Origin of the sequence: Nonomuraea recticatena, from assembly GCF_039533245.1 — a bacterium.
GTDB classification, from domain to species: domain Bacteria; phylum Actinomycetota; class Actinomycetes; order Streptosporangiales; family Streptosporangiaceae; genus Nonomuraea; species Nonomuraea roseola.
Window position 1 is genome coordinate 222,288 of record NZ_BAAATE010000002.1, and the last position, 422,089, is coordinate 644,376.

A 422,089-nucleotide genomic window follows, 5' to 3' on the forward strand; every position below is an offset into this window, starting at 1 on the left:
CCGGCCGCGTTCCTGGCGACGACGACCACGCGGCTGGCCATCAACGCCGCCCAGTCCGCCCGTGTCCGGCGCGAGACCTATCTCGGCCCGTGGCTGCCCGAACCGGTCGACACCGGCGCGGACCCCTACCTCGGCGCCGAGCGAGGCGAGGCCCTGGAGTTCGCGGTGCTGCTGCTCCTGGAGCGGCTCTCGCCCACCGAACGAGCGGCGTACGTGCTGCGGGAGGCGTTCGACTACCCCTACCGGCAGATCGCCGACATCGTCCAGCTCAACGAGGCGGCGGTCCGCCAGGCCGTCAGCAGGGCCCGCAGGCGCGTTCTCGTCGAGCGCCGCACACCCGTGACAGGAGCCGAACAACGCAGGCTGCTGACCGCTTTCGTCACCGCGGCCCGCTCCGGCGACCTGACCGCGCTGGAGGAGCTCTTCGCCGCGGACGTGACCAGCTACTCCGACGGTGGCGGCGCCGTGCGCGCCTCTCGTTTCCCCGTGGCGGGCGCGTCGCGGGTCGCCAAGTACGTCAAGGCGTTCGCGGGCCACTTCTGGTCCGGAGTCGACGTGGGCTGGGCGAGCACGAACGGCCAGACCTCCGCCCTGCTCAGCCGCGACGGACAGGCGTTCGCCGTCCTCACGGTCAACGCCTCGGAGCAGGGCATCGACCAGGTGCTGTGGATGATGAACCCGGCCAAGCTCACCGCGGTGTCCATCTCACCTGACGCGCCGCGACCCGCGCAGGGCTCATGATCCGCGCCGCCCGCGCACTCCGCCGGGGCCCGGCGGCAGCACTCCCACCTGTGGCAGGCGCCGCCGAGACCGGCTTGGTCCCGCTCAACCGAGAGAGCGAGCCAGGCGGCGGCGCAGGCGTGCGAGGGCGCCGGCGTCCCCGGCCGCCCGCCCGCCCGGTGCCAGGCCGAGCGCGCCCAGGCGCTGCCTCTTGAAGTAGCGCTCCGTGCCGTGCTCGGACAGGTAGGCCTCGGCGACGGGGCGCAGCTCCGGATAGGCCTCGCTCTGCATGCAGTAGCCCACCGCGCCCGCCAGCTTGGAGATCTCCACAGCGGGCGGCGTCTCCAGCTCGCCCGTCTGCGACAGCCTGGGCAGCAGCGCGTCGATGATCGTGGCGGGGATCCTGTTGCTGTTCTCGTACGGCGTGAGCCGCTCCAGCACCAGCGGCGTGCCGTACGAGGCGACCCGCAGCCCGAAGTAGCGCGAGGCGGTGACCAGCCCCGTCGAGAAGCACCCCACGACCAGCTCGGGACGCAGCGCCGAGAAGACCACCTCGGCGGGCACGCTCTCGCCCGCGACGACCAGCCGCACACCCAGCTCCTGCGCGCTGGCCCGCAGCAGCCGCGTGTGACGGCTGCCTGCCGCCGGGTGCGGCTTGAACACCACGCTCCTGTGTCCCCTCGCGACCAGGGCGCGCAGCATCGCCTCGTGCAGCTCGTGCTCCTGCTCGGGCGTGACGATGTCGAGCGACGACAGGTACTGCCCGAGGATGACCGCCTCGCCCGCCAGCATGTCGGGCGCGGTCACCGCCACCTGGTCGACCACCTCGAGGAAGGCGTCGGAGTCGATGAGCTCGGGCCGCACGCCGTGCTCGGACAGCAGCAGGGGTGTCAGCCCCGGCACCAGGTCGAGGTGGAGCAGGCGGGTGACGCGGCGGAAGATCTCGGCGGGCAGCGGGTCGCGGGTGGGCCCGTAGCTCATCAGCCCGTCGGAGTAAACGGTGATCGGGCAGTCGCGCACCAGCCCCGCGATGGTCCGCGCGGGCGGCACCGCGATGGACTCGACGACCAGCTCCTCGACCCGGTCCAGGCCCAGCGCCTCGGAGACCAGCCTGCTGATCATCGGCACCTCGATGACGCGCGCCTTCCAGTCCGAGGGATGCAGCGGCGCGATCAGCTCGTTCCACGAGCGCACCTCGTCGAAGCGGGAGCGCAGCGCGGCGAAGCCGGGCGTCTGGTCCAGCGGCGTGGACACCTCGGGGACCGAGGTATTGGTGGAGACGACCAGCACCCTGCGCCCGCCCTCGCCGAAGCGCCCCGCGTCGATCGCCGCCGCAAGGGACATCGCCCCGAAGAGCGTCGAGGCGTAGAAGACCCGCGTCACGCTTCCTCCCTCCGCACCCGCGCGCCGGCGGGGATCTCAGGGAGCAGGGCACGCAGCGCCTGCTCGCGCTCGACCGACATGCGCGGCACGGCCGCGGCGACCAGGTCGGCGGGCAGCGCCCGCACCATCGCCGCGCCCCGTGCCTCGAACCGCCGCCGCAGTTCGGGGGTGAACCGCTCGGCGAGCTCCAGATGGTGGGCCAACAGCGCGCAGAAGTTGCGCACCGCCTTGGGCATGAACTCCGGCTCCAGATCCTCGAAGACGAGGTCGAAGGCGTCGAAGAAGTGCAGCTGCCGTTCGTCGCCGATCTGTGTCAGCGACCCCTGCACGCCCCGCCGGTAGAACAGGCCGGCCATCGACACCACCGCGAAGGAGGCGGCCTTCCTGTGCAGCCGCCAGATCCACGGCCTGTCCTCGGCCGTGTGCAGCGAGCCGGGGAAGCGCAGCAGGTCACCCAGCGTGCGGCGGTAGATCCCCGCCCACGCGTAGGGGTAGTCGACCATCGTCCTGACATCGGCGGGCAGGATCGTCTCCCGCGGGTTGAGCACCAGGCCCCTGCGCGCCTCAGGGGCCCGGTGCACCACCCGCTTACGTCCCTCGACCTGCACGTGGTCGGTACGGACGAAGTCGCAGCCGAGCCCGTCGATCGCGGCGACGAGCCCGGACAGGTAGCCGGGGGCGAGCCAGTCGTCCCCGTCCATGAACGTGACATAGGTGCCGGAGGCCAGCTTCAGCCCGGTGTTGCGCGCGTCGGCCAGGCCCACGGGCGTGGGATTGCGCGCCAGCGAGAGCCCGGGCACCTCCGACTCGGCGACGATCGCGGCGGTGTCGTCCACCGAGCCGTCGTCCACCACGATGAACTCGAAGTCGCGCCTGGCGTTGCGGGCCAGCGAGGCGAGCGCGTCGGAGATGAAGCGCTCGCCGTCGCGGACGGGGACGACGACCGAGAGTGTGATCACACCGTGACCCTGCGGAGCCTGGCCTTCGGCGCCTCCTCACCGGGGAAGACACGCTTGACGCCGTCGCCCATGGCCTGCTCGATGATCCTGATGTCGCGCACCAGGTGCTCCAGACCTGCGGGCTCCAGGGAGGCGGCGTGGTCGGAGCCCCACATCGTGCGGTCGAGCGTGATGTGCCGCTCGACGGTGACCGCGCCGAGCGTGACGGCGGCCAGCGAGATCTGCAGCCCGCGCTCGTGGCCCGAGTAGCCGACCGGCACGCCGTACCGCTCCTTGAGGGTGGTGATGGCGCGCAGGTTGGCCTCCTCCGGCGGCAGCGGGTAGGTGGAGGTGGCGTGCATCATGATCAGCTTGTCGGTGCCGAGGATCTCGACGGCCTGGTCGATCTCGCTCAGCGTGGACATGCCGGTCGACAGGATGAGCGGCTTGCCGGTCGAGGCCAGGGCGCGCAGCAGCTCGTGGTCGGCGACGCTGGCCGAGGCGATCTTGTGGACGAGGACGTCCATCTCCTCGAGGAACTCCACCGACGGCACGTCCCACGGCGAGGCGAACCAGTGCAGGCCCCGCTCGTCGCAGTACTTGGCGATCTGGGTGTACTCGTCGAGGCCGAACTCGGTGCGCTCCTTGTACTCCAGGTAGGTCATCTCGCCCCACGGCGTCTGCCTGATCTGCGAGCGCTGCTCGAGAGGCACGCAGATCTCCGGCGTGCGCTTCTGGAACTTCACCGCCTGGCATCCGGCGTCGGCCGCCACGTCGATGAGCCTGCGAGCCAGGTCCAGGTCGCCGTTGTGGTTGATGCCGATCTCGCCGATCACGTAGACGGGCTGGCCGTCGCCGACCAGCACGTCGCCGATCGCGACGGGCTTGGGGACGCCGAGCCTGAGCGCGGCCTTGGGGGCGGTGGGCTCGGGGAGCTCCGGCCTGGCCGCCAGCACCCTCTCGCACAGCTCCCTGACGGCGCCGTCGCCGCCCTGCCTGGTGAGCACGACCCGCGCCGCCGCCCGCACGCGGGGGTGCGCGTCGGGCACCGCGATCGGCCAGCCGACCAGCGACATCGGGCCCAGGTCGTTGACGTCGTTGCCCACGTACGCCACGCGGGCGGGGTCGAGCCCCTCGATGGTCAGCCAGTCGCGCAGCACGGTCCGCTTCTCGGCGAGGCCCTGCAGCACGGGAACGCCCAGCTTGCGGGCGCGGGCGGCCACGACGGGGTTGTGCTCGGTGGACATCACCAGCAGCTTCACCCCCGAGCGGCGAAGCAGCGAGACGCCCATGCCGTCGGAGCGGCTGACCAGCACCATCTCGCGGCCGTCCGAGTCGACGTAGGCGCGGTCGTCGGTGTGCACGCCGTCGAAGTCGGTGATGACCGCGTCGACGTCGATCGGCTCGGGCAGGTCGACCAGCGGCGCGAGCGCTCTCACGATCTCCAGGTCCTCGGGGTCGTCGATCTCGATCGCGTGACGCGCGGGCACCTGCTGGACGGTGACGTCGCCGAAGAAGCGGTGACCGTGCTCGCGCAGGCCCCGCGTCCTCATGACGTAGAAGGCGCCCGTCTCGCGGAACTCGGGCGCGCGGTCCTGCCGCATCTGCCGGCTGGAGCGGTCGTGGTTGACCCCCTCGCCCTCGGGCGTCCAGAGGAAGGCGTGGTTGGACACGCCGGACAGCACCGCGTCGGCCTCGCCCTCGAGCACCTTGCGCACCGCCTCCGACAGGTCGGCGGGGTCGATGAAGGCGCTGGTGCACTGCACGAGCACGACGACCTCGGGCTCGACCACGAGGGCGTCGAGGGCGTGCAGCAGCGCGCTCTCGCTGGAGGCGGAGGCGCCCGACAGCTCGACCGGCCGCTCGACGACCGTGGCGCCCGCCTCGCGGGCGGCCTGCGCGATCCCCATGTGGTCGGTGCTGACCACGACCTGGTCGATCAGCTCGGCGCGCTGGGCCGCCTTCACGGCGCGCGCGACCAGCGGAACGCCGCCCACCTGGGCGAGGTTCTTCAGGGGAATGCCCGCCGAACCTCCGCGGGCGGGAATGACGGCGAGGACTCGCAACGTGGCTCCTTGAATTGCTTGAGGTGCCATGGAAGCTAGTCACACCATCCGACCGGGCCGGGGATCGGAGCTGAACTCCCTGTTAACGTTGCGTGCGGATCCGGTAGAGCAGCTCGGGACGGCCCACGCCGCCGTACTGCGGCACCCGGTCCGCGCTTCCCATGTCCACCAGGTGCTCCAGGTAGCGGCGCGCGGTCACCCGCGACACCCCGATCGCCGCGCCCACGGCCTGCGCGCTCATCGGAGATCTGCGCAGCTCGGCGCAGACCGCGTCGAGGGTGTCCTGCGTCATCCCCTTCGGCAGCGAGGAGTGACCCCGGAGCGTGGCCAGCGCCCTGTCGACGTCGCCCTGCCCCGTCACCTCGCCCTCGCTGGCCCTGAAGTCCGCATAGCGGTTCAGCTTCTCCTTCAGCGTCGCGAACGTGAACGGCTTGAGCAGGTACTGCGCCACGCCCAGCGACACCGCGTTGCGCACCACGGCCAGATCGCGGGCCGAGGTCACCACGATCACGTCGCAGGCCAGCCCAGCCGCCCTGACGGCCCTGCACACCTCGAGCCCGTGCATGTCGGGCAGGTAGAGGTCGAGCAGGATCAGGTCGACCTCGTTCCTGCGGAGGAAGCGCAGCGCCTCCCCGCCCGACCTGGCCACGCCCGCCACCGTGAAGCCCTCCACCCGCTCCACGAACAGGCGGTTGGCCTCGGCGGTGACCTCCTCGTCCTCGACGACCAGCACCCTGATCACAGCGGGAGCCTCACCGTGAAGGCCGAGCCCGCCACCTCGATCGTGCCGCCGAGCTGGCGCACCGCCTGGCCGACCAGGGCCAGGCCGAGCCCTCTGCCGTCGCCCTTGGAGGTCCAGCCCTTGCCGAAGGCCGCGGGGTCGGACAGGCCGGGCCCGTCGTCGGACACCCTGATCACGAAGGTGTCCGCGTCGGCCCTCAGGTGCACCTCCACCCTGCTCGCCGCCTCGATCGCATTGTCGATGAGGTTGCCCACGATCGTCACCACCCTTCGGGAGTCGAGGTTCAGATCGTCGAGCTCGCTGTCAGGGGCGATGACCAGCTCGGTGCCGCGCTCGGCGGCCTCGGCCGACTTGCCGAGCAGCAGGGCGGCCAGGACGGGCTCGCGCACCGCTCCCATCACCCTGTCGGTCAGCTCCTGGGCGGCCCTGAGCTCGGCCGTTCCGAAGGCGACGGCCTGCTCGGTCCTGCCGAGCTCGACCAGGGTGATCACGGTGTGCAGCCGGTTGGCCGCCTCGTGCGCGGCCGCCCTGAGGGAGTCGGCGAACCCGCGCTCGGCGTCGAGCTGGCCGGTGAGGGCCTGCAGCTCGGTGCGGTCGCGCAGGGTGACGACGGAGCCGAGGCGGCTGGGCGCGACGTCGACGACCAGGACGCGCTCGCCGACGAGGTGGACCCGCTCCCGCACGGACGTGGGCTCGCCTTCCCCGCCTGGCGCGACCGGCGACGACGGTGCGGTTTCCCCGGATGGGGCGGGTGGAGACGACGGCTCGGGGGTCTCGAGGGGGAGGGGCAGGACCAGGTCGGCGATGCCCAGGTCGCGCACGTCGCGGCCCTCGGCGTCGGACGGCAGGCCGAGCAGGGTGCGCGCGCCGTCGTTGCACAGCGTCAGCGTGCCGTCCCTGGCGACCAGGAGCAGCCCCTCCCTGACCGCGTGCAGGATGGCGTCGTGGTGCTCGTGGATGCGTCCCAGCTCCACCGGGCCGAGGCCGTGCGTCTGGCGGCGCAGCCTGGCCCCCACCAGCCACGTGCCGCCCGCACCCACCCCGAGGCCCACGCCTCCGACCAGGGCCGCCCACGCGATCTGCTCGCGCAGCCTCGCGTCGATCCTGTCGACCGTGATGCCCGCGCTGACCAGGGCGCGGACGCCCCCGCCAGGGTCCTTCACGGGGACCACGGCGCGGGTGGAGGGGCCGAGCGTGCCGGTGTAGGTCTCGGTGAACGTCTCGCCGAGCAGCGCGCGGTCGATGTGGCCGAGGAACAGGCCGCCGATCTGCGACGGGTTGGGGTGGGTGTAGCGCCGTCCCGCGGTGTCCATGATGGTGACGAAGTCGACGCCCGTGCCGGCGCGGACCCGCTCGGCGTACGGCTGGAGCCGTGCCGAGGGGTTGGGGCCCGCCAGCGCGGACAGCACGTCCGGTGCGGCCGCCACGCTCTGCGCGACGGCCAGCGCCCTGCCCTCGGCCTCCTCGACGAGCAGGTCGCGCGTCTGCACCAGCGTGAGCGTGACCGCCCCCGCCAGCGTCACCACCACGACGGCCAGTTGGAGGACCAGCATCTGTTTGGCCAGGCTCCAGTCACGCACAGACGCCTCCCCTCTCCTGTGAACGAAACTTACGCAATGGTGACCTGGGTCACTCACAGACGCATAGTCGCACGACAAGTGACTCAATCTGCGAGGAGCCCCTATGCGTGACCGCACCCGGTACCTGTACCTGGCGGTGATCCTGGCTGTCGTGGCCGGAGTCGCCGTCGGCTTCGCCGCTCCCGAGCTCGGCAAGGAGCTGAAACCGCTCGGCACCGCCTTCGTCGCGCTGATCAAGATGATGATCAGCCCGATCATCTTCTGCACCATCGTGCTGGGCGTCGGCTCGGTCACCAAGGCGGCCAAGGTCGGCAGGGTGGGCGGGCTGGCGCTCGGCTACTTCCTGGTCATGTCGACGGTCGCGCTGGCCATCGGCCTGGTCGTCGGCAACCTGCTCGACCCGGGTGCGGGTCTGCAGCTGACCGACGCGGCCAAGCAGGCGGCGGAGGCCGAGGCCGCCAAGGGCGGGGAGTCCTCCACCGTCGACTTCCTGCTCGGCATCATCCCCACCACGCTGGTGTCGGCCTTCACCGAGGGCCAGGTGCTGCAGACGCTGCTCGTCGCGCTCCTGGCCGGCTTCGCGCTGCAGGCGATGGGAAGCAGGGGCGCGCCGATCCTGAGGGGTGTCGAGCACATCCAGCGGCTGGTCTTCCGCATCCTCGCCATGATCATGTGGGCGGCGCCCGTCGGCGCGTTCGGGGCCATCGCCGCGGTCGTGGGGTCGACGGGCATCAAGGCGCTGGAGTCGCTGGCGGTCATCATGGTCGGCTTCTACGCCACCTGCGCGCTCTTCGTCGGCCTGGTGCTCGGCCCGCTGCTGTGGCTGGTGGCCAGGGTCGGGCTCTGGTCGCTGCTGCGCTACCTCGGCAGGGAGTTCCTGCTGATCCTGTCCACGTCCTCGTCGGAGTCCGCGCTGCCCAGGCTCATCGCCAAGATGGAGCACCTCGGCGTCTCCAAGCCGGTGGTGGGCATCACGGTGCCGACCGGATACTCCTTCAACCTCGACGGCACCGCGATCTACCTGACCATGGCCACGCTCTTCGTCGCCTCGGCCACGGGGGCGCCGCTGGCGGTCGGCGAGCAGGTCTCGCTGCTGCTCTTCATGATCATCGCGTCGAAGGGCGCGGCGGGCGTGACGGGGGCGGGCCTCGCCACGCTCGCGGGCGGCCTGCAGTCGCACAGGCCCGACCTGGTGGACGGCGTCGGCCTCATCGTCGGCATCGACAGGTTCATGTCCGAGGCCCGCGCGCTGACCAACTTCGCGGGCAACGCGGTGGCCACCGTGCTGGTGGGCACCTGGACGGGCGAGTTCGACAGGGCGCGGGCCGGCGAGGTGCTGGCGGGCAGGCTGCCCTTCGACGAGGCCACGCTCCTCGACGAGGAACAGCAGCCGCCCGTCAAGGACGTCGAGATGTCGGGCGTCTGAGCGCTCAGGCAAGCGGCAGTCGCATCACGAAGCGCGCGCCGCGGGGGCTGTCCGCCACGCAGACGGCCCCTCGGTGCGCGACCGCCACCTCTTTGGCGATCGCCAGGCCGAGCCCCGTGCCCCCGGCGTCCCTGCTGCGGGCGGCGTCGAGCCTGGTGAAGCGCTCGAAGACCCGGTCCCTGTCCTGGGGGGCGATGCCCGTCCCGTCGTCCTGCACGGTGAGCACGGCCCAGCCGTCCTCGGTGCGGAGCGACACCGTGACCGAGCCGTCGGCGTGCCGCTGGGCGTTGTCGAGCAGGTTGTCGATCACCCGCCGCAACTGCACGACGACGCCCTCGACGAAGGCGCCCTCGGCCAGGTCGCACCGTACGGGGATCCTGTCCTGGCGGCCGGAAAGACCTTCACGCACCAGCTGCGCCAGATCCACCCGCTCCTTGACCACGTCCACCCGCGAGCCGATCCGCGCGAGCAGCAGCAGGTCGCTGACGATGGCCTCCAGCCTGTCGGTGTCGTTCAGCGCGCCGTCCAGCAGCTTCTCGAGGTCGGTGTCCTCCGGATAGAGCTGTGCGCTCTCCAGCTGCGCCCTGAGTCCCGCGATCGGGGTGCGCAGCTCGTGGGAGGCGTCGGAGGCGAACTGCCGCTGCTGCTCGGCCGAGCGCTCCAGCCGGGCGAGGGTGCCGTTGACCGACCTGGCCAGCTGCGCCACCTCGTCCTCGCCCTTGGGCACGGTCACCCGCCTGCTCAGGTCGGTGGCGTTGACCGCGTCGAGCTCGCTGCGCATCTCGGCCACCGGGCTGAGCGTGCGGCCCGTGACCAGCCAGGTCACCCAGGCCACCAGGGCGAGCACCAGCGCCACCTGGGCGGCGATGGCGATCTCCAGGACGCGGGTGGCGAGCACGCCCGGCGTCGGCCTGGCCGCGTAGACGACGGGCGAGTCCGCCGCCCTGGACACCCTGATCGCGGTGAGGTGGACGCAGTCACCCTTGTCACAGCTGATGGTGCTGACGGCCCGGTCGTCGGGCGTGGGCCAGATGTCGGTGAGCGGCGGTTGCAGCGCGGCGGCGCTGCTGGAGGCGATCACCCTGCGGTCGGGGCTGACGACCTGGATGAGATCCACCTCGTCGACGGTCACCGGGATCCTGCCCGACACGAAACGGCCTTCGCGCAGATCGGGGGTGACCGCGGCGGCGGCGTCCCTGGTGTCCTTCCACACGCTGGCGGTCACCACGGTCCTGGTGACCGCCGCGCCGCCGATCCCTGTGGGGATCAGCACGACGGCCGCGACGGCAGTCGCGATGAGCGTCACCCGTCCGCGGAGGGATCTCGCCCATATCCGTGACACGCCCCGAGATTACTCACCACCCCCCTCGCGAAAGCTCGCGATCAGGGAAAAATTAGGTCATCCTTCCCCAGCGCTCGCCCAGACCGCGGTGTCGGGAGGAACCGAGCCGTCGGCCGCGAGCGGGCCGCTGGCCAGCAGCACCTCGCCGGGGCCGGCGACGGGGGTCTCGCCGAAGTTGACCAGCACGACCAGGCCGGGCTCGCGCCTGAAGGCCAGCACGTCCTTGGGCGAGTCGAGCCAGGTCAGCTCGCCGCCGCCGAGCGCCGGATGCTCCTTGCGCAGCTTCAGCGCGGCCCGGTAGAAGGCCAGGGTGGAGCCGGGGTCGCCCTCCTGCGCCTCCCTGCTCAGCGGGCCCCACGTGGAGGGGATCGGCAGCCAGGGGGAGCGCCAGCCGAAGCCGTCCGAGGAGGTCCAGGGCAGCGGCACCCTGCAGCCGTCGCGGCTCTCGCCCGAACGCAGGAACGCGGGGTCCTGCCTCAGCTCGTCGGGCAGGTCGAGCACCTCGGGCAGGCCGAGCTCCTCGCCGTTGTAGAGGTAGGCCGAGCCGGGCAGCGACAGCATGAGCTGGGTGGCCGCGCGGGCGCGGGCCAGCCCGCCGTGGCGGGTGACGTGGCGCGGCTTGTCGTGGTTGGACAGCACCCACGTCGTCGGCGCGCCGACCAGCTCGGCCTCGGCCAGGGACTTGTCGATGACGTCGCGGAAGGACTTGGCGCCGTAGGCGGCCATCATGAACTCGAAGTTGAAGGCCTGGTGCAGTTCGTCGGGGCCGACGTAGCGGGCCAGGCGGGCGGGGGAGGAGACCCACGCCTCGGCCACCGCCATGCGGCCGTCCTGGTAGGAGTCGAGGATGGGCCGCCACTCGCGGTAGATCTCGTGCACGCCGTCCTGGTCGAAGTACGGCACGCTGTCGTGGCCGAGCATCTCCACGTGCAGGTCGTCGCCGACGTCGGGCAGGCCCTCCGCCTTGACCATGCCGTGCGCCACGTCGATCCTGAACCCGTCGACGCCCCTGTCGAGCCAGAAGCGCAGGATGTCGCGGAACTCCTCGCGGACCGCGGGGTGGTCCCAGTTGAGGTCGGGCTGGGTGGGGTCGAACAGGTGCAGGTACCACTGGCCGTCCTCGACCTGTGTCCAGGCCGGCCCTCCGAAGATCGACTCCCAGTCGTTCGGCTGGTCGCGGAAGATGTAGCGGTCGCGCAGGCCCTCCTTGAACCAGGGGTGCTCGGAGGAGGTGTGGTTGGGCACGATGTCCACGATCACCCTGATGCCGCGCGCGTGCGCGTCGGCGATCATCGCGTCGAAGTCGGCCAGGGTGCCGAAGCGCGGGTCGACGTCGCGGTAGTCGGCCACGTCGTAGCCGCCGTCGTTGAGCGGAGAGGTGTAGAAGGGGCTCAGCCAGATGGCGTCGACGCCCAGCTGGGACAGGTAGCCCAGGCGCTCGCGAACCCCGATGAGATCGCCGGTTCCGTCGCCGTTGCCGTCGGCGAAGCTCCGGGGGTACACCTGGTACACGACGGCGTCGCGCCACCAGTCGTCGTTGCCGCGCATTGGTCAGTCCTTCCCCGATGTCCACGATGTCCACGGAGAGGATCCCGCGCGAAGATGTTCAAGCGCAAGTTACGGAAACTTGCAAGAGGGTCAAGGGCCCTCCACGCCCCCTCCATGCGGTCCCATGCCAGGTAGCGGTGAGGTAACTCTCTTACGCAAGTTCTTCCAATTCTTGCAAAGAGTCGCTAACGTCCCCGAAACATAAGCCGCAAAGGCGGCTATTTCTGGATCTTTCAGTGGCGCGCCGCACTCGCGCTGCTTGACCTCAGGAGGGTCCCATGCGCATCCGAGCACTGGGCGTGGCCGCAGCGGCCACCGTGGCGTTCGGCGCCACCGCTTGCGGTGGTTCTGCGCCGACGTCGTCGGCCGCGCCGAGCAGCTCCGCGCCCTCGGCCGGCGCCTCGGCCACCGCCGACAAGGGCAGCGGCAAGCTCGTGATCTGGGCCGACCCCAACCGCACGAAGGCCCTCAAGCCCTTCGCCGAGCAGTTCGGCACCGAGAACGGTGTCACGGTGGAGGTGAAGGAGATCAGCAAGGACAACCAGCAGACCTTCCTCACCGCCTCCCAGCAGGGCAGCGGCCCCGACATCACGGTCGGTGCCCACGACTGGATCGGCAACCTGGTGCAGAACGGCGCCATCGACCCGGTCAACCTGACCGAGGAGCAGAAGGCCGCCTTCTCCCCGATCGCGCTCAAGGCCGTCACCTTCAACGGCCAGGTGTACGGCGCGCCGTACGCGATGGAGAACGTCGCGCTGATCCGCAACACCAAGCTCGCCCCCGACGCCCCCGCCACCTTCGACGACGTGATCGCCAAGGGCAAGGAGCTGAAGAAGGCCGGCAAGGTCAAGGAGGTGCTCTGCCTCCCCGTCACCGCCAAGGGCGACGCCTACCACGTTTACCCGCTCTTCTCCTCCGCGGGCGGCGCCATCTTCGGCACCACCTCCGCCGGCGACCCCGACCCCAAGCAGGTGCTGGTCGGCTCCAAGGAGTCGCAGGCCGCCTTCGAGAAGCTCGCCGAGCTCGGCGAGAAGGGCGACGCGGCCCTGAAGACCTCGCTCACCAACGAGAACAGCATCCCCACCTTCGCCGGCGGCAAGTGCGCCTTCCTGGTCTCCGGCCCGTGGGCGATGGCCGACGTCAAGAAGAGCGGTGTCGCCTACGACGTCACCGCCGTGCCCGCCTTCAAGGACGGCAAGCCCGCCACGCCGTTCGTGGGGGTCCAGGCCTTCTTCGTCGCCTCCAAGGGCGCCAGCAAGACTCTCGCCCAGGAGTTCGTCACCAACTACGTGACCAACCCCGACGTCGCCAAGGCCCTCTACGACGCCGACCCGCGTCCTCCGGCCCTGACCGCCGCGCTCGACGCCGTCAAGGCGGCCGACCCCGACGCCGGCAAGTTCATCGAGGCGGGAGCGGGCGGCATCCCGATGCCGGCCATCCCCCAGATGTCGGCCATCTGGGAGCCGTTCGGCATCGCCGAGGCCGCCGTCGTCAAGGGCAGCGACCCGGTCAAGGCCGCCGAGTCGGCGCAGAAGACCATCGACGGCTCGCTGAAGAACTAGCCCATGTCCCTGGACGTGCGTGAGGCCGCGGAGGTCACGACCCCTCCGCGGCCCCGTCGCGAGCTGACCACCGCCTTCGTGGTGAGCAGGATCGCCGTGCTGGCCGTGGCCGCCGCCATCCTGCTCTACGCCGTGCCGCCGCTGGTCGCGGCCGAGTCGTGGCTCTCGCTGATCCTGCTCCTGCTGGCCGGCGCGGGCATCGGCTACCTCTACCTGACCCGCCGCTTCGTGCCCGCCAAGTACCTCGTGCCCGGCACGGTCTTCCTGCTCGCCTTCCAGGTCTTCCCCGTGATCTACACGGTGAGCACCGCCTTCACCAACTTCGGCGACGGCCACAGGGGCGACAAGGCGGCCGCGATCTCGGCGATCGAGACGGGGTCGGTACGGCAGGCCCCCGGCTCGCCCGAGTACGGCCTGAGCGCCGCGCTCAAGGGCGACATCCTGGTCTTCCTGCTGGTCGACCCGAAGACCAAGCAGGTGCAGGAGGGCTCGCCCGACGGGCTGACAGCCGTCCAGGGAGCCAGGCTGGGCGTGACGGGCAAGGTGCTGGAGGCGCCCGGCTACACGGTGCTCAAGGCACCGCAGGCCGCGGCCCGCGCCGATCAGATCGCCGAGCTGGCCGTCCCGACCCGGGGCGGCCTGATCAAGGCCAACGGCCTGAGCAGGGCGGTCGAGGGCAGGGCGGCGCTGACCTACGACGTGGGCTGCGACTGCGTCAAGGGCGACGGCGACAGCTGGCAGGCCGACGAGTCGCAGGGTTACTTCGTCAACGCCAAGGGCGAGCACCTGGCGCAGGGCTGGCAGGTCAACGTCGGCTTCGCCAACTTCGTCCGCGTGCTGACCGACCCGACGCTCTCGGCCCACTTCCTCGGCATGTTCACCTGGAACATGACCTTCGCGGTGCTGTCGGTGCTGACCACCTTCGCCCTCGGCATGGGCGTGGCGCTGGCGCTGCACCACCCGAAGATGCGCGGCACGAAGTTCTACAGGATCGCGCTGATCCTGCCGTACGCGATGCCGGCCTTCGCGATGCTGCTGGTCTGGCGCGACATGTTCAACCGTGACTTCGGCCTGATCAACCAGCTGTTCGGGCTCGACGTCGACTGGATGGGCGGGATGCTGTCGGCCAAGTTCGCCGTCATCCTCGTCAACACCTGGCTGGGCTTCCCCTACATGTTCCTCGTCACCACCGGCGCGCTGCAGGCGATCCCGCGCGAGCTGACCGAGGCGGCCTCCATCGACGGGGCGCCGCCGTGGTACGCCTTCCGCAAGGTGACGCTGCCGCTGCTGCTGGTGGCGCTCACCCCGCTGCTGATCTCCTCCTTCGCCTTCAACTTCAACAACTACAACGCGATCGCGCTGACCACCGACGGAGGGCCCTTCCCCGCGGAGAGCCCGACCGTGGGCGGCACCGACCTGCTGATCAGCTACACCGTCAGGCTGGCGTTCGGCACGGGCTCGGCGCAGTTCGGGCTGGCCGCGACGATGTCGGTATTCATCTTCGCGATCGTCGCGACGATCTCGGCGATCACCTTCAGGCGCACCCGCAAGCAGGAGGACGTGTACGCATGAAGCTGGCTCTCAGGCACGCCTTCGTGTTGCTGGTGTGCGCCTTCGCGCTGTTCCCCATCCTGTTCGTGGTCTCGGCGGCCATCAACCCGCTCGGCACGCTCGCCTCCTCCGACCTGGTGCCCAACGGGGCGAGCTTCGACAACTTCGCGAAGCTGTTCTCCTCCGACACCTATCCCTTCGGCCGCTGGGTGTTCAACTCGGTGTTCATCGCGCTGGCCTCCTCCTCGGCGAGCCTGCTGCTGTCGATGTTCGCCGCCTACGCCTTCAGCCGCATGCGCTTCGCGGGCCGCCGCGTCGGCCTGCTCGCGCTGCTGCTGATCCAGATGTTCCCGCAGTTCCTGGCCATCGTGACGATCTTCATGATCTTCACCAGGGTCAGCGAGCTGTACCCCGCGTTCGGCTTCAACACCACCTGGGGCATCCTGCTGCTCTACCTGGGCGGCGCGCTCGGGGTGAACACCTGGCTGATGAAGGGCTTCCTCGACACCATCCCCAAGGAGCTCGACGAGTCGGCCACGGTCGACGGAGCCACCCACGCGCAGGTCTTCTGGAAGATCATCATGCCGCTGGTCACGCCCATCCTGGCGGTCACCGCGCTGCTGGCCTTCATCGGCACGATGAGCGAGTTCCTGATGGCCAACATCTTCCTGCGCGACACCGAGAGCAAGACGCTCGCGGTCGGCATGTACGGCATGATCGCCGGCGACGGACGCAACGCCAACTTCGGCATGTTCGCCGCGGCCACGCTCATTACCGCGATCCCGACAGTGAGTGTGTTCCTCTGGTTGCAGAAGTTCATCGTTTCCGGTCTGACCGCGGGCGCGGTCAAGGGGTAAGGACCTTTCTTGCACTACCTCGACCAGCCGCATCACGACGGCTCGTCCCTGTACGTCTCCACGCTCGCCCCCTGCCTCGGCGAGGAGGTGAGCGTGTGGCTGCGCGTGCCGCAGGGTCTGGCCATGGACGCGGTGCACGTGCGCACCGTCTACGACGGCGAGCCGCGCTACACGGCGGCCGCCCCCGACCCCTCGAGGAAGGGGCTCGGCGGGTACGGCGAGGGCGACACCTGGTGGAAGGCGACGATCACGGCGGTCAACCCCGTCGTGCCGTACCGCTTCCTGCTGATCTCCGGCCAGGGCCAGCGGTGGCTGAACGCCTCGGGCCTCACCGGTCACGACGTGACCGACTCCACCGATTTCAGGCTGGTTTCCCATGAGGCGCCGCCGGAGTGGATGGCCGACGCGATCGTCTACCAGATCTTCCCCGACAGGTTCGCCAGCGCCCGTCCCCGCAAGGACCTTCCCTCGTGGGCGCTGCCCGCCTCGTGGGACGGCGACCCCGTCATCGGGGAGGGCCCCGGCACGCCCGAGCAGCTCTACGGCGGCGACCTCGACGGCATCACCGAGCGGCTCGACCACATCCAGGCGCTCGGCGCCGACACCGTCTACCTCACGCCCTTCTTCCCCTCGCGCTCCAACCACCGCTACGACGCGGCGAGCTTCGACCACGTCGACCCGCTGCTCGGCGGCGACGAGGCGCTCATCCGGCTGTCCGACGCGCTGCACGCGCGCGGCATGAGGCTGCTCGGCGACATCACGACCAACCACACAGGCGACTCGCACGAGTGGTTCACCGCGGCCATCTCCGACGTCAACGCCCCCGAGCGCGAGATGTTCTACTTCGACCCCGACACCGGCGACTACGAGTCCTGGTGGGGCGTCAAGACGCTGCCCAAGCTCAACTGGGCCAGCGAGCTGGTCCGCACGCGCATGCCCGCCGTCCTGCGCAGATGGCTCGGCGTGCTCGACGGCTGGCGCGTCGACGTGGCCAACATGACGGGCAGGCTCGGCGCCGACGACCGCAACCACGAGGTGGCCGCCATGCTGCGCCCCGAGGGCGCGGCCTTCATCGCCGAGCACAACCACGACGCCTCCGCCGACCTCGACAGGAACGGCTGGCACGGCACCATGAACTACGGCGGCTTCACCCGCCCCGTCTGGACGTGGCTGCGCGGCGACGACCTGGAGCTGACGCACTTCCTCGGCGTGCCGGGCGGGGTGCCGCGCCGCGACGGCGAGGCGGCCGTGGCGACCTTCAGGGAGTTCGCCGCGCACATGTCGTGGCGCTCGCTGGTCCACTCCTGGCAGCTGCTCGACTCCCACGACTCGCCCCGCATCCGCACCGTCACGGGCTCGCGCGAGCTGCACGAGGTGGCGGTCGGCCTGCAGGCCACGCTGCCGGGGACACCGATGGTGTTCGCGGGCAGTGAGTTCGGTCTGACCGGCGCCAACGGTGAGTACTCACGCACTCCCATGCCGTGGAACAGGCCGCAGGACCGCGACGAGCCGACCCACGCCGCCTACCGGGCGCTGCTCGGCCTGCGCAGGGCCGAGCCCGCGCTGCGCAGGGGCGGTCTTCGCTGGCTGCACGCCTCCGCCGACTGCCTGGTGTTCCTTCGGGAGACGGCCGAGGAGTCGCTGCTGGTGTGCGCCCGCAGGGCGCCGGGCGAGCCGCTCGAGCTGCCGCTGGCGGGCGCCGCTCGGGGCGTCTACAACGCGGGAGACCTCTCGCCGCTCGTGCTGCCGGGTGAAGGTCCCTCTCTGCGCATCTGGCGTCTGTCGGTGGAGGCGTGATCACGCTACGGTATTGCCCCTGACGATTCGCCTTTCAACTAGATGAGTGGTGCCCCGATGAAGTCGCTGGCCGTGGCCCTTCTGCTGTTTCCCGCACTTCCCCTGGCGGAGGGAGCGGCAGGCACGACGTACTACGTCGACTCCAAGGCGGGTGACGACTCGGCCGCGGGCACCAGCGCGGCGACAGCGTGGAAGAGCCTTTCCACGCTGAACGCCACGACGCTCGAGCCGGGCGACACCGTCAACCTCAAGAGGGGCAGCAGCTGGAACGGTCCGCTGGAGCTGTCCGCCAAGGGCACCGCCGCCCGGCCGATCGTGGTCCAGCCGTACGGCAAGGGCGCAGCCCCGAAGCTCAGCGGCCAGGACGCCCACTGCGTGGTGATCAGCGGCAACTACTGGCGCGTGTCGGGGCTGCGGGCCAGCAACTGCCAGTGGGCGGGGTTCGAGATCTCGGGCGACGGCAACGAGCTCGTCGGGGTGGCGGCCGACCGCAACATCGCGGGCGTCCACATCACCCCCGAGGGAGCCCGCAACACCGTCAGGAACAGCTGGCTGACCGGCAACAACAGGATGAGCGTCAACGACGAGGGCGGCGACAACGACTCGGGCGCCTTCGGCGTGCTGGTCAACGGCGACGACAACCTGATCACCGGCAACTCCATCACCGGCAGCACCGCCGCTAGCAAGGACTACGGCCTGGACGGCGCCGCGGTCGAGATCTTCAGCGGCGACCGCAACAGGGTCACGCACAACCTCTCCCGCGACAACCACACGTTCACCGAACTCGGCGCGAAGAAGGGCACGACGGCGACGGGCAACGTGTTCGCCTTCAACGTGGTGACCTCCGCGCGCAAGCTCGGCTCCTTCCTGGTGACACGCGGCTCGCGGCACATCGTCGGACCCGTCAAGGGCACGGTCGCGGTGCACAACTCCGTCTACCTGCCGGGCTCGAGGACCATCGGCTGGTCCTGCCACGACGGGTGCTCCCCCGACATCCTCAAGCTGCGCAACAACGTGATCGTGGTCGGCGGGGAGATGGGCTGGGAGGACGGCAAGGGCGCCGACGAGGGCGGAAGCGTCTACAAGGGACGATCCAAGCGCTTCAAGGCGGGCCCCAGGACGGTGATCGCCGACCCGCGCTTCGTCTCCCGCACCGACCTGCGCCTGAGCCCCGGCTCACCGGCTCTCGACAGGGGCCTGCCCCTCGGCCCCGCCTGGTACGGCGGCGCCGCGCTGGGCAAGGACTTCACCGGCAAGGCCCTCGGCGCCGCTCCCGACGCCGGCGCCTACCAGCAGTGACACCCACGCCGCCACTCAGGCGGGCGTGCCCGCCGTCAGCGACCACGCCGCGGCCTCAGCGGCGGCGTACGTGGCGACCTGGGGGAAGGCGATGAGCGACAGCACCGAGGATCCTCATCGGAGGGACTCCAGGACGGTGGCGTTGGCCAGGCCGCCCGCCTCGCACATCGTCTGCAGCGCGTAACGGGCGCCGCGCTGACGCATGGCGTGGACCAGCGTGGTCATGATGCGCGCGCCGCTGGCCCCGAGCGGGTGGCCGAGCGCGATCGCGCCGCCGTTCACGTTGACCTTGGCAGGGTCGGCGCCCGTCTCCTGCAGCCAGGCCAGCACCACGCTCGCGAACGCCTCGTTGACCTCGAACAGGTCGATGTCGGACAGCGCCAGTCCCGCGCGCCTGAGGACCTTCTCGGTGGCGGGGATGACCCCTGTCAGCATGAGCAGCGGGTCGGAGCCCGTGACGGCGAAGGAGTGCAGCCTGGCCATCGGGCGCAGGCCGAGCCTGGCCGCGTTCTCGCTGGTGGTGATCAGCACGGCCGCGGCGCCGTCGTTGGTGGGGCTGGCGTTGCCCGCCGTGACCGACCAGTTGATCTGCGGGAAGCGCTCGGCGTATCCAGGGTCGGTGAAGGCGGGCCTGAGCCCGGCCAGGACCTCCATCGTGGTGCCCGGCCGCACCGACTCGTCCCTGTCGACGCCGTCGATCGGCGCGATCTCCTCGGAGAGGTCGGCGGCGGCCGCCTTGACGTGCGAGCCCATCGAGAAGGCGTCCATGGCCTCCCGCGACAGGCCCCACTTGGCGGCGATCAGCTCCGCGCTGATGCCCTGCGGCACCAGCCCCTCGGGGAAGCGGGCCGCGACGCCGGGCCCGAAGGGGTCGGCGCCCTGCGGCACGTTCGACCACATCGGCACCCTGCTCATCGAGTCCACGCCGCAGGCGACGACCAGGTCGTAGGCGCCCGAGATGACGCCCTGAGCGGCGAAGTGGACGGCCTGCTGCGAGGAGCCGCACTGCCTGTCCACCGTCACCGCGGGGACCTCGTCGGGGAAGCCCGCGGACAGCCAGGCGTAGCGGGTGGTGTTCATCGCCTGCTCGCCCACCTGGTCGACGCAGCCGCCGATCACGTCGTCGACGAGCGCGGGGTCGATCCCGCTGCGGGCGACCAGTTCGCGCAGCGTGTGGGCGAGGAGCTCGACAGGGTGGACATGGGCGAGGGCGCCCCGCGGCTTGCCCTTGCCGATGGGAGTTCGTACGGCCTGCACGATCACGGCGTCACGCATCGCATCCCCGTCCCGTTGTGAGTTGGAAAACTGGATGCACACTATCCCTAGTGAGTCCGGTTTTCCAACCCTTTGGTGTCCAGTGTCGACAAAACGGGTAAATGGGCAGCATGCTGGACATAGCCCAGAAACGCCCTGGAAATCTCGCTGCGGCACTGTGTGAGCCCTGAAAGGGGGAGATGCGATGTTGCTGCGACTGAGGGTGTCCCTGCCGGACCGCCCTGGAGGACTCGGCCAGGTGGCGCGCGTGCTAGGCGCGCTCGGCGCCGACATCCTGCAGGTCACCGTGCTCGAACGGGAGGCAGGGAGGGCTGTGGACGACTTCACGGTCTCGTGGCCGGGCACGACCACTCCGGCTGCGGTCCACGAGCGTCTGTCGTCCGTGCCGGGCGTCAAGGTCGAGGGGGTCTGGCCGACCAAGGAGGTGCCGGGCTCGGCGCTCGACTACGACCTGCTGATGCACGTGGCGGGCGATCCCGCGCGGGGCTTCGCCACGCTGGTGGACGCGCTGCCCGGGCTGTGCGGGGGAGAGTGGGCGCTCGCGCTGGCCGACGGTGTCGTACGGCACGCGAGCCTGGCCGCGCCGTCCCTCTTCGAGCTGGCCGCGCCGCCGCCGCTCCGCCCGGCCGTCCACGTGACAGGCGAACGCCGCCTGATGGTGCTGCCCGTGAAGGGGACGGCCATGAACCTCGTCGTGGCCCGCTCCGAGGGCCCGCCGTTCCACCGCGCCGAACTCGACCGCGCGGCCCGCATCGTGGAGGTGGTCTCCCGCATGGCCGCCCGCTTCGAGCCTGTCAACGACTGAGGGGACGCGGGGGACTCCGCGGACCCTGGCGGAGGCCGTGGCGGAGGCCGTGGCGGAGGCCGTGGTGGAGGTCGAGGCGGAGGCCGAGACGGAGACGGGGGTCAGCGGCGGGGCGGGTCGATGCGGCTGCCGTCGAGCCTGAAGAGCATGAGGCGCGTGACGTCCACGCCGATCTTCGCCGCGTCGCCCGTGCGCCACGCGGGCCGTACACCGAGCCTGACGATCAGGTCGGCCCTGCGGTGGTGGCCGTCGCGCAGGTTGTGGCCGACCTGCTCCTGCTGGGCGTGCTCGTCGGGCTCGGAGCCGAACATCCTGCGTACCATCGCGCGTAGGCCGCCGCCTCCGCCCTCGTTGCCGTGGGCGTTCTGGCGGGGGTCGGGCGGTTCGGGCACGGCCACCGCCGGCACGCCGCACTCCACGTAGGCCAGCCACTCGTGCCCGTGGTACTCCAGCGCCCTGACCCTGCCGTAGAAGCTCGGCCCCTCGTAGGACTCCTGGACGGGGGCGAGGCCGTCGGGCCTGATGCCGACGATGATCTGGCCGCCGGTGTGCTGCGAGATCGCGTAGGCCCTGGGATCGCTCCACGGGATCACCAGCTGGTGGGGGCCGAAGTCGAGCAGCACGTACTGGTTCTGCGGAGTGCGCACGGTGGCGGCCAGCAGGTTGAGCTGCTGGGAGCTGAGGAAGGCGGCGACGAAGGCGGTCGCGGGGTCGTTGTAGATCTGCCCTGGTGTGCCGACGTCCTGGAGCACGCCGCGGTTCATGATGGCGATGCGGTCGGCCAGGGTGAGCGCCTCGACCTGGTCGTGGGTGACGTAGATGGTGGTGACGCCGAGCGAGCGGACCAGGGAGGAGATCTCCATGCGCAGCTCGGTGCGCATGCCCGCGTCGAGGTTGGACAGCGGCTCGTCCATGAGGAAGATCTTCGGCTGACGGACGATCGCGCGGCCCATCGCCACACGCTGCCGCTGGCCGCCCGACAGGGTGCCGGGCCTGCGGTCGAGGGTCTCGTCGATGTGCAGGGCCTTCGACAGCTCCGTCACGCGCTCCTTCACCAGCGCGGGATCGGCCTTGGCGATCTCCAGCGGGAAGGCCATGTTGCCGCGCACCGTGCGGTGCGGATATAACGCGCCGTTCTGGAACACCATCGCGACGTCGCGGTCGCGGGGCGCGAGGTGGTTGGCGAGCTCGCCGTCGAGCCACAGGTCGCCGTCGGTGACCTCCTCCAGGCCCGCGATCATGCGCAGCAGTGTCGACTTGCCGCAGCCGGAGGGCCCGAGCAGCACGAGGAACTCCCCGTCTTCGGCGCGCAGACTCAACCTGTCGACCGCCAGGTATCCCCCGGGGTAGACCTTGGTGACCTTGTCCAGGACGACGGTGCTCATGGGTCCGCTCCACCCTTGTAGATCCGCATCAGACTCCCGCGTTAGGGGGAGTCACCGCTGCTTGGCGGGCGTGAGACGTCACCTGTGACGGGGCTGATTGATGAGGTAGTACATCGCGTGTTCCCCCGTGTGTCCAGACTTGACATGAAAATTCAGTAACCGTCGTGTTTCGGTTTCAAGGTCAACGTCTCGGGCCCCGCGCGGTGCGCGTCCCCAGAGCCCCTGCTGAGCAAGGTTTTGGTGTGGCCGTAAGCCCCTTCGCCACGCCTTATTGCGAAAAATCCCACTTTGGAAAGGCTTGCGTAAACTTACGGCAAGCTCTTTCATATGAGGTGGTTCCGTCACAAGGAGGGACCTGTATCTCGGGGGACACGTTTTCCATGATCCATACTTCGGCAGCCACCCGCTGGTGGCGTGACGCCGTGATCTACCAGGTGTACGTGCGCAGCTTCGCCGACGGCAACGGCGACGGCGTCGGCGACCTGATCGGCGCCCGCGACCGGCTGGGCTACCTGGCCGACCTCGGCGTCGACGCGATCTGGCTCACGCCCTTCTACACCTCGCCGATGGCCGACTTCGGCTACGACGTGGCCGACTACCGCGACGTCGACCCGCTGTTCGGCACGCTCGGCGACGCCAAGGCGCTCATCGACGAGGCGCACGGCCTGGGCATCAGGGTGATCGTGGACATCGTGCCCAACCACACCTCCTCGGCCCACCCTTGGTTCCAGGAGGCGCTGCGCGGCGTCAACCGCGACCGCTACATCTTCCGCGACCAGCCGAACGACTGGGAGTCGATCTTCGGAGGGTCGGCCTGGACGCAGGTCGAGGACGGCCAGTGGTACCTGCACCTGTTCGACTCGAGCCAGCCCGACCTCAACTGGGACCACCCCGAGGTGCGCGCCGAGTTCGAGTCGGTCCTGCGCTTCTGGCTCGACCTGGGCGTCGACGGCTTCCGCGTCGACGTCGCGCACGGCATGGTCAAGCCCGAGGGGCTGCCCGACATCGGCCACGCCGACCAGGTCCGCATGATCGGCAGCGACGTCGTGCCGTACTTCGACAACGACGCCGTCCACGAGATCCACCGCTCCTGGCGCAAGATCCTCGACTCCTACCCCGGCGAGCGCATCGGCGTGGCGGAGGCGTGGGCGCCGACGCCTGAGCGGCTCGCCCGCTACGTGCGCCCCGACGAGCTCCACCAGGCCTTCAACTTCCACTACCTGGGCACGCGGTGGGAGGCGGGCCCTCTGCGCCACGTGATCACCGAGTCGCTGGAGACCGCCGCCTCCGTCGGCGCCCCCTCCACGTGGGTGCTGTCGAACCACGACGTCAAGCGGCACGTCACCCGCTTCGGCAGCGTCGAGAGGGCCCGCGCGGCCGCCCTGCTCATGCTCGCGCTGCCCGGCTCGGCCTACGTCTACAACGGCGAGGAGCTCGGCCTGCCCGAGGTGCTCGACCTGCCGGAGGAGTTCTGCCTCGACCCTCAGCGGCTGCGCGACCCCGACAGCGGCCGCGACGGCTGCAGGGTGCCGATGCCCTGGACCTCGGCCGAGGGGTACGGCTGGAGCAGCCCGTGGCTGCCCATGCCGGCCGGATGGGGCCCGCTGAGCGTCGAGGCGCAGAGCGGCGAGGCCGGCTCGATGCTCTCCCTCTACCGTGAGGCGCTGCGGCTGCGCCGTACCGTGTCGGGCGAGCTGCGCTGGTCCGACTCACCGGAAGGCACGCTGGTCTTCAGCCGCGACGACGGCTTCGTCTGCACGGTCAACCTCACCGGCTCGGAGATCGCCTTCCCCGCTCCCGGCGAGCCCGTCCTGTCGAGCGGGCCGGTCGAGCCCGGCACGCTCGCTCCCGACTCCGCCACGTGGTGGAGAGCCAAGGTTGCGTAAAGTGTCCATCATGAACGGTCACGCCCGACTCTCCGACATCGCCGCCCACGCAGGGGTGAGCGAGGCCACGGTCAGCCGGGTGCTCAACGGCAAGCCGGGAGTCTCCTCGGCCACCAGGCAGGCCGTGATGACCGCGCTCGACCTCATGGGCTACGAACGGCCGCAGCGGCTGCGCCAGCGCAGCAACGGGCTGATCGGGCTGGTGACACCCGAGCTGGACAATCCGATCTTCCCCGCCTTCGCGCAGGCCATCGAGAAGGCGCTGACCCACAACGGCTACACGCCGGTCCTGTGCACGCAGATGCCGGGGGGCGCGCCCGAGGACGAGTTCACCGAGCTGCTGGTCGACAGGGGCGTCAGCGGCATCGTCTTCGTCTCGGGCCTGCACGCCGACACCACCGCGCGGATGGACCGCTACACCAGGCTGATCGACCGCGGCCTGCCGATCGTGCTGGTCGACGGTTACAACGACGACATCGACGCGCCCTTCATCTCGCCCGACGACAGGCTGGCCTCGCGCCTGGCCGTCCAGCACCTGGTCGACCTCGGGCACGAGCGCATCGGGCTGGCCACGGGCCCCCGCAGGTTCGTGCCGGTGATCAGGAAGATCGAGGGCTACCAGCAGGCGATGACGCAACTGCTGGGGGCAGGCGATACCGGCGACCTGGTCGCGCACTCCCTCTTCTCCGTCGAGGGCGGCCAGGCGGCCGCGGCGCAGCTGCTGGCCAAGGGGTGCACCGGCATCGTCTGCGCCAGCGACCTGATGGCGCTCGGCGCCATCAGGGCGTGCAGGGAGCGCGGGCTGGCCGTGCCAGGCGACGTGTCGGTGGTCGGCTTCGACGACTCGCCGCTGATCGCCTTCACCGACCCGCCGCTGACCACGGTCCGCAAGCCGATCGGCGCCATGGCCTCGGCGGCCGTCGCCACGCTGCTCGAGGAGGTCAACGGGGCGCAGGCGCGGCGCGTCGAGCTCATCTTCCAGCCCGAGCTCGTGGTGCGCGGCTCCACCGGCTCCGGGCCCCTCGTCAACCGCTGACCGCACCTCCAGGAGACGACGAATGTACGACGTGCTGGTCATCGGCGGCGCGGGGGTCGACAGCACCGTCTACGTGCCCGAGCTGCCCCTGCCCTACGCCGACACCTACGCCGTCCCCCCTGTCGTCGACCGCATCGGCAACACGGGCGCGGGCGTGGCGCTGGGCTGCACCGCGCTCGGCCTGCGGACCCGCTTCGCCGACCTCATCGGCGACGACCCGCAGGGCAGGCTGATCAGGGAGCACCTGGCCGCCAAGGGCGTCGACTTCGTGTGGGCCCCTTCGGCCGCGGGCACCCGCCGCAGCGTCCTGCTGGTGGGCCCCGACGGCCGCAGGACCTCCCTGTTCGACCCCAGGGGCGTGCCGGGCGAGGTGCTGCCCCGCGAGCTGTACCTGCGGCCCGCCCGCCACGTGCACGTCTCGATCACCGACTTCTCCCGGCACGTCTACGCCGACCTGCCCGACGACGTGCCGACCTCCACCGACCTGCACGACTGGGACGGCTCCTCCGACTACCACAAGGACTTCGCCTACCGCTCCGGCCTGGTCTTCCTGTCGGCCACGGCGCTGGCCGACCCCGCCGCGACGATGCGGCACATCCTGGCGAACGGGCGCGCCCACACCGTGGTGTGCACCGACGGGCCGCGCGGCTGCCTGGTGCTCACCCGCGACGCGGACGTGCGCGCCTTCCCCGCCGCGCCGCTGCCGGGGCCGGTCGTCGACTCCAACGGCGCGGGCGACGCCTTCGTCTCCGGCTTCCTGTACGGCCTGCTGCGCGGCGAGCCCGTGCAGGAGTGCGTCCGCCTCGGCTCGATCGCGGGGGCCCACGCCTGCGTCTCCGAAGGCACCCACGAGAACCCCATCACCGAGCCGGTCCTGAGGGCCCGCGCCGCCTCGAGCTGAGGCCCTACTGGCTGGTGCAGCGCAGGGGGCGCATCACCAGCGTCACGCGCCGCTCGGCGTCGCCCACGGGCGCCTCGTACTCCAGCCCGTACCGCCTGGCCAGGACGTCGAAGAAGTCGCCCCCGGGGTCGGGCTCGACGCGTTCGACCACGCCGCGCACCTCCAGGTACCGGTAGGGGGCCTCGGGGTCGTTGATCGACAGCGAGATCGAGGGCCGCTCGGCGGCGTTCCTGCCCTTCTGCCGGTCCGTGGTCGTGGTGAAGCGGAGGAACTCGCCGTCCCAGATCGTCCAGACGGGCGTCACCTGCGGCGTGCCGTCGGGCATCAGCGTCGCCAGGTGGGCGAACAGCGGGCGGGTCAGCAGATCGACATGGCTGTCGGGAATCACGCTCATGGCCGAGGACACTATCAAAGCTTTGATGGTTGTCAGCACCTGTATGGTTCTGGCATGGGAATGCCTGCCGAGGAGCGACTCGGGCTCGACGTGAAGCGCGCCGAACAGCTGCTCATGGCCGCCAAGCACGCGGCCGTGAAGCGGGCGGGCCTCACCGTGCCGCAGTACGCGGCGCTGCTCGTCCTGGCGGGCAACCCTGGCATCTCCAACGCCGCCCTCGCCAGGCAGTGCCTGGTCACGCCGCAGGCCTCGAACGTCGTGCTGAAGAACCTGCTCGAGCGCGGCCTGATCGAGCGCCGCCCGCACGCCTGGCACCGCCAGATGCTCGAGACGCACCTCACCGAGCAGGGCAGGCAGGCGCTGGAGGTCGCCGACGCGGCCGCCGTGGAGATCGAGCGCAGGATCGAGAAGGCCTTCACGCCGCCCGAACGCGACCAGCTGCGCGAGCTGCTGGCCCGCTTCGGCCGCGCGGTGTCGGGCTGAGCCGGCCGGCCCGGCCCCTCAGCCGAGAACGACCTTGATGCCCCTGCTCAGGCCCGAGTCGTGCAGCTCCACCCCTGCGGGGTCGGCCTCCTTGGGCAGCTCGAAGACCAGCCCGCCGGTGAACGACTCGCCCGGCCCGATCCTGATCGGCTGGATCTCCTTGCCCGCCCTGTCGAGCAGCTTGGCGGCGCTGTGCCTCATGTCGTCGTCGTCGAGCAGCTTCTGCTGGCCAGGGTAGAGCACCCGGCCCTCCTGGCCGATGTTGCTGACCTTCAGCGACACCCTGCACGTGCGCACCTTGGCGGCCTGCGCCGCCTTCGCGCACTTGTGCCCCGTGACGGTGAAGCGGAGCTTGCCGTCCTGCACGGGACCCTCGGCCCCGATGGCGGGCGGCTTGAAGATCCACGCGACCGCGGCGATCAGCAGCAGCACCAGGACCACCACGACGGCGGCGGCGACCAGGCATCCGCTCAGCACCCCGCCCCTGCGCGCGGGCCCGGGCGGCAGCGGCCCCTGCCCGGTCATCTGGTACGGCGGGCGCTGCGGCAGCGGGCCCTGACCGGTGGCGTGATAGGGCATCGGCCCGCCCCCGGTCGTCTCGGCCGGGTTCGCGCCGTGCGGCACAGGGCCCCGCCTGGTGGCCGTCGGCGGGATCGTCATCTCGGCGGGCGGCACGAACGGGCCTGGCCTCGGCGGGACGGTGGTCTCGGCGGGCGGCACGAACGGCCCCTGCCTGGGCGGGATCGTCGTCTCGGCGGGCGGAGGGGGAGGAGCCTGCCTCGAGGGGGGCGGGGGAGCGGCCTGCCGCGAGGGCGGCCGTTGCCTGCCGGGCGGAGGCGACCAGCCCTGCCCCGGCGGCGGCTGCCGTACACCGAGGTCGGCGGGGTTCCACGAGTCGGTGAGGTGACGGGTGGCGGCCAGCTGGGCCCCCGCCACGTCGGGCGCGCCCACCAGCTCCAGCAGCAGCTCGCGCGCCTGGGGACGCCGTGAGGGGTCGGGGTGGATGGCGGCCGCGACCAGCCGGTCCAGCGGTGCGGGCAGCCCGCGCAGGTCGGGAGGGGCGGTCCGGGCGCGCGCCGCCATCACGTAGGCGTCACCCGAGCCGAAGGGATGGCCGCCGAGCCCCGCGTAGGCGATCAGCGAGCCCCAGGCGAACACGTCGGCGGCGGGGCTGGTGCGCCCCTCGAAGACCTGCTCGGGCGCGATCCACCCGGGAGTGCCCATCACCAGGCCCACGTTGGTGTGCCGCGAGCCCACCTGCGTGGAACGCGCCAGGCCGAAGTCGATCACCCTGGGCCCTGCGAGCGTGAGCATCACGTTGGCCGGCTTGAGGTCGCGGTGGACCAGGCCGGCGGCGTGGATCGCGGTGAGCGCCGCGGCCACGCCCACGGCGGCCGAGTGCAGCACCGAGGGCTGCAGCGCGCCGTGCTCGATGAGGTGGTCCTCGAGCGAGACGCCGTCGATGTACTCGGTGACCAGGTAGAGCATGCCGCCGTCGTCGCCGTGGTCGAGCACGCGGGCGGTGCAGAAGGAGGCCACCCGCCTGGCGTTGGACACCTCTTCGTGAAAGCGCGCCCGGTAGACGGGGTCGGCGGCGAAGTCGCGCCTGATCGCCTTCACCGCGACCTTGGCCCCGTCGGGGGCCGTCGCGAGGTAGACCGTGCCCATGCCGCCCGAGCCCAGGCGGCTCTCGAGCCGATAGGGCCCGATCGCGGCGGGGTCGTCAGAGGTCAGCGGCGATCCCACCGTCGCTGCCCCCTCGCCTTCGTGATCCCGCCGTCCCAACCGACCGTCCTCCGCCCGGATGACCGTATTCACCCGGAACTCTAACCGAGGAACGGCCCGCGGGTGGCCCGTCTCCCGCGCGGGACGGGAGACGGGCTGAACGGTCAGCGGTCCGCCTTCCGCGTGGGCGGGAGGAGCGGTGAGTAACGCCGCGACACGGAGGAAGGCGGCCATGGCTCGTTTCACGGGGCCTCCTGGCGGTGTGAGGGTGTCTCAGGCCTCTCGGACGACCGCGACCGCCCCTGCGGGCACGGTGCAGGAGCCGTCGTGGACGCCGCCGTCGAGCAGGTTCACCCCGCTCACGCCCGGAACGGTGACGGGGGTGTCGCCGTGGTTGATGAGGAAGACGTGGCAGCCTCGCCGTACCAGCTCGAGCTCGTCGGGCAGGTCACGGGGACGGGTGACGCCGGCGTGGTCGAGGACCTCGGCCAGCAGTCCGCGCAGGCCGGTGACCGGCGCGGTGGCCAGGTACCAGGCGCTGCCCGCGCCGAGGTCGTGGCGGGTGAAGGCGGGGTGGCCCGCGTCGGGGCCTTCGGCGAAGGAGCGAAGAGCCCGCGCGCCCGCCGGCCTGACCCGCTCCGACCAGATCCTGCCGGACAGGCCGCCCGACAGGCCCACGCGCTCGTCCTCGCGCAGCGGGTGGAACTCCTCCACCGACAGGCCGAGGACCTCGCGCAGCGCGCCGGGGAAGGCGCCGGGGTGGATGGTGTCGTGGGCGTCCACGATGCCGGAGAAGAACGAGGTCAGCAGGTGGCCGCCCGACTCGACGTAGCGGTGCAGGTTCTTGGCCGACGCCTCGGTCACCAGGTAGGAGCTCGGCGCCACCACGAGCCTGTAGGCCGACAGGTCGGCGGAGGGATGGACGAAGTCCACGGTGACGTGCTCGCGCCACAGCGCCTCGTAGAAGGCGTCGACCCGCTCGCGGAAGGCCACGTCGACAGAGGGCCGCCAGTCGAGCTCGAGCGCCCACCACGACTCCCAGTCCCACACGACGGCCACCTCGGCGGCGACCGTACTGCCGGCGACCTCGGCGAGCGCCTCGACCTCGGCGCCCAGGGCGACCACGTCGCGCCACTGGCGGGAGTCGGTGCCCGCGTGCGGGATCAGCCCCGAGTGGAACTTCTCCGCGCCGAACCGCGAGGCCCTGATCTGGAAGAACATCACGCTGTCCGAGCCGCGGGCCACGTGCGCGAGGCTGTTGCGCCGCATCTCGCCTGGGCGCTTGGCGATGTTGCGCGGCTGCCAGTTGACCGCCGCGGTGGAGTGCTCCATCAGCAGCCACGGCCTGCCGCCGGCCACCGACCTCGCCAGGTCGGCCGACATGGCCAGCTCGATGTGGTTGTCGGGCTTCTCCGCCGACAGGTAGTGGTCGTTGGCGACGACGTCGACCTCGCGCGCCCACTGCCACAGGTCGGTGGACTTGCAGTTGACGGTGCCGGCGAAGTTCGTCGTCACCGGCAGGTCCGACACCTGCCGGATGAGGTCGCGCTGCAGCGCGTAGTGCGCGCGGTGCTGCTGGTCGCTGAAACGCGCGTAGTCGAGGCGCTGGGCGGGGTTGACCGCGGTGTGGTTGGCCCTGGGAGCGTCGATCTCCTCCCAGTCGCTGTACCGCTGACCCCAGAACGTCGAGCCCCAGGCGTCGTTCAAAGCCGACAAATCCTGATATGTACGGCGAAGCCACTCGCGCCAGGCCCGCACGCTGTGATCGCAGTAGCACTCGCCCAGCGGCGCGCCGTACTCGTTGTGCACGTGCCACATCACCACCGCGGGATGGTCCTTGTAGTGGCCCGCGAGCGCGGTGACCAGCCTGGAGGTGGCGGCCAGGAAGTCGGGGGAGCTGGAGCACGCGCTCTGCCGCCCGCCGAACCCTATGCGCCTGCCCTCACGGTTCACCGGCAACGCGTCCGGATGCTTCCTGACGAACCACGCCGGAGGGACCGCCGTCGGCGTCGCCAGGTTCACCGCGATCCCCGCGGCGTGCAGCCGGTCGACGATCTCGTCCAGCCAGCCGAACTCGAAGCGGCCCTCGGCCGGCTCCATCAGCACCCAGGAGAACATGCCGAGGCTGACCAGGTTCACCCCCGCCTCGCGCATGAGGACGATGTCCTCCTCCTGCACCTCCCGCGGCCACTGCTCCGGGTTGTAGTCGCCCCCGAACGCGATCCCGTCACGCATCAACATCCCCAATCGTTCTGTGAACGTGCACAGTAGCGGCACATTCGCCGTGCAGGGAACCCACCTGGACCTTAACGAGAACGTAACGGGCACTTGACGGGTCATCTCTGCGGCAATCAGTCTGTGCACGTTCACAGAGTCTGCGGCACGCTGCCGACAGCTTAGAGTTCTCATCTCGGTGCTCGGAGGACAAATGCGTACAAAACTCCTGGGCGTGGTCGCTCTCGTGGTCACGCTGGCGGCGGCGGGCTGCGCGTCGGAGGGAGCCGCCCCGGCCCCTGAGGCGACCCAGGCGGCTCCCCAGGGTCCGGTGAAGCTCACCTACTGGACCTGGGCTCCCAACATGGACAAGATCGTCGCGGTCTGGAACCAGGAACACCCGGACATCCAGGTCACCGTCAGCAAGCAGGCGGGCGGCGACGACGCGGCGGCCAAGTTCCTCACCGCGGCCAAGGCGGGCAACTCGCCGGACCTCGTGCAGGCCGAGTACCAGCACCTGCCCTCGTTCATCGCCGCCGACGCGGTCGCCGATCTCACGGCCGCCGCGGCCCCGGTCAAGGCCGAGTTCTCCGAGGGCGTGTGGGGTCAGGTCACGCTCGGCACCGACACCGTCTACGCCATCCCGCAGGACAGCGGCCCGATGATGCTCTTCTACCGCAAGGACCTGTTCGACAAGTACGGCATCGCCGTGCCGAAGACCTGGCAGGAGTACGCCGAGGCCGCGCGCAAGGTGCACGAGCAGGACTCGAAGGTCTTCCTCGGCACCTTCTCCAGCAAGGACCCCGGCGCCTTCACCGGCCTGGCCCAGCAGGCGGGCGCCCAGTGGTGGGCCATCGACGGCGAGTCGTGGAAGGTGAACGTCGCCGACGAGCCCACCACCAGGGTCGCCGACTTCTGGGGCGGCCTGGTCAAGGAGGGCGTCATCGACGGCATGCCGTACTTCACCCCCGAATGGAACAAGGCGCTCAACGACGGCAGGCTGCTCACCTGGCCTTCGGCGATCTGGGCGCCCGGCGTGCTGTCGAGCAACGCCCCCAAGGGCAAGGGCAAGTGGGCCGCCGCGCCGCTGCCGCAGTGGAAGGCGGGGGAGAACTTCAGCGGCTTCTGGGGCGGCTCGTCGGTCGCCGTCGCGGCCAAGTCGAAGCACCAGGCCGCCGCCGCGAAGTTCGCCACCTGGCTCAACACCGACGCCAAGGCCGTCGACCTGCTGGTCAAGGAGGCGGCGATCTACCCCGCCGCCACCAAGGGACAGAGCGCGCTGACCGAGGCGCCCGACTACTTCTCCACCCAGCCGGACTTCTGGCAGCAGGCCGCCGGGGTCGCCGCCGGCGCCAGGGGCTTCACCTTCGGCCCGAACGTCGGCGTCACCTACAACGCCTTCAAGGACTCCTTCGACAAGGCCGTGCAGGCCAAGTCGTCCTTCTCCGACGCCGTGCGCGCCATGCAGGAGGCGACCGTCGCCGACATGCGCAAGTCCGGTTTCCAGATCGCGCCATGAACCGACGCGTCAAGGCCGCGCCGTACCTCTTCCTGACCCCCGCGATCGTCCTGTTCACGCTCTTCCTCGCGCTGCCCGTCTGCTACACCTTCTACCTGTCCATGCGCAGGGTGAAGGTCTCGGGGCTCGGGCTGGGCAAGGGCTCGCGCCAGGAGATCTTCGTGGGCCTGGACAACCTGGCCGCCGCCGCCACCGACGGCGAGCTGTGGGCAGGATGGCTGCGCGTGCTGGGGTACGGCGCGCTCGTGCTGGTCGTGATGCTCGGCCTGGCCCTGCTGTTCGCGCTCCTGCTCGACTCCGCCCACGTACGGCTGGCCAGGTTCTCGCGCATCGCGATCTTCCTGCCCTACGCGGTTCCCGGAGTGGCGGCCACCCTGCTCTGGGGCTTCCTCTACCTGCCCTCGCTCAGCCCCCTGCGCGCCCTGCTCGACGTGGACTTCCTCGGCGCGACCACGATCACCTACTCCATGGCGAACGTGGCGGTGTGGGGCGGCGTCGGCTTCAACATGCTCGTGCTCTACACCAACCTGCGGGCCATCCCCCGCGAGCTGTACGAGGCCGCCAGGATCGACGGAGCCACCGAGACGCAGATCGCGCTCAGGGTCAAGATTCCGATCCTGGTGCCCGCGATCATCCTGACCACGGTCTTCTCGGTCATCGCGACCATCCAGGTCTTCACCGAGCCGACCACGCTGCGGCCGCTCACCAACACGATCAGCTCGACCTGGAGCCCGCTCATGAAGGTCTACCGCGACGCGTTCGTCACCGGCGACCTCTACTCGGCCGCCGCCACCTCGATCGTCATCGCGGCCGTCTCGCTCGTGCTGTCGTTCGGCTTCCTGCGCGTGGTGCGCGGGCGCGCCTTCGGGGAGGAGTCATGACCAGGCGCCTGGCGCCGACGGGGCTGCTGCTCCTGGGCGCGATCTACTGCCTGTTCCCGGTGAGCTGGGTCCTGGTGGCGGCCACCAAGTCGCCCGCGGAGCTGTTCACCACCTCCACCCTGATGCCGGGCACCGGGCTGCTGTCCAACATCGAGGAGCTCTTCGCCTACCGCGACGGGGTGTTCTGGCTGTGGCTGGCCAACACCCTGCTCTACGCGGGCGGCGGCGCGCTGCTGTCGACCGCGGTCAGCGCGGTCTCCGGCTTCGCCCTGGCCAAGTACCGCTTCCCCGGCCGCGACGCGATCTTCAACCTGCTCATCGGCGGCATCCTGGTCCCCGCCGTCGTGCTGGCGATCCCGCAGTACCTGCTCTTCTCCCAGATCGGCATGGCCGACACCTACTGGGCGGTGCTGCTGCCCCAGATCCTGCACCCCTACAGCATCTACCTGGCGCGCATCTACGCGACCGCGGCCATCCCCGACTCGCTGCTGGAGGCCGGCAGACTCGACGGAGCGGGGGAGTGGCGGCTGATGACCAGGGTGGCCATCCCGCTGATGGTGCCCGGCATGGTGACGATCTTCCTGTTCCAGTTCGTGGCGATCTGGAACAACTTCCTGCTGCCGTTCATCATGCTCGGCGACGACGGCAAGTTCCCGCTCACCGTCGGGCTCTACACCATGCTCGCCGCAGGCGCCAACCAGCCCACCCTCTACAACCTGATCCTGACCGGCGCGCTGCTGTCGATCATCCCCTTGATCGCGCTGTTCCTGACGATGCAGCGATACTGGAGGACCGACCTGTCCTCCGGAGCCGTCAAGTGAAACGTCCCACCATCCACGACGTCGCCGCCGCCGCGGGTGTCTCCCGCGGCACGGTGTCACGCGTGCTGAACGGCGACAAGTACGTCAGCGCGGCGGCCCGCGCGGCCACCGAGAGGGCGATCGCCGAGACCGGCTACGTCGTCAACCGCGCCGCGCGCAGCCTGGTCACACAGAAGACGGGCTCGGTGGTCATGGTGCTGTCCGACCCGCACGAGAAGCTGTTCGAGGACCCCAACTACAGCGTCCTCATCAGTACGGCGGTGCGCCGCCTGGCCGAACGCGACGTCTCGCTCGTCATGATGATGGCGGGCGACGACGGCGACAGGCAGCGGGTCATCCGCTACATCAGGGGCGGCCACGCCGACGGCGTGTTCCTCGTCTCGACCCACGCCGGCGACCCCCTTGCCGACGCCCTCGGCTCCGACGTTCCCGTCGTGGCGCAGGGCGCGGTCATCGGCAAGGAGAACGTCATCCCCTACGCCGCCGCCGACGAGCGCCTCGGCGCCCGCCAGATGACCTCCTACCTCGTCGAGCAGGGCCGCAGGCGCATCGCCATGATCACCGGCCCCATGGACACGCCGGGCGGCACGCAGCGCCTCGAGGGCTTCGCCGACGTGCTCGGCCGCAAGGCCTCCAAGAAGCTCATCGCCCACGGCGACTGGTCGCGCGCCAGCGGCGAGCGGGCGATGACCGAGTTGCTGGAACGCTCTCCCGATCTCGACGCCGTCTTCGTCGCCTCCGACCTGATGGCGGCCGGAGCCCTTGCGGCCCTGCGGGCGGCGGGGCGGCGCGTCCCCGACGACGTCGCTGTCGGCGGTTTCGACGACTCCTCCGTCGCCGTCTCCACCCACCCGCCCCTCACCACCATCCGCCAGCCGCTGGCCAGGGTGGCCGAGGAGACGGTCAGCCTGCTGCTGGCGCTGATCGACGGCGCGGCGGGCGTCGAGCCGGTGATACTGCCGACGGAACTGGTGATCAGAGAGTCCGCGTGAGCGCCGCCGGGCACTGCCTCGGCGGCCTGCGCGACCATGTCGTCACCCTCGCCGGCCATCCCCTCGGCCTGCCCGCCGCCCACGCTGAGGGCGCCGACCTGCCGCCCGGTGAGGTCGGTGGCGAAGACCTCGCGATGAGGCTCTCAGCCCTTGGCCATCAGCTCGAAGGCGCCCTTGGCCAGCGCGAGCGCCTCGGTGGCCACGTTGCCCTCGTCCAGCCGCGCCTTGGTGTCGGAGGCCATCGTGGTGACGAAGAAGGTGCGTCCGTCCTTCGTCGTGGCCGAGTGGCCGAGTGCCAGCACGCCCGCCTCGGAGCCGCCCTTGAACCAGGCCGGACGCCACTTCTTCGCGTCGAGGCCGAGCCCCGCGTCGCTCTGGGACATGACCTCGCCCACGCGCCTGTCGCCGAGCACGCGCAGCCTGGCGTGCGCCGCGCACACCTCGCCGGGGGTGCCGAACCACTCGATGGTGTCCAGCTCCCGGGGTGAGACCCACGGCTTGATCTCGCTGAGCGGGATCTTGGCGACCACCCTGTCCAGGTAGGCCCTCCGCTGCTTCTCACCGAGCGACAGGTAACGCTTGGCGTGCTCGGGATAGGCCGCCCCCTTGAGCGCGAACAGCTCCCGCGTGGTGAGGAGAGGAGCGTTGCGCGACTGGTAGGCCTCGACCGTCTTCCTGCCCACCTTGTGCATCAGCAGGTCGGTGGCGGTGTTGTCGCTGATGCCGATCATCAGCTTGGCCGCCTCCCGCACCGACACCTTGCTGTTGTCGGGCCTGTCCTGCAGCTCGCCGCTCGGCAGGCTCTTGAGCGAAGGCTTGATCGTCAGCTTGGTGTCCCAGTTGGGGATCTTCTTGGCGACCGCCGCGAGGACGTAGAGCTTGAACATCGAGCCGAGCGGCCTGGGAGTGCGGGGGGCGAGCGAGCGCACGGGCACGCAGCGCCCGTCACGGGTGATCTCGGCGGCCAGGAAGCCCACTCTCGGCGCCGCCTTGCGGATCCGCTCGTCGATCTCCTTCCAGGTCGTGGGGGTGGGCTTGGGCGTGACGGGAGGCGTCATCCGCAGCCCGGAGATCTTCCCCTCCGCGTCGACCGTCAGCTCCATCCAGAGCGTCCTGCCGCCCGTCGTCACCTCGGCGGTGATCGCGGTGTCCACCGCGTAGAGGATCTTGATCAGGCGCAGGTCCTTGGTGCCGACCAGGACCGCGTTGAGCTCGGCAGGCGGCACGGCGGAGAGCATGAGCGCGGAGAAGTGCTCGGTGAGCTGCTGCTCGGGGATCGGCGCGTCAGGAACGGCGGACATCAGCCAGCTCAGCTGCCTGCCTGCCGGGGTGTCGGGGATGGGGACGCCGCGCGCCACGGCGGATGCCGAGACGGGCGCGGTGGACGGCGTCGCGGAGGCCAGGGCCGAGGGCGCGGCGGCGCACGCCGTCAGCAGCAGCGAGGAGGCGGTCACGGTGATGGCGACGGATCTCATGGCTTCCATGCAAGCGAACGGGGCCGCGCGCGCCCACCATGCCAGCCGCATCGTCAAGTGTGCGGTTAACCTCATAGACGCCGCCCGGCTTTCACACGACGATGGGTGCCCATGGGTTCGAGGTTGACGGCCGGGCTCCTCGTGGCGCTGGCCGCCGTGAGCCTGACCACCGGCGCGCTGCTGGAGTCGGGGCTGCCCCCGCCTCCCTCTCAGCTCGCCTTCATCCTGCTCGGCCTCGTCACCCCCGCACTCGGCTGGTTGCTGGCCGTCAGGCGGCCCTTCAGCCCCTACGGCTGGCTGCTGCTGGCCACCGCGGTGTTTCTGGGCCTCGGCTCACTCGGGGCCGGCATCGCGCTCGCGGCCGGCACACCCGCGGGCGTGCCAGGCTGGCTCACGGGGCTGTTCGCCGTGTACTTCGGGCTGAACTCGATCTTCGTGCCGCTGCTGTTCCCCGAGGGCCGGCTGCCCTCCAGAAGGTGGCGGCCCGTCGCGTGGATCTCGGCGGGCACGATCGGCGCCCACGCGCTCGGTGTCGCGGCGGCGTGGCCCGTCTCGGGACCGCAGACCCCGCCGGTGTCCATGACGGCGGCCGCCGTGGGCGCGCTCGGGCAGGCCCTGTCGTGGGTCATGGCCGTCATCGTGCTGGTGGGACTGGTCGTACGCTGGCGGCGCAGCGCGGTCACCGAGCGCGGGCAGTACGCGTGGATGGTCGCGGGCGCGACCGCCAACATCCTGTCCTTCGTCGCGCTCATCGTCTTCCTCATGGGCGGCGATGCCGGATGGGGACTGGTCGGGGTGACCGGCACGCTCGGATCGCTGCCCGCCGCGGTCGGCGTGGCGATCGTCAGGCACCGGCTGCTCGACATCAGGATCGGGATCCGCGGCTCCAGGCTGCTGTTCGTCTTCGACGTGCGGCCCTCCGTGGGTGACGTGCTCTCCAGCCTGGGTTCGGCCATGGAGGAGCGCCCCGAGCCCGCGGCGCTGATCGGCAGGCTGGCGGCGAGCGTGCGCTCGGCGCTGGAGACCACCTGGGCGGCCGTACGGCTGGCCGACGGCACCCGTGTCGTGGCCGGGGTCGAGGTGGGCCCCCCTGCGCTCGTCGTGCCGGTCAGGGGCGGGCTCGGCCAGCTGGAGTGCGGCCCGAGGCAGCACGGCAGGCTGACCGCCGACGACCGCCGCTTCCTGGAGGCGCTGGCCGTACCCGCGGGGCTGGCCATCCAGAGCGAAGGGCTGGCCGTACGGCTGGTCAACGCGCAGGAGGCCGAGCGGCGGCGCATCGAGCGCAACATCCACGACGGCGTGCAGCAGCAGCTCGTCGCCCTGATCGCGGGGCTAGAGCTGGCCAGGGCCACGGGTGGCGGCGCCGACCTGCTCGCCGAGCTGCGCGAGCAGGCCCGCCAGACCCTGACGGACCTGCGCGAGCTCGCCGCCGGCATCCACCCCTCCGCGCTCGGGCAGGGCGGCCTGGTCGAGGCGGTCGAGGAGCGCTGCGCGAGGCTGCCGGTGCCCACCAAGGTGCGCGCGGGCGAGGGCCTGCGCGCCACCCGCTTCTCCGACGAGGTGGAGGGCGCGATGTACTTCACCGTGAGCGAGGCCGTCGCCAACGCGCTCAAGCACGCAGCGGCGACGAGGATAGAGGTGCGGCTCGACCGCGAGGACGGCCGCCTGCGCGCCCGCGTCGTCGACGACGGCAGGGGGTTCGACCCCGCCACGACCGAAAGACGCGGCCTGGCCACGCTCGCCGACCGCCTCGACGCCCTCGGCGGAGGGCTGGAGATGCGAGCCGCCTCGGGGAAGGGAACACAGATGACGGCCTGGGTGCCTGTCGATGGGTGAGCGGCTGCGCACGGTGGTGGCCGACGACCACTACCTGGTGCGGGAGGGGACACGGCGGCTGCTCGAGCTGTCGGGCGAGGTCAGCGTCGTGGGCGCGGTCGGCGACGCCGACGAACTGCTCGACGCGGTGCGCAGGCTCGCGCCCGACGTCGTCGTCACCGACATCAGGATGCCGGGAGGCGCGTGGAGGGCGGGCTTCGAGGGCATCGACGCCGCCCACCGCGTGCACGCCGAGCATCCGGGGATCGGCGTGGTGGTGCTCTCGCAGTACTCCGACGCGCTGTTCGCCTTCGAGCTGTTCAAGCACGGCACCGAGGGCTTCGCCTACCTGCTCAAGGACAGAGTGGGCGACCTGGAGGAGCTGCTCGGCGCGATCAGGGCGGTCGCCTCGGGCGGCTCGGTGATCGACCCCAAGGTGGTGGAGGGGCTGCTGGCCAGGCGGGCGGTGCGGGCCGAGCAGGAGGAGCTGACGCCGCGCGAGCGCGACGTGCTGCGCGAGATGGCCAGAGGAAGGTCGAACGGCGGGATCGCGCGGGCGCTGCACCTGTCGGTGTCGTCGGTGGAGAAGAACGTCAACGCCATCTTCACCAAACTCGGCCTGGAGAACAGCGGCGACGTCCATCGCCGCGTCGCCGCCGTTCTGGCCTATCTGGGTCCTTGACCCGCGCTCACTTCTTCAGACCCGGCTGATCGAAGGTCGAGGGGATGTCGAGGGAGGTCCAGCGCGAGACCGGCCACATGATCACGAAGGCCCTGCCGAGCACGTTGTCGACCGCGATCGTGCCGCCGCCAGGGTCGCCCGTGTGGCCGCGGGAGTCGTAGGAGACCGAGCGGTGGTCGCCCATGACCCACAGCCTTCCCGCGGGCACCTTCACCTCGAAGGGCCGGTCGGAGGGCTCGTCGCCGGGGAAGAGGTAACTCGTCTCGTCCAGCGGCACGCCGTTGACCGTGACCCTGCCCTTGGAGTCGCAGCACTTGACGGTGTCGCCCGGCACGCCGATGACCCGCTTGATGTAGTCCTTCTCGCCCGGCACGAGCCCGAACAGCTCGCCCACCCAGCGCAGCGCCCCTGTGACCGGGTTGGTCGGCTCCTCGGTGACGACCTCGGGATCCCACGAGTCTTCACCGTTGAAGACGATGACGTCGCCGCGCTCGATGTCACGCGTGTGGTAGACGAGCTTGTTCACCAGCACCCTGTCGTTGATGAGCAGGGTGTTCTCCATCGACTCCGACGGGATGTAGAACGGCTGAACGATGAACGTCTTGATCAGCAGGGCGAGGCCGAGAGCCACGACGATGAGGATCGGCAGCTCCTTCCACGAGGAGCCCTTCTTCTTGTCGCTCTTGCCGTCCTCGGCGCGTTGCTGCGCGTCTTCACCGATCACGTCCACCTCGTCCCCCCGGAAGGCGCTTCGTCGCCATGGTTGATGCTTCCATCATCGCTGATGGGGCAGCTCAGCTTCCTGATCTCATGCCCAACAGTCAATTCGAATCCTCTCGTGCTCCGCGTCAAGTCGGCGTATGGCGCCTTCGCCCGGGGCGGCACGCCGCCGGAGAGGGGTGGCGCAGCCGTGGCCAGGCACGGCGGGGGAGCCCGTGAAGGGGTGGGAGAGCGCGTGGGGAAGGCTCGCGTGGAAGCGGCCGAGGCGGATGGCAAAGATCACTTCCCTCGGTGCGCCCATCCCGCGATGATACCGCCGCGAGCTGCGTCCCAGCGGTCCCAGCCGCTGCGCGAGGACAGCGGAAAGGCCCGGGGCGCGGGGTGCGCGCCACGGGCCTGCTCCACGAGCGCCGCGCCGGGTCACGGCGCGCTCATGGCCGGCGGCGGGCGAGGGAGGTCGTCCCGCCGACGAGTCTCATCCGGGTCGCTCTCGGTCCGGCGCCGTCCCAGGCCGGGCGTCGTTCTCTGCCTGGCGTCGTTCTCTGCCCGGCACTGTTCTCTGCCCGGCACTGTTCTCTGCCCGGCACCGTTCTCGGCTCGGGTGGTCGTTCTCGGCCTGGCGCCGTTCTCAGCGGAGCGCGGCCGCCTCCGCGGCGAGCTTTCTCACGCGCTCCCAGTCACCGGTCGCCAGCGCGTCGGCGGGGGTGAGCCAGGTGCCGCCCACGCAGCCGACGTTCGGCAGAGCGAGGTAGTCACGCGCGGTCTCGAGCCTGATGCCGCCCGTCGGGCAGAACCTGACGTCCGGCAGCGGCCCCGCCAGCGACTTGAGGTACGGCAGGCCGCCCGCGGCCTCGGCGGGGAAGAACTTCAGCTCGCCGATGCCCCGTTCGGCCAGGGCCATGACCTCCGACGCGGTCGCGGCGCCGGGCAGGAAGGGCACCCCGCTTGCCAGCAGGGCGTCCACCAGCGACGGCGTCGTCCCGGGGGAGACCAGGAACTTCGCCCCAGCCTCCACAGATGCCGAAATATCGGCGGAAGTCCGGATCGTGCCTGCACCGATCACCGCGTCGGGCACCTCGGCGGCGATGCGGGAGATCGCCTCCAGCGCGCCGGCCGTGCGCAACGTGACCTCGATGACCGGCAGGCCACCTTCCACCAGCGCGCGCGCCATCGGCACGGCGGTCTCCACGTCGTCGACGACGACGACGGGCACCACGGGGGCGAGGTCGAGCAGACTCATGGGACGAGCTCCTTCAACGATTGCTGCGCCAGCCACGCGGCCGCTCCGGTGAGCGCCGGCTGGGGCGCGACGATCAGGGTGGTCGCGATGGCCGACAGGTAGTCGACCAGGTGGGGCGTGGCCTCGAACCGGCGGCGGAAGTCGCTGGCGCGGACCCGGTCCACGATACGGGGCAGCACGCCGCCGCCGAGGTAGACCCCGCCTCTGGCGCCGAGGGTCAGCGCCACGTTGCCGGCGAAGCTGCCGAGCATCCCGCAGAACACCTCGACCGTCTGCGCGCACAGCGAGTCGTCGAGCCTGGCGACGATGTCGGAGGCCGTCAGCCTGGGCGCGGAGACGCCGTTCACCACCGCGAGGGCGCCGTGCAGGCGCGTCAGCCCTGGCCCGGAGAGCAGGTCCTCGGCCACCACGTGCGCCATGCCGCCCGCCCGCAGGACGCGGACCACCTCCAGCTCCCTGTCGTCGAGGACGGGCACGGTGACGTGGCCCCCCTCGCCGGGAACGGGGACCCAGCCGCGCTCGGAGGGCACCAGCGCCCCCACCCCGAGCCCCGTGCCGGGGCCGAGGACGGCCTTGACCCCCCGCGCGGGCGGTGGGCCGCCCAGCGCGATCAGGTCGTCGCCGTCCAGGTGGGGCAGCGACAGCGCCAGCGCCTCGAAGTCGTTCAGCAGCGTCGCGTAGGGGATGCCGAGGTCGCGCACCGACCCCGTCCACGGCAGGTTGGTCAGCCGGTAGACGTCGCCGTCGATCGGCCCTGCGACCGCCAGGCACGCCGCTCCCGGCCGCACTCCGCCCGCATGGTCTGCGAGATAGGCGGCTACGGCGTCGGGAAGCGTGGCATGGTCGGCTCCGGCAAGCACGGCCACCTCGGTGGGCGGCCCGCCCGGCTCGCGGACGAGCCCGAACCTGGCGTTGGTGCCCCCGATGTCGGCCACCAGCCAGGGCAGGTCGAACGCGCTCACCCGGCGACCTCGGAGTGCGCGAAGCCCGCGGGGGCGGCGAAGCCGAGGCCGGGGCCGTGGGTGGGCGACTCCGCGCCGTTGACGCCGAAGACGCTCGCCCCGTGCTCGGCGTGCCCCGCCATCCTGCGGAAGGCAGAGAACAGCTCGCGGCCCGTGCCGACCCACTCCGCGTCGCTCAGCGCGCGGCCCTCGGGGACCCGCTCCGACAGGTCGGCCAGCACGTCCAGCCTGCCCGCCGCCGAGTCGAGCCTGATGAGGTCGCCCTCGCGCACCAGCGCGATGGGGCCGCCGTCGGCCGCCTCGGGCGACAGGTGGATGGCCGCGGGCACCTTGCCGGACGCGCCCGACATCCTGCCGTCGGTCACGATCGCCACCCGCTGGCCGCGGTCGAGCAGCACCGCCAGCGGAGGGGTGAGCTTGTGCAGCTCGGGCATGCCGTTGGCGGAGGGGCCCTGGTAGCGGATGACCGCGACGAAGTCCTGGCCGTCCAGCTCTCCCGCCTCGAAGGCGCGAAGCAGCTGAAGCTGGTCGTCGAAGACCTTGGCGGGCGCCTCGATCACCAGGTGCTCGGGCTTGACGGCCGAGACCTTGCTGACCGCGCAGCCCAGGTTGCCCTCCAGCATGTGGATGCCGCCGTCGGCGGAGAACGGCTCGGCGACGGGACGCAGCACGTCGAGGTCGGAGCTGCCGGAGGTGACCTCCTCCCACACCAGCGACCCCTCCTTCAGCGAAGGGGCCGAGCGGTAGTGGTCGAGGCCGCGGCCCGCGATCGTCAGCACGTCGCCGTGCAGCAGGCCGTTGTCGAGCAGGTCGCCGATCAGCACCTGCATGCCGCCCGCGTCGCGGAAGTGGTTCACGTCCGCCTGGCCGTTGGGGTACATCTTCGTCAGCGACGGCACGACCTTCGACAGCTCGGCCAGGTCGTCCCACGTCAGCACGATGCCCGCGGCGGCCGCGATGGCGACCAGGTGCAGGGTGTGGTTGGTGGAGCCGCCGGTGGCCAGCAGCGCGACGCAGGCGTTGACGATCGACTTCTCGTCCACGACCTCGCCGACGGGAGCGTACTCCTCGCCGTGCGCGGTGATCTGCACCGCGCGGGCCCCGGCCGCCTCCGTCAGCGCGTGACGCAGCTCGGTGTGCGGGTTGACGAAGGTCGAGCCCGGCAGGTGCAGGCCCATGACCTCGATCATCACCTGGTTGGAGTTGGCGGTGCCGTAGAAGGTGCAGGTGCCGGGGGAGTGGTAGGACTGCGACTCGGCGTCGAGCAGCTCCTCCCTGCCGACCTTGCCCTCGGCGAACAGCTGCCTGGTGCGGGCCTTGACCTTGTTGGGCAGCCCCGAGGTCATCGGCCCCGCAGGGACGAAGACGGCGGGAAGGTGGCCGAAGTGCAGCGCGCCGACCAGCAGGCCGGGCACGATCTTGTCGCAGACGCCGAGCATCAGCGTGGCGTCGAACATGTCGTGCGACAGCGCGATCGCGGTCGACATGGCGATGACGTCACGGCTGTAGAGCGAGAGCTCCATGCCGGCGCGGCCCTGCGTGATGCCGTCGCACATGGCGGGCACGCCGCCGGCGACCTGCGCCACGCCGCCGGCCCTGCGCACGGCGGTCTTGAGCTCACCCGGGTAGGTCTCGTACGGCTGGTGCGCGCTCAGCATGTCGTTGTAGCTGGTCACGATGGCCACGCCGGGCTTGGCCGTCCCGCGCAGCAGGGGCTTGTCCTCGGCGGAGGCGGCGGCGAAGCCGTGCGCCAGGTTCGCGCACCCGAGGTGCGCGCGGGCGGGGCCGCGCTCGCGGGCGAGCGCGCCCTCGCGCCTGATCCGCTCCAGGTAAACGGTACGGCTGGCACGGGAGCGCTCGGCCACCCGCTCGGTCACCTGCTGGATGATCGGGTTCGTCGGGCTCACTGTCTTACGCCTCCTCTTCGTGCCAGGCCCGGCCGCTGCGGCCGAGCAGTTCGTGCGCGCCCGCGGGACCGGTCGTCCCTGCGGGGTAGGGCTCGGGAAGTTCGGCCGACGACTCCCACGCGGCCAGGATCGGGTCGATCCACCGCCACGCGGCCTCGACCTCGTCGCGCCGCATGAACAGGGTCGGGTTGCCCGCCAGCACGTCGGTCAGCAGGCGCTCGTAGGCCTCGGGGACGCGCGCGGTGAACGTCTTGCCGAACGACAGCGACAGGGGCACCGGCTTGAGCATGGTCTCGCCCGCTCCCGGCTCCTTGGCCATGATGTGCAGCTCGATGCCCTCCTCGGGCTGCAGCCGCAGCACCAGGCGGTTGGGGGTGCCGCCGGGGAAGATGGAGTGCGGGACGTCCTTGAACTGGATCACGATCTCCGAGCGCCGGTACGGCATGCGCTTGCCGGTGCGCAGGTAGAACGGCACGCCCGCCCAGCGCCAGTTCTTGACCTCGGCGCGGATCGCGGTGAACGTCTCGACCCTGCGCGAGGCCTCGGTGGTCGGCGTGGAGGCGGGCTCGTCCAGGTAGGAGGGCATGTCGCCCTGGCCGGTGTACTGCCCGCGCACGGTGAAGCGGTCCACCTCGCCGCCGACGATGGGCCGCAGCGACTGCAGCACCTTCACCTTCTCGTCGCGGATCGACTCGCGGTCGTTGCGCGCGGGCGGCTCCATCGCGACCAGGGTGAGCAGCTGCAGCAGGTGGTTCTGCACCATGTCGCGCAGCGCGCCCGCGTGGTCGTAGTAGCCGCGGCGGCCGGGGGTGCCGACGGTCTCGGCGGCGGTGATCTGCACGTGGTCGATCCAGAGGGAGTTCCAGATCGGCTCGAGGAAGGCGTTGGCGAAGCGCAGGACCAGCAGGTTCTGCACCGTCTCCTTGCCGAGGTAGTGGTCGATGCGGAAGATCTGCCGCTCGTCGAAGATCTCGCCGACCTCGTCGTTGATGCGCTGGGCGCTGACCAGGTCGCGGCCGAGCGGCTTCTCCAGCACCACCCGCGAGCGCGGGGTCACCAGACCGGCCTCCTGCAGCTCCCTGCAGAAGGGGCCGAACGTCATGGGCGGGCTGGCCAGGTAGAACACCCTGTCCCTGTCCTCGTGGCCCGCCAGCATCCGCACCACGGTGGACCAGCCGCTCTTGTCCTCGCCGCCCACGTCGACCGACACGTGGTGCAGGCGGCCGAGAAAGCGCTGCCAGGCCACCGCGTCGTCGGGTACGGCCGCACGCACCTCGGCGTCCACCTTGCCGCGGAAGTCGGCGTCGGTGAGGCCGCCGCGCGACATCGCGACGATCCGCGTCTCGGGGGCGAGGCGGCCCTCGAGGTCGGAGTGGAAGAGGGCGGGCAGCAGCTTGCGCATGGACAGGTCGCCGGTGCCGCCGAAAACGACCAGATCGGCGGTGTGAGAGGTGGGGGAGGACACGCCAAGGCTCCGATGGTCTACCAAGGAAGGACAGAACGGACACTAGCCAGAGTTTCGGCTCTACACAACCAGGCTTTTGCTATTTGAGATGAGAAAGTCGTGACTTTTCATTACCTAACCGTCTGTGATTCACTTGGCCGATGCCCAGACGTACCGCAGCCACGCTCGCCACCAGCGGGGAGGTTCTCGACCTCATCCGCACAGGTGAGGCAGTCACGCGCGCGGACCTCGGCAGGGTGACGGGCCTGTCCCGTCCCGCCGTCTCGCTGCGCGTCGGCGAGCTGCTCGAACGCGGTCTCGTCGTCGAGCGGACCGACGCTCCCTCCACCGGGGGGCGGCCTCCCGTGCGCCTGGAGTTCAACGCCGCGGGCGGGGTCGTGCTCGTCGCGGCGCTGGGCGCGAGCCGTACCAGGGTGGCGGTGTGCGACCTGGCGGGTGTGGAGCTCGAGGGGCGCGAGTTCGTGATCGACGTCGAGCAGGGCCCCGACGTGGTGCTGCCGTTGCTCATGGACACCTGGGACGAGCTGATGCAGGGCCGCCCCGGCGTGCCCGTCAAGGGCGTCGGCATGGGCGTGCCCGCGACCGTCGAGTTCGCCGCGGGCCGCACCGAGTCGGCCAGGGTGATGGCCAGCTGGACGGGTGTGGTGATCCCCCCGCTGATCCGCGAGCGCTTCCCCGTGCCGGTCTTCGTCGACAACGACGTGAACGTCCTGGCGATCGGCGAGCACCGCGGCGTCTACGCCGAGGAGACCGGCGACCTGATGTTCGTGAAAGTCTCCACCAGGATCGGCGCGGGCGTCATCGCGGGCGGCGAGATCCTGCGCGGCGCGCTCGGCGCGGCGGGCGAGATCGGGCACATCCCCGTCCGCGACGGCGGCGGCGTGCTGTGCAGGTGCGGCAACGTCGACTGCGTCGACTCGGTGGCGAGCGGCACCGCCCTGCTGCGCGATCTGCGGGCGGCCGGGCGCGACGTCAAGACAATCCCGGACGTCACCGCCCTGGTCCGCGCCGGCGACGCCGAGACGATGGCGATGGTGCGCGAGGCGGGCCGCAGGATCGGCGAGGTCCTCGCGGGAGCGGTCAACATCCTCAACCCCGCGGTGGTCGTGCTCGGCGGCGACGTGGCCGAGGCGTTCGGCCCGCTGGTGTCGAGCATCCGCGAGGTCGTCTACCGGCGCTCGACCGCGCTGGCCACGCGCAGGCTGCGGATCGAGACCAGCCGGCTGGGCGCGGCCGCGGGCATCAGCGGCTGCGCCGTCATGGTGCTGGACCACGTGCTGTCACCGGACGCCGTGGACGAGACCCTCACCAATCGGTCGACACGTCAGTAACCACCTGTGGCAGGATCTGGCGAATGTGGTCAAGATTCGTGACTTTCGCCGCCTTTGTGATCCTGGTGGCCGGATGTAGCCCCACGTCCTTCCTGCCTGTGGCGCAACAGTCCCAGGCGCCCCCTCCCTCCGCGCCTTCGTCCGTGACGCCCTCGTCCGCGGCCCCTTCCTCCTCGTCGCCCTCGCCCGGCTCCTCGGCGGGCGGCGACGACAGGCCCGCGCTGGCCGCCGCGGTCCACGGCGTGGACAAGACGCGGCTCAAGGTGGAGCCCGTCGCGGTCAACAGGGTCGCCGGCAAGCACCTGGTCGTGCAGCTGCGGCTGTCCAACGCCGGCACCGAGGAGGACATCTCCTGGACGGGCCCGATGGGCGACAGCACCAGGCCGCTCGGGCAGATCAGGTGGGCCTCGGGCATCGGCGTGCTCGACGGCGCCGCGCACCGGCTGCTGCTGCCGTACAAGCCGGCGGACGGGGTGTGCCTGTGCTCCGACCAGGACCGCGACGACCTGCCCTACTCCCTCGAGCCCGGGGAGTCGATCACCGTCTACGGCGTGCTGCCCGCTCCCTCGGGCGAGCCCGAGACGGTCACCATCGTCACCCCCGAGACCGCGCCCATGTTCGACGTGCCGGTCAGCGACGAGCCGCCGGTGCCGGCTCCCGGCATGGCGCTGCCCGACCCCGAGGCCCAGCAGGTGAGCACGCTCAGCCACCCCGTCCAGGTGCCCTCCGAATCGCTCGACAAGAGCGAGGAGACCGCCGACGACGGCAAGGACCTGCGCGTCAGCCTCTCCTCCGACGTGCTGTTCGCGGTGAACAAGGCGACGCTGACGCCGAAGGCCAGGAGCGTGCTGGCCCGTACGGCCAAGCTCGTCGACGCCTCGACAGGGCCCGCCGTCACGGTGGAGGGTCACGCCGACTCCTCCGGCACCGACGCGATCAACGACCCGCTGTCGCGGCGCCGCGCCCAGGCCGTCCAGCGGGCTCTGTCGTCACTGGTCACCCGTGACGGCATCGCCTTCGAGGCCAGGGGGTACGGCTCGCGCAGGCCGCTCTACGACAACGCGAGCGACGAGGGCCGCCGCCGCAACCGCAGGGTCACCGTGACCTTCCTCAAGCCCGAGCCCGCCGCCCCCTCGCCCACGACCACCTCCACCGCGGCTCCCGGCGCCGAGGGATCGAAGGCCACCTCGCGCGCCGAGGGCCAGCCGTTCGGGCTGGAGGTGACGGGGCTGCGCTCGCTGCCCGGCCAGCTGGCCGTGCTCACCTACCGCGTCACCAACAACGGTGACCAGGAGGCCCACTACAACGAGCTGAGCCGGTCCTCGGAGTGGATGTCGTACAAGTACCGCAGCGCCAGCAACGTCCGGCTGACCGACGTGGCCGCCCGCCGCGAGTACCTGCCCGGCCGGATCATGGTGACGACCGACGACGGTACCGACGCCTACTGCGCCTGCAGCGAGACCGCGGGCGTGCGGCTGAGCGCCGAGACTTTCGGCCCCGGCCAGACGAGGGAGTACTGGACGCTGTTCGCCCTGCCCTCAGGGGCCGCCTCGCTCAAGCTGAGGGTCGGTGACTTCCCTGAGCTTCGAGTCGCGGTGGACTAGCCTCTTCGGCCGCTTGGGCTTCTTGGTCCGCGTGGGCCTGGGAGCCTGCGGCGTGGCCTCCACCAGGCTCGGAAGGGGCGAGGGGGCGGCGGCGGAGACTTCGGGCGTCGCCGTGCCCGGCTCCGCCGCGGAAGGGGTGGGCCGCGGGCTGCGCTCGGCCCTGAGCTTGGTCGGCCGCGAAGGCCTGCTCCTGTCGGGTTCGGGCGTCACCGGCTGGGCGACAGGCCGCTCGGGCGCCCGCGGGGTGCGCGTCGCAGCCCCGACGCCCTGGACGGACTGGTGGGCGGGTGAGGGCGGCTCCGCCTCGTCCTGAGCGCCCCACGGCCCCGACGACGGCAGCGAGCCGCCGATGAGGATCGCCGAGAAGGCCAGCATCAACGTGCCGGCGAGGGCCGCGACGGTCATCAGGGCGCGTTCGCGCCGGCCGGGTCTGCTCACGACATGCATGGTAGGCGAGCCGGGCCGCGAATGGATCAAGGCTTGCCTTTTCGGACGCCCTCAGGGCCTCAGCAGGTGCACAGGATCGCGCGCAGCGACTCCTCCAGGCCCACGACGGTGCCGGCGGGCTCGGGCCAGGGGAAGCGCACCAGGGCGGGGTCGTCCTCGCCGATCCTGACGGTCGCGCCGTAGCGGTCGAGCTCCCACAGCCACACGGGTTCGGCGGGCAGGCCGAGCAGCCGTCCCACCCCCGAGGCGAGCTGAGCCCTGTGGGCGCCGTTGACGTGGGCGAGCACCCGCTCGGCCACCTCGGCGAGCGGGTCGGGCGAGGCGTCCATGTACTCGTCGGCGTCCAGGACGCCGGAGTCCTCACCCGTCAGGTAGACCACCTGCCCGACGTCGAGGTGCAGCAGCCTCGGGGCGTCCGGCGAGCCGTATCCCTCGATGGCCTCGAAGAGCGCCTCGTCCGCGACGTGCTCGGCGATGGCGACCGCGGCGGCCCTCACCTCGTCCTCGGGGACGGCCTCGGCCCAGCCCTGCACCTCGACGATGCCCCTCGGGTGCTCGACCCCGCCGAGCACCCGCATGGAGGTCAGGCTCACCGACACCACCGCGTCGCCGCGCAGCGGGTGCAGCGGCTCGCCGGGCCTGACGAGGAGGACGGGTCGGCCCGCGCCGTCGACGGCGCCGGTCACGGGGCAGCGGACGCCGTCGACGACCAGCTGGCCGGCGCGGGAGGTCGCGGCGAGGGTGCGGATCCGCTCCGGGAGCGGCGGGGCGGCCAGCGGCATGGCGTCTCCTTGAGATCGGCGTCAAATGTAGGTTAGGCTTTCCTTAGTAAGGATTACCTAACCACATTGAGGTGAACGTGCGCTACACCGGCCCGAAGGTGCGACTGTCCCGACGCGCGGGCGTCCCGCTGACCAGGAAAGCCGTCCGCTACTTCGAGCAGCGCCCCTATCCGCCGGGCGAGCACGGCCGCAAGACCAACCGCCGCACCACCGGCGACTACGGGCTGCGGCTGATGGAGAAGCAGAAGCTGCGCTGGTTCTACGACGTGTCCGAACGGCAGCTGCGCCGCTACTGGGACCTCGCCGTCCGCAAGTCGGGCGCCTCGGGCGCCGAGCTGGTCGTGCTGCTGGAGAGCCGCCTGGCCTCCCTCGTGCTGCGCTCGGGCCTGGCCCCTTCGATCTACGCGGCCAGGCAGTACGTCACGCACGGCCACATCAGCGTCGACGGTCGCAAGGTCGACATCCCCAGCTATCTCGTCAAGCCGGGCCAGGTCGTCACGGTCCGCGAGCGCTCGCGGACGATGCAGCCCTTCGTCGCGGCGGCCGAGGGGATCTACGCCGACGAGCGGATCGCTCCCTACCTGAGCGTGGACCACGCCAACCTGACCTTCACGCTGGCCGCCAGGCCCGAGCGCGAGCAGATCGCCGTACCGGTCGACGAGCAGCTCGTGGTGGAGTTCTACTCCCGCTAGGCCTCCTCGGCCGTGGCGCGGGTGAGCCTGAAGACGCGCAGCTCGCGGCCCGACTTCGCCGTGTAACGGTCGTAGACGGGCCACTGCGCGATGAGCCCGGGCCAGGCCCGCTCGCGCTCCTCGCCCTCCAGGAGCCTGGCGAGCACGGGGAAGCGCTCGCCCCTGAAGCTCACGGCCGCGCGCGGCGTCTTCAGCAGATTGCCGCTCCACGCCGGGTGCCTGTCCCTGCCGAAGTTGCTGCCCACGACCAGCAGCGTGCCCTCCGGCTCGGGCAGGCAGGCCAGCGGGGTCTCGCGCGGCTGCCCGCTCCTGGACCCCGTCGTGAACAGCACCAGCGTGGGGATCATCCGGTCACTGATGGGACGGCCTCGGGTGAGCCTGTGCGCGAGACGGTCCATCGCGGGAACGATCTTCGGGCCCGCCTTCATGAACGCGTCGGTGCCCGCGAGCCACTGGAAGAACGGCCGCAGCCGTTCGATGAGCGTCACACTCGCACACAGTAGCCCGAGATGCCCTTCTCCAGAAGGTCGAAGGCCTGCTCCGCCTGGCTTCTGAGGAGCGGGACGATCTCGGCCCAGCTCTCGCCCGCCAACGTGCGCGCCGTGGCGTGCCGTGAGAGCAGCCTGGTGGTCTCCAGGATCTGCGCGGCCACCAGGGACGGGGTCAGGTCGTCGGGGTCCGCGCCCGACTCCTCGGCCAGTGTCCTGGCCAGCCGCTGCGTCTGGGCGTGCTCCAGCTCCCTGAAGCGCGCCAGCAGCGAGGGGCTGTCGCCCACCAGGCGCCCGAACACGTCGGCGCCCTCGTTGAGGCCGTAGCGCCAGTCGCGCTCCTCGATCGCCTCCATGAAGTCGCGGCGGAAGGCCGCCACGACGCTCTCGCCCTTGCCGCGCTCACGCACCACCCTGCTCTGCAGGTCCTCGACCTCCTCCTGCTGGTCGAGGAAGAGGTCCTCCTTGGTGCCGAAGTAGTTGAAGACGGTGTTGACCGACACGTCGGCGGCCCGTGCCACCTCGGCCACCGTGACCTGGTCGAACCCGCGCGCCATGAACAGCCCCATCGCCATGTCGGCGATGCGCCGCCTGGTCTGCCGCTTCTTGCGCTCGCGCAGCCCCTCGTCCATGGGGCACATGCTACAAGCTTGCAGTCACACCAAAATTGGAGCTACTCTAAAAATGTGATCGATGTATCCGGTCTGACCAAGACCTTCAGAAACGGCGTCGAGGCCGTTCGCGGCGTGGACCTCACCGTCGCCCCCGGCGAGATCGTCGGCTTCCTCGGCCCCAACGGCGCGGGCAAGACCACGACCATGCGCATGCTGACCACCCTGCTGCGGCCCAGCTCGGGCTCGGCCACCATCGCGGGTCACGACCTGCGCTCCGACCCCCGAGGCGTACGGCGCAGCATCGGCTACGTCTCCCAGAGCGGAGGTGTGAACCCGGTCAACCCCCTCGGCGACGAACTCGAACTCCAGGCCATGCTGTACGGCATGAGCCGCGCCGAGGCCCGCTCCCGCATCGCCGACGTCCTGGCCACGCTGGAGCTCACCGGACTGGAGGGCATGCCGGGCGGCGCCCTGTCCGGCGGCCAGCGACGCCGCTTCGACATCGCCTTCGGCCTCCTGCACCGCCCCTCGGTGCTCTTCCTCGACGAGCCGACCACCGGCCTCGACCCGCAGAGCAGGGCCGCGCTCTGGGAGCACATCCGCTCCCTCGGCCTGACGGTCCTGCTGTCGACGCACTACCTGGAGGAGGCCGAGGCGCTCTGCGACCGGCTTCTCGTCATCGACGGCGGCAGGATCGCCGCCGAGGGCACCCCCGACCAGCTCAAGGGCGAGCGCACGCTGAACGAGGCGTTCCTGGAGATCGCGGGGGGGCCGGCATGAGGGACACCTGGCTGATCTTCCGCCACAACACGCGCATCACGCTGCGCAACAAGTTCGCCATCCTGATCACCGCCGCGCAGCCATTGTTCTTCCTGGTGCTGTTCGGCCCGATCTTCGCCACCTTCGGCACCTGGGAGACGCTGGTCCCCGGACTGATCATCCAGCTCGGCCTGCTGAGTGCGGGCATGGCCGGGTTCGGCGTGGTCTTCGACTGGCGCTCCGGCGTGCTGGAGCGGCTGCGCGTCACCCCTGCGGGCCGGCTGCCGCTGCTGCTCGGCAGGGTGCTCAACAACACCTTCACGCTGGTGGTGCAGACCGTCCTGCTGGTGGCCGTCGCCTACCTCATCGGCCTGCGCGCCCCGCTGCTCGGCGTGCTGGGCGCCATGGCGCTGGTGGTGGTGCTCGGCGTCAGCCTGGCGGCGCTGTCGCATGCGGCGGCGATGCGGCTGAACGAGCACCTGTTCGCGCCCGTCATGATGACGGCGGTCTGGCCGCTGATGCTGCTGTCGGGCACGTTCCTGCCGATGTCGATGGCGCCGCAGTGGCTGGGCACGCTGTCGTACGTCAGCCCGTTCCGGTACGTGCTCGAGGCCATGCGCGAGCTGTTCGCGGGGACCTACGCCAGCGGGGTGGTCGCGGTGGGCGTCCTGGTGGTGGCGCTCTTCGCGGCGATCAGCCTGACGGTGGGAACGAGAGTCTTCAGCAGGGACAACGCCTGACCACAGCCGGGGCGTCGGAGTGGTGCGATCCGGGGCCGGGCGGTTGACTGGAGGGGTGAGGATCGACGTTCTGGGAGCGGGGTTCAACTCCGCGGGGGTGCGGACCGGGGTGGCCCGCGGGCCGCACGCGTTGCGCCGAGCGGGTCTGGTCGCGCGGGCGGGGCGCTCTCACGAGGTGAGGGACGTCGGCGACGTCGCGTTCAGCGAGCCGGTGCCACGGCGCGGCGAGGCGTCGCGGCTCCTGGCGGAGCAGGCGCTGACGTCCATGCTCGCCGAGGTCAGGCGGAAGGTTGAGGCGATCATGGCGGGAGGCGCCTTCCCGCTGCTGGTCGGCGGGGACTGCGCGGTGCTGCCGGGGGCGCTGGCCGCCTGCCGCTCGGTCCACGGCTCGGTCGGCCTGCTGTTCGTGGACGGTCACGAGGACGCATGGCCGCCCGCCGACTCCACCACGGGAGAGGCCGCGGACTGCGAACTCGGCCTCGCTCTCGGCGTCACCTCCGCCGACGTCGGGCCGGAGCCGGCGCCCGTGCTGCGCCCCGAGGCCACCGCGCTGCTGGGCCCGCGCGACAGCGAGGAACTGCGGGAGCACGGAGTCGCCTCGTTGCGCGGCTCGCTGTGGTTCGCCAACGACAGGGAGCTCAGCGGACGCGTCGCGGCCGCGGCGGACGACGCCATCGCCACCATCGAGAGGTCGGCGTCGCGGTGGTGGCTGCACGTCGACCTCGACGTCCTGGCCACCGACCAGCTGGCCGCCGTCGACTACCCCCAGCCGGGGGGACTGCGCTGGGAGGAGCTGACCGAGCTCACCGCCGTCGCGCTGCGGCGGCCGGGCTGTGCGGGATGGTCGCTCACCATCTACAACCCGGATCTCGACGCGGACGGACACGAGGCCGAGCGCATCGTCGGCTACGTCGAGCAGGCGCTGGCGCTCGTCTAGCGCGGTTCGGGGCCGAAGGGCTCGATCCTCGGGTCGGAGAAGGGCGGGCCGGTGCGGTGGCCCGCCTCCTCTGTCACGCGCAAGCCGTACAGCCGCTGGTCAGGGTCGATGAGCACCAGGCCGTAGCCGGTGTCCACCTCCTCCTCCGCCAGCCCGAGCCGCTCCATCGCGTCGGCGAGCGTCGCGCCGGGCGGCAGCCGTACGGTGACCAGGACCATACGGTCAGGCTACGCGCTTGGCCCTTCGGCGCAGGGCGGCGAGCACCCCCGCGGGGTCCACGACCCCGTAGCCGTAGTCGAAGTCGTAGCCGACGTCGCTGCGGTCGTCGGCGGTGCGCCGCAGCAGCGAGCGCAGCTGGCCGGGCGACAGGCGCGCGGCGGGCCACTGGGTGCGGATCGCCGCGACCAGGCCCGCGGCCACCGGGCAGGCGGCGGAGGTGCCGGAGTCCGGCTCGCCGTCGCCGAACGCCTTCGAGCCGGAGAAGTGCGTGTAGGCGCACAGGTCGGGCTTGCGCGCGGCCAGTCTGCCAGGCCCCTGCGAGGAGTACCCGACGCGCTCGCCCTCGGTGTCGACGCCGCCGATCGACAGCACCCTGGGGTGGGAGTTGGCGCCTCCGATCGGCCGGTCGGGATAGGCGCACCTGCCGTCCTTGCACTCGCGCCCGCAGTTCCCCGCCGCGAACAGCACGTCGGCGCCCGCGCTGTCGAGGGAGGCCACGACGAGGTTGAAGGGGTGGGCGGCGTTGTCGGAGTAGTTGCCCGGGTGGCCGGGAGGGAAGTCCCATCGGGGGGAGAAGGAGCCCCACGAGTTGCTGATGACCAGCGACCTCGACTCGGCGGGCTGGGCCTCGAGCAGGGTCCGCAGGTGCGCGAAGGCGGCCACCGCGTCCGAGAGCAGGCCGTCGAGGGCCGAGCCGCCCATCCGGCTCGACAGCAGCACCGGGATGTCGATCAGCGACGCCTGCGGCGCGGCGATCAGGGTGTCGAAGGCGCACATCGTGCCGTGGTCGACCTCGAACTCGCCTGGACGGCCCTGCACACCCGAGGGGTTCCAGCTGCGCTCGGCGTCGAGGTTGACGCCCCTGCCCAGGTGCCTGGCCACGTGGGCGGCGTTGATGCCGGTGTCGAGCACGGCCAGCGCCACCCCCGAGCCGTCGAGGCCCTCGGCGTGCAGGGCCGAGGTGCCCAGCAGCCGCTCGACGTCGCGCCAGTCGCCGACGGGCGCGTCGCCGCCGCAGGTGAGGTTCGGCTCGATGACGGGGTCGGCGAAGACCCCGACGACGTCGGGGCGCAGCGTGGGCAGCAGCGCCAGCCTCGTGGTCAGCTCGTCGTCGGAGATCTCGCCCCGCACCAGCACCGAGGCCTCCTCGGCGGCCATGGAGAAGTCGAGCGGCTGGTTGAGCGAGAGCGGGTCGCCGCCCGCGGGGGGAACGGGCCTGGGGACGGCCACGGGGGTGAAGGACGGGTCGAGCATCACCCCTGGCAGACCATCGGCCACGTCGGCGGTCGTGGCGCTCCTGCCGGGGTCGGTGACCGCCGCGACCAGGTCTGGGGACGGGCGTAGCTGGATGAGCACTCGCATGGGGGATCACCGAATTCTGATGGAGGGATCGAACCTCCCCACATTCCTTCAACATCACCTCCCGCGTCCAGCGACTCTCGAGGGTTGTGACCTGGGAAAACACGGCATTTCACGCTTATCGGGGCGCCGCGTGGCGGCTTCCCTGACGACGGCCGATTGACTAGCGTGTGGCGGCATGACCACACAGGTGCAGGCTGCCGCCTCCTCCGACTCCACTCGTGATCACTGGATGGCCGTGAGGCCGCGGTTGATCCTGGCCAGCGCTTTCATGCTCTTCCTCGAGCTGGCGCTGATCCGGTGGACGGGCTCCAACATCGTGCACCTGAGCTACTTCACCAACTTCGTGCTGCTCGGCTCCTTCCTCGGCATCGGCCTCGGCTTCCTGCGCGTCGGGCGGTCCAGGCGGCAGCCGTACTACTCGCCGGTCGTGCTGGCGGTGCTGGTGCTGGTCGTGCTGATGTTCCCCGTGACGGTGAACAGGGAGACCGAGGGCGTCCTGTACTGGACCAGCCTGGCCACCACGGGACCGCCCGCGTGGGTGATCCTGCCGGTGATCTTCGCCGCCGCCGCGCTGGTGCTCATGGGCCCCGCCGAGCTGGTCGGGCGGTGCTTTCCCGAGCTGCCTCGCCTGGAGGCCTACCGCTACGACCTCATCGGCTCGCTCAGCGGCATCGCGCTGTTCACCGCGCTGTCGTTCCTGAGCGCGCCGCCCGTGGTGTGGGGCGTCCTGGCGGCCGTCGCCTACGGCCTGCTGCTCGTGCCCAGGCCGCGCGTGCCGTATGTGCTGCTGGTGGTGGTGCCCTCGCTGCTGGTCGTCGGGCTGCTGCTGGTCGAGACGCTCACCGCGGGCGCGCTGTGGTCGCCCTACTACAAGGTGACCTACAACGAGCTCGACCGGGTCGGCGTGAAGGTCATGAACATCCAGGTGAACGGCATCCCGCACCAGGAGGCCGTGCCCGCGGCGGCCAGGCTGCAGTGGGAGGCGCAGTACGGCCTGCCGTACGAGAGGGCCGCCGCGCCGCCCAAGGACGTGCTGATCGTCGGCGCGGGCAGCGGCACCGACGTGGCGATCGCGCTGTCCAAGGGCGCGCAGCGGGTGGACGCCGTCGAGATCGACCCCAAGCTGCGCGAGCTGGGCGGCACCTACCACCCCGACCACCCCTACAGCGACCCGCGCGTGACCACCTCCATCACCGACGGCCGCGCCTACCTGGAGCAGACCGACAGGAAGTACGACCTCATCCTCTTCGCCCTTCCCGACTCGCTCACACTGGTGTCGGGGGCCAGCTCGCTGCGGCTGGAGAGCTACCTGTTCACCGAGGAGGCGATGCGGGCCGCCCGCGAGCACCTCAAGCCCGGCGGGGCGTTCTCGATGTACAACTACTACCGCGAGAGCTGGCTGGTCGACAGGCTCGCCTCCACCATGCAGAACGCCTTCGGGCACAAGCCGTGCGTCGACGTCGTCAGCCAGGCGGGGCAGCAGGCCGTCATCACCGCGGGCCTCACCCCCGACGCCCAGCGCTGCGGCCCAGAGTGGGCGGGCGCGGCGGCGGGCACACCCGCCGCGACCGGCGACGACAGGCCGTTCCTGTACCTGAAGGACTCGACGATCCCCTCGCTGTACATCATCACGCTCGGCCTCATCCTGATCGTCTCGCTCCTCGCGGTGCGCGTGGTCGCGGGGCCGTTCGCCAGGATGCGGCCCTACGCCGACCTCTTCCTGCTCGGCGTGGGCTTCCTGCTGCTGGAGACCAAGAGCGTCACCGGGTTCGCGCTGCTGTTCGGCACCACGTGGGTGGTCAACGCCATCGTCTTCGCCGGGGTGCTGGTGGCCGTGCTCGCGGCCGTCGAGGTGACCCGCCGCTTCCGCACGCCACCCCTGCCGGTGATGTACGGCGTGCTGTTCGCGGGACTGGTGCTGGCGTGGCTGGTGCCCAACACGTGGCTGCTCGGGCTCCCCGTGCCGGTGCGCGTCGTGGCGGCCGTGACAGTGGCCTTCCTGCCGATCTTCGCGGCCAACGTGGTCTTCGCCAAGCGCTTCTCCGAGTCCGCCGACGCGACGACCTCCTTCGGCGCCAACCTGCTCGGCGCGATGGTGGGCGGCTGCCTCGAATACCTCGCCCTGGTGGTCGGCTACAAGGGCCTGCTGATCGTGGCGGCGGTGCTCTACCTGGGCGCCTTCGCGCTGCTCCCGCGCAGGGCGGTGGCCTGACCGGCGGTGGAACCCCGGCGGTGAGTCGCGGGGGCCGATGTGGTTGGCTGCCTTCCCGTGAACGACAACCGCCTGCTCGAGTGCCTGGCCGCCGACTACTCCCTGCTGAGGAAGGCGGCGGCCGCCGGTGACCCCGCCGCCCCCGTGCCGTCCTGCCCCGGATGGAGCGCCGCCGACCTGCTCACCCACATCACCGCCGTCTACATGCACAAGACGGTCACCATGCGCACGGGCTCCTACCCCGACCCGTGGGATCCGGACCTGTCGGGCGAGCCCCTGGCCGTCCTCGACGCGGCGTACGGCGCGCTGACCGCCGAGTTCGCCACCAGACCGGCCGACTCGCCCGCGCTGACCTGGTTCGAACCCGACCAGAGCGTCGGCTTCTGGATCAGGAGAATGGCCCACGAGAGCGTCATCCACCGCGTCGACGCCGAGCTGGCGGCGGGCCTGCCGGTGACGCCGATCCCCGCCGACCTGGCCGCCGACGGCGTGGACGAGGTGCTGACCGCCTTCCTGGCCTACGAGGCGGCGCAGTCGCCCGAGGAGTTCGCGGCGATGGAGGGCGGCCACCTGGCAGGGCCCGAAGGCCAGGAGGCGATCGTCGTGCGGGCGGGGGAGCGCGAGTGGACGGTCCGTCCCGCGCCCACGTCGGTGCGGATCTCCGAAGGCGGCGTCGAGGCCCCCCGCGCGCTCGTCGCGGGTGAGGCCGCCGAGGTGCTGCTGTGGATGTGGGGCAGGGGCGGCGGCGTCGAGGCCGCAGGCGACCCCGCCTGGGCCGCCTACCTGCGCCGCATGCTCGTGCTCGTCACCCAGTAGCCGACCGGGGTCAGAAGCCGCACAGCTCCGCCAGGCTCTTGGCCGAGGCGTTGTTGGCGGCCGACTGCCCGTTGCGCGTCGGGGTCTGCGACGGCTTCACCGGACGGCTGGCCGACGGCGTCGCCGTGGGCGAGGACGTGGGGGAGGACGTCGTCCCCGGCGAGGCGGTGACCCCGGCCGCCAGCGCCCGCTTGGCCGGCTTGAGCGAGTCGTTGATCGCCTTGACCGTCGCCCTGCGGATCTTGGGCCAGTCAGGGGAGCCGGTGTAGAACTGCGGGGGCACGAACTGCAGGCTGGTGATGCGCGCGTCCTTCACCTCGAGCGCCAGGTTGGCCAGCGGCTCCAGCAACTCCTGCGGGATGTTCGTCTGGGCCATCCGCTTGGCCGTCCTGGCGATCTCGCCGAAGTTGGTGAGGATCTTGTCGGGCGTCGCCTGCTGGGCGAAGGCGCCGATGACGCAGCGCTGGCGGCCCATCCGGCCGAAGTCGTCGTCGACGACGCGGGAGCGCCCGTACCACAGCGCCTCCTCGCCGGACAGTTGCCGGAAGCCCGCCTTGATGGTGCCCGCGGTGCCGTAGTGGCCGCCCCACGGGATGTCCTTCTCCACCCGCAGCCTGATGCCGCCGATCGCGTCCACCAGGTCGACGAAGCCGTACATGTTGATCAGCGCGTAGTAGTCGATGCGCAGACCGAGCGTGTGGCTGATGGCGTCCATCAGCGCCTTGGGGCCCTTGTTCTTGCCCCCCATGATCTGCGGGTTGTCGTTGGCGAACTGCCAGACCTCGTTCAGCAGCCCGCCGTTGGGCAGTTCGGCCATGAATCCGTTGGGGAAGTGCTTGGCCAGCGGCGAGGAGGGGGGAAAGCGCACGTGCTGCAGGTTGCGGGGCAGGCTGAACAGCACCGTGTTGCCGGTCTTGATGTCGACGCTCGCCACGTTCATGCTGTCGGTCCGCATGCCGGTGCGGTTGCCCGCCGCGTCACCGCCGATGAGCAGGAAGTTGACCCGCTTCTTGCCGTTCCACGGATCGGCCTGCTTGATGGGCTGGACCTCCGGGTCGGACGTCGAGGGGAAGATCGCCTTGACCGTGTCGCGGAAGGTCAGCACGGTGTTGGCGGTCAGCGCGAAGGGCGCCATGACCGACACGCACAGCAGGCCGACCGCGATCCCGGAAATGATCTGGCCCCGGCCGTTGAGACGGTCGGGGCCGAGAGCGATGTAGGAGGTCAGCACGAGCGCGAACCAGCACAGCGCGCCTATCACGGCGGCCGCCGAGACGGTGATCATCGTGCTGTCGCGCGCCGCCGCGCCGTAGTTACCCACGAAGGACAGGCCGTAGATCAGCCCCACGAGCAGCAGCAGGCCGAAGAGCCCCAGCAGGATGAGGCCGGTACGGCGGCGCCCCGCCCGCAGGTGGGCGGCGCCGGGCACGATGACCGACAGGGCCGTCCAGCCGATGATCGAGCCCGTGGTCATCTTCCTGGCGAACCGGGGGCCGCCGGAGGCCTGCAGCCTGGCAAGGAACTTCGGGGTACGGGGCGCGCGAGGAGGCTTGGGGGCGCGGTTGCTCGGCTGTGTCTCGCGGTCTCTGGTGGGAGTGTCAGAGGCGGGGGCGCGCCGAGGAGCCCGCCGTTTCCTGCCGCGCTCGGCGGCGTCTCCCCCAGGGCGCTTCGACACACCGGCTCCTTCATACGTCGCACCAGGCCAAACCCTGGGGTTTGCCCCCCGTTGGTCACGAGATTGCCAGGATTCTAGCCCCCATATCGGGACATCAATGACAGATGACCAATGTGGGATGAACGCCCCATGAAGCTAGGAGGTCGAGGACGAGGAGGCCAGCCACGTATTGCACTGGTAGGTCATGTTCCTCTCCCACCCCTGGCGGAACCACCGGTTGTTGTTGGCGAGACTGCCGTGGTCGCGGGGGTAGCCAGGGTGGTCGCCCACGCGCGAGTAGAACCAGAACAGGGTGTCGCGACGGCTGGAGTTGATGGGATAGCTGTCGGCGACGGCCCTCATGAACATACCGCCGAAACAGGTTGCCTGGAGCTCCAGTTTTCTGCTCAGTGCCAGCCGCCCGCTCTCGCTGGAGGAGTCGAGGTGCTTGCGCCAGTGCGAGCCGAGGATGCCGGTGATCTGCTGGACGTGGTGACCGTACTCGTGGGCCATCATGCTGATCGTCGCGCCGTGCCAGGCGACGATCTGGCCGTACCCGATGGAGTTGCCGTTGCCCCGCGCGAGCGCGGAGGTGGAGGCGTAGATGGTGTTGTTGCGCGGGCAGTAGTACGGCACCATGCTGCCGGGCGAGGGGTAGTCGCCGCACGCGCCCCTGCCGCGCTTGGCGGCGATCGCGTAGTTGGGCGGGCTCCAGTCGATGCCCTGCTTGCGCAGGATCGGCGCCCATGCCGCGTCCATGCATCGGCCGGTCTTCAGGATGAGCGCCTTCAGCTGGCTGTGGCTGAACAGGCTCGCGTTGCCCGCCCTGCACGTCGTACGCGGCAGCCTGCCGGCACGGTAGAGGGTGTTGGCCTGCAGGCTGGTGTTCAGCGTGACCCTGGCGGGCGGCTTGAGCGTCTGCTGCTGCGAGGGGCGGGTGGACGGCTCCCGCGTCGGCCGCTGCGAGGGCTGCCCTGTCGGCCTGTCCGTCGGCTCGATCGGCCCTTCGCTGCGGTCGGGCTCGGGCTCGAAGGTCGGCGGGGTGAACGTGGGGATCGCCACGGGCGAGGTGGTGTCGGTGTGCGAGGCGCTCTTGAAGAGCGCCGCGCCGATCACGAGCAGCACGAAGATCGCCGCGACCGAGCCGAACACCGCCCCGATGATCGCGCCCGCGTTGGACTTGCCGCGCTGGGGCGGCCGCTGCCATGGCCCGCGCGGGCCCTGGGGCGCTCCCCAGCCGGGCCGCGGACCCCCGCCCTGCGGGTGCGGCGGGTAGGGGCCGCCCTGACCATGGGGAGGCCCCTGCGGGGGCTGCCCGTACGGCACGCCGTACGGCTGCCCCTGGTGCGGGCCCTGGTACGGCGGGCCCTGAGGTGGACCCTGGGGCACCGGGCTCTGGTGCGGCGCGTTGGGAGGCCTGCCGTACGGCGGGGCGGGCGGCTGCGGCGGGTAGGGAGCCTGCGGCGGATAGGGGGCCTGCGGGCCCGCCTGTGGCGGCCCGCCGTACGGCGGGCCCTGCGGGGCGGGCGGCTGCGCGGTGGGCTGCGCCGGCGGCTGAGGGGCCGGCGGCCGGTACTGCCGGGTGGCCGGTTCCTGATACTGCTGCCCGCCCTGCTGGGGAGGCCACGGGGGAAAAGGCGGCTGCTGGGGTGGGCCTGAACCGGGCTGCCCCTGGTGTCCCGGAGGCGGGGGTGGATACTGCCCGTTGCCTGTCACGCTGTCTCCCCTTGACACGGTTGTCCGAAATGGGAACCGCAGTCCAGACCTTTGCCAAATTTGGGGCAGAAGCATACTGATTTCTCACCCGTCACGGATGTAGCGGTACTCGGTTACAGTCCGAAATCATTCGAGGTGATCTCCGCTATGTCGCCGTCCGAGGAGCGGCCGTTGTCCTAGCTTCAATGTCATGAATCTGCAGCAGCTCCGCTACGTGGTCGCGACTGCGGAGCACCGCACCATGACCGACGCGGCCAGGTCGCTCTACATCGCGCAGCCTGCGCTTTCGCGCGCGATCCGAGACCTGGAGCGCGAGTTGGGCATGACGCTGTTCGCCCGCTCGGGGCGCGGGGTGGTCGTCACCGCGCAGGGCCGCAGGGTCGTCAAACTGGCCAGAGAGGCGCTCGACGCGGTCGGCGAGATCGAGGCCCTGTCGACCCACGGCGGCGCCTCGGAGGCCGAGCTTCGCATCGCCTCCACCGCCAACCTCGAACCAGGCCTGGCAGGCCGGTTGCTCCCCGCCTACGCGGCCGAGCATCCGGGTGTCAGGGTGCACATCATCCGCTGCGACGGCCGCGACGCGGTCGTGAACGCGGTCAGGGACCAGCGGGCCGATCTCGGCCTCACCGACCTGCCGGTGCCCACCGACCTGATCACCCATCCCCTCGAACGCCAGGAGATCGTGCTCATCTCCCCTCCGGGGCTCGATCTGCCCGATCCCGTCCCGATGCGCAGGCTCGACGGGCTGCGGCTGGCCCTGCCCGCCAGAGGCAGCGTCCGCAGGCGGGAGCTGGACGCGATGTTCGGAAAGTACGCGGTCAACCCGATCGTCGTGCTGGAGACCGACGAGCGCAACGGCTGGCTCAACGCGGTGCGGGCGGGGCAGGCCTCGCTGCTGTGGTACCGCGGCATGGCCGAGCAGGCGGCCAGGGCGGGGCTCGTGGTGCGCTCGCTCGATCCGGCCGTGCGCCGGGTGATCGCCGTCGTCCACGCCCGCCGCAGGCTTCCCCTGATCGCCCAGGACTTCCTGGCGACGGCGGAGAAGGGCTCCACGGCCGCATGACCCGCGCCCAGGGGCGAGAGCCACTCTCGTCCCTAGGGCTGGTCGCGGTGATGGGGCCGACCGGCCGTACGGCTCTGTAGGCTCCGAGGTGATGAGCATCTTGCGCCTGCACGGCAGGGAGTTCGGCCCGGGGGAGTACGCGGTCATGGCCGTGGTGAACCGTACTCCCGACTCCTTCTTCGACCGGGGAAGGACCTACGGCTTCGGGGCCGCGCTCGAGGCGGTCGCCCAGGCCGTCGAGGGCGGCGCCGACATCGTCGACATCGGCGGCGTCAAGGCGGGCCCCGGCGAGACGGTCGACGCCCACGAGGAGATCAGGCGGGTGGCCGACCTCGTCTCCGCCGTCCGCGAGCGCCACCCCGAGCTGATCATCAGTGTCGACACCTGGCGGGCCGAGGTGGGCGACGTGGTGGCCAAGGCGGGCGCCGACCTGCTCAACGACACGTGGGGCGGCGTCGACCCCGGCCTGGCCGAGGTGGCGGCCAGGCACGGGGTGGGGCTCGTGTGCGCGCACGCGGGCAGGGTGGAGCCGCGCACCAGGCCGCACCGCATCGCCTACGCCGACGTGGTCGCCGACGTCGTCTCCTACACCGTGGAGCTGGCCGGGCGGGCGGTCGCGGCCGGGGTGGCGAGGGAGTCGATCCTCATCGACCCGGCGCACGACTTCGGCAAGAACACCTTCCACTCGCTGGAGGTCAGCCGCCGCCTGGACGAGATGACGGCCACCGGCTGGCCGGTGCTGGTGGCCGTGTCGAACAAGGACTTCGTGGGCGAGGCGCTGGGCGGGCTGCCCGTGGAGGAACGGCACGCCGGCACGATCGCCACGCTGGCCGTCTCGGCTTTGCAGGGGGCGCGGGTCTTCCGGGTCCACGACGCCGCCTCGGCCAGGACGGCGCTGGCCGAGGTCGCCCGCCTCACGCGACCCGGCGCCTGAGGCCCTCCACCGGCACCCTGCGCCCGAGGATCGGCGGCGCGGGGTGCTTCGGCGGTCGTCTCGTCAGCCGACGAACGTGGCGCCGACCTCCCTCATCCGCTCGACCGCGTAGGCGGGGTCGAGCAAGGCCTCGGGGGTGTGGATGCCCGGCGCCACGGCATCGCCGCGCAGCCCGAGCAGTCGTTCGACCCCGAGGGCGACGCCGAGGGCGGTCAGGGGCCGCTGCCCCTCGGGGTGGACGAGGTGTCGGCTCGTGCTGAGCGGCGCGCCCGTGGACCCTGCTCCTTCGAGGTCGATCCTGACCTCCATGGAAGCGGGTCCGCCGCGACGCCTGCTCGGGGACTGCCCGACCGCCAAGTCGAAGCGGACGTTCGGTGCGCCCGTGGCGAGGGCGAGGCTCGGCACGTCGAGGATGGGGATGCTCTGGCCGGGCAGGACGGTGCCGTCGACACCGATCACGTCCGCCTGCGCGTCACGGCTCTCGAGCCAGGTGAAGACGCCGTCACGGCGCACCAGCCCCGCCGAGGTGACGGCCGACCAGCGCTCCAGATCCGCTATCCCCGCGGGCCCGCCGATGTCTGTTTCGTCGAGTATGGCGCCGATCCTGATGGTGTCGATCCGGTCGAACTCCCGGGCCGAGTCCAGCGCCGCGAGGACGACGAGACCGGCGAGATAGTGGCTGGCCACCAGGATCGGTGCCCCGCCCGCCCGCTGGGCGCCCGCGACGACCTCCGGTGCGATGTCCATCAGACCGCTGGAGATGCTGAGGTAGGGCAGCCCGCGGCGCTGCGCGTAGCGCAGCCCGTGCAGGCGGGCGTCCCACACGGCCGCGACCACCGCTGAGTGGACCTGGCCCGCCGGCAGGCCGAGATCGCTCCGCTCCAGGTCGATGGTCACGGCCGTCGCGGTACCGAGCTCGTCGGCGACCCGCTGCGCGCGAGCGAGATCGCGACCCGCGATCGTCAGCGGCAGTGTCGGATGCCATTGGCGCAGGAGGGCGGCGGCTCCCGCGCCCGCCTGACCCGAACCGCCCATGACCAGGACGGATGTCGAATGCTCCACTGAGGTTCCTCTCGTGTCCAGCCAAGCTACATTTTGTAACTTACACTTTGTAGCTAAACTGGGGCGACAGCGCAAGGGAGGACGATGACCACATCACCGAGTCGCCTGTCCAAGCAGGCCAGGCGGGAGCAGCTGCTCGACACCGCCATGACGATGGTGCGCGACCAGGGCGCAGACGGTCTGACGCTGGCGACCCTCGCCGAGGCCGCGGGGGTGAGCAGGCCGATCGTGTACGACCATTTCGGCACCCGGCCAGGCCTGCTGCTCGCGCTCTACCGGCGACTGGACGAACGACACAGGGACGCGTCGGCGCGGGCGTTGCGGGAGGCCGCGCCCGCCGTCGAGGAGATCGCCCGTGCCATGAGCGCCGCGTACTTCGCCTGTGCCACCGACATGCCGGAGTTCAACGCCGTGTCCGCCGCGCTGAAGGGGAATCCGGAGATGGAGGAGATCCAGCACCAGATGCTCGACAGCTTCAGGGACTGGCTGGCCGCCGCACTGCTGCCCCACTCGAGCCTGACCTCCGAGGCGCTTCGGCTGCGCTGCGTCGGCGTGCTGGGCGCGGCCGAGACGATCGCGGCGGAGCTGAACAGGGGGCAGACGACCGCGGCGGAGGCGGTCACGGCGCTGTCCGACCTGATCGTCGGAAGCGTCGGCGCCAGGACCGATCGCTGATACCGCGACGGCGCCGGCCTCGACGGTTCGGAGAAGGCGACGCAGGCCTCAGGCGGCGGGTGGGAGCCTGACCACCGCGCGCAGGCCGGGAGCGGCGTCCTCCAGGTGGACGGTGCCGCCGTGCGCCCTGACCGTCTCGCGCACGATCGCCAGGCCCAGCCCCGCGCCGCCCTCGTCCCTGCCGCGGCCGTCGTCGAGCCTGGTGAAGCGGTTGAAGACGCGCTCCCTGTCCTGCTCGGGGATGCCGGGCCCGTCGTCGGACACGGTGAGCTCGCCGTCGGCCCTCAGCGCCACCTCCACCTTGCCGGTGGCGTGCCGTACGGCGTTGTCCATGAGGTTGGTCAGGACCCTGCTCAGGTCCAGCGCGTCGCCGCGCACCACGACGGGCTCGCAGGCGGTCAGGCGGGCCTCGCCGTACCTCTCGACCACCTGCCTGACCACCTCCTCCAGGTTGACGGGCTCGTTCCTGGCCAGCCTGCCGCCGCGCTCGTCCAGCCTGGCCAGCGCCAGCAGGTCCTCGGCCAGGCGCGACAGCCGCAGGGTGTCCTCGAGCACACCCTCGGCCGTCTCGCGCCAGTCCTGGCCCTCCGGATGGCCGAGCGCCACCTCGAGCTGCAGCCTGATGCTGGCCAGCGGGCTGCGCAGCTCGTGTGCGGCGTCGGAGACGAGCGCCCGCTGGCGCGACTCGGCTCCCTCCAGCCGGGCCAGCATGTCGTTGAGCGTGACCGCCAGCGAGTGCACCTCGTCGCGCGCCTCCGGCACGGGCAGCCGCCTGGACCTGGCCGTGTGGGTGATCTCGGCGGCCCCCTTGCGCAGCGCGGCGATCGGACGCAGCGTCCTGCCGATGATCAGCCAGCTCGCCCCCGCCAGGAAGGCCACCAGCAGCGGCGTGCCCACGAACAGCACCCTGCCGGCGACGATGAGGCTCTTCTCGATCTCGGCCACAGGGCGCGCCGCCAGCACGGTGATCCCGTCGTCCCCGCTGACCACCACGACGCGCAGCGGCCCCGGGATGCCATAGGGCTCGCCGTCGCGGAACCGGGCGTTCTCGTGGCTCTGCGCCCGCCTCCTGTCGTGGGCGGGCAGCAGCGGCACCAGCCGGTCGGCGCCGTACGTGCCGTGGGTGATCCTGCCGTTGGCCGCGATGACCTGCACGATCGTGCCGTCCTGCGTGGTGATCGGGTCGGTCAGCGTGCCGCTGTCGGCCTGGGCCCTGACGGCCTGCGCGTGCTGCCTGGTGGTCTCGTCGACGGTGTCCATCAGCGACCTGCCCAGCACCATCATCAGCGTCGAGGCCGAGACCCCGAACGCCAGCACCAGCGCGACGGCCGCCAGGGCGGTCAGCCTGAAGCGCAGGCTCCTGCGCCTCCATCTGGCGAGAGGGGAGTCAGCCACCGTCGCCGGCCAGCCGGTACCCGGCGCCGCGCACGGTCTGCAGCGCGTTCCTGCCGAACGGGGCGTCGATCTTGCGGCGCAGGTAGCCGACGTAGACCTCGACCACGTTCGGGTCGGTGTCGAAGGTGTCCCAGACGTGCTCCAGGATCTCCGTCTTCGACACCACCTCGTCGTGGCGGCGCATCAGGTACTCCAGCAGCGCGAACTCCCGCGGCGTCAGCTCCACCGACTCCTCGGCGCGCTGCACCTTGCGCCTGGCCGGGTCCAGCGACAGGTCGCCCGCCGTCAGCACGGCTGGACGGCGGCCCGCGTCACGCCGCAGCAGCGCCCGCAGCCTGGCCACCAGCACGACGTAGGAGAACGGCTTGGTGAGGTAGTCGTCGGCGCCGAGGTCGAGACCGTCGGCCATGTCGTACTCGCCGTCCTTGGCCGACAGCATCAGGATCGGCACCCAGTTCTCCTCCGCGCGCAGCCGCTTGCACACGTTGTAGCCCGACAGCCTGGGCAGCATGATGTCCAGGACGACCACGTCGTAGTCGCCCTGCCTGGCCAGGTGCAGGCCCTCCTCGCCGTCGTGGGCCAGGTCCACGGCGAACCCCTCGGCCTGCAGCCCCCGCTGGAGGGCCGCCGCCATCCGCCTCTCGTCCTCGACGACCAGAACTCTCATAGGCGACATAGTGCACCATCAGCGCTGAGAGCCCTCTCAGCTCGTCTCAGGGTCGCCACAGGACACTTCACGCACTGTTGAGAGGTAAGCAATACCGTGAAGGAGTGAGATGTCCAGAGGCAAGCTCGTGAGGTGGGGAGTCCCGATGGCGGCCGTGGCCGTCATCGGCGCCGCGATAGGCGCGGGGCCGGTGATCGCCGCGGTCAGCGGAGACCCGGTCCTGCCGGAGCGCTCGGCCCAGCAGCTGCTGGCGGAGGCGGCGGCCGCGGTGCAGAAGGACGGACTGCCCCCGATGTCGGGGACCGTCCTGGAGACCGCCTCCCTCGGCCTTCCCGCCCTCCCGCAGACCGCGTCGGCAGGATCCCCGATCGCCCTGCTGTCCGGATCCCATGAGGCCAAGGTCTGGTACGGCTCGCGCGACCAGTTCAGGCTGGCCGTCCCCGGGCCCATGAACGAGACCAACGTCATCGTGAACGGCGACCAGACCTGGGTGTGGGACAGCCAGTCCAACACCGCCACCCGGGTCAAGATCGCGCCCGGCGCCGAGAAGACGCACACCGCGGCCCCGACCGGGCCCTCGATGACCCCGCAGCAGGCCGCCGAGCAGCTGCTGTCCAAGGTCGGCGAGCACAGCGTGGTCAGCGTCACCAGCAACACCCAGGTCGCCGGCCGCCCGGCCTACGAGCTGGTGCTGGCGCCCAAGGAGGCGGGCTCGCTGGTGCAGGACGTACGGCTGGCGCTCGACGGCGAGACCTACGTCCCACTGAGGGTCCAGGTGTACGCCAAGGGCTCGGCCGAGCCCGCCTTCGAGGTCGGCTTCACCCAGGTCACCTTCTCGGCTCCGGCGCCGGAAAACTTCGCCTTCACCCCGCCCGCGGGGGCCAAGGTCGAGGAGAAGACGCTCGGCTTCTCGAAGGACGAGGAGAAGCACGACTTCGCCGAGGGCGAGGTCAAGACCGTCGGCGCCGGCTGGACCACGGTCGCGGTCCTGCCCACGCCGAAGACCCCCGCGGCTCCCTCCCAGGGGCGGAGCGAGGGGCAGGGGCAGGCCCAGGAAGCCGCCGCCGCGCTCGACACCGTCCTGCGCTCGGCCACCCCGGTGAGCGGCGCGTGGGGCAGCGGCAAGCTGATCAAGACCAAGCTGGTCAGCGCCCTGTTCACCGACGACGGCCGCCTCCTGGTCGGCGCGGTCACCCCCGAGGAGCTCACGAAGGCGGCAGGCGCCAAGTGAGTGTGACGCTGGAAGCAGGGGCGCCCTCAGGGGCGTCCCCGCCCGCGGGGGACGACGCGATCGTCACCGAGGGGCTCACCAAACGCTTCAAGGGGGGTCAGGTCGCCGTCGACGCCCTCGACCTGGCCGTGCCGCGAGGCTCGGTCTACGGCTTCCTCGGCCCCAACGGGTCGGGCAAGACCACCACCATCCGCATGCTGCTCGGCCTGGTCACGCCAACCTCGGGCAGCTACTCGGTGGTGCCGCTGCCCAGGGTCGGAGCGCTGGTCGAGGGGCCCGCCTTCTACCCCTACCTGTCGGGTGAGGCCAACCTGATGCGCTACGACGCGGCCGATCCCACCGCGCCGCGCCGAACGGCCAGGACAAGGGTCGCGGCGGCGCTCGACAGGGTCGGGCTGTCGGCCGCCGCGGCCAAGCGCTACCGGCACTACTCGCTCGGCATGCGCCAGCGCCTGGCCATCGCCGCCGCCCTGCTCGGCCCGCGCGAGCTGCTCATCCTCGACGAGCCGACCAACGGGCTCGACCCGCAGGGCACCAGGGAGGTGCGCTCGCTGGTGAAGGAGATCGCCGCCGACGGCACCACCGTGTTCGTCTCCTCGCACCTGCTGGGCGAGGTCGAGCACATGTGCACGCACGCGGCCATCATGCGAGCCGGCAGGCTGGTCGCGCAGGGGACCATCGCCTCGCTGAACGGCGGTCGCGCCCCGCGCGTCAGGGTCGAGACGCCCGACGGGGCCGACGCGGCCAGGGTCCTGCGCGGGCTCGGCCTGTCGGACGTCGCGCACGACGGCCATGAGGTGAGCGCCGACCTCGGCGGGCACGCCACCGAACGGCTCAACGCCTCGCTGGTCGAGGCGGGCGTGGCGGTCAGAGGTCTGTCGGTCGTACGGCCGAGCCTGGAAGAGGTGTTCGTCGGGCTGACCGGGGAGGGTTTCGATGTCGAAGGTTGAGCCTGAGGTTCGCGACGTGGAGGCCGGTGAGCCGCCGCGCGGAGGCGGGGCGCGGCGGATTCCGGGGCTGGTGCCGGTGGCCGAGTCAAGGCTCACCGCCGAGGTCGGGCCGCGCGCCGACCTGCCGGGCCGGATCGCCCCGCAGGGACCGCCGGCCCTGCCGGTCCCTCCGCAGGACGGCGGGACGGGACCGGTCAGCGCCTTCCTGCGCATGCTCGGCTCGGAGCTGAGCCTGACCTTCCGCAGGCCGCGCAACCTGGCCATGCTCGCCGTCCTCGCGGTCGTTCCCGTCATTCTCGGCGTGGTGCTGCGCCTCGTGGGCGACGACCTGGCCGACGGACCCGGCGGCCTGATCCAGCAGGTGACGGGCAACGGCTTCTTCCTGAGTTTCATCTCGCTGTCGGCGCTGGTACCGCTGCTCATGCCGGTCGCCGTCGCCGTCGTGGCCGCCGACTCGGTGGCGGGTGAGGCGAGCGCGGGCACGCTGCGCTACCTGCTGGCCGCTCCGGCCGGCCGGACGAGGCTGCTGGCGGTGAAGTACGTCAACGCCGTGCTGTTCTGCCTGGCCGTCGCCTCGGCCGTGTCGCTGGCCGCGCTGGTCACCGGCCTGATCCTGTTCCCCGCAGGGCCTGTGACGCTGCTGTCGGGCGTGGCGATCCCGCTCGGCGACGCCCTGCTGCGGATGCTGATCGTCATCGGCTACGTGACGGCGGGCATGGCCGCGCTGGCCGCCGTCGCGCTGGCGCTGTCGACGCTGACCGAGGCGCCGATCGGCGCGATCGCCGCCACCGTGGTGCTGGTCATCTCCACCCAGGTGCTCAGGGTGATCCCCCAGCTCGACGTGCTGCAGCCGTATCTGCTGCCCAACTGGTGGGGCGACTTCGACGCCGTGCTGCGCGACCCCATCGCCTTCGACGACCTGAGCTCGGGACTGCTGGCCTTCGGCGCCTACATCCTGCTGTTCGGCTCCCTCGCCTGGGCCCGCTTCACCAGCAAGGACATCACCTCCTGAGGCCGGCCGCCGCGCCGCGACCGCCCACGGGGATCCCCGGCTTCACGGCCTCACGCGGCCGTGGGCCGGGGTTTCCTGGTTGATGAGCCGTCTTCGTGAGCCGTCTTCGCGCGCCTCGGGGGCCCATGCGTTCACGGGCCCCCGCAGGACGTCAGGCCGAGCGGCGGCGCAGGCCCATGAAGCCGATCACCACGCCGATGACGCCGACGACCAGCCCGGCCCCGCCCAGCAGCCTGGCGGTGCCGTCGGAGGACGAGCCCGATGCCGCCACCGGCGCCACCGAGGGAACGCCTCCCGTGCCGGCCGAGGTGGCCTCGCCACTCGCGGCGGACGGCGACGCGGAGGCCGAGCCGTGCTCACCGTCGCCCGAGGCGGGGGTGAGCTTGAGCAGCGGAGCGGGCTTCTCCGCCTCGCTGCCGTCGGCCTCGGGCTCGTCGGCCCACCGCACGACCTCGCCGCCCGAGTAGGTCTGGGTGGTGGGGAAGAGCAGCTGCGTGGTGTCGGTCGGCAGCTGGCCCATCGACACCTCGAACTCCTGGAACTGGCCCGGCTTGATCTCCCCGCCCGACCAGACGACCTTGGTGACCGCCTCGGTCAGGTCGCCGTACTCGGTCTTCACCGGCTTGGGCAGCTTGCCCTCGGTGACCTTGACCTCCCAGCCCGGCACCGGCTTCACCGAGACGAAGGCCAGCGGATGGTCGACGGGGAAGGAGACCTCGATCTTGGTGGTCGAGGCGTTGTCGCGCTCGTTCGGCACGCGGAAGGCGACCTTGGTGAATCCGCCCTGCTCGGCGCTGCCCGGGTTGATGGTGACGTGGGCGAGGGCGGGGACCGCCAGGCCGAGGGAGAGGGCGGTGGCGGCGGCGAGCACGCCGGCCGTACGACGGAAGGTGGACATGCGGAAACTCCACTTGAAGGACGAAGGAAGGGAAGAGGCGTCAGACAGCGGGAAGTGGAGGACCGCGTCTGCTGACGATGTGGCGCAGGACGGCGCGGCGGCCTGCGACGCGCGGGATCGCGCGGACCGGCGCCCGCCGGATCGAGATCGTGGCGGGCGCGGGTAGCAGGCCGACCAGCCGGTGGCCGAGGCGGCGCAGCAGCGACCAGAGCGCGGCCTCGCCGCGCGCCAGCCACCAGCCGGTGATCAGCGTCGCCGTCAGGTGGGCGAGCAGCATGCCCAGGTCTTCACCGAGCCTCGGGCCGAGGCCGGCGCCGAGCGCCGAGTCCAGGCCGGGGCCGTGCCCGTGGGCGAGGGTGAGGACCGCGCCGCCGCCTTCGGGGGCGAACAGCTCGTGCAGCCCCGCCTGCAGCCCCAGGAGCGTGAGGTTGATCGTCGAGGTCGAGCGCTCCTTGCCCGACAGCGCCAGCGCGAGCGCCATGACCGTGCCGCCGCCCAGCGCGAGCGCCCACAGCGGGGGCCCGTCACCGCCGGCCACCACGTGACCGAGCGCTGCCAGCAGCACGCAGACGGCCGAGAAGGCGGCCGCTCGCGTGAGCCGGAGTGGAAGGTTGGCGCGCATGGGTGCCCGTATGTTCTCACGGGGCCCATACGGCTGTGTTCAATGCCTGGAAGAAGTGTCTGCTTTGTGGCTAGGGTCAGGGCTGAGGTGAGGAATTTGCGGCATTTCGCTGGATTGCTTCTCGGCGTGATCGTGACCGGCGCCCTGCTGGTCGGGGGCGGCTGGGCAGCCCAGCAGGCGCTGACGGTCGCGCCGGGGACGGCCGTGCCCGTCACGGGCACGCGCCTGTGGATCGCCCTCGCCGCCATGGCGGTGATCGGCCTGGTGCTCGGGCTGGTGGTGGTGGGCAGGGTCTCGCCGCTGGCCACGTTCGTGCCGTCGATGGTCCTGCTGGCCTGGACGGTCGTCTACGCGCTCGACGTGAACAGGGCGCTGTCGTTCATCCCCGACGAGGCCTCGATGCACCAGGTGGTGCTGGATGCGGGCGCGGGCAACGTGACGCTGCTGACCACCGGCGTCTACGCCCTGCTCGGCGTGCTGATGTTCCTGCCCGTCCTGATGCCTTCCCGCTGGTCGCGCAGGCACGACGACCTGGACGACGACTACGAGGAGGCCCAGGAGGGCAGTTACTACTGACCCGTGCGGGTGTAGAGCCTGGTCACCACCTCCTCGATCGTCTCCTCGGGCGAGGTGGCCATCAGCTGCTCGAGCGAGCCGTCGAAGGCCAGCCGCCCGTGGTCGATGACCATCACCCGCCTGCACAGCCGTTCGATGTCACCCAGGTCGTGCGTCGTGAGCAGGACGGTGGTGCCGCGCTCGGCGTTCACTCGCAGGAGGAACGCGCGGATGCTGTTCTTGCTGATCACGTCGAGCCCGATCGTCGGCTCGTCGAGCACCAGCACGTCGGGCGCGTGCAGCAGCGCGGCCGTCAGATCGCCGCGCATGCGCTGGCCCAGGCTGAGCTGGCGCACCGGCGTGCGCAGGAACTCCGCCAGGTCGAGGGTCTCCACCAGCTCGTCGAGCCGTTCGCGGAACACCTTGCGATCTACTTTGTAAAGGAGCCGGATCAGTTCGAAGCTGTCCTTGAGCGGCAGATCCCACCACAGCGTCGTGCGCTGCCCGAACACCACGCCGATCCTCCTGGCCAGCGTCGTGCGCCTCCTCGAGGGGTCGAGCCCCGCCACGCGCACCCGCCCCGAGGTGGGGGTGAGGATGCCGCAGAGCATCTTGATCGTGGTCGACTTGCCCGCGCCGTTGGGGCCGAGGTAGCCGACGAACTCTCCAGGCTCGACCCGGAACGACAGATCCCGTACGGCGTGCACGAGCGCGCGCTTGACCTTGAACGAGCGTCCAGCCCGGTCCAGCTCGATCATTGCTAACTCCCCGTCGATCGGTAGCGGCGAACGCCCTGGCGCCAGGCGAGGGCGGCCAGCAGCGCGAGAAGGAGGGCGGCGAGAGGCCCGGCGAAGCGCAGGAACCCGGGCGTGCCGAACGGGTCGTCCCTGCCCAGGACGTACAGGCCAGGCTGCCAGTTGATGAAGGCGAGCGGCAGCACGTAGGTGACCCCTCGCACCAGGTCGCGGCCGTAGACGCTGAACGGGTACTGGCTGAGCTGGCCGCCGCCGTAGGTGAAGGCGTTGCACACCTCGGGCGCGTCGGTGACCACGAACTGCAGCGCCCCCGCCAGGGTCCAGAGCGAGGCGAAGATGACCATGGCGGTGGCGATCATGACGGGGACCATCCAGACGCGCTGCCACGGCACGTCGAGTTCGGCCATCGCCACGCCCAGCACGATCACGGCCTGGAGCACCCGTCCGATCCTGGTGGGGGTGAACCTGTCGACGGTGGTCTGCACCCAGGTGGAGGCGGGCCTGATGAGGAAGGCGTCGAAGGTGCCGGCCTTGATGTGCTGGCTGATCCTGTCGATGTTGCCGACGCACATGTCCACGGAGGAGAAGGCGATGTTGGCCGCGCCGTACAGGAAGAGGACCTCCGGGCGGGTGAACCCGGCCAGGGAGGTGGTGTTGGCGAAGACGACGAGGATCACTCCGACGTCCACGGCCGCCAGCGCGAAGCCGAAGACGACCATGAGCGCGAAGGAGACGGGATAGGCCGCGGCCGCGCGGGTCCAGGTCCAGGCGAGCAGGGCGTAGGTCCTAACCACCCTGGATCACCACCTTGTGCCTGATCGCCTGGGTGGCGAGCGCGCCGAGCCCGAGCAGGACGGCCGCCCACAGCGCCTGGAAGGCGAGCGCGTCGGCGAGGTCGGCCTTGTCGAGGTAGACGTCGGCCGGCACCTGCACCATCGCGGCCCATGGAAGCGCGGAGGCGAGGTCGCCCAGCCAGCCGGGGAAGATCGACAGTGGCACCATCATGCCGCTGAAGAAGGTCGTCAGCACCAGCGACACGGTGGCGATGCCCCTGTCGTCGGTCAGCCAGCACACCGACAGCGCCACGAGGTAGCGCCAGGCGAAGCTGACCAGGACGGCGAGCAGGAAGCTGGCCAGGAAGGCGGCCCACTGCCCCGCGCCCGTGGGGAAGACGATGCCGAACATCAGTGCGCCGAGCATCGTCGGCGGGATGCCGCGCACGAGGAGCAGGTAGGCGGCCCTGCCCAGGTCCTCGGCGAGGGAGCAGGCCTGGAGGGAGGCGGGGCGGACGAGGTCGAGGGCGATGTCGCCGCTGCGGATGCGTTCGGGGATGGTCAGGCCGCCGCCGAACAGCTGCATCGGGCCGATGAAGGCCTGGGTGATGAAGCAGAAGGTGACGGCGTCGATCACGTCGTAGCCGGCCAGACCGGGTCTGGCCTGCCAGAGGGCGATCAGGACATAGGCGCGCAGGATGCCGAAGACGCTGTTGGTGAACGCTCCGGCCACCGCGGCCCAGACGTAGGTGGCGTGTTTGCGGAAGCCGTACCGGACGAGCCGGGCGTAGAGGGAAATGGTGCGTCACCTCCGGTGAGTGATGGCATGGCGACAGCCCGTGGCCGGGTCGGGGCACGGGTGGTGGAGCGGTAATTATCGGCTCAAGGATCAGCGGTCGGCAAGGCGATAAACCGGGCGCGGACCTGACCGGGTGTCGTCGATCGCCTTCGCCGTCCTGCCCGGCTCAGTCGTCGCCGGGGCCGCCCGCCACGCCGACGGCGGGCTCGGGCCGGCACGCCCGGGGCCCGCCGTTCCTCGCCGGCCGCGGGAGCGCCCTGCCGAAGCGGGCGTGAAGAGCGGCGATGCCAGGGCAGAGGACCGTGACGGCGTCGTAGGGTTGCCGCCCCCCGCGCGACGGTGGTGGCCCTCGACGGCGGGATCGCCGGGCGTGCCGGCGGCTGGGACGCGACGGTGCGGTTCGATCCCCGGCTTCCGCGGCAGGGAGCGCCTGGCGGGAAGGATCTCACAGCACCATCGACATATACCGAAAATATAGGAGTTGCTTACTTGCCGGTAGAACGATCCTCTAGAGGGAATTCTTCAGTTGTGCGGTCTGAGATCGACCTGGACGTCTGTCCCGACTATCCGTTCAGCTGGCAGTGCAGGGCGCTCAACGGCCTGCTCCGCGGCACGCTGAAGCCGGCCTCCAGCCTGTTTCTGCGTCACCCTCTGGCCATCACGGCCTGCTCCAGGCTCGGCGAGATCATCAGGCTGGTCCCGATGCGCCAGCCGGGGCATGTGAGCATCGTTCCTCATCGCTCGGGCGAGTGGGTCCGCGCCGGCCATGGGCTCGACGAGCGCAAGGTGCTGCTCTACTTCCACGGCGGCGGGTACTTCAGCGGCTCTCCCGCCACCCACCGGCCGATCACCTGGCGGCTGTCGGTGGTCGCGCGGCGGCCCGTCTTCGCCCTCGACTACCGGCAGGGCCCGATCCACTCGCTCGCCGAGTCGCTGCAGGACGCCCTCGACGCCTACGGGGAGCTGATCGAGCGCGGTCACGAGCCTGGCGACATCCTGTTCGCGGGCGACTCGGCGGGCGGCCACCTCACGCTGGCGACCCTGCTCGCGCTGCGTGACAGAGACCTTCCGCTGCCGGCCGCCGCCATCTGCCTGTCACCGTGGGCCGATCTGAGCGACACCCCGCGCAGGGCCAACCGCTGGATGGATCCGATGCTGCCCGCGGGCAGGGTGGAGTGGCTGGCCAAGAGGTGGACCTCCGGCCTGGACCCGCGCGATCCGCTCGTCTCGCCCGTCTACGGCGACTACACGGGGCTGCCGCCGCTGATGATCGTCACAGGCTCCACCGAGGTGCTGCGCGACGAGGACCGCAGGGTCGCCCTGCGCGCCCGTGAGGCGGGTGTGCCCGTGACCTACGAGGAGTGGCCGAGGATGCCGCACGTCTTCGCGATCCTGGCCGATCTCCTGCCGGAGGCGCGCCTGGTCTACCGGCACATGGCCCGCTTTCTGGCCGCGGTCGAGAACCCAGGGGCGGAATCTTCGCTCGCCGCGTGACGTTCCAGTTGTAGGTTAGGCAGACCTAACTACGCTGGAGGGGTTCGATGACGGAACATCGTGGTGTCGTGCTGCGCACGGAGCGGCTCACGCCGCACATGGTCCGCGTGGTGTTCGGCGGCGAGGGGCTGGCGCGGTTCGCCATCGAGGGGCTGACCGACCACTACGTGAAGCTGGTCTTCCCCTGCGAGGGCGTGGACCTCCCGACGCCCTTCACCATGGCGGGCTGCAGGGAGAGCATGCCGCGCGAGCACTGGCCGAGGTTGCGTACCTACACCGTGCGCGTGTGGGATCCGGCCGCCCGGGAGTTGACGATCGACTTCGTGGTGCACGGCGACGAGGGCCTGGCCGGGCCGTGGGCCGAGGCGGCGCGTCCCGGTGACGAGCTGTACCTGCTGGGCCCCGGCGGCGGCTACGCGCCGAGCCCCGACGCCGACTGGCACCTGCTCGCCGGTGACGAGAGCGCGCTGCCGGCGATCGCCGCCTCGCTGGAGGCGCTGCCGAGCGGCGCGACCGCGCGGGTCTTCATCGAGGTCGAGGGCCCCGAGGAGGAGCAGAAGCTGGACGTGCCCGTCGTCTACGTGCACAGGCAGGGCGGGCCCAGGGGCGACAGGCTCGTCGAGGCGGTGCGCGGGCTGGACTTCCCCTCGGGCAGGGTGCACGCCTTCGTCCACGGCGAGGCCGCGTGCGTCAAGGAGCTGCGCCGCTTCCTGCGGGTGGAGAAGGAGATCCCGCTCGACCAGCTGTCGATCTCGGGCTACTGGCGCCTGGGCGTCGACGACGAGGGCTGGCGCTCGGTCAAGAAGGACTGGAACCGCCAGGTCGAGGCGGAGGAGTCGGCGGCTCTGACGGACTGACGCCCCAGCGGTCACACCAGACACGCCAAAGCCCTCATATCACAGCATTTACTAGCTTCGGGGGAAGATTCGCCTTACCTGCGATACCCCTTGTGACACTCCCGGAGAAAAGCCTCACCCTGCCCGGACACAGTGTGCAGTGACTGTGCCCCTAAGCAGGAGAGGCGAGGTCCCGGATGGCACGTGGATCGAGCGGTATGCCGGCAGGCGTGCGGCCGCTGACGGTGGGCGACCCGGTGATCATCGGCAGGTACCTGTTGCTCGGCCGTCTGGGGACCGGTGGCATGGGCGTTGTCTATCTGGCCGAGCATCCCCGTGGCGGGCTGGTGGCGCTGAAGACGCCGCACGCCGTCCACCTCAACGACCCCACGCTCCGCGCCAGGTTCGCCGAGGAGGTGAGGTTCTCCCGCCGCGTGGTGCCCTTCTGCACCGCCGCGGTGATCGAGGACGGCACCGACCGCGACCGTCCCTACCTGGTCTGCGAGTACATCCAGGGCCCCGCGCTGTCCCAGGTCGTGGTGGCTCGCGGCCCCCTCACCCCCGACCTCGCCTACGGCGTCGCGCTCGGGGTGGCCGCCGCGCTGGTCGCGGTGCACGACGCGGGCCTGGTCCACCGTGACCTCAAGCCGGGCAACGTGCTGCTGTCGCCCGAAGGGCCGCGCGTCATCGACTTCGGCATCGCCCGCGACGTCGACACCGTCGCCGTGCACACCCAGGCCGGGCAGGTCATGGGCAGCCCCGGCTGGGTGGCGCCCGAACGGCTGACCGGCGGGCCCGCGGTGCCCGGCTCGGACGTCTTCGCCTGGGGCTGCCTGATCGCCTTCGCCGCCACCGGCCACCACCCGTTCGGCACCGGCGAGCCCGACGTGCTGACCCGTCGCATCATGCTGGAGCCGCCGCGGGTGGAAGGGGTGCCCGCGCTGCTGCGTCCGGCCGTGGAGGCCGCGCTGGCCAAGGATCCGGCCGAGCGGCCCAAGGCGGCCGACCTGCTGCGCGCGCTGCTGGCCGCGGGCGGGGTCGGCGATCCTTGGGACCTGAGGGCGGCGGTCGGCAGGGTGCTGGGCGAGATCTGGTCGCCGGTGCCGTACCCGCCGGGAGCGGGCAGGGTGCGCCTGGCGCAGGCGGCGCCCGAGGCCGAGCGGACCGAGCCGCGCCGCCGCCGCGCCAAGGCGGGCGCCCACCTGTCGCACGCCAGCTTCGCGGCGCTGGCGACCGTCTCGATCGCGGCGCTGACGGTGGCCGCGGCAGGCGGCGGAGGCGTACGGCTCGACGGCGCCACCCAGCCGCCTGAGAGCGCTCCCTACGTCATGCCGAACGGCACGGCCAGGTCGACGATCAATCCGGGCACGCCCACGGAGGACACGGTGCAGCCGCCGCCCGCCGGGCCCTCGGTCACCCCGACCGTCGTCGTCACCCACACCAGGACGGTCGGCCCTTCCACGTTGCTGCCCGCCAGGACCGAGACGCGGAGGGTCACCTGGCCCGAGCACCACGGCAGGCCGCCGGACGTGCCCGGCGACGGCGACCCGGGCGACTGCGTGAACCCGGCGGGCAAGAAGCGCGGCAACCGCGACTGCCCTCAGCCCTCCTCCGGCATCACCACGATTCCGCAGGAGGGGCCCGGCGAAGAGCCGGGACCGTCGCCCTCGGTGAGCGTCACACCGACCGACCAGGGCACCCCGTCCGCCACGGAGCAGCCGTCGAGCTCAGGAAAGTGAACAAGCGCGGCAAAGCGGTTGATGTAACGCCGGTGGACTGGCGAGTTTCCTGTGTCCATAGATGCAGGTGGGTTTTCGGTGTTTCTTCGCTGGCCAGCCTCTTTGTGTGAAACGTGCAGATCGCAGCCGTGCCGCACGGCTGGCCATGGTGTTCTCTGTCGCCCTCGCCTGCGCCCAGCTCCCGCAGGCCGCCGCAGCGGTCGCGGCGCCCACGGCGACCTGCGCCTTTCCCGCCAGACACCTCGCGCTCGACCGGGGCGCGGTCCTGGCGCTGGAGGTGAGTGTCGCCAACACCGGCGCGGCCGACGCCACCTTCACCGCGGCGATGCGCGCCAACGACCTGTTCGGCGCCGCGCACACCGTCCTCACCCGCACGGTCGGCGCGGGACAGGGCGCCGAGCCGAACGCCCACCTGGTCACCACCGCGGCTTCCTTCGGCACCGCCGAGGTCACCGTGGACATCACCTCGTCGGCCACGGGCGCCACCGTGCTGGGCTCCTGCACGACCAGGCTCACGATCAGCCCCGACACCGACGGCGACGGCCTGCTCGACGCGTGGGAGACCCAGGGGATCGACAGCGACGGCGACGGCGTCGCCGACCTCGTGCTCACGGGTGCCGACCCCCGGCGCAGGGACATCTACCTCGAGCTCGACCACATGACCGCGCACGCGCTGCGGCCCGAGGCCCGTCAGGACGTCGTCGCCGCCTTCGCGAACGCCCCGCTGGCCAACCCGGACGGCAGCAACGGCATCACCCTGCACATCGACGAGGACGAGGAGATCGCCCATCAGGACGACCTGACCACCTGGGCCGGCTTCGACGCCGTCAAGTCCGCCTCGTTCGGCACCGCCGCCCAGCGCCAGAACCCCAAGGCGCTGGCCGCCAAGCGGCTGGCCTACCACTACGCGCTCTTCGCCCACCAGCACGACAGCAGCACCTCGTCAGGGCGGGCCGAGATCCACGGCGACGACATCCTGGTGACGCTGGGCGCGGACACGTGGGGGTTGAACGACGAGGGAACCCACCACGTGGGCAGCACGAGGCAGCAGGCGGGCACGCTCATGCACGAACTCGGCCACAACCTCGGCCTCCTGCACGGCGGCGACAGCGACGTCAACTGCAAGCCGAACTACATCAGCGTCATGAGCTACGCCTTCCAGACGGGGTACATCCCGCAGGCCGGCGGAGGACGCAAGCTCGACTACTCCACCCAGGAGCTCAGGCCGCTCGAGGAGCCGCGCCTGCTGGAGAGGGACGGCGTCGGCGACGCGGGGCGGAACATCACCTACTGGAGCTCCGACGGCGGGGCGGGCGGCTGGAGCAGTGGCCAGGCGAATGCCGGGCTCGACTGGGACGAGGACGGCGCGCAGGATCCCGATCCGGTGTCAGTGGACGTCAACAACCTGGGCATCTCCGGCTGTGGCCCCAGCGCGGGCCAGACGCTCACGGGCTACGACGACTGGCAGCGCCTCGACCTCAACTTCCGCGACGACGCCGACTCCGGCAGAGGCCCGCACGCGCCGGTCCCCTCCGAGCTGACGGGGGAGAGCGCCAGCATGATCGAGGAGCAGATCGCGGTCGCGCTCGCGCCCAGGGCGGAGGCCGGGGGACCCTACGTCACGCAGGGGAGGGCGGCCGTCACCTTCCAGGGCTCGGCCAGGGACCCCGACTCGTCCGAACTCGCCTTCGCGTGGGACTTCGGCGACGGCACGGTCGGCACGGGCGCCACGCCGTCCCACGCCTACGGCGGCGAGGGCACCTTCACCGTGACCGTCACGGTGACCGACTCCAGCGGCCTGTCCGGCAAGGACAGCGCCACGGTCACGGTCGAAGGCGCCGTCGGGGCCGGCTCCTCCTGAACGCGATCAGCATGGGGCGAACACCGCGATCGGCGGCATAATGCCGCTCGTGGAACTTGCCATCGACCCGGATCGTCAGGTGAAGTCTCTCGCCTGCGACTGCTGCGAGACCCCGTTCGACCGGGTGACGGGGTTCATCAATAACGAGAACGGCGCCTACGCGATCTACTTCGCCTCCTGCTACCACCATGACGGCGTCCACGACGCGTGGATCGACGTCATCATGGACGACCACTGGGACGCGGACGCGCCCGCCACCCGTCCGGGGGCGGGGCGCGTCACGTTCGGCTGCAGGGTGGGGCCGGTGGAGGGGCATGACGGCGTCGCCTGCTCCCTGGTCGGCGCCGCGCGGCTCGCCGCCGACATCCCGCTGTACGGGCGCAAGCTCTCCAGGGACGAGGCTCTCGGCCACCCCTGGCTGGTGGCCTACTGGGACACCGTCGACCACATCCTCGAGAACGATCCGACGGTGAGCGCGCACCTGTACGGCGTCTGAGAGGGCGGGCGTCGCCGCTGGAGCGGCGTGATGGACGGACGGTCAGCGGTGACCGGAGTGGGCTTCGGGGTGCCTGCCGTACCGGAGGGACAGCGCGCCCGCCGCGCAGACCAGCAGCGCCCCCGACCAGACGATGGAGGCGGCGACGCCGGTCACCTCGGTGACCAGGCTGTCCGCGACGACCCCCGCGATCGTGAAGTTCACCATGACGGCGTTGAGCAGGGCCACGCCGCGCCCGCGCAGTTCCTCGGGCAGGTCGCGCAGCCGGCGCGGGGATCATCGCCAGCACGATGAGCACCCTGGCCAGGTCGGAGCCGATCAGCAGCACCCGCTTGGGCAGCCGGTCGGTCACCGGTCCCACGAAGGCGCGGAGATCACCCAGAGCGGAAAAGCCCCGGTTCCGCGGGCGCGCGGAACCGGGGCTGTCGCCGGGGAACCCTCCCATGCCCTAGGAGGAATCGGCGAGTCTCAGTGGGCGAACTGCTCCTCCTCGGTGGAGCCCTTGAGCGCGGTGGTCGAGGAGTCGGGCGCGATCGCGGTGCTGACCAGGTCGAAGTAGCCGGTGCCGACCTCGCGCTGGTGCCTGGTGGCGGTGTAGCCGCGCTGCTCGGCGGCGAACTCGGCCTCCTGCAGCTCCACGTAGGCCGTCATGCCGTCGGAGGCGTAGCCCTGGGCGAGGTTGAACATCGAGTAGTTCAGCGAGTGGAAGCCGGCCAGCGTGATGAACTGGAACTTGTAGCCCATGTGCCCGAGCTCGCGCTGGAACTTGGCGATCGTGGAGTCGTCCAGGTGCTGCTTCCAGTTGAAGGAGGGCGAGCAGTTGTAGGCCAGCATCTGGTCGGGGTACTTCGCCTTGATGGCCTCGGCGAACTCGCGGGCCACGTCCAGGTCGGGCGTGGAGGTCTCCATCCACAGCAGGTCGGAGTAGGGGGCGTAGGACAGGCCGCGGTCGATGCAGGCCTCGACGCCGTTGCGCACCCTGTAGAAGCCCTCGGCGGTACGGTCACCGGTGGTGAAGCGCTGGTCGCGGGGGTCGACGTCGCTGGTCAGAAGCGTCGCGGCCTGGGCGTCGGTCCGCGCGATGATCAGTGAGGGGACACCCGCCACGTCGGCCGCGAGGCGGGCCGCGTTGAGGGTCTTGATGTGCTGGCCTGTCGGGATCAGCACCTTGCCGCCGAGGTGGCCGCACTTCTTCTCCGAGGCGAGCTGGTCCTCCCAGTGCACGCCCGCGGCGCCGGCCGCGATCATGCCCTTCATCAGCTCGAAGGCGTTCAGCACGCCGCCGAAGCCGGCTTCCGCGTCGGCCACGATCGGGGCCAGCCAGTGGGTGTCGTCGGACCCCTCCGACCAGGTGATCTGGTCGGCGCGCAGCAGCGCGTTGTTGATGCGGCGCACGACGGCGGGGACCGAGTTGGCCGGGTACAGCGACTGGTCGGGGTAGGTCTGCCCGCCGAGGTTGGCGTCGGCGGCCACCTGCCAGCCGGACAGGTAGATCGCCTTCAGCCCCGCCTTCACCTGTTGCACGGCCTGGTTGCCGGTCAGCGCGCCGAGTGCGTGGACGTAGTCCTCGGTGTGCAGCAGCTTCCACAGGCGCTCGGCGCCGAGGCGGGCAAGGGTGTGCTCCTCCTGGACGCTGCCGCGCAGGCGGATGACGTCCTCGGCGGTGTAGGTGCGCTCGGTGCCCTGCCAGCGAGCGTCGCTCTCCCACTCGCGCTGCAGCTGCTCAGCGGCTCCCTTGAGGCGATCGTTCATTTTTCACTCCTTTGTCGTCCCCTGGGTGCTTGTTCCGAGTCTGTGCCCGGGATCGAGGAGTCAACAGGCTTGATCTTGCAGAAGAATCGCGAAATTTCTTCTCAGGATGATACTGACGGGTATTCAACGCAGAAGAAATTGCGAGTTTTCACTATGGACTAGACCAATCGAGCGGCGCTCTGGAAGATGCGGGGATTTTTCGTTTAGGATCCCGACATGGCCCCCTTGCTCGGCGAAGAACCGCTGTCTTTGACGCAGGAGCTCGATCTCATCGCCTTCGGTCAGAGGCTGCGCCACCTGCGCAAGCAGCGCGGCCTGACCCTCTCCGACCTGGGAGGACGGGTCAGCAGGGCGCCCAGCCAGCTCTCCCTGCTCGAGAACGGCAAGCGCGAGCCCAAGCTGTCGCTGCTGAAGTCGCTGGCCACCGCGCTCAACGTGCCGGTCGAGGAGCTGCTGCGCCGCCAGCCCCCCAACCGCCGGGCCCAGCTAGAGATCGCGCTCGAGGAGGCCCAGCGCGACCCCATCTACACCAGCCTGGGCCTGCCGCGGCTGAAGGTCTCCGCCCGCGTGCCCAACGACGTCCTCGAACACATCCTCGGCCTGTACGGCGAGCTGCGCGCCAGGCAGGCCCGCGGCACCGCCACCCCCGAGGAGGCGAGGGCGGCCAACGCCGAGCTCCGCCGCAGGCAGCGCGAGCGGGGCAACTACTTCCCCGACATCGAGAAGGCCGCCGCCGAGGCACTGGCCGCCGTCGGCTACCGGGCGGGCGCGCTGTCCCAGAGCACCGTCCAGGCCCTCGTCACCCACTTCGGCTACACCGTGCACACCGTGCAGGACCTGCCGCGCTCGGTCCGCTCGATCACCGACCTGCGCAACCGCCGCATCTACGTCAAGCACGAACAGCTCGGCATGCACTCCCCCCGCACGATCCTGCTGCAGACCCTCGGCCACCTCGCGCTCGGCCACGACAAGCCGCGCGACTTCGCCGACTTCCTCCAGCAGCGCACCGAGGCCAACTACTTCGCCGCCGCCGTCCTGGTGCCCGAGCGCACCGCCGCGCAGTTCCTCCAGGAGGCCAAGCAGGACCGCGCCCTGTCGGTGGAGGACCTGCGCGACGTCTACGCCGTCTCCTACGAGATGGCCGCCCACCGCTTCACCAACCTGGCCACCCACCACCTCGACCTGGTCTGCCACTTCGTCCGCAACGACGCCGGCGGCACCATCTACAAGGCCTACGAGAACGACGGCATCGTCTTCCCCGCCGACGAGCAGGGCGCCATCGAGGGGCAGCGGATGTGCCTGCAGTGGTCGGGACGCCAGGTCTTCCTCTCGCCCGACCGCTTCTCGGTCTTCTACCAGTACTCCGACTCGCCGACCGGCACCTACTTCTGCGTCGCGCACGTCGACCCCTCGCGCGAGCGGGACTTCGCGATCACGCTGGGCGTGCCGTACAGGGAGTCGCGGTGGTTCAGGGGGAGGGAGACGACGAACAGGACGCGCTCCAACTGCCCCACGGGCGACTGCTGCCGCCGCCCTCCGACCGAGCTGGCCCAGCGGTGGGAGGGATACGCCTGGCCGTCGGCGCGGGCCAACTCCCACGTGCTCGCCGCGCTGCCGCCTGGCTCGTTCCCCGGCGTGGACGAGGCCGACGTCTACACCTTCCTCGAACGTCACGCATCCCAGGCGTAGCGGGCCTTCCCCTCCGGGCCCCACCCCTCCGGCGGCTCGCCGTACGGGCGACTCTAAGCTGATGAATGGTGAGATCGACGGGGGAGGGGCTCGTGCTGCCTGAGGTGGAGGCGTGGTTGCGCGGCCGTACGTCCTCGGCCGACGACTGGCCCCTTCACGCGCTGCTCGAGCGCAAGGGCGCCACCACCGTCAGCGTCGTCCTGCCGGCCCGCGACGAGCGGGCGACCATCGGCACGATCATCCGCGTGATCAGGCGGGAGCTGCGCGGCCTGGTCGACGAGGTCGTGGTGATCGACTCCCGCTCCTCCGACGACACGGCCGCGGTGGCCGCGCGCGCGGGGGCGGCGGTCCACGCCCAGGACGAGATCCTGCCGGAGCTCAAGCCGCTCGACGGCAAGGGCGAGGCGCTGTGGAAGTCGCTGGCCGTGACCTCGGGCGAGCTGGTCGTCTTCGTCGACTCCGACCTCAGGGACTTCCGCGCCTCCATGGTGACGGGCCTGCTCGGCCCGCTCCTCGACGACCCCTCCGTCGTGTACGTGAAGGGCTGCTACGACCGGCCGCTCCTCGGCGCCCCCACCGGCGGCGGCAGGGTGACCGAGCTCGTGGCCAGGCCCCTGATCAACCTGCACTGGCCACAGCTGGCCGGCTTCGTCCAGCCGCTGGCGGGAGAGTACGCGGGCCGCCGCTCCGCCCTGGAGCGCGTCCCCTTCATCACCGGCTACGGCGTCGAGATCGGGCTGCTGATCGACCTGCTCGAGATGGCCGGCCTCGACGCGCTGGCCCAGGTCGACCTCGGCTCGCGCGAGCACTCACCGCAGTCGACAGAGGCGCTCGGCGCGATGGCGGGGCAGATCATGCTGGCCGTCTGGTCCCGCCTCGAACGGCAGGGCAAGATGATCCCGCTGCACGAGCCGTCCGCCAGGCTCTCCCAGTTCAGCCGCGCAGGGAACGGCCACAAGGTGACGACCAGGGACGTCTCGATCGCCGAGCGTCCTCCGATGATCACCATGGCGGGTAACCTCCGGTAGATGAGCAGATGGAACGACCTCACCGGTGGCACCTCGGGCAAGGAGTACGCCGGCAGGTTCGAGGCGCTGGCCGCCACCGGCAAGGACGTCCACGGCGAGGCCCGCCTGTGCGCCGCGCTCGTCCCGCCGGGCTCGCGCGTCCTGGACGCGGGATGCGGCACAGGCAGGGTCGCGATCTGGCTGGCCGAGCAGGGCTACGACGTCACGGGCGCCGACCTCGACCCTTCCATGCTCGACGTCGCCCGCGCCAAGGCCCCCGGCCTCACCTGGATCGAGTCCGACCTGGCCGACCTCGACCTCGACGACGCCTTCGACCTCGTCGTCGCGGCGGGCAACGTGATCCCGCTGCTGGCCGAGGGCGCCGAGCCGCGCACCGTCTCACGCCTGGCGCGCACGCTGAGGCCTGGCGGCCTGCTGGTCGCCGGGTTCGGGCTGGACGCCGCGCACCTGCCGGTGCCGCCGAGCGTCACCCTCGCCGACTACGACGCCTGGTGCGAGGCCGCGGGGCTGGTGCTGGAGCGTCGCCTGGCCACCTGGGACGGCAGGCCGTACGACGACGGGGGCTACGCGGTCAGCATCCACCGCCGCCCTTCATCCCCGCTCTGACGATCGGCCCTCCCCGGCTCTCCCTGCTCTAGCGGGCAGCTCTTCCCGGCTCCCCCGGCTCTAGCGGTCGGCGGGTGCGGCCGGTGCGCCGGCCTCGATCGCCGCGGCGACGAAGGCCGCCACCTGGTCGCGTCCCGCCTCGGCGTCGGCGAAGTCGTCGCCCAGCATGATGCGCCCGAGCTGCGGCATCATCGACGGCCACAGCGCGAGCCCGGTGAGCGTGTAGAGCAGCCTGGCGATCTCGGGGGAGACCTCCCTGCCGAGCCCTCGCGCCAGTGACTCCGCCTTCTTCCCGCACCGCTGCGCGCGCGCCTCGAAGCCGGGCAGGTCGGGGCCGCGAAAGTTCAGCGCCTCCCACATCAGCAGCCGTACCAGCTGGGGGTGCTCGCGGTAGTAGTCGGTCAGCTTGGCGACGTACTCGACAGGGTCGCTCGGCATCGCGATCTGCTCGGTGAGGTCGTTGATCGCGTCGGTGACCACCGCGTCGAAGAGCATCTCCTTGGTGCCGAAGTGACCGTAGATGCGCTCCTTGTTGACGCCCGCTCGTTCGGCGATGCGGTCCACACGCGCTCCGGCCAGGCCGTAGGCGGCGAACTCCTCCCCTGCGGCCTTCAGCAGAGCGGCCCGGGTGGCGGCGGTCGAGTCCTTCGTAGCCATGGTCGGCATTCTATCTGGACCAACTAGTTGGTTGACGTCCAACTAGTTGGTTGGCTACTGTCCGACCCATGAGTACCGCGACCTTGAGCCGTCCCGCCCCCGCGGCGCCCGCATTCGCGCCCACCTTGACCGTCTTCGTCCTGACCGCGTTGCTCGTCAGCGGCCAGCTGTACGTCGTGATCCCGCTCCTGCCCGACATGGCGGTCGGCTGGCACACCGATCCAGGCGCACTCACCTGGCTGGTCACCGCCTTCGCCATCGGCTACGCCATCGGATTCCTGCTGTTCGGCCCACTGTCCGACCGCATCGGCAGGCGCAGGCTCCTCATGATCGGCATGCCCCTCGCCGCCGTGGCCACCGCGCTCGTGGCGATCAGCTCCGATCCTGGCGTGGCCATCGCGCTGCGACTGGTCCAGGGGGTGGCGGTGGCGACCTTCCCGCCCGCCGGCATGGCCTACCTGGGAGAGTCCGTCGAACCCCGCCGCAGGGTCGTCGCCATCAGCGCGATCACCGGCGCCTTCCTGGCCTCGGCCGTCCTGCTGCAGGTCGCGGGTCAGCTCCTGGTCGGCTCCGTCGGCTGGCGCGGACTGTTCGTCCTGTCCGCGATCGGGCTCGCGCTGGCCTGGCTCGGCCTGCGGGCCGTCATGTCACCCGACCGGCCGCGCGAGCAGCGCGGCTCGCTCATGGCGACCTACAGGGTCGTGCCCTCGCTGCTGGCCAACCCCGCTCTGGCGCTGCGCTACCTGGCCGTGCTCGTCCTGCTCGGCGGCTTCGTCGCCGTCTACACCGGACTCCAGCTGTCCGGCGTCGTGACCTCCTCCGGCGAACTGCTCGGCCTCAGGGCCAGCGGACTGCCGTCGATCCTGCTGATCCCGCTGCTCACGCCCTGGCTGGCCCGCCTGTCGGCGCCGGTCCGCGCGACCGTCTTCCTGCTCCTTGCCGCCTTCACCCTGGCCGTCACCGGCGCGACGGGTCCCGGCGCGGTCGGCCTGGCGCTGCTGCTCGCCCTCTACGTCGCCGCGATCACCGCGGGCCTTCCCGCGCTCAACGAGTCGATCGCCTCGCTCGCCGAGAGCTCGCGCGGCACCGCGCTGGCGCTGTTCTCCTTCTTCCTGGCCGTGGGCAGCAGCCTCGGCCCGCTCGCGGCGGCCGCTTTCTCCCGCTTCGACCTGCTCATGTACGGCCTGGCGGGCGTCATGATCGTGGGCGCGCTGGCCGTCCTCGTGTCGACCCGGCTGGCGGCAGGAGGCCGCCGGGTGTGAGCTCGGGTTCGGAGGTGTCGAGCCAGGGTCCCCCTCGGGGTGGCCGCGGGTGGCGGGTTCGGGACGGCGGCGGGTAGAGTCAGCCCTGTTACCACCGGTAACGCCATGGTTTTGGGCATACCGGCATAAAAGACCACACGTAAGCGGGAGTGGCGGGATGACCGGCTTCTGTCCAGAACTCAGCGACGACGTCATCGACGTGCGGAAATGGGTCCACGAGTTCGCGCGCGACGTCATCCGTCCAGCAGGCGCCGAATGGGACGAACGCGAAGAGACCCCCTGGCCGGTCATCCAGGAAGCCGCCAAGATCGGCCTCTACTCCCTCGACTTCTTCGCCACCCAGTGGTTCGAGGAGAGCGGGCTGGCCCTGCCCGTGGCCTTCGAGGAGATCTTCTGGGGCGACGCGGGCATCGGACTGTCCATCGTCGGCACCGGCCTCGCCGCCGCCGCCCTGTCCTCCGGCGGCACACCCGAGCAGATGGGGGAGTGGCTGCCCCAGATGTTCGGCACCCCCGACGACGTCAAGCTCGGCGCCTTCTGCGCCTCCGAGCCCGAGGCGGGATCGGACGTGGGCGCCATCCGCACGCGTGCCGTACGGGACCCTTCAGGAGACTGGATCCTCAACGGCGTGAAGACCTGGGCCACCAACGGCGGCATCGCCAACGTGCACGTCGTGGTCGCCTCGGTCGATCCGGAGCTCGGTACCCGCGGGCAAGCCTCGTTCGTCGTCCCGCCCGGCACTCCGGGGCTGTCCATGGGACAGAAGTTCCGCAAGCACGGCATCCGCGCCTCACACACCGCCGAGGTCGTCCTCGACGACGTACGGCTGCCCGCCTCCTGCCTGCTCGGCGGCCAGGACAAGCTCGACGCCCGCCTGGCACGCGTACGGAAGGGGGAGAGAGCGGGGGAGCAGGCCGCCATGCGCACCTTCGAGACCACCCGCCCTTCGGTGGCCGCCATGGCGGTGGGGATCGCCCGCGCCGGCTTCGAGTACGCCCGCGACTACGCCCGCGAGCGCGAGCAGTTCGGCAGGAAGATCGGCGAGAACCAGGCGATCGCGTTCCTGCTGGCCGACATGGCCACCCGGGTGGACATGGCCAGGCTCCTGACGTGGAGGGCGGCGTGGATGGCGCGCAACGGAAGGGCGTTCGACCAGGCGGAGGGGTCGATGTGCAAACTGGTGGCGGGGGAGACGGCGGTGTGGGTGACGGAACAGGCGATCCAGATCCTGGGCGGGGCGGGATACACCAGAGAACACCCGGTGGAGCGCTTCCACCGCGACGCCAAGATCTACACCATCTTCGAAGGCACCTCGGAGATCCAGCGCCTGATCATCGGCCGCGCCGTCACCGGCCTGCCCGTTCGTTGATCAAAGCCCAGCGACGAGGATCGTCATGGAGGTTGGATTGCGCCGCTGTTCCGTGGCTCAGGAGCGCCGCCCAACATCACCGTTCGCACCGAGGTACTGTGGTCGCCGCATGATCACCATCGCCACCGCTTTTTGCGAAGCGCATCAATGCCCCCACCGCAGGCACTCGGGCGCCGCTACTTCTCAGGATCCAGGCCATCATGACCGGCATCCGCATCCAGCGGATGCCGGTCACGGAGTGGCGGATCCAGGCTTGCCGACGCGAACTAATGGATCGCATCCTGCCGTGGAACCAACATCACGTGCTGCGAGAGTTGGAGACGTTCTTCAACGCGCTTTGTCACTTCAGGGAGAAGGCGCGGACGGACGTCTGCTTGATGGAGTTGCCTGCCTTGTCCCAGGCCTCGACCTTCAGGGTGACGGTGCCCTTGGCTGCCCCGTAGCGGGCCCTCGCCGTGTAGGTGCCGTCCCTTTCCTGTTTGACGTCGACGGGGTTGTAGGTGGCGCCGTCGTCAGTGCTGGCCCAGAGCCTCAGTCCGGCGATGTCGGGCATCTTGGACCGGGACGGTGAGCGGTATGGAGAGACGGTGAAAGTGTGCGTACGGCCGGACCGTACGCTGTTTCTGGCATCCAGGGTGTCGCCCAGGTCGTAGCTGACGAACACGACCGGAGCCGGGCGGCAGGGCTTGGCGGTGCCGTACATCGCTTCAAGGGTGCAGAAGGATCCGGGCAGGGGGTCGGCCGCCGCTGGGGTGGTGAAGGTCCACTCGGTGTCGTGCTGAGCGTTCTTGGCAGTCAGCCGGTAGCTGCCTGGGCCTTCCGGCAAGGTGAAGAGCGGCAGGATGTCGGTGCCGCCGTACGGGGTGCGCGGGATCTGCTTGCCGTCCCGGTAGAGACGGACGTCGATGCCCGGCTCGAAGGGGCTGGCCCAATAGTCGGCGTTGTACTGCCTGGCGCCCGGCGAGCCGTTGCTGAGCTCGAACTCCGCCCACAGGCTGTCGCCCTGGATGCAGATCATGCACCGGAGGCTGAAGCCGAGGTTGGCGCCTGGCTTGGCCAGCTTGTAGAGGGACTGCGGGCCGGTCGCGGCGCCGGGGGTGAACGGCGCGGTCAACCACGACTGCCGGGTACGGATCGGCTTGTCGAGCACCTCCAGCGCCCACTGCGGCTGGATGCCCGCCTGGCTCAGCGGATCGGCGATCTCCCACATGCCGTGCGAGCTGAGCACTTCGGGATCGAGCGGTCCGACCCAGTCACGCCGTTCCTGCAGGGTGAGCCGGGGAACGCCCCATTCGGACGGCTGCGACGCCAGAGGCAGGACGTCGTCCATCTTCCACGCGTACCGCCAGTCGCCTTAGCGCTCAGGGGTGACGGTGTGGATGTCCATGTCGATCCTGGCCAGGTCGCGCTCGGTGAAGGTGTAGTGCAGCGAGCGGGGCACCCGGCCCTCCTCGTAGGGGGCGAAGGTGTAGGTGTAGGGCGATTCCGGGGTCCCGCTCACTCGGACGGTGATCCGCTTGCCGTTGGTGATCTGCTCGCGCAGCTTGACCGCTTCCCTCGTCGGCAGGGACACGTTCGGGATGCCCACCGGCTTGGCCGGCCCGGTGAACGGGATCTGGGCGATGCCGAGGGGGATCGCGCAGCCGGTACCGGCACTCGGGAAGTGCGCGATCGCCGCCGCGCCGGCGTCGCGGATCGCGCCGATCCGCTCGATCGCCACGCCGCACGTCGGCTGGCCGTACACGTCCTTCGCCATCGCCGCTTCCAGCAGGACGAGCTTGCCGCGCAGGTTGCGGCCTGTGAGGTCCTCCGGGTTGCCGAGGCCGACGTCGATCACCTCGAGCTCTTGCGTTCCGACGAACGGCCGGAAGTCGGGGAAGGCGCCCTGTTCGTGCACGCCGTACATGTTGAAGCCGTGCGCGGGGGCCGCAGGGTGCAGGACGTCGCCGCGCCTTCCCACGCTCATGGCGACCTCGGCCTGGCCGAGGGTGAACCGCGTGTGGAAGCGGAATTTGCCGTGGGTGACCTTCTCGGTGGGGTTGGCCCACAACCGGGCCCACGCGCCGATGGGCTGGTTGGTCGACAGGGCGCCCATGTAGGGGGAGCCGTTGGCCGCCGTACGCTGGTAGGCGAAGGTGACGCTGTTGTTGAGCGGTTCGGCCGGCTTCGGGGTGGTAAAGCGGACCTCGGACAACTTCCGGGCGTCGAGCGTGATCTCCGTGTCGCCCGTGACGGTGATCTCGGGCTGGAACAGGAACCCCAGGTTGTACCTGTCGTCGTCGCCGATCCAGTCCAGCACCTGCGCAACGCTGAGGACGCCCTGGGGGACGCGGGTGACGGTGGTCCCCACGGCGGTCAGGAGCGTGCCGCCGACCAGGCCTTTGTTGCCGGCCACGTCGATGGTGTCCTGGCCCCAGGGGCTGTACGGCTTGCCGTCCCTGCCCAGGGTGTGGATGGTGAGCGTGGCCTTGGGCGCTTCGCGCACAGCACCGGCGGGAGTACGTAGCTGGACGTCGTCGGCGGTCGCGGTCACGACGCCGGTGTAGACGCCCAGAGTCAGGCCCTTGGGATCGAGGGTGACGGTGGTTGTCGCGGTTCCCAAGGCGGGCACGGTCAGCGTCGTGGCGGCCACGGTGAGCGCGCCTTCCACTGTGCTTCCGTCGGACTTGCGCAGGTCAGGCGCGAGGGTAAGGGTGACAGCCTCACCGCCCAGGTTGGTATAGGTCAGGTCCCGGCCGACGGGCCCGCTCTCCTCGGTGAGCGCACCGAAGTCGAGCGCCGTCGTGGTGGCGAAGACCTGCTGGGTGTACGCCCTGCCCACGTCGACCCGGCCCGCGCCCTGCTTGTAGACGCTGAGCTCGTCGTCCTTGGCCGTCGACATCAATGCGGCCTTGAGTTTCTGACCGGTCCAGTCCGGGTGTTTCTGGGCGAGTATCGCCGCCGCCCCTGCCACGTGCGGGGTGGCCATCGAGGTGCCCGCCGCCGCCGTGTAGTACTCGTCGAGTGGGGTGCCCATCGTGGTGCCCGCGGCGCGCGCGGCGGTGATGTCCACGCCAGGAGCGGCGATGTCAGGCTTGAGGCCGCCGCCGACACGCGGTCCCTGACCGGAGAAGGTGGCCCACTCGTCGTTCTCGTCCACGGCGGCCACGGTCAGCGCGGTGCCGGCCGTACCGGGGGAGGAGACCGTCTCGGCGCCTGAGGCGCCGGAGTTGCCGGCGGCGATCACGAACAGCGCGCCGCTTGAGGCGCTGAGTGAGTCGACCGCCAGGCTCATCGGGTCGGTCCCGTCAGTGGGGCCGCTGCCGAGGCTCATGCTTACGATCCTGGCGCCGCTGGCGACGGCCCACTCCATGCCCTCGATGGCGCTGGAGTCGGTGCCTGAGCCGGAATCATCGAGCACCTTGCCGATGATCAGCTGGGCGCCGGGCGCGACGCCCTTGGACGTGCCATTCGACGCCGCGCCTGACCCCACGACCGTGGAGGCCACGTGAGTGCCATGGCCGTGCCCGTCCTTGACCTCCTGGCCGGGAATGAAGGACTTGCTCGCGACCACCTTGCCGGTCAGATCGGGGTGGGCGGCGTCGATGCCGGTGTCCAGGACGGCTACCTTCACGCCGGTGCCGTCGTGCCCGCCGGCCCACGCCTGCGGAGCGCCGATCATCGGCACGCTGACGTCCAGGTCGGCCTTGACCTTGCGGTCCAGCCACACCTTGGCGATGTCGCCGCGCAGCGTGCCCGGCGTGTTGGCCAGCCCGGCGAGACCGCTCGCGTCCTTCTTCTCAGGTACGGCCCGCACAGCATGCCAGAAGGTGCCCGCCTGGGCCTTGGTGACCTTGACCGCGGAGGCGTTGACGCTCTCCAGGGTGAGGACGGGATCGCTCGCCGGGATCGGTTCGGCAGCGACGGAGGCATCGCCGCGCTGCTTGGGGTACTGCACGATGACCGGTACCTGCTTGGCCTTGTCATCGGTATAGCCGTTCTCGGCCAGGTAGGTGACGTTGAACAACTCCCGGTCCAGACGGCCCGCCTGGATGGCCGGCATGGCGTCGCTTGGAGTGACGTAGACGCCCTTCGGGGTGGCCTGCGTGGACAGCAACGCCCGGGTGCCGTCGGGCCGGGGCTTGGCCTCGGCCGTCACCGCATACTTGCCGCCGCCGGCCTCGACCAGGTTGACGACGTCGCCGGTGACCAGCGTGATCGTCTTGGCACCCGGGCTCAGCCCGGTCAGCGGAATCGGCCCGGGAGTGGGAGGCCGTGGGGTGGCCAGCGCGGGAGACGCGCCCGGCGCGACCAAGGTGCCGAGCACCATGACCGAGGCCGCCAGGAGGGACGGGCCGCGGGATCTGCGTGGAGACATGCGGGGCTAGCCCTTCGGTGGTGCGGGGTATGGGGGGTGTCAGACCGGCTCGAACCCGTCCGGGGGCTCCTCCGGAGCCTCTTCTGGACTGGCGGCAGGCTCTGCGTCGTCCGGGTTCGGGTCACCCGGGTCGTCGGATTCGGACATACCGCAAGCCTCGCCCTGGTGGGTGCACCGGGACTATGGGGCAGATCCCCCATTCAGCGCGCCGGAGCCCCCAAGCGCGGCGCGGGAGCGCAACCCCAGTTTTCGTAGCGCGGCGCTCAGATGCTTCTCCACCGTCTTGGGCGACAGGAACAGCTCCTTGCCGATCTCCCGGTTGGTCAGCCCGGCGGCCGCCAGCTCGGCCACCTGGAGTTCCCGGGGCGACAGAGCGGGACCGTAACCGCTCGGACCACCCGGGTGGCGCGCCTTCACCGCCACACCGTACCTGCGTGCCGTCTGCGCCGCGCGGTCCAGATCCCACCGGGCGCCCAGCTCCAGGTAGGTCACGTGCGCCGCACGCAGGCTCGCGTCGGCGTCCGGGTCCTGGGCCGCGAACAGCACCTCGGCCGCCTGCTCGCGGGCCTGTGCCGCCTCGTACGGCGCGCCCAGCCGGTCGTAGGCGTCGGCAGCCGCGGCGAACTCCCTGGCGTCGCCGCTCAGCAGGGCACGCGCGTGCGGCAGGGCGGCGGCGGCCAGCGGGGCGTCCAGCCCGTCCAGCGTCACCGAGAGCCGGGCCACCAGGGCGGCGGCCTCGTCATGCCCGCCGGTCGCGGCCATCGCTGCAGTCAACGCGGGCAGCACCCGTACGGCCGGCGGCCACAACCCTTTGGTGTTCCACACCTCGAGCGCCGCCCGAGCCCCGCCAGGCTCACCCGTCAGCCGCAGCAACGCGGTCACCGACAACGGCAGCAGCTCGTACCCGCCCAGGGTGATGGTCCGCCGCACGACGTCGGGCAGGTCGCGCCTGGCGGTGTCCAGGTCGCCCCGCGCCAGCGCCAGGCAGGCCGCCACCGTCTCGGCGGTGATGCGGTCGAACGGCCGCCCGCCGTACTCCTCCAGCAGCTCAGCCACCTCGAGGTCCAGACCCTCCCACCGCCCCCAGCCATAGGCAAGCAGCAGGCCGACCAGGCGGCACCTGGCCAGCGGCTCGTCATCCTCGGCCGCGCCCAGCGTGGCGGCCGCCAAGAGCTGGTCGGCGATCTCGAAGTGCCCGGCGCAGTAGGCGTTCTCCGAGATGGACCGGTAGGCGTTGACCTCCTGGCGGTGCCGGGGCCGGTCGCCGGTCCGCCGCTGGATGTCGACTGTCAACGCGGCCCAGCGCGGATCGCCGATGCAGCTCAGGGACATCGCGACCTTCCCGAGCACGAAGACCTCCGCGACCGGGTCGCCGATCGCGGGTACGGTCTCCAGCGCGCGGTCCAGCCAGCGGGCATGCTCGGCCACCGGCACCGAGGGATCCATCGGCCGGCCGAGCGCTGCCATCACCCAGGCCGCGAGGTCCGGACGCTCACCGAGGTCCTCGACCGCGGCCGCGAGAGAACGGCGTTGCACAGCGGGATCGCCGCCGAGCCGTTCGCGCAACATGCTGATCAGGAAGTTCAGCTGCCCCCGCTGCAGGCCGCGGGCCGCCGATTCCAGGGCGTCGGAGAGCAGGTCGACCACCTCAGGAGGCCGCAGAACCTGGGCCGCCGCCCAGCCCAGCCGTACGGCCAGGCCTCCTCGCCGCTCCGGCTCCAGAGGCGCGCTGCGCAGCACGTCCTCCAGGATCCGCACCGCCTCCGCGTCGTCACCGAGTGCCGACGCCTGCTCGGCGGCCCGCTCGGCGACCCCCGCCCACTCCGGCAGCAGCCCGGCGTGGCGCAGGTGGTGCGCCAGCTGGCCCAGCGGCACCGGCTCCACCGCGCGCATGGCAGCCGAAGCGCGTTCGTGCAGGTCCTGCCGCCGTCCCAGGGGGATCCCGCCGTAAACCGCCTGAGCGGCCAGCACGTGCCGGAAGGCCACCAGCCCGTCCCGCTCGCTCAGCAACCCGGCCACCAGCAGTTCGTCCAGCCCGGCCACCGCCTCCTTCCGGGCGAGGCCGGCCACCTCCCTCAGCGCCGGAACGGCCACCGGCACCTGCAACACCGCCGCTGCCTCTGCCACCGCGCGCGCCTCCTCGGGCAGCCTGGCGACCCGCTCGCGTACCGAGTCGCGCACACCCGGGGGCACGTCCAGCTCCTCCAGAGCCCGGCGTGCCCACCGGCCGCCGCGCAGCCGGATCAGCGCGCCGCGTGAACGCAGCAGCGCCAGCAGTTCCTGTAAGGCCAGCGGCAACCCCGACGACAGCGTGTACAAATGGGTCCCGAACTCGGTGGTGATCCCCTCCTCCTGCAGGATGGAAGCCGCCAGCGCGCGGGTCTGCTCGGCGTCGAGCGGTTCCAGCACGAGGTGCTCGCGCACGACGGAGTCGGCCGGACGCCCGGTCACCTCCCTGATGCCGGCTGTGGCCTCCTCACCCCGGTAGGTCAGCACCAGCGACACCGAGGCCGGCGCTACGGCCAGCAGGTAGCCCAGGAACTCGATCGTCTGGTCGTCGGCCCAATGCAGATCCTCCACGATCAGCACCGCCGGCCCCAGGGCGTCAAGCACGTCGGCCAAGCCGCGAAACAGCCGGTGCCGCTCGGCCGCACGATCGTCCAGGGGCTCCAGCGCAGGCGGAAGCACCGCCGTCAACTCAGGCAGCAGCCCGCGCAGCGCGCCGGCGACCGGCGACAGCGCGGCCGTCGCGAGTGCCGCACCGGTGCCGCGCAGCGCCTCCACGACAGGGCCGAGAGGAAACGGCTCGCGGATGCGCCGACATGCGCCGGTAAGCAGCAGCCGACCGGCCAGTTCCGGATGTACGGCCATCTCCGTGACGAGCCGGGTCTTGCCGATGCCCGCCTCGCCCTCGACTACGACGACAGCGGGCGGGCGGGTCACCGTGGACACCAGACGCCGTAACTCCTTCCGGCGTCCCACCAGAACTGTGCCGTCCAGCGTCATCGTCTCGCCTCCGCTCGCATCTGCGGATATTCAAACAGAGGTGGCTCGGTCGGCTCCGGCCGGAGCGGCCGGGCGGTAGCGACGCGAGCCGCGACCTGTACCGCGTCAAAACGCAGTCACGATAGCTCTGACCTGTGGCTTGACGGGGGCTGTTCCTGTAGAAAAGATCGCGTCCTGTGCCTGCCCGCCTGTTGTATCTGCTCGCGCTCCGAGTTTTCGGCTGGCTGATGTTGCTCGGCCGCAGTCAGGCGTTGAAGGACTGGCCTTCCCCTTCTAGCGATCCGGTTTTGAGTACAGCGGTCACCACGTGTGGTGCGTTCTGTAGCAGTTTTGATGCCGGGTGGTGACGGCGCCTGCTGGCTGGGGTCTGCTGGAGGAATGGCCGACAACAGGCTGGAACTGCCCGGGATGCCCGAGCGGCGCAGCTTCGACTACGTCCGGCACGGCACGGTCGACCTGTTCGCAGCGTTGAACACCGCGACCGGCAAGGTGATCGGCAAGTTATCGGCACAACACCGCGCCATCGACTCAACTGGACGCCGGACAAGCCGCGGGCGACCAGGCCGCGCAGAAAGGCCAGCCAGCCGGCGCCGTCCTCGGCCGAGGTGACCTCCAAACCCAGGATCTCGCGCTGGCCGTTGGCGTTGACCGCGGTGGCGACCAGCACATGAATGTTGATCGTGCGGCCGACTTCGCGCACCTTCTGCGTCAGCGCATCCAGCCAGAGGAAGGTGTAGGAGCCGGAGTCCAAGACTCGGGTGCGGAAGGCGTCGACCTCCTGAAGCGGTGTCCCCTCCTCGCCGGTGGCCCGCCCCCGGCCTCAATCGGCGACGAGCCGGACCTGGTCCGCCTGCTCGCGCTGGCGACGCAGCTCGTAGGTGCCGGGCGCGATACCGGTGAAGGCGTGTTCGGGGTGCGCGAGGTAGGCGGTAGCGCCCTCCTCGACGGTCAGCACGCCAAGCACCAGCGCGCGGCCGGACTGGTCAGGGCTGAAGAACGCCGCGCCGGTCGCGACCAGGAGGTGGGTGTTGGCCTGGGCCTGGCCGCGGACGACCGGGACGCCGGAGGTGGGGATCGGGGTACGGGCCGGCTCCCTGGTGACCGGCACGACGGCGACATCGCCCTGGAACTGCAGGCCGGACAGGATGGGGATCTCGGCCTGCCGGTCGAGGTGCTCGTCGACGGTGACGCCGAAGGTGGCGATGGCCTGCTCGATGGTGGGCATCTTCTCAGGGCTCCTCAAAGGTCAGGATCGGCGCTGTGCCTGGGCGTACTGGGCGGGGGTGAGGCCGTAGGTCCAGGCGGCGGCCTCGATGGGGTCGGTGCAGTCGGCGGGGACGGTGAGGCCGAAGCAGCGGCGGGTGCCGTCCCGCTCGACGGTGCCATTGGTGCACAGCAGGACGCGCACGCTCGTGGGGTAGACGCCCGGGGGGACGTCGTGCAACGTGAGCGTCTGGCCGGGGTTGCCGGGGTCGGGCGCGGCGGGCCCGACCTGGGCGAGGCGGGCCTCGATGACGAAGCGGTCCCAACCGCGGCGTTCGATGGCGCAGCGGCGGATCTCGGCGTTCGGCTCGCGGATGATCTCGTCGGCGGTCAGGGTGTCGTCGATGACGGCCCGGGGGACGTGGGTGCCGTGCCAAAAGTACAGCCCGAACCCGTCGACCCAGGAGACGGCGGGTCCGTCGGGGCAGTGGAGCCGGCGCCTGGCCAGGTCGCCCTCGCCGACCTGTTCCCGGCGCAGCTCGTCCGGGGGCGGGCAGAGCAGGACGAAGTCGCGGAACGGCCACCACCACCAGGCGGCGGGCGCGGCCAGGTGGCCCGGCAGGCAGGCCCGCCACAGCAGGCGGATCGCGCCGCGGATCGTGTCCTGCCGCACGCCGCCCACCGCCGCGTCCACCGCCGACCGCACGACCGCGTCCACGGCCTCGATGACCGTGGCCCGGGTGCCGGTGGGCGTGCCGCGCGGCGCGGGGTCCGCCGTCGCGGCGATCTCGGCGTGCTGGGCGGTCGCCGCCGCCCCGTGCACCGGATCGCCCGCCACGCCGTGCGCCGCGGCCTGGACGGCGTCGCGTACCGCCCGCCCGATCGTCTCGCCGGCCGTGCCGTCCACGGCGCGATGGACCGAGTCGAGGACGCGGCCGTTGCGGTGGCCGGTGGCCCGGCAGGCGGCGATCGGTGCGGCGAACGCGCCGACGAGCGGGGAGGGCACCCACACGACCCGCTCAGGGAACGGGACCCCGATCTGCAGGTAGCAGGCGCGGGCGGCCAGCTCGAACGCCTGCCTCCCCTCGGCGGGGACGTCCTGCTCGTCGGTCGCGGGACGGGCCGAAGCCGGTGCGCTCACAGTGGAGACCTCCCATGCCGGCGGCCTGGCTCCGCCTCAGGACGCCGCAATGTATTCCGTGCCGCGCGGAGCTGTCCACGCCCGCGATCATGCGTCCGATGGGCCGAAGCGCCTGCGGGCAAGGTCATTTCGGCGTAGTTTAACGGGGCTTCGTCTTGACATGTCAATAATGATCCGTACATTCGTTCGAATGGAAGTCATGGTCATCGAGGAAGCATTACGGGCTCGTCCCGACGACTTCGCCGCGTGGCACGCGTACAGCGACCGGCTGCTGCGGCAGGGCGACGCCAGAGGCATGCTGATCCGCCTTGAGCAGCGCCTGGCACGCACCCGCCCCGCCGATCGGCCGGCCGTGGAGCGCGAGATCGCCGACCTCGTCGCGGAGCACGAGGACCGATGGGACGACGGGCTGCCGGGCAGGGCGCGGGTGCGGTCGCGCCGGTACGGCTTCGCCACGGAGGTGGCCGTCGAGTGGTCGGACCATGTCCGCGAGGTCGTGGAGCAGGTGCTGCGCGCCCCGTTCGTCACCACGCTGAGGATCACCTCGAACGCGGCGGCTGAAGAGGACGAGGACTGGGACGACGAGGACGGGGACGACGACGAGGAGTGGTACCTCGCCGTGGACCGCGGCGAGCTGCGCCCAGGCCGCCTGGACCTGCGAGCCCTCGCCGGGCTGGACCTCGGGCGGCTCACCGAGCTCGACCTGTCCTACCTGAGCGTCGGCTTCGACGGCGCCGAACTCCTCGCCGCCCTGTTCGCGTCAGACCGGTTGCGGGCACTCGACCTGCGGTACTGCCGCATCGCCGACACCGGCCTGGCAGCGCTCGCGGCCTGCCCGCACCTGGGTGGCCTGCGCCGCCTGCACCTGCAGCGCAACAGGGTGACCGCCGAGGGCGTGCGGTCGCTGCACAGGTTCACGGAGTTGACTGAGCTCGACCTGCGCTACAACGACCTCGGAGAGGCGGGCGCGCAGGCGCTGCTCGCCGCCCCGTTCGCCGGATCCCTCACCCGGCTGTGGCTGTACGACTCCGATGTGGGCCAGGACGGCGTGCGGAAACTGGCGCAGGCCGCGAATCTTCCGCCCGGGCTGCGGAGCATGTGGAGGTGCGTGTGAGCATCGAACTTCGGGACCGGTTCTTCGCCCTGTCGGCCGGGGACGCCCCCGCCGAGGAGGTCGCCCGGTATCGGGCAGAGGTGGACGCGACCGACGCCGGACCGGTCGCGACGGTGGACGGGCTGGAGGTCTGCTGGCATCCGTCGGCGCGGTTCAAGGCTGTGCGCTTCATCGACGCCGAGCTCATCGACGAGCGGGTTCGGGAGCTGTTCGCCCGGCCCAGCGCGGACGCGCCGTACCTGGCTGCCGTGTTCGCGGATCCGCACGAGCTGTCGTTCCGCACGTTCGAGAACATCGTCCCGCTGGACCGCCTCCTCGAGGCCGTGCCGCTGGAGATGGAGCTGACCGGGCGGACAGAGCACGCCGAAGGGGTGTTCTCGTTCTCGCTGCGCCTGCCGGAGCAGGCTCGCGACCGGCTGGCGCGGCTGGACGGCATGAACCTGTACGTGCCGCCGCTGAACGCCGCCTCACGGGGCGGCGAACGGTTCATCTTCCACTCGGCGCTGCTGGCCGAGGCGTTGACCGCAGCGGTGGCCGACGCGCTGCCGCCGTCCGTGGCGGAGGGGTTCTCGCACGTGAACCCGGTGTTCCGGTGCAACGGGTTCGAGCCCGGTGACGCAAATTTCCACCTGCATAGGGACACGCCGTACTACGACGCGACGCGCCGGCACATCTCCCGCTACACGCTGCTGCTGTACCTGACCGGCGGCACGGGCTCGCCGGCGTTGGACCTGGTCGCTGGCGCCGCGCTCGGCGAGATCGGCGCCTTCACGTGTGTGATCTTCGATCAGCGGTACGAGCACGAGGGCGCCCCCTACCGCGACGGCCGCAAGGTGTTCCTGCGTACCGAGCTGATCTTCACCGCCGGCGAGGTCACCGAGGCGCCGGAGATCGGCGCGCTGTTCAGCAAGGCGTGCTACCTGACCGGCGAGAGCGTGTTCGCGCCCGAGCTGGCCCGGCACGCCGACGCGTACTACAACCAGGTGGCCGCCGCCCACTGGGACGGCTGGGGCGAGGGCCCCGCCCGCGAGACCTTCGTGCACAAGGAGTTCCGCGGGGTGCACTTCGTGACCAACGGCTACGACTTCTGGTTCCCCAGGGACGCGCTGCCGCCGGCGGAGTGCGCGGCCATCACCCTGCTCGACTACTTCAACTGCAAGCTCGGCGACACCGCGTTCCGCGCGCTGTGCCGGACGGAGGTGATCGAGGCCGAGGATGCCGGCTGGATCCCGGAGTTCCTGCGGGACAAGCACGGCCACTCGGTCATGACGCGGGTGGACAAGTCCGCGTTCTTCCCCGAGCCGGAGCGGCCGCACGGCGCGATCTGCTGCCCGTTCCACACCTCCGGGCAGTTCGACCCCACGCGCTTCGACGAGGTCGTCAAGCTCTACACCGACGCCCAGTCCTTCGCCCAGGCGCACATCCTGCCCGCGCCGATCCTCATGCTCGGCGAGGACGTGGCCCTGGACCCGGACCGGTTCGTCATCCAGGACGGCCTCATCCACGTGCTCGGCAAGAACGCCCTCACGCCGGTCAACTTCGCCGCCTGCTGGAACGACGAATCCATCCCCGAGGACTACGTGGTCGTCGCGGCCAAGGTCGGCGTGGAGCAGTTCCTCGTACCACCGATCATCTACAACGAGTCCGCCGACTGCCGCCACCTGAGGTTCGACTTCTTCCGCAACTCCTGGATGGTCGGCCACCAGCGGGCCACCATCCCCGTTCCCAGGATCACCGAGCTGAGCTGGGCCGATCCCGAGGACACCCAGGCCTGGCGGCACGAGGTGGACGACTCCCTCATCGACGACGAGCACCCGCTGGAGCCCAGCGACCTGTGGGACGACGAGGAGGACGACTGGGACGACGAGGACGAGGACCAGGACCAGGACCAGGACCAGGAGTGAACGGCCGGGCCGGCCCGCGCCGGGCCGGGCTCCGGCGGCAGGGACGGTGACTTTCAGACGGACGACGTCAGAGCGATGGCCGAAATCTGTCACGCCGTCCCAGCCGTGATCGTCCCGTTCTCGACCGCCGAGGTCGTGGACCAGTGCTCGAACTCCCGCCAATGCGACCGTGAGACCGGTCCGACCAGGATGTACGGCGGGCCGATCCCCGCTTGCTGCAGCGCCTGCCGGAGGTCGTCGGCATGTCGGCGGGCGGAGTCGGCGCCCCAGGCTGGGTCGCTCCACCCCACATGCGCCTTGTCGAACAGGACTGTCGTCGTCTCGACGGCCATCACGGGTAGCACGCCTGCCCAGTTCAACGCGGGCTCCCCGAGCGCAGGGACGACCACCACGGTGGGGGTGCCGACGCCGTCGTGCCAGAGGTGGATGCGGCGACCGTCAACGTCCACAGTGTGCCGGTGGCGCAAACCGCCGCCGGTCACAACGCGAGGCCCAGGTTTGGTAGGTGGCGCTGGCCAGTGTCACGGCGCCTCCAGCGAGTGCCGCTCGGGTAAGGATTCGGGTCAGGACGCTCGATCGGCCGGAGCGTACACGGCCGTGCATGGAGGTCATAGGCAGGTCCTTCCCGAGGTTGGTTGTCACCGCTCCTGTTACGAGTAAGGCGGCGGTGTTTCTATGCGACCATCACGCCCAGGTCATGACCAGTTGGGTGTGACGTTTGCGGAAGATCTGGCCATCGGCGGGTTCCGGCACGGTGGCGTCGGCGGGATAGAGCGTGAAGTCCGGGCCGGAGTGGTTGCGCCAGCCGCGGTCCCAGCTCTGCACGTGATCGCAGAGCTGCTGGGCGAGCTCGGCACGGTGGGGGCCGTGACCGTGGATACCGAACTCCCACCGCCGCTCCTCGGCCTCGTCGATCCGTTGCACTTCGCGGATGGTGAGGTAAGCGAACGAGTCTGGGGTGATGAGGACCGGGCAATACCAGCGCATCGCCAACGTGACGAGGTCCTTGCCCCGTTCAGGGTCCGCCCAGACCATGCCGAACCTGTCGTCGACCGTCGCGATCCACAGGTGCATCGAGTCGAACGACTCCCCATGAGCGGCCATCACGCCGGTCCACAGCTCAGCTCGCTTCCCGGCCAGCGCCTGGTCGAGCGCGGAGACGTCGAGCGTGGGGCCGCTCTCGATCGTCAGCTTCACGGCGCCATCCGCGAGAGCGGCCTCCTGGTCGAGATAAGCGCCGGCACCCTGGATCGCGACGAACCCGCACACGGTCGGGTCGAGGCCGCGCAGCCGGTCGCCGTCTCGGACGAAGGTGAACGAGCGAGTGATCGTCGAGAAGCGGAGCGGGATGACCAAGCGGCCGCCCTCAGCGAGAAGGTGCCCCCAGGGGCAGTCCCAGGCCCCCACGGTGACGATGATGGCGTCATAGCCGCCCTCCGGAGCGTGCTCCTCGGCGGCGTGCTCGGCATCGCCCAGGACGACCTTCACCTGCGGGTAGCCGGTCGCGGTCAGAAATCGGGCTGCGCGCTCGGTAACCCACGGATCAATGTCCATGGTGACGGTCAAGCCCTCGTCGCCGACGAGCTCGGCGATCAGGGCGGCGTTGTACCCGCCGCTTCCCACCTCGAGAACCTTGGCCCCGCGGCAGAGGTTGGCTGCCTCCAGCATGTCGGCCTGAAGCCAGGCCGCGGAGACCGAGCTCGTCGCCCGGCCCGTGGCGTTGCGCTTGGTGACGACCACATCCCTCGATGAGTAGGCGGCGGTAAGGGCCGCTTCAGGGGCGAACCGCTCTCTCGGGACCTTCGCGAAGGCCGCTGCGACCTCCGGGGAACGGATGTAGCCCTGCTCAGTCAGCGTCGCGACCATGTCGGCGCGCAGGCGCTCAGGGGACTCGGAGGGCAGGGTGTCGGTGGTCATCGGCCAACGATACTTTCGCTCGGGGACAGTTTCGGGAACCTGGCAAGCGCGGAGAGCCTCGCTCATGACCTGCCTGAGTCGGCTAACTCGGTCTCTCCGGGGGAAAGAGGGGGCCCTTGGCCAAGCAACCGCAGACAGGAGATCGTTCATGCGGTGGTGTGGGCGGGGGCGAGGTCAGGCCGGGCGGCGACTGCGTCGCGGAGGAAGGTGCGCGTGGTCATCGGCCGCGCGGTCACCGGCCTGCAGGTTCGCTGAGGGAGGCTCAGCGGCATTGATCGTGGTCGGCCAGCAGCGTCCCCGCCTCCATCGGGCGCGACTGCGGTGAGCGCGATCCCGTAAGCGAAAGGCCTCCTGTCACAGGCCGTACGCGGCCAGAGCGCCACCGGCGTAGGCGGCCATCGGGGCGGCGATGTGGGCGGCGTCGAGGTGCACGCCGCGCAGGGTGTTGGAGGCGAACGAGCGCTGGAACTCCAGGCCCACGTAACCCAGCCCCAGGTGGGTGGTCGACAGACCGCCGGCCTGCAGCGGCAGCCCGCCGGCGTCCAGGGCCCCGAGCGGCCGAAGGTAGTCCAGGTGAGGTCGGTAGCCGGTGGCGAAGATGACCGTGTCGACCTGCTCGGCCGTGCCGTCGGACCAGATGACGTGCTCGCCGTCGAAGCCGGTGAACATCGGGCGGCGGTCCATCCGGCCCTCCTGCAGGGCGGCGGCGTAGTCGCCGGTGTCCAGGACGAGCGTGCCGGTGGCGATGCGGGCCAGCCACTGCGGGGGCAGGGAGTCGAAGCCGGTGGTGGTGTGCCAGTAGTGGATGTCCTTGCCGCCGACCAGCTGGGGCATGAACTGGACCGGTTGGCGGGTGGCCAGGGTGACGGTGGCGCTGCCGGCCAGTTCGTAGGCGACCTGGACGGCGGAGTTGCCCGCGCCGACCACGATGACCCGCTGCCCTGCGTAGTGCTTCGGATGGCGATAGTCGGCCACGTGGAGAAGCCGGCCGGTGAAGCTCTCCCGGCCGGGCACCTCGGGGACATACGGATTTCCGAAGGAGCCGCTGGCCGCCACCACGCCGGCCGTGCGAAGGGTGTCGCCTCCTTCGAGGTGCACCAGAAAGCCGCCGGAGCCGTCGGCCTCCACCGCGCTGACGCGGGTGGTGGTGCGGATCTCCACGTCCAGGCGGTCGGCGTAACGCCGCAGGTAGTCGACGACCTCGTCGCGGTGCGGGTAGTGGTCGCCGTCACCGTCGAAGGGCGGACTGGGCATCGCGCTGTAGCGGGCGGGTGAGAAGAGGGTGAGGCTGTCGTAGTAGTGGGCCCACGAGCCGGTGGGGTGCTCGCCCGCCTCCAGGATGACGGGCGTGAGTCCGGCGTCGCGCAGAGCTCGGGCGGCGGCCAGGCCTGACTGGCCGCCGCCGATGACGATCGTGTTCATGTGCTGCATCATATCGTCATATTAGGAAATGACAATATGAGCGAGTAGAGTCATCCTATGGAGATGGCGAGCGACATCGAGCTGACCGACGCGGCGCGCGGCTTCCTCAAGGCCATGGCCAGCGACACGCGTCAGCAGATCCTCATGCTGTTCTCCGGCGGAATCGAGCTGACCGTCAACGAGGTCGCCGAGCGCATGTCGCTGGCGCAGTCGGCCACCTCCACCCATCTGGCGACCCTGCGCGACGGCGGTGTGCTGACCTCGCGGCGGGAGTGGAAGACGGTCTACTACCGCGCCGACCCTGCCAGGATCGGCAGGGCGCTGAGCGATCTGCAGGCCAGTTTGCAGGCGTGCTGCCCGCCGACTGACTGTGCTCCCGGCGGCGGTTGCGGCTGAGCCTCAGCAGGGGCAGGGGCCGTGCTTCTCGACGGAGCGGACGGCCTTGCGCGCGTCGAGCTCGACCCGGCAACACGCGCCCAGCAGGTCCCCCAGTCGCCTGCGTGCGCGTTGCACCCGCGACTTCATGCCGGGGACGGAGACGCCGGCCCGCCGGGCGGCCTCGGCCTGGGTCATACCCTCGTACTCGGTGAGGACGATCGCCTCACGGTAAAGGTCGGGCAGCCCGGCGACCAGTGGTTTCAGGCACTGCGCCAGCAAAGCCGACTCCTCGGCGTCGCTCTCGCCGAGCTGCAGGCTGCGGTCGGCGGCGATCTGTGCATGTGTGCGAGCCATCGTCGCTGATCGGCGGTGGTGGTCGATGACTGGCAGCCGCAGCTGCTCGGCGCTTCGGCGGCGGCCTCGCCTTCGACAGTGCCGCAGCACTCGGCCTTGGCTTCGAGGGCGCAACAGGTTTCGTGGGCGGCGGGCGTGCAGCACTGGATGGTCATCAGATGCCTCCATGTCGGTTCGGGCGAGTCACTTGGTAGACGCGGCCGGGCCGGCAGGGATGCACCTCGCAGCTTAGGCGCCCCTCTAATTTGACATCTCTCTAATCAGTGAGGCAAGCTGCCAACTACTTCGACAAACTTCTAAACAGGAGGTGCGCGATGCGCGCTCTGTTCCGCCGGATCCGCCGGGTGCAGGACGTCACGCTCGACGAGGCACACGGCGTGGTGTGTGACGCCGCGTGCCGCGCGGCCGCCGCCGTGGACCGTTCGCGCACCTCCGTCCTGCTCTTCCGCTAACCCTTCAGAGACCCAGGAGAAGCCCTCATGAGCGACAGCTGCTGCGGCACCACCGCGTCCCTTGAGCTTGAGCAGATCGCCACCTCCGGTGCCACCGGCGCGCTGCCGGTCGTGGTGATCGGCGCAGGTCCCGTCGGACTGGCCGCCGCCGCCCACCTGGCCGAGCGCGGCCAGGACTTCCTGGTCCTGGAGGCCGGCGAGCAGGTCGCCGCCTCGGTCGCCCGGTGGGGCCACGTCCGCGTGTTCAGCCCGTGGAAGTTCAACATCGACGCCGCCGCCAGGCGCCTGCTGAAGGCCGACGGCTGGAGCGAGCCCGACCCCGAGTGGCTGCCCACCGGAGCCGAGCTGATCACTGATTACCTCGCCCCGCTGGCCAAGCTGTTCGGCGACAAGGTACGGCTGCACGCCAAGGTGGCGGCGATCAGCCGCCTCGGCTACGACCGGGTCCGGACCAACGGCCGCGAAGACGTCCCGTTCCTGATCCGGCTCGACGGCGGCGAGGAGCTGCGCGCCCGCGCGATCATCGACGCCTCCGGCACCTACGTCACGCCGAACGTTCTGGGCGCCAGCGGCCTGCCCGCACACGGCGAGAACTCCGTGGAGGTCGACCACGCCCTGCCCGACGTCCTCGGCGCCGATCGCGAGCGCTACGAGGGCAGGCACACGCTCGTCGTCGGCGCCGGCCACTCGGCCGCCACCACCCTGCTCGCCCTGGCCGAGCTGGAGGACTCGCAGATCACGTGGGCGATCCGGGCCACCGATGCCAGCCGCACCTACGGCGGCGGCGGTGCGGACGCCCTTCCGGCTCGCGGCGCGATCGGCACCCGGCTTCGAGCACACGTCGACTCGGGCCGCATCACCCTGGTCACCGGCTTCTTCGCTCACTCTGTCACCCGTAGCGGCGGCCAGGCGATCGTGGTCAGCCGTGACCCGTCCGGCGTCGAGCAGTCGGTCACCGTGGACCGCATCGTGGCCGCGACCGGCTACCGGCCCGACCACTCCATCGCCGCCGAGCTGCGCCTGGACCTCGACCCGATTCTCGGCTCCACCCGACAGCTGGCCCCGCTGATCGACCCGAACCAGCACTCCTGCGGCACGGTCCCCGCCCATGGCGTCGACGAGCTGTCCCACCCCGAGCCGGGCTACTACGCCGTCGGCGTCAAGAGCTACGGCCGCGCCCCCACGTTCCTGATGGCCACTGGTTACGAGCAGGTCCGCTCGGTCGTCGCGGCGGTCGCCGGTGACTGGGAGGCCGCCTGGGACGTGCAGCTCGACCTGCCCGAGACCGGCGTCTGCTCCTCCAACCTCGCCGAGGCCCAGGAGCAGCGCGTCGGCCTGGCCACCGGTATCAGCGGCGGCCTGCTGGCCACCCCGCTGCCCCTGGCCACCGTCGGCGCCTCCACCGACGGCGGCGGCTGCTGCGGCTGAAAGCACGCATCGACATGTCGGCCGGACACGCGACCGCCTGGTGAGCACCAACGCCGAGACCGCCGTCCCCGAGACCAGGGACGGCGGTCAGCCACGCTCCGGCCGTGGGTGGCGGATCGTCGCCGCCCTCGCCGTCACGCAGACCATCGGGTACGGCGTGCTCTACTACGCCTTCTCCGTCTTCCTCACCCCCATGGCGGCCGACCTGCAGGCCGGCACCACCCAGATCGCCGCCGCTCTCACCACCGCGATCCTCGTCGCCGCGCTGTGCGCCCCGCTGGTCGGCCGCCTGCTCGACACGTACGGCGGCCGGGGGTTGATGAGCGCCGGATCCGTCCTGGGCACCCTCGCCGTGCTGGCCTGGTCCAGAGTCGACAGCCTGCCCCAGCTCTACGCTGTCTTCGCCGCCATCGGCGTCGCCTGCTCGATGGTGCTCTATGAGAGCGCCTTCGCCGTCATCGTCAGTTGGTTCGACGGCCCTGCTCGCGCGCGCGGCCGGGCCAACGCGCTGCTCGCGCTCACCGTCGTCGCCGGGTTCGCCTCCTCGATCTTCCTGCCGCTCACCGGCCTGCTGGTGGAGTGGCACGGCTGGCGTCAGGCCCTCGTCATCCTGGCGCTGATCTATGGCGTGGCGGCGATCCCCCTGCACGCGCTCGTCGTGCGCCGCCGTCCCCGCACCAGGCAGAAGCCCGCCACAGCAGAAGATCGTGCCGGCATCGTCAAGGCAGCCACCCGGCGGCGGCCGTTCTGGCTGCTGGTGATCGCCTTCACCGCCAACGGCGGCGCGGCGGCGGTGATGGCAGTGCTGCTCATCACCTACCTCGTCCACCTCGGGCACCCACCCGTTCTGGCCGCGACGCTGGCCGGGCTGCTGGGCGTGCTGTCGGTGACCGGGCGCCTGCTCACCACCGGCCTGCAGCGCCGTCTGCCCGCCGCGCTCATCGCCGCTTCGATCTTCGCTCTCCAGGGGGTCTCCGTCCTGCTGCTGCCGCTGGTCGGGCACACGGTCCCGGGGGCGATCGGCTGTGTGCTGGGATTCGGGCTCGGCTTCGGCATCGCCTCCATCACCCTGCCGCACCTGCTCCTGCAGCGGTACGACTCGACGGCGTACGCCTCGCTGTCGGGCCGCATCGCCGCCTTCTCCGTCACCGACAAGGCCCTGGCCCCGCTCGGAGCGGTGGCGCTGGCCCAGGCGGCCGGCTACGGCTGGGTGATGGGCGCGGTGGCCGTCGCCTGCGTGATCGCCGCGTTGGCTCTGGTCGCCTACCATCGCCTATAGTTTCGATATATGTCGAAGTAGGGAGTGTCGCATGACCGCTGTCACGATCCAGTGCTGCGCGCCGATCGCGCGCGAGCCGCTGTCGGAGACCGACGCGGCTGATCTCGCGGTCATGCTCAAGGCCGTCGCCGACCCGGTACGGCTGCGCCTGCTGTCGATGATCGGCTCACACGCGGGCGGCGAGGCCTGCGTCTGCGACCTCACCGACGCCTTCGACCTGACCGCCCCGACCATCTCCCACCACCTCAAGGTGTTGCGTACGGCAGGCCTGATCGACGGAGAGCGGCGCGGCACCTGGGTCTACTACCGGATCATCCCCGAGGCGGTGAACAGGCTGGGAGCCCTGTTCGCGCCACTGACAGAGCCCGCGCCAAGGTCGGTGGAGCTGGAGCTCACCCCCGCATGACCGAAGGTCCGCGCGAGGTCGACGTCCTGGTGATCGGCGGCGGCCAGGCGGGCTTGGCGGCCGGCTACTACCTGCGCCGGGCCAAGGCCGACTTCGTCATCCTCGACGCCCAGGACCGGCCCGGCGGGGCGTGGCAGCACGCCTGGCCATCCCTGCGCCTGTTCTCGCCCGCCCAGTACAGCTCCCTGCCCGGCCGGATGATGCCCGCCCCGTCCGGCGGCGGCTACCCCGGCGCCGAGGACACCGTCGCCTACCTCGGCGACTACGAGCGGCGCTATGAGCTGCCCGTGATCCGCCCCGCCACCGTCCATGCCGTACGGCGGGGCGATGAGCGGCTGCTGGTCGAGACCGGCGCGGGCACGTGGCGGGCCCGCGTGGTGATCAGCGCGACCGGGACCTGGTGGCGCCCCTACGTCCCGCACCACCCCGGCATCCGCGACTTCCGGGGCCGGCAGCTCCACACCGTGAACTACCAGGGCCCCGAGCCGCTCCGTGGCAAGCGTGTGGTGATCGTCGGCGGGGCCAACTCCGGCGCCCAGATCCTGGCCGAGGTCTCCACCGTCGCCGACACCACCTGGGTCACGCGGCGTCCGCCCCGCCTGCTGCCCGACGAGGTCGACGGCCGGGCGCTGTTCGCCCTGGCCACCCGGCGCACTGAGGGCGGAGCAGGCATCGGCGACCTGGGCGACATCGTCGCCGTCCCGCCGGTCCGCGAAGCCCGCGACCGCGGCGTGCTCAAGGCCGAACCGATGTTCAGCCGCATCACCCGCGAAGGGATCGCCTGGCCCGACGGCACCAGCCTGCCGTGCGACGCCATCATCTGGTGCACCGGCTTCCGCCCCGCACTGGGCCACCTGGCTCCGCTACGGCTGCGCGGTCCCGGCGGGCTCATCCCGGTCGACGGCGCTCGCGTTGTCGGCGAACCGCGCCTGCACCTGCTCGGCTACGGCGACTGGACGGGACCGGCCTCCGCCACGCTGATCGGCGCCGGCCGTACCGCGCGTGCCGCTGTCGCCGACATCATGACGCAACTCCAGGCTGATTAGACGTTCTTCTATATTGACTACCATCTAATTATTTGCCAGACTCACTCTTGTTTAGATGTTCATCGAATCTAGAGAGGGTCTTGTCGTGACGACTGAGACTTCCGGCGGCTTCATCGGCGATCTGCAGGACGCTTTCGCTCCGCCCGCGTCCGGAGGCTGCTGCGGCGCGCCCGCCCCGGCGGCCGGCACGGCGACCGCCGAGACCACGACCACGAGCTGTTGCGGGAGCGAAACCGCCGCCGCCGAAGCCGCGGCCGGCGGCTGCTGCGGGCAGGCGCCCGCGGCGGCGGCCTCGAGCGCCGACGCGGCCGGATGCTGCGGATGACGTCCTCTCCGCTCATCCAGGCGCCGGCGCTCGTGGCGGTCCTGGGACGGATCTCGGTCCAGCGGATGTCGGCCACCGTGCAGGAGCTCGCGCACGACCGCTACGCCGGTCGTCGCGTGGGCACTGCCGGTGGACGGTCCGCCGCGGCGTGGCTCGCGGAACAGCTCCGCGCTCTCGGCGCAGAGGTCGAGTCCGAGTCCTTCACCGTCACCAGCGTGCGCGAGCTGTACGGCACGCCGGTCCTGGAGTGGACCGCCGATGGCCGTACGCGACGCCTGGAGCATCGCAGGGAGTTCGTCGAGCACCTGGCCTCGGCGGAGCTTCCGCACGCGCACGCCGCACCAGTGGTGGCCCCGACCGACACCGCCGACGTGCATGGCCGGTGGGTGCTGGGCGATGCCGCCGACTGGGCGCGGGCCGAGGAAGGCGGGGCGGCCGGAGTGCTGACCGCACGAGGAACCGACGCCGACGGGTGGATGCCCAAGATGATCGCCGGCCCAGGGGTCCGCACGGTCCCGGTCATCGCCCTGCGCCCCGATCTGCACCGCGAGCTCGGCGAGGCGGTTACTCGCACTGCCGTCCAGGTGACGGCTTCGATGCCGTTGAGGTCGGTCAGCGTCGACGGTCTCAACGTGTACGCGCACCTGAACCGCAGCCACGGAGCTCCACGCGTCCTGCTGACCGCCCACCATGACGGCGTAGGCGACGACCCGCAGCGCCGCCTGCCCGCCGCCGCGGACAACGCCTCGGGCGTGGCCGCGATCCTGGAAGCGGCGCGCGTGCTGTCAGCACAGGCGCTGCCGATCAACCTGTCGGTGGCCTTCCTGGACGCGGAGGAGGCAGGCGCCCTGGGCTCAGCCCATCACGTCCGCGCCGTCCCGCCGGACACCCTGGTGATCAACCTCGACGGCGCGGCCAAGCTCCATGAAGCCGCCTCGGTTGAGGCGGGAGGGCCCGCGCACGGCCTCCTCGCCGCCCTGGACCAGGCCGGGCGCGAGACGGGCGTGCCCCTGCGGGCCGGAGCCATGGCCTCGGACAACCGCCGCTACGCCGCGGCCGGACTGGCCGCGATCGGCATCGGGATGGGCATGCCGGGCTACCAGACGCCAGCCGAGACGCCGGACCGCGTCGAGGCGGGCACCCTCCTGGCCGCAGCCCGGCTGGTCACCGCCACGGTGTGGCGGCTGGCCCACGCCGACTCCTGAGCCGGCACCCTCCGCTCCTCAAGCAGCGTGCGGATGCGGCGTGCGGTGCCCCATAGGCGGTGGGGAGCCGCCTCGGCGTCAGGTGCCGATCACCGTGCTGCGCCGTTCCAGCAGCAGGACGTCGCGCCAGGCTCCGTAGTGGCGTCCGACCCGCTCGCGGGTGCCCACGACGCGGAAGCCCAGCGCCTGGTGCAGCGTCAGGCTTGCGGTGTTCTCAGGAAAGATTCCTGACTGGATCGTCCAGATACCGGCGTCCTCGCTGGCGGCGATGAACGCGGTGAGCAGGGCGCGGCCGATGCCGTGGGCCTGGCAGCCGGGATGGACGTAGACGCTGTGCTCGACCACGCCCGCGTAGACCGGCCTGGCCGAGACGGCTGACGCGGCGACCCAGCCGACCACCTCGTCCGTCTCGGTGTCGACGGCGACGTAGCGCAGGTGCGGCAGCCTGCCGGCGGTGAAGCCCTCCCAGTTCGGTGCGACGGTCTCGAAGCTGGCCTGGGCGGTATCGAGACCCGCCTGATAGATCGACAGCACCTGGCCGGCGTCGGCCTCTCGCATCGGCCTGATCTCCAGGCCAGGCCCGATCGCGGGCTTGTGCGCCTGGACGATGGCCGAGCGGACCCCGTCACCGTGGTCGGCGGTGAAGGTGATGACGATGCCGACGAAGCCCGCCTGGCCGAGCAGGGCGCGGTACTCCTCGACTGTCAGGGATCCGGCCACGCAACCTACCCGTTGCTCGGCGGCGGCCCGCCGTACCGGATCCACGGGCCCGTCGGTGACCACGTCGCTCACCCCGAACCGCCCGCCGGGCCGTAGAACCCGGAAGGCCTCGGCCAGGACGGCGGGCTTGTCGTCGGACAGGTTGATCACGCAGTTGGAGATGACGGCGTCCACGCAGTGGCCGGGCAGCGGGACGGCCTCGATCCTGCCGTGCAGGAACTCCACGTTGCTCACGCCCGCCCGGGCGGCGTTCTCGCGGGCGAGTTCCAGCATGTCGGGGCTGGCGTCCAGGCCGTAGGCCCTGCCGTGCGGGCCGACCCTGCGCGCGGACAGCAGCACGTCGATGCCGCCGCCCGAGCCGAGGCCGAGCACGGTCTCCCCGGCGTGCAACCCGGCGACGGCCACCGGGTCGCCGCATCCCGGGCCGGCCCGCAGCGCCCCCTCGGGAAGGCCGGTGGTGTCGTCGTATCCGGCCGTCCCGAAGCAGCCTTGGTGGAATTCTTCTTCCGCGTCGCAGTCGACGACGACCTTGCCGGTGAGGGCGGCGCATGCCAGGCCCGAGTAGCGCTTCACGACCTCGTCATGTGCCATCGAGATCTCCTGTTCAGTCGCAGGCGGGTGAGGCCGGTACGGGCTTGCCCATCACCACGTCGGCGGCGGTGGGGAAGCAGCTCACGCAGGCCTCGTTGATCCGGTAGAGGCTGGAGGTTCCCTGCCGCTCGACCAGTACGAAGCGCACCTCGGCCAGGATCTTCAGGTGGTGCGACACGGTCGACTGGCCGACGCCGGAGACGCTCACGATCTCGCCCACGGTCATCGGCTCACGGCGCCGCGCCAGCAGCGACACGAGCTGGATGCGTGTGGCGTCGGCCAGCGCCTTGAACCAGCTCGCGTACTCCTCGGCCTCGGCCCGATCCAGCGGCTTCACGTCCGTATTCATCGACAATCGACGATAGTCGATAGATCTTCGTAAGGGAACCCCTGCAAGGCTGGATCCTGCGCCGGTCGTAGCCGCCGCCGTCCGCGTCGGTTCTCGTCAACGCCTTCCTGAACTTCACCGTCCCGGCCGGCGAAGGACTCCGTGACCGCGCCTACACCTGGACGGCCAGCGCCTATCTCATCCTGGCAGCGGGATACGAACAGCGCCTGCGCTCCACCTGAGGCGACGGCTCCGGACGGTGGCCGGCGGTCGCGGCGACCCGGATCGTGGCGGGCAGGTGCGGCGGCCACGGCATCGGGCCTGTGCCCAGGTCTCGCTCCGAAGCCTGCGTTCACCAGAGATGTTAGAACATGGGGGCATGAATGATCAGATCAGGGACATCGCCGCCCGCATGGGAATCGGCAGGCCTGAAGCGGTCTACGGGCCCGCGGACGGAGTGACTCCGTGGGATCGGGAGCTGCATCTTTTCGAGCACGGGGTGGTCGTCCGGTTAGCCGATGGCAGGATTCAGGGCTTCCCCTGGGGCTCGGTGACGGTGCTGAAGGATGTCATCGACCCGTTCAGGAGCGTGTACTCGCTGAACGACGGCGTCGCGCCGGCGGTGGTGATCGATGGATTCGACAGGGCGGAGGAGTGGGGACCCGCCATTCATGGGGCCGTCCTGCGGGCGCATCTGCCGCAGGCACGGGCGGCGCTGCAGGCGGGCCGTCCCGTCGCCTTCGGTGAGATCACCGTCACCCAGCAGGCGTTGCTCGCTCCGACCGGCGCGCTGCCGTGGCACAGAATCAGCGAGGTCAGGGTCGAGAACGGCGCCGCCGTGGCCAAGGTGGGGGAGCAGTGGCAGCCGCTGACGACCACTCACGTCCGCGACATCCCGAATTTCCTCGTCCTGTTCTCGCTGATCGAGGAGCTCAGGAACGGGGCTCCGGCGCCGCGTTCCCGGGTGGGCTGGGTGGTCGGCGGGGTCGCGAGCGTCTTGGTCGCCGCCTTGGTGGCCGGAGGGATCGTCGGCGTCAAGCGCCTGGTCAGGACGGGTGTCAGCCAGAGCCTCGCCGCCTCGGACCAGACGGCCGCGCCCACCGTCTCGCCGTCCGACACCCCCTCGACACCCTCTGATACGTACTCTCCGACCGCCGAGCCCGACCCTTCCCCGTCGGAGGAGCCGTTCGACCCGTCCGTCCTCGACGACGAGGACACCGATGAGACCCCGATCACGCCTGACGCGTTGCTCGCCGGCTCCTTCACCACCCGCAAGGGCGTGCGCTACACCCTCAAGGGAACCAGGTCAGATGACTGCCCCGCCTGGTTCCAGGAAGGCCATGTCCGGCAAGTCCTGCGCAAGGCGCGCTGCCGCGGGATGATCTCGGGCATCTACGCCAGCGCGAACTCGACGAAGAGAAATCGCATCATGGTGGTCGTGCGGGTCATTCCCTTCAAGGACGCGGACACGGCCGAAACCGCGTTCAACAGACTCCAGGCAGGCTCGAGGGACTGGGGCTTCATGTGTCCCATGAAAGGGCCAGGATCCCAGCTGTGCGCCAACGGCCGCGGAAGCTGGTCCTCGGCCTACATCTGGGGATGGACCCAGAACAGCCATCGGTACGTCATCTCGAGCTTGGCTCTGTACGAGAACCTCGCTAATGGCCGCAGCACCAAGCCGTGGCTCAGTGATGCGTCGAAAGCCGTACTGGGCGCTGCAGGACCCATGGTTCACCACGACGGCACCGACTGACACGATCGCGCCTCCCGCCGGCCTCCCTCCCCGCCGCCGCGGCGAGCTCCACGCTCCCCGGCCTCGGGGCATGATGGTGCCCAAGCCCCCCAGGTACTAAGCTTCCGGTCATGCCGGTTGCCGCCCGTCTTGCCCCTGGTTGCCGCCCGCGCGGCTGCCGGGCGCCTGCGCGGCGTGTGCACGGCCGCCGGGTGCGGTACGCGATCGGCTCCGATCCTGGCCAGGTCAACGGCATGCGATGGCTTTGCGCGCCGCGCATGGCGCGGGGTGTCTGAGGGGATTTCTTCTCCCCTGCCCTGACTCTTCACCCGACACCGGGGGCGCTGTCCCCCAGCTCCTCAAGCGTGCCCGCAGACCGGGCCGCTGAGGGCTCGCGCCTTTCGGGAGAGGCAAGGAGGAAGGCCCCTCCACCCCACCAGCGGATACGCGTTCCGTGACCATCACAGCCAGACATCCGGGGCGTGTGCCCCGGCATAGGAGCATGTCGCATGTCCAGCGAATTCTTCATCCCGGACCCGGAGGGTCAGGTCCCCAGCGCCGAAGGGTACTTCGGCGCGTTCGGCGGCAAGTTCATCCCGGAGGCCCTGGTCGCCGCCGTGGACGAGGTCGCCGTCGAGTACGAGAAGGCCAAGGCCGATCCCGCGTTCGTCGCGGAGTTCGAGGATCGGCTCGTCAACTACTCCGGGCGCCCGAGCGCGCTCACCGAGGTGCCGCGGTTCGCCGAGCACGCCGGCGGCGGGCGGATCTTCCTCAAGCGGGAGGACCTGAACCACACCGGCTCACACAAGATCAACAACGTGCTCGGGCAGGCCCTGCTCACCAAGCGGATGGGCAAGCCCAGGGTCATCGCGGAGACCGGCGCCGGCCAGCACGGTGTCGCCACCGCGACGGCCTGTGCGCTGTTCGGTCTCGAATGCACCGTCTACATGGGCGAGATCGACACCGAGCGTCAGTCGCTCAACGTCGCCAGGATGCGGATGCTGGGTGCCGAGGTCATCCCGGTCAAGTCCGGCTCCCGCACGCTCAAGGACGCCATCAATGAGGCGTTCAGGGACTGGGTCGCGAACGTCGACAGGACGCACTACATCTTCGGCACGGCCGCGGGACCGCATCCCTTCCCTGCCATGGTCCGCGACTTCCACCGCGTCATCGGCGTGGAGGCCCGCCGCCAGATCCTGGAGCGGGCCGGGCGGCTGCCGGACGCGGCCATCGCCTGCGTCGGCGGGGGCTCGAACGCACTCGGCCTCTTCCACGGCTTCCTTCCCGACAGCGGTGTACGTCTCATCGGCTGCGAGGCCGCAGGGCACGGCGTGGAGAGCGGCGAGCACGCGGCCTCGCTGTCCGCGGGCGAGCCGGGCATCCTGCACGGCTCGCGGTCGTACCTCCTGCAGGACGAGGAGGGTCAGATCACCGAGCCCTACTCGATCTCGGCCGGTCTGGACTATCCGGGCATCGGGCCCGAGCATGCGTATCTGAGGGACATCGGCCGCGCCGAGTACCGTCCGGTCACCGACGACGCGGCGATGCGGGCGTTTCGGCTGCTCTCGCGGACCGAGGGCATCATCCCGGCGATCGAGAGCGCGCATGCGCTCGCCGGAGCCCTGGAAGTCGGCGGTGAGCTCGGCAAGGACGCACTGATCGTCGTCAACCTGTCCGGGCGCGGCGACAAGGACATGGACACGGCCGCGCGTTACTTCGAGCTGTACGACGCCGCCGAGGGGGAGTCGAAGTGAGTGGCAACATCCAGCTGTTGAGCGACACTCTCGCCCGGGCCAGGGCCGAGGGCCGCTCCGCGCTCATCGCCTACGTCCCGGCCGGCTTCCCGACCGTCGACGGTGGCATCGAGGCGGTCAAGGCGGTCCTCGAATCCGGCGCGGACGTCGTCGAGGTAGGGCTGCCGCACAGCGACCCGGTGTTCGACGGACCGGTCATCCAGACGGCCGACGACATCGCCCTGCGCGGCGGGCTCAAGATCGCCGACGTGATGCGCACCGTCCGCGAGGCACACGCCGCCACGGGCAAGCCCATCCTGGTGATGACGTACTGGAACCCGGTCGACCGCTACGGCGTCGAACGCTTCGCCGTCGAGCTCGCAGAGGCGGGCGGCGCGGGCTGCATCCTGCCCGACCTGCCCGTCCAGGAGTCGGCGACCTGGCGCGAGCACGCCGAGAAGCAGGGCCTGGCCACCGTCTTCGTCGTCGCGCCGAGCAACAGGGACGAGAGGCTGAAGGAGATCACCGCGGCCGGTTCGGGATTCGTGTACGCCGCCTCGCTCATGGGGGTCACCGGCACGCGCGCCTCCGTCGGAGAGGCCGCGGCCGCCCTGGTGCGGCGCACCAGGGCGGCCACCGAACTCCCGGTCTGCGTCGGCATCGGCGTGTCCAACGGGGAGCAGGCCGCCGAGGTCGCGGGGTTCGCCGACGGTGTGATCGTCGGCTCCGCCTTCGTCAAGGCGCTGCTCGACGCACCCGACGAGGCGGCAGGGCTGGCGGCGATCCGGACGCTCACGGCCGAGCTCGCCAAGGGCGTACGCGGGAACGTGTAGCTGAGGCCTGAACCGGGGAGGCACGCTGATGCCTCCCCGGTCGGGTCGCCGGTGTGAGCAAGAACCACCGTGGGGAAAGCACCGCCCGTCAGCCCGCGACGCGGGTGACATGGAGTCGGCCGGCGCGATGCCCCGAGTTTCAGCGCGTGGCGTCGAGCCGGGCGCGCACCTTGGTGAGGAGGTCGTCCGGGAGGGGCGCGTAGCCGTGCAGGGAGAGGTACGACTGGCCGGCGTCGCTCGCGGTGTAGCGCAGGAAGGTCCGCACCAGCGGGTCGGAGTTGTTCGAGCAGGTGATCGCGTAGGTGACCAGGATGATGGGGTAGGCACCCTTGGCTTCGGTCAGGTAGTCGAGCTTCACCACCGGACCAGCATTCTCGCCCACGAGCCGGGCGCCCCTCAGAGCCTGGGTGGCACTCCGCGGCGAGAGCGCGACGAAGTGGCCCGAGGCGTTGCGCACCCTGGCGGTGCGCAGGCGGGCGTTGCTGGCGAATCCGTACTCCACGTACCCGATGGAACCCGTGGTGTCCTGGACGGCCTCGGTGATCCCCGTGGAGCCCGCGACGCCTTGCCCTGAGCCGGTCCACTTCCTGCCTGGCTCGTACGGCCAGCGGCCCGCCGCCTTGAGATAGGCAGTGAGGTTATGGGTCGTACCCGAGTCGTCGGAGCGATGAAAGAGCCGGATACGGGTGTGCGGCAGAGGGCTGCCGCGGTTGTCGGCGGCGATCTCCTGGGCATCCCACCTGGTGATCCGTCCGCTGAAGATGCCGGTCACGGTGGTGGGCGACAGCTTCAGACCCGGCACGGACGGCAGGTTGTAGGCCAACGCGATCGGGCCGACCACCATGGGCAGGTGCGCCACGCGGCTGCCGCAGCGCCTGTCGGCCAGCGCCTGTTCGCCGGATCGCATCGCGACGTCGGAGCCGGCGAACGCGGTGGCGCCCGCGATGAAGTCGCGAATGCCGGCCTCCGACCCGTTGGCCCGGTAGTCCACCCGCAGTTCTGGGTGGATCTGGTGGAACTCCGCACGCCAGGCGTCCATCGCGCCCTTCTGCGCGCTCGAACCCGAGCCAGAGATCGACGCGGCGATCGGCAGGCTCCGGGGCACGTCATCGCGGGGCAACATCGCCGTCACGCTCAGGCCGGTTCCGTAGGCGGCCACGGTGAGGGCAGCGAGTACACGCGGCCAAGCGGTCGATGTCCGTTGTGCCATCTCAAGAGGCTACGAAGGGGTTGTTGCGGGTCCGTGAACCCCTTGCCAAACTCCTGGCCCCAAACGGTCATCGAACCGGCAAGCCGGTCCTACCGGCAGGGGTGCCGCTGCCTGCCCGGCCGGGGAAGGAGGTCAGGCCTTGGCGGGGAGGGCGGCGGCGCGGAGGGTGTCGAAGTTGGCGACGTCCTGGCCATAGATGTGCCGGTCGTCCACCGCAGCTATCGCCGACGCCGGACGCGGCCGACAGCAGCGCCGGAGTGCAGGGCTGGCGGGCTTGGAGTAGATGCCGTGAGTCGGGCCGATCCCGGCGACCTTGCCGAGGCACACCACCGCCACCCGGCCGCTCAGGTGGTGGACGACACCGAGGCCGCGGGAGATGAACAGGCGGGCGATGCCGAGGTCGCGCTGGAACTCCTGCTACAGGTGAAGATCCGGGCGCGGACCGGGACGTCGATGGTCACGCCGCCTGCCAGGGTGAGGCCGGCGAAGCAATGCCGGAACTGGCGCGGTTCGGCTGTCTCGTGCAGGTGCACGCCGTCAACGCCGCCGCAGGTGCGCGGCGCGTACGGCGTGATCGGCCGTGTCAGGCGGGTTCAGACGTTGTGGAAGAAGTCTCCACCGAAGCCGCTGATGAAGAACTCGCTGTCGCTGGAGGCGGAAAGGTTGACGACGAGCAGTGTGGCGCCGATGCCGAAGGCGATGTTGGCCTGGCGGACGCTGAAGGAGTTCACGCTGTCCACCCCCTGCGAATGATCGCCCTGCTTGCGCATCTCCTTGAAGGTGTTGATGCGGCGGGGACCGTCGAAGACGTGCAACTCCGCGATCGCGCTGTTCTGACGCGCGTGGAACAGGACCATCAGCTTCTCGAGGGTGGCGCGGTCGTTCTCCACGATCACCGGCGTGGGGACCGGCAGATGGATCCATTCGCTCCGGCCTGGCGGGATCGTGAAGGTCACCCCGAAGCCCTGGCGGAGCGTCCGCAGATTGGCGGTCTCGGGGAATGCCGTGTATCCCGACGCCCAGGAGGCGTACAACTTCTCCGCCATGACCATGCCTCTTCTCGTCGCCCGCCGGACTTCTGCGGGATTCCCTGCAGCGGCCCCACGCGAACCCTGGGAGACGCTTTGCTCACCGCCGAGACAGGGCCGCCTGCGGCCACGCGTTCGGCGGTTCAGGGGTGAAGGGCGCCCTCTTCCGTACGTGGTTCAGGCTCGGATCTGACGGGTGATCGAGGGGTCGGTGATGGCGGTGTCGTTCGCCAGGAGGAAGGCCTTGCTGAGGATGAGCGCCAACCGGCCGTCCTCCTCGAACGGGAGAAACAGCCCGGCGTGGGGGTCGCGGGCGGAGACGATGCACAGGTAGGCGTCGTTGGGCTCCATCAGGATGTTGGCCGACCCCAGGTGGATCTTGTAGGTGCGCAGGTCGCCCCTGACCACCAGGAAGCGGTCGGTCAAGGCACACCGGTCGGCGATGGCCGTACGCCCGATCAGCCGGGACAGCACGTCCCGTCGCACCTCGGCGGAGGGCTGCAGCGCCGCGAACGAGCCGGTCCGCCAGTACTCCTGCAGCCGGTCCGGCCCGCTGTCGGCCCACTGGGGATCGGCCGTGATCGAACAGACCCCTACGAACAGGTCCACATCCCGCATCGCCTCGCTGAACACCAGCGCGGGGACCTCGGCCAGCGGCGCCAGGCGCCACCCGCCCTCGACCAGCCGGTGGAAGAGGACCTGCCCGGTGAGCGCGTAACCCTCCTCGTAGAGGTCGTGGTCCAGCGTCGCCCGCCACTGCCCGCCGGCCAGCAGCCGCCGCCCGTCGCCGCCGTCGAAGCCGCCGTCCCACGGCCCCAGGTAGTTCGATTTCCAGCCCCGGGCCTTGAACAGCGCGCGGAGCCTGCGGTAGTCAACCACATGCCCGGCGAACCGGCGCGAATGGTCGCGCGTCTCCTCCTCGGCGGGCGTCAGCAGGTAGACCTCGCGGAAAGCCTGCTTGTACGGCTGGCGCAGCTCCTTGTCCTGCACGACCTCGCGCCAGGCCCGAACCTCCTCCACCGACGCGCGGGCCGGATGCCACGGCCGCACCGGCACGTCCGGCACGTTCAGCCCCAGCTCGCTGCGCCACAGACCGGGGGAGACCTCGAACTCCCAGATCAGCCGCTCGGCGATCGGATGACCCTCCAACTGCCGATACGGCGGAGCCTCCTCGGCGGTGTAGCTCGCCTCCAGCGCCCTGGCCAGGGTCGTCTGCTGTTGTTGAACCAGCTTGACCTGCTCGCGCAGCCGCTTCACCTCCTCGGGATGCTCCCGCTTGACGGCCGCAGGGACAGATCTGAGCTTCCTGTCGCCGTGCCACCATGACAGCTCGGCTGCGCCGTCGATCGAGATCACCGCCGCGTGCTCGCCGAACGCCTGCCGTACCCGCCCGTCGGGTAGCCGGAACGCCACCTCCAGCCGCTCGGCCAGCGCGGGCTCGACGCGCTTGAACATGCGGTCGAGCTGCTTGGGCACCCCGGCGTGCCGGGTGGTCCGGCGGGCGGCGCGCAATGAGGAGATCGCCTCGGGGGTCGGGTGGTCCTCCACCGCGCGGGCGATCTCGAACAGCAGGGCCTGGGAGGGCAGCGTCTTGGCCTGGGTGGGCGCGACCGCGACGCCGCGCAGCAGCCGGTCCAGCAGGGCGGGCAGCCAGGGCTCGTCGCGGTAGAGCGCGAGCCGTACGGCACGCCCGAGAGTTCTCGTCTCCCAATAGTCGAACGCCTTGTCCGCCTGGTAAGGGATCTCCCCTGTCTGGATCGCCGCGACGCGGGCCTCGGCCTGCTCCAGGGCGACGCGGGCGAAGGCGGGGTAGCCGGGCAGGCCGTCCAGCCTGCGGCGAGTGCCTCCTCGTCGGAGGCCCCGGTCCCGGTTCACCGGGGACGAGTCGAAACAGGGGAGAGGAGCCTCTGGCGTCCGCGAGGCCCTCGGTCAGGTGCCGACGTAGGCCGCGAGGTGCTCGCCGGTGAGGGTGGAGCGGGCAGCGACGAGGTCGGCGGGTGTGCCCTCGAAGACGATCCGGCCGCCGTCGTGGCCGGCGCCCGGGCCGAGGTCGATGATCCAGTCGGCGTGCGCCATGACCGCCTGGTGGTGCTCGATGACGATGACCGACTTGCCGGAGTCGACGAGCCGGTCGAGCAGGCCGAGCAGGTGCTCGACGTCGGCGAGGTGCAGGCCGGTGGTCGGCTCGTCGAGGACGTAGACCCCGCCCTTGTCGGCCATGTGGGTGGCCAGCTTGAGCCGCTGCCGCTCGCCGCCGGACAGCGTGGTGAGCGGCTGGCCGAGACTGAGGTAGCCGAGCCCGACGTCGGCGAGCCGCTCGAGGATGGCGTGCGCGGCCGGCGTGCGCGCCTCACCGGCGCCGAAGAACTCCTGGGCCTCGGTCACCGACATCGCCAGAACCTCGCTGATGTCGCGGCCGCCCAGGTGGTATTCCAGCACCGCTGCCTGGAACCGCTTGCCCTCGCACTCCTCGCAGGGGGTCTCCACGCCGGCCATCATCCCGAGGTCGACGTAGATGACGCCGGCGCCGTTGCAGGTGGGGCAGGCGCCCTCGGAGTTGGCGCTGAACAGCGCCGGCTTGACGCCGTTGGCCTTCGCGAACGCCTTGCGGATGGGGTCGAGCAGTCCGGTGTAGGTGGCCGGGTTGCTGCGTCGCGAGCCCTTGATGGCTCCCTGGTCGACCGAGACGACACCCGCGCCGGCCGGGATCGATCCGTGGATCAGCGAGCTCTTGCCGGAGCCCGCGACGCCGGTGACGACGCAGAGGACGCCGAGCGGGATGTCGACGTCGACGTCCCGGAGGTTGTGGCGGGTGGCGCCGCGGATCTCCAGCGTGCCCTTGGGGGTGCGCACCGTCTCCTTGAGGACGGCCCGGTCGTCGAGGTGGCGGCCGGTGATGGTGCCGCTGGCGCGCAGGCCCTCGAGGGTCCCCTCGTAGCAGATGGTGCCGCCTGCCGTACCGGCGCCGGGTCCGAGGTCGACGACGTGGTCGGCGATCGCGATCGCCTCCGGCTTGTGCTCGACGACGAGCACCGTGTTGCCCTTGTCCCGCAGCCGCAGCAGCAGGTCGTTCATCCGCTGGATGTCGTGGGGGTGCAGCCCGATGGTGGGCTCGTCGAAGACGTAGGTGACGTCGGTGAGCGCCGAGCCGAGGTGGCGGATCATCTTGGTGCGTTGCGCCTCGCCGCCCGACAGCGTGCCGGCCGGCCGCTCGAGCGAGAGGTAGCCCAGCCCGATCTCCACGAACGAGTCGAGGGTGTGCAGCAGCTTGCCGAGCAGCGGCGCGACCGAAGGCTCGTCGAGGCCGCGGACCCATTCGGCCAGGTCGCGGATCTCCATCGCGCAGGCGTCGGCGATGCTGATGCCCGCGATCTTCGAGGAGCGGGCCGCCTCGGTGAGCCGGGTGCCGTCGCACTCGGGACAGACGGCGAAGGTGACCGCCCGGTCCACGAACTCCCGGATGTGCGGCTGCATCGCCTCCCTGTCCTTGGACAGGAACGACTTCTGGATCTTGGGGATCAGCCCCTCATAGGTGAGGTTGACGCCCTCGACCTTGACCTTGGTCGGCTCCTTGTAGAGGAAGTCCTGCATCTCCTTCTTGGTGAACTGGCGGATCGGCTTGTTCGGGTCGACGAAACCCGACTCGGCGTAGACCCGCACCGTCCAGAAGCTGTCCGACTTCCAGCCGGGGATCGTGAACGCGCCCTCGGAGAGCGACTTGGAGTCGTCGTAGAGCTGGCTGAGGTCGATGTCGGAGACCTTGCCGCGGCCTTCGCAGCGCGGGCACATACCGCCGGTGATGCTGAAGTCGCGACGCTCCTTCACGGTCTTTCCCGCACGCTCCAGGCGGACCGCGCCCGCGCCACTGATCGAGGCGACGTTGAAGGAGAAGGCCTGGGGCGAGCCGATGTGCGGCTTGCCGAGCCGGCTGAACAGAATGCGCAGCATCGCGTTGGCGTCGGTGGCGGTGCCGACCGTGGAGCGGGGGTCGGCGCCCATCCGCTGCTGGTCGACGATGATCGCGGTCGTCAGCCCGTCGAGCACGTCGACCTCGGGCCGCGCCAGCGTCGGCATGAAGCCCTGCAGGAACGCGCTGTAGGTCTCGTTGATCAGCCGCTGCGACTCCGCGGCGATCGTGCTGAACACCAGCGAGCTCTTGCCCGAGCCGGAGACGCCGGTGAACACCGTCAGCCGGCGCTTCGGGAGCTCGATGCTGACGTCCTTGAGGTTGTTCACGCGCGCGCCGTGCACGCGGATCAGATCGTGGCTGTCGGCAGCGTGCAGCGCAGGCGAATGCGGGTCCGGCCTCGGGGCCATGCTCATCGTGTCTCCATCTGTTACATCTGTTACACGGGTGCCGCTTTCGCGGTCTCCGTCGGCGTCGCCTGGCTCGATCTAACCAGCTTTGAGCAGTACGTCTGCTGCTCCTTCGCTTCGGCCCATGGCGCCTTCGGGCCCGCCCACGCGGCGTGCCCGCCGAGGTGGCAGAGGTCGAGCAGCTCGCTCACCCACGCCCAGCCGGCGGGATACGGCGGGGGAGATGCCGAACCAGCGGTACGGCATCGCGGGCGTCCGCGGGTCGAAGCCGGTGCGCGCGACCGTCACCCGCTGCTGCGGCAGCGCGACGGGATCGGCACGAATCGGTCCTGAAGTAGCCCGTGGACGGTACCACCAGGGTCGGGGACGGGTCGCCACCAGGCGGCCGCACGCCGGCGTCGCGCACGGGCTCCGCCACGGTGGCACCCACGGCGCTCAAAGTCACTCCTCCTCCGGGCGGTCGCGAGAGAAGGCCGGACTCGCGGCGAGGGAGATGTCCATGGCAGTCACGCTAGGTGCGGCTCGGGGGGCGACGCTTCTCGATTCCTGACCGGTCTGGCCGGCTTCGGCCACGGACTTGCCGTACTTCACGCCTTTGGGCGCCTTGGTGAGCACGTGCCCTGCCAGGCTGGTCGCGGAGGTCAGGGCGATGGAGCCGTGGGTGGCGGCCTTGTGGGGTGAGCCGGCGGCGCCGGCGGCGGCCATCAGCGAGATCGCGCCCCACGCGGCGGTCCGCAGGGTGAGCTTGTCCTGGTCGGTGAGGGTGGTCGTCGGCGAGCGCCGCATTCCCCAGACCCCGAGTTCACCGCCAGCCTGCGGCTCGAAGTGGTCGAGGAGCTCGACGCGATCGGGCCGTACGAGATCCTCACGTACGTCGCCGGTGTCACCGTGCGGTCCGCCAAGCCTCTGACCAGGTTTCATACGTGATCGGATATGAAGCGTGCCCCAATATCGCTATTAGACATCGTCTCGTCGGATCTGCTTTGCTCCTGCCTTCTGGTGAACATAGCTAAAGGACATGCCATGCGAAACCTCCGCGCCCGGCGTCTACCGGGAGCGCTGGAAGCCGTCACGTTGACAGTCTCCCTCCTGGCGGGTGGCTCCCTCGGCGCGGGCACGGCCTCGGCTGCGGCGACGCCCGCGACCGCCGTACAGCCGCCGCTGTCCGCCGGGGCGGCCGAGGCCGCCGCCCGGAAGGAGCTGCGCGCGCTGGAGGTGTCCTTCAAGGGCCGCATCGGCGCGTACGCCGTGGACACGGCCACCGGCAGGACGATCGCGTACCGGTCAGGCGAGCGCTTCCCGTTGCTGTCCACCTTCAAGGCGGTCCTCGCCGCGGCCGTCCTGCACAGGGCGCGCACCTCCGAGCCGGGTCTCATGGACAAGGTCGTCAAGTGGACGGCCGCCGACCTGAAGCCCAACTCACCTGTCACCGAGAAGCACGTCGCGGACGGCCTGACCGTCGCCCGGCTCTGCGAGGCGGCCATCACCCTGAGCGACAACACCGCGGCGAACGTGCTGCTCAAGCAGATCGGCGGTCCCGCTGGCCTGACGAAGTACTTCAGGACGCTGAAGGACCCGATCTCGCGCCTTGACCGCTGGGAGACCGAGCTCAACGACTGGAACCCCAAGGAGCGGCGCGACACCACCACGCCTGCGGCCATGGCCCGCGACCTGCGCGCCCTCACCACCGGGAACGGGCTTCACGTCAAGGACAGGGAGCGGCTCAACGCCTGGCTGATCGGCAGCAAGACCGGCGATGCCCGCATCCGCGCCGGCCTGCCGAAGAGCTGGGCCATCGGCGACAAGACCGGCACCAGCTCGGCGTACGGCGCCGCCAACGACATCGCCGTCGTCTGGCCGGGCAAGTCGGGCGCCCCGATCATCATGTCCGTCTACACCAATCGGAAGGCGGCGAACGCCCCCGCCGACGAGAAGGTCATCGCGGACACCGCCACCATCCTGGCTCGTGGGCTCGGGAGACTCTGATGTCACGTCGGGGGACGAAGATCGTACGGCTCGTCGTCGCGGGAGCGGCGGCGGGCGTACTCGTGGCGGGAATCGCCTTTCCGGCCGTGGGGGGCGCGGGTCTCGGCTTCGTGTCGGCGGAGGGAGCGGTCGGCCTGGGGCCGGTCGACCTCGTCGAGCCGCCGCCGGCCGAGGTCACGATCGTGCAGGACGCCAAGGGGCGCGAGATCGCTCGCTTCTACGAGGAGTACAGGGAGGTCGTCTCCCTCGACGCGATCGCCGAGGTCATGAAGACGGCGATCGTCGCGATCGAGGACGACCGCTTCTACGAGCACGGCGCCATCGACGTCGAGGGAACGATACGGGCGCTGGCCAAGAACCTGCAGTCGGGCAGGGTCAGCCAGGGCGGGTCGAGCATCACCCAGCAGTACGTGAAGCAGGTGCTGCTCAACTCCGCCACCACCGACGCGGAGCGCAACGCCGCTCTGGAGGCCAGCTACGCGCGCAAGCTGAACGAGCTGCGGTACGCCATGGGGGTCGAGAAGAAGTACACCAAGGAGCAGATCCTCGAGAAGTACCTGAACATCGCCTACTTCGGCGCCAGCGCCTACGGCGTCGAGGCGGCGGCCAAACGATTCTTCGGCGTCAGGGCCGGCAAGCTCACGTTGTCGCAGGCGGCGACGCTGGCGGGCGCCGTCCAGGACCCGAACGCCACCGATCCGAACCTCGGCAGGAAGCACCGCGAGCGGCTGCTGAAGCGTCGTGACGTCGTGCTCGACCGGATGGCCGAGCTGGGCAGGATCACCCCGCAGGAGGCCGCGGCGGCGAAGGCCACCAAGCTCGGTTACAAGGGGACGAAGATTCCCGGCGGCTGCGAGTCCAGTGCGCATCCGTACTTCTGCCTGTACGTCCGGCACGAGATCCTGAGCAACCCCGACTTCGGCAGGACGGCCCGCGCGCGCCTGGAGATGCTCAACCGCGGTGGCCTGACGATCAGGACCACGCTCGACCCGGCGACGCAGGCGGCCGCGAATCGGGCGATCAGGAAGTACGTGCACGCCTCCGACCGCGCCGTCGCCTCCGAGGCCCTGGCCCAGCCGGGCACAGGAGCGATCAGGGCCATGGCGGCCAGCAGGCCGTACGGCCGAAGCAAGGCCAGGAACGAGATCTCCTACAACGTCGTCGCGGACGCCGAGCACGGCGGAGGCGTCGGCTTCCAGGCAGGCTCGACGTTCAAGGTCTTCACCCTGATCAACGCGCTGAAGAAGGGCATGAAGCTTGACGACGGCCTGAGCGCGGGCGCCGGGTATCGCGCGCCGGGCTACTCGGCGTTCAAGAACTGCAAGGGCGAGAGCATCGGCGACCCGACGCACACGGTCACCAACGACGAGGGCTCCCCAGGTTGGAAGACCCTCCGGACCGGCACCAGGACCTCGGTGAACACCTTCTTCATGGAGCTGGAGCAGCGGGTGGGGCTCTGCGGGACGGTCACCACGGCCAAGTCGCTGGGAATCCGCCGCGCGGACGGGCGCAAGCTGCAGGAGTACGAGACGTTCACGCTCGGCATCAACGAGATGGACCCGGTGACGGTGGCCAACGCGTACGCGGCGATCGCGGCGCGCGGCACGTACTGCGCGCCGATGGCGATCTCCCGGATCACCGATCGCGACGGCAGGGCCACCACGTACCGGCCGAAGTGCCGCCAGGCGCTCGATCCAGGGATCGCGGACGCCACGGCGGAGGTGCTGTCCGGCGTGTTCACCGAGGGCACGATGCGAGGCGTCGGCGGCATCGGGCGCGACGCGGCGGGCAAGACGGGCACCACCGACGCCTACGCGACCGCGTGGTTCGCCGGTTTCACCCCGGACCTGGCGGCGGCGGTGAGCATCGGGGACCCGCGCGGCTCCAGCGGCCACAAGCTGACAGGGGTGACGATCGGCGGGCAGTACTACGGGGCGGTGGCAGGGGCCACCCTTCCCGGGCCGATCTGGAAGGACACGATGATCGGCGCGCTGAAGGGCGTGCCGCCGACGTCGTTCAGGCCCATCGACAAGGACAGGTTCGAGGGGTGCTCCCAGGACTGCCGACCCGCGTCGCGGCCGACCGACGGCGACGGCGATGACGCCAGGCAGCCTCGTCCCGAAGACGAGGAGGGCGCCATCGGGAACGGCGGTCCCGGCCTCGGTGCGGGATCCGCCGCGCCGCCTGCCGGAGATGTCCCGATGCGCCGTGGCGAGTGACGGGAGGCGCCCGCGGCGTGCGGAGCGCGGGTGAGTGGCATGGCAGGACAGGGGGAGGGGCGCACGCAGCCGCGGCAGGAGACTCCGCCACGGCGTCCCGGGCGCGGGCGGACATGGGCGATCGCGGCGGGGCTGGTGCTCACGGTCGCGGTCGCGGGGGTGATCTGGGCGCAGCCGCGCACGCGGGGATCGGCCGACGAGACGGCCCGGAGATACCTGAACGCGTGGTCGGCGCAGGAATATACGGTGATGCGCGAGCTCGTGCTCGATCCGCCTGCCGACTTCGAGCAGGTGCACCGGGGCGTGTTCAGCGCCCTCGAGCTCGACGCGATGGCCTTCAGGATCCACACCCCCAGCGGGGTCTTCGCCGCCTCCACCGAGGAGCTCGGTCATGCGACCTTCACCGCCACGCTCACCGGCCCTGGACCCGACTTCGCCTACGAGAGCCGGCTGAACCTCGTCGAGCACGAGCACCGCTGGAAGGTCTCCTGGAGCCCGGCCACCGTCCACCCCGAGCTCAAGCCTGGCCGCACGCTGCGGCTGGTCACAGGAGGGCCCGAAACGGTGCCGATCCTGGCGGCGGACGGCAGCCGCATCGACACCCCCGGCGCGCCCAGGTCGGTGCGGCAGCTGGCCGGCAGCCTCAAGCCGAGGTTCCGCGACTGGCTCAGCGTGGGACGTCCCACCCGGATCGAGCTGGTCGAGGACGGCAGGCCGGTCAGGACGCTCGCCGAGAACAGCGCCCGCCAGCGCATGCCGCTCACCACCACGCTCGACCCGCGCGTCCAGCGGGCCGGTGCGGACGCGCTCACGCTGACCGGGAAGCCGGCGGCGCTGGTGGCGTTGAAAGCCTCCACGGGTGAGATCCTGGCCTCGGTCAACAGCAGGGGCGGCTTCGACCGGGCGCTCATGGGCAGGTACCCGCCAGGCTCCACGTTCACGGTGGTGACGGCCTCGGCCCTGCTCGCCGACGGGCTCTCCGCCGAGCAGGTGGTGAGCTGCCCGGCCAGGCGGAACGTCGGCGGCGTTCGGCTGCGCAACCCGTCCTCTCGTGGGTACGGCGGCCTGCCGTTCCGTGCCGCCTTCGCCCACGCGTGCGACACCACCGTCGGCGCGCTGGCGGTGAGCTCGCTCGAGGCCGAACGGCTGGCGAAGGTGGCGGGCGACTTCGGGTTCGGCGCGCCGTTCGATCCGGGCGTGCCCGCCGTACGCGCCGACTTCCCCGTCCCCAAGGACGACGCCGCCCTGGCGTCCGCCTCGATCGGGCAGGGGCGGGTGCGGGCGAGCCCGCTCAACATGGCGGCGGTCGCCGCCGCCATCGCCCACGGCATGTGGCAGCCGCCCAGGCTGGTGCCCGCCGAGAAGGTGCCCACCGACGGCGAGGCCCGGCGTCCGCTGGAGCCCTCGGTGACCAAGGCGTTGCGATCCCTGCTGCCCGCGGTGGTCTCCGAGGACCCGGCCCACGCCGTTCGCTTCCCTCCCGGGACCGCTGGTAAGGCCGGCTCCGCGGAGCACGGTTCGGGCAGGCGACTTTCCTGGTTCATCGGCTACAGGGACGACCTCGCCTTCTCGCTCGTCGTCGAGGGCGGCGGCGCGGGCTCAGCCACGGCGGCGCCCATCGCGGCCCGCTTCCTGAAAGGCCTGGAAGGGAATCCCATTGACTGAGGAATCGGACAAGGCGCCTGTGAGAAGCAGGAGGCGCGACCAGGAGCGCCCAGAACGGACCTCTCGTCGGGGAAGTCCTGCTCGCCGACGCCTCGCAGGGGAGACGATCGAGAGCGGCAGCGCGATCCGGCGTGGCGAGGGGGGAGCCGGCGAGCGAGCGGGCTGGAAGCGGTTCATCCCGAGCTGGAAGATCGTCATGGCCGGTCTCGTGGTGGTCGCGGCGGGCCTCTTCGGCATGATCGCGGTCGGCTACGCGAACACCAGCATCCCCACGGGGGAGAAGGACGGCGTCGCCGACCGGGGCAGCGTCATCTACTACGCGGACGGCAGGACCGTCCTGGCCAGGCTCGGCGTCAAGCGCACGCCCGTGACGTACGACCAGATCCCGCGCGCCGTCCAGGACGCGGTCATCGCCGCGGAGAACTCCGGCTTCCGCGAGGACGCCGGCATCGACTTCTCCGGCATGGTGCGATCGCTGTGGAGCACCGTCTCCGGACAGCAGGTCCAGGGAGCCTCGACCATCACCCAGCAGATGGCGCGCAACTACTACGACGGCGTCGGCACCGAGCGGTCGATCCAGCGGAAGATCAAGGAGATCTTCGTCGCGGTCAAGTTGAACAAGACGCTCCCCAAGGAAGAGATCCTCGAGAAATACCTCAACACCATCTACTTCGGGCGCGGCGCGTACGGCATCGGCGCGGCGGCACAGGCCTTCTTCGGCAAGAGGATCGGGCAGCTGACCCCCGAGCAGGGGGCCTACCTCGCCGGCCGCATCCAGAACCCCGACGCCTTCGACCGGGCCGAGATCAAGGGGGACACGGGCGCCACGGAGTTCCGCTACAGGTATGTGACCGGCCAGATGGCCAAGCTCGACCCGGTGAAGTACGGCGACCTGCCCGCCGCATCGCCCACCTCGCCCAAGCGAATCCCGTACAGGACCAAGGACTACTACCAGGGGGCCAACGGCTACATGGTCGTCCAGGTTCTGGAGGAGCTGAAGACCAGGGACATCCAGCCGGACGAGGTCAGGCGCGGCGGCTACAGGATCATCTCGACGTTCGACAGGAAGCTCATGGAGGTGGCCAGGCAGGCCGTCAAGACAACGATGGCGACCCAGTCGAACCAGTTCCACGCCGGGCTGGCCGCGGTGAACCCGAGGAACGGGCGGGTCGTCGCCTTCTACGGGGGCGACGACTACGAGAAGAACCAGTGGAACACGGCCTTCGACTCCGCCAAGCAGGCGGCCTCCGCCTTCAAGCCCTATGTGCTGGCGGCGTGGCTGAAGGCCGGCTACAGCCTCGACAGTCACGTGCCGGGCAACCAGACCGTTCCCAGGGTGCTGCCGGGCCAGGCTCCAGGGGGCATCAGGAACGAACATCCCCAGGCGAAGAATGCGATGGACGTCACCTACGCCACGGCCCACTCGATCAACACCGCCTACGCCTCCATGGCGTACGCGCTGCCCAACCAGATCGAGGACGTGCGCGAGATCGCCGAGCGGGCAGGCCTGGACGGCGACCGCATGGAAGACGACGTCAAGGAGCACGGCTACCAGTTCTCGATCGGCAGCGCCCCGGTGACCCCCGTCGAGCAGGCGGCCGGCTACTCCATGTTCGCCAACCAGGGCAGGCACACCGACTATCACGTCGTCCAGGCGGTCTACAAGGGCAAGGAGCTCTACCTCCCGGAGCAGAGGGCCTCCAGGCAGGTCATCTCGGCGGAGGTCGCAGCCGATGCGACCAGCGCGATGCGGCAGGTCCTCACGTCGGGTACGGCAGGCGGCAAGGGACTGGGCAACCGTCCGTCCGCGGGGAAGACCGGCACCAACAACGACAACAAGGAAGCCTGGTTCGTCGGCTACACCCCGCAGCTCTCGGTCGCGGTGGGAATGTATCGCGAGGAGTGCAGGACCAGGAGCGGCAAGCTCGTGGAGCCCCGGCACTCGAGCTGTCCCCTCACCCCTGGCGGGAGGCCGAGCAAGAAGTACGGCGATCACCGTCCCTACACCACGGCTCGTGAGGTGCCGCTCGGGCCGGGGTGGGAGGGCGCCGGCCCGCCGACCACCGTCTGGCGGGCGTTCATGCTCGCCGCACACGAGGGCAAGCCGATCGAACACTTCGCCCCCAAGGCCGGTATCGGCCAGCAGGAAGACCTGGTGCCCAAGCCGGCCCCGACCCCTCCCACCCCGACGCCTCCTCCGGCCGAGCTGGACGCGAACGACGGCGACACGTGCGATCCGTCCGGAGTGTGCGACGGTGGCGACCTCGGCGACCCGACGGAGGACGACGTCAGCGAAGAGAGCAGGACCGACGCCGACGGACCGACCGCGCCCCCGCCCGGAGGCGGCTCCCACCTGCCCGGCCCCGCAGGCTCGGGACACGGGGCGACGGAGATAACGGATTCGTGACGGGCGTGGGCCTTTCCGCGGCCGCGGCTTCCCTCTGGGGAGTGACGAGATCGAGACAGTGCTCACGATCCGCGCCTTCGCCGACCGCTGTGTGATCACCGGGTTCGGCTGCGGCGGAGACCGCGACCGCAACAAACGGGCCCATGGGCCAGGTTGCCGGGACGCATTCCGACATCGTGGGGGTCACCACCGACAACGCGCTCGTACGGTGAGCCGTCAGGCTTTCCGACACGGGTTCGGCGCGTGCCCGGACGGACGCCGCCATGTGATCGAGCGCAGGCGTGCGTGAGCCGAGGCCCGTTCGGAGACGTCGTCACCTGGGCCTAGATTCTGCCCATCAAGCCGAAGAGATTCGTCAGGAAGACTCTGGCGGACGATGAGTCGTACCCGGGCGAGCTCAGAGTAGGGCTGGACAGGAACGAGACGATCTCCCTCCGGTCCACGGCGGGCCCCTTTCCTTCGAGGCCTGCGACGATCCGGCTGACGAGGTCGTCGACTTCCTGCCGGCTGTATCCCAGCTGTGGCACGACCGCGAGCTCGAACTTGCGGACCTCCCGTGCCAGTTGCCTCGGTGACACCCGCTCCGGCAGCGTCCGGGCGGCGGCGGCCGCCTTGGCCGCACGCCGCTCTCGCGCCCTGGCCCACGGGGTGAGGCCGGTTCGGAGTCTCCGCGTCACGCGTTCGCCGACCAGGACCCCCACCCCGCCTAGGGCGAGGATCGCGCCGAGCCGCAGCAACCAGAAGGCCACGGCCGCGGCGCTCTCCTGCTTCTCCTCGAAGCTTGAGGGTCCCGACTTCCTGCTGGAGCACCACTCGCCGGGGCTCATCCGTTCGCCGCCGCACCTGGGCTGCTCCGCGTCCCCCGACACCACGAGCCAGATCAGGAGCACGACCACCCCGATGGCCAGCATCACGAAGCCCAGCTTCATGGACCCTTCATGACGTCCAGGGTGATACCTGGCCATATCCACCTCCGGGGGGCTCGGATTCGATGATCAACCTAGCCTCGTGCGGACGGCGGCGTCCATCTGGGAAGGCGGGATGTGACCGAGCGCGAGAGGTGCCCAGTCCTCGCCGCTGCCGTCCGGGAGCCGGCTGGAACCGGCGCATCGCCGAGGCTGCCGGCGGAGCACGCCTGACTCGACGACGACGTCCAGCCCGGCGGCGTCGTACAGCTCGGCGAGATCGAAGCGCTCGGCGGGGCCGACCCGCTTCCACCCGTCGTCACGCATGGCCGTCCTCCTTGTCGGTTCCGACGGTCTCCAGGCTCACGCCCGTCGTCCGCGGCCCGAACAGGATGGCCAGGCAGCCGCCCATGACGCCGAGGATCGCCAGGAAGACGAAGACGGCGGTGTAGCCGAGGCCGGCGTAGATGGCGGTGACCAGCAACGGCCCTGAGAAGTTGACGACGCGTGACAGCGCGTTGGCCGTGCCTGCGCCCAGCGCCCGTACGCGGGTGGGGAAGATCTCCGCCGAGTAGACCTGGAGGAACGGCACCGCCATCTGGAAGAGCAGGCTGACCAGGCAGCCGAAGACGAGGATGGCCCAAGGCGCCCTGGCGACGCTGAACATGAGGAGCACGAGCGCGAGCAGCGTGCCGATGGCGAGCTGGGTCTTGCGCCGGTCCCATCGGTCGATGAGGGGGATGGCCAGCAGCGCGCCCACCGGGGCCATCGAGGCCAGCGTCGCAGAGAGCAGGAGGGTGTCGTCGAGCTGGAGGCCGTTCTCCGCCAGCAGGGTGGGCGTCCAGGTGGTGAAGGCGGAGTAGGCGAGCAGTCCGGTGACCCACATGAGCGAGGCCAGGAGGAACCGGCCCCTGTTGGAGCCGCTCAGCAGCTCGACGACGCGGGCGGGCGGCGCCGCGGGCTGGGCGTCCGAGTCCGTGCGGGCCTCGGCCGGGTTCACGCCGCACTGGCGCTCGATCTCGCAGACCACCTCGTGAGCACGGGCCGCCTGCCCCTGCGCCAGCAGCCAGCGCGGGCTCTCCGGTACCCACCGCCACACCAGCACGGTGAAGACGGCGCCGAGGATCCCGATGCCGAACAGCAGGCGCCAGCCCGCGGGCCACGCCGGGATCAGGAAGTAGCCCAGCCAGGCGGCGAGCGGGATGCCGAGCGACCCCACGACGACCTTGTAGGTCTGCAGGCGCCCGCGCATCGCGGCAGGCACGAACTCCGACAGGGTCACGATGGCGACGACCGCGGTGCCCTGCGCGCCGAAGAAGGTGAGCGTGCGAGCGGCCATGAGCTGGCCGGGCGACTGCACCAGCGTGCACAGCACCGCCGCCACGCAGTAGACCGTGCTGAAGATCAGCATGCTGCGCCGGCGACCCAGCCTGTCGGCCAGGTAGCCGCCGAGGACACCTCCGCTGAAGGCGCCCAGCGAGCTCACGGCCGCCACGGCGGCGAAGGCGGAGATGGGGGCCTGCCACTGGGTCCGCAGCACGGGAAGGACGTAGGCGAACGAATGGGTCTCCACCCATTCGAAGAGGATCATGCCGGCGAGGGCCAGGACCAGCTTGCGATGGAAGGACGTGAGCGGGAGCCGGTCGAGGCGATCTCCCAGCGTTCTGGCGGTGACGGTGTCCACGCGCGCTCAGTTCCGGTCGCCGAGGAACAGCTGGTGGGCGATGGCGTTCTTCTGGATCTCGGAGGAGCCGGTGAGGACGCGGAACATGCGCAGGCTCCGGAACAGCCACTCCACCTCCGACCCGCGGACCAGACCGGCCTTGCCGTGGATCTGGACCGCCTCGTCGGCGATGCGGAAGGCCGTCTCGGCGACGAAGAGCTTGCTCATGAAGGCCTCGGCGCGCGGCCTGCCTCCCGCGTCGAGCGCGGCCAGCCCGTCATAGGTCATGCTCCGCGCCGCGTAGTAGCCGGTGGCCATGTCCGCGACCTTGTGCTGGATGGACTGCAGCGCGGCGAGAGGACCGCCGAAGACCTCCCTCGTCCTGGCGAAGTCCAGGGTGAGGGCGAGCGCGCGGCGGGTCAGGCCGAGGACGGTGGGGCAGTGCAGGAGCCGGTTGGCCGTGACGCGTCCCAGTCCGATGCGCAGCCCGTCGCCGACCTCACCGAGGAGCTGGCCGGGGCCGACGTAGCAGTCGTCGAGGATGATGTCGCTCTCGATGTGCTGGCCTGACATGGGAGTCTCCGCGTCGCGGACGGTGCAGCCAGGCGAGTCGAGGTCGACAAGGAACGCGGCGTAGGCGTCGGAGCCGGCCACTCTGGCGATCAGCACGGAGAAGTCCGCGAACGGTCCCGCCGAGGAGAACACCTTGTGGCCCGTGATGCGCCACCCCTCTCCGTCCGGCGTCGCCGTCGTGGTCATGGCCCGTACGTCGGAGCCCGCGCCGGTCTCGGTGAGCGAGAAGCAGCACGCCCGCTCGGCTCGGATGACCGGGAGCAGGTACCTGTCGAGCTGCTCCCTGGTGGCGTACCGGAGGATGGAGCCCGCGCGCAGCGGCCCGCCCATGTCGCCGAGCACGCTGAGCTGGAGGACCCGTCCCGAAGCGCCGACCTCCTCCTTCAGCGCGCCCAGCTCGGTGAAGCTGAGCCCCTGTCCGCCGTGCTCCGGCGGCAGGTGGATGCCGTAGAAACCGAGCTCGCGGCTACGTCGCCAGACAGGCTCGAGCACGTCTCTGGTGTAGCGGGACTCGTGGGTGAGGCCGAGCTTGGCCTCGTAGTCGGCGAGCTCTCCGTCGAGGTAGTCGCGAAGCCTGGTGACGAGCTCCCGCAGGCGCGGGTTCTCGTCGTAGGTGGGGGTCAGGGTGAAAGGCATCGGTTGCTCCTCAGTGCACGTTCCGAGCGGTGTCGCTCCAGTAGGGCTCTCTTACGGCGCGGCGGTCGATCTTGCCGTTGCGGTTGATCGGCAGGCCCGCGACGAACTCGACTGACTTGGGCTTCTTGACGCGTGACAGGCGCTCGCCGCAGAAGTCGATGAGCGCCTCAGCGCTCACCTCGGCGCCGGGACGTGGGATCACCACGGCCTTGACGGCCTCGCCCCACTTCTCGTCCGGGACGCCCACGACGCAGGCCTCGGCCACGTCGGGGTGCTCGTATAGAACGGCTTCGACCTCGCTGCTGTAGATGTTGAAGCCGCCTGAAATGATCATGTCTTTCTTGCGGTCGACGATGAACAGGTAGCCGTCCTCGCGCAGGTAGCCGACGTCGCCGGTGTGCACCCAGCCGTCGCGGAAGGTCTCGGCGGACAGTTCGGGCTCGTTCCAGTACTCCCGGACGCAGTCGGGACCGCGGACCACCACCTCGCCGTGCACGCCAGCGGGGACCGGCCGGCCTTCGCCGTCGACGACGCGGACCTCCGTGTCGAACATCGCCCTGCCGCACGACAGCAGCAACTCGGGGTCGGTGGTGGTGCCCGTCAGGACGTCCTGCCTGGTGAGGACCGTGACGCCGCTGGTCGTCTCGCCCAGCCCGTAGCCCTGCATGATGACCGGCCCGAACGCCTCCACCGCTTGGCGCAGCCGCTGCGGCGACACCGGCGCGCCGCCGACGGCCAGCCTCTCCAGACTGGACAGGTCGGTCGCGGTGATCGCCGCGTCCGCCAGGACCATGTTCAGCATGATCGGCACGAGGAACGTCGAGGTGATGCGCTCGGCTTCGATGGTGCGCAGGAACTCCCCCGCGTCCCATTGCGGCAGGACCACGACGGTCGCACCGCGTGACAGGGCGGCGAGAATGCCCATGCCGGTGGCGTGGGTGATGGGGCCGGCCGCGAGGTAGCGCTCCTCGGTCGAGGGAGCGCCGTCCGGGTTCATCAGGAGCTTGCGCATGTTGGCCAGCCGATTGCCCTGGGTCTGGACGGCGGCCTTGAGCTTGCCGGTGGAGCCGGAGGTGAAGTTGAGCACGGCCGGGTCGTGCTCGTCCACGTCGATGGCCACCGGCTCGTCCGAACCCTCGGCCAGCAGGTCCGCGAGGTCGCGGTCGCAGTCGATCACCAAACAGTCCGGGGCGCTGCGCCCGGCCGCCGCTCTGGCCGACTCGGCGCGGGGCGCGTCGGTGAACAACACGCGGACGGCCGCGTCGGTCAGGATGTGCTCGATCTCCTCTGTGGCGAGCCTGGCGTTGACGGGCACCCTGAGGAACGCGCCCTTGTACAGGGCCATCTCCGTGACGACCACCTGATCGCTGTTGCCTGCGAACGTCGCCACGGCCTGCCCGGGAGCGACCCCGCGAGCCAGCAGGGCGGAGGCCAGCCGGTTCGTGACCGCCTCCAGTTGCCGGTAGGTCCATCGGCGCTCCCCGCAGACCAGCGCCTCACGCTCGGGCCAGAACATGCTGCTCCGGCTGAGATAGCTGCCCAGATTCACGTGGCGATCCCCAATCCTGGTCGCTGTGCTTAATAGTGGACAGCATGTTTAAAAACATGCACCACGTCAATGGGTGGATAGACTGCGACCTGGTTGACCATGGGGAGGGGCCAGATGCCGCAGGAAGATCGCCGCACGCGGCGCACCCGCCGCCTACTGCGTGACGCGCTGGTGGCGCTGGTGCTCGAACGCGGGTATGCCGGTATCACGGTGGAGGACATCACCGAGCGCGCCGATCTGGGGCGGGCGACGTTCTACAGCCACTACACGGACAAGGACGCGCTGCTCAGCCAGATCGTCGCCGATCTGCAGGCCGAGCTGGACAGCCGTCTGGAGCCGCTGCTGCGAGCGCCTTCGGTCGGTTTCAGCGGCAAGCCGATCCTGGAGATGTTCCGCCACGCAGCGGAGGAACGCGACGCCTACCGCGTCATCCTGCGAGGTGAGGGCGACGGCCGCGCCCTGCGGGAGTTCATGGAAGCGCGCAGCGCCGCCGCCGCGATGGTGTTCGGGCATCGGGCCCGCGCCATGGAGGTGACTCCCCGCATCGACATCGACGTGCTGGCCAGAGCATGGGTCGGCGAGCAGGTCGCCGTGCTGCGCTGGTGGCTGGAGGCCGAGCCTCAGCCGCTGTCGGCCGAAGCGGTGACCCACATGCTGCTGGAGCTGTCGCTGCGCGGAAGGTACTGGGCCAACGGCTTCGACGGTGAACCCCCCACGGCGTGATCTCCTCCGGTACGCCGGCGGCTCCCTTCGAGAGGCTCACGCCATAGATGCACGGTCTCGGCCGCGTCTACGGGGATGAGACCCGAGGAGAGCCTTGCAACCCAGCCAGCAACACGAGTTCGCCGCATTCGTGGCCAGCCGATCGGACAGCCTGATCAGGCTCGCCTACGTCCTGACCAACGACCAGCACGCCGCGGAGCTACGAGAAGAACGTCCACTTCTCGTGGCGAGGTCCTACCTCCCGGCCCAGCCCCACCACCTGACGCGTCGATTCGGCTGGGGTGGTCCGTGGCAGCGAGCCCGGCCCCTCGATTAGATCGACAGGCGTTTTGCCCGCTCATGACGCCCACCCTGCCATCGTGGAGTATGGACGCCTCGGGGGAGGAGCGCTGGCTGAGCGTGCTGCGGGAACACGCCGCACGTCTGGCCTTCCCCGACTGGACGTCCGGCCCCGACGACTGGCCGAGCTTCTACACCTCGTTCGACGACGCCGCCGAGCCGTACATGGAAGTCACCGTCTACCGAGGCGTCGACCGCATCCACTACCGCCGGTACACGGGCGACGAGCTGGCGGCGTTCTGGGCGAGGCTGCTCGACAGTCTGACCGAATAGGCGCAGGAGAGCCCTCGCCCGGCACGAGCCGCCTCGACCCCACGAACGGCGCAGGGAGAGGCCATCCGTCCGCGCTCGACGATCCCATGTCCTGACACGCCTGCCATGGGAGACTGGAGGGGACGTCATCCTCCCATCCACCTACCCGGGTGATCGCCTCCCGTGAGGGAGGCGCCGACGTGGCGCGGCGCACTCCGCCGATCCACGTCCCCGAAGAGGCGTACGAGATGACCGTGGCCGAACGGCTGAGGCTGGGCGAGGAGGAGTAATGAGCGCTCCGACGGTGTGGCGTGACCTGCTGTCCGAGGTCAAAGGCACCCGCCAGCGGGTGACCGTGCACCTGTACGGCGGCCAGTCCCTCAAGGGCGTGGTCGTCGAGGTCGACGACGTGAACGAGGTCGTCGTACTCGACGAATACGCGCACGGTTCCACGGTGTCGGCCCACGAATCCCCCGTGCACACGGTCGCCCTGTCTGCCGTGCAGGCCGTCACGGTCCATCGGCACGAGTAGGCCGACGCCCTGCCCTCGCAAGGGCCCGCTCGGCTTCGCCAGGTGCCCTGGCGCGGCCCGTGAGGCGCAGGGGGAGCCGGAGGACGGTGACGAGATCACGGTCGATACGATGCCGAGCATGCCCTCAGAGTCGTTGGTCGTCTCGGTCGCCCAGCTTTCCGCGACGCCGGGGGATGTGGAGACGAACGCCCTGTCGGCGGCCGCGGTGGTACGCGGCGCCGCCGATGCGGGGGCGAAGCTGCTGATGTTCCCCCAGCTCTCGCTGGTGGGCTACGACCTCGCCCTCTTCGCCGACCCGTCCTGCTGGGTGACGGAGAACGATCCGCGGCTCGACGTCGTCCGCAAGGCCGTCCAGGAAGCCGGGGTGACCGCGGTGGTGGGCGCGGCCTACCGCTGGCCGGACGGCACGCCCTGGATCGCCTCCCTGGTGCTGCGCCCCGACGCGGAGATGCTCGTCCACGGCAAGCGGAACCTGCACGGCCAGGAGCGAGACCTGTTCCGGCCCGCGGGCAAGGGAGAGCTTCTCGACGTCGACGGCTGGCGCGTCGCCCTGGCTCTCTGCCTCGACGCCGGCATTCCCACGCACGCCGAGGACGCGGCCCGCGACGGCGCCGAGGTGTACGCCGCGTCCGCCCTCTACACCCAGGAGGAGGCGCGGCGCATGGACATCCACTTCGCGGCCAGGGCCATGGACCACCGCATGTTCTCCGTCGTAGCCAATCACGCGGGCACGGGGCCGGGGTGGCGCTCCTGCGGCGGCAGCGGAGCCTGGCACCCGGACGGCAGGAGGCTGACCGAGGCGGGCACCGAGCCCGGCCTGTTCACCACGGCCCTGTCGCGCGGCGAGCTCCAGGCGTTGAGGGACAAGGACGCCCTGGCCGGGTATCCGCGCGGAGCAGTGACCGGCAGGTGACGGCGCGGGCTCGGCGGAGCTGCCCGAGCCGCGGCGCCACCTCTTGAGAAGCGGAAGGATCCCCCCATGAGCGACCAGCGGCCCGGCGCCGACCAGGTGCGCAGGACGCCCAGCGTCTCCTGCGTCTTCCTCTGCCACGACGGTCGTGGCCGGGTGCTCCTGGCCCGACGCGGCGCCGGCGCGCGGGACGAGCCCGGCACCTGGGACTGCGGTGCGGGAGCCCTGGAGTACGGGGAGTCGTTCGAGGCGGCCGTCGCCAGGGAGGTGGCCGAGGAGTACGTGACCCGTCCGCTGGAGATCGAGACCATCGGCGTGCGCAACGTCCTGAGGGAGGAACCCGCCTCTCACTGGGTCGCGGTGATCTTCGCGGTCAGGGTCGACCCCGCCGAGGCCGCCATCGGCGAACCGCACAAGTTCGACGAGCTGGGCTGGTTCTCTCCGGACGCGTTGCCGTCCCCTCTGCACTCGCAGCTCGCCGAGAGCATCAAGCTCTTCCGCGCGTGGCAGGAGGCGTGAAGCGTCCTACGCCCTGATCCCGTTCACCGCCAGGGCGATCAGGACGACTGTCACCCCGCCGACCAGGACCATGCTCCAGAGCGCCGCCCAAGCCGCCGATTTGGCGTCCGGCACCCTTCCCGCCGCGGCCGCGGCGTCCTTGACCGCCTTTCCCCATCCTCGCCAGGTGTCGAGCGCTCGCTGAAATCGGCGTCCGACGACGAAGAGGACCATCGCGATCACAATGATGAGAAGGACCCGGCCGTCCGCGCTGTCCATAGACGTACTCCCTGGATGGCTTCTCTTGCCGTAAAAATACGACAGGTAATGCGACCAGACCAGAGCCGGATGGGGCGGCCCTGACCCAGGCTGTTGGTTATGGGTGAGTTGTCCCAGTTTGAAGGATGCTGGTCACCGGCCTGCTGCGCCGCTCAGGCGGCCGTTGGCGGGGATTGTCTTGACCACTAGTGGAAATGCTTGTGCGATTTAGTAGAATCACGGCAATTTAATCGGTGAAGGTGCGCAGCAGGGGAGAAGCGTGGCGAATCTCGGCGATCACATGGCGGTCGCCAAAGTGCTTGCCTCGATACCTCAGCTGGAACCCGCCGATCTGGTCGACGCGGTAGTCGCCGAGATGGGCTCGGCCGGGCTCGACGTCCCCTACTCCGCCAAGCGGAAGGTGCATTTCCTCAACATCGCCCTGCACTGCCTGGCGAGCGAGCAGGCGCGCGGCGCCCTGGTGCGGGCGGTCGAGTTCTTCGCCGCGGGGCTCCCGCAGGTGGAGCAGATCAGGAGACTCGCAGGACTGGCCGACAGCCTCCTCGAGCCGGAGGACGAGCGGCGGATCGAGGAGTTGCTCAGGCGCTGCGAGGCCGGCGACCTGCGCGCCCTCTACCAGGTGGTCACCGAGGGCAAGGGGGCCGTCTGCCCGGTGGGGCTGACCAGCGCGTGGGAGATGTTCGAGTTCCTGCTCGACGTCAACGGCAGGCCCGGCTGGCTGGCGCCGCACCTGCGCTTCGTGGCGCTGCTGCGGGGACGGCTGGTCCACCAGGAACCGGCGAACGACCCCGAGCTGAAGGACGAGCTGGGCAGATGGCTCTACCGTCAGCGGGACCTGCTGCGGGAGCTCGACGACGTGGCCGCGACCGAACTGGAACTCCTGCTGCGCCAGCCGCCGCCCTTCCAGACCCGTACCGACCTGCCGGTCTGCCTCATCGTCGAGATCGACAGGTCACCCGTGCCCGACGACGGCACCGACCCGCATCGCGTCACGCACTGGACACAGGCCGACCAGTCGCGCTGGAGCCCCGTGCGCGGCGAGGACGTCGAGCTGCCCTCCGCCCGGCTCGGGGACTACGTGGTGGAGCTGGTCCTGAAGGCGGAGGAGGAGTGGACGTCCGGCGGCCCCTTGCTGCTGGAGTTCATGCTCGCGCCCGATCTGGTCAATCTGGCCGTGGAGCGCTGGCCCCGTCAGATCAGCCAGAACCTGCCGCCGCGCGCGCTCGGCCAGGACTACGAGGTGGTGCTGCGCAGCGACGCGCGCCTGCGCCCGCGCCACCGCCACCGGCTCTGGCGCGACAGGTGGGACAGGTTCATGCGGGGCGAGGGCGGCACCCACGTGATCCCGCTGGAGGAGGCCGAACTCGGCGCCGTGCACGACGACCTGATACGGGGTTGTCACCTGGTGGCCTGCGTGCTTTCGGCGCCGCCCGACCATCCGCTGGGGCGTGCCCAACTGGAGGCCGCTATCGACGCCGGACTGCCGATTGTCCTCTGGTGTCGCGATGTAGCATCGAATGTCGAATTTCGGGAGATTGTCCACGACGTCGTCCAACCGGTCAAACTCAAGAAACTCCCGGAGAGCATCCTTCAATTGCGCAGTTCAGCGGCTTGTGAGAGCGTCGCCCTCCTTTGGGACGACCCCGACAGGCCAAGAGCCCAATTTCATGCGCCGCACCGTGTATCCGAGTGAGGAAACATCCACAGATGAGCGTGGAAACACCACATGGGGACGGTGAGTTCGCAGCCATCCCCCAGGGGTGGCTCCTCTACCGAGGCACGGGACGGCCGCTACAGGACATCTCCCTGCGGCACGCCCTGCCGGCGCCACCCCCCTGGCGTACCTTCACCGGCGGCCAGGTGATCGACCCTCCGGCGGAAGATCTCGAGGAGCTCGACCGCAGGCTCGGCAGGGTCGACACGCTTCCCGTGCGCAGGCCCGACCCGCAGGAGGTCATCGCGGTCAACGCCGCGCTCTGCCTGCGCCGTCCGCTGCTGGTCACAGGGCCGCCCGGTGTGGGCAAGTCCACCCTGGCCTACCAGGTGAGCCGTGAGCTGCACCTCGGCCCCGTCCTGCGCTGGCCCGTCAACAGCCGCAGCACCCTGCGCTCCGGACTGTACGACTACGACGCGGTCGCCCGGGTCCAGGACGCGCGGGTGGCCGGCAGCGAGCCGAGCATCGGCAAGTACGTTCAGCTCGGGCCGCTGGGAACGGCGCTGCTGCCCTACGAGCTGCCGCGGGTGCTGTTGATCGACGAGTTCGACAAGGGCGACGCCGACCTCGCCAACGACCTGCTCGACGTCGTGGAGGAGGGCGGCTTCCAGATCAGGGAGCTGTTCCGCGCCCGCTCGGGGCAGCCCGAGGTCGTCCACACCGCCGACGCTGGCCGGACCGCCGCGATCAGCGAGGGCACCGTGACCTGCAGGGCCTTCCCCTTCATCGTCATCACCAGCAACGGAGAGCGCGAGTTCCCTCCCGCCTTCCTGCGCAGGTGCATCAGGCTCGAGATGCCGGAGCCCAGCGCCGAACGGCTGGCCGAGCTGGTCGTGGCGCACTTCGGCCAGGCCGCCGAGCCGTACAAGGACCGGATCATCCAGGAGTTCCTCGACTACCGCACGCGCAACTCCGTGGCCGCCGACCAGCTCCTCAACGCGCTGCACCTGGTCATCACCGGCCAGGACGGCTGGAGCGAGCAGTTCTACAAACAGGTGCTCGACGTGGTGCTACGACGGCTCGACGAGGCAGGCGTGGGGTGAGCAGGTCGGCAGGTCAATCGCCACTCGGCCGCGAGGGCGCGCCGCACTGGCAGGAGGCCGCCGACCTTCTCTGGCTCGCCGCCCATGCCGCCGCGGGCCGGACGGGTGAGCTGCCGTCAGCCCCCAGCCGGGCCAGGCGGGACCCGCCAGGACCCGCCGAGGCGCCGCCCGCCGACCAGGCGCCGCCGGCGCAGGGCGCCGACACCGACGTGAACGGGGGCGACGCCACGGGCTCCGGTATGCCGTTCGCGGTGACGCTGGAGCCGGCGGTCCAGGAGGTGGTCGGCGAGCGGGCCGACCTCACCGTCTCCGAACCCAGGCGACGTCGCGCGGTCAGTCAGGCGATGCGCGCCTTCCGGCGGCTGGTCGAGTCACCGCACGGCGCGGCCGAGGTCGACGAGGAGGCCACGGCCGAACAGGCGGCGGGCGACGACCTCTGGCTGCCGGTGTTCGCGCCCGCGAGGGAGCGCCTGCTCGAACTCGACGTGGTGATCGACGACGGCCGCTTCGCGATTCTGCACAGGGCCGCCGCCAACGGGTTCGCGGCGGCCTTCACCGACGTCGCGGCCTTTCGCATGATCCGGACGCATCTCCTCGACGCCGACGTGGAACGGGAGTCGGAGCTGAGGCTGCGCACAGGGCGAGCCGATGCTCCCGCGACCCCCGCCTCGGCGCTGGCGCTGCCGGGCCGTACCGGGCGCAGGCTCATCGTCGTCCTCACCGACGGCATCGGCGACGCCTGGCACACCGGGGCCGCCCACAGGATGCTGGCCCGCTGGGGCGAGAACAACGCGGTGGTCGTGGTTCATCTGCTGCCCGCGCGGCTGTGGCGTCGCACGGGCATCGCGCCGGAGCGGGCCGAGCTGCGCAACACCAAGCCCGCTGCCGCCGCCGTCGAGTACGGCTCGGCCGTGCCGCCGGGAACGGTGCCGGTTCCGGTCATCGGGACGGCGGCCGGTCAGGTGAAGGGCTGGGCCGAGTTCGTCATGGGCAGCCGCGCCCGCTGGTCCTGCGGGGTCCTGGCCTGCTCCTCGGCCGAGACCGACCACGAGTCGCGGGAGCCGGAGGAGGACGCCTCGGCCGAGGAGCGGGTCTGGCGGTTCCGCATGGGCGTCTCGCCTGTCGCCTTCGAGCTGGCGGTGCACCTGGCCGCCGCGCCGCTGACCATGTCGGTGATGCGGCTGGTGCAGCGCAAGCTGGTGCCCCACGCCAGCGACGCGCACCTGGCCGAGGTCCTGGGCAGCGATCTGATCCGGCGGGCGGACTCAGGGGAGACGCCGCTCAGCGTGCCGTACGACTTCGTGCCGGGGGTGCGGGCGGAGCTGCTGCAGGCCGGCAGGCGTTCGGAGACGGCCGAGGTGCTGGTAGCGGTCGTCGACCACCTGGGCCAGGAGGTCGACGAGTTACGCGGTCTGCGCGACGTGATCGTCTCGCCGGGCAGCGCGTCCGTGCCCGACCTGCCGCGCGAGCTGTCACCACTCGTCGAGCCCACCGTGTCGGCCCTGGAGGCGATGGCAGGGCGCTACACCGTGCCCGCGCGGCGGATCAGGGATGCCTTTCGTGGCCATGAAGGCACGAGTGAGCCGGCGCTGGCGGGGCACGCCTCCAGCCGTGATCTTCCTCGCCCTGAGGACACCGTCTACCCGCATGTCGTAAAAGATCCATCGCCGCCTGACCCGTTTGGAGTAACCATCAACATGAGCGCCGTACCGCTGGCAGCCAAGCGTGAGTCCCACGAGCCGACGCCGGTGTGGAACGTCCCGCAGAAGAACGTGAGCTTCACCGGCCGCGAGGAGATGCTGGCGCTGCTGCACGAGCGGTTGTCGGCGGGGACCACGGCGGTGCTTCCCGAGGCGCTGCACGGTCTGGGCGGCGTGGGCAAGTCGCAGATCGCCATTGAGTACTGCTATCGCCATCAGGACAAGTACGACCTCATCTGGTGGATACCCTCCGAACGGCTGACCATGGTGCGGCAGGCCTTCGTGGACCTGGCCGTCCACCTCGACCTGAACGTCACCGAGCCGAACGTGGCCGTTCCCGCGGTGAAGGAGGCCCTGCGGCTGGGCCGCCCCTACGCCGACTGGCTGCTGGTCTTCGACAACGCCGAGAACGTGGACGAGATCAGGAAGTTCTTCCCGACCAACGGTCCGGGGAAGATCATGGTGACCTCGCGTTCGCGCGACTGGTTCTCCTACGCCGCTCCGCTCGAGGTCGACGTCTTCACCCGTGAGGAGAGCCGCGAGCTGCTGCGCCTGCGCGGGCCCGAGCTGAGCGACCAGGACGCCGACGAGATCTCCAGCCGTCTTGGCGACCTGCCGCTGGCGATCGAGCAGGCCGCGGTCTGGCTGTCGGAGACCGGCATGCCGACCTCGGAGTACCTCCAGCTCTTCGACGAGCACAGCACCGAACTGCTCCAGGTCGAGGGCGCCGAGGTGCCGGTGGCGGCGGCCTGGAACGTCTCCTTCGACCGGCTGAGGGAGAGCCACCCCGCGGCCCTGCAGCTCCTGCAGGTGTGCGCCTTCCTCGCGCCCGAGCCGATCCCGAGGTCGCTGCTGACCAGCAGCCGCGACATGGAGGGGCCGCCCGAGCTGCTGCAGGCGCTGCGCGACCCGATCGCGCTCAGCCGTACCACCCGTGCGATCAACCAGTACGCACTCGCCAAGCTGAACTACCGCGACAACACCATCTCGCTGCACCGGCTCGTGCAGCGCGTGGTGACCAGCCAGCTGTCGGACGACGACCGGATGCTGTTCCGCCACTGCGGCCATCTGATGCTGGCCAACGCCGACCCCAAGGCGCCGGGCAACCGGGCGCGCTGGCCGGAGTACCACGCGCTCTTCCCGCACGTCTTCGCCTCCAAGCTGGAGGAGTGCACCGACCCGTGGGCCAGGGAGCTCTTCCTCAACCTCATCGACTTCCTCTATCTGTGGGGCGACCACAACGGCTTCATCTCGATGGCGCAACGCGCCGTCGACACCTGGAGCGAGAACCTGGGGCCCGAGCACGACGCCACGCTCGCCGCCGAGCTGCGTCTGGGGCGCGCGCTGCGCCTGTTCGCCGACTTCCAGGCGGCCTACCGCCACCACCTGCACGCGCGTGACGCGCTGCGCGACAGGCTCGGCCCCGACCATGAGCGCACGCTGGAGGCGCAGGGCTACCTGGGCGCGGACCTGCGCTACCTGGGCCGCTTCGACGAGGCGCTGGAGATCGACCGCCAGGCGTACGAGACCCTTCGCCGCCGCTTCGGCCCCGACGACCCGCTCACCCTCGAACAGGCCCACCTGCTGGCCATCGACTACCGGCTGACCGGCGACCCCGTCAGGGCCAGGGAGCTGGACGAGGACACCTACCGCAGGAAGCAGGAGGTGCTCGGGCCCGACAACCTCAGCACCATCAGCTCGCGCGTCGCCATGACGGTCGACATCATGGAGTGCGGCCACTACCTGGAGGCGCGCAATCTCCAGGAGATCCACACCAACGAGATGCGCCGCCGCTTCCAGAACTCCCACCCCGGCACCATGGACGCCATCGGGCTGCTGTCGGTGATGAGCCGCAAGGCGGGCAGGCAGGACGAGGCGCTCAAGCTCTCGGAGGAGGCGATGTCGCTGTTCAGGGCCCGCTACGGCGAGAAGGCCCAGACCACGGTGGCCATCACCCTCAACCACGCGATCAACCTGCGCCACATCGGCGACCTGACGCAGTCGGTCGAGCTCGGCCTGCGGGCCAAGCAGCTCTACGAGGAGATCTTCGGGCCCGACCACGCCAACTCGCCCACCGCGGCGGTCAACGTCGCGGTCGCGCTGCGGCTGATGGGCCGGGTGGAGGAGGCGAGGGATCTGGATCGCCAGGCCCTGGAGGACCTCACCAGGCTGCTGGGGGCCGAGCATCCCCGCACGCTCATCTGCGCGATCAACTACGCCAGCGACCTGTACGAGCTGGGCGAGCACGAGCAGGCGCTGGAGCTGGACCGGCGCACCCTCGAACAACTGCGTGAGGGACAGGGCGCCGACCATCCGACCGCGCTGGCCTGCGCGTTCAATCTCAGCATGGACCTGCAGGCGGTCGGCAGGGAGGCGGAGGCGGCCACGCTGCTGTCGGAGACGCTGGCCGGCTACCGGCGGGTGCTGGGCGAAGACCATCCCGCGATCAAGTCTCGTGGCCAAGGAAAGCGGGCAAACTGCGATATCTACCCAATCTCCGTGTAGCGGGCGCTGTAAGAGCCAAAAGCGGACAGCGTGGTCCCGTTGCCAACAGGTTCCACAAAGAACCCGGGAGTATTGCGACGTGAGTGAGAGTGCTGAGTTCCCCTGGCGTAAAAGCACGTGGAGCGATGGGACAGGCGGTGGGTGCGTGAGCGTGGCCCATCTCGGCAACGGCTGCGCGATCAGGGACAGCAAGGATCCCGGCCCCTATCTTCTGGTGTCGTTAGGCTCGTGGCGGGCCTTCATCGAGGGGATCAGACGGGGGCAGTTCGAGCCGGTAAAGGACGGGGCGCCGCCACAGCGCCCCCTCCGCTCAGACGGGGCGTGAGCCGATCGAGCCCACGAAGGCGGCCCAGGCTTCACGGGAGAAGCTGAGGTGCGGGCCGCCGGGGTTCTTGGAGTCGCGGACCCCCATCCGGTCGCCGAGCTCCGCCACCTCGACACAGGTGCCGAACTCCTGTTCGGTGCTGTAGCTGCTCTTGCGCCATGCGGGTGCGTCGTGCATGTTGCTCCCTCCGTAACTCCGGAACGTGATTACTCGGCTACTCTACAGAGAGAAAGTGTGCCGGTTGACGGCATGGCATTTCCATATAAATCAGGATCTTTGTCATAAGATGCGACTATGTTGCCAAGCAAGCCGAAAGCGGCAGATTTCGACCTTTCGTCTGTTGTATGGATGAGGAGCGAAGCCGGGCAGACGATTGAGGATCCGGTGGAAATCGCCTTCGTTGGGGAAAATATCCTTATGCGCAACGGCGGCGACAAGGACAGCGCGATCCTGGTCTTCACCCACGCCGAATGGGACGCCTTCGTCGCCGGCGCACTCGACGGCGAGTTCGACTACGACGGTCAGGGGCGGTAGTGCTCGATCGCCTCCGCCAGAGCGCGTAAGGGGGAGGAGTCCGGGCCCTCCAGTCGCTCCAGAACCTCCAGCAGGTCGGCCAGCCCCGTGGGATAGGTGCCGCAGACGCTCGCCAGGCTCAGCAGGGCGTGGCGCGTCCGCGTGTCACGCTTCACCAACCCCTCCACGGGCGGGCCGAGCAGCCGCAGGACCTCGTCGCGGTCCTGCGGGGTCTGCAACGACGAGACCCGTTCCATCGCCGTCACGAGGTCCAGGAGCGAAAGCGGGCGGTGCTGCGTGCTCTCAGGCGCGGAGGAAGGGGGCAGCACGTCCAGCAGAGCCCGTACGTACGCGGCGGCCGCCAGCGACGCGGCCGGGTGCCACAGGTCGGACTTGGCGGCGTCGCCATAGTCGCTGACGCCCCGCACCGCCAGGCACTCGCGGCCGTCGAGCGCCGCGCCGACGGCCACGCCCGCCGCCTCCATCTCGATGGCCAGCAGATCCTCCCGCCGTGCGAGCTCGTCCCTGCGCCGCGCGCTGCGCAGCAGCTCGTCGCCGCTGCCGATCCTGCCGTGGAAGACCTGCCAGTCGCGCTCCGACGGCGGACGCGCGTACAGCGGCGAGGGCGGCGTGCTGGCCCGCTCGCGCCAAGGGTGCTGGCCGCGCAACGACGCCGCGCGCAGCTCGTTCACCCCGCGCAGCAGCCGGGGCGCCGCCACCAGTGTCGCGCCTCTGGTCCTGACGCCCTCGTCGGTCACCCTGACATGGCTGTAATGGACCACGCCGGCGCTGCCCACCACGACGTCACCGAGCCGGACGTCCCGCTCGGGGTCGCCGGGCCTGGGCACGCCCAGCGCGATCCCGCACATGATCACGGTCTCGATCCCGGGGAAGCTGCGCACCAGATGCGCGCACGCGTGGGCGGCCGCGCTGTTGCCCGTGGTGGTCAGCACGGTGGTCACCACAGGGCCGCACGGCAGCTCGGCCCGCACGTACTGGTTGGGGTCACCGGCAGGCGCCCGGACCTTCCGCACCTCTCCCAGCACGTGCAGGAGGGCGACCGACTCCACGGGCAGGGCGGTGATGACGCCGATCATAAGTTCCCACCCTAGACCTGGTACGGCGCAGCAGATCACGATATGTCCTGGGAACCGGCGGCGGGTGAGGGAGCGACATGCAGGAACTGGTCATCGGAGTCGTCAGCTCATTGATCGCGACCGTGCTCACGGTCGCGGCAGGCTGGTTCGGCCTGTCCTGGCCGCGACGGCTGCTCCTTCGCCTGCTGTCGCGGATGTCGGGGGTGGGCGTGCTGCGCTCCTATCCCAAGCAGTCGGCGGCCAACGCCGACCTGGCGGCCGACCTGCGAGCGGCCCGCTGGATCAAGGTGCTGACGGGACGCGGCAACGAGCTGGCCCGCGACAGCTTCCAGGAGGCCTGGCGGCCGGGCAACCCGCGCCTGGAGTCGACCCGCGTCCTGCTTCCCGACCCCGCCGACGCGGGAGGGTGGCTGCGGGCGAGGGAGGACGAGGTGCGCCGCCTGGATCCGGGGATCGAGAGCGGGCTGCTGGCCAAGCAGGTCTCGGCGAACATCGACTACGTCACGGCGGTGGCCACGAAGAACGCCTCGGTGGAGTTACGGCTGTTCGACGCGCCGCACAACTGCCGGGTCATCCTCACCGACCGGCTGGCGTACTTCACCCCGTACCTGCAGGAGACCCACGGGCGCAATTCACCGTGTCTGGTCTTCAGGAACGGCAGCGCGATGTACGACTACCTGCTGCGCCTGTTCGACGGGTTGTGGCAGGCGGGGGCAGGGGCTCGGCCGGAGCTCCGCGAGTAGCGGGGCCGTTCGGGGGAACGGCGGAGAGGATGTTCGAGGATTTCATCGACGAGCACGTCGACGTGGGCGAAGCCAGGCTGCGGGTACGGCACGGCGGATCAGGCGCCCCCGTGCTGCTCCTGCACGGGCATCCCCGCACCCACGCCACCTGGCACCGTGTCGCCCCGCTGCTCGCCGCCGACTTCACCGTCGTCTGCCCCGACCTGCGCGGCTACGGCCGGTCGTCCAAGCCGCCCAGCACCCCCGACCACGAGCCCTACTCCAAGCGGGCCATGGCAGGCGACTGCGTCCGGTTGATGCGGGCCCTCGGCCACGAGCGCTTCGCCGTCGTCGGCCATGACCGCGGCGCCTACGTGGCCCAGCGCCTGGGACTGGACCATCCCGAGGCCGTGACCCACGTCGCCGTGCTCGACGTGGTACCGATCGGTGAGGCGCTCGCGCGCTGCGACGCGGGTTTCGCGAGCGCCTGGTGGCACTGGTTCTTCCTCGGTCAGACGGCCAAGCCCGCCGAGCGGGTGATCAACGCCGACCCGGACGCCTGGTACGGCCTCACCCCCGAGGTGATGGGGCAGGAGGCGTACGACGACCTGCGCGCGGCGCTCCACGATCCGGAGACCGTCCACGCCATGTGCGAGGACTACCGGGCGGGGCTGGGCCTCGACCGGGCCGCCGACGACGCCGACCGCGCCGCCGGCCGCACGATCGCCTGTCCCCTCCTCGCGCTCTGGGCGACAGGGGACGACATGGAGGATCTCTACGGCGACGTGCTCGCCGTCTGGCGGGGCTGGGCGGAGAACGTGGACGGCGGCCCGATCGAGAGCGGGCACCACATGGCGGAGGAGGCCCCTGACCAGCTGGCCGCCAGGCTGCGGCTCTTCCTGAAGGGCTGACTCGACGGCGCCCCTGCCACCGCCTACGCGCCAGGAAGGCCCGCCGTCACGGCGTCCTGCCGCCCGGCCGGCGGCGGGGCCTCGGTGGGGGGCAGGTGCCTGAGCGCCGTCGCCGCCAGCACGGCCAGTCCCGCGGCCCTGGAGGGTCATGCCGCCGCGCGGGAGACTCGCGACGTCCGCGCTCTCGCGCTGGCTCTGGAAGGGCTCGCGGGCGCGCACGCACTCGCGGGACGGCACAGGCTCGCCGCCGAGCTCCTCGGCACCGCCGCGCAGGCCAGGCGGTCGGTGTCCGCGCCGCTGCCGCCCGGTGAGCGCGGCGACGTGGACCGCATCACGCGGACCGTCAGGCTCGCCCTCGGTGAGCGGGCTTGCGCCGCTGCCTTCGAGCGCGGTGCCCGGCGCAGGCCCGACGTCCTGCCCGAGGCCGCGACGCGGCCGGTGTAGCCGCCTCGGTTACGAGCAGGGCATCGCGGGCTCGTTCGACGTCGTCACGCGACCACCTTGTCCAGGAACCCGGCCAGGTTGCCCGCCGTCCTCTCGATCTGCTCCTCCAGCGTGAGCGACTCGTGCAGCCGCCCGCCGAGCCCGACCTCCTTCTTGCCTCGCAGGTAGAGCGAGCAGGCCAGGTCGGTGCAGATGTAGGCGCCGACCGAGTTGCCCTGCTGTCCGCTCTTGCCCGCTCTGCGCGCGGTCATCAGCGAGACGCCGTCCCCCGTGTGCATGGTCAGGCACAACGAGCACATGCTGCGCCGTACGTGACCGGCATGGGGAGAGGCCAGCCGCAGCGCCACGCCCACGAACCCGTCGCCGGACTCGGTGACCAGGTAGGCCCGCTCCGGCGCGCCAGGATCCCGCCACCCGAGGAAGTCCAGGTCCTCCCACGGCAGCGCGGCCAGGTCCTTAGGGACGGCCAGACGCTTCGCCTCGCCCTTGGTGCAGTTGACGAATGACGCGCGGATGTCGCGCTCGGTAACCTCTCTCATGGCCACGAAACTACCCTTCCTAGAGCAATGTCGCGACTGATTAAGTAGAATCCTAGAGGCTCTAGGAAACGGCGAAGGGTGACGTATGACACGCGCGGGGGTGACCGCCGCACGCCTGACCGAGGCGGCGGCGGACCTGGCCGACGAGGTCGGCTTCGAGAACGTGACCGTCTCGGCGCTCGCGCGCGGCTTCGGCGTCACGGACGCGAGCCTGTACTCACACGTCAAGAACGCGCACGAGTTGAAGGTCAGGGTGGCGGTGTTCGCCCTGGCGGAGCTCGCCGACAGGGCCGCCGCCGCGCTGGCGGGCCGGGCGGGCAAGGACGCCCTGGTGGCCTTCGCGAACGCCTACAGGGACTACGCGAAGGAGCATCCCGGCAGGTACGCGGCCATGCGCATGGAGCTCGACCAGGAGACGGCGGCCGCCAGCGCCGCGCGACGGCACTCCGAGCTGACGCGGGCGATCCTGCGCGGCTACGAGCTGCGGGAGCCCGCCCAGACGGACGCGGTGCGGCTGCTGCACAGCGCCTTCTTCGGATACGTGAGCCTGGAGACGGCCGGCGGCTTCCGCCACCACGCGCGTGAGGTGGACGCCTCGTGGTCCAGCGCCCTGGACGCTCTCGACGCCCTCCTCAGGAACTGGCCTCCTGCCTCGTAGCGCCTTCGAGGGTCACCCCGCGTCGTTCGGCAGGGCGGCCGGCTCCGGCAGGGGGAAGAGGCGGAGGAACCGCTCGACCAGGCCCCCTGGGTCGTCGAGCACCAGGTCGCCCGCCCGCACGGCGTCCGCGACGGGCAGGTCTCCGTACAACAGCGCGCTCAGGGTGTCGGGATCGGCCGCGATCGTCGCGTCGGCCCGCTCGGTCTGCCCTCGCGCGATCCCCAGCCGCCCGTCGGCGATCTCGACCAGGAAGCGGTCCTCGCCGAGCCTGAGCGCCACGACCGCGTCGAACCCCTGCGCGGCCTCGGGGTCGAACAGCGCCTTGAGGGACAGGACGAGGGAGTCGACGCCGATCGCGGCGTCGCGCCGCAGCGTCGGTGAGCGGCTGCTCCACCGGCCGAGCCGCGTGACGATCGGCTCCAGTTCCGCGCCCCACGCGGTCAGCTCGTACACCCAGGAGCCGGCGGGCGGGGCAAGCCTGCGCCGCCGGACGACGCCCGACTCGGACAGTTCGCGCAGGCGCTGGGTCAGCATGTCCGCGCTCGCTCCCGGTATTCCCGCGCGCAGGTCGGTGAAGCGCTTCGGGCCGAGGAGCAGCTCGCGAACGACCAGGAGCGCCCACCGCTCGCCGATCAGGTCGAGTCCGTGCGCCACCGCGCACCCGTCGTCGTACTTTCGCCTGCCCGCCACATCGACGAGCCTACTCGACAGTCGGAAAGGACATCTAATTGGTTGTTTTTCCCGACTATTTAGTTGTACTGTCCGACTGTCGGTTGATGACGCGCTGAACAGGAGACCGCTGCCATGCCCCAGTTCTTCATCGAGGCTCCCACCGGAGTCCGGTCCGAGGCCAAGCAGAAGATGATGAAGGAGATCACCGCGGCGATCGACGCGGCCTACCACATTCCCGACGTCAGGATCTGGCTGCGCGAGTACGCGCCCGACCAGGTCGCCCAGGACGGGCGTCTCGCCGCGGAGCCGATCCGGCCCCTGTGCTTCCTCGAAGCGCCCGAGTTGGCCAGTCTCGACGCGAAGAGGCGGATGGCCGGCAAGATCCACACCGCGATCGCCGAGGCCTACGACGGCATCGCGAACACCGAGGAGACGCTGATCCTCATGAACCACTACCCGCTCGAGAACGCCGGCTGGGCGGGGCGCCTGCAGTCCGACAACGCTGACATCGTCGAAGCCAAGGCGGAGCTGAACGGCTGACCGGGGACCGTCGCCGGCGCCGCCCCGCCTCGTCGGCGGCTCCACCGTGTCGCTTCGGCACGCTCAAGGGCCCGCCCGACCTGGCTTGACGAACACCACCACCTCGGGATCGTCGACGACCCTTCGCCAGCCGGAGCGCTCGTACAGCCGGATGGCGTCAGGGGCCTTCGGGGAGGTCAGCAGCCAGCTGCGACGCTGATCGCACAGCAGGTCGAGGATGCGGCCGGCCAGGCCCTGCCCGCGCGCGTGCGGCGCGACCGCCAGTTCGTCCACCTCCAGCGCGCCGACGAGGTGGTGGGCCGTCCCGTCCTGGCCGAGCGCCGCGAGCACCTTGCCGTAGCTGCGCTCGGTGGGGAACGGCGAGGTGGTCGGCCAGGCCGTGCCGAATCCGCAGGGCCCCGCATCTCCGGTGGCCAGGACGGCGCGGAAGCCCGGGCGTCCGGCGTCGGCGGTGAGCCGGTCGTGGAAGGCCCCGACCGCCTCCTCGCTCTCGTGCCACGGCGGGCCGGTGAACGCCTCACGGTAGACGCTCACCAACTCGGCCCGCCTCAGGAGCGTCTGCTCGCCGGTCAGCACATCGAGCGTCATGCGGGCGCCTGCACCTTGCCGATGCCCAGGGTGCTGGTCATCGGCAGCAGGCCGGACTCGAAGGCGGCGCCCAGCAGGGGCAGGCTCAGCTGGGCCAGCCGTTCGGCGCGCCCGGCCCCGAGCGCACGCCACGGGCCCGCCGCCAGTTCGTCGGTCATCCGCTCGACCTGGTCACGGAGTCGCCGTCCCTCTTCGGTCGCCTGCCCTTCGTCGTCGAGCAGTCCGCGCGCGGACAGTCGGTCGCGTGCCGCCGCCCACTCCTGCTCGCTCCAGCCGCGCCCCGCGAAGTTCGCCACCGGGGCCGCGCCGATCGCGGCGAAGGAGACGAGCGCCTCGCAGCCGTCGAGACCGGCGGACAGCAGAGCCGCCAGGTGCCCGTCGCCGCGATGCTCGCGCAGGATCGTGTACGCCTGCCAGAGCACCAGGTGCGCCTCCTCGGGCCAGGGCAGGTCCAGATTGGCCGCGGCCAGCGGCCGGTGCGCCACGGTCACGCTCTCCGCCGCCCGCCTGGCCAGCTCGGCGGCCTCGGCCAGGTCGGGGCTGTCGAGCCTGTCGCCGAGCAGGGCGCGGTAGGTGCGGTCCACCGCCGAAAGCCGGGCGTCGAGCACCTTCTCCGGGGCGGCCGTCGCCCAGATCGCCGGAACGTGTTCAGCGACCATGGCCGGGCTGAAGCTGTAGGCGGTGGCGGTGACCAGCCGCGCGCCGGGGGTGCCGAGCGGCGCCCAGCGCCAGGCGAAGTAGCTCGGCCAGCGCGACTCGATGTCGTAACCGAGCCCCGCCGCCTCGTCGAACGCCTGGGGTGAGAAGTACAGCAGGGCGTGCACCGGTTCGATCTGGTGCCACATCCTGCGAGAGAGACCCGCGTACTCCGACATTGTTGCCTCACTGTCTAGATAGAATATGACAGTGACTATAGAAGCCTGGCGAATCACTGGTCAAGCCCAAATAGACAGTTACGTTGAGCGGCACGTCCGGCGGGCCGTGCTCCTGGTGAACGAGCTGGCCATCTCGCGGGCGCGCGGGCGGGACGTCGTGCCGCCGGCCACGGGGCAGGACCGCCGTGAGGCCATCCAGCAGGCGCTCGCCACCGCCGGGCTGCCCCAGAGCCGGTCGCTCACGGACTCCGACGCCGACAGGCTCGCGGTCGTCGCGCTGCGGCTGCGGCCCGTCTTCGACCCGGAGGAGAGGATCGAGTCCAGGGCCGAGGGTCTCAACCAGCTGCTGGTACGGCACGCGGCCGTACCCAACCTGCACGGCCACCCCGACGGGCAGCCCGTCCTGGCCTTCCACCGTGCCGACGCCGACCTGGTCGACGCCTGGACCTCCGACGCGGGCACCGCCCTGGCCATGGTCATCGGCGTGGGCCAGGCCGCCAGACTCCGATCCTGCGAGGCGGGGGGCTGCGAGTCGGTCTTCTTCGACACCACGCGGAACGCCTCCCGAAGGTTCTGCGGCCTGTCCTGCCAGAACCGAGCCAAGGCCAGCGCCTACCGCGCGCGCCGAGCGGCGGAGACGGCCTGAGCCGACGCCAGGTGTTCCCCTGGCCGTGCGCGTCGAGCCCTGGGCGTCCCGTTCAGGGCCGATCGAGTGCGGTCTTCAAGGCGCCATGGACGGGAGGCCGTGCGCGGATGGCGGTCTGCCTGGTCAGGGTGTCGCCCGGGGCGATCGTCGGGAGTGGCGGGATGCGGGGCGGGTACGGCGAGCTCATGGCATGTCGAATCAGCGAACTGGTGCTCGACAGCCGCGACCCTGAGCGGCTTGCGGCTTTCTGGTGTGAAGTGCTCGGCTACGTGGTGCTCGACCGCGGCGACGGCAGCGTCGAGATCGGCCCGGAGGAGGGATCCGGCGGCCTTCAGCCGACCATCGTGTTCAATCCGACGGAGACTCCGAAGTCGGGCAAGCTCCCTCTGCACATCGACGTGAACCCCACCGACCGGGACCAGGCCGCTGAACTGGACCGGCTGCTGAAGATCGGCGCCAGGCCCGCCGACGTGGGGCAGACGGGTGAGGAGTCCTGGCACGTGCTCGCCGACCCTGAGGGCAACGAGTTCTGCCTGCTGCGCCGGCAGCGGAGCGGCAACCCCTGAGCGGGCCGGACCAGGTGCCCGCTGTCCTCGACGGTCCTGGCGTCGAGGTCTCCGACCCGCGCGCGGCAGGCTCCGGCGCTCGGGCGGATCCTGTTCCATCTGCTCCAGGCGTACGCGCGGCACGTCGGGCACCTCGACGTCGCCAGGCAGCTCATCGACGGCGCGACAGGGGAGTGACGGGCCGGATGCCCGCCTATTGTTGTCGTCATCGGTCTCGATCTTCAAGGGAGCGCTCGTGGCGAACGCGGGACGGTGGACCGCCGGGCTGGCCGTCCTGGCGCTGGCGGCCGGAGGGTGCGCGCTCGGCACAGGTGACGACCGCCGAAGGGCGGAGGAACTGGCCGCCAAGCAGTTCCCCGGGCAGCTGACGGTCGTCACCGCCCGCAATCTGTTCCCCGAGACCTCCGGCTCGGAGGTCGTCTTCGCGCTGAGCGGCGACCCCGACACCGTGGTCCGGTTACGCGTCGACGCCGAGGCCGGCACCTGCGAGCGGCAACCCTGCGAGCGGAAGCTGGCAGAGGCCGTGGACAAGGGCAGGTCGCTGGGAACGGCCTGGCGGCACCTGGCGACCGCCTTCCAGCGGTGCGGGCATCCCATCATCGCGGCGAACTGGCCGCTGAACGAGGTCTGGATCGAGGCCGCGCCGACGAACGCCAACGTCAGGGCCCTGCTGGCAGATGTCGGCGAGTGCGTCCAGGAGTGGGCGAAGGTTCGTGACGGCCGGGGCGGCCTCTCCGTCAACCTGGTCGAGCCCGCGGTCGCAGGGAAGCGTCCCCGGGGCGAGCCGGGGCAGCCGACCCTGCTCAGGATGACGGAGAGCAAGCTGCTCGCGGCGCTGTCGGAGAAATCACGGTTCATCGCCGGTTACGCCGTCCCCGAGGATCCGTCGGAGCCGCCGGAGGCGACCGCGCGGATCTTCCGGCCCTTCGCCGAGCGGCAGGCCTTCGACAAGAAGGTCCAGGACGCGGTGGCGGGCTGGCTGCGGGCCAACCGTCCTGGGGCGAGCGTGGGCAGGGTCGTCGGCGTGTGGCGGCTGGTGCCCGGCACGGTGGACCGGCAGTCCGGACACGTCCTGTTCTGCGAGGGACAGCCCGAGGGGGAGGTGTGCCACGGTGACCAGGTGGTCGCCGTGACGGTGGACCCGCAGGGCAACCCGGTGGGCAGGCTCCAGGTGATCGAGAACGTGCGGGACGAGAAGGGCACTCTCCGGCTGCCGGACGACGCCGACGGGGAACAGGGGACCGGGTGACGGGGCGGGGCCGCGGACGCGGCCGTGCGGTGAGAAGACGGTGACCGTCCAGGTCCGGCTGACGGCGACGATCGACCAGTACCGGCGCCGCCCAGGAACGGTGACCCGTGGCCGTCCACCAGCGGGCGGGGTGACCGTCACGGCGACACCGCAGTGACGGGCGCCGCTCACCCGGACGCCGGCGGGCGCTCCTCGGGGCAGGGGCGGAGATTGGCGACGAGCAGGACGACGTCGTCGCTGCCGTCGGGTGGGCGCAGCGCGTGGAGGAGCACGTCGCAGGTCTCCTCCAGCGGGCGGCGCGGGCCGTCCAGCAGCCTGCGAAGGGTGTCGAGCCGCTGGTGGATGGGGTCGTTCCTGGTCTCGACCAGGCCGTCGGTGTAGAGGACCAGCAGGCTGTCCTGGGTCAGCGGGAGCGTGACCGTGGTGAAGTCGACGCCGCCGACCCCCAGCGGCGCCCCAGGAGGGATGTCCACGAGCTCGGCGACGCCGTCGGCGGGGACGAACACCGGCGGCAGGTGACCGGCCGTGGAGATGCGGCACTGCCCGCGCGCGGGGTCGCAGACGGCGTAGACGCAGGTGACGAAGGGACGGCTCAGGCCCGCGGCGATGTCGTCGAGGTGGCGCAGCACCTCGTCGGGGTCGAGGTCGAGCGTGGCCAGCGTGGAGGTCGCCGTGCGCAGCTGGCCCATGGTGGCCGCGGCGGCGATGCCGCTGCCCATCACGTCGCCCACGACGAGCGCGGTCTTGCCGTCGGCCAGCGGGATGACGTCGAACCAGTCGCCGCCGACCTCGTTGCCCGCTCCGGCGGGCAGGTAGCGATAGGCGATCTTCAGCCCGGGCCGGTAGGGCGGCGGCTGGGGGAGCAGGCTCCGCTGCAGGGTGAGCGCGGTGTTCCGCTCGTTGCGGTACAGCCTGGCGTTGTCGACGCACACCGCCGCCCGCGCGGCCAGTTCGGTGGCCAGCACGAGGTCCTCGCCGTCGAACGGGGTCGGGTTGCGCGCCCGCACCATGCACAGCACGCCGAGGACCTCACCGCGGGCGATCAGCGGCACCGCCAGGTAGGAGTGCACCCCGGCCCCCGCGAGGTGGGCGGCGGCGCCGGCGTCCCTGGCGATGTCATGCAGGGCGGCGCCCTCCACGTGTTCGACCAGGATCGGAGCGGCCGACGTCACGCATCGGGTGGCCAGCCGGTCGGCCTCGTAGGTCACCACCTCGTCGACGGGGTCGGCGGCGCCGATGGCCTCGGTGGGGTAGGCCGAGACCACCGCCAGGGCGCGGAAGCGAGCCGGGTGGCCGGCCTGCGGCTCGGCGCGCCCGTTGGTCAGGATCTCCTCCAGGACGTCCACGGTGGCCAGGTCGGCGAGGTCGGGCACGACCACCTCGGCCAGTTCGCGCGCCGTCCGCTGCAGGTCGAGCGTGGTGCCGATGCGGACGGTCGCCTCGGCGACCATCGCCAGCCTGCGCCGGGCGCCCGCCGCCTCGACGGCCGCCCTGTGGCGTTCGGTGACGTCCACGACCGAGACCGCCACCCCCAGCACGTGACCGGCGGTGTCCTCCAGCCGGTAGTAGGAGGTCGACCACGCGATCCCCCTGTTGCGCAGGTCGATCTCGTACATGTCGATCAGGGGGACGCCGCGGGCCAGGACCTGGCGCATCGCGGCCTCGACGGCCGTCGCGTCGACGAAGACCAGGACCTCGTGCACGTGCCTGCCGAGGTGCTCGGCGGCCGACCGGCCGTTGATGCGCTCCAACGCCGAGTTGACCATGACGTAACGCAGGTCGGTGTCCAGGACGGCCAGCCCGATCGGGGACTGGTCGATCAGCTTGTCCGACAGCGCCAGATCGGTCTCCACCTGGCGCAGGGTGGCCTGATCGGTGGCCAGCGCGAGCGCGTACAGGTTGTGCCTGTCGTCCTGGAGGCGCATGTTGCGGAACTCGATCTGCCGGATGGAACCGTCCTTGACCCGCACGGGGAAGACGCCGACCCATGGCCGTCCGCTGCGCATCACCTCGTCGAACAGCTCCATGACCAGGTTCAGGTGTTCCGGATCGACCAGGAGCCTGCCGGCGTACTGGCCGAGCGCCTCTCGCGCGGAGTAGCCGAACAACTGCTCGGCATGCGGGCTCCACAGCACGATGCGGCCTCCGGCGTCCACCACCACGGCCGCGACGTTCAGCACGTCGAGCAGCCCGCCCGGCGGGGAAGGCCCCCCGGGTTGATGACCGAACGGATCGACCACGCGCGCTCCCTCCGCGACGGGTTCCTCCATGCTCTCACCGCGAGTCCCGCCGCCACAGGCCCGCAGCGGTGGCGCGGACACCCCGGATGCCTCGCAGAACCCGCGGGTGGAGGCGGAGACGGCGGGGCGAGCGTCCCCGGGCCCGCCGCGTCAAGTTACGGCAACGGTATGACCGGCCGACGGCGAGGCGGGGTATGCCGCGAGGAGTGTCGCCGGCGTGGACACGCACGCCCGCGGCGGACCGTTTGGGTGCGCGGGACCGGACGGTTCGGCCGAGGGCCTCGCAGTCACCGGGCGGGCGGCTACCCAGGGCTTCGGAGTCACCCAGCGGGCGGCTACCGAGGGTCTCGGAGTCACCGGGCGGGCGGTTACCGAGGGCTGCGGAGCTCTGTGTCAGGGTGGTAGATCCTCGACCTTTCGGGAGATCTTGCCATGCCTGTGGACCACAACCTGCTCATGCTCTTCACCGTGACCACGATCGTCGCCATGATCACTCCTGGGCCGGACATGCTGTTCGTCCTGGGGTGCGGAATGCGGGGTGGCCCGCGGGCGGGACTGCTCGCCACCGCAGGGGTGGCCACGAGCGAGGCCGTCCACGTCGCCGTGGCGGCGGCGGGGCTGGCGGCGCTGTTCGAGGCGGTGCCGCTGGCCTTCACGGTGGTACGCGTCCTCGGGGCCGTCTACCTGGTCTACCTCGGCGTGCAGATGATCCGGCAGCGCAAGGGCGTCGAGAGCGAGCTGCCCGTCGCGGGGGAGGGCGGGATGTCGGGACGCAGGGCCTTCACCAGCGGCATGGTGACCAACCTGCTGAACCCGAAGATGGTCACCTTCACCATCGCCTTCCTCCCGCAGTTCATCGACCCCCGGCTGGGCCAGGTCTGGCTGCAGTTCGCGATCCTCGGCGCCATCCTGATCCTGCTGGAGTTCGTGGTGGACGGCACGGTCGGGGTGCTGGCCGGGCGCATCGGGGGGTGGCTGCGTCACCGGCACGCCGTCCGCCGTCGCGTCGACGTCGCGACGGGAGGCCTGTTCGTCGGCCTCGGCGTGCGGCTGGCCGTCGACCGCTGACCCCGGCTGAACCCTCATTCCCGCACCCTCAAAAACCTGTAGTGGCGGGAGTAGACATCCGTGGTTGATCGCGCTAATGTTTCTGACATCGCAAGGGACGGATCCACGAGGGCAGAAGGTAGCAGGACGACGACCTGCCCGGACGAGCGTGGACGAGTGCAGATGGCAGTGGATTGACGCAGAGGTGACAGAAGGTCGGACGTTCTGGGGCAAGGAGTGGTTAGGGCTCCGGAACGTGGACGCGCTGTCGTAGAGGTAGGAAGTGGGCAGAAGGCCGGACGTGCCGGGGCCGAGTAGGACGTAAGGGGCTCTGGCGCGTGGGCGCGCTGCCGGATGAAGTCGAACAGATGCAGGGATAGAGAAGGGAGCGTTGAACGCCATTGGGATCGCCCGTCGCGGTCGGTTGCGCCGCGCGGGTACCGCAGTTCCACAGACAGGACGGTGGTCTACGGTCACACATCCGCGATCCCCGCGTCCTCGCCCGCAGTGGGCGTCGAGGCGGAAAAAGATAAATCGGCCAACTGGCCGGTAGATGGTGTTTAACCTCATTTTGGGCCCCGGCGCATGGCGCCGGGGCCCACGTCGGCGTGTGGGAAGGTTTTATGGATCAAGCAGTGAAAGCGTCGGGCGGTAGGCCCGAGGAGTCCTCAACCGGCATCGGCGGCACATCCCGTGCCGCGTTCGGTGACAAGTTCGACGACGAGGACTATCCCGCGTACAGCATGGGCAGGGCCGCGGAGATGCTGGGTGTCACCCCCGCTTTCCTCCGGGCTCTGGGCAGCGCCAAACTGATCGAGCCGCGACGCTCCGAAGGCGGTCATCGCCGCTACTCGCGCTACCAGCTCCGTCTGGCGGCCAGAGCGCGCGAGCTGGTCGACCAGGGCACCGCCCTGGAGGCGGCCTGCCGCATCATCATCCTCGAGGACCAGCTGGCCGAGGCGTTGCGCATCAACACCGAACTGCAGCAGGCCCGCGCCGCCCAGCGACCCGCCGGTGAGCCCGAGCCGCCACGGTGACGGTCGCCGGAGGCGGCGCAGGTGATGAACGCGCCACCGCGAGCGGTGGCCCCCTCCCTACGCGCTGACTCAGGCGGCCGGCGCCGTGCGGGCCGGATCGTGGGTCCGGACCGCGCGGCGCCGCCGTCCTCCTGCTGAGGCTCCGATCCATCTGCTGCCCTGCTCCGGGCAGGCACCGGCGGGGAAGTCGTCGGCTTGCCGCATCATTGCCGTTCCCGACGGAGTCGATACCCGCTCGGGCGTTCCTCATCGGCTGGGCCAGGGAACCACCGGCTCAACACCATGCGGGCGCACGAACGGGACAGGATGAAGATCGTAGGAATCGCGGGCGTCTTTCTTCGGCGGTCGTATGTCCACCGCCTGTTGGAGGCGGTGGCGCTGGAGCTGCCCGAACCGGCGGACATCGACGTATGGGACGGGCTCGAAGCCATGCCCCCGCTGCGCCGAGGCCGGCTGCCGGCCGAGGCCGCCGAGCTGTGCCGGACGCTGGTCGCGGCCGACGCGCTGGTGATCGTCGCTCCGGAGCACAGCCTCCTGCCACCCCAACTGGCACACGCGCTCGGCTGGGCGTCGTCGCCCATGGCGGGCGGCGCCCTGGTGGGCAAGCCTGCCGCGGTGGTCACCTCCTGCGTGGGTCCTCATGAGGCGATGTGGACGCAGACGAAACTGCACCGCCTGCTCACCTCGGGCGGCGCGATCGTGCACCGCGCCGACCTGCCGGTACGCCCTGGCATCCGGCAGTTCGACATCATCGGCAGGCTCGCCGATCCGTTGGCGCGCGACCGGCTGCGCCCCGCGCTGCGAGCGGTGTGCGCCACGGCCCGGGAGGCCAGGGCGACCAAGGCCGCCTACAGGGTCGCCCACCAGGCCACTCTCACGAGCACCGAAGCCGAGCCCGAGGTGTCGAGGCCTGTCGTGTCGGGCCCCGCAGTGTCGGGCCCCGCAGTGTCGGGTCCCGTCGTGTCTGGGTCCGTGGCCTCCGAGCCTTTCTGAGGTCCGCGGCCCCTCAGCCGCCGGACGGCCGGGCTCCGGCTACAGCCAGCCGCGCTCCTTGGCGAGCAGGGCGGCCTGGAACCTGTTGCCGGCGCCGAGTCGCTCCATCAGCTCGGCCACGTGGGTGCGGAACTTGCGCACGGAGATGTTCAGCGCGCGCGCCGCGGTCTCGTCCTTGTCGTGCAGGGCGAGCGACTGGAGCACCTGCCGTTCTATGGAGGTCAGCTCCGGCTCGTTCAGCTCGCGCGCGCGAGCCCACATGCCCTCGAACATGTCGACGAGGATGGCCACCGTGCCGGGCTGGCGGATCAGCAGGGCTCCGACCGTCCTGTCGGCGGGGTCGATCTGCACGAAGGCGACCGACCTGCTGATGATGAGCATCTGCCTGCTCCACTCGGGGCTCACGCGGCACAGGTCTCCCAGGGCGTGCCCCTCGCGCGCGGACTCCAGCCAGCCCGGAAGGCTCAGCGTCTTCTCGGAGACAAGGGTCCTGCTGACCAGCCCCGCGGCGAGCCTCTTGCGAAAGCGCCGCACCTTCTCGTCGTCGGGCGGCAGGGCTCTCACCACGTTCGCTATGTTCATGACCTCCTTGGCGGAGGAGAACTCGCGGATGCGCCGGTTGACGTTCTCCACGCCCTCGATCCGCTCGACGAGCTCGACCGGGCGCCCGCTGCGCTGCTCCTCGGCGAGGTCGCGCACGATGTCCCAGGCGGCGCTGAGCTGGTTGAGCTCGCGTGAGGTCTGCTCCACGCGGCGTCTGATGAGCAGGTCGACGGCTTTCGCGGGCGAGACCGAGGCCAGGCTGACGTCGATGATGCCCAGCGTCTTGAGCCTGTCGATCACGGAGGACAGGTGGTGGACACCGAGTTCCTCGGCGGCGGCATCGAGATCGGCGTGAGGGACTCGCAGGAAGTATCGGTAGACCCGCTCCTGCTCTGCGGTCAGCCCGAGGCTGGCCAGATTCAACGCCACCTCCCGTCAGAAACGACTTCATTATCCATGCTCCTGCGGACTTGCCTGGATTCCGTTGAACGGAGTATCTTGTCCGGCATGCCGCGAAGATCAACCGAAGTCAGCGAGCCCATGTACTTCGTGCTCGCCGCGCTGCTCGACGGCCCGCTGCACGGCCACGCCATCGTCGGGAAGGTCGCCGAACTCTCCCGTGAACGGGTCAGGCCGTCGATCAGCACCCTCTACGGCATCCTGGAACGCCTGACCGCCCAGGGGATCCTGGCCGTCGACCGCGAAGAGGTCGTCCAGGGCCGCAACCGCCGCTACTTCCGCATCACCGACAGCGGCAAGGCCCTCGCCGCCGCGGAGGCCGAGCGCATGCACCACGCCGCCGGGCTGGTCAGAGCCAGGCCCGACCTGGGCACGGCGTGACCCCTCTGGAACGGCGCTACCGGCGGCTGATGCGGGCCTACCCGCGCTCCTACCGCTCGGCCTACGGCGAGGAACTCCTCGACATCCTGCTCGGCCACACCGACCCGGCGCGAACCACACCTCCGCTCAAGGAGGCAGCGGGACTTCTCGTCAACGGGGTGCGCGAGCGGGCCTGGCAGGCGGCCCGCGGCCCTGCCTGGACGGACGGGCTGCACCTGGGCGTCACCGCCCTGAGCGCGGCCCACCTGGCCACCCTGCTGCCCTACGCCGCCGCCGTCCCCGGATGGCTGGCGCTGTCGGCCCTCACGCTCGCACTCGTCGTCCTCGGCCGGGCCCGCCTCGCCCTCCCGCTGGCGTCGTTGACCGCCGTCAAGATGGGAGCGATCGGCACGGGTGCCGTCTTCCTCGACGCCACCCTGCTGCCCGTCGAACCCGGATTCCTGCTCGACCATCCCCTCTACGGCTACAGCGGCCTCCTCGGCGCCGCCACCGGTCCCGTGCTGAACGTGGCGGGGCTGGGGATCCTCGCCTGGCGCGGACGGCCGCTGCGGCGCAGATCCCTGTGGTGGGCGCCCGCCGCCCTGCTGGTGGCGGGCGCGGACCCCGCCTGGATGGCGCTGACCGACGCCGCCCCCGGCGTACTGCTGCGCATGACGGCCGAGGCCGCGGTGCTGGCAGGCGCCGTGTGGGCCGGACGCCTGACCGGCGACCTGCGCTGGGCGCTGGCCGCCGCGCTCTACCTGGCGGCCACCTCGGCCGCCTTCGGCGAGCACCTGCTCCACCAGTCGCGCCAGGACCTGGCCTACTGGGGCGTGCTGGCCTTGTTCACCCTTCTCGCGGCCGTGGTGCCGTACGGCGCGCGCACGCGCGCGATCGACTGATCGGGAGTTCCCCTATGCGTCGTGTCACGTGGTTGCTTTCGCTTGCCCTGATCTCGGGATGCGCGGCCGAACAGGCCGCCGCCCCCACTCCGAGCGGGGGCCAGGACCCGCGACCCCGAATGGAGCAGATCAAGGCCGACTGCATGAAACAGGGCGGCTTCAAGTACGTGCCCTTCGTGCTTCCCCGTGAGGAAAGGCCTGATCTGTCCGGCTACGACAGCATGAAGGCGTACCGGCAGAAGTACGGCTTCGGGGTCTTCTCGCGTCACGTCTACCCCAAGGATCGCCTGGCGGGAGGGTTCGACGTCGAGGTCGAGAACCCGAACAACGCGATCATGATGAAGCTCAACCCCTCCCAGCTCGCCGCCTACAGGAAGGTGGAGAGCGGCTGCTTCCGCCAGGCGGCCAAGGAGGTGCTCGGCAAGGAGGCGAGCTCGTTGACGGACGCGGCCGAGCAGCTCAACGCGGCCTCGGCCAGGCTGGAGGCCACCGAGATCGACGGGGACTCCGAGCTGGTGAGACTGGCGGCGGGCTTCGCCGACTGCCTCACGGTCAAGGGCTACAAGGTCTCCTCCACCAGGCCGGCCGACCTGGCCAGGAGAGGGCACAATGAGATCCTGAAGGAGTCCGACAAGCTGGGCGCCAAGGAGTTCGACAACCCGAAGCCGGGCGTCCACTACGCGCCGAACCTCTCACCCGCGCAGGCCAGGCCGTACCTCGAGCGGGAGATCAAGGCGGCGCTGGACGACCTGGAGTGCGGCAAGGAGTTCTACGGCCGGTACGCCCCCAGGCAGGCCGCGATCGACGTCAGGGTGATGAACGAGTACGGCCCGCTCATGGGCCTGTGACGACCAGGAGCGCGTCAGTTGAGCTGCCAGATGGCGAGGTTCAGCGCCGCGGCGTAGGTCACCCACAGCAGGTAGGGGAGCAGCAGCAGCGCCGCGGCGCGCCGGATCGGCCAGAACAGCACGACGTTGGCCACGATCAGCAGCCACAGCAGGCTGATGTCGGCGAAGGCGAGGCCGTACTGGTCGGCGGTGAAGAACAGCGGCGTCCAGGCCGCGTTCAACAGCAGCTGCGCGGTGTAGACGCCCAGCGCGGGGGTCCAGCCGCGGGCCGACCACGCCAGCCAGCCGGCGACGGCGATCAGGCAGTAGAGGATCGTCCAGACCGGGCCGAACAGCCACGGCGACGGCGCGAAGGTGGGTTTGGCCAGGGCGATGTACTGGCTGCCCGTGCTGGCCGACGACAGCGAGCCCGCGACGGCCACCAGGGCGACGGCGAGGACGAACATCGGCAGGGCGGCCCAGTGGCGGACGGGAGGAAGGGTGACGCTCATGAGATGCACTTCTCCATCGACTTCGGAGCGGGGTGGGACGCCGGGTTCGGCTCAGGCGGGTTCCAGGACGTGGTTGCGGAGCCCGAGATCCTCGGGGTACGGCGAGAAGTAGGTCTGGTCGCGCACGTAACCGGCGCCCTCTCCGCGCGCGTGGTGGCGCAGGAGGGTGGCAGGGACACTGAGCGCGACCTGCCCCGCCTGGTAGGAGGCGATCACCTCGACCAAATCCGCCCTGCGCGCGGCGTCAAGGGTGATCATGCCGAGGCAGTGGTGGAGCACGTTGACGTTGCGGCCGACGCCGGCCTTCCTGGCGAGGGTCGTGCAGAACACCCGGGTGTAGTCGGCGGCCAGCTCCTCGCGCGGGCGCGCGCCCGCGCGGGCCACCACGCGGCCCGCCTCGCGATAGCCGACCGGGTCGTGGGCGAGGAGCTGCATCTTGTGCCTGGCGTGGAAGGCGACGAGATCGCGTGGCGTCCAGCCGGTCGCGAACAGGGCGCGCAGCCTGGCGTGGGCGAAGATCCGCTCGACGAAGGTCTCGCGGATCAGCGCGTCGTGGAGCCGGCCCTCGTCCTCGACGGGCAGCAGCGGGTGGGCGTCCATCACGACCCCGGCGAAGACGCCCCTGTTCCTGCGGTCGCCTCCGGTGGACGGGATGCCATGGATGCCACAGCTGGGGCTCTTGGCCTTGAACACGTAGCCGTCGACGTCGAGGCCCGCGGCGCGCTCGGTTGCCAGAGCGGTCATGCGGTCGGTGAGGTCGAGGCGGGTCTTGCGGGTCATCAGGCGAGGCCCCGCCGCCGAGGACTCCAGGCGGAGCGTCTCGCGCGGCGTGCCGAGGCCCGCCTCCATCTCGGGGCAGATCCGCACCCAGTCGACATGGGCGTCGAGCGCGCCGCTCAGGAAGCGGTCGCGGCTGTGGCCGCCGTTGAAGCGCACCAGCTCGCCGAGCAGGCAGCTCGACGCGGCGACGCGTGGGCGGATCATGCCGCGGCCAGCAGGGCGGACAGGCGGTGCAGGCCGCGGGCGGTCCTCGCCTTGACGGTGCCCAGCGGCACGTGCAGCCGCTCGGCGATCTCCCGTTGGCTCAGGTCGCCGTAGTAGGCCAGCTCGATCGCCTGGCGTTGCGGCGCGGGCAGCTCGGCCAGCGCCCTGCGGAGCTGGTCGCGGTCGGCCAGCGCCTGGTCGTCGATGCGGCCGTCGTGTCCTGGCGGGTCGCCGACGACGTCCAGCGACACGGTGGGCGCGGCGCGGGCGCGCAGGTGGTCGACGCCCCGCTTGTGGGCGATGCCGAGCAGCCAGGCGCGCATGCTCCGGTCGGGGTCGAAGCGCTGCCGGGAACGCCAGGCCTCGGTGAAGACGACCTGCAACACGTCGTCGAGGTCCTGCACGGGCACCAGCCGCCGCAGGTAGGCGCGCACGGAAGCGGCGTGCGCTCGATAGCTCTCGCTGAACTCCTCCATCGCGATCCCCTCCCACTCGAAGATAACTTATTCAAAACCTATTCATAGTCGGTCGCGCGAAGGCGTGCAACCAAGACAAGGGAGATCAGGCCAGCGCGTGCATGACCTGGGAGACCGCCGCGTCGAGCGTGGACACCCTGGTGACGCCCCTCGGCAGGCCGTCCCACCAGCCGGGACCGCCGACGACGACGCGGGCGGTGGGTCGCAGCGACGGCAGCGCGGCCAGCGGTGCGGGATCGCCGGTGGAGTCCTGCTGCGACCACACGAAGACCACCGCGGGACCGAGGCGGCGCATCGCGTCGGCCAGCGCGGAGTAGGGGGTACGGGCGCCGAGCACCCTGGTCTGCACCGCCCGCTCGACGGTCAGGACGGCCGCCAGCGCGTAGATCGGCAGGCTGTGCTGCTCGTCCTCGGCGCAGGCCAGCAGCACAGGACGGGCAGGCGTGTCCTGTCTCGGCGGCTCGACGAGCGGGTGCAGCGCGGCCAGGACCTGGTTGGAGAACAGGTGCTCGACGTCGATGCCCAGGTCCTTGCGCGTGATCGCCTCGAAGACCGGCAACACGAGCTGGTGCCAGGTCCACCGCACGCCGTACCGGTCGAGCGCGGCGCGCACGCCGTCGGCGACGGTGGGGGAGTCGAGCACGCTCGCCGCCCGCGCCAGCATCGCCGGCGACGGCACTTGACGGACCGGCGCACGGACGTCAGGGCCGCCGTCGGGGCCGCCGTCCTCGGTCCCGCCGTCGCGGCCTGTCTCGGACGGGCGTAGTCTCAGCGCCTCGCGCGCGGCCTCCGCGGGGGCGACTCCCGCGTGGATCAGCCGGTTCATCTCCTCCAGGCGGCGCAGGTCACCCGCGTCGTAACGCCGGTGGCCGCCCGGGCTGCGCCTGCTGGGGCCGATGCCGTAGCGCAGGTTCCATGTGCGGAGGGTGGGGGCGGGCACGCCGAGCCGCCGGGCGACGGCGCCGATGCCGTAGCCCGCCTCCTCCTCGCTCAGGTCGTCCATGCCACCCCCCGGGTCATTCTTTCGGATTCCAGGCCCGCGAAGTTGCACCGCGACCGTCGAGCCCCCGCTACCGCGAGCTGCTGCGACGGGCGGCGGCCGCCACGTTCCTCGGCATCCTGCCGAAGATCAGGCCGTGGAAGGGGTAGATCGCCCACCAGTAGAGGTGGCCGAGCAGTCCGTGGGGATGGAAGACGGCTCGCTGGCGGTAGACGGTCCGGCCGTCCTCGACGCTCTGGCTCAGCTCCAGCCAGGCATGACCGGGCAGGCGCATCTCCGCCCGCAGGCGCAGCAGGCGCCCCCGCTCGAGCTCCTCGACCCGCCAGAAGTCGATGGAGTCGCCCACGCGCAGGCGCAGGGGGTCGCGGCGGCCGCGGCGCAGGCCGACGCCGCCGACCAGCCTGTCGAGCGCGCCGCGGATCTTCCACGCCATGGGCAGGGAGTACCAGCCGTTCTCGCCGCCGATCCCCTCGATGACCCGCCACAGGTCCTCGGGGCCCGCGGCGACGGTGGCGGTGCGCCGGTCGATGTAGAGGCTGCCGCCCGCCCAGTCGGGGTCGGTGGGCAGCGGGTCGCTCGGCGCGCCGGGCAGGCTCGCCGACGACCACCTGGTCACGACGTCGGCTTCCTTGATCCTCTGCAAAGCCAGCGAGACGGCCAGGTCGAAGCCGATCAGGCCGCCCTGCGGGTCGGCGACGTACCGGGCGATGTCGTGTTCGGCGCAGACGGCCTGAGTGCGCAGCGACTCCACGAGGGGACGTGCGATGGCGGCGGGCACCGGCGTGACCAGCCCCACCCAGAGGCTCGACAGCCTCGGGCTCAGCAGCGGCACCGGAATGATCAGCCGTGGCGGCAGCCCCGCGACGGCCGCGTAGCGCCGCATCATCTCGGCGTAGGTCAGCACGTCGGGCCCGCCGATGTCGAAGGCCCTGTTGACCTCCTCGGGGATGCCCGCCCATGCGACCAGGTAGCGCAGCACGTCGCGGACGGCGATGGGCTGGGTACGGCTGCGCACCCAGCGCGGCGTCGTCATCACCGGCAGCCGCTCGGTCAGGTAGCGCAGCATCTCGAAGGAGGCCGACCCGGAGCCGATGATCACCGCCGCTCGGAGCACCACGCTCGGCACGCCCGACGACAGGAAGATCTCGCCGACCTCCGCCCTCGAGCTCATGTGCGCGGACAGGCCGTGTCCCTCGGACGCGCCCGGCGTGAGCCCGCCGAGGTAGACGATCCGGCGCACGCCCGCCCGCCCGGCCGCCGCGGCGAACGTGTGCGCGGCCTGCCTGTCGGCCTCGGCGAAACCGCGTCCTCCGCTCATGCCGTGGATCAGGTAGTAGGCGACGTCGATGTCCCGCAGCGCCGCGCCCGTGCGCTCGGGGTCGCGCGCGTCCGCCTCGGCGATCTCGGCCTGTTCGGCCCACGGCAGATCGCGCAGCCGTCCCGCCGACCGCACCATGCAGCGGACGTCGTGCCCGGCCGCGAGCAGCTCGGGCACGAGCCGTCCGCCGAGGTAACCGGTCGCGCCGGTGACCAGACATCGAGCCATGCCGCTGCCCCTACCCGGAGGGAAGAGCGCCTCGCTCTCCTTTGCCGCTTCTTGGACCGGCCCCACCGGCCGGGACGGCCCTCACCAGACGGTGTAGGGGCTCTCCGCGCCGCCGCCGAAGGTGGCCGTGCCCGTTCTCTTCCACCGCTGGCGCACGTCGAGCTTTGCCCCGGTACGCGCCGCCGTGGTGGTGAAGGGGCCGCAGGTGACGATCTCGCCCTCGCTCGAGGGGGAGACGCCCGAGCAGATGAAGGGCTGGGAGACGTTGGCGTCGGCGTCGGTGTTGAACAGCTGCACGTGGATGTCCGAGGAGACCGAGGTGGACCCCCTGATCCGCCCCTTGAGGTGCAGGACCTCGCCCACCACGGCCATGCAGGGCGACATCTCCGTGCCCGTGCCGGTCCCCGTGGAGATCCACGGACGGCAGCGCCAGTCCGGCTCCGTCCCCTCGCCCGCGATGTCCTCCTGCCTGCTCTCGCGCGGCGGATCGACCGGCTCCTCCGTCGTGCGCCGAGGTCGCGGGGACGTGACCCGCGGCGCGGGCTGCTTGGCCGTGGCCGGCCGCTCGGGCTGTTCGGAGACGGTCGCCTCCTGCGTACGGCTGCGCGCCGGCCGCTCCTTCGGCGACGACGGGGGCGTGCTCTTCGCCGTGCCGACCGGCGTGCCGACCTCCGTGCCGACCGGCGTGCCGACCTCCGGCAGCGGAGGGCTGGGGTCCTGGGGGGTCGACACGGCCGAGGCGACGGCCAGACTGGGCGACGCCCCCGCGTCGGGCACCCGCCACGGCGCCACGACGGCCACCGCCGCCGCACTGAGCACCAGCGCCACCGCCGCCGCCGCGACGACGGCGAGCCGCTGCCTGGGCCATCGGCGCCGGCCCGAGGCCACGGTCTCGGGCGCAGGGACGGGGCCCGTCGCGGGCAGGGGCTCGGACGTGACGGAGGGCGCCTCTCCTCTGGCGACGGCAGGCAGCGCAGGCATGGCCGCCAGCGAAGGCGCCGCCTGGCGCAGCGCCGCCGCCACCTGCGCGGCGGCCGGACGCCGAGCAGGATCCTTGGCGGTGCACGCCGCGATGACAGGCCACAGGACGTCGGGCATGCCTGGCAGTCGCCTGGGGGCGGCCGTCGCGTGCTGCCTGAGCAGGGCCATCGGATGGTCGCCGACGAACGGCGGACGCCCGGCGAGCAGCTCGTACAGGATCAGGCCCAGGGCGTACACGTCCACCGCCGCCGTGGGCGCGCTGCCGTCGGCGACCTCGGGGGACAGGTACGTGGGCGTGCCGATGACCGAGGTGGTCTGGGTCAGTCCAGGGCCGTGGACGATGCGGGCCACGCCGAAGTCGGTCAGCCGTACCTGCCCGGTGGCCCTGTCGATCAGGACGTTGCCCGGCTTGACGTCGCGGTGCACGACGTCCAGGGCGTGCGCCGCGGCCAGCGCGTCGGCGACCTGCGCCATCAGCCGCGCCGCCTGTGCGGGGGGCAGCGTGCCCTGCCGCTGGAGGAGCGTACGCAGATCGCCCCCTTCGACGAAGTCCATCACCAGAGCGAGGCGCTCGCCCTCGATGACGAAGTCGCGCACCGCGACGATGTGCGGATGGCGCAGTGACTTCATCACGTTGCGTTCCTGCACGAACCGCAGGACGAGCTCGTGGTCGCCGGAGAGGCTGTCACGCAGCAGCTTCACCGCCACGATCTCCCCGCTGTCGCGGTGCCGCCCCCTCCAGACCGTTCCCATCGCACCGGCGCCGATCTCGTCCAGAAGGACGTACCGGCTTCCGAGAGAGTCCTCGGCTCCGCCCACCGCCATCCTCAGCTTTCCCCCTCCAACAGACGGAGATCACAATAGTCGGGAAGATCCACATTGGCGCAAGATGGCAGGGGTCAGGCCTCCTGGGCTCAGGCCCAGCCCGTCGTCGACGCCCCGCCCACCAGCAGCGCCGTCAGCACGACGCCGGCCAGCAGCGTGCGCAGGCGCCCTGCCTGGGTGGGCCGAAGCAGCACCACCAGCGCCACCGCGAGGGCCAGGCTCGCCCAGTCCTGTCCCGGATGGGCCGCCTCCACCGCAACGCAGCAGCCCTCCTCACCCGAGGGCAGCAGAGCGAACGCGGCGGGGAACGCCTGCCCCTGAACCAGGACGGCGGCCGCCAGGTCTCCCGCAGGCCCTTCGCGCCGGGTCAGATGGGCCAGCAGCACACCGGCCAGGGGAAGCGTGACCGGCCTACTACGGCTTCCCCGGCGTCATCGCCACCAGCTGACGAGGACGGGGGGAGGGCGGCGACTCGCCCTCCCTGCGTGCTCCTCGAGGCCGGGCGCTACGAGGAGCCCGGGATGACGGCGGCCAGTTCGGGGATGCGGGCGCGGTAGCCGTCGAGCAGCCTGCGCGCCGTGCCGACCGAGTCGACCAGCGGGTGCAGGGCGAACGCCTCGACGGCCAGGCGGGCCGAGCCGGTCAGCGCGGCCTCGATGGTGGTCTGCTCGACGGCCTTGACCTGCTGCACGAGCCCCAGCAGACGGCCGGGGAGCGGGCGGGTGGCCAGCGGCCTGACGCCCGAGCCGTTCACCGCGCACGGGATCTCGACCACCGCCTCCGAGGGCAGACCGGGCACCGCGCTGCCGTTGCGGACGTTGAGGATCATCGTGGAGGGCTCACCCCTGGCGATGGCGGCCATGAGGGCGAGCGCGATGCCCTCGTACCCACCCGCCTCCAGGTCGGCGGCCTCGCGCTCGCCGGCGTCGGTGCTCTCGCGGGTCTCGGCCATGTACGTCGCGTCGCGCTCCCTGCGCGCCCTGCCCCACTCGGCGAGGGCCTGCAGGGGACGCTCCCGCACGGCGGCGTAGAAGCGGCTCTGCTGCTCGAGAAGGGACTCGCCCCTGGTGCGCCCCGCGCCGTCGATCGCGGCGACGGACTCGCGGGTGTAGTAGTAGTAGTAGAGGTACTCGTTGGGCAGCGCCCCCAGGGTGCGCACCCAGTCGTCGCCGAAGACGCGGGCCTCCTCGACCTGCCGCAGCGCCGCGTCGTCGGCGAGCAGTCCAGGCAGCACGTCGCGGCCCTGGTAGGTGAGCCCCCGCAGCCATCCGAGGTGGTTGAGCCCCACGTAGTCGGGCGAGACGAGCGCGGGGTCGAGCCCGAGAGCGGCGGCGGCCCGCCTGATCAGCCCGATCGGCGAATCGCAGATGCCGACCACGCGGTCGCCGAGCACGCTCCGCATCGCCTCGGTGATCATGCCGGCCGGGTTGGTGAAGTTGATGACCCAGGCCCTCGGGGCGACGGCGGCCACCCGCTCGGCCAGGCGCACGGCCACGGGGACGGTGCGCAGGCCGAAGGCGATGCCGCCTGGCCCGGTGGTCTCCTGGCCGAGCAGGCCGAGCTCCAGCGCGACCCGCTCGTCGGCGGTGCGGCCGGCCAGGCCCCCGACGCGGACCGCGGAGAAGACGAAGTCGGCGTCGCGCAGCGCGACGTCGAGGTCGGTGGTGGTGCGCACCTCGGGCGCCCTGTCGTGTCCCTCGGCGAGCTGGTCCAGCACGTTCCTGATGGCCGCCAGCCGCTCGGCCGACACGTCGTGCAGCACCACCTCCTCCACGCGCGGCTTGGCGGTGTCGCGCAGCAGCGCGCCGTACACGAGCGGGACCCTGAACCCTCCGCCTCCGACCACGGCCAGTTTCATCGCGCCTCCCTCACCTGCAACACCTCCGTTCCGGCCCGCCGGGCGTCCGTCACGCGAGCAGCACCTCCGCGCCCGCCGCCGCGCAGTTGCGCAGCGTCGTCTCGTCGGCGCCCTCGTTGGTGACGATCATGTCGATGTCCTCGGGGCCGCACACCCGCAGAGCGCCGGTGCCGGGGAACTTCTGCCGGTCGACCAGGAGCACCACCTGCCCGGCCGCCGCGATCATGGCGCGCTTCAGCGGCACCTCGGCCAGGGTGGTGTCGACGAGCTGGCCGTCGGGGCGCACGCCGCTCGCGCCCAGGAAGACCCTGTCGGCGCAGACCTGGCCCAGCGCCTCCTCGGTCAGCACCCCCACCAGCGAGTGGTACGGCCGGCGCAGCATGCCGCCGAGCAGCAGCAGCTCGACCGCGGGGTCGGCGCGCAGCACGTCGAGGACGGCGAGGCTGGAGGTGACCACGGTGACGCGGCGGCCACGGAGCCTGCGGGCCAGGCGCATCGTCGTCGTGCCGATGTCGAGCAGGACCACGTCGCCGTCGCGCACGACCTGCGCGGCGCGGTCGGCCACGGCCTCCTTGTCCCGCTCGTCGAGCGCCGCCACCTCGGCGAAGGGCATGGAGTGGTCGGCGTCGACCTCGGCGAGCGCGCCACCGCGCACGCGCCTCAGCGTGCCGTCGCGGTCGAGCACCTCGAGGTCTCTGCGAATGGTCGACGGGCTCACACCGAGCTGCCTGGCGAGGTCGCGCACGCTGGTGGCCCCCGAGAGGCGGACCCGCCGCATGATCTCCGCATGCCTGAGGTGCTGAAGCACGGTCGGATCCTATCAGTCATTTGCGTGCATCGGTGAGCATCATTCAGCAAATGCCCGCACAGAGTACTTGATATGCGCGGCGAATCGTGCAAGATTGCGCACAACTCGATCTGTCGAGGAGGACTCTTCCCGTGTCTGTCCAGGCGTACGACCCTCTGGCCGACCAGCGCACCCCCGAGGGGCCGCAGTTCGACGTCTTCTTGGCGGGCACCGTCTTCCTCGACATCGTCTTCACAGGACTGCCCGCCATGCCAGCGGCGGGAACCGAGATCTGGGCCGAGGGCATGGGATCGTGCCCCGGCGGCATCGCCAACCTCGCCATCGCCACCAGCAGGCTCGGCCTGCGCACCTCGCTGGCCGCCGCGTTCGGCGACGACGACTACGGCGACTTCTGCTGGCGCACGCTGGCCGAGCAGGAAGCGGTCGACCTGTCGAGATCGCGGCGCTTCGAGCAGTGGCACTCGCCTGTCACGGTCTCCATGGCCGTCGACCGCGACCGCAGCATGGTCACCCACGGCCACGCCGCCCCCATGTCGGCGTCGGAGATGATCGGATCGCCGCCGCGCTCCAGGGCGGTGATCGTGGCGCTCTCGGCCGAGGAGCCGCTCGGCGTCCCCGGCGCGAGCTCCTGGGCCGAGCTGGCGCACCGCGACGGCGCGCTGATCTTCGCCGACGTGGGCTGGGACCCGTCGGGCGCCTGGTCGCCCGCGCTCCTCGAACAGCTCTCCGCCTGCCACGCGTTCATGCCCAACGCGGTCGAGGCCACGGCCTACACCGGCACCGACAACCCTCGCGACGCGCTGTACGCCATCGCCGACAGGGTGCCCCTCGCGGTGGTCACCGACGGCGCCAACGGCGCCATGGCCATCGACTCCATCACCGGAGAGGAGGCGTACGTCCCCGCTCCACGCGTCACGGCGCTCGATCCGACCGGCGCGGGGGACGTCTTCGGCGCGGGCTTCGTGCTCGGCACCCTGTGCCGCTGGCCGCTGGCCGACCGGCTGGCCTTCGCAGGGCTCTGCGCGGCGCTGGCCGTCCAGCAGTTCGGAGGATCGCTGGCCGCGCCGGGATGGGGGGACATCGCCGACTGGTGGCACGAGGTGCGGGCGCAGGCCGGCCACGGCGGCGCGTACGCCGACTCGGTGGCCCGCAGGTACGCCTTCCTCGACAGGCTGGTGCCCACGGTTCCCGTGGGCGCGGTGCGCAGGGCCGCCGCCACCATCGCCAGGCACGCCGACCTGGAGATGGCCCCCCTGGTCACAGGGGAGGCATCAGGGGACACCACCACGCACGAACCACGCGCAGGCTCCACGGCCGCCTCCGAGGGAGCGCACGCCGGTCCCGACGAGCCCGAAGGCCCCGAGTCGCCTCGCGTGCCCGCCCAGAAGGAGTGACACCATGATCGCCTCGACGCGAGAGGTCCGGACGCGGAACACGCGCGGCGCAGGGACGCGCGCCGTACTCGCCGCCGGTGTCGTGGCACTCGCCGCGGCCGCCTGCGCGCCCGGCTCCTCGGCCCCGCCCGTGGCCTCCTCGGCGCAGCCGAGCGCCTCGGCGGTGCGCACCGACGCCGCGGCCCTCGGCGACGTGACGCTCACGATCTGGGACCAGGAGGTACGCGGCGGGCAGGCCGCCCAGATGAAGCAGCTCAACGCCGCCTTCGAGGCGAAGTACCCCAACATCACGATCAAGCGGGTCTCCCGCTCCTTCGACGACCTCAACACCACGCTGCGCCTCGCGCTGAGCGGGAACGAGCCGCCCGACGTGGTGCAGGCCAACAACGGCAGGCCGCAGATGGGCGCGTTCGTGAAGGCGGGCCACCTGCGCCCGCTGGACGCCTACGCCGAGGCCTACGGGTGGAAGAAGCGCTACTCGCAGTCGGTCCTGCAGTACGTCAGCTACAGCGCCGACGGCAAGGTCTTCGGCCAGGGCAACATCTACGGCCTGCCGCAGGTCGGCGAGGTCGTCGGCATCCTCTACAACGCCGCCAAGCTGTCCGAGCTGGGTCTGCGGCCGCCGAAGACCTGGGAGGAGTTCGAAGCCGCGCTCGCCAAGGCCAAGGCCGCGGGCGAGGTGCCGCTGCAACTGGGCAACCTCGACAAGTGGCCCGGCGTCCACGTCTTCGGCACCGTGCAGGGACGGCACGTCCCCGCCGACCAGATCACCACGCTGGGCTTCGGCCGCAAGGGCGCCTCGTGGACCACGCCGGAGAACACCAGGGCCGCCGAGCAGATCGTCGGCTGGGTCGACAAGGGCTACTTCAACAAGGGCTTCAACGGCCAGGGCTACGACGCCTCCTGGCAGGCGTTCGGCAAGGGCGAGGGCGTCTTCCTGATCGGGGGCAGCTGGCTGATCGCCGACCTGGAGAAGGTCATGGGCAAGGACCTGGGCTTCGTCCTGCCGCCCGGCACGGGGTCGGCCCCTGGGCCCGTCGCGACAGGCGGCACCGGCCTGCCGTTCGCCATCACGGCCAAGAGCCCCCACCCCGACGCGGCGGCGGCCTACATCGACTTCATCACCAACGCCGACGCCATGAAGGTGCTCACGGCCAACGGCCTGCTGCCGATCGCCGACACCGAGCAGCAGAAGGTGAAGCAGGGCCCTCAGCAGGACATGTTCACCGCGTTCGGCACCGCGGCCGAGGAGAACGGCCTGGTGCCCTACCTCGACTACGCCACCCCGACCTTCGCCGACACGCTGGGCGCGGCGCTGCAGGACCTGCTGGCCAAGAAGTCGGCGCCGCAGGACTTCCTCGCCACCCTGGAGAAGGACTACAAGACCTTCGTCGAGAGCAACGGATGAGGGGAGCGAGGTGATCCGCACCCGTTCGTCCTCGGTGAGGGCGCGGGCAGGCCATCCTCCCGGCGAGCCCCGCCGGGTCGCCTTCCTCTACCTGCTGCCCGCCTTCGCCGTCTACGCGGTGTTCCTGCTCTATCCCATCGGCCGCGCGGTGCACCTGTCGCTGTTCGACTGGGACGGGCTGAGCCTCGGCACCTGGGCGGGGCTGGACAACTACGTCGCGATCGTCGAGGACGAGGGGCTGCGGGCCGCCTTCGGCCACGCCCTTGTCCTCGTCCTGTTCTACGCCGTGGGGCCGCTCGTCATCGGGCTGACGCTGGCGGCGATACTCAACCACGCCAAGGTGCGCGGACTCGGCTTCTTCCGGACGGTGGTGTTCCTGCCGCAGGTGGTGGCCATGGTCGTGGTGGCCGTCGCCTGGCGGCGCGTGTACGCCCCCGACGGCACGCTCAACGGCCTGCTCGGCGCGCTCGGGCTCGACTCGCTCACCAGGGGCTGGCTGGGCGACCACACCTTCGCGCTGCCGGCGGTCGGCGTGGTCGGCACCTGGTTCGAGACCGGCCTGGTGACCGTGCTGCTCCTGGCGGGGATGAGCCGCATCCCGCCGGAGCTGTACGAGGCCGCGCGGCTCGACGGGGCCGGCGCGCTGAGGGAGTTCTTCGCCGTCACGCTGCCTTCGGTCCGAGGGGAGATCGCGGTCGCGCTGACGCTGACCGTGATCGCCGCGCTGCGCACGTTCGACCTGGTGTACGTCACCACGCGGGGCGGTCCTGGCAACTCCACCTCCGTGCCGTCGTACGAGGTCTACCACCGCGCCTTCGGGCTGGGCCAGGTCGGCTCGGCGGCGGCCATCGGCGTCACCCTCACCGTCGTCATCTTCGCGATCTCGTTCGTGATCAACCGCGTGGCCGACAGGGAGGTCTCGTGATCTCTCGAGGTGAGCGCCTGGCCAACTACCTCATCCTGACCGCGTTCGCCGTGTTCGCGCTGTTCCCGATCGTGACGATCCTGTCGGCCGCGCTCGGCCCCAACGACAGCCCCGGCTTCGCCGGATCCGGCCCCCTCGACAACTTCGCCGCGGCGTGGGAGATCGGGCGCTTCGGCTCCTACCTGCGCACCAGCCTGGCGGTGTCGTCGTTCGTCGTGGTCGTCAGCGTCGTTTTGTCGATCATGAGCGGCTACGCGTTCGGCACCATGCGCTTCCCTGGACAGGCGGCGCTGTTCTACCTGTTCCTGCTCGGGATCATGATGCCCAGCGAGGCCATCGCGGTCCCGCTCTACTTCGACCTGCGTAGTCTCGGCCTGACGGACACGTTCTGGTCGATCGCGCTGCCGCAGGTCGCGATGTCGGTGGCGTTCGGCACCTTCTGGATGCGGGCCTACTTCCGCACCAGCAGCCGCGCGATCGTCGAGGCCGCCCGCATCGACGGCGCCTCGACGTGGCGCATCCTGTGGCAGGTGCTGGTGCCTCCGGCCAGGCCGGCCATCGTCACCCTGACCGTCCTGGTCTTCATGTGGACGTGGAACGAGTTCCTCATCCCGCTGATCATGGTGACGAGCGAGTCGCTGCGGACCGCGCCGCTGGGACTGGCCTTCTTCCAGGGGCAGTACACCGCGGGCTTCACCCTCCTCGCGGCGGGATCGGTCATCGTGGCGACCCCGGTTGTGATCTTCTATCTGTTCCTCCAGCGTCACTTCATCCGCGGACTGCTCCAGGGGGCGGTTCGCGAGTAACTCCCGGAGGTTCCATGCTCGTGCCGCGTACGCCCGGACGCCTGGCGGTGCTCGCCGCCGCGGTCGTCCTCGGCCTCGTCCCCTCCGCGCCCGCGCTGGCAGGGAAGGCCGCCGCCCCTCCCACGCCGGCAGCGAGGGCCGCCGCGCCCCCCGCCACCTCGGACCGCTCCTCCGCCGACCTCGACGCGCTGTTCGTCGGCGCCCATCCCGACGACGAGGCCTTCACCCTGTCGACGCTGGGGCAGTGGAAGGAGGATCACGACGTCCGCACCGGCGTCGTCACCGTCACCAGGGGCGAGGGCGGGGGGAACGCGGTCGGGCCCGAGGAGGGCCCGGCCCTCGGCCTGCTCAGGGAGGCCGAGGAGCGTACGGCGGTCGCCAAGGCGGGCGTGCGGGAGGTGTTCAACCTCGACGACGTCGACTTCTACTACACGGTGAGCGCCCCGCTGACCGACACGGTCTGGGGCGGCGACACGCTGGAGAAGGTCGTCAGGATCGTCCGCCAGACCAGGCCGGAGATCCTGCTCACCATGGACCCCGCGCCCTCTCCCGGCAACCACGGCAACCACCAGCAGGCGGCGCGGCTGGCCGTCGAGGCCTTCTACGCGGCGGCCGACCCCGAGGCCTTCCCCGAGCAGATCGCCCGTGAGGGGCTGCGCCCCTTCGCGCCGGCTCGCGTGCTCCTCGGCAGGGCGCGCGGCACCTCCACGAACGGCCCCGACTGCGCCTCGACCTTCCGTCCCGCCAACCCGGCACAGAACGTGTACGGCGTGTGGAGCGGGCGCGCCTCCGAGAGCCAGGGCAGGACCTGGGCGGCCATCGAACGCGACGCCCAGCGCGTGTACGCCTCACAGGGCTGGGCGGGCTTCCCGGACCTGCCGACGGACCCCGCCCAGCTCGGCTGCGACTTCTTCACCCAGGTGGACGCGCGTGTGCCGTTCCCCGCGCCCGGCACCGAGGCGGCCGCGGCGCCGACGGCGATCCTCGACGGCGCGCTGGTGCGACCTGCCGGTGGCGTCCCGCTCGGCACCCTGCTGGACCTTCGTCCCAGCACGTTCGACGTCCGTCCGGGCAAGGCGTTCACCGTCAAGGTCAGCGTGACGGCGCCGTCCCGCGAGCCGCTGGGCCGGTCGGCCGTGGCGCTGCGCGTTCCCGACGGCTGGAAGGTCAGCGGCTCAGGCGACCTCGGCAGGCTGGCGCGGGGCCGTACCGGCTCGGCGACCTTCACCGTGACGCCCGCGGGGGCTCCAGGCGATCGGGCGCGCGTCGCCGCGACGCTGACCACGGAGAACGGCGGCGGCTACACCGACCGCCAGGTCGAGGTCAGCCCCGCCGTACGAGGGGGACAGCAGGCGCTCCCCCAGGTCGAGCAGTACGAGAGGTGGGTGGGCGCGCTCGGCGTGCCGCAGCTGCGCGGCCTGGTCGCGCCCGTGCTGACCCTCCCGTCAGGCGGTTCGCGCGAGGTGGGGGTCGTGGTCACCAACGTGAGCGACACCACCCAGTCGGGGACCGTTCGGCTGGCGCTGCCGGCCGGCTTCACCGCCGACCGCGCGGAGGCGGGCTACAGCGGCCTGGCGGCCGGGGCGTCGGCGACCGTGCCGTTCACCGTCACCAACACCGACACGTCGCTGAAGACCTCGAACGAGGGCGGCGACTACGCCTACACCATCACGACCACCAGCGCGGACGGCTCCAGCGTGAGCAGGCCCGCGCTCGAACTGGTCCCCGCCACCTCCATCGCGCGGGCGGCCTCGGCGCCGTCGATCGACGGCGCCGAGGGCCAGGGCGAGTACCCGGGACCCTCCCTGGACATCTCACGGTTGTGGGAGGGCGGCGCCTGCTCGTCGGCGGCCGACTGCTCGGGCACGGTCAAGCTCGCCTGGCGTGACGACACGCTGTACGTCCTGGTCCAGGTGAAGGACGACGTGATCGGCGCCCGCCTGCCGGCGTCGGACTGCAAGCGGCACTGGCGCACCGACTCCGTCGAGGTGACGCTCGACCCGCGCGGGAGGTCGGAGAACACCTCCACGACGTTCAAGACCGCCGTGCTGCCCGTGACGGCCGAGGGGCCGCCGTGCGTCCTGCGCGACGCCGACAACCGTCAGGGACCCGGCGCCCCCGGCACGCGCGTGGCCTCGTCGCTGTCCTCGGGGGCGTACACCGTGGAGATGGCCATCCCGATGGAGGCGCTCCCCGGCGCCGTCGACCCCTCACGCCTCGGGCTGAACATCCTCGTGTACGACTCCGACACCCAGGACAAGACCGGCCAGACCCGGATCGGCTGGTCGACGTGGGGCGGCGTGCAGGGCGACCCGTACCGGTGGGGCATCGCGACGCTGCCCGGATACCAGCCGCCGCCCGGACGGCCGACCACCCCGCCCGACCCGGTCATCCCCGACACAGGGCTGTCCAGCCTGGACTCCCCGCAGTCGCTGGAGCAGGCGGTCCGCATCGGCCTGCCGCTCGCGGGCGGTCCCGCGGCCAAGCGGTCCGAGAGCGGCTGGGTCACCTCCGCCAGGAGCACGAGGAACGCGGTCGAGGTGACGCTGCGCGCCAACGCGGCGGGCAGGGCGCACCTGTTCGTCCGCGATGAGCGGGGAACGGCCGGCAGTCGCGTCGTCACCGTCGCGAGCCGGGGCACCACGACCGTGCGGGTGCCCCTGACCCGCGCCGTGGACGACCACCCGACGGTGGTGGCGGGATGGCAGGCGACAGCGGGAGGCACCGCGGCCTCCCGCACGCCGGTCCGCTGACGCGCACGTGCTCGACCCGGTAGGCCGCACCTCGCCGCGCGCAGGGTCAGGAGCGGGGCTCCAGCCTCAGGACGACGGCAGGCAGCCCCCGCAGCCCTTCGGGGACGACGACCTGTCCTGAGCCGTCGATGTCGGCGGGGCCCTCGCCCCAGGAGGCGGTGGCACGCGCCGGCTCCACCAGGTCCTCGGCCAGCCGCAGCCGTCCGGCCGCCGGGTCGAGGGCGATCACGTGGAGCGTGCCGTCCTGCGCGAGCGTGTAGCGGACGGGGTCGCCCGCGGGCTCGGCGTGCCGTACCCACGGCCTGGTGCCGTAGATCGCGCCGCCGTGGGCGTCGAGCCATGCGCCCAGGTGGCGCAGCCGTTCCACCTGCGACTCCGGCAGCGACCCGTCGGCGCGAGGGCCGATGTTGAGCAGCAGGTTGCCGTTCTTGGCGACGGTGTCGACCAGCAGGTGGACCAGCTCGGCCGGCTCGAGGAGGTGCCTGTCGTCCTCGGCCCTGTTGTAGCCGAACGAGCGGCCGAGCCCGCGCGTCGCCTCCCACACCCACGGCGAGGTCTGCTCCTCCGAGACGTACTCACGGGTGCGCGACCCCAGGTGCGGGACGCCCCACCGGTCGTTGACGATGCCGTCGGGGACGCGCTCGTAGTAGCGCTCGAAGAGGGTCTGCAGGCTGTAGGGCCCCGCCGCCTTGGCCGAGTCCGGCCAGTCGATGTCGTTCCAGAGCATGTCGGGGGCGTGCCCGTCGATCAGCTCCATGGCCTGGTCGAAGCAGTACCTCGCGAACGCCTCGTCGTTACGGCGCAGCGTGAACAGGTCCGTCATCGACTGGATGGGCGGGAAGTCGGAGACGTGCCAGTCGAGCGCGCCCGAGTAGTAGAGCCCGAACCGCAGCCCCTCCTCGCGGGCCGCGCTCGCCATCTCGGCGATCAGGTCGCGGCGCGGCCCCCTGTGCACGCTGCTGAAGGCGGTGGTGGCGGTGTCCCACAGGCAGAAGCCGTCGTGGTGCTTGGCCGTGGGCACGACGTAGCGCGCGCCGCAGCCGGCGATCAGCCGCATCCAGCCCTGCGGGTCGAACGCCTCCGCCGTCCACGAGTCGGCCAGGTCCTCGTAGGAGGTGCCGACGCCGTACTCCCGCTCGTGGAAGGCCCGCGCGGGCGAGCCGGGGATGCGGACGGTGTTGGCGTGCCATTCGGCGTACTGGTGGTGGCTGAACTCCAGCTCCACCGGCACGTGCTCGCCCGGCAGCCGCGGGGTCGCCCACGCGGACACCGAGTACAGCCCCCAGTGCACGAAGACGCCGAACTTGGCGTCCCTGTACCAGTCGGGCACGTCCCTCGCCGGGTAGTCGGCGCCCAGGTCGGGGCCCACGCGGCGGTCGAAAAGCAGCACTGCGATCCTTTCAGCGGCCGGCCAGACCGGCGGTGGCGATGCCCTTGACCAGGTGCTTCTGGAGGGCGATGAGCAGCAGCAGCGTCGGCAGAATGGAGACGACGGACGCCGCCATCACCAGATGCCACTGGTTGCCGTTCTGGCCGAAGAACAGTTGGAGGCCGAGCGGCACGGTGCCGCGCGCGGTCACATCGTTGATCATGATGAGCGGCCACAGGAAGCTGTTCCAGTAGTTGATGAAGGTGAAGACGGCCAGCACCCCGAGCGCGGGCCTGGCCAGCGGCAGCATGATCCGCAGGAAGATCCGGAGCTCGCCCGCGCCGTCGATGCGCGCCGCCTCCTGCAGTTCACGCGGCACGGCGCGGAAGAACTGGCGCAGCAGGAACGTCCCGAACGCGGTGAAGGCCCAGGGGAAGATCAGCGACTGGTAGGTGTCCACCCATCCGAACGCCTGCATGAGGATGAACATCGGCACGACCAGCACTTCCTGCGGCACCATGAGCGTGGCGAGGAACACCAGGAAGATGCCGTCCCTGCCGCGCCAGCGCAGGGAGGCGAAGGCGTAGGCGGAAAGGGCCGAGGCGGCCAGCACGACCAGTGTGCCGACGCCCGCCACCAGCACGCCGTTGAGGATGTAGCGCTGGAACGGCACGTAGGTGAAGACGTCGCCGAAGTTCTGCCAGCGGATCTGGGAGCCGACCAGCGCGCCCGGGTCGGCGAACGTCTCGCCGGCGGGCTTCAGCGCGGTGGCCACCGCGAAGACCAGCGGGTAGAGGAAGGCCAGCGTGACCGCGGCCAGCAGCACGTGGGAGACGACGCTCTTAGCTCTCATAGTGCACCCACCGCTTCTGGCCGAGGAACTGCACGGCCGTCACACCCAGGATGATCGCGAACAGCACCCACGCTCCCGCGGCGGCGAGTCCCAGCTCGCGGGACTGGAAGCCGGCCTGGTAGACGGTCATGACGAGCGTCTCGGTGGCGTTGCCAGGGCCTCCGGCGGTGAGGATGTAGGGCTGCGTGAACACCTGCATCGAACTGATCACCGTCATCGTGGTGGCGAAGAACAACGCGGGCGAGATCAGCGGCAGCTGGACGCTGACCAGCCTGCGCAGGCCCGTGGCCCCGTCCAGCGAGGCCGCCTCGAGGACGGAGGGCGACATCTCGTTGATCGCCGCCGAGAACACGATCATGTTGTAGCCGAAGCCCTGCCAGACGCTCATCGCCACCACCGACAGCAGCGCGGTGCTGCCGTCGGCGAGCAGGTTGGGCTCGGTCCCGACGAGCTGGAACAGCAGCTTCCAGATGACCGCGTTGGCCACCATCGGGGTGATCGCCGGGATGAAGAACAGCACCCGCCACAGGTTCTGCCAGCGCGAGTTGCTGATCCAGAACGCCAGCCCGAGCGCCACGAGGATGTTCAGCGGCACGTACAGGCCGGTGAAGACGAACGTGTTGCGCAGCGAGGACAGGAAGTCGGGGTCCTCGCCGAACAGGTAGCGGAAGTTCTCCAGCCCGACGAACTCGCTCTCTCCCAGCATCGGCCAGTCGAAGAAGCTCATCACCACGGCCATGCCGACGGGGAACAGGGTGAACAGCCCGAGCCCGAGCACGCTCGGGGTGGCGAACCCGAGCGCGCTCCACTCCTCCCGTGATCTCACTGCCCGCGCGCCCCCTGCTGCTGGATCGTGGTGAGCGACTCCTTGGCGCTCTGCGCGCCGGTGTAGACCTGCAGCAGGTGCTGGGCCATGAGCTTGCTCACGTCGTCCCAGTTCTTGGTGGTGAACAGCGGCACGCCGCCGGCCAGCCCCTCCTTGACCGAGGACATCGCGGCCTGCACGTCGGCGGCCTTGTCCTGGTTCTGCTTCACCAGGAAGTCCTCGTAGACCGGCTGCTGCTCGGTCCTGGCGGGGAAGCCGCGGCCCTGGCCCGCGAGGTAGGCCTGGGCCTCCTTGCCGCTGAGCACGGAGACCGCCTTGATCGCCTCCTCCTTGTACGCGCAGCCCTTGGCCACGCCGAACCCGGAGTTGGCCACGTAGGTCTTCGACCCGCCGGGCCCCGCGGGCAGCGGTGCGATGCCGACCTTGAACTTGGCGTCCTTGATGGTGGAGCCGATGTTCCACGAGCCGTCGACGGCCATCATGGCGTTGCCGTTGATGAACTGCGTCTCGCCCCAGCCCGCCTCGGCCGAGCCGGCGGGCACGCTGGCCGACTTGCCGGCGCCGAGGCCGGCGTACCAGGTGACCGCGTCGACCATCGGCTGGCTGTCCATCTGCAGCTTCACCTCGTCGGTGACCGGCCTGGCGCCGTTGTAGGACAGCAGCAGCGACAGCGTGTGCAGGTCGGAGAAGGACATGCCGAAGCCGAACTTGCCGCCGGTGCTCAGCGCCTTGGCGGCCTTCTCGAAGTCGGCGATCGTCCAGCCCGCCTTCGGCTCGGCCACCCCGGCCTTCGCGAAGGCGTCCTTGTTGTAGTACAGGAGCATCGGCGACAGGTCGTACGGCAGGGCCAGCTGCTTGCCGTCCATCTTCAGCGCGTCGAGCGAGGCGGGGGCGAAGCCCTCGGGAGCGGTCAGCGGCTCCAGCAGGTCGGCGTAGGCACCCAGGCGCAGGCTCTGCATGGACACGACGCACGCCTGCTTGCCCGCGGCGAACTCGGTCTGCAGCTTGGTGAAGTAGGCGTTGAACGGCGCGGTCCGCAGCTTGATCCTGATGTTCGGGTGCTGCTGGGTGACCAGCTGCGCCACATGGTCGAGCTGGGCCTTCTCCTCCTCGCTGCCCGCCCACATCTCCCAGTCGAGAGTGACCGTGCCGTCGTCCTGCTTGGCGCCGCCCGCCGTGCCCTCGCCGCCTCCGCACGCGGTGGCGCCGACGAGGATCACGAGTCCCGCGGCCAGTAGTGCCTTCATCGAGTACCTCCGTCACGAACTATAATTTCGTGGACGAAATTATTATGATGCCGGACCCTAGGCTTGATCAGCGAGACCGTCAAGAGGGAGCAGCCCATGCGCGAGGACTTGGTCAGGACGGAGGTCCTGACCATGCTCGGGTCCGAGCCGCTCAATCGGACGCAGATCGCCCACAGGCTCGGGCTCGGGGCGGCGACGGTCTCGGAGCACACCAGGCGGCTCATCGAGCTCGGCTACCTGCGCGAGCTGGCACCCCAGGTGGCGGGGAGGGGGCGGCCCAGAGTCCCGCTGGAGGTGGTGCCGGACGCCGCCTACACGCTCGGGCTGCGGGTCCACCACACGCACCTGGTCGGCGTGCTCATGCGGCTCAACGGCAGCGAGGTGCGCCGCTTCACGCTGCCCTTCGACCCTGACTCCGAACCGGTGGAGCAGCTCGTGGCGGTGTGCGAGCAGGCGCTCGCCGATCCCGGGACCGGCGAGCGCATCCGCGGCATCGGCCTGGCCGTCCCCGGCGTGATCGATCCCGCCAGGGGCGTCGTCCGGCTCTCGCCGCACCTCGGCTGGTCGGACCTGCCGCTCCAGCCCCTGCTGGCCGGGCGCCTGCCCGTCCCCGTGCTGATCGACAACGACACGCGGGCCAGCACCATGGCCGAGTTGCTGTTCGGCACGGGCCGCGACCACGACGACTTCCTCGTGCTGGCCGTGGGCGGCGGCGTCGGCATGGGGATCGTGCTCGGCAGGCGCATCCACAGGGGGCCCGACGGGGTGGCGGGGGAGTTCGGGCACGTCCCGATCGACAGGGAGGGGCCGCCGTGCGTGTGCGGGCGGCGGGGTTGCCTGGAGACGTACGCGGCCGACTACGCCCTGGCCGCGCGGGCCCACGCGCGCGGCCTCACCTCCGAGGTCGTGGAGGTGGCCGAGCTGCACCGCCTAGCCGCGGTGGACGCGCCCGGCATTCGCGACCTGATGGCCGAGGCGGGCGCGGCACTGGGACAGGCGGCGGCCGGCGTGGTGAACGTGCTGGCGGTGCGGGCGCTGACCGTGATCGGCGAGAGCCACGTGCTGTGGCCGTACCTGGAGAGGGGGTTCAGGCCGGCGGTGGAGGGCGGCGTGCTGTCGGGGCTGGAGATCATGGTCCGCCCGTGGGACGACAGCGCCCACGCCCGCGGGGCCGCCGCCCTCGTCCTGTCCGCGACGGTCGCCTCTCGCTGACCGCTCCCGGCTCGCTGACCGCTCCCGGCTCGCTGACCGCTCCGGGTTCGCTGTGTTCGAATGGGGTCAGGTCGTCGTCGAGACGGACACGGGGGCGGCCTGCCCCGCCTCGGCTCCTCCTGCGCGGCGGCGGAGGCCGAAGGCGGTGATCACCGCGCCGGCGACCGCGGCGGCGACAGGGACGACGAGGGCGAGCTGGAGGGCGTCAAGCCTCGCCTCGGGGGTGGTGGCGCCGCCGAGCGCCGCGACGCTCACCGCGGTCACCGCCGACAGCCCGAGCGCCGTTCCGAACTGGAAGGACGTGTACAGCAGGCCGCCGGCCAGGCCGTGCTCGTGCTCCTCGATCCCGTCGGTGGCGGCCATGGTCAGCGGGCCGTAGGCCAGGGAGAAGGCCAGGCCGAGCAGGAGCATGGTCGGCAGCATGGCGGCGTAGGTCCAGTCCATCCCGATCGGCAGGAAGAGCGCGTACCCCAGGGCCGCGACCACCAGGCCGCCGAACAGCACCCGCACGTTGCCGAACCGGTTGACCAGGCGCGGGGTGAGCGTCGGGGCGAGGACGGTGTCCATGCCGATCACCAGCATGGCCAGACCGGTCTGCAGGCTGCTCCAGCCGCGCACCTCCTGCAGGTAGAGGGTGGCCACGAACTGGAACCCCGCGAACGAGGCGAGGAACAGCAGCGCTCCCAGGTTGGCCCTGACGAGCGGGCCCGAGCGCAGGATGCCCAGACGCACCAGGGGGTTGGCCGCCCGCCGTTCGACCAGGACGAAGACCACCAGCAGCGCGAGCCCCGCGCCGAAGGCGCCCAGCGTGCCCGCCAGGCCGTTGCCCGGGTGCTCCAGCCGCACCACGCCGTAGACCAGCAGCAGCATCGAGCCGGTGATGCTGAACGCGCCGGCCAGGTCGAAGCCGCCCGAGGGACGCTCGGGCGCGGGGGCCTCCTTGATCAGGGCCACCGCCGCGAACAGGATGACCGCCGCCAGCAGCACCGGGGCGAAGAACACCCACCGCCATCCGAGCGAGGTCAGCAGCCCGCCGACCACCAGGCCGAGCGAGAAGCCGCCCGCCGCGGTGCCCGCGTACACCCCGAGCGCCTTGGTGCGCTGCGGTCCTTCGGGGAAGTTGCCAGTGACCAGCGAGAGCCCGGCCGGCGCCATGAACGCCGCCGCGACGCCGGTCACGAACCTGGCGACCAGCAGCATCCATCCTTCGGTCGCGAAGCCCCCAAGACCGGAGAAGACCAGAAAGACGGTCAGCCAGAACAGGAACATCCTGCGGCGGCCCAGGAGGTCGGCCGCGCGGCCGCCCAGCAGCATGAACCCGCCGTAGCCGAGCACGTAAGCGCTGACCACGCCGCTGAGCATGCCGGTGGACAGGCCGAGGTCGGCCCGGATCGCCGGCAGCGCCACGTTCAGCATCGCCACGTCGATCCCCTCCAGGAAGATCGCGCCTGCCAGCACGAAGAGCACGCCCCACGCGCGTGCGTCCATGCGGTTGTTCGTTGTGGACACGGTCCACTCCTCTCACAAAGCACAGGACCGGCCCATGGTTCCTCAACCGACTGCCGGTTCCTTCTTGTAACCAGCTGAATCGTCGAGCATCATGCAATGTCATGGAAGATGGCACTATTAAGTCCCTCGGTTACTGCGGGGATACCGACGGCGACTACGACGTTCTCCAGTGGGACACGCGCGCGGACTGCGAGGTCAGGCAGATACTCGACCGCGTGGCGGACAAGTGGTCGCTGCTGGTGATCGCGCTGCTGGACCGGCGCAGCCTGCGCTTCACCGAGCTGCGCCGCCTGATCGACGGCGTCAGCCAGCGCATGCTCACGCGTACGCTGCGCCACCTCGAGCGCGACGGGCTGGTGAGCAGGACCGTGCACGCGACCGTCCCGCCTCGCGTCGACTACGAGCTCACCCCGCTGGGCGCGACCCTGCACGCCACCATCCGGGCGCTGGTCTCCTGGACGGAGACGCATCAGAACGAGATCGCCGCCGCCCGCACCGCCTACGACGCCCGCGTACTGGCCGAGCAGCAGGCCGCCGAGGAGGAGGCGGCCGAGCGGGCCGAGATCGCCCACAACGTCCTGGCGGCCACCCGCTGACGCCTCGCCCAGGAGGCTCTACGCGGTGCGGGGGAAGGCGCGCCGGTAGTCACTGGGCGAGACGCCCACCTGCTTGATGAAGTGGTGGCGCAGGTTGTTCGCCGTGCCCAGGCCGCTCAGCTCCCCCACCTTCTCGATCGGCAGGTCGGTCGACTCGAGCAGGCTTTGGGCCAGACTCAGCCGCTGGTTGAGCAGCCACTGCAGCGGCGTCATCCCGGTGGCGCCCTGGAGCCGGCGGTAGAAGGTGCGCGGGCTCATCGCGGCCCGGCGCGCCAGATCCTCCACGGTGAGCGGCCGGTCGAGGTTGGCGCGCGCCCACTCCAGCACCGGCGCCATCCCGTCGTCGTCGGTGGCGGGCACCGACAGGTCGACGAACTGGGCCTGTCCGCCGGGCCGGTGCGCGGGCACGACCATGCGGCGGGCGAGCTGGTTGGCCACGTGCGCGCCCAGGTCGCGCCGTACGAGGTGCAGGCACAGATCGAGCCCCGCCGTCAGCCCCGCGCTGGTGAGCACGTCGCCGTCGTCGACGTACAGCACCGAGTCGTCCACCTGCACCTTCGGATAGCGCTCGGCGAGCTGGGCGGTGTGCATCCAGTGGGCGGTGGCGCGGCGGCCGTCCAGCAGCCCGGCCTCGGCCAGGGCGAACGCGCCCGTGCACAGCGACACCATGCGTGCGCCGGCGTCGTAGGCGTCGCGCAGAGCGGAGACGAGCGCGGGCGGCAGCGGCGCGCCGTCCTCGACGCAGGCGTCGGGCACCGACGGCACGATGACGGTGTCGGCGCCGACGAGGTCGTCGAGCCCGTACGGCGTGCGCAGCGCCAGCCCCGGCACGGCCAGACCGCCGGGATCGGCCTGCCCCGTCCCGCACAGGCGCAGCTCATACCAGGGGTCGGCCAGGTCGGGCTGCGGCTTGCCGAAGACGGTGCACGGCAGGCTCAGCTCGTACAGGTCCCAGGAGGGGACGGCGATGTCCTCGGGCACGACCACGGCGACGGATCCGGCACTCATGGACCCACCGTATGGCAGGAATTTGGTGATGGCCGTCATCGGTGTCACTGTCGCGGCCTGATGTCCCCCTGTGAAGCTGGTCCCAGCAGTCGAGATCTGAGGAGTTGTGACATGCGGGTGACCGTGCTCGGACTGGGTTCGATGGGGTCGGCGCTTGCCGGCGCCCTGCTGGACAAGGGTGTGGAGACGACGGTGTGGAACCGCTCGGCGGGCAGGGCCGCGCCGCTGGTGGCGAGGGGAGCGCGCGAGGCCGCCACGCCGCTGGAGGCGGTGGAGGCCGCCGACGTGGTGATCGCCTGCGTCCTCGACTACGACGCGGTGCGGGGGGTGCTGGAGCCCGTGACCGGCTCGCTGGAGGGCAGGCACCTGGTCAATCTCACCTCCGGCTCTCCCGAGCAGGCGCGGGAGATGGACGCGTGGGCGCGCTCGCACGGCGTCGGCTATCTCGACGGCGCCATCATGACGACGCCTCCCGGGGTCGGCAGCCAGGACATGATGTTCCTCTACAGCGGCTCGGAGGAGGTCTTCCAAGCGCGTCGTGAGGTGCTGTCGGTCCTGGGAGACCCCCTGCACCTGGGCGAGGACCCCGGCGTGGCCTCGCTCTACGACGCGGCGCTGCTCGGGCTGATGTGGGCCACCATGACCGGCTGGCTGCACGGCACGGCCGTGGTCGGCGCGGACAAGGTCCAGGCCACCGCCTACACGCCGATCGCGCTGCGCTGGCTGGGCGCGGTGGCGCACTTCATCACGACCTACGCCGCCCAGGTGGACGAGGGCCGCTACCCCGGCGACGACGCCACGGTGGACGTCCAGATCGCCGCGATCGAACACCTCATCCACGCCGCGCACGAGCGGGGCGTGGACAACTCCCTGCCGGAGCTGCTGAGGTCCACCATGCTGCGGGCCAGGGCGGCGGGCCACGGCTCCGACAGCTACGGCAGCATCATCGAGGTGCTGCGCCGCCCGGCGGGGAACTGACCCGTCGTGCGAACGTAACCCTCCCAGGGCGCTGGCCCGCGCCGTCGAGGGTCACCGGCCCTGCTGGAGTGAGCGGTCTCCGTGGCGTGGGTTCTGTGGGTGTGGAGCAATTCACGATCCGGGCAGGGAACTTCATGGGGGTTGGGGGCGTCATGACAGACATGAGAGATCATGCGCAGAGTGATCGGTTCCGGGACCTGCCCGAGCGGCCGGACCCGGCGACATGGCGGTCCAGCCTGGACGAGGAGCCGTTGCCGCAGGTGATCGCCGAACCCGCGGAGGTGGGGGACCCCGGCCTGCGCCCCTGGGCGGCGCCCGAGCTCGACGTGGCGCGTCATGTCAGCGACGCGATCGTACGGCGCCGCGCTTCCCGCGACTGAGGACCGCCTGGTCCCGATGGCGCAGGTCTCTCCTTGTGGGGTTCGCCGGTCAGGCCAGATCGAGGACGGCCTTGCCGTGCAGGCGGCGCTCACGCAGGGCGTCGAAGGCCTCCTCGGCCTTGTCCCACGGGCCGCGCCAGCTGATGCCGGGATCGAGCGCGCCCCTGGCCACCAGCTGCGCGAGATGGGTCAGGTCGGGGGCGAGGCCGGTGCAGGCCAGCAGGTAGAAGGTGGAGATGGTGCGGTTGTGGCGACCCTCGTCGCCCCTGAACGATCCTGCGGGGAAGACGGTGTCCTCCTGTGAGGCGTGACCGACGCTGACCAGGGTGCCGTGCTGGGTGAGCCTGGCGTACGCGTCGACGAGATGGGCGCCGCCCACCAGCTCGACGACGCCGTCCACCGCTTCGCCGAGCTCTCCCGGCGCGCGGATCACCTCGTCGGCGCCGAGCAGTCGCAGGCTCTCCCCGTGCGCGTCGGGGTCGCCTGTCACCGCGACCACGTGCGCGCCGCCCTGGTGGGCCAGTTGCACCGCGAACCTGCCGACGCCGCCGGTGGCCCCGGTGACCAGGATGCGCTTGCCGGGCAGGGCGCCGATCCTGTGCAGGGCGCGTAGCGCGCTGCCTGCCGCGACCGGGATCGTGGCGATGGCGCCGAGGTCGGCCCCCGAGGGGACCTCGCCGATCAGCGAGGTGTCCACGGCCCTGAGCTCGGCCCAGGCGCCGCCGTCGGCCAGGGTGACCACCGGCGTTCCCGCGGCCGGTCCCGATCCGTCGGCGGCGGGGCGTTCCACCACTCCTGCGGCGTCCCAGCCGGGGACGGCCCCGTCGGGCTGGCCCGCGAGGACGTACCTCACCTCGCCGTAGTTCAGCGAGGTGGCCGCGACCCGGACCAGCGCCTGGTGCGGGGCCGGTTCGGGATCGCGGATCTCCTGGAGCCGCAGCCCGGCGGGGACGGAGTGGTCGACGACCAGAGCACGCATCGGCGTACACCTTTCGAAGAGGCGAGGTTGCCAGCCGCCAATATAGCGCCACTCAGTGGCATAAGTACATCAAGGGCGTTGGCTCTCCAGGTGCATCGATCAAGGCGGGTGCTACCGGCTGCGGGAGGGGTGCAGCCCGTCGATGCTGAAGGTCAGCAGGCGCTCGCCCTGGGCGGGCGTGGTCTGCTCGCCCGCCCACGCCACCGCGTTGATCATGGCGTACAGGTCCGCGGCCGTGGCGTCCTCTCGTACGGTCCCGGCGGCCTGCGCGCGGGTGAGTAGCTGCTCGCCGCCCACGAGGACGGCCCGGCAGGCGGCGTGCAGTTCGGAGCTCTCGTCCTCGATGCTGCGCATCAGTGCGGTGACCAGCCCCCGGTAGGTCGTGGTGTGCGCCATCGCCGCCCGCGCCCAGATGACGAGCGCCTCGTGCGGGGACGGGTGGTCGAGCAGGTCGCGCGCCGTGGCGGTCAGCGCGTCCATGCGGTCGCGCAGCAGCGCCTCCAGAAGGGCCTGCCGGGTGGGGAAGTGGCCGTAGAGCGTGCCGTTCGCCACCCCCGCCCGCCTGGCGATGTCCTCCAGCGAGGCGTCGACACCGTGCTCGGCGAAGACCGTCGCCGCCGCGGCGAGCAGTCGTTCGTAGTTGCGGCGGGCGTCGGCGCGCATCCGGCGCTGCGGCGCAGGGCCTGTGGTCGACATGGGCGCTCCAGGGGTTGCTAAGTTGAGGCCGTCTCAATATATTTCTCGAGACAGCCTCAGTTTACTCTGCGCTCAGGAGGAGCCCTGTGATCAGCCCCGACAAGCCCATCCTCGTGACCGGCGCGACCGGCCGCCAGGGCGGCGCCACCGCCGCCCGGCTCCTGGAGGCGGGCTGGCCCGTGCGCGCCCTCGTTCGCGACCCCGACGCTCCAGCGGCCAAGGCGCTGGAGGCGGAAGGCGCGGAACTGCGCGCGGGAAACCTCGACGACCCCGGCTCTCTCGCCGAGGCCGTCGCCGGCGTCCACGGCGTCTTCGGCGTCACGCCCGACGACCTGGAGGTCGAGCGGGAGGTCCGCAGGGGCCGCGCCCTCGTCGACGCCGCCGCGGCGGCCGGCGTCTCCCACTTCGTGTTCGCCTCGGTCGGCGGCGCCGAACGGGGGACCGGCATCCCGTACTGGGAGAGCAAGTGGCGGATCGAGCAGCACATTCGCGCGCTCGGCCTGCCAGCGACGATCCTGCGTCCGGTCAGGTTCATGGAGAACCACACCATTCCGGGGCTGCCTGTCGGCGGCATCGTCGACGGCGAGCTCAGGCACCTGTTCGATCCCGACACACCCGTGCAGCTCATCGCCGTCGCCGACATCGGCGTCTTCTCCCGCCTGGCCTTCACCCACCCCCAGGACTACATCGGGCAGGCCGTCGAGATCGCGGGCGACGAGCTGACGCCCGAGCAGGCCGTGGAGCTCATCAGCCGGAGCCTCGGGCGGCAGATCACCTACCGGCAGGTCGCCGTCGACGGTCTCGGCCTGGGTGCGGTGGAGCGCACCTTCCCCGGAGGCCGTGGCCTGTGGCGAGCCGACATCGCGGCGCTGCGCGAACGCCACCCCGGCCTGCTGGACTTCGAGACCTGGCTCCAGCGGGGCGGCGCCGGCCAGATCGAGGCGCTGTTCACCGGCGGGGGAGCGGCGGTCACAGCATGAACACCAGTTGGGCGGCGATCAGGACGTCGAAGACGCCGCACCACTCGGCGTACGAGCGGGCCACGACCTTGTCGAGCTTGAGGTGGACGAAGTCCCAGACGCCGTGGAAGAGCCAGCCCGCCGCCACCAGGTAGCGGCCCAGGTCCGGATCCACGATCAGCCCGGCCAGCGCGAGCGCGCCGAATGCGGCCATCCCCAGCGCCTGCGTCCTGAACGGCCCTGGCCTGTGCAACTGCCCGTCGACGGCGCCCCAGACCAGGACCGCCAGCGCGACGGCGGAGAAGAAGGCGGAGGGCGGCATCACGTCCAGCGCTCGCAGGAGGACGAAGGACACGACCAGGGCGGCGAGCACCGGCCATGACGCCTGGCGTCGCCGTAGCTTGGCGACGATCAGGTACAGCAGGGGCAGCAGCATCAGGGCGTTCGCGAGCGCGGCGACGCCCTGGGCGGAGCCACCTCCGCCCAGGCTGAGAAACGCGATTCCGGCGGCCAGCGCGGTGGGCCAGCGCCGCAGCACGACGGTCAGTCGTGTGCGGCTGGGAGCGGTGTTGTCCATGCGCCCAGCGTGCTGGCGCCCTGGCGCAAGCCCCACCCTCGCGATGTCACCGATCGGCCATGCGGATCGCACGGTCAATCCATGCGCATGCCGTCCTCGCAGCATCCGCCGCGTCGAGCGCTGGGAGGCGGACCGGCAGCGGAGTCAGCAGAGCTGTCCGGTCTGGTGCAGATGGTCGAAGATGATCTGGTCGACAGGGGACACGCGCTCGCGGTCGGCGTAGGACAGCCAGATGAGCTCCTCGATCTCGGCGCTGGGTGTGGGTGTTCCGCGGTACTCGGCGGTGTAGCAGGTCATCCGCACGCTGACGCCGTCGGTGTGACCGTGTGCCTGGGCCTGGTAGGTGCCGATGTGCCTGGCGGTGGCGGGGATGATCGTGATCGCGAGCTCCTCGTCGATCTCACGGGTGAGGGTGTCGAGGTCGGTTTCGCCGGGTTCGCGCTTGCCACCGGGGATGTAATAGACGTCCTTACCGCGTGAGCGGGTGCTGAGGATCTTGCCGTCTGCCACGTGGATCCACGCGATCTTGTCGATGGTGCCGCTCATCGGATGCTCCTGTCGGTGGGCGGAAGGTTCGGCGTCAGATGGTCGGGCCGTGCGACAAGTCGTCGTTCAGCGCAGGATCGTGTCTAGCACGGCGTCGCCGTACTCGGGCCTGATCGGCTGGCTGTTGACGAGCAGCCGATACCACGGGGGGCACCAACTTCCCGTAAGGGTGGGGCAGGCACTACCAACGAGTGGCCTGCCAACGGCAATGTCGCCGCTCACAACGGTTCCTAGAGTCTTCCCCATGAACTTCGCACGGTTGATGATGTCCGGCGCGCTGGCGCTTGTCTGCCTCTCGACCACCGCGGTGGCGGCGAGCGCCTCTGCCCGGACCGCGCCCTCGGCCCGCGGCACGGTGATCTCCGCCACCCAGGTGGAGAAGCTCGACAAGAAGCAGGTGGCCGAGCGGCTCAAGGCGACCGGCCTGGACCCTGCTCAGGCCAGGTACGGCGTGCGGGCCTACCGGGTCGTTCACACCACCATTGATCCGTACGGCAGGCCGACCACGGCCAGCCAGCTTGTGGCCCTTCCTGACAACGGCGAACGCAACCTGCGGGTCGTCTCCTGGCTGCACGGCACCACGGTCTACCGGGGCGACGTGGCCTCGATGAACCCGGCCGCCACCGACCGGGCCGCGGCGTTGCTGTTCGCCTCGACCGGGCAGGCGGTGTCGGCGCCCGACTACCTCGGGCTCGGGAAGGGGCCGGGCTACCACCCGTACGGCAACCCGCGCGCCACGGTGTCGGCTCCGGTGGACGCCCTGCGCGCGACCAGGGCCTTCGCCGCCAGGAGTGATCGACGGCTGGACCGGCGGGTGCTGATCAGCGGGTTCTCCCAGGGTGGGCCGGCGACCATGATGGTGGGCAGGGCGCTGCAGCAGGGGGAGGACTCCTACTTCAGACTGGGAGCGCTGGCGCCGATCGCAGGGCCGTACCACCTGAGCGCCTTCGAGGCGGCCGCCGCCGATGACAGGATCCGGATGGCTTCGCTGTATCTGGCCTACTTCGCGATCGCCGCCGACCGGTTCACCGGCATCTACGACTCCCCGGCGGAGGCGTTCCGCGAGCCGTACGACCAGCAGGTCGAGGAGCTCTTCGACGGCGATCACAAGCCGCAGGAGATCGCCCAGGCGCTGCCGCCCACGTCGGCGAAGCTGTTCACCGAGGCGTTCCTGCAGAAGGTGCGCGAGCCCACGGGAAGGCTCAAGCAGCTGCTCACCGCGCTCGACTCCACCTGCGACTGGAAGCCGGCCGTGCCGGTGCGCATCTTCCACGGCAAGGGCGACGCCGACGTCTCCTTCGACAACGCGCTGTACTGCCAGCGGCAGCTGAAGGCCAGGGGCGCCGCCCAGAGCCTCATCGACGTCGGCGACGTCGACCACAACCTGTCGGTGCGCAGGGCCCTGCCCCAGGTGGCCAAGGAGTTCGCCGCCGCCTGATGGAGGCGCGGGGTCTCACCGCAGGAACCGTTCCAGGCGACCCGGCCGGATCACTCAGAATTGGACATCATGAAGACGCAGAGAACGGCGGTGACCGCGGGCCTGCTCGGGCTCGTGGCGGTGTTGGCAGGGTGCGGCACCGGCGGCTCGCTGGATGAGGAGGTCGTGTCGTACGACGTCACCGACAAGGTGGCGGCGCTGCACGTCGAAGCCGACTCAGGGACCGTCGAAGTGGTCCAGTCGGATCGCCGGGGGATCCGCGTGACGGAGCGGCGGACCTGGCTCAAGAACAAGCCGGAGTCCAGCCACAAGGTGCAGGGTGACACGCTGAAGCTGACGTTCGCCTGTCCCACCACGTGGGGGTGGGCCGCCATCGGCACCTCCTGCGACGTGAGCTACCAGGTGGAGGTACCCGAGGGACTGCGCGTCAAGGTGGGCTCCGACTCGGGGGACCTGACGCTGAAGAACCTGTCGGGCGACGTGGAGGCCACCACCGACTCAGGGGCGATCGAGGCCGCCGGGCTGACGGGCCGGCAGGTCGTCACGAGGACCGACTCCGGTGACATGGACCTGGCCTTCGCCGGGCGGCCCGACCAGGTCACGACCACCACGGACTCGGGTAGGACCGTCATCCACGTGCCGCGGGGGCCGTACAACATCGTGGCTCAGACGGACTCCGGCACCAAGGACATCAAGGCCGCGAGCGCCCCCACGGCCCCGCGTTCGATCGAGCTGTCCAGCGACTCGGGAGACCTGGAGGTCGTGACACCCTGACGGGCACCCCCTGGATGCTGCACCGGCCGCGCCGCGAGCCGGCGGTCCTTTCCGTGGGTCTCGGCCGCCCGGTCGGCCACGGCTCCTCCAGCCGGCCTGCGGGTCACTCCGCCACGGGCGAGCGGGGCGGCAGCAGGTCCTCGATGTCGAGCGTACGGTCGGCGATGGCGCGGGCGATCTCCGACAGCCCTCGGTTGTTAGCGCGCGCGTGGGCACGCATGTGGAGGAACGCGGCCTCGACGGTGATCTGCCCGCGTTCGGCCAGGATGCCCTTGGCCTGCTCGATCACGATCCGGCTGTTGAGCGCGCTCTGCAGCTGCTCGACCAGCACGCCGCGCTGCGTGAGGGCGCGTTCGTGCAGGATGCTGATGGTGGCGATGTCGGCCAGCGCCTGGGCCATCCTCGCACTGCCGGGCGGCAGGTCCCCCGGCTCGAAGCGGAACAGGTTCATCGCGCCGACGACCTCATCACGCAGCCGCATCGGCACGGCGATGACCGCCGCGAATCCCTGCGCGCGGGCGACGACGGTGAACCGGGGCCAGCGCTGCGGCATCGCGGAAAGGTCGGGGCAGTCGACCAGCGATCCTGTGCGGTGGCAGTCCAGACATGGCCCCTCCTCATCCTGCAGCTGGAACAGCTCGAGCAGTCGGGCCTGCTCGGTGGAGGCGGCGACCAGGTTGAGCGTGCCCCTCTGGTCGGCCAGCAGGATTCCGGCCGCGTCGACGTCGAGCAGTTCGACGCAGCGCTCGGTCAGCGTGTGCAACAGGTCGATGACGTCGAACCCCACCACCAACGTGTCGGCGAGCTCCACGAACGTCTCGGCCATGCGCCGTTCCAACACCGCTGCCACCTGCCCTTTCAATGTGTCGAGTCCGGTCCGGCCTGGCGGTCCCGCTGGAGTCTGAGCTGCCTGGCGACGACGTCCCCTGCGACCTCGCCCAGTCGCCGCTCATGGGCGAAGGCGTACGCGCGCAACCGCACGAACGCCTGCGCCAGGCTGACCTCCAGCTGAGCCGAGATCATGCCGGTCGCCTGGTGGATCTCCGCCCACCTCTCGAGGAGCCCGTCGCCGGTGGCGGCCGCCGTGGCGCTGTCGCCCGGTTCCAAGATGACCATCAGGGCGGCGTCGGCGAACAGCAGCGCGTCGGCCGTGTTCTCCGGCGCCGGCCAGCCGGGAGTGTCTCTGCTGACCTCCAGCACGCCCACGGAGATCGCTCCGATCGCGAGAGGAAAGACGAACACCGCCCGCACACCGAGCGCGTCGGCCTGCGCGGCGAACATCGGCCAGCGACGCAGCGCGCCGGGCGCCCGCAGATCGGGCACCAGCACGGGACGGTCGGCGCGCACCGCCTCGACGCCCGGGCCCTCACCCATCGTGATCTGCAGTTCGGCCAGTTGCTCGGTGCGTGGGTCGCTCGCGTACGCCGGGGCGCACAGGCCCATCGTGCTGGTCAGGATGACTCCCGCGCCGCTCATCTTCAGCGAGTCGACGCAGGCCAGGCAGACATGGCGCACGGTCGGCGGCATGCCGTCGGCCAGAGCGCGGGCATCGATCGCCTGCCGCACCCGCCGAGCCCGTTCCTTGTCCACCGGCCACCGCCTCGCCACGGTGCTGTCGCGACGTGGCCTCACGGGCCACGCTAGCGGGGCAGGACGACATCACAAGCCTGGACAGGAACTTCGCCCAATGTGCCCCATCCGCCACCATAAAGCGGGATAAATGTTGCTATTCACGTCCAGTCGGGTTTGGCGGAGACGGGGGCCATTGCCGCGGACAGGTGACATCATTCAAAGACGTCTTCATGCCGTCCGGACCTCGCGGCACCACGTCCGGCATCCCCTCTGTGAGAGGAATGGGCATGAATGTCGCACGCAGGCCGTTCACGATCAGCCACCGGCATCTGCGCATCACTCAGGCGCTCGATCCCGTCGAGTTGCGCATCGAAGGAGAGCTCGACCTGGCCGCGCTGCCCGCCCTGGCCTGGGCGCTGGCCGTGACGACGGACGACGGTGATATCGGCGCCGACATCGAGCTGACCGGCCTGGACTTCATCGACGTCGGCTGCCTGCGCGCCCTGGTCGACGCCGCCGCGAGGCTGACCGGCCACCACGTCCTGACGCTACGGCACGCCCCTCCGAGACTCCGGCGGCTGCTGGTGGACACGCGCTGGCACCCAGCTCCCCACCTCCGGCTCGACGCCGCAGCCCGCCTCGGCGATGGCGCCGATCAGTCGTAGAACCAGTTCTCAGCGGCCAGGCCGGGGGCGAGTACCCAGGCGCGGTCTCCTTCAGCCGTCATGCGGACAGGAGCACGCCGCGCTTCATCACCAGTGACCGCGGCGGATGGGTGACCACCGCCTCGGCGGCGCCGCCCACGGGGACGACAACGAGGTCGGCCTGGTCGCCGACCGACAGCCCGTAACCGGGCAGGCCCAGCGCCCGGGCTCCGCCATAGGTGGCCGCCTCCAGCGCGAGCTCGATGTCGGCGTCGGCGCGGAAGGTGCTGCGGTAGGCCAGGTGCATCGCCCGCTCCAGCATGTCGCCGCTGCCGTAGGGGCCCCACAGGTCGCGGATGCCGTCGTGGCCGCACGCCACGGTGACGCCGGCCTCGCGCAGCTTCCTGACCGGCGGCACGGGGAAGCTGTAGACGGCCGCCGTGGCCACCGCCACGCCCGCCTCGGCCAGGCCCTTCGCCAGGCGGTCCTGGTGGGCCCCGTCGATCTGGCCCAGCGCGTAGGCGTGGCTGACCGTGACCCGCCCGCCGAGGCCGAGCGCCGCGGTGCGTTCGATGATCAGCTCCAGCTCCCACGCGCCCAGCGTGCCGCCGTCGTGCAGGTGGATGTCGACGGCGGCTCCGTAGCGGGAGGCCAGCTCGAAGACGGTGTCGAGGTGTCGCACCGGGTCGCGGTCGATGCCCGCGGGGTCGATGCCGCCGATCGCCTCGACGCCGCTCTTGAGCGCCTCCTCCAGCAGTTCGGCCGTGCCCGGGTTGGTCAGCAGCCCGTGCTGGGGGAAGGCGACCTGGCGCACCGAGACCCGGTCGCTCAGCGCCGCCGCGGCCTCGCCGACCGCTTCCACACCGCGCAGCCCCACCGCGGGGTCGATGTCGGTGTGCGTGCGGACGTGGGTGGTGCCGAAGGAGCTCATCCGCTCGAGCAGCGCGGTGATCCGCTCGACGCTCGGCACTCCGAGCTCGGCCCTGCGTCCCAGGTCGTTGGACATGCGGCCGGTGAGCGTGTCGTCGGCCGAGTGCGGGACCCAGGCTCCGCCGTACAGGGTCTTGTCGAGGTGGCAGTGGGCCTCGACCAGGCCGGGCAGCACGAGCAGGCCCGAGACGTCGACGACGCGGGCTCCGCCGGCGTCGAGCCCTTGACCGACCCTCGCGATGACGCCGTCGCGTACCAGGAGATCGGCCGGCGCGGGCAGCCGCCACGGACGGCCGCCGCGCAGGAGGATGTCGGTCATGTCCGCACTCTAACGACCATCTCTGTGTGGCAAGACCTGATCGCCCGCCGATCTGGCCACACCGTCATGGTCGAGTGGTGCTCCGTCACCCCCTGATCGCGGCGCCTTCGTCCTTGTCGGTTGCTCGTTCGGCGAGGGCCTCGAGTTCGGTGACCGCTCGGTCGGTGGCCGTCTCGGCGGCGATCTCAGCCGCCAGTCGCTGAGCTTCTCGGCGGTAGGACGGGTCGTTCAGGACTCGGTCGACCGCGCGGGCGATGGTGCGCGTTGAGCTGCTCTTGCTCACCGTGATCCCGGCGCCGGCGAATTGAACGTGCCGTGCCACCTCTCGCTGGTCTCGCCCGAGCGGCACGCAGACCAGGGGGACCCCGGCCGCCAGGGACTTGACGGCCGTCCCGTGGCCGGCGTGCGTGATGGTCACCGCGGCGTGGCGCAGCGCGATGCTGTGCGGGGCCGCCGCGGTGACCAGGACGTTGCCGGGCGCGCGGACACTCGCCGGGTCCACGGCCGGGCCGGTGGTCAGCAGCCCGCGCACCGGCAGCGTGCCGAGGGCTTCGGCGATGCGCTCGAGCACTGCGCGCTGGTCCATGAACGACGAGCTCAGGCCGACCAGGGCCAGCGGTGCGTCACCCGCCGGCAGCTCCAGTTCCCCGGCCCAGGCGGGGTCGTCGAGCCGTGGGCCGACGTGCCGCACGTAGGCGGGGAAGCGTCGGCCGGGGTAGTCGAGCGCACGCGGGGACAGCACGAGCAGCCGGTCGACGCGATCGAACGCACCGATGACCGAGTCCACCGGCGCCAGGCCGTTGGCGACGCGGGCGGCGTTGAGCGCCGGCAGTCCCTTCCCCCACGGTTTGACGATCAGCTGGGCCAGCACCCGGTCACGCAGGCGCCCCAGCGCGCCCGTGGCGGGGGCGAGGCCCGGGCCGGGCGGTGGCGCCCCTGGAGTGGGGAGTGGATAAAGGCTCGTCACCAGCGAGGCCACAGGGATCCCGGCGGCCTCGCCGCCAGTGAGCGCGCCGAGCAGCATGTGCTCGGCGACCAGCACGTCGGCCGGGCGGGCACGCAACTCGGCCAGCGTGTCCCGGGGTAATCGGCCGCAGGTCCGCAGACGATGCGATCCCTCAGCCGCGCGAACTCGCCCAGCGGCGTGCGGGCCTCGAAGTCCTTGATGACGTCCTTGACCGGATCGGAGGCGTCGCCCTGGGGCGCCGTCGTCCAGGCGATCGGCTCCACGCCGCTGGCGGCGACCTCCTCGTGCAGCGACCTGTCGGCCAGCACGCGGACGCCGTGGCCGCGTTCGCGCAGCGCGCGGGCGACCGACAGGACGGGCGGCACGGCTCCGCCGCCGGCCCAGGCGGCGAACAGGAAATTGCTACTCATGGTTCCTCTTCCGCGGGTCGATCGAGGTCAACAGGTCGCACATGGCGCGTTCGGCGTCCTCACGCGACAGGCCGAGGTCGCGCCGCCACAGTTTCCACAGGTAGACGTCTGTGGCGGCGTAGTGCAGGTTCAGCGCGTGCTCGAGAGCGGGGCCCGGGGCCGGGAGGCGGTCGGTGAAGACCCGTTCCAGCCACGCCCGATGCTGGCCGCGCGCGTGGGCGGCCGCCCGGGCGATTGCAGGGACACGGTCGACCTGCGCGATCCAGAGCACGTTGGCGTCGCCGTGTCGCTCGTAGTCCTCGAACAGCGCGGCCACGATCGCCGCGACATCACCGGTCGGCGCCTGACGGGTGAGCGCCGCCTGCGACGCCCCCCAGTCGGCGGCCGCGCCTTCGGCAGGTGGGGCGAGCGGGTCGCCGATCTGGCGGAGCTGCCCGCCGCGCTGAAGCGGGCGCTCGACGTCAACGGGCCCACGGTCATCGAGGTGACCGTGGACGGCTCCCGAAGCTCTGCTACGTGGGAGATGGCGCCACCCGTTGCCTCCAGGCGGGATCCAACTTCCGGTTGAATCGCCGCGTCTAACCCGCTATGGAGACGCGTATCGGCGACTACGTCCTGGCGGGCCGCCTCGGTTCGGGCGGTCAGGGTGTGGTCTACGACGCCTACGACCCAGAAGGCCGCCGCGTGGCGGTCAAGGTGCTGCACACGGGGGGCAGCCGCGACCGACTCGCCAAGGAGGCCGCCGCGGCCGGGCGCGTGGCCTCGTACTGCACGGCCAAGGTCCTGGCCACCGACCTGACCGGTGGCCGGCCGTACATCGTCAGCGAATACGTCGCGGGCCCGAGCCTGCGCCGTGCCGTGCGGGAAGGACGCGCGTTCGGCGGCGACGACCTGCACAGACTCGCCACCGCCGTCGCCACCGCGCTCACGTCCATCCACGACGCCGGTGTCGTCCACCGCGACCTCAAACCCGACAACGTGCTGCTCGGTCCCGACGGGCCTCGCGTGATCGACTTCGGCATCGCCAGGACCGCGGACATGTCGCTCACCATGACCGGCGTGATCGCGGGAACGCCCAGCTACATGGCGCCGGAGGTGTTCACGGGGCAGCGTGCCGGCACCGCGGCGGACGTCTTCGCGTGGGGCGCGGTCATGGTTTTCGCCGCCACCGGCGAGGACCCCTTCAGAGGCGAGACCATGAGCGCGGTCATGCACCAGGTGCTGTCGGCGCGACCCGACGTGAGCGCACTGCCCGACCCGGTGCGCTCCCTGGTCAAGGCCGCCTTGGCGAAGGATCCTGAGGCCAGGCCCACAGCACGCGAGCTGCTGCTGGCCCTGGTGACCGGCAGCCCGGCGAACACCACCGAGCTGCTGGTGGCCGGGACGCGCACGGCCGGAGGCGTACGGTCGCCCGGTCATGACGACCCCTCGCTGGGGGCGCTGGCCGAAGACGCCTACACCTGCCTGGCGTCGCAGGAGCGCCAGCACGTCGCCCCGGTCCTGCTGCGTCTGGTGGCGATGGGAGAGCGCGGGGCCACGGCCGACGAGCTCGGGCCGCGGGCCGAACCGGTGCTGCGAGCCTTCTGCTACATGGTGGCCACGGATGACGAACGGGTCGTCCTGGCCCGGCCGGCGATCGTGCACGCCTGGCCGCGGCTGAGGGAATGGGTGGCGGCCGAACGCGAAGGCCTGGCCATGCTGGCCGAGATCAGCGAGGCCGCGCGCGCCTGGGACGACCACGGCCGCAGGGACGGCGACCTGCTCCGCGGCAGCCGCCTGGAGCACGCTCTGACCTGGGCGGCCACCGGCCGCACCCACGCCACGCTGATCCCCCGCGAGCGTGACTTCCTGCAGGCCGCCACCGGCCTGACGCGGCGGCAGGCCCAGCGCAGACGCGCGGCGACCGCTGTGCTGGCCACTCTGCTGGCCGTCGCGGTGGCCGCCGCCGGCGCCGCTGTCTGGCAGGCCAGACTGGCTCAGGACCAGCGTGACCTGGCGACCGGACGGCAGGTCGCCGCCGAGGCCGGACGGCTGCGCACGACCGATCCGGTCAAGGCGATGCTCCTGAACGTCGCCGGCTGGCGGCTGGCGCCCGACACCGGCACCAAAGCCGGTCTGATCGACGCGCTGCGGGCGCCGGAGCGGTCGGTGTTCCGCCTCCCGGCCGTCGCGGGGATCGGCGCCATCGCGGCCGGTGGCAACGGCCGGCTCATGGCCGGCGTCGGTGAGCACGGGGTACGTCTGCACGATGTGCCCTCCGGCCGGCTGACCGCCTCCTGGTCCTGGCCGCCGGGGCAGGCGCAGACGCCGGCGGCGGCGGCGGCGCTCAGCCCCAGCGGCCGCATCCTCGTCGTGGTGTCACAGGCAGAGAAGGCCACCGCCTGGGACGCCAGGGTCACCGCGTGGGACGCGCGGTCAGGCAGGAAGCTCCGCGAGCGGTTCCTCGGCCAGGGCGGAGAGCTGCCGCTGGTGCGCTTCGGCGACCACGAGTCGCTGGTGGCGCTCGGACGCGGAACCGGCGTCGACTTTGTGTGGGACACCCTCGACGGGCGAACCTTCGAGCTCAACGACTTCGAAGCTCCGGACGGCCCGCTCATCTCCGCCGACGGGACCCACGCGGCCGCCGTCCACCTCGGCGCGCTGAAGCTCGTGCGGCTGCCCGCCATGACGGCCGGTGACCGCGTTCCCAGGACCTGTGGTTCGGTGGCCGCGTTCAGCCCCGATGGACGCGGCCTGCTGTGCGCCGACGGCGACATCACCTCCTGGGACCTGGCGACCGGGCGGAAGACCAAGGGGCCGTACTGGCGGATCTCGGGGCTCGACCAGATGAACATGGTCGGCGGCGCCGGACTCAGGGCGGCGGACGAGGTGATGGTGGGGTACGCCGGCGACGCGATCACCGTGTGGGCGGCGGGAAAGCGGATCCTGGAGCACAGAATCGGGGGAGAGCCGCAGGCGGTGTGGCTGGAGCCGGACGGCGCCACCCTGCGGTACCAGCGCGACGACACCGTCGTCACCCTCGACCTGCGGCCCCGCCTTCCCGTGACGCGGCCGTCCCGGGCGGCCGGGCGGTCCATCCCCGACGCGGACCGTGCGCCGGGCGGCCGGCTGCGGGTGAGCGCGACCGAGACGGCCCTGCGCGGGTGGGACAGCGCGTCTGGCCGGCCGCTATGGACCCACCTGATCCCCGCGGGCTGGAGAGTCAACAGGCGGACGTTCACCGCCGACGGCACGGTCCACGTGGTCGGCCTGCAGACGATCGACTACGTGACCACGCCCGGTAACCGGCTGGTGCGGCTGGACGCGGCCACCGGCAGGGTGATCGACGACAGGACACTCGCGTCGGATCTGGGCCACTTCGTCGTGGCGGCCGACGGCACGACGCTGGTGTCGCCGACCGGGGCCATGCTCGACCTGCGGACCGGCCAGAAGATCGGCCTGGGGTTCTCCGCCGTCGACCACTCGGTGGTGGCCGCGAGCCCCGTGGGACCCCTCATCGCGGTCAGCGGGACCCAGGGCAGGATCACGCTGTGGGACATCCACCGGCGCACTCCGCTGACCCCTTCGCTCCAGGCCGACGCCGAAACCCGCCTTCTCGCCTTCAGCCCCGACGGCTCCCTGGTCGCCGCGTACGGTGAACAAGGGTGGGACGGCGGTGTCGTCCACGTGTGGGACACCGCCACGATGACGCGGCTGGCCGCGGTGCCCCTCCCTGACGAACATGCCGTGGAGCATCTGCTGTTCACCGCGGACCTCACCCTGCGGATGACGACCCGGCGCACCGTGATCGAGCTACCGACCGACGGCGACCGCCTGGCCCGGGAGCTGTGCGACCGGGCCGGCCGCGCCCTCACCCCTGCGGAGTGGGAGCGCCATCTGCCGGGGGTTCCCCGCCGCCCCAGGTGCTGACGGCGGAACCACAGCGGCCACGCGGCCTGCGATGGCCGCGCAGGCCGCCGCCTCCGCTGCGGCCGTTCCGGGACATGGGCTACCCCGCCGGGTCGTGGAGGACGAGCAGGATGTGCTCGTCCTCGCCGTGCTGGACCGTGCCGCTCGGCTGGAAGCCGTGCTTCTCCAGGAGCCGCACCGAGGCGGTGTTGGCGTGGAAGGGGTCGGCGTAAAGGGGGCGAGCCTTCTCCAGCCGCAGGAAAAGGCCCAGTGCCCTCGTGCCGATGCCCCGGCCCCAGAACTCGCGGCCGAGCCAGTAGCCGAGGAAGCGTCTGTCGCCCTCCCACCAGGCCACGAGGTTCCCGGCCAGGGCGCCGTCCACCGTGACCGCCTGCACGAAGACGGTGGGATCACCGAGGATGCGCGTGGTCCAGTGACGGAGGAACGCCTCCCGCTCGCGGGGCGGGAACCTCGACCGCCGGACGGCCTCAGGATCGTGCTCCTGCGCCAGGAACACCTCCAGATCGGCCACCACGACATCCCTCAGCCGCACGTCATCGCTCATGCCGAGCGAGTCTGGCATGCGGCGCCGACAGTCCTGTGCCGGGTCCTACGGCTTGCGCGCGATGCCGCCGTACATCAGGCGCTGGCCCACGGTCAGTTCGCCGGGGACGTCGCCGTCGGGCCGCCACAGCGGCAGCGGGACCACGCCGGGCTCGACCAGCTCGAACCCGTCGAAGAAGGAGGTGATCTCCTCGACGGTCCTGAACCGGCCGGTGCCCAGCAGCGCGAGGAACTTCTTCTCCGCGTCGCGGGAGTCCTGGCTCGAGTCGCAGAAGTGCGTGACGAACAGGTAGCTGCCCGAAGGGACCGCCGCCATGTAGGCCTCGACGATGCCGCGAGGGTCCTCGTCGTCGTGCAGGTGGTGCAGGATGCCGATCAGCATCACGCCGACGGGGCGGTCGAGGTCGATGAGCCGCTTGACCGCCTCATCGCCGAGGATCGCGGCGGGGTCGCGCAGGTCGGAGGTGACGACCGCGGTGCGGTCGTTCTCCGCCAGCAGAGCCCTGCCATGAGCCAGCACCATCGGGTCGTTGTCGACGTAGACCACCCGCGCGTCGGGGTTGGCTCGCTGGGCCACCTGGTGGGTGTTCTCCACCGTCGGCAGCCCGGAGCCCAGGTCGAGGAACTGGTCGATGCCCTGGTCGATGAGGAACCGCACGCCGCGCCCGAGGACCTGCCTGTTGTAGGCCGCCACGTCGTAGATCTCGGGGACGACCTTCACGATCTCGGAGACGAAGCTCCGGTCGACCTCGAAGTTGTCCTTGCCGTTGAGGACCACGTCGTAGGCCCTGGCGATGCTGGGCCTGCTCGTGTCAATCGCGCTGTTCCACTCGTCTGCCATGTCGACCACAAGATCCTCTCACCCGGGGCGGTGAAAATGATCATAGGCCGCCCGGCGACCGGGAACCACGCGAATGGCGCGAAGCGGGCGCAGCATCGAAGGGGAGCGGGCCTCAGCCTCGACCCGACCAGTAAGTCTGCGCGCGTTCCCATGCCGCGGCGCCGACCGCCTTGCCGAGCGCGCGGCCCTGCAGGTCGCCCGCGAGGAAGTGGATGCCGCCGTACCTGCGCGACAGCCCGGCCTGGTCGGCGGCCTCGGTGAAGGTGGACCAGCGCAACGTCACGTCGTGCGCGGGGCTGACGCCGGGCTCCACCAGCGACGATCCCTTCGCGATCACCGTCTCGCCGCCGAAGGTGTCGCCGCCGGTGAAGCGGCGCAGCACCTCGGCCGCCGCCGCGCTGAACGTGCTGTGGCCCGAGACGTGCTCGGCGAACGGCGGGGTCGGGAACGTCGGCGCCTGGTAGGGCGTCCAGGTGGCGCCGTCGATCACCCTGCCGCCCCAGGTCGGGATCTGCCTGCCCCGGTGGAGGAAGCGCACCGCGGTGATCGGGCGCACCGAGTCGTGGTCGCGCTTGGCCTCCCACGAGGCGATGCCCGCGTCCATGACGGAGTTGGCCAGCGCGAAGAACATCTTCACGTCCTCGTCGAGGCCGTGGCCGTCGCGGGCCGACACCCGCTGGGCGAACAGGCTCCAGTGGCCGGGAGGGGTCTCGCTGCTCGGGCCGTCGGCCCAGTACTCCGCGATGGCCTTGCGCCTGTCGGTCAGGCCGGCCGTGAGCGACACGATCTCGGCGACCTGGGCGCGGTAGGCGTGCGTGCCGTACGCCGCGGGCGCGGGCACGGCGTCGGCCAGGTCGCGGGCGCGGCCGGTGAAGGAGGCGACCCCGCCCCAGTGCGGCGCGAGGAACGGCGGGGTGACCAGCGCGCCGGCCCTGTTGCGATAGGTGAGCGGCTGCCAGCGGCTCGGATCGGCGACCGAGGTCAGCGGGTCGGCGACCACCATCGGCGCGTTGACGGGCGCGTAGCCGGTGGTGTCGGCGTAGCCGCCGAGCTGGTTGGAGCCGTCGCCGTGGCGGTGGTCGAGGACCGCCTGACAGGCGGCCAGCCCGGTGCGGGCCGGCTGGCCCGTAGGAGCGGCGGGGTCGTAGCCCAGCTCGGTCATGAGGGCGTCGAACCCGGCCCGCTGCGCCGGGTAGAGGTCGACGGCCGCCAGATGGGCGGCGTAGCTGATGGCCTCGGCCCTGTTCGCCTCCGTGCGCTCGGCCTCGGGCCGCCGAAGCGAGCCGCCCAGCCGGGTGCCGACCGCGACGGCGTCGTACGCCGCCCACGCGTCGTAGGCGCAGGTGTGCACGACGGCCAGCGCCCTGGCCACCATGGGAGGGCCGAGCGTGCCGGAGCGGACGGCCGACAGCAGCGCCTCGTTCCAGCGCAGCACGACGTTGCGCTCCACCGGCGCGACCGCATGGGCGGGCGCGGCCGGCGCGACGAGCGCGGTGGCGGACACCAGGACGAGCGCGAGCGCGCGTAAGGATCCTCGGACGGGCATGACAGATCTCCTCGCTCCAGCGGGCCCCCGTGTGCCCGACCCGAAGAAGATCCCATGCCTCGAACAGAGTTTCGACTTGCCTCAAGGTAAGAAGTCCGTGTGCAATCTGCACATCGAACCGGTGCACGGCGAACTACCAGCGAGAAGGCGCCTTCACCAGGATGAAGGCATGAGTTCGGACATCACTCCCTACCGCATCGAGATCCCCCAGGCAGACCTGGACGACCTGCAGACGCGGCTCGATCTCGCCCGCTTCACCGACGAGTTCCCCGACGCCTACGGCGTGAGCGTCCAGCGCGTCAGGCGGCTGGTCGACCACTGGAGGAACGGCTACGACTGGCGTGCGTGGGAAGCCAGGTTCAACGCCTACCCGCAGTTCACCACCGAGATCGACGGGCAGACGATCCACTTCTTCCACGTGCGTTCGGACAAGCAGGACGCGCTGCCGCTGATCCTCACGCACGGCTGGCCCGGTTCGTTCGTCGAGTTCGTCGACGCCATCGAGCCGCTGTCGAAGGACTTCCATCTGGTCATCCCCTCCCTTCCAGGGTTCGGCTTCGGCGGGCCGACCACGGAGAGCGGCTGGGGCACCGTACGCACCGCCAAGGCGTGGGTGGAGCTGATGGCGCGGCTCGGTTACGAGCGCTACGGCGCCGTCGGCAACGACGGCGGGTCCATGGTCTCGCCGGAGGTCGGCCGTCTGGCCCCCGCCAACGTCGTCGGCGTGCACGTCACGCAGATCTTCTCCTTCCCCTCCGGCGACCCTGCGGAGTTCGAGGGCATGACGGAGGAGGAGCTGGCCGCCATGGAGGTGCTGAAGTGGTTCTGGGATGAGAAGGGCGCCTTCAACCTCCTGCACTCGCAGCAGCCCCAGACGCTGGCCCACGCCCTCGCCGACTCGCCCGTGGGCCTGCTGGGCTGGAACGCCCAGCTCTTCGACGAGGACCTCGACGACGAGTTCGTGATCACCAACACGGCCGTCTACTGGCTCAGCCGTACGGCGGGCTCCTCCATCCGCTTCTACTACGAGAACGCCAAGGCGGGACAGCCGCCGGCCGGACCGACCACGGTGCCGATCGGACTGGCCTCGGCCAAGGGCGACTTCCAGTCCATCCGGCGCTTCGCCGAACGTGACCACAGGAACATCGTGCAGTGGCACACCTACGAGCGCGGCGGGCACTACGCCGCGCACATGGAGAGCGCCGTCTACGCGAGTGACGTCCGCGAGTTCTTCGCGAAGGTGACCGCATGAGACCGTTCACGATCGACATCCCGCAGGCCGACCTCGACGACCTCCAGGATCGGCTGAGCCGTACGCGCTGGCCCGCCGCGCTGCCCGGCGAGCAGTGGAGCAGGGGAGTGCCCGTGCCCTATCTCCAGGACCTGGTGGCCCACTGGCGGGACGGCTACCGGTGGAGGGAATGGGAGCGGCGGCTGAACGCCTTCCCGCAGTTCGTCGACGAGATCGACGGTCAGCAGGTGCACTTCTTCCACGTGCGCTCGGCCAACGAGGACGCGCTCCCGCTGATCATCACGCACAGCTGGCCGAACTCGATCGCCGAGTTCCTGAACCTGCTGGGCCCGCTCTCCGAGACCTTCCACGTGGTCGCGCCCTCGCTGCCAGGATTCGGGTTCTCCCCGTTCCCCGAGCCCGCCGACGAGCGGCCGTGGAGCGTCGAACGGGTGGCCCGCACCTGGGCCGAGCTGATGAGCAGGCTCGGCTACAACAGGTACGGCGCGCACGGCAACGACGCGGGCGCCCTGGTCTCGCCCCAGCTCGGGGCGCTGTTCCCCGAGCACGTGGTGGGAGTGCACATCACGGGAGGGGTCGGCATGCCCACCGGAGCCCCAGGGGAGCTGGAAGGGCTGTCGGAGGAGGAGCGGGCGAGCGTGGCCTGGCTGGCCGACATGCTGGCAGGGTCGGGAGGCAGCGGCTACGCGCCCTACCTGGCCGCCCGTCCGCAGACGCTCAGCTTCGGCTGGTCCGACTCGCCGGTCGCGCAACTGGCCTATCTCGTGGAGCGCTTCAGGGAGTTCGACGGCTGGCAGCCTGATCACGAGCCGATCGAGCGTGACCTGGTGCTCACCAACGCCAGCCTGTACTGGCTGACGAACACGGGCGGTTCGTCGTCGTGGACGTACTACGAGAACGCCGCCGGCATGCCGATCGACCAGAGCGCGGTGCCGACAGGGGTCTCGCACGGCGGCTCGTCGGCCTTCCGACGGCTGGCCGAGCGGCACAACGACATCGTCCACTGGGAGGATCTCGAGCACCCCAGCCACATGCTGGCGATGGCGGCGCCCGAGCCGCTGGTGGCCGACATCCGCCGCTTCTTCGCGGCGCTGTCCTAGCGGCGCTGTGTTCCGTGGATCTCGTCTGACCATGGCAGCACGCAGGCCATGGTCAGAGTGGCGTGACGGCGGGCGGCGAGCCTGCGGCCGCGCATCGCCCCGGTCGTGCCGGGCCGGGGCGACGCGCGTCTGCGAGGGGGTGGGCGCTCGTCGGATCCGGTGGTCTCGGCGGCTGCCGTCAAGAGGCTCCCGCGGCGTACAGCTTGAACCAGTTGTCACCATGCGGCAGCCGGACGTGCGACTCGCGTGCCCGGCTGATCGAGGAACTGCTGTGGGCACGCGAGCGGAGCGCGTGCTCAGCGCGCTGCTCGCGCGCGCCTGTGAGCGGCCACCCGTTCACGCGTCGCGCAGCGGCGTGAGCAGTAACGGCGCGGCAGGCCGCTTCCCTGCGTGAGATAGACGTTCCTGCAGCTGGGCGATGCGCACAGACCGCCAGGTGGACGCTGATGGTCCCAGATCAGCACCATCAGAGCCATGCACGACGAGGCGAGGAACCACTCCCCCCAGGGCGCGTCGTCGTCGCTGTCGAGATGAGGGTGCCAAGGGGTGAGGCCGCCGTGCGAGGTGAGGCGGACGGTTCCGAGGCTCTGCCGTAGAAGCCGGTTCAGCACGGACGCGGCGACATCGACGTGGGCGGCGGCGAAGACCTCCCGCAGGAGCACGGCGGCGGCACGCATCTCGGCGACATCACTCGGCGAGAGATCGACAGAGCCGACCTCTCCGTGCTCCCTCAGCAGCTCAGCGATCACACCCGGGGTCGGCTCCTCCTCGGACAGGGCGTTGACGAGGGCGGCGGTACGCCGTGCGACGGCCTGTACCGAATGACGGGTGGACCATTCATCGCTCGAAGGGGTCACCGGTCGAATGTAACGCAACTAGCCAAGTTTTGAGTTACCTGCGTAACGTGACGATCGTGAAAAAGCGTTACGCCGTAGGGGGATATGCCGTGGGGGCAACCGCCGCTCGCACGGGAGACGAAATGTCAGGGCCGGCCCTGCTGCTCGCCGGAGTGGCGATCACCGGATCGGTTTCCACGGCCTCCTCGCTGCTGGCAGGCATCATGATCTCGGCGGCGATCGGCGGCCCCGTCTTCGGCGTCCTGCTCGACAGAGCGACCAGACCAGGCCGCCTGCTTGCGTGGGCGCTGGGCGTCTACGCGACGGGCCTGGCGGCCATCCTCGCCAGTCTGGGACGTGTCCCGGTCGTCGTCACGATCCTGCTTGCCGTGTGCGTCGGGCTGCTGGGACCGGCTCTGTCCGGCGGATGGACCTCCCAGTTGCCTCGAGTGGCGACCGGTGAGCGGCTGCCCCGTGCCAACGCGCTCGATGCGATGACGTTCAACCTCGCGAGTCTGGTGGGCCCGGCGCTGGCCGGGATCGTCGCGGGAGTGTGGGGCGCCTCAGCTGGTGTGGTCGTGTCCGCGGCGCTGATCTGTTCGGCGCTGCCCTCGGCGCTGACGCTGCCCGCGATCCCGAAGCCGGCGAAGAGCCGGCCGAGCCCCTCGGTCGCCTCCGATCTCGCCGCTGGAGTCCGCGCCATCCTCCGCAGCAGGGGACTGGCCAGGGCGACCAGCACCTCGGTGATCTCCTGCGCGGGCCAGGGCATGGTGATCGCGTGCATCCCCCTGCTCGGCGAGTCCCTCGGCGCGGCCGGCTACGGAGCGATCCTTCTCTCCGTCACCGCCGCCTCCGCGCTCGTCGCCAACGCGATACTCGCCCGCCACCCCCGGCTTCTGGCCCCGGACACCATCATCTGGTGCAGCACGATCGTCCTCGCTGCCGCCCTGGTCCTCCTCGCGACCGGTCGACCGGCTCTGGTCATCGCCGCGATGGTGATCGTCGGCATCGGGGAGGGCCCCCAGCTCACCGCCCTGTTCGCGATACGTCATCGTGAAGCGCCCGGGCGTCTGCGGGGTCAGATCTTCACCACGGGCGCGAGCCTGAAGATCACGGGTTTCGCCCTGGGCGCGGGCATCGCAGGACCGGTCGCGGACTGGTCGCTTCCCGGAGCACTCCTGACCGCGGCGGGGACGCAGGTGCTCGCCGCGCTCGGCTTCGCCTGGCACAGCCGGGCTCACCGACGAGCGATCGTGACGTGCTCGCCTGCACCGCAGGGCGCGCCCGTCGAGACAGACGATCGCTGAGATCGCCGACCGGCCAGGCCCGACCCGACCGATGATTCTTGATCGACCGGACGCGCCCTAACGGCGCTGTCCTGGCGGCGCCGTCCTGATGGCGTCGTCCCTGCGGCGTCGTTCTGGTGGGGGGACGGCCGCGACCAGGGTGAACGTGCCGTCGCCCTGGTCGCCGGCCGAGAACGAGCCGCCCGCCTCCTCGACCCTGGCCGCCAGGTTGGCCAGCCCCCTGCCTGCCGAGGGAAGGGCCCGCGTGACGCCGTCGTTGGCGACGCTCAGCCGTACCTCGTGCCCGTCGTCGGCCACCGCGATCGTGCACGAGCGCGGGACCGCGTGCCTGACGACGTTCGTCACGGCCTCGCGAAGGACCGTGGCGAGCACGGGGTCCTCCTCCGGGGCGCGGATGTCCACCAGGACGTCCACGCCCGCGGAGGCCAGCAGGACACGTGCGGAGTCGATCTCCTCGCGCAGGCTGAGCGTGGCGCCCTCCTCGGTGATCGAGCGCACGTCCGCGAGCGCGCGGACGGCCAGCGGGCCCACCTCCTCCAGCAGCGACTCGGCCTTGACCCGGTCGTCGCCGAGCACGCGCAGGCCCAGCTCGGCCTTGAGCGTGATGGCCGACAGGGTGAAGCCGAGCAGGTCGTGCACGTCCCTGGCCACCCGCAGCCGCTCGGCGATCACGGCGTTCCTGGCGATCTGGCGGCGCAGAGCGCGCAGGCGCGCGGCCGCCTGAGGCAGACGGTTGAAGGCGTACACGCCGATGGCCATGGCGAGCAGCGACGCGGTCTGGTAGAGCGCGTAGCCGCCGAGCTCGGGGTAGAGCCGCAGGAACTGCCCTTCACCGACGGCGGCGACCACGACGATGGGCACCGACCAGCGTGGGGGCAGCCACAGCAGCGTGTTGCTGACCGCGAGGGCCACCAGCGCCCCCAGCAGGCCCTGGCCCACGTACACGGCCGCCGCGACGGCGGTCAGGATCTGCGCCGGGACCGTCCAGCGCCAGGCCGCGGGCGTGGAGGCGCGGGGAACGCCGTGGTAGAGCTGAAGGACGGCCGTCAGCACCGTCACGAGAAGCGCGACGGCCCAGACCCCCCGGTCCGTGGCGCCGGACTCTCCGACGTTGTTGAGCGTGATGGTCGAGATGCTGAAGGTCATCGCGATCATCGACCAGCGGGCGAGCCTGGTCGACGCGTCAGGCAGGCCGGCCGCGTGGGCGGGCAGCGGTAGCGGCTCCCTGCGTACGTCGGCGACCGCCCGAGCCTCCTGCGCCGCCTTCCGCGAGATCCGCGCGATGTCGGCGAGCGCGTCGGCGGTGACCGGAGTTCTGCGCGACAGTGTCAGGACGGCGGAGAGCCTGGCGCCGATGGCCCTGCGCAGGTCGTCGGCCGCGCGCAGACGCTCGTCTGCCACCTCCAGCGCGGCGACCTGCCGGTTGGCCGCGTCCGTCTGCGCCAGCAGGACGGCCAGCCGTACCAGTGCGAAGAGGGTGAGCCCGGTGTTGAGGTCGATGATCGCGAAGCTGGTCACCGTGAAGACGCCAGGGGCGTGGAGCACGAACGACACCAGCGTGTCGGCGCCTATCACCCCCGCGAACAGCGCCCATCCGGCCGGGCCCGCGACGGTCAACGGCATCGCCGCGGCCAGCGGCCCCGCGATCGGTCCCCACAGCTCCGCGAACGGCACGTAGGCCCCGAAGGTCACGGCGGCCAGCAGAGGGACGGCCCGCCGCCTGCCCACGGCCACCACGGCGAAGAGCGCCATGACGGAGACGATGAGGCCCAGACCGGCCGCCGAGGTGAGCGGCGAGGAAGGCTCCGCCTGGGCCATGGTCTGGAAGATGGTGAAGCGTGCAGGGACGAGCAGGGCGATGTACCCGAACACGAGCGCCCAGCCTGTCCACGCTCGTCCGCTCGCGTCCTTGGCCGTCACGTGCGTTGTCTATCACGCCTAGCATGCAACCTGTGATTCGTGTGCTTGTGGCGGAGGATGTCCGGATGCTGCGCGAGGCGCTGGTCGCCCTGCTCGGCTTCGAGGAGGACATCGAGGTCGTGGCCGAAGTGGACACGGGCGACGCGATCGTGCGCGCGGCGCTGGAGCACCGGCCCGACGTCGCGGTGCTCGACATCGAGCTGCCGGCGCTCGACGGGCTGAGCGCCGCTGCCCTGCTGCACGAGCGGCTGCCCGAATGCCGCGTGCTGATCCTCACCGGGCTGGGCAGGCCAGGCAACCTGCGGCGCGGCGTCGAGGCGCACGTCTCCGGCTTCATGCTGAAGGACTCCAGGCCGCAGGACCTGGTGCAGGCCATCCGCACGGTCGCGGCCGGCGGTCTGGTCATCGACCAGCAGCTCGCCTACGCGGCGCTCGACGTCCGCGGCAACCCGCTGACCGAGCGCGAGGCCGAGGTCCTGCGCCTGACGGGTGAGGGAGCCACGCCCCGCGACATCGCCCGCGACCTGCATCTCAGCTACGGCACGGTGCGCAACTACCTCGCCTCCTCCGTGACCAAGCTGAACGCCCGCACCCGCATGGACGCGGTCCGCATCGCCACCGAGGCGGGCTGGCTCTGAGACGCGGCTCACACTTCCGGGGCCGATGTCACATCGGCAGGTCTTTCGCGGCTCTTAGGGGGATGTCCGCGACAGTTGAGGAGGGCCACGATGCAGGACAACCCGACCGTCTTCGCCGACCATCGTGAACTGCTGTTCTCCATCGTCTACAACATGCTCGGCAGCGTCGCCGACACCGAGGACGTGCTGCAGGAGGCCTGGCTGTCGTGGGCCTCGAGAGACCAGCGCCGGATCGAGAACCCGCGCGCCTACCTGGTGCGCATCGCGGTCAACCAGGCGCTGGCCCAGCAGAGCGTGCTGCGCCGCCGCCGCGAGGCCTATGTCGGACCGTGGCTGCCCGAACCGCTCGTCGCCTCCGCCGGCGACGTGGCCGACGGGTCGGAGGAGGTCCTGCGGGCGGAGGCGGTGTCGATGGCGATGCTGGTGGTCCTGGAGACACTCAGCCCGCTGGAACGCGCGGTGTTCATCCTGCACGAGGTGTTCGCCTACGCCCACACCGAGATCGCGGACATGATCGACCGCAGCCCCTCGGCGGTCCGCCAGCTGGCTCACCGCGCCCGCGGGCACGTCCAGGCCCGGCGGCCACGCCACCACGTCGGCCCGCGCGTGCAGCGGCAGGTCACCGAGCGGTTCGTGGCCGCCGCGTTCGGCGGCGACCTCGACGCGCTCATGGAGATGCTCGCACCGGAGGTCACGCTGTGGTCCGACGGCGGAGGCAGGTCCAGCGTGGCGAGTCCACGGCCGGTCAAGGGCCGCGACAAGGTCGCCAGGCTACTCGTCTCCAGCGCCGCCGAACAGGCCGAGGGCCTCGACATCCAGTACAGGGACGTCAACGGCGACCCGTCCGCGGTGGTCTTCGCGCGGAACGCGCCGTTCGCCGTCATGGTCGTCGACCTCACCCCTGACGGCGAGCAGGTGCGTGACATCTACGTCGTCAGCAACCCCGACAAGCTCTCCCGAATCCCTGAGGGGCCCGAACGATCCGGATGACCGCAGGCAGCTCGCAGGGCCCCGGGACGGCAGGGCGTGGGCGCCGGACACCCTCGCCCTGCCGCGAGTCGGTGGGTCAGGTCCCGGCCACGAAGTAGTCGCCCCGGCTGACCGCCAGGTGGGTGGCGGCCATGAGGTCGTCGAGGGACATCTGGTGCTCGACGCCGTCCCATGGGTCCAGGACCGGAGGGCGCGGAGACGCCCATCGTGGCCAGGACCGCCTGGACCGCGGCGGGGTAGGCCGACGGATCGAGCCCCGCTGAAAGATTCACGGCGGACGGCGGGTTTCTCGGCATGGGGTTGACGTCCGGGCCCTTCCCGGCGGTTCTATGGGATCGCTCCCACGAGCAGGAAGGGAGGGCCGCGGCCACACCACTCGCACCAGGACCGGGAGCGGGGCGCGGCTGACCGCGACGGCGGTCAGCCGCGTCTGCCGTCGAACCTGCGCCGCGCCTCCTCGATCGCCTCGTCGTCGGCGAACCCGGCCAGCGCCGCCTCGTGACAGCGCTCGGGCACCAGCGCCCTGACCTGCTCGGCGTAGTCCCCGCCGGAGGCGGGCACCCGCACCGTGGGCCGGCCCGCCAGCCGTACGGCGATGGGGCCCGCGGCGCGCACCGAGGTCGCCCACGACTGGCGCGCGCCCGTGACCGCGCACATGTGGTGCGCGTAGACCCACCGCACCTCGGCCACCTTCACCGCGCCCTCGGGGTGGACGCCGAACGGCGCGACCGCGCAGACCACCTGCCCGTCGTGCTCGCCGAAGTGGTGCCCGTGCTCGCGGTGCTCCCGCAGCGTGGCCTGCTCGAGCACCTGTGTCACCCGCAGCGCCAGGGCCCGCTTCAGCTCGGGCGGGCCGAACTCGTCCGCGTTCGCGGCCAGCGCCACGACGGTCACGGCAACGGCGACCAGGACGGCCGCCGACGCCGCGACCAGCGCGGCGGCCCGCGTCCTGACCTGCCAGGCGTAGGGCAGGCGGAGGGTTCGTCTCATGTGATCCTCACTGCTGAAGCGGCTGGAGAGCAGGCGGCCCCGCGGGCCCCGGGGAGGGGCCCACGGGACACCGGGTCAGGAGGTGGTGCAGGTCAGGGCGGGAGCGGGTGACGGAACGCTGCCCGTCGCGTTGAACCCGAACGCCGCCGTCGCGTTCGGCGCCAGCCGCCCGTTGTAGGAGGCGTTGCTCACCGAGACGTCAGGCGGCTGCGAGGTCAGCACGCCGTTCCACGGCGGGCCCTCGAAGCCCTGCCCTCCGGTGTAGGCCCATTGCACGCGCCAGCCGTTGGTCGCGGTGGATCCGGTGTTCTTCACCGTGACCTCCGCCTGGAAGTGGCCGGGCCAGCCCGGGTTGTCGACGGCGCGCCAGGTGGCCGTGCAGCCGCCGGGCGTGGGCGTCGGGGTCGAGGTGGGAGTGACCGTCGGCGAGGGTGAGGGGCTCTGGCCTGGGCCCACCCCTGTGACCTCGCCGTTGCCCCCGTCGAAGACCACGTCAGAGCAGCTGTAGAAGTTCTCCTGGCTGTCGGCGCGGATCCAGTGGGTGAAGACGATGTGCCGCCCGCTCTTGCCCGAGGGCAGTTGCAGGTCCCAGAAGTAGTAGTTCAGCCCGCCGGGCCCGCCCGACTGCGGGGGGTTGGCGACGCTGGTCAGCACCTCCAGATCCGACCACTTCAGCGGCGCGGCGGGGTTCCAGCCGTTCTTGGTGATGTAGACGACGAACGAGCCTGGGTGCGCGGCCCAGTTGCTGTGCCGTACCTGGATGGTGGAGCCGGCGCTGAGGTGGGTCAGCGGCCAGTCGTCGCGGACGGCGTTGTAGGCGGTGAAGTCGTAGGGGCCGCCGCTGCCGCCGCTGCAGATCTGGCCGTCGGGGATGAAGCCGGTGGTACGGCCGCCGCCGTCGGAGCGCAGGACCGCGAACCAGTTGTACAGCGGTGTCGTGCCGCTCTGGGCCACGGCCGCGCCGCAGGCGGGGTTGTAGGACTGGATCGAGCCGTTCTCCCGCAGGCCGTCCTGCCAGCACAGGAAGGTACGGCTGCCGGGGAACATGGTGACGCCGTGGGCCTGGGCCGGCGAGGAGCCGACCAGGAACGAGGCCAGGAGGACGGTGCAGGCCAGTGCGGCCAGGTGCCGGAGTTTCCGCAAGACTGAGATGCCCTTTCGAGTGCGACGCCGTCGGACAGCACGGCGACAGCCCGGTGTGTCAGGGCCACACGGCACTCGCGGTGGAATTGAAACACGCCCCACGCCCGCCGACAACGAGCGGTGAAACTTTCACGGGTCGGCGCGGGTCCGGCCGTGCGCGGCGGGCGTCGCGCGGGTGTCTGGCCGGCGCTCAGGCCAGGGCGGCGAGCTTGCGCCGGAGCAGGCCGCGCTCGCGCTCGTTGGCGCAGAGCCGTACGGCGAGCTCGATCTCACGCCGCGCGTCGTCGACCTTCCCGAGGCGGCGCAGCAGCTCGCCGCGCACGCTCGGCAGCAGATGGGAGCCGGACAGGCCGCCCGCCGCGACCAGGTCGTCGACGAGGAGAAGCGCTGCCGCGGGGCCTTGTGCCATGGAGAGCGCGACCGCCCGGTTGAGCTCGACGACAGGCGAGGGAGCCAGCCTGCCGAGCGCCTCGTAGAGCAGCACGATCCGTTCCCAGTCCGTCGCCTCGACGGACGGCGCGACGGCATGACACTCGGCGATCGCGGCCTGCACGCCGTAGACGCCGAGACCACGGCCCACCCGCCCTGCCTGAACCAGGGCCGCCCGCCCGCGCCGGATCGCCGCCCGGTCCCAGCGCCTGCGGTCCTGATCCTCCAGCAGGACCGGCTCCCCGTCGTCGTCCAGGCGCGCGGGGAAGCGGGCGGCGGTGAGCTCGAGGAGCGCGAGCAGGCCGTGCACCTCCGACTCGTCAGGGACCAGCCGCGCAAGGATCCGGGTCAGCCGTACCGCCTCACGAGCCAGGTCGGGGCGGATCCACTCCCGTCCGGACGAGGCGGTCGAACCCTCCGTGAAGATCAGGTACAGCACACTGAGCACCGGGCCGAGCCGCTTGCGACACTCGTGGGTCGGCGGCACCTCGAACGGCACCCGCGCGGCCGCGAGCGTCTTCTTGGCCCGCGTGATGCGCGCCTGCACCGTGGCGGTCGGCACGAGGAAGGCCCTGGCGATCTCGTCGCTCGTGAGACCGCCGAGGACGCGGAGCGTGAGCGCGATCTGGGCCTCGCGCGACAGCACCGGGTGGCAGGCGATGAACATCAGCGCCAGCAGGTCGTCATCGACGTGGTCCGGATCCCACAGCAGGTCGGTGTCCGGTGCGGCGCCCACCGGATGGCCGGAGGCGGCGCCGCCCTCTCCCAGGTGCCGGGCGAGGGCGGCGTATCTCTCGTCGAGAGCCGAGCGGCGGCGGAAGGAGTCGATCGCGCGACGCCTGCCCACGGTGAGCAGCCATCCCGCGGGATTGCGCGGGACGCCGTCTCGCGGCCAGGCGACGAGCGCCTCGGCAAGTGACTCCTGGGCCAGGTCCTCGGCCAGCGCGAAGTCGCCGGTGAAGCGGGCGAGTGTGCTGACGATGCGCGCGGACTCGATCCGCCACACCGCCACGACTGCCTGGCGACCGCCGTACGGATCGCTCACAGCTGGCCGGTCGCCACCCGCCATGCCCGCTCCTTCTGGATCCACTCGTTGTCCTGCGGGAACTCGTCGATACTGGTGACGCGGCGGATCTCGGCCTTCATCCCCGGACCGCTCATCGGCGCCCGCTTGGCCCACTCGACGGCCTCCTCCTTCGAGGCGACGTCGAGGATCCAGAAGCCGCCGAACAGCTCCTTGGTCTCACCGTAAGGCCCGTCGGTGACGACGGGAGGCTCGGAGGAGTAGTCCACGACGACACCCTGTGACGCGTCATCGAGACCCTCGGCGGCGACCAGCACGCCGGCCGAGATCATCTCGCTGTTGTACCGGCCCATGGACTCGATGATCTCGTTGAAGTCGACGTCCTGGAACGCGGCGTAGGCCTCGTCGCTCGCGCGCATGATCAGCATGTACTTCACGGTCTTCTCCTGCGGTGTCGCGGGTCCCGTTCGGACCCTCTCACCCATGGGTCGAACGGCGGAACCGCCGGATCGACATCGCGGGCAAGAAATCCGAAAAGAAGTCGTCGATGGCCAGCGGAACCAGGCCGACCGGAACGCCGGGCACCCGTCGCGATCTCTCGCGGCTTCGGCGGGGGACAGGGAACTGGGCGTCATGTCGGCGCTCCCCGGGACAGCCGCCGGCTGGCCGTCTCCCGCGACTGACCCAGGTGCCGAGGCCGTCAGCTCATGCGGAAGTCGTAGTCCGCGGGCAGGTCGCACTCCTCGCCGTGATAGGCGAACCACAGCTCGTCCAGGGCGTCCTCGCCCTCCCGCAGGTCGGGGACGACCAGGCCGTCCCGCAGGATGCGGCCGGTCCTGTCGCGCTCGCCGGCGGCCAGGGCGGCCCTGGCCTCCAGCAGCCGGATGCGGCCGTGGGCGCGATCGCCAGGAGGCAGGCGGTCGATGAGCGTCAGAGCGTCGGCGGGACAGCCGGCGGCGAGCAGGGCGGCGAGGGTCTCGACGGTGAGCGGGCGCACGGCCGGAGCCAGCGCGTGCGCCTCGAGGAGCAGCGCCGCCGCCGTGGCATCGTCGCCGTCGATCCTGTGGGCCTCGGCGACGGCGCGCAGCACGAGGGGGTCGCGCCGTTCGGCCAGCGCCTTGCCCCAGGCGTCCAGGGCCGCGGCCCTGTCGCCGGTGGACCACAGGTTGAGCCCGAGGTGGTAGCGGCCGTGCGGGTCCGCCGCCGCACGAAGCAGGGCCAGCCAGCGCGCTCCGACGACGCACTCCGCCTCGCCCGGCAGCCGGCCCTCCTCCAGGAGGGTCAGCCACGGGGCCTGCTCAACGCCGAGCGTGTCGTCGGGGAAGGGCGTGGCCGCCGACGCGGGCAGCCCCCCTGCCCTGCGCTCCAGCGCGCCCCACCCGGATCCTCGGTGGATGACGTCCGTGACGGGAAGCTCGGTCCACGGGCCGGTCTCCGGCTGTCCCGATGCCTGGACCAGCGCGTCGACGGCCGCGCGGGCCCGGTCGTACGGGGCGTCGGGCGCGGGGAGGGCCAGGGGCCTGTAGGTCTCCGTCCAGGTCCAGGTGGTGTGACCAGGCAGGGCGAGGTGCTCCAGCTGGGTCCTGGCCAGGCCGGCCTGGATCTCCAGATAGGGGGAGCGGGGGCCGGACAGCCAGCGCTGCCAGTGGTCGCCGCCGGGGGAGGTGCCCCAGCCGAACAGCTTCCTGCCCCGCAGCCGAGGGGTGGAGGTGTGGAGCAGGCCGTGGCCCTCGGCGTCGACGGCGGCAATCCAGGGAGTCTCCGACGTGACGTGGAAGAAGTAGTCGGCGGCCGCCCGCCAGGTGCCGGGGCGGCTGACGTCGGGATCGCCCGGATAGGGGACGGTGGTCAGGCGGTGGGCGTAGCCGAAGTGGTCGGCCAGGGCGGCGGGCGCGAGGACGCGGGTGCCGGGGGTCTGCGGGACGGCGATGTTGGACCACCAGTAGACGGGCACGCTCTCCGGTCGCGGGTTGCGCACGGCGACCGACACCACCAGCGCGCGAGAGCCAGGAGGCAGGGCGGCGTCGATCTGGACCACCAGCCCGCGCATCCGCTCGTACTCGTACAGCCGCAGCACGGGGTACGGCGCGGCCACCCAGGCCGCGTGCAGGGGATCGCAGGTCAGGGCCCAGTGGCCGGTCGTGCCCAGATTCCACTCCACGCCGCCGGCGAACCACGCGTCGCGCAGGGCGAGGTTGGCCGGTTGGATCACCGGGTTGCGGTGCAGCAACTCCCTGCCGGTGGACAGCTCGACCAGCGACCACAGGCGGCCGCCGAGCCCCGGCAGGAACACCGCCCTCAGGTGCTCGTTCTCCAGCGTGATCGCGGGCACTTCGCGCTCGACGGGGTCGCGCCGGTAGGAGTCGCGGGCGCCGTAGGGGAGCAGCGAGGGCGGGTGGCCGAAGTCGGTGATCGGCACGGCGGGGGGCCGCAGGATCGGCAGCGGGCTGACCGGCCCCGCGTCGGCGATGACGAGCTTCATCCCGGTCTCGACCCCTTCGTGCAGAACGTTTTAAGCACCGCTGCCGCGACGCTAAGGAGCGGACGGGGTGCTGTCAACGGGGTCAGCGGTGCGTATAACGGTCCGAAGACGGGTTATTGACCGCAGCTCTGCGCAGGTCTACCGTCCGGTCCAGCGGTTTGAAACGTTTTATATGCGTCCTCGGGGGATCTCGTGAGGAGCCTTGGATGGCAATCAGACCGGCCCTGTCAGCAGCGGTATCCCTTCTCGTCATCTCCACCCTCCTGGCCGTTCCCGCCCATGCGGCCGCGCTGTCCGTCTGGGTGCAGAGCGCGGCCGAACGGGCCTTCTCCTCGACCGTCCGACCGTCGAGCGCCTCCTCCTCGATCGCGCTCTGGGCGGCCCGTGGCGAGAGCGAGGCCGCGCAGATCCTGGTCAGGTCGGACACGCCGCTGACCGGTGTCCAGGTCACGGCAGGCGCGCTGAGCGGCCCCTCGGGCGCGGTGATCCCCGCGTCGGCCGTCACCGTCAGGCGTGAGTACAACCACCCGCGCATCTCCAAGGTGGGCGCGCACCAGAGCCCGCCCGACGGCGGCACCGCCTACTACGACGCGCTGGTGGAGAACACGCCGCAGACTCTCGCCGCGAACCTCACCCTGCCCTACCACTACAGCGTCAGGGTCCCCGCCTCGCAGGCTCCCGGCACGTACACCGGCACCGCCACGGTCAGGAGCGGCGCGGGCGACGTCATGGTGAACGTCGCGGTCACGGTCTACGGCGTCACGATCCCGCCCGCCGACCGGTCCACCTTCAAGATGAACAACTGGTTCACCTCGGCGGGCTGGGACTACAACGGCACGGTCAGGGCCATCCCCGCCCAGTACGGCGTGCAGATGTTCGACGCCAACTGGTGGCGGGTCATCGAGAACATCGCGGCCAACCACGCGAAGCACCGCAACAACGTGATCTTCGCCGACTTCCAGGCCCTGCTCATCCCCGACACGACCGTGGACGCGGCGGGCGACTACACCTTCGGCTGGGCCACCTTCGACAGGTTCGTCCAGACCTTCGTCGACGCGGGGGCGATGCAGTACATCTACACCCCGCACCTGCTCGAGGGCCTGCCGAACGACGTCGTCAAGCTCGACATGATCAAGAAGGTGAACGGCGTCGTGCAGCGGGTCCTGGCCGACCCCGACACCGCCGAGACCAACGCCTACCTCGCCCAGCTCTTCCCCGCGCTCAAGGCCCACCTGGACGCCAAGGGGTGGACCGACCTGTTCTACATGAGCGCGCTGGACGAGCCGTCCACCGCCAACCAGGTCAACGCCGCCAAGTGGGTCTACGCCACGTACCGCGAGTACTTCCCGGACCCGCTGACCAACGAGGCGCACCTGGCCGTGCTGCCCGCGATGGAGGGCGACCTCACGACCGCGACGCCGTACACGGGCCTCTACGACGGGAACGTCGGCTACTACCAGCGCCGCCGCCTGAGCGGGGCCGACCTGTGGCTCTACAACTGCATCGTCCCGCAGGACAGGCGGATGAACCGCTTCATCTCCTACCACCTGGCCTCGACCAGGCTCACCCCCTGGCTCACCTGGAAGATCGGCGGGACCGGCTACCTGCACTGGGGCTGGAACTTCTGGTGGGACTTCAGCGACCTCAACCGGCCATCGGACACCTTCGACGACTGGCAGACCGGCGACAACTGGCTGGTCAGGCCGAACAAGGCGGCCTACGACGTCTACGACAGCGTCAGGAGCGAGACCCAGCTCGACGGCTTGGAGGACGTGGAGCTGCTGAACCTGCTGGCCAGGACCAAGCCGGTCACCGCGCGGGCCATCGCCAACACCCTGATCACCGACTCGACCTCCTACGAGCAGTCCGGCCGCGAGGTCGACAACCGGCACAGGCAGATCCTCGACGCGCTCGTCTCGCAGGGACCCGACCTGAGCTTCCCCTACGCCGACGACTTCGCCGCCGGCGAGAAGAGCTGGCGGCACAGCGCGGGAGCCTGGTCGGTCAGCGGCGGCGAGTACGTCCAGTCCGACTCCTCCGCCACCTGGGGGATCACGGCCGCGCTGGAGGGCAGGGCCTACCGCGACGTGGTGGCGGGCGTCGACCTGCGGATCACCGGGGTGAACGCCAGCGGGGGCAGGACCAACTGGGCGGGGCTCATGGTGCGCAACCTCAACGCCACCGACATGGACACCGGCTACCTGGTCGCCCTGCGCGACAACGGCCAGGTCTTCGTCTACCGCAGCGGCGTCACGCTCGGCTCGGCCGTCGTGCCGGGCTACGTCTCGGGCCAGTGGACCAGGTTGCGGGTGGCGGCGCGCGGCGGGACCCTCACCGTCCACGCGGGAGCGAAGAAGATCCTCACCGTCACCGACAGCGCCTACCCCGTGGGCGGCCTCGCCCTGGTGACCGGCGGCGCGAGCGCCCGCTTCGACAACGTGCGGGTCAACCCTGAGACCAACCCGGCCGAGGGCCGTACGGTGACCGTCTCCAGCTCCTACGAGGGCGATGGCTGGACCACCCCCGCCGTCGTGGACGGCGCCCGCGCCGGCATCGGATGGAGCAGCTCCACCGCGAACATGGGCGGCAACCACACCGAGTGGATCCAGGTCGACCTCGGCGGCGCCAGGCCTCTGAGCAGGGTGGACCTCCATCCCCGTTCCGACGGCCCCAACACCGGCCTCGGCTTCCCCGTGGACTTCACGGTCCAGGTCTCGGCCGACGGCTCCTCCTGGACGACGGTCGCCACCAGGACCGGGTACCCGAGGCCAGGCGCGGGCGCGCAGACCTTCCCCTTCCCCACCGCCTCGGTCCGCCACATCAGGGTGACGGGGACGAACCTCAGGCCCGACCAGCACGGCAACCACCACATGCAGCTGGCCGAGATCGAGGCCGTCGGCGGCAACCTCGCGGCGGGCCGCCCGGTCACCGCGTCCAGCTCGGTGGAGTACACCGACGAGGGCTGGCTGCGGACCAACCTCACCGACGGCGCGCGCTCGGCGCTCTGGTACTCGATGGGCTGGAGCAGCCTGCCCGGTACGGCCGGCCGTACCGAATGGGCGGCCGTCGACCTCGGCGGCCCCAGCCTGGTCTCCAGGGTCGACCTCCACGCCAGGTCGGACGGCGAGAACACCGGCTCCGGCTTCCCCACGGACTTCACGGTTCAGGTCTCGGCCGACGGCTCCTCCTGGACGACGGTCGCCACCAGGACCGGGTACCCGAGGCCAGGCGCGAGCGCGCAGGCCTTCTCCTTCACGCCCGTCACCGCGCGTCACGTCAGGGTCGTCGGCACCGGTCACCGCGACGCCCCGTACCACATGCAGCTCGCCGAGCTCGAGGTCCACTAGGAGAACCATGAACAGGACGTGCAGAGCGATGGCCGGCTGGTCGAGGTGAGAACCCAGGGCGCGGGCAGGTGGAACCCGCCCGCGCCCGGGCGCCGCGCTCACCCGGCGGAGGCGTCGTGCCCGGCGAGCCGGTCGCGCAGGCGGGCGCACTCGCGGGCGAAACGGCTGTTCCTGCCGCTTGCCGCATGGGTGGACACGGCCGCGATCTCTCCTCGCGCCCCGCTCCAGAGGGCCACGTCGGCGGCCAGCGCGACCGCCTCCGCATGCGTGACGGTCGGCCGCTCGCCCTCACCTGGCAGCAGGACCGGCAACAGGCCCATGAGGATCTCCCAGACCTGCGCCTGCGCCCCCTGCTGAGCCGCCTCGGCGAGCGAGGCCAGCACCGGACGGGTCTCGAACCATGTGCGGCGAATCAGCAGCCCCAGCTGGCGGCCCAGCACCCCGGTGGGCAGGCCGCCACGGGCCGCCATCCGCACCAGCAGCGGCACCGCTTCCTGATCCCGCCCGGCCAGGAAGGTGGCCAGGATGAGCGCGGTCGCGTCTCCCAGAGGACCGTCCGCCTCGGCCAGCATCGCCAGGTGCGCCGGGTCCACGCTCGGCGCGCTCCACTGGTTGAGCAGGTGGGGCAGGTAGTTGACCGACACGACCTCCCTGTGCGACGGAAGGATCGCGGGCCACCAGGCCATCGCGCGGCCGTGATCTCCCCTCCGCCATGGCGCCGGCTTGCGCAGCAGATCGTCGATCAGGGGATGACCGGTCGGCTCGGCACGCAGCACGGGGACCGGCCGGACGTCGCGGTGACAGCCGTCATGGGCGGGCTCTCGCTCGTCGAAGAGGTAACCGCTCGCCCCTTCGAGGTATCCCCACGTGAAGCCCGTCTCGGGGTCGGGCAGGCCGCCCTCGGCCAGCCAGGAGGCGACCGTCGCCGCGGCATGGGAGGCCACGCGCCCAGCCCGCTCGGCGGCCTCGGGGTGAATGCCGCGCGGGAGGCGGAGCAGGGCTTGCTGCAGGTCGGCGGAGAGCGGGTCGCAACCCGCCGCCGCGCACGCCTCCAGTCGGTCCACCAGCACCTCCGGGTCCAGGCTCCCCGACATGAGGGTGGGCGTCGCCAGCAGGACAGGCGGCAGCGCCCCTGTCCTGAACGCCCGGTAGAGCTCACAGAGCCGGTGCAGCACGAACAGGTGCGGAGGCGAAACGCTGTGCGGTTCAGGCAGCCGGTTGCGCCGCCTGAACTCCACCGCGGGGTCGGGCATCACACGCACGGAGAGGCTCGATCCGGCCCACGTACTGACGGGCTCAGGGTCGGGCACGCCGGGATCGGCGCCCGGAGTGATCGCCTCCTGGGCGAGGGCGACGACCCACTGCGAGGGGTCGAGCCAGCGCGCCGCGGCGTACAGGGAGGGACGGCGGTCACCGAACACGGGGGCCAGCTGCTCGCGCAGCGCCGTGCGATCGTCCGCTGCGAGCGCGACGAAGCCCGCCAGCCACCGCTCGACCGTCGCCCAGTCGTGTGTGTTCCAGCTGAGAGTGCCCAACGCGGCCGTGGGCCCGGGGAAGCGGCCCACGGCTTCGACGGGGGGCAGCGGCGGCGGCGCGAAGGGTGCGGGGGCCTCGGTGGTGTCGCCGCCGAAGACGGCGGCCACCCTCGCTCCCAGGTCCACCGGCAGCGACGGCACCGCCTCGGCGATCAGCACCGTGCCCTTCTCGAACCTGGCCGCATGCTTGAGCGCGAGCTGCACCGCCCGGCTCTGGACCTCGTACGAGGTGTGCGCGAAGGCCGTCGCCAGGGCAGGGGCCAGTTCGTCGGCCGTCGCCGGCGAGCGCCGTACCCGCTCGTCGAGCCAGCTCAGGCCCGCGCGCGCCAGCTTGGCCTCGGCGCGGAAGACCAGGACGCCGATCGCCTCCGCCACGTCGGCGCTGTCGTGCGGACCCGTGCGCCGCACCTGCGCGAGCGCCAATTCGGCGACCGTGCCGGGCGCGGCGGGAAGCAGCCTCAGGTAGTCGCGCGCCCGTGCGGCCGCTTCGGCGGGCGCGGGGTCGAGCAGGGTGTGGAGCCGTACGAAGAAACGCAGATCAGCGGCGTCGCCACCGCGCAGGAACCGGCTCACGCAGCCGTCGAGGAGCTGGTCGCGCGACAGCCTTCCTGACGCGAGCAGTCGCCGGATCAGGCCCAGCCACCGCGTCGGCGCGGGCGTCAGCCGCTCCTCTCGCAGCGCGCGGCCCACCCCCTGCGCCTCGAAGATCCGGGGGAGCAGCGTGGTGACCAGCGGGTCGGACGTGACCACGGGGGAGGAGACCCAGGCGACCACGAGCGGGTCGTGCGGCGGCGGCTCGATGCCGCCGGCCCGCAGCAGCGCGAGCACCAGCGGCGCGCCGGGGTCGGCCGCGGTGCGGATCTTCCCGGCCAGACGGGTGGTCACGTCGGCGTGCCAGGCGGCGGGACGGGCCGTCAGTACGCGGAGCAGGTGCTCGGTGTCGGACGGCGTCTGCTGTCGCGGCCTCAGCTCGCGCCGGGTGAGCCAGGCGACGGTCGCGGCCGAGCCGGAGATCGTCCCCGCCCCCGCGACGCGCAGCGGCCCCGCGAGCTGCTCGAGCTCCTCGCGCACGTCGAACTCGATGAGCAGGTCCAGGTTGTTCCGAGCCGACTCGGGCCAGGAGGCCTCGTCGTCATCGAGATCGTTCCCGGCCATCCAGCTCTCACGGGCACGCCGGGCGGCGGCCTCGCGCAGCTCCGTCAGCAATTCAGGCAGCAGTCGGGCCACCTCGATGCGTTCCGCCTCGGTCAGCGCGAGCACCCGGTCCGCCAGAAACCTCGTCCTGCGCTCGGTGATGAGGTCACGCACCTCCTGCCAGGCGGGTGAACCATGCTCGTGCACCTGTGTCGCGCTCGTCATGGTCGAGGACTCTAGAGATCATCACCGACAGACTCAGGACGACGGACGGCGGGCATAGTGGGAGTCGACGGCGGGCTGGCCGGTGTAGTTGGGGCCCGCCTGGTCGTCGGAGCCGAGGTAGGAGTAGGGGAGTGTGATCTCTCGTCGGCCGTGACAGCTGATCCGCCTGGTGCGCGGCTCGTACGTCAGGCCGGCGGCCCGCAGGTCGCGGGTCAGGCGAGCTCCCGCCGGCGCGCCGCCCTCGACGCGTACGCCGCGGGTGTCGAAGTTGGCGACGAACAGGCCGTCGTCGGTGAGCCGGCGCGCGGCCCGCGCGATCACGCCGAGCTTGTCGCCCACGTAGTGCAGCCCGTGGACGCTCGTGATCAGGTCGAAGACGCCGTCAGGCTCCCAGGAGGCGACCGAGGCCGTGACCAGACGCAACCTGGGCGGGTCCTGCGGGCCCGCGAAGAAGTCGACCAGGTCCACGCCGACGATCTCGACCTGCGGGGGGAGCGTGTGGGCGGCCTCGAAGAGCGCGCCTGCCGTTCCGCAGCACAGGTCCAGCCATCGCACCCTGGCCCCTTCGGCGGTTCGGGCGCGGAGGTGGCCGGCGAGGTCCAGACCCAGCTCGCGGTTGTAGCCGGGCAGGCGGCGCTCGCGGTTCATCAGGCAGTTGGCCACGACCGACGAGCGTTCGAGCTCCTCGTCACCGAGCAGACCGGTCACGGAGCTCATGACGAGGCCTCTCGGCCGGCGCGATCGGCAGGGCTGGGACCTGCGAAGGCGCGCCTGCCGTACCGGAGGAACTCACGCACCGCGGGGCCGTGGGCGCTCTTCCAGACCAGGGCGAGCAGAGCGGGCGTCTCGACGTCGTCCAGGGGCAGGGCGGTGAGCCGGTCGCGGTGGTGCGCGGCCATCGACTCGCTGAGGACCGCGACGCCGAGCCCCCGGACGGCGAGGTCGGCGATGGCGTCCGCGGCGCTGGCCTGCAGTGCGATCGCGGGGTGGAGGCCCTGCGCGGCGCACGCGCGGTCGAACACCGTGCGCAGGCCGGTGCCGGGCGGCATGCACACGATCGGGTACGCGCCGAGGTCGCGCAGGCTGATCGCCTGCCGTTCCGCCAGAGGGTGCCCGGAGGGGACCGCGGCCACGAGGCGTTCGCTGATGATCGTCAGCGCTCCCAGGCCGTCGGGGGTGGCGGTCGCGGCGCCGATCAGGGCCAGGTCGAGGGCGCCTGCGCGGACCCCCTCGACGAGCCGGTCGGAGTTGTCCTCCAGCAGTGAGAGCTCCACCCCCGGATGCGCCCGGTGAAAGGCCGCCAGGGCGTCGAACAGGGGCGTGATGGTGCAGCCGATGACCATGCCGACCGTGAGCCTGCCCCTGATCAGGTCGCTCACCTCGTCCACCGCCTGGCCGAGCGCGTCCGCGGCGGCGAGCGCGGCGCGGGCGTGCTGGAGCGCGGCCTTGCCTGCGACCGTGAGGGTGGCGGTGCGCGCCGACCGGTCGAAGAGCTCGGCGCCGAGCTCGCGTTCGAGCTGACGGATCTGGGCGCTGACGCCCGACTGGCTGATGTGCACCCGCTCGGCCGCCCTGGTGAAGTTCCGCTCCTCGGCGACGGCGACGAAGTACTCCAGCTGTCGCAGTTCCATAAGCAGAGATTCTAGTTTCCAGCAATCCTATCTGTTGGACTTCTAGCGTGGAGCGGGCGAGGCTGGAGACATGACGGAATACGAGAAGGCCATGAGGCCCGAGGACATCACCAGGCTGTTCGTCGAACGGTCCAACGCGGGTGACGCGGCGGGAGTCGCCGAGCTGTACGAGCAGGACGCGGTGCTGGCCTATCCGCCGGGCAGCCAGACGGTGGGCCGTGAGGCGATCCGCGAGCTGTGGGCGAAGGTGCTGGCCAACCGTCCCCGCTTCGAGCCGGAGGAGCCGCTGCCGACGTTGATCAGCGGCGACCTCGCCCTCACCTCGACCCCGCCGAGGGACGGCGCGGGCGCCCGCGCCCAGGTCGTCCGCCGCCAGCCCGACGGCAGCTGGCTACGCCTCCTCGACCAGCCCGAATTCACACTCCCTGCCCGCTGATTTTCAACGGCCAGGCGATCCGATGTGGGGCAGGCCCGCTACGAGAGGCGGGCGAGTTCGGTCTCGGTCAGGGTGAGGGTCGTGGCGGCGGCCGAGTCGCGGATGGTCGCCGGGCGGCTGGCGCCGGGGATCGGGATGAGCGTGGGCGACAGGGTGAGCAGCCAGGCCAGGCAGACGCGCTGCGGGCTCACCCCGCGCTCGCGGGCGATCTCGTGGAAGGGCGTGCGCGGGCCCTCGTCGGCCGAAGGCCCGTCCAGCGAACTGCGGGAGATGCCGCCGAGCGGGCTCCACGGCAGGAACGCCAGGCCGAGGTCCGCGCACAGGCGCAGCTCGGGCTCGCTGTCCCGTACGGCGGGCGAGAAGCGGTTCTGCACCGAGACGAGCCCCTCGCCGAGGATCTCGCGGGCCGTCAGGATCTGCTCGGCCGTCACGTTCGAGATGCCCGCCATGCGGATCTTCCCCTGATCGAGCAGCGTGCGCAGGGCGCCGACCGAGTCGGCCCACGCGACCTCCGGATCGGGCTTGTGCAGCTGGTACAGGTCGATGGCCTCGACGCCGAGCCGCCTCAGTGAGGCCTCGCAGGCGCGGACGAGGTGGCCGGGCGTGCCGTTCACCGTCCACGAGCCGTCGCCGGGACGGCCCCTGCCGCCCTTGGTGGCGATCATCGCCTCCCTCGAGAAGCCCGCGAGAAGCCGCTCGTTGTGGCCGACCTCGTCGGCGTGCCAGTGGTAGGAGTCGGCGGTGTCGATCAGGGTGATCCCCGCGTCGAGCGCGGCGCGGACGGTGGCCAGGGCTCTGTCGCGGCCGGGGCGTCCCTCGATGGACAGCGGCATGGCGCCCATGCCGATCGCGCCGACCTCGTGCTGACCGATCAGGCGCATGCCACGGCCTCCTCCAGCCAGTCGCTCACGTGGGAGAAGGTGAAGCCGAGGCTCGTGGCCCGGCTGTTGTCCATCGCGTAGTAGCGCTCGAAGGAGTACGGCGACTCGCCCCGCTCGTACACCGGCCGCCTGCCCACCTTCGCGGCGATGACCTCGCACAGGGCGAGGACGTCCAGCTCGCCGTGGGAGCAGGCGTTGACGACGCCGGTGAAGTCCGCGCCCGCCGCCCACTCGAGCACGGCGGCGATCTCTCTGTCGTTGACGAAGCAGGTCGGCTTCGGGTCGGCGTGGACGGCGACAGGCCTGCCGTCCGCGATGCGCTCCTTGTAGTGCGCGAGGCGTCCGGTGAAGTCATGTCCGCCGAGCACGTGGGTGCTGCGCACGCTGACGAAGTCGAAGGCGGACTCCCGGGCGAGGACCGCCTCGGCCTGTCGCTTGCCGTCGCCGTAGGCGTACTCCCGCAGGCCGTGCCGTACCGGCACGGTCAGCGGGTCCACGGCCGTCTCCGCCACGGGCCCGCTGTGCTCCAGGTCGGCGTACACCTCGATCGTCGAGGTCATCACGTAGCGAGGGGTACGGCCCGCGAAGACCTCGAGGGCCGTGCGCGCCTGGTCGGGGGTGTAGCAGACCTGGTCGATCACCACGTCGAACGCGCGGTCTCCCAGGGCGGCCGTCATGGCGGAGGCGGAGTCCCTGTCGGCGACCACGTGCTCGACCCCGGGAGGCGCCGGCATGGATCCCCTGTTCACCAGGGTGACCTTCGCGACGGCTGACAAGGACTCGATCAGGTGGCGGCCGAAGTATCGGCTGCCCCCGATGACGCAGACGGTTCTCATGGGCACCGAGCCTGCCCGGCTATGGTCTTAAGCAGAAGTGGCAGCTTGCTTAACCCGCTTTAAGGAGAACTGATGATCGACGTGGCGCGACTGCGGGTGCTGCGGGAGGTGGCCAGGCAGGGCAGCTTCAGCAAGGCCGCCGCGGTGCTGCTGTTCACGCCGTCGGCGGTCTCCCAGCAGATCTCCGCCCTGGAGCGAGCGGTCGGCGCGCCGGTGGTCGAGCGCAGCACCCGCGGCGTGGTGCTCACCGAGTCGGGGCGGCTGCTGGTCGAGTCGGCCGAGGCGATCTTCGCCGAGCTCCACAGGGCCCGCGAGCAGATCAGCAGGCTCACGACAGGACGCAGCAGGCTGACCGTCGCCACCTTCACCAGCGGCGGGCGCCGCCTGCTGCCGTCCGCGCTGGATGGCTTCGTCGCCGCCCATCCCGAGGTCGAGGTCAACGTCGTCGAGGGGGAGCCCGAGGTCAGCCTGTCGCTGGTGCGGGAGGGAAGGGCCGATCTGGCGGTCGCCTACCACTTCGACGGGCCGCTGCCCGACTCGTCCGGCCTGCAGTGGACGCCGCTCATGGACGATCCCATGTCGGTGGTCCTACCGCCCCGTCACCCGCTCGCCGGGCGAGCCGAGCTCGACCTGGCCGAGCTCGCCGGCGAGTCATGGGTGATCGGATGCACCAGGACCGAGGGCTTCCTGCGCCGCTACGCGGCCATGGCGGGGTTCGAGCTGCGGGTCTCGGGCAGCACGACCGACTACTTCTTCGCCCAGGCCCTGGTGGCGGCGGGGCTGGGCGTCACCCTGGTGCCCGAGCTCGGGCTCGATCCCGGCGCCGCGGACCTCACCCTCGTGCCGGTCAGGCCGCCCCGCCCGGCCAGGTACGTCGGGGTGGCCGCCTCGCGCAGGCACCCCTCGCCGCTGGTCGAGGCGATGAGCGGCGCCCTACGCGAGGCCGCGCGGCAGATCGTGGAGCCTCAGGTGGTGGAGCGGACGAACTCCTCCAGAGTCACCGGTCGCTCGATGGTGACCCGGTAGAGCGGGTGGTCGGCCGAGCCGATGAACCTGAAGATCGCCCACAGGTGCGACAGGTGCTCGACGGCGTAAGGGTCGCCGTAGACGGCCATCGCGCGCTCCTCCCACTGCTCAGGAGGCAGATCGACGTAGCGCAGGCCCATGGCCTCCGCCACCTGGCCGATGGTCGCCATCTGCCCGGTGAGCAGGCAGATCGGGTCGACAGGTCCTGGCTCGAGCAGCAGACGCGCCCCCGCCCTGGCCACGTCGGCGGCCGCGACGAGCGGCAGCAGCGTGTCCCTCGAGCCCAGCGGAAGGGCCAGCTCCCCGCCCTCTCCCGCGGCGGCCACGACGGCCAGGTTCTCGAAGAAGACCGCTGCCCGCAGGTGCACCGCGCCCACGCCCGCCCAGTCGAAGACCTGCTCCGACACCCAGTGGCGGCGCATCCGCGGCGTGCCGGCCTCGGGGCCGGCGTCCAGCTGGGACACCTCGACGACCCGCTCCACGCCCTCCTCCCTGGCCGCCGCCGCGAAGACGCCCGTGGCGTCCAGGAGGCCGGCCGTCACCGGATAGGTGAAGAAGGCCCGCCGCACCCCGCGTACGGCAGGCCGTACGGAGGAGATCTCGCGCAGATCGCCGACGACCACCTCGGCCCCGAGCTTGCGCAGCTCATCGGCCCTGTGGTCGTCGGAGTGGACGAACGCCCGCACGGCCTCGCCCCGCTCGAGCAGGAGGTCGACGACCTGCCGTCCTGTCGAGCCCTGCGGCCCTCCTGCCGCGCCCGTGACGAGGATCATCGTTCCGCCTTTCCCTGGATGCTGAGAGTGAACAGGCCGAGCCGTTCGAGATCGCGCAGGTACGGCTCGGCGGGGAAGGCCTCGGCGGGGCCGTGGACGCCGCTCGACCCGGGACCCTGTCCGTCTGCCAGGCGCAGGGCCGCCTCCACTGAGGCGACGGCGCTGGCACGCCACAGGTCGTGCCCGCGCACCTGCCCCGCCCTGCCGCCGTCCGCGGTGATCACCTGGACGGCCACGGTGAAGTCGGAGCCCGCCCTGGTCTCGGCGTCGATGTGCTCGCTGGTGAAGACCTGCTCCTCGGAGAAGGTGTCGGCGGTCAGCTGCGCCTCCACCCGCAGCGCCTCGACGTGCCTGGGGATGGTCACCACGTCGGACGAGGGGAGCGGCGCGATCATCGTGCGCGGGCCGAGCGGCGGAGGGAAGGGGAAGACCGCGTTGCGCGGCTCGACGTAGCCGATGTGGAAGGCGCCGTCGGTGTAGGTGATCCGCTGGGTGTCGGCGAACAGGAGCTCGGCGGTCTTCTTCGCCCCCGTGGTCAGCCGCCATCCGGTCACCGCGTAGGCGACCGTCACCCGCTCGATGCCGGTCAGGCCTTCGGCCACGGCGCCGGCGAGCAGATCGCCCAGCCCGCCGTAGAAGCTCATCGCGGTGACCATGGTGATGCCCGCGCGCTGGGCGGGCTCCCGCATGGCCTCGAACATCCAGCGGGTGTGGTGCTGCTCCAGGCCGTGGTCGACGTAGTGGCAGCCGGCCTCGGCCGCGGCCTGCGCGACAGGCTTGCCGGTCTCGGTGAAGGGACCCGCGCAGTGGATCAGGACGGACGCCTGCGCCGCGAGCGCCCGTAGCGCGGCGGGGTCGTCCAGAGTCGCCTGGTGGACGCGCGCGCCGCCGAGCTCGTCGGACAGCGTCTTGAGCGCCGCGCCGTCGCGACCGGCCAGGATGACCTCCCTGCCTCGGGCGTGCAGCTCGGCGGCGACCAGGCGCCCCGTGTGACCGGTGGCGCCGTAGACGGCGATGTGCGGTGAGGACACAACTCACCTCCATGTTTCATACTGAGGGTATGTAACTTCTGTCGAAGTTACGTACCGCGAGTACGTAAGTCAATGGGGGAGTGCACGATGGGCCGCCGCACCCAGGCCGAGCGTTCGGACGCGACGACATCACAGCTGGTCAGCGCCGCGCAGGAGCTGTTCGGCAGGAACGGTTACGCCGCGACGTCGATCGACGCGATCGCCGCGGCGGCCGGGGTGACCAAGGGCGCGGCCTACCACCACTTCGAGGGCAAGCCCGCGCTGTTCAGGGCGGCGTTCGTCCGCGAGCAGGAGGAGACCGCCGCCATGCTGGGGCGGGTGGCCATGAGCGAGGCCGACTCGTGGGTGGCGCTGCGGCGCGGCTGCCGTACCTTCCTCGAGCGCTGTCTCGATCCGGGCTTCCGGCAGATCGTCATCCTGGACGGGCCCTCGGTGCTGGGGTGGGAGGCCGTGCGGGAGATCGAGTACGGTCACACGCTCAGGGTCCTGCTCGACGGCATGCGCATGGCCGCCGCCGACGGGCTGCTGGCCGAAGGGAACCTGCCCGCCAGGGCCCAGCTGGTCTTCGGAGCGCTCTGCGAGGGCGGCATGCTGCTGGCCCGCTCGCCCGACCCCGAGGCGGACCTGCCCGTCCTCGCGGCGGAGGCCGAACGCCTGCTGGAGGCGCTCAAGCCGTGAGGGAGGGCGGCCGTCAGGCGGGCCTGACGCCTTCGGCGACGGCCGTCAGCTCTCCAGGGCCGAACCTGCCGGTGTCGATCGTGACGGAGACGGCCACGCCCGGCTCCATCAGCCAGAACACGTGGCCATCCGCGCGCAGCCCCGGACGCGCCCCGACCATGACCTCGCTCCAGGAGCCGGGTGCCCGCTCGTGGTGGCGCGCCATGAACGAGCGGAGCTGGCCGAGCGAGGTCAGGCTCGCGCCGCGCAGGACGACGACGGTCAGGTCGACGCTGTGACCGCCGTCGCCTGTCGCCCGCTCCCAGACCCGCGAGGCGCACCTGATTCCCTCGTCGGGCTCGTAGGCGAACTCCGACACGCTCGGGCCCGCGCCGCGCGGGACGTGCTCGATGGCGAAGCCGTCCAACGGCTCTTCGGCCGCCGTCGAGGGACCGGCCGGCGCGAGCGCCAGGACGAGCGCGACCAGGATCCGCAGCGTCGTACACACCCGGCGATCCTGTCACACTCCGTCACCACTTCACCACGGTGAAGGATCGGGAGGCGCCCGCCTGGTGGCCTCGGCCTGGAGGCCGAGCGCTTGCTTCAGGACGGCCTGCACGTAGTCGGTGTCGGCGGGTGCGTTGTCGATCAGGATGGCGGCGCAGAGGCCGTCGGAGGTCGCGACGAGTGCGGTGACGGCATCGGGGGCGTCGGTGCAGTGCTGGGCGAGTTCGGCGACGCTCTCGCGCCAGCGGCGGGCGATGGGGCGTAGGGCGGGCCTTCGGGCGGCGAGTGTGGACAGTTCGCGTTCGGCCAGGGCGCGGTCACGTCCGGGGCCAGCGGATTCGGCGATGAGCTCGGCCAGGCCGCGAACTTTGTCGTCGCGGTTGTCGATGATGTGGCGGATGCGCGCGGTGTAGGCCTCGACAATGCTGGTCAGGGCCGCGACCAGCAGGTCGTCGATGGTGGCGAAGTAGTAGGTGCTCAGGCTGACGGGTATGCCGGCTTCCTTGGCGACGGTGCGGTGGGTGACACCGGCCGCGCCGTCACGCTGGACGACGGCCAAGGTGGCCTCGATGATCTCAGCGCGGCGCTTCTCCCCTCTGGCTTTGCGTGCGTCCGTGGATCTGTTGTCGTCGCCCATGCCCCCTCCTGAGCACAAGGTTAGACGATCACGGCTGGGTTTCCCCGATGGGGCGGATGTGTCTGAGCATGAGCAGGCACAGCGCGGTCACGGCCACAATCGCGGCTCCCGCGGTGAGGGAGGCGATGTTCAGCCCGGTGGTGAACGCTTCCTGCGCGCCCTGGACAGTGCCCGGCGGGAGCCGGTCGGAGACCGCCACGGCGCCGTCCAGGCCGGAGGCGACCCGGGCGGCGATCTCGGGCGCCACCTGCGATGGCGGCTGGGCCTGGGAACGGTAGACGGCCGTGGTGAGGCTGCCCAGCAGGGCGACCCCGACGGCGAGCCCGAGTTCCTGCACGGTTTCAGACATTGCCGCCGCCGACCCGGACTTCGTGGCCGGAGCGGCTCCGACGACGATGTCGGTGCCCAGTGCGGCGATGGCCCCCAAGCCGAGGTAGACGAACGCGAATCCGATCACGACGCTCACCGCGCTGTCGGTGTCAGCCGTGACGAGGAGTGCGTATCCGATCACGGAGAGCCCCTGCGTCGCCGCCATGACCGTCCCTGGCCGGATGCGCCTGGCCGCGACGGGGGCGCCGATGGCCGCGGCGAACATGGCCAGCGCCGGTGGGCCCATCCACAGTCCGGCCACCGCAGGGGAGAGCCCTTCGACCAGCTGCAGGTACTGGGTGACGAGGTACATCGTGCCGCCCACACCGACGAGTCCGATCAGCAGAACCGCCAAGGCGGCGGAGAAGGCACGGTCGGCGAACAACGTCACGTCCAGCAGAGGGGAGGCGAGCCGGAGTTGCCTGCGGACGAAGGCGATCCCCGCCGCCGCGCCGATCAGGACGAGCAGCAGCGTCAGCGCGTCGACCCCGTGCGTGGCGATGTTCTTCACGGCGTAGACCACCGGCAGGATGGCGACCAACGACAGGGTGACGCTGACGAGGTCGAGCCGGCCTTCGCCGGGCGCGGCGTACTCGGGTAGCAGCGTACGCGCGCCGACGAGGACGATCATCGCCACCGGCACCGCGAGCAGGAAGGCCGCCCCCCACCAGAATCGGTCGACCAGGGCGCCGCCCACTATGGGACCGGCGGCCATGCCGAGGGCGAACATGGTGGCCCACACGCCGATGGCCACGGCCCGCTGGCGTACGTCGGTGAACATGTTGCTGATCAGCGACAGCGTTGAGGGCATGAGCGTGGCGCCGGCGATGCCGAGCAGCGCTCTCGCCAGGATCAGCAGACCCGCGCTTGGGGCGAACGCGGCGAGGATCGAAACGGCGGCGAACGCCGCGACGCCGATCATCAGCAGGCGCCGCCTGCCGATCCGATCTCCCAGCGTTCCCATCGTGATGAGGAAGCCGGCAATGAAGAAGCCGTAGGCGTCCATGATCCACAACGTCTGTGCGGCGGTGGGATTCAGCTCGGCGGCGATGCTCGGCGACACCAGGTACAGCACTGTGACGTCCAGCCCCAACAGCACGGTCGGCAACGCCAGCAGCCCCAGGCCGAACCACTCCCGCACCCCGGCACGTGGCGTCCCGGCATGCGTCAGGACGCTTTTCTCCATCGCCATACTTGAACGATAGTACAACTAGTACTTTCGTTCAAGAATATATGGGAGCTCTCTCTTCCCCTAGGCGGTGGCCACCCAGGGCAGGTCGCCGCCATGGCGGTGCTCCCTGCCGGGCGGGCGGCTCGCGCCGTCCTGGCCTTCGCCGCCGGGATCGGAGCATCGCCAGCACAGGGCGGGGCCGTCCAGAGGGACCGGGTAGGTGCATCGCGCGCAGGCCGCGCCGCCGCAGCCCGCGCACAGCGCGGTCCCGGCGTCGGCGTCGGAGTCGGCGCGTTCACCCGGCGGGTGGGGACGGCAGCCGCCCGCGCAGCGGGTACGGCCGACGGCGCGGTCGTGCAGGATCCGCCGCAGGTCCTGATGGTGCAGCGGCCTGACGGCGGCCATCAGATCGGCCAGCACGGCGTGCACGTACATGACGGCCTGCTGAAGCTCGTCGCGGTCGGCGTCGGCCTCGCCGAGCCGGCGGGCCAGGATCTGCACGCACGCGCCGAAGCGGGCGCACTCGCTGATGACCAGGGCGGCCGCGTCCGCCGTCTCGGTGGTCCCGGCCGCGCCTGCCGGCTGGTTGTGGTTGGCGCTCACCCCCCCACGGTAGGGCGAGAGGGCGGCCATGGCCGGGCGGCGCGCAGGCGAATGTCACGGTCGGCTTTCGTGACTTCACTCAGGGTGGCGCTCGCCTTCCTGGATCAGGTCGGCCGCGACCGCCCTGGCCGCGGCCTGGAGGCCGGGATCGAGGCTGGAGAGCCTGTCGTCCAGGTCGTCGGCGAAGGAGAGACGCTCGAGGTCTCGCGGAGCGGGAACCGCGCGAGGCAGCCACGCCCCGTGGATCATGAAAGGGATCACCTCTCCGCCCGGAGGGGCGAGCGTCGCCACGGGGCCGCGCGAGACGTCGGCGGCGTCCAGGAGCTCGACGCGGAAGCCGTCGTCATGGTGGACGACGCCCGAGATGTCGGAGGGTCAGGCGCCCCGTACGACGCGCAGATCGAGGTCGGGGAGGTCACCCTTGGTGAGGATGGAGCGCGGAATCGGCACGACGGCCTCCGAATCTCGTTCTGTTACCCGTAGCGCCACCACACCGCCAGGGACGCGAGGAGTCAACCCGCCGTGCCACGCGATCAGGAGGGGAAGTCGAGGACGAGATACTCGTACTCGCCCTCGCCGGCCCGCTTGAAGGCTCCGTCGCCGTCGAGGTCGACGAAGACGGTCAGGTAGAGCTCACCCTGCCGCTGGGCCACGGGCGACGCGGCGCCGCCCTGGAAGAGGCTGGCGAACAGGACCTTGTCCTGGGTGGAGGAGTGAGCGGCGACGCGGCTGCCGACCAGGTGGTTGTGGCCCGCGTTGTTCAGGTACAGGGTGCCCGAGCCGTGCTCGTAGTCGGCGATGCCGGTGCCAGGGGCGAAGCAGGGATGATCGTCGGTTCTGCCGCCGTCGGTGACGGAGAAGACGGAGGCGTCCGTCCACGCGCAGATCTGCAGAGGGGTGTCCTTGGGGAGGGTGGGGAAGCGCAGCTCGAACGGCGCCCGCTTCATGGCGACCGTGGTGACGGGGCGTTCGAGGTCGGTCAGGGTGAGGAGGCTGGGCGCGCCGTCCTGCCAGAACTCCAGCCCGAGGCGGGGCGAGCGGGCCAGCTGCCCCGCGGGCGTCCCCTGCGAGGTGGCGGTGGAGGGCGAGGGGGTCGGGCCTGAGGTGGTGTCCGGCTGTCGCATGCCGTTGGCGATGACGACGGCGAGGACCGTCAGGACGGCCAGGCCCGCGGTGAGCGCCGCGCCGGCGACCGCCCTGCCCTTCATCCGGCTGGGCTGGGTCGAGGGCGGCCCCACAGGCGGCTTCGAGGTCTGCCAGGACGGCGGGGCGGCGTTCTGCCAGGAGGGCGGTCCCGGTGGCGGGGGCGCGGGGGACCAGGAGCGGGCCGCGGGCGGCCGCGGATCGACGGGGCCGGGGAGAGGGGGGATCGGGGCGCCGGGCCGCTCGTCCATCAGCCCCAGCAGCACCTGCTGGGCTGTCGGCCGCCGCGACGGGTCCTTCTCCAGGCAGGCGGCGACGAGGGCGCGTAAGGTCCCGGTCAGCGGGCCGAGGTCGGGCGGGGCGTTCAGGATGCGGTTGATCACGGCGGGAAGCGGCTCATGACCGAACGGCGGACGGCCGGCGGCCGCGTACACGATCGTGCAGGCCCACGCGAACAGATCCAGGGACGGGCCCGCGGGGTCGCCCGCCAGCTGCTCGGGCGACATGTAGGCGGGGGTGCCCACGACACCGCTGACCGTGGCGGCCGTGGCATCGAGCGGGCGGGCGATGCCGAAGTCGATGACGCGCGGGCCGTCCGCGGCGAGCAGCACGTTCGCCGGCTTGAAGTCGCGATGGACGACCCCCGCCGCGTGGATGGCGCCCAGCGCCGTCGCGGTCGCGATGGCCAGGCGGGTCAGCTCGGCGCCCGCCATGACCCCGCGGTCGCGGACCGCGTCCTGCACCGAGGGGCCGTCGATGTACTCGCTGATGACGTAGGGAGGGTCGGCGTCGGGCTCGGCGGCCAGGACTCGGGCCGTGCAGAACGGCGCCACCCGCCGCAGCGCCGCCAGCTCCCTGTCGAAGTAGCGTCTGGCCTCGGTGTCCTGGCCGAAGGCGGCGTGCAGGAGCTTGACCGCCACATGCTCCCCTGTGGGGGAGACGCCGAGGAAGACCGTGCCCTGGCCGCCCTGGCCGAGCCGTCCGCGCAGGGTGAACCCGGCGACCTGCCGGGGATCGGTCGATCGCAGGGGCGGAACGCGCCGCATCAGGAGCTCTCCGATCGGTCACGACGCATGCGGACGGAGACCTCGCCTTCGAGCGGGTAGGAGCGTGGATCTCATTGTGCCGGATGGGCGCACGATCTGGCGCGGACCGCCCGCCGTACCGCACCCTGTCGCGGTACGGCGGGCCACCCCGTCGGCGCGTCAGTGCCGGCGCTCGTCCCCGGACCCCACGGCGTAGCGGACCAGGAAGTTGTCCGAGCCCTCCTGCGACCGCGTGCCGAGCAGGCGCAGCGGCGGCGTCTTGCCGTCGGCGAACGCGGGCGTGCCCGCGCCCAGGACGGCCGCGCCGATCATCAGGTGCAGCTCGTCGACCAGCCCCGCGGCCAGCAGGTCGTTCCACAGGGTGCGGCTGCCGAAGACCAGGATGTCGCCGCCCTGCCCGCGCTTGAGCTCGGCGATCCGCTGGTGCGCCTCGGCGCGGGCGACGATGCGGGTGGTCGCGGTCCACGGCGCGGTCCTGTCGGCGGTGAGGCCGTCGGAGACGACGACCTTCTCGATGGCGTTGTTGAGGCGTGAGATCTCGCGCATGACCTCGCGCTGCTCGGGGTCGTCGGTGAAGGTGGCCACCTTCTCGGGGTCGTCGGCCAGCGACGGCCAGAAGTCCTTGAACATCTCGTACGACTTCCGCCCGAGCAGCAGCGTGCCGGCCGCGCGGAGCCGCTCGGCGTTGTGGGAGTCGAAGAAGGCGTCCATCGGCAGGGCCATCACGTCGTTGCCCTGCCCTTCGTGGTGGCCGTCCAGCGAGATGATGTTGGTGACGATCAGCTTGCGCATCGGAACTCTCCTGTCGTGAAAGGCGCTTCAGGAGGGGAGAGACCTCGGCCGTCGCTGATTCATCGCTCCGGCGGGAACTGGCCGGGATTTTCATCCCGCAACTCTCGTGGCAGGCCGAACCGGCGGTGGACCTCAGGGTCGAGGAAGCCCGTCAGCTCGGTGATCCGTCCGGCGCGCAGGCTGAGCACGTTGATCGCCCCGAGCAGGAAGCGGCCGTCGTCGGGGCTCTGCTGGTAGCAGGCCAGGGCGGGCTGGCCGTTGGCCCACAGGGGCTTCAGCCGCCACGCGGTGGCGAAGACCCGTTCGGTGAGGAAGCGGGCGACGTCGGCGCGGCCGTCGAACCAGGCGGGCAGCGGCGGCATGGTGAACCTGGCGTCGTCGGCGAGCATGGCCACGATGCCGTCCACGTCGGCCCTCTCCCAGGCCGACACGAAGGCGTCGACCAGCTCACGGCGTCCTTCGGCGCCGAGGGCGGCCAGCTCGGCCCGCTGGCTCACAGGGGGGACCCGCTGCTCGACCGCCTTCCTGGCGCGCTGCAGGGCGCTGTTCACCGAGGCGGGGGTGGTGTCGAGCTGGTGGGCGACCTCGGCGGCCGAGAACTCCAGCACCTCCCTCAGGATCAGGACCGCGCGCTGGGTGCCGGGCAGATGCTGCAGCGCGGCGACGAAGGCGAGCTCCACGTCCTCGCGCCGCAGATAGCTCGCCTCAGGGTCCGGCTCGTCGGCGGGCACGTCGTCGGGCCATGGTTCGAGCCAGACCGGGCCCGTCACAGGCTCACCCAGGTCGGCGGTGTCGCGCCGCGCAGGACCCTGGTCGGGAGAGAGGAGCCGCCGGGGGCGCCTGGCGCTCATGCGCAGGCAGGCGTTGGTGCTGATCCGGTAGAGCCAGGTGCGCAGCGAGCTGCGGCCCTCGAATCCGGCCAGCCCCTTCCACGCGCTGAGCAGCGACTCCTGGACGGCGTCCTCGGCGTCCTGCGGCGAGCCGAGCATCCGGTAGCAGTGCGCGGTCAGCTCGCTCCGATATCCGGCGACCAGCAGGTCGAAGGCCGCCGCGTCGCCGCCGCGAGCCCTGTCCAGCAGCTCCGCCTCGTTCCTTCGAGGGCTCTCCACCGGATCGAGCCTACTGCGGTGTCCCGTCGGCGCATCGAGGCGAATGTGCGGGGTAGGGGATGGACATGTCAACGATCATTGATCGGGTGCGCGCGTACCTGCGCAGCCCCTCGGGCAGACAGACGATGGACAAGGCCAAGCGCATGGCCCGCGACCCGCACAACCAGCAGAAGGCCAAGAGCTTCTTCGAGCGGTTCCGCTCGCGCCGCCACTGAGTCGGGCAACGCGTCAGCGGCGCCGCGCGAACCACGCGAGGGAGGCCCCAGGAACGACGAGCAGCGCGACGAGCGCCGCCGAGAGCACCGTCGCGGCCACGGCGGGAAGAGCGCCGGCCGTGACGGTCCCCAGCGTGCCCAACCCCTGCAAGGCCAGCAGGACCGCCAGGGCGATCGCCACCACGGCCATGAGCGACAACAGGGGACAGGAGGATGGCGCTTGTCAGGGGACGAGATGAACCGACCCTGCAGACGTGGCCACCCCATGGGCCGCGCGATCAGCGATCCTGTGGACGCTGCGGACCGCCGCGACCTCAGGATGGGGGCGGAGGGCGGGCACGGCCGCCGCCAGCTCGTCGAGGTCGCGCTTCACCCGGGAGGCGATGCCGCCGCCCAGCGTGTACCTCGTCGGGGACAGGGCGCGTCCGGCGCCGGCGAGCAGGTGCAGCGCCCCTCTACTGGTGAGTCCGGTGTGGCGTAGGCGGAGACATAGAGCTCCTCGGCTCCGTCACTGGCGATCAGCCTGGCCAGCTGCTCGGCGCCCTCGGTGCCCAGCCGGTTGCCGCTGACGAACAGCCGTCCCGCTCCTTCCGCGGCCGGCAGACGGTCGACCAGGACGGCGAGGCCCGCCGCGTCCAGGCCCGTCTGGACCAGGTCGATCGTGCGCAGGCCCGCGTCGACGGTCTCCGCGACGATCCGGCCGCCGTCGGGGCCCAGCGGGTTGCGCTTGAGCCAGAGCCCGCGCACGATCCCCGGCGAGGCGATCAGGCGGTCGGCGATTCTGCAGGCCCCCGCGGCGGTGATGGCGTTGCAGCCGAGATAGAGGGTCGCCGCCCCCGAGCGGGCCGCGCCCGCCGCGGCGATCTCCGCTCCGTCGTCGCCGAGGCCGTCGGTGCCGAGCAGCAGGTGGCGGGCGGGCCCGCCGACCGGCAGGGCGTCGGCGACCAGGCGCATGCCGTACGGCCCCAGCCCCTGCTTGCACAGGTCGAGCCGCCCGTCGGGCATCGCCGAACCCGCCGCGAAGTCGGTACGGCGCGCCACGGGCTCGCCATCGCGCAGCCACGCCAGCAGGTCGCCAAGAGGGGGCGTCACCATGGCGCCACCTGGTAGTCCTTGAGGAAGACGCCGTGCAAGGGCGCACCCGCCTCGCCGCGCACGATCGGATCATAGAGGCGGGCGGCGCCGTCGATCACGTCCAGCGGGGTGCGGCGGTCCAGGCGCTCCCTGACGGGTGCGGGCTGCTCGTCGGTGATCCACCCGGTGTCCACGCTGCACAGGTGCACGCCCTGCAGCGCGAGATCGGCGGCGCTGGTGCGGGTCAGCATGTTCAGAGCGGCCTTGGCCATGTTCGTGTGCGGGTGGCGGCCGGTCTTGTTGGGGACGGCGAACTGGCCCTCCACCGCCGAGACGTTGATGATGTAGCGCCGCTGGGCCGGTGAGGCGAGCAGGAGCGGCAGCAGCCGGTCGATGAGCAGGAACGGCGCCACCGCGTTGACCAGCTGGGTCTCCAACAGCTCCACGGGGTCGATGTCGCCGATCCTGGCCGACCAGGAGTTCGCGGGTGACAGGTCGGGCAGCAGCCCGGACACGTCGGGCAGCCCCGCGAGGGGCTCGATGAGAGGAAGGACGGCGTCAGTACGCTCGCCCTCGGCCAGTGCCGCGTAGGAGGAGGCGGGCCTGCGGATGGTCTGCGCGGCGTTGTTGACCAGGATGTCCAGCGGGTCGCCGGCCTCCAGCAACCGGTCGGTCAGCGCGATGACCTGGCGCGGGTCACGCAGGTCGAGGCCGATGATCCGCAGGCGGCCCTTCCAGTCGCCCGCCTCGGCGAAGCGGCGGGCGGCGTCGTTGGGAAAGCGCGTGGTCACGGTGACCTGGGCGCCGTCGCGGAGCAGCTTGAGCACGAGCTGGTGGCCGATCTTCACGCGTCCGCCGGTGACGAGCGCGCGTCGTCCCTTCAGGTCCGTTCGAGCCGTACGGCGTGCGGCGTTGACGGACGCGCACGCCGGGCACAGCAGGTGATAGAGGCCGTGAACCCGGTCGTACCCGGCCTTGCAGATGTAACAGGTCCGTGTCCTGCTCAGCCGGAGCTCGGTGGCGATCTCGGGCGGGATGACGGGCGCGTCGGCGACGCGCCCGGGCGCTCCCATGGCGGTGGCGGCCATGACCTGCGCGTCGCTCCGCGCCGCGGCCCGCTCGCGCTGCCTGCGGCGGCGGCGCTGGCCGTCGCGGACCAGCGCGAGGGCGGCGTGCTCGAGGCGCAGGCGGTCGGGGTCGTCCAGCGGTAGCTCCCGCGCCTGTCCGAGGCGCCGCAGCACCGTCGAGACGTCCACGTTGGTCCCTTCCTCTGGGTGGAGCCCGGCTGGAGTCGAACCAGCGTCCTCCTCTATGCCATAGAGGCGCGACGGCCACCTGCGCTACGGGCTCCCTGCGAAGCATGGGTCCAGCCGGATTCGAACCGGCGTCCTCCGCCTTGGCAAGGCGGCGCGACGGCCACTGCGCTATGGACCCACCCGGGCAAATCTACCGGTGATGATCAGCGCTGGAGCCAGGCCCGTTGGAGGGGTTCGTAGCCGATGACGGTGATCCCCTCCTCACGGATGATGTCGCGGGCCTGCGGTGAGGTAAGGAAGTCGTGGTCCGTCGTACGCACCCGCCGGCCGTCGTCGATCGCTCCGGAGTCGCCCGTGCTCGGGTGCGTGGCCCACTCGCTCAGCCCGGACGGCAGGGCGCGCAGCAGTTCGGCGTAGCGTTCCGCCTTGCCGTCGAGGTCGAGCGAGAAGCTGTCCAGGAAGTCGTGGTCGACGACCGGCAGCCTGCGCCGTCGCAGCTTCTCCCGTCCTGGCGCGAGCCAGGCCCGCACCGCCAGGCCGTACTCGTCGGCCAGCGCCACCGTCAGGTCGAAGATGTCGTCGCGCCCGCCGTCGGCCAGGCAGTGCCAGTCGAGATGCGTGGGCGTCAGGCCCGCGTCGAGCACGGCGCGGACCTGGGCGCGGAACTCCCGCTCCACCTCGTCGAGCCGGGCCCCGTCCAGCAGGTCGGGGATGCGCGGGGGCGTGAACAGCTCGCCCTCCTCGTCGAGCAGCGAGGGGACGTGCTCCTTCGCGGTCAGCGGGCCCCACCGGCAGTGGCCGGCGTCGCGGACGAGCGTGAGGTGGATCCCGAAGGGGATCTTCCGCCGCCTGATCAGGTCCATGGCGTGCGACGCTCCCGGACACAGCGGCATCAGGCTGCACGAGGCGGCGACGCCCTCCTCGATCGAGGCGATGACGGCGTCGTTGATCGCCTCGTCCATGCCGAAGTCGTCGTTGTTCACGATGAGCACCCTGGCGTCCGCGGGGAGGCCCAGCAGCTCGAGGCTCGACGGTCGGGGCTCGTGATCAGGTACGTCCATGCCCCGAGCCTGGAGGCACAGGGCAGGAGGTGTCCAACCCTTTCAGGGGTGGGCGTCGCGGCCACACGAGGTCAGCCTTCGTGGACGACCTCCCCGCCGACGACCACGAGGTCCGTGCGCACTCCGGGGATCGCCTCGGCGGGGATCGCGAACAGGTTCTCCGAGAGGAGCGTGAAGTCGGCCAGCTTGCCCACCGTCAGCGAGCCCCTGTCGTGTTCGCAGAAGTTGGCGTAGGCCGAGCCCATCGTGTAGCCGCGGATCGCGGTCGCCAGGTCGACGGACTCCTCGGGCATCCAGGCCGGGCCTCCGGCGAGACCCTGCCTGGTGACGGCCGTGTAGATGCCGACCATGGGGTCCATCTCGGCCACGTTCCAGTCGCTGGAGAAGGCCAGGACCGCGCCCGCCTCGTGCAGCGACCGCATCGGCCACGCCTTGGACCACCGGGACGGCCCGACCGCCTCCGCCCAGTCGCGTCCCGGCCCGGCGATGTCGGGGGAGCAGTGCCTGGGCTGCATGCAGGCGACCACGCCCAGCTCGGCGAAGCGCGGCACGTCGGCGGGGTCGAGGCACTCCACGTGCACGACCTGGTGGCGGGCGTCGCGCGGGCCGTTGACCCGCCTGGCGTGCTCCACGGCGTCCAGGACGGTCCTGATGCCCCGGTCGCCCGTGGCGTGCACGAACGCCTGAAAACCGGCGGCGTCCAGCTCGGTCAGCAGGGCCGCGAACTCCTCGGGCGGGTAGAAGGTGTCACCCCTGTGGTCGCCGTGCCCGCAGTACGGCTCCAGCAGCGCGGCCGTGTGGGGCTCCACCACGTCGTCGATGTAGAGCTTGAGCGGCCCCGCCCTCAGCCACTCGTCGTCGTAGGTCGCCGCGGCCCGAGCGAACTCGGCCACATCGCCTGCGCCGGTCCCCCTCGGGTGGAACAGCGCCGCGATCAGGCGCGAGCGCAGCCGTCCCTCGGATCTCGCCCGCTCGAAGAGGGCCAGGTCGTCCACCGAGTTCTGCGGCTCGACGATCGTGGTGATGCCGAACGCCGTGGCCATGTCGAGGCTGTCGAGCAGGCGGGTGTAGGCCCGGTCGGCCCCCGCCCACGGCACGCCGAGGGCGGCCAGCGCGCGGTGCCCGTCGCGGGAGAGGCCGCGTACGGCGAACTCGGTGACGAAGCCGGTGGGCCTTCCCGCCCCGTCGAGCTGGGCGACGCCGAACGGCAGGTCGGTGTGGTCGCCGTCGATGCCGAGGCGGCGCAGCGCGGCGGTGTTGGCCCACATCGTGTGCACGTCGTAGCTGAACACGATCGCGGGAAGGTCGCCGGTGAGCGGGTCGAGATCGGCGACCGTGGGCATGCCGGGGAGCGCGGAGTAGTCGAAGCCCTCACACTCGATCCACCTCGCCTCGGGGTGGGCGGCCCGCCACGCGCCGATCCTGCGGCCGATCTCGGCCAGGTCTGCGGCGCCTGCGAGCTGCACGCAGGCCGCGTCGGAGCCGAGTCTCACGTGGTTGTGCGCGTCCACGAAGCCGGGCAGCACGAGGCGGCCCGCGGCGTCGATGGTCCGCGCAGCCTCGGGCGCGTCGGCGTCGTCGCCCAGCCACACGATGCGGCCGCCGCTGACGGCCATCGCCTCCGCCCTGGGAAAGGCGTCGTCGACGGTGTGGATGCGGGCGTTGCGGACGATCAGGTCGGCGGTCATCAGGAGCTCGTCTCTCAGTCTTCGGGAGCGGTGACGATCCAGTGGGTCGCGCGGCGCGGCCACAGGTAGAAGGCGTAGTAGGCGGTGAACAGCACGACGATCGCCGCCCCGACCAGGAGGTCGGTGGCGCTCTGCTCGAACAGGGCGTAGCCGAGGGCGGCGATCACGACCAGCGGGGGAAGCGGCCACAGCGGCATCCGCCAGGCGCGCAGCGCGCGGTGCACCGCCGTACGGGAGCGGAGCGCGGCGGCGGCCAGCAGCAGCGACACGACGGTCACGATCACCGAGGTGAGGCCGAGCAGCTGCTCGATGTCGAGCAGCCACGCCATCGCGGCCCCCGGCAGGCCGATGACCAGCGTCGCGACGTAGGGGGAGCCCCAGCGCGGGTGGATGCGGGTGAGCGCCCTGCTGACAGGCGCAGGCCAGGCGCGGTCGCGGGCGGAGGCGAACACGACGCGGCCGTTCTGCAGGACCATCACCAGGACGGCGTTGAGGATCGCGATCGCGATGCCCAGGTTGACCGCGGTCGCCACGCCGTCGCCGCCCCATTGCCTCACGTAGTCGGAGAAGGAGCGGTTGACCAGGTCGTCGAGGGAGCCGACGCCCATCACGGTCGCGGTCACCGGCACGATGATGACGACGGCGGCCAGTCCCAGCGACCAGAACACCGTGCGGGCGATGTTGCGCCGCGGGTCCTTGATCTCCTCCGCCAGGTAGGTCGCGGTGCCGAAGCCGTTGACGACGAACATCGCCACGGTGAGGCCCGCCATCAGCGCGGCCAGCCCGAACGGTGAGAGGCCGCCCTGCCCGTCGGGGACGACGGGCGCGACCAGGGCGTCCACGCCGCGCTGGGTGTTGGCGAAGCCGAGGAAGGCCACCACCGCGGCGGCGAGCACCTCGATGGCCAGGAAGACGCCGGTGATCAGCGCGTTGGACCGGATGTCGAGCACCGCGAAGGCGGTGGCGGCCAGCATGACCACGGCGCCGGCCAGCGCCCTGTCCACGGCGAACAGGTCGCTCAGGTAGTCGGCGGTGCCCAGGGCGATGACCGGCGGGATCACGATCAGCAGGGTGATGGACAGGCCGAAGGTGAGCCAGCCGCTCAGACGGCCGAGCATGGCGGTCACCATGGCGTACTCGCCGCCCGAGCTGGGCTTGAGCGTGCCGAGCTCGGCGTAGCAACAGCCGACGGCGATCGAGACGGCCACGCCGGCCAGCAGCGTGAGCACCGCGCCCGAGCCCTGCCCCGCGAGCACCTCGGGAACGATGATGAACAGCGAGGAGGCGGGGGTGATGCACGACAGGGTGAGCAGCACCGCGCCGAACAGGCCGAGCACCCTGGACAGGGACGGAGGGGCGGGGGCGGAGGGGGGCGCCGTGTGCGGCTGGATCATCGGGACTCCTCGGAACGGACTTTGAATGCCGTTCAAAGTATTGAATGGCATTCAAAATGCACTGCCGTACTGTGGTCCGTCAAGACATGTCAACGACTGTTATCGCAAGGTGAGCAATGGCACGGGAGCGTCGCAGGCTGGATCGCCCGCGGGAGCAGATGCTTGAGGCGGCCATGGCCGCGATCACCGAGAACGGCCTGGCCGAGCTCACGATGGCCGGCCTCGCCAGGCGGCTGGGCACCAGCGGGGGCCACATCCTCTACTACTTCGGCAGCAAGGATCAGGTGCTGCTGGAGACGTTGCGCTGGAGCGAGGACAGGCTCGCGCCCAGGCGGCGCGAGCTCGTCGGGCGTGCGGCCCCCGCGGTCGAGCGGCTGGCCGCGTACGTGGACCTCTATCTGCCCACGGGCGCCGCCGATCCGCGCTGGCTGCTCTGGGTGGACGTGTGGAGTCGCACGATCGCCGTGCCCGAGCTGCGCGAGACCCAGGCCGACCTGGACCGGAGCTGGCACGAGGACCTGGTGGGCCTGGTGGAGAGCGGCGTGGCCGCGGGCGAGTTCGCCCCGCTCGACGCCGAGGCCTTCTCGGTACGGCTGCGCGCGATGCTCGACGGGTTCAGCACCCAGATCGTCATCGGCGTGCCGGGCGTCGACAGGCGGGGACTGGCGGCGCACGCCATGGGCTACTCCCGCGAGGCGCTATCGATCGATAGCTGAACCCCCTTGTGTCCGTCCGTGGGCGTCCTGCAAGCTATCAATCGATAGTTTCCGGACGTGAAGGGGACAGCCATGACGCACGCCCTGGTGCGGCACACCCGAGATCTCGACACGCTCGACTCACTGATCGCCCGGCAGGAGGGGCTCCTGGTCTCCAGGATGAGCCGCTCGTTCGAGCTGCGCGAGAGCGCTCGCGAGACCCTGGCCGGAGGCGTGGCCTCCTCCTGGCAGGACTCCGTGCCAGGCGCCATCTGGATCGAGTACGGCAGGGCCCAGCGCATCCGCGACGTCGACGGCAACGACTACGTCGACATGCACGGCGGCTTCGGCGTCGGCCTCGCGGGCCACGCCCACCCCGCCGTCGTCGAGGCGCTCACCGGCAGGGCGCGCCTCGGCACGCACTTCGGGCAGCCGACCGAGGACCTCATCGCCGTCTCCAGGCTGCTGCGCGAGCGCTTCGGCCTGCCGGTCTGGCGCTTCGGCAACTCCGGCACCGAGGCGACCATGGACGCCGTCCACCTGATGCGCGTCGCCACCGGGCGCAAGAAGATCATCAAGGTGGAGGGCTCCTACCACGGCCACCACGACTCGGTGCAGGTCTCCACCTACTCCGCCGACGGCGACATCGGCCCCGACGACACGCCCCGCTCGGTGGCATTCGGCCCCGCCTACCCCAGCGAGGTCGTCGAACTGACGCTCGTGGTGCCGTTCGGCGACCTCGACGCCGTGCGGCGGGTGCTGGAGGCCCACCAGGGTCAGGTCGCCGGCATGATCATCGAGCCGATCATGATGAACATCGGCATGATCACCGCTGACGAGGGTTACCACGCCGAGCTCAAGGCGCTGCTCCACTCCCACGGCGCCTACCTGACCTACGACGAGGTCAAGACGGGGCTGGCGGTCGCGCCCGGTGGGGCCACCGAGCTGTACGGCGTCACGCCCGACATCGTCTGCCTGGCCAAGGCCCTGGCCGGCGGCGTGCCCTGCGGCGCGATCGGCGCCACCGCCGAGCTCATGGAGCTGGTCGCCGACAACACCTACCAGCAGGTCGGCACCTTCAACGGCAACCCGCTCACGATGGCCGCGGTGCGCGCCGTGCTCACGGAGGTGCTCACCCCCGCCGCCTACGCCCACCTCGACGCGATGCGCGCCCACATGGCCGACGGCGTCACCGAGCTGATGGCCCGCTACGAGATCCCCGGCTACGTCGCCTCGGCCGGCGCGAAGGGATCGGTGATCTTCGCCGACCGGCTGCGCAACTACCGCGACTTCCTGCGCTACGCCGACCAGTGGGGTCACGCCCACTGGCTCTACCAGATCAACGGCGGGATCTTCCTGCCGCCGTGGGGCAAGACCGAGCAGTTCACGCTCTCCGTCCAGCACACCATGGAGGACGCGCGTCGCTTCGTGGCCAACTTCGAGACGCTCTGCGCGGCCGTACGCGGGGAGAGCCGATGAGCTCCGACGCCGTGGTCGACCCGGCGACGGGGCAGACGATCGCCGAAGTGCCGCGCGCCACGCCGGCCGAGCTGGAGCGGGCGGTCGCCGGCGCCCGCGCCGCCTTCGACGGGTGGCGCAGGACCACCCCGGCCGAGCGCTCCGACGCGCTGCACGCGCTCGCGGACCTGGTCACCGAGCACGCCGCCGAGCTGGCGGAGCTGGAGTCGCGCAACGTCGGCAAGCCCATGGCGGGCGCTCCAGGCGAGATCGCCTACTGCGCCGACAACCTGCGCTTCCTGGCCGGCGCCGCGCGCACCTGCGAGGGCAGGGCGGCGGCGGAGTACCTCCCCGGCGCCACGTCGATGATCCGCCGCGAGCCCGTCGGCGTCGTCGCGGGCATCGCGCCGTGGAACTACCCGCTCATGATGGCCGTGTGGAAGATGGCCCCCGCCGTCGCGGCGGGCTGCGCGGTCGTGCTGAAACCCTCCAGGCAGACACCGCTGACCACGCTGCGCCTGGCCGAGCTGGCCTCGCGGGTGCTGCCCGAGGGCGTCTTCACCGTCGTCACCGGCGGAAGGGAGGCGGGGGCGTTCCTGTCCTCGCACCAGGGGGTGGACATGGTCTCGGTCACCGGCTCCACCGCGACGGGCAGGGCCGTCGCGGCCGCCGCGGCCGGCACGGTGAAGCGGCTCCACCTGGAGCTCGGCGGCAAGGCCCCCGTCGTGGTCTTCCCCGACGCCGACGTGGACCGGCTGGCGGCGAGCCTGCGGGTGGCCGCCTTCGCCAACGCGGGGCAGGACTGCACGGCCGCCACCCGCGTGATCGTGGTGGGCGAGCGCTTCGACGAGGTCGCCTCGGCGCTGGCCGAGAGCGCCCGGTCGCTGCGCGTCGGCCCGCCCGCCGACCCCGAGACGGAGATGGGCCCGCTGGTCACCCGCGAGCACCGCGACAGGGTGGCGGACCACGTCGGCGTCGCCGTGGCGGCCCCCGCCGCGGTCCTGGCGGGAGGGACCGTGCCCGAAGGTCCCTGCGCCTCCTACCCGCCCACGGTCCTGACCGGGGTGGAGCAGCGCTGGCCGATCGTGCAGGAGGAGGTCTTCGGCCCCGTGCTCACCGTGCAGCGGGCGGGCTCGGACGAGCAGGCCCTCGCGATGGCGGCCGACGTGCCGTACGGCCTGGCGGCCAGCGTCTGGACGCGCGACGTCGGCAGGGCGATGAGGGCCGCCGCCGAGCTGCGCTACGGGGCGGTCTGGGTGAACGACCACATGACCGCCGCCTCCGAGCTGCCGCACGGCGGCTTCGGCCAGTCCGGCTACGGCAAGGACATGTCGGCGTACGCGCTGGACCACTACGCCGAGCCCAAGCAGGTGACGATCCGATGGTAGGAGGAGGGCCGATGACGCGCGAGGTGCGCGGGGGCCTGGCGATGACGGAGGAGCAGGCCGCGTTCGTCAGGCTGGCGCGCGACTTCGCCGCCGCCGAGATCAGGCCGAGGGCGCGCGAGGTGGACGAGGCCGACCACGCGCTGCCCTCGCAGGTGTGGGAGAAGGCCGCCGCCGTCGGCCTGACCTCCTTCATGATCCCCGAGGAGTACGGCGGCGGCGGGGTGACGGACCTGGTGACGCAGTGCCTGGTCCAGGAGGAGCTGTGCCACGGCGACGTCTCCATCGGCAACCTGACCACGTCGGCGGGCTTCTTCGCCGCTCCGGTGCTGGAGCTGGGCAGCGAGGAGCAGAAGCGCCGCTTCCTCGCCCCGCTCTGCTCGGCTCTGCCTCCGCTGACGGCCCTCGCGGTCACCGAGCCGGGAGCAGGCTCGGACGCGGCCTCGCTGACCACGCGAGCCGTGCGAGACGGCGACTCCTACGTCCTGAACGGCCAGAAGGCGTGGATCTCCAACGGTCCCTACGCCGACCTGTTCGTGATCTTCGCGACGGTCGCCCCCGGCACCAGGTCGAAGGGGATCACCGCCTTCGTGGTCCCGCGCGGCGCGCGAGGGCTGACGGTCGGCAGGCCGATGCCGAAGATGGGGCAGCGCGGCATCGCCTGCGCCGAGCTCTTCCTCGAGGACGTGAGGGTCCCCCTGGCCGACAGGCTGGGGGAGGAGGGGCAGGGCTTCCGCGGGCTGATGCGCACCTTCGACGCCTCGCGCATCCTCATCGGCGCGGCCTGCACGGGGCTGTCGAGGGCCGCCCTCGACGCGACGCTCGCCTACGCGCGCGAGCGGGAGCAGTTCGGCGTGAAGATCATCGAGCACCAGGCGGTGGCGTTCAGGCTCGCCGACATGGCCGCGAAGGTCGACGTGTCGCACCTGGTGACGATGCGGGCGGCCAGGCTGTTCGACGCGGGTGAGAGCGTCACGCAGGAGTCGGCCGTCGCCAAGCTGACCGCGTCGGAGCACGCCATGTGGTGCACGTGGGCGGCGGTCCAGACGCACGGCGGCTGGGGCTACTCCCGCGAGTACCTGGTGGAGAAGTGGATGCGCGACGCGAAGCTGGAGGAGATCGAGGAAGGCACCTCCGACATCCAACGGCTGATCATCTCCAGGTCCCTGCGGTCGTGAACGGCATGCGGGTCTTCGCCGACCCCCGGTCGGTGGCGGTGGTCGGCGCGTCGGCCGACCGCGCCAAGTGGGGCTACTGGCTGGCGCGAGGGGCGATCAAGGGCGCGCACCGGCGCGAGGTCCACCTGGTCGGACGGCAGGGCGCGGTCGTCGAGGGCGTGCGGTGCCTGTCCTCGCTCCACGACCTGCCGAGCGCGCCCGACCTGGTCGCGCTGTGCGTGCCGCCGAGGGCGGTGCCCGGAGTGGTGGAGCAGGCGCTCGGCATGGGCGCGCGAGGGTTCGTCGGCATCACAGCGGGGCTCGACCTCGCGCTGGGCGAGGGAGCCGAGCGCGCTCTCGCGCAGCGGATCGCCGCCGCGGGGGCCAGGCTGCTCGGCCCCAACTGCCTCGGCCTGTACGACGCGGCCACCGAGCTGCACCTGGCCTGGGGCTCGTTCACCCCTGGCAGCATGGCCATCGTCTCGCAGAGCGGTCAGCTAGGTCTGGCGCTCGGCACACTGGCGGCCGACGCGGGCCTCGGCGTCTCCAGGTTCGTCTCGCTCGGCAACCAGGCCGACGTCACCGCCGCCGAGGCGCTGGCCGACCTGGCGGGACATGACCGCACAAGGGCGGTCGCCCTGTACGCCGAGGACTTCGGCGACGGCCGCGCCCTGGTGGAGACCTTCGCGGCCCTGCGCGAGGCGGGCAAGCCCGTGATCGTCCTCACGGTCGGCGGCGGCGAGGCGTCGAGGGCCGCGGCGCGCTCCCACACAGGAGCGCTCACCTCGGCCATGGAGGTCGTGGACGCCGCCTGCGAGGCAGGCGGCGCGATCAGGGTCGCCTCGCCAGGACGGCTGGTCGACCTCGCCCAGGCGCTGGCCGCCCCCGCCCCTCCTCGCGGACGCAGGGTCGCGGTCGTCTCCGACGGCGGAGGGCAGGGCGCGCTCGCGGCCGAACTGGCCGACCAGGAAGGGCTGCGCGTGCCGCCCTTCTCCGCGGGGCTCGCCGCGCGCCTGGCCGCTCTGCTGCCACCGGCCGCCGCCACGGCCAACCCGGTGGACCTGGCGGGAGCGGGCGAGCGCGACATGACGAGCTACGCCAGGGTCGTCGAGGTGATCGCCGGCAGCGGGGAGGCGGACGCGGTCCTGCTCACCGGCTACTTCGGCGCGTGGGGCGGCGACAACCCCGCGCTGGACAGGACGGAGGTGTCGGTCGCGGGGCGGATCGCCGAGGTGGCGCGCGGAACGGCCGTCCACGTCGACAGCATGGGCAGAGGCACGGAGGCGCTCGCGGCGCTGAGGGAGTGCGGCGTGCCCGTCTACGACCGGGTGGACGGCGCCGCCTGGGCCCTCGGACGGGCGGCCGCCCTTCCCCCGGCCCGTCGGCCCTGTCCGCCCCTGCGGCCTCTTGCTCCTTCGGCCCCGGCGCAGGGGTACTGGGCGGCGAGGGAGCTGCTGGCCGGATACGGCGTGCCGTTCCCTCCCGGACGGCTCGCCGAGGAGGGCGTGGACGGCCTGCGCGCGCCGTACGTGCTCAAGGCCGACTGGCTCGAGCACAAGAGCGAGGCGGGCGGAGTGGTGGTCGGGCTCCCCGACGCCGCGGCCCTGGGCCGCGCCAGGCGCGAGATGGCGCGGCGGCTGGGTCCTGGCCGCTACGTCGTGGAGGAGATGGACACCCGTGACCACGTCGTGGAGATCCTCGTCGGGGGGCGCAGGGATCCCGCCTTCGGTCCCGTCGTGGTGGCGGGGTTCGGCGGCACCGGGGTCGAGCTGTGGCGCGACACGGTGACCGCGCTGGCGCCCCTCACCGCGCGCGCGGCGACGGAGATGCTGCGCGGCCTGCGCTGCCACCGGCTGCTGACCGGATGGAGGGCAGGGCCCGCGCTGGCGGTCGGCGCCCTGGCCGAGGTGATCGTGGCGGTCTCCCGCCTGCTGTCCGAACGGCCCGACGTCGCCGAGGTCGAGGTCAACCCGGTCAGGGTGGGCGTCGAGGGGGTGCTCGCCGTGGACGCCCTGGTCGGCTACGCGGGCCCGAGCGGGCTCACGTAGCGGCGCGGTAGGCGGCGATCACCTCGGCGGCCGCCCGCCTGACCTCGCCGACGCGGCCGGGGTCGGCCAGCAGGCCGCGCAGCAGGAAGGTCGCGGTGTCGTCTGGCCTGGTTCCGGCCCTGCGGCGCCGTCCGCCGTGGGAGACCCTGATGACCTCCCACTCCACGCCCCAGATCGCCTGTCTGGCGAACTCGGGGTCGATGAGGGCGAGCTCGCCCTCCTCGACGCCCTCGCGGACGAGCGCGCGGACCGTGCCGTACCAGGCGCGCAGCCTGCGGTTCCATGACTCGAGTCCGGGCTCGCGGATCAGGTCGTCGGGCAGGCCGCGCATGTCGATGGGCGCCTCGAGGCAGTACTCCACGTCGAGACTGATCGCGGCGTACAACCTGGCGGAGGCGCTCGCCTCCGCTCCTGCCAGCCACCTGACCCGCTCCTCCGGGACGCCGATGTCGTAGGCGCACAGGTCCTGGAGGATCGCCAGCTTGGACGGGTAGTGGTTGTACAGCGACGGCTGGCGGATGCCGAGCGCCTCGGCGATGTCCCTCGTCGAGGTGCCGTGGTAGCCGCGCTGGGCGAACAGGCTGGCCGCCTCGCAGAGGATCTGCTCCCTTCGCGGCCAGCGCTCGCGGGGCAGCGCTCTGAGCTGGGTGAAATCCGGACGGCTCTCGGTGCTCGGCTTCGCGCTCATATGGCCGTCGAGAATATCACCCGATAGTAAATGGCTCTGGACGGGAGCCAGGCCCAGCGCTTAGGTTCAACTATCAATCGATAGCCTCCGCAGATTGAGGAGTCCGGCGTGACCACACCCCCCAGGTCGCCGGCGTTCGCGCTGGCCGCCATCTCCATGGCTCTCACCGCCGCCTACATGGTCCCCACGATGCTCCCGACCCTGATCGAGACCCTCGGCTCCGGTCTCGGCCTGAGCATGGAGGGCGCGGGCTTCGTCGGCACGGGCGCCCTGCTCGCCTCCGCGGTGACGGGAGTCCTGATCACCCGACGTGCCGCCAGACCCGGCAGGGCACGGGCGGCCGTCGTCAGTCTCACGGCGATGGTCACGGGCTTCCTGGCCGCCGCGCTCGTCCCCGTGCCCGCCCTCGCGATCGCCGGCATCCTGCTCGGCGGGGTCGGCGGCGGCGCGGTCCTGTCGCTGGCCAGCGCGGGAATCGCGGCCATGGCCAACCCCGACAGGGCCACGGGGGTCGGGCTCATCGCCAGCACGGTGATCGGCTCGGGCATCTACATGGCGCTCCCGCTGTTCGGCGGAGGGCTGGCGGTGACCGTCGGCTCGATCGCGGTGGTGTGCGCCGCGACCGTCCCCTTCATGCGCGGCATGCCGGAGGCGCCGGTGGAGAGCGCCGCCTCCGCCGGCCCGCTGGGGTCCAGAGGCGCGGGCCTGGTCCTGGTGGCGGGCATCTGCCTCTGGGGCGCCTGCGAGTACGCCCTGTGGGCGGTCACAGGCACGATCGGCGTCGACGAGATCGGCATGGACGAGGGTGTCGTCAACCTGATCCTCTCAGGGTCGCTGTTCGCCGGGCTGATCGGCGGCGGCGTGGTGGCGGTGATCGGCGACAGGTACGGCAGAGCCGTGCCGCTGGCGGTGTTCCTGCTGCTCGGCGTGGCCTCCAAGGTGATGATCGCGGCGGGAGGGACCCCCGCGATCTACACCACGGGCCAGCTCCTGTGGAACCTGACCTACCAGGGGGCGCTCACCTACATGATCGCCATCGCCGCCACCCTCGACGCGAGAGGACGATGGGCGGTGCTGGCGAACGCCGCGTTCGGCTTCGGCACCGCCCTGGGACCCGTCGCGGGAACCGGGATCCTGTCGGCCGGCGGGATCGGCGGGCTGTCGGCCGTCCTGGTCGCGGTCAGCTGCGCCGTGGTGATCCCGCTCGTCGCCGTCGCCCGCAGGTCCGGCGCGATCAGGGGCGAGCCGGGAGCGGAGCGGCACCCGGTCGCCCCCGTGTGAGGCCCCGGCCGGTGAGCGCTACGACGGGAGGGCGCCGGCGGGCCGCGCCAGGGCGGCGGCCCGCTCGCCCGACCACAGCCTGGAGGCCATCCAGGCCACGCCGACGGCGGCCAGCACCAGGCCCGCCAGGTAGACCGGCAGAGGTACGGCGTTGCGCAGCGAGCCCGGCACCATCCCCGCGGCGTAGAGCACGACCGCGATCGCGGGCGGCGTCCCGGCTCTCAGCGCCGCCGCCGCGAACACCAGCACCCCCGCCACCAGGACCACGGAGGTGACGAGGAAGGCCCGCCCTGTCCCTCCTGCCAGCAGCCCCGCCACCACGCCGGGAGCCAGCAGCGGGAAGACGAAGTGCAGGGTGTACTCGATGGCGAAGGCGCCCGCCAGCCCCGCCGCGTTGAGCAGGTAGCCCGCCACGCCGAGGCCGCCTGCCGTACGGCGGATGAGCAGGTAGATCCCGGTGATCGCGAACAGCCCCGTGAGCGGCGCGAAGGGCGCGACGGCGTGGGTGAAAGCGGTCTCGGGCAGCAGGCCCGCCCTGCGGGCGATGTTGACGATCAGCAGGACGGCGCAGGCGAAGCCCGCCACCGCCGTGACCCGGTAGAGCTGCATGGCGCAGGTCCCTTCTCTCGGTCATAACGCTCGTTATCATCTGTGTTATTGACCGTTAGGGTGAGAGGGTGGGCCAGACCGTAAGAACCTCGAAAGAACTCCTCGACGCGGGAGTGCGCGTCCTTCGCGAGCAGGGGGCCGCGCACCTGACCCTGAGGAGGGTGGCCGAGGCCGCGGGCACGTCCACGATGGGCATCTACACCTGCTTCGGCGGGCGCACCGGGCTGCTCGAAGCCATCTACCTGCACGGCTTCCACGCCCTGCGCGACGCGCTGACCGCCGCTCTGGCGCCCTGCGGCGACCCCGTCGACCGCGTCATGGCCGTGGCGGCGGGCTACCGCGCGTTCGCCCTGTCCGACCCCTCGCTCTTCGCGCTGATGTTCGAGCGGCCGCTACCCGACTTCGACCCCTCGCCCGAGCTGCGGCGCGAGGCGCTCGAGTTGACCTTCCACCTGCTCGCGGACGCGGTGGAGGCGGCGGGGCTCGGCCGCCACGGAGAGCCGGACAGGGCGGCCTACCTGGTGTGGACGACGATCCACGGCATCGTCGGCATCGAGCTCACCCACGCGCTGCGCAGCCCGCTGCCCGGCTGGTTCCTCGACTCGCGGGAGGAGGGCGAGCGGGTGCTCGACGAAGGCGTGCGCGCCCTCCTTTCCGGGCTGCGCGATCAGGCGAACACGTCCTGCTGATAGCGGCCCTCGGCCTCCAGCCCCGCCAGCCACGCCTCGGCGTCGCCCTCCGCCCTTTCGCGGTGGATCGCCAGCAGCGCCTGCCGTACGGCCGGAGCCATCCGCAGCCCGTCGCCGCAGACGTAGACGTGCGCGCCCTGCTGGAGCAGTTCCCACACCGCGTCGGCCTGCGCCGCCACGGCGTCCTGGACGAATCGGTAGGGATGCCCCTCGACCGCGGAGAACGCCGTGTGCACGCGCACCCCCTCGGCCGCGGCCCACGCCTCGACCTCCTCCTTGTAGAGCAGGTCGTGCTCGGGGTGACGGCACCCGGTGAACACCTCGGCCCTGCCCTGGGCCCCGGTCAGCGCCCGCTGCTCCATGAAGCCGCGCAGCGGCGCGAACCCGGTGCCAGGCCCGACCAGGACGACCGGCGTGGCCGGGTCGTCAGGCAGCCTGAACGGCGGCGCGGGCACCCTGATGTAGCCGTAGAAGACCTCGCCCTCGCCCAGCCCCGCCAGGTAGGCCGAGCACATGCCGCGGTAGGCGCCGCCACCCGACCACGCCGGCCCCTCCACGAGCCCCACGGTGATCCGCACCCTGCCGGGCTCGGCCAGCGGCGAGGAGGAGATCGAGTAGTAGCGCGGCCGGATCGGCCCCGCGAGCTCGAGGAAGACCGGCAGCGGCAGCTCCACGGCGGGGAAGCGCTCCAGCAGCGTGAGCACCGACAGCCGCTTGGCGAGCACCTCGTCGGCGTAGTCGGCGGTCAGCGCCGCCAGCTGGCTTCTGGTCCACGGGCAGCCGGTGTGCGCGGCCAGTGCCTCCAGGTCGGAGCGGGTGGCCACCTCCTGCAGCTCGGCGAAGTCGGTGAGCAGCAGGCCCGCTGTCACGGGGGTGTCCACCGGCAGGTGCGTGTGCCCGTGGGCGCGCAGCCGCACGACCCTGTCGCGCGGGACGCGCAGGCAGCGCAGCGCCCACTCCACCAGCTCGGGATCGTTCTTGGCGAACACCGCCAGGTGGTCGCCAGGCTCGTACTCCACGCCCTCGGGCAGCTCGGCCACGATCGAGCGGACGCCTGGACGCGGCTGCTCCAGCGAGAAGTCCCACAGGCCCGTGGGGTCGCCGGTCAGCTCCCTGTTGGAGACCACGGTCAGCGGGACGGCGCGCTCCGACACCACGGCGGGCCGCACCTCGGCCTCGGTGAGCACCTCCATCTCGTAGCGCGGCCCCGCGTCGGCCGCCGAGGCGCTGTACTCCTGCGCCAGCGCCGCCCACAGCTTCGCCGTCCACGCCGAGACGTCGCCGTCGAAGTCGCCGTCGGCGTCCGCCTCTCCACGTTCGACCAGCGGGACGGCGCCCGCGGCCGTGAGCTTGTCGAAGGCGCGGCGGGGGAAGTCCTGGTAGGTGGGCCACTGGGTGTTGCCGCAGCCGAGCAGCGCCAGCCGTACCCCCGACAGGTCGGGAAGGTCGTCGAGGGCGTCGAAGCGCTGGGCGTTGTCGGGCGCCTTGCCGTTGTAGGAGGAGGCCACCACCAGCAGCAGCCCCTCGGAGGGAGGCTCCAGGTCGTCGAGGCTGGTCAGCGTGGTCGCGAAGCCGGACCTGCCGGCCCGCTCGGCGAGCCGTTCGGCGATGTCGGCGCAGGTGCCCAGGTTGGAGCCGTAGGCGACGGTGAGCGCCACGCCCGTGACCGCGATGTCGTGCTGGTCGGCCTGCTCGGCGGGCAGCTCGTGGACGGCCGAGCGCTCGTGCGGCCTGCGCTCGCGCACCCTAATCGTGAAGCCGTCGGGCTTGAGGGTGAGCGTCTGCTTGATCTCCATCCGGTAGACGGCGGGGTCGGAGACGGCGAAGCGACGCAGGATCATCGCCAGCGCCAGCCGTGCCTCGGTGAGCGCGAACTGCCGGCCGATGCAGGCCCGCTCGCCGTTGCCGAACGGCTTGTAGGCGGCGGGGTGGTGGTTCTTCTTGTTCTCGGGCAGCCAGCGGTCGATGTCGAACTCCTCCGGCCGCTCCCACGCCTTGGGGTGGCGCTGCAGTGACGGCAGCAGCACGACGATCTTCTGGCCCTTCGGCACCGGGTAGCCGCCGATCGTGGTGTCCTCGTAGGCGTTCACGCCGTACGCGGGGATCGGCGACCAGATCCGCAGCGTCTCCTCCAGGATGCGCGGGATCACCTCGAGCTTCATGATCGTCTCGTAGGTGGGCGGCTCGTCGCCCGGCAGCAGCCTGTCGACCTCGTCATAGGCCCTGGCCAGCGTGTGCGGGTCACGCAGCAGGTTGTACATCGCGAAGGAGAGCAGGCCGCTGGTCGTCTCGTGGCCGGCGATGAGGAAGGTCAGGACCTGGTTGCGGATGTTCTCGTCCGACAGCCGCTCGCCCGTCTGCGGGTCGGAGGCCTCCAGCATGAGACCTAGCAGGTCCTTGGTCCCGCCGCCGCCTTCGGCCCTGCGCTGCCTGATCACCTCGTCGACCAGCTCCTGCATGACGGCGATGTCGTCGCGGTAGGCCAGCTCCTGTCTGCGCCTCATCTTGGTGACGATGGGCAGCTGCTGGAGGCGGAGCATGGCCTCGGTCAGCGCGCCGCCCATCGCCAGCAGGAACGGGTGCAGCTCGGGAGAGTCGAAGGAGCGGAACCTGTACCCGAACCCGGTGAGGGAGATGGTGTCGAGCGTGAGCCTGGTCATGTCGTCGGTCACCGGCAGGTCCTGGCCCTGGCGGCCCGCCCACGACTCGGTCAGCTGCTCGGCCACCTCCAGCATCTGCGGGAAGTAGGCCTTCATCGAGCGCTGGCTGAAGGCGGGCATGAGGATGCGGTGCGCGTGACCCCAGACCGGCTCGTCGTGCCTGGCGGTGAACAGCCCGTCGCCGGCGAAGTCGCGGACCGTGCTCAGCGGGGGATCGATGCCCTTGTAGAAGCGGGTCTCGTCGCTGACCTCGGCGACCAGGTCGGGGTCGTAGACGAACAGCACGCGGCGGCCGACCAGCTCGAGCTGGAAGATCCCCTCCTCGTACCTCTTCGCGACCTGCTCGAAGTGCAGGGCGGGCGCGTGCGCGGGCACCTGCAGCGTGTTGCCGAGCAACGGCAGCCCTTGTGGGGCCGGAATCGTCTTCATGAGCACTCCCCAGGAGTAGCCATACACCGTATGGTTGACGCTACCATACGGTGTATGGCAGTGAGCGCACGGCGGGGGACGCCCCTGACCCTCCAGGAGATCCTCGGCACCGCCCTGCGGCTGATCGACGCGGGCGGCGTGGAGTCGCTGTCCATGCGCAAGCTCGCCGCCGAGCTCGACGTCAACCCGATGTCCCTCTACCACCACGTGGCCAACAAGACGGAGCTCATCAGGACGGTGTGCCTCAACGTGGCGCCCACGCTGCAGCCGCCGGCCGACGACGGTGCCCCATGGCCCGACCAGCTGCGCGCGCTCGCCCACGCCTACCGCAGGCTGGCCCGCACCCACCCCGGGCTGTGGCGGTACGTGCACAACCACCCCGAGGTCATCGAGCCGAGGCAGGGCGGGCTGTGGGAGGTGCTCGACCGGATCCTGCGCGCGGCGCAGGTGCCGGAGGACGAGCGGGAGCGTACGGCGGACGTGCTGCACGCCTTCGTCTCGGGCTTCGTCCTGGCGGAGAACCTGGGCCACATCGCCGAGGAGGAGAGCGAGCCCGCCTTCGACACCGCGATCAACCTGATCACCGCAGGCCTGCGCGCCCACCGCTGAGCCCGGACGCCGCGTCGTGGGTAAGCCGAGCCTTCGGGCACCATGGAAGGGTGACGCAGGCGGTGCGAGATGAGGTGGGCCGGGCGGTCCCCGCGTTCGACATGCTGGTCGACCTCGTCGGCGACGGCGGGGTGCTCGTCCTGAGCGGAGCCGGGCTGTCGACGGAGTCGGGCATCCCCGACTACCGGGGCGAGACAGGCCGCAGGCGCAGGGCGGAGCCGATGACCTACCAGGCCTTCGTCGGCAGCGCCGCCGCCAGGCGGCGGTACTGGGCCCGCAGCCACCTGGGATGGCGGCACATCGCGCACGCGGGCTGGAACGCCGGCCACCGCGCCGTCGCGGGCCTGCAGTCGATGGGGCTGGTGAGCGGCATCATCACGCAGAACGTGGACGGCCTGCACCAGGCGGCGGGCGCGGAGCAGGTGGTCGAGCTGCACGGCAGCCTGCACCGCGTCGTCTGCCTGTCGTGCGGGGAGCGCACCTCGAGGGAGTGGCTCGAGCAGCGGCTGAACGCGGCCAACCCCGGCTGGCTCGGCGCCGCCGACGCCATCAACCCCGACGGCGACGCCGTCCTCGCCGACGACCAGATCGGCGCGTTCGAGGTCGTCGACTGCGCCGGCTGCGGCGGCCTGCTCAAGCCCGACGTCATCTTCTTCGGCGAGAACGTGCCGCGCCCCCGCGTCGCGAAGTGCTACGAGCTGACCGAGCAGGCCGGCCTGCTGCTGGTACTGGGCTCCTCGCTGACCGTGATGTCCGGCTACCGGTTCGTACGGCGGGCGGCCGACCACGGCGTACCCGTCGTGATCGTCAACCAGGGCCCCACGCGCGGCGACGGCGACGCCCACCTCGCCCTCGACGCCCCCCTCGGCCCCACTCTCACCGCGTTGCTGGCGAGGTTCGGCTGCGAGCCCGGATCGCTCGGGGGCGTCGCCGGAATGTCTTAGTCCGTCGCCTCTCCCGCCTCCCAGCGCGAGGTCCGAAAACCGCCGAGGTCGGCGGCTGGAATCGCGTTGTACAAGGCGAGGAGGAGAGATGACCGTCTACACCACGACCGAGAGCCCGCTGGGCCCGTTGCTGCTCACCGGGGACAAGGACACCGACGGCGTACGGCTGACGTCGCTGACGTGGGCCGCTGCCGTCCAGCCCGGGTGGACCGAGGACGCGGCGGCGTTCGCCGCGATCACCGGCCGGCTGCGCGCCTACTTCGACGGCGACTTGCGCGACTTCGACCTGCCCCTGGCCGGAGGGGGCACCCCGTTCCAGCAGAAGGTCTGGAGCGCGGTGGAGAGCGTTCCCTACGGCAGCACGATCACCTACGGACAGCTCGCCGAGCGGATCGGCGCGCCAAGGGACCGCATCCGCGCCGTCGGCGCGGCGATCGGCGCCAACCCGCTGCTGATCGTCAGGCCCTGCCACCGCGTCATCGGCGCGACGGGGTCGCTGACCGGATACGCGGGCGGACTGGAGCGCAAGCGGCTCCTGCTCACCCACGAGGGCGCGCTCCAGCCGCTGTTCGTGTGACCCCTCCACGGAAGGACGACCATGATGAATCCTGAGGCATGGGCGCAGGAGATGGACGCCTACGGATGCGCGCCCACGGGCCCGCTCCTCACCGAGGCGCAGTGCCGCGAGATCGCCGGACTGTACGACGAGGTCGCGCGGTTCCGGTCGACGGTCGACATGGAGCGCTACAGGTTCGGCAGGGGGCAGTACCGCTACTTCGCCCAGCCCTTCCCCGACCTTGTCCAGGAGTTGCGCAGCACGCTCTACCCGAGGTTGCTGCCCATCGCCAGGGACTGGGCCGCGAGACTGGGCAAGCCCGCCCCCTGGCCCGACAGCCTGGAGGAGTGGCTGGAGATGTGCCACGCGGCGGGACAGACCAAGCCCACCCCGATCCTGCTGCGCTACCGCGAGGGCGACTGGAACGCCCTGCATCGCGACCTGTACGGCGACCTGGTCTTCCCTCTGCAGGTCGTGATCGGCCTGGACAGGCCGGGCGACGACTACGACGGCGGCGAGTTCCTGCTGGTGGAGCAGCGTCCGCGTGCCCAGTCCCGCGGCACGGTGACGCTCCTGCGGCAGGGCCACGGCCTGGTCTTCACCACCCGTGACAGGCCCGTGCGCTCGGCGCGCGGCTGGTCTGCCGCGCCCGTACGGCACGGCGTCAGCACCGTGCGGCGGGGCCTGCGGCACACGCTCGGCCTGGTCTTCCACGACGCGGCCTGACCACCACGGCCAGGCCGGCTCTTTCAGATCATCTGATCGTCGACTGATGCGCGGTGGGTGCGGATCGGGCGCCGAAGACGCGATTCTCAGGGCAAAGCCTTCGCGAGGACGACGCTGTCGTAGTTGGTGACGTCCCACCGCCACGTCCCGATCGGCACGTATCCGCGCCGGCGGTACCAGGCCACGAGATCTTCCGCTGCCGCGGAGGTGTCGATGACGACGTGTGTCGAACCCAGGGCGGCCATCCTGCCCTCCGCCAGTGTCAGAAGCCGGTGTCCCAGCCCGCTTCCCCGCTGTGACGGATCCACCGCCAGTTGCCAGAACGACCCCGCTCCTTCGGGTGCGGGGTAGCCGGCGGGAGCGGTGTGGGGGGCGGACACGGTGACGGTCCCGACCAGCGCGTCATCTCTCGTGGCGATCCAGCACTCGCCCTTGCTCAGGCGATGCCGGGTGTCTTGTGGAGACTGGTAGGAGGCGAAGAAGATCCGCCCGGCTGCGGCGTGGTCCGCGTACGCACGGTGGAGCAGGAGGGTCACCTCCTCCACGGAGTCACCCTCGTGGAAGCGCCGCACCTGGACCGATTCCCGCGTACTCGTGCCCGTCGAGTCGATGTTCATCCCGGCAGTCAACAGCAGACGACCGCAACCCCGAGCGACGGCCTGCATCGCCGTCCCCGCGGGGTCGGGGTCGACCGCTGTGAGCGGCGGCGCTGGTGCGGGCCAGATGGCTGTCGACACCGACGGAGGCCAGCAGGTCGCCGGGCACGTCGCCCCCACGCTCCCGCCACCAGCAGCAGACCTGGCACCAGCCACTGCGGCGGCACGTAGACGGCGTCGTGCCGGTGATCGAGGATCTCCGCGGCTGCCGAGACCGCGCTCGTCTCGAGCTTGTCCGGCCGCGCCAGCACCAGGATCGGCTCGGTCCCCTTGTCGGCTGTCCACTCCCTGTAGGTCTGCTGGGCATCGGCGAACCAGGACCACCCGATGTCCACGGAGAGCATCGCGATGCTCCGCGCCCCCGCCTCGGCGAGGTGGTCGAGCACCATCGCCGTGCTGCCCGCGCTGTCGGCCGCCACCCACCACGGGCCCTCCGCGCGCGCGACGTCCCTGCCGATGGTCACGACGGGCACGCCCAGCTTGTCGAACATCGCGACTCTGTTGTCGAGGGGCAGGGGGTCCACCACCATGCCCCCGTCCACGCTGAAGCGCCGCCGTCGGTCTGCTGGCCGGCTACCTCAGCCTGGCAGGGAGCGTCCTGCTGGCCTGAGATCGCTCGGGACGGGGTGGCCCTCCTCGTCGGTGCGGTCCGACTGTGTGGAGAACCTGGAGACGAAGACGTCGAAACCGCCGTCGGGCCGCTCGGTGAGTGTGGCGCCGTCCTGCCAGATGCCGTTCTCGTCCCACCACTGCGAGCCGTACGGGTCGCCCTGGTTCTGGTGGATGTTGTGCACGCCCAGGCCCTCGTCGAACGGCTCGCCGAAGATCAGCACGCGCCGTCCTGGAGTGAGCAGGGGCTCCAGGGCCCGCGCGGCGTCCAGGTTCGTCCCCGAGACCCACGACCCTTCGCCCTCCACGAAGGCCGGGTGCCGGTAGTAGTCGAGGGCCCCCGAGTTCCGGTCGCGGGCCAGCTCGTGGAAGCCCGCCGCCAGGTGGGCCGGCGGTCCCAGCGCGCCGGGCGCGATCGTGAACGCCCTCCACCGGACGCCGGTGGCCGACTGCTTGCTGTCGACGTCGACCGCGCATCGGTGGACGCCGAGCGGCGCGCTGACCTCGATGTTCACATGGAACCAGCGGCCCTGCGTGTCGGGCCTGTCGCGATAGTGGCGGCGCACGGTCCCCACGAGCACGCCGTACCGGTCGAGTGGCACGCCGTCACGTCCTTTCCTCTCGGCGGTTCAACAGGAGTATCGGGCCAGGACCGCTCCCGCGCCTGAGTACGCCGTACTCACCGCATTTCCCCAGCAATGTGGGTGAGTCGACGATCACCTGAGAGGCGGCCCGCCGTGCTGCCATCCTGGACCGCGTCATGGCGGATCACACGGCGGCCCTCGAGGCGTACGGGCGAGCAGCGGCGCTCGCCGCCGAACACCACACCCACCTCGACACCGCCATGCGCCTCATGCGGTCGCACGCCTGGGTCGGCGGCGGCGCCCCCGCCTTCACCGCCGCCCTCGCCCGCCACCGCGCAGGCCTGCAGTCCTCGCTGACCGTCGCCCTGACCACCCTGGCCCACCTGGTCGTACGGCAGGGCGGACCCGCCCCCGCCCTCCCCGCGCTGACCACCTCGGTCACCACCATGAGCGCGACCCCCGGCACCTTCCAGGGCATCGACCCCCTGGCGATGTCCGCCCTGATCTCGGCGCTCGAACACGCGGGCCAGACCCTCTCGGCGGCGGGCACCCGCCTGGCGGCGGAACTCTCCGCCCACGGCCTGCCCGCCGAACCCGGGCACTCCCTCGGCAGGATCGCCGACTGGTCCACCACCCACAGCGCCGACCTGCGCCGCCGCCTGACCCGCATCCAGCAGACCGTCCCCGGCACCTCGCTGCCCGCCGGTCTCGCGGCCCACGACCTGTTCGCCGCCCACGCCACGGACCCCGCCGCCGCCCAGGCCCTGCTCGCCCGCCTCGCCGGCGGCGACGGCGACGCGGTCATCCGCCTGCTCGACCTCCAGGACCAGGGCGGGGACCCCGGCCTGGCCGCCCGCGTCCACGCCTGGTGGCACACGCTGACGCAGGGCAGCCGGGAGGAGCTGATCCGCCTGCCGGGGCTGGGCCTGCTCAACGGCCTGCCCGCGAGCGTCCGCGACCGCTCGAACCGGCTGGGGCTCGCCAGCCAGAAGGCCGCGCTCAAGGGCCGGCTCCACGCCGCCGCCGCCGAACTCGACCGCCTCGACGACCCCACCCTGTTCGGCGGCTGGGAACGCCTCGCCAACCAGCTCCGCCGCATCGAGAACATCGAAAGAGAACTCCAGCCGGTCGCCGGCCACCCGCCACCCCTCCTGCTGGCCTTCGACGTGAACGGACAGGGACGACTCATCGTCTCCTGGGGCGACCCCGACACCGCCGACACCACGGTCACCTCCGTCTCCGGCCTCACCTCAGGCCTGGACGCCGCCCCAGGCGACCTCCAACGCTCCCGCGCCCTCTGGCAACAGGCCACCGCCACCAGTGGCTCGCGGAGCATCGCCGCCATCACGTGGCTCGGCTACGACGCGCCCCAGATCGACCCGGGCGTCTTCGACCCCGCCAAGTCGGTCGCCTTCGGCCACGCCGCCGCCAAGGGCGCCACGGCCCTGGCCTCCTTCGCCGACGGCCTGCGCGCCGCCCACGAACCGTCCTCCACGGCCCGCGCCGTGATCGTCGGCCACAGCTACGGGTCGCTGACCACCGGCAAAGCCGCCACCCTCCGCCCCGGACGGCTGGCCGACGACCTCATCTTCGTCGGCAGCCCTGGAGTCGGCGTCGACCACGCCACGGAACTGGGCGTGGCTCCGGGACATGTGTGGGTAGGCGAGGCAGGCAACGACCCGGTAGCCGCCCTCGGCCGCTTCGGCGCCGACCCAGGAAACGCCTCCTTCGGCGCCCAACACTTCCCCGTAGGCAGAGACGTCTACACCAGAGCTCACAGCAGCTACTGGGACCCCGCCTCGGTCTCCTTGGCGAACATGGGCCGCATCATTAATGGGCAATACGACAAGGTGGCCGGCCCAGAGTCGCACAACGCTCAGCCACAGCCGTTGATGCCTGAACTTGCCCCCGACCTGGCGCTCCGCCCGCAAAGGTGATCCACATTGCTCCGCGCTCTCGTGCTCGCTCTCGCCCTCGTTTCTCTGATTGGCTGCACTGTGAACCAACCGACTATCACCCAGTCGCATGCTCTCAGCCGGGTCGAGCAACTCATCCGCGAAACTGCTGCCGCGTTGCAACCCCAGCCTCGGCTGGAGCTCCTTCCTTCGTCGGTTGCTCCCAACACTTGTCTCGCCAAAGAGGGGTCGGAGAAGCAGGTGGTGATTCATAGGGCCTACTGGCTGCGAGATGTTCCCCAGAGCGCGAACATGAGCATTGCTCACCAAGTTCGGGCTCGCTGGGTGGAACAGGGCCATGTGATCACCGCAATAGGCGGTTTCCAGGCCGGAGCACCCACAATCCATGGTGAGTCGATGCCTGATGGGTATCTCTTGGGCCTTATCTGGGCGGAGGGAGATGATCTCTACCTGGCAGCGACCTCTCCCTGCGTCTGGCCTGACGGGACGCCTGCGCCGGCCGATCGTTGACATACCAAGAGCACCGGACCGATGAAGCTCAGTTCGAAACGATTTTCAAGGGGACGCCGGCTGCGCGTAGTGGGGCGAGGTCGGATTCGGGGGCGTCGCTGTCCACGATCACCAGGTCGAAGGCCGTCAGCGGTGCCAGTTGGTGCAGCCCCCGCTTGCTGAACTTCGTGTGGTCGATCAGCAGCACCTTCTTGCTCGCCGACTCCATCAGCGCCCGCTTCACCGCCACCGTCTCCTGCGACTGGTGGTAGCAGTGCCCGTTGGTCACCGCCGTGGTCGACATGAACAGCACGTCCGCGTGCAGTGACCTGATCGCCTCGGTGGTGCGCATGCCGAGGAAGGCGTCGTAGGCCGGGTAGTAGGCCCCGCCCAGCGCGATGAGGTCGATGGTGGCCTCGCCGGCCAGCAGGTTGACCACCGCGAGGAAGTTGGAGATCACCGTGACGGGCCCCCTGGCCGGCAGCAGTCCGGCGACGGCCAGGCCTGTGGTGCTCTCGTCGATCATGACAGAGGCGCCGGGCTCGACGAGCGTGACCGCCTCCTCGGCGAGCAGCCGTTTGGCCTCGGACATCGCCTGCACGCGATGACGCACGTCGCCGTGGTAGAGCGCGGACGGCTGGGCCGTCGCGCCGCCGCGTACCTTGCGCAGCCATCCCTCGCTCTGGAGTACGTCGAGGTCACGGTGGATGGTCATCAGACTCACGCCGTGGGCCTCGGCGAGCTGCTCCATGCGGACGAAGCCCTCGCTCGCGACGAGCTGGCGGATCTGGTCGCGGCGTTCCCTTGGGCCGAGCGCGGGGTCGCCGTCTGCCACGAGTCGCCTCCTGATCAGTGTGAAGTCGGTGCTAAAGGTAACACGAGATGTCACCGTAAGTTCTCACATATCCGCATGTTGTAGTTATCAGACTCTTGACATATTTGGGCCATCGGGTGTTGTGTTCCTCACACCACAACACACACCCAGACCTCTCGTCGATGAGCCAAGGAGCAGTCATGAAGAGGGTCACCTTCGCGGTCGCCGTCGCGCTGGCGGCGGCCACCGCCTGTTCGTCCACCACCACGTCGGCAGGGCAGGGCGAGAGCGCCGCCCAAGGTGCGAAGATCGCCTTCCTCATGCCGGACATCGCCTCCACCCGCTACGAGCTCTACGACGCGCCGCTGTTCAAGGCGAAGATGAAGGAGCTCTGCCCGACCTGCGAGGTGCTCTACCAGAACGCCGGAGCCGACGCGGCCAAGCAGCAGCAGCAGGCCAACTCCGCCCTGGCCCAGGGCGTCAAGGCGATCGTGATCGACCCCGTCGACTCCGCCGCCGCCGCCACGATCGTCCAGTCGGCGCAGGCGCAGAAGGTGCCGATCATCGCCTACGACCGGCCGATCCCGGCCGCCAAGGCCGACTACTACGTGTCGTTCGACAACGAGAAGATCGGCTCCCTCATCGCGCAGTCGCTCGTCGACGAGGTGAAGAAGAAGGGCGGCGACGGCGGCCTGCTCGTGGTGAACGGCTCGCCCACCGACGCCGCGGCCCAGCTGATCAAGAAGGGCATCCACAGCGCGGTCGACTCCAGCGGCCTGAAGCTGCTGGCCGAGTACGACACCCCCGGCTGGCAGCCCAACAAGGCGCAGGAGTGGGTCAGCGGTCAGATCGCCCAGTTCCCCGGCAAGATCGGCGGAGTGGTCGCCGCCAACGACGGCACCGGCGGCGGCGCGATCGCCGCGTTCAAGGCCGCCGACACACCCGTGCCGCCGGTCAGCGGCAACGACGCGGAGCTGGCCGCGGTCCAGCGCATCATCAACGGCGACCAGTACAACACCATCTCCAAGCCGATCAAGATCGTGGCCGAGGCGGCGGCGGTGGTCGCGAACGAGTTCGCCCAGGGCAAGAAGCCGGCGGGTAAGACCACGCTGTTCGACACCCCCTCCGAGCTGTTCACCCCGACCGTGGTGACCCAGGAGAACGTGGCGAAGGAACTGCTCGGCCCCGGCGGGGCGCTCAAGGTGTCGGAGGTGTGCACCCCCGACTACAAGGCCGCCTGTGACAAGCTCGGGATCAAGTAGATGCCCATCCTGTCCCTGAGCGGCATCACCAAGACCTTCGGCGCCGTCGCCGCGCTCACCGGCATCGACCTCGACGTCGAAGCCGGTGAGGTCGTCGCGATCGTCGGCGACAACGGCGCGGGCAAGTCCACCCTCGTCAAGATCCTCTCCGGTGTCCACGCCGCGGACTCCGGGACGATCACCTTCGAGGGCGGGCAGGCGCACATCGCCACCCCCGCCGACGCCCACCGTCTCGGCATCGCCACGGTCTTCCAGGACCTGGCGCTGTGCGAGAACCTCAACGTGATCGAGAACCTCTTCCTCGGCCAGGAGCTGCGCGCGCTGCGCCTGGACGACGTGGCGATGGAGGTCCGCTCGTGGGAGCTGCTGCGCCAGCTCTCGGCGAAGATCCCCTCGGTGCGCACCCCCGTGGCCTCGCTCTCGGGCGGACAGCGGCAGACCGTGGCCATCGCCAGGTCGCTGCTGGCCGATCCCAAGGTGGTCATCCTGGACGAGCCGACGGCCGCGCTGGGCGTCGCGCAGACGGCGGAGGTGCTCAACCTGATCGAACGGCTGCGCGACCGCGGTCTCGGCGTGATCATGATCAGCCACAACATGGCCGACGTGAAGGCCGTCGCCGACAAGGTGGCGGTGCTGCGGCTCGGCCGTAACAACGGGACCTTCGCCGTCGGCGAGGTGTCCCAGGAGGACATCATCGCGGCGATCACCGGCGCCACCGACAACGTGGTGACCCGCCGCGCGCAATCGCAGGAAAGGCTCCGCCAATGACCGATCTCGAGACTCCGACGGACCTGAAGGACGAGCGGCTGATCGGCAGGCAGGGCCTGCGCGGCGCCGCCGAGGGCCTGCTCGACCGGGTCCGCGGCGGCGACCTGGGCGTCCTGCCCGTCGTCATCGGGCTGATCGTGATCTGGTCGGTGTTCCAGGCGCTCAACCCGATCTTCCTGTCCAGCGTCAACCTGGTGAACCTCACACTGGAGTGCGCCCCTGTCGGCATCATCGCGCTGGGCGTGGTGGTCGTGCTGCTCGTCGGCCAGATCGACCTGTCGGTCGGCTCGGTCAGCGGCCTGACCTCCGCGGTCATGGCGGTGTTCTTCGTGGACAGGAGGCTGCCGGTATGGCTGGCGATCCTGGCCGCGATCGTGATCGGCTGCGCGATCGGCTGGGTCTACGGGCAGATCTTCAACAGGTTCGGCGTGCCCAGCTTCGTCATCACCATGGCGGGACTGCTCGGCCTGCTCGGCGTGCAGCTGTGGATGCTGGGCGCCAAGGGCTCGATCAACCTGCCCTTCGACTCGGGCCTGGTCGCCTTCGCGCAGCTGGCCTTCGTGCCGGTGTGGCTGTCGTACGTGTTCGTCGTGGTGGCCGCGGCGGGCCTGTTCGCCAGCGGGTACGCCCATGCCAGGCGGCGCAGGAAGGCCTCGCTGTCGGCGGTCTCCACCCAGCTGCTGGTCGCCAGGAGCGTCCTGGTGCTCATCGGCCTCGGCGTGGTCGTCTGGTATCTCAACCAGACCCGCGGCGTGGGCTGGATGTTCGTGCTGTTCCTCGCGCTGGTGCTGGTCATGCACTACGTGCTGGGCCGTACCAAGTTCGGTAAGTCGATCTACGCGGTCGGCGGCAACGCCGAGGCGGCCAGGCGCGCGGGCATCAACGTCAGGGCCGTCTACACCTCCGCGTTCGTGCTGTGCACGACGCTCGCCGCCGTCGGCGGCGTGCTGGCCGCGGCCAGGCTCGCGGCGGTCAACCAGAGCAGCGGAGGCGGCGACGTCAACCTCAACGCCATCGCGGCCGCCGTCATCGGCGGCACCAGCCTGTTCGGCGGCAGGGGTACGGCCTTCGCCGCGCTGCTGGGCATCGTGGTGATCCAGTCCATCTCCAGCGGGCTGACCCTGCTCAACCTCGACTCCTCCTTCCGCTTCATGGTCACCGGCGCCGTCCTGCTCCTCGCGGTGGCCGTGGACTCGGTGGCTCGCAGGTCGCGGGTCTCCCACGGCAGGGCGTAGGGGGGGAGCGAGCGATGGCAGTGGTCTGTGTCGACGCCGGCACCACGATGATCAAGGCGGTCGGCTACGACGAGGAGGGCGCCGAGGCCGTGGTGGCGCGCAGGGCCACCACCGTGACCAGGCCCCGTCCCGGCTGGGCCGAGCAGGACATGAACGCGGTGTGGGAGGCGGTCGTCTCCTGCGTGCGCGAGGTGGTCGAGGGCATGGCCGGGCCCTTCGACTACGTCGCGGTCACCGCGCAGGGCGACGGCTGCTGGCTGGTCGGCCCCGACGGCGAGCCGACGGGGCCCGCCATCCTCTGGAACGACGCCCGCGCGGCCGCCTTCGTCGCGGACTGGACTGCGGCGGGCGTGCTGGAGCGGGCCTTTCACCGTAACGGCTCGCTGACCTTCGCCGGGCTGCCCAACGCCGTGCTGGCGTGGCTGCGCCTGCACGACCCGGAGCGGCTCGACCGCTCGGCGACCGCGCTGACCTGTGGCGGCTGGCTGTTCTCCAAACTCACCGGCAGGGTCGCGGTCGACAGCTCCGACGCCTCCGCGCCTTTCACCGACCTGGCCACGGGGCGCTACTCCGCCGAGCTGCTGGCCCTCTACGACCTGGAGTGGGCCGCCCCGCTGCTGCCCGAGCAGCTCGACGACGAGGACAGGGCCGCGCCGCTGACCGCGCAGGGGCTGGGCCTGCCCACGGGCACCCCCGTCGTGCTGTCCTCCTACGACATCGCCTCCACCGCGGTCGGCGTCGGCGCCGTCACCCCAGGGCAGGCATGCACGATCCTCGGCACGACGCTGTGCACGGAGATCGTCACCGACCGGGTGGAGCTGGGGGAGCGGGCCTCGGGCCTGACCGTCGCACTCGGGCTGCCCGGGCTCCACCTGCGGGCCTTCCCCACGCTGGCGGGCGGCGAGGTGATCGGCTGGGCCTGCGAGATGCTCGGCCTGAGCCATCCCGCCGACCTCGGCGAGCTGGCCACCCTGGCGCCCGCGGGCGCGGAGGGTCTGGTGTTCCTTCCCTATCTGTCGCCCGCCGGAGAGCGCGCCCCCTTCCTCGATCCGTTCGCGAGAGGCGCGTTCGTCGGCCTCTCCTTCGAGCACCGCCGTGAGCATCTGGCCCGCGCGGTCATGGAAGGCCTCAGCATGGTCATCAGAGACTGCCTCACCGCCTCCCACGTCAGGCCCACCGAGCTGCGCGTCTGCGGAGGCGGCGCGGCCAGCGAGGTGTGGACGCGGCTCATCGCCGACGTCACGGGCCTGCCCGTGCTGCGCACGGCCGACGAGGAGGCCGGCGCCAGAGGCGCCTACGTCATGGGCGGCCTGGCCACCGGTGCGCTGGCCAAGGTGCCCGAACCCCGGGTACGGCAGGCGCTCGACCCGGCCGCGGGGCCGTACGACGAGCTGTTCGACCGGTTCCTGCGCGTCAGGGAGAGCGTCAGGAGCAGCAGGTGAGCGGCGTCTGGGTCGGGCTGGATCTCGGCACGCAGAGCGTCAGGGCGCTCGCCGTCACGGGCGAGGGCAGGGTCGCGGGCATGGGCACGCGCAAGCTGACCAGCCACCGCGAAGGCGAGCGGCACGAGCAGGACCCCGAGCAGTGGTGGCACGCGACCGCGCTGGCCTGCGCCGAGGCGCTCGCCGACGTGCCGGACGCCGAGGTGCACGGCGTGGCGGTGGACGCCACCTCCGGCACCGTCCTGCTCGCCGACACGCAGGGCCGCCCGCTCACGCCCGGCCTGATGTACGACGACACCCGCGCCGCCGCCCAGGTGGACAAGATCAACGAGGTGGGCGGCCATGTCTGGTCCCAGCTCGGCTACCGCCGCATGCAGGCCGCGTGGGCGCTGCCGAAACTGCTCTGGCTGCTCGACGAGTACGGCTGGAGCGGCGTCAGGCTGCTGCACCAGAGCGACTTCGTCAACCGCCGCCTGGTCGGCCATGAGGTGCCCACCGATCTCAGCAGCGCGCTCAAGACAGGGGCGCACCTGATCGAGGAGGACTGGCCTTCGGACGTGCTCGCCACGCTCGGCGTGCCGGGCGAGACGCTGCCCTTCCTGGTCCGTTCGGGCACGGTTCTCGGCACGGTCTGCGCCGCCGCGGCCGAGCTCACCGGCCTGCCCGAGGGCACCCCCGTCATCGCGGGGGCGACCGACGGCTGCGCCGCCCAGCTCGGCGCGGGCGCGCTCACCCCCGGCAGCTGGAACTCCGTGCTCGGCACCACCCTGGTGATCAAGGGGGTGACCCGCGAGCTGGTCCGCGACCCGCTGGGCGCGGTCTACTCGCACAGGGCGCCCGACGGCGCCTGGCTGCCGGGCGGCGCGTCGAGCACGGGCTCGGGCGCGATCGCCCGTGACTTCCCCGGCCGCGACCTCGACGAGCTGAGCGCCGCGGCCGCAGGACGAGAACCGGCCGGGCCGCTCGCCTACCCGCTCGTCTCGGCAGGGGAGCGCTTCCCCTTCGTCGCGCCGCAGGCCAGAGGGTTCCTCCTTGGCGAGGTGGCCGACGAGGCCGAGCACTTCGCGGCGTTGTTGCAGGGTGTCGCCTTCGTCGAACGGCTCTGCTTCGACTATCTGGACCAGCTCGGCGCTCCCGTGGACGGCGCGCTCACCCTGACGGGCGGCGCGACGCGCAGCGCGTACTGGTGCCAGCTGCGCGCCGACGTGCTGGGCAGGCAGGTCACGCTCCCCGAGAACGCCGAACCCGCGCTCGGCATGGCGGTGCTGGCCGCCTCGCCAGGCCGCAGGGTCGCCGACGTGGCCGCGGAGATGGTCCGCGTCCGCGACACGATCGACCCCCGCCCCGGCTCTGCCGACCGTTTCGACGACGCCTACCTGCGCCTGGTCGACGAGCTGGCGCGCAGGCAGTGGCTGCCCGCCGAGGTCGCCGCGCACGCACACGAGAGGACAACCCGATGACCCGCCTGGTCCTGGTCCGTCATGGAGAGTCGGTGTGGCACGCCGAGAACCGCTACGCGGGCATCAGCGACATCGCGCTGACCCCGCTGGGCGTACGGCAGGCCGCCAGGCTCGCCGCATGGGCCGGGGGCGCGCAGCTGTCGGCGGTGTGGGCCTCCACGCTGTCGCGCTCCAGGCTCACGGCCGAGCCGTGCGCCGAGGCGGTCGGTGTCCCGCTGCGCGTCGACGAGCGGCTGCGCGAGCTGGCCTTCGGCGAGGCCGAGGGGCTCACGGCCGCCGAGATGAGCAGCCGCTTCCCGCAGGCGCGCGAGGCGTTCACCACCGACCCCGTCGCCCACCACCTGCCGGGCGGCGAGGACCCCGTCAAGGCCGCCCAGCGCTTCACCGAATGCCTGCACGACATCGCCGCCGAGCACCCCGAGGGCCGCGTGCTGGTGGTCGCGCACACCACGATCATCAGGCTCGCCCTGTGCGGGCTCATCGGGGTGCCGCTGCGCGAGTACCGGCGGCTGTTCCCGTTCCTGAGCAACGGGGCCCTGACCGAGATCGCCCTCCGCGACGGCGACATCGCCCTCCTCCAGTTCAACGGAGCCCTCTCATGACCACCCGTGTCCTCGCCGCAGGCGACCACTTCGTCCTCAACCGCCTGTTTTCCGAAGCTCTCGAAGGCGTCGGCGACCTGGAGATCTCCGAGCTGACCCTGCCGTGGCCGGTCGAGCCGTTCGGCCCGGTCGCCGAGGTGCGCGAGGCGTCGGGAGGCGAGGAGGAGCTCATCGAGGCGCTGCGCGGGGTGGAGATCTGCCTCACCCAGATGGCGCCGCTGACCGAGCGGATCCTCGCCGCCTCACCGGAGCTGCGCCTGTTCTGCGTGGGGAGAGGCGGGCCGGTCAACGCCAACCTGGAGGCGGCCACCAGGCACGGCGTCGCCGTCTGCTACGCCCCGGGCCGCAACGCCACCGCCACGGCCGAGCACACGATGGGCATGATCCTCGCCGCGATCCGGCGGATCCCCGCCACCCACGGCGAGCTCGTCTCCGGCGTCTGGCGCGGCGACTACTACACCTACGACAGCGTCGGCCCCGAGCTGGAAGGCGCGACGGTCGGCCTGGTCGGCTACGGCGCCATCGGCCGCAGGGTGGCCAGGATGCTGGCCGGGTTCGGCGCGCGGGTGCTGGTCTTCGACCCCTACGCCGAGCTGGACGGCCCGGCCGAGCGGGTCGCGTCGCTGGAGGAGCTGCTGTCGAGGTCGCTGGTGGTGTCGTTGCACGCCAGGGCCACCCCCGAGACCGCCGGCATGATCGGCGCGAGGCAGCTGGCCGTCATGCCCAGAGGATCGGTGCTGGTCAACTGCGCGAGGGGCAGCCTGGTCGACTACGAGGCGGTGTGCGACGCGCTGGAGTCGGGACAGCTGTTCGCCGCGGCGTTCGACGTCTTCCCCGAGGAGCCGCTGCCGAAGGACTCCAGGTTGCTCACCGCGCCGAACGTGGTCATGACGCCGCACCTGGCGGGGGCGAGCAAGGAGACGGCGGGCAACGCCGCCCGCATCGTGGCCGCCGAAGTGGGCCGCTACCTGCGCGGAGAGCCGCTCGCCCACTGCGCCAACCCGGAGGTATTCCGGCTCAGTTAACCGGAGATTTCGCGCCAGACATTTACTCTAGGCACGCACTTGCTTGTCATGTTAGATGGAGGAGCGGCACCCAGTAAACAATCTTGCACCGGGAGAGAGGACCGGGCTCGATGGCGCTGGTTCTTGACGGTGTTTGCGTACGACAACGTGACGAGATCTGGCTCGACGACATAAACCTCGAATTATCCAGCGGAATGACCGTGCTCATCGGTCCGCTGGGCGCGGGGAAAACGACGCTGATGCGGGTCGTGGCAGGCCTGCACCCGCCGGGTGCGGGCCGGGTCATTGTCGACGGAAAAGACGTCGCCTCGATCTCGGTGCGAAAACGCTCCGTGGCCTTCGTCTACCAGCAGTTCATCAACTATCCCTCCCTGACGGTCCACGAGAACATCGCCTCCCCGCTGCGTCTCGACCGCGCCTTTCCCAAGGACCAGGTCGACCGGCGGGTGGGCGAGGTCGCCGAGCTCATGGGCATCGGCGACCTGCTGCCACGCAGGCCGTCCGAGCTGTCGGGCGGCCAGCAGCAGCGCACCGCCATCGCCAGGGCACTGGCCAGGCCCGTGGACGTGCTGCTGCTCGACGAGCCGCTCGCCAACCTCGACTACAAGCTCAGGGAGCAGCTGAGGGGCGACCTCAAGAGCATGTTCGGCCAGTCGAAGGGCGTGGTGCTCTACTCGACATCCGATCCCGCGGAGGCGCTCGGCTTCGCGGCGCCCACAGTGGTCCTCGGCGAGGGCCGGGTACGGCACGTCGGCGATGCCGCGGACATGTACGACCGGCCGCCCACGCTGGCCGTCGCCGCGACGCTCAGCGATCCGCCGCTGAACCTCCTGCCCGGCGTCGTGCGCGACGGATGGATCGAGTGCATGGGCGCCTCCTTCGAGGCTCCGCGGGCGCACGCCCGGGCCGAGCGCGTCGTCCTCGGCGTCCGCCCGCACCAGGTGAGCATCGAGGGGGCCGGGCCCGGCGCGCTCGCCTTCCCGGCGGAGATCCGCCTGGCAGAGGTGACCGGCAGCGCGACCTTCCTGCACCTGCTGCTGCGGGGCGGCACCCACCTCGTCGCCCAGCTGCCGGGCACCCGGCTGTTCACCCCCGGCGAGCAGGCGACCGCCTACGTCGACCCCGCCCACGTCCTGGTCTTCGACGAGGCCGGCGGGGACCTGCTGGCCTCGTCGACGGCGGAGGTCGATCTGCATGGCTGACATCCGCCTCGAGGGCGTGGGACACAGCTACGACGGCGGCAGGACCTGGGCGCTCAAGCCGATGACCTGGACCTGGCGGGAGGCCAGGGCCTACGCCCTGCTCGGGCCGAGCGGGTGCGGCAAGACCACCCTGCTGAACATCGTCTCCGGCCTGCTCTCCCCGACCGTGGGGCGGATCTGGTTCGGCGACCGCGACGTGACCTCGGTGCCGACGGCGGGCCGCAACATCGCGCAGGTCTTCCAGTTCCCCGTGCTGTACGAGCAGATGTCGGTCTACGACAACCTCGCCTTCCCGCTGCGCAACCGCAGGTACCCCAAGGCGGAGATCGACCAGCGCGTCCGCAGGGTGTCGCAGCTGCTGGGGCTCGACGAGCATCTCCACCGCAGGTCGCGCAGGCTGGATCCGGGCCGGCAGCAGATCGTCAGCCTGGGCAGGGGCCTGGTCCGCTCCGAGGTCGCCGCCGTGCTGCTCGACGAGCCGCTCACGGTGATCGACCCCGCGCTGAAGTGGACCCTGCGCAGCAAGCTGAAGGAGATCCACCGCGACACCGGCCACACGCTCATCTACGTCACGCACGACCAGACCGAGGCGCTGACCTTCGCCGACGAGGTGGTGGTGCTCAAGGACGGAGAGGTCGTCCAGTCAGGCACGCCCGCCGAGCTGTTCCTGTCGCCAGCCCACGAGTTCGTCGGCCACTTCATCGGATCGCCCGGCATGAACGTGCTGCCGGCCGAGGTCGTCGGCGGGCTGGTCAGAGTGGGGGAGGCGGTGATCGGCAGGGCCGTCGGCGAGCTGCCGCCCGGTCCCGTGCGCGTCGGCGTCAGGCCCGAGTTCGTGCGCGTCAGCGCCGCGCGGGAGACGCCCGGCGTGAAGGCGCGGGTGAAGGGCGTGGACCGCATGGGCGCCTACCACCTGGTCCGCGCCGACGTGGACGGCCACGACCTGGTCGCCAAGGTGGACGCGGGCTCCCACCACACACCTGGCGCGGTCGAGTTCTTCCACTTCGCCGCCGACGGGGCGTTCCTGTTCAGGGACGAGGTGAGGTGCGGGTCCATAGCGCCGCTCGAAGGGGGCCAGGGAGTGTGACCAGCCAGTTAGCCGAGGACGCCGGGACCGAGACCTCGCCACGAGAGGAGGCCCGCGGCAGGCAGGCCGACCTGAAGCCGAAGAACAACCGCGCCTGGTTCCTGGTGCTGCCCGTCGTGGTGTCGGTCGCGTTCACCGCGGTCATCCCGCTGATGACCGTCGTCAACTTCTCCGTGCAGGACATCTTCACCCCCACCGACCGGATCTTCGTGGGGCTCGACTGGTTCAGGTCCATCTCCCGCGACCCCGAGGTGCGCGCCGCCTTCCTGAGGACCCTGCTGTTCTCCGCCCAGGTGCTGCTGGTGGAGATCCCGCTCGGCGTCGCGATCGCGGTGTGTATGCCGCGGCGCGGGGTGTCGGTGTCGGTGGCCCTGGTCGTCGTCGCGCTGCCGCTGCTCATCCCGTGGAACGTGGTCGGCACCATCTGGCAGATCTTCGCCCGCGGCGACATCGGCCTGGGCGGCTGGACGATCAACAACGTGCTGGGCATCGGGTTCAACTACACGCTCGACTCCACCGACGCCTGGATCACCGTCCTGCTCATGGACGTCTGGCACTGGACGCCGCTGGTGGCGCTGCTGGCCTACGCGGGCCTGCGCTCGATCCCCGACCCCTACTTCCAGGCCGCGCAGATCGACGCCGCCTCCGCGTGGGCCACCTTCCGCCACATCCAGCTGCCCCGCCTGCGCGGTGTGCTGACCATCGCCGTCCTGCTCCGCTTCATGGACAGCTTCATGATCTACACCGAGCCCTTCGTGGTGACGGGCGGCGGGCCAGGCAACGCCACCTCCTTCCTCAGCATCCTGCTGTCGAAGATCGCCGTCGGGCAGTTCGACCTCGGCCCCGCAGGCGCGTTCTCGCTGCTCTACTTCCTCATCGTGCAGATCATCTCCTACGTCTTCTTCACCGTGCTGACGAGGAGCGGGCGATGAGGCTGCCTTGGGCGCGCACGGTGTTCTGGCTGTACGCCGCCACCCTCATGCTGCCGCTGCTGTGGATGTTCGGGATGTCCATCAGGCCGAACGAGGACATCCTCGGCAGTTTCTCGCTCATTCCGCAGCGGGTGACGCTGGAGAACTACGAGACGTTCTTCACCAACGACGTGTGGTATTCGAGCTATCTCAACTCGATTCTCTACACGTCCATGAACGCGGTCATGTCGCTGATCGTGGCGCTTCCCGCGGCGTACGCGTTCTCACGCTTCAGGTTCGCCGGTGACAAACACCTGTTCTTCTGGCTGCTGACCAACAGGATGGCGCCGCCCGCCGTCTTCCTGCTGCCCTTCTTCCAGATCTACCAGAGCGTCGGCCTTTTCGACACGCACCTCGGCGTCGCCATCGCGCACATGCTCTTCAACGTGCCGCTCGCCGTATGGATCCTCGAAGGCTTCATGTCGGGAATTCCGCGCGAGATCGACGAGACGGCGGCCATCGACGGCTATTCGCTGCCGCGCTTCTTCATCCGCATCTTCCTGCCGATGATCCGCTCGGCGATCGGCGTCACCGCCTTCTTCTGCTTCATGTTCAGCTGGGTCGAACTGCTCATCGCCAGGACCATCACCTCCGTCGACGCCAAGCCCATCGCGGCCACCATGACCAGGACCGTGAGCGCGGCGGGCGTCGACTGGGGACTGCTGGCCGCGGCGGGCGTGCTGACGATCATCCCGGGCGCGATCGTCATCTGGTTCGTCAGGAACTACATAGCCAAGGGCTTCTCCATGGGGAGGGTCTGACCGTGCTCGAGTGGATGGTGTGGACCCCGCCCACGGCACTGGTGTTCGCGGGGCTGGTCCTGCTGCTGACCGGGATGGCGGTGTGGGGCAGGCTCTCGCCTCCCGTCGCGCGCCGCGGATTCCTGCGCATCGAGACCGACAGGGGCGACCGCCTGTACATCGGGCTGATCAGCGCGGCCGTCGTGCTGGCCGGGTGGATCGCCCTCACCGACCTGTCGATGTGGCTGGCGCTGGGCTGCGCGCTGCTGGTGGCACTGGTCATCGGCATATGGGGATGAAGGAGGGACGATGTCGTCAACGCTCAAACGGGCAGGTGCCGTACTCATCCTGCTGGTGGCGGGCTGCAGCACCGGCGGGGGAGGTGGGGGCACGAGCGACTTCAGGGAGGAGGACGGCAAGGCCGCCGCCCGCCGATGGGTCAGCGAGGAGTTCACGCCCAGCACGCTCTCCCGCGACCAGCAACTGGCGGAGATGGACTGGTTCATCAAGGCGGCCGCGCCGTACCGCGGAATGGAGATCAACGTGGTCTCCGAGACGATCACCACCCACGAGTACGAGTCGCAGAAGCTCGCCAAGGCCTTCAGCGAGATCACCGGCATCAGGCTCAAGCACGACCTGATCCAGGAGGGTGACGTCGTCGAGAAGCTGCAGACCCAGATCCAGGGCAACCAGAACATCTACGACGCCTACGTCAACGACTCCGACCTCATCGGCACCCACTCCCGCGGCGACTACGTCTTCCCCCTGTCGGACTACATGGCGGGAGAGGGCAAGGCCGTCACCTCGCCCACGCTCGACCTGCAGGACTTCATCGGCATCAGCTTCACGACGGGCCCGGACAAGAAGCTCTACCAGCTTCCCGACCAGCAGTTCGCCAACCTCTACTGGTTCCGCTACGACTGGTTCACCGACGAGAAGATCAAGAAGCAGTTCAAGGACGCCTACGGCTACGACCTCGGCGTCCCCGTCAACTGGGCGGCCTACGAGGACATCGCCGACTTCTTCACCAACAAGGTGAACGGCGACGGCACGATCGACGGCAAGAAGGTCTACGGCCACATGGACTACGGCCGCAAGGACCCGTCGCTGGGCTGGCGCTTCACCGACTCGTGGCTGTCCATGGCGGGCAACGGCGACGCGGGCATCCCCAACGGGCTGCCGGTGGACGACTGGGGCATCAGGGTGGAGAACTGCCGCCCCGTCGGCTCGTCGGTGACCCGCGGCGGCGACACCAACGGCCCCGCAGCCGTCTACGCGCTCAACAAGTACGTCGACTGGCTGAAGAAGTACGCCCCGAAGGAGGCGGCGGGCATGAACTTCAGCGAGTCGGGGCCCGTGCCCGCGCAGGGCGCCATCGCGCAGCAGATCTTCTGGTACACCGCCTTCACCGCGGACCTGGCCAAGGAGGGCCTGCCCGTGGTCAACGCGGACGGCACGCCGAAGTGGCGCATGGCCCCCAGCCCGCACGGCGCGTACTGGAAGGACGGCAACAAGCTGGGCTACCAGGACGCCGGCGCCTGGACGTTGCTGAAGAACACCCCCCAGGAGCGGCGGGCGGCGGCGTGGCTGTACGCCCAGTTCGTCACGTCCAAGACGGTCTCGCTGAAGAAGTCCATCACGGGCCTCACCTTCATCCGCGACTCCGACATCAGGAGCGACTACTTCACCGAGAACGCCGCCAAGTACGGCGGGCTCATCGAGTTCTACCGCTCGCCCGCCCGCAAGCAGTGGACCCCGACGGGCACCAACGTCCCCGACTACCCGAAGCTGGCCCAGCTGTGGTGGCAGAACGTCGCCACCGCGGTCACGGGCGAGACAACGGCCCAGCAGTCGATGGACAACCTGGCCAAGCAGCAGGACGACATCCTGTCCAGGCTGGAGCGGCGGGGCTACGGCGGGGAGTGCGCGCCGAAGCTGAACCAGGAGAGGGACGCCCAGTACTGGCTGGACCAGCCCGGCGCCCCCGCGCCGAAGCTCGCCGACGAGAGAGGCAAGCCGGAGACGCTCGACTACGACAAGCTGCTCGCCCAGTGGAAGGGCACCGACTGACAACCACCCGGCCTCGGCGCCCCCGGCCCGCGAAGGGCCGTGGTGGCGGCTGAGGCCGGCAGGGCGCGATCACCAAGGCGCGGGCCGGCCGCGGCCGCGCTACCCTGTCGGCTACCTGCGGGGGCGCGCCGCGAGGCGGGCCCGGATCCTCTCCGGCCTCGTCGCGCCCCCGACCGTGATCGACCGAGGGGGCTGATCGTGCACGTGACCGCCGGCCGCGCGACGGGCGTCGCCGCCACCGCCGCGGGACAGCGGTGAGGGCGCCGGGACGGCCGCGCAGCCAGGAGGTGGACGCGGCCGTGCTCGCCGCCGCCCTCGACCTGTTGATCGAGTACGGCGCCAGCCAGACGAGCATCGAGCAGGTCGCCCAGCGGGCGGGGGTGACCAGGGCCACCGTCTACCGGCGCTTCGCCGGCAAGACGGCGCTGCTGGTCCAGGCGATCGAGTCGGTCCACCAGGACCATGAGCCAGGCGCCATCGACTGGCCCGACATCGCCAGCATGCTCGACGACTGGGCCCTCTACCTGAGCGAGCCGCGCAACCGCCGCATGCTGCGCCGCCTGTACGGCGCCGTGGACGACCACCCCGAACTGCTCCAGGCCTACCGCGGCGCCAACGGCCTGCGCAGGGCGGCGGCCGAGCGCGCCACGCTGGCCGCCGCGCGCGACAGCGGCGAGCTGCCCGCCGACACGGACCTCGACATCCTCCAGCAGGTGCTCAACGGGGCGGTGCTGCACCACCTCGGCTCCTACCCCGACACCACGAGCGCCGCCGACATCAAGGCCTTCCTCGCCGCGGTGCTCAGGCAGGCGGGCCACCGTCCCGGCGCGGGCGGTTGACCCTCACACCGATGTGACGCTTTAACCTCCCGTTGTCGCGAATCCGGACGAATGGAGGAGGCAAGGTGGCAGGAGCGGTGGTCATCGGAGCGGGACCGGGGATCGGGCAGGCGGTCGCGCGCAGGTTCGCCAGGGAGAGCATGCCGGTCACGCTGATCGCGCGAAGGGCAGGGACGCTGAAGGGCGCCGAGCCGGGCGGGGTGCCCGTGCTCACCCTGACGGCCGACAGCACCGACGAGGTAGCGCTGCGCGCCGCGCTCGACAGGGCGGCAGGCGAGTTCGGCCTGCCGGACGTGGTGGTGTACAACGCCGCGATCATCCAGGCCGACAGGCCGGGCGAGTTGCCCGCGCGCGCCCACCTGGACGCATGGGCGGTCAACGTGGTGGGCGCGCTCACCGCCGCCGCCCACGTCGCGCCCGCGATGGCACGGCGCGGCAGCGGCTCCATCCTCATCACCGGGGGCATGCCGCAGCCGAAGGCCGCCTACGTGAGCCTGTCGCTGGGCAAGGCGGGGGTCAGGACGCTGGTGAGCCTGCTCGACCAGGAGTACGGCGCCGCGGGCGTGCACGTGGCCGGCGTCACCGTGGCGGGGGCCGTCGCCCCCGGCACCGCGTTCGACCCCGACGACATCGCCGAGCACTACTGGCGGCTGCACACCCAGCCCCGCGAGCAGTGGGAGCACGAGGTCGTACACGAGGGCTCCTGAACAGGGCGCCGGGCGCACCGGCGCGTGCCGGTGCGCCCGCGAGGGCCTGGACTCTCCTAGCCGTTCAGGTGGACCGCTTCGACGTTCCTGTTCGTCGCGCGCATGATGTCGGTCATCTCGTGGTAGGGCTGGTCCTGCTGGTTGGCCAGGCCCATGTTGAAGGCCTCGGTGGCGCCGGGTTTGCGGGTCACCGCCTGGTCGTAGTAAACGAACCAGGCGTAGCCCACGAACACCGGGCTCTTGGCCTGCGCCTCGACGAACGCCTTGAACTTCTCGCCCCTGTCGGCGATGCCGGTGGCGGTGATCGAGGGATTGTGGGAGGTGAGGCCGCGGTCGGGGTAGCAGAAGGAGAACTCGATGTTGATGATCGGCTTGTCGTGTGTCTCGTACTGCCGCAGGTAGTCGGCGCTGTCGGAGTACCAGTCGAAGGAGATCGCGTCCAGGTGCTCGATCCCGCCGACGTTCCACTCCGGGCTGGTCCGCCAGGTCGGCACCAGCGAGGAGCCGAGGAACAGGTGGTGCGGGTCGTGCCGTTTGATCGCCTGGCGCACCTTGCGGAAATAGGTCGCGGAGGCCTGGGTGATGAACGCCCGCACGTCGCCGTCCGGCACCCTGCCGATGTCGATCACCTCGTCGGCCAGCGCGCGGAAGGAGCGGGCATCGGTGCCCAGGATCTCGTTGACGCGGGCGAGATCCGCGCCGTAGGCCTGCTCGAGGTGGCGCACGAACGCCCTCTTGGCCGGCAGGTCAGCACCTCTCCGCACCACCTGGGCCACGATCTCCCTGTTCCAGCCCCGCTCGTTCTCGAAGAAGTAGCCGATGAGCCACGGGTCGTCGCGCATCCTGCGCATGCCGAAGTCGCCGAAGGCGCGATCGAGCTTGGCGGAGAAGTCACGGTCGAACGGGTCGATGCCCCAGCCCACCTTGATGACGTCGGTGGGCGTCGGCGCCCGCTCGATGTAGGGCATGACGACGGCAGGGTCCCTGTGCCACTTGCCCTGGGCGTTGAACCCCCAGTCGATCATCCGGCGCCGGCTGATGTCGCGCCACCTGTCCTTGTAGTCGTCGCCGTACTTGCGCATCAGGTTCGCCTTCAGGAAGCTCACCGTGTGCAGCCCCTGCTCGACGACGGCGTACGCGGCGGCGAACCGGTCACGGTCGGGCAGCTCCTCGAACAGCTCGCGAGGGCTGCCGTCGGCGTTGAGGTACAGGGTGCCGTAGCCCCACTCCTCCGCGGAGAAGGCGTCGACGCCCTTGAGGAAGAACAGGTGGCCGTCGGGGGTGACGAACCACCAGCGGCCCTCGACCTTCTCCAGGCGGAAGTATCCGCTCGCCTCGCGCCGCCCCAGCCGCTTCAGGCCGCCGTAGGCGTCATAGGTGGTGGTGTCGAAGGCGACGTCGGCCAGCCGCGCCGCCTCCTCGGCGTACTCGCGCCGCAGCTGCTCGTCCGAGGTGACCTTGCCTGGCCAGCTCTGGTGGAGGTACTGGCCGTAGCGGTCGACGAGCGCGGTGCCGGCAGCGTTCGCCGGTGCCGCCGTGGCCGCCCGGCCTTCGGCGAGCACGCCGGCCGCGGCGAGGGCTGGTACGCCGAGGAGCAGGCGTCGTCGTGATATCGGGGACATGGGTGTGGACTCCTTCTTGTGGGGGGAGTGAAACGTGTCCTGGAGCTACCTGTCGAAGGGCGTGGGTTCGGCCGGTGAGCTCACCCGCAGGCCGTCCCAGCGCCAGCGCAGCAGGCCGTCGCCGTCGTGGTCGCCGGTCACGGCGGCGGTGCCTGGCTGCTCGCCGGGGGCGAGCAGTTCCAGGGCGAAGGCGGCCCGCAGCCTGGTCTGGTGGAAGTCGAGCGGCGTGCTCGGCCCCTGGTACAGCCGCACCTCGACCCGCGCCTCGCCGTCGTCGTTGACGGCCTGCCAGGTTCTGGTCCGGTCGAGGAAGCGCGCGGGAGCGGTGTGCACGACCGCCTGCCGCTCCCCTGCGCGCAGGGCGAACACGCCGTCGCCCAGCTCGCGGGCCTCCACCCCGTGGCCCCGCAGGGTCACGCTCAGCCGCAGGTCGCCGACGTGGAAGACGCTGTCGGCGGGCCGGTCGAGCACGGGGTGGAAGTCGCCGGAGTCGTAGCTGAGCCACCAGGCCGACAGCACGCGCGGGCCTTCCTGATGCTGGCGGCACCAGGCGGCGCTCAGGTCGTGGCCGTTGAGCGACATCCGGGCCCGCAGGACCACGGCCGGGTCGTCGGGGGTGCGCCAGTATCCGAGCAGGGGGCGGCGCTGGACCCAGGCGAACTCCTCGTCGGCGGAGCCGAGGCAGGCGTCCTCGGCGAACCAGGACGTGCCGGTCGTGTCGGAGCTGAATCGGGTGCGCACCTGGTAGGGCACCGAGGGCAGCGCGCGGAAGCGTTCGGCGATGGGCCGCGGGCAGGGCAGCGGCGGCACCAGCAGCGGCGCGACCACCGGCGGCGGTGCCTGCGGCGGCCGCTCCTGGAGCGGCCCTTCCTGCGGCGGCCCTTCCTGCGACGGCACGTGCGGCACTGCCTGGCGGCTCGACTGCCCGGCCGCCACGATGGGCGCGCCCGTCTGCGCGCGCAGGTACGCGGCCAGGTCCGGCTGGATCCTGTCGTGGTAGGCGCGGCTCATCGGGCCGGCGAGCTGGCCGGTGCCGGGATGGAACCGCTCGGCCAGCGCCGCCCAGGTGAGCTCCCTCAGCTGCTCGGCGACGGCCCTGAAGGCTGGATCGGTCACGATCAGCGCGGCCCGCTCCAGCTCCTCCAGCACGACCCTCCCGTAGGCGGGGGAGTTGTACTCGGTGAACCCGCCGGCCTCGTCGTGAAGGGCGAGTACCGCGCGCAGCCGCCGCCTGCCGAAATCCAGCAGCAGCTCGCCGTCCACGAACTCCAGGGCGTCGTCGACGTCACGGGGGGCGGGGGCCGGGGCCTGGGGAGGGCCGGGGCGCAGCAGCTGTCCGGCCGCGGCGGTCGTCACGGCGCCCATCACCGCGATGTTGGTGTAGCCGGGATCGACGTTGCGGCGGAAGACGGACATCGCCGCGTGGTGGAGCGCGGCCCGCACTCGCCGCCGCACGCGAGGCTCGAGCAGCCGGCCGTGGACGGCGAGGACCTGCGCCAGCCGTACCCCGATGAAATCGGCCCAGTTCCAGTCGGCCGGGCTCATCTGCTCGGGCGGCTCCTCCATGAACCATCCCCAGATCCCGTAGTGAGCCGACATCGGGTCGGTCACCTGCAGGTCGGCCAGGGCGTCGAGCACCTCGCCCGCGCGGTCGGCCCTGCCCAGCCGCAGCAGCGCGATGGCGTAGTCGGCGGCCAGCTTGGTCTGGTGCGCCCGGGCGCCCTCGGGGACGCGGGTGTGGTAGCCGGGCCCGGTGGCGGGCGACCAGGGCATCCGCACGTCGGCGTCGTATCGCGCGTCGAGCTCCGCCACGTACTCCTCGAGTCGCATCCGTCCTACCTCCCGTCGTTGACGCAGCGCAGCACCGGGGCGCAGATCAGCGACGCGGGATCGAGGTCGCGGGAGCTGCGGACGTGGAAGACGGCTCGCTCGCCAGGCAGCAGCGTGATCATCATGTCGTCCACGGTGGCGTCCGGATCGAGCCGGTCGGGCAGGAGCGTCAGGTCGCGCAGCAGGGTCCTGGCGGTGACGGTGACGAGGTAGCCGTCGGCCACGGGCCGCACGCCCGCCTCGAAGCCTGCGGGGGGAAGCGCCAGGTCGACGTCCTCGGCGAAGAACCGGATGACGCGCGTCTCGTCCATGGCGGCCACCAGCAGCTCGGCCGAGGGGTCGGCGGCGGTGGCCACGTGGGGAGGCAGCGCGATCCTGCTCACGCTCCTCGGCGGCACCCGCACCCGCGCCGACTCCTTGGCCAGCGGCTCGCCGGTGAGGCTGCGGCGCACCAGCTCCAGCTCGCCCGACCATGGCTCGGGGCTGTCGTTGACGGCGACGAGGGCGCCGTCCTGGACGGTCAGCAGGCGGTCGGCGTAGGCGCGGCGCAGCGCGTACCAGAGGGGTTTGCGGCGCCCGTCGCCGTCGATCGCGGACCAGGAGGTGACCGGCCAGCAGTCGTTGAGCTGCCAGACGATCGTGCCCATGCAGGACGGCATGAGCGAGCGGAACCTCTCGACGCCGAAGCTCACCGCCCTGGCCTGGTTGAGCTGGGTGAGGAAGTGCCAGTCGTCGAAGGTGGCGGGCGGCGGCAGGTGCCCGTCCAGGCCGCGCAGGAGCTTGCGCTGACCGTCGACCGCCTTCTGGTGGGAGGAGTCGGCAGTGAGGGGGCCGTGCGTGACGGAGCGGCGCAGGGTGGCGTGGGTGGGAGGGCCCTGGAAGCCGAACTCGGCGACGAAGCGTGGCCGCCAGTCGGCGTAGCCGGTGTAGTCGCGCTCGTTCCAGACGTCCCAGATGTGGACGGTGCCGTGCTCGGGCGCGTTAGGATGGCGGCTGTCGTCGCCCGAGTACGGCGTGCCCGGCCAGTACGGCCTGCTGGGGTCGAGCTCGGCGACGATGCCGGGCAGCACGTCCAGGTAGTAGCCCGCGCCCCAGCTGCGGTCCGCCAGCTGCTCGCGCCAGCCCCAGTCGGCGTGGCCCATGAAGTTCTCGTTGTTGCCGATCCACAGCACCAGGCTGGGGTGCGGCGCCAGACGGACCACCTGCTCGCGGGCCTCGGCGGCGACCTCGGCGGCCAGGGGGTCGTCCTCGGGGTAGGCGGCGCAGGCGAACAGGAAGTCCTGGAAGACCAGGAGGCCGAGCTCGTCGGCCAGGTCGTAGAAGTCGTCGCTTTCGTACAGGCCGCCGCCCCACACCCGCAGCAGGTTGACGTTGGCCTCGCAGGCCTGGGCGAACCGCTCGGCCAGGCGCTCGCGGGTCACGCCTGCGGGAAAGCAGTCGTCGGGGATCCAGTTGGCGCCGCGCACGAACACCGGCACGTCGTTGACGACGAGGGTGAAAGCCGATCCCTGCTCGTCAGCGGTGGTGTCCAGCCGGATCGAGCGGAAGCCGACGTTGCGCCGCCAGGTCTGTCCCGTCTCCTCGAGCACGACGGTGAGCGGGCTGAGCGGCTGCGGGCCGTAGCCGCGGGGCCACCACAGGTCGGGCTCGTCCACGCGCATCTCCAGGACCGCCTCGCACGCGCCCGGCGCCAGCCGTGCCCGGGCGAAGGCCCCCGCGACGGTGGTGGTCAGCGTGATCGGGACGTCGGCGGCGCGTTCGACCGAGACGTGGACCCGCACCAGGCCGTCGCGCCCGTCGAGGGTGACCTCCGGGCGGACCTGGGCGAGGCGGGCGGTGCTCCAGGTGTGCAGGGCGGCCGGCCGCCAGATGCCGGAGGTGACGAGGGTGGGGCCCCAGTCCCAGCCGAAGTTGCAGGCCATCTTCCTGATGAACTGGTAGGGCTCGGGATAGGGGCTCGGGCGTCCGCCGCTGACGGCCCGTTGCGCCTCGGCGTGGTGGTACGGGGACTCGAACTCGACGGCCAGCGTGTTGCGGCCCTGACGCAGCAGCTCGCGGACGGGGAAGCGGTAGGAGCGGTGCATGTTGGCGACCGCGCCGACCCGCTCGCCGTTCAGGGTCACAGTGGCGACGGTGTCCAGACCGTCGAAGGCCAGGTCGGCCCGGTCGAAGTCGTCGCCGTCGACGGCGAAGTCGGTCTCGTACCGCCAGGCCGTACGGCCGATCCAGGCCAGTCCGTCCTCGTTGTCGTCCAGGTAGGGGTCAGCGATGAGCCCAGCCGCGAGCAGGTCGGTGTGCACGCAGCCGGGAACGGTGGCGGGCACGTTCTCGATGGCCACCTCGGACGAGACTGCGGTCACGGTCCACCCGTGATCCAGCGGTCGGTACACACTCACATGGTCTCCTCTGGATGCACTTAAGCGCATAAGCAATGGGGACGATATGGCCGCCGCTCCTTCAGGTCAATACCGTAATCAAGCTGGCATGCGATCCATGATCGCGCTTTATGAGGCGCTTCAGCGAAGTATTGACAACGGGGCGGATTGCCACCCATAGTGACGGCCCACCCCCTTGAACGGAGCTCTCATGCGAGAACGACCGCCGGGCCTGTATGCCGCCGCCCTCACCGCGCTCGCCGGCACTGCCCTCACCGCCGTCGCCGGCTGCTCGGGTGGCCCCGCCGAGCCCGCTTCGGGCGGGCGGACCCGGATCACCGTCGCGGACCTGCCGCCCACGACCCAGCAGAACGTGCGCCAGCAGTTTCTCAACCAGGTCGCGGCCTTCGAGAAGGCCAACCCCGACATCGACATCGAACCGCGCGAGTCCAAGTGGGAGGCCAAGACCTTCGCCACCCGCCTGGCCGGCGGCCAGGTGGAGACGGTCTTCCAGGTCCCGCTCACCGAGCCGCAGGGGCTGATCAAGCGGGGCCAGGTCGCCGACATCAGCGGTGAGGTCAGCGCGCTGCCGCATGCCGCCACGTTCGACAAGCGCGCGCTGGCGCCCGCGACCGACCAGGCCGGCCGCATCTACGGCCTGCCCACCAGCCAGTTCGCCCTCGGCCTCGTCTACAACAGGCAGCTGTTCGACAAGGCGGGCCTCGACGTCGCCAAGCCGCCGACGACCTGGGACGAGGTCCGCGCGGCGGCCAAGACGATCACCGACAAGACCGGGGTGCCCGGCTTCGGCGTACCGGCCACCAACAACACCGGCGGCTGGATCTTCACCACGATGACCTACACCTACGGCGGCCGCGTCCAGCAGGACAGTGGCGGCAAGGCCGTCGCCACCCTCGACACCGAGCAGTCCCGCGCCGTCCTCGGCCTGCTCAAGGGAATGCGCTGGACCGACGGCTCCATGGGCACCCAGCACCTGCGCAACGCGGCCGACCTGGCCAAGGACTTCGCCGCGGGCAAGGTCGCCATGATGATCGCCACGCCCAGCTCCTACACCGAGTTCGCGACCCAGTTCGGCGGCGCCGCCGAGGTGTTCGGCATGGCCGCGCTTCCCTCGGCCGGCACGCCTGCGACGCTGCTCGGCGGCAAGGTGGCCGTGGTCAGCCCCAAGGCCACCGCGGCCGAGCGGGCCGCCGCGGTGAAGTGGATCGACTTCTTCTTCCTCAAGCCGCGATACGACACCAAGGCCGCGGCGACGGTCGCCGCCGCCAAGGCCGCCGACGACGTCCCTGTCGGCTTCCCCTACGTCTCCCTGTACGGCCCCGCGGTCGCGGACCCGGTCCTGCAGGCCGAGCGCGAGCACGCCAACGTGCCGGTCGCCAACTTCGAGCCGTACGAGAAGGGCGTGGCCGCCCAAGAGTTCGTCACCGAGCCTGCCGTCGCGGGCCAGGACATGTACGCGGCGCTGGACACAGCGGTGCAGGCGATCCTGACGCGCGAGGACGCCGAGCCGGCCGAGGAGCTGCGCAAGGCCCAGGACAAGGCCGCCGCCGCGCTGGATCGGGCCCGGCAGTGACCGCAGGACGGGAGCGCCGATGACGACGCTGCACCCGCGCCCCGCACGGGATCGGCCGCAGGAGTCGCCGGCCGGTCCCGCGCGGGCAGGCCGCCGGTTCGGCCTGCCGCGCCGCCGGCCGCGTCCGGCGGGCTGGCTGTTCGTGCTGCCCATGGTGGCGGTGTTCGGATGCTTCGCGTGGTGGCCGATCGTGCGCGGCGCCGTGCTGAGCTTCCAGCGCACCAACCTGGTGGAGGCCCCCGTGTGGGTGGGGGCGGACAATTTCGCCGCGCTGCTGGCCGACCCGCTGCTGTGGATCACGGTCCGCAACACGCTCTGGTTCGTCGGGCTGGCGCTGATCCTGGGCTTCCCGCTGCCGATCCTGCTGGCCGTGGTGATGTCGGAACTGCGCAGGTTCGGCGGCCTGTTCCGGGTGCTGGTCTACCTGCCGGTGGCGGTCCCGCCCGTGGTGGCGGTGCTGATGTGGAAGTGGTTCTACGATCCGGACCACGGCCTGTTCAACCAGGCTCTGGCCACGGTCGGGCTGGGCCCCTTCCTCTGGCTGCAGGACACCACCACCGCGATGCCGAGCCTGGTGCTGGAGGCCACCTGGGCCGCCGCGGGCTCGACCGTGCTGATCTACCTGGCGGCGCTCACCTCGGTGCCGGGCGAGCTGTACGAGGCGGCCGAGATGGACGGCGCCTCCATCTGGCGGCGGCTGTGGCACGTGACCCTCCCGCACCTGAGGGGCGTCCTGCTCATCATGCTGCTGCTGCAGATCATCGGCACCTTCCGGGTCTTCACCGAGCCGTTCGTGCTCACCGACGGCGGGCCCGAGGACTCCACGGTGACGATCCTGCTGCTGATCTACCGCTACGCGTTCATCTACGGCGACTACGGCACGGCCGCCGCGCTCGGCGTCCTGCTGGCGATCGCGCTCGGCGTCGTCTCCGCCGTCTACCTGCGTCTGACCAGGAAATGGAGCCGTGCATGAGTGACGACCGCGGCCGGGGCATCGTCTCCGACCTCGACCGCCGGCGGCCCGCCATGCGCTGGTCCCTGCGGCTGACCCAGGGCGTGCTGCTGATGGCCACACTGGTGGTCGGACTGGGGCCGATCCTGTGGACCGCGAAGGGGGCGCTGTCCTCCACCCAGGAGCTGTTGCGCGAGCCGCTGCGGCTGTGGCCCTCCGATGTCCGGTGGGAGAACCTGGCGGCGGCATGGACGGAGCTGAGAGTCGGCCACTACCTGCTGAACACCGTCGTCCTGGTCGGCGGCTCGTGGTTCGTCCAGCTGTTCGTGGCCGCCACAGGGGCGTTCGCGCTCTCCGTGCTCAGGCCCAGGTTCGGCCGGTTGATCTACGGCGCGGTGCTGGTCACCCTCTTCGTCCCGTCCACCGTGTCACTGGTGGCGCTGTACCTGACGGTGCTCGACCTGTCTCTCGTGGACACCCCGTGGGCGGTGTGGCTGCCCGCGGGCGCGCACGCCTTCAACGTGCTGATCATGAAGCAGTTCTTCGACGCGCTGCCGCGGGAGCTGTACCAGGCCGCCCAGGTCGACGGGGCGGGTCCGTTCCGGCTTTTCTGGCAGATCGTCCTGCCGATGTCGCGGCCCATCCTGGCGGTAGTGTCGCTGCTGGCGGTGATGGACGCGTGGAAGGACTTCCTGTGGCCGATGGTCGCCATCTCCGACGCCGAGGCGCACCCGCTGGCCGTCGCGCTGCCCAGGCTGGCCGAGACGGCCGAGCAGAACCAGGTGATCGCCGGCATGCTCGTCGCGATCGTGCCGCCGGTGCTGCTCTTCCTGGTCTTCCAGCGGCACATCATCCGCGGCATCAGCTTCACCGGGCTCAAGGGATGACCGGAGTGATCCCCCCTGTACGGCGGACCGGCACCAGGCCCGCCGTACCAGCGGGTAAGGTGCGAGCGTGAAGCGGCCGACCATCGCCGACATCGCCCAGCGGGTGGGGGTCTCCCAGGGCGCGGTGTCCTACGCCCTCAACGGCCGCCCCGGCGTGTCGGAGGCGACACGAGCACGGGTGCTGAAGGTCGCCGACGAACTGGGCTGGCGGCCCAGTGCCGCGGCCCGCGCCCTCACCGGCGCCCACTCCGGCGCCATCGGCCTGGTGCTGTCCAGGCCGCCGAGCGTCCTCGGCGCCGAGCCGTTCTTCATGGAGCTGTTCAGCGGGATCGAGACAGCGCTGAAGCCCCAGTCGTACGCGCTGATGGTGCAGATGGCCGACGACCAGGACGCCGAGATCGAGGTCTACCGCCGCTGGTGGGCGGAGGGCCGCATCGACGGCGCCATCGTGGTGGAGGTGCACGTCGCCGACCGCCGCACCCCGGTGCTCGAGGCGCTCGGCATGCCCGCCGTGGTGATCGGCGGGCTGCCGGGCAGCGGCTCGCTGGTGTCCGTGCGGTCGGACGAGAGCGCGCCGGTGCACGAGACGGTGCAGTACCTCGCCGCGCTGGGCCATCGCAGGATCGCCCGCGTGGCGGGCCTTCCCCACCTCGTGCACACCAAGGTGAGGGACGAGGCCTTCGCCGAGGCCTGCGCCAGGCTGGGCCTGGAGGAATGCGCCACCCTGCACACCGACTACACCGGTGAGGAGGGAGCGCGCGCCACCCGGCGCCTGATCAGCTCCCCCACGCGGCCGACCGCGATCGTCTACGACAACGACATCATGGCGGTGGCCGGCCTGTCGGTGGCGCAGGAGATGCGCCTGCGCGTGCCCGACGACCTGTCCCTGGTCGCGTGGGACGACTCGCAGCTGGCCCAGGTGGTACGGCCGGCCCTGACCGCGATGCGGCGCGACGTGCCCGCCCTCGGCACGGCCGCTGCCCGCCTGCTGCTGTCGCTCATCGGAGGGGAGACGGTCTCCGACCTGGAGACCGAACCGGCCCAGCTCGCCCCGCGGGGCAGCACGGGCCCGCTGGCTCAGGACCGCTGAGGACAGAACCGCTGAAGGACAGGATCGCTGGAGGACAGGGCGGCTGAGGGCGGAACCGCCGAAGGACAGAACCGCTGAAGGACAGGGCGGCTGAGAACAGGACCGCTGGAAGGACAGGGCGGCGCCGGATCGGCGCCGCCCTGTCTCTCGCTCCCGCTCCTTTCAGGTCGGTCGCGGCCGCGGGCCGAGCCCTACCGTCGCGGCACCTTCATCCGCAGCGGCGCGGTCGTGGCCGTGCCGCCGCCGCTCGTGCCGCTGACCTTGAGGACGAGGGTGACGGTGGTGGGGCGGGAGGGAAGCCGGACGGTCCCGTCCGGTGCGACGATGTCGGGCCTGCTGGAGGAGGCGATCTCCAGGGTGAACGCCCGCGGCAGCCGCGGCAGGGTCAGCGCGGGCTCGTGCCCGCCGGTCACCGGCCCGAGCCGGGTGATGGAGTCGGCGACCATCGGGGCGGTGAGCTCACGCGTGCCGTGCAGGTGCACCAGTTCCAGCGTGAGGTTGGCGTCCCGCATGACGTCGGTCATCTCGGTGTAGGGCTGGTCCTGCTGGTTGAGCAGGCCGAAGTTGAAGCTCTCGCCGTCGCCGGGCCGTCCGGTGACGGCCTGGTCGTAGTAGACGAACCAGCCTGAGCCGACGAAGACCGGGCTGGCTGCCTGAGCCTCGACGAAAGAGCGGTACTTGGCGCCGCGCTCGGCGATCGTCGCCGAGCGGGTGGAGGCGTTGATCGCCCGCAGGCCGCGCTCGGTGGTGCTGAAGGAGTACTCGAGGTTGAGCACCGGCTTGTCGAGCGCCTCGTATTCGGACAGGTAAGCGGCGCTGTCGCTGTAGACGTCCAGTGACACCGCGTCCAACTGGTCGATGCCGCCGATGTTCCAGTCGAGGCTGGTCCGCCAGGTGGGCACCAGCGCGGAGCCCAGGAACAGGTGATGGGGATCCTGCTTCCTGATGGCGGTGCGCACAGCGGTGTAGTACGTCTTGGACGCCAGGCGGATGAACCCCTTCATGTCCTGCGCGGGCAGCCTGGCGACGTCGATCGGGGTCGCCGCCAGCGCCTCGAAGGAGTCGGCGGTCACGCCGAGGACCGCGTTGACCCGCGCCAGGTCCTGCCCGTAGGCGCCGGCCATGTAGGTCGCGAAGGCACGCTTGGCCGGGAGTGTGGCGTCCTTCAGCAGGATCTCCTTGACCACGTCGGAGTTCCAGCCGCGCTCGTTGTCGAAGAAGTAGCCGATCAGCCAGGGATCGGTGCTCCGCGCTGCCAGGCCGCGGGCGGCGATGTGCCGGTCGAGCTTGGCGGCGAACTCGGGGTCGAACGGGTCGATCGCCCACAACACCTTGATCACATCGGCGGGCGCGGGAACCTGGTCGATGTACGGCAGGCGCAGCCCCGGATCGCGGGCCCACTTGCTCAGCCCGTTGAACCCCCAGTCGACCAGCCGCCGCGTGGTGACCTTCCGCCACTCGCGCTCCCAGCCTCGCCCGTACTTGCGCATGAGGTTGGCCTTGACGAAGCTCACCACGTCGCCGCGCTCGGTCGTGGCGTAGGCCTCCCTGTAGCGCACCGGGTCGGGCAGCGACTCGAACACCTCACGCGGGCCGCCGTCTGGCTCCTTGTACAGCGTGCCGTACCCCCACTCGTCGTGGGAGACCGAGTCGACGCCCTTGAGCAGGAACGGGTAGCCGTCGGGGGTGACGAACCACCACTTCCCCTCGATCTTCCTGAGCCGGAAGAACCCTTCGGCGGGCTGCTTGCCCAGCGCCTTGACGCCGCCGTACCGGTCGTGGACGGCGCTGTCCAGGGACACCTCCTCCAGCCGCTCCCACTCCTGCTCGCGGTCTTCGCTCAGCCGGGCGTCGGAGGTCACCTTGCCCGGCCAGTCCTCGTACAGGTACTGGCCGTACTGGTCGGCCAGCTTGGTGTGGCGGCTCAGCTCGTGCCGCAGTCCGTCGGCATCCAGCGGCGGCGCGGGGTTCGGGCCCGTCTGTCCGCTGCCCCGGGTCAGCTCGATCTCCGAGAGCGGGATGTGCAGGTACTGGTTGCCTCTGCTGAGCTGGATCCGAAGGAAGCGGGCCGACCTGCCGGTCATCGGGATCTCGAGCCGGTAGTCGAGCTCGGTGCGGGCCCGCACCCCGCGGGTGGCGATCCGATAGGTGGTCTCCGCCTCGGCCCGGTAGGTGACGGTGATCTCGTCGAAGCCCCAGAACTGGTTCGGCGCCTTGCTGAAGATCTTGATCGTGTCGAGCGGGTGGTCGGCCAGCAGGTCGAAGACCACCGACACCGTCTTGGGGGCGTCGGCGCTGCCTCGCCATCCCACATAGCGGGTCAGGTCGCGGTCGAACAGCTCGCCGTGGCTGAACGGCACGACCCCTCCGCCGTTGTCCGGCACGCCGTCGTGCGGGGTGACCCCGGCGTAGTAGTTACCCGCGTCCACCATCCCCGGGCGCGGGATCTGCCTGACGGGCTTGGTGATCTCCGCGCGCAGCGCGTCCGCCGAGAACGGCGGCGCGGGGGAGGCACCCGGCTCGCCGGTGCCCGGGTGGACGGAGATCTCGTTCAGCGCCATGTGCTGGTACTCGTGCAGGCGGGCGATCGTGATGATGACCAGGCGGGCGGTACGGTTTCCCAGGTCCACGGTGAGGGTGTTGTTCAGCGGCACGCCCGCGGGCAGCGGGCTGGCGGTGCCGTACCAGGGCTGGGCTTTGATCGAGGTGTAGTCGTCGTCGGCCTCGGCGCGGGTGCGCACGGACACGGCGGCGATGCCGAAGTAGCGGTTGGGGGCGTTGCTGACGATCGTGATCTGTTCGAGCGGGTGGTCTCTCAGCAGGTCGATGACGACGGAGACCTCTTTGTACCTGGCCGAGCCGTCGCCTGCCCACTGGGCCCTGGTGGTGACCGACGCGTCGGCCAGCGCGCCATGGCCGAAGGCCAGCAGCCCGCTCTGGTTGAGGTCGGGGCCCGCGCCGGAGTTGGGCGCCTGGTCGTAGGCGTAGGCGCCGGTGGTCAGAGCGGGCTGGGGCTGGGCCCGCGCGGGCAGGGAGACCAGCAGCGGGACGACGAGCACGAGAAGTGCGGTCAGAAGCCTGGATAACACGAGCTGAAACCCTTCAGTGCTGTGGCTCCGCATCGGGGGCTTCATCGGAAAATGGCAGGACCTCCCCCGAGTGTTTCTCTGTTCCCGCTGCTCATCCGCGCTAGTCGCCGGTGCGTACACCTGGGTGGCCTGCTTCTTGCAGACGTCACGATGACGAAACATTCACGAGATGTCAACGACTTGTTCGCTGAATTGCTTAAGCGCTAAAGTCGGGTTGTGTCTGAGTCTCCATGTGCTGCGTCATGAGGTGGCGGTGCTGCGCACGCGCCGGAGCAGGCTTCGACGGCGCGGCGTTGCACAGGACGGCCTACGGCGTGGCCGCCCGCGTGGAGACGGGCGGGTCAGCGCCCTTCTTCCCTCAGCACCCGCTGGGCGACCGCGAAGGCGGAGTTGGCGGCCGGCACGCCGCAGTAGACGGCCGTCTGGAGCAGCACCTCGCCGATCTCGTCGGGGGTGAGCCCGTTGCGCAGCGCGCCCCGCACGTGCATGGCCAGCTCGTCGAGGTGACCGTGCGCGACCAGGGCGGTGAGGGTGATGCAGCTGCGGGTGCGGCGGTCGAGCCCTGGCCTGGTCCAGATCTCGCCCCACGCGTAGCGGGTGATGAGGTCCTGGAAGTCGCGGGTGAACGGCGTGGTCGCCGCGATCGCCCTGTCGACGTGGGCGTCGCCGAGCACGTCCCGCCGTACGCTCATGCCGGTGACAGGCGCGCGCAGGTGCGCCTCGAGGGCGGCCGTGACGGCCGCGGGCCTGTCCACGTTGGCCAGGTGGGCCGCCGAGGGGATCTCCACGAGCGTGGCGTCGGGCAGCCCGTCGGCCAGCTCCCTGCCATGGGAGGGCGGGGTGGCGGGGTCGTCGCGGCCCGCGACGACCAGGACGGGCCGGAGAATCCCACCGAGGTCGGCGCGCAGGTCGTAGCGGGCGAGCGCCTCGCAGCAGGCCGCGTACGACAGGGGATCGGTGGCCGCGAGGTCGTCGAGGAGGGCGGGGGAGGGCTCGCCCGCGAACCAGCGCGACCGCGCGCCCTCCAGCAGCGGGGCGGTGCCCTTGCCGCGCACCAGCGCGGCCCGCTCCAGCCAGGGCTGCCCTTCGCCGAAGCGCGCGGACGAGCACACCATGGCCAGCGACCTCACCCGCGAAGGGTGATGGAGCGCGAGGTGCGCGCCGATCGCGCCGCCGAGCGAGATGCCCGCGTAGTGGAAGTCGTCCCATCCCTGGGCGTCGGCCAGGCGCAGCACCAGCTCGGCCAGGCCGCCGACGGTCGCCACCTCGCCTGGCTGCGACCCGCCGTGCCCGGGCAGGTCGAAGCGGAGCACGCGGTGACGCAGCGCGAGCGCGCCCATCTGCGGCTCCCATACGCGCAGCGAGGTGCCGAGCGAGGGCCCGAGGATCAGCGGGACACCGCCCTCCCCGCCGTCGAGACGATGATGCGGCAGACTCACGCGCTCTCCCCGAGGGTGCGGCGGCTCACGGTCCCGCCGACGGCACGGCGGCTCACAAGCTTCTCTCGCGTACGGCGAGGCGTGGTGGCGGGGCGGGTCACGGGGTCTCTCCTGGGGTGCGGCGCAGGGCTCGATCGACGAGGGCGGGCGCCGAGCCGAGGTAGTGGGTCGGGTCGAGCAGGTCGTCGAGGGCGAGCCGGTCGCCCACCGCCTGCTCGAGCGCCTCCCTGAGCCCCTGACCGGGGGAGGCCCCGGCGAGCAGGGCCCTGGCGCGCTCCTTGCCGAGAACAGGGGTCAGCTCGGCGGCGAGACGTTCGGAGACGATGAGGCCGCCCGTCAGGTCGAGGTTCGCGCGCATCCGCTCCCGATCGACCCGCAGCCCCTCCACCAGGTCGGCGGCGTCCCTCGCCGCGCCGCCGACCAGGCGCAGCAGGTCGCGCAGGGTCTGCCACTCGGCATGCCAGGCCCCCGAGGGACGCTCGTCCTCGGCGGCCAGCGCGCCGTAGAGGACGGCGGCCAGCGCGGGGGCCCTGCGCGCGGCGGCGGCGATCCAGGTGGCGCGCACCGGGTTGCTCTTGTGCGGCATGGCCGACGAGCCGCCCCCCGCCGCCTCGCTCACCTCGCCGATCTCGGTACGCGAGAGCACCAGCACGTCGGCGGCCATCTTGCCGAGGGCGCCCGCGGTGAAGGCGAGCGCGCCGCCGAGGTCGGCGACCGGCGTGCGCAGCACGTGCCATGGCAGGACGGGCTCGGCCAGCCCGGTCTCGCGAGCGAACCCGGCGACCAGCGACGGCCCCACCCCAGCAGGCCCCCCACCCGACCCCGCCGAGCCTTCCAAGCTGCCCGAGCCGCCCGGGCCTTCCGAGGACTTCGAGCTCTCCGCAACCTCCACGAGGGCGGGTCCCGGCGAACCGGGCGGCACCGCCGACGTAGCAGGGCCCTCCGAGATGGCGGAGAAGGCGGCCATGGTGCCGGCCGCGCCGCCGAGCTGGGCGGGGAGGGAGCGCCGTACGGCCAGCAGCCGGTCGTGGGCGTCCAGGGCCAGCGCCCGCCACCCCGCCGCCTTGAGCCCGAACGTGGTCGGGACGGCGTGCTGGGTCAGCGTCCGCCCCGGCATCGGCGTGTCGCGGTGCTCGGCGGCCAGGACTGCGAGCGCGCCCGCCGTACGGGCCAGGTCGGACAGGACGGCGCCGAGCGCGCGGTGGGCGACGAGCATCAGCGCGGTGTCCATGATGTCCTGGCTGGTCGCGCCGAGATGCACGTACGGCGCCGCCCTGTCGCCGACCGCGGCGGTCAGGTCGGCGACCAGGGGGATCACCGGGTTGCCGCCCTCGCGGGCGCGCAGAACCAGCGAGGGCAGGTCGAAACGCTCCGCACGGGCGGCCTCGGTCACCCAGAGCCCCGCCTGCTCAGGGACGTGGAAGCCGCCTCCGGCGAGCGACGCCCACGCCCTGGTGAGCGCCGCCTCAGCGTCGAGCAGCGCCTGGAGGAAGGCCTCGTCGCCGGTCGCGGCCGCCACCGCCGAGCCCGCGTGGCCCGCCGACAGCAGCCCGAGATCAGCCGAAGTCAAGGAAGACCGTCTCCTGCTCACCCTGCAGGCGCACGTCGAACACGTACACACCCTCCCGTTCCTCGGCCGCCATCAGCGTCGCCCTGCGGCCGGGCTCGAGGGCGGCCAGCAGCCGGTCGCCGGGCTCGTCACGCAGATAGGCGCGAGTGTAGAGGTGGTGGCCCAGGCCACGCGCGAAGACACAGACCGAGATGTAGGGCAGCCCAGGCATCAGCGTGCGCAGCATCCAGCGCCCGTCGGCGTCGGTGGCGACCCTGCCGAAGCCGGTGAAGTCGAGGCCGTGCCTGCCGATGATCGCCCCCGTCACCGGATCACGCCGCAGCGAGCCGGGCGCGCCGCGCAGCCCGCCGTCGGGGTCCGACTGCCAGAACTCCAGCAGCGCGTCGGGGACGGGCTCGCCCGCTCCGTCGTAGACCCTGCCGTGGAGCACGATGCCGCCGTGGGCCAGGTCGCCGCCGCCCGCGAACGGCAGCGCGTAGCCGTAGAACGGGCCGACGGTCTGCGAAGGCGTGGGTTTGATCATGATTCCATCCAGGTCGCGGAGGGGCCGTCCAGCACGATGTCCCACCGGTAGCCGAGCGACCACTCGGGAACCGACAGGTCGTGGTCGTAGGCCGCGATCATCCGCTGCCTGGCCCGCTCGTCCAGGACGGAGTTGAAGATCGGGTCGTAGGGGAACAGTGGATCGCCTGGAAAGTACATCTGGGTGATCAGCCGCTGCGCGAAGGCCGTGCCGAACAGCGAGAAGTGGATGTGCGCCGGCCGCCAGGCGTTGCGGTGGTTGCGCCACGGGTAGGCGCCGGGCCTGACCGTCGTGAACGCGTAGCGGCCCTCGTCGTCGGTCAGGCAGCGGCCGACGCCGGTGAAATTGGGGTCGAGCGGCGCCGGATGGTCGTCGCGCTGGTGCAGATAGCGTCCCGAGGCGTTGGCCTGCCACACCTCGACAAGCTGGCCGCGTACGGGGCGCCCCGCCCTGTCGAGGACCCTTCCGGTCACCGTGATGCGCTCGCCGAGCGGCTGACCCTGATGCTGACGGGTGAGGTCGGCGTCGAGGGCGGTCACGTCCGTGACGCCGAAGACAGGGCCGGTCAGCTCGGCGGCCTCGGGGTCGTCCACCACCACGAGCGGCTGGTGCGGGTGGCGCAGGGCGCTGCTGCGGTAGGGGGCGAAGTCGCGGGCGGCATGGTGCCGCTCGACCCCCTCCTTCAGGTACGCCTCGTGCAGGTCGGCGATCTCGGCGGAAATGCGTTCTTGGGTCATGAATTCCTCAGCGCTCCAGGACGACGGCCAGGCCCTGGCCGACGCCGATGCACAACGCCGCGAGGCCGAGGCCCGAGCCCGCGGAGGCCAGCTGGTGGGCGACGGCGCCGGTGATGCGCGCGCCCGAGGCCCCGAGCGGATGGCCGAGGGCGATGGCCCCGCCGCGCGGGTTGACGATCGAGGGGTCGAGGTCGGGCAGCTCGGCCAGGCACCCCAGCACCTGGGCGGCGAAGGCCTCGTTCAGCTCGACGACGGACGGCTCGCGTCCCCTCAGCGCCTTCCTCATCGCCTCGACGGGGCCGAGGCCGAAGTACTGCGGCTCGATCGCGCTGACCGCGCTGCCGGTGATCCTGGCCAGCGGCTCACGCCCGATGGCGGCCAGGCCGTCCGCGTCGCACAGCAGCAGCGCGGCGGCGCCGTCGTTGAGCGGGGAGGAGTTTCCCGCCGTCACCGTGCCGCCCTCGCGGAAGGCGGGCTTCAGCCTGGCCAGCGCCTCCATCGAGGTGTCCTCGCGGATGGACTCGTCCCTGACGACCTCGCCGACGGCCACCATCTCGGCGCCGAAATCGGCCTTGGCCGCCTTCTGGTGGCTGGCCAGCGCGTAGGCGTCCTGCGCCTGCCTCGAGACGCCGTGCCCGTCGGCGACCAGCTCGGCGCCCTCGCCGAGGGAGACCGTCCACTCGGGGGCCATGCGCGGATTGACCAGGCGCCAGCCCAGCGTGGTGGAGACCAGCTCCTGGTTGCCTGCGGGAAAGGCGCGCGAAGGCTTGGGCAGCACCCACGGAGCGCGGCTCATCGACTCGACGCCGCCCGCGACCACCACCGAGGCGTCGCCGAGGGCGATGGCGCGATAGGCCTGGATCACCGCCTCCATCCCGGAGCCGCACAGCCTGTTGACCGTCGCGCCGGGCACGCCGACCGGCAGCCCCGCCAGCAGCGAGGCCATCCTGGCGACGTTGCGGTTGTCCTCGCCCGCGCCGTTGGCGTTGCCGAACACCACGTCGCCGATCGCGGCGGGGTCGAGGGCGGGGGAGCGGGCCAGCAGCTCCTTGATGACGTGCGCGGCCAGATCGTCGGGGCGGACGCCGGACAGCGCCCCGCCGTACCTGCCGATGGGCGTGCGGACCGCGTCCACGACGAAGACCTCGTTCACAGCGACGACGCTAGGGCGCGATCGCCCCGCCCGCACGCACCGGCTTCCGGTGAGTGGAAGCCAGCGCGATCAGCGGGTAGACAGGGTCGGGACGCGGGCGATCCTGCTCGGGCAGCGCGGCCAGCAGGGCGTCGAGCTCCTCCAGCTCGGCCGGGTGCGCACCGCCGGTCCAGCCGTTGTGCGGCGAGGCCAGCCGCTCGCGCCCTGACCTCTCCTCCGCGCGTGGCGTCGTAGTGGGCCGCCTCGCTGTCGTAGTCGAGCACCCGCGCCTCCTCCCTGTCAGAACCCGATCGGTCAGAAGCTGATCGGTCAGAACCCGATCGGTCAGAACCCCGATCCGGCGGAACCCCGGTCAGTGGGGGCCGGCTTCGTCGCGGTCCGAATCCGTCAGAAGTCGAATTGCGCGAACGGCTCGCCGCGCAGGATCGCCAGGAGCGCCGCCTCCGGATAGGGCACCAGGTCGTCGGGCAGCGCGTCCAGCGGATGCCAGTCGAGCGCGGCGCACTTTCCCGGCTCGGCGTTGTACGGCTCGCCGGTCCACCGCTCGGCGCGGAAGAACAGCCCCATCCTGTCGGGCGCGCGGTGCATGGCGTGCACGAAGGTGAGGTCGGCGGGGTCGACCATCACGCCCACCTCCTCTCTGGCCTCGCGTGCCGCGGCCTCGAGCGCCGATTCGCCCTCCTCCAGATGTCCCGAGGGCAGATGCCACAGGCCGTCGGCGTAGCCGGTGTTCGCGCGCCGTCCGAGCAGGACCCGCCCCTCACGGACGAACAGCACGTGCACGTCCACGATCGCCCTGAACCTGGCCCTCCTCACCTCGTGCGGCGCGACCGCCCCGCCGCGCCGCTCCAGCGCCTGAGCCCACTTCACCGCCACGGCCGCGACCTGCACCAGTTCGGCGCGCAGCAGGTCGGGGTCGTCCTCGGCGAAGGCCTCCATGACCTCCTCGTGCAGCACGTGCCGCCAGGTGTGCCCGCCCTGCCTCGCGGCCGCCTCGAGCTCGGCCCTGGCCTGGGTCGCCGCCGCGGTGCGCTCGGGGCCCGTGCCGTCGGGAAGTTCCTGCACGCCCCACATGGCGTCCTGTGCCACCCGCTCGGCGGCCACGTCGGCCAGCAGCGCGGCCAGCGAGCCCGGCACCCCGTAGTCGCCGTCGCCGAGGGGGAAGAACTGCTCGGCCCGCCACGTCGTGCCGTCGAAGGTCACCAGCGTGACCCCTCCCACCTGGGCGGTGAAGGGCAGCCGCGCGACCAGGTCGGCCTCGATCTCCGCCATGACGTCGGGCTCCGCGCCGTCGGCGACCGTCAGGTGAGGGATCGCGTCGGGATAACGCCCGCCGTACGGCGGAGCCTCGGGCCAGCGGGCGGCCACCGCCCCGGTGAGCTCGCGCAGCGGACCCGCCGGCTCGGGGGCCAGGTAGAGCACGCCGGGGAAGCGGCCGGTCGCACGAAAGGTCAGGTCGAACGCCCTGCGGGCCGCGAACAGCCGTGCGAGCTCGTCGCGCATCCCTGCGTCGATCCGCCCGAGCGTCAGGAACGGGTAGAGGACCGTGACGTGCGCGCCCACGCCGTAGCGGGCGGAGGAGTCGTAGAGCCCGCGCCAGCGCCCCACGACGGGTTCGGCCGCGGGCACGTTCACCACCAGGGCCGTCTGGCCCACCTCGAAGCGCTCCACGCCGTTCGCTCCTCTCCTCGCGCGGTCAGGTGACGGTGTGACCGCCGTTGACGGTGATCTGCTCGCCGTTGACGAACCCCGCCGCGTCGGAGGCGAGGAAGGAGACCACCGCGGCCACGTCCTCAGGGGTGCCCGTCCTGCGCACCGGCGTCTCCGCGACGTAGGCGGCCAGCTCATCGGCGGGCAGGTCCGCGTGCCGCTCGACCGGGATCCAGCCGGGCGCCACGAGGTTGACGGTGATGCCGTGGGGGCCAAGCTCGCGCGCCCACGACCTGGTCAGGCCGAGCTGCGCCCCCTTGGCGGCGACGTAGGCCGACATGCCGGGCAGGGCGCGAGCGAAACTGTCGGAGCCGATCTGGATCAGCCGTCCCCGCCCTCTCGCCTTCATCGCGGGCAGCGCGGCGCGCAGCAGCAGGGTCGGACTCTTGACGAAGAACAGCAGCTGGTCCAGGTGCCCCTGCCAGGTGAGCTCCTCGACCGTGATGCTCGGCTGCGGGCCCGTGGCGTTGGCGACGACGACCTCCACGGGGCCCAGCGCCCTGCCGACCTCGGCGAACAGTGTCGTGACCGACTCCTCGTCGGTGACGTCGGCGGCGAACGCCTCGGCGGCGCCGCCCTTCCGCCTGATCTCCTCGACCACCGCTCGAGCCGCCTCGGCGCCCGAACGGTAGTTGACGGCCACCGTCCAACCGTCGGCGGCCAGTCGCCTGGCGAGAGCGGCGCCGAGTCCTCTGGAGGCTCCCGTCACCAGCGCGACGGAACCGGTTCGTTCGATCATGGTGGACACGAACTCTAGCGGGCGGCGCCCCTCTCCACCTGCTCGGCTACCCTGGGGCGCGATGAACGAGCTCGACCTGACCCGCTACCCCGCCAACCCTCGCGACCAGCTGCGCGCGTGGGACGCCGCCGACGAGTACCTCCTGCGGCACCTCGGCGACACCCTCCACGGCGACGTGGTCGTGTTCGGCGACCGGTGGGGAGCGCTGGTCACCGCGCTGGCCGCCCACCGGCCCACCCAGATCACCGACTCCTTCCTCACCCAGGAGGCCACCAGGGCCAACCTGAAGCGCAACGGGATCGACGAGGGACAGGTGCGCCTGCTGTCCACCAGGGACACCCCGCCCGACCGCGTCGACGCGCTGCTGGTGCGGGTGCCCAAGAACCTCGCGCTGCTGGAGGACCAGCTGCACCGCCTGGCGCCCGCCGTCCACGAGGGCACGGTCGTGGTCGGCGCCGGCATGGTCACCGAGATCCACACCTCGACCCTGCGGGCCTTCGAGCGCATCCTCGGCCCCACCAGGACCTCCCTGGCCGAGCGCAAGGCGCGCCTCATCTTCTGCGCCCCAGACCCCTCGCTGCCGAGAACGCCGAGCCCGTGGCCGGTCAGCTACGCCCTGCCCGACGACGTCGGCCCCGCCTCGGGGCGCACCGTCGTCAACCACGCCGGCATCTTCTGCGCCGACCGCCTCGACATCGGCACCAGGTTCCTGCTGCGCCACCTGCCGGGCAGCAGGGGCCCGGAGCGCGTCGTGGACCTCGGCTGCGGCAACGGCGTGGTGGGCCTGTCCATGGCGCTGGCCAACCCCGAGGCCGAGGTGCTGTTCGTCGACGAGTCGCACCAGGCGGTCGCCTCGGCGTGGGCCACCTACCAGGCCAACCCCGGCTCCCAGGCCGGGGCCGCCGCCCGCTTCGCGACGGGCGACGGCATGGCGGACGTCGAGCCGGGCTCGGTCGACCTGGTGCTCAACAACCCGCCCTTCCACACCCACCGCGCCACCACCGACGACACGGCCTGGCGGATGTTCACCGGATCCCGTACGGCGCTGCGCAGGGGCGGCGAGTTGTGGGTGATCGGCAACAGGCACCTCGGCTACCACGCCAAGCTGCGCAGGCTCTTCGGCAACTGCGAGGTCGTCGCCAGCGACCCGAAGTTCGTCGTCCTGCGCGCCGTCAAGCGCTGAGCCGGCGGGCCGTCATGGCCGCGTCCGCACCGACAGGATCCTCCCCTCGCGCTGCTCGGCGGCCTTGTTCGCGTCGGGCGCCGTACACAGGAACAGCGTGCGCCCGTCGCCCCCGCCCAGCGCGCAGGCGAAGACGCCGAGCTCGCCCGCGCTGACCTCGTCGACGATCTCGCCGCCCTCACGGACCCTGACGGCTCGGTTGCCGCCCGCATCGGCCGCCCAGATCGTGCCGTCCACGTCGAGCGCCAGGCCGTCGGGCGCGCTGCCCTCGGGCAGCTGCGCCCACGTGCGCCTGCCGCCCAGCGATCCGTCGGGGGCGAGGTCGAAGGCGGTCAGCCGCCCCGCCCACGACTCGGCGACGACCAGCGTCGCGCCACCGTCGGTGATGACCATGCCGTTGGGGAAGCGCATCCCCTCCGCGACCACCGTGACCGAGCCGTCCTGGTCGACCCGCAGCAGGACGGTGTCGGGCCCGGCGAAGTCGATGGTCCCGACGTAGGCGCGGCCGTGGCCGTCCATCACCAGGTCGTTGCTGAACTGCGTGCTGTACGGCGACAGGTCGGCGTACTCCACCGCCTTGCCCTCGCTCACTCTGAGGAGCTTGTTGTCCATCATCGAGACCACGAGCAGGTCGCCGTCGGGCAGCCATCCGAGACCGGACGGCGCGCCGGGCACCTCGACGACGGGCTCGGCCGTGCCGTCCATCGAGATCGCGAAGACCTGGTAGCGCCAGAAGTCCGAGACCCACAGGCGCCCCTCGTGCCAGCGCGCCCCCTCGAAGAACGCGCCCCCACTGACCAGCGTTTCCATGACTGTTCCTCCTTTTCGCAGGAGACGTAGAAACCGGGGCCCCCTTTCTCGACATCCGGCCGGAAAAATCTTGGAAGAATCTTGGACGGGGCCCGGTAACGTCGTGCGCATGGAGCCTGACCAGTACGTCCGGGTACGCGGCGCGAGGGTGCACAACCTGCGTGGCGTGGACGTCGTCATGCCGCGCGACGCCCTGGTCGCCTTCACCGGCGTGTCGGGCTCGGGCAAGTCGTCGCTGGCCTTCGGCACCCTCTACGCCGAGTCGCAGCGCCGCTACCTGGAGTCCGTCGCGCCCTACGCGAGGAGGCTGCTGCACCAGGCGGGCACCCCCGACGTGGACGACATCACAGGACTGCCGCCGGCGGTGGCGCTGGAGCAGCGCAGGTCGGTGCCGTCGAGCCGCTCGTCGGTCGGCACGGTGACGATGATCTCCAACTCGCTGCGGATGCTGCTGTCGAGGGCGGGCCGCTATCCGGAGGGCGCCGAGCGGCTCGACTCCGACGCCTTCTCGCCCAACACGGCGGTGGGCGCCTGCCCCGAGTGCCACGGCCAGGGCGTGGTCTACGAGGTCACCGAGGAGTCCCTGGTCCCCGACCCCTCGCTGAGCGTCAGGCAGGGCGCGATCGCCTCATGGCCCGGCGCGTGGCAGGGCAAGAACCTGCGCGACCTGCTCGGCGTCCTGGGCTACGACATCGACAGGCCGTGGCGCGAGCTGCCAGCGGAGCAGCGCGAGTGGATCCTGTTCACCGACGAGCAGCCGGTGGTGACCGTCCATCCCGAGCGCGACCCCGACCGCATCCAGCGGCCCTACCAGGGCAAGTACTCCAGCGCCAAGCGCCTGGTGCTGCACGCCTACGCCGATTCCAAGAGCGAGACCAGCAGGAGGAAGGCCGAGCGGTTCCTGGTCGGCGCGGCCTGCCCGTCGTGCGGGGGGCGCAGGCTGCGTCCCGAGGCGCTGGCCGTCACCTTCGCCGGGCACGACATCGCCGAGCTGGCCTCGATGCCGCTCCAAACGCTGGCAGGCGTGCTCAGGCCGTACACCGAGGGCCAGGGGGCGGCCGCCGTGCTGTCGCAGGACCTCATCGCCCGGATCGACGTCCTGGTCGAGCTCGGGCTCGGCTACCTCAGCGCGAGCAGGAGCAGCCCCACCCTGTCGGGCGGCGAGCTGCAGCGGCTGCGCCTTGCCACCCAGCTGCGCTCGGGCCTGTTCGGCGTCGTCTACGTCCTCGACGAGCCGTCGGCGGGGTTGCACCCCGCCGACACCGAGGCGCTGACCTCGGTGCTGGTACGGCTGAAGCGCTCGGGCAACACCGTCTTCCTCGTCGAGCACGACCTCGACGTGGTGCGCACCGCCGACTGGGTGGTCGACGTCGGCCCAGGAGCGGGGGTGCACGGCGGCACGATCCTGCACAGCGGCCCGGTCGGCGAGCTCGCGGGGGTCGAGGAGTCGGTCACCCGCCGCTACCTGTTCCGCGCGCCTTCGGCACGGGCGGGTGCGCCCCGCACGCCCCGCGGATGGCTGAAGCCGCGCGGCATCACCCGCAACAACCTGCGCGGCCTCGACGTCGACGTGCCCCTCGGCGTCTTCACCGCGATCACAGGGGTGTCGGGCTCGGGCAAGTCCACGCTGCTCGACGCGCTGGGCTCCAGCGACGAGACCGACAGGGTGGTGCGGGTCAACCAGCAGCCCATCGGCCGCACCCCGCGCTCCAACCTGGCCACCTACACCGGCCTGTTCGACGTCGTCCGCAAGCTGTTCGCCGCCACCGACGAGGCAGGAAGGCGCGGCTACGACGCGGGACGTTTCTCCTTCAACGTCCAGGGCGGGCGCTGCGAGACCTGCAAGGGCGAGGGCTACGTCTCGGTCGAGCTGCTCTTCCTGCCCAGCACCTACGCCCCGTGCCCCGACTGCCACGGCGCCCGCTACAACCCGGCCACTCTGGAGATCACCTATGACGGGCTGACGATCGCCCAGGTGCTCGACCTGACGGTGGACGACGCCTACGCCTTCCTGCCGGCGGCGCGGCGTCAGCTGGGCACGCTGCGCGATGTCGGCCTCGGCTACCTGCGGCTCGGCCAGCCCGCCACCGAGCTGTCCGGCGGGGAGGCCCAGCGCGTCAAGCTCGCCTCCGAGCTGCAGCGCACCGGCAGGGGCCGCACCCTCTACCTGCTGGACGAGCCGACCGCGGGGCTGCACTCCGCCGACACCGAGGTGCTGATGCGCCAGCTCGGCGCCCTCGTGGACGGCGGCGCCACCGTGGTCGTCGTCGAGCACGACCTCGACGTCATCCTGGCCGCCGACCACGTCATCGACCTGGGGCCGGGCGGCGGCGAGCAGGGCGGCACGATCGTCGCCCAGGGCACGCCCGAGGAGGTGGCCGCCGCGCCAGGCAGCCGCACCGCCCCCTACCTGCGAGCGCACCTGCCCGGCTCCCGCCCCTGAGACGCGGCGCGTCGCGGCGGCCGTCGGAGTGACCCCGGCGGCGCTCCGACACTGTTGACAAAAAAAGTTGTCGGTGCGAGGCTGAAGCCACACCGCAAGGAACATGAGGAGACGACATGCGAAAGATCACGGCTGCCTTCTTCATCTCCCTCGACGGCGTCGTCGAGTCTCCCGACCAGTGGCACTTCCCCTACTTCAACGACGAGATGGGCGCCGCGATCGGCGCGCAGATGGCCGAGTCCGACGCCATGCTCATGGGCCGCGTCAACTACGAGGAGTGGGCCGCCTACTGGCCCAGCAAGAGCGGCCAGGGCGACGTCTTCGCCGACCACATCAACAACGTCAAGAAGTACGTCGTCTCGAACACGCTCGACTCGGCCGACTGGACCAACAGCACGCTGATCAAGGGAGACTCCTTCGTCGAGGAGCTCACCGCGCTCAAGCGGCAGGACGGCGGCACCATCTCGATGAGCGGCAGCGCCACCCTGGTCAGATCGCTGCTCGAGCACGACCTGCTCGACGAGCTCTACCTGATGGTCCACCCGATCGTCGTCGGCGCCGGCCAGCGACTGTTCGAGGGCACCGGCCAGATCCCGCTCAAGCTCGTCTCCTCCACCACCTTCGAGACAGGCGTCCTCTCCCTCGTCTACTCAACGGAGCCGAAGTGACCACCAGGACCACCGCCGACTAGCTGCTCGTCAAGCAGGGCGCGGCCCCTGTGGATCTCCCACCCCGACAGGCGCGCTCTCGTCGAGCCCCTGCCCGACGGCGTGCGCGAGGCGGCCGGCCCGCAGGAGGCCGCCGTGGCCCTCGTCTCCGCCGACGACGCCGCCTCGTCAGGGTGCCGAAGCCCGGCGAGCGGGCCTTCACCGGCGGCAGATGACCGTCAGGCCTTGCGATAGACGGTGACGGCGAAGGGCCGATGGGTGCCGGTGTCGACCCGGTCGGTCACGGGCGACAGCGAGCGGTCGGCGTCGGCGAACCTGTGCAGGCTCGCCGCCTCGGGCCACGGATGCACCAGCACCAGCACCCCGCCTTCGGCCAGCAGCCCCGCCAGCCGCCGCGAGGCCTGGCGAAGCCGTCCCGACCTGCCCACGTAGTAGAGCGTCTCCGCGCAGAAGACCAGGTCGAACCGCTCTTCAAGAGGATGGCTCAGGAGGTCGGCATGGACGAACCTGGCCTTCTCCGTCCGCTGCCTGGCCCGCTCCAGGGCCCGTGTGGAGATGTCGATCCCGACGATCTCGGCGTCGGGGAAGCGCCGCGCCAGAGTGTCGGTGAACACCCCCTCCGCGCACCCCACCTCCAGAATCCGCCGGTACGGCAGGCGGGGAACCGCCTCCAGCGTCATGGCGTACTTGTGCCGCTCGTAGGCGTCGCTCCCGAGCCTCCACGGATCGGGCGTGCGGTGCCACCAGTCGAAGTAACGGCGCAGGAAGACGCCCTGCCCCCGAGGGGAGAGCAGGGACATCATCCGGAAGAAGGTCCGATGCATCCGCTCGGCGAGTTCCGTCATGCTGTCTCCCTTGATCGAGAAGCACTCAAGGGAAACCTAGGATCTGGAACGCCGACGGGCTAGTGCTGCCGCCGTGTTCCCCTCGTCGGGGCCCGGTGCGCGCCGGTCCCCGTGAGGGAGCGGACCGACAGCTCGTCGAACCTGTCGGTGTCGGGCTGCTCCTTGCTCAGCAACGCTCCGGCGACCGCGCACACGAAGCCGAGCGGGATCGACACCAGGCCGGGGTTCTCCATCGGGAAGAAGGCGAAATCGACGCCACGGGGGAGTAGCGACAGGCTGGCCCCGGTGACCGGGTCGACCTTCCCCGACACGACGGGGGAGAAGAACACCAGCAGCAGTGACCCGGACAGCCCGCCGTACACCCCCGCGACGACGCCGGTGGAGTTGAACCTCTTCCAGAACAACGACAGCACGATCGCGGGCAGGTTCGCCGAGGCCGCCATCGCGAAGGCGAGCGCCACCAGGAAGGCGACGTTCTGGTGCCGGGCGACCACCGCGAGCACGACCGCCAGCAGCCCGATCACCAGGGCGGACAGGCGCGCCACCCCGACCTCCTGCGACTCTCTCGGCCTGCCGAACATCAGCACGTGGCCGAAGTAGTCGTGGGCGAGGGAGGTGGAGGAGGCCATGACCAGGCCCGAGACCACCGCGAGGATGGTGGCGAAGGCGACCGCGCCGATGAAGGCGAGCATCAGGTCGCCGCCGACGGGCCCTCCGACGTACTCGCCCAGCACCTGCGCCAGCTGCAGGGCGGCGGTGTTGCCCGCGGGGTCCTGCGCGGTGATCGCCTCGCGCCCGACCAGGGCGGTGGCGCCGAAGCCCAGCGCCAGCGTCATCAGGTAGAAGACGCCGACCAGGCCGATCGCCCAGTTGACCGAGGCGCGGGCGGCGCGGGCGTCGGGCACGGTGAAGAACCTGGTGACGATGTGCGGCAGGCCCGCCGTGCCCAGGACCAGCGCCAGGGCGAGGCTGATGAAGTCGAGCTTGTTCAGCAGCGTCCTGACGGGATCGCCCTCGACGTCCTGGCCGAATTTGACCCCGGGCCGCAGGAAGTCGGGCTGGCCGCTGGCCTTGGCGGCGGCGCCCAGCATCTCGCTCAGGTTGAACCCGAACCTGCCCAGCACCAGCACCGTCAGCACGATCGTGCCCGACATCAGCAGCACGGCCTTGATGATCTGCACCCAGGTGGTGCCCTTCATGCCGCCGAACATCACATAGAAGATCATCATGGCGCCGACCGCGACGATCGTGACGACCTTGGCGGTGTCGGTGGAGACGCCCAGCAGCAGCGACACCAGCGCGCCCGCGCCCACCATCTGGGCCAGGAGGTAGAAGACCGAGACGGTGACCGTGGACACGACGGCCGCCACGCGGACCCTCGGCTGCTGCCGTACGCGGTAGGACAGGACGTCGGCCATCGTGAACCTGCCCGCGTTGCGCATCAGCTCCACCAGCAGCAGCGTCAGCAGCCACGCGACCAGGAAGCCGATCGAGTAGAGGAAACCGTCGTAGCCCGACAGCGCGATGATGCCCGCGATGCCGAGGAAGGAGGCGGCCGACATGTAGTCGCCGGCCAGCGCCAGGCCGTTCTGCGGCCCGGAGAAGGCCCTGCCGCCCGCGTAGAAGTCTTCGGCGCTGCGGGTGTTGCCCCTGACCCAGAACGTGACCACGAGGGTGATGACGATGAAGAGGATGAACAGGCCGAAGGTCAGCACCGTCCCGCTCATCGGCGCCGCCTTCCGTGGCGCGGCTGGGGTGTCCAGTTCTCGATGCGCCTGCGTTCGGCCAGGATCTGCTCGTGCCGCTCGAGGTCGGCCTGGCGCTGCTCGGCCTCCTGGCGCAGCTGCGCCGACAGCGGGTCGAGCATCCTGCGCGCGTAGCGGGTGTAGCGCCAGGCCAGGACGAAGGTGGAGACGAACTGCAGGATGCCGAGCAGCAGCGCGACGTTGATGTTGCCGATGGCCGGATAGGCCATGAAGTCGCGGGCGAAGGCCGACAGTGAGATGTAGAGGAAGTACCAGCCGAGGAAGGAGGCGACGATGCCGATCGCCAGACGGCGGAAGCGTGTTCTGAGAAGGCGGAACCTCCGGTCCTGGACGACATCCGCGTACGGCCCCGCTGGTCCGTGACGCCCTGAGCCACCCACCATGCGGCCCTCCCCTGGCTCGCGATCACCCTCTGTGGCGGTGCGACTCCACAGTGAGATGAACGATACGGACGGCTCCGCACTTTTTCCGGGAAATGCGGGAACTCCCAATGCGCACCCCTCCTGCCGGGGAAATGTCGGCGTCGTGAGGTTGAATGCAGGGATGGATCGACAGTTGACAGTGATGGCCGTGCACGCCCACCCCGATGACGAGGTGATCGGCACCGGCGGCATCCTCGCCCGCTACGCCGCCGAGGGGATCAGGACCGTCCTGGTCACCTGCACCAACGGTGAGCAGGGTGACGGGCCTGGCGGGGTGAAGCCGGGCGACCCCGCCCACGACGACGCCGCCGTCGCCGAGCGCAGGCTGACCGAGCTGCGCGAGTCGGTGGCGCACCTGGGCATCGAGCATCTCGAGCTGCTCGGCTACCGCGACTCGGGCATGGACGGCTGGGAGGGCAACGCCCACCCCGACTCCTTCTGGAACGTGCCGGTGGAGAGCGCGGCGGCCAGGTTGGCGGAGTTGATGGAGCGCTACAGGCCGCAGGTGGTGGTCACCTACGACGAGAAGGGCGGCTACGGCCACCCCGACCACATCCAGGCGCACAGGATCGCGGTGGCGGCCACCGAGTCGACGGGCATCCCCGACAAGCTCTACTACACGGCCGTGTCGAGGAAGGGGGTCCAGGAGATGTTCGACTACATGCGGGCCTCGGGCATGGAGATGGACGAGCTGGAGCTGCCCGAAGACTTCGGCACCCCCGACGAGCTGATCACCACGGTGGCCGATGTCTCGCCGTACGTCGAGCACAAGGTGAAGGCGCTGCGCGCGCACGCCAGCCAGGGCGACAGCATCTTCCTGCTGCAGATGCCGGAGGAGGCCCAGCACCGCGTCTTCTCCACGGAGGCCTTCGTGCGGAAGGTCTGCAAGGTCCCCGCACCCGACCACGAGGACGACCTGTTCGCGGGCCTGCGCGGCCAGCTGTAATGACCACGAGCGTTGTTAACAGTGGTACTTGATCAACAAAGAGACCTCCGGTGTGGTGTGGGTGTCGAATCTGCAGCCACACACGGAGGCCTCGTGTCGCACCGTAACGCCCGGCTGACCGTTCATGGCCGCCGCCTACTCTGTCGCAGGGATGCGCCGGGCGCGGGGCGCGTGGGCATGGGGCGCGCGGGCATGGGGCGCGCCCGGCGGCCGGCATCCCCGCGCCGCCCCTCGCGGCTCAGACCGTTTTGATGGCGCCGCCGTCGATGACGTAGTCGGCGCCGTTAACGCTTCCCGCGTGCGGTGAGGCCAGATAGGTCACCAGCGCGGCGACCTCCTCCGGTTCGACGAACCGGCCTGTCGTCATCCCCGTGCTCGACGGCAGCGCCGCCAGGAGCTGGTCGTGTTCGAGACCGAGCGAGGCGGCGAGCGCGGCGCCGTAGCCGTTGGGGTCCTCCCACATCGAGGTGCGCGCCGCGCCCGGCGAGATCGTGTTGACCCGTACCCCGCGCGGGCCGAACTCCTCGGCCAGCGCCTTGCCGAACGCGGTCAGCGCCGCCTTGGCGGTGGTGTAGGTGATCGGTCCCGCGTGCGGCATGCGGGCGCCGTTGGAGGAGATGGTGACGACCGAGCCGCGCCGGCGCAGCAGGCTCGGCATGGCGGCCCTCGTGGCGCGCACGGCGCTCAGGAAGTTCAGCTCGTAGGCCTGCTGCCATTGCTCGTCGCCGAAGCCGAGGAAGCCGTCGAGCTGGCCCTCGCCCCCGTCGCCGCCGCCCACGTTGTTGACCAGCAGATCGATCTCGCCCAGTTCGGCCAGCGCCTGGTCGATCAGCTCGGCGGGCCCCCGCGCGGTCGACAGGTCCACCGCCACCACGCTCGCCCCGCTCTCCGCGAGCGCGGGTGAGATCGTCCGCGCGGCGGCCACGACCCGCATCCCCTCGCCGGTCAGCGCCTTGACGATGGCCAGGCCCAGGCCCCTGCTCGCGCCGGTGACGACGGCGGTCTCGCCGGACAGTCGCATATCCATGGTCGTGAAACCTCTCTTAGGTGCGTCAATGCCGATGCCATGAACGTATAACTTGCAACACTGATGACGCAAGTTCGAGTTGAGTGGCCACGATGGCGTAACATCAGGGGTGTGAGTGAGACGACGCGTGCGCTGCGGTCCGACGCGGAGCGAACCGTACGGACGATCCTGGAGGCGGCCGAGCGGGTGCTCAGCAAGAACCCGGCGGCCAGCATGGAGCAGATCGCCGAGGCCGCGGGGGTGGCGCGCACGACCGTCCACCGGCGCTTCGCCTCCAGGGACGCGCTGGTCGACGCGATGGCGGGATGGGCGACCAAGCAGTTCGCCGCGGCGGTGGAGGCCGCGCATCCCGAGACCACGCCTCCGCTGGTCGCGCTCTACCAGGTCACGGCGAACGTGCTGCGAGTGAAGATCGACTGGGGGTTCGCGATGAGCAGGGCGCTGTCGTCCGACCCCGAGGTGGGCAGGGTGCACGCGGAGGTGGAGGCGCGGTGCGACCGGCTCTTCCGCGGCGCCCAGGCCGCAGGAGTGCTCCGCGCCGACGTCGACCCTGACTGGGCCAGGCGCGTCTACTACGCGCTGATCCACGAGGCGGCGCAGAGCCACGACGGCGACGCCGACACCCTGGCCACGCGCCTGGTCGACACCCTGCTGCGAGGCCTGGGCACGGGCAAGGGCCTGGCCTAGTCCGCCTTGGGCTCGGCCCGGCACCGCCTGGGGCCCGGCACCACCTCAGGCTCGGCCGGCTCCACCTCAGGCGAGGTTCGGAGGCTCAGGTGAGGTTCGGCCTCGTCTCCAACCGGCAGGCCCCGCGCGCCTCCCGGCGGCATGACGATCGGCGCGCCGTCGACGATCGAGCAGGCCGAGCCGGGCAGGCTCGCCGCAGGGCGCCGGTCGGCCGCGACGACATGTCTCCCCCAAGAAGAGGGATTGTTTCCTGATCGGGTGTTTCCGCCTGGCGATCACGCGGACCCCGTTGTGCCAGGCTGCGAAGCGTGGACCAGCTCGTGCTCCTGTTCCTGCTGTTGCTCGGCGCGGTGGTGACCGTACCTCTGGGCGAGCGGCTCGGGCTGCCCGCGCCGGTGCTGATGACGCTGTTCGGGATCGTCATGGCGCTGCTGCCGTTCGTGCCGAACGTGGACGTCCCGCCCGAGCTGGTGCTGCCGCTGGTGCTGCCCCCTCTGCTGTACGCCTCGGTGCATCGGACCTCGTGGCGGCAGTTCGCGGCCAACTGGCAGCCCATCTTCCTGCTGGCCGTCGCGCTGGTGTTCGTCACGACCGCGGCGGTGGCGGCTGTGGCGCACGCCATCGTGCCGGGGCTGCCGCTGGCCGCGGCCGCCGCGCTCGGCGCCCTGGTCGCCCCGCCCGACCCGGTGGCGGCGACCGCGGTGGCGGGCAGGCTCGGCCTGCCCAGGCGCATGGTGTCGATCCTGGAGGGCGAGGGGCTCTTCAACGACGTCACCGCGATCGTGCTGTACCACGTGGCGATCGCCGCCGCCGTCACCGGCACGTTCACCTGGACGGGCGCGGTGGGGGAGCTGGTGCTGTCGGCGGTGGTCGCGGTCGTGGTCGGCGTGGCGGTCGCCTGGACGGCCGGCAGGCTGATGGGCTTCGTCGCCGACGCCACCCTGCAGATCGGCCTGTCGCTGCTGGTGCCGTTCGTCAGCTACGCGCTGGCCGACCAGCTGCGGGGCTCGGGGGTGCTGGCCGTGCTGACCACGGCGTTCTACCTGTCGGAGCGGACGGCCAACCCCGACGACGTCTCCGGCAGGCTCGCGGGAGCGACGTTCTGGGAGATCGTCGACACGCTCGTCACGGGCATCGCCTTCGGCCTGATCGGGCTCGAGCTGCACACCGTCTTCGGCACCTCCGAGGGGCGGGCGTGGCAGATGCTCGGCTGGGGCGCCGCGGTCGTCGCCGTGGTCGTGTTCGTACGGCTGGCCTGGCTCCTGCCCGCCGCATGGGCGGCCAGGAAGATCCGCGAGGCGACGCACAACCACCCCGAGATCCCCGGCAGCCTGCGCGAGACGATCGTCATGTGGTGGGCGGGCATGCGCGGTGTGGCCTCGGTGGCGCTGGCCCTGGCCATCCCGTTCGAGACCGAGGACGGCTCGCCCTTCCCTGCCCGCGACGAGATCGTCTTCATCGCCTTCGTCGTCATCCTCGCCACGCTCGTCCTGCAGGGGCTGACCCTGCCCTGGCTGGTGAGCAGGCTCGGCGTGCGCGCCGACACCGAGGCGGAGAAGTCGCTCGAGCGGGAGCTCGCCATCCGCGCCACCCGCGCGGCCAGGCGCCGCCTCGAGGAGATCGACGCGGCGGAGGAGCTGCCTGAGGAGGTGAGGGAGCTGCTGGTCAGACGGGCCTTCGACATGGGGGTGCGGATCAGCCCCGACATGGCCGACGAGGAGCGGCGCGCGGCCGTCGCGCAGCGGGTCGAGCGCGGACGACGGGTGCGACGGGTCCAGGAGGAGATGCTGTCGGCCTCGCGCCAGGCCGTGCTCGCCGCGCGCAAGGAGCCCGGCGTCGACCCTGAAGTGGTCGACAGGGTGCTGCGCGAGCTGGATGTCAGAAGCCTACGCTGATTCAAGTTAGGAAGGTTTCCTAACTTCCTTGACAGCCGCCCGAACCGCTTGCCAGGATGCCGATTAAGCGGCTTGGCGCGGCGTCGGCGACGACGTGACGCGCTCAGTGATCTTTCTGCCCCGGCCGTGCGTCGTGAGTAGTTCCCCCATGCCTTGGAGCCCTCGATGCCGCGTGCGCTGCTGTTATCCCTCATCCTCCTGGCAGGGCTGCTTGTCGGCCCCGCCGCCGCCACCGCAGCCGAATCCCTGCTCTCCCAGGGCAAGCCTGCGACCGCCTCCTCCGTCGAGGACGCCACCCTGGGTGCCGCGAGCGCCTTCGACGGCGACCTCACCACCACCCGATGGGCCTCGGTCGAGGGCCACGACCCCGAATGGCTCCAGGTCGACCTGGGCGCCGTCACCCCGCTCACCCGCGTCAAGCTGACCTGGGAGGCCGCCTACGGCAAGGCCTACCAGATCCAGGCCTCCAACGACGGGGCCGCGTGGACCACCCTCTACTCCACCTCCAGCGGCGACGGAGGCACCGACGACCTGACCGTGTCGGGCTCGGGCCGCTACGTCCGTATGTACGGCACCGCCCGCGGCACCGCCTACGGCTACTCCCTGTACGAGATGCAGGTCTACGGCGAGGGCGGCCCGGGCAACCCCGGCCCCGACTACCAGGCCGAGAACGCCACCCTCTCCCAGGCGAGCGTTGCGGCCAACCACGCGGGCTTCACCGGCAGCGGCTTCGTCGACTACGTCAACGTGGCGGGCGGCTACGTCGAGTGGACGGTCACCGCGGCCACCGCGGGCGCCCACAACCTGACCCTTCGCTACGCCAACGGCACCACGGCCAACCGCCCGCTGGCCGTCGCGGTCAACGGCGTTACTGTCAACCGCGACTTCCCCGGCACCGGCGCATGGAGCACCTGGGCCGACGTCACGCTCACCGCGACGCTGAACGCGGGCGCCAACACCGTCCGCGCCACCGCCACGGCCGCGACGGGCGGTCCGAACCTCGACAAGCTCACGGTCGGCCCCGCCACAGGCGGCGGCTCGTTCGTGGTGGCGGCCGCCGGCGACATCGCCGACCAGTGCACCGCCAGTTCGAGCTCGTGCATGCACCCCAAGACCGCCAACGTGGTCAAGTCGATGAACCCCGAGTTCGTCATCACGATGGGTGACAACCAGTACGACGACGCCAGGCTGCAGGACTTCACCGCCTACTACGACAAGACGTGGGGCTCGTTCAAGAGCAAGACCAGGCCCGTGCCCGGCAACCACGAGACCTACGACCCGGCGGGCTCGCTGGCGGGCTACAAGTCGTACTTCGGCTCGATCGCCTACCCCAACGGCAAGAGCTACTACAGCTACGACCACGGCAACTGGCACTTCGTCGCCCTCGACTCCAACGCCTTCGACCAGAGCGCGCAGATCAACTGGCTGAAGGCCGACCTGGCCGCGAACACCAAGCGCTGCGTGGCCGCCTACTGGCACCACCCGCTGTTCAGCTCGGGCGAGCACGGCAACGACCCCGTCAGCAGGCCGGTCTGGCAGGCCCTCTACGACAAGCGGGCCGACCTCGTGCTCAACGGCCACGACCACCACTACGAGCGCTTCGGGCCGCAGAACCCCAGCGCACAGGCCGACCCGAACGGGATCGTCGAGATCCTCGGCGGCATGGGCGGCGCTCCGCCGTACAACATCGAGAACGTGCAGCCCAACAGCCAGAAGCGGCTGTCGGGGACCTTCGGCGTGGTGAAGCTCAGCCTCGGTGAGAGCACCTTCTCCTGGCAGCTGATCGGCGTCGACGGCGCGGTCAAGGACACCAGCCCGACCTACACCTGCCACTGATTGATGTACATCTCGGGATTCCGGTATCGCGGGCTGACCATGGCCGTGCCGGCCAACGTGCTGGCACTGGGCATGGTCAGCCTGGTCACCGACATCTCCTCGGAGATGGTCACCGCGGTCCTGCCGTACTACGCGGTCCTCGTGCTGGGGCTCAGCCCGCTGGCCTACGGCCTGCTCGACGGGCTCTACTTCGGGGTCACCGCGGTGGTACGGCTGGCCGCGGGGCACGCCGCCGACCGCTGGCAGCGCCGCAAGCTGGTCGCGGGGCTCGGCTACGCGCTGTCGGCGGTGTGCAAGCTCGGCCTGATGGCGGCGGGCGGCTCGGTCGGGCTGCTCGGCGCCGTGGTCGCCGCCGACAGGACGGGCAAGGGCCTGCGCACCGCGCCCCGCGACGCGCTGATCTCGCTCAGCGCCTCGCCCGAGACGCAGGGCCAGGCCTTCGGCGTCCACCGGGCGATGGACACCGTCGGCGCCTTCCTCGGGCCGCTGGCCGCCTTCGCCGTGCTGGGCGCGACCGGCGCCTACGACGTGGTGTTCGTGGTCAGCTTCGCGATCGCCGTCCTCGGTGTCGTGCTGCTGGTCCTCTACGTCAGGGAGCAGCCGCCGGTCGTCGTGCCCGTTCCCGCCGTGCGCCCGAGGGTCACGCTGGCGCTCCTGCGCGAGCCCCGCTTCCGCAGGATCTGCCTGCTGGCCGCGGGGCTCGGCCTGGTCACGGTCAGCGACCCCTTCGTCTACCTGCTGCTGCAGAAGGGCACGGGCATCGCGCCCGAGCACTTCCCCCTTCTGCCGCTCGGCACGGCCGCCGTCTACCTGCTGCTGGCCGTACCCGTCGGGCGGCTGGCCGACAGGTGGGGGCGCGTGCCCGTGTTCATGCTCGGCCACGTCGCGCTGGTCTGCGTCTACGCGCTCCTCGGCGGCGGCGCGCCGTACTGGCTGGTCCTGGGCGTCTTCGGGTTCTTCTACGCCGCCACCGACGGCGTGCTGATGGCCGCCGCGGGCCCGCTGCTGCCCGCGCACCTGCGCACCAGCGGGCTGGCGCTGCTGCAGACCGGGCAGGCCGTCGCCCGCATGCTCTGCTCGATCATGTACGGCGCCGCGTGGACGTTCTTCGGCCCCGTGCCGGGGCTGGTCGTGATGGGCGCGGGCATCGTGGCCTGCCTCGCATTCTGGAAGGTGGTCAGTTGACTTCCTCCTCACGCCTAAAGGCGAGGGACTCCAACCTTCGCAGGCTGGATTTCCTGCTTCGCGGGCGACTGCACCCGGGCGGACCCGGAGCGTCTGACGTCACCTCCACAGGCAGACACGGCAAGACCTGCCGCCAGGATGTTCTTCGCGGCGTTGACGTCCCGGTCGTGCCGGGTGCCGCAGGACGGGCATTGCCACGTCCGGGTGGACAGCGAGAGCGTGGCGAGCAGGTGCCCGCAGCCACTACAGGTTTTCGAGCTGGGAAACCAGCGATCCACCACGATCAGATGGCGGCCGTAGGCGGCCGTCTTGTATGCGAGCATGCGGCGGAAGGTGCCCCAACCGCAGTCGGAGATGGCCTTGGCCAGGCTCCGGTTGCGGACCATGTTCTTCACGGCCAGATCTTCGATCACGATCACGTCGTGGGCGCGGACCAGCCGCGTCGAGGTCTTGTGCAGGAAATCCGCCCGGGACGCGCGGACCTTGCGGTGGGCGCGGGCGACTTTCGCTTTGGCCTTGGCCCGGTTCGCCGAGCCCTTGGCCTTGCGGGCCATCCTGCGCTGGTAGCGGGCGAGGTTGCGTTGCCGTTTGGCCAGGCTGCCAGGGTTGGCGATCTTCTGTCCGTCGGAAGTGACCATGAAGTCCTTGACGCCCAGGTCCACACCGACCACAGCACCGGTAGCCTGGGCCTGATCCGGATCGGTGACATCAACGGCCAGCGAGACGTACCAGCGGCCGTCGGGGTCACGGGAGACAGTCACCGTGGACGGGGCGACCGTCGCCGGGTCCACGTCGGGCCAGGACCACACGAACTCAAGCGGGACGTCCATCTTCGCCAGCCACAGGCGGCCCTGGCGGTAGCGGAACCCGCTGCGGGTGTACTCCGCGCTCTGGCGGCTGTGCCGGGACTTGAACCGTGGGTATCGGGCGCGTCCGGCGAAGAAGTGGGCGAACGCCCGCTGCTGTGTGCGCAGCACCTGCTGCAGCGGGACCGAGGACACCTCGTTCAGCCAGGCGAACTCCTTGGTCCGTTTGAGCTGGGTGAGGAAGGCATTGGCCTGCGGCGCGTTCGTGGATGCCTGTTCGGTGTGCCAGCGACGGTGCCGCCAGGCAAGCGTCTGGTTCCACACCACGCGCACACACCCGAACGTGCGGTTGAGCACCGCTGCCTGTTCGGCGGTTGGGTACGCCCGACACTTGTACGCGGTCCGCACATCCAGAAATCTAGCAGTCGACGCTGCTCCTGCTTAACGTCATTCCACCTTGGCGGCGGACTGACGTCCCGTGCGCCGCTAGGCGGCAAGTTCGGTTTCCTCCCCAGGGCTAAAGCCGGGGATCTCCAGCGAAGGAGTACCCGATGAGGAAGGCGCTGATCCTCGCCGTCACGCTGCTCGTGCTGGGCGGCGGCGCGCTGTTCTACGCGGTGCGCGCCGCCAGGGTGGCCCCCGCGCAGGAGGCCGCCTTCGACCTGGCCAGGCCGGGCCAGATCGTGGTGAGGGACCACGCGAGCGGCTTCGTGCGCGGCAGCCGTACCCGGTGCGAGCGGTTCGCCACCGCGGCGGGAACGGGGGTCTGCCTGGTCACCGAGGTCGCCAAGACCTACGCCCTCGTGGTCGACAGGAGCATGAAGCAGACCAGGCGCCTGCACATCGCGGGGATCCCGAGCCGCGCCAGGGTCTCGCCCACGGGGCGGATGATCTCGTGGACGGTCTTCGTGACCGGCGACTCCTACAACAAGGGCGGCTTCTCCACCTGGACCGGCATTCTCGACAACCGCACCGGTTACGCGATCACCAACATGGAGGAGATCCCGCTGACCAAGGACGGCCGCCGCTACCACTCGGCCGACGTCAACTACTGGGGCGTCACCTTCGCCGGCGACGACAACCGCTTCTACGCCACCGTCTCCACCCGGGGCAAGACCTATCTCGTGGAAGGTGACTACGGCAGGTGGCAGGCGCGGGTGCTGCGCGAGAACGCCGAGTGCCCCTCGCTCTCCCCGGACGGCAGGCGGTTGGTGTTCAAGAAGCTCATGCCGGGAGGGCGGTGGCGGCTGCACGGCCTTGACCTGGCGAGCATGAAGGAGACCCCGCTCGCCGAGCCGGCCCACGTCGACGACCAGGCCGCCTGGCTCGACGACCGCACCGTCATGTACGCCAAGGGCCCCGACGTGTGGGCGGTGCCGGCCGACGGCACGGGCGCCCCCCGCCTGCTGGTCGCGAACGCCTCATCGCCGACCGCCGTCCGCTGACCGGAGTACATTCGCCCCATGCGCTCGGTGCTCGTGCTCCTGGCGGTCGTGATGGTGGCGGGCTGCTCGGGCGCGGTGGCGACCGAGCAGCCGCCGCTCGGCGCGGACGGCTGCCCGACGGCATGGCCGGCCCGGCACGAGCAGGGTCGCTACGAGCTCAGACCGCTCAGCACCGTGCGGTAGGCGGCGATCCTGTCCTGCCTGGTGTCCAGGCAGCAGCTGGCGCACAGCGTCTTCTCGGCCGAGGTGTAGTAGAGGCAGCAGGTGTCGCGCAGGTAGAACAGGCCCTCACGCTCGCCCTCTCGCAGCCGCACCACCGTGCCGAGCCGGTCGAGCCCGCCACCCGCCGCCGCCATGAACCGGTGGTAGGCCGCCTCCAGCAGGTCGACGTCGCCGCCGCGCAGGCTGGCCGAGCAGAACGCCGCCGCGCAGCCGTACGCGATGCCGCCGTGGAGCTGCCGCAGCCCCGCCCTCGTGCGCGAGCGCAGGGCGTCGGCCAGCGGCAGCAGGTGCTCCTCCAGCACCCACGCGACCAGCGTCTCCACCGGACCCTCGATCGCGGACGGCTGCCGCAAGCCCACCGCCTCGAACCCGTGGTGCTCCGACAGGCGGATGGCGACGTTCGAGGGGCGCATGTCCAGGAGCACGCCCTCCAACGCCCACGCCAGCAGCGCCGCCGTGGTGACCCTGCCGGCGTAGACGGCGATGACGGTCAGCGCGGTGGCGTGGTCGGAGACCTGGCCGCTGGCGTGCCGCTCCGCCTCCAGGACGCGGGTGAGCTCAGGCGAGCCGGGGTCGAGCAGGCGCGAGCAGTCGATCCAGTCGTCGTGGGCGATCAGGCCGCGCTCGAGCCGGTAACGCTCGCCGAAGGCGTCGAGCCTGGCGAACACGTCGTGCATGTGAATCCTTCGTCGAGACGGAGCTACGACGAAGGATCGTAGTTCACAGCAGGGTGAGCGCGTGACAGTGGTGGGCGATGAACGCGCTCATCGCGGGCGCGGCGGCCACGACGGCGGGCCCGCCGAGCAGCAGCGCCACGGTGGCCAGGCCCGCCAGCCGCTCGCCCCTGGCCAGCGGCGCGGCGGGGCCCAGCATGCGGCGCACCCTGGTGAGCGCGCTCTGGCCGCCGGCGCCCATCACGAACGCGGGCACCCTGCCCGTGGCCAGGCCCACCAGCGCGGCGGCGATCTGCGCGCGCGGATGGCGGCGGGCGGCCACGTCGTCGGCGCGCAACTCGATCAGGCGCGCCACCTCCCGCCTGGCCACGTCGAACAGCGGGACGAAGGGGAAGGCGCGGGCGAACGCCTCGCCGGCCGCCAGCACCAGATGGTGCCTGCCGCGCACGTGCGCCCGTTCGTGCGCCAGCACCGCCGCCACCTGGGACGCGCTGAGCGAGCGGAGCGCCGCGGTGGTGATCACGGTCTTGGCGGCGCGCCCCGGCAGGCAGTAGACCAGCGGCTCGGCGTAGTCGACGACGATCGCGCCCAGCGCGCTGTCGGGACGGCCCAGCAGGGCGAGCATGGCGGCGTGCCTGCCCCGCTCCCTCCTGGCCCGCACCAGCACCGCGGTCAGGCTCGCCGCCAGCCGCGTCAGCGTGACTGCGCAGGCGCCGAGCGCCGCCCACGCGGACGCCCCCGGCCCTTCGGCCAGCATCATGGTGCACAGCTCGAACAGGCGGGCGAGCCCGTGGCCGACGGCGTCGGCGGGCACGGTGGCGGTCAGCACGGCCAGCAGCGCGGAGCCGACGACGGAGGCGCAGGCCGACAGCCACATGGCGATCGCGAGCCGCGGCGCCCGCTCGGCCCAGCGCGCCGCCGACAGCGGGCGCGCCAGCAGCGCGCAGGCGACGACGGTGTAGACGGCGAGGATGAGGGCGTCGGTCACTCCTGACGGCCCTTCGGCGGGTAGACGCGCAGCGCCGACTCCAGGGCGGCGGCCTCCTCGGGGCTCAGCCGCTCGAGGAAGTGGACGAGCGTGGCGGCCTGGTTGCCGCCGCTGGCCAGCGTCTCGCGCATGAGGCCCGCGGTGTAGGCCTCCTTGCTGCTGACGGTCTCGTAGACGTAGGCCTTGCCGACGGGGTGACGGCGCAGCAGGCCCTTCTTGTGGAGCTTGTCCATCACCGTCATGACCGTGGTGTAGGCGATCTCGCGCTCGCGCCTCAGGTCTTCGAGCACGTCACGCACGGAGGCGGGGCGGCGGTAGGACCACATCCTGTCCATGATCGTGGATTCGAGGTCACCCAGAGCGCGCACCATGGGCTCATGCTACCTGCGATCGTAGGACAATCGAGGGGTGAAGACCCTCGAGGCCACCCCCATCCTCGACTGGGGCCACCCCCTGGTCGCCCGGCTCGCCGCCCAGGCGCGGGGCGCCGATGACAGGGCGAGGCTGATCGCGGCCCACCGCCTCATCGCCGCCGGGCTGAGGCCCGTCTACGCGCTCAACGAGTTCAGGCCGGTGTCCAGGACGCTCGCGCTGGGCAGGGGCTCGTGCAGCCAGCGCCTTGCCGTCCTGGAAGCCGTGGCCCGGGCAGGCGGCATCGCCACCAGGGTCAAGGGACTGCGCGTGGACGGCGGGTTCTGGCACGCGCGCTTCCCGCTGCTGCGCCCGCTCATCCCGCGCAGAGTGCTGCTGGCCTGGCCGGAGTTCCTCCTGGAGGGGCGGTGGGTGCCGGTGTCGGAGGTGTACGAGTGCCTGGACGACTGCCGTCCCTTCACCAACAGCGGCGCCGAGACCCTGTTCGAGGCGGTCGGCAGGACGAGCGTGGACCTGTCGGCGTGGGTGCTGGAGGACCTCGGGTACTTCACCAGCAGGGACGAGCTGTTCCGCCGCTTCTACCGGCTGCATCCGCGCGGGTGTGTGATGGGCGCGGGCTTGGCTAGGTGAGCCTGGCCAGGCGGTTGCGGACCCCCTCGAAGTGGGCGTGGACGGCCGCGACCGCCGCCGCCCTGTCGCCCGCCGCGACCGCGGTGTAGATGTCGCGGTGGCGCCTGGCCAGGTCGGCGGGCGACTCGTCCGGTGCGCCCAGATGGTCGCGCAGCTGGTGGTAGACGTCCCAGAACGCGCCGAGCAGCTGCCCCACCAGCGGATTGCCCAGCGGCCTGTAGAGCACGTCGTGGAAGAGCCTGTCGGTCTCGGGGGAGATGATCCCCACCTCGGCCTCGGCGCTCATCCTCGCCATCACCTCGGCCACGGGCGAAAGGTCGGCCTCGCCGCCCAGGTCGATGAGGCGCTCGACCAGCCCGGCCTCGAGCACCTCGCGGATCTCGACGAGGTGGCCGAGCTGGCGCGGGCCGTCGTCGTGCATCCTGATGCGGCTGTGGAAGGCGAGCTCGTCGACCAGGCCGTTGAGCGACATGCGGCCCACGAACATGCCGAAGCCGTGGCGGATGTCGACGATGCCGACCGCCTGCAGCGCCTTGAGCGCCTCACGCACGGAGTTGCGGCTGGCGCCCAGCTCCTCCATGAGCTCGGTCTCGGTGGGCAGCGGATCGCCCGCCGCGAGCCTGCGGCTCAGGATGATCTCCTTGACGGCCTGCTGGACCTCGACCGCACGGCTCAGTCTCACGCGTGCATCCTAGGAAACATTGGCGAAACCTTCTCTTGACCGGAACCTTCATGGAGCCTAACCTCCACTTTACCTTATTGGTAGGACGTCCCACGTCCTAGGAGAGGAGACGCCCATGTCCAGGTTGAGCCGTCGCGACTTCCTTCGCTACAGCGGGGCGACCGGCGCCGCGGCGTTCATCGCGACCACGGTCGCGGCCTGCTCCGGCGGTCCCGCCTCGACGGGATCGGTGGGCGCGGGCTCCGACACCGACCTGATCACCGCCGTCATCGGCTACGGCAACGACGGCAGCTGGGACCCCACGCAGACGGCCTCCGCCTTCGCCATGGCCGCCAACAACCACATCTACGAGGGCCTGCTGGAGACCGATCCGATCACCAGGGAGCCCTATCCCGCGCTGGCGACCGCGCTGCCGTCCGACGTGAACGCCACGCGCTGGACCTTCACCCTCAGGCAGGGCGCCACCTGGCACGACGGGAAGCCCGTCACGGCCGACGACGTGGTCTTCACCTTCCAGCGCATCCTCGACCCCGAGGCCAACGTGCTGACCGGCTCGTTCTTCAGGCCGTTCCTTGAGGAGGTGAAGAAGGTCGACGACCGCACGGTCGAGCTGGTCTTCAAGTTCCCCTTCCCCGACGCGGCGCCGAGACTGTCGATCGCCAAGATCATGCCGAAGCACGTCTTCTCCCAGCCCGGAGCGTGGGACGCCGCCAAGGGCGGCAAGGCCGTCGGCTCGGGGCCCTACCGGCAGACCGCGCACAACCCGAAGTCGAACACCACCTTCGAGGCCTACGCCGGATACAACGGGCCCAGGCCCGCCACGGCCAAGAAGATGAACTGGCTGACCATCGTCGACGCCTCGGCCAGGGTCGCCAAGATCTCGGGCGCGTCGGCGGAGGCGCAGATCGCCGACAACGTCCCATACGCCAACATCGAGCAGCTCAGGCAGCAGGGCCTGACCGTCGAGGGCGGCAAGGGCATGAACCACATGTTCCTGATGTTCAACACCGCCACCAAACCCTTCGACGACGTCCGCGTACGGCAGGCGCTCCACTACGCCATCGACAAACGCAAGATGATCGAGGTGGCGCTCAAGGGCCACGGCAGCGCCTCCAGCTCCTTCCTCAACGAGCAGCACCCCGACCACCGGCGGGCCGCCACCGTCTACGACCACGACCCCGCCAAGGCCAAGGCGCTGCTGGCGGAGGCGGGCGTGAAGGACCTGTCGATCAACCTGATGTCGGTCAACGTGAGCTGGATCGTCGACTGCCTGCCGACCATCGCCGCCTCGTGGGAGGCCATCGGCGTCAAGACCACCCTGGAGCCGCAGGAGACCACCGCCGTCTTCACCAAGATGGACCAGTCGCAGGACTACCAGGTCGTCGCCGCAGCCTCCAACCCCAACCAGTTCGGCATGGACGCCGACCTGATCCTGCACTACAACTACGTGCCGGGCGGCGTGTGGATGAAGTACACCAAGTGGGCCGAGAGCGACGACGCCAAGAAGCTGTTCGCGCTCATGGACCAGGCGACGAGGGAGCTCGACCAGGCCAAGCGGCGCGAACTGATCCACTCCTACCTCGACGTCATCGCCGAGCAGGCCGTGCTCTACCCGGTCGTCCACACCGAGCTCATGACCGCGTGGGACCCGAAGAAGCTCTCGGGCATCAGGGCGCAGGCCTACCCCGGCATCAGCCTGCTGCAGGCCAGGCGGGCATGACCGTCGTCCTGCGGATGCTGGCGCGGCGCGTCCTCATCCTGGTCCCGCTGCTGCTCGGCGTGATCGCGTTCGTCTTCGTCGTGATGCGCTTCTCCAACAACAAGCCGGAGTACGCCTACTTCCAGGGCGCCAACCCGACCGCCGAGCAGATCCGCCAGTTCCAGCTGGAGAACGGCCTGCTCGACCCGCTGCCGCTGCGCTACATGCGCTTCGTCGGCGACCTGGTCCAGGGTGACCTCGGCACCAGCGTGCTCACCAAGAAGCCGGTGCTGGAGTCGGTCGTCACCGCGCTGCCGCTCACCCTGCAGCTCACCTTCCTCGGTCTCGGCGTCGCGATCGTGCTCGCGCTGGTCTTCGGCGTCACCGGCGCGCTGTTCCGCGACCGCTGGCCCGACCAGGTCATCCGCATGGTGTCGCTGATCGGCGTGGCCGCCCCCGCCTTCTGGCTGGCGCTGCTGATGATCCAGTGGCTGTCGGTGGGGGAGGGCCTCTTCCCGACCGGCGGTTACATCAACCCCGCCGACTCCCTGCCGGGATGGCTGCGCTCGATGACGCTGCCCGCCCTGTCGCTGTCGCTGCCGGTGGCCGCCCAGCTGACCAGGATCATCCGCACCTCGATGGTGGAGGAGCTCGACCGCGACTACGTGCGCACCGCGATCGGCAGCGGCCTGCCTCCCGTCGTGGTCGTCGGCCGCAACGTGCTGCGCAACGCGCTGATCAACCCGTTGACCGTGCTCGGCCTGCGCATCGGCTACCTGATCGGCGGCGCGGTGGTCATCGAGCAGATCTACGGCCTGCCCGGCATGGGCCAGCTCATGATCAACGCGGTGCGCGACGGAGACCCCGCGGTCGTCCAGGGCGTCGTGCTGACCATCGCGGTCGGCTTCATGGTCGTCAACCTGGCCGTGGACGTCCTCTACCTGCTGGTCAACCCCAGGCTCAGGAGCGCGGGCTGATGAGAAACGGACTCACCGAACGGCTGTCCCGCCCCGGCGTCGCCTTCCGCAGGCTCTCACCGCTGTCGTGGGCCGCCCTGGGCGTGCTCGCACTGGTCGTCCTGGCCGCGGTGCTCGCGCCCTGGCTGGCGCCGCACTCGCCGTACTTCCAGCAGGCCGCGGGAGGCGGGCCCTCGGCGGCGCACTGGATGGGCCTCGACAGCGCCAACCGCGACATCCTGTCCAGGCTTCTGCACGGCGCGCGCTGGTCGCTCCTCATCGGGCTGGGCGCGACCGCCCTGGCCCTGGTGGCGGGGGCGATCATCGGAGCCTTCGCCGCCACCTCCCGCAAGGCCGTCGACGAGACCGTGATGCGGATCCTCGACGTGATCATGGCCTTCCCCGGCATCGCGCTGGCCGCGGTCCTGGTGGCGGTCTTCGGCGGCAGCATCCCCGTGCTGGTGATGGCGATCGCCTTCCTGTACATGCCGTCGGTGGCCAGGGTGGTGCGGGCCAACGTGCTCGCCCAGTACGGCGAGGACTACGTCGCGGCTGAGCGGATCATCGGGGCGCGCACGCCGTACATCCTGATCAGGCACGTCGCGGTCAACTGCGCCGCGCCCGTGCTGGTGTTCTGCACGGTCATGGTCGCCGACGCGATCGTCTTCGAGGCGTCGCTGTCGTTCATCGGAGCGGGCGTGCGCCCGCCCAACCCCTCGTGGGGCAGCGTCATCGCCGACGGCAAGAACCTCGTGCTGCTCGGCGGCTGGTGGGCGACGGTCTTCCCCGGGCTGCTGATCCTCCTGACCGTGCTCGCGCTCAACATCCTCTCCGAGGGCGTCTCGGACGCGTGGGCCGCTCCTGGCGCCCGCGCGCGGCCGTCCACGAGGAAGGCGTTCGAGCAGGCCGCCCCTGGCGAGCTCACCGCGCTGCCCGGCCTGGCCGAGGCGGCCAGGCGTCTGGCCGAACGGGCCCGACCGCTGCCGACCGGCGAGCCGATCCTCCGGGTCACCGGGCTGAGGATCACCTTCGACGAGGTCGACATCGTCGACGGCATCTCGCTGGAGGTACGGCCAGGCGAGGTGCTCGGCCTGGTCGGTGAGTCGGGCTGCGGCAAGTCCCTGACCGCGCTGACCATCATGGGCCTGCAGCCGCGCGAGGCGAAGGTCGCCGGATCGCTGCTGTTCGAGGGCCGCGACCTGCTGACGCTCTCCAGAGGCGCCAGGCGGCGGCTCATGGGCCACGAGATGGCGATGATCTACCAGGACGCGCTCTCCTCGCTCAACCCCGCGATGACCATCAGGTCCCAGCTCAAGCAGGTCGTGCGGCGGGGCGGCACCCGCAGCCCCGCCGAGCTGCTCGAACTCGTCGGGCTCGACCCGCCGCGCACGCTGTCGGCCTACCCGCACGAGCTGTCGGGGGGCCAGCGCCAGCGGGTGCTGATCGCGATGGCGCTCTCCCGCGACCCCAAGCTGATCATCGCCGACGAGCCGACCACCGCCCTCGACGTCACCGTCCAGGCACAGGTGATCGAGCTGCTGCTGCGCCTGCGCGCCGAGCTGGGCTTCGCGCTCGTGCTGGTCTCCCACGACCTCGCGCTGGTCGCCGACGTCACCGACAGGGTCGCCGTCATGTACGGCGGGCAGATCGTCGAGACCGGCCCCACGGCCGCGCTGGTCGGCAACCCGCGCCACCACTACGCGCGCGGCCTGCTGGGCTCGGTCCTGTCGCTGGAGGCGGGGGCCGAGCGGCTCACCCAGATCCGGGGCGTCGTCCCCTCGCCCGCCGACTTCCCCGCGGGGTGCAGGTTCGCCGACCGCTGCCCGATGGCCACCGAGGTGTGCCACACCGACGCTCCCGCGCTCCTCGAAGGGGTGGCCTGCCACCATCCCGCGAAGGTGGAGGTACCCGCATGATCTCCCTGACCGACGTGCACGTGGTGCACAAAGCCCGCACGGGCGGGCTGTTCTCCCGCGACCGGGTCCATGCGCTCACCGGCGCCGACCTGACCGTGTCGGCGGGGGAGACCGTCGGCGTGGTGGGGGAGTCGGGGTGCGGCAAGTCCACGCTGGCCAAGGTGCTGGTCGGCCTGCAGCGGCCGACCTCGGGCACGCTCTCCTTCCACGGGCAGGACGTGTGGGCGATGCCCGAGTCGCGCCGCCGCCCGCTGCTCGGCGCCAGCGTCGGCATGGTCTTCCAGGACCCCTCGACCGCGCTCAACAGGCGGCTGCCGATCAGGCAGATCCTGCGCGACCCGCTCACCGTCCACGGACGGCCAGGCAGGGACGCCAGGGTCGCCGAGCTGCTCGACCTGGTCGGCCTGCCCGCCTCCAGCGCCGACCTCCTGCCGGGCCAGCTGTCGGGAGGGCAGCGGCAGCGGGTGGCCATCGCCAGGGCGCTCGCCCTGGAACCGGCCCTCCTGATCGCCGACGAGCCCACCAGCGCGCTCGACGTCTCGGTCCGCGCCCAGATCCTCAACCTGCTGCTGGACCTGAAGGAAAGGCTCGGCCTGGCGATGGTCTTCGTCTCGCACGACATCCAGACCGTCAGGCGGATGAGCGACAGGGTCGTCACCATGTACCTCGGGCGGATCGTCGAGGAGACGCCGGCGCTCGCCGTCCCCCATCGGGCACGGCACCCCTACACGCGCGCGCTGTTCTCCGCGACGCCGGGGCTGCTGTCGCCGATCAACCCGATCCCGCTGGGCGGGGCGGTTCCCTCGGCCACCCGCCCGCCCAGCGGCTGCCCCTTCCGCACGCGCTGCTGGAAGGCCGACGCCCGATGCGCGTCGTCGATGCCCGAGCCGACCGGCACGGGCGGGCACCTGTTCCGCTGTCACCACCCGGTGCCCGAAGGGGCCACCGATGTCGAACTGATCAACCAAGCGATGGAGAGCTCGTGAAGCTGACCGGCGTGATCCCTCCGGTGTGCACCCCCTTGACACCCTCCTTCGACGTGGACGGGCCGTCGCTGACCCGGCTGGTCGACCACCTGATGGACGGCGGCGTCGACGGTCTGTTCGTGCTCGGCTCCTCCTCCGAGGCCGCCTACCTGCCCGACGGGCATCGCAGGGCCGTGCTGGACACCGTGGTGGAGCACGTGGCGGGACAGGTGCCGGTGCTGGCCGGCGTGATCGACATGACCACGCTCAGGGTGCTCGACCACGTGCGCGCGGCGGTCGCGGCGGGCGTGGACGGCATCGTGGCCACCGCGCCGTTCTACGCGCGCACCCATCCGGCGGAGATCGCCCTCCATTTCCGGACGATCGCCGAGGTGGCGGGGCTGCCGGTCTACGCCTACGACCTTCCGGTCTCCGTGCACACCAAGCTCGGCCGCGACCTGCTGCTGGAGCTGGCCTCGTCAGGGGTGCTGGCGGGGGTGAAGGACTCCAGCGGCGACGACGGCGGGCTGCGCTCGCTCATCCTTTCGCGGCCTTCGTCCTTCAGCGTGCTCACAGGCTCGGAGGTCACCGTGGACTGCGCGCTGTGGATGGGCGCCGACGGGGTCGTTCCTGGGCTGGGGAACGTGGACCCCCACGGCTACGCGCGCCTGTTCGCCGCGGCGAGGGCGGGGGACTGGGCGGCGGCGAAGGACGAGCAGGAGCGGCTGATCAACCTGTTCGAGCTGGTGACGGTGGGGCTGCCGAGGATGGGCGGCGGGTCGTCCGCGCTCGGCGCCTTCAAGGCGGCGCTGCACCTGCGCGGAGTCATCGACCATCCCACGACGGCCGTGCCGCAGATCCCGCTGAACGAGGAGGAGACCAGGCGGGTGGGCAAGCACCTCGCCGACGCCGGCCTCCTGTGACGTCCGCTCCCGCGCCCTCCGGCCGGCCGGCCGGTCAGTCGTCAGTCTTCCAGGGGCGGGAGGGAGGCGGCGGCGCTCTCGCGGTCGGCGCCCGTGGCCTGGAACAGGTCCACGATGATCGAGCGGAGCTGGGCCGTCATCACGTCGGCGGAGAACCCCGTCCTGTCGCCGGTCTGCGCGGCGGCCACGGCGGCGATCGCCTCCCTGGCGCCCGCCGGCTCACTGCCGGAGGCGAGCTCGTCACGCAGGAGCAGCACGGCCGCCGACAGCTGCCGGAGGGCGGGCGCCAGCCCCACGGGGACGCTCGCGCCCTGGTCGAGGGCGACGAGGGCGCGGCGGGCCAGCACCCTGGTGTTGCGCAGCGCGTGGTCGACGGGCCTGGCGGCGTTCTCGTACCTCAGCAGCAGCAGGCGGCGGTGACGGCGGCGCACCGGCGAGATGGTGGCGATCTCCCTGCCCGTCTGCAGCGCCTCGGAGAACTGCTCGACGGCGCCCTGCGTGCCCCTGGCCTCCTCCAGCGCCTCGGCGGCCAGCTCGGGGTCGGCGCGCTCGACGGCCAGCGCCGTGCCGTCGAGCGCCGCGGCCAGGGCCTCGAACACCGCCGAGGCGTGCCTGCGGACGACGGCGGCCGGGCTTGCCGGCATGAGCGCGAAGGCGGCGATGCCGAGGACGCCGCCGAGCAGGGCGTCCACCATCCGGTCGAGGCCGCCGGTGCCCGAGGGCGGCAGCAGGGTGGCCACCAGCACCGCCGACGAGCCCGCCTGCAGGACGATCAGCGTCCCCCTGTCCAGGAAGACCGCCACCACCATGGCCAGCGCGACCACCAGCGCGATCTGCCAGGCGCCCGAGCCGATCTGGGAGACCAGCAGGTCGCCCACCCCGACGCCGAGCCCCACCCCGACCACGAGCTCGGCCACCCTGCGCAGCCGCGCGCCCAGGCCCACGCCGACGCACAACACCACGGCGATGGGCGCGAAGAACGGGCGCGGATGGCCGAGCAGGTCCTTGGCCACCAGCCATGCCAGAGCCGCGGCGACCGCGCACTGCCCGATCGAGGGAGCCATGAGGCGGAGCCGGTCGAGCCGTCCCCGCAGGTCGAATGTCACGGCGTCAGCATGCCCGCAAAAGATGACAAACCTGTGTCCAGGCAGAAAGCTGCCAGCGAGCTGAGCGTTGGCTGTCAGCCCTCGGGCCAGCTGCCGTCGGGGAACCCGCCGCTTCCGACCTGCCCGACCACGACCCTGTCGCCGGCCGTCAGCCCCTCCTTGACCTGCACGTACTGGTCGCCGCGCACCCCGGTCGTGACCCGCTGCTCCTTCTCACCCGACCCGGTTCGCACGGTCACCGTCGCGGTGCCGTCCTTGCCGGTCTTGACGGCCTGGGCGGGAACGTAGAGCGCGTCGTCGGCCTCGCCCGTGGTCACGGTGACGGTCGCGGTCTGCCCGAGCAGGAGGTCCTTCGGCGGGTCGTCGAAGGTGATCGTCACGGCGTAGCGCACCAGGCGTCCCGTGGTCGTGGCGGTGGGGGCGAGGTGGGTGACGGTCCCGGAGTACCGCTCGCCCTGGCGGGTGGCCAGTGTGATGGCGGCCTGCTGGCCGAGGCGGAGGCTGTTGACGTCCGACTCGGTGAACAGCGCTTGGACCTGCAGCTCGTCCAGGTCGCCGAGAGTGATGAAGGCGCCGGTGCCCGCGGTGTCGCCCTTCGCCCCCGCCACCGACAGCACGGTGCCCGAGGCGGGGGCGACGATCCTGGTGCCTCTGACGGCGTCGGCGGCCTGCTCCATGGCGGCCTGCGCCTTGGCGAGGCCGGATTCGGCCTGCTCCTCACTCATGCCGCAGGGCGTCTCGGACCGGCCCTCGCGCCGGGAGTCGGCCCGGGCCCCCGGGGTCGTCCTGCCGCTCGGGCCCGCGCTCGGCCTGCCGTCGGGGGTGGCGGTGGGCTTGCCGCTGGCGGCGCCGGTCGGCCTGCCGCTCGGGGTCGTGGAGCGGGTTCCCGCAGGGGTGGGGCTCACGGCAGGGCCGGCGGTGCGGCTCGAGGTGGGGCTGGGCCGCGCGCTGGGCCAGGCGTCCGGCCTGCCGGTGGCCGCCGGATCGGCGCCCGGCTCCATGCCAGGCTCTGGGCCCGGATCCGTGTTCGGATCTGTGCCCGGATCCGAGCCCGGCTCGGTGGTCGGCCTTCCTGACTGGCTCCTCGAAGGCGAGGGGGTGGCGGTGACGGTGGCCGTCACCGTCGCCGTGGCGGTCACCGTGACGGAGGGCGCGGGCTCGGTCACCGTGACCGTCACGGTGGGCGCCGGCCGCTCGAATCCCGTGGGCGCAGGCGAGCCACCCGGACGCGCGACCGGGTCGGGCGAGGGTGTGAACCCCGCCCACGCCACCCTCGCCACAGACGCCCCGCCCGCGGCCGAGGAGCCCGCCGTCCCCGGCGAACCGGCCGCCTGCGCGGACCCTGCGGCGCCCGACGAGGTGTCCGAGGGCGCGCAGTCGGTCGCCTGGGCCTGCTCCAGCGCGTCCTGCGCCGCGGCGACGTCCGCCTTGGCGGCGGTGTAGGCCTCCATGGCGGCCGCCGAGTCGATCCTGGCCAGCACCTGCCCCTTGCGCACCCGGTCGCCCGCCTTCACCGACAGCGCCGTGACCTTCCCCTGCGCGCCGAACGACAGGTCGCGGCTGGAGCCGTCGCTGGTGTTGCCCGCCGCCGAGACCGCCGCCGTCACCGTGCCGCGCTGGGCGGCCGCCAGCAGTACGGTGGCCTGGGGTGCGGGCTCGTCGGCCAGCGCGAACAGCACGCCGGTGCCCACCAGCGCGGCCGCGGCCACGGCCAGGACGCCCGTGCGAACATACGTCGGTCTCATGGCGGCCCATCCTGGCGTGCCAGGTTCGGAGAAGGCTGCCGGGAACCTGGAGGTTGCCTGAGCGCGCGGGGCGAAAGGCGCGGCCTCTCAGCAAACACCCAGGCTTCGTGAGGCTGGAGCCAAGGATGGTGTGCGAGGGTCACGGCCTGTGAAGCTGTCGACCAGGCGCAGGGGCCTGATAACGAACGGGATCCTCGCGGTCGCGTTGCTGGGCGGGGCCGGGTTCGCCTACTCCGCGCTGGGAGCGGGCGGGTCCTCGGCCGACGCCGTCGTGCGCACGGTCACCGCGACGAGAGGCACGGTCACCGCCTCCGTGACCGCCTCGGGCGCCGTGGAGAGCGCCCTGTCACGCTCGCTGGCGTTCGGCTCCACCGGCACCGTGGACAGGATCTACGTCAAGGTGGGCGACAAGGTCGCCAAGGGCGAGATCCTCGCCAGGCTCGACGACGACGCCGCCAGGGAGACCCTCGCCTCGGCCGCGGCCTCCTACGGGGCCGCCGTCGACGACGGCACCTCCACCACCGCGCTCTACGCCGCCTACGTCAAGGCGCGCAACGCCTACAGGGCGGCCCTGCGCGAGGTCGAGGGCACCGTCCTGAAAGCCCCCTTCGCGGGGACGGTCACCGCGCTCAACGGCGCCGAAGGTGGCTCCTCCAACGGCTCGAGCGGCGGCTCCGACGCCTCGACCGGTCAGAGCGCGGCCACCGGCTTCATCGGGCTGGCCGACACGGGCAGGCTCAAGCTGGTCGGCGCCTTCACCGAGTCGGACGTCACCAAGCTCAAGGTCGGCACGCCCGCCTCCGTCAGCTTCGACGCGCTGTCGGGCGTCACCGCCACCGGCAAGATCACCCAGATCGAGCCCGTGGCGGCCACCAGCGACAACGTCGTGCAGTACCCGGTGACGATCTCTCTCACGGAGGTGCCCGACCAGGTCAGGCTCGGCCAGACCGCCACCGTCGAGGTCGTCACCGGCACGGCGGAGAACGTGGTGACCGTGCCCTCCTCCGCCGTCACCACCGCCGGCGGCCAGAGCACCGTGACCCTCCTGAAGGACGGCCGGCAGGTCCGCACCCCGGTGGAGGTCGGGGTGAAGGGCACGGCCACCACCGAGATCAGGTCGGGCGTCGCCGAGGGCGACCTGCTCGTCCCGCCCGCGGCCACGGGCACCTCCGACCAGCAACAGCGGCAGCCGAACAGGTTCCCCGGCGGCGGGATCACCGGCGGCATCCCGGGCGGCGGCCGATGAGCCCGCCCGTGCTCCGGGTGGAGAACCTGGTCAAGACCTACGGCGAGGGCGACGCCCAGGTCCGCGCGCTGCGCGGGGTCAGCCTCGACGTGGAGCGCGGCGACTACGTGGCCATCATGGGCGCGTCGGGCTCGGGCAAGTCCACGCTGATGAACATCCTCGGCTGCCTCGACATCCCCAGCGGCGGCCGCTACCTCATCGACGGCACCGACGTCGGCGCCCTGGACGAACACCAGCTCGCGATCCTGCGCAACCGCAAGATCGGCTTCGTCTTCCAGTCGTTCAACCTCATTCCGAGGATGAGCGCGCTGGCCAACGTGGAGCTGCCGCTCACCTACGGCGGCGTCGGCGTGGCCGAGCGCAGGTCGCGCGCCCTGGCCGCCCTGGAGCGGGTGGGCCTGGCCGATCGCGTCCACCACGACCCGAACGAGCTGTCGGGAGGGCAGCAGCAGCGCGTGGCGGTGGCCAGGGCGCTGGTGACCGCCCCTTCGCTGCTGCTGGCCGACGAGCCGACGGGCAACCTCGACACTGCCTCCACCCGCGAGGTGCTGGACATCATGGACCAGCTCAGCGAGGCGGGCAGAACCATCGTGATCATCACGCACGAGGACGACGTGGCCACGCACGCCAAGCGGGTCGTCAGGCTCGTGGACGGCGAGATCATCGAAGACCGCCGCCAGTCCCCCGCGGACGGCACGGAGCAGGCGCCGAGCGGGGTGCGGGCCAGGTGAACCAGCTGGAGATCCTCCGTTTCGCCCTGCGCGGCCTGGCGGCCAACAAACTGCGCAGCGCGCTGACCACGCTCGGCATCCTCATCGGCGTCGCCGCGGTCATCCTCCTGGTCGCCGTCGGCGAGGGCTCCTCGCAGAGCATCCAGCAGAACATCCAGCGGCTCGGCTCCAACACGCTGACCATCTCTCCTTCCTTCTCCGGAGGCGGCGGCGGCCCCGGCGGGGGACAGGGCTCGGCCGGGCCGCGCACGCAGGCCAGGCAGCTCACCGTGCAGGACGCCAGGGCGCTGACCGAGCTGTCCTCGATCAAGAGCGTCTCGCCGGTGGTGACCTCGAACGCGGTCGCCGCCGTCCACGAGGGCGCGAGCCACTCGATCGCCCAGCTGGTCGGCACCTACCCCAGCTACTTCGAGGCGATGAACAAGCCGGTCACCTCGGGCACGTACTTCGTCAACGACGACGTCCGCGCCGCCAGGAAGGTCATGGTGATCGGCAGGACGGTCGCCGAGGCGCTGTTCGGCCGGGCCGACCCCGTCGGCAGGTCGGTGAGCGTGTCAGGGGTGCCCTTCACCGTGGTCGGCGTGCTGAAGGAGTCGGGCTCGAGCGGCATGCAGGACGGCGACGACCTGGCGATCGCGCCGCTGCCGGCCGTCCAGCAGAGCCTGACCGGGTTCGGCTCGCTGGGCTCGATCGTGGTGCAGGCCACCTCGGCCGCGGCGACGGAGACGGCGCAGGCGGAGGTCACCACGGTGCTCAACCAGCGGCACGGCGTCACCTCCGCCACCGAGGCCGACTACCGCATCCTCAACCAGGCCACGTTGCAGGAGACGGTCAGCGCGGCGACCGGCACGTTCACCGTGCTGCTCGGCGCGGTCGCGGCCATCTCGCTGCTGGTGGGCGGCATCGGGATCACCAACATCATGCTCGTCACCGTCACCGAGCGGACCAGGGAGATCGGCATCCGCAAGGCGATCGGCGCGCCGAGGAGCGCGATTCTCGGCCAGTTCCTGCTGGAGGCCACGCTGCTCAGCCTGGTCGGCGGCCTGTCGGGGGTGCTGGTCGCCTTCGTGGGCACCCGCTTCACGATCGCGGGGATCGAGCCCGTGCTGGTGCCGTCCTCGGTCGTGCTCGCGCTGGGCGTCTCGGTCGGCATCGGGCTGTTCTTCGGCAGCTATCCGGCCAACAGGGCCGCCAAGCTCCGCCCCATCCAGGCGTTGCGCCATGAGTAAGGAGAACGTCGTGCTCGATCAGTCACCGTTCGAGGAGCAGTTCCAGGCCCGGCCCAGGCCGCGGGCCTCGAAGCTCACGCTCGGGCTCGGCGCGGGGCTCGTGCTGGTGGTGGGGGTGATCATCGGCATCCAGGCCCAGAAGACGCTGGGCGCGCCCGTCTCGGCCGCGGGTCTCGCGGGCCTCGCGGGTCAGCCAGGGGCCAGGCTGGGGTACGGCGGGCAACCGGCCGCGGGCCAGGGGCGCCAGGGGCAGCAGGGCCAGCCTGGGCAGCAGGGACAGCGGGGTATGCTCGGCGGCGCCACCGTGGGCACGGTCGAGAAGGTCGACAAGGACAAGGTGATCCTGAAGGCCGCGGACGGCTCGTCCATCACCGTGAAGACGACGGCCGAGACGGCCGTGCGCGTCACCAAGGAGGGCGAGGTCGCCGATCTGGTGGCAGGCACCACGGTTGTGGTCCAGGGAGACAAGGGCGAGGACGGCTCGGTGAACGCCACCTCCATCAGCCAGGGAGGCGGCACGGGTGCCAGGCGATAGACCGCCCGAGGCCAGGCTGCTGGTCGTCGACGACGAGCCGAACATCAGGGAGCTGCTGTCGGCCAGCCTCCGCCTGGCCGGATTCGAGGTCGAGGCGGCGGCGGACGGCAGGCAGGCCCTGCGCCTGTCCGAGGAGTCCAGGCCCGACCTGGTGATCCTCGACGTGATGCTGCCCGATCTGGACGGCTTCGCCATCGCCGACCGGCTGCGGGCCGGCGGCAGGCGGGTGCCCGTGCTCTTCCTCACCGCCCGCGACGCCCACGACGACAAGGTGGCGGGGCTGCGGGTCGGCGACGACTACGTGACCAAGCCGTTCAGCCTCGACGAGGTGCTGGCCAGGATCAGGGCGGTGCTGCGCCGTACGAGGGGTGGGGAGGCGGCGCCGTCCCGGCTGGAGGTGGGTGACCTGGAGCTGGACGAGGAGGCGCACCAGGTGCGCAAGGCGGGCGTGCCCGTGTCGCTGTCGCCGACGGAGTTCAAGCTCCTGCACTACTTCATGCTCAACGCGGGCAGGGTGCTGTCGAAGGCGCAGATCCTCGACCATGTCTGGTCGCACGACTACGACGGTGACGCGGGCGTCGTGGAGTCCTACGTCTCCTACCTGCGTCGCAAGCTCGACAGGGGCGAGCCTCGGCTGCTGCACACGCTGCGCGGCGTCGGCTACGTCCTGCGAGAGCCCCGCCGGTGAAGGCGCTGCCGCTGTGGCTGAGGCTGGTCTCCACCACCCTGCTGCTGGTCACCCTGGCGATCACGCTGACCGGTGGGTTCGCCGTGCAGTTGCTGCGCGGCTATCTCGTCGAGCGGGTCGACCAGCAGCTGACGGCGGCAGGCAGGCCCATGAGCCTCGGCGAGGGCCCGCGGCCCGAGCCGCCCAGGCCGCTGCGGCTGCCTGGCCTGTTCCACATGGTGCTGCTCGACGACGGGGGTGAGGTGGTCAGGACCGTCGCCGAGTCGATCGACGTCGACCGGCCCGACCTGCCGAGGCTGACCTCCGAGCAGGCGGCGGGCATGGCGGGCAGGCCCTTCAGCGTGGGCTCGCTCCAGCCCGGCGGTCCCGAGTGGCGGGCCGTCGCGGTGGGCGGTCCCGAAAGGACGACCAGGATCGTGGCGATCAGCCTGGCCGACATCGACCGCACCGTCTCCCGCCTCGTGGTGATCGTCGCGGGCGTGGGCGGCGGCGTGCTCGTGGTCCTGGGGCTGGCCTGCTACTGGCTCGTACGGCGCAGCCTGCGCCCCCTCGGCGAGATCGAGGCGACGGCCGTCGCGATCGCAGGGGGAGATCTGTCCCGACGGGTGCCGCAGCTGCACCACCGTACCGAGGTGGGCAGGCTGGGGCGCGCGCTCAACGGGATGCTGGCCCAGATCGAGAGGGCGGTCAGGGAGCGGGAGGCGGCGGCCGACACGGCGGGGCGCTCGGCGGAGCTGATGCGCAGGTTCGTCGCCGACGCCTCGCACGAGCTGCGCACCCCGCTGACCTCGATCAGGGGGTTCGCCGAGCTGTTCAGGCAGGGCGCGCCCGACCTCGACAGGACCACCTGGCTGATGGACCGCATCGAGAACAGGGCCGCGCACATGGGTCTGCTCGTCGACGACCTGCTGCTGCTGGCCAGGCTCGACCAGCGCCGCCCGCTCGGCCGGCGCCCCGTGGACCTGCTGAGCCTGGCGGCGGGCGCCGTCATCGACGCCAGGACCCTCGCTCCCGACCGCCAGGTCACGTTCGAGCGGCTGGACGGCGGCGAGGGGGAGGTCGTCGTGCTCGGCGACGAGGGACGGCTCACCCAGGTGGTCGGCAACCTGGTCGGCAACGCGCTCAGGCACACCCCCGAGGGCACGCCCTTCACGGTCGGTGTGGGCCTGTCGGGCGGGCAGGCCGTGGTGCAGGTCGCCGACCAGGGGCCGGGGCTGCCGCCCGGCGCGGCCGAGAGGGTCTTCGAGCGCTTCTACCGCGCCGACCCCGCGCGCGGGGCCGACTCGGGCGGCACGGGTCTCGGCCTGTCGATCGCCGCCGCGCTGGTCGAGGCGCACGGCGGCACGATCAGCGCCGCCTCCCCTCCCGTCAGGGGCGCGGTCTTCGTGGTCAGGCTGCCCGCCTACTCCAGGAGCTCGTCGAGCGCGCCTTCCGGCAGATAGGGCGAGTAGAAGTCGCTCAGCGCCTGGCGGGCCAGCCTGGCCGCCAGCGGGCCGTCGCCGGCCCTGACCGCGGCCAGCGCCTCCTCGTGGTGGGCGATGCTGCGGCTGCGCAGCTCGGGAGCCCTGATCTTGTCGGCGATCAGGTTCAGCACGATGGAGCGCACCACGTCGCTGCAGATCAGGATGAGCTTGTTGCCACTGGCCCGCGCCACCGCGTCGTGGAAGTCCACGTCCGCCGCGCCGAAGGCCTCCTCGCCCTCGGCGGCCCGCATCCGCGCGATCGCCGCGTCCATGTCGGCCAGCTGCGAGGGGGTGTGGAGCCTGGCGGCGAGCAGGTAGGCGGCGCCCTCCAGCACCATCCTGAACTGCACGAGCTCGGCCAGCGACAGCTCGTCGACCCTGGCCAGCGTCGTCATCGACTTGTGCAGCGCGGCGGGGGTGAAGGGCAGCACCTCCGCGCCGTTCGGATCGCCAGGCCTGGAGCGCACCATCCCGCGCGCCTGCAGGACCCGCAGCGCCTCACGCACCGTGGAACGGCTCACCGAGAACTGCACCATCAGGTCGCGCTCGCTCGGCAGCCGCTCGCCAGGGCGCAGCTCACCGCTCTCGACGGCCTGCTCGATCTGCTCGACGATGCGCTCGTAAGCACGGACAGTCCGTACAGGTTGGAACCGAGGTCCGCCCATCACGCCCCCTCTTGACCGGAAAGTCCTGGGCTGGCAGTGTGCGTAGCCTACTGGTCAGACCAGTGCACTAGCCAGGAGGCTTAAGGCATGAGGCGCATCGGCACCTGGGTCGCCCTCGGCGGCCTCCTTCTCAGCGCGGCCTGCGGCGGCGGCTCCGCCGCGACCCCCACGACCGCGACCAAGCCGCTCGCGGTGGGCTTCGTCGCCGAGCCCGCCAACCTCGACTTCACCGCCACGGAGGGCGCGGCCATCCCCCAGGCGTTGCTGGTCAACGTCTACGAGGGCCTGGTCAAGCTCGACCAGGACGGCAAGATCCAGCCCCTCCTCGCGGAGAAGTGGGAGGTCTCGCCCGACAACAAGACCTACACCTTCACCCTGCGCAAGGGCGTCACCTTCACCAACGGCGCGCCGTTCACCGCCGACGACGTCGTCTTCTCCATCGACAGGGTGAAGAGCGACTGGAAGCTGAAGATCAAGAGTCAGATGGACGTCGTCGACAAGGTGGAGAAGAAGGACGACTCCACCGCCGTCGTGACGCTGAAGCAGCCGAGCAACGGCTGGCTCTACTCGATGGCCACCAGGCTCGGCGCGATGTTCAGCCGCACGGGAGTGGCCGACCTGGCCAACAAGCCGGTCGGCACCGGCCCCTACCAGCTCGGCTCCTGGAAGCGCGGCGACTCCATCCAGCTCACCGCCAACGAGAAGTACTGGGGGACCAAGCCGCAGGTCCCGCAGATCACGCTGAAGTACTTCAAGGACGCCACGGCGATGAACAACGCGCTGCTCACCGGCGGCATCGACATCATCTCCGCGGTCCAGGCGCCCGAGTCGCTCGCGCAGTTCGCCGACACCAACCGCTTCCAGGTCGTCGAGGGCACCACCAACGGCGAGGTGGTGCTGTCGATGAACAACTCCCGCCCGCCCTTCAACGACAAGAAGGTACGGCAGGCCGTCAGACACGCCATCGACCACAGGGCGCTGCTCGACACCGCCTGGGCGGGGCGCGGCCAGCTCATCGGCAGCATGGTGCCGCCCACCGACCCCTGGTACGAGGACCGCACCGGCGACTACCCCTACGACGTCGCCAAGGCCAAGGAGCTGCTCGGCGGCAAGACGCACAACGTGAAGATGCGCATCCCCAATCTTCCCTACGCGGTCGCCGCGGCGCAGGTGGTCAAGTCGCAGCTGGCCCAGGTCGGGATCACCGCGGAGATCGATCCGCTGGAGTTCCCCGCCAGATGGCTGGACGTGGTGTTCAAGCAGGGCGACTACGACCTGTCCATCATCAACCACGTCGAGCCCCGCGACATGGGCATCTTTGCTGACAAGTCGTACTACTTCCGTTACGACAACCCCGAGTTCGGCAAGCTGCTGGCCTCCGCCGACTCCGGCACCGAGCAGGAGCAGGCCGCCGACCTGAAGGCGGCAGCCAAGCTGCTGTCCGAGGACGCCGCCGCCGACTGGCTGTTCCTCTTCCCGAACCTCATCGTGGCCAAGAAGGACATCACCGGCGGGCTGCCGAAGAACGGCATCTCCGAGGCCTTCGACTTCACGGCCCTCACCAAGCGGTGATCTCGTACCTGGCCAAGCGCGTCGCGGTGCTTCTGGCGAGCACCGCGACCGCGGGTGTGGTCGTCTTCGCCTTCATGGCGCTGCTGCCAGGCGACCCCGCCGAGGTCGCACTGGGCGTCAACGCCACTCCCGAGGCGATCGAGGCGCTGCGCAGGCAGTGGGGCACCGACCGGCCGCCGCTCACCCAGTTCCTCGACTGGATCGGCGGGCTGGCCGCCGGTGACTTCGGCGTCTCCTACGTCACCAGCTCGCCCATCGGCCAGCAGATCGGCGAGCGTCTCGGCGTCACGCTCACGCTGGTCGTCGGCGGGATGGTGATCGCCCTGATCGTCGCGGTCCCCGCAGGCACCTTCGCGGCGGTCCATCACCGCAACCCGCTCGGGGCGCTCATCAGCGCCGCCAGCCAGGTCGGCATCGCCGTCCCGGCCTTCCTCGCGGGCATCCTGCTGGTCTTCGTCTTCGCGGTTCAGGCCCAGGCGCTGCCGTCGGGCGGCTACGTGCCGCTGACGGAGGACCCCTCGATGTGGTTCCAGTCGCTGCTGCTGCCATGGCTGTCGCTCGGGCTGGTCCAGGGCGCGGTGCTCACCCGGTACGTGCGCAGCGCGGTGCTCGAGGTGATGCGCGAGGACTACCTGCGCACCGCGCGCGCCAAGGGAAGGGGGCGCATGGGCGCGCTGTGGCGGCACGGCCTGCGCAACGCGGCCATCCCGGTCGTCACCGTGCTCGGGCTCCAGCTGGCCACGCTGCTGATCGGCGCGGTCGTCGTCGAGCGGGTCTTCGTCATCCCCGGGCTCGGCGACCTGCTGCTCAACGGCGTGGCCCAGCGCGACCTGCTGCTCGTCCAGGGGGTGGTCATGGTGCTCGTCGTGGCCGTCCTGCTGGTGAACTTCGTGGTGGACGTCGCCTACGCCGTCCTCGATCCGAGGTTGCGATGAGAGGGAACCTGGTCATCGGCGCCGTCCTGGTCGGCCTCACCGTGGTGGCCGCGCTGGTGTCGTTCGTCTGGACACCGCACGACCCCACGCTCGTGGACGCCGCCCACCGGCTCGCCCCGCCCGGCGGCGACTACCTGCTCGGCACCGACAAGTTCGGCCGCGACACGCTCAGCCAGCTCATGGTGGGCGCGCGCACCACGCTGTACGTCGGCATCGTCGCGGTCGGCATCGCCGCCGTGATCGGCACGCCGCTGGGCATGCTCGCCGGCATGACGCCGCGCGGGTGGCTCTCCGAACTGATCATGCGGGTCAACGACCTGGTCTTCGCCTTTCCCGCCCTGCTGCTCGCGGTCATGCTCGGCGCCGTCTACGGCGCGGGCACGCTCACCGCGATGATCGCGATCGGCGTGGCCACGGTGCCCGCCTTCGCCCGCATCGCGCGCGCGGCGACGATGCAGGTCATGGTGACCGACTACATCATGGCCGCCCGCGCCGCTGGACGGCGCGGCCCCGCCATCGCGCTGCGGCACGTCCTGCCCAACATCGGCTCCATGCTCATCGTGCAGGCGTCGGTCTCCTTCGCGATCGCCATCCTGGCCGAGGCCGCGCTGTCGTTCCTCGGCTTCGGCACCCGCCCGCCGACACCCTCGTGGGGCAGGATGCTGCAGGAGGCGCAGGAACTGCTGTTCTCCACGCCGCGCCTGGCCCTGTGGCCAGGGCTCGCGATCGCGCTGGCCGTCCTCGGCTTCAACCTCCTCGGCGACGGCCTGCGCGACCACCTCGACCCCAAGCTCAGGAGGATCCGTGCTGAGCGTTGAGGCACTCACCGTCAGGGCCGACGGCGTGGAGCTGGTGCGGGAGGTGTCGTTCGGCATCGCGCCGGGCGAGCGCGTCGGCCTGATCGGCGAGTCGGGCTCGGGCAAGTCGCTCACCGCGCTCTCGCTGATGGGGCTGCTGCCCGAGGGCGTCAGCGCCACGGGCTCGGCCACGCTCCAGGACCAGCCGCTGCTCGGCGTGCCGGACAAGCGGGTGAAGGGCCTGCGGGGCAGGGTCGTGTCGATGGTCTTCCAGGAGCCGATGACCGCGCTCAACCCCACCATGCGGGTCGGCGCGCAGGTCTCGGAGGTCATGACGCTGCACGGCGTGCCGCGCGCCGAGGCCAGGGAGCGCGCGCTCGACCTGCTCGGGCGGGTGGGAGTCGAGGCTCCGCGCGCCTACCCGCACCAGCTGTCGGGCGGCCAGCGGCAGCGGGTGATGCTGGCCATCGCGCTGGCCAACGAGCCCTCGCTGCTCATCTGCGACGAGCCCACGACCGCGCTCGACGTCACCGTCCAGAAGCAGATGCTGGAGCTGATCGTCGAGCTCGCCCCCGCCGTGCTGTTCATCACCCATGACCTGGCCGTCGTCGCCTCCGTCTGCTCGCGGGTGCTCGTGATGTACGGCGGGCGCGTCGTGGAGAGCGGCCCCCTGCGCGAGGTGTTCACCAACCCCCGCCACCGCTACACCGAGGGCCTGCTGGCCGCCTCGAAGCTCACGCCCCGAGGCACCCGCCTGCCCATCATCCCCGGCGCCGTCCCCTCCAGGTTCCCCTCGGGCTGTCCCTTCAGGGACAGGTGCGCCCACGCCTCGCCGGCCTGCGAGAGCGACCCAGCGTTGACAGGAGAGGGCCATGCCTACGCCTGCTGGCACCCCCGTGATTGAGGCCCGCGACCTCACCCGCGTCTACCGCGCCTCGCGCTTCAAACCCGGCGTCGAGGCGCTGCGCGGGGTGTCGCTCGACATCGGGCGCGGCGAGCGGTTCGGGATCGTCGGCGAGTCGGGCTCGGGCAAGTCCACCCTGCTGCGCCTGCTGTGCGGGCTCGACAGGCCCACCAGCGGCTCGGTCCGCTTCGAGGGCAGGGAGATCACCGGGCTCGGCGAACGTCAGCTGCGCTTCCTGCGCGACGACCTGCAGATCGTCTTCCAGGACCCGATGAGCTCGCTCGACCCGCGGATGAGGGTCCGCGACATCGTCGCCGAGCCTCTCGTCGCCCTCGGCAGGCCCGTCGGCGACCGCGTGGCCCAGCTGCTGACCGAGGTCGGCCTGCCCGCGTCGGCGGCCGACCGCTACCCGCACCAGTTCTCGGGCGGGCAGCGCCAGCGCATCGCCATCGCCCGCGCCCTCGCGCCCAACCCCAAGGTGCTGGTGGCCGACGAGCCGGTCAGCGCGCTCGACGTCTCCGTGCGCGGCCAGATCCTCAACCTGCTGGCCGACCTCATCGACACGCACGGCCTCACCCTGGTCTTCGTCTCGCACGACCTTTCCGTCGTGCGGCACGTGTGCGAGTCCGTCGCGGTCATGCACCGCGGCGTCGTCGTCGAGCGCGGCCTCGTCGACGACGTGTGGTCCCGTCCCCAGCACGACTACACGCGGACGCTGCTGCAGGCCGTACCCACTCTGGAGGGACTGCTGTGATCGAGATCGATGCCCAGGGAGTCGTGGAGTTCACCCAGGAACTGGTCCGCGTCCCGAGCACCAACGACCCGGCCCGGGGGCGCAGCGAGCAGCCCGCCGCCGACCTGGTCGAGGCGAGGATGCGAGCGTGGGGCTGGGAGGTCGTGGTCGAGGAGGCCGCCCCCGGCAGGCCGAACGTCGTCGCCGTGGTCGAGGGCGGCGGAGGCGAGGGCCCGACGCTGATGTTCGAGGGTCACACCGACGTGGTGACCGAGGGCGACCTGTCGGAGTGGACCGTGGACCCGTTCGGCGGCGAGATCCGCGACGGCAGGCTGTGGGGGCGCGGCAGCGCCGACATGAAGTCGGGTCTGGCCGCCGTCATGTACGCCACCAGGGCGCTGCAGCTGGCGGGCCCCTTCCCCGGCCGGATCAAGGTGTGCGCGCTGGCCGACGAGGAGGGCCTGATGATCGGCGCCCACCACTTCGTCAACTCCGCCCTCTCGGAGGGTGTCGACGCGGCGATCGTGGCCGAGCCCGAGGCGGGGGAGATCTGCGCGGTCGCCAAGGGGGCGCTGCGGTTGCGCGTCGACTTCACCGGCAAGATGGCGCACGGCGCGATGCCGCAGCACGGGCGCAACCCGATCCAGGCGGTGGGCGCCCTCCTGGTCGCCCTGCGCGCCTACCAGGAGGAGCTGCAGGCCGCCCATCCCGCGCACGAGCACCTCGGCGAGGTGTACGTCACACCGACCGTCGTCCAGGCGGGCAGCCAGGAGCAGGTCAACGTCATCCCCGCGGTCGCCTCCGTCTTCGTCGACGTGCGCACCGTTCCCGGCGTCGCCCACAAGGAGGTGGCCGACAGGGTCGAGGAGCTGGCCTCCTTCGACGGCATCGAGTCGCGGGTGGCCATCCTGGTGGACAGGCCGCCCGTCGAGGTGCCGGTCGAGCACCCCGTCGTCACCGCCCTCGCCGCGGCGCACACCGCGGTCACGGGTGAGGAGCCGGTGTACGGCGGCGTGCCGGGCTCCACCGACGGCACCGTCCTGACGCACTGGGGCGGGATCCCCTCGGTGGTCTACGGGCCGGGCGGCAAGTGGATCGCCCACCAGGCCGACGAGTTCGTCGAGGTCGAGGAGATCGTCCGCTGCACCCGCGTCTTCGCCGAGGCCGCGCGGCGCTTCCTCACCGGCGCGGACGGCTCCCGATGAGGCGGGGGCCGACCAACTCGCTGGCCGACGTCGAGGGGCTCAGGGTCGGGCACGCCCAGCGGGTCGGCGACGGCTACAGGACAGGGGTCAGCGTGGTGCTGGCCCCGCAGGGCGGCGCGGTCGCGGGCGTGGACGTGCGCGGCGCGGCGCCCGGCACCCGCGAGACCGAGCTCCTCGACCCGCGCAACCTCGTCGAACGCGTCCACGCGATCGTGCTGACCGGGGGCAGCGCCTACGGGCTGAGCGCCGCGTGCGGCGTCATGCAGCGGCTGGCCGATGCGGGGACGGGCTTCCCCGTCGAGGGCGGGGTGGTGCCGATCGTGCCGGGCGCCGTCATCTACGACCTCGGGCGGGGCGGGAGCTTCCGCGCCACGCCCGACGCCGCGATGGGCGCCGCCGCCTACGACGCGGCGCTCTCCTCACCTGGCACCCTCTCCGGAGGGCTTCCCTCGGACGGGGCGGCGTCCCCTCCCTGGGTCAACGGGTCGGTGGGCGCGGGGACGGGCGCCGTGGCGGGCGGGCTGGCAGGAGGGGTCGGGACGGTGAGCGCGGTCCTGCCCTCGGGGGTGACCGTTGCCGCCCTGGCCGTCGTCAACGCCGCGGGCTCGGTCCTCGACCCGCGCAGCGGCCTGCTGTCCGGCGTCAGGTACGGCCTGCCGGGCGAGTTCGACCACGTCGGCGAGCCCGACACCGGCGAGTACGAGCGATGGAGCCCGCAGAAAGCGCCGTCGTTCAACACCACGATCGGCGTCGTCGCCACCGACCTCACGCTGTCCAAGGCCCAGTGCGGCAAGCTCGCGGGCGTCGCGCACGACGGCCTGGCCAGGGCGATCAGGCCCGCGCACACGATGGTCGACGGCGACACCATCTTCGGCATGTCGACCTGCGGCCTGCCAGGCCCCGACGACACGGGACTGCACGACGTGCTGGCCGCGGCGGCCGACGTGTTCAGCAGGGCCGTGGCCCACGCCGTCCTCCACGCCACCGGCAGGGAGGGCGCCCCCGCCTACCTGGATGTCTTCCCTAGCGCACGGAGCGGACGATGAGAGAAGGGCTGCCGATCGGGGCAGGCTGGCTGCCGGTCGAGGAGACGGCCGAGGTGGTCTTCCCCTATGACAGGAGCACGGTGGGCCGGGCCCCCGTCGGGACCGTCGAGCTGGCAGGCAGAGCCCTCGACGAGGCGCTCGCGGTGGCGGGCGAGATGGCCAGGACGCCCTCGCACGCCCGCCGCGCCGCCCTGATGGGCGCGCACGACGCGCTGCTGGCGCGCAGGGAGGAGTTCGAGCGCCTGCTCGTCCTGGAGACCGGCAAACCGCTGGTCGACTGCAGGGTGGAGGTCGCCAGAACGCTGGTCACGCTGGCCACGGCGGCCGAGGAGGTGGCCAGGCTGCACGGGGAGACCGTGCCGCTCGACCTGCTGCCCGCGGGGGAGGGGCTGGTCGGGTTCTGGACCAGGAGGCCGATCGGGGTGGTCGTCGGGATCACCGGCTTCAACTACCCGCTGCTGCTGGCCGCCCACAAGATCGCGCCCGCGCTGGCGGCCGGCTGCCCGGTGATCGTGAAGCCCGCCCCCGCCACCCCGCTGGCGACGCTGCTGCTGGTGGAGGTGTTGCGCTCGGTCGGCGCTGTGCCCGCCGCGGCGGTGCAGCTCGTCACGGGCGACGTGGAGGTGGGCAGGGCGCTGGTGGAGGACCGTAGGATCGGCGCCGTCTCCTTCACCGGCTCCGCCGCCGCCGGCCACGCCATCGCGCGCAACGCCGCCCCGACCAAGGTGGTGCTGGAGCTGGGGTCGAACGCCGCGCTGGTGGTCGCGGCCGACGCCGATCTCGAGGCCGCCGCCGACGCGGTCGTGCGCGGCGGGTACTACGCGTCGGGTCAGGCGTGCATCTCGGTGCAGCGAGTCGTGGTCGAGGAGGCGGTGCGCGCAGACTTCCTCGACCTGCTGGCCGCCCGGATGAAGGACGTGGTCGTCGGCGACCCCCGCCTGCCGGAGACGAGGGTGGCGCCGCTGATCGACGAGCGCGCGACGAGCAGGGTGCTCGGCTGGGTGGAGTCGGCGGTGTCGGCGGGCGCCCGGCTGGTCACCGGGCCGGCGCCGGCCGGCGGGCGGGTGATCACGCCGACCGTGCTGGCCGACGTGCCCGACGGCGTGGAGGTGTGGGACGAGGAGATCTTCGGGCCCGTGGTGTGCGTGCGGGCGGTGGCCGATCTGGAGGAGGCCTTCGAGACCGTCAACCGCTCCAGGTACGGCCTGCACGTCTCGGTCTTCACCCGGTCGCTGGCCACGGCCTTCGCCGCCATCGAGCGGCTGGAGGCCGGTGGCGTAGTGGTGAACGAGGTGCCTGGCTTCCGCGCGGACAACATGCCGTACGGGGGCGTCAAGGACTCGGGCATCGGCCGCGAGGGCCCGCGCTTCGCCATCGAGGAGTTCACGGTGACCAGGATGGCGATCATCCGTCCCTGACCCTCGTCATGGCCGAAGCGGATGGACGTGAAGATAGTTTTCGCGTTTTATGGCGATCATGGCGAATATCTCACGCAGAACGGTGCTCAAGGGCGCGGTGCTGGTGCCCGCGCTCCCCGGCACGGCCCTGTCCGCCGACCTGGAGCAGCGGGCCATGGCGATGGACCCGCCGATCTTCCTGCTGGAGACGGCCGTGCCGCCGCACTTCACCGGCGAGGGCCTGACCATCAGCGACAAGACCTCCGTCTGCGGGACGAGGTCGCTGCGCTGGGACCACCAGGGGCGCGCAGTGATCACCGTCAGGGCACCGCTCAGGTGGGCGGCCGACCCCTACAGGCCGGGTGACGACCAGGCGTGGCAGGGGCTCGTGGACGCCTTCTGCGTGTGGATCCACAACGAGACCCCTGTCGACGACGTGGTGCGCTTCGAGTTCGGCAGGGGCGACAGGACCGACCTGTGGTTCGAGTTCCACCTGAACTACACCGGCTGGCGGACGGCGTGGGTGCGCTACGCCTACGACATGCGCGGCAGGCCCAGGCCCGACATGGACACGCTGCGGATCGTCGCGCCGCGCCGTACCGGGAGCCTGCACCTGGACCAGCTGATGCTCAACGTGCCGCTGCGGCCCGACGCGCCGTGCAGGGACTACCAGCTGCCCGAGATCGCCGCCGAGGGCGACGAGTACGACAACCAGCACTGGCAGGCCCTGTACCTGTTCGACAGGCTCCTCGCCGAGCGCAGGCCGCAGGTGAGGCCGCCGACGTCAGAGGAGAGCGCGGCGCTGCGGGCGCTGCTCACCCGCTATCACGACGAGTACCTCATCGCGCAGGTCAGGCCGGATGTGCCGGCGCTCACCGCGCAGACCGAGGCGCTCATGGGCCGTCCCGTCCACGCCTACCAGTCGCAGATCTACCCCGTCGAGATCGCCGCCGAGCTGAGGGCGTTCGTCAACCCCGTCACCCTGCGCTCCTGCACCGACCTGATGAAGACGATCGCCCAGGCCCACCAGGCCAGCCCGCCCGACAGGCCCGCCCTCGCCGCGCTCTACCTGAAGATCGTCGCCCATCTGCGCGACCAGGGCTGGACCAGGGGCAGCTGCCAGGGGACGATCCACCACCTCGGCTACGACGTGCGCGGCTACTACGACTCCGTCTACCTCATGCGCGACGCCCTGCGGGAGGCCGGCCTGTTCGAGCAGGTGCGCGCCGACCTCGACTGGCTGACCGGGCTGGGCAGGATCTTCCGCGGCTGGAAGCACCGCATGGCCCACGGCTCCATCATGGACATCTTCAACACCACCTTCCGCGGCCTGCTGGCGGCCGTGCTGCTGCGCGACACCGAGGCCGAGCAGGTCGCCTACCTGAAGGCCCTGCGCGACTGGCTGGACACCGCCCTGCTGCCCACCGACGGCATCCAGGACGGGATCAAGGTCGACGGCACCGCCTTCCACCACGTCGGCTTCTTCCCCGACTACGTGCGCGACGGATTCGCCGGCCTCGCCCCGCTGGTCTACGTCATGAGCGGCGGCGCGTTCGCCATCTCCACCGAGGCGTTCGGCTGGCTCAAGAAGGCCCTGCTCATGCAGCGGGTCTACGCCGGCAGGACGCAGTGGCCGATCTCCCTCAGCGGCCGCAACCCCATCGGCACCACCGCGCTGTCGATCGTGCCCTTCCAGTGGCTGGCCCCGATCGACGACGCGATCGGCGCCGCCTTCCTCAGGCTGCTGCCGGCCTCGCCCACCCCGCAGCAGAAGGAGCTGGCCGCGAAGCTCGCCGCCAGGGGCGTCGTCGCCGAGCCCTCGCCGACGGGCAACTGGGCGCTCAACTACGCCGCGCTCACCGTCCACAGGCGCGGCGACTGGCAGGTCACCGTCCGGGGACACAACCGCTACCTGTGGTCCACCGAGATCTACGTCGGCGCCAACTGGTACGGCAGGTACAACACCTACGGCCAGATCCAGGTCGTGCACCGCGGCACCAACCTCGACAGCGGCTACTCCCACGCGGGCTACGACTGGAACCGCAGGCCGGGCACGACCACGATCCACAAGCCGCTCGACGCGCTCAAGGGAGACCTCACAGGGGCGATCGAGGAGATGCTGCTGACCGACTCCCGCTTCGGCGGCTCCTGCGCCATCGACGGACGGCACGGCCTGTTCGCCATGGACCTGCACGAGCACCCGAAGTACGAGGGCACCCACAGGGCGCGCAAGTCGGTGTTCCTGTTCGACGACAGGATCGTGGCCCTCGGCACCGGCATCACCAACGCCGACGGCACGCACGAGACCGAGACCACCCTGTTCCAGACCAGGAGGACGGGCGCCGTCGTGATGGACGGCGAGCAGGTCCCCTTCCCCTACGACAACCGCGACCTGCGCCCTCGCTGGCTGCTCGACGACAAGAACATCGGCTACTACCTGGCGCCGGGACAGCGGGCCGGGCTCACCCGCTCCACCCAGGCCTCACGCCACAACGCCACCGAGGCGCCCACCAGCGGCGACTTCTCCACCGCGTGGATCAGCCACGGCCGCGCACCGCGCGCGGGCTCCTACGAGTACGCCATGGTCGTCGAGACCACCGCCGAGCGCATGGCCGCCTTCGCCGCCGACGTGCCGTACGAGGTGGTCAGGGCGGACGACCTCGCCCACGTGGTCACCGACCGCGCCACCGGGATCACCGGCTACGCCGTCTTCGAGCGCGTACGGCTGGCGGGCCCGGTCCTGGAGGTCGACACGCCCTCGCTGCTCATGACCCGCCGCGACGGCGACGACCTCGTCCTCGCGGTCGCCGATCCCGACCTTCGCCTGTACAACGGCATCGACCACGACCAGTACGAGCGGGGCCGCTACGTCGGCCACTACAGCCCGTGGTCACGGCCGTGGCTGACCCGCCCCAGCCATCCTCACCTGCTGCGGGTGACCGTCCAGGGCAGGTGGAGGGCGCAGGGCCCGTGCCGGGCGCGGATCACCGGCGGCAGGACCGTGCTGGAGTTCGAGACGGTCCACGGCACGTCGCTGCAGGTGAGGCTCAGTTCGGCGGATTGAACCTGCCGTCGACGGCGGTCCAGCCGCCGTCGACGTACAGGACCGAGCCCGTCACGAAGGTGGCCGCGTCGGAGGCCAGGTAGACCACGGCGCCGGCCATCTCCTCGGGCCGCGCCCACCTGCCGAGCGCCGACTTGGCGGCGTAGGCGTCGTACCAGGCGGGATCGTTCTTGATCTGGCTGGTGAGCGGCGTCTCGACCACCCCGGGCGCGATCGCGTTGACCCGCACGCCCGAGGGACCGAACTCGGCGGCGGCGGTCCGCAGCAGCTGGACCAGGCCCGCCTTGGTGGCCGAGTAGACGCCCTGGCCGGGCTCGGTCACCGCCGCCCTGATGGAGGCGAAGCCGATGATCGAGCCGGTTCCCCGCTCGACCATGCCGGCGCCGAAGGCCCTCAGCACCTCGAAGGAGGCGCGCAGGTTGAGGTCCACGACGCGCTGGAACTCCTCGCCCGAGTAGTCGAGCAGCCGTTTGCGGACGTTGGTGGCGGCGGTGAACACCAGCACGTCGACGGCGCCCGCGGCGGCGGCCGTCTCCCGCACCGCCTCGGTGTCGAGCACGTCGAGCAGGACGGCCGAGCCGCCGCAGCCTCGCGCGCTCTCCTCGGCCGCGGGCAGGTCGCGGTCGGCGCAGACCACCTGCGCGCCGTGGGCGGCCAGCGCCAGGGCGGCCTGCCTGCCGATGCCGCTGCCCGCCCCGATGACAACCGCCCGACGCCCGTCAAGGCGGAACAACCGCTCGTAGTCCATGGTCGAACCCTACCTACTGGTCCGACCAGTGCACTAGGTGGCTCCTGTGTAGAGTTCCACCGTGCTCATCGAGGAACGTCCGCTCGCCGACGCCCAGCTCCAGGCCCTGCTCGAGGCGGCCTTCGCCGAACTCGTCGCGCGCTACGGGCCGGAGGGACGTTCGGGCGTGGACCCCGCGGCCCGCTTCCTGGTCGCGGTGGACGAAGGGCGCCCGATCGCCTGCGCCGCCCTCCAGCAGGTGGACGACCGGACCGGCGAGGTCAAGCGGATGTACGTCCTGCCGTCGCACAGGGGGCGAGGGGCGGCGAGGGCGCTGCTGAAGGCGCTCGAGGCGCTGGGAGCCGAGCTCGGCCACACGCGCCTCAGGCTGACCACGGGCATCCGGCAGCCCGAGGCGATCGCGCTGTACGAGAGCGCGGGATACACACCCATCCCGGCGTACGGCAAGTACGTCGACGAGCCGACGAGCAGGTCCTACGGCAAGGCGCTCGGCCGGTAGGTCAGAGCCTGCGGACGTTGGTGGCGCAGTAGTCGAAGCTGTCCTGGGAGCGCTCGACGAGGTCGAACTCCACGGCGTCGCCTTCGTGCAGCTCCCTGTAGCCCTCGCCGAGGACGTCGCTGAAGTGAACGAACGCGTCGCGGCCAGGGGGAAGATCGGGGGAGGAGACGGCTCCCCAGCCTTTGTCGGCCTTCCAGAACTTCACGGTGCCTCGGGTCATGAGGAAATCATGCCTCCTCGGACCGCACAGGTGGCAACCCCAGCTCTCCCCGGGCGGAACGCGGGAGCCGGCTGAGGGTGCGGGCCAGGGCCATGGTCAGCTGTTTCCCGGCCTGGTGAAGCCCATGGGAGTGCCACCGTAGGGGGCGATCTTGACGTCGGAGCCCGTTCTGGGCGCGTGGATCATCGTGCCCTCCTTGGGGTCGAGCACGATGCCCACGTGGTCGGCGATGCCGTCGCCGTCGTTGTCGAAGAAGACGAGGTCGCCTGGCTGCGCGTTGCCGTCGGGGATGCGAGGTCCGCGCAGCCATTGATCGTGGGCGACTCGGGGGATGCGGGTCCCCGCCGACTCGTACGCGCGCAGCGTCAGCCCTGAGCAGTCGAAGGAGTGGGGCCCTGTCGCGCCCCACACGTACGGATCACCGATCTGCTTGAGCGCGTAGTCGATGACGGCCTGGGCGCGCGGGTTGGACGCCAGGCTGCTGGCGTTCGGCGGGACGGCGAGCGAGGGCGCGCCCGCACCGCCGCCACCCCCACCTCCGGCGCCACCGCCTGATCCGTTCGCGCCGTACCCGTTGGCGCCGACCGGCGTGCTGTTCCCGTTGTAGGACGCCAACTGGGTGGTCGAGGTGCGCGGCAGGAAATCGGGGTCGGGGATCCAGCGCATCGTGGGATTGTTGCCGGGGACGAAGTCCCGGTCGCCTGGAGCCGGGATGGCGGAGAAGAACTCCACCTCGCCGAGGTACTTGCCGATCTCGTCGGTCGCGCTCTTGATGGCCTGGGTCGCCTCGGCCGTCGGCGCCTTGGCCCGCTCGAGGGCGTCGGACACCTGGGCCCTGATGCTCGTCAGCGAGATCGCGGTGGTCTCGGGATCGTTGCGCTGCGCGTCCAGCCAGGCGCTCTTCTCGCGGTAGAGCGCCTGGACCTTGCCCTTGGCCGTCTCCAGCGCGGTCGCCGCGGCATCCAGCTTGCCGGCGCAGCTGGTCAGGGCGCTGCTCAGTGCCGTGCCTGCCTTGGGGTACTCGGCCATGTAGGTGGCGAAGTTCTCGGCCGCGCCGCCGTTCCACGCGTTGTTCACCGTGTTGACCGCGCGCCTGACGGCACCGGTCTCCGTGGTGATGGTGGTGGCCAGCGCCCGCCAGCGCTTCGAGATCTTCGAGATCTCGGCCTGGTCAGCGGTCAGGTCGTCGATGAGGCTCTGGATGGCGCTGAAGTATCGGTCGGTCACGCCTGCTCCGTCCGAGGGCCGGGGGACGGGTCGGCCTTGCGAACGTTGTCGACGACCTTGTGGATGGCCGCCTCTACCTTGGCCAGGTTCTGCTGGGCGTGGCGTGTCTCGGCCTCGATCTTCGCCTCAAGGTCGTTGACGGCCTTGACCAGTTTGTCGGAGAAGCCCTCGAGGTCTCCGAAACAGGAGGCTCCGACGCTCGGCGGAACCTCGTCGGCCAGGCTCTTGAACTGGTTGGCGACCCCTTTGGCCCTGGTCGCGCACTCTTCGAGCCCGTCAAAGTAAATCTCGAACCCCGCCACGTGAGTCACGCCTCTCGTGCCACACCAACATCAACTGTTCCGAGAATCTCATACCTTTGGCACTTTTCGGGCGGGGTCGCGCGGCAGACCGGGTCGGCGCTCGCCTGATCACGCGGTCGTCGGTCGCCTGGTGGGGGCCGGCGGCCGCGTCAGGGTCCGGTGCCCTGCCGTGCCGGTCGAGGGTTGTCCTCGTGGCGGGCGCAGCCGTGCACGATGACCTGAACCACCTCCTGGACGACGTCCCTGTTGACGCTCCCCGGCGGCGCGGTGACCAGGCTGAACAGCGCACCCCCGTAGAGCGAGATCAGGGCGGGGATCCTCTCTCGCGGGATGGCGAGGCCGAGTTTGTCGTGGTGCCCGGCGGTGATCTGCAGCGACGTGTCCTGCAGGCCCGCGAGCACCGAGGCGAGCACCGGCCGGCGCGCGGCCTCCAGGCGCAGTTCGAAGATCGCCAGATAGCGGGTGCGCAGGGTGGTCGCCGCTGTGAGCAGCGATCGCGTCAGCAGGTCGACCAGCGTCGCGGGCTGCTCGGTGGCGCGGTCGGTGTCGGCGTGATGCAGCTCGGCGATGCGCTCCGCGGCGGCCACCAGCAGCGCCTCCCTGCTGCGGAAGTAGTTCGAGGCCGTCCCCTGCGGAAGGCCCGCTTCCTTCTCCACCGCGCGGTGGGTCAGCCCATGCGCGCCCGAGGACGCCAGCAGCTCGATGGCGGCATCGGTCAGGGCTCGGCGACGGGCCGGATTGGTGGGCGGCACAGGGTTATGTTAAACCAATAGCCGTAGTAGTACGATCGTAGTGAATCAGCGAGGAGGGTCTCATGCGGATCGTTGTGGTCGGTGCCGGGCTCGGGGGAGTGACGGCCGCGGTGGGGCTGCATCGCCTGGGCCACGAGGTGACCCTCTTCGAACGGGGCGCCGAGCTGAGGGAGGCGGGCACCGGGATCGTGGTCATGCCCAACGGGCTGCGCGCGCTGGACGCGCTGGGGCTGGCAGAAGACGTTCGCGGGCACGTCATGCATGCCGCCCGCGCCGGACTGCGGGACTGGCGCGGACGGCCGCTGCTGGTCACCGACGCGGTCCAGACGCAGCAGGAGATCGGGGCCCCCGCCCTCATCGACCGGGCGGAGCTGCACCGGGCGTTACGCGCCCCCCTGCCCGCCGACCTGGTGCGAACCGCGACCCCCGTCGAGCGTCTGGAGCCCGATCCCACCGGCGTCAGCGTGATCAGCGACGGCGACCCCGTCGCACGGGCGGACGCCGTGATCGTGGCCGACGGCATCGGCAGCACGCTGCGCGGGCAGCTCATGCCCGGCCACCCAGGGCTGCGGCGGACCGGCCGGATGGACCTGCGTGGCATGCTGCCCCGCCCTCCCGCCATGGGGACCGACCTGCTCGCCTGCCAGTTGGTCGACCGCCGTAGCGGGGCGATGTTCGGCCTGTTCCCCGTCGGCGAGGGCCGCCTGTACTGGTTCACCGACTCCGTCCTGCACGGGCCGCCGCCCGGCGTGGACGAGGCGCGCCGGCAGGTGCTGTCCCTGATGGCCGACTGGCACCCGCTCGTCACGGCGCTGATCGAGGCCACCCCGCTCGCCGACATCTACGTTGACCCGATCACCTGCCTGGCCGAACCCCTGCCCTCGTTCGCGGCCGGCAGGGTCGCGCTGCTTGGTGACGCCGCGCACGCCATGCCACCCGACCTCGGCCAGGGAGCCAGCCAGGCCTTCGAGGACGCGGCCGCGCTGACCCGCCACCTGACCGGCGCCGGGCCCGCGGACGTCGTCCAGCGGCTCCTGCGCTACGACGCCGAGCGCAGGCCCAGCGCCAACCGCATGATGCGGGCGGCGTCCCGGCAGTCGCGGCTGACCTCCCAGACCGGCCTCACCGCGTGGCTACGCGACGCGTCGCTGCGCGCCGTACCGTCCGGGCTGGCCACCCGGCGGCTCGCCGCCCTCTGGCACGCCTGAGCCGCGCCGCCGTCGAGGGAGTCGACCAGGGCCGAGGTCAGGGCCGAGGTCAGCCTGCCGAGACTCCCGGGGACGCGGCTCCAGGGCGGCTGGTCAGCGGAAGTCGGTGATTCGGAAGACGGCCAGCATGTCCGCGCCCCTGGCGCCGGTGGAGAAGGAGGCTTCGGCGCCGACCCACCCGCGGAAGGCGCCCCTGTCGTCGATGATCTGCATGAGCGGTTTGACGTGGGAGTTGCCCGTGTAGCAGAACTGGCCGCGCTCCATCGCCAGGCAGGTGCACCAGTGCCACAACGTGTCGCGGCGATCGGAACTGGAGACCTTCGTGAGGTAGTACTGGATGGAGCTCACGTTCGCCTTCGTCCCGCCACCGTACTTGGGGCAGCCGCCCGACTTCTGGCACGCGCCCGAGGACGACGGCTGCAGGTAGGTCAGGCACCAGGTGGTGCCGGCGCAGGCGCGGAAGGCGGAGTGGCCGAACCGCTGGCCGCTGGAGTTGACGATCTTGCCGCCCGCCCAGCTCGTCAGATCCTGTCTGAGCGTGCCGGAGAACGCCTTCACCGAGCTCATCGCACGCCGCGTGCCGAGCGCCGCGTTGCTGCCGTATCCGTAACCGTGCGTGGCCAGCGTGCTGTGCTTGAGGTCCAGACGGGCGAGCGTGCCGTCGGAGGAGGGCCGCACGAACCACTGCTCGGTCCACGTCTGGGCGATCTTCCACCGGATGCTCACCACGTTCCCCGACACGGTGTACGTCCCGGTGCGGTTCTCGTCGGGGGCGCCGGTGAAGCCCCCTGCGGTGAGCACCTCGCAGGTACGGGGGCGCGATGCGGAGCCGCCTGCCTTGGTGGTGCAGCCCGAGTCGGGGGTGGTGCCGGTGCCCTGCCTGGGCTCGGGATGGCGCTGCCACCACAGATACAGGGCCGCGGTCACCGTGCCGTCGGCGGAGAAGCGGTAGCTGCCGAGTCGTACCCAGTTCTGGTTGGACGCGCCCTTCAGGTGTCCTTGCGAGACGACATAGGTGGCCTTGCCGCCCGGCAGGGCCGCCGTGGACGCGGCGGCAGGCCATGGGGCGATCGTGCAGGCGAGAAGGAAGGTGAGGACCGCCGCGATGGGGGGAACCGCGCGCATGGAATCTCCCTGTCAGCTCCGGACGTGCCGTCGTGCGCCGATATCCGGTCTGCGCCGGAAAGGCTCCACGCCATACTGCCGGGCGATGGACCCCTTGTACGCCGAATGCCCAACAAGAGCGTGCCGTCCCGCCAGGTTCACCTGGATCGGGCCGACGGCGGGTGGCCGGGCATGCCGACACCCCTGCGCGAGGCCGCGTCGCAGCGGGCTCGGTGCCGGCGTCAGTACAGGATGCTGGGCAGGTACGCCCCGGCGGGCTCGTTGTAGAGCCCGACGGTCATCAAGGTCATGAGCTGGGTGACCTTGAGCCCGTGGCGCAGACACCACTGCAGCAGCGCCGCGTCGCTCGCGGGCACGAGGATGCCAGGGCCGCCGAAAGCCGTGGCCGAGGCGATGAGCGCCTTGACGTCCTCGGTCGTCTCTCCCACGGCGTGGGCGAAGAAGGCCAGGTCCGTGGCGTAACCGGTCACCCGGCCCTCGTGCTCGACGACACGGGCCGTGCCCTGCTTGAGCGCGTCGCTCACCTCGCCGCCGCGGTCGACGCCGTGGACGCGCCTGGACACCTCGTTGCAGGCGGCCAGGTCCGCGTCCGTCGCCGGCCGTACCGTGTAGCCGGCGACGGTGCGCCCGATCGGCGGGCCCTGCAGGCAGGCCAGGGTCTCGCGGAACTGGAAGCCCAGGCCCGCGTACAGGGCGAACGACCTGCAGTGGTAGGCCGACTGCAGCAGCCGGATGCCCGGCGCCTGCCGCTCGTCGGCCCGGCGCATGACATCCTCCATGAGCCGGCGGCCGACGCCGGCGTTCTGGCAGGCCGGATCGACGGTGATCGGCCCGACGCCCACGACGCTCGAACGCTCGTCGAGGAAGTTGCTGCCGGCGATCCGGCCGTCCAGCTCGGCGGTCACGCTGTAGAACCCCGGGTGGCCCAGAAGGGTGTCCATCAGCCCGGTCGCGGCCTCCACGCTGGGAAAGTCGCCCACGAAGCCGTGTGCGCGGGCCAACTGGTCGAACGCTTCGAAGCAGATCCTTCCGCAGTCAGCCGCGTCGGCGCGCGCCCCCGGCCGTAGGAGAAGCTCCATGGCGTAGCCTCCGTCTCCGCTGGTCACCAGCGCGGCATGTGTCCGCTCTGGATCGGGAAACGCCATCTCCTCCATGTAAGCACCCTGCCGTCGCGCGGCGCAGCGCGGCAGGGCCGGTCCGCGCCACCGCATAGACCGAGGGTGCTGCGGAGTGGCCTCATCGAGCACTCGGGGAGGGCTCCTCTCCCCCGTACGGGGGAGGGAATTCGCCGTCGTTTCACACCTTGGAGGGATCCTGACCGATCGACGACCTTGGAAGACTCGACGGGCGTCGGGATCGGCGGGCTCAGGAGGTGCCCGACGTGCGGGCGCCTCCGGCTAGGCGGACCGATCCAGCAGGGCCGCGGCGCGGGCGCGGTAGTCGGCGACCCCGCGCAGCTTGACGTGCTCGTAGCCGCGGATCACCTCGGGCAGCCGCACCAGCTCCATGATCGTCTCCTCCGAGGCCCCCGAGGCCAGGGCGCGCAGCACGTCGCGGGTGTACTCCTCCGGCAGCGACCGCTCGGTCCTGCGCACCTCGCCGAGACCGAACACGTCCAGCTTGGTGCCGCGCAGCGTGCGCAGGCCGTACAGGGCCTTGAAGGCGGGGTCGAACCACGGGCCGAGGCTCAGCTTGCGCTTCATCCCGAGCGCGCGCAGCACCGGCGGGTGCAGGTTGTAGGCGACGCGAGCGCCGTGGCCGAACTCGGCGGCGATCCTGGCGCGCTCGGCCGGGTCGAGGTGCAGCCTGGCCACCTCGTACTCGTCCTTGTAGGCCATCAGCCTGTGCAGCTGGGTGGCGTACGCCTCGGTGATCGGGCCCGGCGCGCGCGAGTGGACCTCGCGCACGGCCTCCAGGTAGCGCAGCGCGTAGCGCGGGCTCTGGTAGGCGACCAGGTCGGGCACCCGTACGGCCAGCAGCCTGTGCAGCTCGCCGTCGGCGAAGGCGATCTGCCGCAGCACCTCGGCCGAGGGGGCGGCGGGCTCGGGGACGGTGAACAGCGCCTCCACCGCCGAGGGAGCGCAGATCACCGCGCGCCCCCAGTGGAAGGCGGTGGCGGACTTGCCGAGCGCCTTCTCCATCGACTCCAGCGACAGCGGGATCAGTCCGCGCTGCCAGGCCGCGCCCAGCACGATCGTGTTGGCCTGCATGTGGTCGCCGAACAGCGCCTGGGCCAGGCGTTCGGCGTTGAGCGCGACGACCGAGCGGGTGCGCGACTCGAGAGCGGCCAGCTGGGGGCCGAGGTCGGTGACGTGCTGCGAGGGGTCGAGCACCATCGCGCCCGTGGGCGACAGGTGCGTGGAGACCACGGCCACCGTGCGCTCGGGGGAGGCGGTGCGCAGGTGCTTGGGGTCGGTGCCGCCGATGACGTCGAGGGCGAGGTAGGCGTCGACGGAGCCCGCGGTGGCCTGGGCGGAGCGGTCCTCGTCGCCGTCGAACAGGCGCAGGTCGGAGACGACCGTGCCGCCCTTCTGCGCCAGGCCGGTCTGGTCGAGGCCGCGCGACTGGCGGCCGTCGAGCATCGCGGCCTTGCCGAGCAGCCGAGCGACCGACACCACGCCGGTGCCGCCGATGCCGACGAGCCTGATCGTGGCGTCTCTGACGACCATGTCGGGCGCGGGCATCGCGGGGGGAGCGGGGACGGCGGCGCGCTTGCGCGCGCCTGGAACGATCGTGAGGAACGACGGGCAGTCGCCCTCGACGCAGGAGTAGTCCTTGTTGCAGGAGGACTGGTGGATCTCGGTCTTGCGGCCGAACTCGGTCTCGACAGGCAGCACCGACAGGCACTCGGACTTCTGCCCGCAGTCGCCGCAGCCCTCGCACACCCGCTGGTTGATCGCCACGCGCTTCACCGGGTCGGGCAGGTCGCCCTTCTTGCGCAGCCGCCGTTTCTCCGCGGCGCACTGCTGGTCGTGGATGAGGACCGTGACGCCCTCGATCGCGGCCAGCTCGCGCTGCGCGGACTCCAGGTGGGCGCGGTCGCGCACGGTGGCGATGCGCGACAGCCGTACGCCCTTGTAGCGGGAGGGCTCGTCGGTGGTGACGATCACCTTGCGCACGCCCTCGAGCTCCAGCCAGCTGGTCAGCGCCGCGACCGACAGCGCAGGGGTGATCGTCTGGCCGCCGGTCATGGCGATGGCGCTGTTGTACAGGAGCTTGTAGGTGATGTTCACACCGGCGCCGACCGCCGCCCTGACGGCCAGCGAACCCGAGTGGTGGAAGGTGCCGTCGCCGAGGTTCTGGAAGATGTGACGGGTGCCGGTGAAGGGCGCCTGCCCGATCCACTGCGCGCCCTCGCCGCCCATCTGGGTGAGCCCAGTCAGCTCGCCCTTGCCTTCGGGGTTGAGCACGACCATGGTGTGGCAGCCGATGCCCGCGGCCACGACCGAGCCCTCGGGGACGGCGGTGGAGCGGTTGTGCGGGCAGCCCGAGCAGAAGAACGGCGTGCGGGAGGGGCCGAGCAGCTTCAGCGGCTCGCGCGGGCGCGGCAGGTCGATGGAGAGCCGGTCGGCGAGCACCCTGGCGACCAGGTCGGCGTCGACGCCGCCGTGCTGCGGGATGACGGCCTTGCCGGTGACCGCGGGCGCGTCGGGCGTGCCGTACAGGACGTCCTTGACCAGGCCCTCCAGTAGCGGCGCCTTCTCCTCGACCACGATGATCTCGGAGAGGCCGCGGGCGAACTCCTTGACCACCGTGGGCTCCAGCGGCCAGAGCATGCCGATCTTCAGCAGGCGGACCTCGTCGCCGACGCCGAGCTTCCTCAGCGCCTCGCGCACGTCGTAGTAGGCCGTGCCCGCCGCGACCACGCCGAGCCGCGCCTCGGGCGCGGCGCAGGTGATCTGGTTCAGGCCGTTCTCGCGGGCGTAGGCGCGGGCCAGCTCCAGCCGCGGCCCGACCAGGGTGCGCTCCATGTCCAGTGAGTACGGCGTGAGCAGCGTCGCGTCGGGTGTGTGCCGGTACGGCCTGCCCTGCCACATCACCTCGGGCATGACGGGCTTGATCCGCTCGGGGTCGAGGTTGACCGTCGCGGTGGCGTCGACCACGTTGGCCACCGCCTTGATCGCCACCCAGAGGCCGCTGGCCCGCGAGGCGGCGATCGCGTGCCTGCCCAGGTCGAGCAGCTCCTGCACGGTGCCGGGGTAGACCACGGGCATGCCGAGCGCGACGAGCGTGCTCTCCGTGGCGCTCGGCAGCGTGGAGGACTTGCAGGTGGGGTCGTCGCCGCAGAGCGCGATCAGCCCGCCTTCGGGGTGCGCGCCGACGAAGTTGCCGTGCCTGAACGCGTCGGCCGCCCTGTCGACGCCGGGGGCCTTGCCGTACCAGACGCCGAGGACGCCCGCCTTGCGGGGATCCGGCAGGGCGGGGACCAGCTGGCTGCCCCACACCGCCGTGGCGCCCAGCTCCTCGTTCTGGCCGGGACGGTGCACGACGCCCTCGGGCGTCGACCTGGCCAGCTCCTGGTCGAAGCCGCCCAGCGGCGAGCCGGGATAGCCGGAGACCATCGCGCCCGTGTCCAGCCCCGCCCTGCGGTCGGCGGCGAGCTGGTCCTTGAGGAGGTGCACCAGGGCCTGGGTGCCGCTCATGAACGCGTCGGTGGTCATGTCGAGAGATTATTTCAGGGGTCGGGATATCCGATGTCAATACTTGCGGCGATTTCCGCAGTGGTTAGCATCTATTGCCATGGATGCCACAGATCGCGCAATTCTCCGTCTACTGCAGGAGGACGGACGGCTCAGCAACATCGAGTTGGCCGAGCGGGTGCGGCTGACGCCGTCGCCGTGCCTGCGCCGGGTGCGCAACCTGGAGGAGACGGGAGTGATCACCGGTTACCGCGCGGTCGTGGACGCCGGAGCGGTCGGACGCGGCTTCCAGGTGCTGGCCTTCGTGGAGCTCGAGGGCCAGGACGCCGAGACGGTGACGGCCTTCGAGACGGCGGTCATGCAGGTGGAGGACGTCATCGAGTGCCTGCGCATGTTCGGCCGCCCCGACTACGTGCTCAGGGTGGCGGTGACGGACATGGAGGCCTACAGCCGCCTGTGCCTGGAGAAGCTCGGACGCCTTCCCGGCCTGGACAAGCTCACCTCGCAGATCGCGATGAAGGCGCTGAAGCCGGGCGGCTCACTGCCGCTGTAGCGCGCTACAGGACCCCGCCCTCGACGAGGATGAGCAGGCCGAGGCCGACCAGGACGACGGGCAGCACGACGTGACCCCAGCGCGCCAGCGTCCTGGCGACGAACGGCCTGGTGGCGAGGAATCGGCCCGCCGCGCACCAGACGGCGACCAGGGCGAGGAAGACGAGCACGTAGCCGGTCATGGCGCCCGTACCGGCCGTGGCGAAGACGGGCACGTAGACGCCGATGTTGTCGCCGCCGTTGGCGAAGGTGACGGCGGCCACCGCGAGCGGGCCCGCCGCGCCGTCCTCGACCGTGCTCTCCTCGGGGCTCCCACGCTCGCGCCACGCCTGCCAGGCCGCCTTCAGCCCGAGGGCCAGGGGGAGCAGGCCGAGGTAGGGCAGGAGCGCGGGAGGGAGCAGGGCGGCGCCGAAGGCGGCGGCCACGGCGAAGGCGAGGATGGCCGCGAAGCCGAGATACTGCCCGGCGACGATCCGCGCGGCCGAGCCTGGACGCCCGGAGGTCCTGGCGAAGAACAGGGCCAGGATGACCAGGTCGTCGAGATTGGTGACGGCGAACAGTCCCGCCGCCTGTCCGACGAGGCCGAGATCCACGGGCGCGGGGCATCCTCTCGGTCGGGGGCGCGGTCGCGGATCGACGATAGCGGCTGGGCCGTCAGAAGTAGTCGGCGACCCAGTGGATCGCCGAAGGCGAGGCGAGAGTGGGGGAGGGGTCGACCGCCAGCGGGCGGGCCATGCCGCTGGTGTCGGCGACGGTCTCGAGCTCGGCGAACAGGAAGGGCAGCGCGGGCTCGCCGGGGGTGAGGCGGGCGTCGGCCCGGGTGATGCCGCGGGCGGCGGCCTCGGCGGCGACCCACGAGAACAGCTCGGGCAGGTGGCCCGCCGCCTCCAGCACCTCCACCGAGGTGTCGTGCCAGCGCAGGGCCACGTAGCCCGAGCCCTCGGCCAGACGCAGGTCGACGGAGTCGTCGTAGTGGGCCGGCACCCTGTGGCGCCAGTCGTCGGGCGTGCGGACCGTGGTGAGCGGGCGGTGGGCGTTGTGCCTGTCGTACAGCTCGGCCAGGAGCGGCCACTCGGCGACCGAGGCCCGCCGCACGCCGGACGTGTGGCGGGTCGCGGCGGCGAGCGGGCCGCGCGTCAGCGACTGGGAGAAGACCTTGTAACCCGAGCTCTCGTAGACGCCGGGGCTGCCGGTGAACAGCAGCGACCAGTCGCAGCCCGCCTCGGACATGCTCTCCAGCGCCAGGCCCAGCAGGCTCCTGATGTGGCCGCGACCGCGCGCGTCGGGACGGGTGGCGACGTTGGCCACGCCGCCCACCAGGTCGATCCCGCCCTCGGCGTTGCGCAGGCGGCGCGGCAGCCAGTAGACGACCGCCTCCACGCCGTCCGAGCCCTCGGCCACCATGGTGCGGGGCAGGCGGTCAGGATCGCTCCGGTAGAGGGGCAGGAGCTGGGGGGCGGTGAAGCAGACGGCCCACAGGGCGTGAAGGTCGGGCTCGTCGGCGGGGGTGGCGGCGCGGTAGGTGGTCATCTATCCCATCCGGTCGAGAAGCGCGGGGGTGACGGCGTGTTCCAGCGGCAGTCCAGCGGCGAAGCGGGCGATCTCCGAGACCACCACGTCGCCCTGCCTGCGCCTGCACTCGACGGTTCCCGCCGCCTGGTGCGGCGTGAGCAGCGCGTTCGGCAGCGAGCGGAAGGGGTGGCCCTCGGGCAGCGGCTCCTCGTCGTAGACGTCCATGGCCGCGTCGATGCGTCCCGAGCGCAGCTCGGCCAGCAGCGCTTGCTCGTCCACGAGCCAGGACCTGGCGGTGTTGACCAGGCCCGCGCCGTCGGGCATGAGGGCCAGCTCCCGCTCGCCGAGCAGGTGCCTGGTCTCGGGCAGCGAGGGGGCATGGACGGCGACGATCCTGCTGGTGGCGAGCAGGTCGTCGAGCGGGATGGCGTCCTCGTGGCAGGGGTCGGCGATCCTGACGTCGGCGCCCAGCGCGCGGACCAGGTCGATGTAGGCCCTGCCGGTGCGGGAGGCGCCGATCACGCCGATCGGGCAGCCCAGGATCTCGTGCCTGGCGGGGGCCCGCTCGGCGGACTGCCACGGCAGGCCGCCGCGCAGGGCGTGGTCGAACCGGTGCACCTGGTGCAGCAGCGCCAGCGTGAAGGCCAGCGCGACCTCGGCGACGGAGCGCGCCATGCCCGATCCCGCCTGGGTCACCTGGACGCCGCGCGACCACAGTGCGTCCGTCACGAACGGCTTGACGGTCGCGCCGGTGTGCGCGACCAGGCGCAGCCCGGGCGCCATGTCGAGCAGATCGGCGGTGAGCGGGGGGACGCCCCAGCTGGTGACCAGCACGCCGGTGCCAGGAAGGGCGTCGGCCAGGCCCGCGTGGTCGTCGAGCAGCCGCACCCTGCCGAGCGCGAGCAGGCCGGAGGGGTCGGGGAAGAACTGCTCCCGCAGGCCGGGCGGGACGCTCACCAGCACGCCGCTGTCAGCCGAGCCAGTCATCGAGGTGCCCCGAGACGAAGGCGTCGTCGGTCAGCCACGGGTAGGCGCCGCTCACCCTGGTCAGCTCCTCGGCCTGCCCTGGCGAGAGCCCTTCGTCCGGGTCGAGGCACCAGATCCCCTCCAGCAGTCGCTGCCTGCGCAACACCTCGTGGACGCCGGTGATGCAGCCGGCGAAGCCGTTCGCCGCGTCGAAGACGGCCGCGTTGGCGTCGGTGAGCGCCGCGGCCCTGCCCGCCCACAGTTCCGGATCTTTCGCCAGCCCCGCGACCATGTCAACCGCCGCCCTGGTCCACACGGCCCACTGTCCGAGCAGGCCGCCGGAGAACCTGAGCCCTCCCGGCAGGTCGGCGAGCAGGTCGCCGATGATGTGGTCGTCGTTGCCCGTGTAGAGGACGACCTGGTCGGCGCGGCCCGAGGCGGCCACGCCGTGGGCGACGTCGAGCGTGCGGTAGCGGTCGAAGGCGGCGATCTTGACGGCGACCGTCGAGGGCTGCTCGGCCAGCTCGCTCCAGAACCGCCGGGAAAGGACAGGGCCGCCGATCGCCGTCTGCAGGTAGAACCCGACGACGGGCAGCACCTCGCCGACGGCTCTGGCGCGCTCCAGCAGGTCGGCCTCCGACGCTCCAGGGACCACAGGGGACAGCAGCACCGCGTCGTAGCCGAGCCCGGCGGCCAGCTCGGCCTCCTGCACCGCCTGCCCGACAGGCCCGCACGCCTCCGCGATCAGCTGGAACCGGCCAAACCCCGGGGGACCTGCCGGCTGCCCTGAGACCGGCGTCCTGCGGGACTCGGCGACGACGTCGGCTGCAACGGAGCCGGACGGCGCGAGCTCAGGGACCGCGCGGTCAGGCGCGCAGCACCTCGGCGAGCCTGGCCGCGAACGCCTCGGGGGCGTCGGCGAAGCCGCCGTGGCCGCCGGGGAAGACCACGGGCTCGAGGCCCGCCTGCTCGGCCAGCGCGATCGCGCTACGGCGGGCCAGCTGCCCCTCGGTGCTCTCGCCGATGCCCACCACGATCCTCGGCGAGCCCGACCGCAGCGCCTCGACGTCGGGCCTGTAGGTGCTGATCGGGCGCACGCCCTTGCCGAGGAAGTAGCCGAGGTTGCCCATGAGGCGGCCGAACATCTCCTGCTGCTCGGGGCTCGGCGGCCCCTGCGGGGCATCCTCCTCACTCATCCCGATGAGTTCGTTGAACTTCTGCATGCCGGCGGGCACACCCTCGCGCTCGTAGGTGGAGGCCACCTCCTCCATGCCCGCGGCGACCTGGTCGGCGTCGGGCAGCAGCCGCACGCACGGCGGCTCGTGCGCCACCACGACGCGGACGAGATCGGGGTGCCTGGCGGCCAGGTTCAGGGCGATCTGGGCGCCGCCGCTGCTGCCGAAGACGTAGGCGGGCTCGCCGCCCAGCTCGGCGACCAGGCGGGCGGCGTCGTCGCCGTGCACGTCGATGTCCTGCTCGAGAGCGGGGTCGTCGGGGACGCTGCGGGAGTTGCCGCGGGGGTCGTAGGGCACCACGGTGAAGTGCTCGGCCAGCAGCGGGGTCACGGCGGCGAAGATGCCCGCATCCGTGGGGCCGCCGGGGATCATCAGCAGGACCGGGCCCGAGCCCTGGACCTCGTAGTAGAGCCGCGCGCCCGGCGCCTGCAGAGTTTCCGTCTTCTTCATGGCAGGAGCATCTCACCGACAAATTTTTTTGTCAAGGAGTGACGTACAGTCGAAGAATGGAGAGCACGCCCTGGGCCTTCGACCGGCCGATCACCTCCCCCTTCGCGCAGCCACGCGGTCTTGCGGGACGGCTGGCGGGCCTGTTCATGCTGCTCACCAACGAGCAGCGCGAGCTGGTCGCCCTCATCGACGCGGGGGAGGGCGACCACGTGCTGGAGGTCGGCTACGGGCCGGGCGGGCTCGTCAGGGTGCTGGCGAAGGGGCCCTCCGCGCGCATCTGCGGCGTGGACCCCTCGCCGGACATGCGCGACCTCGCAGGCCGCCGCCACCGCGCCGACAGGCGGGTGGATCTGCGGATCGGCGCCGCCGACGCGATCGGCTTCGGCGACGGCGTCTTCGACAGGGTCGTGTCGGTCAACAACGTCGCGCTCTGGCCCGACCTCGGCGCGGGCCTCAAGGAGTTCCGCAGGGTGCTCAGGCCCGGCGGGCGCGTGGTGATCGCCTGGCACGGCGGCAGCGCGCCGGGACGCATCGCCAGGAAGCTCACCCTGCCGGAGGACAAGCTGGCGATGATCGCGGCCGCGCTCGGGGAGCACTTCGCCGACGTGACCAGGCACGAGCTGACAACGCTCACCGTATTCACCGGGATGTCCGTGTAAATCCGGCCTTGACGGGCTGTGGAGAGATATGGTCGGCTCTTACCTTTCGTAATTGCGCAACCACATTCCCGGGGGAATGCCCGTCATGTCGCGGCTGTCCTGCGTCCTGCTCGCCTGCGCGTTGGTCTTCGGCGTGCCCACTGTGGCTCACGCCGTGCCGAAGGAGGACAGACCGCGCATCGAGCCGGTGGCGCGGGTGGAGGTGCCAGGCGCGGCCCCCGCCGCCCCGGCCGGCAAACCGTCGCTGGCGACGCGCGTGGGGGAGCGGAAGCCCGACGGGCCGGGCAAGCCGGAGGTCACCATCCCGGAGGGCCCCGAGCTGGCGGGGAAGGTGGCGGAGGAGGCGAAGCGGCGGATGGGCGCCGACAGCCCCTCGACGGAGGCCATCCTGCCCGCCGACCCCGGCGAGGGCCTCGGACTGCTGCCGGTGAAGGGCGTCCGCGCGCTGACGGGCGGGCGCGAGCAGGTGCCGCTGGTCACCTTCAGGCTGTGCGCGGCCGGCGAACGGCTGCCCGCGGCGTGCTCGTCGGCGCGGCCGGTGGCCACGCCCGTCCAGGCGGACGTCACGGGCGACGGCCTGCCCGACCTCACCGCCACGCTGGTGCCGCGCAAGGCGGAGGGTGGCAGCGTGGGCATCGGCCTGACCGTCGTCCAGCTGGGTGACCCGGTCAGCGCGCAGGTGTGGGCCGAGTACGGCATCGGCGAAGGACGGGTGGTGAAGGTCGGCTTCGACGGCTACCGCCGCGGCACGTCGCTGTCGGCCCGCGACTCGGGCCTGTTCACCGTCGACCTCGCCGCCCTCGCCGAGGGCAGGGTCGACGTCAGGGCCACCGTACGGCGCAGCGACCCCGGAGCCTCCGTCGCGACCATCGCGGGCCTGGAGGGCAAGGCGCTGCTCAGCCTCAGACAGACGCCCGCCACCGAGCGCTTCGCCGCCCACGCCGCCTTCGACGGCGACAGGAGCACGCTGACCGCCACCGCCTCCACGCCGGCGCGCCTCGACGCCCTCGCCGTCACAGGAGGCCGCAGGTTCACGCAGGTGACCGTCGACAGGATGGGCGCCGAACTGACCGCCGAGCTGACCAGGCCTGGCGAGGTCCGCTTCGCCGCCGCCGAGCCGATCGCCGCGGCCACCTTCCACGACTACCTCTACGACGAGGGACGGCTGTCCAGAGCGGCGGCGCTGTCGATCACGCGGCTGCCCCGCGAGTTCCGCGCCACGGCCCGCTCGGGCGGGCTGTCGGTGGCCTCGGGCGCGCCCAGGCCCAGGGCCGCGCAGCTGACCTTCTACGACGCCGCGCGCGACCGGACACTCGTCCAGGCGAGCCTCACGGGGCTGCCCGCCACGATGACGATCGAGCACGACGCCGAGGCCAACCGCGTCGTCCACACCTCCAGCTCCCCGCTCGGCGGCTGCTCCCTGCTCCTGCAGCGGGGCGGCGGCGCGATCGCCGGACTCCCGGGCGACCACGTCACCATGATCAAGGAAGGGGCGCGGCTGGGCGTCTCGGCCAGGCTGGCGGGGGTCGCGGGGTTCGACGTCACGTACGGCGCCGCGCCGCGCGTCAAGCTGAGGCTGGGCTCGGGCGGCAGGCCGTTCGTCGGCGCGGCCAGCATCGACGGCAGGCACCTGGCCAGGCTGGAGATCTCCAACACGCCCGCCACCATCGAGGCCGAGCTGGATCCCGGCGCCCGCAGGGCCGTCTACTCGGCGGGCGGCGCCATCGACCGCCTGCGCGCCGCCTACGCCGACCCCACCTCGGGCCTGAGCGTGGAGGCGAGCGTGCGCGGGGTGCGCGGCAGCGTGCGGGCCTCGTGGGAGCTCGGGCCCAGGACCTCGCTCCAGGTGCGCAGCCCCGCCAGGCTGGCGCGCGTGGACCTGCACGCGGCGAGCGGGCAGGGGACGCTGCGGGCAGGGGTGCGGGGCGTGCGAGGCAAGGTGTCGGCGGTGGCCGACAGCGTGGGCAGGCGGCTGGACTGGACCGCCGACGCCCCCGTGAGCTCGGTGACCGTCTCGGCGAGGGCGGGCGACCTGCGCGCCGCGGTCAGCGCCGTCGGCGTCCCCGCCCGCTGGCAGGCCACCTGGGGAACCCCCGGCCAGGCGACCACCACCCCGGCTCACCCGGCTCAGACCGCCACCCCGGCTCAGACGGCCACCCCCGCCCAGACCGCCACCCCCGCCCAGACCGCCACCCCCGCCCAGAGCGGCGCCCCGGCTCCGGGCACGGCGCCCGCCGCCGCCGAGGTGGTGAGTTTTCGCGGGCTGTCGGGTCCCCTCGGGTCGGCGACGATCGCGGTGGCCAACCACCCGGACGCCACCGCTCCCGAAGGGCCTCACCTGGCCGCCCACTACGACGCGGCCACCGGCAGGTTCGACGCCAGCGCCCGCCTCGACCGCCTGCGCGCCGCCGACCTCGCCATGGACCCCGGCCGCACGGGCTTCCACGCCGACGTGCGCGCCGCCCGCCGTCCCGTCACTCTCGACGCCGACCTGCGCACCTCGGACGGCAGGCGGTGGGGCGCCATGGCCGCCCTCGGCCCCGCGCCCGGCCACGTCGCCGTCTCGACCTCGTCAGGCAGGCTCACCTACGAGGCGGGCCAGGTCGCGCTCAAGGGACGGATCTGGCTCGGCGACAGCGCCGCCGTCCCCGACGCCCCGCACGTACGCGGAGGCCTCTCCCTCGTCGACGGCGGCACCCGCGACAGGCCGGGGCTCAAGGGCTACGTCGACGTGCGCGGACTGCCCGGCAAGGTGAGCGTCGACCTGGCGAAGAAGACCTTCACCTTCCAGGGCTTCCGCCCCGAGGGACGCAGGCTCGCGCTCTACCTCGACAGCTCGGTCCTCGCTCCCGTGCCGATCAGGGCCAGCGCCACTCTCACGGGGCTACCCTCCGCGATCACCAGCATGACCGTCGGTCCCATCGGGGTCGAGGGCAGGTCCGTCACCGCGGCCTACACGATCCTGCCGCCCGCCACGCTCGGCACGCTCGACGTCCGCGCCGAGACCGACAGGGGCGGTCTGCGTGGGCGCGTGCTGATCGACCCCGTGCCCTCCGCCGTCTCCGTCACCGGCCTGTACGGCGGGCAGACCCGGGTGCGCGTCCGCAACTCCGCCCCTGTCAGGCGGCTCGAAGCCGCCGTGACCATGGGCGGGGCCACCGGCCTGCTCCGCTTCACCGACGTCCCCGCCGTGTTCGGCATCGACGCCGACACCAACGCCAGCGGTCTCCAGCTTCCCCGGCTCACCTACAAGGCCGACGCCGGCACCCTCGACGGGCTGCTCGCCGTCCAGGCCGCGCTGGTGGAGAAGGTGTACCAGCCGCCGCAGGGCGGCCTGCTCGACACCGTGCTCGAAGTCGAGGACCTGGCGCAGGAGACCACCGCCAGGCTCAACCCCGACCTGTCCATCGACCTGGTGTCCAAGCCGTCGCCCACCAGGCTGCTGAGAGCCCGCACGGGGCTGGACCTGGCGCCCGTCACCGCGCGGAAGGTCTCGGCCCGCAAGGACGTGCCGTACGCGGGCGGGTTCCTCGCCTACCAGCTCGACGGCAGCTTCGGCATGGGCCGCAGCAGGATCGACGATCTCACGCTCGCCGTCCACGGGATGTCGTGGCTGAGGGTCCGCCCCGGCAAGCTGCCCTTCGGGGTGTCGGCGCCGCCCGCCGCAGGGTTCGTCTCACCAGGGTTCGAAGGCGGCTACGACCGGCTCGTCCTGCGCACGGCCGGCGTGGACCTGCGCCCCGACGTCCGCATGGACGTGAAGGTCACCAGGAGCGTCGGGGCGGACGTCTTCGACGAGAGCGTGCGGATCGGGCCGGTGACGTCGCTGCGGCTGCGCCGCTACGACCAGCGGATGCGGCCGATCAGCTCCAGGCAGGCGGTGAAGGCGGGCAGCGTGCCGCTGGCCTGCGTGGGCGTCGAGGCCAAGCCCGGTCTGGTGCCCGCCCGGCGAGGCGGCGCGTTGACGCTGCGCGGAGCCGACGGGCCACAGGTCGTCTCGCTGCTCGACGCGGGAGGCCAGACGCCGGGCTACGCCCTCGATCTGCTGACCTCCTTCATGTCCCCCTTCCCCGGGGCCGACTGGAAGGTCTCCTCCGTCAACCCCGGCACCTGCGACTAGCGGGAGGATCCACCTCGGCGCTCGGTGTTCGCACCCCTAGGAGTCGATGCCCAGCGACCGGATGAGCTGAGCCAGCTCTTCTCGGAAGAGCTTGTCGCGGCTGATCGTCTGGGTGCGCAGATGACCGTAGATCTCCAGCGACACCAGGCCGTGCAGGTGGCCCCAGATGCGCAGCGCGAGTGCCACGCCGGCCGGGGGCAGGTCGGGGAAGGCGGGGCGGAGCTTGTCCAGAAGCCCGGCGTCGAAGTCGGACCACTGGAAGTCGCTGTCGGCCTGAGGGAGCCTCGAAACCGTGCGCGGTCAGGCTCACAAGCGTTCATGACCCTTGGGATGGCGGGTCGCTGTCGACACCATTTCGGCGAGTGCGGCACGATCGACCCGCCCCATCGTGACCCCCTGGAGGTAACCGAGTGATCCGCCCGCCTGCCCTGCGCCCCGGCGACCGTGTGGCGGTGATCGCCGCCAGCGGCCCGCCCAACCAGGTCAACCTCGAACGCGGCCTGCTCGCGATGGAGCACGTCGGCCTCAAGCCCGAGGTCTTCAGCGCCGCGCGCATGGGCGGCACCGAGTACGACTACCTGGCGGGAGACGACGCCACCCGCGCGGCGGAGCTCACCGCCGCGCTGGCCGACCCCGCCTTCGCCGCCGTCTTCTGCGCGTGCGGGGGGTACGGCATGCAGCGCACCCTCGAGTTCGTCGACTGGAGCGTCATCGACCCCGCGAGACCGAAGGTCGTGGTGGGCTACTCCGACGTGACCGCGCTGCTGGAGGCCGTCGCCGTCAAGCTCGGCTGGGTGTCGCTGTTCGGCCCGATGGTGGCGTGCGGCGGCTTCTACCAGGGCCCTGGGGAGTACGACTTCGACCAGCTCATGCGGCTGCTCTTCACCCCCGCAGAGGTGAGGGAGCTGACCTTCCCGGGCTTCAGGACCGTCGTCCCGGGGGTCGCCGAGGGCGTCACACTCGGCGGGACCGTCACCCTGCTGGCCGCCTCCCTCGGCACCGACACCAGCCTGCCCGCCCGTGGCGGGATCCTCTTCCTCGAGGACGTCGACGAGGAGCTGTTCCGCCTCGACCGCTACGTCACCCAGCTGCGCAGGGCCACCTACAGCGACGGCGTCGCGGGCATCGTGCTCGGCACGTTCACCGACTGCGGCGACCCGCGCGACGTCGAGCGCATGCTCGTCGAGCGCCTCGGCGACCTGGGCGTCCCCGTGCTGGCGGGCGCGGACATCGGCCACAACGTCGCCATGCAGACCTACCCGATCGGCGTGCGCGCCCGCCTTGACACCGAGAAGGGCATCCTCACCTTCCTCGAGCCCGTGCTGACCGAGCCCGCACAGGTCTAGCTACGGACGGCCCGCCCTGCGCAGGAGGGAGGGGCGCAGCTCGCCCAGGCCCTTGGCCGTCATCGGTTCGGCGGGCGTCAGGGCGAAGGCCGCGCTCCCGACCAGGCCGCCCGCCAGTTCGGGGTCGGCCAGGACCCCGCCCGCGGGCGCCAGCGAGGTCAGCCTGCTGGCCAGGTTGACGGTGGTGCCGAACACGTCGCCCATTCTGCTGATCACCGGACCGAGCGCCAGCCCGACGCGCAGGTCGGGCATCGCCCTGTCGGGGGCGTGCACCTGGATCAGCCGCAGCGCGATCTCGGCCGCCACGGCCGCGGAGTCGGCGACGAACAGCACCGAGTCGCCCAGGGTCTTCACCACCCTGCCGCCGGAGGAGGTGACGACGTCGGCGGAGCGGCCCTCGAACCGCTCGACCAGCCCGGCCAGCTCCTTCTCCGGGATCTGCCTGCTCATCCTGGTGAAACCCACCATGTCGGCGAAGCCGACGGCCAGCCGTACGGTGCCGACCTCCTGGTCCACGATGCGCCCCGCGGCGGAGGCCAGCTGACGCCGCCAGGTGTAGACCAGCAGCTGCTCCAGGGAGGGCACCACGCGGTCGGCGCGCGCCCTCCACGCCGTCGGGCGCGCGGACAGCGGCACGCCCGCCTGGTCGAGCGTCTCGGCGCCCAGCTCGGCCTGCGACTCGGCCAGCGCGGCCGTCGCCCTGCCGAGCGCCCTGGTGACCAGCAGCATGTGCTCCTCGTCGTAGCACCCGTCGCCGACCAGGCTGACCAGGGTCCTGAGCGCCTCCACGTCGGCGTCGGTGAAGACCACCGCCTCGTCGGCGACGTTCGCGAATCCGAGCGCGCGCCAGTAGCGGCGGGCACGGTAGACCGGCACGCCTGCCATCGCGGCCACCTGATGACTGGTGTAGCGCGCGGGCTGGCGGAGAAAGGCCTCCGTCAGGAGGTCGATCTCGGGGTCCTCGACCGTCATGGGGACATTGCACCACACACCCGGCATAGTTAGCGTTCATCACCATGAGGTCTTATGCCGTGCAGCTCTACACCCTCAGAGACCATCTGGCCGCCGACCCGGCCGCCACCCTCTCCAGACTCGCCTCGCTTGGGTACGAGGCGGTCGAACCGTTCGATCTGACCCCCGTGGACGGGTTCGAGGTCCCCTCCGCCCACGCCCCCCTGCTCGGACCGAACAGGGACGACTATCTCAAGGTCGCGGGCACGCTCATCGTGCCGATGGTGCGGCCGGAGGAGTTCACGACGCAGGAGGGGATCGAGAGGACCGCCGACGCGCTGAACGCGGCCTCCGCGTGGGGAGCCGAGCACGGCGTCACCGTCGGCTACCACAACCACCACTGGGAGCTGGCCTCGCGGGTCGGCGGACGTCACGCGCTGGAGGTCCTGGCCGACCTGCTCGACCCCGCCGTGGTGCTGGAGGTGGACGTCTACTGGGCCGCGGTCGGCGGCGCCGACGTGCCCTCGCTGCTCGGCAGGCTGGGCGAACGGGTGCAGTTCCTGCACGTCAAGGACGGCCCTGCCACGCTCGGCGAGCCGATGACCGCGGTCGGCTCCGGCACGCTGCCCATCCCCGACATCCTGGCCGCCGCCCCGCAGGCAAGGCGCGTGGTCGAGCTCGACAGCTGCGCCACGGACATCTTCGACGCGCTGGCCGACTCCCTCGCCTACCTGCGCTCGGTGGAGGGCCGATGACGGGAATCGCCATCGTCGGCTGCGGCAACATCAGTCACCAGTACCTCACCAACCTGACCTCCTTCACCGACGTCCGCGTGGTCGCCTGCGCCGACCTCGACGTGGACCGCGCGCGGGCCGTCGCCAAGGAGTACGGCGTGCCGGTCGCGGGAGAGGTCGAGCGGGTCGTCAACCACCCCGACGTCGAGATCGTCGTCAACCTCACGGTTCCGGCCGCGCACGCCGAGGTCGCCGCCCAGGTCATCGCGGCGGGACGGCACGTCTACAACGAGAAGCCGCTGACCCTCGAGCCCGCCGCCGGCGGCGAGCTGCTGGCGGCGGCCGAGGCGGCGGGGGTGAGGGTCGGCTGCGCGCCCGACACCTTCCTCGGCGCGGGGCTGCAGACCGTCGCCCGCAGCCTCGCGGCGGGGGACATCGGCAGGCCGCTGTCGGCCATCACCCTTCTGCAGGGGCCGGGCCCCGAGCGCTGGCATCCGAGCCCCGAGTTCCTCTTCAAGCCGGGCGCGGGCCCCCTGTTCGACATGGGCCCCTACTACCTGACCGCGCTCGCCGTCCTGTTCGGGCCGGTCACGAGGGTGGCCGCCAACGGCAGCAGGGCGCACGCGCAGCGGCGGATCGGCTCGGGCCCGCTGGCGGGAACCGTCTTCGACGTGGAGGTGCTCACGCACGTCAACGCCCTGCTGGAGTTCGCGGGAGGCCAGCGGGCCACGACCGTGTTCTCCTTCGACTCGCCGCTGTCGCGCGGCGACTTCCTGGAGCTCACCGGCACCGAGGCGACGCTCGCGGCGCCCAACCCCAACGACTTCACCGGCCCTGTACGGCTGCGCCCCACCGGAGCACCCGACTGGACCGACCTGCCGGTGAAGGGCGCCACCGCGGGCCGCGGCCTCGGCGTGCTGGAGATGGCGCAGGCCATCGCCGAGGGCCGGCCGCACCGGGCGTCGGGCGAGCTGGCGCTGCACGTCGTCGAGGTCATGACCGCGATCCTGGCCTCGGCGGAGGAGTCCCGCTTCGTCCCCGTCACCTCCACCTTCACCCCACCTGACCCGTGGGACGCCACTGTCTGAGGGCCTGGTCTGAGGGCCTGGTCTGAGGGCCTGGTCTGAGGGCACTGTCTGAGGAAGGAGCCGGGCGCGACGCTCGACCTCAAGAGGCCGTCGCGCCCGCCTACAGGATTCGCAGGGCGTGCTCCTCGATCACGCGCGCCACCTGGCCAGGGGCGCGCAAAGGGGCCGCCTCCCGCTCGTCACCTCCGAGGTCCTCGGTCCGCCCTGAGAGCGGACGCCGTTCTGTCGGTGCCGCCTGGCACAGTGCCCTCATGACGACGGACTACTGGGACAGCGCCGCTGCCACCTTCGACCAGGAGGCCGACCACGGCCTGCTCGATCCCGAGGTGCGCGCCGCCTGGCGTGAGCGCCTGATCTCCTGGCTGCCCGAGCCGCCCTCGCGCGTGCTCGACGTCGGCTGCGGCACGGGCACGCTGGCGCGCCTGCTGGCCGAGGAGGGTCACACGGTCACCGGGGTCGACCTGTCGCCCCGCATGGTCGAGCTGGCAAGGGCCAAGGTGGCGGGGCTGCCCGTCGAAATCCTCGCCGGCGACGCGGCCGACCCGCCCGTGGGTGAGGCGCGCTTCGACGTGCTGCTGTGCAGGCACGTGGTGTGGGCCATGCCCGATCCCCATGCCGCGCTGCGCCGCTGGCGCGATCTGGTGCGCCCAGGTGGCAGGCTCGTGCTCGTCGAGGGCCGCTGGGGCACGGGCTCGGCCGAGGGGACACCGTGGTCGGGCGGGGTCACGGCGGCGACGCTGTCGCTCGCGCTGCGCGACCTCGTCACCGGCCTGCGCGTGGAGCCGCTGACCGACCCGCGTCTGTGGGGCAAGCACATCGACGACGAACGCTACGCGCTCATCGCCACCCGCTAGCCGAGGCCCCAGTCAACGATCTCGGGGACGCGCGGTGAACGAGTGGATCGGCCCGACTTGTTCGGCGCCTTCAGGGCCCCTCGCTCCAGATGTACCAGGGGCCCTTGAAGTGTTCGTACCGGCCCTCTTCCGGCGCCCGATCCGGGCTGTAGGCGAAGCCGTGGCTCTGCCAGTCCAGCGTGAGCGAGGTGACCGTGAACCTCGCTCCCCCTGGAATCTTCTCCACGTGGTCCACCCGGTACAGGCCCCACCACCGGTTGCTGTCATGGTCGTCGCGCACGGACCGGGCGTGGCGCTCCAGGCTCGGCTCGGACAGGGCGAAGCGCGCGTGAAGGGGCGCGTCGAGTCCGACCAGCAGCACGGTGCCCAGCACCAGCGCGACCGGGGCGAACATCCAGGGCTTCCACGCTCGCTTGGCGGTGCCGGGTTCCCTCACCCGTGCGAACCAGGCGGTGGCGATGGCGAGCGCCACCCAGTACAGCGCCAGCGCCAGCGCCCAGAAGGACAGGCCGGGGGTGCTCGCCTCGATGAGCGTCAGGAGCGAGGCAAGTGCGACGGCCCCGGTGAAGAGCAGGACGAAGGGATCGCGGCTCGGACGCATGGAGCGATCTTGCCTCAGACGGGGCGCCGGCGAGGCCGCCGCACACAAATGCGTCAGGCCGCATGAGGGCCAGGTAGGTAGCTGACGAGGAGACGTGGTCGCGGTGGTCAGTCGGTCGCCTCGCGGTCGGTGCGGTCGGTGATCTGCTCGACGAAGCGGCGCTGGTCGGCGAGGAATCCGGGCGCGTGCAGGCGTCTCGGGGCGAAGACGGCGGTGAGGGCGAGGCGCGGCTCGGAGTTCTCGACAGCGTGGTCGACCAGCGAGTGGGTGGCGTCGGGGTAGTGCCGCACCGTCAGGGAGGCGGGAGGCAGGATGCGCCGGTAGACGGCCTCGGTGTCGGCGACGTCGACGTTGACGTCGTGCCCGGCCAGCACCAGGAGCGTGCGGGTGCCGCGCATGGCGCGCAGGTCCTCGCTCGCGTTGGAGCGGTAGTTCTTGGCGATGAACCGCCAGCGTTCGGCGGTCATGCCGTCGGTGTCGCCGACGGCGGTGCGGTACTCCTCGAAGGTCGCGCCCTGCCGCAGCAGGCGCAGGTTCGCCTCGCGCCGTCGCAGCGCTGCGTGTTTCTCGTCCTCGGTGGCGCCGTTCTCACGCAGGCCGGCGAGGAGGTTGTAGCGTCCCTGCTGTTGCCAGTCGACGGCCGGTGAGACCGCGATGACGAACCGCACAGCGCGGTCGCGGGCCGCGACCTTGGGCAGCACCCATCCTGCCTGACTGGCCCCCCACAGACCGATGCGCCGGGCGTCGATGTCGGGACGCGCGCGTGCCCAGGTGATCGCGGCGAGGGTCTCGCCGGCTCGGTCGTCCATGCTCTGGTCCAGCCAGTTCCCCTCGGAGGCGCCGATGCCGGGCTTGCTCAGGGAGAGCGAGGCGTAGCCGGCCTTCGCGAAGGACTCCCACAGGGGCCGGTAGAAGGTGTCGTGCGTGGCGTCGACGGGTCCGTCGCCGTGGACGAAGACGACCAGGCCGAAGGGGCCGTCGCCGCGCTCCGGCCGGGCGAGCACGCCGTCCAGTGACCGCCCGTCGTGGCGCACGGTGATGCGCTCCTCCCGTAGCGCGTAGGTGTTCTGCCAGACCGCGACACCGCCGAGCCCCGCGCCCACCAGCAGCACGACGGCCAACGACCACACCAGGACGCGCCCGTGGCGCCGCGTCGCCATTCCTCGGCTCATATCCACTCCGAACTATCGTTCTTGATACGCTCGTACTGAGAATGAGCGTAGTAGGGTCGATAGTGCAAACGGGCGGGCGTCCGGCCCGCCGCTCAGGAGGAGCGCCGATGGACACGACCAAGCCGGGAGCCAGGCCGGACTATCCGGATGACCCGCAGGTGCTCAGGGGCCTGCCCGAGGGCAGTGAGGCGAGGGTGGCCGCGCTGTACTGGCAGGCGTTCGGACGGAAGCTCGGCGCCGCCCTGAACCCGCCGGACAAGGCCCGCGCCTTCCTCGCGGCCCACCTCCACCACGACCGGGGTGTGGCCGCCGTCGTCGACGGCGAGGTGGCAGGGGTGGCCGGCTACCAGCTCGGCGGGCGCGGACTGACGGGCGGCGGCGCGGGCGATGTCCTGTCCGCCTACGGAACCCTGCGCGGACTGCCGCGCCTGGCCCTGCTCACCCTGATGGAACGGCGCCCCGCCGACGGCGAGCTCGTGATGGACGGCATCGCCGTCGCCCCCGAGCACCGGGGCAAAGGCATCGGCAGCCTCCTGCTGCGCGAGATCGCGGCCGTGGCCGCCGAGCACTCCTGCCGGCGCATCCGCCTCGACGTCATCGACGTCAACCCGCGCGCCCGCGCCCTGTACGAACGGCACGGCTTCATCGCCGTGCACACCGAGAAGACCCCGTACCTACGCCACCTGATGGGCTTCGGCGCCGTCACCACCATGCACCGGCCCGTCACGCCGGCCGTCTCGACCAAGCGCGGGGAGGTTTGATGGGCGTCCTCCCGGACACCCCGATGGGCACGGGGGCCGACGCGGGCAGCGCCGCCCCTGTGCCCGTCCCCACCCGGCTGCTGGTGCACGCCCTGGTCCGCGAGGACGGCACCGTCGACGCCGGTGAGCTCTACACCGTCGCCGGCCTTCTCGGCATGAGCGACCAGCAGGTCCGCCTGTGCGTCAAGCGGCTTGTCGCCGAGGGCCGCTTCAGCCACGAAGGCCGCGGGCGCAAGGCCCTCTTGAGGACGGTCGCCGACGCCACCGGCTCGCTCACCCCCAACCTCGCCTACGTCCGCCACGCCTACCGCCAGGACCACGGACTCGCCCCCTGGGACGGTGTCTGGCACCTGTTCGCCTTCGCCATCCCCGAGTCGAGCAGGACCTCCCGCGACGCCCTGCGCGACACCTTGCGCCATCTCGGCGCCGCCCCCGTCCAAAGCGGCCTCTACGTCAGCGCGAACGGCATCGAAGAACTCGTCGAAGCCCAGGCCCGCCACCTCGGCGTCGCCCACGCGCTCACCTGCCTCACCACCACCGACCTGCGCATCGGGGGCCACGAGGACCCGCCCACCCTGGCCGCCGCCCTCTGGCCTTTGGACGACATCGCCGCCCGCCACGACCGCCTCGCCGACTTCGCCCGGGCCTGCCTCGACCGGCTCGCGCAGCAGGACACCCTCACCGGGTCCGAGCAGCTGACCATGGCCGTCCAGCTCGCTGCGGCCTTCACCCACGCCATGGAACCAGACCCGCTCCTGCCCCCCGAGCTCCTCCCGCAGCCCTGGCCCGGCGCCCACGCCCGCCGGCTCACGGCCGCCTGCTGGACCGCGCTCACCGAGGCCGACACTCACGCCACGACAGGGACCCCTGTCCCGCGCCTGTTCGTCCAGTACGAGGACCTCCTCGCGTCGATCCCCGACGGCCTCACCTGACACACGGCGCCGTGGCCTGGCCTCCTCGCCGCGCCCTGGTGACGGCGGACAGGACCGCCCGCACCGAGGCGGTCAGCACCGTGCCGTCCTGACCTGCGCCCCACCAGGTCGTGCCCGCCACCCTGCACTCGGCATAGGCGATCGCGGGGCTGTCGGGCCCCGCGGCCGTCGCGTGCTCGGAGAAGTGCACGATGTCCACGTCGATCCCCGCCCCGCGCAGGGCGTCGACGAGGGCGGACAGCGGGCCGTCGCCGGTCCCCTCGCCCAGCTCGCAGGTGAAGCGGTGCTCGCCAGGCGCCACCTCGGCCGTGCTCCACGCCATCGAGGGAGTCTCGAGGTAGGTCGCCTGGAACAGCCGCCACAGGTCCTGCGGCGTGGCCTCGTGGCCGCTGCCGTCGGTGGCGGCCTGCACGACGGCGGCGAAGTCGGCGCGCAGCCGTACGGGCAGGTCGAGGCCGTAGTGGGTGTGCAGCAGGTGCGCGATGCCGCCCTTGCCCGACTGGCTGTTGACCCTGATAACCGCCTCGTAGCTGCGGCCGACGTCGGCCGGATCGATCGGCAGGTACGGCACCCGCCACGGCTCGTCGGGCTTCTGGTGGGCCAGGCCCTTGCTGATGGCGTCCTGGTGGGTGCCGGAGAAGGCGGTGTAGACCAGCTCACCGCCGTAGGGATGGCGCGGGTGCACCGGCAGCCTGTTGCACGCCTCCACGGTCTCGCGGACGGCGTCGATGTCGGAGAAGTCCAGCATCGGATCCACGCCCTGGGCGTAGAGGTTCATGGCCAGGGTGACCAGGTCGACGTTGCCGGTGCGCTCGCCGTTGCCGAACAGGCAGCCCTCCACCCGCTGCGCCCCCGCGAGTACGGCCAGCTCCGCGCAGGCCACGCCGGTGCCCCTGTCGTTGTGCGGGTGGACCGACAGGATGACCGACTCGCGCCTGGCCAGGTGCCTGTGCATGTACTCGATCTGGTCGGCGTAGACGTTGGGGGTGGCGATCTCGACGGTGGCGGGCAGGTTGTGGATCACCGGACGGTCCGGGGAGGCGTCCCACAGCTCGGTGAGGCCGTCGCAGACCTCCAGGACGAAGTCGGGCTCGGTGAGGTTGAACACCTCGGGCGAGAACTGGAAGCGGGTGGCGGCCGTGCCCAGCCTGGCCATGTGCTCGGCCGCGTCCGTGATCAGCGCGCGGACCTCCGGCCTGGTACGGCCCAGCACCACCTCCCGCCACACCGGCGCGGTCGCGGTGTACAGGTGCACGACCGTGCGCGGCAGCCCCTCGATGGAGGCGAAGGTCCGCTCGATCAGGTCGCGGCGGGCGGCGGTGAAGACGACCAGCGTCACGTCGTCGGGCACGGCGTCGCTCTCGGCCAGGTGCCTGACGAAGTCGAAGTCGGTCTGGCTGGCCGAGGGGTAGCCGACCTCGATCTCCTTGAAGCCCATCCTGACCAGCAGGTCGAACAGGCGGCGCTTGCGCGGGGTGTCCATGGGCTCGGCCAGCGCCTGGTTGCCGTCGCGGAGGTCCACCGACACCCAGAGCGGGGCCCGTCCGAGCCGCCTTCCCGGCCAGGCCCGCTCGGTGAGCGGCACCTCGACGCGCTGGTCAAAGGACTGGTAACGGTGGTAGGACATGGGGCTCGGGCGCTGGGGATTCCAGGTCATGTGCGGTAGATTAAGCACACCTCAGCTCCTCAGACAACCTGAGAGGTTTCGATGCTCCGTCCCAGTCCGCTCGTCGACCAGGCCGCCCAGCACCTCCGCGAGGAGATAGCCGCGGGGCGCTACCCGGTCGGCACGAAGCTGCCCGGAGAGACGACGCTGGCCCAGACGCTCGGCGTGGGAAGGTCGACCGTCCGAGAGGCGCTGCGCGCGCTGGCGGGGGCGGGGCTGCTGCAGGCCCGCCAGGGCGCCGGGGTGTTCGTCATCGCGACCGAGGCGGCCGAGGAGTGGTCCGCGCGGCTGCGGCGGGCGGCCGTGGCGGACGTGTACGAGGTCAGGATGCTGGTCGAGGTGCAGGCCGCCAGGCTGGCCGCCGAGCGCAGGAGGCCCGCCGACCTCGAGGCGTTGAAGGCGGCTCTCGCGGACAGGCGCGCCGCCTCCGCGGGCGACGACGCCGCCTTCGTCGACGCCGACATCGCGCTGCACGCGGCGGTGGTGGCCGCGGCGCGCAACCCGGTGCTCACCGACCTGTTCGCCGAGTTCGTGCCCGCGCTGCGACAGGGGTTGATCGACCTGGTCGACCTGCTCAAGCTGCGCGCCGGCGACCCCAACCACGGCGACGCCTCACACGCGGGGCTGGTCACCGCGATCGAGAAGTTCGACAGGGAGGCGGCCAGCCGCATCGTGCAGGAGGAGCTGGCCACGACGCTCAGGGCGCTGCAGAAACTGTCGCCGCCGCCCTCTAGGCTCTCCGCCCATGATGGCTGACCGCAAGCACGGCGCACCCGCGCCGCCGACCGACACCACCGTTCGCTCCGCCGACTGGGACAGTAAGGACCTGTCGGGCGAGCAGCACCGGCGGGTCGCCTTCGTCGACGTGGATCTCACCGAGGCGGTCAGCAGGGGCGCGGAGTTCTTCGAGTGCACGTTCCGCAACTGCCGCTTCAACGCCTCCACGCACGAGGAGAGCGGCTTCATCAACTGCACCTTCACCAGGACGTCGTTCTTCGACGCGACCTTCAGCAGGTGCAAGTTCGTGGGCAGCATGTTCGACGGCTCGACCTACGACCTGATGAAGGTCTCGGGCGGCGACTGGTCGTTCGTGGGGCTGCCCGGCGCCGACCTGCGCAACGCCACGTTCGCCGACGTGCGCATGCGGGAGGCCGACCTGGCGGGCGCCCGCTTCGCCGGGGCGAAGCTCAGGGGCGTCGACCTGTCGGGCGCGTGGCTGAGCAAGGCCGATCTCAGCCGGTGCGACCTGCGGGGCAGTGACCTCACCTCGCTCGACCCCGTCACCTGCGAGATCGCCGGCGCGATCATCGACCCGGTCCAGGCCATCACCATCGCCGCCAACCTGGGCCTCAGCGTCAGGGAGTGACTGCTGGCCCCTGCTCTGCCCGCGCCGCCGGCTCCTCGAGCGGGAAGAGGATCGGGCTGAGCAGGTACTGCGCGCGCTCGGGCGTGGGTTCGTTGGCCATGCGGGCCACGATCGTCCGGCGCAGCTCGCTGATCATGTCGGCGAGCTCCTCCCTGCTGAGCCAGAGCGCGTGCTGGCGGTAGCCGACCGACTCGGCGATCGAGCCGTCGTGCTCCCTGTCGAGGAAGACGTTGAACTCGGCGATGAGAGCGGCCATCGCGGTGGCGAACACGCGGCGGTGGTCCTCCAGCGACGCCGACGCGGCGGTCTCCGCGTCGATCAGCGCCAGCTCCCCGCGCAGCCGGTACCTGCGCTCGACGGCGCCGCGCACCCGCTGCTCGCCGTCGATCTCGAGCACGCCTCCCTCGGCGAGCAGGCCGACCTGGCGGTAGACGGTGGCCTTGGAGATATCGGGCATCCGCGCGCACAACTGAGAGGTCGTGAGCGTCCGCCCGCCTGACATGGCGTGCACGACGCGCAGCCGTACCGGATGCGTCAGCAGTTCCCACGTGTCCACCGCGTCATCATCTCACACTGCAACCTTTCGCAAGCTGATACTGTTCTCATGCTGAGAATGATCGAGTGGAAGGAACAGCCATGTCAGAGCAGTCATTCGGAGGGCCACCCGTGGGGCGGCTGTACGACGTGGAAGGCCGGCGTCTGCTGCTGCACCGCTCCGGCGAGGGGGCTCCGAGCGTGGTGTTCCTGCCGGGGGCGGGCCTGATCGGCCTTGACTTCCTGAACGTCCAGGCGCGGGCCGCCGAGTTCGCCACGAGCGTGCTCTACGACCGCGCGGGGACGGGCTGGAGCGACCGGGTCGAGCTGCCCCGCAGGGCGGAGGAGGTCGCCGACGAGCTGCGCCGCCTCCTGCGCGCCGCCGAGGTGCCAGGCCCCTACCTGCTGGTCGGCCACTCACTGGGCGCCTTCTACGCGCGCCGCTACGCGCAGCTGTTCCCCGCCGAGGTGGCCGGCCTGCTCCTGGTGGACCCCGGCCACGAGGACATCCTGACCTTCATGCCGGAGCAGCTGGTCGAGCTGAGCGAACAGATGAAGCTGAACGAGGCCGACATGCCTGACCTGACCGCCGAGCAGATCGAGGCCGCCCGCGGGCAGTACGCGCAGATCTACGCGCAGTGGCCCGACGCTGCGCGCGAACCGCTGATCGATCACCACCTCGCGTCGTGGCGGACGAGTCTGCGCGAGACGGAGAACTTCGAGACCGAGATCTACGACGAGCTCAGGCACGGGGGAGGGCTGCCCGACGTCCCGCTGATCGTGCTCACCGCCGGAGGCGACAACCCGTACTGGGCGCAGTTCATGTCCCCCAAGGCCATGCGCCAGGGGCTCGAGGGCGTGCGCGCCATGCACGCGGCGATGGCGGCGGCCGTTCCACGGGGGGAGCAGCGCGTGCTTGAAGATGCCGCGCACCAGCACCTTCACGTGGAACAGCCTGACGCCGTCATCGAGGCCGTCCGCGACCTGCTCGACAGGGCGGCGCCGCGCCGGTAGACGGGGCCTGTCAGGCCAGGGCGTACATGCGGATGGCGACGACGTCACCGGCCGCCTCGCGGGCGAGACCGACGAAGACGCTTTCGGCGAGCCACCTGTGCGCCTGTGCGTCGGTGCGGAAGGTGGGCGAGGCACATCACATCCGCGCCCGCCTCTCGCGATTTGATCGGCACGAGAGGCCACGGCCGGCCGTGATCGGCGCAGCACCCGCGGCCCCTCGGGAAATGTGAGGCGACGCCTCGACCTCACAATCCGAGGGGCTGCCTCGTCGATCTGGTGAGGGCAGACGCGACAAGGAAGGCCGGCCACACCATGACCACCCCATCCGGGCCAGGAGACGGCAGGCTCGATCCTGGCCTGAGCGCGATCATGAGCGAGCGGCGTCAGCTGATCAATCTCGCCTACCGGCTCCTCGGCTCCCTGGCCGACGCCGAGGACGTCGTCCAGGAGACCTACGCCCGCTGGTACGCCATGTCCCGGCAGCAGCAGGAGGCCATCGAATCGCCCGGCGCCTGGCTGACGAGGGTCGCCAGTCGCATCTGCCTCGACCTGCTCGGCTCGGCACGGGCCCGGCGCGAGAGCTACGTGGGCGAATGGATCCCGGAGCCGCTGCCCGACCGAACGGAGTGGATCAACGCTCTGCCGGGCGGCACCACGGCCGACCCGGCCGACCGGGTGACCCTCGACGAGTCGATCAACATGGCCTTCCTCGTCGTGCTCGATTCGATGACCCCGGCCGAGCGCGTCGCGTTCATCCTGCACGACGTCTTCCGCTACTCCTTCACCGAGGTGGCCGAGATCGTCGGCCGCACGCCTGCGGCCTGTCGCCAGCTCGCCTCCTCAGCCCGCCGTCGCATCCGCGCGTCGCAGGCTCCCACGACCCCCGCGGCCCAGCGCGCCGACCTCGTCAGAGCCTTCAAGCAGGCATGGGAGGCCAAGGACATCGGCGCGCTCATCGGCCTCCTCGCCCCCGACGCCACGGGGATCGCCGACGGCGGCGGTCTCGTCAGCGCCGTGCTGCAGCCGATCGCGGGTGGCGAGCAGATCGCGCGCGTCTTCGTCGAGATCGCCACCAGGGCGCCCGGCCTGACGATCCTGGAGCGTACGGTCAACGGTCAGCCCGGCTTGGTGGCGCAGTTGGACGGCGTCACCGTGGTGGTGCTGGCGATCGACGTCGCAGGCGACCGGATCAAGCACATCTGGGCAGTAAGGAACCCCGAGAAGCTCCGGCCCTGGACGACGGCCTGACGCACACCGACCGTTCCTCGACCGGATGGGACGGCTCGACGCTCAGTCCGCCAGGATGCGGTCCAGGGTGCGTCGGCCCATCCGGCTCATGCCGGGGTTGCTTTCGACGTAGTACCAGACCACACCCATCGCCTGCTCGAAGGCCCACGCCTTGCCGCGCTCCCATTCGAGGTCGTCGCAGCCGAGCTCCTCGCGCAGCACCTGCCGCGGCCCCGCCTCCAGCAGATGCCAGGCGCTCACGAGATCCAGAGCGGGGTCAGCCGGTCCGAGGCCGCCGACGTCGAGGATCCCGGCCACCCGCCCGGCGGACACGAGCACGTTGCCGGGGATCAGATCACTGTGGCTCATCACGTCGACGGCGTCGCGCGGCAGACTCCGCATGAAGGCCCACATGCGGCGAAGCCGGGGGACGTCCAGGAGCGCCTCGCTGTGCCTGAAGCAGGTCTCCATCCACCCGTCGTGGGATGCCAGGTCGCCTCCCCGGCCTGTTCCTGCGAACGTGCGGCCGCGCGTGTCGATGGCGCGCAGGTCGGTGATGAGGCCGGCCAGGTCGTGGGCGAACGCGACCGACTCCCCGGGGTCCTCGTCGGTGGCCACGGCACCGGGCAGCCACGTCTGCACCGACCAGGCGAGCGGGTAGCCCGCCCCCGGCTCGCCGAGCGCGACCGGCTCGGGCGTGCGAAAGCGCGTGCGGCCCACCAGCTCACGGGCTGCCCGCGCCTCCGACTCCAGCTGGCGGCGCGTCGACTCGACGTCCCCTGGCTGGAGAGGGAACCGAGCCGCGAACAGGTCGCCGATGCGGAAGATGGCGTTGACCGTCCCCTGGCCGGTGACGCTCCTGACAGGCAGGCGCCGCCACTGCGGGAACTGCTCGTCCACGAGCGTGCGCACTATCTCGATCGACACCGTCAGCTGGTCGGCGTGCATTTTCACACGGGGGAGCGTCCCGCGTCCCGATCTTGATCTGCAACCCGTTTTCCGCACGGGGAGGTCCGAACCCGGACAGACGCCGGCTCCGGGCCCCCGAGGCAGGGGTGGGCGCGAAATCCCTAGGCGGCGCGATCGGCCCCGCGTCTGCTCTCCCTCTGCCAGTGCACGTCGGCGGCCCAGCGCAGGCGCTCGAACAGGCGGATGAGGGCTGCCGACGGGTCGATCTGGTTGCGGCCGAGACCGTGGCGGGCGCAGCTGGGCTGGCTGTGGTGGCCGTTGTGCCAGCTCTCGCCGAACGACAGCAGGGCCAGCGGCCACAGGTTGGTCGAGCGGTCGTGGCGACGGGTGGCGTGCGGCCGGTCGCCGATCATGTGGCAGAGCGAGTTGACGCTCCACGTCACGTGCTGGAGCAGGGCGACCCTGACCAGCCCTGCCCACAGGAAGGCGGTCAGCCCGCCGTACAGGGTGCCGCTGATCGCCCATCCCGCCACGAACGGCAGCGCCAGCGAGATCGCGCACAGCGCGGGGAAGGCGCGCGCGACGCGCACCATGGCAGGGTCGTCGAGCAGGTCGGGCGCGTAGCGTTCGGCGGGCGTCGGGTCGGCGCTGAACATCCAGCCCAGGTGGGCGTGGGCCAGCCCGCGCAGCTGCCCACGCAGGTGGGTGCCGTAGCGGTAGGGAGAGTGCGGGTCGCCGGGTCGGTCGGTGAAGGCGTGGTGGCGGCGGTGCACGGCCACCCAGTCGACGACGTTGCCCTGGAAGCCCATCGAGCCCGCGACGGCCAGCGTGACGCGCAGCCACGGACGGGCGATGAAGGAGCGGTGGGTGAGCAGCCGGTGGAAGCCGACGGTGACGCCGAGCCCCGTCACGACGTAGAGCACCGCGAACAGCACCACGTCGGTGAGGGAGATCCCGCTGCCCCACGCCAGCCAGACACCTGCGGCCAGGGCGAGGAAGGGGGCGACCACGATCGCGGTGGTCAGGGAGATCTGCAGGGGGCCGGCCTCGGCCGGCGCGTCCTGCTCGGGGAAGGGTGCGCTTCCGTCATAGCCCTGGGAGGAAGGCGTCGCTCGCGTCGCGAGAGAAGGAGAATCGGTCATTGTCGCCTGTCCAGGCCCGCTCAGGGGCCGATGCAGTGAATCGCCGTGGGCGACGCCGACCTGAATGCCAACGCGCGAAGAGACCTCGGTGTCTTCGAGTCTACCTCCGCGAAAGCAGCTCAGTCGGCTCCTGTGGCGACGGCCAGCGCGGCGGCGGGGTCGGACTCGGCTGGTCCCGCAGGGTGCCAGTCGCCGTCCGCGGCCACGAAGGGATACCAGCGGCCGTCCTTGCCGTAACGGAGCTGGACCTCGCCGAGAGTCCACCGGTTGCGCGCGGCCTCGAAGCCCGGCAGCTGCCAGGCGGCGCGGGCGACGGCCTGCTTGGGCGGGGTCCAGGCGGTGGTCAGCGTGTCGAGGGCGTTCGCACCGCCGTACCGCCAGGACTGGACGGCGGCGGGCAGCCCGATGTCGAGGTCGTGGACGGCGGCGAGCCGCACCCTGTCGTGGAACTCGGTGAGCACGGCGGCGGCGCCGGAGGTCAGCAGCTCGCGGGCGCGCAGCGCGGCGTCGGCGGCCAGCACCCGCATCGCGGCGGGATCGACGCCTGGCGCCGGCTCCACCTCCAGCGGCTCGGCGGCGGGAAGCTCCGCCGACGACAGGCGGGGCAGCGGCGGCACCCCGTGGGCGTAGGCCTCCTCGACCGGCGTGCCGGAGGGGGCGGCGGCCTGCTGGAGCGCCGCGAGCAGGTCGTCCTTGTCCATTCCGCGCATGAGCATGAGCAGGAACGGGTCGCGGTCGAGCAGCCAGGAGGCCTGGTAGCACAGGGCCGCGGCGTGCTTGCAGGGGTGACCCCAGTCGGGGCATTCGCAGTCGGGCTCGAGGTCGCCCACTCCGGGCAGCAGCTCGACCAGGTCGTACGGCATGTCGCCGTCGAGCAGCGCGGCCAGGTGGCCCGCCTTGGCGGCGACCTGCTCGAGGAAGCGGTCCCAGTCGGGCAGCGGGCTGATGTGCACCACCGCTGAGTACTCGGCCGAGGCCACCGCGGCGATGCGGCCCTCGCTGACCGTGATGGGGCCCAGCTGGCCTGTCTTGGCGAAGGCGCGGCCCTTGGCGAGCAGCGTGTGGTCGAGGGAGGTGTCCTCCAGCGCCTTGAGCCAGGCCCTGCCCCACCACGAGGTGGCGAAGCGGGCGCCGGCGCGCTGCGGAGGGAAGGCGGGGAAGCCCTTGGCGGCGGTCATCGCAGCTCCACGAGGTTGAGCAGGTCCGCGTCGGTGAGTTCGGTGAAGTTGTTGGAGAGCACAGCCTCGGCGAGCGACCGTTTGGTCTCGAGCATCGCGGCGATGCGGTCCTCGACCGTGCCCTCGGCGATCAGCCTGTGCACCTGGACGGGTTTGGTCTGGCCGATGCGGTAGGCGCGGTCGGTGGCCTGGTCCTCGACGGCGGGGTTCCACCACCGGTCGAAGTGGATCACGTGGTCGGCGCGGGTCAGGTTGAGGCCGGTTCCGGCCGCCTTGAGCGAGAGCAGGAAGACCGGGCTCTCGCCGTCCTGGAAGCGCCTGACCATCTCCTCCCGCCTGGGGACGGGGGTGCCGCCGTGCAGGAACTGGGTGGTCACGCCCCTGGCGGCCAGGTGCCGCTCCAGCAGGCGGGCCATCGTGACGTACTGGGTGAAGACCAGCACGGCGCCGTCCTCGGCGAGGATGGTGTCGAGCAGCTCGTCCAGCAGCTCGAGCTTGCCCGAGCGGCCCTCCAGCGCCGGGTCCTTCTCGTGCAGGAACTGGGCGGGATGGTTGCAGATCTGCTTGAGCCCGGTGAGCAGCTTCACGATCAGGCCGCGCCTGGCCATGCCGTCCGCGTCGGAGATCGCCGACATCAGCTCGCGCACCGTGGCCTCGTACAGCACGGTCTGCTCCCTGGTGAGGGAGACGGGCCTGTCGGTCTCGGTCTTGGGCGGCAGCTCGGGCGCGATGCCGGGGTCGGACTTCTTGCGGCGTAGCAGGAAGGGCGCGATGAGGCGGCCGAGCTTGTCGGGCTGCGGCTCCCACCTGGCGCGGAAGCGCGCCAGCGAGCCCAGCAGGCCGGGGGTGGTCCAGTCGAGGATCGCCCACAACTCCGACAGCGTGTTCTCGACGGGGGTGCCGGTCAGGGCGACGCGGGCGGCCGAGGGGATCTCACGCAGCGCCTTGGCGGTGCCCGAGCGGTGGTTCTTGACGTGCTGGGCCTCGTCGGCGACCACCAGGTCCCAGGGGTGCTCGGCCAGCTTGGCCGCGTCGACGCGCATGGTGCCGTAGGTGGTGAGCACGAATCCACTCTCGGGCAGGGTGCGCTGGGCGCCGTGGTAGCGCCGTACGGGCACGCCCGGTGCGAACCTGGCGATCTCCCTCTCCCAGTTGCCCAGCAGCGAGGCCGGGCAGACGACGAGCGTGGGGCCGCCGCCGCGATGCAGGTGGAGGGCGATGAGCGTGATCGTCTTGCCGAGCCCCATGTCGTCGGCCAGGCACCCGCCGAGCCCGAGCGCGGTCATCTGGGCCAGCCAGCGCAGCCCCGCCAGCTGGTAGTCGCGCAGCGTGGCGGCCAGGGCGGGCGGCTGCTCCACCGGTTCGGCCAGCAGCCTGCCGCGCAGCTCGTCGAGGACGGGGCCGGGGGAGACCTCGATCTCCTCCTCCTCGACCAGCGCCGTGCCCGTGAGGGCGGCGCCGATGGCCTCGATGCCGGTCAGCGGCTTCATCTCGCGGTTGGCGGCCTTGCGGGCCATCGCGGGGTCGATCAGCACCCACTGGTCGCGCAGCCGTACGACGGGGCGGTGCGCCTCGGCCAGCCGGTCCATCTCGGCGGCGGTCAGCGGGTCGTCGCCGAGCGACAGGTGCCAGTTGAAGCTGAACAGCCCGCTGGACTCTCCGTCGATCATCGCTCGCGCGCTCACGCCGCGCACCAGCTCGCGTGGCCAGTGCACGTCGATCCCCGCGGCCGCGCCCGACAACAGGGCGGAGACCTCCTCGTCGGTCAGCTCCAGCTCGTCGGGCACCTCGGCGTCGAGCAGCCGTTCGAGCGGCGGCCATCGCCTGACCGCCCTGCGCAGCTCGACGAGGGCCTCGACCTTCGCCCTCGCGCCGAGACCGGGGTCGCGGCCCTCCCACAGGTCGGCGGCGTCGACGACCAGCGTGGGGTCGGAGAGGCTGTGCAGCTGGACGACCGCGCGGAACCTCTCGTGGCCGTCGCCGTCGCTCTCCACGCGCAGCGACAGCCGTACGCCGGGGTCGGCGGCCCACTCGCGCAGCTGGGGCGCCTTCACCGGCTTGGCGGCGGAGAAGGCGGGCACGCCGACGGCCCGCAGCGCGCCGGGGGAGCGTGGCATCCCGTCGGCGACGGCGTCGAGGAAGGCGCGCACCAGCCCCTCGGCGTCAGGCAGCAGCAGGACCCCTTCGAGGGGGATGGCCCTGGCGGCGGCGGGCATGGCGTCGGCCAGCTCCTTCACCTTGGCCACGTCGGCGGCGTCGAGCGGGCCCGCCCGCCAGGCGGCGTAGTCGCCCGAGGTGACGCCGGGCCTGATGCGGCCCCTGGCGACCAGCTGGAGCGCCAGCAGCGCCACCGTGCCCCAGAATCGGGTGGCAGGATGGGCGCTGTCGTCGGCGCGAGCCCTGCTGAGCTGCGCGATCGCCTCGTTGACGGGAACGCGGGTGACGCGCGCCTCGCGCAGCCCCTCGGGCTCGGCTATGGTCACACGCTCGCCGCCTTCGGGGTCGAGGAAGGCCATGGTGCCGGTCCTGGGCGGGTCGCCCGGTTCGAAGATGGCCGCGTGCCGAAGGAGTTCCCGCATAGCCGTACAGCGTACCGTACGCTGTAGCTGTGGTTTACCACACCCAGAATTCGGCAGGTGACCGCATTCGCACATCGTGTGATCGCTCGTAGGCTCAGGGCATGACATCTAACGACGGGATCGCCGGGTGGGCCACCGGCCTGATGGAGACCCTTGGCGCGCCTGGCGCGGGGCTGGCCATCGCGCTCGAGAATCTCTTCCCGCCGCTACCGAGCGAAGTGATCCTCCCTCTGGCCGGATTCACCGCGGGCCAGGGCCGCATGGGGCTGGTCGAGGCCCTGGTGTGGACCACCGCGGGCTCGGTCGTCGGAGCGCTCGCCCTCTACCTGGTCGGGGCCCTGCTGGGCAGGGACAGGGTGGTGGCCATCGCGCGACGGCTGCCGCTGATCAAAATCTCCGACATCGAGAAGACCGAGGCCTTCTTCGCCAAGCACGGCGTGAAGACCGTGTTCTTCGGCCGGATGATCCCCATCTTCCGCAGCATGATCTCGATCCCCGCAGGGGTGGAGCGCATGCCGATCTGGGTGTTCCTTCTCTTCACCACGCTCGGCAGCGCGATCTGGAACACCATCTTTGTCATGGCGGGCTACTACCTCGGCGAGAACTGGCAGCTCGTCGAGGGCTACGTCGGCATCGGCACCAACGTGGTGATCGGCATCGTGGTGCTCGCGATCCTCGTCTTCGTCGGCGTACGGCTGACCGAGCGGCGCAAGGGCAGGCATGCGGGTCGTTCTTAGCGTCACCATGGGAGCGCTGAGCGCCCTGGCCGAACTGGTCGCGCTCCCTTTCCTGGCCCATCCACGCCTGGCGGAGCACGCCTCGCGGGTGGCGCGGCTGGAGACCCGGCGGCTGGGCGTGCGGGTGGGCGACTTCTCCCGGGGCCAGGCGCTGCGCTATCTGGCGCTGCGGGTGCCGGTGGGCGTGCTGGGCGGCCTGGTGGTCGCCCTCCTTGTCATCGGTGCGGGCGCGGCGCTGCTCATCGCGTGGCGGTGGGCTCACGGAGAGTCCTTCGACGGCATGTACATGACCCCTCCCATCCTGGCCTACATGACAGTCGTGGGCGTCGTGCTGCTGTTCATGGACCTGACCGGCATCGTGGGCGTGCAGGCGCTCGAGCGCCGCCTGGCCCTGCGCACGCTCGGCCCGCACTCCACCGAGGCGCTCGAACGCAGGATCGCCGAGCTCGCGGAGACCCGCGCGGGCGTGCTCGCCGCCGTCGACGCCGAACGCCGCCGCATCGAGCGCGACCTGCACGACGGGCTCCAGCAGCGCCTCGTGGCGCTGGCCATGGTGATCGGCAGAGCGAAACGAGGCCGCGTCGAGCTGCTCGACCAGGCGCACGAGGAGGCCCAGCAGGCCCTCGCCGAGCTGCGCGAGGTCGCGTGGCGGGCCTACCCGAGCGGCCTGGACAGCCTCGGCCTCGGCGAGGCGCTGGCCGCCGTCGCCGAGCGCTCCGCCGTACCGGTGAAGGTGAGCTGCGAGCTGCCGTCGCGGCCGCCCCGAGAGGTGGAGACGGCCGCGTACTTCCTGGTCTGCGAGGCGGTGACGAACGCGGCCAAGCACGCAGAGGCGGGCCTGATCACCGTGGAGGTCGCCGTCGATGGGACGATGGTCGTCGTGAGCGTGCGAGACGACGGCAGGGGCGGGGCCGACCCCTCGGGAGGCGGCCTGTCCGGCCTGGCCCGCAGGGTCGCCGCGCTCGACGGCGTGTTCGCGGTGTCGAGCCCCTCAGGGGGGCCGACCGTGGTGAGAGCGGAGCTGCCGTGCGGGTGATCCTTGCCGAAGACTCGACGCTGCTGCGCGAGGGCCTGGTCAGACTGCTGGCCGAGGAGGGCCACGAGGTGCTCGCCGCCGTCGGCGACGGCACGGCGCTGGTCGAGGCGGTGGAGGCCGAGCAGCCCGACATCGTGGTGGTGGACGTGCGGATGCCGCCCACCCACACCGACGAGGGGCTGCGCGCCGCCCTGGAGATCAGGCGCCGCTGGCCAGACGTCAGGGTCCTGGTGCTGTCGCAGTACGTCGAGAAGAAATACGCCACCGAGCTGATGTCGGGCGACGTCGACGGCGTCGGCTACCTGCTGAAGGACAGAGTGGCGCAGGTCGGCGACTTCCTCGACGCGCTGGAGCGGGTGGGCGCGGGCGGGGCCGCCTTCGACCCCGAGGTCGTACGGCAGCTGCTGGCCCGCAGCCCGCAGGTCGATCCGCTGGCCAAACTCACGCCGCGCGAACGCGAGGTGCTGGAGCACATGGCGCAGGGTTACACCAACGCCTCCGTCGCCGAGGCGCTGTTCATCTCGCAGAGCGCGGTGGAGAAGCACGTCAACTCGGTCTTCGACAAGCTGGGCCTGTCGCACACGGCCGGCTACAGCCGTCGCGTCCTGGCGGTGCTGCGCTTCCTGTCCTAGAGCTGAGACGGCATGGCCGCCGCCGTCGGGAATGTCGGCGACCCTGTCTAGGGTGGACCCGTGATCAGCCAGCGTGCCCTCAACCGCGCCACTCTCGCCAGGCAGTTGCTCCTGCGCCGCCACGCCATGAGCCCCTTGCGGGCGATCGAGCATCTGGTCGGGCTGCAGGCCCAGGCGCCCTTCGCGCCCTACTTCGGCCTGTGGTCACGCCTGGAGAATTTCGAGCCGAAGGAGCTGGCCGACCTGCTGCTCGGCCGCGAGGTGGTGCGCATCACGCTCATGCGCGGCACCGTCCACCTGGTCAGCGCCGCCGACTGCCTGGCCATCAGGCCGCTCATCCAGCCGATGCTCACCCGCGCGCTGACGGCCAGGAGGCTCGAGGGGCTCGACCACGAGGCCGTGGTCGCCGAGGGCAGGGCGCTGCTCACCGAGCGTCCGCTGTCGGTCAAGGCCATGACGCCGCTGCTGGCCGAGCGCTTCCCCAACGCCGACCCCGCCGCCCCGCCGGTGATCCTGCGCTGGCTGCTGCCGATGGTCCAGGTGCCACCGCGTGCGGTCTGGGGCAAGGCGGGCGATGCCGTCCTCACCCCCGTGGAGGCCTGGCTGGGCCGCGACCTCGACCCCTCGCCCGACCCTCAGGCGCTGCTGACCCGCTACCTCGCCGCCTTCGGCCCCGCCACGATCGCCGACATGCAGGCCTGGTCCGGCCTGACCGGTCTGCGCGCGTCCGTCGCCCGCATGGACCTGGTCGATCTCGGCGGGGGCCTGCTCGACCTGCCCGACGCGCCCCGCCCCGACGAGGACACCCCCGCTCCCGTACGGCTGGTCGCCCCGTTCGACAACCTCGTGCTCAGCCACGCCGACCGCACCAGGGTCATCTCCGACGAGCACCGCAAGCGCGTCATCACCGTCAACGGCCAGGTCCACGGCACCGTCCTGGTCGACGGCTACGTGCGCGGCATCTGGAAGCGCACCGCCGCCACGGTGACGGTCACGCTGTTCGGCCTAGGCCCGCGCGAGGAGATCGAGGCCGAGGCCCTCGCGCTCCTCGCCTTCGCCGCGCCCGGCAGCAAGCCGGTCGTCAGATTCGACTGAAGAAGGCCCTGATGTCGGCGGCCGGCAGGTCGGCTCCTCCATCGCGGCGAAGTGGCCGCCCCTGTCGAACTCGCTCGGCCTGCGCCCGCACGGGCTTGCCGCCCTCCGGCGGGGAAGACCGCGACGCCCGTGGGCGCCTCCAGCCGCCGCGGCGGAGCCCGGCTACGATCTGATCTCGCTCGTACGGCCGCACGTGAGCCCCACGGCGGGCGTCCTCACACCCATCGGCGACCCCTCCTGCCTGCTGGAGGTGGGGCCGACTCGCTTGAGGGGCATGCCCTTCCTGGTCGGCATGCTCGGCGCGGAGTTCAAGGCGCACGAGCCGCCGAAGCTGCCTTCGGCGGCGGCCGGGCCGGCTGGAAGGCTGATCAGAGGCGCGGGCGTAGGCTGGGGATCATGCCGACCCGCCTGGCCGTGGCCGTGGAGACCGACCTTCCTCCGGCGCGGCTGTTCGAGGTGCTGACCGACTGGCCGCGTCATCCCGAGTGGATGTTCCTCACCACGGCGCGCGTCGTGGCGGGCGACGGGCGCGGGGTGGGCAGCGAGCTGGCCGCCTTCACGGGGGTCGGCAGGCTGGGCTTCCTCGACACGATGACCGTCACCCGGTGGGAGCCCCCGACGGTGGTCGCGATGGCCCACACCGGACGGCTGGTGCGTGGCGTCGGGATCTTCAGGATCGGTGGCGGACGGCTCATCTGGGCCGAGGAGCTGTCGCTGCCGCTCGGATCACTGGTACGTCCGGCGGCCAAGCTCTTCATGCGCTGGACGCTGCGCAGACTGGTGCGCGCCGCCGGCGGCTGAGGCCGGACCGGTCGGAGCGGAATTCCGGGGCGCGGGTCCGGCCAGGACGCGGCGGAGGGCGTCGGCGGGGCGTCGGTTGCCCCGCCCGCCACGCGATGAACCCGTCAGGGCGGATCAGGACCGCTCCGTCGGAGGCCACGCCGGGCTCTGCGAGGCCGACTCCTGCTGACGGACGCCCAGTCGCTCGACTGCGCGAGCAGTATTGCGTTCACAGACAGCCCATTGCAATGCGGCGTTGCGTTCATCGACAAGCTCACTGCAATCTTAGCCGCTCTCAACTGGCATGATGCGGAAATTAGGGGTTCAAGGATTGACACGGCTATTTAACGCAACATAGCTTTTGGCGGGAGCGAAACGCGTAATATCGCGACTGAAGGAGCTGACGTGACGGAGCCCCCGTACACTGTGACCGCGCTGCCCACCATGCGCCCTCCGGGCTGCCCGTTCGACCCGCCCGAGGAGTTGGCGCAGCTGCGCGAGCAGCACCCACTCAGCAGGATGGTCTTCCCCGACGGGCACGTCGGCTGGCTGGTGACCAGTCACGCCCTGGTTCGCGCGGTCGTGGCCGACCCCCGCTTCAGCTCGCGGCACGAGCTCATGCACTCGCCGTTCCCTGGGGCCATCTCGGCGGAGAGACCGCCGCCGGCCGCGCCCGGCATGTTCATCGGCGTCGATCCGCCCGAGCACACCCGCTACCGCAAGCTGCTCACGGGGAAGTTCACCGTCCGCAGGATGCGCCGGCTCACCGCCCGCGTCGAGGAGATCACCGCCGAGCACCTGGACGCCATGGAGCGGCAGGGCCCGCCTGTTGACCTGGTGCAGGCCTACGCCCAGCCCGTCCCCGCGCTGCTGATCTGCGAACTGCTCGGCGTCCCCTACGCCGACAGGGAATTCTTCCAGCGTCACGCGCTGGCGCTGAACAACTTCGGCGCCGTCCCCGAGGAGCAGTACGCCGCCTACGTCGCGCTGCAGGAGTACCTGCACGCGCTGGTCCTGGCCAAGCGCGCCGACCCCACCGACGACCTGCTCGGCGATCTCGCGCGCGAGGAGCTCACCGACGAGGAGCTCACCAACATCGGGGTTCTGCTGCTGGGCGCCGGGCTCGACACCACCGCCAACATGCTCGCGCTGGGCACCTTCGCCCTGCTGAGCCACCCCGGTCAGCTCGCCGCCCTGCGCGCCGATCCCGGCCTCGCCGACCAGGCCGTCGAGGAGCTGCTGCGCTATCTGAGCATCACCCACACCGGGGTACGGGCCGCGCTGGAGGATGTCGAGCTGAACGGTCACGTGATCAGAGCGGGGGAGAGCGTCGCACTCTCGGCGCAGGCGGCCAACCGCGACCCTGAGCGCTTCGCCGACCCCGACACCCTCGACCTGCGCCGTCAGACCACCGGACATCTGAGCTTCGGTCACGGCGTCCACCAGTGCCTCGGCCAGCAGCTGGCCCGCGTGGAGATGCGCGTCGCCCTTCCCGCTCTGGTCACCCGTTTCCCGACGCTGCGGCTGGCCATATCCTCAGCAGAGGTGCCGCTGCGCACCAATTCCGACATCTACGGCGTGCACCGGCTCCCGGTCGCGTGGGACAAGGAGTAGCCGATGGAACTCGAAGTGGATCGCGAGCGCTGCATCGGGGCGGGCATGTGCGCGCTGACCGCCCCGGAGGTCTTCGACCAGGACCTCGACGACGGCAGGGTGATGCTGCTGGATTCGTCGCCGCCGCCCGGGCACCAGGCGAAGGCGCGCCGGGCGCTCGACGTGTGCCCGTCGGGAGCGATCACCCTCGTCTCGCGCGCCGGCTCGCCTGCGGACCCTTCATGACCGACGCAGGGAGGAGTCGCATGACCGGCGAGGCCGCCCGGACGCGTCTGGTCCTACACGCAGGTCTTCCTCTCGGGTGAGCAGTGCTTGACCTCGGGGTAGCGCTTCGACGGCTTGTCCAGCAGGGGCTGCGCCTTCTTGTGCAGGTGCAGGTCGAAGAAGGCCCCGGCGTACCGCCGGGTGATCTCCAGCGCGCGGGCCCCTGACAGCCGGGCGCCGTGTTCGAGGCCGAGCTGGTCGGCCAGCACGGCACGCTCGACGCGGGACGGAGAGCGGGCGGCGGCTACCGGCTCGTGGCCAGGCTGCCGTGGACGGGCGCGTGAGCGGGCCCGTGCGTGTGGTCATCGCCGACGACCAGGCGCTGGTGCGTACCGGTTTCCGGATGATCCTCGCCGCCGACGGCATCGAGGTGGTGGCGGAGGCGGCCGACGGAGAGGAGGCGGTCGCCGCCGTCCGGCACGCCAGACCCGACGTCGTGCTCATGGACGTCAGGATGCCGCGGACGGACGGACTCGAAGCCACCCGGCAGATCGTCACTGGCGGCGCGGAGACCCGCGTCCTCATCCTGACCACCTATGACCTCGACCACTACGTGTACGCCGCCCTCACCGCGGGCGCCAGCGGCTTCCTGCTCAAGGACGTCACCCCAGAGCACCTGGTGGCCGCCGTACGGCTGGTGCGCTCGGGCGACGCCCTGCTCGCGCCGACCATCACCCGTCGCCTGATCGAGCGCTTCGCCCCTCGCGAGGAGGAGGAGAGCGCCCCGCATCGTGACCTGGCGGAGCTGACGCCACGGGAGCTGGAGGTGCTGAGCCTGCTCGCCACGGGCCTCAGCAACGCCGAGCTCGCTGACCGGCTGACTCTCAGCCCCACGACGGTGAAGACCCATGTCGCGCGCATCCTGTCCAAACTCGGCCTTCGCGACCGCGTGCAGGCCGTCGTGCTGGCCTACGAGACCGGACTGGTCTCCCCTCGGGGCGCGAGGTGACGGACGCCGGTCTCGCCTTGCCGGCGCGAGCGGCCTGCGCCGGATTCGACCACGCGGTGCGGGTCCTCCCCGCCGTCAGCTGACGCCAAGGCTTCGGCCGGCGGCTCGGCCGGACGAAGAAAGCGCGCCGCGTCCCCGACAAGGACGTGGCGCGCCGCGAAGGATGGCTCAGAAGAGACGGTGACAGCCGGATGCGGTGATCCGGGAAGGGGTGTCGGCCTGGCCTGACCTGCAGATGATGACGCGGGTCAGCTGGAAGGGCGACCAGACGGCGAACGGCCCCTTGATCGCGCCGCGCGCGGGGGCGCCGTCGTTCTCGTGGCAGTAGGTGCCGTCCAGCGTGCCGTCCTCCGCCAGGTTCACGACCATGCAGACGTAGGCAGGGGTCGAGCCCGCGTGGGCAGGCGAGGCCAGGCCGACGAGGGCGAAGAGAGCCAAGCTCAGCGTGGCAACGGTGATCTTCATCGAAGGTTCCTTGTCGAGAGAGTGATCAAGCGCTACAGCCGTAGGGCGCTAAGTCACACAATAGTGTTCGTTCGATCACTCTGAGTAGTCACCATGAGGAGTGCGGGGCAGATCATGGGCCAGGCGCTACGTGGAGCATCACTTGAAGGGCAGGAACCAGCCGTTGTTCAAAGCAATCTCAGGGGACGGCTTGCGGAACTCCTGATCGTCCGCGTCGTGGGCGAGGTGGGACAGAGCCCGCGTCAGGGCGGCGCGGGCGCCGGGGCCCAGGTAGGCGGCCCAGCTCGGCCGCCTCTCCCCGCGCACCCAGCAGTAGCGGGCGAGCGCGTAGCCGAACTCCTGCTGGGTGAGGTAGCCGAGGCGCCGGCTGCTCAAGTCGCTGGACGCTGGTCCTCCCGTTCCCGCGAGATGCGCCCTCCCCGAGGAGGCGCACATGGCAGAGTTCGTGCGCCACGATGGCCGTCAGGACGGTGCGATCGGCGAGCTGCCGCCGATCGATCCCGCCCGGCCCCGGCCTCGGTGTCACCTCGCCGCGTCCTCAGGCCCAGGCCCCGGAAGGCGGCCCGGTGTGGGGCAGTTGGGTGTGGGCGGCCATCCCGCTGCTGAGCTGCGGGTACGACACGCCGTGGGCGTTCGTGTACGCCGCCGTCACGCGGCGCTCGCTCGGACTGGGCCTGTGGGCTCTGGCCTACCTCGGGTTGGGCGCCATCTTCCTGGTGATGCCGTTCACCGACGACGACGGGCTGAACAAGCTGGACATCATCCCGATGCTGGCGTTGATCAGCCTGTGGTTCGGCGGGACCTGCCACGCCGTCCTGGTCAGGGAGCAGGTCTTCGCCCGCGACCCTTCGGTGGAGCGGCCGCGATGGCAGAAGGTGGCGGGCGGAGCCGCCCTCGTGCTCGTCTCGCTGGTGGCCGCCGCCGGCTACGTCTGGCTGGAGCCACCCGCCTAGGGATGCCGTCGGCCGCCTGACCATGGCAGGCGCGACCAGCGAGCGGTGTCCCTCACTCTGCCCGTCGCTACGGCTCGTGCGGCGACGCCGTACGGCCGGTGCCGGGGCCGGAGCCGGACGCCTGGACGTCCGGTCCGGTCGAGCCCCCGTACGTGGCGATCTTGTACTCGACCGCCGAGAGGGAAAGGGTCAGCTCGCGGAGTCGGCGGCGGATGGTGTCGCGCTGTTCGAGCAGCATGTCGAGCCGCTCGGGCTCGGTGTGCTCGCCCGCGTCGACGAGCGAGACGTAGTGCTGCAGGTCGCGCATCGCCATACCGGACAGCCGCATCCTGGTGATGAACACCAGGCGCCGCACCGCTTGGGCGTCGTAGACACGATGGCCGTTGCCGTCGCGGGCCACCTCGACCAGCCCGGCCCGCTCGTAGTAGCGCAGCGTGTGGGGCGAGACGTCGAGGAGCTCGGCGACCTCGGCGATCACCATCGACTCGGGCACGTCGGCCGGCTCGGTGAGGCGGTGGATCGCCTCGACCGACAGCGGACCGTCGTCACCCAGCATGTCGAGCGCCCTGGTCATCAGATCTTCGGTGGCCATGCCTGCCAGCCTAAATCGGCCGGGCCGAGGCCGGCACGCCCTCGAAGCCGGCGCTGCGGGCCATCTCGGCCCACCGCTCGACGGTCATCACGCGGATCCCATCCAAATCTGTGTCGTCATGGCGGCGACGCTATGGCTTCGAGCGCGCTCGAACGCAAGCCGGCGCGGTGGCCGGCGGCGCCACGCCGAGGCGCTCGCGCGTGTGGCGGCGCGCCCGGCCTGGTCGCCGTCATGCCGGGCTCCTGGCCGAATCGATCGGCGGCCGAGCCCGGTGCCGTCAGTCGGTCCCGAACTCCATCGCGGCCTGGTCGAGCAGCTCGTCGTGGTCGGGGTTCTCCCCGCGGGACGCGATCGCCTCAGCCCCGCCTTCGGGCAGCACGCCGACCAGGCTGGTCGTCGGGGCGGCACCGATCAGCGCCGGGTGCGGGGTGCCGACCATGCCGAGTCCTGCGTACAGCTCGAGCTTGGCGCGGGAGTCGGCGATGTCGAGATTGCGCATGGTCAGCTGGCCGATGCGGTCGACCGGCCCGAAGGCGGAATCCTCGGTCCGCTCCATGGACAGCTTGTCCGGGTGGTAGCTGAACGCGGGCCCTGACGTGTTCAGGATGGAGTAGTCCTCGCCGCGCCGCAGGCGGAGGGTCACCTCGCCGGTGACCGCCGTCCCGATCCAGCGTTGCAGCGACTCGCGCAGCATCAGCGCCTGCGGGTCGAGCCAGCGGCCCTCGTACAGGAGCCTGCCCAGCCGCCGTCCCTCGCTGTAGTAGATCGAGAGGGTCTCCTCGTTGTGGATGGCGTTGACCAGCCGCTCGTACGCCACGTGCAGCAACGCCATCCCGGGCGCCTCGTAGACGCCCCGGCTCTTGGCCTCGATGACCCGGTTCTCGATCTGGTCGGACATGCCCATGCCGTGCCGGCCGCCGATGGCGTTGGCCTCGAGCACCAGGTCGACGTCGGAGGCGAACCCCTTGCCGTTGATCGTCACCGGGCGTCCCTGCTCGAAGCCGATCGTGACGTCCTCGGCGGCGATCTGCGTGGCTTCGTCCCAGAACCGCACGCCCATGATCGGCTCGACGGTCTCGATGCCCGCGTCGAGGTGCTCGAGCGCCTTGGCCTCGTGGGTAGCGCCCCAGATGTTCGCGTCGGTGGAGTAGGCCTTCTCCACGCTGTCGCGATAGGGCAGGCCGCGCTCGAGCAGCCACTCCGACATCTCCTTGCGGCCGCCGAGCTCGCTGACGAAGTCCGCGTCCAGCCACGGCTTGTAGATCCGCAGGGACGGGTTGGCCAGCAGGCCGTACCGGTAGAACCGCTCGATGTCGTTGCCCTTGAAGGTGGAGCCGTCACCCCAGACCTGGACGTCGTCCTCGAGCATCGCGCGCACCAGCAAGGTTCCCGTGACGGCCCGCGCCAGCGGCGTGGTGTTGAAGTACACGCGGCCACCGGACCGGATGTGGAACGCCCCGCACGCGAGGGCCGCCAGCCCCTCCTCCACGAGGGCCGCCCGGCAGTCGACCAGCCGGGCGACCTCCGCGCCGTACGCCGTGGCGCGTCCGGGCACCGATGCGACGTCCGGCTCGTCGTACTGGCCGATGTCAGCGGTGTAGGTGCACGGCACGGCACCCTTCTCCCGCATCCACGCGACCGCTACCGAGGTGTCGAGGCCTCCGGAGAAGGCGATTCCGACACGTGTGCCGACAGGCAGGGAGGTGAGCACTTTGGACATGTGCAGAAGTATGCACGCTGGCGCATGAACATTCAATTCCTTCCCTGAATCGGCTCCGGGACGGCCCGCTCACACCGTCGCCGAGACGCGGGTCAGCGACCGTCGGCCGAGGTGAACGCGGCGGCGTGGTCGCGGGCGAAGTCGGCGATGTCGCGCGACGGGCGGCCGAGAAGGTCGGCGACCGTGTCGGTGGTGAAGTCCCCCCAGCCGGAGACGTACGCCTGCGCGTACTCCTCGACCATGTCGACGATCCATCGCGGAACGCCGTAGCCGAGCAGTGCCCTGCGCTTGGCGTCGTCGCTGACCGGCAGATACGTGACGGGCCTGCCGAGAGCGAGGCCCAACTGACCGGCGACCTCGTCGAACGTCAGCGAGCGCGGGCCTGTGAGGGTGTACGTCCGGCCGTGGTGGCGATCCGGGTCGTCGAGGAGCACGCGGGCGGCGCACGCGGCGATGTCGCGCACGTCGATCATGCTGAGCCGCGCCGAGGCCATGTTCAGCGAGAACGAGCCGGTGGCGGCGATGTCGCCCGCCTCGTTCAGCAGGTTCTGCATGAACCAGAGCGGACGCAGGATCGTCCAGCGCATGCCGCACCGTTCGGTCTCCCTGTCCGACAGCGCGTGCAGCCTGCCGCTGCGGTTCGGCGCGTCGTGCGCGGCGCCGACGGCGGACAGGCGCACGATGCGCTCCACGCCGGCCTGGCGTGCGGCCCACACGGCGTTCATGTTGTTCTCCGGGGCGCGCGGGCTGTTCGGGGTGAGCAGCCACACGTCCTGCACGCCCTCGAAGGCGGGCGGCAGAGAGCGGGGGTCATCGAGGTCGCCGACGAAGACCTCGGCGCCCTGCTCGCGCGGGCCGTCCGCTCGGGACTTGTCGCGGACGAGCGCACGAAGGCGCACATCGGCCCCTTCCAGCGCATTCATCAGCGCGGTGGACACGGTTCCGGTGGCTCCGGTGATCAGCACGGTGCGCGACACGCTCATTCTCCTTTGGTGGTGGCGGGGAAACGGACCAGGTTGCGGACGACCTCGGGGGTCAGCTGCGCGGCGGCGATCGCGGCCAGCGCGAGCACGAACCCGACGCCCTGCCACGCCGTCAGGGCTTCACCGAGGAACAGCCAGCCCAGGACCGTGGCGACCATGGGTGAGAGCAGGGCGAGGAACGACACGGCGACCACGGGCAGCCTGCCGATGCCGTGGAACCAGACCAGGAAGGAAAGCAGGGCGCCTACGACGGACAGCCACGCGTAGCCGCCGACCGCAGGAAGGTCGAGTCCGGACGGAAGCCCCTCGAAGGCGAGGGCGAGCGGAACGAGCACGAGACCGCCGGCGGTGAGCTGCCAGCCGGCGATGGTCGCAGCGCCGGCGCCCTCAGGACGCCCCCAGCGTTTGGTCAGGACGATCCCGCCGGCCATCACGCCGGCGGCCGCGATGCCGGCCAGGATGCCGAGCAGGTCGAAGGAGAGCCGGCCGCGCAGCACGATCAACCCGACGCCCACCACGCCGACCAGGCCCCAGCCGAGCCGCCAGCGTGTGGGCTTCTCGCCGAGCAGCAGGAACGCCAGGCCGACGACGAGCAACGGCTGGACGGCGGTGAGGGTCGCCGCGATGCCGCCCGGCAGTCGATAGGCGGCGACGAACAGCAGCGCGAAGAGCGCGCCGATGTTGAGTGTGCCGAGCAGCAGCGAGCGCCACAGCCACGTGCCGTGCGGCAGCCTGCGCGTGACGGCGAGCAGGATCAGCCCGGCAGGCAGCGCGCGGATCACACCGGACACCAACGGGTAGCCGGTCGGGAGGAACTCGGTGGTGACCAGGTACGTGGTGCCCCAGCTGGCAGGGGCGAGCGCGGTCAGCGCGGTCATTCCCAGGGTGCCGCCGGGCGGGGGCGCGCTGCCCACGTCAGACCGGCTCAGAGCCTGTGTCATCCCATCTCCTTAACATTGAAATGTTTAACGTTGGCGAATGTAGCCGTCTGTTAGCATGGCGTCAAACAGTTTCACGTTGAGACGTTCTGGAGGCGGCAGGCCCGTGGAGGACAACGTCGACTGGCGGATGGACCAGTGGCGGACCGAGCGGCCCGACATCGACCCCACGCCGATGGGCGTGGTGGCCCGGATCCAGCGCGCCTGCCGACTGCTCGAACGCGAGCTTCGCGACCACTTCGCCACGCATGACCTGCAGCTGTGGGAGTTCGACATCCTGGGGACGCTGCGCAGGTCAGGCTCCCCGTATCAGCTCACCGCGGGGCAGTTGGTCGAGTCGTCGATGGTCACCTCCGGAGCGATCACCAACCGGATCGACCGGCTCGTCGCCAGGAAGCTGGTGACCCGCGAGGTCGATCCCCTCAATCGGCGCAGCGTGTTGATCTCGTTGACCGACGGCGGCAGGGAGCTGATCGACCGGGTCGTCGTCCACCATGTCGACCTGGAGGCGAAGCTTCTCAGCAAACTGAGCGGCCGCGACCAGGAAGATCTCGCCGGTCTGCTGCGCAAGCTGCTCACCAGCCTCGGCGACTACTCGCCGGGCAATCCCCTGAATCCGTCAGACTGACCTGCGGCGATCTCGACGTCGGCGAGGGGTGAAAGGCCGGGCCGGATCGGCCGGCCGGAGCGCGGCTCTGGCCGGGATGAGCGAGGCGGCGACGGCGAGCAGGAGGTAGATGCCGATGACCGCGCCGATGACGGGCCAGGGAAGGATCATGCCGACGGTCATGCCGATCATGTTGGTCAGCCCCGCGGTGATGCCGACCAGAGCCGTCACGGCCACCACGATGCCGAGCAGCGCACCGATCGCGACCACCAGGGTCGACGCGAGGGCGACGGTTCGCAGCACCTGGCCGGTGGTCGCGCCCGACATCCGCAGCACACGCAGATCGGCTGTCCGGTCGGCCGTGGCCATCAGCAGGGCGATGGCGATGGCGCTGTAGCCCACCGACAGTCCGACCAGGATGAGCACGAAGACCCAGACCCGCTCGTCTCATGTGCCTCGATGCCGGCCATTCGGTGCAATGACTGCACTGCGTCGCCGGGCCGGTCCAGCCCGGCGGCGCAGTGCAGCAGCGTGGACTTTCCCGAGCCGGACGGGCCCATCACCGCGGTGAAGGTGCCCGGCGCGAATGCGGTGGTCACCGCGTCCAGCGCGGTCACCGCCCGGTCTCCTGAGCCGTACACCCTGCTCACCGACCACAACTGGGCCCAGGGGCGGTACTCAGGCGCCGGCGGGCTCGCGGCTCCACTCCTGGCCCTGCCACGCCGGGTCCAGCGGGGTGTGCGCGATGTGGTTGGTGTAGTTCGACAGCGTCTTCATCCCGACGCCGAGCACGATGTCGAGTACGTGGCGGCGGGTGTAGCCGGCCGCCATGAAGGCCTCGATCTGCGCGTCGTCCACCCAGCCGCGCTGGACGACCATGGCATGGGTGAGCCGGCGGGCCGCCTCCAGCGCCTCGTCCTGCAGCGGCTTCTCCGCTCGCAGGGCCTCGACCACCTCGGCGGGGACACGCGAGCGCAAGGCGAGGGTGGAGTGGGCGGCCACGCAGTACTCGCAGCCGTTCTCCACGCTGGCGGTGATCCACACGACGTGTTTGGCCGGTCCTGGCAGGGAGGACCTGCCGAACTGCTCGGCCAGCGCGTTGTATCCGGCCAGCAACTCCGGCGACTCGGCCATCACCCCGTTCAACGTGGTCACGAACCCCATCCGCTTCTTGGCCGCCTCCAGTTGCGGGCGCGCGGCCTCAGGGGCGTCGGTCTCGTCGTAGACGCGGAAATCGATCATCGGTTCTCCTCGGTGGTGGTGACATCGGTGAAGCCGTCCAGGACTGCGCGCACGCCGGCCAGGAGCTCGGCCGCCTCGGCTCCGGATCGTGAGCGGAGGTTGACCGCGTAGGCCAGCAGGGCGAGCGTCTCGGCGCTCGCCTCCGTATCGAGGCCGGATCGCAGGTGGCCGTGCCGGCGGGCCGCCTCCAGTGCGGCACGCATCGCCGAGCGCAACGCCCCGTGGTGAGCCGCCAGCACGTGCTGTACCTCGGGGAGCTCGCGTCCGGCCGCGGCGTGCGCGTTGGTGACCAGGCAGCCCCAGCGGGCGTGCTCGCCCGTGCAACGCGCGGACACCAGCCGCTCGAAGAAGCCGGCGATGGCGGGCAGGCCCCGCTCGTCGACGGCCAGGGCGTCGAACACCGGGCGGGACTGTCGCTCCAGGTAGCGGCGCAGCGCGGCCGCGTACAGCTGCCCCTTGCCGCCGAAGGTCGCATACAGGCTCGATCGGCTCAGCCCGGTCACCTTCACCACCTCGGCGACTCCTGTGGTGTCGGCGCCGTGCTCCCAGAACAAGGACACGACTTGGTCCAGCGCAACGTCGGGATCGAAATGCTTGACGTCCGGCATTCCCGAACTCCTATCTTGGAACGACTAGTCCAAGATAGGAGATGGGAGCCCCGTGAGGCAACCGGGAGCGACCTCGGCCGTACACCCAGGCCGTTCGCCGACGCCCGGTCCGGCCGGGCGATCACCCGCAAGGCCCGGCGTGGGCGCGCACGTCCGCCGGGGAAGCGGCGTGGGTCAGCCGTTGACGACGCGGAGCGTGCCGGGGTGGCGGCCGGCCAGACGATCGAGCGCGGCCGAGGACGTCTCGTCCGCCGGCAGGTAGGCGATCAGACGCTGATCGTCGGCGAGTTCGAGAGCCTCGTACGCGAGGCGCAGCTCCCCGGCTTCCGGATGCGTCCAGCGCTGGACACCGGCCCGCTCGGGGACGCCCGGCGTCGTGAGCCGCCCGCTGAAAGGTCCGCCGGCCGTGATGGTGAGCTCGTCGACGAGCGCGGCCACGTGCGGGTCGGCGAGACCGGCCGCGTGCTTGAGGGTGGCGACCTGCTGGGTCGCGACGGCGTCCCAGTCGGGGTAGACGTCGCGGGCGCGCGGGTCGGTGAACACGAACCGGAGGAAGCTGGGCTCGGCCGCGTCCAGGAGGCCGCTGGGGCGGGCCAGGCGCTCGAAGCCCGTGGTGTAGGCGAGCACCTGTGTCATCCGGTTGATCAGCACCGCCGGGGACGGCTCCAGCTTGTCGAGCAGCGCCCGCACCGTCGGCCGGATGGACACGACCGGCGGCCGCGCCGAAGGGCAGACGTACGAGCTGCCGCCTTCGATCGCCTTCGCCAGGAGCCTGAGGTGGAAACGCTCGTCGGTGGACATCCGCAGGGCGTCGGCGAGCGCGCCGAGCACCTGCGGGGACGGATGACGGTCGCGGCCCTGCTCCAGCCGTGCCAAGTATTCGACGCTGATCCCCGCCAGCATGGCCAGCTCGGCGCGGCGCAGTCCGGGGGTCCTGCGCCGGGACCCGTGGGGAAGCCCGACCTCTTCAGGGCTGAGGGCCTCCCGGCGGCTGCGCAGGAACGCGCCCAGCTCGTTGTCGCTCACACCCGCAACCTACCGGCCTCCGGCGCGCTCATCGTCGCCCTGTCAGGGCCCGTCTCAGCCCGGCCTCCCTGAGCGCCGCCGTCCGGGCCAGATTGGGGGGCATGACTGCTGAGACCATGACGACCACGACCGCCCTGCCGCTCGCCGCCGGGCACTGGACCCTCGATCCGTTCCACTCGGCGGTCGGTTTCACGATCCGCCACCTCGGCATCTCGAAGGTGCGCGGCCAGTTCGGGCGCTTCGAGGCGGACCTCACCGTCGGCGACACCCTCGAAGGCTGCGTGGTCACCGCCACCGTCGCGCTCGACTCGATCGACACAGGCAACGCCGACCGCGACGCCCACGTCAGCGGCCCCGACATGCTCGACGTCGCCAACCGCCCTGTCATGGCGTTCCGCTCCATCAGGATCGACGGCGACGGCGACGACTGGACCATGGAGGGCAACCTCACCATCGGCGAGGTGACCCGGCCGGTCACCTTCGACGTCGAGTTCGGCGGGGTCGAGGACTCCGTCGTGGACGGACGCCGGCACGCCGGTTTCGAGGGGAAGGGTGAGATCCGCCGCAGCGACTTCGGTCTCGGCTTCGCCATGGCCATCCTCGGTGACTCGGTCAAGATCCAGCTCGACATGCAGTTCGTCGAGCCCGAGTGACGGGCCCTGACACCGGCGCCTGGCGGGCTCGCCTGCGTGAGCGGCGCCTGCCCCAGGAGCGCGGACCTGGTCACGTCCGCCGCCACGGGGACACGTAGGACCATGACGATCAGCGACGCTGTCATCGTGATCAACTGTGAATGAGAGGGCGAAACCGACAATGACATCGAGCACGTTCCGCATCGGGGGTGAGCTCGGCGTACGGCGGCTCGGGTTCGGGGCCATGCGACTGCCGACCGAACCAGGACCGGACCGGCGAGCCGCCATCGCCGTGGCCAGGCGCGCCGTCGAGCTGGGCGTCACGCTGATCGACACCGCGCACATGTACGGGTGGGGCGCCAACGAGGAACTCCTGGCCGAGGCGCTGTACCCCTACCCTGACGACCTGCTCGTCGCGACGAAGGTCGGGGTCGCGCCGCCGGACCCGCCGCACGAGGCGACGCTCTGCGGACGGCCGGACTTCCTGCGCGATCAGGTCGAGCAGGGCCTGCGCAGGCTCAGGGTCGACCGGCTCGAGCTGCTCCAGTTGCATCGCATCGATCCCGCGGTGCCGCTCGCCGACCAGCTGGGAACGCTGCGCGAGCTCCAGGTCCAGGGCAAGATCGGCCACATCGGGCTGTCCGAGGTCACCGTCGCCGAGCTCGAGCAGGCGCGGCAGATCATCGACGTCGCGAGCGTGCAGAACCGCTACAACCTGCTCGATCGCGAGCACGAGGCCGTGCTCGACGCCTGCGCCGCCGCTGGGATCGCCTTCCTGCCCTGGCGCCCCGTCCACCCCGCGGTGACGAAGGCGACGGCCGAGGTCGCCGCCGTGGCGGCCGAACTCGGCGCCACGGCGGCGCAGGTCTCGCTCGCGTGGCTCCTCGATCGCTCGCCGGTCGTGCTGCCGATTCCGGGCACCGCCTCGATCGACCACCTGCAGGAGAACGTCGCCGCGGCGAGTCTGCGGCTGAGCGCCGAGCAGTGGCGCCGACTGGATCGGATCCAGCCGGGTTAGGCCATCCGCAGGCCGGCCCCCTCGGCGAGTCGGGCGGTGAGCGCGCGGACATGTTCGATCAGCTCAGGCGGATCGTGGACGGTGAAGGGCACCCCGGTCAGTGCCACCCACAGGGCCAACTCGTCGAGGGAGTTGGAGCCGCAGGTCAGCGTGCATGTCCGCGCGTCGATGGGCTCGACCGTGCCTGTCGTGGGGGCGATGCGCTCGGCCACGGCCGCGGCGGGCGCGCGCATGGTGAAGCGGCCCTGGTAACGGTAGGGCGCGCTCGATATCGCGTGGGAGGTGTATCCGGCCAGGTCGGTGGCGGGCGGGTCGCGGGGGACGAAGCGCGGGCCGTTGGGGCTGCGGAGGGTGAGCCGGTCTAGGCGGAAGGTGCGCCAGTCCGCGCGCTCGGTGTCGTAGGCGACCAGGTACCAGCGGCGGCCGGTGGCCACGAGGCGGTAAGGCTCCACCAGGCGTCTGCTCAGGTCTCCCTCATGGGTGCGGTAGTCGAACCGTAGGGTCTCGTGGTCGCGGCAGGCGGCCGTGACCACGGTCAGGGTGTCGGGATCGACCGCGGGTCCGCCCGCCATCATGGGGACGGTCATCGACTGCAGCGCGCGGACGCGGTGCCGCAGCCGGGACGGCAGCACCCGCTCCAGTTTGGCCAGCGCTCGCACCGAGCTGTCCTCGATGCCGGTCACGGTCAGGCCCGCGGCGGTGCGCAACCCCACGGCGACCGCCACCGCCTCCTCATCGTCCAGCAGCAGCGGCGGCAGGTCGGATCCGGCGCCGAGCCTGTACCCGGACGCTCCCGCGACGGCGTCCACCGTGTAACCGAGCTCGCGCAGCCGGCCGACGTCGCGGCGGACGGTACGCGGGCTCACACCGAGCCGATCCGCCAGCTCCGTGCCCGACCATGGGAGATGGGTCTGCAACAGCGACAGCAGCTTGAGCAGGCGAGCAGAGGTTTCCACCATGTTTTCCACTGTGCCGCACACCTAGGCCTGTCGCTGTCCTAGGTGGCTTATAGCGTCTTCGACATGAGCAACGACATCGAGATCCGTCCCTTTCGCATCGAGATCCCCCAGGCTGAGCTGGACGACCTGCGCGACCGGCTCGCGCGCACCCGCTGGCCGAGCGAGGTCGGCGGCCAGGGCTGGAGCCGTGGAGTCCCGGTCGGCTATCTGCGGGAGCTGGCCGCCCACTGGGCCGAGGGCTACGACTGGCGGGCGTGGGAGGCGAGGCTGAACGCCTACCCGCAGTTCACCACCGAGATCAACGGACAGAACATCCACTTCCTCCACGTCCGCTCCGACAGCCCCGACGCCCTGCCGCTGATCCTCACCCACGGCTGGCCCGGCTCGATCGTGGAGTTCCTCGACCTGATCGAGCCGCTGTCTCGCGACTTCCACCTGGTCATCCCCTCCATCCCCGGCTTCGGATTCTCCGGCCCGACCCTCGAGCCTGGCTGGACGACCCAGCGCATCGCCGCGGCATGGGCCGAACTCATGCGCAGGCTCGGCTACGACAGGTACGGCGCGCAGGGCGGCGACTTCGGCGGCGGGATCTCCCGCGCGCTGGGCCTGGCCGCTCCTGGCAACGTCGTCGCGGTGCACGTCAACGGTGGCACGACCTACCCGAGCGCCGAGGAGGACGACCCCACGCTGACCGAGCGCGAGCGGGCCAGGGTGCGGCGGATGAACGAGTTCATGAACGAGGCGGGCGGCTACATCGCCATCCAGTCCACCAGGCCGCAGACCCTCGCCTACGGTCTGACCGATTCACCGGCCGGTCAGCTCGCCTGGATCGTCGACAAGATCAGGGACATGACCGACCTGGCCAAGGAGCTCCCGCACGAGGCGATCGACCGCGACCTGCTGCTCACCCACGTCACGATCTACTGGCTGACCGGCACGGCGGGCTCCTCCGCGGCGCTCTACTACGAGGACGGACACGCATGGGGCGAGCAGGAGGCGTCCCCCGTGCCGATGGCCGTGGCGCTGTTCACCGTGCAGGACATCGCCCTGCGCCGAGATGAGGACAAGGTCAACAATGTCGTGCGCTGGTCCGACTTCGACCGCGGCGGTCACTTCGCCGCGATGGAGGCGCCCGACCTGCTGCTCGGCGACATCCGCGAGTTCTTCGCCGCCTACAGATGACTGGCCGGCAGGGCTGAGACTCGCCACGCCGCCTCACATACGGCGGGGCTGTGTCGTCGTACTGCTGGGAGGAGCCCCCGTCCCCGCTCCGGCCGCTGAACCGGAGTCGCCTACGACCCCTGCAAGGAGAACCCCATGGACCTCGCTCTGTGGATCATCGCCGGACTGCTGGCCGTCGCCTTCCTGGCCGGCGGCACCATCAAGCTGAGCCTGTCCAAGGAGAAGCTGGCCGCCGCCCCCGGCGGGGGATGGGTCGAGGACTTCAGCGCCGGCGCCGTCAAGGCGATCGGGCTTCTCGAGGTCCTGGCCGCGGTAGGCCTGATCCTGCCGGCCGTGCTCGGCATCGCGCCGGTTCTGGTGCCGCTGGCTGCCGTGGGTGTGATGCTGCTGATGGTGGGCGCGATGATCACGCACCTCCGCCGTCGCGAGGCCAAGGTGATCGTGGCGAACCTGGCCTATCTCGCCCTGGCCGGCTTCGTGGCGTGGGGCCGCTTCGGCCCCGAGTCCTTCACCGGCTGACGGCTGCCGCGTCTGGCTGCCCTTGCGCCAGAGGCGCCTCGACACCACGCCCCCGGCGCGACCCTGTCGTGGCGCTGCCCTCTCCCAAGGCGCCGGAGGGCCGATATGGCGCTGACACGGGCTCAGCGGAATAAGCGGACAAGGTGTCCGGTTGGCTCCGGTGTCGTAGGGGCTCGCTCCCGTCGAGGGCGCGGCCACCGTCCCCCAGAAGGAGCCAGAAAGGGACGCATGATGGACACCGGCACGATCGGGATCGTCTTCGGTAGCCTCACGCCACCGGAGGAGCTGAGAGAGGGAGCCGCGCTGGCGGAGCGGCTCGGCTTCGGCGAGCTGTGGTTCTCCGAGGACTGCTTCTTCACCGGCGGCATGTCCGGGCTGACGCAGCTGCTCGCCGCGACCCGCGCCATGCCCGCGGGGCTGGGGCTGGCCAGCGTGATGACGAGGCACCCCGCCGTCCTGGCGATGGAGCTGGCAGGACTGGCCAGGACCTATCCGGGGCGGGTCAAGGCGGCCGTGGGCCTCGGCAACACCCACTGGCTGCGGCAGATGGGACTGCTGCCCTCGCGCCCGCTGAGCGCCGTCACCGAGACCTTCGACGTCGTGCGCGAGCTGCTCAACGGCGCCACCGTCGACCGCGGGAGCGCCGCACACCATCTGGAGGGCATCCGGCTGGACT

Annotated in this window: 394 protein-coding genes, 2 tRNA genes and 3 pseudogenes (1 of these 399 running past the window's edge); 205 read left to right on the plus strand and 194 right to left on the minus strand. The window is 71.3% G+C overall.

The annotated features are described in order from the left end of the window. Positions 1-741, plus strand: partial view of an RNA polymerase sigma-70 factor gene (locus ABFX50_RS04350; protein WP_346143401.1) — the 3' portion only. It extends 189 nt beyond the left edge of the window; only the last 741 of its 930 coding nucleotides appear in the window; its start codon lies off the left edge, out of view; the stop codon is at positions 739-741. Positions 742-825: 84 nt separating this feature from the next. Here the strand turns inward: ABFX50_RS04350 and ABFX50_RS04355 are convergent, their stop codons facing one another. The 5 genes from ABFX50_RS04355 to ABFX50_RS04375 all read right to left on the minus strand — a co-directional run bounded on the left by ABFX50_RS04355 (position 826) and on the right by ABFX50_RS04375 (position 7,429). Continuing rightward, positions 826-2,103, minus strand: a complete 1,278-nt coding sequence (locus ABFX50_RS04355; protein WP_346143403.1) for a polysialyltransferase family glycosyltransferase — start codon at positions 2,101-2,103, stop codon at positions 826-828. Continuing rightward, on the minus strand, positions 2,100-3,062 hold the full coding sequence (locus tag ABFX50_RS04360) for a glycosyltransferase family 2 protein (protein ID WP_183645641.1): 963 nt from the start codon (positions 3,060-3,062) through the stop codon (positions 2,100-2,102). Before ABFX50_RS04360 ends, ABFX50_RS04355 begins: the two co-directional genes overlap by 4 nt. Further along, complete coding sequence (locus ABFX50_RS04365) at positions 3,059-5,107, minus strand: N-acetylneuraminate synthase family protein (RefSeq protein WP_346143406.1); 2,049 nt, start codon at positions 5,105-5,107, stop codon at positions 3,059-3,061. The genes ABFX50_RS04360 and ABFX50_RS04365 overlap by 4 nt, the downstream gene beginning before the upstream one ends. A gap of 82 nt (positions 5,108-5,189) precedes the next feature. Beyond that, positions 5,190-5,849 (minus strand): response regulator, encoded by a 660-nt coding sequence (locus tag ABFX50_RS04370; RefSeq protein WP_346143408.1) that lies wholly within the window; start codon positions 5,847-5,849, stop codon positions 5,190-5,192. Continuing rightward, positions 5,846-7,429, minus strand: coding sequence for a sensor histidine kinase (locus ABFX50_RS04375; protein ID WP_346143410.1), 1,584 nt, complete (start codon positions 7,427-7,429; stop codon positions 5,846-5,848). Before ABFX50_RS04375 ends, ABFX50_RS04370 begins: the two co-directional genes overlap by 4 nt. Positions 7,430-7,532: 103 nt before the next feature. On the opposite strand from ABFX50_RS04375, the gene ABFX50_RS04380 reads away from it, so the two are divergent. Further along, on the plus strand, positions 7,533-8,855 hold the full coding sequence (locus ABFX50_RS04380; protein WP_346143412.1) for a cation:dicarboxylate symporter family transporter: 1,323 nt from the start codon (positions 7,533-7,535) through the stop codon (positions 8,853-8,855). A 4-nt stretch (positions 8,856-8,859) separates the two neighbouring features. Here the strand turns inward: ABFX50_RS04380 and ABFX50_RS04385 are convergent, their stop codons facing one another. Continuing rightward, a complete protein-coding gene (locus ABFX50_RS04385) occupies positions 8,860-10,197 on the minus strand; it encodes a sensor histidine kinase (protein WP_346143414.1) in 1,338 nt (445 codons plus the stop codon). Between the two features lie 57 nt (positions 10,198-10,254). Next, positions 10,255-11,745 carry a glycoside hydrolase family 13 protein gene (locus ABFX50_RS04390; protein ID WP_346143416.1) on the minus strand — a complete coding sequence of 497 codons (1,491 nt, stop codon included), beginning with the start codon at positions 11,743-11,745 and terminating at the stop codon, positions 10,255-10,257. A 278-nt stretch (positions 11,746-12,023) separates the two neighbouring features. Between ABFX50_RS04390 and ABFX50_RS04395 the strand changes: the two genes are divergently transcribed. From ABFX50_RS04395 to ABFX50_RS04415, 5 genes are read left to right on the plus strand one after another with little or no spacing between them, the layout of a single operon-like run. Then, entirely contained in the window at positions 12,024-13,307 is a 1,284-nt protein-coding gene (locus ABFX50_RS04395) for a sugar ABC transporter substrate-binding protein (protein WP_346143418.1), read from the plus strand. Between the two features lie 3 nt (positions 13,308-13,310). Continuing rightward, positions 13,311-14,879: an ABC transporter permease subunit gene (locus ABFX50_RS04400; RefSeq protein ID WP_346143420.1), complete on the plus strand. Its 1,569-nt coding sequence runs from the start codon at positions 13,311-13,313 to the stop codon at positions 14,877-14,879. Next, positions 14,876-15,715, plus strand: a complete 840-nt coding sequence (locus ABFX50_RS04405) for a sugar ABC transporter permease (RefSeq protein WP_346143422.1) — start codon at positions 14,876-14,878, stop codon at positions 15,713-15,715. The genes ABFX50_RS04400 and ABFX50_RS04405 overlap by 4 nt, the downstream gene beginning before the upstream one ends. 9 nt (positions 15,716-15,724) lie before the next feature. Then, a complete protein-coding gene (locus tag ABFX50_RS04410; RefSeq protein ID WP_346143424.1) occupies positions 15,725-17,512 on the plus strand; it encodes a glycoside hydrolase family 13 protein in 1,788 nt (595 codons plus the stop codon). Between the two features lie 57 nt (positions 17,513-17,569). After that, positions 17,570-18,811 (plus strand): right-handed parallel beta-helix repeat-containing protein, encoded by a 1,242-nt coding sequence (locus ABFX50_RS04415; RefSeq protein WP_346143426.1) that lies wholly within the window; start codon positions 17,570-17,572, stop codon positions 18,809-18,811. Positions 18,812-18,925: 114 nt separating this feature from the next. Here ABFX50_RS04415 and ABFX50_RS04420 read toward each other — a convergent pair whose 3' ends face one another. After that, positions 18,926-20,086: a thiolase family protein gene (locus tag ABFX50_RS04420; protein ID WP_346143428.1), complete on the minus strand. Its 1,161-nt coding sequence runs from the start codon at positions 20,084-20,086 to the stop codon at positions 18,926-18,928. Between the two features lie 184 nt (positions 20,087-20,270). Between ABFX50_RS04420 and ABFX50_RS04425 the strand changes: the two genes are divergently transcribed. Then, complete coding sequence (locus ABFX50_RS04425; RefSeq protein ID WP_346143430.1) at positions 20,271-20,891, plus strand: ACT domain-containing protein; 621 nt, start codon at positions 20,271-20,273, stop codon at positions 20,889-20,891. A gap of 101 nt (positions 20,892-20,992) precedes the next feature. On the opposite strand, the gene ABFX50_RS04430 is transcribed toward ABFX50_RS04425, so the two are convergent. Continuing rightward, on the minus strand, positions 20,993-22,276 hold the full coding sequence (locus ABFX50_RS04430; protein WP_346143432.1) for an ABC transporter ATP-binding protein: 1,284 nt from the start codon (positions 22,274-22,276) through the stop codon (positions 20,993-20,995). 380 nt (positions 22,277-22,656) lie between these two features. Here ABFX50_RS04430 and ABFX50_RS04435 point away from each other — a divergent pair, with 380 nt between their 5' ends. Genes ABFX50_RS04435 through ABFX50_RS04445 form a run of 3 tightly spaced genes read left to right on the plus strand, consistent with a single transcriptional unit; the run spans position 22,657 to position 26,099 of the window. Next, on the plus strand, positions 22,657-24,162 hold the full coding sequence (locus ABFX50_RS04435; RefSeq protein WP_346143434.1) for a glycoside hydrolase family 13 protein: 1,506 nt from the start codon (positions 22,657-22,659) through the stop codon (positions 24,160-24,162). Positions 24,163-24,172: 10 nt separating this feature from the next. Then, on the plus strand, positions 24,173-25,198 hold the full coding sequence (locus ABFX50_RS04440; protein WP_346143436.1) for a LacI family DNA-binding transcriptional regulator: 1,026 nt from the start codon (positions 24,173-24,175) through the stop codon (positions 25,196-25,198). Between the two features lie 22 nt (positions 25,199-25,220). Continuing rightward, positions 25,221-26,099, plus strand: coding sequence for an adenosine kinase (locus tag ABFX50_RS04445; RefSeq protein ID WP_346143438.1), 879 nt, complete (start codon positions 25,221-25,223; stop codon positions 26,097-26,099). 4 nt (positions 26,100-26,103) lie between these two features. On the opposite strand, the gene ABFX50_RS04450 is transcribed toward ABFX50_RS04445, so the two are convergent. Beyond that, complete coding sequence (locus tag ABFX50_RS04450; RefSeq protein WP_346143440.1) at positions 26,104-26,493, minus strand: PPOX class F420-dependent oxidoreductase; 390 nt, start codon at positions 26,491-26,493, stop codon at positions 26,104-26,106. 54 nt (positions 26,494-26,547) lie between these two features. Between ABFX50_RS04450 and ABFX50_RS04455 the strand changes: the two genes are divergently transcribed. Next, positions 26,548-26,976 (plus strand): MarR family winged helix-turn-helix transcriptional regulator, encoded by a 429-nt coding sequence (locus ABFX50_RS04455; RefSeq protein WP_221241034.1) that lies wholly within the window; start codon positions 26,548-26,550, stop codon positions 26,974-26,976. Positions 26,977-26,994: 18 nt separating this feature from the next. Here the strand turns inward: ABFX50_RS04455 and ABFX50_RS04460 are convergent, their stop codons facing one another. Then, the gene (locus ABFX50_RS04460) at positions 26,995-28,722 is read right to left on the minus strand and encodes a serine/threonine-protein kinase (RefSeq protein WP_346143443.1); all 1,728 of its coding nucleotides are present in this window, start codon (positions 28,720-28,722) and stop codon (positions 26,995-26,997) included. Between the two features lie 252 nt (positions 28,723-28,974). Next, positions 28,975-30,936, minus strand: a complete 1,962-nt coding sequence (locus ABFX50_RS04465) for a beta-galactosidase (protein WP_346143445.1) — start codon at positions 30,934-30,936, stop codon at positions 28,975-28,977. A gap of 193 nt (positions 30,937-31,129) precedes the next feature. Here ABFX50_RS04465 and ABFX50_RS04470 point away from each other — a divergent pair, with 193 nt between their 5' ends. The 4 genes from ABFX50_RS04470 to ABFX50_RS04485 are packed head-to-tail and all read left to right on the plus strand — an operon-like array spanning position 31,130 to position 35,128. After that, positions 31,130-32,434 (plus strand): ABC transporter substrate-binding protein, encoded by a 1,305-nt coding sequence (locus tag ABFX50_RS04470; RefSeq protein ID WP_346143447.1) that lies wholly within the window; start codon positions 31,130-31,132, stop codon positions 32,432-32,434. Continuing rightward, positions 32,431-33,315 carry a carbohydrate ABC transporter permease gene (locus ABFX50_RS04475; RefSeq protein WP_346143449.1) on the plus strand — a complete coding sequence of 295 codons (885 nt, stop codon included), beginning with the start codon at positions 32,431-32,433 and terminating at the stop codon, positions 33,313-33,315. Before ABFX50_RS04470 ends, ABFX50_RS04475 begins: the two co-directional genes overlap by 4 nt. Further along, complete coding sequence (locus ABFX50_RS04480) at positions 33,312-34,136, plus strand: carbohydrate ABC transporter permease (protein ID WP_346143451.1); 825 nt, start codon at positions 33,312-33,314, stop codon at positions 34,134-34,136. Before ABFX50_RS04475 ends, ABFX50_RS04480 begins: the two co-directional genes overlap by 4 nt. Continuing rightward, positions 34,133-35,128: a LacI family DNA-binding transcriptional regulator gene (locus ABFX50_RS04485; protein WP_346143453.1), complete on the plus strand. Its 996-nt coding sequence runs from the start codon at positions 34,133-34,135 to the stop codon at positions 35,126-35,128. The genes ABFX50_RS04480 and ABFX50_RS04485 overlap by 4 nt, the downstream gene beginning before the upstream one ends. A 143-nt stretch (positions 35,129-35,271) precedes the next feature. On the opposite strand, the gene ABFX50_RS04490 is transcribed toward ABFX50_RS04485, so the two are convergent. After that, positions 35,272-36,603, minus strand: a complete 1,332-nt coding sequence (locus tag ABFX50_RS04490) for a serine hydrolase (protein WP_346143455.1) — start codon at positions 36,601-36,603, stop codon at positions 35,272-35,274. A 111-nt stretch (positions 36,604-36,714) separates the two neighbouring features. Between ABFX50_RS04490 and ABFX50_RS04495 the strand changes: the two genes are divergently transcribed. Both ABFX50_RS04495 and ABFX50_RS04500 read left to right on the plus strand, forming a co-directional pair. Beyond that, positions 36,715-38,439 carry a sensor histidine kinase gene (locus ABFX50_RS04495; RefSeq protein ID WP_346143457.1) on the plus strand — a complete coding sequence of 575 codons (1,725 nt, stop codon included), beginning with the start codon at positions 36,715-36,717 and terminating at the stop codon, positions 38,437-38,439. Continuing rightward, positions 38,432-39,100 carry a response regulator transcription factor gene (locus ABFX50_RS04500; protein ID WP_346143459.1) on the plus strand — a complete coding sequence of 223 codons (669 nt, stop codon included), beginning with the start codon at positions 38,432-38,434 and terminating at the stop codon, positions 39,098-39,100. Before ABFX50_RS04495 ends, ABFX50_RS04500 begins: the two co-directional genes overlap by 8 nt. Positions 39,101-39,107: 7 nt before the next feature. Here the strand turns inward: ABFX50_RS04500 and lepB are convergent, their stop codons facing one another. The 5 genes from lepB to zwf all read right to left on the minus strand — a co-directional run bounded on the left by lepB (position 39,108) and on the right by zwf (position 45,394). Further along, complete coding sequence (lepB, locus tag ABFX50_RS04505) at positions 39,108-39,830, minus strand: signal peptidase I (protein ID WP_183645613.1); 723 nt, start codon at positions 39,828-39,830, stop codon at positions 39,108-39,110. Positions 39,831-40,448: 618 nt separating this feature from the next. After that, positions 40,449-41,060 (minus strand): bifunctional 4-hydroxy-2-oxoglutarate aldolase/2-dehydro-3-deoxy-phosphogluconate aldolase, encoded by a 612-nt coding sequence (eda, locus tag ABFX50_RS04510; protein WP_346143462.1) that lies wholly within the window; start codon positions 41,058-41,060, stop codon positions 40,449-40,451. Then, positions 41,057-42,022, minus strand: coding sequence for a glucokinase (glk, locus tag ABFX50_RS04515; protein WP_346143464.1), 966 nt, complete (start codon positions 42,020-42,022; stop codon positions 41,057-41,059). The genes eda and glk overlap by 4 nt, the downstream gene beginning before the upstream one ends. Further along, the gene (edd, locus tag ABFX50_RS04520) at positions 42,019-43,929 is read right to left on the minus strand and encodes a phosphogluconate dehydratase (RefSeq protein ID WP_346143466.1); all 1,911 of its coding nucleotides are present in this window, start codon (positions 43,927-43,929) and stop codon (positions 42,019-42,021) included. Before edd ends, glk begins: the two co-directional genes overlap by 4 nt. Before the next feature lie 4 nt (positions 43,930-43,933). Further along, entirely contained in the window at positions 43,934-45,394 is a 1,461-nt protein-coding gene (zwf, locus tag ABFX50_RS04525; protein WP_183645609.1) for a glucose-6-phosphate dehydrogenase, read from the minus strand. A 140-nt stretch (positions 45,395-45,534) separates the two neighbouring features. On the opposite strand from zwf, the gene ABFX50_RS04530 reads away from it, so the two are divergent. Together ABFX50_RS04530 and ABFX50_RS04535 are read left to right on the plus strand one after the other, a co-directional pair. Continuing rightward, positions 45,535-46,725 (plus strand): ROK family transcriptional regulator, encoded by a 1,191-nt coding sequence (locus tag ABFX50_RS04530; protein WP_346143468.1) that lies wholly within the window; start codon positions 45,535-45,537, stop codon positions 46,723-46,725. 143 nt (positions 46,726-46,868) lie between these two features. Further along, the gene (locus ABFX50_RS04535; RefSeq protein ID WP_346143470.1) at positions 46,869-48,329 is read left to right on the plus strand and encodes an OmpA family protein; all 1,461 of its coding nucleotides are present in this window, start codon (positions 46,869-46,871) and stop codon (positions 48,327-48,329) included. On the opposite strand, the gene ABFX50_RS04540 is transcribed toward ABFX50_RS04535, so the two are convergent. Together ABFX50_RS04540 and ABFX50_RS04545 are read right to left on the minus strand one after the other, a co-directional pair. After that, positions 48,264-48,767 (minus strand): hypothetical protein, encoded by a 504-nt coding sequence (locus ABFX50_RS04540; protein ID WP_346143472.1) that lies wholly within the window; start codon positions 48,765-48,767, stop codon positions 48,264-48,266. The genes ABFX50_RS04535 and ABFX50_RS04540 overlap by 66 nt on opposite strands. Before the next feature lie 68 nt (positions 48,768-48,835). Next, positions 48,836-49,558 carry a DUF2470 domain-containing protein gene (locus ABFX50_RS04545; RefSeq protein WP_346143474.1) on the minus strand — a complete coding sequence of 241 codons (723 nt, stop codon included), beginning with the start codon at positions 49,556-49,558 and terminating at the stop codon, positions 48,836-48,838. A gap of 77 nt (positions 49,559-49,635) precedes the next feature. On the opposite strand from ABFX50_RS04545, the gene rpsD reads away from it, so the two are divergent. Continuing rightward, positions 49,636-50,250 carry a 30S ribosomal protein S4 gene (gene rpsD, locus ABFX50_RS04550; RefSeq protein WP_346144069.1) on the plus strand — a complete coding sequence of 205 codons (615 nt, stop codon included), beginning with the start codon at positions 49,636-49,638 and terminating at the stop codon, positions 50,248-50,250. Here the strand turns inward: rpsD and ABFX50_RS04555 are convergent. Together ABFX50_RS04555 and ABFX50_RS04560 are read right to left on the minus strand one after the other, a co-directional pair. After that, positions 50,247-50,738: a nitroreductase family deazaflavin-dependent oxidoreductase gene (locus ABFX50_RS04555; protein WP_346143476.1), complete on the minus strand. Its 492-nt coding sequence runs from the start codon at positions 50,736-50,738 to the stop codon at positions 50,247-50,249. The two genes, rpsD and ABFX50_RS04555, sit on opposite strands and share 4 nt — an antisense overlap. Then, positions 50,735-51,370, minus strand: a complete 636-nt coding sequence (locus ABFX50_RS04560; RefSeq protein ID WP_346143478.1) for a TetR/AcrR family transcriptional regulator — start codon at positions 51,368-51,370, stop codon at positions 50,735-50,737. Before ABFX50_RS04560 ends, ABFX50_RS04555 begins: the two co-directional genes overlap by 4 nt. 54 nt (positions 51,371-51,424) lie before the next feature. Between ABFX50_RS04560 and ABFX50_RS04565 the strand changes: the two genes are divergently transcribed. From ABFX50_RS04565 to ABFX50_RS04575, 3 genes are read left to right on the plus strand one after another with little or no spacing between them, the layout of a single operon-like run. Next, on the plus strand, positions 51,425-52,132 hold the full coding sequence (locus ABFX50_RS04565; protein ID WP_346143480.1) for an ABC transporter ATP-binding protein: 708 nt from the start codon (positions 51,425-51,427) through the stop codon (positions 52,130-52,132). Beyond that, on the plus strand, positions 52,129-52,851 hold the full coding sequence (locus tag ABFX50_RS04570; RefSeq protein ID WP_346143482.1) for an ABC transporter permease: 723 nt from the start codon (positions 52,129-52,131) through the stop codon (positions 52,849-52,851). Before ABFX50_RS04565 ends, ABFX50_RS04570 begins: the two co-directional genes overlap by 4 nt. A gap of 55 nt (positions 52,852-52,906) precedes the next feature. Beyond that, positions 52,907-53,788 carry an arginase family protein gene (locus tag ABFX50_RS04575; RefSeq protein ID WP_346143484.1) on the plus strand — a complete coding sequence of 294 codons (882 nt, stop codon included), beginning with the start codon at positions 52,907-52,909 and terminating at the stop codon, positions 53,786-53,788. Here the strand turns inward: ABFX50_RS04575 and ABFX50_RS04580 are convergent. Next, positions 53,785-54,006, minus strand: coding sequence for a hypothetical protein (locus ABFX50_RS04580; RefSeq protein WP_346143486.1), 222 nt, complete (start codon positions 54,004-54,006; stop codon positions 53,785-53,787). The genes ABFX50_RS04575 and ABFX50_RS04580 overlap by 4 nt on opposite strands. A 4-nt stretch (positions 54,007-54,010) precedes the next feature. Beyond that, on the minus strand, positions 54,011-55,369 hold the full coding sequence (locus ABFX50_RS04585) for a S8 family peptidase (protein WP_346143488.1): 1,359 nt from the start codon (positions 55,367-55,369) through the stop codon (positions 54,011-54,013). 175 nt (positions 55,370-55,544) lie between these two features. Here ABFX50_RS04585 and ABFX50_RS04590 point away from each other — a divergent pair, with 175 nt between their 5' ends. Then, positions 55,545-57,581, plus strand: coding sequence for a spermidine synthase (locus ABFX50_RS04590; protein WP_346143490.1), 2,037 nt, complete (start codon positions 55,545-55,547; stop codon positions 57,579-57,581). A 57-nt stretch (positions 57,582-57,638) separates the two neighbouring features. After that, positions 57,639-58,397, plus strand: coding sequence for a maleylpyruvate isomerase family mycothiol-dependent enzyme (locus ABFX50_RS04595; RefSeq protein ID WP_346143492.1), 759 nt, complete (start codon positions 57,639-57,641; stop codon positions 58,395-58,397). Between the two features lie 10 nt (positions 58,398-58,407). On the opposite strand, the gene ABFX50_RS04600 is transcribed toward ABFX50_RS04595, so the two are convergent. After that, the gene (locus tag ABFX50_RS04600; protein WP_312895437.1) at positions 58,408-60,072 is read right to left on the minus strand and encodes an LCP family protein; all 1,665 of its coding nucleotides are present in this window, start codon (positions 60,070-60,072) and stop codon (positions 58,408-58,410) included. 135 nt (positions 60,073-60,207) lie between these two features. After that, a complete protein-coding gene (locus tag ABFX50_RS04605) occupies positions 60,208-61,767 on the minus strand; it encodes a neutral zinc metallopeptidase (protein WP_346143494.1) in 1,560 nt (519 codons plus the stop codon). A gap of 190 nt (positions 61,768-61,957) precedes the next feature. On the opposite strand from ABFX50_RS04605, the gene ABFX50_RS04610 reads away from it, so the two are divergent. Together ABFX50_RS04610 and folP are read left to right on the plus strand one after the other, a co-directional pair. After that, on the plus strand, positions 61,958-62,830 hold the full coding sequence (locus ABFX50_RS04610) for a LysR family transcriptional regulator (protein WP_183645595.1): 873 nt from the start codon (positions 61,958-61,960) through the stop codon (positions 62,828-62,830). 91 nt (positions 62,831-62,921) lie between these two features. After that, entirely contained in the window at positions 62,922-63,764 is an 843-nt protein-coding gene (gene folP, locus ABFX50_RS04615; protein ID WP_346143496.1) for a dihydropteroate synthase, read from the plus strand. Positions 63,765-63,827: 63 nt separating this feature from the next. Here the strand turns inward: folP and ABFX50_RS04620 are convergent, their stop codons facing one another. Then, positions 63,828-64,826, minus strand: a complete 999-nt coding sequence (locus tag ABFX50_RS04620; protein WP_346143498.1) for a saccharopine dehydrogenase family protein — start codon at positions 64,824-64,826, stop codon at positions 63,828-63,830. Between the two features lie 84 nt (positions 64,827-64,910). Between ABFX50_RS04620 and ABFX50_RS04625 the strand changes: the two genes are divergently transcribed. Further along, positions 64,911-65,501 (plus strand): TetR/AcrR family transcriptional regulator, encoded by a 591-nt coding sequence (locus tag ABFX50_RS04625; RefSeq protein WP_346143500.1) that lies wholly within the window; start codon positions 64,911-64,913, stop codon positions 65,499-65,501. A gap of 48 nt (positions 65,502-65,549) precedes the next feature. On the opposite strand, the gene ABFX50_RS04630 is transcribed toward ABFX50_RS04625, so the two are convergent. Beyond that, the gene (locus ABFX50_RS04630) at positions 65,550-66,896 is read right to left on the minus strand and encodes a sensor histidine kinase (RefSeq protein ID WP_346143502.1); all 1,347 of its coding nucleotides are present in this window, start codon (positions 66,894-66,896) and stop codon (positions 65,550-65,552) included. Continuing rightward, positions 66,889-67,563, minus strand: a complete 675-nt coding sequence (locus tag ABFX50_RS04635) for a response regulator transcription factor (protein ID WP_183645591.1) — start codon at positions 67,561-67,563, stop codon at positions 66,889-66,891. The genes ABFX50_RS04630 and ABFX50_RS04635 overlap by 8 nt, the downstream gene beginning before the upstream one ends. A gap of 109 nt (positions 67,564-67,672) precedes the next feature. Between ABFX50_RS04635 and ABFX50_RS04640 the strand changes: the two genes are divergently transcribed. Genes ABFX50_RS04640 through ABFX50_RS04650 form a run of 3 tightly spaced genes read left to right on the plus strand, consistent with a single transcriptional unit; the run spans position 67,673 to position 70,756 of the window. After that, the gene (locus ABFX50_RS04640; protein ID WP_346143505.1) at positions 67,673-68,794 is read left to right on the plus strand and encodes a LolA family protein; all 1,122 of its coding nucleotides are present in this window, start codon (positions 67,673-67,675) and stop codon (positions 68,792-68,794) included. After that, entirely contained in the window at positions 68,791-69,744 is a 954-nt protein-coding gene (locus ABFX50_RS04645) for an ABC transporter ATP-binding protein (protein ID WP_346143507.1), read from the plus strand. Before ABFX50_RS04640 ends, ABFX50_RS04645 begins: the two co-directional genes overlap by 4 nt. Beyond that, a complete protein-coding gene (locus ABFX50_RS04650) occupies positions 69,731-70,756 on the plus strand; it encodes an ABC transporter permease (RefSeq protein WP_346143509.1) in 1,026 nt (341 codons plus the stop codon). The genes ABFX50_RS04645 and ABFX50_RS04650 overlap by 14 nt, the downstream gene beginning before the upstream one ends. Before the next feature lie 151 nt (positions 70,757-70,907). On the opposite strand, the gene ABFX50_RS04655 is transcribed toward ABFX50_RS04650, so the two are convergent. After that, positions 70,908-71,654, minus strand: coding sequence for a YcnI family copper-binding membrane protein (locus tag ABFX50_RS04655; RefSeq protein ID WP_346143511.1), 747 nt, complete (start codon positions 71,652-71,654; stop codon positions 70,908-70,910). Between the two features lie 40 nt (positions 71,655-71,694). Next, a complete protein-coding gene (locus ABFX50_RS04660) occupies positions 71,695-72,276 on the minus strand; it encodes an MFS transporter (protein WP_346143513.1) in 582 nt (193 codons plus the stop codon). A gap of 87 nt (positions 72,277-72,363) precedes the next feature. Here ABFX50_RS04660 and ABFX50_RS04665 point away from each other — a divergent pair, with 87 nt between their 5' ends. Continuing rightward, positions 72,364-72,852: a hypothetical protein gene (locus ABFX50_RS04665; RefSeq protein WP_346143515.1), complete on the plus strand. Its 489-nt coding sequence runs from the start codon at positions 72,364-72,366 to the stop codon at positions 72,850-72,852. Here ABFX50_RS04665 and ABFX50_RS04670 read toward each other — a convergent pair. Genes ABFX50_RS04670 through ABFX50_RS04680 form a run of 3 tightly spaced genes read right to left on the minus strand, consistent with a single transcriptional unit; the run spans position 72,846 to position 75,092 of the window. Beyond that, positions 72,846-73,589 carry an ABC transporter ATP-binding protein gene (locus tag ABFX50_RS04670; protein ID WP_346143517.1) on the minus strand — a complete coding sequence of 248 codons (744 nt, stop codon included), beginning with the start codon at positions 73,587-73,589 and terminating at the stop codon, positions 72,846-72,848. The two genes, ABFX50_RS04665 and ABFX50_RS04670, sit on opposite strands and share 7 nt — an antisense overlap. Positions 73,590-73,591: 2 nt before the next feature. After that, positions 73,592-74,380, minus strand: a complete 789-nt coding sequence (locus tag ABFX50_RS04675; protein WP_346143519.1) for an ABC transporter permease — start codon at positions 74,378-74,380, stop codon at positions 73,592-73,594. Next, positions 74,373-75,092 (minus strand): ABC transporter permease, encoded by a 720-nt coding sequence (locus ABFX50_RS04680; protein WP_346143521.1) that lies wholly within the window; start codon positions 75,090-75,092, stop codon positions 74,373-74,375. Before ABFX50_RS04680 ends, ABFX50_RS04675 begins: the two co-directional genes overlap by 8 nt. 594 nt (positions 75,093-75,686) lie before the next feature. Here ABFX50_RS04680 and ABFX50_RS04685 point away from each other — a divergent pair. The 5 genes from ABFX50_RS04685 to ABFX50_RS04705 all read left to right on the plus strand — a co-directional run bounded on the left by ABFX50_RS04685 (position 75,687) and on the right by ABFX50_RS04705 (position 81,584). After that, complete coding sequence (locus ABFX50_RS04685) at positions 75,687-76,652, plus strand: alpha/beta hydrolase (RefSeq protein WP_346143523.1); 966 nt, start codon at positions 75,687-75,689, stop codon at positions 76,650-76,652. A 47-nt stretch (positions 76,653-76,699) separates the two neighbouring features. After that, entirely contained in the window at positions 76,700-77,509 is an 810-nt protein-coding gene (locus ABFX50_RS04690) for a siderophore-interacting protein (RefSeq protein ID WP_346143525.1), read from the plus strand. A gap of 176 nt (positions 77,510-77,685) precedes the next feature. Next, positions 77,686-79,227, plus strand: coding sequence for a protein kinase domain-containing protein (locus tag ABFX50_RS04695; RefSeq protein ID WP_346143527.1), 1,542 nt, complete (start codon positions 77,686-77,688; stop codon positions 79,225-79,227). Positions 79,228-79,333: 106 nt separating this feature from the next. Further along, the gene (locus tag ABFX50_RS04700; RefSeq protein WP_346143529.1) at positions 79,334-81,088 is read left to right on the plus strand and encodes a PKD domain-containing protein; all 1,755 of its coding nucleotides are present in this window, start codon (positions 79,334-79,336) and stop codon (positions 81,086-81,088) included. Positions 81,089-81,137: 49 nt separating this feature from the next. After that, complete coding sequence (locus tag ABFX50_RS04705; protein ID WP_346143531.1) at positions 81,138-81,584, plus strand: hypothetical protein; 447 nt, start codon at positions 81,138-81,140, stop codon at positions 81,582-81,584. 42 nt (positions 81,585-81,626) lie between these two features. On the opposite strand, the gene ABFX50_RS04710 is transcribed toward ABFX50_RS04705, so the two are convergent. Together ABFX50_RS04710 and aceA are read right to left on the minus strand one after the other, a co-directional pair. Next, entirely contained in the window at positions 81,627-81,812 is a 186-nt protein-coding gene (locus ABFX50_RS04710) for a hypothetical protein (RefSeq protein WP_346143533.1), read from the minus strand. A gap of 240 nt (positions 81,813-82,052) precedes the next feature. After that, on the minus strand, positions 82,053-83,336 hold the full coding sequence (gene aceA / locus ABFX50_RS04715) for an isocitrate lyase (protein WP_346123821.1): 1,284 nt from the start codon (positions 83,334-83,336) through the stop codon (positions 82,053-82,055). Between the two features lie 216 nt (positions 83,337-83,552). On the opposite strand from aceA, the gene ABFX50_RS04720 reads away from it, so the two are divergent. From ABFX50_RS04720 to ABFX50_RS04730, 3 genes are all read left to right on the plus strand, one after another. Next, complete coding sequence (locus ABFX50_RS04720; protein WP_428834680.1) at positions 83,553-85,025, plus strand: helix-turn-helix domain-containing protein; 1,473 nt, start codon at positions 83,553-83,555, stop codon at positions 85,023-85,025. A 92-nt stretch (positions 85,026-85,117) separates the two neighbouring features. Continuing rightward, positions 85,118-86,053 carry a glucosyl-3-phosphoglycerate synthase gene (locus ABFX50_RS04725; protein ID WP_346143536.1) on the plus strand — a complete coding sequence of 312 codons (936 nt, stop codon included), beginning with the start codon at positions 85,118-85,120 and terminating at the stop codon, positions 86,051-86,053. Beyond that, positions 86,054-86,659, plus strand: a complete 606-nt coding sequence (locus ABFX50_RS04730; RefSeq protein ID WP_346143538.1) for a class I SAM-dependent methyltransferase — start codon at positions 86,054-86,056, stop codon at positions 86,657-86,659. It abuts the gene before it with no gap. Between the two features lie 60 nt (positions 86,660-86,719). Here ABFX50_RS04730 and ABFX50_RS04735 read toward each other — a convergent pair whose 3' ends face one another. Beyond that, positions 86,720-87,316: a TetR/AcrR family transcriptional regulator gene (locus ABFX50_RS04735; RefSeq protein ID WP_346143540.1), complete on the minus strand. Its 597-nt coding sequence runs from the start codon at positions 87,314-87,316 to the stop codon at positions 86,720-86,722. Positions 87,317-87,384: 68 nt separating this feature from the next. Here ABFX50_RS04735 and ABFX50_RS04740 point away from each other — a divergent pair, with 68 nt between their 5' ends. Both ABFX50_RS04740 and ABFX50_RS04745 read left to right on the plus strand, forming a co-directional pair. After that, a complete protein-coding gene (locus ABFX50_RS04740) occupies positions 87,385-88,578 on the plus strand; it encodes an MFS transporter (RefSeq protein ID WP_346143542.1) in 1,194 nt (397 codons plus the stop codon). Between the two features lie 157 nt (positions 88,579-88,735). After that, entirely contained in the window at positions 88,736-89,947 is a 1,212-nt protein-coding gene (locus ABFX50_RS04745) for an acyl-CoA dehydrogenase family protein (RefSeq protein ID WP_346143544.1), read from the plus strand. Between the two features lie 340 nt (positions 89,948-90,287). On the opposite strand, the gene ABFX50_RS04750 is transcribed toward ABFX50_RS04745, so the two are convergent. The 3 genes from ABFX50_RS04750 to ABFX50_RS04760 all read right to left on the minus strand — a co-directional run bounded on the left by ABFX50_RS04750 (position 90,288) and on the right by ABFX50_RS04760 (position 97,310). Further along, the gene (locus ABFX50_RS04750) at positions 90,288-91,277 is read right to left on the minus strand and encodes a hypothetical protein (RefSeq protein ID WP_346143546.1); all 990 of its coding nucleotides are present in this window, start codon (positions 91,275-91,277) and stop codon (positions 90,288-90,290) included. 24 nt (positions 91,278-91,301) lie between these two features. Beyond that, on the minus strand, positions 91,302-94,304 hold the full coding sequence (locus ABFX50_RS04755; RefSeq protein ID WP_346143548.1) for a S8 family peptidase: 3,003 nt from the start codon (positions 94,302-94,304) through the stop codon (positions 91,302-91,304). 180 nt (positions 94,305-94,484) lie between these two features. Beyond that, positions 94,485-97,310 (minus strand): helix-turn-helix transcriptional regulator, encoded by a 2,826-nt coding sequence (locus ABFX50_RS04760; protein WP_346143550.1) that lies wholly within the window; start codon positions 97,308-97,310, stop codon positions 94,485-94,487. Positions 97,311-97,709: 399 nt separating this feature from the next. On the opposite strand from ABFX50_RS04760, the pseudogene ABFX50_RS04765 reads away from it, so the two are divergent. Further along, positions 97,710-97,838: pseudogene (locus ABFX50_RS04765) on the plus strand (IS630 family transposase); the annotation flags it as partial. Between the two features lies 1 nt (position 97,839). Here ABFX50_RS04765 and ABFX50_RS04770 read toward each other — a convergent pair. The 3 genes and pseudogenes from ABFX50_RS04770 to ABFX50_RS04780 all read right to left on the minus strand — a co-directional run. Continuing rightward, positions 97,840-98,088 (minus strand): annotated as a pseudogene (locus tag ABFX50_RS04770) (transposase); the annotation flags it as partial. 42 nt (positions 98,089-98,130) lie between these two features. Then, positions 98,131-98,535: a hypothetical protein gene (locus ABFX50_RS04775; RefSeq protein ID WP_346143552.1), complete on the minus strand. Its 405-nt coding sequence runs from the start codon at positions 98,533-98,535 to the stop codon at positions 98,131-98,133. A 21-nt stretch (positions 98,536-98,556) separates the two neighbouring features. Continuing rightward, entirely contained in the window at positions 98,557-99,654 is a 1,098-nt protein-coding gene (locus ABFX50_RS04780; protein WP_346143554.1) for a DUF6745 domain-containing protein, read from the minus strand. A 190-nt stretch (positions 99,655-99,844) separates the two neighbouring features. Here ABFX50_RS04780 and ABFX50_RS04785 point away from each other — a divergent pair, with 190 nt between their 5' ends. Together ABFX50_RS04785 and ABFX50_RS04790 are read left to right on the plus strand one after the other, a co-directional pair. Continuing rightward, entirely contained in the window at positions 99,845-100,768 is a 924-nt protein-coding gene (locus tag ABFX50_RS04785) for a leucine-rich repeat domain-containing protein (protein ID WP_346143556.1), read from the plus strand. After that, complete coding sequence (locus ABFX50_RS04790) at positions 100,765-102,672, plus strand: hypothetical protein (protein WP_346143558.1); 1,908 nt, start codon at positions 100,765-100,767, stop codon at positions 102,670-102,672. Before ABFX50_RS04785 ends, ABFX50_RS04790 begins: the two co-directional genes overlap by 4 nt. An 89-nt stretch (positions 102,673-102,761) precedes the next feature. Here ABFX50_RS04790 and ABFX50_RS04795 read toward each other — a convergent pair whose 3' ends face one another. The 3 genes from ABFX50_RS04795 to ABFX50_RS04805 form a co-directional block, all read right to left on the minus strand. Next, entirely contained in the window at positions 102,762-103,121 is a 360-nt protein-coding gene (locus tag ABFX50_RS04795; RefSeq protein WP_346143560.1) for a hypothetical protein, read from the minus strand. A 235-nt stretch (positions 103,122-103,356) separates the two neighbouring features. Then, positions 103,357-104,655 (minus strand): methyltransferase, FxLD system, encoded by a 1,299-nt coding sequence (gene fxlM / locus ABFX50_RS04800; RefSeq protein ID WP_346143562.1) that lies wholly within the window; start codon positions 104,653-104,655, stop codon positions 103,357-103,359. Positions 104,656-104,943: 288 nt separating this feature from the next. Continuing rightward, positions 104,944-106,011 carry a flavin-containing monooxygenase gene (locus ABFX50_RS04805; protein ID WP_346143564.1) on the minus strand — a complete coding sequence of 356 codons (1,068 nt, stop codon included), beginning with the start codon at positions 106,009-106,011 and terminating at the stop codon, positions 104,944-104,946. 57 nt (positions 106,012-106,068) lie between these two features. On the opposite strand from ABFX50_RS04805, the gene ABFX50_RS04810 reads away from it, so the two are divergent. After that, positions 106,069-106,407 carry an ArsR/SmtB family transcription factor gene (locus ABFX50_RS04810; RefSeq protein WP_346143566.1) on the plus strand — a complete coding sequence of 113 codons (339 nt, stop codon included), beginning with the start codon at positions 106,069-106,071 and terminating at the stop codon, positions 106,405-106,407. Positions 106,408-106,410: 3 nt separating this feature from the next. Here the strand turns inward: ABFX50_RS04810 and ABFX50_RS04815 are convergent, their stop codons facing one another. Continuing rightward, on the minus strand, positions 106,411-106,743 hold the full coding sequence (locus ABFX50_RS04815) for a sigma factor-like helix-turn-helix DNA-binding protein (protein ID WP_346143568.1): 333 nt from the start codon (positions 106,741-106,743) through the stop codon (positions 106,411-106,413). 314 nt (positions 106,744-107,057) lie between these two features. Between ABFX50_RS04815 and ABFX50_RS04820 the strand changes: the two genes are divergently transcribed. Genes ABFX50_RS04820 through ABFX50_RS04850 form a run of 7 tightly spaced genes read left to right on the plus strand, consistent with a single transcriptional unit; the run spans position 107,058 to position 112,884 of the window. Next, complete coding sequence (locus ABFX50_RS04820) at positions 107,058-107,195, plus strand: hypothetical protein (protein ID WP_183645566.1); 138 nt, start codon at positions 107,058-107,060, stop codon at positions 107,193-107,195. A 27-nt stretch (positions 107,196-107,222) separates the two neighbouring features. Next, the gene (locus tag ABFX50_RS04825) at positions 107,223-108,623 is read left to right on the plus strand and encodes an FAD-dependent oxidoreductase (RefSeq protein ID WP_346143570.1); all 1,401 of its coding nucleotides are present in this window, start codon (positions 107,223-107,225) and stop codon (positions 108,621-108,623) included. Between the two features lie 40 nt (positions 108,624-108,663). Next, entirely contained in the window at positions 108,664-109,902 is a 1,239-nt protein-coding gene (locus tag ABFX50_RS04830) for an MFS transporter (RefSeq protein ID WP_346143572.1), read from the plus strand. Between the two features lie 31 nt (positions 109,903-109,933). Continuing rightward, the gene (locus tag ABFX50_RS04835) at positions 109,934-110,308 is read left to right on the plus strand and encodes an ArsR/SmtB family transcription factor (protein WP_183645563.1); all 375 of its coding nucleotides are present in this window, start codon (positions 109,934-109,936) and stop codon (positions 110,306-110,308) included. Then, positions 110,305-111,354, plus strand: a complete 1,050-nt coding sequence (locus ABFX50_RS04840) for an ArsO family NAD(P)H-dependent flavin-containing monooxygenase (protein ID WP_346143575.1) — start codon at positions 110,305-110,307, stop codon at positions 111,352-111,354. Before ABFX50_RS04835 ends, ABFX50_RS04840 begins: the two co-directional genes overlap by 4 nt. Before the next feature lie 55 nt (positions 111,355-111,409). Then, positions 111,410-111,679 (plus strand): hypothetical protein, encoded by a 270-nt coding sequence (locus ABFX50_RS04845; RefSeq protein WP_346143577.1) that lies wholly within the window; start codon positions 111,410-111,412, stop codon positions 111,677-111,679. Further along, positions 111,676-112,884 (plus strand): M28 family metallopeptidase, encoded by a 1,209-nt coding sequence (locus ABFX50_RS04850; protein WP_346143579.1) that lies wholly within the window; start codon positions 111,676-111,678, stop codon positions 112,882-112,884. The genes ABFX50_RS04845 and ABFX50_RS04850 overlap by 4 nt, the downstream gene beginning before the upstream one ends. 78 nt (positions 112,885-112,962) lie before the next feature. Here ABFX50_RS04850 and ABFX50_RS04855 read toward each other — a convergent pair whose 3' ends face one another. Both ABFX50_RS04855 and ABFX50_RS04860 read right to left on the minus strand, forming a co-directional pair. After that, complete coding sequence (locus ABFX50_RS04855) at positions 112,963-114,195, minus strand: GNAT family N-acetyltransferase (RefSeq protein WP_346143581.1); 1,233 nt, start codon at positions 114,193-114,195, stop codon at positions 112,963-112,965. A gap of 13 nt (positions 114,196-114,208) precedes the next feature. Further along, positions 114,209-114,544, minus strand: coding sequence for an ArsR/SmtB family transcription factor (locus ABFX50_RS04860; protein ID WP_346143583.1), 336 nt, complete (start codon positions 114,542-114,544; stop codon positions 114,209-114,211). Between the two features lie 358 nt (positions 114,545-114,902). On the opposite strand from ABFX50_RS04860, the gene ABFX50_RS04865 reads away from it, so the two are divergent. From ABFX50_RS04865 to trpA, 4 genes are all read left to right on the plus strand, one after another. Then, positions 114,903-116,276, plus strand: a complete 1,374-nt coding sequence (locus tag ABFX50_RS04865; RefSeq protein WP_346143585.1) for a DUF6585 family protein — start codon at positions 114,903-114,905, stop codon at positions 116,274-116,276. Positions 116,277-116,386: 110 nt separating this feature from the next. Continuing rightward, positions 116,387-116,551: a tryptophan biosynthesis modulator TrpM gene (trpM, locus tag ABFX50_RS51275; RefSeq protein ID WP_379503890.1), complete on the plus strand. Its 165-nt coding sequence runs from the start codon at positions 116,387-116,389 to the stop codon at positions 116,549-116,551. Between the two features lie 213 nt (positions 116,552-116,764). Beyond that, complete coding sequence (gene trpB / locus ABFX50_RS04870; RefSeq protein WP_346143587.1) at positions 116,765-118,009, plus strand: tryptophan synthase subunit beta; 1,245 nt, start codon at positions 116,765-116,767, stop codon at positions 118,007-118,009. Continuing rightward, complete coding sequence (gene trpA, locus ABFX50_RS04875; protein WP_346143589.1) at positions 118,006-118,821, plus strand: tryptophan synthase subunit alpha; 816 nt, start codon at positions 118,006-118,008, stop codon at positions 118,819-118,821. Before trpB ends, trpA begins: the two co-directional genes overlap by 4 nt. Positions 118,822-118,960: 139 nt before the next feature. On the opposite strand, the gene pstS is transcribed toward trpA, so the two are convergent. The 6 genes from pstS to ABFX50_RS04905 all read right to left on the minus strand — a co-directional run bounded on the left by pstS (position 118,961) and on the right by ABFX50_RS04905 (position 126,297). Further along, positions 118,961-119,944: a phosphate ABC transporter substrate-binding protein PstS gene (gene pstS, locus ABFX50_RS04880; protein ID WP_346143591.1), complete on the minus strand. Its 984-nt coding sequence runs from the start codon at positions 119,942-119,944 to the stop codon at positions 118,961-118,963. 219 nt (positions 119,945-120,163) lie between these two features. Next, the gene (locus ABFX50_RS04885) at positions 120,164-120,367 is read right to left on the minus strand and encodes a hypothetical protein (RefSeq protein ID WP_346143593.1); all 204 of its coding nucleotides are present in this window, start codon (positions 120,365-120,367) and stop codon (positions 120,164-120,166) included. Between the two features lie 257 nt (positions 120,368-120,624). Next, entirely contained in the window at positions 120,625-121,077 is a 453-nt protein-coding gene (locus ABFX50_RS04890; protein ID WP_346143594.1) for a DUF6623 family protein, read from the minus strand. 159 nt (positions 121,078-121,236) lie between these two features. Beyond that, positions 121,237-122,934: a DUF7737 domain-containing protein gene (locus ABFX50_RS04895; RefSeq protein WP_346143596.1), complete on the minus strand. Its 1,698-nt coding sequence runs from the start codon at positions 122,932-122,934 to the stop codon at positions 121,237-121,239. A 54-nt stretch (positions 122,935-122,988) separates the two neighbouring features. Further along, a complete protein-coding gene (locus ABFX50_RS04900) occupies positions 122,989-125,382 on the minus strand; it encodes an ATP-binding cassette domain-containing protein (RefSeq protein ID WP_379503886.1) in 2,394 nt (797 codons plus the stop codon). Positions 125,383-125,817: 435 nt separating this feature from the next. Further along, complete coding sequence (locus tag ABFX50_RS04905) at positions 125,818-126,297, minus strand: hypothetical protein (protein ID WP_346143598.1); 480 nt, start codon at positions 126,295-126,297, stop codon at positions 125,818-125,820. Positions 126,298-126,399: 102 nt separating this feature from the next. Here ABFX50_RS04905 and bla point away from each other — a divergent pair, with 102 nt between their 5' ends. The 4 genes from bla (at position 126,400) to ABFX50_RS04925 (ending at position 133,653) form a co-directional block, all read left to right on the plus strand. Next, positions 126,400-127,362, plus strand: coding sequence for a class A beta-lactamase (bla, locus tag ABFX50_RS04910; RefSeq protein ID WP_346143600.1), 963 nt, complete (start codon positions 126,400-126,402; stop codon positions 127,360-127,362). After that, entirely contained in the window at positions 127,362-129,581 is a 2,220-nt protein-coding gene (locus ABFX50_RS04915) for a transglycosylase domain-containing protein (RefSeq protein WP_346143602.1), read from the plus strand. Before bla ends, ABFX50_RS04915 begins: the two co-directional genes overlap by 1 nt. 39 nt (positions 129,582-129,620) lie before the next feature. Then, positions 129,621-131,246 carry a penicillin-binding transpeptidase domain-containing protein gene (locus tag ABFX50_RS04920; protein ID WP_346143604.1) on the plus strand — a complete coding sequence of 542 codons (1,626 nt, stop codon included), beginning with the start codon at positions 129,621-129,623 and terminating at the stop codon, positions 131,244-131,246. A 196-nt stretch (positions 131,247-131,442) separates the two neighbouring features. Further along, positions 131,443-133,653 carry a transglycosylase domain-containing protein gene (locus tag ABFX50_RS04925; RefSeq protein ID WP_346143606.1) on the plus strand — a complete coding sequence of 737 codons (2,211 nt, stop codon included), beginning with the start codon at positions 131,443-131,445 and terminating at the stop codon, positions 133,651-133,653. A gap of 323 nt (positions 133,654-133,976) precedes the next feature. Here ABFX50_RS04925 and ABFX50_RS04930 read toward each other — a convergent pair whose 3' ends face one another. The 5 genes from ABFX50_RS04930 to ABFX50_RS04950 form a co-directional block, all read right to left on the minus strand. Next, positions 133,977-134,582 carry a hypothetical protein gene (locus tag ABFX50_RS04930; RefSeq protein WP_346143608.1) on the minus strand — a complete coding sequence of 202 codons (606 nt, stop codon included), beginning with the start codon at positions 134,580-134,582 and terminating at the stop codon, positions 133,977-133,979. Positions 134,583-134,648: 66 nt separating this feature from the next. Further along, complete coding sequence (locus ABFX50_RS04935; protein ID WP_346143609.1) at positions 134,649-134,885, minus strand: hypothetical protein; 237 nt, start codon at positions 134,883-134,885, stop codon at positions 134,649-134,651. Beyond that, entirely contained in the window at positions 134,878-136,242 is a 1,365-nt protein-coding gene (locus ABFX50_RS04940) for an MFS transporter (protein WP_346143611.1), read from the minus strand. The genes ABFX50_RS04935 and ABFX50_RS04940 overlap by 8 nt, the downstream gene beginning before the upstream one ends. 6 nt (positions 136,243-136,248) lie before the next feature. After that, a complete protein-coding gene (locus ABFX50_RS04945) occupies positions 136,249-137,430 on the minus strand; it encodes an acyl-CoA dehydrogenase family protein (protein ID WP_346143612.1) in 1,182 nt (393 codons plus the stop codon). Between the two features lie 10 nt (positions 137,431-137,440). Then, the gene (locus ABFX50_RS04950) at positions 137,441-138,979 is read right to left on the minus strand and encodes an acyl-CoA synthetase (protein ID WP_346143614.1); all 1,539 of its coding nucleotides are present in this window, start codon (positions 138,977-138,979) and stop codon (positions 137,441-137,443) included. Between the two features lie 114 nt (positions 138,980-139,093). Between ABFX50_RS04950 and ABFX50_RS04955 the strand changes: the two genes are divergently transcribed. From ABFX50_RS04955 to ABFX50_RS04975, 5 genes are all read left to right on the plus strand, one after another. Then, positions 139,094-139,702 (plus strand): TetR/AcrR family transcriptional regulator, encoded by a 609-nt coding sequence (locus ABFX50_RS04955; RefSeq protein WP_346143615.1) that lies wholly within the window; start codon positions 139,094-139,096, stop codon positions 139,700-139,702. 366 nt (positions 139,703-140,068) lie between these two features. After that, positions 140,069-140,314, plus strand: a complete 246-nt coding sequence (locus ABFX50_RS04960; protein WP_346143617.1) for a hypothetical protein — start codon at positions 140,069-140,071, stop codon at positions 140,312-140,314. A gap of 268 nt (positions 140,315-140,582) precedes the next feature. Then, complete coding sequence (locus ABFX50_RS04965) at positions 140,583-140,825, plus strand: hypothetical protein (protein WP_346143619.1); 243 nt, start codon at positions 140,583-140,585, stop codon at positions 140,823-140,825. A 118-nt stretch (positions 140,826-140,943) separates the two neighbouring features. Further along, positions 140,944-141,738 carry a carbon-nitrogen hydrolase family protein gene (locus ABFX50_RS04970; protein WP_346143621.1) on the plus strand — a complete coding sequence of 265 codons (795 nt, stop codon included), beginning with the start codon at positions 140,944-140,946 and terminating at the stop codon, positions 141,736-141,738. Between the two features lie 66 nt (positions 141,739-141,804). After that, entirely contained in the window at positions 141,805-142,254 is a 450-nt protein-coding gene (locus ABFX50_RS04975; protein WP_346143623.1) for an NUDIX domain-containing protein, read from the plus strand. 6 nt (positions 142,255-142,260) lie between these two features. Here ABFX50_RS04975 and ABFX50_RS04980 read toward each other — a convergent pair whose 3' ends face one another. Beyond that, positions 142,261-142,512 (minus strand): hypothetical protein, encoded by a 252-nt coding sequence (locus ABFX50_RS04980; RefSeq protein ID WP_183645532.1) that lies wholly within the window; start codon positions 142,510-142,512, stop codon positions 142,261-142,263. A 280-nt stretch (positions 142,513-142,792) separates the two neighbouring features. On the opposite strand from ABFX50_RS04980, the gene ABFX50_RS04985 reads away from it, so the two are divergent. The 4 genes from ABFX50_RS04985 (at position 142,793) to ABFX50_RS05000 (ending at position 149,799) form a co-directional block, all read left to right on the plus strand. Next, on the plus strand, positions 142,793-144,205 hold the full coding sequence (locus ABFX50_RS04985; RefSeq protein WP_346143625.1) for a VMAP-C domain-containing protein: 1,413 nt from the start codon (positions 142,793-142,795) through the stop codon (positions 144,203-144,205). A 14-nt stretch (positions 144,206-144,219) separates the two neighbouring features. Continuing rightward, positions 144,220-145,269 carry an AAA family ATPase gene (locus ABFX50_RS04990; RefSeq protein WP_346143626.1) on the plus strand — a complete coding sequence of 350 codons (1,050 nt, stop codon included), beginning with the start codon at positions 144,220-144,222 and terminating at the stop codon, positions 145,267-145,269. Continuing rightward, positions 145,266-149,474 (plus strand): FxSxx-COOH system tetratricopeptide repeat protein, encoded by a 4,209-nt coding sequence (gene fxsT / locus ABFX50_RS04995; RefSeq protein ID WP_346143628.1) that lies wholly within the window; start codon positions 145,266-145,268, stop codon positions 149,472-149,474. The genes ABFX50_RS04990 and fxsT overlap by 4 nt, the downstream gene beginning before the upstream one ends. Positions 149,475-149,553: 79 nt before the next feature. Then, a complete protein-coding gene (locus ABFX50_RS05000) occupies positions 149,554-149,799 on the plus strand; it encodes a DUF397 domain-containing protein (protein WP_183645528.1) in 246 nt (81 codons plus the stop codon). Here ABFX50_RS05000 and ABFX50_RS05005 read toward each other — a convergent pair. Continuing rightward, a complete protein-coding gene (locus ABFX50_RS05005; RefSeq protein WP_346143631.1) occupies positions 149,785-149,976 on the minus strand; it encodes a DUF397 domain-containing protein in 192 nt (63 codons plus the stop codon). The two genes, ABFX50_RS05000 and ABFX50_RS05005, sit on opposite strands and share 15 nt — an antisense overlap. A 117-nt stretch (positions 149,977-150,093) precedes the next feature. Here ABFX50_RS05005 and ABFX50_RS05010 point away from each other — a divergent pair, with 117 nt between their 5' ends. Continuing rightward, complete coding sequence (locus tag ABFX50_RS05010; protein WP_246451717.1) at positions 150,094-150,333, plus strand: DUF397 domain-containing protein; 240 nt, start codon at positions 150,094-150,096, stop codon at positions 150,331-150,333. Here ABFX50_RS05010 and ABFX50_RS05015 read toward each other — a convergent pair. After that, positions 150,321-151,409, minus strand: a complete 1,089-nt coding sequence (locus ABFX50_RS05015; protein ID WP_346143633.1) for a phosphorylase family protein — start codon at positions 151,407-151,409, stop codon at positions 150,321-150,323. The two genes, ABFX50_RS05010 and ABFX50_RS05015, sit on opposite strands and share 13 nt — an antisense overlap. Before the next feature lie 77 nt (positions 151,410-151,486). Between ABFX50_RS05015 and ABFX50_RS05020 the strand changes: the two genes are divergently transcribed. The 3 genes from ABFX50_RS05020 to ABFX50_RS05030 all read left to right on the plus strand — a co-directional run bounded on the left by ABFX50_RS05020 (position 151,487) and on the right by ABFX50_RS05030 (position 153,486). Further along, a complete protein-coding gene (locus ABFX50_RS05020) occupies positions 151,487-152,152 on the plus strand; it encodes a DUF5919 domain-containing protein (RefSeq protein WP_346143635.1) in 666 nt (221 codons plus the stop codon). Between the two features lie 29 nt (positions 152,153-152,181). After that, positions 152,182-153,042, plus strand: a complete 861-nt coding sequence (locus ABFX50_RS05025; RefSeq protein WP_346143637.1) for an alpha/beta fold hydrolase — start codon at positions 152,182-152,184, stop codon at positions 153,040-153,042. A gap of 84 nt (positions 153,043-153,126) precedes the next feature. Then, positions 153,127-153,486 (plus strand): hypothetical protein, encoded by a 360-nt coding sequence (locus tag ABFX50_RS05030; protein WP_346143639.1) that lies wholly within the window; start codon positions 153,127-153,129, stop codon positions 153,484-153,486. Positions 153,487-153,530: 44 nt separating this feature from the next. On the opposite strand, the gene ABFX50_RS05035 is transcribed toward ABFX50_RS05030, so the two are convergent. Beyond that, positions 153,531-154,025, minus strand: coding sequence for an FBP domain-containing protein (locus tag ABFX50_RS05035; RefSeq protein WP_346143641.1), 495 nt, complete (start codon positions 154,023-154,025; stop codon positions 153,531-153,533). Positions 154,026-154,110: 85 nt separating this feature from the next. Between ABFX50_RS05035 and ABFX50_RS05040 the strand changes: the two genes are divergently transcribed. After that, entirely contained in the window at positions 154,111-154,683 is a 573-nt protein-coding gene (locus ABFX50_RS05040; RefSeq protein WP_346143643.1) for a TetR/AcrR family transcriptional regulator, read from the plus strand. A 12-nt stretch (positions 154,684-154,695) separates the two neighbouring features. Here ABFX50_RS05040 and ABFX50_RS05045 read toward each other — a convergent pair whose 3' ends face one another. Continuing rightward, positions 154,696-155,373, minus strand: coding sequence for a winged helix-turn-helix transcriptional regulator (locus ABFX50_RS05045; RefSeq protein ID WP_346143645.1), 678 nt, complete (start codon positions 155,371-155,373; stop codon positions 154,696-154,698). A gap of 114 nt (positions 155,374-155,487) precedes the next feature. Here ABFX50_RS05045 and ABFX50_RS05050 point away from each other — a divergent pair, with 114 nt between their 5' ends. Further along, positions 155,488-155,895 (plus strand): tautomerase family protein, encoded by a 408-nt coding sequence (locus tag ABFX50_RS05050; RefSeq protein ID WP_346143647.1) that lies wholly within the window; start codon positions 155,488-155,490, stop codon positions 155,893-155,895. A 63-nt stretch (positions 155,896-155,958) separates the two neighbouring features. Here the strand turns inward: ABFX50_RS05050 and ABFX50_RS05055 are convergent, their stop codons facing one another. Together ABFX50_RS05055 and ABFX50_RS05060 are read right to left on the minus strand one after the other, a co-directional pair. After that, positions 155,959-156,483, minus strand: a complete 525-nt coding sequence (locus tag ABFX50_RS05055; RefSeq protein ID WP_346143649.1) for a GNAT family N-acetyltransferase — start codon at positions 156,481-156,483, stop codon at positions 155,959-155,961. Then, positions 156,480-157,358 carry an SCO6745 family protein gene (locus ABFX50_RS05060; protein ID WP_346143651.1) on the minus strand — a complete coding sequence of 293 codons (879 nt, stop codon included), beginning with the start codon at positions 157,356-157,358 and terminating at the stop codon, positions 156,480-156,482. The genes ABFX50_RS05055 and ABFX50_RS05060 overlap by 4 nt, the downstream gene beginning before the upstream one ends. Before the next feature lie 115 nt (positions 157,359-157,473). Here ABFX50_RS05060 and ABFX50_RS05065 point away from each other — a divergent pair, with 115 nt between their 5' ends. The 4 genes from ABFX50_RS05065 (at position 157,474) to ABFX50_RS05080 (ending at position 159,819) form a co-directional block, all read left to right on the plus strand. Further along, on the plus strand, positions 157,474-158,004 hold the full coding sequence (locus tag ABFX50_RS05065) for a CGNR zinc finger domain-containing protein (RefSeq protein WP_346143653.1): 531 nt from the start codon (positions 157,474-157,476) through the stop codon (positions 158,002-158,004). 185 nt (positions 158,005-158,189) lie between these two features. Continuing rightward, entirely contained in the window at positions 158,190-158,570 is a 381-nt protein-coding gene (locus tag ABFX50_RS05070) for a VOC family protein (RefSeq protein WP_346144075.1), read from the plus strand. Between the two features lie 36 nt (positions 158,571-158,606). After that, positions 158,607-158,747, plus strand: a complete 141-nt coding sequence (locus tag ABFX50_RS05075) for a mycothiol transferase (RefSeq protein ID WP_346144077.1) — start codon at positions 158,607-158,609, stop codon at positions 158,745-158,747. A gap of 58 nt (positions 158,748-158,805) precedes the next feature. Next, on the plus strand, positions 158,806-159,819 hold the full coding sequence (locus ABFX50_RS05080) for an SCO7460 family lipoprotein (RefSeq protein ID WP_346143655.1): 1,014 nt from the start codon (positions 158,806-158,808) through the stop codon (positions 159,817-159,819). 167 nt (positions 159,820-159,986) lie between these two features. On the opposite strand, the gene ABFX50_RS05085 is transcribed toward ABFX50_RS05080, so the two are convergent. After that, positions 159,987-162,089 (minus strand): SpoIIE family protein phosphatase, encoded by a 2,103-nt coding sequence (locus ABFX50_RS05085; RefSeq protein ID WP_346143657.1) that lies wholly within the window; start codon positions 162,087-162,089, stop codon positions 159,987-159,989. Between the two features lie 402 nt (positions 162,090-162,491). On the opposite strand from ABFX50_RS05085, the gene ABFX50_RS05090 reads away from it, so the two are divergent. The 3 genes from ABFX50_RS05090 (at position 162,492) to ABFX50_RS05100 (ending at position 165,136) form a co-directional block, all read left to right on the plus strand. Further along, positions 162,492-163,127 (plus strand): LysE family translocator, encoded by a 636-nt coding sequence (locus ABFX50_RS05090; protein WP_346143659.1) that lies wholly within the window; start codon positions 162,492-162,494, stop codon positions 163,125-163,127. Between the two features lie 722 nt (positions 163,128-163,849). Beyond that, positions 163,850-164,143 (plus strand): helix-turn-helix domain-containing protein, encoded by a 294-nt coding sequence (locus ABFX50_RS05095; protein ID WP_346144079.1) that lies wholly within the window; start codon positions 163,850-163,852, stop codon positions 164,141-164,143. A 306-nt stretch (positions 164,144-164,449) separates the two neighbouring features. Beyond that, the gene (locus ABFX50_RS05100; protein ID WP_346143661.1) at positions 164,450-165,136 is read left to right on the plus strand and encodes an NAD(P)H-dependent oxidoreductase; all 687 of its coding nucleotides are present in this window, start codon (positions 164,450-164,452) and stop codon (positions 165,134-165,136) included. A gap of 39 nt (positions 165,137-165,175) precedes the next feature. On the opposite strand, the gene ABFX50_RS05105 is transcribed toward ABFX50_RS05100, so the two are convergent. After that, the gene (locus ABFX50_RS05105) at positions 165,176-166,102 is read right to left on the minus strand and encodes a helix-turn-helix transcriptional regulator (protein ID WP_346143663.1); all 927 of its coding nucleotides are present in this window, start codon (positions 166,100-166,102) and stop codon (positions 165,176-165,178) included. A gap of 84 nt (positions 166,103-166,186) precedes the next feature. Here ABFX50_RS05105 and ABFX50_RS05110 point away from each other — a divergent pair, with 84 nt between their 5' ends. The 3 genes from ABFX50_RS05110 (at position 166,187) to ABFX50_RS05120 (ending at position 168,248) form a co-directional block, all read left to right on the plus strand. Beyond that, positions 166,187-166,519: a PadR family transcriptional regulator gene (locus ABFX50_RS05110; RefSeq protein ID WP_192778014.1), complete on the plus strand. Its 333-nt coding sequence runs from the start codon at positions 166,187-166,189 to the stop codon at positions 166,517-166,519. Then, positions 166,516-167,400 carry a hypothetical protein gene (locus tag ABFX50_RS05115; protein WP_346143666.1) on the plus strand — a complete coding sequence of 295 codons (885 nt, stop codon included), beginning with the start codon at positions 166,516-166,518 and terminating at the stop codon, positions 167,398-167,400. The genes ABFX50_RS05110 and ABFX50_RS05115 overlap by 4 nt, the downstream gene beginning before the upstream one ends. A gap of 119 nt (positions 167,401-167,519) precedes the next feature. Continuing rightward, positions 167,520-168,248, plus strand: coding sequence for a hypothetical protein (locus ABFX50_RS05120; protein ID WP_346143668.1), 729 nt, complete (start codon positions 167,520-167,522; stop codon positions 168,246-168,248). Positions 168,249-168,262: 14 nt separating this feature from the next. Here ABFX50_RS05120 and ABFX50_RS05125 read toward each other — a convergent pair whose 3' ends face one another. The 9 genes from ABFX50_RS05125 to ABFX50_RS05165 all read right to left on the minus strand — a co-directional run bounded on the left by ABFX50_RS05125 (position 168,263) and on the right by ABFX50_RS05165 (position 177,217). Further along, on the minus strand, positions 168,263-168,739 hold the full coding sequence (locus ABFX50_RS05125; RefSeq protein ID WP_346143670.1) for a TspO/MBR family protein: 477 nt from the start codon (positions 168,737-168,739) through the stop codon (positions 168,263-168,265). A 51-nt stretch (positions 168,740-168,790) separates the two neighbouring features. Continuing rightward, positions 168,791-169,723: a YbgA family protein gene (locus ABFX50_RS05130; RefSeq protein WP_346143672.1), complete on the minus strand. Its 933-nt coding sequence runs from the start codon at positions 169,721-169,723 to the stop codon at positions 168,791-168,793. Continuing rightward, positions 169,720-170,199 (minus strand): RNA polymerase sigma factor, encoded by a 480-nt coding sequence (locus ABFX50_RS05135; protein WP_183645505.1) that lies wholly within the window; start codon positions 170,197-170,199, stop codon positions 169,720-169,722. Before ABFX50_RS05135 ends, ABFX50_RS05130 begins: the two co-directional genes overlap by 4 nt. A gap of 85 nt (positions 170,200-170,284) precedes the next feature. Beyond that, the gene (locus ABFX50_RS05140) at positions 170,285-171,202 is read right to left on the minus strand and encodes a MerR family transcriptional regulator (protein WP_346143674.1); all 918 of its coding nucleotides are present in this window, start codon (positions 171,200-171,202) and stop codon (positions 170,285-170,287) included. Positions 171,203-171,269: 67 nt separating this feature from the next. Beyond that, positions 171,270-172,745: an SDR family oxidoreductase gene (locus tag ABFX50_RS05145; protein WP_346143676.1), complete on the minus strand. Its 1,476-nt coding sequence runs from the start codon at positions 172,743-172,745 to the stop codon at positions 171,270-171,272. 81 nt (positions 172,746-172,826) lie between these two features. After that, positions 172,827-174,551, minus strand: a complete 1,725-nt coding sequence (locus tag ABFX50_RS05150; RefSeq protein WP_346143677.1) for a serine/threonine-protein kinase — start codon at positions 174,549-174,551, stop codon at positions 172,827-172,829. Between the two features lie 89 nt (positions 174,552-174,640). After that, positions 174,641-174,937: a hypothetical protein gene (locus ABFX50_RS05155; protein WP_346143679.1), complete on the minus strand. Its 297-nt coding sequence runs from the start codon at positions 174,935-174,937 to the stop codon at positions 174,641-174,643. Between the two features lie 119 nt (positions 174,938-175,056). Continuing rightward, complete coding sequence (locus ABFX50_RS05160) at positions 175,057-176,409, minus strand: 6-phospho-beta-glucosidase (RefSeq protein WP_346143681.1); 1,353 nt, start codon at positions 176,407-176,409, stop codon at positions 175,057-175,059. Positions 176,410-176,458: 49 nt separating this feature from the next. After that, positions 176,459-177,217: a DeoR/GlpR family DNA-binding transcription regulator gene (locus ABFX50_RS05165; RefSeq protein ID WP_346143683.1), complete on the minus strand. Its 759-nt coding sequence runs from the start codon at positions 177,215-177,217 to the stop codon at positions 176,459-176,461. A gap of 131 nt (positions 177,218-177,348) precedes the next feature. On the opposite strand from ABFX50_RS05165, the gene ABFX50_RS05170 reads away from it, so the two are divergent. From ABFX50_RS05170 to ABFX50_RS05190, 5 genes are read left to right on the plus strand one after another with little or no spacing between them, the layout of a single operon-like run. Then, positions 177,349-178,611 carry a PfkB family carbohydrate kinase gene (locus tag ABFX50_RS05170; RefSeq protein ID WP_346143685.1) on the plus strand — a complete coding sequence of 421 codons (1,263 nt, stop codon included), beginning with the start codon at positions 177,349-177,351 and terminating at the stop codon, positions 178,609-178,611. Positions 178,612-178,615: 4 nt separating this feature from the next. Then, the gene (locus ABFX50_RS05175) at positions 178,616-180,019 is read left to right on the plus strand and encodes an extracellular solute-binding protein (RefSeq protein WP_346143687.1); all 1,404 of its coding nucleotides are present in this window, start codon (positions 178,616-178,618) and stop codon (positions 180,017-180,019) included. 10 nt (positions 180,020-180,029) lie between these two features. Beyond that, positions 180,030-180,944, plus strand: coding sequence for a carbohydrate ABC transporter permease (locus tag ABFX50_RS05180; RefSeq protein WP_346143689.1), 915 nt, complete (start codon positions 180,030-180,032; stop codon positions 180,942-180,944). After that, positions 180,941-181,750, plus strand: a complete 810-nt coding sequence (locus ABFX50_RS05185) for a carbohydrate ABC transporter permease (RefSeq protein WP_346143691.1) — start codon at positions 180,941-180,943, stop codon at positions 181,748-181,750. Before ABFX50_RS05180 ends, ABFX50_RS05185 begins: the two co-directional genes overlap by 4 nt. Before the next feature lie 14 nt (positions 181,751-181,764). Then, complete coding sequence (locus ABFX50_RS05190; protein ID WP_346143693.1) at positions 181,765-184,503, plus strand: sugar-binding protein; 2,739 nt, start codon at positions 181,765-181,767, stop codon at positions 184,501-184,503. Between the two features lie 46 nt (positions 184,504-184,549). On the opposite strand, the gene ABFX50_RS05195 is transcribed toward ABFX50_RS05190, so the two are convergent. The 4 genes from ABFX50_RS05195 to ABFX50_RS05210 are packed head-to-tail and all read right to left on the minus strand — an operon-like array spanning position 184,550 to position 188,798. Beyond that, positions 184,550-185,893, minus strand: a complete 1,344-nt coding sequence (locus ABFX50_RS05195) for an alpha-L-fucosidase (protein WP_346143695.1) — start codon at positions 185,891-185,893, stop codon at positions 184,550-184,552. 10 nt (positions 185,894-185,903) lie between these two features. Continuing rightward, positions 185,904-186,725 (minus strand): carbohydrate ABC transporter permease, encoded by an 822-nt coding sequence (locus tag ABFX50_RS05200; protein WP_183645492.1) that lies wholly within the window; start codon positions 186,723-186,725, stop codon positions 185,904-185,906. Further along, positions 186,715-187,551 (minus strand): carbohydrate ABC transporter permease, encoded by an 837-nt coding sequence (locus tag ABFX50_RS05205; RefSeq protein WP_346123575.1) that lies wholly within the window; start codon positions 187,549-187,551, stop codon positions 186,715-186,717. The genes ABFX50_RS05200 and ABFX50_RS05205 overlap by 11 nt, the downstream gene beginning before the upstream one ends. Further along, the gene (locus ABFX50_RS05210) at positions 187,548-188,798 is read right to left on the minus strand and encodes an ABC transporter substrate-binding protein (protein ID WP_344841478.1); all 1,251 of its coding nucleotides are present in this window, start codon (positions 188,796-188,798) and stop codon (positions 187,548-187,550) included. The genes ABFX50_RS05205 and ABFX50_RS05210 overlap by 4 nt, the downstream gene beginning before the upstream one ends. Positions 188,799-188,894: 96 nt before the next feature. On the opposite strand from ABFX50_RS05210, the gene ABFX50_RS05215 reads away from it, so the two are divergent. Next, complete coding sequence (locus ABFX50_RS05215) at positions 188,895-190,010, plus strand: ROK family protein (RefSeq protein ID WP_346143698.1); 1,116 nt, start codon at positions 188,895-188,897, stop codon at positions 190,008-190,010. A 66-nt stretch (positions 190,011-190,076) separates the two neighbouring features. Here the strand turns inward: ABFX50_RS05215 and ABFX50_RS05220 are convergent, their stop codons facing one another. Continuing rightward, entirely contained in the window at positions 190,077-191,519 is a 1,443-nt protein-coding gene (locus ABFX50_RS05220; RefSeq protein WP_346143700.1) for an MFS transporter, read from the minus strand. Positions 191,520-191,620: 101 nt separating this feature from the next. Between ABFX50_RS05220 and ABFX50_RS05225 the strand changes: the two genes are divergently transcribed. Continuing rightward, positions 191,621-192,115, plus strand: coding sequence for a winged helix-turn-helix transcriptional regulator (locus ABFX50_RS05225; protein ID WP_346143702.1), 495 nt, complete (start codon positions 191,621-191,623; stop codon positions 192,113-192,115). 18 nt (positions 192,116-192,133) lie between these two features. Here the strand turns inward: ABFX50_RS05225 and ABFX50_RS05230 are convergent, their stop codons facing one another. Beyond that, positions 192,134-193,123, minus strand: coding sequence for a GlxA family transcriptional regulator (locus ABFX50_RS05230; protein WP_346143704.1), 990 nt, complete (start codon positions 193,121-193,123; stop codon positions 192,134-192,136). Between the two features lie 111 nt (positions 193,124-193,234). Here ABFX50_RS05230 and ABFX50_RS05235 point away from each other — a divergent pair, with 111 nt between their 5' ends. After that, on the plus strand, positions 193,235-194,101 hold the full coding sequence (locus ABFX50_RS05235) for an NAD(P)-dependent oxidoreductase (RefSeq protein ID WP_346143706.1): 867 nt from the start codon (positions 193,235-193,237) through the stop codon (positions 194,099-194,101). Positions 194,102-194,262: 161 nt separating this feature from the next. Continuing rightward, positions 194,263-194,481 carry a hypothetical protein gene (locus ABFX50_RS05240; RefSeq protein WP_346143708.1) on the plus strand — a complete coding sequence of 73 codons (219 nt, stop codon included), beginning with the start codon at positions 194,263-194,265 and terminating at the stop codon, positions 194,479-194,481. Between the two features lie 49 nt (positions 194,482-194,530). Here ABFX50_RS05240 and ABFX50_RS05245 read toward each other — a convergent pair whose 3' ends face one another. Continuing rightward, on the minus strand, positions 194,531-195,460 hold the full coding sequence (locus ABFX50_RS05245) for a zinc-binding dehydrogenase (RefSeq protein ID WP_346143710.1): 930 nt from the start codon (positions 195,458-195,460) through the stop codon (positions 194,531-194,533). A gap of 111 nt (positions 195,461-195,571) precedes the next feature. Then, entirely contained in the window at positions 195,572-196,156 is a 585-nt protein-coding gene (locus tag ABFX50_RS05250; RefSeq protein WP_346143712.1) for a TetR/AcrR family transcriptional regulator, read from the minus strand. 86 nt (positions 196,157-196,242) lie between these two features. On the opposite strand from ABFX50_RS05250, the gene ABFX50_RS05255 reads away from it, so the two are divergent. Then, a complete protein-coding gene (locus ABFX50_RS05255) occupies positions 196,243-197,136 on the plus strand; it encodes an NmrA/HSCARG family protein (protein WP_183645485.1) in 894 nt (297 codons plus the stop codon). On the opposite strand, the gene ABFX50_RS05260 is transcribed toward ABFX50_RS05255, so the two are convergent. Further along, the gene (locus ABFX50_RS05260; RefSeq protein ID WP_346143714.1) at positions 197,126-197,692 is read right to left on the minus strand and encodes a hypothetical protein; all 567 of its coding nucleotides are present in this window, start codon (positions 197,690-197,692) and stop codon (positions 197,126-197,128) included. The genes ABFX50_RS05255 and ABFX50_RS05260 overlap by 11 nt on opposite strands. A 144-nt stretch (positions 197,693-197,836) precedes the next feature. Beyond that, positions 197,837-198,238 (minus strand): NUDIX hydrolase, encoded by a 402-nt coding sequence (locus tag ABFX50_RS05265; RefSeq protein WP_346143716.1) that lies wholly within the window; start codon positions 198,236-198,238, stop codon positions 197,837-197,839. A gap of 244 nt (positions 198,239-198,482) precedes the next feature. Here ABFX50_RS05265 and ABFX50_RS05270 point away from each other — a divergent pair, with 244 nt between their 5' ends. Both ABFX50_RS05270 and ABFX50_RS05275 read left to right on the plus strand, forming a co-directional pair. Further along, entirely contained in the window at positions 198,483-199,676 is a 1,194-nt protein-coding gene (locus ABFX50_RS05270; RefSeq protein WP_346143718.1) for an alpha/beta hydrolase, read from the plus strand. A gap of 69 nt (positions 199,677-199,745) precedes the next feature. After that, positions 199,746-200,450: a DUF4097 family beta strand repeat-containing protein gene (locus ABFX50_RS05275; protein WP_346143720.1), complete on the plus strand. Its 705-nt coding sequence runs from the start codon at positions 199,746-199,748 to the stop codon at positions 200,448-200,450. A 103-nt stretch (positions 200,451-200,553) separates the two neighbouring features. Here ABFX50_RS05275 and ABFX50_RS05280 read toward each other — a convergent pair whose 3' ends face one another. Both ABFX50_RS05280 and ABFX50_RS05285 read right to left on the minus strand, forming a co-directional pair. Continuing rightward, complete coding sequence (locus tag ABFX50_RS05280; protein WP_346143722.1) at positions 200,554-201,300, minus strand: GAF and ANTAR domain-containing protein; 747 nt, start codon at positions 201,298-201,300, stop codon at positions 200,554-200,556. Between the two features lie 8 nt (positions 201,301-201,308). Beyond that, positions 201,309-202,040: a GAF and ANTAR domain-containing protein gene (locus tag ABFX50_RS05285; RefSeq protein WP_346143724.1), complete on the minus strand. Its 732-nt coding sequence runs from the start codon at positions 202,038-202,040 to the stop codon at positions 201,309-201,311. Between the two features lie 269 nt (positions 202,041-202,309). Here ABFX50_RS05285 and ABFX50_RS05290 point away from each other — a divergent pair, with 269 nt between their 5' ends. Then, the gene (locus ABFX50_RS05290) at positions 202,310-202,687 is read left to right on the plus strand and encodes an STAS domain-containing protein (RefSeq protein ID WP_346143726.1); all 378 of its coding nucleotides are present in this window, start codon (positions 202,310-202,312) and stop codon (positions 202,685-202,687) included. 58 nt (positions 202,688-202,745) lie between these two features. Here the strand turns inward: ABFX50_RS05290 and ABFX50_RS05295 are convergent, their stop codons facing one another. The 4 genes from ABFX50_RS05295 to ABFX50_RS05310 form a co-directional block, all read right to left on the minus strand. Continuing rightward, the gene (locus ABFX50_RS05295; protein ID WP_346143728.1) at positions 202,746-203,915 is read right to left on the minus strand and encodes an amidohydrolase; all 1,170 of its coding nucleotides are present in this window, start codon (positions 203,913-203,915) and stop codon (positions 202,746-202,748) included. An 85-nt stretch (positions 203,916-204,000) separates the two neighbouring features. Next, positions 204,001-204,978, minus strand: coding sequence for a glycosyltransferase (locus ABFX50_RS05300; RefSeq protein ID WP_346143730.1), 978 nt, complete (start codon positions 204,976-204,978; stop codon positions 204,001-204,003). Beyond that, entirely contained in the window at positions 204,879-205,292 is a 414-nt protein-coding gene (locus tag ABFX50_RS05305; RefSeq protein ID WP_346143732.1) for a hypothetical protein, read from the minus strand. Before ABFX50_RS05305 ends, ABFX50_RS05300 begins: the two co-directional genes overlap by 100 nt. Continuing rightward, entirely contained in the window at positions 205,285-205,608 is a 324-nt protein-coding gene (locus ABFX50_RS05310) for a hypothetical protein (RefSeq protein WP_346143734.1), read from the minus strand. Before ABFX50_RS05310 ends, ABFX50_RS05305 begins: the two co-directional genes overlap by 8 nt. Here ABFX50_RS05310 and ABFX50_RS05315 point away from each other — a divergent pair. After that, positions 205,576-205,860, plus strand: a complete 285-nt coding sequence (locus tag ABFX50_RS05315) for a hypothetical protein (protein ID WP_346143736.1) — start codon at positions 205,576-205,578, stop codon at positions 205,858-205,860. The genes ABFX50_RS05310 and ABFX50_RS05315 overlap by 33 nt on opposite strands. 20 nt (positions 205,861-205,880) lie before the next feature. Beyond that, a complete protein-coding gene (locus ABFX50_RS05320; RefSeq protein ID WP_346143738.1) occupies positions 205,881-209,201 on the plus strand; it encodes a WD40 repeat domain-containing serine/threonine protein kinase in 3,321 nt (1,106 codons plus the stop codon). Positions 209,202-209,280: 79 nt separating this feature from the next. Here the strand turns inward: ABFX50_RS05320 and ABFX50_RS05325 are convergent, their stop codons facing one another. From ABFX50_RS05325 to ABFX50_RS05335, 3 genes are all read right to left on the minus strand, one after another. Continuing rightward, positions 209,281-209,745, minus strand: coding sequence for a GNAT family N-acetyltransferase (locus ABFX50_RS05325; RefSeq protein ID WP_346143740.1), 465 nt, complete (start codon positions 209,743-209,745; stop codon positions 209,281-209,283). 45 nt (positions 209,746-209,790) lie between these two features. Next, complete coding sequence (locus tag ABFX50_RS05330) at positions 209,791-210,585, minus strand: SAM-dependent methyltransferase (RefSeq protein WP_346123491.1); 795 nt, start codon at positions 210,583-210,585, stop codon at positions 209,791-209,793. A 112-nt stretch (positions 210,586-210,697) separates the two neighbouring features. Continuing rightward, on the minus strand, positions 210,698-212,131 hold the full coding sequence (locus ABFX50_RS05335) for a vanadium-dependent haloperoxidase (RefSeq protein ID WP_346143743.1): 1,434 nt from the start codon (positions 212,129-212,131) through the stop codon (positions 210,698-210,700). Positions 212,132-212,300: 169 nt separating this feature from the next. Between ABFX50_RS05335 and ABFX50_RS05340 the strand changes: the two genes are divergently transcribed. Both ABFX50_RS05340 and ABFX50_RS05345 read left to right on the plus strand, forming a co-directional pair. Continuing rightward, on the plus strand, positions 212,301-213,383 hold the full coding sequence (locus tag ABFX50_RS05340; RefSeq protein WP_346143744.1) for an alpha/beta fold hydrolase: 1,083 nt from the start codon (positions 212,301-212,303) through the stop codon (positions 213,381-213,383). Continuing rightward, on the plus strand, positions 213,380-214,483 hold the full coding sequence (locus ABFX50_RS05345; RefSeq protein WP_346143746.1) for an epoxide hydrolase family protein: 1,104 nt from the start codon (positions 213,380-213,382) through the stop codon (positions 214,481-214,483). The genes ABFX50_RS05340 and ABFX50_RS05345 overlap by 4 nt, the downstream gene beginning before the upstream one ends. A gap of 296 nt (positions 214,484-214,779) precedes the next feature. Here ABFX50_RS05345 and ABFX50_RS05350 read toward each other — a convergent pair whose 3' ends face one another. After that, the gene (locus ABFX50_RS05350; protein WP_346143748.1) at positions 214,780-215,340 is read right to left on the minus strand and encodes a CGNR zinc finger domain-containing protein; all 561 of its coding nucleotides are present in this window, start codon (positions 215,338-215,340) and stop codon (positions 214,780-214,782) included. An 89-nt stretch (positions 215,341-215,429) separates the two neighbouring features. Here ABFX50_RS05350 and ABFX50_RS05355 point away from each other — a divergent pair, with 89 nt between their 5' ends. After that, positions 215,430-216,626 carry an MFS transporter gene (locus ABFX50_RS05355; RefSeq protein ID WP_346144081.1) on the plus strand — a complete coding sequence of 399 codons (1,197 nt, stop codon included), beginning with the start codon at positions 215,430-215,432 and terminating at the stop codon, positions 216,624-216,626. A 57-nt stretch (positions 216,627-216,683) separates the two neighbouring features. On the opposite strand, the gene ABFX50_RS05360 is transcribed toward ABFX50_RS05355, so the two are convergent. Beyond that, positions 216,684-218,546 carry a sensor histidine kinase gene (locus ABFX50_RS05360; RefSeq protein WP_346143750.1) on the minus strand — a complete coding sequence of 621 codons (1,863 nt, stop codon included), beginning with the start codon at positions 218,544-218,546 and terminating at the stop codon, positions 216,684-216,686. Positions 218,547-218,578: 32 nt separating this feature from the next. On the opposite strand from ABFX50_RS05360, the gene ABFX50_RS05365 reads away from it, so the two are divergent. Both ABFX50_RS05365 and ABFX50_RS05370 read left to right on the plus strand, forming a co-directional pair. Further along, positions 218,579-219,184 (plus strand): response regulator transcription factor, encoded by a 606-nt coding sequence (locus tag ABFX50_RS05365; RefSeq protein WP_346143752.1) that lies wholly within the window; start codon positions 218,579-218,581, stop codon positions 219,182-219,184. Between the two features lie 90 nt (positions 219,185-219,274). After that, entirely contained in the window at positions 219,275-220,174 is a 900-nt protein-coding gene (locus tag ABFX50_RS05370) for an RNA polymerase sigma-70 factor (protein ID WP_346143754.1), read from the plus strand. A 420-nt stretch (positions 220,175-220,594) separates the two neighbouring features. Here ABFX50_RS05370 and ABFX50_RS05375 read toward each other — a convergent pair whose 3' ends face one another. The 5 genes from ABFX50_RS05375 to ABFX50_RS05395 all read right to left on the minus strand — a co-directional run bounded on the left by ABFX50_RS05375 (position 220,595) and on the right by ABFX50_RS05395 (position 226,242). Next, complete coding sequence (locus ABFX50_RS05375) at positions 220,595-221,164, minus strand: hypothetical protein (protein WP_346143755.1); 570 nt, start codon at positions 221,162-221,164, stop codon at positions 220,595-220,597. Between the two features lie 75 nt (positions 221,165-221,239). Further along, entirely contained in the window at positions 221,240-222,307 is a 1,068-nt protein-coding gene (locus tag ABFX50_RS05380; protein WP_346143757.1) for a lytic polysaccharide monooxygenase, read from the minus strand. Positions 222,308-222,497: 190 nt separating this feature from the next. Further along, positions 222,498-223,781 (minus strand): RNA polymerase sigma factor, encoded by a 1,284-nt coding sequence (locus ABFX50_RS05385; protein WP_346144083.1) that lies wholly within the window; start codon positions 223,779-223,781, stop codon positions 222,498-222,500. Next, complete coding sequence (locus ABFX50_RS05390; RefSeq protein ID WP_183645460.1) at positions 223,778-224,197, minus strand: YciI family protein; 420 nt, start codon at positions 224,195-224,197, stop codon at positions 223,778-223,780. Before ABFX50_RS05390 ends, ABFX50_RS05385 begins: the two co-directional genes overlap by 4 nt. Positions 224,198-224,460: 263 nt before the next feature. After that, positions 224,461-226,242, minus strand: coding sequence for a DUF5107 domain-containing protein (locus tag ABFX50_RS05395; RefSeq protein ID WP_346143759.1), 1,782 nt, complete (start codon positions 226,240-226,242; stop codon positions 224,461-224,463). Between the two features lie 206 nt (positions 226,243-226,448). Here ABFX50_RS05395 and ABFX50_RS05400 point away from each other — a divergent pair, with 206 nt between their 5' ends. After that, positions 226,449-229,589 carry a discoidin domain-containing protein gene (locus ABFX50_RS05400; protein WP_346143761.1) on the plus strand — a complete coding sequence of 1,047 codons (3,141 nt, stop codon included), beginning with the start codon at positions 226,449-226,451 and terminating at the stop codon, positions 229,587-229,589. Positions 229,590-229,687: 98 nt separating this feature from the next. Here the strand turns inward: ABFX50_RS05400 and ABFX50_RS05405 are convergent, their stop codons facing one another. From ABFX50_RS05405 to ABFX50_RS05415, 3 genes are read right to left on the minus strand one after another with little or no spacing between them, the layout of a single operon-like run. Beyond that, complete coding sequence (locus tag ABFX50_RS05405; protein WP_346143762.1) at positions 229,688-232,483, minus strand: DUF6493 family protein; 2,796 nt, start codon at positions 232,481-232,483, stop codon at positions 229,688-229,690. Positions 232,484-232,516: 33 nt separating this feature from the next. Beyond that, positions 232,517-233,200, minus strand: coding sequence for a class I SAM-dependent methyltransferase (locus ABFX50_RS05410; protein ID WP_346143764.1), 684 nt, complete (start codon positions 233,198-233,200; stop codon positions 232,517-232,519). Then, on the minus strand, positions 233,197-234,114 hold the full coding sequence (locus ABFX50_RS05415) for a LysR family transcriptional regulator (protein ID WP_346143766.1): 918 nt from the start codon (positions 234,112-234,114) through the stop codon (positions 233,197-233,199). Before ABFX50_RS05415 ends, ABFX50_RS05410 begins: the two co-directional genes overlap by 4 nt. Positions 234,115-234,184: 70 nt before the next feature. On the opposite strand from ABFX50_RS05415, the gene ABFX50_RS05420 reads away from it, so the two are divergent. Next, entirely contained in the window at positions 234,185-234,550 is a 366-nt protein-coding gene (locus ABFX50_RS05420) for a YybH family protein (protein ID WP_346143767.1), read from the plus strand. A 38-nt stretch (positions 234,551-234,588) separates the two neighbouring features. Here the strand turns inward: ABFX50_RS05420 and ABFX50_RS05425 are convergent, their stop codons facing one another. Together ABFX50_RS05425 and ABFX50_RS05430 are read right to left on the minus strand one after the other, a co-directional pair. Further along, a complete protein-coding gene (locus tag ABFX50_RS05425; protein WP_346143769.1) occupies positions 234,589-235,431 on the minus strand; it encodes an aldo/keto reductase in 843 nt (280 codons plus the stop codon). Next, complete coding sequence (locus ABFX50_RS05430; RefSeq protein WP_346143771.1) at positions 235,422-236,267, minus strand: Rossmann-fold NAD(P)-binding domain-containing protein; 846 nt, start codon at positions 236,265-236,267, stop codon at positions 235,422-235,424. The genes ABFX50_RS05425 and ABFX50_RS05430 overlap by 10 nt, the downstream gene beginning before the upstream one ends. A gap of 72 nt (positions 236,268-236,339) precedes the next feature. On the opposite strand from ABFX50_RS05430, the gene ABFX50_RS05435 reads away from it, so the two are divergent. Beyond that, positions 236,340-237,293, plus strand: coding sequence for a LysR family transcriptional regulator (locus tag ABFX50_RS05435; RefSeq protein WP_346143772.1), 954 nt, complete (start codon positions 236,340-236,342; stop codon positions 237,291-237,293). On the opposite strand, the gene ABFX50_RS05440 is transcribed toward ABFX50_RS05435, so the two are convergent. Then, positions 237,233-238,066 (minus strand): NAD(P)H-binding protein, encoded by an 834-nt coding sequence (locus ABFX50_RS05440; protein ID WP_346143774.1) that lies wholly within the window; start codon positions 238,064-238,066, stop codon positions 237,233-237,235. The two genes, ABFX50_RS05435 and ABFX50_RS05440, sit on opposite strands and share 61 nt — an antisense overlap. Further along, positions 238,063-239,097 carry a saccharopine dehydrogenase NADP-binding domain-containing protein gene (locus tag ABFX50_RS05445; RefSeq protein ID WP_346143776.1) on the minus strand — a complete coding sequence of 345 codons (1,035 nt, stop codon included), beginning with the start codon at positions 239,095-239,097 and terminating at the stop codon, positions 238,063-238,065. The genes ABFX50_RS05440 and ABFX50_RS05445 overlap by 4 nt, the downstream gene beginning before the upstream one ends. A gap of 87 nt (positions 239,098-239,184) precedes the next feature. Between ABFX50_RS05445 and ABFX50_RS05450 the strand changes: the two genes are divergently transcribed. Next, a complete protein-coding gene (locus ABFX50_RS05450; RefSeq protein ID WP_346143777.1) occupies positions 239,185-239,775 on the plus strand; it encodes a TetR/AcrR family transcriptional regulator in 591 nt (196 codons plus the stop codon). Between the two features lie 13 nt (positions 239,776-239,788). Here the strand turns inward: ABFX50_RS05450 and ABFX50_RS05455 are convergent, their stop codons facing one another. The 8 genes from ABFX50_RS05455 to ABFX50_RS05490 all read right to left on the minus strand — a co-directional run bounded on the left by ABFX50_RS05455 (position 239,789) and on the right by ABFX50_RS05490 (position 247,131). Next, positions 239,789-240,262, minus strand: coding sequence for a hypothetical protein (locus ABFX50_RS05455; protein WP_346143779.1), 474 nt, complete (start codon positions 240,260-240,262; stop codon positions 239,789-239,791). A gap of 30 nt (positions 240,263-240,292) precedes the next feature. Further along, entirely contained in the window at positions 240,293-240,898 is a 606-nt protein-coding gene (locus ABFX50_RS05460; protein WP_346143781.1) for a TetR/AcrR family transcriptional regulator, read from the minus strand. Between the two features lie 28 nt (positions 240,899-240,926). Beyond that, positions 240,927-242,459 (minus strand): MFS transporter, encoded by a 1,533-nt coding sequence (locus ABFX50_RS05465; protein ID WP_346143782.1) that lies wholly within the window; start codon positions 242,457-242,459, stop codon positions 240,927-240,929. Positions 242,460-242,519: 60 nt separating this feature from the next. Next, positions 242,520-243,041: a hypothetical protein gene (locus ABFX50_RS05470; protein ID WP_346143784.1), complete on the minus strand. Its 522-nt coding sequence runs from the start codon at positions 243,039-243,041 to the stop codon at positions 242,520-242,522. A gap of 75 nt (positions 243,042-243,116) precedes the next feature. Next, entirely contained in the window at positions 243,117-243,290 is a 174-nt protein-coding gene (locus ABFX50_RS05475) for a hypothetical protein (protein WP_346143786.1), read from the minus strand. A 284-nt stretch (positions 243,291-243,574) separates the two neighbouring features. Further along, a complete protein-coding gene (locus ABFX50_RS05480) occupies positions 243,575-245,230 on the minus strand; it encodes a serine/threonine protein kinase (RefSeq protein ID WP_346143788.1) in 1,656 nt (551 codons plus the stop codon). A 159-nt stretch (positions 245,231-245,389) separates the two neighbouring features. Further along, positions 245,390-246,022, minus strand: a complete 633-nt coding sequence (locus ABFX50_RS05485) for a dihydrofolate reductase family protein (protein ID WP_346143790.1) — start codon at positions 246,020-246,022, stop codon at positions 245,390-245,392. 59 nt (positions 246,023-246,081) lie between these two features. Then, complete coding sequence (locus ABFX50_RS05490; RefSeq protein ID WP_346143792.1) at positions 246,082-247,131, minus strand: sigma-70 family RNA polymerase sigma factor; 1,050 nt, start codon at positions 247,129-247,131, stop codon at positions 246,082-246,084. A 65-nt stretch (positions 247,132-247,196) separates the two neighbouring features. Here ABFX50_RS05490 and ABFX50_RS05495 point away from each other — a divergent pair, with 65 nt between their 5' ends. Next, the gene (locus ABFX50_RS05495) at positions 247,197-247,346 is read left to right on the plus strand and encodes a hypothetical protein (protein WP_183645441.1); all 150 of its coding nucleotides are present in this window, start codon (positions 247,197-247,199) and stop codon (positions 247,344-247,346) included. Positions 247,347-247,359: 13 nt separating this feature from the next. Here ABFX50_RS05495 and ABFX50_RS05500 read toward each other — a convergent pair whose 3' ends face one another. The 8 genes from ABFX50_RS05500 to ABFX50_RS05535 all read right to left on the minus strand — a co-directional run bounded on the left by ABFX50_RS05500 (position 247,360) and on the right by ABFX50_RS05535 (position 253,819). Next, positions 247,360-247,545: a hypothetical protein gene (locus ABFX50_RS05500; protein WP_346143794.1), complete on the minus strand. Its 186-nt coding sequence runs from the start codon at positions 247,543-247,545 to the stop codon at positions 247,360-247,362. Between the two features lie 170 nt (positions 247,546-247,715). Continuing rightward, positions 247,716-248,441: a leucine-rich repeat domain-containing protein gene (locus ABFX50_RS05505; protein WP_346143796.1), complete on the minus strand. Its 726-nt coding sequence runs from the start codon at positions 248,439-248,441 to the stop codon at positions 247,716-247,718. Then, positions 248,435-249,676: an SDR family NAD(P)-dependent oxidoreductase gene (locus ABFX50_RS05510; protein WP_346143798.1), complete on the minus strand. Its 1,242-nt coding sequence runs from the start codon at positions 249,674-249,676 to the stop codon at positions 248,435-248,437. Before ABFX50_RS05510 ends, ABFX50_RS05505 begins: the two co-directional genes overlap by 7 nt. Positions 249,677-249,696: 20 nt before the next feature. Continuing rightward, positions 249,697-249,770, minus strand: a tRNA-Ala gene (locus tag ABFX50_RS05515). Positions 249,771-249,781: 11 nt separating this feature from the next. Then, a tRNA-Gly gene (locus ABFX50_RS05520) sits at positions 249,782-249,854 on the minus strand. 25 nt (positions 249,855-249,879) lie between these two features. After that, positions 249,880-250,737: a ChbG/HpnK family deacetylase gene (locus tag ABFX50_RS05525; protein WP_346143800.1), complete on the minus strand. Its 858-nt coding sequence runs from the start codon at positions 250,735-250,737 to the stop codon at positions 249,880-249,882. A gap of 71 nt (positions 250,738-250,808) precedes the next feature. Then, entirely contained in the window at positions 250,809-252,425 is a 1,617-nt protein-coding gene (locus tag ABFX50_RS05530) for an amidohydrolase (RefSeq protein ID WP_346143802.1), read from the minus strand. Positions 252,426-252,439: 14 nt separating this feature from the next. After that, entirely contained in the window at positions 252,440-253,819 is a 1,380-nt protein-coding gene (locus ABFX50_RS05535; RefSeq protein WP_346143804.1) for an APC family permease, read from the minus strand. Positions 253,820-253,935: 116 nt separating this feature from the next. Here ABFX50_RS05535 and ABFX50_RS05540 point away from each other — a divergent pair, with 116 nt between their 5' ends. The 5 genes from ABFX50_RS05540 (at position 253,936) to ABFX50_RS05560 (ending at position 260,562) form a co-directional block, all read left to right on the plus strand. Continuing rightward, on the plus strand, positions 253,936-254,535 hold the full coding sequence (locus ABFX50_RS05540; RefSeq protein WP_346143806.1) for a TetR/AcrR family transcriptional regulator: 600 nt from the start codon (positions 253,936-253,938) through the stop codon (positions 254,533-254,535). Positions 254,536-254,607: 72 nt separating this feature from the next. Further along, entirely contained in the window at positions 254,608-255,993 is a 1,386-nt protein-coding gene (locus ABFX50_RS05545; protein WP_346143808.1) for an aspartate aminotransferase family protein, read from the plus strand. Continuing rightward, on the plus strand, positions 255,990-257,360 hold the full coding sequence (locus ABFX50_RS05550) for an aminobutyraldehyde dehydrogenase (protein WP_346143810.1): 1,371 nt from the start codon (positions 255,990-255,992) through the stop codon (positions 257,358-257,360). Before ABFX50_RS05545 ends, ABFX50_RS05550 begins: the two co-directional genes overlap by 4 nt. An 11-nt stretch (positions 257,361-257,371) precedes the next feature. After that, the gene (locus ABFX50_RS05555; protein ID WP_346143812.1) at positions 257,372-258,535 is read left to right on the plus strand and encodes an acyl-CoA dehydrogenase family protein; all 1,164 of its coding nucleotides are present in this window, start codon (positions 257,372-257,374) and stop codon (positions 258,533-258,535) included. Positions 258,536-258,540: 5 nt separating this feature from the next. Further along, positions 258,541-260,562 (plus strand): acetate--CoA ligase family protein, encoded by a 2,022-nt coding sequence (locus tag ABFX50_RS05560; RefSeq protein WP_346144087.1) that lies wholly within the window; start codon positions 258,541-258,543, stop codon positions 260,560-260,562. Here the strand turns inward: ABFX50_RS05560 and ABFX50_RS05565 are convergent. Beyond that, positions 260,555-261,250 (minus strand): TetR/AcrR family transcriptional regulator, encoded by a 696-nt coding sequence (locus ABFX50_RS05565; protein ID WP_346143814.1) that lies wholly within the window; start codon positions 261,248-261,250, stop codon positions 260,555-260,557. The two genes, ABFX50_RS05560 and ABFX50_RS05565, sit on opposite strands and share 8 nt — an antisense overlap. 108 nt (positions 261,251-261,358) lie before the next feature. Between ABFX50_RS05565 and ABFX50_RS05570 the strand changes: the two genes are divergently transcribed. Continuing rightward, complete coding sequence (locus ABFX50_RS05570; RefSeq protein WP_346143816.1) at positions 261,359-262,531, plus strand: MFS transporter; 1,173 nt, start codon at positions 261,359-261,361, stop codon at positions 262,529-262,531. A gap of 18 nt (positions 262,532-262,549) precedes the next feature. Here the strand turns inward: ABFX50_RS05570 and ABFX50_RS05575 are convergent, their stop codons facing one another. After that, positions 262,550-263,140, minus strand: coding sequence for a hypothetical protein (locus ABFX50_RS05575; RefSeq protein WP_346143818.1), 591 nt, complete (start codon positions 263,138-263,140; stop codon positions 262,550-262,552). Positions 263,141-263,208: 68 nt separating this feature from the next. Here ABFX50_RS05575 and ABFX50_RS05580 point away from each other — a divergent pair, with 68 nt between their 5' ends. Then, on the plus strand, positions 263,209-263,829 hold the full coding sequence (locus tag ABFX50_RS05580) for a TetR/AcrR family transcriptional regulator (protein ID WP_346143820.1): 621 nt from the start codon (positions 263,209-263,211) through the stop codon (positions 263,827-263,829). Here the strand turns inward: ABFX50_RS05580 and ABFX50_RS05585 are convergent. Next, positions 263,808-266,918 carry a bifunctional cytochrome P450/NADPH--P450 reductase gene (locus tag ABFX50_RS05585; RefSeq protein ID WP_346143822.1) on the minus strand — a complete coding sequence of 1,037 codons (3,111 nt, stop codon included), beginning with the start codon at positions 266,916-266,918 and terminating at the stop codon, positions 263,808-263,810. The genes ABFX50_RS05580 and ABFX50_RS05585 overlap by 22 nt on opposite strands. 54 nt (positions 266,919-266,972) lie before the next feature. Between ABFX50_RS05585 and ABFX50_RS05590 the strand changes: the two genes are divergently transcribed. The 4 genes from ABFX50_RS05590 to ABFX50_RS05605 all read left to right on the plus strand — a co-directional run bounded on the left by ABFX50_RS05590 (position 266,973) and on the right by ABFX50_RS05605 (position 269,753). Further along, positions 266,973-267,527, plus strand: coding sequence for a TetR/AcrR family transcriptional regulator (locus ABFX50_RS05590; RefSeq protein ID WP_346143824.1), 555 nt, complete (start codon positions 266,973-266,975; stop codon positions 267,525-267,527). Positions 267,528-267,628: 101 nt separating this feature from the next. After that, the gene (locus tag ABFX50_RS05595; protein ID WP_428834682.1) at positions 267,629-268,471 is read left to right on the plus strand and encodes an NAD-dependent protein deacetylase; all 843 of its coding nucleotides are present in this window, start codon (positions 267,629-267,631) and stop codon (positions 268,469-268,471) included. A gap of 88 nt (positions 268,472-268,559) precedes the next feature. Continuing rightward, entirely contained in the window at positions 268,560-269,048 is a 489-nt protein-coding gene (locus ABFX50_RS05600) for a methylated-DNA--[protein]-cysteine S-methyltransferase (RefSeq protein ID WP_346143828.1), read from the plus strand. A 21-nt stretch (positions 269,049-269,069) separates the two neighbouring features. Next, positions 269,070-269,753, plus strand: coding sequence for a 2OG-Fe(II) oxygenase (locus tag ABFX50_RS05605; protein ID WP_221241014.1), 684 nt, complete (start codon positions 269,070-269,072; stop codon positions 269,751-269,753). Between the two features lie 86 nt (positions 269,754-269,839). Here ABFX50_RS05605 and ABFX50_RS05610 read toward each other — a convergent pair whose 3' ends face one another. The 3 genes from ABFX50_RS05610 to ABFX50_RS05620 are packed head-to-tail and all read right to left on the minus strand — an operon-like array spanning position 269,840 to position 271,620. Then, positions 269,840-270,370: a GNAT family N-acetyltransferase gene (locus ABFX50_RS05610; RefSeq protein WP_346143830.1), complete on the minus strand. Its 531-nt coding sequence runs from the start codon at positions 270,368-270,370 to the stop codon at positions 269,840-269,842. 8 nt (positions 270,371-270,378) lie between these two features. Continuing rightward, positions 270,379-270,939, minus strand: coding sequence for a type 1 periplasmic-binding domain-containing protein (locus tag ABFX50_RS05615; protein ID WP_346143832.1), 561 nt, complete (start codon positions 270,937-270,939; stop codon positions 270,379-270,381). 48 nt (positions 270,940-270,987) lie between these two features. Continuing rightward, a complete protein-coding gene (locus tag ABFX50_RS05620) occupies positions 270,988-271,620 on the minus strand; it encodes a DUF2278 family protein (protein WP_346143834.1) in 633 nt (210 codons plus the stop codon). Positions 271,621-271,778: 158 nt separating this feature from the next. On the opposite strand from ABFX50_RS05620, the gene ABFX50_RS05625 reads away from it, so the two are divergent. After that, a complete protein-coding gene (locus tag ABFX50_RS05625; RefSeq protein ID WP_346143836.1) occupies positions 271,779-273,539 on the plus strand; it encodes an alpha/beta hydrolase in 1,761 nt (586 codons plus the stop codon). A gap of 517 nt (positions 273,540-274,056) precedes the next feature. Here the strand turns inward: ABFX50_RS05625 and ABFX50_RS05630 are convergent. Next, positions 274,057-274,842 carry a DeoR/GlpR family DNA-binding transcription regulator gene (locus ABFX50_RS05630; protein WP_312895422.1) on the minus strand — a complete coding sequence of 262 codons (786 nt, stop codon included), beginning with the start codon at positions 274,840-274,842 and terminating at the stop codon, positions 274,057-274,059. A 179-nt stretch (positions 274,843-275,021) separates the two neighbouring features. Here ABFX50_RS05630 and ABFX50_RS05635 point away from each other — a divergent pair, with 179 nt between their 5' ends. From ABFX50_RS05635 to ABFX50_RS05705, 15 genes are all read left to right on the plus strand, one after another. Then, complete coding sequence (locus ABFX50_RS05635; RefSeq protein WP_346143838.1) at positions 275,022-276,083, plus strand: substrate-binding domain-containing protein; 1,062 nt, start codon at positions 275,022-275,024, stop codon at positions 276,081-276,083. Next, positions 276,084-276,851 carry an ATP-binding cassette domain-containing protein gene (locus ABFX50_RS05640; protein WP_183645423.1) on the plus strand — a complete coding sequence of 256 codons (768 nt, stop codon included), beginning with the start codon at positions 276,084-276,086 and terminating at the stop codon, positions 276,849-276,851. Then, positions 276,848-278,086 (plus strand): sugar ABC transporter permease, encoded by a 1,239-nt coding sequence (locus tag ABFX50_RS05645; RefSeq protein WP_183645422.1) that lies wholly within the window; start codon positions 276,848-276,850, stop codon positions 278,084-278,086. Before ABFX50_RS05640 ends, ABFX50_RS05645 begins: the two co-directional genes overlap by 4 nt. A gap of 14 nt (positions 278,087-278,100) precedes the next feature. Beyond that, positions 278,101-279,528 carry an FGGY family carbohydrate kinase gene (locus ABFX50_RS05650; protein WP_346143841.1) on the plus strand — a complete coding sequence of 476 codons (1,428 nt, stop codon included), beginning with the start codon at positions 278,101-278,103 and terminating at the stop codon, positions 279,526-279,528. Continuing rightward, positions 279,525-280,988 (plus strand): FGGY-family carbohydrate kinase, encoded by a 1,464-nt coding sequence (locus ABFX50_RS05655; RefSeq protein ID WP_346143843.1) that lies wholly within the window; start codon positions 279,525-279,527, stop codon positions 280,986-280,988. The genes ABFX50_RS05650 and ABFX50_RS05655 overlap by 4 nt, the downstream gene beginning before the upstream one ends. Continuing rightward, positions 280,985-281,590, plus strand: coding sequence for a histidine phosphatase family protein (locus ABFX50_RS05660; RefSeq protein WP_183645420.1), 606 nt, complete (start codon positions 280,985-280,987; stop codon positions 281,588-281,590). The genes ABFX50_RS05655 and ABFX50_RS05660 overlap by 4 nt, the downstream gene beginning before the upstream one ends. Continuing rightward, complete coding sequence (locus tag ABFX50_RS05665) at positions 281,587-282,615, plus strand: 2-hydroxyacid dehydrogenase (RefSeq protein ID WP_346143845.1); 1,029 nt, start codon at positions 281,587-281,589, stop codon at positions 282,613-282,615. Before ABFX50_RS05660 ends, ABFX50_RS05665 begins: the two co-directional genes overlap by 4 nt. Before the next feature lie 110 nt (positions 282,616-282,725). Continuing rightward, positions 282,726-283,817: an ABC transporter ATP-binding protein gene (locus ABFX50_RS05670; RefSeq protein WP_346143847.1), complete on the plus strand. Its 1,092-nt coding sequence runs from the start codon at positions 282,726-282,728 to the stop codon at positions 283,815-283,817. Then, a complete protein-coding gene (locus tag ABFX50_RS05675) occupies positions 283,810-284,904 on the plus strand; it encodes an ABC transporter ATP-binding protein (protein WP_346143849.1) in 1,095 nt (364 codons plus the stop codon). The genes ABFX50_RS05670 and ABFX50_RS05675 overlap by 8 nt, the downstream gene beginning before the upstream one ends. After that, positions 284,901-285,836, plus strand: coding sequence for a carbohydrate ABC transporter permease (locus ABFX50_RS05680; RefSeq protein WP_346143851.1), 936 nt, complete (start codon positions 284,901-284,903; stop codon positions 285,834-285,836). The genes ABFX50_RS05675 and ABFX50_RS05680 overlap by 4 nt, the downstream gene beginning before the upstream one ends. Next, positions 285,833-286,636 (plus strand): carbohydrate ABC transporter permease, encoded by an 804-nt coding sequence (locus ABFX50_RS05685; RefSeq protein ID WP_183645416.1) that lies wholly within the window; start codon positions 285,833-285,835, stop codon positions 286,634-286,636. The genes ABFX50_RS05680 and ABFX50_RS05685 overlap by 4 nt, the downstream gene beginning before the upstream one ends. 2 nt (positions 286,637-286,638) lie before the next feature. After that, positions 286,639-286,914 carry a DUF2160 domain-containing protein gene (locus ABFX50_RS05690; RefSeq protein ID WP_221241011.1) on the plus strand — a complete coding sequence of 92 codons (276 nt, stop codon included), beginning with the start codon at positions 286,639-286,641 and terminating at the stop codon, positions 286,912-286,914. A 10-nt stretch (positions 286,915-286,924) separates the two neighbouring features. Beyond that, positions 286,925-288,685 (plus strand): ABC transporter substrate-binding protein, encoded by a 1,761-nt coding sequence (locus ABFX50_RS05695; RefSeq protein WP_183645415.1) that lies wholly within the window; start codon positions 286,925-286,927, stop codon positions 288,683-288,685. A gap of 287 nt (positions 288,686-288,972) precedes the next feature. Next, positions 288,973-289,524, plus strand: a complete 552-nt coding sequence (locus ABFX50_RS05700; RefSeq protein ID WP_346143853.1) for a TetR/AcrR family transcriptional regulator — start codon at positions 288,973-288,975, stop codon at positions 289,522-289,524. 65 nt (positions 289,525-289,589) lie between these two features. Beyond that, positions 289,590-290,231, plus strand: a complete 642-nt coding sequence (locus ABFX50_RS05705) for an SDR family NAD(P)-dependent oxidoreductase (RefSeq protein ID WP_346143855.1) — start codon at positions 289,590-289,592, stop codon at positions 290,229-290,231. Positions 290,232-290,287: 56 nt separating this feature from the next. On the opposite strand, the gene ABFX50_RS05710 is transcribed toward ABFX50_RS05705, so the two are convergent. The 3 genes from ABFX50_RS05710 to ABFX50_RS05720 are packed head-to-tail and all read right to left on the minus strand — an operon-like array spanning position 290,288 to position 296,079. Further along, complete coding sequence (locus tag ABFX50_RS05710) at positions 290,288-291,853, minus strand: hypothetical protein (RefSeq protein ID WP_346143857.1); 1,566 nt, start codon at positions 291,851-291,853, stop codon at positions 290,288-290,290. A 45-nt stretch (positions 291,854-291,898) separates the two neighbouring features. Further along, positions 291,899-293,683, minus strand: a complete 1,785-nt coding sequence (locus ABFX50_RS05715; RefSeq protein WP_346143859.1) for a hypothetical protein — start codon at positions 293,681-293,683, stop codon at positions 291,899-291,901. Between the two features lie 5 nt (positions 293,684-293,688). Further along, entirely contained in the window at positions 293,689-296,079 is a 2,391-nt protein-coding gene (locus ABFX50_RS05720; RefSeq protein WP_346143861.1) for a glycoside hydrolase family 2 protein, read from the minus strand. A 190-nt stretch (positions 296,080-296,269) separates the two neighbouring features. Here ABFX50_RS05720 and ABFX50_RS05725 point away from each other — a divergent pair, with 190 nt between their 5' ends. The 4 genes from ABFX50_RS05725 to ABFX50_RS05740 all read left to right on the plus strand — a co-directional run bounded on the left by ABFX50_RS05725 (position 296,270) and on the right by ABFX50_RS05740 (position 300,581). After that, on the plus strand, positions 296,270-297,652 hold the full coding sequence (locus ABFX50_RS05725; protein ID WP_346143862.1) for an ABC transporter substrate-binding protein: 1,383 nt from the start codon (positions 296,270-296,272) through the stop codon (positions 297,650-297,652). 19 nt (positions 297,653-297,671) lie between these two features. Continuing rightward, complete coding sequence (locus ABFX50_RS05730; RefSeq protein ID WP_346143864.1) at positions 297,672-298,625, plus strand: carbohydrate ABC transporter permease; 954 nt, start codon at positions 297,672-297,674, stop codon at positions 298,623-298,625. Then, complete coding sequence (locus ABFX50_RS05735) at positions 298,622-299,491, plus strand: carbohydrate ABC transporter permease (protein WP_346143866.1); 870 nt, start codon at positions 298,622-298,624, stop codon at positions 299,489-299,491. The genes ABFX50_RS05730 and ABFX50_RS05735 overlap by 4 nt, the downstream gene beginning before the upstream one ends. 67 nt (positions 299,492-299,558) lie before the next feature. Then, a complete protein-coding gene (locus ABFX50_RS05740) occupies positions 299,559-300,581 on the plus strand; it encodes a LacI family DNA-binding transcriptional regulator (protein ID WP_183645407.1) in 1,023 nt (340 codons plus the stop codon). Between the two features lie 191 nt (positions 300,582-300,772). Here the strand turns inward: ABFX50_RS05740 and ABFX50_RS05745 are convergent, their stop codons facing one another. From ABFX50_RS05745 to ABFX50_RS05770, 6 genes are all read right to left on the minus strand, one after another. Further along, positions 300,773-303,670 (minus strand): hypothetical protein, encoded by a 2,898-nt coding sequence (locus tag ABFX50_RS05745; RefSeq protein WP_346143869.1) that lies wholly within the window; start codon positions 303,668-303,670, stop codon positions 300,773-300,775. 341 nt (positions 303,671-304,011) lie between these two features. Beyond that, positions 304,012-305,103 (minus strand): bifunctional 3-oxoadipate enol-lactonase/4-carboxymuconolactone decarboxylase PcaDC, encoded by a 1,092-nt coding sequence (pcaDC, locus tag ABFX50_RS05750; protein ID WP_428834683.1) that lies wholly within the window; start codon positions 305,101-305,103, stop codon positions 304,012-304,014. A gap of 103 nt (positions 305,104-305,206) precedes the next feature. Further along, the gene (locus ABFX50_RS05755; RefSeq protein ID WP_346143873.1) at positions 305,207-306,679 is read right to left on the minus strand and encodes a lyase family protein; all 1,473 of its coding nucleotides are present in this window, start codon (positions 306,677-306,679) and stop codon (positions 305,207-305,209) included. After that, a complete protein-coding gene (gene pcaG, locus ABFX50_RS05760; RefSeq protein ID WP_183645403.1) occupies positions 306,666-307,202 on the minus strand; it encodes a protocatechuate 3,4-dioxygenase subunit alpha in 537 nt (178 codons plus the stop codon). The genes ABFX50_RS05755 and pcaG overlap by 14 nt, the downstream gene beginning before the upstream one ends. Continuing rightward, positions 307,199-307,939: a protocatechuate 3,4-dioxygenase subunit beta gene (gene pcaH, locus ABFX50_RS05765; RefSeq protein WP_183645402.1), complete on the minus strand. Its 741-nt coding sequence runs from the start codon at positions 307,937-307,939 to the stop codon at positions 307,199-307,201. The genes pcaG and pcaH overlap by 4 nt, the downstream gene beginning before the upstream one ends. 7 nt (positions 307,940-307,946) lie before the next feature. Continuing rightward, positions 307,947-309,092, minus strand: a complete 1,146-nt coding sequence (locus tag ABFX50_RS05770; protein WP_346143876.1) for a thiolase family protein — start codon at positions 309,090-309,092, stop codon at positions 307,947-307,949. Between the two features lie 49 nt (positions 309,093-309,141). Here ABFX50_RS05770 and ABFX50_RS05775 point away from each other — a divergent pair, with 49 nt between their 5' ends. Then, the gene (locus tag ABFX50_RS05775) at positions 309,142-309,300 is read left to right on the plus strand and encodes a hypothetical protein (RefSeq protein WP_346143878.1); all 159 of its coding nucleotides are present in this window, start codon (positions 309,142-309,144) and stop codon (positions 309,298-309,300) included. A gap of 179 nt (positions 309,301-309,479) precedes the next feature. On the opposite strand, the gene ABFX50_RS05780 is transcribed toward ABFX50_RS05775, so the two are convergent. Both ABFX50_RS05780 and ABFX50_RS05785 read right to left on the minus strand, forming a co-directional pair. Beyond that, positions 309,480-310,763 (minus strand): 2'-5' RNA ligase family protein, encoded by a 1,284-nt coding sequence (locus tag ABFX50_RS05780; RefSeq protein ID WP_346143880.1) that lies wholly within the window; start codon positions 310,761-310,763, stop codon positions 309,480-309,482. 25 nt (positions 310,764-310,788) lie between these two features. Next, positions 310,789-311,541, minus strand: a complete 753-nt coding sequence (locus tag ABFX50_RS05785) for an SDR family oxidoreductase (RefSeq protein WP_183645400.1) — start codon at positions 311,539-311,541, stop codon at positions 310,789-310,791. A gap of 61 nt (positions 311,542-311,602) precedes the next feature. On the opposite strand from ABFX50_RS05785, the gene ABFX50_RS05790 reads away from it, so the two are divergent. After that, positions 311,603-312,724: a methyltransferase gene (locus ABFX50_RS05790; protein WP_346143882.1), complete on the plus strand. Its 1,122-nt coding sequence runs from the start codon at positions 311,603-311,605 to the stop codon at positions 312,722-312,724. A gap of 12 nt (positions 312,725-312,736) precedes the next feature. Here ABFX50_RS05790 and ABFX50_RS05795 read toward each other — a convergent pair whose 3' ends face one another. Beyond that, entirely contained in the window at positions 312,737-313,534 is a 798-nt protein-coding gene (locus ABFX50_RS05795) for an SMP-30/gluconolactonase/LRE family protein (RefSeq protein ID WP_346143884.1), read from the minus strand. 109 nt (positions 313,535-313,643) lie between these two features. Here ABFX50_RS05795 and ABFX50_RS05800 point away from each other — a divergent pair, with 109 nt between their 5' ends. Together ABFX50_RS05800 and ABFX50_RS05805 are read left to right on the plus strand one after the other, a co-directional pair. After that, positions 313,644-315,977 carry an ATP-binding cassette domain-containing protein gene (locus tag ABFX50_RS05800; RefSeq protein ID WP_346143886.1) on the plus strand — a complete coding sequence of 778 codons (2,334 nt, stop codon included), beginning with the start codon at positions 313,644-313,646 and terminating at the stop codon, positions 315,975-315,977. A 116-nt stretch (positions 315,978-316,093) separates the two neighbouring features. Continuing rightward, the gene (locus tag ABFX50_RS05805; protein WP_346143888.1) at positions 316,094-316,645 is read left to right on the plus strand and encodes a dihydrofolate reductase family protein; all 552 of its coding nucleotides are present in this window, start codon (positions 316,094-316,096) and stop codon (positions 316,643-316,645) included. Positions 316,646-316,863: 218 nt separating this feature from the next. Here ABFX50_RS05805 and ABFX50_RS05810 read toward each other — a convergent pair whose 3' ends face one another. The 3 genes from ABFX50_RS05810 to ABFX50_RS05820 are packed head-to-tail and all read right to left on the minus strand — an operon-like array spanning position 316,864 to position 319,639. Beyond that, positions 316,864-317,490, minus strand: a complete 627-nt coding sequence (locus ABFX50_RS05810; RefSeq protein WP_346143890.1) for a class I SAM-dependent methyltransferase — start codon at positions 317,488-317,490, stop codon at positions 316,864-316,866. Between the two features lie 59 nt (positions 317,491-317,549). Continuing rightward, positions 317,550-319,217, minus strand: a complete 1,668-nt coding sequence (locus ABFX50_RS05815; protein ID WP_346143892.1) for a solute symporter family protein — start codon at positions 319,215-319,217, stop codon at positions 317,550-317,552. Continuing rightward, positions 319,214-319,639 carry a DUF485 domain-containing protein gene (locus ABFX50_RS05820; RefSeq protein WP_346123326.1) on the minus strand — a complete coding sequence of 142 codons (426 nt, stop codon included), beginning with the start codon at positions 319,637-319,639 and terminating at the stop codon, positions 319,214-319,216. The genes ABFX50_RS05815 and ABFX50_RS05820 overlap by 4 nt, the downstream gene beginning before the upstream one ends. 160 nt (positions 319,640-319,799) lie before the next feature. Here ABFX50_RS05820 and ABFX50_RS05825 point away from each other — a divergent pair, with 160 nt between their 5' ends. Then, entirely contained in the window at positions 319,800-320,624 is an 825-nt protein-coding gene (locus tag ABFX50_RS05825) for a PIG-L family deacetylase (protein WP_346143895.1), read from the plus strand. Positions 320,625-320,862: 238 nt separating this feature from the next. Here ABFX50_RS05825 and ABFX50_RS05830 read toward each other — a convergent pair whose 3' ends face one another. Further along, complete coding sequence (locus ABFX50_RS05830) at positions 320,863-321,651, minus strand: SDR family NAD(P)-dependent oxidoreductase (protein WP_346143897.1); 789 nt, start codon at positions 321,649-321,651, stop codon at positions 320,863-320,865. Positions 321,652-321,762: 111 nt separating this feature from the next. Here ABFX50_RS05830 and ABFX50_RS05835 point away from each other — a divergent pair, with 111 nt between their 5' ends. The 4 genes from ABFX50_RS05835 (at position 321,763) to ABFX50_RS05850 (ending at position 327,254) form a co-directional block, all read left to right on the plus strand. Further along, on the plus strand, positions 321,763-322,338 hold the full coding sequence (locus ABFX50_RS05835) for a TetR/AcrR family transcriptional regulator (RefSeq protein ID WP_312895419.1): 576 nt from the start codon (positions 321,763-321,765) through the stop codon (positions 322,336-322,338). A 308-nt stretch (positions 322,339-322,646) separates the two neighbouring features. After that, positions 322,647-324,233: a Na+/H+ antiporter gene (locus ABFX50_RS05840; RefSeq protein ID WP_346143899.1), complete on the plus strand. Its 1,587-nt coding sequence runs from the start codon at positions 322,647-322,649 to the stop codon at positions 324,231-324,233. A 165-nt stretch (positions 324,234-324,398) separates the two neighbouring features. Next, the gene (locus ABFX50_RS05845) at positions 324,399-326,069 is read left to right on the plus strand and encodes a discoidin domain-containing protein (RefSeq protein ID WP_346143901.1); all 1,671 of its coding nucleotides are present in this window, start codon (positions 324,399-324,401) and stop codon (positions 326,067-326,069) included. Between the two features lie 3 nt (positions 326,070-326,072). Then, the gene (locus ABFX50_RS05850) at positions 326,073-327,254 is read left to right on the plus strand and encodes an MFS transporter (protein ID WP_346143903.1); all 1,182 of its coding nucleotides are present in this window, start codon (positions 326,073-326,075) and stop codon (positions 327,252-327,254) included. A 14-nt stretch (positions 327,255-327,268) separates the two neighbouring features. On the opposite strand, the gene ABFX50_RS05855 is transcribed toward ABFX50_RS05850, so the two are convergent. Further along, the gene (locus tag ABFX50_RS05855) at positions 327,269-328,468 is read right to left on the minus strand and encodes an RNA-guided endonuclease InsQ/TnpB family protein (protein ID WP_346143905.1); all 1,200 of its coding nucleotides are present in this window, start codon (positions 328,466-328,468) and stop codon (positions 327,269-327,271) included. 143 nt (positions 328,469-328,611) lie between these two features. Here ABFX50_RS05855 and ABFX50_RS05860 point away from each other — a divergent pair, with 143 nt between their 5' ends. After that, the gene (locus ABFX50_RS05860; RefSeq protein ID WP_346143907.1) at positions 328,612-329,505 is read left to right on the plus strand and encodes a hypothetical protein; all 894 of its coding nucleotides are present in this window, start codon (positions 328,612-328,614) and stop codon (positions 329,503-329,505) included. An 18-nt stretch (positions 329,506-329,523) separates the two neighbouring features. After that, on the plus strand, positions 329,524-329,688 hold the full coding sequence (locus ABFX50_RS05865; protein WP_346143909.1) for a hypothetical protein: 165 nt from the start codon (positions 329,524-329,526) through the stop codon (positions 329,686-329,688). Here the strand turns inward: ABFX50_RS05865 and ABFX50_RS05870 are convergent. The 3 genes from ABFX50_RS05870 to ABFX50_RS05880 are packed head-to-tail and all read right to left on the minus strand — an operon-like array spanning position 329,655 to position 331,760. Next, a complete protein-coding gene (locus tag ABFX50_RS05870; RefSeq protein ID WP_346143911.1) occupies positions 329,655-330,404 on the minus strand; it encodes a hypothetical protein in 750 nt (249 codons plus the stop codon). The genes ABFX50_RS05865 and ABFX50_RS05870 overlap by 34 nt on opposite strands. 43 nt (positions 330,405-330,447) lie before the next feature. Beyond that, positions 330,448-331,389 (minus strand): M56 family metallopeptidase, encoded by a 942-nt coding sequence (locus ABFX50_RS05875; protein ID WP_346143913.1) that lies wholly within the window; start codon positions 331,387-331,389, stop codon positions 330,448-330,450. After that, positions 331,386-331,760 (minus strand): BlaI/MecI/CopY family transcriptional regulator, encoded by a 375-nt coding sequence (locus ABFX50_RS05880; RefSeq protein WP_183645379.1) that lies wholly within the window; start codon positions 331,758-331,760, stop codon positions 331,386-331,388. The genes ABFX50_RS05875 and ABFX50_RS05880 overlap by 4 nt, the downstream gene beginning before the upstream one ends. A 37-nt stretch (positions 331,761-331,797) precedes the next feature. Between ABFX50_RS05880 and ABFX50_RS05885 the strand changes: the two genes are divergently transcribed. Beyond that, positions 331,798-332,391, plus strand: a complete 594-nt coding sequence (locus ABFX50_RS05885) for a transglutaminase domain-containing protein (RefSeq protein ID WP_346143916.1) — start codon at positions 331,798-331,800, stop codon at positions 332,389-332,391. Here ABFX50_RS05885 and ABFX50_RS05890 read toward each other — a convergent pair. Continuing rightward, positions 332,384-333,073, minus strand: a complete 690-nt coding sequence (locus ABFX50_RS05890; protein WP_221241001.1) for an FCD domain-containing protein — start codon at positions 333,071-333,073, stop codon at positions 332,384-332,386. The two genes, ABFX50_RS05885 and ABFX50_RS05890, sit on opposite strands and share 8 nt — an antisense overlap. A 115-nt stretch (positions 333,074-333,188) precedes the next feature. On the opposite strand from ABFX50_RS05890, the gene ABFX50_RS05895 reads away from it, so the two are divergent. Genes ABFX50_RS05895 through ABFX50_RS05915 form a run of 5 tightly spaced genes read left to right on the plus strand, consistent with a single transcriptional unit; the run spans position 333,189 to position 339,532 of the window. Beyond that, positions 333,189-334,793 (plus strand): ABC transporter substrate-binding protein, encoded by a 1,605-nt coding sequence (locus ABFX50_RS05895; RefSeq protein WP_346143918.1) that lies wholly within the window; start codon positions 333,189-333,191, stop codon positions 334,791-334,793. Continuing rightward, positions 334,790-335,749, plus strand: coding sequence for an ABC transporter permease (locus ABFX50_RS05900; protein ID WP_346143919.1), 960 nt, complete (start codon positions 334,790-334,792; stop codon positions 335,747-335,749). Before ABFX50_RS05895 ends, ABFX50_RS05900 begins: the two co-directional genes overlap by 4 nt. Continuing rightward, positions 335,749-337,644, plus strand: a complete 1,896-nt coding sequence (locus ABFX50_RS05905) for a dipeptide/oligopeptide/nickel ABC transporter permease/ATP-binding protein (protein WP_346143921.1) — start codon at positions 335,749-335,751, stop codon at positions 337,642-337,644. Before ABFX50_RS05900 ends, ABFX50_RS05905 begins: the two co-directional genes overlap by 1 nt. Further along, entirely contained in the window at positions 337,641-338,630 is a 990-nt protein-coding gene (locus ABFX50_RS05910; RefSeq protein WP_346143922.1) for an oligopeptide/dipeptide ABC transporter ATP-binding protein, read from the plus strand. Before ABFX50_RS05905 ends, ABFX50_RS05910 begins: the two co-directional genes overlap by 4 nt. Beyond that, on the plus strand, positions 338,627-339,532 hold the full coding sequence (locus tag ABFX50_RS05915) for a dihydrodipicolinate synthase family protein (RefSeq protein ID WP_346143924.1): 906 nt from the start codon (positions 338,627-338,629) through the stop codon (positions 339,530-339,532). Before ABFX50_RS05910 ends, ABFX50_RS05915 begins: the two co-directional genes overlap by 4 nt. A gap of 41 nt (positions 339,533-339,573) precedes the next feature. Here ABFX50_RS05915 and ABFX50_RS05920 read toward each other — a convergent pair whose 3' ends face one another. Together ABFX50_RS05920 and ABFX50_RS05925 are read right to left on the minus strand one after the other, a co-directional pair. After that, entirely contained in the window at positions 339,574-340,638 is a 1,065-nt protein-coding gene (locus ABFX50_RS05920; RefSeq protein ID WP_346143926.1) for an FUSC family protein, read from the minus strand. A 74-nt stretch (positions 340,639-340,712) separates the two neighbouring features. After that, positions 340,713-342,383, minus strand: a complete 1,671-nt coding sequence (locus ABFX50_RS05925; protein WP_346143928.1) for an efflux RND transporter periplasmic adaptor subunit — start codon at positions 342,381-342,383, stop codon at positions 340,713-340,715. Between the two features lie 148 nt (positions 342,384-342,531). On the opposite strand from ABFX50_RS05925, the gene ABFX50_RS05930 reads away from it, so the two are divergent. The 6 genes from ABFX50_RS05930 to ABFX50_RS05955 are packed head-to-tail and all read left to right on the plus strand — an operon-like array spanning position 342,532 to position 348,254. Next, complete coding sequence (locus ABFX50_RS05930) at positions 342,532-343,629, plus strand: efflux RND transporter periplasmic adaptor subunit (protein ID WP_346143930.1); 1,098 nt, start codon at positions 342,532-342,534, stop codon at positions 343,627-343,629. Beyond that, positions 343,626-344,360, plus strand: a complete 735-nt coding sequence (locus tag ABFX50_RS05935) for an ABC transporter ATP-binding protein (RefSeq protein ID WP_346143932.1) — start codon at positions 343,626-343,628, stop codon at positions 344,358-344,360. Before ABFX50_RS05930 ends, ABFX50_RS05935 begins: the two co-directional genes overlap by 4 nt. Next, positions 344,357-345,589 (plus strand): ABC transporter permease, encoded by a 1,233-nt coding sequence (locus ABFX50_RS05940; protein WP_346143934.1) that lies wholly within the window; start codon positions 344,357-344,359, stop codon positions 345,587-345,589. Before ABFX50_RS05935 ends, ABFX50_RS05940 begins: the two co-directional genes overlap by 4 nt. Positions 345,590-345,599: 10 nt before the next feature. Then, the gene (locus tag ABFX50_RS05945; RefSeq protein ID WP_346143936.1) at positions 345,600-346,124 is read left to right on the plus strand and encodes a single stranded DNA-binding domain-containing protein; all 525 of its coding nucleotides are present in this window, start codon (positions 345,600-345,602) and stop codon (positions 346,122-346,124) included. Then, on the plus strand, positions 346,111-346,812 hold the full coding sequence (locus tag ABFX50_RS05950; RefSeq protein ID WP_183645369.1) for a response regulator transcription factor: 702 nt from the start codon (positions 346,111-346,113) through the stop codon (positions 346,810-346,812). Before ABFX50_RS05945 ends, ABFX50_RS05950 begins: the two co-directional genes overlap by 14 nt. Then, positions 346,809-348,254, plus strand: coding sequence for a sensor histidine kinase (locus tag ABFX50_RS05955; RefSeq protein WP_346143938.1), 1,446 nt, complete (start codon positions 346,809-346,811; stop codon positions 348,252-348,254). The genes ABFX50_RS05950 and ABFX50_RS05955 overlap by 4 nt, the downstream gene beginning before the upstream one ends. Here the strand turns inward: ABFX50_RS05955 and ABFX50_RS05960 are convergent. Further along, positions 348,215-348,940 (minus strand): FadR/GntR family transcriptional regulator, encoded by a 726-nt coding sequence (locus tag ABFX50_RS05960; RefSeq protein WP_183645368.1) that lies wholly within the window; start codon positions 348,938-348,940, stop codon positions 348,215-348,217. The two genes, ABFX50_RS05955 and ABFX50_RS05960, sit on opposite strands and share 40 nt — an antisense overlap. 87 nt (positions 348,941-349,027) lie before the next feature. Between ABFX50_RS05960 and ABFX50_RS05965 the strand changes: the two genes are divergently transcribed. The 9 genes from ABFX50_RS05965 to ABFX50_RS06005 are packed head-to-tail and all read left to right on the plus strand — an operon-like array spanning position 349,028 to position 360,593. Then, a complete protein-coding gene (locus ABFX50_RS05965) occupies positions 349,028-350,512 on the plus strand; it encodes an ABC transporter substrate-binding protein (RefSeq protein WP_346143941.1) in 1,485 nt (494 codons plus the stop codon). Continuing rightward, positions 350,509-351,447: an ABC transporter permease gene (locus tag ABFX50_RS05970; protein WP_346143943.1), complete on the plus strand. Its 939-nt coding sequence runs from the start codon at positions 350,509-350,511 to the stop codon at positions 351,445-351,447. The genes ABFX50_RS05965 and ABFX50_RS05970 overlap by 4 nt, the downstream gene beginning before the upstream one ends. Next, positions 351,444-352,265 carry an ABC transporter permease gene (locus ABFX50_RS05975; protein WP_183645365.1) on the plus strand — a complete coding sequence of 274 codons (822 nt, stop codon included), beginning with the start codon at positions 351,444-351,446 and terminating at the stop codon, positions 352,263-352,265. The genes ABFX50_RS05970 and ABFX50_RS05975 overlap by 4 nt, the downstream gene beginning before the upstream one ends. Then, positions 352,252-353,148 (plus strand): ABC transporter ATP-binding protein, encoded by an 897-nt coding sequence (locus ABFX50_RS05980; RefSeq protein WP_183645364.1) that lies wholly within the window; start codon positions 352,252-352,254, stop codon positions 353,146-353,148. The genes ABFX50_RS05975 and ABFX50_RS05980 overlap by 14 nt, the downstream gene beginning before the upstream one ends. Further along, positions 353,117-353,902: an ABC transporter ATP-binding protein gene (locus tag ABFX50_RS05985; protein ID WP_183645363.1), complete on the plus strand. Its 786-nt coding sequence runs from the start codon at positions 353,117-353,119 to the stop codon at positions 353,900-353,902. The genes ABFX50_RS05980 and ABFX50_RS05985 overlap by 32 nt, the downstream gene beginning before the upstream one ends. Then, a complete protein-coding gene (locus tag ABFX50_RS05990) occupies positions 353,899-355,086 on the plus strand; it encodes a M20 family metallopeptidase (protein ID WP_183645362.1) in 1,188 nt (395 codons plus the stop codon). Before ABFX50_RS05985 ends, ABFX50_RS05990 begins: the two co-directional genes overlap by 4 nt. Then, complete coding sequence (locus ABFX50_RS05995) at positions 355,083-356,132, plus strand: P1 family peptidase (protein WP_346143947.1); 1,050 nt, start codon at positions 355,083-355,085, stop codon at positions 356,130-356,132. The genes ABFX50_RS05990 and ABFX50_RS05995 overlap by 4 nt, the downstream gene beginning before the upstream one ends. Continuing rightward, positions 356,129-357,550, plus strand: a complete 1,422-nt coding sequence (locus tag ABFX50_RS06000) for an aldehyde dehydrogenase family protein (protein ID WP_346143949.1) — start codon at positions 356,129-356,131, stop codon at positions 357,548-357,550. Before ABFX50_RS05995 ends, ABFX50_RS06000 begins: the two co-directional genes overlap by 4 nt. 58 nt (positions 357,551-357,608) lie before the next feature. Next, a complete protein-coding gene (locus tag ABFX50_RS06005; RefSeq protein ID WP_346143950.1) occupies positions 357,609-360,593 on the plus strand; it encodes a chondroitinase family polysaccharide lyase in 2,985 nt (994 codons plus the stop codon). On the opposite strand, the gene ABFX50_RS06010 is transcribed toward ABFX50_RS06005, so the two are convergent. Continuing rightward, positions 360,577-361,341 carry an SDR family NAD(P)-dependent oxidoreductase gene (locus ABFX50_RS06010; protein ID WP_183645358.1) on the minus strand — a complete coding sequence of 255 codons (765 nt, stop codon included), beginning with the start codon at positions 361,339-361,341 and terminating at the stop codon, positions 360,577-360,579. The genes ABFX50_RS06005 and ABFX50_RS06010 overlap by 17 nt on opposite strands. 61 nt (positions 361,342-361,402) lie before the next feature. Between ABFX50_RS06010 and ABFX50_RS06015 the strand changes: the two genes are divergently transcribed. Beyond that, positions 361,403-361,840 carry a GNAT family N-acetyltransferase gene (locus tag ABFX50_RS06015; RefSeq protein ID WP_346143953.1) on the plus strand — a complete coding sequence of 146 codons (438 nt, stop codon included), beginning with the start codon at positions 361,403-361,405 and terminating at the stop codon, positions 361,838-361,840. 1 nt (position 361,841) lies between these two features. On the opposite strand, the gene ABFX50_RS06020 is transcribed toward ABFX50_RS06015, so the two are convergent. The 4 genes from ABFX50_RS06020 to ABFX50_RS06035 form a co-directional block, all read right to left on the minus strand. Then, on the minus strand, positions 361,842-362,060 hold the full coding sequence (locus ABFX50_RS06020; protein WP_346143955.1) for a cold-shock protein: 219 nt from the start codon (positions 362,058-362,060) through the stop codon (positions 361,842-361,844). 96 nt (positions 362,061-362,156) lie between these two features. Then, complete coding sequence (locus ABFX50_RS06025) at positions 362,157-363,287, minus strand: bifunctional WXG100 family type VII secretion target/C40 family peptidase (RefSeq protein WP_346143957.1); 1,131 nt, start codon at positions 363,285-363,287, stop codon at positions 362,157-362,159. Further along, complete coding sequence (locus ABFX50_RS06030; RefSeq protein ID WP_346143959.1) at positions 363,284-363,589, minus strand: hypothetical protein; 306 nt, start codon at positions 363,587-363,589, stop codon at positions 363,284-363,286. The genes ABFX50_RS06025 and ABFX50_RS06030 overlap by 4 nt, the downstream gene beginning before the upstream one ends. A gap of 149 nt (positions 363,590-363,738) precedes the next feature. Next, positions 363,739-364,341, minus strand: coding sequence for a TetR/AcrR family transcriptional regulator (locus ABFX50_RS06035; protein ID WP_346143960.1), 603 nt, complete (start codon positions 364,339-364,341; stop codon positions 363,739-363,741). 62 nt (positions 364,342-364,403) lie between these two features. Between ABFX50_RS06035 and ABFX50_RS06040 the strand changes: the two genes are divergently transcribed. After that, the gene (locus ABFX50_RS06040) at positions 364,404-365,549 is read left to right on the plus strand and encodes an FAD-dependent oxidoreductase (RefSeq protein WP_346143962.1); all 1,146 of its coding nucleotides are present in this window, start codon (positions 364,404-364,406) and stop codon (positions 365,547-365,549) included. Between the two features lie 93 nt (positions 365,550-365,642). Here the strand turns inward: ABFX50_RS06040 and ABFX50_RS06045 are convergent, their stop codons facing one another. The 3 genes from ABFX50_RS06045 to ABFX50_RS06055 form a co-directional block, all read right to left on the minus strand. After that, positions 365,643-366,674, minus strand: a complete 1,032-nt coding sequence (locus ABFX50_RS06045; protein ID WP_346143964.1) for a hypothetical protein — start codon at positions 366,672-366,674, stop codon at positions 365,643-365,645. Between the two features lie 221 nt (positions 366,675-366,895). Next, the gene (locus ABFX50_RS06050; RefSeq protein WP_346143966.1) at positions 366,896-367,828 is read right to left on the minus strand and encodes a GNAT family N-acetyltransferase; all 933 of its coding nucleotides are present in this window, start codon (positions 367,826-367,828) and stop codon (positions 366,896-366,898) included. A 243-nt stretch (positions 367,829-368,071) separates the two neighbouring features. Next, positions 368,072-371,335: an indolepyruvate ferredoxin oxidoreductase family protein gene (locus ABFX50_RS06055; protein ID WP_346143968.1), complete on the minus strand. Its 3,264-nt coding sequence runs from the start codon at positions 371,333-371,335 to the stop codon at positions 368,072-368,074. Positions 371,336-371,414: 79 nt separating this feature from the next. On the opposite strand from ABFX50_RS06055, the gene ABFX50_RS06060 reads away from it, so the two are divergent. Next, positions 371,415-371,867 (plus strand): Lrp/AsnC family transcriptional regulator, encoded by a 453-nt coding sequence (locus ABFX50_RS06060; RefSeq protein ID WP_183645347.1) that lies wholly within the window; start codon positions 371,415-371,417, stop codon positions 371,865-371,867. Positions 371,868-371,871: 4 nt separating this feature from the next. Here ABFX50_RS06060 and ABFX50_RS06065 read toward each other — a convergent pair whose 3' ends face one another. From ABFX50_RS06065 to ABFX50_RS06085, 5 genes are all read right to left on the minus strand, one after another. Next, positions 371,872-372,459 (minus strand): cadmium resistance transporter, encoded by a 588-nt coding sequence (locus tag ABFX50_RS06065; protein WP_183645346.1) that lies wholly within the window; start codon positions 372,457-372,459, stop codon positions 371,872-371,874. Between the two features lie 61 nt (positions 372,460-372,520). Beyond that, the gene (locus ABFX50_RS06070; RefSeq protein WP_346143971.1) at positions 372,521-373,396 is read right to left on the minus strand and encodes a GNAT family N-acetyltransferase; all 876 of its coding nucleotides are present in this window, start codon (positions 373,394-373,396) and stop codon (positions 372,521-372,523) included. After that, positions 373,397-374,365 carry a hydroxyacid dehydrogenase gene (locus tag ABFX50_RS06075; RefSeq protein WP_346143972.1) on the minus strand — a complete coding sequence of 323 codons (969 nt, stop codon included), beginning with the start codon at positions 374,363-374,365 and terminating at the stop codon, positions 373,397-373,399. Continuing rightward, complete coding sequence (locus ABFX50_RS06080; RefSeq protein WP_346143974.1) at positions 374,349-375,056, minus strand: dihydrodipicolinate synthase family protein; 708 nt, start codon at positions 375,054-375,056, stop codon at positions 374,349-374,351. Before ABFX50_RS06080 ends, ABFX50_RS06075 begins: the two co-directional genes overlap by 17 nt. Positions 375,057-375,210: 154 nt before the next feature. Then, positions 375,211-376,029 carry an alpha/beta hydrolase gene (locus ABFX50_RS06085; RefSeq protein ID WP_346143976.1) on the minus strand — a complete coding sequence of 273 codons (819 nt, stop codon included), beginning with the start codon at positions 376,027-376,029 and terminating at the stop codon, positions 375,211-375,213. Between the two features lie 56 nt (positions 376,030-376,085). On the opposite strand from ABFX50_RS06085, the gene ABFX50_RS06090 reads away from it, so the two are divergent. Both ABFX50_RS06090 and ABFX50_RS06095 read left to right on the plus strand, forming a co-directional pair. Next, entirely contained in the window at positions 376,086-376,688 is a 603-nt protein-coding gene (locus ABFX50_RS06090) for a class I SAM-dependent methyltransferase (RefSeq protein WP_346143978.1), read from the plus strand. A gap of 85 nt (positions 376,689-376,773) precedes the next feature. Then, positions 376,774-380,808 carry a hypothetical protein gene (locus ABFX50_RS06095; protein WP_346143980.1) on the plus strand — a complete coding sequence of 1,345 codons (4,035 nt, stop codon included), beginning with the start codon at positions 376,774-376,776 and terminating at the stop codon, positions 380,806-380,808. A gap of 36 nt (positions 380,809-380,844) precedes the next feature. On the opposite strand, the gene ABFX50_RS06100 is transcribed toward ABFX50_RS06095, so the two are convergent. Next, the gene (locus tag ABFX50_RS06100) at positions 380,845-381,039 is read right to left on the minus strand and encodes a TetR-like C-terminal domain-containing protein (RefSeq protein ID WP_346144088.1); all 195 of its coding nucleotides are present in this window, start codon (positions 381,037-381,039) and stop codon (positions 380,845-380,847) included. A gap of 179 nt (positions 381,040-381,218) precedes the next feature. On the opposite strand from ABFX50_RS06100, the gene ABFX50_RS06105 reads away from it, so the two are divergent. Continuing rightward, entirely contained in the window at positions 381,219-382,154 is a 936-nt protein-coding gene (locus ABFX50_RS06105) for a S66 peptidase family protein (RefSeq protein ID WP_346143982.1), read from the plus strand. On the opposite strand, the gene ABFX50_RS06110 is transcribed toward ABFX50_RS06105, so the two are convergent. Then, positions 382,155-383,126: an adenylate/guanylate cyclase domain-containing protein gene (locus ABFX50_RS06110; RefSeq protein ID WP_346123206.1), complete on the minus strand. Its 972-nt coding sequence runs from the start codon at positions 383,124-383,126 to the stop codon at positions 382,155-382,157. A gap of 44 nt (positions 383,127-383,170) precedes the next feature. On the opposite strand from ABFX50_RS06110, the gene ABFX50_RS06115 reads away from it, so the two are divergent. The 3 genes from ABFX50_RS06115 to ABFX50_RS06125 all read left to right on the plus strand — a co-directional run bounded on the left by ABFX50_RS06115 (position 383,171) and on the right by ABFX50_RS06125 (position 385,781). Then, positions 383,171-383,860 (plus strand): sugar phosphate isomerase/epimerase family protein, encoded by a 690-nt coding sequence (locus ABFX50_RS06115; protein ID WP_346143985.1) that lies wholly within the window; start codon positions 383,171-383,173, stop codon positions 383,858-383,860. Beyond that, complete coding sequence (locus ABFX50_RS06120; RefSeq protein WP_346143986.1) at positions 383,857-384,927, plus strand: Gfo/Idh/MocA family protein; 1,071 nt, start codon at positions 383,857-383,859, stop codon at positions 384,925-384,927. The genes ABFX50_RS06115 and ABFX50_RS06120 overlap by 4 nt, the downstream gene beginning before the upstream one ends. A 251-nt stretch (positions 384,928-385,178) precedes the next feature. Continuing rightward, positions 385,179-385,781 carry a class I SAM-dependent methyltransferase gene (locus ABFX50_RS06125; RefSeq protein WP_346143988.1) on the plus strand — a complete coding sequence of 201 codons (603 nt, stop codon included), beginning with the start codon at positions 385,179-385,181 and terminating at the stop codon, positions 385,779-385,781. 70 nt (positions 385,782-385,851) lie between these two features. Here the strand turns inward: ABFX50_RS06125 and ABFX50_RS06130 are convergent, their stop codons facing one another. Continuing rightward, positions 385,852-386,382: a hypothetical protein gene (locus tag ABFX50_RS06130; protein ID WP_346143990.1), complete on the minus strand. Its 531-nt coding sequence runs from the start codon at positions 386,380-386,382 to the stop codon at positions 385,852-385,854. A gap of 107 nt (positions 386,383-386,489) precedes the next feature. Beyond that, the gene (locus ABFX50_RS06135; RefSeq protein WP_346143992.1) at positions 386,490-387,554 is read right to left on the minus strand and encodes an alpha/beta hydrolase family protein; all 1,065 of its coding nucleotides are present in this window, start codon (positions 387,552-387,554) and stop codon (positions 386,490-386,492) included. Between the two features lie 107 nt (positions 387,555-387,661). On the opposite strand from ABFX50_RS06135, the gene ABFX50_RS06140 reads away from it, so the two are divergent. Both ABFX50_RS06140 and ABFX50_RS06145 read left to right on the plus strand, forming a co-directional pair. After that, a complete protein-coding gene (locus tag ABFX50_RS06140) occupies positions 387,662-388,315 on the plus strand; it encodes a GNAT family N-acetyltransferase (RefSeq protein ID WP_346143994.1) in 654 nt (217 codons plus the stop codon). Further along, on the plus strand, positions 388,315-389,247 hold the full coding sequence (locus ABFX50_RS06145; protein ID WP_346143996.1) for a PaaX family transcriptional regulator C-terminal domain-containing protein: 933 nt from the start codon (positions 388,315-388,317) through the stop codon (positions 389,245-389,247). Before ABFX50_RS06140 ends, ABFX50_RS06145 begins: the two co-directional genes overlap by 1 nt. On the opposite strand, the gene leuA is transcribed toward ABFX50_RS06145, so the two are convergent. Further along, complete coding sequence (leuA, locus tag ABFX50_RS06150; RefSeq protein WP_346143998.1) at positions 389,240-390,904, minus strand: 2-isopropylmalate synthase; 1,665 nt, start codon at positions 390,902-390,904, stop codon at positions 389,240-389,242. The two genes, ABFX50_RS06145 and leuA, sit on opposite strands and share 8 nt — an antisense overlap. A 51-nt stretch (positions 390,905-390,955) precedes the next feature. Here leuA and ABFX50_RS06155 point away from each other — a divergent pair, with 51 nt between their 5' ends. Continuing rightward, a complete protein-coding gene (locus ABFX50_RS06155; protein WP_346144000.1) occupies positions 390,956-391,669 on the plus strand; it encodes a FadR/GntR family transcriptional regulator in 714 nt (237 codons plus the stop codon). Next, on the plus strand, positions 391,659-392,279 hold the full coding sequence (locus ABFX50_RS06160) for a pentapeptide repeat-containing protein (RefSeq protein ID WP_346144002.1): 621 nt from the start codon (positions 391,659-391,661) through the stop codon (positions 392,277-392,279). Before ABFX50_RS06155 ends, ABFX50_RS06160 begins: the two co-directional genes overlap by 11 nt. Here ABFX50_RS06160 and ABFX50_RS06165 read toward each other — a convergent pair. Then, complete coding sequence (locus tag ABFX50_RS06165) at positions 392,269-392,835, minus strand: helix-turn-helix domain-containing protein (RefSeq protein WP_346144004.1); 567 nt, start codon at positions 392,833-392,835, stop codon at positions 392,269-392,271. The two genes, ABFX50_RS06160 and ABFX50_RS06165, sit on opposite strands and share 11 nt — an antisense overlap. Before the next feature lie 80 nt (positions 392,836-392,915). Here ABFX50_RS06165 and ABFX50_RS06170 point away from each other — a divergent pair, with 80 nt between their 5' ends. Continuing rightward, positions 392,916-393,827, plus strand: a complete 912-nt coding sequence (locus ABFX50_RS06170) for an alpha/beta fold hydrolase (RefSeq protein WP_346144006.1) — start codon at positions 392,916-392,918, stop codon at positions 393,825-393,827. 312 nt (positions 393,828-394,139) lie between these two features. Continuing rightward, entirely contained in the window at positions 394,140-395,075 is a 936-nt protein-coding gene (gene sigJ, locus ABFX50_RS06175; protein ID WP_346144008.1) for an RNA polymerase sigma factor SigJ, read from the plus strand. A gap of 42 nt (positions 395,076-395,117) precedes the next feature. Here sigJ and ABFX50_RS06180 read toward each other — a convergent pair whose 3' ends face one another. The 4 genes from ABFX50_RS06180 to ABFX50_RS06195 form a co-directional block, all read right to left on the minus strand. Further along, the gene (locus tag ABFX50_RS06180; protein ID WP_346144090.1) at positions 395,118-396,002 is read right to left on the minus strand and encodes an aminoglycoside phosphotransferase family protein; all 885 of its coding nucleotides are present in this window, start codon (positions 396,000-396,002) and stop codon (positions 395,118-395,120) included. A 122-nt stretch (positions 396,003-396,124) separates the two neighbouring features. Continuing rightward, positions 396,125-397,105, minus strand: a complete 981-nt coding sequence (locus tag ABFX50_RS06185) for an acyl-CoA desaturase (protein WP_346144010.1) — start codon at positions 397,103-397,105, stop codon at positions 396,125-396,127. A gap of 119 nt (positions 397,106-397,224) precedes the next feature. Continuing rightward, positions 397,225-398,283 (minus strand): SWIM zinc finger family protein, encoded by a 1,059-nt coding sequence (locus ABFX50_RS06190; protein WP_346144012.1) that lies wholly within the window; start codon positions 398,281-398,283, stop codon positions 397,225-397,227. Then, positions 398,280-400,862, minus strand: coding sequence for a DEAD/DEAH box helicase (locus ABFX50_RS06195; RefSeq protein ID WP_346144013.1), 2,583 nt, complete (start codon positions 400,860-400,862; stop codon positions 398,280-398,282). The genes ABFX50_RS06190 and ABFX50_RS06195 overlap by 4 nt, the downstream gene beginning before the upstream one ends. A 101-nt stretch (positions 400,863-400,963) precedes the next feature. Here ABFX50_RS06195 and ABFX50_RS06200 point away from each other — a divergent pair, with 101 nt between their 5' ends. From ABFX50_RS06200 to ABFX50_RS06230, 7 genes are all read left to right on the plus strand, one after another. Beyond that, on the plus strand, positions 400,964-401,599 hold the full coding sequence (locus tag ABFX50_RS06200) for a DedA family protein (protein WP_221240997.1): 636 nt from the start codon (positions 400,964-400,966) through the stop codon (positions 401,597-401,599). Continuing rightward, complete coding sequence (locus ABFX50_RS06205) at positions 401,583-402,635, plus strand: sensor histidine kinase (protein WP_346144016.1); 1,053 nt, start codon at positions 401,583-401,585, stop codon at positions 402,633-402,635. The genes ABFX50_RS06200 and ABFX50_RS06205 overlap by 17 nt, the downstream gene beginning before the upstream one ends. Further along, positions 402,626-403,267, plus strand: a complete 642-nt coding sequence (locus ABFX50_RS06210) for a response regulator (RefSeq protein WP_346144018.1) — start codon at positions 402,626-402,628, stop codon at positions 403,265-403,267. The genes ABFX50_RS06205 and ABFX50_RS06210 overlap by 10 nt, the downstream gene beginning before the upstream one ends. Before the next feature lie 60 nt (positions 403,268-403,327). Further along, positions 403,328-404,362, plus strand: a complete 1,035-nt coding sequence (locus ABFX50_RS06215) for a winged helix DNA-binding domain-containing protein (protein WP_346144020.1) — start codon at positions 403,328-403,330, stop codon at positions 404,360-404,362. 396 nt (positions 404,363-404,758) lie between these two features. Beyond that, positions 404,759-405,163 carry an SRPBCC family protein gene (locus ABFX50_RS06220; RefSeq protein WP_346144022.1) on the plus strand — a complete coding sequence of 135 codons (405 nt, stop codon included), beginning with the start codon at positions 404,759-404,761 and terminating at the stop codon, positions 405,161-405,163. Between the two features lie 384 nt (positions 405,164-405,547). Beyond that, positions 405,548-406,756 carry a cytochrome P450 gene (locus ABFX50_RS06225; protein WP_346144024.1) on the plus strand — a complete coding sequence of 403 codons (1,209 nt, stop codon included), beginning with the start codon at positions 405,548-405,550 and terminating at the stop codon, positions 406,754-406,756. Between the two features lie 3 nt (positions 406,757-406,759). After that, positions 406,760-406,981 carry a ferredoxin gene (locus tag ABFX50_RS06230; RefSeq protein ID WP_183645317.1) on the plus strand — a complete coding sequence of 74 codons (222 nt, stop codon included), beginning with the start codon at positions 406,760-406,762 and terminating at the stop codon, positions 406,979-406,981. Between the two features lie 53 nt (positions 406,982-407,034). Here the strand turns inward: ABFX50_RS06230 and ABFX50_RS06235 are convergent, their stop codons facing one another. Further along, positions 407,035-407,229, minus strand: a complete 195-nt coding sequence (locus tag ABFX50_RS06235; RefSeq protein WP_346144026.1) for a hypothetical protein — start codon at positions 407,227-407,229, stop codon at positions 407,035-407,037. Positions 407,230-407,300: 71 nt separating this feature from the next. On the opposite strand from ABFX50_RS06235, the gene ABFX50_RS06240 reads away from it, so the two are divergent. Next, on the plus strand, positions 407,301-407,969 hold the full coding sequence (locus tag ABFX50_RS06240) for a response regulator (RefSeq protein ID WP_346144028.1): 669 nt from the start codon (positions 407,301-407,303) through the stop codon (positions 407,967-407,969). A gap of 168 nt (positions 407,970-408,137) precedes the next feature. Here ABFX50_RS06240 and ABFX50_RS06245 read toward each other — a convergent pair whose 3' ends face one another. Both ABFX50_RS06245 and ABFX50_RS06250 read right to left on the minus strand, forming a co-directional pair. Then, positions 408,138-408,434, minus strand: coding sequence for a hypothetical protein (locus ABFX50_RS06245; RefSeq protein WP_346144030.1), 297 nt, complete (start codon positions 408,432-408,434; stop codon positions 408,138-408,140). A gap of 138 nt (positions 408,435-408,572) precedes the next feature. Continuing rightward, positions 408,573-408,809 (minus strand): hypothetical protein, encoded by a 237-nt coding sequence (locus ABFX50_RS06250; protein WP_346144032.1) that lies wholly within the window; start codon positions 408,807-408,809, stop codon positions 408,573-408,575. A gap of 191 nt (positions 408,810-409,000) precedes the next feature. On the opposite strand from ABFX50_RS06250, the gene ABFX50_RS06255 reads away from it, so the two are divergent. Then, positions 409,001-409,387, plus strand: a complete 387-nt coding sequence (locus ABFX50_RS06255) for a hypothetical protein (protein ID WP_346144034.1) — start codon at positions 409,001-409,003, stop codon at positions 409,385-409,387. A 67-nt stretch (positions 409,388-409,454) separates the two neighbouring features. Here the strand turns inward: ABFX50_RS06255 and ABFX50_RS06260 are convergent, their stop codons facing one another. The 4 genes from ABFX50_RS06260 to ABFX50_RS06275 all read right to left on the minus strand — a co-directional run bounded on the left by ABFX50_RS06260 (position 409,455) and on the right by ABFX50_RS06275 (position 413,623). Further along, positions 409,455-409,979, minus strand: a complete 525-nt coding sequence (locus ABFX50_RS06260; RefSeq protein ID WP_346144036.1) for a MerR family transcriptional regulator — start codon at positions 409,977-409,979, stop codon at positions 409,455-409,457. 277 nt (positions 409,980-410,256) lie between these two features. Continuing rightward, positions 410,257-411,699 (minus strand): argininosuccinate synthase, encoded by a 1,443-nt coding sequence (gene argG / locus ABFX50_RS06265; RefSeq protein WP_183645308.1) that lies wholly within the window; start codon positions 411,697-411,699, stop codon positions 410,257-410,259. Between the two features lie 92 nt (positions 411,700-411,791). After that, on the minus strand, positions 411,792-412,676 hold the full coding sequence (locus ABFX50_RS06270; protein WP_346144039.1) for an SDR family oxidoreductase: 885 nt from the start codon (positions 412,674-412,676) through the stop codon (positions 411,792-411,794). A 2-nt stretch (positions 412,677-412,678) separates the two neighbouring features. Then, on the minus strand, positions 412,679-413,623 hold the full coding sequence (locus ABFX50_RS06275; RefSeq protein WP_346144041.1) for an EamA family transporter: 945 nt from the start codon (positions 413,621-413,623) through the stop codon (positions 412,679-412,681). A 76-nt stretch (positions 413,624-413,699) separates the two neighbouring features. Here ABFX50_RS06275 and ABFX50_RS06280 point away from each other — a divergent pair, with 76 nt between their 5' ends. Beyond that, on the plus strand, positions 413,700-414,248 hold the full coding sequence (locus ABFX50_RS06280; protein WP_346144043.1) for a MarR family winged helix-turn-helix transcriptional regulator: 549 nt from the start codon (positions 413,700-413,702) through the stop codon (positions 414,246-414,248). Here the strand turns inward: ABFX50_RS06280 and ABFX50_RS06285 are convergent. The 5 genes and pseudogenes from ABFX50_RS06285 to ABFX50_RS06305 form a co-directional block, all read right to left on the minus strand. Continuing rightward, complete coding sequence (locus ABFX50_RS06285) at positions 414,240-414,653, minus strand: FtsX-like permease family protein (protein ID WP_346144045.1); 414 nt, start codon at positions 414,651-414,653, stop codon at positions 414,240-414,242. The genes ABFX50_RS06280 and ABFX50_RS06285 overlap by 9 nt on opposite strands. A gap of 71 nt (positions 414,654-414,724) precedes the next feature. Continuing rightward, a pseudogene (locus tag ABFX50_RS06290) lies at positions 414,725-414,886 on the minus strand (ATP-binding cassette domain-containing protein); the annotation flags it as partial. A gap of 19 nt (positions 414,887-414,905) precedes the next feature. Continuing rightward, positions 414,906-415,469, minus strand: a complete 564-nt coding sequence (locus ABFX50_RS06295) for a carboxymuconolactone decarboxylase family protein (protein ID WP_346144047.1) — start codon at positions 415,467-415,469, stop codon at positions 414,906-414,908. Further along, complete coding sequence (locus ABFX50_RS06300) at positions 415,466-416,077, minus strand: TetR/AcrR family transcriptional regulator (protein ID WP_346144049.1); 612 nt, start codon at positions 416,075-416,077, stop codon at positions 415,466-415,468. Before ABFX50_RS06300 ends, ABFX50_RS06295 begins: the two co-directional genes overlap by 4 nt. Before the next feature lie 174 nt (positions 416,078-416,251). Then, positions 416,252-417,103 (minus strand): helix-turn-helix domain-containing protein, encoded by an 852-nt coding sequence (locus ABFX50_RS06305; protein ID WP_346144051.1) that lies wholly within the window; start codon positions 417,101-417,103, stop codon positions 416,252-416,254. A 101-nt stretch (positions 417,104-417,204) separates the two neighbouring features. On the opposite strand from ABFX50_RS06305, the gene ABFX50_RS06310 reads away from it, so the two are divergent. Together ABFX50_RS06310 and ABFX50_RS06315 are read left to right on the plus strand one after the other, a co-directional pair. Further along, on the plus strand, positions 417,205-417,756 hold the full coding sequence (locus ABFX50_RS06310) for a YceI family protein (RefSeq protein ID WP_346144053.1): 552 nt from the start codon (positions 417,205-417,207) through the stop codon (positions 417,754-417,756). A 160-nt stretch (positions 417,757-417,916) separates the two neighbouring features. Then, a complete protein-coding gene (locus ABFX50_RS06315; RefSeq protein ID WP_346144055.1) occupies positions 417,917-418,753 on the plus strand; it encodes an aldo/keto reductase in 837 nt (278 codons plus the stop codon). On the opposite strand, the gene ABFX50_RS06320 is transcribed toward ABFX50_RS06315, so the two are convergent. Then, positions 418,750-419,712 carry a helix-turn-helix transcriptional regulator gene (locus ABFX50_RS06320; protein ID WP_346144057.1) on the minus strand — a complete coding sequence of 321 codons (963 nt, stop codon included), beginning with the start codon at positions 419,710-419,712 and terminating at the stop codon, positions 418,750-418,752. The genes ABFX50_RS06315 and ABFX50_RS06320 overlap by 4 nt on opposite strands. Positions 419,713-419,775: 63 nt before the next feature. On the opposite strand from ABFX50_RS06320, the gene ABFX50_RS06325 reads away from it, so the two are divergent. The 3 genes from ABFX50_RS06325 to ABFX50_RS06335 all read left to right on the plus strand — a co-directional run. Continuing rightward, complete coding sequence (locus ABFX50_RS06325; RefSeq protein ID WP_346144059.1) at positions 419,776-420,894, plus strand: epoxide hydrolase family protein; 1,119 nt, start codon at positions 419,776-419,778, stop codon at positions 420,892-420,894. Between the two features lie 135 nt (positions 420,895-421,029). Further along, positions 421,030-421,413, plus strand: a complete 384-nt coding sequence (locus tag ABFX50_RS06330; protein ID WP_346144061.1) for a DoxX family protein — start codon at positions 421,030-421,032, stop codon at positions 421,411-421,413. A 228-nt stretch (positions 421,414-421,641) separates the two neighbouring features. Continuing rightward, positions 421,642-422,089 (plus strand): LLM class flavin-dependent oxidoreductase (locus ABFX50_RS06335; RefSeq protein ID WP_346144063.1); only part of this gene is annotated, 448 nt, incomplete at its 3' end.

Bases quoted from the DNA above. Each gene is read 5' to 3' on its own strand.
- ABFX50_RS04380 (WP_346143412.1), top strand. From the start codon at position 7,533: ATGCGTGACCGCACCCGGTACCTGTACCTGGCGGTGATCCTGGCTGTC.
- ABFX50_RS04390 (WP_346143416.1), bottom strand. From the start codon at position 11,745: ATGCGCGGCAACGACGACTGGTGGCGCGACGCCGTCGTGTACCAGGTG.
- ABFX50_RS04395 (WP_346143418.1), top strand. From the start codon at position 12,024: ATGCGCATCCGAGCACTGGGCGTGGCCGCAGCGGCCACCGTGGCGTTC.
- ABFX50_RS04400 (WP_346143420.1), top strand. From the start codon at position 13,311: ATGTCCCTGGACGTGCGTGAGGCCGCGGAGGTCACGACCCCTCCGCGG.
- ABFX50_RS04405 (WP_346143422.1), top strand. From the start codon at position 14,876: ATGAAGCTGGCTCTCAGGCACGCCTTCGTGTTGCTGGTGTGCGCCTTC.
- ABFX50_RS04415 (WP_346143426.1), top strand. From the start codon at position 17,570: ATGAAGTCGCTGGCCGTGGCCCTTCTGCTGTTTCCCGCACTTCCCCTG.
- ABFX50_RS04420 (WP_346143428.1), bottom strand. From the start codon at position 20,086: ATGCGTGACGCCGTGATCGTGCAGGCCGTACGAACTCCCATCGGCAAG.
- ABFX50_RS04425 (WP_346143430.1), top strand. From the start codon at position 20,271: ATGTTGCTGCGACTGAGGGTGTCCCTGCCGGACCGCCCTGGAGGACTC.
- ABFX50_RS04430 (WP_346143432.1), bottom strand. From the start codon at position 22,276: ATGAGCACCGTCGTCCTGGACAAGGTCACCAAGGTCTACCCCGGGGGA.
- ABFX50_RS04435 (WP_346143434.1), top strand. From the start codon at position 22,657: ATGATCCATACTTCGGCAGCCACCCGCTGGTGGCGTGACGCCGTGATC.
- ABFX50_RS04440 (WP_346143436.1), top strand. From the start codon at position 24,173: ATGAACGGTCACGCCCGACTCTCCGACATCGCCGCCCACGCAGGGGTG.
- ABFX50_RS04445 (WP_346143438.1), top strand. From the start codon at position 25,221: ATGTACGACGTGCTGGTCATCGGCGGCGCGGGGGTCGACAGCACCGTC.
- ABFX50_RS04450 (WP_346143440.1), bottom strand. From the start codon at position 26,493: ATGAGCGTGATTCCCGACAGCCATGTCGATCTGCTGACCCGCCCGCTG.
- ABFX50_RS04455 (WP_221241034.1), top strand. From the start codon at position 26,548: ATGGGAATGCCTGCCGAGGAGCGACTCGGGCTCGACGTGAAGCGCGCC.
- ABFX50_RS04465 (WP_346143445.1), bottom strand. From the start codon at position 30,936: ATGCGTGACGGGATCGCGTTCGGGGGCGACTACAACCCGGAGCAGTGG.
- ABFX50_RS04470 (WP_346143447.1), top strand. From the start codon at position 31,130: ATGCGTACAAAACTCCTGGGCGTGGTCGCTCTCGTGGTCACGCTGGCG.
- ABFX50_RS04475 (WP_346143449.1), top strand. From the start codon at position 32,431: ATGAACCGACGCGTCAAGGCCGCGCCGTACCTCTTCCTGACCCCCGCG.
- ABFX50_RS04480 (WP_346143451.1), top strand. From the start codon at position 33,312: ATGACCAGGCGCCTGGCGCCGACGGGGCTGCTGCTCCTGGGCGCGATC.
- ABFX50_RS04490 (WP_346143455.1), bottom strand. From the start codon at position 36,603: ATGAGATCCGTCGCCATCACCGTGACCGCCTCCTCGCTGCTGCTGACG.
- ABFX50_RS04495 (WP_346143457.1), top strand. From the start codon at position 36,715: ATGGGTTCGAGGTTGACGGCCGGGCTCCTCGTGGCGCTGGCCGCCGTG.
- ABFX50_RS04500 (WP_346143459.1), top strand. From the start codon at position 38,432: ATGGGTGAGCGGCTGCGCACGGTGGTGGCCGACGACCACTACCTGGTG.
- eda (WP_346143462.1), bottom strand. From the start codon at position 41,060: ATGAGTCTGCTCGACCTCGCCCCCGTGGTGCCCGTCGTCGTCGTCGAC.
- ABFX50_RS04530 (WP_346143468.1), top strand. From the start codon at position 45,535: ATGCCCAGACGTACCGCAGCCACGCTCGCCACCAGCGGGGAGGTTCTC.
- ABFX50_RS04545 (WP_346143474.1), bottom strand. From the start codon at position 49,558: ATGCCGCTGGCCGCCCCGCCGCTCCCGGAGCGGATCCGCACCCTCGCC.
- ABFX50_RS04560 (WP_346143478.1), bottom strand. From the start codon at position 51,370: ATGGACGAGGGGCTGCGCGAGCGCAAGAAGCGGCAGACCAGGCGGCGC.
- ABFX50_RS04570 (WP_346143482.1), top strand. From the start codon at position 52,129: ATGAGGGACACCTGGCTGATCTTCCGCCACAACACGCGCATCACGCTG.
- ABFX50_RS04580 (WP_346143486.1), bottom strand. From the start codon at position 54,006: ATGGTCCTGGTCACCGTACGGCTGCCGCCCGGCGCGACGCTCGCCGAC.
- ABFX50_RS04585 (WP_346143488.1), bottom strand. From the start codon at position 55,369: ATGCGAGTGCTCATCCAGCTACGCCCGTCCCCAGACCTGGTCGCGGCG.
- ABFX50_RS04590 (WP_346143490.1), top strand. From the start codon at position 55,545: ATGACCACACAGGTGCAGGCTGCCGCCTCCTCCGACTCCACTCGTGAT.
- ABFX50_RS04610 (WP_183645595.1), top strand. From the start codon at position 61,958: ATGAATCTGCAGCAGCTCCGCTACGTGGTCGCGACTGCGGAGCACCGC.
- folP (WP_346143496.1), top strand. From the start codon at position 62,922: ATGAGCATCTTGCGCCTGCACGGCAGGGAGTTCGGCCCGGGGGAGTAC.
- ABFX50_RS04625 (WP_346143500.1), top strand. From the start codon at position 64,911: ATGACCACATCACCGAGTCGCCTGTCCAAGCAGGCCAGGCGGGAGCAG.
- ABFX50_RS04635 (WP_183645591.1), bottom strand. From the start codon at position 67,563: ATGAGAGTTCTGGTCGTCGAGGACGAGAGGCGGATGGCGGCGGCCCTC.
- ABFX50_RS04640 (WP_346143505.1), top strand. From the start codon at position 67,673: ATGTCCAGAGGCAAGCTCGTGAGGTGGGGAGTCCCGATGGCGGCCGTG.
- ABFX50_RS04650 (WP_346143509.1), top strand. From the start codon at position 69,731: ATGTCGAAGGTTGAGCCTGAGGTTCGCGACGTGGAGGCCGGTGAGCCG.
- ABFX50_RS04655 (WP_346143511.1), bottom strand. From the start codon at position 71,654: ATGTCCACCTTCCGTCGTACGGCCGGCGTGCTCGCCGCCGCCACCGCC.
- ABFX50_RS04660 (WP_346143513.1), bottom strand. From the start codon at position 72,276: ATGCGCGCCAACCTTCCACTCCGGCTCACGCGAGCGGCCGCCTTCTCG.
- ABFX50_RS04670 (WP_346143517.1), bottom strand. From the start codon at position 73,589: ATGATCGAGCTGGACCGGGCTGGACGCTCGTTCAAGGTCAAGCGCGCG.
- ABFX50_RS04690 (WP_346143525.1), top strand. From the start codon at position 76,700: ATGACGGAACATCGTGGTGTCGTGCTGCGCACGGAGCGGCTCACGCCG.
- ABFX50_RS04695 (WP_346143527.1), top strand. From the start codon at position 77,686: ATGGCACGTGGATCGAGCGGTATGCCGGCAGGCGTGCGGCCGCTGACG.
- aceA (WP_346123821.1), bottom strand. From the start codon at position 83,336: ATGAACGATCGCCTCAAGGGAGCCGCTGAGCAGCTGCAGCGCGAGTGG.
- ABFX50_RS04720 (WP_428834680.1), top strand. From the start codon at position 83,553: ATGGCCCCCTTGCTCGGCGAAGAACCGCTGTCTTTGACGCAGGAGCTC.
- ABFX50_RS04730 (WP_346143538.1), top strand. From the start codon at position 86,054: ATGAGCAGATGGAACGACCTCACCGGTGGCACCTCGGGCAAGGAGTAC.
- ABFX50_RS04735 (WP_346143540.1), bottom strand. From the start codon at position 87,316: ATGGCTACGAAGGACTCGACCGCCGCCACCCGGGCCGCTCTGCTGAAG.
- ABFX50_RS04740 (WP_346143542.1), top strand. From the start codon at position 87,385: ATGAGTACCGCGACCTTGAGCCGTCCCGCCCCCGCGGCGCCCGCATTC.
- ABFX50_RS04745 (WP_346143544.1), top strand. From the start codon at position 88,736: ATGACCGGCTTCTGTCCAGAACTCAGCGACGACGTCATCGACGTGCGG.
- ABFX50_RS04750 (WP_346143546.1), bottom strand. From the start codon at position 91,277: ATGGACGACGTCCTGCCTCTGGCGTCGCAGCCGTCCGAATGGGGCGTT.
- ABFX50_RS04755 (WP_346143548.1), bottom strand. From the start codon at position 94,304: ATGTCTCCACGCAGATCCCGCGGCCCGTCCCTCCTGGCGGCCTCGGTC.
- ABFX50_RS04760 (WP_346143550.1), bottom strand. From the start codon at position 97,310: ATGACGCTGGACGGCACAGTTCTGGTGGGACGCCGGAAGGAGTTACGG.
- ABFX50_RS04775 (WP_346143552.1), bottom strand. From the start codon at position 98,535: ATGCCCACCATCGAGCAGGCCATCGCCACCTTCGGCGTCACCGTCGAC.
- ABFX50_RS04785 (WP_346143556.1), top strand. From the start codon at position 99,845: ATGGAAGTCATGGTCATCGAGGAAGCATTACGGGCTCGTCCCGACGAC.
- fxlM (WP_346143562.1), bottom strand. From the start codon at position 104,655: ATGAGCGAGGCTCTCCGCGCTTGCCAGGTTCCCGAAACTGTCCCCGAG.
- ABFX50_RS04805 (WP_346143564.1), bottom strand. From the start codon at position 106,011: ATGAACACGATCGTCATCGGCGGCGGCCAGTCAGGCCTGGCCGCCGCC.
- ABFX50_RS04810 (WP_346143566.1), top strand. From the start codon at position 106,069: ATGGAGATGGCGAGCGACATCGAGCTGACCGACGCGGCGCGCGGCTTC.
- ABFX50_RS04815 (WP_346143568.1), bottom strand. From the start codon at position 106,743: ATGGCTCGCACACATGCACAGATCGCCGCCGACCGCAGCCTGCAGCTC.
- ABFX50_RS04820 (WP_183645566.1), top strand. From the start codon at position 107,058: ATGCGCGCTCTGTTCCGCCGGATCCGCCGGGTGCAGGACGTCACGCTC.
- ABFX50_RS04825 (WP_346143570.1), top strand. From the start codon at position 107,223: ATGAGCGACAGCTGCTGCGGCACCACCGCGTCCCTTGAGCTTGAGCAG.
- ABFX50_RS04835 (WP_183645563.1), top strand. From the start codon at position 109,934: ATGACCGCTGTCACGATCCAGTGCTGCGCGCCGATCGCGCGCGAGCCG.
- ABFX50_RS04840 (WP_346143575.1), top strand. From the start codon at position 110,305: ATGACCGAAGGTCCGCGCGAGGTCGACGTCCTGGTGATCGGCGGCGGC.
- ABFX50_RS04845 (WP_346143577.1), top strand. From the start codon at position 111,410: ATGTTCATCGAATCTAGAGAGGGTCTTGTCGTGACGACTGAGACTTCC.
- ABFX50_RS04850 (WP_346143579.1), top strand. From the start codon at position 111,676: ATGACGTCCTCTCCGCTCATCCAGGCGCCGGCGCTCGTGGCGGTCCTG.
- ABFX50_RS04855 (WP_346143581.1), bottom strand. From the start codon at position 114,195: ATGGCACATGACGAGGTCGTGAAGCGCTACTCGGGCCTGGCATGCGCC.
- ABFX50_RS04860 (WP_346143583.1), bottom strand. From the start codon at position 114,544: ATGAATACGGACGTGAAGCCGCTGGATCGGGCCGAGGCCGAGGAGTAC.
- ABFX50_RS04865 (WP_346143585.1), top strand. From the start codon at position 114,903: ATGAATGATCAGATCAGGGACATCGCCGCCCGCATGGGAATCGGCAGG.
- trpM (WP_379503890.1), top strand. From the start codon at position 116,387: ATGCCGGTTGCCGCCCGTCTTGCCCCTGGTTGCCGCCCGCGCGGCTGC.
- trpB (WP_346143587.1), top strand. From the start codon at position 116,765: ATGTCCAGCGAATTCTTCATCCCGGACCCGGAGGGTCAGGTCCCCAGC.
- pstS (WP_346143591.1), bottom strand. From the start codon at position 119,944: ATGTTGCCCCGCGATGACGTGCCCCGGAGCCTGCCGATCGCCGCGTCG.
- ABFX50_RS04890 (WP_346143594.1), bottom strand. From the start codon at position 121,077: ATGGCGGAGAAGTTGTACGCCTCCTGGGCGTCGGGATACACGGCATTC.
- ABFX50_RS04900 (WP_379503886.1), bottom strand. From the start codon at position 125,382: ATGAGCATGGCCCCGAGGCCGGACCCGCATTCGCCTGCGCTGCACGCT.
- ABFX50_RS04905 (WP_346143598.1), bottom strand. From the start codon at position 126,297: ATGAAACCTGGTCAGAGGCTTGGCGGACCGCACGGTGACACCGGCGAC.
- bla (WP_346143600.1), top strand. From the start codon at position 126,400: ATGCGAAACCTCCGCGCCCGGCGTCTACCGGGAGCGCTGGAAGCCGTC.
- ABFX50_RS04915 (WP_346143602.1), top strand. From the start codon at position 127,362: ATGTCACGTCGGGGGACGAAGATCGTACGGCTCGTCGTCGCGGGAGCG.
- ABFX50_RS04920 (WP_346143604.1), top strand. From the start codon at position 129,621: ATGGCAGGACAGGGGGAGGGGCGCACGCAGCCGCGGCAGGAGACTCCG.
- ABFX50_RS04925 (WP_346143606.1), top strand. From the start codon at position 131,443: ATGGCCGGTCTCGTGGTGGTCGCGGCGGGCCTCTTCGGCATGATCGCG.
- ABFX50_RS04930 (WP_346143608.1), bottom strand. From the start codon at position 134,582: ATGAAGCTGGGCTTCGTGATGCTGGCCATCGGGGTGGTCGTGCTCCTG.
- ABFX50_RS04935 (WP_346143609.1), bottom strand. From the start codon at position 134,885: ATGCGTGACGACGGGTGGAAGCGGGTCGGCCCCGCCGAGCGCTTCGAT.
- ABFX50_RS04945 (WP_346143612.1), bottom strand. From the start codon at position 137,430: ATGCCTTTCACCCTGACCCCCACCTACGACGAGAACCCGCGCCTGCGG.
- ABFX50_RS04955 (WP_346143615.1), top strand. From the start codon at position 139,094: ATGCCGCAGGAAGATCGCCGCACGCGGCGCACCCGCCGCCTACTGCGT.
- ABFX50_RS04960 (WP_346143617.1), top strand. From the start codon at position 140,069: ATGGACGCCTCGGGGGAGGAGCGCTGGCTGAGCGTGCTGCGGGAACAC.
- ABFX50_RS04965 (WP_346143619.1), top strand. From the start codon at position 140,583: ATGAGCGCTCCGACGGTGTGGCGTGACCTGCTGTCCGAGGTCAAAGGC.
- ABFX50_RS04970 (WP_346143621.1), top strand. From the start codon at position 140,944: ATGCCCTCAGAGTCGTTGGTCGTCTCGGTCGCCCAGCTTTCCGCGACG.
- ABFX50_RS04975 (WP_346143623.1), top strand. From the start codon at position 141,805: ATGAGCGACCAGCGGCCCGGCGCCGACCAGGTGCGCAGGACGCCCAGC.
- ABFX50_RS04980 (WP_183645532.1), bottom strand. From the start codon at position 142,512: ATGGACAGCGCGGACGGCCGGGTCCTTCTCATCATTGTGATCGCGATG.
- ABFX50_RS04985 (WP_346143625.1), top strand. From the start codon at position 142,793: ATGGCGGTCGCCAAAGTGCTTGCCTCGATACCTCAGCTGGAACCCGCC.
- ABFX50_RS04990 (WP_346143626.1), top strand. From the start codon at position 144,220: ATGAGCGTGGAAACACCACATGGGGACGGTGAGTTCGCAGCCATCCCC.
- ABFX50_RS05005 (WP_346143631.1), bottom strand. From the start codon at position 149,976: ATGCACGACGCACCCGCATGGCGCAAGAGCAGCTACAGCACCGAACAG.
- ABFX50_RS05010 (WP_246451717.1), top strand. From the start codon at position 150,094: ATGTTGCCAAGCAAGCCGAAAGCGGCAGATTTCGACCTTTCGTCTGTT.
- ABFX50_RS05015 (WP_346143633.1), bottom strand. From the start codon at position 151,409: ATGATCGGCGTCATCACCGCCCTGCCCGTGGAGTCGGTCGCCCTCCTG.
- ABFX50_RS05020 (WP_346143635.1), top strand. From the start codon at position 151,487: ATGCAGGAACTGGTCATCGGAGTCGTCAGCTCATTGATCGCGACCGTG.
- ABFX50_RS05025 (WP_346143637.1), top strand. From the start codon at position 152,182: ATGTTCGAGGATTTCATCGACGAGCACGTCGACGTGGGCGAAGCCAGG.
- ABFX50_RS05035 (WP_346143641.1), bottom strand. From the start codon at position 154,025: ATGAGAGAGGTTACCGAGCGCGACATCCGCGCGTCATTCGTCAACTGC.
- ABFX50_RS05040 (WP_346143643.1), top strand. From the start codon at position 154,111: ATGACACGCGCGGGGGTGACCGCCGCACGCCTGACCGAGGCGGCGGCG.
- ABFX50_RS05050 (WP_346143647.1), top strand. From the start codon at position 155,488: ATGCCCCAGTTCTTCATCGAGGCTCCCACCGGAGTCCGGTCCGAGGCC.
- ABFX50_RS05055 (WP_346143649.1), bottom strand. From the start codon at position 156,483: ATGACGCTCGATGTGCTGACCGGCGAGCAGACGCTCCTGAGGCGGGCC.
- ABFX50_RS05060 (WP_346143651.1), bottom strand. From the start codon at position 157,358: ATGTCGGAGTACGCGGGTCTCTCTCGCAGGATGTGGCACCAGATCGAA.
- ABFX50_RS05070 (WP_346144075.1), top strand. From the start codon at position 158,190: ATGGCATGTCGAATCAGCGAACTGGTGCTCGACAGCCGCGACCCTGAG.
- ABFX50_RS05085 (WP_346143657.1), bottom strand. From the start codon at position 162,089: ATGGAGGAACCCGTCGCGGAGGGAGCGCGCGTGGTCGATCCGTTCGGT.
- ABFX50_RS05090 (WP_346143659.1), top strand. From the start codon at position 162,492: ATGCCTGTGGACCACAACCTGCTCATGCTCTTCACCGTGACCACGATC.
- ABFX50_RS05095 (WP_346144079.1), top strand. From the start codon at position 163,850: ATGGGCAGGGCCGCGGAGATGCTGGGTGTCACCCCCGCTTTCCTCCGG.
- ABFX50_RS05100 (WP_346143661.1), top strand. From the start codon at position 164,450: ATGAAGATCGTAGGAATCGCGGGCGTCTTTCTTCGGCGGTCGTATGTC.
- ABFX50_RS05110 (WP_192778014.1), top strand. From the start codon at position 166,187: ATGCCGCGAAGATCAACCGAAGTCAGCGAGCCCATGTACTTCGTGCTC.
- ABFX50_RS05120 (WP_346143668.1), top strand. From the start codon at position 167,520: ATGGAGCAGATCAAGGCCGACTGCATGAAACAGGGCGGCTTCAAGTAC.
- ABFX50_RS05125 (WP_346143670.1), bottom strand. From the start codon at position 168,739: ATGAGCGTCACCCTTCCTCCCGTCCGCCACTGGGCCGCCCTGCCGATG.
- ABFX50_RS05130 (WP_346143672.1), bottom strand. From the start codon at position 169,723: ATGATCCGCCCACGCGTCGCCGCGTCGAGCTGCCTGCTCGGCGAGCTG.
- ABFX50_RS05135 (WP_183645505.1), bottom strand. From the start codon at position 170,199: ATGGAGGAGTTCAGCGAGAGCTATCGAGCGCACGCCGCTTCCGTGCGC.
- ABFX50_RS05140 (WP_346143674.1), bottom strand. From the start codon at position 171,202: ATGGACGACCTGAGCGAGGAGGAGGCGGGCTACGGCATCGGCGCCGTC.
- ABFX50_RS05145 (WP_346143676.1), bottom strand. From the start codon at position 172,745: ATGGCTCGATGTCTGGTCACCGGCGCGACCGGTTACCTCGGCGGACGG.
- ABFX50_RS05150 (WP_346143677.1), bottom strand. From the start codon at position 174,551: ATGGCGGTGGGCGGAGCCGAGGACTCTCTCGGAAGCCGGTACGTCCTT.
- ABFX50_RS05160 (WP_346143681.1), bottom strand. From the start codon at position 176,409: ATGAAACTGGCCGTGGTCGGAGGCGGAGGGTTCAGGGTCCCGCTCGTG.
- ABFX50_RS05175 (WP_346143687.1), top strand. From the start codon at position 178,616: ATGATCGCCTCGACGCGAGAGGTCCGGACGCGGAACACGCGCGGCGCA.
- ABFX50_RS05190 (WP_346143693.1), top strand. From the start codon at position 181,765: ATGCTCGTGCCGCGTACGCCCGGACGCCTGGCGGTGCTCGCCGCCGCG.
- ABFX50_RS05200 (WP_183645492.1), bottom strand. From the start codon at position 186,725: ATGAGAGCTAAGAGCGTCGTCTCCCACGTGCTGCTGGCCGCGGTCACG.
- ABFX50_RS05210 (WP_344841478.1), bottom strand. From the start codon at position 188,798: ATGAAGGCACTACTGGCCGCGGGACTCGTGATCCTCGTCGGCGCCACC.
- ABFX50_RS05215 (WP_346143698.1), top strand. From the start codon at position 188,895: ATGCGCGAGGACTTGGTCAGGACGGAGGTCCTGACCATGCTCGGGTCC.
- ABFX50_RS05225 (WP_346143702.1), top strand. From the start codon at position 191,621: ATGGAAGATGGCACTATTAAGTCCCTCGGTTACTGCGGGGATACCGAC.
- ABFX50_RS05230 (WP_346143704.1), bottom strand. From the start codon at position 193,123: ATGAGTGCCGGATCCGTCGCCGTGGTCGTGCCCGAGGACATCGCCGTC.
- ABFX50_RS05235 (WP_346143706.1), top strand. From the start codon at position 193,235: ATGCGGGTGACCGTGCTCGGACTGGGTTCGATGGGGTCGGCGCTTGCC.
- ABFX50_RS05240 (WP_346143708.1), top strand. From the start codon at position 194,263: ATGAGAGATCATGCGCAGAGTGATCGGTTCCGGGACCTGCCCGAGCGG.
- ABFX50_RS05245 (WP_346143710.1), bottom strand. From the start codon at position 195,460: ATGCGTGCTCTGGTCGTCGACCACTCCGTCCCCGCCGGGCTGCGGCTC.
- ABFX50_RS05250 (WP_346143712.1), bottom strand. From the start codon at position 196,156: ATGTCGACCACAGGCCCTGCGCCGCAGCGCCGGATGCGCGCCGACGCC.
- ABFX50_RS05260 (WP_346143714.1), bottom strand. From the start codon at position 197,692: ATGGACAACACCGCTCCCAGCCGCACACGACTGACCGTCGTGCTGCGG.
- ABFX50_RS05265 (WP_346143716.1), bottom strand. From the start codon at position 198,238: ATGAGCGGCACCATCGACAAGATCGCGTGGATCCACGTGGCAGACGGC.
- ABFX50_RS05270 (WP_346143718.1), top strand. From the start codon at position 198,483: ATGAACTTCGCACGGTTGATGATGTCCGGCGCGCTGGCGCTTGTCTGC.
- ABFX50_RS05275 (WP_346143720.1), top strand. From the start codon at position 199,746: ATGAAGACGCAGAGAACGGCGGTGACCGCGGGCCTGCTCGGGCTCGTG.
- ABFX50_RS05290 (WP_346143726.1), top strand. From the start codon at position 202,310: ATGAATGTCGCACGCAGGCCGTTCACGATCAGCCACCGGCATCTGCGC.
- ABFX50_RS05295 (WP_346143728.1), bottom strand. From the start codon at position 203,915: ATGACCGACATCCTCCTGCGCGGCGGCCGTCCGTGGCGGCTGCCCGCG.
- ABFX50_RS05305 (WP_346143732.1), bottom strand. From the start codon at position 205,292: ATGAGTAGCAATTTCCTGTTCGCCGCCTGGGCCGGCGGCGGAGCCGTG.
- ABFX50_RS05320 (WP_346143738.1), top strand. From the start codon at position 205,881: ATGGAGACGCGTATCGGCGACTACGTCCTGGCGGGCCGCCTCGGTTCG.
- ABFX50_RS05325 (WP_346143740.1), bottom strand. From the start codon at position 209,745: ATGAGCGATGACGTGCGGCTGAGGGATGTCGTGGTGGCCGATCTGGAG.
- ABFX50_RS05330 (WP_346123491.1), bottom strand. From the start codon at position 210,585: ATGGCAGACGAGTGGAACAGCGCGATTGACACGAGCAGGCCCAGCATC.
- ABFX50_RS05335 (WP_346143743.1), bottom strand. From the start codon at position 212,131: ATGCCCGTCCGAGGATCCTTACGCGCGCTCGCGCTCGTCCTGGTGTCC.
- ABFX50_RS05340 (WP_346143744.1), top strand. From the start codon at position 212,301: ATGAGTTCGGACATCACTCCCTACCGCATCGAGATCCCCCAGGCAGAC.
- ABFX50_RS05345 (WP_346143746.1), top strand. From the start codon at position 213,380: ATGAGACCGTTCACGATCGACATCCCGCAGGCCGACCTCGACGACCTC.
- ABFX50_RS05370 (WP_346143754.1), top strand. From the start codon at position 219,275: ATGCAGGACAACCCGACCGTCTTCGCCGACCATCGTGAACTGCTGTTC.
- ABFX50_RS05375 (WP_346143755.1), bottom strand. From the start codon at position 221,164: ATGAGACGAACCCTCCGCCTGCCCTACGCCTGGCAGGTCAGGACGCGG.
- ABFX50_RS05395 (WP_346143759.1), bottom strand. From the start codon at position 226,242: ATGAAGCTCGTCATCGCCGACGCGGGGCCGGTCAGCCCGCTGCCGATC.
- ABFX50_RS05400 (WP_346143761.1), top strand. From the start codon at position 226,449: ATGGCAATCAGACCGGCCCTGTCAGCAGCGGTATCCCTTCTCGTCATC.
- ABFX50_RS05405 (WP_346143762.1), bottom strand. From the start codon at position 232,483: ATGACGAGCGCGACACAGGTGCACGAGCATGGTTCACCCGCCTGGCAG.
- ABFX50_RS05410 (WP_346143764.1), bottom strand. From the start codon at position 233,200: ATGAGCTCCGTGACCGGTCTGCTCGGTGACGAGGAGCTCGAACGCTCG.
- ABFX50_RS05415 (WP_346143766.1), bottom strand. From the start codon at position 234,114: ATGGAACTGCGACAGCTGGAGTACTTCGTCGCCGTCGCCGAGGAGCGG.
- ABFX50_RS05420 (WP_346143767.1), top strand. From the start codon at position 234,185: ATGACGGAATACGAGAAGGCCATGAGGCCCGAGGACATCACCAGGCTG.
- ABFX50_RS05425 (WP_346143769.1), bottom strand. From the start codon at position 235,431: ATGCGCCTGATCGGTCAGCACGAGGTCGGCGCGATCGGCATGGGCGCC.
- ABFX50_RS05430 (WP_346143771.1), bottom strand. From the start codon at position 236,267: ATGAGAACCGTCTGCGTCATCGGGGGCAGCCGATACTTCGGCCGCCAC.
- ABFX50_RS05435 (WP_346143772.1), top strand. From the start codon at position 236,340: ATGATCGACGTGGCGCGACTGCGGGTGCTGCGGGAGGTGGCCAGGCAG.
- ABFX50_RS05440 (WP_346143774.1), bottom strand. From the start codon at position 238,066: ATGATCCTCGTCACGGGCGCGGCAGGAGGGCCGCAGGGCTCGACAGGA.
- ABFX50_RS05450 (WP_346143777.1), top strand. From the start codon at position 239,185: ATGGGCCGCCGCACCCAGGCCGAGCGTTCGGACGCGACGACATCACAG.
- ABFX50_RS05460 (WP_346143781.1), bottom strand. From the start codon at position 240,898: ATGGGCGACGACAACAGATCCACGGACGCACGCAAAGCCAGAGGGGAG.
- ABFX50_RS05465 (WP_346143782.1), bottom strand. From the start codon at position 242,459: ATGGCGATGGAGAAAAGCGTCCTGACGCATGCCGGGACGCCACGTGCC.
- ABFX50_RS05475 (WP_346143786.1), bottom strand. From the start codon at position 243,290: ATGATCCACGGGGCGTGGCTGCCTCGCGCGGTTCCCGCTCCGCGAGAC.
- ABFX50_RS05480 (WP_346143788.1), bottom strand. From the start codon at position 245,230: ATGCGGCGCGTTCCGCCCCTGCGATCGACCGATCCCCGGCAGGTCGCC.
- ABFX50_RS05485 (WP_346143790.1), bottom strand. From the start codon at position 246,022: ATGCGCAAGCTGATCGTCACCAACATCATCTCGCTGGACGGCCACCAC.
- ABFX50_RS05495 (WP_183645441.1), top strand. From the start codon at position 247,197: ATGTCAACGATCATTGATCGGGTGCGCGCGTACCTGCGCAGCCCCTCG.
- ABFX50_RS05505 (WP_346143796.1), bottom strand. From the start codon at position 248,441: ATGGTGACGCCCCCTCTTGGCGACCTGCTGGCGTGGCTGCGCGATGGC.
- ABFX50_RS05525 (WP_346143800.1), bottom strand. From the start codon at position 250,737: ATGGACGTACCTGATCACGAGCCCCGACCGTCGAGCCTCGAGCTGCTG.
- ABFX50_RS05530 (WP_346143802.1), bottom strand. From the start codon at position 252,425: ATGACCGCCGACCTGATCGTCCGCAACGCCCGCATCCACACCGTCGAC.
- ABFX50_RS05535 (WP_346143804.1), bottom strand. From the start codon at position 253,819: ATGATCCAGCCGCACACGGCGCCCCCCTCCGCCCCCGCCCCTCCGTCC.
- ABFX50_RS05540 (WP_346143806.1), top strand. From the start codon at position 253,936: ATGGCACGGGAGCGTCGCAGGCTGGATCGCCCGCGGGAGCAGATGCTT.
- ABFX50_RS05545 (WP_346143808.1), top strand. From the start codon at position 254,608: ATGACGCACGCCCTGGTGCGGCACACCCGAGATCTCGACACGCTCGAC.
- ABFX50_RS05550 (WP_346143810.1), top strand. From the start codon at position 255,990: ATGAGCTCCGACGCCGTGGTCGACCCGGCGACGGGGCAGACGATCGCC.
- ABFX50_RS05555 (WP_346143812.1), top strand. From the start codon at position 257,372: ATGACGCGCGAGGTGCGCGGGGGCCTGGCGATGACGGAGGAGCAGGCC.
- ABFX50_RS05560 (WP_346144087.1), top strand. From the start codon at position 258,541: ATGCGGGTCTTCGCCGACCCCCGGTCGGTGGCGGTGGTCGGCGCGTCG.
- ABFX50_RS05565 (WP_346143814.1), bottom strand. From the start codon at position 261,250: ATGAGCGCGAAGCCGAGCACCGAGAGCCGTCCGGATTTCACCCAGCTC.
- ABFX50_RS05575 (WP_346143818.1), bottom strand. From the start codon at position 263,140: ATGCAGCTCTACCGGGTCACGGCGGTGGCGGGCTTCGCCTGCGCCGTC.
- ABFX50_RS05585 (WP_346143822.1), bottom strand. From the start codon at position 266,918: ATGAAGACGATTCCGGCCCCACAAGGGCTGCCGTTGCTCGGCAACACG.
- ABFX50_RS05590 (WP_346143824.1), top strand. From the start codon at position 266,973: ATGGCAGTGAGCGCACGGCGGGGGACGCCCCTGACCCTCCAGGAGATC.
- ABFX50_RS05595 (WP_428834682.1), top strand. From the start codon at position 267,629: ATGCTGGTCGACCTCGTCGGCGACGGCGGGGTGCTCGTCCTGAGCGGA.
- ABFX50_RS05600 (WP_346143828.1), top strand. From the start codon at position 268,560: ATGACCGTCTACACCACGACCGAGAGCCCGCTGGGCCCGTTGCTGCTC.
- ABFX50_RS05605 (WP_221241014.1), top strand. From the start codon at position 269,070: ATGATGAATCCTGAGGCATGGGCGCAGGAGATGGACGCCTACGGATGC.
- ABFX50_RS05610 (WP_346143830.1), bottom strand. From the start codon at position 270,370: ATGAACATCGACTCGACGGGCACGAGTACGCGGGAATCGGTCCAGGTG.
- ABFX50_RS05615 (WP_346143832.1), bottom strand. From the start codon at position 270,939: ATGGTGGTGGACCCCCTGCCCCTCGACAACAGAGTCGCGATGTTCGAC.
- ABFX50_RS05625 (WP_346143836.1), top strand. From the start codon at position 271,779: ATGGCGGATCACACGGCGGCCCTCGAGGCGTACGGGCGAGCAGCGGCG.
- ABFX50_RS05635 (WP_346143838.1), top strand. From the start codon at position 275,022: ATGAAGAGGGTCACCTTCGCGGTCGCCGTCGCGCTGGCGGCGGCCACC.
- ABFX50_RS05640 (WP_183645423.1), top strand. From the start codon at position 276,084: ATGCCCATCCTGTCCCTGAGCGGCATCACCAAGACCTTCGGCGCCGTC.
- ABFX50_RS05645 (WP_183645422.1), top strand. From the start codon at position 276,848: ATGACCGATCTCGAGACTCCGACGGACCTGAAGGACGAGCGGCTGATC.
- ABFX50_RS05650 (WP_346143841.1), top strand. From the start codon at position 278,101: ATGGCAGTGGTCTGTGTCGACGCCGGCACCACGATGATCAAGGCGGTC.
- ABFX50_RS05660 (WP_183645420.1), top strand. From the start codon at position 280,985: ATGACCCGCCTGGTCCTGGTCCGTCATGGAGAGTCGGTGTGGCACGCC.
- ABFX50_RS05665 (WP_346143845.1), top strand. From the start codon at position 281,587: ATGACCACCCGTGTCCTCGCCGCAGGCGACCACTTCGTCCTCAACCGC.
- ABFX50_RS05670 (WP_346143847.1), top strand. From the start codon at position 282,726: ATGGCGCTGGTTCTTGACGGTGTTTGCGTACGACAACGTGACGAGATC.
- ABFX50_RS05675 (WP_346143849.1), top strand. From the start codon at position 283,810: ATGGCTGACATCCGCCTCGAGGGCGTGGGACACAGCTACGACGGCGGC.
- ABFX50_RS05685 (WP_183645416.1), top strand. From the start codon at position 285,833: ATGAGGCTGCCTTGGGCGCGCACGGTGTTCTGGCTGTACGCCGCCACC.
- ABFX50_RS05695 (WP_183645415.1), top strand. From the start codon at position 286,925: ATGTCGTCAACGCTCAAACGGGCAGGTGCCGTACTCATCCTGCTGGTG.
- ABFX50_RS05710 (WP_346143857.1), bottom strand. From the start codon at position 291,853: ATGTCCCCGATATCACGACGACGCCTGCTCCTCGGCGTACCAGCCCTC.
- ABFX50_RS05715 (WP_346143859.1), bottom strand. From the start codon at position 293,683: ATGCGACTCGAGGAGTACGTGGCGGAGCTCGACGCGCGATACGACGCC.
- ABFX50_RS05725 (WP_346143862.1), top strand. From the start codon at position 296,270: ATGCGAGAACGACCGCCGGGCCTGTATGCCGCCGCCCTCACCGCGCTC.
- ABFX50_RS05730 (WP_346143864.1), top strand. From the start codon at position 297,672: ATGACGACGCTGCACCCGCGCCCCGCACGGGATCGGCCGCAGGAGTCG.
- ABFX50_RS05735 (WP_346143866.1), top strand. From the start codon at position 298,622: ATGAGTGACGACCGCGGCCGGGGCATCGTCTCCGACCTCGACCGCCGG.
- pcaG (WP_183645403.1), bottom strand. From the start codon at position 307,202: ATGATCAAACCCACGCCTTCGCAGACCGTCGGCCCGTTCTACGGCTAC.
- pcaH (WP_183645402.1), bottom strand. From the start codon at position 307,939: ATGACCCAAGAACGCATTTCCGCCGAGATCGCCGACCTGCACGAGGCG.
- ABFX50_RS05785 (WP_183645400.1), bottom strand. From the start codon at position 311,541: ATGATCGAACGAACCGGTTCCGTCGCGCTGGTGACGGGAGCCTCCAGA.
- ABFX50_RS05790 (WP_346143882.1), top strand. From the start codon at position 311,603: ATGAACGAGCTCGACCTGACCCGCTACCCCGCCAACCCTCGCGACCAG.
- ABFX50_RS05795 (WP_346143884.1), bottom strand. From the start codon at position 313,534: ATGGAAACGCTGGTCAGTGGGGGCGCGTTCTTCGAGGGGGCGCGCTGG.
- ABFX50_RS05800 (WP_346143886.1), top strand. From the start codon at position 313,644: ATGGAGCCTGACCAGTACGTCCGGGTACGCGGCGCGAGGGTGCACAAC.
- ABFX50_RS05805 (WP_346143888.1), top strand. From the start codon at position 316,094: ATGCGAAAGATCACGGCTGCCTTCTTCATCTCCCTCGACGGCGTCGTC.
- ABFX50_RS05810 (WP_346143890.1), bottom strand. From the start codon at position 317,490: ATGACGGAACTCGCCGAGCGGATGCATCGGACCTTCTTCCGGATGATG.
- ABFX50_RS05815 (WP_346143892.1), bottom strand. From the start codon at position 319,217: ATGAGCGGGACGGTGCTGACCTTCGGCCTGTTCATCCTCTTCATCGTC.
- ABFX50_RS05820 (WP_346123326.1), bottom strand. From the start codon at position 319,639: ATGGTGGGTGGCTCAGGGCGTCACGGACCAGCGGGGCCGTACGCGGAT.
- ABFX50_RS05825 (WP_346143895.1), top strand. From the start codon at position 319,800: ATGGATCGACAGTTGACAGTGATGGCCGTGCACGCCCACCCCGATGAC.
- ABFX50_RS05830 (WP_346143897.1), bottom strand. From the start codon at position 321,651: ATGGATATGCGACTGTCCGGCGAGACCGCCGTCGTCACCGGCGCGAGC.
- ABFX50_RS05845 (WP_346143901.1), top strand. From the start codon at position 324,399: ATGCCGCGTGCGCTGCTGTTATCCCTCATCCTCCTGGCAGGGCTGCTT.
- ABFX50_RS05850 (WP_346143903.1), top strand. From the start codon at position 326,073: ATGTACATCTCGGGATTCCGGTATCGCGGGCTGACCATGGCCGTGCCG.
- ABFX50_RS05860 (WP_346143907.1), top strand. From the start codon at position 328,612: ATGAGGAAGGCGCTGATCCTCGCCGTCACGCTGCTCGTGCTGGGCGGC.
- ABFX50_RS05865 (WP_346143909.1), top strand. From the start codon at position 329,524: ATGCGCTCGGTGCTCGTGCTCCTGGCGGTCGTGATGGTGGCGGGCTGC.
- ABFX50_RS05870 (WP_346143911.1), bottom strand. From the start codon at position 330,404: ATGCACGACGTGTTCGCCAGGCTCGACGCCTTCGGCGAGCGTTACCGG.
- ABFX50_RS05880 (WP_183645379.1), bottom strand. From the start codon at position 331,760: ATGGTGCGCGCTCTGGGTGACCTCGAATCCACGATCATGGACAGGATG.
- ABFX50_RS05895 (WP_346143918.1), top strand. From the start codon at position 333,189: ATGTCCAGGTTGAGCCGTCGCGACTTCCTTCGCTACAGCGGGGCGACC.
- ABFX50_RS05900 (WP_346143919.1), top strand. From the start codon at position 334,790: ATGACCGTCGTCCTGCGGATGCTGGCGCGGCGCGTCCTCATCCTGGTC.
- ABFX50_RS05905 (WP_346143921.1), top strand. From the start codon at position 335,749: ATGAGAAACGGACTCACCGAACGGCTGTCCCGCCCCGGCGTCGCCTTC.
- ABFX50_RS05910 (WP_346143922.1), top strand. From the start codon at position 337,641: ATGATCTCCCTGACCGACGTGCACGTGGTGCACAAAGCCCGCACGGGC.
- ABFX50_RS05925 (WP_346143928.1), bottom strand. From the start codon at position 342,383: ATGAGACCGACGTATGTTCGCACGGGCGTCCTGGCCGTGGCCGCGGCC.
- ABFX50_RS05935 (WP_346143932.1), top strand. From the start codon at position 343,626: ATGAGCCCGCCCGTGCTCCGGGTGGAGAACCTGGTCAAGACCTACGGC.
- ABFX50_RS05960 (WP_183645368.1), bottom strand. From the start codon at position 348,940: ATGGGCGGACCTCGGTTCCAACCTGTACGGACTGTCCGTGCTTACGAG.
- ABFX50_RS05965 (WP_346143941.1), top strand. From the start codon at position 349,028: ATGAGGCGCATCGGCACCTGGGTCGCCCTCGGCGGCCTCCTTCTCAGC.
- ABFX50_RS05975 (WP_183645365.1), top strand. From the start codon at position 351,444: ATGAGAGGGAACCTGGTCATCGGCGCCGTCCTGGTCGGCCTCACCGTG.
- ABFX50_RS05985 (WP_183645363.1), top strand. From the start codon at position 353,117: ATGCCTACGCCTGCTGGCACCCCCGTGATTGAGGCCCGCGACCTCACC.
- ABFX50_RS05995 (WP_346143947.1), top strand. From the start codon at position 355,083: ATGAGGCGGGGGCCGACCAACTCGCTGGCCGACGTCGAGGGGCTCAGG.
- ABFX50_RS06000 (WP_346143949.1), top strand. From the start codon at position 356,129: ATGAGAGAAGGGCTGCCGATCGGGGCAGGCTGGCTGCCGGTCGAGGAG.
- ABFX50_RS06005 (WP_346143950.1), top strand. From the start codon at position 357,609: ATGGCGAATATCTCACGCAGAACGGTGCTCAAGGGCGCGGTGCTGGTG.
- ABFX50_RS06010 (WP_183645358.1), bottom strand. From the start codon at position 361,341: ATGGACTACGAGCGGTTGTTCCGCCTTGACGGGCGTCGGGCGGTTGTC.
- ABFX50_RS06020 (WP_346143955.1), bottom strand. From the start codon at position 362,060: ATGACCCGAGGCACCGTGAAGTTCTGGAAGGCCGACAAAGGCTGGGGA.
- ABFX50_RS06040 (WP_346143962.1), top strand. From the start codon at position 364,404: ATGCGGATCGTTGTGGTCGGTGCCGGGCTCGGGGGAGTGACGGCCGCG.
- ABFX50_RS06045 (WP_346143964.1), bottom strand. From the start codon at position 366,674: ATGCGCGCGGTTCCCCCCATCGCGGCGGTCCTCACCTTCCTTCTCGCC.
- ABFX50_RS06050 (WP_346143966.1), bottom strand. From the start codon at position 367,828: ATGGAGGAGATGGCGTTTCCCGATCCAGAGCGGACACATGCCGCGCTG.
- ABFX50_RS06055 (WP_346143968.1), bottom strand. From the start codon at position 371,335: ATGACCACCGACGCGTTCATGAGCGGCACCCAGGCCCTGGTGCACCTC.
- ABFX50_RS06060 (WP_183645347.1), top strand. From the start codon at position 371,415: ATGGATGCCACAGATCGCGCAATTCTCCGTCTACTGCAGGAGGACGGA.
- ABFX50_RS06070 (WP_346143971.1), bottom strand. From the start codon at position 373,396: ATGACCACCTACCGCGCCGCCACCCCCGCCGACGAGCCCGACCTTCAC.
- ABFX50_RS06075 (WP_346143972.1), bottom strand. From the start codon at position 374,365: ATGACTGGCTCGGCTGACAGCGGCGTGCTGGTGAGCGTCCCGCCCGGC.
- ABFX50_RS06085 (WP_346143976.1), bottom strand. From the start codon at position 376,029: ATGAAGAAGACGGAAACTCTGCAGGCGCCGGGCGCGCGGCTCTACTAC.
- ABFX50_RS06090 (WP_346143978.1), top strand. From the start codon at position 376,086: ATGGAGAGCACGCCCTGGGCCTTCGACCGGCCGATCACCTCCCCCTTC.
- ABFX50_RS06095 (WP_346143980.1), top strand. From the start codon at position 376,774: ATGTCGCGGCTGTCCTGCGTCCTGCTCGCCTGCGCGTTGGTCTTCGGC.
- ABFX50_RS06110 (WP_346123206.1), bottom strand. From the start codon at position 383,126: ATGACGGTCGAGGACCCCGAGATCGACCTCCTGACGGAGGCCTTTCTC.
- ABFX50_RS06115 (WP_346143985.1), top strand. From the start codon at position 383,171: ATGAGGTCTTATGCCGTGCAGCTCTACACCCTCAGAGACCATCTGGCC.
- ABFX50_RS06120 (WP_346143986.1), top strand. From the start codon at position 383,857: ATGACGGGAATCGCCATCGTCGGCTGCGGCAACATCAGTCACCAGTAC.
- ABFX50_RS06125 (WP_346143988.1), top strand. From the start codon at position 385,179: ATGACGACGGACTACTGGGACAGCGCCGCTGCCACCTTCGACCAGGAG.
- ABFX50_RS06130 (WP_346143990.1), bottom strand. From the start codon at position 386,382: ATGCGTCCGAGCCGCGATCCCTTCGTCCTGCTCTTCACCGGGGCCGTC.
- ABFX50_RS06135 (WP_346143992.1), bottom strand. From the start codon at position 387,554: ATGAGCCGAGGAATGGCGACGCGGCGCCACGGGCGCGTCCTGGTGTGG.
- ABFX50_RS06140 (WP_346143994.1), top strand. From the start codon at position 387,662: ATGGACACGACCAAGCCGGGAGCCAGGCCGGACTATCCGGATGACCCG.
- ABFX50_RS06145 (WP_346143996.1), top strand. From the start codon at position 388,315: ATGGGCGTCCTCCCGGACACCCCGATGGGCACGGGGGCCGACGCGGGC.
- leuA (WP_346143998.1), bottom strand. From the start codon at position 390,904: ATGACCTGGAATCCCCAGCGCCCGAGCCCCATGTCCTACCACCGTTAC.
- ABFX50_RS06155 (WP_346144000.1), top strand. From the start codon at position 390,956: ATGCTCCGTCCCAGTCCGCTCGTCGACCAGGCCGCCCAGCACCTCCGC.
- ABFX50_RS06160 (WP_346144002.1), top strand. From the start codon at position 391,659: ATGATGGCTGACCGCAAGCACGGCGCACCCGCGCCGCCGACCGACACC.
- ABFX50_RS06170 (WP_346144006.1), top strand. From the start codon at position 392,916: ATGTCAGAGCAGTCATTCGGAGGGCCACCCGTGGGGCGGCTGTACGAC.
- sigJ (WP_346144008.1), top strand. From the start codon at position 394,140: ATGACCACCCCATCCGGGCCAGGAGACGGCAGGCTCGATCCTGGCCTG.
- ABFX50_RS06180 (WP_346144090.1), bottom strand. From the start codon at position 396,002: ATGCACGCCGACCAGCTGACGGTGTCGATCGAGATAGTGCGCACGCTC.
- ABFX50_RS06185 (WP_346144010.1), bottom strand. From the start codon at position 397,105: ATGACCGATTCTCCTTCTCTCGCGACGCGAGCGACGCCTTCCTCCCAG.
- ABFX50_RS06190 (WP_346144012.1), bottom strand. From the start codon at position 398,283: ATGACCGCCGCCAAGGGCTTCCCCGCCTTCCCTCCGCAGCGCGCCGGC.
- ABFX50_RS06195 (WP_346144013.1), bottom strand. From the start codon at position 400,862: ATGCGGGAACTCCTTCGGCACGCGGCCATCTTCGAACCGGGCGACCCG.
- ABFX50_RS06200 (WP_221240997.1), top strand. From the start codon at position 400,964: ATGACATCTAACGACGGGATCGCCGGGTGGGCCACCGGCCTGATGGAG.
- ABFX50_RS06205 (WP_346144016.1), top strand. From the start codon at position 401,583: ATGCGGGTCGTTCTTAGCGTCACCATGGGAGCGCTGAGCGCCCTGGCC.
- ABFX50_RS06220 (WP_346144022.1), top strand. From the start codon at position 404,759: ATGCCGACCCGCCTGGCCGTGGCCGTGGAGACCGACCTTCCTCCGGCG.
- ABFX50_RS06230 (WP_183645317.1), top strand. From the start codon at position 406,760: ATGGAACTCGAAGTGGATCGCGAGCGCTGCATCGGGGCGGGCATGTGC.
- ABFX50_RS06245 (WP_346144030.1), bottom strand. From the start codon at position 408,434: ATGAAGATCACCGTTGCCACGCTGAGCTTGGCTCTCTTCGCCCTCGTC.
- ABFX50_RS06260 (WP_346144036.1), bottom strand. From the start codon at position 409,979: ATGGCCACCGAAGATCTGATGACCAGGGCGCTCGACATGCTGGGTGAC.
- argG (WP_183645308.1), bottom strand. From the start codon at position 411,699: ATGTCCAAAGTGCTCACCTCCCTGCCTGTCGGCACACGTGTCGGAATC.
- ABFX50_RS06275 (WP_346144041.1), bottom strand. From the start codon at position 413,623: ATGACACAGGCTCTGAGCCGGTCTGACGTGGGCAGCGCGCCCCCGCCC.
- ABFX50_RS06295 (WP_346144047.1), bottom strand. From the start codon at position 415,469: ATGATCGATTTCCGCGTCTACGACGAGACCGACGCCCCTGAGGCCGCG.
- ABFX50_RS06300 (WP_346144049.1), bottom strand. From the start codon at position 416,077: ATGCCGGACGTCAAGCATTTCGATCCCGACGTTGCGCTGGACCAAGTC.
- ABFX50_RS06310 (WP_346144053.1), top strand. From the start codon at position 417,205: ATGACTGCTGAGACCATGACGACCACGACCGCCCTGCCGCTCGCCGCC.
- ABFX50_RS06315 (WP_346144055.1), top strand. From the start codon at position 417,917: ATGACATCGAGCACGTTCCGCATCGGGGGTGAGCTCGGCGTACGGCGG.
- ABFX50_RS06320 (WP_346144057.1), bottom strand. From the start codon at position 419,712: ATGGTGGAAACCTCTGCTCGCCTGCTCAAGCTGCTGTCGCTGTTGCAG.
- ABFX50_RS06325 (WP_346144059.1), top strand. From the start codon at position 419,776: ATGAGCAACGACATCGAGATCCGTCCCTTTCGCATCGAGATCCCCCAG.
- ABFX50_RS06330 (WP_346144061.1), top strand. From the start codon at position 421,030: ATGGACCTCGCTCTGTGGATCATCGCCGGACTGCTGGCCGTCGCCTTC.